This is a genomic window from Halobacterium litoreum (genome assembly GCF_021233415.1).
Lineage (GTDB): Archaea > Halobacteriota > Halobacteria > Halobacteriales > Halobacteriaceae > Halobacterium > Halobacterium litoreum.
In genome coordinates this window covers 545225-980967 of the sequence record NZ_CP089466.1, presented here as the reverse complement: position 1 = coordinate 980967, position 435743 = coordinate 545225, and the positions used below count along the sequence as shown (strand labels likewise).

The following is a 435743-nucleotide window of genomic DNA, read 5'->3' as shown; positions in this document are numbered from 1 at the left end:
GAAACCCGGACCCGGTTCGCGGCCGTCCTCGCGGAGTTCGAGGCGGGCGACCGCGACCGATGGCATGGCACCGTGACAGCGCGCCGAATCGACGGCCACACCTACCCACAGGACATCTCCGTGACGGCGCTGGACGACGGCGGCTACGTGTGGGTGTGCCGGGACGTGACCGGGCGGGCGGAACGCGACCAGCGCCTGCGCGTGCTGAACCGCGTCCTCCGGCACAACGTCCGGAACTCGCTGAACGTCGTCCTCGGGCGCGCGCGGCGCCTCACCGACCGACTCGGGGACGACGAGGACGTCGAGAGCATCGAGGAGGCCGCCGAGGAACTGCTCTCGGTCAGCGAGAAAGCCCGGCAGTTGGAGCGCTCGCTCGACAGCGAGGACGCGCCGACGGACCCGCTCGCCGACGTCGTCGCACAGGAAGCCGAGCACGCGAGCGAGCAGTACCCGGACGTGGCCTTCGACGTCACCGTAGACTGCGAGACCGCCGTCGACCGCCGCCTCAGGCTCGCGGTCCGCGAACTACTCGAGAGCACCGCCGAACACGCCGACGGCGACGCCGCGAGCGTGTCAATCGTCGCTCGCGCCGAACCGCCGACGGTCCGCGTCGCGGCCGACGGGTCGGGCATCCCGGAGCACGAGCGGCGCGCGCTCGAAGGCGTCGAAGAGACGTCACTCGAACACGGCTCTGGCGTCGGCCTGTGGCTCGTCTACTGGGTGGTGTCGCACGCGGGCGGCGACCTCGACGTGCGCGACGACGGGACGGTCGTCCTCCGCGCGGACGCGGGAAAGAACTAAACCGACCGCCGGACTTGGTGGTCGTAGAATGACACGGACGGCGACGGTTCTCGTCGTCGAGGACGAGCGCGAACTCGCCGACCTGTTCGCGGACTGGCTCGACGCGACGTACGACGTGCGGACCGCGTACAGCGCGGCCGACGCGCTGGCGGAACTCGACGACGAAGTCGACGTGGTGTTGCTCGACCGACGGCTCCCGGAGAGCTCCGGGGACGACGTGCTCGAAACCGTCCGCGAGGAGGGGTACGACTGTCAGGTGGCGATGGTGACCGCGGTCGACCCGGACTTCGACCTGCTGGAACTCGGCATCGACGCGTACGTGGTGAAACCCGTCGACAGAGCGGAACTGACGGGACTGGTGAGTCGCCTGCTCGCGCGGTCGCTGTACAGCGACGAGGTCCAGGCGTACTTCTCGCTGGCGGCGAAACGCGCGACACTCGAGACCAGCAAGACCGCCGAGGAGTTGCGCGACGACGACCGCTACCAGGAACTCTGCGAGGACATCGAGGCGCGCCGGGAGAGCCTCGACCAACTCGTCGCGGACCTCGACGAGTCCGACTTCCTCGCGGTGTTCGAAGACCTCAGCGAGGACGAACCGGCCGAAAGCCACTAAACGTTGACGCCGACAAGGACGGACAACGCCGCCATGAGCGACAGCATGGCCGTCCTCTCGGTCGCCGCGAGCGCGCGGAGTCGAGCGTCGTTCGAGCGCTCGCTCCCGCAGTTCGCGTCCGTCGACGTGCGCTCGGCGGCCGACGGCGCGGGCGCGCTCGACGCGCTGTCCGCGGCGCCCGCCGACTGCGTTCTCGCGGAACACGGCGCGGGAAGCGACGCGCTCGCCGTCCTGCGGTTGGTTCGCGACGCGAACCCGGCGGTGCCGGTCGTGGTGTTCGAGCGCGCGGGCGCCGACTCGGTGGCCGCCGACGCCATCTCGCTGGACGTGACCGAGTACGTCCGCGAGCGCGACGCCGAGGACGCGCTCGCCGCGGTGGCGCGGACGTGTCACGACGCCGCGTCGAGTTACCGCGCCGAGCGCGACGTAGCGATGCTGAACGAGCTCGCGCGGAACGTCTACGAGCGCATGACGGACGCCTTCTTCGCGCTCGACCGGGACTGGCGGTTCACGTACCTGAACGCCGCCGCCGAGGAGTTACTGGAGGTCGACAGCGACGAGGTCGTCGGCGAGAACGTCTGGGAGGCGTTCCCGGAAGCCATCGAGCGCGACTTCTACACCGAGTACCACCGCGCGATGGCGACCCAGGAGCCGGTGACCGTCCACGAGTACTATCCGCCCCTGGACAAGACGTTCGCGGTGCGCGCGTTCCCCTCGGAGGACGGCCTGTCGGTCCACTTCCGGTCGGTCGTCTCGGACACCGACGCCACCCGCGAGGACCCCGTGATGGAGTTGACGAACGTGTTGTCCTCGGACCTCGCGGACTCCATCGACGCGGTCCGCGCGGACGTCGCGGCGCTCGACGAGGCGTGTGACTGCGAGGGCGCGCCGATAGACGACGTGGCCGCGTCGCTGGACCGCATGGAGGACCTCGTGAACCACGCGGTGCGGTTGGCGAGCGAGCGGCCGATGCCCGCCGACCGCGACCGGTAACTCAGACCAGCGAAATCTCGTAGTCGGTGAGGTTCTCGTAGCCGTCCTCGGTGACGACGATTATGTCCTCGATGCGGACGCCGCCGACGTCCGGGTCGTAGAGGCCGGGTTCGATGGTGATGACGTGGCCGGCGCGGAGTTCGTCGCCGCCGTGGGAGATGGAGGGCATCTCGTGGACGTCGAGGCCGACGCCGTGGCCCGTCGAGTGGATGAACCCCGTCTCCGTCTCGGGGTCGGTGAAGATGGTGGGGAAGCCGTGGTCGTCGTAGACGTCCACGACCGCCTGATTGACTTCCTCGCCGGTGACGCCCGCCTCCACAACGTCGAGGGCGGCGTGGAGGGCTTTCTCGGTCACGTCGTACCACTCGCGTTGGGTCTCGGAGGCCTCGCCGTTGAGGAAGGTGCGGGTCATGTCGGCGTGGTACTTCGACGCCTTGTCCCGCGGAAAGATGTCGACGATGACCATCTCGTCGGCCGCGAGCGGGCCGCTCCCGCGGTCGTGGGGGTCGGCGGCCTGCGCGCCGCCCGCGACGATGGTGTCGTCGAGCGCACAGCCGTGGCGGAGCAGTTCTATCTCTATCTCCTGTTGGACGAACTCGCTGGTGAGCGGTTCGCCGTCGTGGTGGAGGACGCCGTCGACCGGTTCGGCGCCCCGAATCAGTTCCTCGGCGCGCGCCATCGCCGCCTCGTTGGCGCGCTGGGCGGTGCGCACGTGTTCGATTTCCTCGTCGGTCTTCGTCGCGCGGATGTCCATCACGACGTTGTCCGCGTCGACGGTGACGGCGACGCCCTCGTCGCGCAGGCCGTCGGCGGTGCCGACCGGGAACGACGACCCGACGGCGACGGACTCGCAGCCGAGGTCCGCGAGGAACTCGGCGCGCACCAACTGCTGGGCGGCCTCCGGGCCGTGCTCGGCGCGCTTCGCCTGGAAGTCGTAGTCCGAGAGGCGTTTCACGGCGTCAGCGCGGCTCTCGCGTTTCGCGCGCCCGTACTCCAGCGAGGACGCGAGGATGCCCGTCGCCTCGGGCGTGTAGACGGCGAAGAAGGGGTCGGGTGCGCCGAACCCGGTGGTGTAGAGGAGGTCGGAGTTCGAGTCGTCGTCGTGGAACGCGTAGCCGTCGAGGCCGCGCTCGTCGAGGAATTCGTCCAGTCGCGAGAAGTCGGGGTCCATGCCACCGAGTCGTCGGGGCGGCGCCTAAACGCTACCGCCTCCGGAATCCTGATTGTCGCCGCCGCCGTCGGTCGACGTATGCAAGCGACTGTCACGAACTCGCGGGTGAGCGGGACGGCCCGCGCCCCGCCGTCGAAGAGTTACACGCACCGCGCGCTGCTCGCGGCGGGGTACGCCGACGGCGCGCTCGTCCGCGACCCGCTCGTGAGCGCGGACACGAAGGCGACGGCGCGAGCGGTGGACGCGTTCGGCGGCGACGAAGAGCGCGAGGACGGCGACTGGGAGGTGACGGGGTTCGGCGGACGCCCGGACGTACCGGCGGACGTCATCGACTGCGCGAACTCCGGGACGACGATGCGACTCGTGACGGGCGCCGCGGCGCTCGCGGACGGCACGACCGTCCTCACGGGCGACGAGTCCCTGCGGTCGCGACCCCACGGACCACTGCTGGCGGCGGTCGGCGACCTCGGCGGGCAGGCGCGCTCGACGCGCGGGAACGGGCAGGCGCCGCTCGTCGTCGACGGCCCCATCGAGGGCGGCACCACGTCGATTCCGGGCGACGTCTCCTCGCAGTTCGTCACCTCGCTGCTGATGGCGGGCGCGGTCACCGACCGCGGCGTCGAGGTCGAACTGACGACCGAACTGAAGTCCGCGCCGTACGTCGACATCACGCTGGACGTACTGGACGCGTTCGGCGTCGACGCCGAGGAGCGCCGGGACGGCTACCGCGTCCCCGGCGACCAGTTCTACGAACCGACCGACGGCGAGTACGCGGTGCCGGGTGACTTCTCGTCGGCCTCGTACCTGCTCGCGGCGGGCGCGCTCGCGGCCGACGGCGAAGTCGTCGTGGAGGGCGCCCGCCCGAGCGCGCAGGGCGACGCCGCCATCGTCGACATTCTGGCGGACATGGGCGCGACGATAGACTGGCGCGAGAGCGAGGGCCGCATCACCGTCGAGCGCTCGGCGCTCGCGGGCGTCGAGGTGTCCGTCGCGGACACCCCCGACCTCCTCCCGACCATCGCGGTGCTGGGGGCGGCGGCCGACGGCACGACCCGAATCACGGACGCCGAGCACGTCCGGTACAAGGAGACCGACCGCGTGAGCGCGATGGCCGAGGAGTTGGCGTCGATGGGCGCGAGCGTCGAGGAACACCCCGACGAACTGGTCGTGCGCGGCGGCGAGAGCGACCTCTCGGGTGCGCACGTCGACGGCCGCGGCGACCACCGCCTCGTGATGGCGCTCGCCGTCGCCGGCCTCGTTGCGGACGGCGAGACGACCATCGACGGCGCCGAGCACGTCGACGTGTCGTTCCCCGACTTCTTCGACGCGCTGTACGGTCTCGGCGCGGCCGTAAACGTGTAACCGCGCTTCGGTGTTTTTACGTCGGTCGCCCGGTTCCGTGCGGTAGTGCCCTCCAGACGACAGTTCCTCGCCGCGGCCGGAACGACGGGCGTCGCGGCCTGCGCCGGGTGTGCGAGTACGTTCGACGAGCAACACGCGGCCTTCGTCCACGCGAAGTCCGTCCGCGTTCGCTGGCAGGCGGCCAGCGGCGAACGCGCGACGCGGGTTCTCCGCGTGAACCACGACGCGGCCAACGGGCGCGTACACGGCTACTACGACCCGGCGCTCGTCGCGGCGGCCGTGGAACCCCCGACAGGTGTGGTCGTGGACGACGCGACACACGACCGACTGACCGGGGAGTTCGACGCCGTCGAGTACGAACTCGGCGTCTGCGACGGCAGTCCCGGCGACGTCGGCGAGTGCTTCGAGGAGACCGCCGGCCGCGAGGACTTCAACAGCGCACCGCTCACCGGGCGGTGTGCGGTCGTGGAGGCCGGCGACGAACTCGACGTGGTGGGGGCCGAATCGGGCGTCTACGACGTGAAACGGGTGGAACTGGACGAACGTGCGTGGGACGCGCACCGCGACAACTGACCTCGGGGCGGTGCCAAACGCCCGCACGCCACCCCGGACGTTTTTCCCGTCGCCCGCGTCGTGTCGGATATGCTCGATTCGGCCCGCGCCGACGCCCTCCGGCGCGACGAACTCGCAGACGGCTACGTTCGCCCCGACTACGGCGGCTACTGTTTCGCCGGCGTGCCGGCGGCGGCCGCGTCGGTGGTCGGCGCGGACCTCGGCGACGGCCTGCCCGCGGACGCCTTCGACGGCGTGGACGCGAGCGCCGACCACGTCCTCGTCCTGTTCCTCGACTCGCTGGGGTTCGCGCAGTTCGAACGCGTCGCGGGCGAGACGCCGCTCCTCGACTCGTTCGTCGAATCGGGACGGGTGACGCCGCTCACGTCGACGTACCCCTCGGAGACGGCGGCGTGCGTGACGACGATGCACACCGGCCGCGAGCCGGTCGAACACGGGATGCTCGGGTGGAACGGCTACGACCCGGACGCTGACACCGTCTACGAGACGCTGCCGTACGCCGCGAAGGACGGCGGCGACCTATCGCTCGCGCCGGGTGACCTCTTCGACGGTGCGCCCGTCTACGAGCGCCTCGCCGACGCGGGCGTCGACTCCCACGTCGTCGAACCCGACTACGGACCGGGGTACGGTGACGCGTCCACCGTCGGCGCGACCACCCATCACTACGCGGGAGCGTCGGGGTTCGCGCTCGGCGTGCGGGACGCGCTGCGCGCCGCCGACGCGCCGTCGTACACGTACGCCTACTATCCCGGTATCGACACGGCGAGCCACCACCACGGCCCCGAGAGCGCCGAGTACGACGCGACCGTCCGCGAGGTGTGTGCGGCGCTGGAGACGGCGTTTGGGGCGCTCGACGACGCCACCGCGGAGAACACCGTCGTCTGTCTGGTCGCCGACCACGGGCAGGTGCCCGTCGACGGCGGCACCGAACTGGAGGCGACCGGCGTCCTCGAACACGTCCCCACCGACCGGTCGGGAACACCCCTCGTGCTCGGCGGCCCGCGGAACGTCCACCTCCGGGTGACCGACGAAGCCGCCGCCCGCGACTGTCTCGCCGACCTCGACGCGCTCGTGTTCTCCCGAGCGGAAGCGCTCGCGGAGGGACTGTGGGGCCGCGGCGAGCCGGGTGGGGCGTTCGACCGGAACTGCGGGGACCTCCTCGTCGTCCCACGCGAGGGCGCGCTCTGGACGGGCGACGAAGCCGGAGAACTGGCGCTCGCCGGCATGCACGGCGGCCTCCACCCCGACGAGATGCTCGTGCCGTTCGGGGCGGCGCGCCTGACCGCGCTTCGGTAGTTCCCAGCGGTTGGGTGAAAGGAGAATAGTTATCTCCAGTATGTACCGTACAGTCGGACAATAGAGACCGCCAGGCGATGAACGGAGACACAGAGGCGACACGGCTCGCGGCCTTCTTCAACAGTTCGCCCGACGCGATTCTCGTCGTCGGGTCGGACGGCGAGATTCGGCGCGCGAACGACCGCGCGACCGAACTGTTCGGCTACGACCGAACCGAGTTGGAGGGCGCGCCCGTCGAACGCCTCGTGCCGCTCGCCGACCGCGACGACCACCCCGAGCACCGCGACGCGTACTTCGAGAACCCGTCGTCGCGCCCGATGGGGGCCGGCCTCGACCTGCGCGGCCGCCGGAAGGACGGGTCGACGTTCCCCGTGGACATCAGCCTGAGTCCGGTGGCGACCGGCGACGAACCGGAGGTCATCGCGGCGGTTCGGGACACGGCAGAACAGGAGCGGTTGCGCCGGAAGTACCGGACGCTGCTGGAGACGGCGCCGGACGCGGCGGTCGTCGCCGACGCTGACACGGGAGAGATTCTGGAAGTGAACCGCGCCGCGACCGACCTCGTGGACGCCACCGAGGACGAACTGGTGGGCCGGCCACAGACCGCGCTCCACCCGTCCGAGGACGCGGCCCGGTATCAGTCGCTGTTCGACAGTCACCGGCGCGGGGAGCAGACGACCGCGGCGCGGTTCGGCGACGACGACCCGCTGCTCGTCGAGACGGCGACCGGGCGCCGGATACCCGTCGAGGTGAGCGCGCAGCGAACCGAACTCCAGGACCAGACGGTCGTCGTGACGATGTACCGCGACGTCTCCGAGCGCCGCCGGTACGAGCGCGACCTCTACCACCAAATCGACCGACTGGAGCGCCTCTCGGAGGTGTTGTCCCACGACCTCCGCAACCCCCTGAACGTCGCGGAGGGGAACCTCGAACTCGCCCGCGAGAGCGAGGACTGGGAGCGACTGGAGAACGTCGAGCGCGCCCACGACCGGATGCGGGACATCGTCGAGGACGCGCTGACGATGGTGCGGGGCGGCGCCGAGGTGAACGCGGTCGAACCCCTCGAGCTGGCGGCGGTCGTCGACGAGTGCTGGGAGAACGTCGCGACGGCGGACGCGACGCTGACCGTGGCGACCGACGGCGTCCTGTACGCCGACGAGAACCGCGCCACGCACCTCTTCGAGAACCTCTTCCGGAATGCGATAGAGCACGGCGGCGACAGCGTGGCGGTGACCGTCGGCGTGTCCGACGACGGCTTTTTCGTCGCCGACGACGGCCCCGGCATCCCCGCCGAGGAACGCGAGTCCGTCTTCGAGTCGGGGTGGACGACGGCCTCGGACGGCTCCGGGCTCGGCTTGAGCATCGTCGCGGACATCGCCGCCGCCCACGACTGGACCGTCGACGCGACCGAAAGCGCGGACGGCGGCGCGCGCTTCGAGTTCCGTGGCGTTCGGACGGCGCCCTACGACGACGCGTTCGCGACCGACGACTGAGGCGGCCGCGACCGGCGCCTCGTGAGCGGGGGCGGTACAGGCGGTGTCGCGTCGCGGCCGGCGTCGCTTGCGCCGACTGCAAGCACTAAACCCCTCGCGCCGTATCCTCAGACAATGAACGGCAACCGCTTCGGCCGACTGTTCCAGGTGACGACGTACGGGGAGAGCCACGGCCCCGGGATGGGCGTGGTGGTGTCGGGGTGTCCGGCGGGCCTCGAACTCGACGAGGAGACGATTCAGCGCGAACTCGACCGCCGGAAGCCCGGCCAGTCGATGATAACCACGTCCCGGGGCGAGCCCGACGAGGTGACGATAAATTCGGGGATTCAGGACGGCTACACGACGGGGACGCCCATCGGGATGACCATCCAGAACAAGGACGCCGAGTCCGGGAAGTACGAGCCGTTCGTCACGGCCCCGCGTCCCTCGCACGGCGACTTCACGTACTCCGCGAAGTTCGGCACGCGGAACTGGGGCGGCGGCGGCCGGTCGTCGGCCCGCGAGACAGTGAACTGGGTGGCGGCGGGCGCCATCGCGAAGGAGATTCTGGAGCAGGAGGGCGTCCAGGTGAAAGCCCACGTCAACCAAATCGGGGACGTGGAGGCGCCCGAGGTGTCCTTCGAGCAGATGCTCGAACACACCGAGAACAACGACGTGCGCTGCGCGCACCCGGAGACGGCCGCGGAGATGCAGGAACGCATCGAGGAGTACCAGGCCGAGGGCGACTCCATCGGCGGGTCGATTTACTTCGAAATTCAGGGCGTCCCGCGCGGACTCGGCGCGCCGCGCTTCGACAGCGTGTCGTCCCGACTCGGACAGGCGATGCTGTCGGTGCCCGCGGCCACCGCCTTCGAGTTCGGCCTCGGGACGGACGCGCGGACGTACACCGGGAAGGAGCGCAACGACGATTGGGAGTTCGGCGAAGACGGAGACCCAGTTCCGAAGGAGAACGACCACGGCGGCCTGCAGGGCGGCATCACGACGGGCGAACCCATCTACGGCGAGGTCACGCTCCACGCGCCCACGTCGATTCCGAAGGAGCAGGAGACGGTAGACTGGGAGACCGGTGAGGAGAAGACCGAACAGGTAATCGGCCGCCACGACCCGGTGTTGCCGCCCCGCGGCGTTCCGGTCGTGGAGGCGATGTTGAATCTCACGATTCTCGACTTCATGCTGCTCGGCGGCCGCATCAACCCCGACCGCCTCGACGACCGGCCCGGCGAGTACGACACCGACTACCACCCGAGCAGTCCGCGAAACGAGTGACGCGGGCCTGGCCCGGCGCGCCAGTCTCCCGAGTTTCGCCTGCGATTCGACGAGTGTGCGAGCGAAGCGGCTTTCCGGAACGCGGCCCCACACTCGGGTAGATGGACGCCGAACAGGACGCCCAGCAAAACCCCTACGGGATGGACGAGGACTGCCGGAACTGTCCCGGCCTCTGCGACGAGCGCGAGCGCGTCGTCCACGGCTACGGCGACGTGGGCGCGGACTTCGTGTTCGTCGGCGAAGCGCCGAGCGCGGGCGCCGAGCGCACGGGCGTCCCGTTCACGGGCGGCGACGCCGACGAGCGCTTCCAGCACGTCCTCGGGAGTGTCGGCCTGAACTATTCGCTCCCCGACAGCGAGGAGCCCGAACTGGAGAATGCCTTCCTGACGTACCTGACGCGGTGTCGCCACCCCGACCGGGAGCCGACCGACGACGAGGTCGTGACCTGCGAACCGTACCTGAACGCCGACGTGCGCATGATAAACCCCGAGATTCTGGTGCCCGTCGGCCAGCGCGCGCTCACCGAACTCGGGAAGGAGTACACCACGACGCCCGCCGGCGACCTCAATGTGGCCGAGCGCCACGCGACGGCGATTCGCGGGAGGGGGTTCGAACTCGTGCCGATGGTCGCGCCCGAGAATCTGACCGACGAGCGCGCCGACGAGTGGGTCGAGTTCTTCCTCGACTTGCAGGACACCGACTACCGGCAAACGAAGGGACGACGGAAGCGGTAGGAGCGACTGTTCTTTCGGTGGGCGCCGCTGCCGTTCACCATTTTCGGTGGGCGCCGCCGTCGTTCACCAGTACGGCGTGCGGCCGCGGTCGCCGGCCTGCCCCGCGCCGCCGATACCGGCGAACACGACGCCGACGACGACCAGCGCGGCGAGCGCGGCGGTGGCGACGCCGGCGGTCGTCTCGACCGCGCCGGGGAGGGCGGTGGCGGCGCCGACGAGGAATCCGAGAATCGACGCGAGCGCGAGGCCGGCGAGGAGTTTCGTCGTGTGCATAGTGGGGGTTCCGGTGGCGGTGACTTAGATTCACGGGTGAGTCCCGGCGCCACGTGCCGGAGCCGGGGTCGTCGCCGGACCACGGCGTTCAAGCACCGCGGGCACCGACAGCCGAGTATGACCGTCGTCGCTGTCACGCTGGACCCGCCGCGGGACGGACTCGTGTTGCCCGCGCTCCCCGAAACGTCGCCGCTCTCGGCGTCGGAAGCCACGGAGTTGTACGAGGCCATGGCCGCCGACGCGTTCCTCGCGGCCGCGGAGAGCGGCGGAGACCTGCTCGTGAACTACCGGTCGGACGACCAACTGCCCGACGAGCACGTCCCCGAGGGCGCGGACGCCGAGGCGGCGGTTCGCGCGCTCGTCGACGACGTGCTCGACGACGAGCAAGCCGAAGACGCGCGCGTCGAGGTGCAGGTCGGCTCCTCGAAGTCGGCGCGCGTCGGGAACACGATTACGCACTTACTGGAGTCGGAGGGCGCGAACTCCGCGGCGGTGCTCGAACCCGACGCGCCGCTGTTCCTCCGGAAGGACGTCGACAGCGCCGCGATGAAACTCCGCCGAAGTCCGGTGGTGCTCGGCCCGGCGCGGGAGGGACAACTCTACTTCGCGGGGTTCCGGGAGCCGATAGACTTCGCGGACGCGTTCGAGGCGCCGGCGCTGGAGAACGTGAACGCGCGCGCCGTCGACGCCGGACGCGACGTCGACTTCCTGGCGTCGGTCGGCCGGGTTCGCACGGGCGAGGACTTGGTCTCGCTCGTGTCGGAACTCCGGGCGCGCCGCGCGGCGGGCCGCCTCGTCCCGGCGTACACCACCGCGTTCGTCGAGGACCGCGGCCTCCGCGTCGAAGCCGAGGACGGCGACCGGTTCCTCGTCCGGGAGTGAGACGCGAACGCGAAGCCGGCGGTATTCGAGGCTAGCCGGGGGACGCCGGTTTTCGAGTGTTCTGTCAGTAACTGGCCGGGACGTGGACAGTGACACGGGCGGGCACCCCGGTTTGCAAGTGATAGTGCGAACGGGAGCGGTGGTCGGTGTGCACACTGGAAGAGACTGAGCGAGACACGGGGAGGCCCCGGTTTTCGAGTGTTCGCCTCGGGAAGCGAGCCCGCAGTGTGAGTGGGTGTGCCGACACCTACTCGCCGGCTTCGTCCGCGTCCGCGATGGCCTCGTGGACCATCTCCGCGTCGACGTCGAGTTCGTACTCGAAGAACTGGCCGCCGCCCCGGCCGTAGTTGCGGTCGTGCTGTCGGAGGAATCCCAGCATCGAGAGGTCGTTGAGGTGGTCGTGGACGCTGCGCTGGCTGAGCGGTTCGGAGGCGTACTCCGCCGCGACCTGTTCGTAGACCTCGTACAGTTCCTTCGCGCGAGCCGGCGTCTCCTCCTCGACGGCCATCTGTGTCACCGCGAGCAGGACGTACTGGCCGTGGGTCGTGAGGTCCTTGATGGAGTCCTTGATGCGGCCGCGCTCGACGCGCTCGACGGCGGCGTCCACATCGCCCTCGCTGACCGTCTCGCGCTCGTCCTCGATGGCGACGTTCACGGACTCCCGCAAGAGGTCGATGGCCTGTCGCGCGCTCCCGCGGTCGCGGGCGGCGAGCGCCGCGCACTGCGGGATGACGCCCGCGTCGAGGACGTCCCCGCGCAGGCCGCGCTCGGCGCGGTCGTCCAGAATCGTGACGAGTTCGTTTGCGTCGTACGGCGGGAACTTGATTTCACGCTCGCAGAGCGTGTCCTGCACCTTCGGCGAGAGGTCGTTGCGGAACGTGTAGTCGTTCGAGATGCCGACCACCGCGACCTGCGAGTCCGAGATGTTGCCGTTCGTCTTCGCGCGCGGCAACTGGTAGAGGAGCATGTCGTCGTCCCCGAGGTTGTCGATTTCGTCGAGGACGATGAGGACGGTTCCCTCTCGCGCCTCGATTTCGTCGAACAGCGCGTTGAGAACGTCCGAGGTCGAGAGCCCCGTCGTCAGAGGGTCGCGGTCGGTGTCGTCGCGGAGTTCGTTGACGAGCGCGATTGCCGCCTGATACGACGAGGGGTGGTGGTGGCAGTTCACTTCCACGCTCACGACGCTGTCGACGCCGTCCCGTTCGGCGGCCTCGTACTCCAGCGCGTCCATCATGTACCGCGTCACGGCTGTCTTCCCGACACCCGTCTTCCCGTAGACGAAGACGTTGTCGGGCTCCCAGCCGTCGACCACGTCCTGGAGGGCGTTGGCGTACTGGTCGATTTCCTCGTCCCGTTCGAGAATCTCGTCGGGCTCGTAGTGGTCTTTCAGGACGTCCTTGTTGGTGAACAGCTCGACGCGGTCGCGGAACGGCGTCTTCATCGCTACTGCACCAGTTCGACCACCCGACACATAATACTACTGGTTCGAGAGTTTCTTGAGTTTCCCGTGTTGCTCGTGTAACGACGGCCGTTGCCGAACGGCCTTCGACCCCCTAACCACTCCCACTTCCGGGCATCTCTCACTTCCGAGCGTCTCCCGCCTCTGGGAACCTCCCATCTCCGAGCGTCTCCCCACCTCCGAACGACCCCGCTTCCGAATCCGAAAACACTTGCAAATCGGGGTGGGAGTGTGGTCTGCTCGTCGCCCCCTGTCGTTTCGCTGCCAGTTCCACCGCCCGGTTCGTCCACGATTCTCTGCACTCCCGAACAATCACTCCTTCTCTCTCGCCGAAACACTCGAAATCCGGGGTGGGGGAGCGAACGAACCCCACCGAGTCGCTCTCCACCCGCTCGCCGACCGGGGGACAACGACAGTTTCAACCGTCCCTCCCTGCTACGTCCGACCGCGCGGTGAGGTGGCAGAGCGGCCTAATGCGCCGGTCTTGAAAACCGGTGGCGTCAGCCTCATGGGTTCGAATCCCATCCTCACCGCTTCCGTCCTCTCGATTTCGGTCGCGCAGCGCTCGCTACGCCACCAGTCGGCGCCGCTCCAACTCAGAACACTCGCAAGACGACGTGTTCCTCGCCCGCCTCGCGCTCCTCGATAGTCTCGAACGCCGAGAGGTGCCGCCGCAGGTCGAGGTCGCGGTGGTGGACGGCCCACAGTTCGCCGTCCGCCGCCAGCACGTCTCGCGCACCCGCGAACAACTCCCGCAGGACGCCGTCACCGGCGTGGGTCGGCGGATTCGAGAGAATCGTGTCGAACGTCCGCCCGCGAACACCGTTCGCGCCGTCGGCAGTCACCACGGTGCCCTCGACGCCCGTCGCGTCGAGACTGCACTCGGCGCAGGCCGTCGCGACGCGGTCGTCGTCGGTCAGCCACACTTCGCAGTCCGCGCTCGCGGCGGCGTACGCGCCGAGCGCGCCGTACCCACAGCAGAGGTCGAGCACGCGGTCGCCGTCGGCGACGGCCACCGTCTCCGCGAGCAGGCGAGTGCCGTGGTCCAGTGCCGAGGCAGCGAACAGCCCCGGAACGGACACCAGTTCGAGGTCGACGCCGTCGACGGTCGGCGCGAGCGCTCGCGCTTCGACGTACGTCGGTGCTTCGGCACTCCCGGCACCCGGCGCTTCGGAGCGCGTCGCTCGGAGGACGCGACACCTGTCGTGGGCCAGAACCTCGCTCGCGTCGCCCAGAACCTCCCCAAGGTACGATTCGTACCGCGACGCGCCCGCGTCGTCCGCGGCGGCGACGTAGACCCGTCCACCGGGAGCGAGCAGTTCCGCGGCGTTCGCGATGCGCTGAGCGGCGACGTCGAGGGGCGTGTACGGTTTCGGCGCGTACGCCACGGCGTCGAACTCGCCGCCGACGGACGCGGGGTCGGCGACGAGCGAAACGTCCACGTCGGCGTCGTTCGACGCGGCGTTTCGCTCGCAGAGATTCGCAGCGCGGGCGCTCGACTCGGTGACGGCGACGCGCCCGGCGGCGCCCGCGAGCACCGTCGGAACGACGCCGTAGTTCCCCTCCAAGACGAGCAGTCGGTCCGACGCATCCTCCCAGAGCGCGTCGGCGAGCAGGAGTTCGGCGGGCCGGAAAGCGTCCTTCGAGCAGACGCCGTCCGCGGTCCGGAAGCGGTACTCCGGCGGCGCGTCGTCGACCCGCGCCTCCAGCGCCAACTCCTCGCCCGAGCGCGTCACGGCGACCACCTCGGGCGCGTCGGGCGCCGGCGGTTCGGCGGCGGGCCGGTGAGCGTCGCAGGTCGTGTTGGCGTCCGATTCGGCGGTCGTAGCGGCGTTCGATACGGCGGTCGTGGCGGCGTTCGATACAGCAGTTCTGTCTGTGTTCGATGCGGCGGTCGTGTCGGCGTGTCGCGTGGCAATGTGCGTGGTTCGGCGGCTCGCGTCGGTGGACGAACGGGTCAGCGAGCGCTCCGGGGCGCAAAAGACGGCGACTGCTCGAGGCGAGAGACAGTCGGAACTGCGGGCCCGCAGCGCTCGTGCCGAGTACCGGACAGCGCGACGCCCAGCCACCGGACCGCTCGTCGCGGTCGGTCGTCGGGGCGCCCACAGCCGGCGAGCCGGCCGAACCGCGTCACGCGACCGCCGGCATCGTCGAGAGCCGGAAACGACGAATCACCGAGCAGTCAGCGAGTCGCGGTCGACCTGAAGGCGGTGTGCAACTACGACTGAACGTCCAACGACCAGCCACTAAACGGTTTCTCCTGGCGCGCTGATTGAGAAACCGTTTTGGGGCCAGCGCGGAACGACTGACGTATGGCAGAGATGGAAGACCCCTCGGGGCGCGACTGGATTCACGACCCGGACGGGGAGAAGGGGAGCGAGGGCGGCCGAAACTACGGGATGGCGGTCCTCTCGAAGATGGTCGACGAGGACGACGACTTCCCGCTGGCGAAAGACGAGTTCGTCGAGGAGTTCGGCGACTGGCCGGTGCGCCTGAACCACAAGAAGGTCGTCTCCGTGTCGGACATCTTCGAGCACGTCGAGGACGCCGAGTTCGAGACGAAAATCGCCTTCCACCGCGCGACCGGGAAGGCGATGCGGCGCGCGAACATGTGGGAGTACCACCCCTCCGAGTAGCGCGTTTCCGCGCCGCCGCCGGCGTTCAGGTCTCGTAGCGGTCGTCGTCGCGCGCGGCCCACGCCGCCATCTCGGAGCTCTCGGCCTGCACTTTCTCCTCTAAGAGGTTCACCGCGACGGAGTTCGCGCCCTCCGGGATGATGATGTCGGCGTCTTTCTTCGTCGGTTCGATGAACTGCTCGTGCATCGGCTTCACCGTCGAGAGGTACTGCTCCATCACGCCTTCGAGGTCGCGGCCGCGTTCGACGACGTCGCGCTCGATGCGCCGGAGAATCCTGACGTCGGCGTCGGTCTCGACGTAGATGTGGAGGTCGAGCATGTCGTTGAGGGCGTCGTCGTACAGCGCGAGAATCCCCTCCAGTACGATGACGTCCGTCGGCTCCACCGTCACGCGTTCCTCTTTGCGGAGGTGTTCTTCGAAGTCGTACTGGGGCATCTCGACGGTCTGGCCGGAGAGCAGGGCGTCGAGGTGCTCGCGCAGCAACTCCCACTCGAAGGCCGACGGGTGGTCGTAGTTGGCGTTCGCGCGCTCCTCGAAGTCCATGTGACTGAGGTCCTCGTAGTAGTTGTCGAGGGGGACGAGGGTCACGGCTTCACCGACGTTGTCGGTGATTTCGCGGGCGACCGTCGTCTTGCCGGCGCCTGTCCCACCGGCGATGCCGATGGCGAACGACGGGATGGTCATTGCTTCACGGCACGCGCGCGAGCGGTGTTGAATCCAGCGTTTCGGCGCCGGTCGCGCCCGAACTCACGCAAACGAGCCGACACGACTGCGCGCCGACCGAGCCCCAGTGAAGTACGCGAGTGCGTGGCATACGCGTTTCGGGGATACCTTTTAGCCCACTTGACTGCTAGGTGTTCACATGACTCACTTGGCCCTCAGGGACGTGATGTCACACGAGTTCGTCGGGGTCAGCGAGGCCGACGCGCTCCGCGACGCAGTCGAACTGATGCGCTCGGAACACACCACCAGCGCCGTCGTCCTCCGCGGGAACGACCCCGTGGGCGTCGTCACCGCCGGCACCGTCTTCGACTTCCTGCTGGAGGACGGCGCCGCGGACACCGTCACCGTCTCTGACGTGATGGAGTCCACGCCCGCGTCGCTCCCGCTCGGCGCCTCCATCGCTGAGGCCGCCGACGTGATGGGGCGGACCGGCGACCCGCGCGTCCTCGTCGTCGACGAGGACGACGACGTCCGCGGCATCGTCGAAGCCCGCGACGTCGCGCCCGCAATCACCGAGCGCGCCGACCGGTCGCTGGAACGCACGGCACAGGCACAGGCCGTCGGCGGCGGCGCCCAGTCGAGCGAGCCGAGCGGCGAGTTCGCCGACGCGCCCGCAGACGAGTACGCCGACTCGCCGGCCAACGACTACGCCGAACAGGGCGTCTGCGAGAGTTGTGGCAGTCTCGCCACCGAACTCGTGGACGTCAACGGCCGCCTGCTCTGTACCGAGTGCCGGTCGGTCTGACCCGACGCGAACCGCCGCCCGCGGGCCACTTCTCGCGACGCGCCGACGGACTCGACGCCGCTCGGCTCGTCGCCACACCCGAAGAATCACCGCTCGGACAGTAACGAATCACGCCCCGGACAGTAACGCCTTTACAGGCTGGCGAAGTCGAAACGTCTGCATGGCGATACGGACCCTCGACGACCTCGACGCGATGGACACCGCGGTCGGGGTACGGGTCGACATCAACAGCCCGCTGGCCGACGACGGCACGCTGGCCGACGACGCTCGCCTGCGGGCGCACGTGGACACGCTGGCCGAACTGCTCGACGGCGGCGCTCGCGTCGCGATTCTCGCCCACCAGGGACGGCCGGGCGGCGACGAGTTCGCGCGCCTCGAACCGCACGCAGACCGCCTCGGAGAACTCCTCGACCGCGAGGTCGCGTACTGCGACGCCACCTTCTCCGCGGACGCCCGCGACGCCGTCGCGGACCTCGACGCGGGCGAGGCGGTCCTCTTAGAGAACACGCGCTTCTACAGCGAGGAGTACATGGAGTTCGAGCCGTCGCGGGCCGCCGAGACGTTCCTCGTCTCTCGGCTCGCGCCCGCGCTCGACGCGTACGTGAACGACGCGTTCGCCGCCGCGCACCGCTCTCAGCCGTCGCTCGTCGGCTTCCCCGAGGTCCTGCCGTCGTACGCGGGCCGCGTGATGGAGGCCGAACTCGACGTGCTCGGGAGCATCGAGGAGACGCCGACGCCCCGCACGTACGTCGTCGGCGGCGCGAAAGTGCCGGACTCCGTCACGGTCGCCGAGCACGCGCTCGAACACGGCCTCGCGGAGACGGTGCTCGTCACGGGCGTCGTCGCGAACGTCTTCCTCGCGGCGAGCGGCGTGGACGTCGGTCGGGAGAGCACCGAGTTCATCCACGACCGGGGCTACGAGAGCGAAATCGAGCGCGCGAACGCCCTCCTCGACGAGCACGGCGACCGCATCCGCCTCCCGGTCGACGTGGCCGTCGAGCGCGACGGCGAACGCGTCGAACTCGCAGTCTCGGAGCTCCCGCCGCGGGACGACGAGGCCGTCATGGACGTGGGCAGCGACACCATCGCCGCCTACGGCGACCTGCTCGCGGAGACCGGGACGGCGGTCCTGAACGGCCCTGCGGGGGTCTTCGAGGACGACCTGTTCGCGGACGGCACCCGCGGCGTGTTCGACGCCGCGACCGGCGCCGAGTACACCATCGTCGGCGGCGGCGACACGGCGGCCGCCATCCGGCGGTTCGGGCTCTCCGGGTTCGACCACGTGAGCACGGGCGGCGGCGCGGCGCTCCGCCTGCTCACCGGCGAATCCCTCGCCGCGGTGGAGGCCCTCGACCGATGACGGTGCGGGCCGCGACGGGCGACGACGTCGCGGCCGTCACCGAACTCTGGGTGGCGCTCGCCGACGAACAGCGCGACCACGGCTCCCACCTGCTCGCCGCGGAGAACCGCGAGCAGGCCCGCGACCTCGTGCGCCAGTACGTCCACGCGGACGGCTGTCTCGTCGCCGAGGACGCCGGCGTCCCGGTCGGCTTCGTGATGTTCCACGTCGAAACCGGGCTCTACGACACGGACGCCGACCGCGGCGTCGTCGACAACGTCTACGTCGCACCCGACGCCCGCGGCGACGGCGTCGGCTCCGCGCTCCTCGACCGCGCGGAAGCCCGCCTGTGCGAGCAGGGCGCGGACGTGCTCGCCGTCGAAGCGCTCTGGGACAACGCCGCCGCGCGCCGCCTCTACGAGCGCCGGGGCTACGCCCCGCATCGGGTCACACTGGAGAAACCGCTCGAAAGCGACACGCACACAAAGGACCCCGACTAACTCCCGACTGCGCCAAGGGAGCTTGGGCGGTTCAAGCACTCGATTTGTAATCGAGAATACGTGGGTTCGAATCCCACCCTTGGCTTACCCGTATTCTATACGCGCAGTTCGAATCCATACTGCTCGTCTTCGAGAGCGGGGGCCGGCGCGAGGTGATTTCGTTCCGGCGACTCGGTTGACTGGATTGTTGCCGTTCGGTAGTGCTTTCCTGACTGTGCGCTACCGGTGACGTTCTCTCGGAAACCCCCGGACTGAACCGTTGTGGACCGTTCGAACGGCCGAAATCGTCGAAATCCGGCGCAACGGCTGACCCGCTTTATTCGCCGTCGGGCCGACGAACCGAATGCCCTCACAGGGCGTGATTGCATGAATCGACGCTACGCACTCGGCGCGCTCGCGGTCAGCCTGCTCCTCGTGGTCGCGGGCTGTGCCGGGCCGGGCGGCGGCGGAGACGCACAGAACGGCACGGACAGCGACCTCACGACGGGCGGCGAGCCGGTGACGACGAGCGACGACACGGGCGTCGGGGGCACAGACACGACGGGTGACGACACGACCGGCGACGACACAGAAACAACGGATAGCACCAACGACACGAACAGCACCGACACCACCAACGGCACGGACACCACGAACTGACGGCGGCGCCGAACCGCCGGCTCGCGGTCGGTCAGGGGACTGTCATCCACCCCGGTGACGTTTTTCTGCGGCGTTCAGAGTTGGTCGACGGCGAGCGTGGCGACGAGTACGGAGACGGTGCCCGCGGCCCAGACGGCCCAGAGCGCCGACGCCGGGACGCCGGGACGCAGCGCGGCCGCGGCGGCGACGAGCGCGCCGCCGGCGCCCGCGGCCGCGACGACGTACGCGGGCCAGAACCGGCCCGAGGACTCGTCGTCGTCGGCGGTCGGCCAGTCGTCGGCGACCGTGCGGCGGGTGTCCACGACGCCCTCTTCGGGGTCGAAGACGAGCAACTCGGCGTCGTGGAGCGCCGGCAGGTCGACCTCGTGGAGGTGTTGGTGGATGTCCTCCCAGTCGCTGTCGAGGCCGCGGTCGGCCTCCCACTCGGCGACGGCGTCCGCGAGTTCGTCGACGGTGACGGTGCGGCCGCGGTCGTGGACCATCGCGACGATGCGCTGGCGTCTGTCGCCGACGAGCGCGCCGACTTCCGCGGAGGGGTTCGTGGCGTCTGTCATCTCACTGGGACGCGTCGCGCGGGCGGCGTCGCGTCGGTGTGTACCGCGGGCGCCGCGACCATAAAGGTGGCCGCGTCACCGGCCGCCGACCGCGCTCCCGACGCCTGTGACCACGCTCGCGGCGAGGCCCGGATACTGGCGGGGGCGCGGTCGGCGGGCGCGTCGGAGGTACCGGGCACCGGTCCGGAAGCGGCCCTCGGCGAGGTAGCACTTCGCGAGGAAGTAGGCGTGCGCGCCGCGGACGTCGCGGCCGCCGGCTTCGAGGCGCTCGACGGTGTCGCTGAACGTCCGGAGGTAGTGCTCGTCGGCGTCCCGGAGTTCGTCGGCGGACGGGTTCCCGGACGCGTACCGGGAGACGAGCGGGTCGTCGACGTACGCCAGTCGCCCCTCGCGGAGCACGCGAACGAGGAACTCGGGGTCCTGGAAGCGGTCGAAGGACTCGTCGAAGCCGTCGACGCGCTCGGCGACCGGTCGTTCCACGAGTAGCGTCGACCCGGCGCTCGTGTGGAGGTCGTCGGCGAGCACGTCCGCGACGAGTTCCTCGCCGCCCTCGGCGCCCTCCGTCTCGCTGAGGCGCCCGAACTGGCGGCGGAGCCACCCGAGGACGGGGTTCTCTCCGTTCTCGCGCACCATCTCGACGCCGCAGTACGCGGCCACCCAGTCGTCGGAGCGCGATTCGAGTTCGCGCACCTGTCGTTCGAGTTTCTCCGGGTGCCACTCGTCGTCGGAGTCGAGGAACGCGACGTAGTCGCCGTCGCTCTCCCAGATGCCGGTGTTCCGGGCGGCGCTCCCGCCGCGGTTGGTGGCGTGTGCGAGGTACGTGACGCGGTCGTCGTCGTAGCGCTCGACGACGGCTCGGGTGTCGTCCGTCGAGGCGTCGTCGACGACGACGAGTTCGAGGTCGTCGTGGGTCTGCGCGAGCACGCTGTCGATGGTTCGCGGGAGCGAGTCCGCGCGGTTGTAGGTCGGAACGATGACGCTGACCGTGGGCATTTCGGGCGTCCGTAGGCACACCAGTCAGTTCACTATCTGCGGCGTAAATCTCGGGAGAGTGGCTTATACGGTTGTTAAGTCCCGCTTCAGGCGTCCGGGTAACTGTTCCCCGAGAGGTCGAGGTTCCGGACGCCGCGGTCGACGATGCCCTCGTACAGTTCGGAGTCCGTGACGGTGACGTCCGCGTAGCCGTCGTACAGTTTGAGCGCCTGGTAGCCGTCGTAGGACCGCGCGGTCACGCCGTCGAGAGCGGTGCCGTCCGCGACGTTCACGATGGGGTGATGCGTGGACCGGTAGGTGCCGCCGTCTATCGTGGTGTCGTCGCCGTGGAGTTCGAGGGCGCGCCGGTAGTGCGTGCCGGGCTGTTCGACGACCACGTCGTCGAGCAGGCAGCCCTGTCGCATGACGCGGATGGCGTTCCGGCCGTGGTCGCCGCTCGCGTCGCCGGTGACGGTGACGCGGCGGAGCGTGACGGGGGAGTCGCTGTCGTCGTTGTGGCCGTTGATTTGGACGGCGTTCCCGGCGCCGTCGAACTCGATGTCCGTGTCGAAGATGTCGACGACACCGGCGTCGGGAGACATCGTGATGGCGTGGCTCGGGCGGTCACCGACAGATATCGAGGTCTCTTGGATGCGCGCCGAGGTGGCGTCGTCCTGAACGCGGATGACGGGGCCGTTCGGGACCGGCGCGTCGATGGTGGTGTTGTACACCCAGAGGTGTTCGCCGCGGTCGAGGCGAATCCCCGTCTGGGTGTGTCCGTCGAGGAGGTCGTCGACGACGATGGTGGCGTCGAGGACGTAACTGTAGTCTCCCATCAGGCGGATGTTGGAGACGTTGGAGTTCCGGAACGTGCCGCCCTGCACGACGACGCGGCCGTTGGGGCTGGACGCGTAGAGGCCGTTGTCGGGGAACGACCCGAGTTCGCAGTCGCGGAACCAGAGTTTCCCCTCGTGGCTCGGCGGGACGAGGATGCCCGTGGGGCCGACGGAGATGTCGCCGACGGTGTCCTCGGTGAACGCGGCGCCGTCGGGGGCACGGAACCCCTCGACGGTGGCGATGCCGTCGGGGTCGGTGACCGAGAACATGGCGGGGCCGAAGGTGCCGGTGTCGTGTTCGCCGACCACGTCGATGTCGCGAACGGTCATGTCGTCGGCGACGTAGGCCTCGATGGCGCGGAGGCCGGTCGAGGCCGCCGTGAAGTCGAAGTCGAACCCCTCGACGAGGAGGTCCTCGCCGGGCGCGTAGACGACGCCGAGGCGGAAGAGGCGCGCGGCGCCGTCGAACTCGCCGGCGGTGACGACGTTGCCGTCGACGGCGTCGATGCTGCCGGGGACGATGGTCGCGCCGTCGCCGACCATCCCGAAGTTCGTGAAGCCGGTGAACCGGAACTGCTCGTCCATGCGGTACTCGCCGGCGGGGAAGACGAGGAGCGTGTCGTCGCCGGCCTCGGCTTCGAGGACGTCCGTGATGGATTCGCCGCCGGTGTCGTCGGCGCCGGCCTCGGTGACGTCCACGACCGTCTCGTAGTCGTCGGCGTAGCCGGCGTACCAGTCGTCGGCGGCGCGCGCGCGGTCGCCGAGCGCGGCGAGACCGGCGACACCGGCGGCCGCGCCGACGGCGGTGCCGAGGTAGTCGCGTCGGCTCAGTTCGCGTCCCGTCACCGAGTCAGCCGGTGACGTACCAGATTCATTGAATTTCTCGGAATTATTTTCTCGTTTCATTTATTTAATTCAGCCGGTATGTTGTGGCTTAGATACTGGATAATGGCCGTTACACCTAAATATTGTGGTCGCACGGCGGAATGTCCGCCGAACGAACCCTCGAGAAGTATCCATTTTCCTACTATCGCTCTGGCGGGCGCGAACCGCGGCTTACCAGACTCATAATGAAGGCTCCGCCGCCGTTGGATTCCCGTAGGACAGCCACGATGGACACGACACACCACCCACCGACGGCGACGCCCGACCGTCGCCGCGCCGACACCCACTGAGATGTACCACGGCAAGACCATCGGCGCCGTCGTCCCGGCGTACAACGAAGCCGACCACATCGGCGGCGTCATCGACACGCTCCCCGAGTTCGTGGACCGCGCGTACGTCGTCGACGACGGCTCCACCGACGACACGCTCCGCGTCATCCGCGACCACGCCGCCGCCGCGAACGAACACCTCACCGACGCGCCGGAGACCGCCACCGGCGTCACGCTCGACCCGCGGGTCGTCCCCGTCGCCCACGAGGAGAACCGCGGCGTCGGCGGCGCCATCAAGACCGGCTACCAGCGAGCGCTCGCCGACGGCGTCGACGTGACGCTCGTCATCGCGGGCGACGGACAGACCGAACCCGACATCGTCGAGCGCATCGTCGCACCCGTCGCCGCCGGCGACGCCGACTACGCGAAGGGCAACCGACTCGGTGACCGCGACCGGGACGCGATGCCCCGACACCGACAGTTCGGGAACTTCGTGCTCTCCTTTCTCACGAAGGTCGCCAGCGGCTACTGGGACGTGATGGACCCCCAGAACGGCTCGACGGCCATCTCGCGGGACGCCCTCAACGCCGTCGACATCGAGGAGATGTACGAGGACTACGGCTACTGCAACGACCTGCTCGTCCGCCTGAACGCCGTCGACGCCACCATCGCGGACGTGCCGCGGCGCGCCGTCTACGAGGACGAGACCAGCCACATCTCGCTCCGGTCCTACGTCCCGAAGGTGTCCTCGCTGCTCGCTCGGGACTTCGCGTGGCGACTCAAGGCCAAGTACTTCGACCACGGCTCGTACCCCGTCCCCCTGCTGTACGTCCTCGGCATCCTCGGCACCGGCGTCGGCGTCGCCGCCGCCACCGGCACGCTCCTGTTCGCCGTCCAGGGCGCGGTCGACGCGTTCGCCGTGCTCGCGGCGAGCGCGCTGTTCGTCGTGCTCGCGATGATACTCGACCGCACCGCGAACCGCGACCTCGCCGTCACCGCCGACGAGGCCCGCTGACTCAGTAGCGGCGCTCGAACTCGCAGAACTCCGCCGCGTTGTACCGCTTGTCGACGAACTGGTCGTCCATGAACTGCCGCGTGCGCCCCAGCTCTTCGTCCTCGTGGGCCGCCAGCCGCGTCTCGTAGTCGGCGTCCTCGGTCCCCCACAGCCCCGGGTGCGTGAGCACTTGTACCGTCTCCGGCACGCCGCCGGCGAGCGGGTGGTCCTCGCGCCAGCGCTGGTTCGAGTCCGCGCGGTACGCCACCGACTCGAAGAACCGCGGCTCGTACGCCGAGGTGAACGCGTCGAACTCCCTGGCCAGCACCCACTCCGGCGGCCGGTGGAACGACACCGCGGGTTCGAGGTCGGCGACCACGGTGTCGAGCGCGCGCTGCTCGTCTCGGACGCGCTCGGCGAGCACGCCCTCCGGCGGTTCGCGGTCCCAGTGCTGGTAGGTGCTGAAGTGGACGCCGACGCGGTGGCCGAGCGCCGCAATCTCCTCGACGATGCGCCGGTTCCGGCGGTGGAAGACGTTGTACAGCGGCGACGACAGCAGGAAGAAGTACGTCGCGGTGACGCCGCGGTCGGCCTCGATGCGCGCCGTCGTGAGCGCGTTCCGCGGCGACCAGTCCACGTCGTGGCGCAACACCACGTCGCCCGCTTCGAGGTCGTCGTCGTACGACCTGAACCGCCGTCCGCGCCGGCAGAGCGCGTCGAGGAAGTCGGCGTACCAGTCGAACGTGAACGCCACGTCGCCGGTCTCCCGGCGCGGGTCTTCGGTCGCGCCGCGAGTCATCGCTCGGCCCCGTCGACGCGCCGTGCCGGCGACCCGACGACGCGCGCCCCGCTCGGCACGTCGTCGAGTACGTCCGCGCCCATCCCGAGTTCGGCGTCGTCGCCGACTGTCACGTCCGTCGCCACCGCGACGTGCGGGTGGACGGTCGTGCGCGCGCCGACGGTCGAACCGCCGGCGACGCCCGCGCCGAACGCCACGGTCGCGTCAGCGCCGATGCGAGCGCCGTGGGCGACGTGGACGCGCGCGCTGAGTTTCGCGCCGCGCTCGACGACCGTCTCGCCGAACGGCGCGCGGTCGACGGTGCAGTTCGCGCCGAGTTCGGCGTCGTCGCCCACCCGCACCGTCCCGACGTGAGGCTGGCGCAGGAGTTCGTCGTCTCGCGTTCGCACGAACCCGAATCCGGGGCCGCCGAGCGCACACCCGGCGCCGACGACGACGCGGTCACCGAGGACGACGCCCGGGCCGACGTGCGCGTTCGGGCCGACCACGCAGTCGGCGCCGAGTTCGGCGTCGTCGCTGACGACCGCCGTCGGGTGGACGCCCGGCGTCGCGCCGTCGCCGACGTACTCGCGGAGGACGCGCACGAAGTCCCGTTTCGGGTCGGGAGAGCGGAGCGCGGCGCGACCCGCGGGAATCGACACGTCGGTCGGCACGACGACGACGCCCGCGCCGGAGTCCGCGATTGGCTCGGGGTCGTCGTAGGTGGAGAACGCGAGGTCGGTCGCGGTGGCTGCGTCGAGCGGTGCGACGCCGGAGACGGCGACGTTCGGGCCGACGCGGTCGGCGTCGAGGACGGCCGCGAGGTCGGCGGCCGTCGCGTCGAAGTCGGGGTCGGTCGCGTGCGCGACCACGCCGACCGGCGAGTCGATGGCGTCCGATGCTGGCATTACCGCGTTCACGACGCCCTACGCGCTTACTTATACGTCTGGTAAGCCGCGTCAGCGCCGTCGAGCGCGCCGTTCGGCGTCTCGGAGCAGCCCGGTTCCGGGCGCCCCGTCGTAGAGCCAGAGCGCGCCGACCGCCGCGAACACGGAGGCGTACGCGGCGAGCGCGGCGAGCGCAGTGGGGTCAGCGAGTTCGGTCGCGTACGCCGCGAAGTAGTGGAGCGCGCGCTCCGCGAACCCCCTCTCGGTGCCGTAGGCCGGGAGGTCGGCGACCGGCCACAGCACGCGGGAGAGCGCCGCCGGGTTGTCGTCGAGGAGCGCGCTCAGCACGTCGCCCGCGGGGTGGGAGGCGTACGCCGCGACGAACGCGAGCGCCGCGACGGAGCGCTTCCGGACGGCGTACGCGAGCACGACGAGCAGGAGGGGGCCGGCGACGAGCACCGAGTGCGCGGCGCCGTAGCCGGTCGCGTAGAGGTCCAACCCCCAGCCGAGTGGCTTGTCCACGAGGTCGGGGAGTTGGGTGGCGAGAAGCACGAGCAGGGCTTCGCGGTCGGACGGCGGCCGACCCGCGAAGACGCGCGTGAGCGCGGAGACGCAGACGTACCCGAACGCGAGGTGGCCCCACGGCCACACGCTACCGGCCTCCGTCCACCGTGATGCCGTAGTGGACGACGCGGTGCGCGGAGTCGGCCGAGGGCGTCGCGGGCGCGTCGCCCTCGTAGAGGAAGTAGACGAGTCGGAGGTCGTCGCCGGTCAGGTCGGGCGCGGGTTCGTGTTCGACGCTCGCCGTCTCGCCGGCCGCGACCGTCGCGTCGGCGCGCGCGAGTTCGCGCTGTTCGAGGACTTCGACGCCGCCGTCTCCGGTGTCGACGCGCTGGACCGTCGCGACGACGGTGTACGTCGCGTCCCCGCCGCCGTGGTTGCCGATGCGCGCGACGACCGGTTCGCCGTCGTCAGCCGGGAACTCTCGGGGGTAGTCGTCGGCCGTGAACGACCCGTCGCCGTCGGGCGTGGCGAGGTAGAACTCGGTCACGTCGTCGTCGGCGGGCGCGGCGGTCGCCGCGAACGCCGTGGTGCCGAGGAGCGCGAGCACGCCGACGGCGAGCGCGAGGTTCGCGACGCGCCCGCGCCCGCCGCTCTCCCGCCCGAGCGAGTCGCTCCGTGCGCCGAACGGGAGGCCGGCGTCGAACTCCGCGACGGTGAACCGCGCTCGCTCGTCGAGGTTCGCGCGCCGAGCGAGCGCGAGCAGCGAGAGGCCGGCGGTGGCGGCGGTGGTCGCGGAGAACACGAGCGCGGAGTCGATGCCGACGGTGTACGCGGCGACGAGCGCGAACGACGCGACGAGTACGAGACTCGCGGCGACGGCGAGCGCGACGCGGCCGGCGACGGTCGGCGGGAGCGAACGCGTCGAGGGCTTCGAGACGGCGGCCGGCGAGCCCGCGGGCTTGTCGGTCGGACCGGGCTCGCGGCGCTCCGGGTAGAGCGTCGAGACGAGCGCGTACCCCGGTCCGAGCAGGACGACGGGCGCGAGGAGGGCGGTGCGGACGAGCGGGGACTGGACGCCGAGTTCGAGGACGGCGACGTGCGCGAGTGCGGTCGCCGCGAGGACGGCGACGAGGTCGGCCGTCCACGCGGCGGCGTTGCGTACCATCACTCGCGGATGGGGCGTCGCGGGCAAAAGGCGCTGCGACCGTTGCACGCGTGAAACAGTCGTCTTCCGGACATAGCAGCCGTCTAAACGCTGCCCGGTCGCGGGCGACGGCGGGCTTACCCGGCCTATAGCAATGCCCCGGACGCGCCACGCGTCCACCAGCACACGCTCGGGCGTCCCGAGTACACACCACCATGCACGGAGTTCTCCGCACAGCGACCGACCGTCGTCCCGTCAGCCGAGTGACCGCCAGCCGCGACCCGGCACCCGACCGCGGGCCGGGGGGCGAGCGATGACCGACCCCGCTATCGCGTCCCCCGAAATCGGAGACGCCGAGCGGCGGCGCGTCCGCGAGGTGCTGGACTCCGGCCACCTCGCGGACGGCGAGGAGGTGCGCGCGTTCGAGGACGAGTTCGCGGACTTCTGTGGCGCCGAGCGCGGCGTCGCCACGTCGAACGGGACGACCGCGCTCCACGCCGCCTTCGAGGCTCTCGATATCGGCCCCGGCGACACGGTGGTGACGACGCCGTTCTCGTTCGTCGCGAGCGCGAACGCGATTCGGCACGCCGGCGCCGAACCCGTCTTCGCCGACGTCGACCCCGCGACGTACAACCTCGACCCGGCGAGCGTCGAACGCGTCCTCGACGACCGGGACGACGTGGCCGCGATTCTCGCCGTCCACCTCTACGGCCTGCCCGCGGACGTGGACGCGCTCGCGGCGCTCGCCGACGACTACGGCATCGCGCTCGTGGAGGACGCCGCGCAGGCCCACGGCGCGGAGTACCGCGGTGAGCGCGTCGGTTCCCTCGGCGACGCGGCGTGTTTCTCCTTCTACCCGACGAAGAACATGACGACTGGCGAGGGCGGGATGGTCACCACGGACCGCGCGGACGTCGAGGCGGGACTCCGGCGGTTCGTCAACCACGGCCGCGACAGCGCCGGCTACGAGCACGTCTCGGTCGGCCACAACTTCCGGATGACGAACCTGGCGGCCGCCATCGGCCGCGCGCAGTTGGAGCGTCTCCCCGGGTTCGTCGCCGCGCGCCGCGAGAACGCCGCCGCGCTCACCGAGGCGCTCGCCGACGCCCCCGTCGAGACGCCGGTCGAACCGCCGGAGCGACGCCACTCGTACCACCAGTACACGGTCGCCTGCAGGGACCGCGAGGCGGTGGTCTCGCGCCTCGAAGACGCGGGCGTCGGGTACGGCGTCTACTACCCGACGCCGATTCACGAACAGCCGGCGTACGCCGGCGTGGACGCCGACGCGCCGCGCGCGAGCGCCGCCGCCGACAGCGTGCTCTCGCTGCCCGTCCACCCCGCGCTCGACCCGGGTGACGTGGAGCGAATCGCCGACGCCGTCCGCGGGGAGGTGGTCGTCGATGCCTGAGGCGCCGCTGTCCGTGGGCGTCGTCGGCGTCGGGAGCATGGGCCAACACCACGCCCGCACCTACCGGGAGGTCGAGGACGCGGAATTGGTCGGCGTCGCGGACGCCGACGAGGCGCGGGCGACGGAGGTGGCCGCCGACCTCGGCACGGACGCGCACGCCGTCCCCGACCTGCTGGAGCAGGTAGACGCCGTCTCGGTGGCGGTTCCGACGCACGCCCACGACGCCGTGGCGTCCGCGTGCATCGACGCCGGCGTGGACGCGCTCGTGGAGAAGCCGTTCGTCGCGGACCCCGAGCGCGGCCGGGAACTCGCGGCCGCCGCGAGCGACGCCGGCGTCACGCTCCAGGTCGGGCACGTCGAGCGATTCAACCCCGTCGTCGACGCGGTGTTCGACGCGGTCGAGGGCCGCGAGTTGGTGTCCGTGCGCGCGGACCGCCTCGGGCCGCCCGCCGGCCGCGTCATCCCGGATTCGGTGGTGTTCGACCTGATGATTCACGACGTGGACGTGGTGCTGGAGTTGGCGGGCGAGCGCCCCGCGAACGTGGACGCGACGGCGACGGCGGACGGCGAGTACGCGGTCGCGACCCTGGAGTTCGACTCCGGGCTGGTCGCCACGCTGTCGGCGAGTCGCGTCAGCCACGACAGCGTCCGCGAACTCGCGGTGAACGCCGAGGGCTGTGGCGTGACCGCTGACTACGCGGCGCAGTCCGTCTCGGTCACGCGCGACGACGGCGGCGCGCCCGACGACGTGACGGAGGCCGACCCCCTGACGCGGGAACTCCGGTCGTTCGTGGACGCCGCCGCGACCGGCGCGTCGCCCGTGGTTTCGGCCGACGACGCGCTCCGCGCCATCGACGTGGTGCGCGAGATAGAGGCGGCGGCCGACCTCGCGGACGCCACACCGCCGTCAGAGGAAACGGCCGTAGACGGCGCTTAGAGACGATATAATCCGTTTCTTACCCGACCTATAGTGAACGGGTGGTGGCGTCAAGAGGTGTCCACGAGCGGGCCACCGGCCCGCGGGACACCATGAACGCACGCAAGACGCTGCTCGCACTCGTTGGCATCGCGCTGGTACTGACCGCCGTCCGGCTCGCGGGGTGGCGGTCGTGACGAGCCGCCTCGGCTCGAACACGCGGGTCGAAGCCGACGCCGTCGTCGGACGCGAACACGACCCCGACGCGCCGCCAGCGGAGGTCGGCGACGACGCCGTCGTTCGCTCCGGAACCGTCGTCTACGCCGACGTGACGGTCGGAGACGGCTTCGTCACGGGCCACAACGCGCTCGTCCGCGAGGGAACCACTGTCGGCGACGACGTGGTGGTCGGCACGAACGTCGTCGTGGACGGCCACACGACCGTCGGCGACCGCGTGAGCATGCAGACCGGCGTCTACGTCCCGACGAACACCACCATCGGAGACGACGTGTTCCTCGGCCCCAACGCGACGCTGACGAACGACCCCTACCCCCTCCGGTCGGACGCCGACCTCGAAGGCCCGACGCTCGAACGCGGCGTGTCGGTCGGCGCGAACGCGACGATTCTGCCGGGCGTGACGGTGGGCGAACGCTCGTTCGTCGCCGCCGGCGCGCTCGTCACCGAAGACGTGCCGCCGGAGACGCTGGCCGTCGGCGCGCCCGCCGCCCACGAACCGCTCCCCGACCACCTCGACGCGCCCAACACGCAATGAGCGCGACGACCGAACTCCCCGGCCTCTACGGCGCTGACGCGACGACTGCCGACCAGCGCGACGCGCTCACTGGCGGCGACGTCCCGGTCGCCGTGTACGGCCTCGGAAAGATGGGCCTCCCGCTCGCAGCGGCGTTCGCGGACGTCACCGGGAACGTCGTCGGCGCGGACGTCGACCCCGACGTGGTGGACGCGGTGAACGCCGGCGACGCGCACGTCGTCGGCGAACCCGGGCTCGACGAACTCGTGACCGAGGTCGTCGACCGGGACGCGCTCCGCGCCGTCGCGGACCCGACGGTGGCCGCCGACTGGGCGCGCGTCCACGTCGTCATCGTGCCGACGCTCGTCACCGATGAGTCCGACCCCGACCTCTCGGTCGTGCGGTCGGTCGCCCGCGACCTGGCGAGCGGCCTCGACGCCGGCGACACCGTGCTGTTCGAGTCGACGCTCCCGCCCCGCACCTGCGAGGACGACCTGCTCCCGCTGCTCGAAGCCGAGAGCGGCCTGTCTCGGACGGAGTTCGGGCTCGCGTTCTGCCCGGAGCGCACGCTCTCCGGGCGCGCGCTCGCCGACATCCGGGACGGCCACCCGAAGGTCGTCGGCGGCGTCGACGACGAGAGCACCCGGGTCGCGGAACTCGTCTACGGCGAACTCACCGACCAGCCGGTCGTCGCCGTCTCCGACGCGACCACCGCGGAGGCCGTGAAAGTGTACGAGGGCGTCTACCGCGACGTGAACATCGCGCTCGCGAACGAGCTCGCGCGCCACGCCGACGACCTCGCTATCGACGTGACGGAGGCCATCGAGGCCGCGAACACGCAGCCGTACTGCGAACTCCACGAGCCGGGCGCGGGCGTCGGCGGGCACTGCATCCCGTACTACCCGCACTTTCTCACGAACCGCGTCGAGGGCGACTCGCCGGTCGTCTCGACGGCGCGGGACGTGAACGACGCGATGCCGGCGTTCACCGCGAACCTCGCGCTCGACGGCCTCGCGTCGGTCGGCACGCGCCCCGAGGACGCCGACGTGCTCGTGCTCGGCCTGACGTACCGGCCGGGCGTCGAGGAGATTCGCGCGACGCCGGCGCTCGGCGTCGTGGAGACGCTCGCCGACGCCGGCGCGACGGTCACGGCGACCGACCCGCTCACGCCCGACGCGGCGCCGTTCGAGGACGCGGGCGCGACCGTCGAGTCCGTCGACGCGGTCGCCGACGAGTCCTTCGACGCGGTCGTCCTGGTCACACAACAGGACGACTTCGACGACCTCGACGTGGCCGCGCTCGGTCCCGACGACCGACCGGTCGTGGTCGCCGACGGACGGCAAGAACTCACGGAACTGCGCGACGACGACGCCGTCGTCTACCGGGGTGTCGGCCTCCATGAGTGACGCCGCCACCGCGGTCGCGGAGAGCGAGACCGAACGCGTCTGCGTCGTCGGCCTCGGCTACGTCGGCCTGCCGCTGGCGCTCGCGTTCGCCGAGGAGGGCGTCTCCGTCCTCGGGTTCGACGTCGACGAGTCGAAAGTCGACGCCCTGCGCGCGGGTCGCGACCCGACCGGGCACGCCAGCGACGACGAACTCGCGGGGACCGACGCCGCGTTCACCGCCGACCCCGCGGGCATCGCGACCGCCGACTACGTGGTCGTCGCGGTGCCGACGCCCGTGGACGACGGGAAGAACCCGAACCTCGACTACGTCGAGGCCGCGGGCGAGACGGTCGGCGAACACATGACACCGGGGACGACGGTCGTCCTCGAATCCACGGTCTACCCGGGCGCGACCGAGGAGGTGCTCGTGCCCGCGCTCGAAGAAGCCTCGGGGCTCTCGGTCGGCGAGGAGTTCCACGTCGGGTACGCGCCGGAGCGCGCCGCGCCGGGCGAGACCGGACGCGGCGTGCGCGACGTGACCCGGGTCGTGAGCGCTGACACCGACGCCGTTCGCGACGACCTCGCGGCGCTGTACGAGCGCGTCGTGGACGCCGGCACCTACCGCGCGCCGAACGTCAAGACCGCGGAGGCCGCGAAAGTCATCGAGAACGTCCAGCGCGACGTGAACATCGCGCTCGCGAACGAGCTCGCGGTGGTCTGTGACCACCTCGGCCTCCGCACGCAGGACGTCCTCGACGCCGCCGCGTCGAAGTGGAACTTCCACGACGAGTACCGGCCCGGCCTCGTCGGCGGGCACTGCATCCCCGTCGACCCCCTCTACCTCGTCCACCGGTCGGAACACGAGGGGTTCTCGCCGAAACTCGTCCTGCAGGCCCGCGAGGTCAACGAGTACATGCCGAAACACACCGCGGAGGTGACGCTGAAGGGCCTGAACCGCTGCGGGAAGGTGCTCCGGGAGAGCCGCGTGCTCGTGCTCGGCCTCGCGTACAAGGCGAACGTCGGGGACATCCGGACCTCGGAGGTTCACGGCGTCCTGAACGAACTCCGCGAGTACGGCGTCGACGTGGTCGGGTACGACCCGCACGTCGACCCCGACGAGGCCCGCGACGCGTTCGACGTGCCGCTCGCCGACGACCCGACGCTGGACGGCTACGACGCCGTGGTTCTCGCGACCGGACACGACGCCTTCGCGGAGTTCGAGCCGTCGGACTTCGCTCGGGAACTCGGCGAGGACGCCCTGCTCGTGGACGTGCCGGGGTTGTTCGAGCGCGGCGCGGTCGAATCGACGGGGGTGCAGTACGCCGAACTATGAGCGACGCACGCGCCCCCGCGACGCCGGACGCGCCGCGCCCCGACGACCCGCAGACGGTCGTGCTGTCCGTCCAGCACCCGGCTCACGTCCACTTCTTCAAGCACGCGTACCGCGAACTCGACGCCCGCGGCCACGACGTCCACGTGTTCGTGCGCGACAAGTCCGTGGTCTGTGACCTGCTCGACGCGGCTGACGTCCCCCACTCGGTGCTGTTGGACGCCGACGGCGGGAGCGTCTACGCGAACCAACTGCGCTACGAGTGGCGGCTGCTGCGCGCGACCCGGGGCCTCGACCCGGACGTGTTCGCGGGCGTCGGCGGCGTCTCCACCTCGCACGTCGCCAGCGTGCTTGGCGCGCGGAGCGTCGCGTTCACCGACACCGAGCACGCCACGCTCTCGAACGCGCTCGCGTTCCCGTTCGCGGACACCGTCTGCACGCCCGCGTGCTTCCGCGGCGACGCCGGCGACAGCCACCGGCGGTACGACGGCTACCACGAACTCGCGTACCTCCACCCGGACCGCTTCGACCCCGACCCCGCCGTCCTCGACGAGGTGGGCGTCGACGCCGACGAGCAGTTCGTCGTCCTGCGGTCGGTCGCGTGGTCGGCCGCCCACGACGCCGGGAACGCCGGCTTCCTCGACGTCCGGGACGCCGTCGAGCGCCTCGAAGCCACGGGCGCGACGGTGCTCGTCACCGCGGAGGCCGACCTCCCGGACGCCGTCGCGGACCGCCGCGTCAGCGTCCCGCCCGAGCGGATGCACGACCTGCTCGCGTTCGCCGACTGCTTCGTCGGCGAGGGCGCGACGATGGCCGCCGAGAGCGCGGTGCTCGGCACGCCCGCCGTCTACGTGAACACGCTGGAGACCGGCCTCACGGACGAACTCGCGGAGCGGTACGGCCTCCTGTTCCGGTGTCACGGCTCCGACCGGCAGGTCCGCGCGCTCGCCCGCGCCACCGCCGTCCTCGACGGCGCGATGGACCGCGACTGGGACGCGCGCCGCGCCGACCTGCTCGCCGAGCGCACCGACACGACCGGCGTCGTCGTCGACCAGATTCTCGGAGGCGACGGATGAAGGTCCTCCAGTTGGCCACCACGGACTCGCCGTTCTTCGCCGAACAGGTGCGCGCGCTCGAAGCCGCGGGCGTCGACTGCACCGTCGTCACCGTTCCCTCGCCCCCGGACGGCCGGACGCTCGCGTCGTTCGCGACGTTCTACCGGCGCGTCCTCCGCGAGACGCTCACCGGGGACTACGACGTCGTCCACGCGAACTACGGCCTGCTCGGGCCGCTCGCGTTCGCCCAGCCGGTTCGTCCGGTCGTGCTCACCATCTGGGGGTCGGAAGTGATGGGGTACTCGGCGCGCCTCGACGCGGTGACGCGGGCCGGCATCGCGGCCGCCGACGCCGTCGTCGCTCCCTCGCGGAGCGTCGTCGAGCGCGTCGAGAGCGACACCGACCTCGTGCCGTTCGGCGTCGACACCGAGCGCTTCCGGCCGATGGCCCGAGACGAGGCGCGCGCCGAACTCGGCTGGGACGCCGACGAGCGCGTCGTGTTGTTCCCGTACGACCCCGACCGGGCCGTCAAGGACTTCCCGCGCGCCGAGCGCGTCGTCGCCGAGACGGACGCGACGCTCCGCTGGATTTCCGGCGTCCCCCACGACCGCGTCCCGGTCTACATGAACGCGAGCGACGCCGTGCTCGTCACCTCGGAGCGCGAGAGCGGGCCGATGGTCGTCAAGGAGGCGGCCGCCTGCAACGTCCCGGTCGTCTCGACGGACGTCGGGTTCGCGGGCGACGTCCTAGACGGCGTCGCGCACTCGACGGTCGCCGCCACCGACCGCCGACTCGTCGACGGCCTCCAGCGCGCGCTCGCCGCCGGCGAACGTGCCGACGGCCGCGAGCAAATCGACGCGCTCGGCCTCGAACGGATGGCCGACGGCCTGCGCGCCGTCTACCAGCGCGAACTCGGACACCGAGGGGTCGAAGCGTGACGCGCGCCGAACGCCGCGGAGGAGACGCGTGACCGTCCGCAGTCGCGTCGCGAACGCGCGCTTCGACGTGGTCGCGGCGGCGCTCGCGTTGCTCCTCGCCGTCGCGCTCGCGCCGCTCCGCCTGCTCTCCGACCAGATATACATCGTCACGCTCCCGGTCGTGCTCGGCGTGGCGGCTGCGCTCTACCTCGCGAGCGTGCGCTGGCGGAACGACGCCGGGTCCTTCCCGCGGCTCCCGACCGCGGTGACCCGGCTCGCGCCCGGCGCGACGTTCGCCGGGCTCGCCGCGATGGTGGCGCTCGCGGTGCTCGCCGGCCACCGGACGCTGGCGTTCTACGCGCTCGGCGCCGTCGTCGGCACCGGCCTCCTCGCGCAGTCCGTGTTCGCCGCGGACCGCGACCTGAAACCCGGCCTCGTGCTCGCGCAAATCGTCGCGTACGCCGCCGTCCTCCGGTACGCCGCGCTCGTCACCGCGCCCGGCGTCATCGGCGTCGACGGCTGGTCGCACCTGCGGTACGCGCGCATGATTCACGACGCCGGGTCGCTCGCGCCCATCGCCGAGAGCAAGTACTACGCGTCGCCGCTGTTCCACCTGCTCGCGGTCACCGCCACCGACCTGTTCGGCGTGAGCGTCCGGGACGGCATCTACCTCACCGTCGGCGCCGCGATGCCGCTGTCGGTCTGTTTCCTGTACGCCACCGGCCGCCTGCTCGTGCCCGTTCGCTGGGCGCTCGCCGCCGCCGCGCTGTACGCGGTCGCCGACCACAGCATCCGCTGGGGAATCCACGTCATCCCGACGAGCCTCGGGCTGCTGTTCTTCCTCGCCATCGCGTACACGCTCACCCGCCTGCTCCACACCGACCACGGCTTCCGGGACGTGCTGTTGCTCGTCGTGTTCGTGTTCGGCGTCGTGCTCACCCACCAGATTTCGTCGTTCATCGTGCTGGTGGTGCTCGGCGTCGGCCTGCTCGCCCAACTCCTCTTGCGCTTCGACGTGTTCCGGAACGACGCCGACCGCGACCCGCTGTCGTTCGGCGGCACCGAACCCGTGAACCTCGCGGGCCTGCTCGCGTTCGACCTCGGGCTCTCCACGTTCGCGTGGTCGATGACGCCGTACAAGGGCGACACCTTCCTCGAAACCGTCCTCAACTACCTGCGGTCGACGCTCGTCGAGTCCGCGGGCTTCCTGAACCTCGCGGGGCCGTCCGGGGAGTCGGCCGCGGCGGGGGGCGGGAGCGCCGCCGCGAGCGCGGGGTCGCCACGGCTCGCGGAACTCGCACTCTACCTCGATACGGTCGGGTTCCTGTTGTTGCTGTTCGCGGCGACGCTCGGGTCGCTCGTCGCCCTCCACCGGAAGTGGGCGACCCAGACGACGTACACCTACGTCGGCGTGGTCGCGGTGATGCTCGTGTTCGTGCTCGGCCTGCCGCTGTTCGGCATCCGGAACTTCGTGCCGGGACGCTGGATAGCCTACCTGTACGCGCCGCTCGCGCTGCTCGGCGTCGTCGGCCTCGGGCACGTCGCCCGAAACGTCCGGCCTGGCGTCGCGGCCGTCGTGCTCGTGGTGTTCGCCGTCGCGACGCCCGCTGCGATGGTGGCGTCGAGCGAAGCCACGCTGGACAACCCCGTGATTTCGAGCGAGCGAGTGCGGTACGCGTACACGGACGCCGAACTCGCGGCCGTCGACACGCTCGGAGACGTGGAGCCGACGGGCACCGAGTTCCACGCCGACCACCCCTACCAGACGGTGTTCGACCGGACGGACGCCCACTCGGTGACGCCCATCACGGTGGCGAACGGCTCCGTCACCGGCTCCGGGACGTTCGTCTACCGGGAGTACGCCGCGACGGACGGCGCGTACGTCGCGTTCGAGGCGGGCGGCGCGGACGTCCGGTATCTCTCGGAGCGCGCGGTCTGTCCGCCGACGGCCGACACCGTCTACGCGAACGGCGAGGTGACGGCGTGTCGGCGGCCCGGGTAGTGGTGACTTACCACGATTGACTTAAAGCGAAACGGTCTGCAACGGTCTCCCGGCCGGTCCGCCGGGGCTTAGCGGTCGACAAATCCACTCGAAACGATATGCAACGGTTACAACGGCTCACGACGGGTTTCCGGGTTTAATACGTGTCCCTGGAAATGCCGGCTCACGATGCTCACAGACGACCAGCCACAGACCGCGCCGACGGCTCCCGTGGAGTCCGGAGAAGAGACGGACGGCGCCTTGGACGCGGACGACGTGTTCCACCTGCTCCAGAACCAACGCCGCCGGTACGCGCTCCGTTACCTCCAGTTGGCGGATTCGGACACGGTGAAGATGCGCGACCTCGCCGAACAGGTCGCCGCGTGGGAACACGACACGACGGTCGAATTGCTGTCCTCGAAGCAGCGCCAGCGCGTGTACATCCCGCTGTACCAGAACCACCTGCCGAAGCTCGCCGACGAGGGCATCATCGACTACCAGCAGAGCCGCGGCGTCGTCACGCGACTCGACGGCGCGGACCAACTCGACGACTACCTGCCGGACGCGGTGGGCGAGGAGTTCGAGGAGGCGGAGACGGCGTGGCCGCGGTACTACCTCGGGACGGCGGGCCTCGGGTCGGTGCTGCTGGCCGGCTCGCTGACGAACGCGTCGGTGTTGGCGGCCGTGCCGGGTGCGGTGGCGGGCGGCGTCGTCCTGGCAGCCGTCGCACTTGTCGCGCTCCTCCAGGCGGCCGCAGACGGCGAGAGCGACTGAGGACCAGCAGTTCGGCCGGTTCCGCGAGGCGGCGCTCTGGCAGTCGTCCGACCTGTCCGAGGCAATTCATTTCTACTCGTAATTTACTGAAGCAAAAGGCCTATAGCGATAGCATGAGAGAAAACTACGAAGCGCACAAGGATGTCCTCGTGCGCACGCACGACGCAAAATGACCGCTAGAATCGTCGCCGTACTCCTCGTGTGTTCGCTGTGCGCGCCAGCGGCGTTCGCCGCGCCGGTCGTCGCCAGTTCCGGCGCCACCGGCGCGTCGGCCGACACCACCCTCGCCGCCCAGAACGCGAGCGTGAGCAACGTCACGCTCTCCGGCGCGGGGGTCTACGAGAACCCACACGACGACGGCACGTACGTCTGGCGAGGCGAAGCGACGGACGTCACCGCGACCGTCCAGACCGAGAACACGTCGACGCAGAACTACGAGGTCTGCGTCGACCTGCCGTCGGCGGCCGAGGGCGAACGCGAACTCGTCTGCACGAACCCGCGAATCGCCGGGAACACGACGCAGGACGTCACTCTCACGGTGTCATCGTGGCCGAACACGCCGACCAACGAGTCGGCGGCCGAACAGCCACTCGTCGTCCGCTTCGCGAAGAGCTTCAACGGCGGCGACATCGGCACCGCGTCGACGACCATCCACGTCGTCACGAAGGAGGGGAACCTCGACGGGGACGACCTGTCGAACGCCCGCGAAGCCGAACTCGGCACCGACATCACCCGGAAGGACACGGACGGTGACGGGCTCTGGGACGACGAAGAGGTGCGGAGTTACGACACCGACCCGCTGTCGAAGGACAGTGACGGCGACGGCCTCCCCGACGCACAGGAGGTCACGCGGAACACCGACCCGAACGACCCGGACACCGACGGCGACGGTCTCACGGACGGCGCCGAGGTCAACGACCACGACACGAACCCCAACGCGGCCGACAGCGACGACGACGGACTGCTGGACGGCGAGGAGGTCAACGAGTACGCCACCAGCCCGACCAATCCCGACAGCGACGACGACGGCCTCTGGGACGGCGCCGAAGTCGAGACGTACGAGACCGACCCTTCGAGCCCGGACACCGACGGCGACGGCCTGAACGACGGCCGAGAGGTCGAACTCGGCACGAACCCGCTGCGCGCGAACGCCGACGCCGACGGCGACCTGCTCAGCGACGGCACGGAAGTGGCCATCGGCAGCGACCCGAACGACCCGCTGTCGCCGGCGCTCCCGGCGCTCTTCCTCGTCGTCGCGGGTGCCGCGGGCACCTGGATGTACGTCACCGGCGCGCAGGTGTCTCTGGAGACGCGCACGTACTTCGACCGCGACGTGGCCGTGCCAGCGGTCACCGTTCCCGAGGGGACCGACGGCGATGACGCGACGACGGAGCCACGGGACGCGATGGCGTCTGCCGCGCCGGCGGGCGCGTCCACCGACGGCTTCGACGCGCAGAGCCCGGAGGCGTTCCTCACCGACGAGGACCGAATCCGGCGCCTGCTCGACGACGCGGGCGGCTACCTCCGCCAGCAGGCCATCGTCAACGAGACCGGGTGGTCGAAGTCGAAGGTGAGTCGGTTGCTCTCCAAGATGGAGGGCGACGAACAGGTGACGAAGATCAACGTCGGCCGGGAGAACATCATCTCGCTGCCCGGCGAGGAGCCGCCGGGCACGAAGTCGCCCCTCGAAGACGACTGAACGCGGCGCCGGCCGACACACCCGACTGTTGCAGGCGTGAAACAGCGAGCAACGCCGGAAGCCGGCGGCTTACTCGACGTATAGCAATGGGGGAACGGCGTCATCGACTGGTATCCGCGGCACTCCGCCGCGACACAACTATGACGTGTTCCAGTCCACCAATCGCTGCACGCATCGCTCGCTCTCACCGACTCGTCGACTCGGGGGTGTGTCGCTGATGTGTGGCATCATCGGCCGCGTCGGGTACGGCGACGCCGTGGACGCGCTCGTGACGGGGTTGGAGAACCTGGAGTACCGGGGCTACGACTCCGCGGGCGTCGCCGTCCAGAACGGCACCGGCCTCGCGGTGCGCAAGCAGTCCGGCGACGTCTCCGACCTCGAAGCGACGCTCCGCCACGACCAGCCGACCGGGAACGTCGGCGTCGGCCACACGCGCTGGAGCACTCACGGCCCGCCGACGGACCAGAACGCTCACCCGCACACGAGCGAGACCGACGAGGTCGCGGTCGTCCACAACGGCGTCATCGAGAACCACGCGGAACTCCGGGACCGCCTCGAAGCGACGGGGTGTGAGTTCACGAGCGACACCGACACCGAGGTCGTCCCCCATCTCCTCGAACAGCACCTCGACGGGCGCGACGCCGACTCGGTGAGCGAGGTGGCCGACGCGTTCCGCGCGACGCTCCGCGACCTCGAAGGCAGTTTCGCGCTCGCAGTCCTCGTCGACGGCGTCGACGCCGTGTTCGCGGCCCGCGAGGGGTCGCCGCTCGTCCTCGGCGTCGGCGAGGACGCCTACTTCCTCGGGAGCGACGTGCCCGCGTTCCTCGACTGGACCGACCGCGTGATGTACCTCGAAGACGGCGACGTGGCGGTCGTCGCGCCGGACGGCCTCGAACTCACCGACCAGCGAGGCGAGCCCGTCGAGCGCGACGTGGAGCGCGTCGAGTGGTCCTCGGAGGACGCCGGGAAGGGCGGCTACGATCACTACATGCTCAAGGAGATTCACTCTCAGCCGGACGCGCTGACCGACACGCTCAGCGGTCGCGTGAACCCCGGCGACGGCGGCGTGGCCTTCGAGTCGCTCCCGGACGGCGCGTTCGCGGACGTCGAGCAGGTGCGACTCGTCGCCTGCGGGACGTCGTACCACGCCTCGCTCGCCGGCGCTCGGTTGCTCCGACAGGCCGGTATTCCCGCGCACGCCGAACTCGCGAGCGAGTTCTCGCTCCCCGAGTCGGCCGACGACACGCTCGCCGTCGCGGTGACTCAGAGCGGCGAGACCGCGGACACGCTCGGCGCCGTCCGGGCGGCCGCCGATGCCGGCGCGCAGACGCTCGCGGTGACGAACGTCGTGGGTTCGACGGCGGCCCGGGAGTGCGACGACGCCTTGTTCATCCGCGCCGGCCCCGAAATCGGCGTCGCCGCCACCAAGACGTTCACCTCGCAGGTCGCCACGCTCAGCCTGCTCTCGCGGCGCATCGCGGCCGACGTCGGCGCCGACGCGCCCGGCGACGCGGGCATTCTCGACGGCCTCGACGCGCTCCCCGGGGACGTCCGGGACGTGACGACCGGCGACGCCGCGCGCGCAATCGCGAACCGCTACCGCGGCAGCGACGCGTACTTCTTCATCGGGCGCGGCGCCGCCCACTCGGTCGCCCTGGAGGGCGCGCTGAAGTTCAAGGAGATAACGTACGAGCACGCCGAGGGGTTCGCCGCCGGCGAACTCAAACACGGCCCGCTCGCGCTCGTCACGCCCGACACGCCCGTCTTCGCCATCTTCACCGGTGACGGCGACGAGCAGACGCTCACGAACGTCGAGGAAGTCCAGTCGCGGGGCGCGCCCGTCGTCGCCGTCGCGCCCGACGGCCACCCCGCGGTGGACGTGGCCGACGACCACCTCCCGATTCCCGACACCGTCCCGACGTGCGCGAGCCTCCTCGCCGCGGTGCAACTCCAGTTGCTCTCCTACCACGCCGCGGAACTGCTCGACCGCGCCATCGACAAGCCCCGCAACCTCGCGAAGAGCGTGACCGTCCAGTAGCATGCGCAAGGAACTGTTCGGCGTGTTCGGCGACCGGGACGCCTTCGACGACCTCCGCGCGAGCGAGTTCTTCGACCGCGTGGTCGACGGGACCGGCGTCACCGCGGGCGTCCGCGACAGCGCGCTCGGTTACCACGGACGCACCAGCGTCCACGCCGACGACGGGCCCGCGTGCGTCGTCTGGGGCGAGGCGTTCGCGCCCGACGACAGCGACGCCGCCGACGCCGCCGCGTGGCTGTCCCGCGCGTTCCGCGACCGCGGCCGCGCCGCGTTCGACGGCCTCAACGGCTCGTACGTCGCCGTCGTGGACGGCGACCCGCCGGTCGTCGCCACTGACCAGGCGCGCACATGGGAGTGTTTCTACGCCGACACCCCCGCCGGTCGCGTGTTCGGCACCGACCCCGCCGCCGTCGCGCGCGCCCTCCCCGAGGACGACCGCACCGTCCTCGACGACGCGCTCACCGAGTTCGTGTTGCTCGGCGTCGTCCTCGGCGACCGAACCGTCCTCGGCGGCGTCGACCGCGTGCCTTTCGACGGCTACCTCGAACCCGGCGGCGTCGGCGCGCTCGACCGGTTCGTCTACGACCACCGCGAGTTCGACTACGCCGCGGAGCTCGCCGACCGCCTGCGCGCCGCCTTCGACCGCCGCGGGAACCTCCCCGGCGAGTCGGGCCTCCTGTTGAGCGCGGGCTACGACTCGCGGACGGCGCTCACCGGCGTCCCCGACGTCGAGACGTGTTACACCGTCGGCGAACCGGACGCCGACGAGGTCCGGGTCGCCGAACGCATCGCGAGCCAGTACGGCGCTCGCCACGAGACGCTCGTCGCCGACGAGCGCTACGTCATCACCGACCCCGAGACGACGCAGTTCGGGCTCGGCGTCAAGGAGTCCCTGCACGTCCACCACGGCGGCCACACTGACGAGATGGGCGCCGACTCCATCTACCACGGCCTCCTCTTCGACACGTTCCTAAGGGGTTATTTCCTGCCGCTGGACGCCGTCGAGTTGTTCGGTCGCCGCCTCCCGCGACAGCGCCTCGAACCCGACCCCGACGTGGCCGCGACGGTCGCCTCGAAGTTCGGCTACCACCCCGAGTTCGTCGACGCCGTCCCCGAGTGTTCTCGCGTCCCGGACGACGCGATGGCGTTCGTGCGCAACGCGGTAGACCGAGAACTCGGGAAACTCGACGACCGCTACGACTCGATTCACGACGGCGCCGCGCTGTTCGGCATCCAGAACCAGCCGACGATGCCGTTCCGCCTCCACCTCGCGGACAACTTCGTGGAGTCGTTCGTCGCCGCCGACGCCGGCCTCGTGGACTGGCATCTCAGCACGCCGCCGGAACACCGGAACGACGAGACGTACTGCGAGGCGCTCAAGCAGTTCGACGCCGACGTCCTCCGGCACAATCCCCCCGACCGCCCGCACTCGACGTACCGTCGGAACCAGATTTCGAAGTTCCTCCACGAGACCGTGCCCGGCCTCGAACCCTACCAGAGCCCGCTCCCGAACCGCGACGAACTGTACGACCGCCACGACTACGACGACGTGCTCCTCCCCGGACACGGGTCGCTACACGGCCTGCCGGCGCGCCTGAAACTCCGCTTGAACGACGCGAGAAACTGGCTCGAACTGGCGACCGAGGACCGGTCGTGGACGCCGCACTCGGTTCTCTGCCCGTAACGCTACGACGCGCGACCGAGTTCGACCCGGTCGAAGAGTCCGCCGTCGCTCGTCGTGGTGTTCTCCGTCGACTCGGTCGTCGTGGTGGTGTCCTCGGTCGTTGTCGTGTCTTCAGTCGTCGTTGTCGTGGTGTTCTCAGTCGTCGTGGTCGTCGTGGTGGTGTTCTCAGTCGTCGTCGTGGTACTCTCCGTGGTTGTCGTGGTGTTCTCGGTCGTGGTCGTCGTGGTGGTGTTCTCGGTCGTGGTCGTGGTCTGCGTAGTGGTCGGTTCCGTCGTCGTGGTCTGTGTCGTCGTCGGCTCGGTCGTCTGCGTGGTTGTCTGTGTTTGGGTCGTCGTGTCGGTCGTGGTTGCCGTGGTCGTCGGTGTGGTCGTGTTCCGGGTCGTCGTGGTCGGCGTCGAGGTTTCGGTCGTGGTCGTCGTGGTCGGTGTGGTTGGCGGCGTCTGCGTCGTCGTGGTCGGCGTCTGCGTCGTAGTCGTCGGTGTGGTCGTGTTCCGTGTCGTGGTCGTGTTCTCGGTGGTCGTCGATGGCGGGCCGCCGGTCGTCGGCGGGGGTTGGTCAGTCGTGGTCGGCGTCTGCGTGGTCGACTGGGTGGTCTCGTTCGACGGCGCCTCCGTGGTCGGGGACTGCGTGGTCGGCGGCGCGGTGGTCCCGGGCGTCGTCGCGTCCTCGGGCGGGTCGTCGAGGTCGTCGACGCCGGCGCCGGACGCGGCGATGCCGACGCCCGCGACGAACAGCACGATACCGACCGCGAGCAGGGTCTTCTGGGCGACGGCGCCGGCGGACGCGAGCGACGAGCGCCCGCCGCCCGTGGAGCCCGCGAGAATCTGCGAGAGTCCGGGCATCGAACCGGCGAGCCCGCCGACCTCGTCGGTGTCGAGGGCGCCCGAGAGGAACGCCGCGGCCGCGAACAGCGAGAATCCGGCGACCGGCACGACGGCGAGCGCGGGCCACGGGCCGGGGACGAGGCGCGCGACCCACACCGTCGCCGCGCCGCCGAGGGCGACAGCGACGGCGAGGCGGAGCGGCCGGAGGTCGGCGAGCGGGTCGAAGCCGACGCGGCGCGCGGCGAGGACGTGCAGGACGGCCATCGACCCGTAGCCGACGCTCGTGGCGACGGCGGCGCCGTGCATCCCGTACCGGGGGACGAGCACGGCGTTCAAGACGAGGTTCACGACGGCGGCGACGCCGGTCGCCGCGATGAGGGGCTTGAGGTCGCCCTTGCCCTGTCCGACTGCGAGCATCGGGCGCGCGATTGCGAACCCGACGGCGCCCGGCAGCAAGAGGAGGAGCGGCGCGACGCTGGCGGCGTACTCGTCGGGGTAGAGAATCGGGATGGTGTCGGCGGCGAGCGTGCCGATGCCGACGGCGAGGAGCGCCGTCAACAGGACAGTGTACCGGGTGATGCGGGCGGCGATGCGGCTCGCGCGCTCGCCGTCGCCCGAGGACCAGAGACTCGACGTGGAGTGCAGGAGGACAGTCTGGAGCGAGGTGGGAACGAACCAGAGGAGTTCCGCGAACACGAGCGCGACCTTGTAGTACTTCGTCTGCTCGGCGCCCGCGATGGGGCGCAACATCAGCAAATCCACCTGGTAGAGCGACGTGAGGAGGAGCGCGAGCACGACGCTCATGCCGTTGAACGCGAGGAACTCGCGGCCGGACACGCCGGTCGGGAGGCGGCGGACGGCGGCGCCGGGGCTGACGCGGCGCGCGAGCACGAGGAGGCCGACCAGCGCGGAGAGGAGGCTGGCGACGACGTGGCCCGCGAGTACGCCGACGACGCCGTAGCCGAGCCACGCGAGACCGACGCCCGCCGCGACGAACACCGTCTTGTGGAGAACTTTCAGCGACTCCGAGTACGGTTCGAGGCCGAGGCCCATGAGCGTCCGGCGGGCGTACGCGCGGAGTTGCGCGGCGACGACGAGCGCCGCGAGCACGTAACAGTACGCGGTGAACTCGGGGCCGAGGAAGCGCGCCGCGAGGCCGGTGTACGCGACGGCGGCGAGGACGGCGGCGCCGGCGAGCGCGAGCGCGAGCGCGACGCGGAAATAGAAGCCCGCGACGGCGTCCTGCCAGCCGGGTCGCGCCCGGTCTTCCGCGATGTACTTGCGGACGCCCTCGGTGATGCCGGAACTCACGAACAGCATGAACAGCGAGAACGCCGACAGCAGGAACGCGTAGTCGCCGTAGCCGTCGCCGAGCAGGCGCGTGAGCAGCGGGGACGCCGCGAGCCCGAGGACGAGCACGACGACTTTCGTGCCCGCCACCGAGAGGACGCCCGAGGTTATCGTTCGCCCCACGGAATCACCCGCGTCTGTGACGGTTACCGGTCACGGGTCACCGTCTCGCCGGGGTTCGTTCGCGCGCCCGGCGAGAGCGTCACGCCCGGCGCGAGGCTGGTGTCGATACCGGTCTTGGCGCCGTCGCCGACGACGACGCCGAACTTCCGTCGGCCGGTCGACGTGCGCTCGCCTTTCACCGTGAGTTCGACGTCGGCGTCGTCGTGCCGGAGGTTCGCGACGACGGTGCCCGCGCCGAAGTTCACGTCCGTCCCGAGCACCGAATCGCCGACGTACGAGAGGTGGCCGACCGTCGCGCCGGCGCGCAGGACGCTGTTTTTCACCTCGACGGCGTGCCCGACGTGTGCGTCCGGCCCGAGGTAGGTCGCGCCGCGGACGTACGCGTTCGGGCCGACCGTCGCGCCGGCGGCGAGGTAAGCCGGCCCCTCGATAGTGACGCCGGACTCGACGGTCGCGCCGTCCTCGACGACCACGCTCCCGTCGATTGTCGCGTCCGCGTGGACGTCGCCGTCGACGTGTCGCCCGAGCGCGCCGAGTTTCCACTCGTTGGCGGCGAGCAGTTCCCACGGCCGCCCGACGTCCAGCCACCGGTCGACGGGGACGGGGGTCACGTCGGCGCGCTCGATTGCCTCGGCGAGCACGTCCGTCAGTTCGCGCTCGCCGCGCGCGCTCTCCGGGACGTCCAGCCACTCGCGGGCCTCGGCGGGGAACACGTACGCGCCGGCGTTCGCGAGGTCCGTCGGCGGCGTCGCGGGCTTCTCGACGATGCCCGTGGCGCGCCCGCCGTCGGTGGAGACGACGCCGTAGTTCGAGGGGTCGTCGACGTTGTGGACGGCCACCGAGGGCCCGGCGTCGAACAGCGCCGCGATGCTCTCGCGGTCGTAGAGGTTGTCGCCGTTCACCACGGCGAACGCGCCGTCGAGGTGCTCGCGGGCCGCGCGGACCGCGCCCGCGGTGCCGTCCCGGTCGGTCTGCACGGCGTACTCGACGGGAGTGCCGCGGTACGTCTCGCCGAAGTGGTCTCGGACCGCGTCGGCCTCGTAGCCGACGACGAACACGAGTTCGTCGGCGCCGGCGTCCACCGCGGCGTCCGCGGCGTGCGCGGCGAGCGGTCGGCCGGCGACCGGGAGGAGCGGTTTCGGCGTCGACGCGGAGAGCGGGCGGATTCGGGTTCCCTCGCCCGCGGCCAGAATGACGACTTGCATTGCACGGCGGTAGCCGCCCGCCGGGGTTTATTATACGTCCGTTAAGCCCGCTACCTGACGTTTCGTCACTCGCCGCGCGCCGCTTCGACGAACGTGCGGGCGGTGTCTCGGAGCGCGTCCGCGGCCCGTTCGTCGCGCGCTTCGGCGGTCACGCGGACGAGCGGTTGAGTGCCGCTCGCGCGCACGAGGAACCAGCCGTCGTCGGTCTCCACGCGCACGCCGTCGCGGTCGTCCACGTCGTCGTAGCGCGCCGCGACGCGCTCGCGGACGCCCGCCATCACGCCGGCCTTGTCCTCGACGGCGACGCTCTCGCGGCGGAGCGGGTACTGCGGCACGTCGGCCGCGAGGTCGGCGAGCGGGCCGCGGTCGGCGACCAGCGCGGCGAGTTTCGCGGCGGCGAGCGGGCCGTCCGGGCAGAGCGTCTCGGCGGGCCAAATCCACGCGCCGCTCGGTTCGCCGCCGAACGCGAGGTCGTCGCTGGCGAGGCGGTCGGCGACGTGGACGTCCCCGACTCGGGTGCGAGCGACGGACGCGTCCCGGTCGGCGAGCGCGTCGTCGACCGCGAGACTCGTGTTCACGGGCGCGGCGAGCGCGCCGCCCGCGGGCACCGCGTCGCGTCCGAACAGCGCGAGCAACACGTCGCCGGGGACGAACTCGCCGTCGCCCGTGACCGCGACCATGCGGTCGGCGTCGCCGTCGTGGGCGACCCCGAAGTCGGCGTCGGAGCGCGCGAGGAACCGCCCGAGTGCGGCGCAGTGCTGGGGCGTCGGTTCGCTCGGGCGACCGGGGAAGTGGCCGTCCTCCTGTGCGTTCAGCGTCGTCACGTCGCAACCGAGGGCGTCGAGCGCGCTCGCGGTGACGCCGCCCGCGCCGTTCCCCACGTCCACGACGACGGAGGGCGCCCCGTCGAGCGAGACGGCGTCGCGGAGCGCGGCCTCGTGGCGCGCTCGCGGGTCGAAGCCGGGCGCGTGCTCGCTCCCGAACGCATCCCACGCGGCGAACGCGAAGTCGTCGTGTTCGACGCGCTCCGCGATGGTCTCGCGTTCAGTCGGCCCGAACGCCTTCCCCGAGGGGAGCCAGAGTTTGACGCCGTTGTCGGTCGGGGGGTTGTGGCTCGCGGTGACCGTCACGCCGGCGTCGGCGTCCAACCACGCGACGCTGCGCGCGACGGTCGGCGTGCTCTGGACGCCGACGCGGTAGACGTCGCCGCCGCACTCGCGGACGCCCGCGGACAGCGCGTCGGCGAACGCCGCGCCGGTCGGTCGCGGGTCGCGCCCGAGGACGACGCGTTCGTAGCCGGCGGACGCCAGCGCGCGCCCGACGTCGGCCGCGAGGTCCGTCGTCACCGCGTCGCCGACCGGCCCACGGATACCGCTCGTTCCGAACATGCCACGGCAGTCCACGCGAGCCACCCTAACTATGCGGGGGGTAAGCCGGGATTCGGGCGCTCGCGGGGCGTTTACAACTGTGTTAAGTCCCACAACGGTCTCGGCGATTCATTGGTGGGGAGTGGCTCCGGGCCGGTATGGCGATGTACGAGCGTTCCGCGCTCCAGCGAGACCTCCTGTTCGTCGTCGCGGGCGTCGGGCCGGCGAGCGGGCAGACCATCAAGTCGGAACTCAAGCAGTCACAGGACACGGACCTGCTCCCCGGCGTCCTCTACTCGAATCTCGACGAGCTCGTCGAGGCCGGGCTCGTGGCGAAGGGCGAGCGGGACGGCCGCACGAACGAGTACGCGGTCACCGAGGACGGACGGCAAGCGCTACGGGACCTGCTGTGCTGGCAGCGCGGGTACGCGGACGCGCTGGAAGCGCACTGAGACGCCGACCGGTGTCGGTCGAGGGGGCGTCGGCGACTGTTGTGTGCGGTTTCGGGCGATTCGGCCGGCTTACCCAGCGTATAGTAAACGCCCGTGCGCTCCACGGACCGAGTGCATGACAGACAGAACGACTCGTCGTCACCTGCTCGCCGCGGTCGGCGCGGGGACGGTGACGGCGCTCGCCGGCTGTTCCTCGTCCGGCGGCGACGCCGAGAGTCCGGAGAACTCGACAGCGCAGTCGACCACGCAGTCGACGACCACGGAGTCGAACGCGACGACCACCCAGCAGACCCAGTCGGCGGCCGAGGGGCCGCGCAACGGCGACGACCTGCCCGCGGACCCGAAGCCGAAGGACGGCTACCCGCCGGAGTTCGACGCGACGTTCGAAGAGCGCAGCGTCGACCCGTCGTCGTTCGAGACGACGACGCGGAACGGCATCGAGGTGTCACTGGTCCCCATCGACGTGGCGTACTACTGGTTCGTGCGCGGCGAGGCGCGCTTCGCCGACACTCGCAGCGCCACCGAGTACGAGCAGTCCCACGTGCTCGGTGCGGTGAACAGCCCGGCGGGCGACGGCGAGGAGGACCCCGACGACCCGGTGTTGGAGTGGGCGAAAGACGAGCGCATCGTCACGTACTGCGCGTGCCCGCACCACCTCTCGACACTCCGCGCGGCGTCCCTCCAGGAGAAGGGATACGAGACGGTGTACGCCATCGACGAGGGGTACACCGAGTGGCAGAAGCGGTCGTACCCGATGGCGGGCGACCAGCCCGCGGAACAGCCCGAAGTGTGGACGATTTCGGGTAAAGCGAGTCAGAGCGCCGCCGGAGAGACGGCGTGGGCGTACCACACGAACTCGAATCAGAAGGAGGCGACCACCATCAGCGAGGACGGGTCGTACGAACTCCACCTGAAGTTCGTGGACGTCACCGGAGACAGCGAGATCCGCGTCGAGACGCCGGGGTACACCGTCACCGACACGCTCGACGCGCTCACCGGAGGGAGCGTGAGCGCCGAGGGGACGGTCGTGTCGGGCAACCAGAGTAGCGCGCTCGGAGCCCTCGGCTTCTGACGCGCGTCACCCGACTGGGTAATCGATAGCGCTCGCTGCTCGCCGCCTGCGGCCGCAGACTCCTTCTCGGTCGTTCGACCGAACTCCCCGCGAGCGGACACGTTCATGACGGTCGACTGCGTATCGGCCGCGGTAGAATGGGGACGCTCGCGCTGGACATCGAGACGGCGAGCCCGTTTCGGGAGCCGGGACCGAACGGCGATGGGACGGAGTGCTTCGAGTGGCTGGCGGTCGCGGTCGGCTACCGGGAGTCGCCGGACGCGGACGTCGACTCCGACGTCCTGTTCCGCGACGGCGACTGGGCGGACGAACACACCGCGGACCTGTTCGACCGCCTCTTCGCGTGGTGCGACGGGAGAAGCGTGGACAGAGTGCTGACGTACAACGGGAGCGCGTTCGACCTCGAACACATGGGAAACTGGGCGGCGGCGCTGGTCGATGACGGCGTCCGCGAGGAGACGCACGCGCGCCTCGACGCGCTCGCCGAGACGCACGTCGACCTCGCGGAGCCGGCGCTCGCCGACTACCGGGACGAACTCCGGGACGGCCAGCCGATACTCCCGCTGTGGAAGGTCTGTGAGTTGGCCGGCGTCGAAGAGGAGAAAATCTGGTACGAGGACTACAAGTTCCCCGACGGCCACGTCACCGAGGAGTTCGAGTACGGGTTCGTCCGCGGCGCCGACGTCGGGCGGGTGCTCGGGGAGCGCTACGTCGACGGCGTCGCGGCGGGCATCGAACACACGACGACCCACCGGCGACTCCGCGACCTCCTCTACGACTACGCCGTCGGCGACGTCGACGTCCTGTTCGAGTTGTACGACGGGTTCGGCGGCGAGCGCCTCGACGCGGAGTACGGGGCGCGCCCGACGGCCACCGGGCAGTAGTCTCGCCGACCACGACGCTTTTCTCTCGCGCACGCCAGTTCAGAGGCGATGACGAGCGCCGAGGACCGCGACGAGACGGACTGCAAGGTCGGGCGCCTGCTCGTCGAGTACGGACTGGAGGACGCGGGCGACGACCTCGAACGCCGCTGGACGGCCGACGGCGAGGCGCGCGCGAGCCTCCGGGAACTCGCCGACGACTTCAACCGCCGGCTCGTCCGCGCGGCGCTCGCGGACGCGGGCCGGAACCCGGTCGACGCGGACGTGGCGGCGACCTACGAGGTGCTGGCTGGCGACGACGCGAGCGAGGGCGTTCGCACGCAGAAGCGCCTCGAACTGTCGCGGGACGGCGTGGACGTGGACGCGCTCCTCGCGGACTTCGTCTCCCACCAGGCGGTCCACACGTACCTGCGGGAGTACCGCGGCGCCGAACAGGACGGCGACGCCGACCAGATTGCGACCGACGTCGAGCGCCTGCGCCGTCTCCAGTCGCGGGTGGCGTCGGTTGCCGAGGACGCCGTAGAGCGCTCGGCGAACGCCGACAGAATCGCGGTCGGGGACGCCGACGTGCTGGTGGACGTGCGCGTGCTGTGCCGGGACTGCGGCGCGGCGTACGACGCCACCGAGTTGCTCTCTCGCGGGGGCTGTGACTGCGACGGCTCGTAGGATGAAGAACTAAACGCGACCGCCGCGTAGCGCTCTCCATGGACGAGCGGGGAGCCGACCAGCCTGCGGCTCGCGTGCGAGCGCAACACGTCGGCGGCATCGACGAGACGACGGTCGACCTCGAATCGGGCGTGAACGTGCTGGCGGGTCGGAACGCGACCAACCGGACGTCGTTCCTGCAGGCCGTGATGGCGGCGCTCGGGAGCGACCGCGCGACGCTGAAAGGCGACGCCGACGCCGGCCGCGCGGAGGTGACGCTGGCCGGCGAAACCCACGAGCGCACGCTGGACCGCGTCGGCGGCGACGTGTCGTTCGGCGGCGACCCCCTGCTGGCGGACGCGGAACTCGCGGACCTGTTCGCGTTCCTCCTGGAGGACAACGACGCGCGGCGCGCCGTCGAGCGCGGCGACGACCTGCGCGAGGTGGTGGTGCGGCCCGTGGACACCGCGGCGCTCCGCCGGGACATCGAGCGCCGGGAGGCCGAGAAGCGGGAGATAGACGACGAACTGGCGGCGTTAGACGACGTGGCGGCGCGCCTGGAGAACCGCCGGGAGCGCGTCGCCGAACTGGAAGCCGAACGCGACGAGCGCCGCGAGGAACTGGCGGACGCCCGGGACGCGCTCGCCGACGCGGACGGCGAGGACTCCGAGGCGCTCGCGGAACTGAAAGCGCGCCGGTCGGACCTCGAGGAACTGCGCTTCCAGTTGCGGACCGAGCGAGAGAGCCTCGAGTCGCTGCGCGACCAGCGCGCCGACCTGCGCGAGGAACGCGACGCGCTCCCCGACCCGGACGCCGACGTCGCGGCGCTCGACGACCGAATCGAGGAGTTGCGGGCGCGCCGCGAGGAGGTGGCGGCGTCCGTGTCGGACCTCCAGAACGTCGTGGAGTTCAACGAGCAGTTCCTCGACGACGCGGGCGACGTGACCGCGGCGCTCGCGGACGACCCGGCGCGCCGCTCCGACGGCGGCACCGTGACCGACGCGCTGGTCGGGGAAGACGACGGTGAACGCGTCTGCTGGACGTGCGGGTCGACCGTCGAACGCGAGCGCATCGAGGGGACGGTCGAGCGACTGCGGGACCTGCGGGACCGCGAGCAGTCCCGGAAGGCCGACCTCGACGCCGAACTTGACGAGGTGACCGACCGCCGGCAGGCGGTCGCGGAGACGAGAGAGCGCCGCGAGGAGGTCGCCGAGCGCCTGCGCGAGGTCGAGGCGGAAATCGAGCGCCGCGAGGAGCGCGTGGCCGACCTCGAAGCCGAACGCGAGGACGTCGCGGACGCCGTCTCGGAACTGGAGGCGGCCGTCGAGCGAGACGGCCACGACGCGGCGGTCGACCGCGCGAAGCGCGTGAACGAACTGGAGGTCGAACTCGACCGCGTCGAGTCGGACCTCGCGGACGCCCGCGAGACGGTCGAAGACCTCGAATCGCGGCTCGCGGAGCGCGACGACCTCGAAGCGCGCCGCCGCGAGGTCGTCGCGGAACTCGCGGACCTCCGTGAGCGCGTCGACCGCGTGGAAGCGGCGGCCGTCGACTCGTTCAACGAAGAGATGGCGGCCGTCCTCGAGCGCCTCGACTACGACAATCTCGAGCGCGTCTGGGTGGAACGCACCGCCACCGTCGAGCGCCGCGGCCGGGAGAACGTCGAGCGCAGCGAGTTCGACCTGCACGTCGTCCGCGAGACCGACGACGGGCGGGCGTACGAGGACACGGTCGACCACCTCTCGGAGAGCGAACGCGAGGTGACCGGCCTCGTGTTCGCGCTCGCGGGCTACCTCGCCCACGAAGTCTACGAAGACGTCCCCTTCCTCCTACTGGACTCGCTGGAGGCCATCGACGCCGAGCGCATCGCCGCGCTCGTGGACTACGTCGCGGAGTACACGGAGTTCCTCGTCGCGGCGCTCCTCGAAGAGGACGCACGAGCGGTGGACGCGGACAACCGCGTCACCGACATCTGAGCGGAGAAGCGACTGCCGGCGTTACTCCAGCATCTCGCGGGCGATGATGTTCTTCTGAATCTCCGTGGTGCCCTCGTAGATCTGGGTGATTTTGGCGTCGCGGTAGAGGCGCTCGACGTCGAAGTCGTTGACGTAGCCGGCGCCGCCGTGAATCTGGACGGCTTCGTCGGCGACCTCGACGGCGACGCGGGACGCGAACTCCTTGGCCATGGACGCGAGCGCGGTCAGCTGCTGGTCGCGGTTCTCGACGCTCCACGCGGACTTCTGGGTGATGGTGCGCGCGGCCTCGGTCTGCGTGCGCATCTCCGCGAGCTTGTGCTTGATGGCCTGGAAGTCCGAGATGGGGCGGTCGAACTGCTCGCGCTGCTGGGCGTACTCCAGGGCGCGGTCGGTCGCGCCGCGGGCGATGCCGACTCCCTGCGCGGCGACCATCGTCCGGGTCTCGTCGAAGAACTGCATCTGCTGGAGGAAGCCGCCGCCCTGCGTGCCGATTAGGTTCTCCTCGGGGACGCGCACGTCGTCGAAGATGAGTTCCGCGGTGTCGCTCGCGCGAATCCCGAGTTTGCCCGTGATTTTGTCGGCTTCGAAGCCGTCGCGGTCGGACTCCACGACGATCTGGCTGAAGCCGTTGTACCGGCCGCTGGCTTCGGGGTCGGTCTGGCAGAGGACGACGAAGAAGTCGCCGACTGAGCCGTTCGTGATCCACATCTTGTTGCCGTTGATGACCCACTCGTCGCCGTCCTTCTCGGCGGTGGTGGAGACGCTGGACACGTCGGAGCCGGTGTCGGGTTCGCTGATGGCCGACCCCATGATGGCGTCGCCGGACGTGATGGGTTCGAGGTAGCGTTCCTTCTGGTCTTCAGTGCCGAACGCCATGATGGCTTCCGCGCCGAAGCCCGCACTGGAGATACAGAGGCCGATGCCGGGGTCGGCGGCGAACAGCTCCTCGATGATGATGGCGGTCTCGACGGGCGAGTAGCCGGCGCCGCCGTACTCGAGGGGGACACTCGGGCCGAGCAGGCCGGCCTGCGCGGCGGCGTCCATGACCTCCCACGGGTACTTCTCGGCTTCGTCGTACTCGCCGGCGACCGGCTCGATTTCGTTCTCGGCGAAGCGCTGCACTTCGTCTCGAATGGCTTGCTGCTCGTCGGTCAGTCCGAAGTCCATGTCAGCCTCTATCGCACTCCGCGACTAAAGTACTCGTAAACGGCCGACAATCCCCACGCAGTTCTCGGCAGTCGGTATGCGGCCGAGCAGTTACGGTGTCACAGCCCGAACCGCCGGTGTGACCGTGGACCCGCCAGCCGCCGTCGCGTCGTTCCCGGCCGACGAGCGGGACGCGCTCGTGTCGACCGCACTCGACCTCGTGGGCTGTGACACACAGAATCCGCCCGGCGAGACGACGGCGGCCGCGGAGTACGTCGCCGAGACCGTCCGCGACTGGGGCCTCGAACCCGAACTGTTCGCCGTCGACCCGGCGAAGCCAAACGTGCTGTTCGAGGTGCCCGGCGAGCGGGACGCCACGCTCCTCTTCGAGGGGCACCTCGACACCGTGCCGTTCGACGCCGACGCGTGGACGCACGACCCGCTCGGGGAGCGCGACGGGGACCGCGTCTACGGCCGGGGCGCGACCGACATGAAGGGCGCCGTCGCGGCGATGTTGCTGGCGGCGCGCGCCCACGTCGAGACCGACACGACGCCGCCCGTCTCGCTGCAGTTCGCGTTCGTCAGCGACGAGGAGACCGCGGGCGACGCGGGGCTGTCGGCGCTCCTCGCGGACCGCGAGTTCGACGCTGACGCGTGTGTCATCGGCGAGACGACCTGCGAGCGCGGCCGGCACTCCGTCACCGTCGCCGACAAGGGGAGCATCTGGCTGACGCTGACGGCGCGCGGCGAGGCCGCCCACGGGTCGCGCCCGATGCTCGGCGCGAACGCCATCGACCGACTGTACGAAGCCGTCGAGACGCTCCGCGAGCGATTCGGCCGCCGACCCCTCGACGTGCCCGACGCCCTCGATTCCGTGGTCGCCGAATCCGTCGAGTACTACGCGCCGACGCTCGGCGAGGACGCCGCCCGCGACCTGTTCGGCTACCCGACCGTCAACCTCGGGACGCTGTCCGGCGGCGAGGCCGTGAACGCGGTGCCGGCGTCCGCGACCGCCGAACTCGACATCCGCCTCACGGCGGGCGTGGACACGAGGGCGGTCCTCGCCGACGTCCGGGAGTGCGTTCGGGGCTGTGAGGGCGTCTCGGTGGCGGACGCGTCGTGGAGCGTCGGCACGTACGAGCCGATCGACAGCCCGCTCGTCGAGGCCGTCACGGGCGTCGCGAGCGACGTGTCCGGGGAGCGCGTCTACCGGCGGAGCGCGACCGGCGGCGGGGACGCGAAGTCCCTCCGGAACGCCGGCGTGCCGACCGTCGAGTTCGGGTTCGGCACCGACACCGCCCACGCCGCCGACGAGTACACGACGGCGACGGCGCTCGCGTGGAACGCCGCGGTGTACACCCGCCTCCCGTACGCGCTCGCCCCCGACCTATAGCAATTCCAACTTTAATCGGATTCCGGAAACCCCCAAGAGGCGTCGGGTTCATGCACCAAGTGCAATGTCGGACTACGAACTGCCGCCGCTTCCCTACGACTACGACGCACTCGAACCGCACATCTCCGAACAGGTCCTCACGTGGCACCACGACACCCACCACCAGGGCTACGTCAACGGCTGGAACAGCGCCGAGGAGACCCTCGCCGACAACCGCGAGTCCGGCGACTACTCCTCGACCGCTGGCGCGCTCGGCGACGTCACGCACAACGGCTCCGGGCACATCCTGCACACGCTGTTCTGGCAGTCCATGAGCCCCGAGGGCGGCGACGAGCCCTCGGGCGCGCTCGCCGACCGCATCGAGGAGGACTTCGGCTCCTACGAGGGCTGGAAGGGCGAGTTCGAGGCTGCCGCCTCCGCCGCGGGCGGCTGGGCGCTCCTCGTCTACGACTCCCACAGCGAACAGCTCCGCAACGTCGCCGTCGACAAGCACGACCAGGGCGCGCTCTGGGGCAGCCACCCGATTCTCGCGCTCGACGTCTGGGAGCACTCCTACTACTACGACTACGGCCCCGACCGCGGCGACTTCGTCGATAACTTCTTCGAGGTCGTCGACTGGGAGGAGCCCTCGGCGCGCTTCGAGCAGGCCGTCGAGCGCTTCGAGTAAGTCCCTCCGCTCCGACCGAACCGTCGGCACCCCCCGCCCGTATCTGTCTCCGCTTTTGCCGTCCGACCGCCGGAAACGCTAACGTCCGCGAGCGACGACACTCTCCTGTGGCCGACTCACCGTTCGTCGACGCCGTCCGCCACCACCTCGTGAGCGAGGGCTGGATGACGGCGCGCACCCGCGTGAACGACGCGACGGCCGTGGTGCGCGCGCTCCGCGAGGACGGTCGCGGCCCGAGTCGCGTCCTCGTGATGGTCGTCGACGACCCGGACGCCGCCGTCGTCACCGACCACGTCGCCCGCCTCGTCGCGGGCGCCGAGCGCCGGGACGCCGCCGCGCTCCTCACGTCGCTCGCGACGGTCACCGACCGCGCGCACCGCACCGCCGACGCCCGCGGCGTGGCCGTCGTCGCCCCCGCTATTTTCCGCGATTCGAGCGTGGAGACGACGGTGCTGGAGATTCTCGAAGCCGACAGACGCGGGGACGACGGCGAGGTCGTCGAACCGGCGGACGAACCGTAGGCCGACGGCGCGCTCGCCCGAGAAAGCTTATCCCGAGTCGACACGACAGCCGTCGGTGTGCCCTCTCGACGACGCTTCCTCGCCGCGAGCGCGGCGGTCGGCGTCGCGCTGGCGAGCGGTTGTCTCTCGGACGGCGGCGTCCCCGAACCCCCCTGCGACGACCCCTCCGGTCGCCCCGGGGAAGACGCGACCGTCGACCCCCGGCGCGGCGAGGCCGACGCCGCGAGCGCGAGTACCGGGACGCCACGCCCCGGAGCGCGACGGCGACCGTGAAAATCGCGGACCGGTCGTTCACGGAGACGTTCCCGACGTTCGCCAGCGCGAGAGCCGTCAAACTGGACTGAACGGCTACTCGCCGGCGTAGGCGTCCCGGTACTCGCGCTCGCGCCGGATGAGTTCCTCGACGCCGTGTTCGAGAATCGCGTCGCCGAGCGACGTGGTGCGGTAGTACGCGAACAGGCCGTTCTCGTCGGCTGTCGTGCGCTTGCGCTTCTCCACGAGTCCCACGTCGACGAGTTTGTCGAGGTGGTAGTGAAGCGAGTTCCCCGCGACGTCCAGCAGTTCGCCGAGTTCGGTGGCGCTGTGGTCGCCGAAGTGCGAGAGCGTGTACACCACGCGGAACCGCGTCTCGTCCCCGATTGCGGCCTGCATGTCGAGGTACTCGTCGAGGGAGAGCACGCTCGTCGCGGGCAGGAGTTCGTCGGGGTTGTGGGGGGCGTCGCCCGGCCCCGGGGTGTCGTTGGTCGCCATCTCGTCTCGTACTACGGCCACGTCGGACTTAACAGTTCTCGACTCGATAACTCTCGAAACACCCCTCCTTTATATTTGGTGCGTCCGTGGGGACTGTCGTGACCACCGACGACATCACGCGGGACGCGATTCGGTCGTCGCTCGGGACGGTTCCCTACGATGATTTCCTCGTCTACCTGATGGGGCCGTACAAGTCGTTCAATCTGGAGTACGTACTCAGCGAACGGGAGCGCGCCGAAATCGACGTTGCCGACCTGCCCGGGCCGCTCCGGCGGCTGTTCAAGAACCGCGACGAGATAGACGCGGCCCAAGCGCTCCTGCGACGACTGCAGGGGCGCCTGCGGGCCGACCCGGGGCTGAACGCGTTCCTCGCCGTGGACGTGGGCGTGAGTACGGACGACGTGGACGCCGCGACCCAGAGCATCGCGTTCGCCGAAAACAGCAACGTCGTCGTGTTCGTCCTGCCGCGACTCGGCCACAACTTCGGCGTCGGCGAGGAGGTCGGGTCGGTGCTGGAGGGACTCGCGGACGCGCACGGCGACCGGATGGTGTTCGTCCACGAGGACGACGTGACCAGCGAGATGATTCGCGCCGCGAGCGCTCGCTGGGACCTGCGCGTCGAGACGTACGCGACCGAGGAAGAACTCGTGAAGCGAGTGCGCGTGTTCAGCGTGGACGTGATGAACCGCGAGCTGTACGGCGACCTCGACCGCCTCGACTAACCGAACAGTTCGACGAACGTGAACAGCACTTCCGGCACGAGCACGAGCAGGAGGCCCGCGACGATGAGGACCGCGGGCAGCCACAGCAGGCTCATTTCGGCGACCAGCCAGAGGCCGAGCCCGGCGAGCACGAGCAGGACGCCGACGATTCGGAACAGCCACGACACGGCGCCTTCGAGGCCCGCGTCGGCGGCGACTTCGGCCGCTTCGAGTGCTTCGTCCATGACAGTCGGGGCTGGCACGCGGAGCCACTTATGCGACGTGGCCGACCAGAAAACGAGAGACCGGCGAGTGGACGACAGACGCCGAGCGCGCTACTCCTCGGATTTCCCGAACGCCTTCGCGGCGAACGGCGAGAGGAGGCCCGCAATCAGCACGCCCGCGAACCCGAGGACGCCGAACTCCTCCATCGAGAGGCCGCCGGCGTCGCCGCCGCTACCACCGCCGCCGTCGCCGACGACGACGGCGCCTTTCATCCCCATCGCCTCGTGGGGCTGGCAGTAGTACTTCGAGACGCCCTCGCTGTCGAACGTCTGCGAGAACGTGTGGCCCTGCTCGCCGACCATCTCACTCTCGTAGGCGCCGTCGTTCGCGACGACGTTGTGGGTGCCGGATTTCCACTCCCAGACGACCGTCGTACCGGGGTCGACGCGGACCGCGGCGGGGCCGAACCCGTACGGGCCGCCGTTGCCCTCGGAGCCGACGGTCACAGTCACTTCGGACTTCCCGGTCTCGTCGACGACACCGTCGAAGTTCCCGACGTTGTCGAACCAGCCGCCGAAGTCGACCGACTCGGTGCTCTCGGCGTCGCCGCCGTCGCTACCGCCGCCACCGCTCCCGCCGCTGGCGCCCGTGTCTACCTCCACGTCGCCGACGACGACGGCACCTTTCATCCCCATCGCCTTGTGGGGGTTGCAGTAGTACTTCGAGACGCCCTCGCTGTCGAACGTCTGCGAGAACGTGAATCCCTGTTCGCCCTTCATCGCGCTCTCGTAGGACCCGTCGTCGGCGACGACGTTGTGGGTGCCGGACTTCCACTCCCAGACGACTTTCGTGCCGGGGTCGACTCGAATCGCGGCGGGGCCGAACCCGTACGGGCCGCCGTTCGCTTCCGAGCCGACGGTCACCGTGACCTCATCCTTGCCGGTCTCGTCGACGACGCCGTCGAAGTTCCCGACGTTGCTCAGCCACTCGCCGAGGCTGCCGTCCTGTGCGGCCGCGCCGCCGGCGAACGCGGTCGTGCCGACTGCGGCCGCCCCCGCGGCGGCCGAGGCCTTCAACACGGTGCGCCGACTCACGTGCGTGGGTTCGTCGGTGTTCATCGTCCCAGAGTCACCCCTCGTAGCCCGCGTACTCCATCAGTTTCGCGAAGATGTCGGTGTCCATCGCCTCCTTGTAGACGACGCCGGAGAGCATCCCGCCGGGGTAGTAACTCCCGTTCATCACGTGGTTGACCTTGTGGCAGTGCATCAGGTAGATGCCCGGCTCGGAGTCCGCCTCGAACTCGATGGTGTGGCGCTCGGCCGGCGCGATGTTCGTGATGTCCATGTCGTGGCGCGCGGCCTCCGGGATGGTGCCGCCGTCCTTCTCCACGCGCTGGAACCGGTGGTTGTGGAGGTGCAGCGGGTGGTTCATGTAGCCGCCGTTGACGTAGTGGATGCGCACGGTGTCGCCCTGCTCGACGATGATGGGCGAGCCGTCCTCGGGGTGAAGCGTGCGCGGCGCGGACTTTCCGTTGACCGTGAACACGTCGGGGCTCCGCGTGCGCGGACTGTAGGAGACGTCCTCGCCCGCCATCATGCGGTTGAGCCGGGAGTCCCAGTCCTTGACGGTCATGAAGTACTCCTTGTCCGCCGGCTCGTACCCCTCGGGGTCGACGCGGAAGATGCCGTACATCCCCATGTCGATGTGCCGGTGGGTCTGGTAGTGGCAGTGGTAGACGTGGGTCCCCGGCACGTTCGCAGGGATAGTGTACGTGTGTTTCTCGCCGGCGTCGACGCGAATGCCCGTGGTCGTCGGCACGCCGTCGTCCATCCACTTCTTCTGTGCGCCGTGGAAGTGCAGCGTGTGCGGGCGCTTCCCGTCCGTGTTGTCGAGCGTGACCTCGATGTCCTCGCCCTCCACCGTGCGGATGATGGGGCCGGGGACGCTCGGCTCGCCGTCATCGGCCTGGAACGCCCAGACGCGGGGCAGTTGGACGGGGCCGCCCATCGTCTCCTCGGGGTGGACGTCGTGGACGGCGGGCATGCTCTTCATCGTCACCTGGTTGCCCTGCTCGTGGGCGTTGACGATTTCGGGCGGACTCGTCTTCGGGAGGTCGCTGTCCTGATTGAGTTGGTTCTGAGACCCCTCGCTTCCCGTCCGCGTGGACTGGTTCGGGGTCGGTGCGGTACAGCCAGCGAGCGCGGCGGTGCCGATGCCGCCAGTGGCGGCGACGAACTCGCGACGCGAGATGCCGGTGCCGGGTGCGCCGATGCGGTCTCTCATGACATCTCCACCTTGGACGTACCGACTTAATGCCCGTCTCGGCGATTCCCGCGGGGCTGAAACTGTTCCCAGCGCGCGGGAATCGGTCGAACGTGTTCGCTCGTGTTCGTGGCTGGCGCCCCGGCACAGAGAGCAGTCTTGTGCGGCCGGGAGCGGCGACTGGCGTCGTCGAGGAATCGAGGCGGCGTCCATTGGCGAGCGCCGCGCTCTCGCCGCCTCGTGTCGACCGAGACGAGAGACCGGCTTACGACGTCGGGGTGGTTCCCAGACCTCGGGAACCGACAGGACGGCCTTTTGCGCGACGTGCGTAGCCGGCGGCATGGGAGACGACCGAACGCGCGTCGCCGACGAACCGCGGAGCGCGACCGGACGCGAGTGGGAGGTGTTCGTGCGGGCCGACGCGGACGGCCCGCTGAAGCACGTCGGGAGCGTCACCGCGGGGGACGCCGACGACGCCCACGAGCGCGCCGAGACGCTGTTCGGGTGGACGGCGCGGGACGTGTGGCTCTGCCCGGCCGACGAGACCGCGCGCTACACCAGCCACGAACTCGCCGGGGGTGAGTCGGCGTGATTTCCGTCAGCAAACTCCTCTGCGGGCTGGACGCCGAGAGCGACGGCCTGCGCTACGACGCCGCCGACGGCTCCAGCGAGGACCAGATTACGGAGGACAAGCAGCGCCGGCCGGTGGTCGTCTGGAACCTCACGAAGCAGTGTAACCTCTACTGCTCGCATTGCTACGCCGCCGCCGACACCGAGACCGCGCCCGGCGAACTCTCCACCGCGGAGGGGAAGGCGCTGCTCGACGACCTCGCCGGTTTTGGTATCCCCGTCGTCCTGTTCTCCGGGGGCGAACCGCTCGTGCGCGACGACCTCGAAGAACTCGTCGCCTACGCCGCCGACGCGGGCATTCGACCCGTGCTCTCGACGAACGGCACGCTGCTCACCGAGGAGCGCGCCGAGGCGCTCAAAGCGGCCGGCCTGAAGTACGCGGGCGTCTCGGTGGACGGCCTCCCGGAGCGCAACGACGCGTTCCGGGGGCAGGACGGCGCGTTCGACGCTGCGGTCCGGGGCATCGAGAACAGCCTCGACGCCGGCCTGAAGACCGGCCTCCGGTACACCATCACGCAGGCGAACGCGCCCGACCTGCCGGACGTGGTCGACCTCCTGCACGACGTGGGCGTCGACCGCTTCTGTTTCTACCACCTCGACTACGGCGGCCGCGGCGCCGACATCTCGGACATCGACCTGACGCCCGCGGACACCCGCGAGGCCGTGGAGACGGTCTGCGATTTGACCCGCGAGTACCACGCCGAGGGGGAGGAAATCGAGACGCTGCTCGTCGGGAACTACGCCGACGCCGGCTTCCTCGTGGAGTACGCCGACGAGGAACTCGGGAGCGAGCAGGCCGAGCGCGTCCGCCAGTACCTCGAAGCGAACGGCGGCGACCCGACCGGCGAGCGCATCGCCGACGTGGACTACCAGGGGAACGTCCACCTGACGCAGTTCTGGCAGGGGTACAGCCTCGGGAACGTCCGCGACCGGCCGTTCTCGGAACTGTGGACGGACGACCACAACCCCCTGCTGGGCGCGCTCCGCGAGCGCGAGAGCCGACTCGGCGAGCGCTGTCAGACCTGCCAGTACGCGTCGGTCTGCCGGGGCGGGTCGCGGTTGCGGGCGCTCGGCGCAGGCGGCCCGTTTGCGCCCGACCCGAAGTGCTACCTCACCGACGAGGAGCGCCGCCCCGACGCCGGCGCTCGCGGCGGGACGGCGGACTGACGCGCCCTCGTTTCTCCCCCGAAAGGTGACCCGACACCAACACGTCGGGAAAACGCTGAATCCGATGCGGGCGAACTGTGGCGCATGGACATCGAGAGCCGCCTCCCGTCCAGTCTGCGGACGGAGGGCACGAGTCTGCGACCGCTGTTCTACGTGTTCGCCGCGATACCGACTCTGCTGGGGGCCGCCCACCACGTCGACCACGTCGTCCGCGGGAACCACGTCGGATGGCCGCTCACCGGCGCCGTCAACCCCTTCACGTACAGCCTCGCCATCTACCCGCTGGTCGCAATCAGCCTCTACCTGACCGCGACCGACCGCGCCGGCGCGCGCTACTGGGCGTGGTTCTTCGCGTTCAGCGCGGGGATGCTCGCGTACTTCCACGTCAGCCCGTGGGCCGTCGAACCGCCACAGGACGTCATCGGCCCGTACTCGGACCCCGCGGTCGGCTACCTCGCGTTCGCCGTCCTGCTCGCGCTGATGGCGTCGGTGGTCGCCGCGTCGGCGTACGCCACGGTCCTCTGGAGCCGACACGAGTCGTGACGCGTCGGCCACCAGCGAGCGAGTCGGGCGCTACTCGGCGCGCGTGACGTAGACGCGCCACTCGTTGCCGGCGCGTTCCGTCTCGTAGTCGAACCCTCGCTCTTCGAGCACGCCGTACAGCGGCTCCGGTTCGAAGCCGTTGACGAGCAGGAGCGTCTCCTCGGGCCCGAGGTCGTCGAGGGCGTCGACGATGTCGCCGAACGGTTCGCCGTCGATTGTGCGCGCGTCGAGTCGCACGTCGGGGTCGGCTGGCATGCGCCGACGTTGGCGGCGTCTGCCCCAACCCCTTCCCCCGAACGTGTTCGTCACGCCGCGGCGCGCCGCAGGCTCTCGGCGGACTTCGCGGCGAAGAACCCGACGACAGCGGCGACCGGTACGGCGCTCGGTCCCTCGGCGACGAACGCCCCTGCTGACGCGAGTGCGACGGCGAACAGTTCGAGGCGCCGGGCCGCGAGGACGCGAGCCAGCGTCATCAGAACGGCGCACCCGCGCCGGCGCCAGCGCCGGTCGTCTCGCCGCCCGCGTCGTCCGGGTCGGGGAGTTCGCCGGTCGCCGCGAACGCCTCGCCGAGGTCGCGGAGCGCGTCGTTGATGGCGTCGCTTCGCTGGTGAGTTTCGGCGACGCGAACGCGGACGAGACGGTAGTCGTGGCGCTCGCGGAGCGCGTTCCACGCGCGGAACGACCCGACGGTCAGCGAGTGGCTCTGCGGGCAGAACGGCGTCGTCGGCGTGAACGCCGCGCGGAGCACGCCGGGGTCGTCGGCTTCCTCGGCGTACCGGTAGCCCGCGTCCGCGTGTCGCGTGTCGCGGTTCAGGTCGGCGAGGTTGTAGCCGAATGTCACGTCGTAGACACCGCGCTCCTCGAATAGCTCTCGGGTGAGGCGGTGGAACGCGACGTGGTCGTCGCCGGCGAGCACGTCGTGGTCGGCGAGACGCGGGCCGGGCGTCGGGAGCAAATCGGGGTCGAACTCGCCGGCGGGGGCGAGCGCGTCGTCGCTGGAGCCGAACATACCCGAGACGACGCGCGCGGCGCGGCTATGCGTGGCCCCGAACGTGTTCGGGGAACGACTCTCGCGCGTCGGGCGCCCAGCATTCAGTATGTCCGAGCACGCGCACGCCGCCGAGGAAGTACCCGACGAGGTTCACGAGAACTCGTGGTCCGCGAACCTCGAACACCCCGAGCACGCCGGCGACCGGGAGCGCGTCGTCGCGGACGCCCTCGACGCCGTCCGGAAGACGGCGCCCGGCTACCACGTCAACCTCGTCACGCACGGCGAGAGCGGGCACCCCGAGGACTACCTCTACGACGCGCTCGCCGACGCGTTCGGCGACGACGTGGACTGGGAGTACGTCGAGCAGTGTGGCTGTGGCGGGCACGTCACACGCGTCCACGTCAGTTAACCCGCGTTCCCCGCGCGTCTACGTCGGCTAGTCCGCGTTCTCCGCGCGTCCCGTCGCCCAGTTCGGGAGGACGCGGCCGTGCTTCCAGACCACGCCCGCGAGATTTGCGGCGAACGCGAGGAAGCCCGCGGCGAGCAGGCCGCCGCCCGCGAGCGCCGCCGATTCGGGCAGGAGGTCGGCGCGCGAGAGCGTCAGCGCGAGGCCCCCCGCGGCGAGGAGCCAGAAATCCAGCGCGGCCACGCGACCGTCGTAGAGGCCGTCTATCGAGGGGACGGGTTCGAAGCCGATGCGGTCGCTGTAGCGGTGCTCCCAGACGACGAACGGGACGACGTGGTACAGCGACCCGGCGACGACGAAGCCGACGACGCCGACGAACAGGAGGTGGGGCGCGCTCGCGGGGCCGAAGCGCGCGGCGGGCGCGAGCGGGTCGCGGAGCCACGCGACGCCGGCGAGGACGCTCCACGCGGCGAGGCCGGCGGCGACGACGGCGTACCGGGAGAGCATCGGCGTGCGCTGGACCTGCGATTCGGACAGTTTGCGCGCGAGAATCGCGGCGAACGCGAGCGCGCCGGCCGCGACGAGGAGGCCGCCGGCGAGCGCGAGGCCGCGGACGGCGAGCAGGCGACCGGCGGCGAGCGCGACGACGCCGACCGGGTAGCCGTACTCGATTCTTGCGAGGTGGCGGTCGACGCCGTGCAGGTCCGTCTGCGTGAACATCGTGCCGAGCTGGTAGAGCGCGCCGAGGACGGTGGCGAGTATCGCGCCGAAGACAGCGAGCGTGGCGTGCGCGGCGACGACCTGCGGGCGGGAGACGCCGGCGAACGGGAGCAGGGGCGTCGTGAAGTCCATCGCGAGGGCGAAGCCGAGGGGCGCGACGACGGCGAAGCAGGCGAGTGCGAACGCGAAGTGGGCTTCCGTCGCGTCGAACGGGCGGGCGGCGGCGAGCGTGCGCCCGAGGTTGTAGACGAACGCCCAGACGCCGGCGAGGAGGACGCCGCCGAAGCCGTGAATCCAGTGCGGTCTGGCGGTGTAGAACGCCCACGCGAGGCCGGCGACGCCGACGACGAACAGCGCGAGCGTGGCGTTCGCGAGTCGGCGGGAGTGCAGGGGAACGTTCGACCAGACGGGGACGAACTGCGTCATCGCGCCGGCGATGGTGAGACACACCCAGCCGACGAGCAGGAGGTGGACGTGCGCGAGGCCGGCGAGACCGGAAGGAGGAGCGACAAGCGCGCGGAGGCCGACGGCGCCGCCCGCGAGCAGGAAGCCGAGCCCGACGAGGAAGTACCGCAGCGGAATCGTCATCGGGGGCTGCTGGTCCGTCGAGAGGCCGCCGGGGACTGCGCTCATGTGGGGAGCGAGGGCGCGACTCGGGCTGTCGGTTCCGCCGAACGTGTTCGGGTCAGGCGAGGTCGGCGTCGGCGAACTCGGGGAGGTTCGTGGCAAACTGCTTGATGGCGGTCTCCTCGGCGCGGTGGAGCGTCTCGCTGAGCGTGGATTTGGCGGTGTCGACGCGGTCCGCGAGTTCGGTGAGCGTGCAGTCCCGCGGCGTGTCGTAGTAGCCGGCCTCGATGGCTTCGACGAGGAGTTCCTGCTGGCGGGGCGTGAGCAGGCGCTCGGAGTCCCCGGACTCGTAGAGGTAGCCGACGTCGAACTCCATCCCGAAGGCGTCGAGTTGGTCGCGGAGCGCGGAGAGTTTGGCGTGGGGCGCGGTGACTTCGAGGCTCGCCTTCCCGTCGGTCACTTCGACGGGCGGTTCGAGCGGGAGGCCGGCGGCCTGCATCGACGCGAGCAACAGCGGTTCGTCGGTCTCGAACTGGACGAGCACGGAGTCGTCGTTTCGTTCGAGCGGTTCGAGGTCGACGACCGACTCGGCCTCGTGCATCCCCCGCAGGGACTCCACGACGTTCGCGCCGGTGAGTTCCAGCAGCGCGACGCCGGTGTCGCCGTCGGGGAACGCCGCGAGCACGCGGAACAGCGTCTCCGGGTGGGCCGTCGAGATGCGGGAAATCCACACGTCCTCGGGGAGGTCGATGGTGAGTTGGGCGCGGGCCATGGGAATATGTTCGAGTGTAGCGGCCCCACTCGGAAGCGACTTTCCCGAACATGTTCGGTCGAACGCGTTCGGGAAAACGGTGGCGGCGGCGCGCGTCGAAGGGGTATCTATGGCCGCCAGCACCGACGTGGAGGACGCGCTCGCCGCGACCGACGCCCCGACGGACCGACCGCGAGAGCGCCTGGACGTGCGCGAACTCGGCCCGCCGGAGCCGCTCGTGGAGACGCTGGAGACGCTCTCCGAGTTGGGGGACGCGGTGCTCGTGCAGGTCAACGACCGCGCGCCACAGCACCTCTACCCGAAACTCCGTGAGCGCGGCTACGAGTTCGAGAGCGCGGACTGCGGGGACTGCGTGGTCACCGCGATTTGGCGCGACTGACTCACTTCTCCGCGAGCACGAGCAGCGCCTCGCTTTCCTCGGCGGCGCGCGGCGAGATGTCCTGCGCGCCGTCGAAGCGCGCCACCTCGCCGGTCGAGACAGTGACCGTGTCGTCCCCGAGCGTCACGTCCAGTTCGCCCTCGTAGACGTGACAGACGACCACGCGGTCGGGGTGTCGGTGGGCGGGCACCGACTCGCCCGCGTCGAGCGAGAGCCGAACCGTCTTCGGTTCCTCGCCGGGGAACGGACGCGCGTGCGGTTCGTCGGTCAGCGCGCCGAGGTCGGTGACCGTCGGCGTCATTCCTTCGGGAAGAACGCCACGAACTCGTCCGGGCCTCGCCGTTCGACCTCGTAGCCGTCGGCGTCGAAGGCGTCGCGCTCGGCCTGCATCTCGTAGAACAGCGGCTTCGGGTCGTGGTCGTTCACCAGTTCGAGGGTCTCCCCCTCGTCCATGTCCTCGAAGACGGTGTGTATCTGGGGGTGGCGGTCCGACGGCGGCACGTCGCGGACGTCGAGTGTCGGCATGCGAGTGGGTCTTCCCGCCTCACCGCTACGCCAGTTTCCCCGAACGTGTTCGGCTACTACCGGGGACTCCGGCGACCCGACCGGGACGCGGCGTCGAGTTCGTACCACTCCACGTCGAGGTTCTGCGCGCCCGTGCCGAAGACGCTCATCCCGACGGGCGTCGCTTGCTCTGCGTACACGTCGTGGGCGGCGCCGTCGTCGGGGACGCGGGCGAGTTCGCCCGAGACGACGACGCTCCGCCAGTCGTCGGGGGCGGTCCACTCGTAGGCGACGAGCGTCGCGTCGGCCTCGTCGTCGAGGAGCGCACGCTTCGCGCTGTCGGGCGCGGACACCAACTGGAGGACGCACCGACCGGTCGCGACGTCGTACCCGAACGAGACGGGAAACGAGTACGGTTCGTCCGCGTGGAGCGTGAGCACGCCGTCACCGGCGGTTTCGAGGAAGTCGTCGAGGGCGGCGGGCGACATCTCGATGCCGTCCTCGTCGTCGGGCGGCCGCTGTGAGCGCGCGTCGGACATGTTCGGTACCGTGTCCTTGACAGTGCAGGGGGAAGAGGGCGCGCAGACTTCCGAGAATCTGGGAACGAGCGCTCCGTGCTCACGGGCCGCACGGCGGCGGATTAACAAAACAGGCGCCGTGATTTATTAGAAACACGCAGCTAACACGGCCTCGATAACAGCCGAATTAATAACTGGTGGCGGGCTAGCCTCCACTAATGAGTGATTCATCGGCCGCCCGGGACGCCCGCGACGGCGAGACGGTCGTCGCGTTCGCCGTCCCCGAGATGGACTGTCCGTCCTGTGCTGGGAAAGTCGAATCCAGTCTGGACAAGGTCGAGGGCGTCCTCGATTCGGACCCCCAGCCGACGACGGGGAAACTCACGGTGACTTACGACCCCGCGCGAACCGACGTAGACGCGCTCGTGGCCGCCGTCGAGAACGCCGGCTACGAGGTGGCCGACCGCCCGGACAGCGAGGACGACCACGGTCACAGCCACGACACCGACGGCGAGTCGGTCTGGACGAGCACGCGAGCGATGAAGACGTGGGCGAGCGGCGTGTTCGTCGCGCTCGGCTTCCTCTTCGAGTTCTTCCTGCACGCGAACAACGTCGCCGTCGCCGAGGTTCTCGGCACCGAGGTGTTGGTCGCGGACGCCTTCTTCCTCGCGGGCATCGTCGTCGGCGGGCAGGCAATCGTCCGCGGCGGCTACTACTCCGCGCGGAACCTGAACCTCGACATCGACCTCCTGATGAGCGTCGCCATCATCGGCGCCGTCGCGGCGAGCGTCGCGTTCGGTGAGCGCCTCTACTTCGAGGCCGCGACGCTGGCCTTCCTCTTCAGCGTCTCCGAACTGCTCGAACGCTACTCGATGGACCGCGCACGGAACTCCCTCGAGGAACTGATGGAACTGTCGCCGGACGAGGCGACGGTCCGCAGAGACGGGGAGGAGACGACCATCCCCGTCGAGGACGTCGAAGTCGGTGACGTCGTGGTGGTGCGGCCCGGCGAGAAGATTCCGATGGACGGCGCCGTCGTCGCGGGCGAGAGCGCCGTGAATCAGGCGCCCATCACGGGCGAGAGCGTGCCCGTCGACAAGGTCGGTGGCGACGAGGTGTACGCGGGCACCATCAACGAGGAGGGCTACCTCGAAGTCGAGGTGACCGCCGAGTCGACCGAGAACACGCTCTCGCGCATCGTCGAGATGGTCGAGGACGCGCAGGCCAACCAGACCGAGCGCGAGCAGTTCGTCGAGCGCTTCGCGTCGTACTACACGCCGCTGGTCGTCACCGCGGGGATTCTCGTCGGCACCGTCCCGCCGCTCCTGCTCGGCGGCGCGTGGCCGACGTGGATTCTCCGGGGACTCACGCTGTTCGTGCTCGCGTGTCCCTGCGCGTTCGTCATCTCGACGCCCGTCTCGGTCGTCTCCGGCGTCACGAGCGCCGCGAAGAACGGCGTGCTCGTGAAGGGCGGGAACCACCTCGAAGCGATGGGCGAGGTGGACGCCGTCGCGCTCGACAAGACGGGGACGCTCACGAAGGGCGAACTCACCGTCACCGACGTGGTGCCCCTGAACGGGAACAGCGAGGACGACGTCCTGCGCTGTGCGCGCGGCCTCGAAGCGCGCAGCGAACACCCCATCGGTGACGCCATCGTCTCGGAGGCCGCCGAGCGCGACGTTCAGGCGCGCGACGTGACCGACTTCGAGAGCGTCACCGGAAAGGGCGTCACCGCCGACCTCGCGGGCGAACGGCACTACGCCGGGAAACCGGGCTACTTCGAGAATCTGGGGTTCGACCTCTCGCACGTCCACGCGACCACGGACGGCGGCGTCGTCACCCAGAAATCCCGGAACCTCTGCGAGCGCAACGACTGCCTGGACCTCCTCGAAGACGTGGTTCCCCGTCTCCAATCCGAGGGAAAAACAGTTGTGCTCGTCGGCACCGACGAGGAACTCGAGGGCGTGATTGCAGTCGCCGACGAGGTGCGCCCAGAGGCCGCCGCCGCAATCCGGCGCCTACGCGAGTTGGGCGTCGAGCGCACCGTGATGCTCACCGGCGACAACGAGCGCACCGCGCGCGCCATCGCCGAACAGGTCGGCGTCGACGACTTCCGCGCGGAACTGCTCCCCGAGCAGAAGGTCGAAGCCGTCGAGGAACTCACCGACGAGTTCGACGCCGTGGCGATGGTCGGCGACGGCGTCAACGACGCGCCCGCGCTCGCTACCGCCACCGTCGGTGTCGCGATGGGCGCGGCCGGCACTGACACCGCCCTCGAAACCGCCGACATCGCGTTGATGGGCGACGACCTCACGCGCCTGCCGTACCTCTACGACCTCTCGAACCGCGCGAACGGCGTCATCCGGCAGAACGTCTGGACGAGTCTCGGCGCGAAAGCCGTGCTCGCGGCGGGCGTCCCGCTGGGCTTCGTCCCCATCTGGGTCGCCGTGCTCGTCGGCGACGCCGGGATGACCACCGCCGTCACCGCGAACGCGATGCGGCTCTCGCGCGTGAAACCCGACCTCGGCGAGTAGCGGTCGCTGCGGTCGGGTTCGTCGACGGAACCGCAAGATGGAGTGGCGGAGAGGACCAATCGGCCACGTTACTTTTACCGCTCCACGTGATTGGTTCATCGTATGAGGCCCCCGACACGACGCGCGGCGCTCGCCGTCTGCGCCGCCCTCCTCCTCGTCACCGCCGGCTGTAGCGGCGGGGCGAATCCGACGAGTACGGCCACGACGACCGGCGACACGCCGACTGACGCCACCACGACGCCTCCGACGGAGACGTGGTCGCCGAACGCCAGCGTCGAGCAGTACCCGCCGGGCGTCGCCGACAACGGCACGCTCGTCAACGCCTCCGCGCTCGTCGACGCGCACTTCGAGGCGACGGCAAACCGAGCGTCCGCGTTCACTGTCGAGTGGGACAGCCAGAGCGAGAACGGCGTCCGCCGCTACGTGCGGAGCGCGGACGGAACGCCATACTACAGCGTCTTCAACCGCACGAGCGACGGAGTGCGAACGACCGAGCAGTTCTACGCGACGGGTTCGCACGGCTACTCCAGAGTCACCGTCGACGACGAGACGGTGTACCGAGTCTATCAGAACAACACCAGAGGCGTCAGCGCGTGGACGCAGGATAGCACGGCCGGCCCACGTGACAGCCTCAGCCGCCAACTCGCGAGCGGGAACTACAGCGTCAACGGCACCGTCGAACGCGGCGGTCAGACGTTCGTCCAACTCAGCGCCGACGAGGTCTCACAGGACAGAAGCGGCTTCTACGCGGCGTACGAGGGCACGGTCCTCGTGACGCCCGAGGGCGTCGTCCACGAGGTCGACGCGTCCCACACCACGGAGAGCGACGGTGAAACGGTGCAGACCGAGGCGTCGATAACTGTCGACACCGACGTGGAGTGGTCCGGGCCGCCGTCGTGGGTCGGCGACCTCCCCCAGCTCTCGCTGTCGATAGTCGAGGGCGGGCAGGCGGTCGAGATTCGGAACACCGGCGGGACGGCCCTTCCGGCGGACACGTCCTTCGACGTGGTCGGGAGCGAGGAGCGCACGCTGGCCGGGCGACCCAGTCGCGGTGACATCGAGGGGACGATCACGCTCGACGCGTCCCTCGAACCCGGCGACGCCGTCTACGTGACGGCGGGCGCGGACGGGAGCGCGTCGTCGTTCGCGCTCCACGACGAACCCACCCGCGGCGAGTACACCTTCGGGTCCGCGGGCCTCACTGGCGGCTCGGAGAACGTCTACTATCGGCTGGCGACGGGCATCCAGACGTTCGAGGACGAGTAAGAGAAGCCCGTACAGCGGACACCGCCCGCCGTCACGCGCTCGTCGCGGGACTACTGTTTCACGCGGTCGGCGAACTGCTCGCGCACCTTCGACACCTTCGGCGCGACGTTCACCGTGCAGTACGCCTGACTCGGGTTCTTCTCGAAGTAGTTCTGGTGTTTCTCCTCGGCGCGGTAGAACGACCGCAGCGGCTCGATTTCGGTGACGATGGGGTCGTCGTACGCGCCCGCTGACTCCAGTTCGTCGACGAACGCCTCGGTGCGCTCACGCTGGTCGTCGTCGTGATAGAGGATAATCGACCGGTACTGGGAGCCGACGTCCGGCCCCTCTCGGTCCTCTGTCGTCGGGTCGTGGACCGTGAAAAAGACCTCCAGTAAGTCCTCGAACGCGAGTTCGCCGTCGTCGTACTCGACCTGCACGACCTCCGCGTGGCCGGTCGTCCCAGAGCACACCTCGCGGTACGTCGGGTCGACGGTGTCGCCGCCAGCGTAGCCGGAGGTCACGTCGGTGACGCCCGCCAACTCCTCGAACGCCGCCTCGATACACCAGAAACAGCCGCCGCCGAACGTCGCGGTCTGTGTCGCCATACTCGCGGGTAGGCGCGCGCCCCGGTTAACGCCACCGGGCGCGACGACTCACGCCGACGCCTCGTAGCCGGCGTCCTCGACGGCCGCGACGAGCGCGGCCGCATCCGCGTCGCCCTCCACGGTCGCCGTCTCTGCGTCGCGGTCGGCGGTCGCCGACGCCACGCCGTCGACGCCCGCGAGCGCGTCCTCGACGTGTTGTTCGCAGCCGCCACAACTCATTCCTCGAACGGTAATCGTCTGCGTCACGTCCGCACGTCCGGTCAGGGGCGATAATGCAGTTTCGGCTTCGGCTCGGTGGGTGAGTTCCGCGGTTGCGTTTGGAATGTGGCGCGTCGCCGCGAAACGACTTTGCGTTCCGGGGGCGAACGCTCGGTCGTGACCGACCTCGACGAGACCGACCGCCGGATTCTGGAACTGCTCGCGGCAGACGCGCGACGGCCGTACAGCGACATCGCCGACGACGTCGGGCTCTCGGCGCCCGCGGTCTCGGACCGCGTCGCGAACCTCCGCGAGAGCGGCGTCGTGAAGCGGTTCACCGTGGACGTCGACCGGAGCCAACTGCGCGGCGGGACGCCCGTCCTCGTGGAGGTGACGCCGGAACCCGGTTCGACCGACGGCGCCCGGGACGCGCTCGCGGCCGCCGACGAAGTCGAGCACGTGTTCGTGACGGCGGACGGCGACGTGGTGGTGTCGGCGCGCGTCCCCGCCGAGGACGTCCGCGAGTGGGTCGCCGACACCGTCGACCTCGACGGCGTGCGGGCGTACGACGTGACGCTGCTGTCGGAGTCGTCGTGGCGCCCGAGCGTCGGCGCGGAGTTCGCGCTCGCCTGCGACGAGTGCGGGAACACCGTCACCAGCGAGGGCGAGACGGCGACAATCGGCGGAGAGCGCCACCACTTCTGCTGTGGGTCGTGTCTCGCGCGCTTCGAGGAGCGCTACGAACGCCTCGACGCCGACGCGTGATGGACCGGAGTCGCTTCGTCACGCTGTCGTTCGCGGCGCTCGCCGCCGTCGTGGCGAGTTTCGTCGTGTTGGGGTTCAGCCGCCTCGTGTTGCCGTACCGGACGGCGCGCCTGCTCGCGGCGCCCGTGTTCCTCCTCGCGGTCTCGCTCGCCGCCGTCGCGTTCGCGCAAGCCGTCCTCGTGGCGTCCGGGCGCCGCGAGTTCGAGTGACGGTTCGACGGCGACTGTAGTGTCCGAATCATATACGTGTCGCGCCGGCCAACACGGACGTGATGAGTGACGCCCCGTCCGACGGTCCCGACGCCCGCCGCGCCCTCCTCGCCGTCGTCGCCGTTCTCGCGCTCGTCACGTCCGCCGCGGCCGCGCCGGTGCTCGCCGGCCAGACGCCGCTCGCGGACGTGGACTCGCCGAGCGCGCCGAGCGACGTGCCGGGGTTCCTCCGGGGCTTCGAACCGCTCCGTGACCTCCTCGACCGGAACCAGCAGCCGCGAGTCGAGGGCACGAGCGGCCTCGGCGCGCTCCGCCTCGGCGACGCGACCGACGTCGGCGGCCCCGTCTCGCAGGAAGCCCAACGCGACGCGGCGACGCCGCACTTCGTCGGGCGGACCGACGGCCCGACGTACTGGCGAACGGGCGCGTACGTCGACTACACGGGCAACGGCTGGGAGCGAAGCGACGTGAACACCATCCAGCCGGGCCGCCTGTCGGGCGAGCGCGAGCGGGAGACACACGACGTCGTGTTGCGGCGCCCCGCGACGGCGCTCCCGACGCCGTGGCGACCCATCGGCGTGAACCACGACTGCCCGGACGGGGAGACGTGTGGGGTGTCGGTGTCGGCGACCGACACGACCGGCATCCGCGCGACCCCGGCGCTCGGCGCGGGCGGCGAGTACGCCCTCGAGACGCTGTCGCCGGTGTCGGACCCGAGTCTGCTCCGGGAGGTGCGCGTCCGCGGGAGCATCGCGTCGACGCAGTACACGTCCATCGACACGACCGACCGCATGGAGCAACTCGCGGCCCGCGTCGTCGGCGACGCGGACAACCGCTACGACGCCGCGAAGGCAGTCGAGGAGTACCTCGAAGCCGAGAAGACGTACTCCCTGACGGACGTCCCGAAACCCGGCGACAGCGTCGCCGACCAGTTCGTCTTCGAGCAGGAGAACGGCTACTGCGAGAACTTCGCGACAGCGATGACCGTGATGCTTCGCTCGCAGGACGTCCCGGCTCGGTACGTGGTCGGCTACACGGCCGGCGAGCGCGTCGGCGAGGACCGCTACCTCGTCCGGGGTGCGGACGCCCACGCGTGGGTCGAGGTCTACTTCGAGAACTACGGGTGGGTGCGCTTCGACCCGACGCCGACCGCGCCCCGGCAGGCCGCCGACGAACGCCTCGCCGAGGGGTCGCCGACCTACCGCATCAGCGTCAACGAGTCGCTGGTGCCCGGCGAGACGGTGACCACCGAGGTGACGACCGCGGGCACGCCGGCGTCGAACGCGGCGGTGTTCGTGAACGGCGAGCGCGTCGCGACGACGGACGAGGACGGCCTCGCGCAGTTCCGCGTGCCGTACGCCGACTCGGTGAACGTCACCGTCAGGCCCGTCGACGACGACGGCCACGAGTTGACACCGGTCGACGACAACGCGACGGCCGCACTCGGGTTCGGCGTCGCGGCCGCACAGACCGACCAGTCTACGACCAACGAAACGGGGACGACGCGGGAGTTCGACGTGGCGGCGAACGTGCGCTTCCAGTTCGACGGCGACGTCGAAGCGGGCGACGACCTGCCCGTCTCGGTGACAATCGAGGGCCGGGAGTTCGCGAACGCGAGCGTCTCCGTGGCGGGCGAACCGCAGGGCCGGACGGGGCCGAACGGGACGATTCCCGTGACGATTCCGCCGGACGCGAGCGGCGTCGTGGAACTGACCGCGAGCCGCGGGAACCTGACGCGCACGACGACGTACCCGCTCGACGACCTCTCGGTGTCGGTGTCGCCATCGCTGGTCGCGCCGTTCCCGTCCACGAAAGCCACGGCCCGGGTCACCTCGGGCGGCGAGGCCGTGACCGGCGCGCCGGTCACGCTGAACGGCGAGACCGTCGGATTCACCGACGAGAACGGGAAAATCAGATTCGACGTGCCGCTCTCGCGCACGCCGTCGGTGGCCGCGACGGCGAGCGGGAAGGAGGCGACGACGTACGTGGACGGCGTGCTCCCGTCGCTCGCGCTCGGCGTGCTCGCGGCGGTCGGCTCGCTGGCGGGCGTCGCCGCCGTCGCGCGCAGACGCGGCATCACGCTCGCGGGCGTTATCGCGGGCGTCCGGTACGCGGTCCGCGAAGTCGCCTCGGGCGTCGTGGAGGCGCTCGTCGGCGTCGCGGACGCGATGGACGACCTCGTCGCGGAGTTCCGGGCGGCCGCCGACGAGGGGTGGCGGGAGGTGCTGTCGTGGCTCGCGTCGCTCCCCGGCCGCGCCCGCCTGCCGGACGTTCGCGCGTGGCTCGCGGGCATCGCGGCTGCCGCGAGAGAGGCGTCCCGTGACGACATCGAAGACGCCGCCGAGAATGCCGACAGGGGCCGGCTCGCGTCGCTGTGGCGGCGCTTCGTCGCCGTCGTCGGCGTCCGGGACTGGCGGACGAAGACGCCGGCCGAGGTCGCCCGCGAGGCCGTCGGCCGCGGCTTCCCGGAGCGCCCGGTGTACGCGCTCACGACGGCGTTCCGTGACGCCGCGTACGGCGGCAGCGACGAGGACGCGCGCGCCGAAGAGGCCGAACGCGCGCTCGACTCGCTCCAGTCCGACGACGAGGAGGAGGGAGAGCAGTGACGCGCTTTCGCACCGCGTTCGCGGCGGTCGGCGTGGCGGCGGTCGCGGTCGCCGCCGGCGTCGGGGTCGGCGCGCTCCCGCCGTCGGTCACCGGCCCGGTGACGGGACTCGACGCGACGCTCGCGACGGGCGTGCTCGGCGCGGGACTCGTCGGATACGCGCTCCGCCAGCGCCGGAACCGGGACGGGCCAGACGAGGACCGACGCCTCTCGGAGCCTCCGGAAGCGGCAGACGCCCGCGACCCGGGTGCGGCCGTCGACGACGCCATCGAGCGCGCGACTGACGGCCGCCGCGCCGTCCGCACGCGGGACGCGAAGGCGAGCGTCCGACAGCGCGTCCGAAGAACCGCGATTCGCGCCTACGCCTGCACCCGGAACGTCGACGACGGCGAGGCCGCGGACGCCGTCGGTTCGGGAGCGTGGACGCGCGACCCGATTGCGGCGGCGTTCGTCGGCGACGAGCGCGCACCGAGACTCCCGCTCCGGGAGCGCTTGCGGGGGTGGCTCCACCCGGACCGCGCGTTCGAGCGTCGCGCGGAGCGGGCCACAAACGCCGTCCACGCGCTCGCCACGGAGGGGTCGCAGTGACCGCGTCCCGGTTCGGCGGCGCGCTGCTGGCGACGCTCGCGCTCGCCGGCGCAGGCGTCGCGAGCGGCCAGCAGTCGCTGTTCGTCGCCGCCGCGATTCCGCTCGCGTTCGTCGTCTACGGCGCGCTGTCGACGCCCGGTGACGCGGGCGACCTGCGCGTCTCGCGGACGCTCTCGAAGGAGTCGCCGCTCCCCGGCGACCGCGTCACGGTCACCGTCACGGTGGAGAACGCGAGCGAGACGGTGTTCCCGGACGTGCGAGTCGCGGACGGCGCGCCCGACGGCCTGCGCGTGGTCGACGGCGCGACGACGGGCGGGTTCGCGCTCCCTGCGGGCGAGACGGCGACGTTCTCGTACACCGTGGTCGCGGACCGCGGGCAGTTCCCGTTCGACGCGCCGACCGTCCGCGTCCGGGGCGCGGGCGCCGCCGTCGAGCGAACCGACTCAGTCGCCGCGGACGGCGCGGACGTGCTGCACTGCCGGGTCTCGGTGGCCGACATCCCGCTGCGCCGGCAGACCACCGCGCACTCTGGCCAGCTACCGACGGACACGGGCGGCCCCGGCATCGAGTTCCACTCGACGCGGGACTACCAGCACGGCGACCCCGTCGCGCGCATCAACTGGCGGCGGTACGCGAAGACCGGCGAACTCTCCACCGTGAACTACCGAGAGCGCCGGTCCGCCGCGGTCGTGCTCGTCGTCGACGCCCGCGACGCCTGTGACGTGGCCGCGCGCAGCGGCACGCCGTCGGGCGCGTCGCTGTCCGCGTACGCCGCGGCGCAGGCCGTCCGTCCGCTGGAGGGCGCCGGCCACCAGGTCGGCCTCGCGGCGTTCGGTGTCGGCGAGGGCGCCGGGAGCGACCCGGCGTGGGTGCCGCCGGGGAACGGCGACGCCCACCACGCGCGCCTCGCGACGGTACTCGACGCCGCCGTCGAGAGCGACGAGGGCGAGTCATCGGAGCCCACCGAAGACGACGCGCCCGAACCGCCAGAGCAGACGGCGCAGGCGGCCGCCGACGGCGGAAACGCGTGGCTGGACGACGCGACCGAGGACGACGCGCGCGTCCACCGCCTCGCCGACCTGCTCCCGTCGGGAACGCAGGTGGTCGTGTGTTCGCCCGCACTCGACGACTTCCCGGTCGCGGTGACCCGTCGCCTGCTCGCGGACGGCCACCGCGTCACCGCGCTCTCCCCGGACGTGACCGCGACGGACACGCCAGGCCGGACGCTCGCTGCCGCGGACCGCGCGCTCGCGCTCGGCGACCTCGACGCGACCAGCGCACAGGTCGTCGACTGGACGCCCGGCGAGTCGCTCGCGAGCGCCGTCGCTCGCACCACCACGGCCGTCGAGGAGGGGCAGCGATGAGCGCCGCGACCGTTCGCCGCCCGACGCTCGTCGCGGGCGTCGCCGTCATCGCGGTCGTCGCGTTCGCCGTCGAGGACGCCACTGGAATCTACGGCACGCTCGCGCTCCTCGCCGCGTTCGGCGGCGGCGTCCTCGCGGTTGCGACCGGTCTCGCCAGCCGAGAGGAACCGCTCGCCGTGTTCGCGGCGTCCGTCCTCGCGCCCGCCGGCGGCGCCGCGGTGTTCGCGGCCGCCGGCCTCTCGCTCGCCGACCTCCCGCTCCTCGACGGCCTGCTCGACCCGTTCGCGATGCTCGCGTTCGCCGCCGCCGGATTCGGCGCCGTCGCCGCATTCACCGGCGGCGTCGGCGGCGGCGCGGTCGGGCGCGCGTTCTCCGTCGTCGCCGCGACCACCGTCCTCCCGTTCGTCGCCGCGGTCGCCGCCGCCGTCACCAGCCTGAACGCCGAGACCGGCGCGCTCGGTGACGTGGGGGACGCGGCGGGGCTGGTCGGCCGTATCGCCGTCACGCCGACCGGCGGCCCCATCGACGTGGTGGTGTTCTTCGTGGTGCTCGCGGTGACGGCGCGCGCGCTGGCGTCCGGCGTCTCCGCCGCGCCGCTCGTCGAACTCGCACCCCGGCACCGTCGCGACGCCGTCGCGCGCGCCGAGAGTCGGGTCGTCGTCGCGTCGCTGTCCGTCTGGCGACTGTTCGCGCTGTCGTGGACGGTGGCGCTGTTCGCCCTGCTGTCCGGGTTCGCCGACCGCGTCGTCGAGCAGACGCCCGACGCAGTCGTCTCGCTCGTCGGCGCGCTCGCGTCCTCGGGCGCCGTTCGCGTCCTGATGCTCGCGACGGTCGGCGCGTCACTGGTCACGTACGCCGTGCTGCGGGTCGGACGACTCGTCACCGGCGACCGCGAGGAGAGCCTGCGACGGGTCGCGCCCACGGCTGGCGGCGGCGTGCTCGCGGCGACCGTCGGCCTCGTGTTCGCGGGCCGAATCGTCGGGCGAGCGCGCGCCGCGCTCCCCGAGCAGGGACAGGAGGTCTTCGACAACGTCGTGCGCGTGTTCGGCGAGCAGGCGCTCGCGCTCGCCGGCCTGGTCGTCCCGATTGCGGCGCTCGCGACGCTCCTGCTCGCGTTCGCCGCGCTCGGCCGGATTCGCGCGGTTCCACAGCGCGGGGCGCCGGCCGCCGTCGCCGCCGCCGGCCTCGTGCTCGCGGGCGCCGTCGCGGGCGTCCAGAACGCCAACGCCGGGTTCGTGTTCGGCCTCGTCGCCGCCGGGATGGTCGTCTGGGACGCCGGCGAGTACGGCGTCGGCCTCGCCGCCGAACTCGGGCGGGACGCCCGCACGGCCCGAGTCGAACTCGTCCACGTCGCCGCGAGCGTCGGCGTCGGTGTGCTGGCGTACTACGGCGCGAAGACGCTGTACGGCGCGACTCGCGGACTCGGCGCGCCGTCCGCGACGGCGGCGCTCGCCGCGCTGGTCGTCGCCGGCCTCGGGCTCGCGGCGCTCGTCGCCGCGCTCGCCGAGTGACGCGGGTATTTATTGGGTTTCAGTCCTTGGTCGCTCGGGATGGACGACCGAATCGAGGCGCTCGTCGACCGGCTCGAATCGCGGGCAGGAGACGGCCTCAGAGGCGTGTTCTACGGAGATTTCCGGGAGCGGGACTACACGATAGCGTACGCGAGCGAGGACGCACTCGACGGCTACGAGCCCGGCCACGTCGACGACGTGGTGGACGAAGTGGTGTTGGACGTGCTGTCGGCCGACCGGAAGGAGACGCTCCACGACCCGGTCGGGCCGCTTCGGTGTACCGTCGAAGTGTACGACGACGGCGTGAACGTCGTGGTGCTCGGCTACGAGGCGGCGCCGACCGTGTTCGTCGGCCTCGACGGCGACGTGTCGAACGTCTCGCCCGTCCTCGACGCCGTCGAGGAGACGCTCAGATGACGACCGGCGAATCGGGCGACGGGCGCGTGCTGTACGTCCAGCCGTTCTGCCCGTACTGCCGGAAAGTGAAATGCGTCCTCGGCGAACTCGGTCTCGACTACGACACCCGCCGGGTCTCCTTCTTCCAGTTCCGGCGCGACGAAGTACGAGAAATCAGCGGGCAGTCCGAGGTGCCGGTGCTCGTCGACCCGGCGCAGGGCGTCACCGGGATGCACGAGAGCAGCGACATCGTGGCGTACCTGCGGGAGACGTACGGCGAGTAACTGATTCTCGACGGGAGAGACGGGCCGGGATTACGAGACAGCGGGGACCTCGACGCGGTCGAGCACGTCCGCGACGACGTCCGCGGGGTCGGTCTGCTCGACGGTGGCCTCGCCCGTCAAGACGAGGCGGTGGACGAGCACGGGGCGCGCGACGCGTTTCACGTCCTCGGGGGCGACGTACTCGCGGCCGTGGAGGACGGCGCGAGCGCGCGCCACCTCGAAGAGGCGCTGGGTGCCGCGGGGGCTCACGCCGACGTCGACGCGGTCGTCCTCGCGGGTGGCGCGACCGACGTCGACGACGTAGTCGCGCACGCCGTCAGCGACGGAGACGGTCTCCGGGACGGTCTGGAGGTTCCGGAGCGCGTCGTCCGGGACGACCTGCGAGACTTCGGGCGTGGTGGCGGTGCGGTCGGCGCGCCGGTCGATGAGTTCGCGTTCCCCCACCCGGTTCGGGTAGCCGATGCCCGCCTTCACCGCGAACCGGTCGCGCTGGGCCTCGGGGAGGCGGAACGTCCCCTCCTGCTCGACGGGGTTCTGCGTCGCGATGACGAAGAAGGGGTCGGGGAGTTGGCGCGTCTCGCCGTCGACGCTCACCTGTCCCTCCTCCATCGCTTCGAGGAGCGCGGCCTGGGTCTTCGGCGGCGCGCGATTGATTTCGTCCGCGAGCACCACGTTCGCGAACACGGGGCCGCGGTTGAACGTGAACGATTCGGTCGCGGCGTCGTAGACGTGCGAGCCGGTGATGTCGGCGGGGAGGAGGTCGGGCGTGAACTGGATGCGGGTGAACTCCAGGCCGAGCGCGGTCGCGAGGCTGCGCGCGGTCAGCGTCTTCCCGGTTCCGGGCACGTCCTCCAGGAGGACGTGGCCCCGGGCGAGCGCGCCGGAGAGCACGGTTTCGAGGAACTCGCGGTCGGTGACGACCGCCTCGCTCACCGCGTCGACAACGTCGGTACACGTCTGGGCGGCAGTGTCGACGTCCATTCGACCGTCGAGACGCCGCGACGTTCCTTGTACCTGTCGTCTACTCGTCGGTTCGGCGCCACGAGCGCCCCCGTCCGATACGTGTCAACTCTGTTTGTGAATCTCGCTTCTGGACACAGTTAATTGGATGGCGCGCTAGCCGTCTACCGGCGTGCCCACCGGCTCAGCGCACGCCCCCTCGGTTGTCAGTATCTCGTCCCCGTTCGGTCCTCCACCCCCCCGCGAAGGCTACGGGAGACGCTTCCGCATCGCGACGTGCGGGATGCCCGCCTCCTCGAACTCCTCGCCCTCGCGCTCGTACCCTCGGTCCGCGTAGAACTCCTCGACGGGCAGTTGGGCGTGCAAGAACAGCTCGTCGTAGCGCTCGCCCGCGGCGTCCTCGACGGCGTCCATCAGCGCCCCGCCCCATCCCTCGCCGCGCCGGGACTCGCGGACGGCGACGCGCTCGACTTTCCCGACGTCCGGTTCGTACTCGCGGAGGCGCGCCGCCCCCACGGGGTCGCCGTCGTCGTACGCGACGAAGTGGACGGCTTCGTCCTCGTGGTCGTCGACCTCCAGTTCCTCGGGGACGCCCTGCTCGGCGACGAACACGTCGAATCGGACCGCGAGCGCGTCTTCGTATCGCTCGTCGGTGTCGGCGCGAACCACTCGCATACCCGAAGAAGGGAACGGACGGGGAAACCGCTTACTGGTCTTCCTGCGCGGCGACGAACTGCCCGAGCAGCGACGACAGCATCGACGCGAACGCCGTGCCGCGACTCCAGAACGCGGTCTCCGCGCCGTCGTCGCCGAGCACGCTCACGAGCACGGCGTCGTCGTCGGCCATCACCACGCGCGCCGCGCCCATCTCCGGCGTCGGCTGGTGGCAGACCGACACCGGGAGCGCGCCGAGGTCGTCCGCCACGTCGAGCACGTCGTCGTTCTCGCTGACGACGGTGACCTCGACGTCGGCGTCGGCCGCGGCTTCGAGTGCGTCCCGCACCGCGGGTTCGAGGCGCGCCGTGTCGTCGGTCCCGTAGACGACGCGCTCGTCGGCCGCCGAAACCAACTGGGCGGCCCGCGACACGACGTTCGACTCGCCGCGCACCGTCCAGATGGACTCGCTTTGCTCGTCGGCGGTGCCGTACTCCTCCCGGACCGAGTCGAGGTAGTCGAACGCCGCGTCGCTCTCGGACTCCAGTTGGCGGTAGAGCCGCTCCCGGGCCTCGTCGACGTCGACCGGCCGGTACCGCGTCGGGTTCGACTGCTCGACGTCCACGAGCCCGCGCTCTTCGAGGTCGTCGGCCGCGCCGTACACCTGCGACCGGGGCACGTCCGCGATGTCGGCGACCTCGCTCGCGGAGCCCGTACCGAGTTTCTGGAGCGCGACGAACACCCGGGCCTCGTACGTCGTGAGGCCGAGGCGCTTCAGTGCGTCCACCGCGTCGTCCTCGTTCATCGGTCCTCTCTAACCCCTCCGTCCGTGGTCTCGGGCGTCGCGGCGGTCTCACCGAAGTCCGCGCTCGCCCACTCCGGCCCGAAGTACTTCGTCCACACCGCGAGCAGCGTCGGCAACACGAGCACGCTCGCGAGGAACGCGTAGATGATGGTCAGCCCCGTGATGATGCCGAACTGCTGGAGCGGCGGCAGGATGGCGAACGCCAGCACGCCGAACCCGCCGACGGTGGTCGCCGCGCTCCCGAGGAGCGCGCCGCCCGTGCCGGTGACGGCGGTGCGCATCGCCTCCCAGACCGTGTCGTTGCGCTCTAACTCCTGCACGTAGCGCTCGCTCAGGTGAATGCTGTACGCCACGCCGAGCCCGACGGTCAGGCTCGTGATCATCCCCGTGAGGATGTTGAACGGGATGCCCACGAGGTACATCGTGCCGAGAATCCACGCCACGCTGAACACCACCGGGAGCAGCGTCACCGCCCCCAGCGTCGCGCTCCCGTCCGTCACCCGGTAGGTCACCATCAGGAACGCGAACACCGCGACGAGGGTGATGAGCAGGCTCTGGATGACCGTCTCCAGCAGTTGGTCCTGCACGATTTTGAACAGGATGCTCTGCCCGGTCGCGGTCACCTCGACGCCGTTGGCCGACGCGACGTCGGCCACGTTCCGCATCTCCGTCGTGACGGCACCGCCGGACGCGCCGCCGTCGATGGACACGACCATGCGCAGCGCCTCGACGTCGCCGGACTCGGTCCGGTGGACGTAGCGCTCGGCCTGCTGGGGCGCCGCGTCGTAGAACGCGCCGTAGACCGCCGTGACGTTCTGGTCGGGGACGCCGTCACCGTCGGTGTCCGCCGCCGAGAACGTCTGTGCGAACGTCTCGTTTTGCGCCGCGACGGACTGCATCGCCGCCAGCGGCCCCTGAATCGCGGGCTGGCCGTTCGGCAGCAGGCGCGTCACGTTCTGCTCCGCGGCCGACTGACGGGCCGCGTACACCTGCTCGAGGGCGGCGTCGCTCTCTACCGCCCCCTGTAACAGCAGTTGGGCCTGCGAGTCCTCGCGAACGAACCGCTCGTTCACGTACGCGAGGTTCTCCTTCGCGGAGTACTCACCCGGCGCGAACGGCTCCGGGAGGTCTTTCATCCAGCCCGAGGGGTCCTCCGCGAGGAAGTCCTCCTGGCTGAACGACGTGTCGACCTGCGACCCGCCGTACGCGCCCGCCGCGGTCACGACGAGCGTCAAGACGAGCACGAGGACGGGCGCCTTACGCGCTGCCGTCGACCCGACGGCGAGCACCTGCCCCAGGCGACCGCCGCCGGTGCCGAACGCGCGCTTCTTGCGGTCCCAGCCGCGGCCTTCGAGGAAGCCATCGATTTCGACTTTCAGCGCGGGAATCAGCACGCCGAACACGAGCAACGCGGCGGTGATACCCACGGAACTCACGACGCCGAACTCCTGAATCGGCGGCACCGGGCTCGTCAGATTCGAGAGGAACCCGATGACGGTGGTGGCGGTCACCCAGACGAGCGCGACGCCGACGCCCGAGAGCGCGACCCGCATCGACCCGCGAACCGAACTCGGCGTGTCGGGGTCCTGGCGCTCCTCGCGGTGCCGCATGAAGATGTGTATCGCGTAGTCGATGCTCAGCCCGATGAGCAACACTGGCACCGCGATGAACAGTTGGTTGAACGCGATGCCCGCCCAGCCCATGAAGCCGAACGTCCACGTCAGGACGGCGCCGATGCCGAACAGGCCGAGGACGATGTCGAGGACGTCCCGGTACGCGATGGCGAGCGCGAGGAACACGAACAGGATGGCCAGCGGCCCGACGATGAGCAGGCTGTCGGTCATCGAGGAGTTGATCTCGTCGGTGATGATGCCCGCGCCGAACACGAGGTACTCCTGGGAGCGGTCCTCGGCGATGTCCTGCATCGCGAGTTGGGCGTCGATGATGGCGTCGTTCGTCACCTGTCCGGTGTTAGTGGCGGACTCGGTGCGCTGCTGGACGACGAGCATCGTCGCCTCGGCCTCGGTCGAACCCGGTTCGTAGCCCGACGGCATGAACGCGAACAGCGACTGGCCGCTGCCGCCGTTGCCGCCGTTCGCGCTCAAGACCTGCCCGACCACGGCGTCGATTTCGCTCTCGTTCAGCGACTCTATCTGGGCGATTTGCTCGGCGAGCGTGGCATTCTGCGCGTTCGCGCGCAGGTTCTCGCTTGCCACCTGCAGTTCGCGGTACTCCTCGGCGAGCACGCCCCGCGTGCCGAGCCGGTAGGCCTGCTGCGCTTCCGTCTGGCTGGTGGCGTTCCGCAGTTGGTCGGTCGCGCGCTGGAAGATGGCGGCGTCGGTCCGGTTCAGTTCGACCGACGTGTTCGCGCGCACCGACTCGAAGGACGCCGAGGCGCTCGCGTTCGGGTGCTGACGGAGGTACGTCAGTTCGCCGTACAGCGCCTCCGCGGTGCGGTTGAGGGTCGCGGTGCGCGCTTGGAGTTCCCGGCCCTCCTCGGCCTGGATGGAGGCAATCGCCACGACGTTCGCGATGCCGTTGACGGCGTTGCTCTCCACGAGCGTCTCGTTGACCGTCTCGTTCTCGTAGAGGGCGCGCTCGTACTCGAGTGCGCTCACGAGCCCGGACTTCGAGAGGACGTTGTCGCCCCTGACGATGATTTGGGCGCTCGTGACGTTCTCGTTGCCGGACTGGAAGTTGTCCTCGATGTACGCGAGTTTCTCCGAGGCCTCGCTCTCGGACTGGAACTGGTCGAGCGAGGACGACTGGTCGACCATCGGTGCGCCGGCGCCGACCGCGACGGTCAACACCAGCATCACCGCGATGGCGGCCTTGCTGTGTTTCGTGACGAGCGCCGTGAAGTCCTCGATGCGACTCACGCCACCCACCCCTCGTGTATTGTTGGTAGTATCATACTGACAGGGTTGTTCTCGACTCCTACTCACAACCCACTACAGATAAGCGCACCGAAAGGAGCGGGGACTACTCGCGGTAGTCCGGAAGCGTGTCGTCCTGCATGACCGCGGAGCGACCGCCGTCCACGAGCAGCGACGCGCCGGTCACGAACGCCGCGTCGTCGCTCGCGAGGAACGCCGCTGCTCCGGCCACGTCCTCGGGGTCGCCGAGTCGTCCCACGGGGTGGATGGATTCGAGGTGCTCGCGGTACTCTCCATCCATGTCATCGGTGGTGCGCTCGACGGCGACCCACCCCGGATTCACGGTGTTCACGCGAATCGACGGCCCGAAGTCCAGCGCCATCGCCCGCGTCATCCCGTCGATGCCGGCCTTCACCGCGTTGTACGGGAAGTGCTCGGGCATCGTCAGGCGCGCGTGATTCGACGAGACGTTCACCACGGCGCCCTCGTCCATCGCCGCGACGGCGTGTTTCGTCGTCAGCCAGTACGACCGGAAGTCCGTCTCTAGCACGAAGTCCCAGTCGTCCATCGTCGCCTCGTCGGCCGCCGTCTCCGTCTGCACGCCCGCGCTGTTCACGAGCACGTCGAGGCCACCGTACTCCTCGACGGTCGCCTCCACGAGCGCCGCGATGTCGTCCGGGTCGCGCATGTCGGCGCGCACGAACTCGGCCGTTCCGGGCGTCCCCTCGGTTATCTCGGCGGCGACCGCCTCGCCGTCCTCGACGGTGCGACCGGTCACTACCACGTCCGCGCCCTCGTCGGCGAGGCGGCGCGCGGTGCCCGCACCGATGCCCCGCGTCGACCCCGTGACGAGTGCCGTCTGGCCCTCGAAGCGACGCGCGCTCACCATTCCGCCACGCTCCCGTCGCCGTGTCGCCACACGGGGTTGTGCCAGTCCGGCTCGTCGCTGTCCCGGACCGCGGCCTCGTCGACCTCGATGCCGAGACCCGGTCCTTCTGGGAGGTCCACGTAGCCGTCCTCGTACTCGAAGACGGAGGGGTCGGCGAGGTAATCCAGTACGTCGCTGCTCTCGTTGTAGTGGATGTCGAGGCTCTGCTCCTGAATCAGCGCGTTCGGCGCCGCGGCGTCCACCTGCACGCAGGACGCCAGCGCGACGGGGCCGAGCGGGCAGTGGGGCGCCAGCGCCACGTCGTAGGCTTCGGCCATCGACGCAATCTTGTTCACCTCGGTGATGCCGCCGGCGTGCGAGAGGTCCGGCTGAATCACGTCCACGCTCCCCTGCTCGAACACCTCCTTGAAGTCCCAACGGGAGAACATTCGCTCTCCGGTGGCGATGGGCGTCGTCGTCTTCGCCGCGATTTCGGGGAGCGCGTCGTTGTGCTCGGGCAGCACCGGCTCCTCCACGAAAAAGGGGTCGTACGGTTCGAGCGCCGCGACGAGGCGCTTCGCCATCGGCTTCGACACGCGCCCGTGGAAGTCCACGCCGATGTCCACGTCGTCGCCGACGGCCTCCCGCACCGCGGCGAGGCGTTCGACTGCCTCGTCGACGGCGCGCGGCGAGTCCACGCGCTCCAGTTCCGGCGTCGCGTTCATCTTCAGCGCCGTGAACCCCGCGTCGACCTTCTCGGCCGCGGCGTCGCCCACGTCGTCCGGGCGGTCGCCGCCAATCCACTGGTAGACGCGCACCCTGTCCCGGGCCGGCCCGCCGAGCAGTTCGTACACCGGCGCACCCAACTGCTTGCCCTTGATGTCCCAGAGGGCTTGGTCGACGCCCGCGATGGCGGACATCAGAATCGGGCCGCCCCGGTAGAAGCCGCCCCGGTACATCGCCTGCCAGTGGTCCTCGATGCGCGTCGGGTCCTCGCCCAGCAGGTAGTTGTCGAACAACTCCTCGACCGCGGTCTCGACCGTTCGCGCGCGCCCCTCCACGACCGGTTCGCCCCAGCCGACCGTCCCGTCGCTCGTGGTGACTTTGAGGAACAGCCACCGCGGCGGCGCGTGGAACAGTTCGTAGTCGGTGATTCGCATTCGTTCTCACGAGGGGTGGCGCTCCCGTTAGTGGTTCCGGTCGGGGTAACTCGGAACCGAGTTCACGCCGGGTCCGCGCTCTCGTCCCACGTCGGCGCGTCGAACCCGACCCGGTACTCGAAGCCCGCGAACCCGAGGAGCGGCCAGCAGAGCCACGGCGCGACCAGCATCGCGAGGCCGAACGGGACGCCCCGGTCGACGAACTGGTCGGCGACCCCGACGTTGATGCGAGCGAGCGCGAACCAGTTCAGGACGGGCACGAACGACAGCCAGAACCAGAACGTCGCGCAGTGCCCGATTCGGCACAGCACCCAGAGGTTGTAGAACGGCACGAGCGCCGCCCACCCCGGCTCCCCGGCCTTCTCGAAGGCCTTCCAGACGCCGGCTACCGTCACCGGGACGGCGACCAGCGTGAACACCACCGTACCCACCGCGAGCGCGATTCCGAGTTCGCCGAACAGCGTCGGTTCGAGTGTCACGCCCCGGGATGCTCCCGTCCTCCCGGATAAAGTTCGACCCGGCTACTCCAAGCCCTCGGCGTACTCGTAGTCCGCCGGATAGGCCGTCGTCTCCGCGTCGTCGAGGCGAATCCGCCAGCCGTCCAGCACGCTCGGGTCCGAGAGCGCGGCGCGCAACGTCGCGCGCACGTCGTCGACGTCCACGCCGTAGAAGTCGCCGGGGACGCCGTCGAGGTACTGGAGCGCCGTCTCGAAGAGGCTCCGCATCCCGTCGTCGTTCTCGAAATCGTAGTGCTTGTACGCGCCCGCCGCCACCTGCACCATCCCGTGGAGGAACGCCGACTCGGTGGTGCCGCTCCCGTAGTTGTACCACTCGTCCTCGAAGCAGTCGTGTGACTCGTGGTACGCGCCGTCGTTGTAGAGGCGGACGCCGTGTTCGGTCGCCCTGCGGAGCGTCGCGTGCTCCCACACTCGCCGGTCTGCGAGCCAGCCCGCCGGGTTTCCGAGCGGCGGCGCGACGCTCGGGTCGCGAGTGTGGTCGTCCATACGCCTCGTTCTCGTTTGTGGCACGTAACCCCGTCGGCTCATTGCGCGCGACCCGCCATCAAACACTTAGGCGCTGCGTCCCTGATTACCGGAAAACTGGGCGCGACCCAGCGTGAGGCTCACACATTGTCACCGAATGACTCCGACCGTCGACAGCGGTTGGCCGACGTCGCCGTCGACTTCCCAGTCGGTACGGCCGACGAGACGAGAGTGCTCGCGGTCGACGACGACCCGCGGCTCGTGGAGTTGACCGAGACCTATCTCGAAACCCTCGACGAGGACTTCGAGGTGGTCACCGAACAGACCGCCGCCGACGCGCTCGACCGACTCGACCGCGAGCGCGTCGACTGCGTCGTCAGCGACCACGACATGCCCGAGGGAGACGGCATCGAACTCCTCGAAGCCGTCCGGGAGCGGGACGCCGACCTCCCGTTCGTGCTGTTCACGTCCCGCGGGAGCGAGGAGGTCGCCAGCGACGCCATCAGCGCGGGCGTCACCGACTACCTCCAGAAGGGCGGCGCCGAACAGTACGAACTGCTCGCGAACCGAATCGCGAACGTCGTCCAGCAGTCCCGACGCGGCCGCGCGCTCGAAGGGCGACGCCGGCAACTCGACACGCTCGTCGACACGCTCCCAGGGATGGTGTACCGCGCCAGCCCCGAACCGCCGTGGCTGATGCCGTTCGCCGGCGGTGCGGTCGAGTCGCTCACCGGCTACGCGCCCACCGACTTCGAGCGCGGCGACGTGGCGTTCGGCGACGCGCTCATCGTCGACGCGGACGCCGAGGCGGTGACGGAGGCGGTGTTCGAGCGCGTGAGCGCGGGCGCCCCCTTCGAGGTGACGTACCGCATTCGGACCGGTGACGGGGCGCTGAAACGCGTCTGGGAGTGCGGGACGCCGCGATTCGAGGGCGGCGACGTCGTCGCCCTCGAAGGGTTCGTGATGGACCTCGCGAGCGTGCCCGACACGTCGCCCGAACCGGCGGCGATTGGGTGACGCGACCGCCGCCTGCAGGACGCTGGCGACGCGTTCCGTAACACCAACCCCTTTGAACGCGCGCCGTCTACGGACCGCCAATGCGAGTTGCACAGTTGGGCGACGGCGACCCGGAACTCGTCGTCGTGGGCGGCGTCCACGGCGACGAACCGTGCGGGGTGCGCGCCGTCGAACGCCTCCTGGACTACGACGGCGAACTGCTGCGGCCGGTGAAACTCGTGGTCGCAAACGAGCGCGCGATGGACGCCGGCGAGCGGTACGTGGACGCCGACCTGAACCGCGCGTTCACCGACGACGTGCCGGCGGACGCCCACGAGCGCGAACTGGCGCGTGACCTCGCCGACGAAGTGCGGGGGTGTACCGTGCTGTCGATTCACTCGACGCAGTCCCACGCCGACCCGTTCGCCATCGCGTCCGGGCTCGACGACCCCGTCCCGGAGGTCGTGCCGAATCTGCCGGTGACGGCGCTCGTCGACACCCAGGAGTTCGGCGACGGGCGGCTGTTCGCGGCCGACGCCGACATCCTCGAAGTCGAAGCCGGCCTGCAGGGGACGGAGACGGCGGCCGAGAACGCCTACCGGCTCGCCCGCGAGTTCCTCGTAGCGACGGACGCGATTCCCGGCGACACGGTCGAACGAGAGGTGCCGGTGTTCCAGATGGGCGCGTCGATTCGGAAGCCGCCAGCCGACGAGTACGAGGTGTTCGTGGAGAACTTCGAGCGCGTCGAGGCGGGACAGACGTTCGCGGCGGCCGACGGCGAGGAACTGGTCGCAGAGGAGTCGTTCTACCCGGTGTTGCTGTCGCCGTACGGCTACGCCGACCAGTTCGGCTACCGGGGCGACCGGACCGGGCTGTTGGTTCAGTCCTCGGACGGCGAGAACTCGACGAGCGTCAGGTCGCGGTCGAGCGCGCAGTAGTCGTGGGGCGGGTCGCCGAGAATCTCGTCTATCTGGTACTCCGCGTCGAAGTCGGCGCCCGCGGGCTCACAGAACTCGTGGCTCGGGCACTCGGTGTGCGGACACGGCCCCGCGAGTTTCCCCTTGCTACCGGCGTACGCGCCCTTCGACGCGACGTTCGCTTTCACTGACGCCGGTTCGACGTTGACGGCGACGACGCCGTCGTCGTGGACGGCACAGTCCAACACTTGCCCGCCTTCGCGTCGCTCGGTGACTTCGTAGCGCACGCCCTCCGTGAGATTGAGACACTGCTTCCGGTACGGACACCCCTCGCAATCCGAGGACTCGCCGCGGTAGACGAACTCCGTCCCCGGTTCGGCGAGGCGCGCGCCGAGGAGCGTGATTGGCATACGCGAGGGTTCGATTCGCGCGTGGTTAAGCCTCCCGCCTGCGTCACCCAGTGAGCGCCGCCTGCGTCACCCGGTCAGCGAGTCGAGTTCGTCGAGGTAGTCTTCGCGGGGAATCTGGTAGGCGCCCCGGTAGTCCACGTCGCCGGCGGCGAACCGTTCGGCGAGCGCGACGGCGCCCGCGACGGCCGCGGTCCGGGTGTCGAACCCCTCGTCGGCGTCCTTGACGCGAACCTCGGGTTCGAGCGTGAGCGAGACGTACCAGCCGTCGGGGTTCGACCGGGCGCGGCGCTTGCGCTGGCCGGGCGGGCGCTGCGTGAGGTGGAGCGTGGGGAGGCAGGGCGCGGGGTAGTTCTGGCTGTCGAAGACGTCGGGGCGGTAGACGAGAATCGCGGACCCGGAGGGGTCCTCGTTCCAGACCTCCCAGCCGTCCGGGAGGTCCTCGAACGTGGTCATACCGGACTGTTTCCGAGGCGCGGAATAATGCTTGCCGGTTCGCGACGAGTGAAAGTGAAACGCGAACACCGGATTGGAGTTGCCGCGACAGCGCCCGAGAAGAACCTCATTTCGGGCAGATATCGCGGTGACGCGCCCCGCTCCACTTTCACTCCGCAGTGGTGGTCAGGAGTCGGCGAGCGACCCGACCGCCTCGACGCCGTCCTCGTCGTCGGCGAGCCACTCGTCGGCCCAGCACTCGATGGCCTCGAAGACCGGGAACAGCGACTCGCCCTTCGCGGTCAGCGAGTAGTACGTCGCCACCGGCGACTCCTCCTCGAGCCGTCGGTGGACGAAATCCATCTCCTGGAGGTCGTCGAGCACGCGGGAGAGCGTACGCGAACTCGCGTCCGTCGAGCGCTTGAGTTCGTTGAACCGCTTCTCGCCGTCCTGCAGGTCGTGGAGGACGATGAGCCGCCACTGGGAGCCGATCTGCTCCAGCGAGTCGATGACGTGACACGCCTCCTCGCTGTACCGGTCCGCGTCGTCGCCTGTCATGTCCGCCGGTAGGCGCCCCCCACTCATAGTGGTTCCGGGACGCATCAGGTAACACGACGGAACCACAGTGACGCCGACGCCACCCGGTGACTGGTCGGTTAGCGGAGACGTATACGTCGGGAGGCCGTACGTTGCCCACGATGCAAACCGAACTCGACGCCGGACCGACGCCCCCGACGGAGGTGGCGCCGTGAGTTCACCCGACCCGCACGCCGACCAACCGGTCGAACACCGCGGCGCGGCGCTCGAAGATGCCGAGCGCGCCGTGGTGTTGCTCCACGGCCGGGGCGCTCGCGCGCTCGGAATGCTCCAGTTCGCCGACGACCTGCCGAGCGACGGCACGGCGTTCGTCGCGCCCCAGGCCGCCCGCGCGACGTGGTATCCGAACTCCTTCCTCGAACCGACCGACGAGAACGAACCGTGGTTCAGTTCCGCGCTCGGACTCGTCGGCGACGTGGTGTCGGACGTGACCGAACACGTCCCCGCGGAGCGCGTGCTCCTCCTCGGGTTCTCGCAGGGCGCGTGTCTCGGGAGCGAGTTCGTCGCGCGCAATCCCCGACGCTACGGTGGCTTCGTGGCGTTCTCGGGCGGCCTCCACGGCCCCGAGGGGACGACGTGGGAGTACGACGGCGCCCTCGACGGGACGCCGGTGTTCCTCGGCTGTAGCGACAGCGACCCCCACATCCCCGAATCCCGCGTCCACGAGACCCGCGACGTCTTCGAGTCGATGGGGGCGGACGTGACCGAGCGCATCTACGAGGGGATGGGCCACGGCGTCAACGAGGACGAACTGGAGTTCGCGGCAGAAATGGTGGCCAACTTATAGGCTTAGATGCAGTAGTGTGTAGTGCTATCATGGACGAGTCAGCGGAGGGGGACGAGAACTGGCGGGACCGGCTCACCGACGCGGAGTTCCGCGTCCTGCGGCGCGGCGAGACCGAACGCCCGTACTCGGGGGAGTACGTCGACGCGGACGACGACGGCGTCTATCGGTGTGCGGGCTGTGGCGCCGAACTGTTCGACTCCGAGACGAAGTACGACGCACACTGCGGGTGGCCCAGTTTCTGGGACGCCGTCGACGAGGACGCCGTGGAGCGCCGGCCCGACGACAGCCACGGGATGCAGCGCACGGAAGTCGTCTGCGCGTCCTGTGGCGGTCACCTCGGGCACGTCTTCGGGGACGGTCCGGAGCCGACCGGCGAGCGCTTTTGCATCAACTCGGTCGCGCTCGACTTCGACGCCGACGAGTGACTAGCGGTCGGTCTGGACGTTCGTACTCCCGCAGTCCGGGCACTGCGTCATCGACCCGAGCGACGGGTGCGTGGCTTCGCCCCAGTCGTCTCGGTCGGCGGTGCGTCCACAGCCGTGACACCGGAGTCGGGTCGCGGTAGCCATACGCGTCCGTGGGTCGGCCAGCGTCAAAATAGTTCGCGCCGCGAGCGTAACCCGTTTTCCCGAGCGCGCCCTACGGAGCGCCAGTGACCGACATCTCCCAGGAGGCGTTCCACGACGCGCTCGAAGACGTGGGGCGTCCCGTCGCGACGGCCGAACAGGTCGCCCGCGTGCTCGGCTGTACGCAGGCCGAAGCCGCGGACGCGCTCGCGGCGCTCGCCGACGACGGCGCCGTGGCGCGCGCGGACGTGGACAACGACCCGGTGGTGTGGTATCCGCGGGACTGGCTGGAGCTCACCGACCGCGAGCGCGTCGTGCCGTTCCCGGGTCGCCGCGAAGTCGTCGTCGACCAGCCCGAGCAGTTCACGCGAGCGCAACTCTCGCGGTTCGCGCACCTCGAGGACACCACGCGGACCGGGAGTTACCGGTACGTGATTCGCGAGGAGGACGTGTGGGCGGCGCCGTTCGACGCGCTGGAGGACCTGCTCGCGGCGATGCGGCGCGTACTCCCGCGGGAGTGTCCCGGCCTCGAAGACTGGGTCGAGGAGCAGTGGACGCGCGCGACCCGGTTCCGGCTGCGCACGCACGACGACGGCTACGTCGTCCTCGAAGCCAAATCGGAGAGCCTGCTCGGGAACGTCGCCGAGCAGAAACTCGCCGAGGACGTTCTCCGCGCGCCCATCTCGGACACGGAAGCGTGGGTCGCCGAGGAGAAAGTGGCGGAACTCAAGCGCACGCTGTACGAGGCGGGCTACCCGGTGCAGGACGACCGCGACCTCGACACGGGCGAACCGCTCGACGTGGACCTCGACCTCGACTTGCGCGAGTACCAGCAAGACTGGGTCGAGCGGTTCGTGGACGCGAGTTCGGGCGTGCTCGTCGGGCCGCCGGGCTCCGGAAAGACGGTGGCGGCGATGGGCGTCCTCGAAGCCGTCGGCGGCGAGACGCTGGTGTTGGTGCCCAGCAGGGAACTCGCGGCGCAGTGGCGCGACGAACTGCTCGCGCACACGTCGCTGACCCGCGAGCAAATCGGCGAGTACCACGGCGGCACGAAGGAGGTGCGTCCGGTCACCATCGCGACCTACCAGACCGCCGGGATGGACCGCCACCGGCACGTCTTCGACGACCGCAAGTGGGGGCTCATCGTCTACGACGAGGCGCATCACATCCCATCGGAGGTGTTCCGGCGCTCGGCGGACCTCCAGAGCAAACACCGCCTCGGGCTGACGGCGACGCCGGTCCGCGAGGACGACAAGGAGATGGACATCTACACGCTCGTCGGGCGGCCCATCGGGACGGACTGGGACGCGCTGTTCGACGCGGGCTACGTCGCCGAACCCGAAGTAGAGATTCGGTACGTGCCGTGGACGGACGACGACGCGCGCCACGAGTACGCCGCCGAGAGCGGGCACACGCGTCGCCGCCTCGCCGCGGAGAACCCGGCGAAGGACGCGGAGGCCGAACACCTCCTCGGCCAGTATCCGGACAAGCAGGCGCTCGTGTTCGTGGACTACCTCGAACAGGGCGAGCGCCTCGCCGAGCGCCTGGACGCGCCGTTCGTGAACGGGGAGACGCGGCACGCGCGCCGGGAGGCGCTGTTCGACCAGTTCCGGACGGGCGCGCTGGACGCGCTCGTGGTCTCCCGCATCGGCGACGAGGGCATCGACCTGCCGGACGCCGAACTCGCAGTCGTCGCGTCGGGACTCGGCGGGAGTCGGCGACAGGGCGCCCAGCGCGCCGGGCGGACGATGCGACCGGGCGGCCAGTCGCTGTTGTTCGTGCTGGCGACGCGTGGCACCGAGGAGGAAGACGACGCGCGCAGTCGGATGCGCCACCTGTCGGCGAAGGGCGTGCGCGTCACCGAGTCGGGGAGCGACCGTGTCTGATAAGCGCCTGCGGGAACTCCACGACCACCTCGCAGCGACCGGCGAACTGCCCGTCGAACGGTCGGCGAGCCACTACCTCGGGGAGGCCGAGGCCGTCGTCGCGGACGCCCTGAAACCGGGCACGAGCGACGAGGTGGTGCGACAGCGCGTCGAGCAGGCGCGCGAGTTGCTCGGGCACGTCGACGGCACCGGCGACGGGCGGGCCGATGACCACGTCGAGCGAGCGCGCGAGTGCTGTGTGGCCCTGTTGGACGAGCCGTAAGTCGACTTTCAGCCAAAGGACAGGTTCGAGAGTCGACCGGAGCGGAAGTGACTATATCGAAGCGTAACGGAATTCTGTATCGCACCTACTGACGAGATACGCAATATAAAATTTCTCGTATTTGTCTCCCACTGTCACGAATCGTGGGTGTGTGGGCCTGCGATATCAGTTCTGAAACCCGGCACCGACAATTTAAATAGGTGTTTCGTGAGGCGTTCAGTAGTTAGGGTGACCGCAGACACATGTTCGAATTCCTGACCAGCGTCGTTTCCGGCGTCACCGGGTCAGCAGACAGCGCCAGCGCCACCACCGAAGACGAGCCCTCCAACGACGAACCCCGTTCGTACGTCCGAGACGGCAACGACCCGCGCCAGTGGGAGACCGAGGACGGCCACGACCCAGTCGCGTGGCGCGACCGCGCGACGGTCGGTTCGGTCGTCGAGAGTTTCCTCGCCGGCATGGGCTACCCCGTGTTCGTCGTGGACGACGGCGGGCACTTCACCAAACTCAACGAACAAGCCCGCGAACTGTTCGACCGCGAACCCGGCCAACTGTACGGCGACTGCCTCTTCGACTACGACGAGGCCGACAACTCCGTGATGCGCCGCGTCCTCGACACCGGCGAAGGCGTCCGCAACCTCGAAGACACGGTCTCCGTGAACGGCGAGGAAGTCCCCGTCAACCGCACCGTCATGCCGTTCTTCGGCGCGGACGGCGACGTCGTCGGCGCGCTCGAAATCAACCAGGACATCAGCGAGCGCGTCGAACTCCGCGAGCGCGAGGAGCAACTCGAAGCCTACCAGAGCGAGGTCATCGAGGAACTCAAGACCAGCCTCGAAGCGCTCTCCACCGGCGACTACACCGTTCAGCCGGACGTCCGAGAGCCCGACGCGGACTTCGACGCCATCCGGAACGTCTACCGCGAGTTCGACGAGATGGCGTCGGACCTCGACTACGCGGTGCGGAACACGCGGTCGGCGCTCGCCGAGGCCCGCGACCACGCCCAGCAACTCGAAGCCATCGCCGAGACCCTCAGCGAGGCGAGCCGCGAGGCAAACGCCGCCATCGGCGAAATCGAGCACTCCAGCGAGCGCGTCTCCGAGGTCGCCGAGGAGCAGACCGAGCGCACCGAGCGCGCCGAGGCGAACGTCTCGGAACTCTCCGCGACCGTCGAGGAGATTGCGGCGACCGCCCAGCAGATAGACCGGCTCGCGGAGGACGCGAACAGCCTCGCGAGCGAGGGCGCCGAGGACGCCGAGGACGCCATCGAGCGCATGGAGCGCGCGATGGCGGCGTCCGAGCGCAACAGGGAGGTCGTCCAGTCACTCGAAGCGCGCATGGACACCATCAACGAGATGACGGAGATGATCGACGAAATCGCCGACCAGACGAGCCTCCTCGCGCTCAACGCGAACATCGAGGCGGCGCGCGCGGGCGGCGACGGCAGCGGTTTCAAGGTCGTCGCAGACGAGGTGAAGGAACTCGCCGAGGAGTCCAAGGAAGCCGTCGCGGAAATCTCGGGCATCGTCGACGACCTCAAGGACGGCATCGACACCACCGCGGACGCCATCGCTGACAGCAACGAGGAGGTCGAACAGGGCGCGGCCGCCGTCGAAGACGTCGTCGACCGCATCGAGGAAATCGAGGACGCCATCTCGGAGACGAACCACGGCCTCGGCGAGATTACGGAGGCCACCGAGGACCAGGCCCAGAGCGCCGAGACCGTCCACCAACTCGTCGAGGAGGTCGCGGACTCCAGTCGCGACGTGAGCGGACGCATGCAGCAGGTCGCCGCGGGCGTCGAGGAGCAACGCGAGTCCGTCTCGAACGTCGCGGAGCGCTCCGGGGACGTGGACGACATCGCCGACGAGATGGCCGACAGCCTCGACGACTTCCGCCTCCACGAGGACGAGGCGGCCACCCTCGACGAAGCAGAGAACTGACGAACGCGGTCACCCACTTCTCCGCAGTAACCGACTCGTCAGCCGTCGCTCCGTCGGCTCGAACACTCGAAAAACGGGGGTCGTTCGGTCGGTTACGCCCTGTGCGGCGGTCGCTTTACTCCCGTGGAACGGCGAGAGACGCGGTGCGTCCTTCGTGCTCCACGGTCGCTTTACTCCCGCGGAACGCCGGCAGACGAACACAGTTCGTCTGCCGGGCCCCCACGCTCGTGCTACTCGCGTGGGACGCCGTTCTCGCCGCGGGGCAGGTAGTCGCGGCCGCCAGCGTCGACCTGCAGTTCGTCGTCCTCCACGACGACCTCGCCGCCGACGATGGTGTGCGTCGGGAGGCCGGTGAGTTCCTGGCCGTGGAACGTCGAGTACCGGGGTTCCATCGTGTGGTAGAAGTCGTCGTCCACGACCTTGCTCTTGTCGAGGTCCACGATGACCATGTCGGCGTCCGAGCCCTCGGCGAGCGCGCCCTTCCGGGGGTAGAGCCCCCAGCGCTTGGCGTTGTTCTCCGCACAGATTTCGACGAGGCGCTCCATCGAGATGCGGTTCTTGTTCACGCCCTCGCTCATCATCACGGGCAGGAAGTACTCGATGCCGTTGTTGTCGCCGGGGATGGCGTCCCAGATGTCGCCGTGCTTCCCGGTGTCCTTCTCCTTGAACTCGATCTTGTGCGGGCAGTGGTCGGTGCCCATGTAGTCGACGGTGCCGTTGCGCAGGCCCTCCCAGAGGCGCTTCTTCGACTCCTCGCCGCGCAGCGGCGGGCTAATCTTGCCCCACGTGCCGAGTTCCTCGTCGTGTTTCGTGTGACAGAGGAACGCCGGCAGCGTCTCGGCGTGGATGTTCACGCCCTGCTCCTGGTACTTCTCGCAGATGTCGACACCCTCGCCCGTACTCATGTGGACGATGTACGACCGCGAGTCGGTGTACTCGGTCATGCGGGCAATCTGCTCGATGGGCATCGCCTCGGCGACGTTCGGGGACGCCTCGCTCCACGCGAGCAGGTCGTTGCGGCCCTCCTCCTGGAGTTCCCGCCGGCGCTCGATGGCGAGGTCCTCGTTCTCCGCGTGGAACATCACGACGCCGTCGTTGATCTCCGAGACCTTGTCCAACACCTTGTACGTGCGACCGGCGTCGGAGTGGTCGATGCCGAGTTCGGGGCTGGCGTGCTTGTACCAGTTGAAGAAAATCTTGTACGACCGGATGCCTTCCTCGGCGAGTCCCTCGATTTCCTCGACGTGGTGGTCCTGGTGGACGATGGCGTGGTACGCGAAGTCGATGAAGGAGTTCTCCTCACCGGCGCGCTTGAAGAAGTCCATATCCGGCAGGTAGGGGTCGGGCTGGAGCAGGAAGTTCACGACCGTGGTGACCCCGCCGTGGACCGCGCCCCGCGTCTCCGTCTCGAAGTCGTGTTCGAGTCCTTCGTGGTAGTCGAATTCGTACCGGCTCAGCCCCCAGTGAACGTGCGGGTCGATGAAGCCGGGGATGAGGTAGTTCCCCTCGGCGTCGATGGTTCGCTCCGCGTCCGGGAGGTTCGGTTCGGTGCCGACTTTCAGGATTTTGCCGTCGCGAGACGCCACGCCACCGTCGATGGTGCCGGACGGGGTGACGACGCGCGCATTGACGACTCTCAGGTCTGCTGGCTCGCTACCCATGTGTGAGAGAAATTCGCAACCGCACTTAACTCTGTGCATCCGCGACCCAACCTATACGTCACCCCCTCACGAACTGGAGGTGTCAGCCCCAATGCAAGCAGACGTGCGTATCGCCGGCGCCGGCATGACCCCGTTCTCGGGCGACGCCGACGCCGACGTCAGAACCCTGTTGGAGCGCGCGGCGACCCGCGCGTTGGACGACGCGGGCGTCGACGGGAGCGCCGTCGACGCCGTTCACGTCGGAAACATGGCCGCGGAAGCCTTCGAGGAGGTGTCGGGCCTCCACAACGCGCTCGCCGCCAGCGTCGGCGCGCACGGCGCGCAGGCCGACCGCGTGGAGAACACGAGCGCGAGCGGCGCGAGCGCGTTCCAGCGCGGCGTACAGGCCGTCGCATCGGGCGCCGCGGACACCGCGCTCGTCGTCGGCGGCGAGAAGATGTCGAGCGCGAGCACGGAGACCGCCACCGGCGTCATCGGCAGCATCGTTCACGCCGAGGAGTACGCGCACGGCGTCACGCTCCCGTCGTTCGGCGGGCTCGCCGCGGACGCCTACCTGCGGCGCCACGACGCGCCCCGCGAGGCGCTCGCCGAGGTCGCGGTGAAGAACCACGCGAACGGCGCGCGAAACGACTACGCGCAGTTCCAGAAGCGAATCTCGGTCGCGGACGCGCTCGACTCGCCGCTCGTCGCCGACCCGCTGCGGCTCTACGACTGCTGTCCGACGACAGACGGCGCGGCCGCGCTCGTCCTCACCAACGGCGGCGGCGCGGTGTCGGTGCGGGCGTGCGAGAGCGCCGTGGGCACGCACGCCGTCGCGGAGCGCGCCGACCCGCTGGACATCGCGAGCGTCCGCGAGGCCGGCGAGCGAGCGTTCGAGGCGGCCGAGCGCGGCCGGGACGACGTGGACGTGGCGTGCATCCACGACGCGTTCACCGTGCTGGAACTGCTCGAACTCGAAGAACTCGGCTTCTACGACGCGGGCGAGGCGTGGGAAGCGACGATGGACGGCGAGACGGCCCTCGACGGCGCGCTCCCGGTGAATCCGGGCGGCGGCCTGAAGGCCCGCGGCCACCCATTGGGTGGCACCGGCGTCTCCCAACTGGTCGAACTCGTCTGGCAGTTGCGCGGCGACGCCGACGGCCGACAGGTGGACTGCGAGACCGGTCTCGCGGTGAACGTCGCGGGCTTCGGGAACAACGCGGTCTGCTCCCTGCTGGAGGTCGCAGAATGACCGCGACTCAGTGCGGGACGTGCGGCGAGGCGTGGGCGTACGACCGCGCGCGCTGCCCGTCCTGTGGCGGAACCGACTTCGCAAGCGTCGAAGTCGGCGAGGGCGTCGTCGTCGCGACGACCGTCTCCCGAGTGACGCCGCCGGGCGTCCGCGAACCGAACCACCTCGCCATCGCGCGGTTCGGGGACGTGCAGGTGACGGCACAGGTCGCCGACGAGGAACTGACTGCGGGCGACGCGGTGGTGCTGGCGGGCGACTACGAACTGCGAGACGGCGAGCGCGGGCCGCGACTCGAAGGCGTCTGACTCACTCCAGTCCGAGGCGGTCGGCGAGCGTCTGCATGCACTCCTTGGGGTGTTCGGGGTGGACGGCAATCGGTTTCGGACGGTTCTCCACGTGGACGACGAGCGCGTAGCGCTTGCTGTACGTGCGATAGAGGCTGAACGCGCCGAGGGCAGCGAACCCGGCACCGACGAGGGGGTTCCGCGTCCACGCGACGTACGCGCCGATGCCGACCAACAGCACGCTCATCACGGCCACGTCCCAGGACAGCATCCGGATGCCGATTCGCTGGACGGCCTCGTTGTGTATCTTCACGCGTTCGTCGTCGCCTTCGTCGACGAACACGCTGTCCTCGGAGTACCCGATCCAGCCGCCGCCGCGGAGCGACATGCGCGTGATTTCGACGTGTCCGACGCTCTCGTCTCGCTCGCTCATACTCGGAGAAAACGGTGGGTGGTCTTTTACGTTGCGACGAGGAGTGCGGGGTCAGTCGTCCGCGAGGTCCTCGTTGGCGGATTCGCCGCCGGGCATGAACCGCTCGTGGTACGGTTCGAAGGCGTCCTCGTCCTCGGTGATGTCCTCCCAGGCCTGGAGGCCACGCTCCTCGTGGCTGCCGGGGATGGTGTTGTCGAGGATGAACGCGGCGATGCCGCCGACCGCGATTTCGGTGCCGCCGATGATGCCGATGGCGGTCGCGACCTCGGGGATGCCGAGGACGCTACCGAGCACGGGCACGTTCGAGAAGCCGGCTTCGAGCGCGCCGTTCGGCAGCCCGCCGAAGTACTGCGGAATCGACAGGCCGGCGAACAGGCCGAACCCGAGCACGAAGACGTTCCGGTTCTGGTTCAGGTCGACGTGTTGGAGTTGGCTGAGGCCGACGCCGACAATTTGGGCGAACATCGCGAGGAACAGGCCGCCGACGATGGCGTTCGGAATCGTCGTGACGAACGCGCCGAAGTAGCCGACGTAGCCGACGAGAATCATCACGATGGCGCCGATCTGGACGACGTATCGGGACGCGACGCCGGTGATGCCGATGGCGCCGACGTTCTCGGTGTACGACGTGGAGCCGTTACCGGTGCCCATGATGCCGGCGAACATGTTGCCGAGGCCTTCCATGCCGAGGCCGTGGTTGATGCGCTGCTTGTTCGGCGCGCCCTCGCCCGCCATTCGGGCGACGGAGTGATAGTCGCCGAAACTCTCGATGGCGGACGCGAGCATCCCGGCACCCATGCCGACTGCGAAGGAGCCCGTGAACAGCGGCGTCCCCCACTGGAACGGCGTGATGTCGCGAACCGCCGGCGCTTCGCTGACCGCGCTGAGGCTGACGATGTCGACGACGCCGGCCACGGACAGCCCGAGCGCGAGCAGGTACGCGGACCCGAGGCCGAGCAACACCGGGAACAGTTGGAAGTACCGCGAGTAGTCGTCGAGGTACTGCGAGAACAGGACGATGAGGCCGAGGGTCAGTCCCGCGAGGTACCAGTTCTGCGACGGGCTCGTGATCTGGCCGACGCCGACGAGTGCGAGGCCGATGAGCGAGATGACCACGGCGATGACGAGCGGGCCGATGTAGCGCTTGAGTCGACCGAACAGGCCGAGATACCCGATGAGTACCTCGACGGCACCGGCGACGATGATTGCGCCCTGCAGTTCTCGCATCATCACTGTGGAACTCGCGCCGCCGTCTGCGCCCCCCATCACGGTGATGATGGCGATTGCGGGGCCGAGCATCGAGAACGTCCCGCCCTGTACGATGGGGTACTTGTTCCCGATGGTGGTCTGGGCGAGCGTGGCGACGCCGGAGACGACGAAGAACGTCCCGACGAGTTGGGCGGTCTGTGCGCCGTCGAAGCCGAGGAAGCCCGCGAGCACGAGCGGGATGGCGATGGTCGACCCGACCATCGTGAGCCAGTGTTGGGTGCCGAGGAGAATGGATTCGAGGAGTGGTGGCTTGTCCTCGATGCCGTACTCCACCATGCTGGCCTCGCTGCCACCGTCTGTTACCATCTCGGGGTCACCCGAACTGTGCGCCTCGTCGTTGCCGTCGTCGTCCGCTGTCATGTGGTAATCCTCCGTCCTGGTGTGGCAGTCCGTTGCGTGTGTCTGACTGCCAAACCGGGTACGTACCTTTCTCTACAAACATCCATTATAAATCTGCCGCCACGTACGGTCCGAGAACTGTCACAAACTGGGGTGGCGGGGAAACGTATTTGCGACTGGTCTCGGTCGTGAGCGTATGGCAAGCGACAGCGACCAGCCGTACAGTGTCCACGCCGACCTGCGCGTCATGGTCCCGACGCGGGACGGAACGCGACTGGCGACGGACATCTATCGACCGGCAGACCCCGACACCAACGAACCCATCGACGAGCCGCGACCGGTCATCCTCGACCGGACGCCCTACGACCGCACCGGCGGCCGCCTCCGCCACGGCGAGTGGTACGCCTCCCGGGGCTACGTCATCGCGATTCAGGACGTCCGCGGGCGCTTCGACAGCGAGGGCGACTTCTACATCCACAAGCACGAGGCCGAGGACGGCGCCGACACCGTCGAGTGGCTCGCCGAGCGCGACTACTGCGACGGGCAGGTCGCGACCCTCGGCACGAGTTACGGCGCGTGGGTGCAGAACGCGCTCGCGACGCAGGACCCCGACGGCCTCGCGGGGATGTTCGTGAACATGGGTGCCGCAAACGGCCGGAAGAAGACGTTCCGACACAACGGCGCCTTCGAGCAGCGCTGGCTGTCGTGGGCGCTCACGCTCGGCGCCGGATTCTCCCACGAGGCGCTCCGAGACCCGGACGTCCAGCAGACGTTCGCGGACGTGGACGTGCGCGAGGTGTTCGAGGACGGCCCGATTCAGCGCGGCGAGTCGGCGCTCGCGGAACTCCCGGGCTACGAGGAGTGGGCGTTCGACATCATGACGAAGGCGTCGGCGAGCGACGACATCTGGCAGAACCCGGGCTTCAACTTCGAGCGCTACTACGACGATAGCGCGGACGTGCCGACCGTCTACTCCGGGGGCTGGTACGACTCCTATACGGGTGCGACGGCGGACAACTACGTCGGCCTGAGCGAGGCCAAAGAGAGCGACCACTACATGCTGATGGGGCCGTGGACGCACCTCGCGCGCCTCCCGGGCGGCCACGACCACAGCGAGCAACTCCTGTTCCCGCCGCTGACGTGGGAACACCCGACCGCCGGCGACCTCGCGTTCGGCGAGGACGCCACCCGGAAGTACCGGGAGACGCGCAAGCGCTTCTTCGATTACTACCTCCGCGGCGAGGAGAACGCCTGGAGCGACCAGCCGCCGGTCGAGTACTTCATGATGGGCACGGGGGACGGCCACCAGACCGAGGACGGGAATCTGTTCCACGGCGGCGAGTGGCGGACTGCCGAGGACTGGCCGCCCGAGGGCACCGAGATGACGAAGTTCTACGCGCACGGCGACGGCACGCTCTCCACCGAGAAGCCGACCGCCAGCGAGTCGTCCACCTCCTACGACTTCGACCCCGAGAACCCCGTGCCGACCATCGGCGGGAACACCTCGTCGTATCTCACCTACGAGCAACGCGAGGAGTCCGTCGAGGCGTACCCGCTCGGCGACCGGAACATCGTGGACTTCGCGGGCCGGGGCGGCTACGACCAGCGCACCGACGAGGACACCTACGGCGCGAGCGCGCCCTACGGTCCGCTCAGCCAGCGCGACGACGTGCTCGTCTACCGCACGCCGCCCCTCGAAGAGGCCGTCGAAATCGCGGGCCCCATCCGGGTTCGCGTGTTCGGCGAGACGGACGGCCCGGACACGGACTTCACCGCGAAACTGATCGACGAGTACCCCGAGAGCGAGGACTACCCGGACGGCTACGACCTGAACATCTCGGACTCCATCTGTCGCGCGCGCTTCCGCGGCTACCGCGACGAACCCGACCTCGTGGAACCCGGCGAGGTGTACGAGTTCTACATGGAGCCCTACGACACCGCGAACGTCTTCGAGGCCGGCCACCGCATCCGCCTCGACATCTCGTCGTCGAACTGGCCGCGCTTCGACGTGAACCCGAACACGGGCGGCGACCTCTACACCGACGACGAGTCCCGGGTCGCGGAGAACACCGTCCACCACTCCGAGACGCACCCGACGCACGTCGAACTCCCGATTCAGCCGCGGAACTGACCGGTCTCTTCCTTCGCTTTCTCGACTGCGACTGCGCTTCGAGTCTCGTTATCGTGAGACGGGTTAGCAAAACGCTTAATAGCGGTCTCCCGCGTACTTCATAATCGTCCGACCGGGTTACCGGATTCACGTGAGACACATGTGCAGGCACCGCTTCCCCCCAGACGGTAGACTCGCCCCCCACACCGGAGGCCACCGATGAAACCGGCGGCCTTCGAGTACCACCGACCGGATTCGGTCGCCGAAGCGACGACGCTGCTCGCGGACCTCGGCCACGACGCCGAACTGCTCGCGGGCAACCAGAGCCTCGGCATCATCATGGCGAACCGGCTCGCCACCCCCGACCACCTCGTCGACCTGAACCGCGTCGAGGAACTGTCGGGGTACGAGATTCGCGACGACGAAATCGACGTGGGCGCGATGACGACCCACCGCGACCTCGAGTTCGCCGACGACCTCCGCGACGTGATGCCGATGCTCCCCGAGGCCGCCGAGCAGATTGCGGGACCGAGCGTCCGCAACCGCGGGACGCTCGGCGGGAGCATCGCGGAAGCCGACCCCGCGGGGAACTACCCCGCCGCGCTCGTCGCGCTGGACGCCGACCTCCGCGTCGAGTCCACCGACGACGAGCGCACGGTCGCCGCGCGCGAGTTCTTCATCGCGTACATGTTCACGGACCTCGGCCCGGAGGAAATCATCACCGGCGTCACGGTGGACCGGGAGCCGTTCCCGGTCGAACGCACCGGGATGGCGTTCGAGGAACTCAAACGCGCCGCCCAGACGTTCCCCACCGTGAGCGCGGGCACCGCCGTCCGCGTGGACGACCCGGACGCCGACGAACCGGTAATCGAGGAGGCGCGAATCGCGCTCGCGAACGTCGCGGACGTCCCGCTCCACGTCCCCGACGCCGAGGACGCGGTCGAGGGGACGACCCTCGGCGAGGACGCACTCGACGAGGCGGCCGAGGCGGCCATCGAGGCCGCCGACCCGTCCCCCGAGATGCACGCCGACGAGGAGTGGAAGGTCGAACTGGCCGGCGAATACACCCGCCGTTCCCTGCGGACGGCACACACCAGAGCAATCAATGATTGAGTTTTCAGGCGACTTCGAGTCCGAGCACGCACCCGAGGAACTGTGGAAGTACTTCACCGACCCCGACATTCTGGCGCAGTGCGCGCCGGGCTGTGACCACATCGAACAGGAGTCCGAGTCCGAACTGTCCGCGACCATCGCGGTCGGCGTCGGCAGCGTGAAACCGACGTTCGACGTGGACATGACGGTCGTGGAGGCCGACGAACCGAACCACCTCGTGATGGAGGCCGGCGGCGACGCGTCCCGGAACTCCTTCGAGGCGGTGGCGGAGATGACGCTGACCGAGACCGAGGACGGCGGGACACACGCCGAGTGGGAGGCCGACGCGAACGTCTCCGGCCTCATCGCGAGTCTCGGGCAGCGCGCGCTCGGGAGCGTCGCCGACCGCCTCGTGAACAACTTCTTCGACGACCTCGAGGAACTCGCGGACGAGGGCGTTCCCGCAGAGTCCAAAATCAGTGCGAAGCCCGAGGCGACCGCGAGCCTCGAAGATTAACGCGGCCTCGTTTTCCGTTCCAGTCTGCCGGCGTCAGTCGCGACCGGCCTGAATCCCGGCGTCTACCAGTCGAACGCAGTCGGTGTTCGGGGTCCGAGGTCGGCTACTCGGCGTCCCGGATGCGGTTGCGGACGCGGTGGGGCGTCATCGGAATCTGGTCGGTCACGAAGTCGTACTCCTCTAAGGCGTCGTTGATGGACGAGGCGAGCGCGACCGGCCCGTCAATCATCCCGCCCTCGCCGGTGCCCTTCGCGCCGGTCTCCGTGAACGGCGACGGCGTCTCGGAGTGCTCCAGTTCCACGGGCGGCATGTTCTTCGTCGACGGGAGCAGGTAGTCGAACATCGTGATGGCCTGCGGTTGGCCCTCGTCGTCGTACTGGAACTCCTCCATGAGCGCCGCGCCGAGGCCCTGCGCGATGCCGCCGTGGGCCTGCCCGTCCACGATGGTCGGATTGAGCCGGGTGCCACAGTCCCGCAGCGAGTAGAATTTCAGTACGTCGACCTCGCCGGTCTTCGTGTCCACCTCGACGATGGGCGCGTTCGCCGCGAACGCGGCCGTCGGGTAGACGGGGAACTTCGACGTGAGCGCCTCGTCGAACTCCTCGATTTCGGTGGCGGGGTGCTGGTAGTCGTACGCGACCTGCGTCAGACGCTGGTTCCGGCCGGTGTCGAGTTCCGCGAGGTCAGCGAGTTCGAGGCGCTCGCCGGACTGCTGGCACTCCACGCCGCCGTCCCGGTAGACGATGTCCGCCAGCGCGGAGCCGAAGGCCTCCTCGGCGGCGAGTTGGCGGCAGTTGTTCCGGAACTCCTCGGCCGCGCCCTCGGTCGCGCCCGAGAGCATCACGGCCATCCGGGACGCCGCGGTGCCGTACTCGGTGGGCGCGGTGACGCTGTCGAGGTAGCCGACCTCGATGTCGCTCGGCAGCACTTCGAGGCCGTCAGCGAGCAGTTGCGTGACGAGTGTCTGGTGGCCCTGCCCCGAGGTGTCCGTCGCGAGGTACGCCTGCACGGTGCCGTCGCGCTCCAGGGACACGCGGAAGTGCTCGGGGAGTTCCGCCACCTCGTCGCGCTCGCGCTGTTCGAGGGCTTCGTCCTCGGTGCGCTGGCGGTCGGTCCAGTCGGACCCGGAGACGCCGGGTTCGATGTGGACGGTGCAACTCACGCCCCGGTACTTCCCCTCCTCGCGTTTCGCTTCCACGACCTCGGGGTCGAGCAGGCCGCCCTCGCAGCGCTCGCGCTCCTCGACGATTTCCTCGATGCGGTCGAGGGCCGCCGGCAGGTCGCCGGAGTCGTAGATGTTGTGCGTCGGAATCTTGTGGGGCATCTGGTCGGGCTGGACGAGATTCCGGCGGCGGAGTTCCTCGCGTTCCAGTCCGAGTTCGCCGGCGGCCTCGTCGACGGCCATCTCCAGGGCGTGGAGGTGTGCCGGCACGCCGAATCCGCGGTACGCGGTCTGGCTCGTCTTGTTCGTCATGACGAGTTCGTAGTCGTACTTCACCGCCGGGATGTCGTAGGCGTTCGTCACCACCGAGAGGGGTTTGAGCGCCTGATTCACGGGGTACCGGGGGAACGCGCCGAAGTCGTCCACGAACCACGTGTCGAGGCCACGGATGGTGCCGTCGTCGTCGTACGCGAGGCGCACGCGGTACTCGCGGTCCGAGGAGTGCATGTCGCCGCCCTGGAGGTTCTCGACGCGGTCCTCGACGAACTGCACGGGCTTCCCGTCGAGTTGCTGGGACGCCATCGACGCCACCGCGCAGTACCGGTGGATGGCGATTTTCGTGCCGAAACTCCCGCCCACGTCGGCCGGCACTTCGAGGTTCACCTTCTCCGGCGGGTAGCCCAGCGTCTCGTAGACGGTGTCGTCGACGAGCGTGTGCAGTTGGATGTTGCAGTCGATGTCGAAGGAGTCCCTGTCGGGGTCGTACTCCGCGACGACGCCCGCGGTTTCGAGGGGGACACCGGAGATGCGGCCCCACGAGTACTCGCGCTCGATGACGTTGTCGGCGTCTGCGAAGGCGCCGTCCACGTCTCCGAACTCCATCGTCTCGCCGTCCGGGACGTTCGTCCCGACGTCCTCGTGGATGACCGTCTCGTCCTCGCGGGCTTCGAGCGCGTCCACGACCGGTTCGTGCTGGTCGTAGTCGACGTCGATGCGGTCGACGATGTCCTCGGCGGCGTACCGGTCGGTGGCGACCACGGCGGCGATGGGTTCGCCGACGTACCGCGCCTTGTCGGTGGCGAGAGACCACTCCTCGAACGCGTTGAGGCCACACGGCATCGGGTAGTAGTCCTCCTGGAGGTCCTCGCCGGTGAGGACGAGCAGGCAGTCCGGGTGGTCCTCGGCCCGCGCCGTGTTCACGTTCTCGATGGTGGCGTGGGGGTGGACGCTGCGCACGAACGCGAGGTGGGCGGCGTTCTCGGGCGCGACGTCGTGGATGTACTCGGCCTCCCCGGTGAGGATGCGGCGGTCCTCGACGCGTTCGAGGCCGGACCCGACGAACGACTCGCGCTCGCTCTCGGTCTCCTCGCGGGCGCTGGGTCGCTGGTCTGCCTCGGACATCAGTCGTCACCTCCCGCGGTGCGGTCGGTCAGGTCGTCGCTCGGGACCTCGGCGAGTTCCTCGGCCGCGCGGTCGACGGCCGAGTAGATGTTCACGTAGCCGGTGCAGCGACAGATGTTGTCCGCGAGCCCCTCCTCGATTTGCTCCTGGTCGGGGTCCGGTTCGCGGTCGAGGAGTTCCTTGGTCGCCATCACGAACCCGCTCGTGCAGAAGCCACACTGGAGGGCGTGCTCCTGGTGGAACGCCTCCTGGATCGGGTGGAGGTCGCCGCCGTCCGAGAGCCCCTCGACGGTGGTCACCTCGGCGTCGTCTACCTGTACCGCGTAGGTGAGACAGCTCTTGGTCGCCTTCCCGTCGACGAGGACGGTACAGGCGCCACAGACGCCGTGCTCGCAGCCCACGCGGACGCCGCGTTGGCCACACTCCTGTCTGAGGAAGTCCGAGAGTTTCAGTCGCGGCTCGACCGTCGCGGAGACTGTCTCGCCGTTCACCGAGAGGGTGACGTCCTCGGTGGGACGGTCGAGACTCTGTGAACTGCTCTCACTGCTCATGTACGACACCAAATGTCGTGACTGTTCATTATTGTTTCGTTGAAATCGGCCGCCCGAGGCGCTGACGGCGAACGGATTGCCGGTAGTCGGACGGTAACGCCGCGTCCCGGCTACGGCGTCGGGTCGGTGCGCGGATGAATCGGCCCGGACTGGTCGCGGAGCCGCCCGCCCTCGGCGTCGTTCGCGACGGCGAGCGCCTCCGAGACGATGCTCAACGCGATGCCCGTCGGACTGCCGTCCCCGAGGTCCAACCCCACCGGCGTCGACACGCGGTCGAGTTGGTCCGGCGTCAGCGTCACGCCGTCGTCGGCGAGCGCCTCCCGCAGTTCCTCGAAGCGCTCCCGGGGACCCATCAGACCGACGTAGGGCACGTCGGTCTCGGTGAGCAGGTGTTCGAGCGCGAGCTGGTCGTCCACGAGGTTGTGGCTCATCAGGACGACGTGCGCTCGCGACGGCCGGTCGAGGGCGTCCCCGATTTCGGTGGGGTGGGTGCCGACGACGCGGTGCGCGTTCGGGAACTGGTCGGTGTCGGCGCGCGCCCCGCGGGCCGACGCCACGGTGACGCGGAAGCCGGCGTCCGCGCCGACGCGCGCGACCGGATGCACGTCGTTCTGGGAGCCGAACAACACGAGGTCGGGCGTCGGTTCGACGCCGTCCACGAACACGCGCAGGTCGCCCGCCGCGCGCTCGACGGTGACGACGCCGCTCGTCCCGGACTCGCGGGCTTCCGCGGCGGCGTCCCGGAGGTCGGCGAGCGCGCCGTCCGGGAGTCCAGAGCGGTCGTCGCCGGCGTCCTCGCCGTCAGCGGTGACGACGGTGCGCGCGCCCAGCGGGACGTCCGGGTCGTCGCTCGCAATCGCGGTGAGGACGGCGGCGGACTCGCCGTCGTCGAGCGCCGCGAGTAGTGGGTCGAAGGAGTCGTCGAGCGGTTCCACGAGCACGTCGATGACGCCGTTGCAGCCGAGGCCGAGTCCCCACTCGTCGCCGTCCATCAGGTCGAACGTCTCGACGGCGGCCGTCCCCGACTCGCGGGCGTCGGCGGCGAGACTGGCGACCGGGCCCTCCAGACAGCCGGCAGTGATGGCGCCGAGCGCGTCGTCGTCGCCCGGAGCGACCAGTTTCGCGCCGGGGCGGCGGTACGCCGAGCCTTCCACGTCGACGACGGTGGCGACGGCGGCGGTGGCGTCCGCGTCCCGGAGTGCGGCGAGGCGGTCGTGGAGGTCGCGGTCGGTCACGCTCCACGGGTCGTCGCGGTCCATGCGAGTGACTTTCTCCCGTGCGCACTTAGGCGTGTCCACGAATCCGGCGCGACGTAACCACTCGCGGTTGCGTCCGATTTATTGACGTGGCCGGATTCAATCACGCCAATGAAACGACGCGCGTTCCTCGCCGCCGCAGGCGTCGCGGTCACCGGCACCGCCGCCGCCTCGCTGGTCACCGGTGGCGGGGACGGCGACGCCACCGCGTCGGCGCTCGTCGCGGGGAGCCTCCAGTCCGTCGCGGGCGAGGTTCCCGACGGCTCCGTCGAAGCCCACGGGAGCGTGACCTGCCGGCAGTACGTCTTAGACGACCTGCGCGACCCGGACGCGCTCGCGCTCGCCGACCCCGTGCTGTTCGAGGGCATCGCCGAGCCGACGCTGTTCGCGACGAACGCGCTCGTGCTCGCCGGCCGCGAGGGCGCCCTCCCGGAGGACTGGCGGGCCGCCGTGCGCCGCGACGACGTGAAAGTCGGGCGCACCGACCCACAGCAGGACCCACTGGGCTACCGGACGGTGCTCGCGCTCCGGCTCAGCGACCTGGACGCCGACGAACACCTCCCAGATATGCCGCTGTTCCCCGAGACGTCGATGCTCCGCACGCTCGAATCCGGGGGGCTGGACGCCGCCTTCTGCTACCGGAACATGGCCGAGGACCACGACCTACCGTACCGCGACCTTCCCCCGGAAATCGACTTCTCGGACCCCGAACGCGCCGACGAGTACGCCGAGGTGTCCATCGAGGTGAACGGCGAGGCGATTCGCGGCGCGCCCATCACCTACGGCGCCGCCGCGCTCACCGACGCCGGCGAACCGTGGACGGAATCCCTCGTGACTGGCCGCGACCGCCTCGAAGCAGCGGGGTTCACCGTCCCATCGGGGTTCCCGGAGCGCCCCCGATAGCCGTCCGCCACAGCCACCAGACGCCGACGACGGTGGCGCTCATCGCCGCGAAGCCGGCGGCGTAGGTCCCAGTCGCCGCGACGAGTTCGCCGACGAGCCACGGGTACGCGAGCGCGCCGGCGTTCCCGACGGCGAGCATCACGACGAGCGTGACGCCGGCGTCGTCCGCGAGGTTCGAGAACGCGAACGCGAACAGCGGGCCGAAGGGCACGCTGAACCCGAGGCCCGTGCCGACGACGCCGGCGACGAGGACGGCAGGCACGCCGTACTGGACGCCCGCCGCCATGCCCGCCAGCGCGACGGCGAGGCCGAGCATCGACCGGGAGACGACGGCGCGCTCGCCGACGCGCGCCGCGAGCACGCCGCCGAGCGCCCGCCCGACGACGGTGGTCGCGGCGAACGCGAGCAGCGCGGGCGTCGCCGGAACCCCGGGAACGCCGCCGAGCGCGTCCACGTACCACGTCGTCGCGACGATGAGGAAGCCGAACGTCGCCATGTTCCCGAGGCCGAGCGCGAGGCCGACCCGCGAGCGCAGGGGCGCGAGGTAGTCGCGGTACGGGACGACGGCCTCAGAGCCCGCCGAGTCGAGGAGCGGGGCGGCCGCCGCGCCGACGGCGACGACGGCGGCGACCCCGGCCATCGACGCCTCGAAGCCGACCGCCGCGAACGCGGGTTCGGCGACGGCGAGCGAAACGGCGAGACCGAGCGTGAACAGCGCGCCGAGCAGTCCCTGCGCGGTGGCGACGGCGCGGTCGGGCGTGCGCTTCCCGACGTGTTTCATCGCGCCGACGAACGCCGCGCCCTGCCCGAGACCGAGCAGGGCGCGCGCGGCGAGCGTCGCCGAGAGCGTGCCGACGGCGGACAGCGCGGCGGCCGCGGCACCGGCACCGAGACCGACCGCGGCGACCCACGCCGACCGCCGCGTCCGCGTCGCGCGGTCCGCGAACGCGACGACGACCAACTGGCCGAGCAGGAACAGCGTCATCCCGAATCCGGCGACACCGGGCGCGACGCCGCGTTCGAGGAGTCGGGTGACACCGGCGCCGTAACTCCCGACCGCCAGTCCCATCCCGAGCAGGCCGACGCCGAGGACGGCGAGCGCACGCCGCGGCAGGTCCCGATTCACGCTTCCCGGTGGGTCGCGTCCGCCCAAAGTAGTTCGGACGCGGCCGCGGTTCGCGGGCGGTCGGCCAGTGCGGTCACGGTTCGAGGACCGTCATCCCGAACGTCTCGCCGTTCCGGATTCGCTCGTGGGTCTCTGGTACCTCGTCGAGTCCCACCGTGTCGGTGTAGTCGGCGGTGACCCGCCCGTCCGCGAGCAGGCGCGCCGCCCGCGACACCTCGTCTTTGGTGGCGTACCGGGAGCCGACGACGCTCGCCTCTTTGACGACGAACTCCTTCAGGAGCGGCGCGAACGAGCGCTCGTGGTGCGTGGTGAGCGTCACGAGGTCGCCGCCCATCGCGAGCGCGTCCCACGCGTCCCGGAGCGTGTCGAGGTCGCCCACGGTGTCCACGGCGACCGTCGGGCCGTCGCCGAACGGGGTGGCGTCGCGGGCGCGCTCGGCGAAGTCGTCGCCCCGCGCGTCTATCGGCGTCACCGCGTCCGGCGTCAGGTCGTCCACGTGCGCGAGTCGGGCGTCGTCGACGTCCGCGGCGAGGACGTGCGCCCCTCTGTTCGCGGCCAACTGCGAGAGGTGGACGCCGATTCGGCCCGCCGCACCGAGCACGAGCACGGTGTCGTCGTCGCTCACGCCCGTTCGCTCGCAGACGTGCAGCGGCGTCGCGAGGCCGTCGGCGGCGACGGCGCCCTCGGCGAACGTCGCGCCCTCGGGGAGCGCGAGGAGGTTCGATTCGGGGATGGTCGCGTACTCGGCGTACGCGCCGTCGCGCTGGACGCCGAACCAGCCGCCGAAGTTCACGCACTGGTTCGTGTCCCCGCGCAGACAGCGCTCGCAGGTGCCACAGGTGAGATAGAAGTACGACACCACGCGGTCGCCGGGTTCGTGGTCGGTGACGCCGTCGCCCGTCGCCTCGACGACGCCCGCGAACTCGTGACCGGGAATGCGGGGCGTGAACCCGGGGTCGTCGCTCAGGCCGCCCTGTATCGCGTTCTCGATGGTTCGGGTGACGCCGCAGGCGCGCACGTCGACCAGTACTTCGCCGGGGTCGGGTTCGGGTCGCGGTACCTCGCGGACTTCGAGGTCGCCGCCCCACTCGTCGAGGACGACCGCGTTCATGGATGGCACGCTCGCCGTGTTTGCAGTTGGGTCAGTTAGGTGTTCGCCCCGGAACCGGCAACCGCCGCCGGCTCCTGTCATAGCACATAAGATAGATTTAATCTGGGTACCACGGTGAGTCGTCTCATGCCTGACGGCAACACGCAGCAAGACGCAACGAACCGTGAGCGAACGCTCGTCAGATACGGCATCGAGGAGAGCCCCGACATGGACGAGGCGGTTCCGCTCGGCATCCAACACCTGCTCGCGATGTTCCTCTCGACGGTGGCGCTCCCGCTCGTCATCGCGAGCGCCATCGGCGTCGGCGCGGCAGACACCCAGTTCATCATCCAGATGGCGCTGCTCGTCGCCGGCGTCGCCACTATCGTCCAAGCCTACCCAATCGGCCCCATCGGCGCGCGCCTCCCAATCGTCATGGGGACGAGTGCCATCTTCGTCTCGCCGCTCATCACCGTCGGCACGGAGTTCGGCCTCGCCGCCATCTTCGGCGCCGTCATCGTCGCCTCGCCCATCGAGGTCGTCATCGGCTACCTCTACGACGACATCCGGAGTCTGTTCCCGCCGCTCGTCACCGGCATCGTCGTGATGCTCGTCGGCCTCACGCTCATCCCCATCGCCATCCAGTACTCCGCGGGCACGCCCGGAACCGAGGCGTTCGGGAGCCTGGAGAACCTCGGACTCGCGACGCTCGTGTTACTCGTCGCGCTCCTCGTGAACCAGTTCTTCGACGGCTTCCTGCGCTCCGCGAGCGTCCTCGTCGCCGTCGTCGTCGGCTACGTCGCCGCGATTCCGCTCGGCTTGCTCGACCTCTCCGGCGTGAGCGCTGCCGGGTGGTTCGCACTCCCCACGCCGCTCGCGTTCGGCGTCGAGTTCGAACCCAGCGCCATCCTCGTCGTCGCGTTCGCGTACGTCATCACGTCCATGGAGACCATCGGCGACATCTCCGGCACCACCGCCGCGGTGGACCGCGAACCCACCACCGAGGAGACCAAGGGCGGTCTCGTCGCTGACGGTGTCATGTCGGCATTCGCGGGCGTCTTCAACGCCTTCCCCAACACCTCCTTCAGCCAGAACGTCGGCCTCATCACGTTCACCGGCGTCGCCAGTCGGTTCGTCGTCGCCATCGCCGGCGTCTTCCTCGTCGTCCTCGGCTTCATCCCGAAGGTCGCCGAAGTCGTCTCCGCGATGCCAAACCCGGTCCTCGGGGGCGCCGCGGTCGTCATGTTCGGGATGATTATCTCCACGGGCATGCGCATCATCGCGAACGGCGCGGACCTCACGCAGCGCAACCTCACCATCATCGCCGTCTCCATCGTCCTCGGCGTCGGCGTCGAGTGGCGCGCCGACGCACTCGCCCAACTCCACCCGGACGTGCAGATTCTCGCCACGTCCGGCCTCATCATGGGCGGCGTCACCGCGCTCCTCCTCAACCTCATTCTCCCCGAGGACATCGCACCCGTCGGTCGAGGCCCGGTCGGTGAACCCGTCGCCGGCGAGGACGCGGAGGACGCGCTGGACGACTGAAAAATCGGAAAACCGCTGACCGCTATTCTTCGGTGAACGCCACGACGCGGGAGACGGAGGATTCGCCGCCGCGGAACCGCCACGGGAACGTCCCGATCTGAACGCGCTCGTTCAGCAGTTCCTCGGGCACCTGCGCGTTCTCCACGTGGACGATACCCTCCGGGAACAGTTCAGTGTGCATCAACTGGTAGCCCTCCGGCGGGAAGATTTCGTCGAGGTCGTCGACGCCGTGCTTCTCGCGGGCTTCCGCCGCGAGTTCCGGGCGCACGTCCCGAATCACCGTGTTCATCGGGTGGTCGGCGCTCCCGCAGTCCAGAATCAGGTACTCCAGTTCCATCTCCTTACACCAGTCCGCGAACTCCTGGTTCGGGCCGGGGTGCTTGCAGAAGAACTTGTGCGGGTCGGCGTTCTCCTTGTGCCACGCGTACTCCTGGTAGCCCGTGTGGATGAAGAGGATGTCGCCCTTCTGAACGTCACAGACGTCCTCTATCATCTCGGAGGTGTAGACGTCGTAGTCCCCGACCTTGTCGGAGATGTCGGCGACGACGGCGTCGCCCACGAGTTCCTCGAGGGGCATGCTCTCGATGTCCCGCCCGTGTGCGATGAAGTGTTTCTCGCCGTCGAGGTGGGTCCCCGTGTGGTTCATGAACTCGATCTTCTGGCCGTTCACCTTCTCCGTGTCCAGTGACTTCTCGTACCAGATTTTCGGGTTGTCGTACGTCGGCCACGCGGGCGTGTCCTGTGACCACGGCTGCGTCAGGTCGTGCATCTCGTAACCGTCGAGCATACTCCTCCCGTCGCGTGACTCCCTCATAAGAATTGGCCCTGGGGCAGTCGGCTGGGGGGTCGTCGAATCGTTACCACGACTTTGCGGGGCGAGCGCGCCCGAATCCGTCGGGTGGACGCGGCCCGCGAACCCCGCCCGTCAGTCGTCGCCGAAGACGCCCGCCTCCGCGAGCGCCTCGATTTCGGCGTCGCTGTACCCGAGTTCTTCGAACACCTCGCGGTTGTGCTCGCCGAGTTCGGGCGGCGGCGACCGGAAGCCGCTCTCGCTGTGCTCGTAGTTCAGTGGGTGTTCGACCACGGGGATTGTCTTCCCGCGGGCCTCCATCTCGCGGACGACACCCCGCGATTCGACCTGCTCGTTGTGGAGCGCCTCGTCCACCGAGTAGACGGGGCCGGCGGGGATGCCGGCGTCGTCGACGAGAATCTCCATCCACTCGTCGGTGGTGCGCTCGGCGAGTTCGGCCTCCAGTTCGGCCTCCAGTTCGTCCATGTGTTCGACGCGGTCGGCGTTCGTCTCGAAGCGCTCGTCGTCGGCGAGTTCGGGGCGGCCGAGCGCCTCGCAGAGCAGGCCCCAGAGTTTCTGATTCAGGCACGCGACGTTGATGTGGCCGTCCGCCGTCTCGAACGTCTGGTAGGGCGCGAGCACGGGGTCTTTCGTCCCCATGCGCTGGGGTTCCTCCCCGACGAACGCCTTCCCCGCCTGCTTCGTGAGCCACGGTAGCGCGGCGTCCAGCATGCCGAGTTCGACGTACTCGCCCTCTCCGGTGCGCTCGCGCCGGTAGAGCGAGTTTACGATGCCGAACGCAGCCCACATCCCGGTGATGAGGTCGGTCTGCGGGAGGCCGACCTTCACGGGGCGACCGTCGGCCTCGCCGGTGACGGACATGATGCCGCTCATCCCCTGAATCAGGAGGTCGTAGCCCGGGCGCTGGCTCCACGGCCCGGTCTGCCCGAACGCGGACATCGCGCAGTAGACGACGTCGTCGTTCACCTCGCGGATGTCGTCGTACGCGACGTTGAGTTTCTCCGCGGTGCCCGGGCGGTAGTTCTGGATGAAGACGTCTGCCTCCTCGGCGAGGTCGTAGAGCGCCGCCAGCCCCTCCTCTTTCTTCAGATTCAGTTCGATGCTGCGCTTGTCGTAGTTCACCGTCCAGAAGTACGGCGACTCGCCGTCCACGAACGGCGGCCCGGAGTGGCGGTTGTCGTCGCCGACTTCGGGCCGTTCGACCTTGATTACGTCCGCGCCCTGGTTCGCGAGCATCAGCGAGCAGAAACCGCCGGTGACGAACGTGCTCAGGTCGAGCACCGTCACGCCGTCGAGTACGTGTCCGTCGGTAGCCATCACCACATCTGAGGGGGACCCGCGGCTTAAATCATTGCCGTGGTTCCGCCCGAGACGCCGCGGCGAACAGAATGTTCACCTCTACCGAACAGCGGTTTCGGCGGACTGATTTCCCGAATCTCCATATTCGGGACGATAGCGAACGCCAACACGCATTCGAGGCAATATTTGTCGTTTGGTACGTGTTGACTTGACGTTCGGCTGTGCTGATTCGAGCGACGAGAGCGCAGTTCAGTAGGACAACTGTTTCGTTCGAGTGAACGAAAGTATTACGTAGCCGAACGACGACGTGCGAGTAGATACCAATGGGCGAGGACACGACGGTCAAATCGGTCGAGACCACCTTTCGAATCATCGAGGCGCTCCACGACCGCGGCGGCGCCGGCGTCACCGAACTCGCGTCCGCGCTCTCCGCCCCCAAGAGCACGGTCCACAACCACCTGCAGACGCTCGAAGGCAACGAGTACGTCGTCAACGACGACGGCACCTACCGCGTCGGCAGTCGCTTCCTCGAACTCGGCGCACACGCCCGCGACCGCCGCGCCATCTACGAGGTCGCGCGCCCCGAAGTCGACCGCATCGCCGAGGAGACCGGCGAACTCTCCGGCGTCGTCGTCGAGGAACACGGCCGCGGCGTCTTCCTCCACCGCGCGAAGGGCGACCGCGCCGTCCACGTCGACACGTACGCGGGCAAGCGCATCTACCTCCACGGCACCGCACTCGGAAAGGCCGTGCTCGCGAACCTCCCCGAGGAGCGCGTCGACGCGATCGCCGACCGCCACGGGCTCCCGGCGCTCACCGAGAACACCGTCACCGACCGCGGCGAACTCGCAGACGAACTCGCCGAAATCCGGGAGACCGGCATCGCGTTCGACGACGAGGAGCGCCTCGACGGACTCCGGAGCGTCGCGGGCGCCGTCACCGGCCCGGACGGCGACGTGCTCGGTGCGGTGAGCGTCGCCGGCCCCACCAGTCGCCTCCGCGACGAGCGCTTCCGCGAGGAACTTCCTGGCGTCGTGCGGAGCGCGGTCAACGTCATCGACCTCAACGTCACCTACTCGTAGCCATTACAGACGTACATTCGTAATACACCAAAACTACCAATCTACTTTCTAATCCCCTGAACCAACAGTTTTCGTATACTAATGTGCCCATCGAGAGTTTACTCGTCTAGAATCCCGTATACTGGACTTGTAAGCGCTAAATTCGCGGATAAATCGAGCCAAGCCAACGAGGATAAAAAATTTCACCTATTTCAACTATTGTGTATTTTGAATTGGATTTGAGCGCCGAGACTGTGATTTACTATACATCCGATTTCAAGCGGATTTACAACTACCAAATTAAGTTACTACTAATTATTCTGGTATACAGCCGTTCGGGTCGTTCGGTGGGGGAGCAAGACACAAGCACTCGGAAGCCGGTGTGTGTGACATGACCCACGACCACGGCGACATGCTGTCGCGAACGGCGGCGGTCGAGCGCGTGCTCGCGCACCGCGAGACGGCGCTCGGGCGCGTCGACACCGAAACCGTCGGACTGGACGCGATGTCGGGGCGGGTGCTCGCATCGTCTGTCACCGCCGACGCGGACCAGCCGCCGTACAGTTACGCGACGATGGACGGGTTCGCGTTCGACGCGAGCGCGGCCTACCCCTACGAGGTGGTGGACCGCGAACTGTTCCCGGAGGACGACCCCGGCGAACTCGACGCCGGCGAGGCGGTGCGCATCGCGACGGGCGCGCCGCTCCCCGAGGGCGCGAACGCCGTGTTGAAAGTCGAGGAGGCGACCGTCGAGGGCGGCGAACTGACTGGGACGGAACTGACGCCCGGAACCTACGTCTACGAGCGCGGGAGCAACGTCGAGGCGGGCGAAGAACTGTTCGCGGCGGGCGAACGCGTCTCGCCGAAGGACGCCATCCTCCTTCGGGACCTCGGCGTGGAGGAACCCGAAGTCTTGGCGCGATTCTCGGTGGGCGTGCTGGCGACCGGCACCGAGATTCACGAGGGGCGCATCAGCGACCTCGACTCACCGATGCTCGCCGGCCTCTTCGAGTCGTGGGGCCACGACGCGACCTACGAGGGGACGGTGCCGGACGACTACGACACCGTCGAGGGCCGCATCGCGGAGTTGGCGGACGAACACGACGTGGTGGTGACGACGGGCGGGACGAGCGTCGGGAAGAAAGACTACGTGATTCGCGCGCTCGACGAACTCGGCGAGGTGGACTTCCACCGCGCCGCCGTCCGTCCCGGAAAACCAATCGCGTTCGCTGACCTCCCCGACCACGACGCGACGGCCATCGCCGTGCCCGGAAAGCCACTCGGCGCGCACACCATCACGACGCTGGTCGCGCGCCCCTTCTTCACCGGGCGCACCGACCTCCCGACCGTGCCGGCGACGTTCACGCACGACGTGGGACTCGGCCCCGAGGGCTTCGAGTACGCGATTCCCGTCACGCTGGACGGCGACGAGGCGACGCCCCTGGGCCACGTCGACTCGCCGCTCGCTGTCTACGAGGACACCTTCGACCCGAGCGTGCTGTCCTCCAGCACGCGAGCGACGCGCGCCGACGGATTCGTGCTCACGGAGTCCGCGCTGTCCGCGGGCGAATCAGTGCGGGTCGTACGCTACGAGTCCGTGGAATGACCCTCCCCGCCGTCGACCCGCCGGGCGAGCGCACCGGTGACACTCGCGTCGCGGGCGTCCTGCTCGCCGCGGGTACGAGTTCGCGGTACGGGGACGCGAACAAACTCCTCGCGGACGTCGACGGCGCGCCGATGGTACGCCGGAGCGCCGAGACGCTGCTGGCCGCGGGACTCGCCGAAGTCGTCGTCGTCGTCGGGTACGAGGCCGACCGGGTTCGCGACGCGCTCGACGGCCTCGACGTGCGCTTCGTCGAGAACCCCGACTACGAGACGGGACAGGCGTCCTCGGTCCGTGCGGGGGTGTGCGCGCTCGCCGACGCGGACGCCGCCGTGTTCGCGCTCGGGGACATGCCGTACGTCGACTCGGAGAGCGTCCGCGCGCTCGTCGCGGCCTACGAGGACGGCGCGGGGTCGGCGCTCGCCGCCGGCTTCGCGAGCGAGCGCGGGAACCCCGTGTTGTTCGGCGCACGCCACTTCGACGCGCTCGCCGACAGCGACGGCGACACCGGCGGGAAACAGATTCTGCTCGGCGCCGAGGACGGCGCGGTCGTGGAGACCGGCGACGCGGGCGTCCGCCGGGACGTGGACCGTCCGGACGACGTGGCGTGAGGGAGTGAGCCGGCTCCGAGTCGCCGACGGCTTCGCCTGAACCGCGGGCGTTATGCGGGCGGCGAGCGACCCATCGAGGGATGACGGAGTTCTCGTACACGGAGTCGGTGGACGTGCGCTACCAGGACCACGACACGATGGGGCACGTCAACAACGCCGTCTACGTGACGTACATGGAGGAAGCCCGGTTCGCGTACCTCACCGAAGGCGTCGGCATCCCGGCGGACGAACTCGGCATGGTCGTCGCGAACCTCACCGTCGACTTCCGTCGGCCCGTCGAGTACGCGCGAGACGTCGAAGTCGGCGTGTCGGTGACGGACGTCGGCGACTCCAGTTTCACGATGGCGTACGAGGTCCGAGACGACGAGGGTGTCGCCGTAGAGGGCGAGAGCGTGCAGGTCGCACTCGACCCGGAGACGAAGGAGACACGGCCCGTGCCGGAGTCGTGGCGCACCGCGTTCGACGAGTTAGAGGGCTGACGGCGTCGTCGCCGGGTAGGCGTCGAGGCGCGCCAGAATCGTGTCCACGATGGACGCGTCGAACGTCCAGAACCCGAAGAACTCGTTTTCTCGCCGTTCTTCCGCGAGCAGCGCGCGCTTGTCCTCGTCGTCGCCGTCGAGCACGACGAACCACGACCCCGTAATCTCGTCGTCGTCGTACTCGTGGAGCGCGTGTGCGTCCGTCGGAATCTGCCAGTCGGGCGCGCCGTAGAGGTGGGTCTCCACGCCGGCGTCCGCCAGCGACCCGTAGAGGCGGTACTGGGTGCGGAAGTTCGACAACTCCTGGAAGCCCGCGTGGACCGCCCCGCCGTTCCGGTACGCGTACTCCTCTATCTCGCGGGACGCCACGGTCATGCGGCGACGTCCGTAGTTCGTGAAGAGGTTCTGCGTTATCTTCCGGAGCAAGTCGGGGTACTCGATCTCCTCGGGGTTCGACACGTCGAGGAGTTCCGAGTCCGGACGAATGACGCTGTAGAGGTGTTTCAGTCCCGCCGCGCCGAGGAACTGGTCGCCGTCGTGTAGCACCACGAAGTTCCGGGGGCGGGCGTCGTCGGTGGTCGCGCGCCGCAGCGTCACGGACTGGACGTCGAAGTACGACTGGATGTCCGCGAGGACGACGTCGTCCGTGTCCACGTTGTACAGGGTGAGCGTCGGTGACCGCGAGTCGACGCGCTCGATGATTTCCGGGAGCGCTGGCGCGTCGGTCGGTCCGTCGGAGTCCGCCATCTGTCGGCTACGTGGAACCACGCGAACAAAAATTGTACTGTCCCGGTGGCTGACGCGGCAAGCGCTAGTCTCCGCCGCGTCAGTCAGGCGCGCCGGACGGCGACGAGCGCCGCGCCGAGGACCGCCGCGAGCGCGACACCGACGCCGAAGCCGGGCGTGTCACCGCCGGACTCGTCCTCGGTGGTCGCGTTCGTCGTGTTCTCGGTCGTCGTCGTGCTCTCGGTCGTCGACTGCGTGGTCGTGGACTGCTCCACGAGCGACGCGTCGACTTCCGCGTTCACGACGGAGTTCTCGAAGTACGGGCGCTCCGGCCGGTCGACGACGTAGTTCCCGTACACTTCGACGTCGCCCGACTCGGCGAGCGTTCGGAGCGCGCCGTCCTCGAAGGTCACCGAGACGGTGCCGTCCTCGACGGACGCGCTCGTGGCGTTCACGCGCTCGTTCTCGCTGTTCAGCGCGTGGAAACTCCGGGAGTTCACGACCGTGTTGTTCGCCGCGGTCGGCTTCTCGAAGGTGACGGTGACCGACCCCTCGCCGTCGAGTTCGACGCCGCCCGCGTCGGTCTCGTAGTCGATGCGGCGGATGCGGTTGGCGTCGGTCGGCGACACGGTGCCCTGGTCGGCGACGTAGTCGTAGACGACCTCGCCGTACATCGTGTAATCGACGCCCGTGCGCGTCGCGTTCTCGAGCACGGAGCCGTCCCAGCCCGCCATGTAGGAGTTCACGGTGACGGTGTACGTCGCGTCGGGGTCGACGGGGTCGCCGTTCACGTACAGCGAGCGAATCTGGTCGCTCGCGCGCTCGTGGCCGAGCCACTCGTAGGTCACGCCGCTGACCTGCAGTTGGGCTTCCGCGCCGTACTGCTGGCCGGTCTCGCTCTCCAGCGTGACGACCTGGCTCTGGAGCAGGGCTTCGAGTTCGCTCCCCGTCAGTTCGACCGTGACGAGGTGGTTGTTGAACGGCAGGACGTTGTAGACGTCGCCCGCGGTGAGGTTGCCGGGACCGTACTGGGCGTTCGACCGGATGCCGCCCGCGTTCGTGATGGCGACGTCCGCGTCCGTCTGCCAGCGGAACGCGTCCGTGATGAGGTTGCCGAGCGCGGTCTCGTCGTGGTAGTTCGAGGAGAACCGCGCGTCGAGTTCGGTCGTCGTCTTCCCGGCGACCCGGGAGAGTTGCTCGCTGCGCGCATCGGCGATGATGTTCGAGACCTCGCTGTCCTTCGTGACGTTCTCGTCGGTCTCGACGAGCCGACCGTTCCACTTCGTCACCTCGCCGTTCTCGACGGTGAGGTTGAGTTCACTGAGGTACGCCGCGCGCCCGGCGGCCTCGCTGATGACGACGCCGTCGGTCGCCTTCGGCTCGTAGGCGATTTCGTCGTCACCGACGAGCACCACGTCGACGTTCTCGGTGCTGTTCGCGAACTCCTTCGCGACCGGCACCCCGAAGTGGCCGAGCGTCACGACCACGTCGACGTTCTTCTCCTCTTTCAGCATCGTCGCGTACTCCGAGCCGACCTCGCTGTAGTCCCGGAGTTCGTACCCCTGCTTCTGGAAGTCGACCGCGGTCTTGGACTTGATTTTCTCGTCGACGAGGCCGACGACGCCGACTTTCACGCCGCCCTTCTCGAAGACCTCGTAGGGCTCCGTGCCGGGCACCGTCTCGCCGGTCTCGCTGTCCACGACGTTCGCGAGCAGCCACGGGAACTCGGAGGCGTTCGAGTAGTTCGACACGGCGCCGAAGCCGTAGTCGAGGTCGTGGTTCCCGACGACCTCGGCGTCCGGCTGCATCTCGTTGAGCACCTTCACGGGCGTCCGCCACTGCGAGATGGGGGACATCGAGTGCGGGCTGACCTCGTCGCCAGCGCCGAACGTGAAGGTGGGGTTGTCGTGGGCGGCGCGGCGCTGTTCGAGGAGCGTCGCGAGTCGCGGGACGCTCCCGTTCTGCGCCATCGCCGTCTGTACGTCGTTGTACGAGAGAATCGTGACGGTAGTGCTCTCGGTCTGCGTGGCGTTCGCTTCGGTCGCCGCGGGGGTCGCGGTTTCCGAACCGACCGCGGCCGCCGGCACCGCTGCCGACAGCACGAGCGCACAGACCACGAGCAGTGTCGCGGTTCGCATGCGTGTCGACGCACCGAAACCACCCTCAAAAGCGTTGTTCATTCCTGCCTATTTAGACAGTAATTCCCACACCGAGAACTCGAAATAACCACGAACGTGGTCACGACGCGCGGTCGGTCGCCGTCACCGCGATGCCGAGCAGAATCACGGCGCCGCCGAGAATCGTGAACTCGCCGGGCACCTCGCCGAAGATTGCGAGCGCGAGTAGGGCGCTTCCCACGGGTTCGCCGAGCAGGGAGACGCTCACGATGCTCGACTCGACGTACTTCAGCGCCCAGTTCACGACGGTGTGCCCGAGCAATCCCGGCCCCACAGCCATCGCCACGAACAGCCCCCACTCGTGGGCCGGGTAGTTCGCGAGCGGGAGGCCGAGCGCGAGCGCCGCTGCGAACAGCGTCGCCGCGCAGACGCCGTAGACGACGAGGACGTACGGCCCGAGCGAGAGACGCTGGCGTACCGACCGTCCCGCGAGCACGTACCCCGCCGCCGACGCCGCGCCGAGCACCGCCAAGCCGTTCCCGAGTGACGGGTTCGAGCCGACGGTTGTCCCGCCGAGGAAGTCGCCCGCAGACAGCAACACGGACCCGGAGATTGCGACGAGGATGCCGCCCGCTACCCGCGAGGTGACGCGCTCGTCCAACAGCAGCCACGCGCCCACCGCGACGAACGCGGGTTGGGTCTGCACGAGCGTCGTGGACGCCGCGATGCTCGTGTACTCGATGGACGCGAACCACGCCGCGAAGTGGCCCGCGAGCAGCGCGCCCGACGCCGTCACCAGCAGCCAGTCGCTCCCCGAAATCGTCGCGAACTGGTCGCGCTCCCGCACCGCGAACGGCGCCACCAGCCCGGTCATGAACAGCACGCGATAGCACGCCTTCACCAGACTCGGCGCGTCGCTGAGGTCGACGAGAATCGCGCTCGTGGACACCGCGACGACGGCCACCGCAACGCCCGCCATCGGCGGCACCGGCAGGTCTTCGACGGCAGTCACACCGGAGAGTCGCCCGCGCTCCGGTTAGGCGTTGCGTTGCCGGTCGCCCGCACGCGAGCGATTAATGTGACTCGCGCCCGTCGATTCGACCGATGAGCGACGCTCGCGCGACGGTGGTCTGTGACTGCGGGTACGAAGAACAGTTCGACCGCCTGCGTGACGCCCGGAGCGCGGTCGCCGACCACCGCGACGACACCGGCCACGACCCGACGTGGAAGATTCACGAGGTCGCTGCGGGCGTCGAACAGGCCGGCGCGGACGCCGGCGTCTGCGGACGCCCGGAGTGTACGAACGAAGAATCGCCGCTCTACCGCGACTGACTGCTCGGTGGCCGCGGCGGACGGTGTCAGCGACCGACTACTCGGCGTCGGCGGGCACGTCGAAGTCGTGGAAGTGCTCGCCTTTCTCCTTCGAGAGGATATTCAGCGCGGCGGCCGCGCCGTCGCCCGCGGAGATGACGGCCTGCCACTCCTCGGCGCGCACCATCGCGCCGGTGGCGTAGGCGTCCGCGACGCTCGTCTCCATCGAAACACCGACGTCGACGATGTCCTCGTCCGTGAAGTCACAGCCGAGGTCCTCGGCGATGTCACGGCTCGCACCGGTCGCGAGCACGACGTAGTCGGCGTCGTACTCGCCGTCCTCGGTCGCCACGGTGAAGCCGTCCTCGGACTGTGAGACGCCCGTGACCTCCTCGCCCTGGTGGCGGTCGACGCCGAAGTCGTCGACCTGCTCGCGGGCGTCCTCCATGAACCCGGAGCCGTCCTCGGACTCGATGCCGAGGTAGTTGAAGAGGTGGGCCTTGTGCATCCACGTCTCGTCCGTGTCGAAGACGGCCGTCTCGAGGTCGTTTTTCGCGGTGAACAGTGCGGCGCTCAGACCGGCGGGACCGCCGCCGACGACGGCTACGTGTGCCATGTGTCAGTCATCGCTCGCGCCGCCGATAAACCTACGCGTCTTCGAGAATCTCGCGGGTTCGACGGTGGCGCTGTCGGAACATCGGCTCGAAGAACAGTTTCGCCGGGCCGTCCAGCGAACGGCCGAGGGGCGCGCGGTACTCCACGCGGTCACGGAGCAGCGTCTCGTCGCCGTCGCCGTAGAACAGGTGGGTGTGGCGCCACTCGGGGAACGGCCCGTCCTCCATCACGTCCACGAAGTACGCCATCCCGCCGTTCTCCACGCGCTCCTCGATTCGGGACACCCAGCGCTGGCGCGGCCCGACGCCGAACGGCTGGACCGACATGTGGATGCGCGTCCCCTCGGTGAGGACGTGGGTGTCCTCGCGCTCGTCGCCCGGGCGCTCTATCTCGTCGACGCGCAAGTGCATCCAGTCGGGCGTCAGCGCCCGCAGACCGTCGATGGTGGAGTGGAACGCCCACACGTCGGCCAGCGGCGCGCGCAAGCGGAGGTCCCGCTCGAAGGTCTCCATACGCCGCGTTGGCACCGCGGGCGCAAAACTCCGGTGGCACACCCCGGCAAGTGTTGACGTGCGAAGAACGGTTATAGCGTCGAGCGCCTTTCCACGGGACATGCCCTCGGAGCGTGCAACCGACACCACGCCGTTCGCGGCGATGGACGTGCTCGAGCGGGCGAGCGAACGCGACGGGGTCGTCCACATGGAAGTGGGCGAACCCGACTTCCGGCCGCCGGAAGCAGCGACGGAAGCGGCGGTTGCAGCGCTCCGCGCAGGCGACGACGACTACACCTCGTCGCGAGGAACGGCCTCGCTGCGGGACGCCATCAGCGAGCACTACGCCGACACCTACGGCGTCGACGTGCCCGCCGAACGAATCATCGTCACGCCGGGGTCGTCGCCGGCGCTCCTGTTGGCGATGCTGTCGTCGGTCGAACCCGGCGAGGAAGTCGTACTCACGAACCCGCATTACGCCTGCTACCCGAACTTCGTGCGCCTCGCGGACGGCCGCGTGAGCACGGTCGACCTCGACCCCGAGGACGGCTTCGAACCGAGCGTCTCGGCCTACGAGGCGGTCGTGGACGACGACACCGCCGCGATGCTGTTGAACTCCCCGGCGAACCCGACGGGCGCCGTGACGAGCGGCGACACGCTCGCCGGCCTCGTGGACCTCGCCGAGCGCACCGACACCACCGTCGTCTCCGACGAAGTGTACCACGGCCTCGCGTTCGACGCCGAGGAACACTCCGTCCTGGAGTACACGGACGACGCGTTCGTCCTCGACGGCGTCTCGAAGCGCTACGGGATGACCGGCTGGCGCCTCGGCTGGGTGGTGTGTCCGCCGAGCCACGTCGAAGCCGTCAACCGCATCGCGCAGAACGCGCTCATCTGCGCGCCGTCGTTCGTGCAGGCCGGCGCCGAAGCCGCGATTCGCGGCGGCACCGACTGGCTCGACGACGTGCGCGAGGACTACGCGGAACGCCGCGACCTGCTCCTGGAGGCCGCCGAGCGCTGGGGGTTCGACCTCGGGTACACGCCCGAGGGCGCCTACTACCTCCTCCTCGACGTCTCCGAACTGGGGGACGCCTTCGACGTCGCCGACGTGTTCCTCGAAGACGCCGGCGTCGCCATGACGCCCGGCCCCGACTTCGGCGAGGGGGCGACGGACTACCTGCGCGCGTCGTTCGCCACCAGCACCGAAGACGTACGCGAAGCTATCGAGCGCATCGACGCGCTGCTAGCCACCACGACTACTTGAGGCGTTCCTGCAGGAAAGACGGGTGGGCGGCGGTGACGCCGTCGATGCCGAGAATCTCCTCGCTGATCACTTCGCCGAGCGCGTCGCCGTCGTCCGCGCGGACTTCGGCCATCAACATGTGGTCGCCGCTGGACGTGTACAGCGCGCGAACCGCGTCGAGGTCCTTCAGCGCGCGCGTCGCGTCCACGTACTGCTCGGATGCCACGTCGACGCCGACCATCGCGATGCTCTGACTGGAGAGTTTCTTCGGGTCGACGTCCGCCGAGTACCCGACGATGACGCCCTCCTCTTCGAGTTTGTCGATGTACTTGCGGACCGTCGGCTTCGACACGTCGGCGCGCGCCGCGATGTCCGCGTACGACGCCTGCGCGTCCTCCTCGAGCGCAGCGAGGATACGGTCTTCCGTCGATTCTGAACTCACGACAGAGAGTTTGGTGCCTGTGAAAAAATATCTTCCGAACCGGAAAGTAACGGCGAGCGAACGAGAACGCCCGCCGAACGAACGCCACAGCGCCCTCGAATCGCCCGAGAGCGAGTTACTTGTGGCGGTCGATGAAGTCGGCCGAGCGCTCCCAGTCGTAGTCGTCGTCGAAGTACCGCTCCGCGAGCGGTTCGTTCGGCATGTCGCCGCGCTCCTGTTTCTCCTGCTGGTAGGAGTGGCGGTTCTCGTCCTTGTAGTAGCGACCCGTCAGGACGGTGCCGTCGTACAGGGCCTCCTCCGTCTCGGCCATCATGTCGGCGGCCTCGCGGCGGTCCTGGACGTCGAACTCGTAATCCTCGGAGTCCTGGACGTCGACGTACGGCACGTACTGCTTCGCGTCCTTGTTCCAGGTCGGACACTGCGTCAGGAAGTCCACGTGCGAGAAGCCGTCGTGCTCGATGGCCTCCACGAGAATCTCCTGGGCCTGATTCGGGTTCACGGCGGCCGTCCGCGCGATGTACGACGCGCCCGCGGACAGGCTCATCGAGAGCGGCCGAATCGGGTCCTTCGCCGAGCCGTGGGGCTGGGTCTTGGACTTGTGACCCTTCGGCGACGTCGGAGACGTCTGTCCCTTCGTCAGGCCGAAGACCTCGTTGTTGAACACGATGTACGTGATGTCGTGGTTCTCACGAGCGGTGTGCATGAAGTGGTTGCCACCGATGCCGTAGCCGTCGCCGTCGCCGCCCGCCGCCACGACCTCGAGGTCGTGGTTCGCGAGCTTCGACGCGCGAGCCACCGGCAGCGACCGCCCGTGAATCGTGTGGAAGCCGTAACTCTCGAAGTAGCTGTTGAGCTTCCCGGAACAGCCGATACCCGTACAGAGCAAGACCTCCTCGGGGTCCTTGCCGAGTTCGGCCATCGCGCCCTTCAGCGCCTTCAGGACGCCGAAGTCACCGCAGCCCGGACACCACGTCGGCTGTGGCTCCAGTCCGGGCGTGAACTCGTCTCGTTCGACCTCCCGTTCCTCACCGATTGCGCTGAACGCTTTGCTCATTGTCAGTCACCTGCCGCGGATTCGAGGGTCGTTTGCGCGGTCGGCGCCTCGCCGCCGCCGTTCAGTTCGATGTCGACAGCCTCGACGATTTCCGCCGGCTCGAAGGGGTTGCCGTTGTACTTCAGGAGACTGGAGAGGGTGTCGCCGACGCCCGTGACCTCCTTCTGAATGAGACCACGGAACTGCTTCGTCGAGGACATCTCCACGACGATGGCTTCGTCGACGCTCTCCACGAACTCGCGGACCTCCTCGGCCGGGAACGGCGAGAGGTCGCTGACGCCGAGCGCCTTCACGCTCGTGCCGTCCTCGTTCATGCGGGCGACCGCCTCCTCGACGGTGCCCTCCTGACTGCCCCACGCGATGAGGCCGATGTCGGCGTCCTCGTCGCCGTAGACGGTCTGCTGACCGCGCTCGTCGAGGTCAGCGCGGATGGACTCCAGCTTCTGGAGTCGGCGCTCGACTTGCGCCACGCGGTTGTCGGGGTCCTCGGCGATGTGGCCGGTCGGCCAGTGCTCGTTGCCGGACGCGAGGTAGCGACCGCCCTTCTGACCGGGAATCGTGCGCGGACTGACGCCGTCCTCGGTCTCCTGCTGGTAGCGGTGGAACTTCCCCGTGTCGTCGTGGGGCGCGTCCGGAATCTCGTCCTCGGACAGCGTGCTCCCGAGGTCCGGCGCGGGTTCGCGGTCGAAAAAGGACGCGTCCACGTTCCGGTACTCGCCGGAGAGCTTCTGGTCGTACACGACGACCACCGGAATCTGGTAGTCGTACGCGATTTCGAACGCCGCGCGCGTCTGCTCGTAACACTCCTTCGGGTCTTTCGGCCCGAAGGCGACGCGGTGGCTGTCGCCCTGACTCGTGTACAGGACGTGTTCGAGGTCGGCCTGCTCGGGCTTCGTCGGCATCCCCGTGGAGGGACCGGCGCGCTGTGCTTCGAGCAGGACCAGCGGCGTCTCGGTCATCTCGGCGAGACCGAGCGGTTCGGACATCAACGCGAACCCGCCGCCGGAAGACCCGGACATCGACTTCACGCCGGAGTGGCTCGCGCCGACCGCGAGCGCCGCCGCCGCGATTTCGTCCTCGACCTGCTCGGAGATGCCGCCCATGTCCGGCAGGAGCTGGGTCATGATGGTGAACGCGTCAGTCCACGGCGTCATCGGGTAGCCGGAGATGAACCGACAGCCGGCGTCGATGGCGCCGTACGCGATGCCGTGGCTCCCGGAGACGAGGACCTGCTCCTCGTCGTGGTCGCCCTCGGGCACCGTCAGGTCGTGGGAGTGGTCCATCTCGCCGACCTGCTCGTAGGCGTCGTGGAGCACTTCGAGGTTCGCCTCGAGGATGTCGCCGCTCATCGCGTCCGACATCAGGTCCTCGATGTGGTCGAGTTCGAACCCGATGAGGGCCGCTGTGGCGCCGACGCCCGCCGTGTTCCGCATAACCTCGCGACCGTGCTCTTTCGCGAGGCCGCGGAGGTCGAGGGGGTAGACGTTCCAGTCGTTCTCCTCGACGCGCTCCTCGAAGTTCGGCACGTCTTCCTCGTCGATGAGCCCCTCGTCGTAGACGATGACCCCGCCCTCGCGGAGGTCGTCGAGGTTCTCCGACAGCGGCTTGATCTCCTCGTCGCCGTACACGGCGTTCTCGCTCGGGTTCCGCGCGAACGAGTCGCCGAGCGCGAGCAGGAAGTTGTAGCCGTCGCCGCGGGACGTTACGTTACCCTCCTTCGCTCGAATCTCGACGTACGTGTGGCCGCCGCGGATTCGAGACGGGTAGTGCCGATGCGTGAAGACGTCGAGCCCCGAACGCATCAACGCCTTCGCGAAGTTCTGGCTCGTGGAGTCGATTCCGTCGCCGGAACCGCCCGCAATTCGCCAGATGAGTTCGTCATCAGTCATAATGTAACCTCTGGCCCGCGATACGGACCGTTATCGGGAGTAGGAGTGGTCCACACTAAATCGTTTGCCATCCATTAGCATTGAACGATGATTAAGGACTGCCCCACACGACCGCTGACGCACCAGCCCTCCGGCGCGAAGCAACCTATACACGGAACAGAGGCAAATTGTATCATTTAATCTCATTCTGAAATTTTATATACTGATTAGAGTATTCAACTCTGTGTAGTGTGAACGCAGACTGGCTGCTCGCGCTGCTCGTGCTCTCGGCAGCCGCGACGACACCCGGCATCGCGACGACGAACGACCCGCCGCTCGCCGACGCCGGCCTCGACCAGACCACCACGCGAGGCACGACAGTCTACCTCGACGGCGGCGGCTCCCGCGACCCCGACGGCACCGTCACCGACTACGACTGGACGGTGACCGCGCCGAACGGCACGACCACGGAACCGAACTGCGGCGACTGCCAGCGCACGCGCTTCCGCGCGACGAGCGTCGGCACCTACGAGGTCACGCTAACCGTGACAGGAGCCGACGGCGCCACAGCGACCGACACCCTCTACGTCACCGCCGAACCCGGCGCGCCACCCGACGCGGCGGTCGCCGGCCCGACGCGCCTCGAAACCGGCGCCACGGGAACGTTCACCGCGGACCTCGCCGCCGGCGCCGCGCCGCTCGACCGCGCAGTCTGGTACGTCGACGGCGAACGCCGCGCCACCACAGCGCTCGACGGTCGCGCGGCAACACCGGACCTGGACGTCCGGTTCCCGACTACAGGAACCCACGACGTCCGCGTCGTCGCCGTCGACGCCGACGACCAGCGAACGACCGCCACCAGAACCGTCACCGTCACCGACCCGAGCGACAGCACGGTCGACTCGCCGACCAGCGACCCGGCGGCCGACGACGCACACACCATCGACGGCCCCCGAGTCGTCACGGGTGACGGCGCCCTCGACGCGACCTACCGCCTCGACGACGGCACCGGCGCCGACTGGTACCTCGACGACCGACGCGTCGACACCGGCGACACCGCGACGCTCACGCTCACCCCCGGCACCCACGAACTCTACGCCGTTCCCCACGACGGCTCAGGTGCCGCCGTCTTCCCGGACGGCAGCCGAACCGTCGTCGCCGACCCCGAACCGAACGTCCACCTCGGACGCACCACCAACGAGAGCGTTGTCACCGTCGACGCGTACGCCACCGACGGCCTCGGCAACCTCCGCTCCCTCTCAGTGCTCGTCGACGGCGAACCCAAACGAACGGTCACGACGGGCGGCATCGAGCGAGCAAGCGGCGACGGCCACCAACTCACGCTCCTCGAACGGCTCGCCGGCCTCGAACCCGGACGCCACGCGCTCACCGTTCGCGCCCGCGACGCCCGCGGCCAAGTCGACGCCGAAACGCGGCGAATCCACGTCCCCGGACCGCCGGAAGTCGTCTCTGCCGGGTTTGTCGAAGACGGACCACTCGACGTCTACCACCCGCGACTGAACACCGAACGGTACACCGCGACGTACCAGATGAAAGTCGACTTGAACGGTGTCAATCCAGAGTACATTGAACCCGGCTATGCCACCCAAAGAGATGGTATCGTTGAGAACGGTGATTGGAGACGTTCTCAGTCTCAATCAGGGCATCTGACGTTTCAGCGAGATTTTATGCGGCATAACCCCGGAGAGATAGGAATCAAATCTGTCGTCGAGTGGCAGCGTGGTTCGTCTACTGCCGAAGACACTTACAACGAAGACGCGGTATTGGTGACCACTGCTAAACCGATTATCCGACTGGAACTGGTCGAGTCGGAGAACCGTAGGCAGGGATTCCGGGGTGCATGGTTCGATGCGTCCGATTCTTTCGACCCGGATGGGTCCGAGCTCAGCTATACTTGGATCCATACCGACGATGGGCGCGATGTACCCGGTCCAATCGGAAAACTCGATGTCTACGACCGTGTCAAGTTGAACGTCACTGACGAACAAGGCGAGACGACCACCACGTACAAGATTCTCCACTGGTTCGTCCCGGACCTGGCTGAACCGGTCGTCGACAAACCGGGCCCCTACTTCCCGAACGAGTCGGTCACGTACACGGTTAAGACGAACACGTACGAGCTCGCGAAACAGCGCTACCAAAACGATACGGGGGGAGATCACATCGACTTCGGCCTCAGGACGGACGTTGGCAACGTCACGGGCCACAATCGAGTCGAAAACGAGCCGGGCGGTGGCGAAGGCGACAACCCCGACGACGACAGTGCGGGGGCGTCGTACATCTACCACGAGTGGGACGTCTCGGTTCCGGCACACGAACTGCTCGACGGCCAGCCGAACGTCACAATTTACGCTACCGACAGCCCACAGGCGACGAGGACAGTCTCGCTCCCGAAGCCAGCGCTGTACGAGCCACTGAACACGTACAGCAACGTCACCGACATGGACGTCCAGTATCTCGAAGAGCGCGACGACCACACGGTGCGGAAAACGTCGAACCCCACGCGGAAAGACGCGCTCGAAGCGCAGGGATACGACGTGTACCGCACCAGTCGCTCGGGGACGGCGTACCACTTGGAGAAGCGCACGAAGACGCAGTCCGCCGCGTACGACACGCGACAGCGAGAGTTCGCGAACGAGATGGGGCGGAAGCTGTTCCTCGGTGCGAACCCGACGTGGTCGTCCGCGGGGTCAGAGATGCGCGTCCGCGAGTGGACGGAGACGGACACCGTCTGGCGGAACTCGAGAACGGGCGGCGGAGAATTCACCGGAGATACTCGGCGAACGGTGGTAGATCCGGCGGAGTACCGGACCGAGTGGCAGTTCCGGTACGAGGAGCGGGTCGCGTACGAGACGACCGAGCACTACCAGTACACCGTCGAATGGACCGAGACAGAGACGGTGACGCGAGAAAATTGCCTCCCAGGTCTCGGGTGTCGCGAATACAAGGACACGATCACGGTGACTCACTCGAAGACCTACGAGGGAGAACGGCAGGTAACGAAGTACCGCGACGAGACGAGGACGTACTGGAGCCAGCGCCCCAAGAATCCCGCCCACGACAAGACCGGCGCGCGGCGAAGCGTGAAAGTCGAGAACGCCGATTACGAGCGCCAGTACGAGTACTCTGTCACGACGCACCACGAGCGAACGGAACGGACGTACCTCGCGTCGAAGACCGTGCAGACACAGTCAGCGGAGTACGAGTGGTTGCCGTACGAAACAGTGGAAAGCGACCGAGCGAAGTTAATCTACACGTCGAACGCCGACGTGCGCGTCGGCGAGACGGAGCCGACGAAGCAGTGGATGATGCGTCTCGACGCTGGAACCTCGCTCGAGCAAGTTTCGGACCCGGCGAACCCGTCGAACGTGGTCCGAACGTCAGTAACTGCGACAGTCGAACTCCGGACCCGACTCCGCTCACCGAGCAGTGGCCAGAAGGGACAAGTACAGACACAGACGCGAGAAATCACAGTCGAAGAGAGCGCGGACGTCTTTCTTACAACCGAAGAATCTAAAAACTTCATCTCTAATCACGTGAACGAATCAGATGTTGGGTACGAGTAAGACTGCTGCTCTCGTCTTGGCAGGACTGGTCCTCTTTTCGGCAGTCGCGCCGGCTAGCGGCACGAATCTTCGGTCTGAGCAGAACTGTCAAGGAGAGGTCTGGACGGGCGTCGAAACACTCGGCGAAATAGAAGTACAATACACAATCACGTTCGACCAGTCTGAACGGTTGGTCTGCGTCTCGGCGGAGAACGTAGGTGAAAAGAAAACGAAGGCTGGATACGGGATTCAGGTCGACGACAGAACAGTTCGAAATCTGCCGAGTGAGCGAATAGCACCTGGTGAGACATTCTCTGCACAGAGCAATATCACCGGCTGGATCGACGTAACCGCCGAGAACCACACCGTGCGAGCAGGTACCTACGCCGGTACTGCAGTGTTCAATTTCACCGAACGATTCGACGAGTCCGAAGAGGGCGGGTTCCCATCGCCGTACATCACCGACGTGGAAGTACTTCGAAATCAGAGTAGTGGCGAAACGACTCTCGAAGTGACGGCGACGAATCCGGCCAACCGGTCGTATTACCCTTCATTATTAGTGAAAACGTTCGAAACGCCAACTTCACGAGACCTACCAAACCGTCCAGACAACCACACGCTCGTCTACCACGTCCCATTGGAGGAATCGCCGGGCGAGACAGTCGTCGGGGAACTCAAGTTGTACGAGCACTGGAAGCGCTCGGACGGGAAATTCGACCGGGAGGAGTTCGTCGCGAATCCGAACGGCACCGACCGCTCGTGGGAGCGCGCCTTCGAGGAGGTCCCGAACCTCTCGGACATGAACGAGGAGGTCTACTACGAGAACGAGTCAGCCAAAAAGTACCGCGACCAGGGGCCGGACGTGAAACCGATCTCCGAGCGCGCTTCGCGGATTGGCGCGGTCGCGACCGTGGTGTTGGTCGTCGGTGGGCTCGGGCTGTGGCGGCGCCGAAAGCGTCGCTGACCTAACGGTCGATTCCGCCCTGCTCCGAGATTTCGAGGATGTTCCGCATGTTGAGGTAGACGTGCTGGGCGTCGACGTCCTCGTCGTCGGCGTAGATGTCGCTGACGCGGTGGACGATGGCGGCGACGCGTTCGGCTTCTTCGGAGTCCTCGTTCCGGAGTTCGTTCGCTACCTCGCGGAGGGCGTCGCGTTTCTCGTGATCGTCGAATTCAGTCATCGGCGACGCTCCGTCGGTTGACGAGGCCGAGCATGTCGGCGGTTTCGGCGGTGAGGTCGCGGAACGCGCCGCCGGTGTCGTTGTCGTCGTCGAGGACGACCGGTTCGCCGTCGTCGCTCCCGGAGCGGACGCTCGGGTCGAGGGGGATGGAGCCGAGGAACGGGAGGTCGTTGTCGTCGGCGAACTCGCGGCCGCCGCCGCTCCCGAAGATGTCGTGTTCGTCGCCGCAGTCGGGGCAGACGAAGGTGCTCATGTTCTCGGCGATGCCGAGGACGGTGGTGTCGTGGCGGCCGAACATGCGGAGGCCTTTGCGGGCGTCGTCGACGGCGACGTCCTGCGGGGTGGTGACGACGACGGCGCCGGTGAGCGGGACGGTCTGGAGTAGCGTGAGTTGGGTGTCGCCGGTTCCCGGCGGGAGGTCGACGACGAGGTAGTCGAGGTAGCCCCACTCGACATCCTCGATGAGTTGCGTGATGACTTTGTGGATCATCGGGCCGCGCCAGATGACGGGGTCGTCTTCGCCGACCATGAACGCCATGCTCATGAGTTTCATGCCGAACTTCTCGGGCGGGACGATGGTCTCGCTCTCGGTGGCCTGCGGGTGGTCGTCGGCGTCGACCATCCGTGGGACGTTGGGCCCGTAGATGTCGGCGTCGAAGAGGCCGACGCGCGCACCGCGGTCGGCGAGGCCCGCAGCGAGGTTGACGGCGACGGTGGACTTGCCGACGCCGCCCTTGCCGGAGGCGACGGCGACGACGTTCTTGACGCCGGGGAGGACGTCGTCGCCGGTGCGGTCGGGGATGGCGGCCGTGAGGTCGGTTTCGAGGCCTTCGGCGTGGAGCACTTCGCGGACGCGGCCGGCGATATCTGTCTCGGTCGGCGAGTAGGGCGCGCCGAGTGCAAGCGAGATGGTGACGGTGTCGCCGTCGACGTCGAGGTCGTTGACGAGGCCCAGCGAGACGATGTCGTCGCCGAGCGCGGGGTCCTCGACGGCTTCGAGGAGGTCGAGGACGTCGGCTTCGTTCATGGCTCCGAGTAGGACGCGGTGCGCCGATAAGGATTGTGACGAACGATCCCGAGTAGCGGACGCGAGCGACGGCACGTAACCACGAACGGTTACGCTTCGGGCGGTTTCACCCGCGGATTTAAACGTCTGTACGTGGGATACAGTAGCATGCTCTCGGACTCGTTCGGGCGCGAGGTGTCCGGGGTCCGCGTCTCCCTCACCGACCGCTGTAACTTCGATTGCGTCTACTGTCACAACGAGGGGTTGGGAGACACGCGTGGCCCGATGGACCCCCGGGACCACGAGATGACGGCGGACGACGTGGTCCGGTTCCTGGAGGTCGCCAGCGAGTTCGGCGTGGACAGCGTGAAACTCACGGGCGGCGAACCGATGCTGCGGGACGACCTAGAAGAAATCGTGCGTCGGGCGCCCGACTCGATGGCGGTGTCGATGACGACGAACGGGACGTTCCTCTCGGGACGTGCGGAGGGACTGGTGGACGCAGGACTGGAACGGGTGAACGTCTCGCAGGACGCCCTCGACCCGGCGGACTTCAAGGCGCTGACGCAGAGTTCGACCTACGAGCGCGTACTCGAGGGCGTTCGCGCAGCGGTGGACGCGGGCCTCGACCCGGTGAAACTGAACATGGTCGTGTTCGAGAAGACGGCGGGATACGTCCCGGAGATGGTCGACCACGTCGCCGAGAACGACGGTCTACAGCTCCAACTCATCGAGTTCATGCCGGAACTCGTCGGGAAGCCGGAGTGGGCGGTGGACATCGGCGACGTCCACGACTGGCTGGCGGAGCGCGCCGAGCGCGTGGAGACCCGGGAGATGCACGACCGGAAGCGCTACTGGGTGGGCGGCGAGGACGCCGATTCGGGCGGCGGGATGGTCGAAATCGTCGACCCGGTGGGCAACGAGGAGTTCTGCGCGAACTGCCATCGCGTGCGCGTCACGCACGAAGGATACCTGAAGGGGTGTCTGAACCGGAACGACGACCTGCGGTCGATGGGCGACATGACGAGACCAGAGATTCGCGAGGCGTTCCGCGAGACCGTCGACGAGCGCGTCCCGTACTACGGCGAGTACATGGTCGAGGACGGCGACGGCGGCTGGGAGATAAACGACGAGTACGTGGACGTACTCGACGCGTAGTCGGCTACTGGCTCGGTCTGGGGAGTGCCGAGACGCCACCTTGCTTTCGTGATGTTTAAGTACGGGCCACGAGTTCTCACGAGTGCAGTCACTGTAGGGGCACGGGTCCCGAGTCCGAGAGGGCGAAGATACACCAAGAAAGCCGTGTCGTGGTAGCCTAGCCTGGTCAAGGCGCAGGGTTGCTAACTCTGTGGCGTAAGCCTCCGGGGTTCAAATCCCCGCCACGACGCCTTTCCGCAACACACCAATCATGAGTTCGGAAGAACAACAGGACGCGGACGAGGACATTCGATACTTCGTCCGCATCGGTCAGACAGACCTCGACGGGACGAAGACCGTCGAGCGCGCCCTCGCGGAACTCGACGGCGTCGGCCGTCGAGTCGCGCGGGTCATCGCCGAGGAAGCGGGCGTCGACCGCTCCGCTACCTTCGGCCGCCTCGACGAGGACGCCATCGAGAGCGTCACCGAAGCCGTCGACGGGTTCACGGAACACGCCCCGGACTGGCTGGCGAACCGCCGGAACGACTTCTACACCGGCGACACCCAGCACATCACGGGCAACGACGTGGAACTCACGCGCGACCAAGACATCAACCGCATGCGGATGATCCGCTCGTACAAGGGCATCCGCCACGAGCGCGGACAGAAGGTCCGCGGTCAGCGCACGAAGTCCACCGGTCGTACCGAGGGTACCATCGGCGTGAACGTCGAGGCTATCAAGGAAGAACAGGCAGAAGAAGAGGGAGGTGAGGAGTAATGGGTCTCCCTGGCGAGAACACCAAGTTCTACGAGACGCCGAACCACCCGTATCAGGGCGAGCGTATCGCGGAGGAGTCCGACCTCCTCTCGCGCTACGGCCTGAAGAACAAAGAAGAGCTGTGGCGAGCGCAGTCCGAACTGCGCGACTACCGCCGCGAAGCACGGAGCCTGCTCGGGCAGACGGGCGAGGTCTCCGGCGACGAGTTCGTCACGCGTCTGCAGCGCATCGGCATCCTCTCCGCTGAGGAAGGCCTCGACGACGTCCTGTCCCTCGACGTGACGGACGTCCTCGAACGACGCCTCCAGACCATCGTCTACCGCGACGGCCTCGCGAACACGGTCTCGCAGGCCCGTCAGTTCCTCAACCACGGCCACATCACGGTCGACGGTCGCCGCGTCACGGCGCCGTCCTACAAGGTCGAGGTCAGCGAGGAGGACGCCATCGCGTTCGACGAGACGAGCGAACTCACCGACGAACTGCACCCGGCTCGCGCCGGTGCACAGGAGTGACCAACAATGGCTGACGAAACCAAATGGGGCATCGCGCACATCCACGCCTCGTTCAACAACACCATCATGACCGTCACGGACGAGACGGGCGCCGAGACGCTCGCGAAGTCCAGTGGTGGCTCCGTGGTGAAGCAGAACCGTGACGAGGCGTCCCCGTACGCCGCGATGCAGATGGCCGAACAGCTCGCAGAGAACGTCCTCGAACAGGGCATCGAGAAGGTTCACGTTCGCGTCCGCGGCCCCGGTGGCAACCTGCAGCGGAGCCCCGGGCCGGGCGCGCAGGCCGCGATTCGAGCGATGGCTCGCGCCGGACTCGAAATCGGCCGCATCGAGGACGTGACCCCGATTCCCCACGACGGGACGCGACCACCGAAGAACAGCGGGTACTAAGCCATGAGCACGGACTTCGACGTCGAATTCGTCGACAAAGGCGACCGGGAAGCCCTGTTCGTCGTCCACAACATCACGCCCGCGTTCGCGAACGGCATCCGGCGAGCGATTCTCGCCGACGTGCCGACGCTCTCCATCGACGACGTGCGGTTCGTGGAGAACTCGAGCGTGATGTTCGACGAACAGCTCGCGCTTCGGCTCGGGCTGGTGCCGCTCACCACGCCCGACGACTTCGAGGTGGGCGACTCGGTGACGCTCGCGCTCGACGTCGAGGGCCCGGGTACCGCGTACTCCGGTGACCTCGTGAGTTCCGACCCGGACGTCGAACCCGCGGACAAGAACGTGCCCATCATCGAGTTGAAAGACGACCAGCGCCTCGAACTCGAAGCGGACGCCGTGCTCGCGCACGGTCGCGACCACGCCAAACACCAGGGCGGCGTCGCGGTCGGCTACCGCCACCTGCAGACGGTGAACGTGGTCGGCGACCGCGCGGAGTACGAGGACGAGGAGCCGGAGATTCTCCGCGGCGTCATCGAGGAGGACGGCGAGTACGTCCAGACCGACGAGTTCGACAACGACCTCACGAACCGGTACCCCGGCAAGGAGGTCGAGGTCGAGGACGTCTCGGGCGCGTTCGTCTTCCACGTGGAGTCCGACGGCTCGATGCCCGTCACCGAACTGGTTCTCCGAGCGGTCGACACCCTGGTCGACCGAGCGGACGAACTCGAACAGGCAGTCCAACTGTAAACTAAACACGATGCCCAATCCGACCCACACTACCGCGCCGGCGACCGCTCCTGCCCCGGGAGCCTCGGGTCCGGCAATCGAAATCGGTAAGAAGGGTCGGGGGCAACTGAGAAGTGAAGCGCCACCGCGGCCGTGCAGGGATAGCCAAGTTAGGCCAAAGGCGCAGCGTTCAGGGCGCTGTCCCGTAGGGGTTCGCAGGTTCAAATCCTGCTCCCTGCACTCCACTTCTCACAATTTCCGAGAGTTAGGAGCATGAGCAAGACAAGTCCGAGACTCAGCAGTCTCATCGCCGAACTGAAATCCGTCTCCCGAGATTCGGGTGCGGACGTCTGGCAGGACGTGGCCGGCCGGCTGGAGAAGCCCCGGAGCACGCACGCCGAGGTGAACCTGAGTCGCATCGAACGATACGCGAACGAGGACGAGACCGTCGTCGTCCCCGGCAAGGTGCTGGGGTCCGGCGCGCTTCGAAAGTCAGTCACCATCGCTGCCGTGGACTTCTCCGGCAGCGCGGAGACGAAAATCGAGCACGCCGACGGCGAGGCCGTCCATCTGGAACAGGCAGTCGAACAGAACCCCGACGGGAACGACGTGCGGGTGATTCGATGAGTCTCGCAGAGTTCGACGCCGACGTGGTCGTCGACGCTCGGGACTGCATCATGGGTCGCGTCGCGACGAACGTCGCCGAACGCGCCCTCGACGGCGAGACGGTCGCCGTCGTCAACGCCGAGCAGACCATCATCACCGGCACCAAAGACGACGTCTTCGGGACGTACAACAAGCGCGCGGAGCTCGGCTCCGACAGCGGTCCGTACTACCCGAAGCGCCCCGACGGAATCTTCAAGCGCGCGATTCGCGGGATGCTTCCGTACAAGAAGGACCGCGGTCGCGAGGCACTCGAGAACGTCCGCGTCTACGTCGGCAACCCGACTGACGAGGACGGCGAAATCCTCGAGGGAACGTCGCTGGACCGACTCTCGAACATTCGCTTCGTCACCCTCGGCGAAGTCTCCGAAGAACTGGGGGCTAACGTCACATGGTAACCAACACGTCCGGTAAGAAGAAGACGGCTGTCGCTCGCGCCACCGTGAGCGACGGGAAGGGTCGCGTGCGAATCAACTCCCAGCCCGTCGAACTCGTCGAGCCGGAGATGTCCCGCCTGAAGATGCTGGAGCCGTTCCGCATCGCCGGCGAGGACCTCCGCGACGACGTCGACGTGGACATCGACGTGTCCGGTGGCGGTTTCGCGGGGCAGGCTGACGCCGTCCGCACCGCCATCGCGCGCGGTCTGGTCGAGCACCTCGGCGACGCGGAGCTCCGCGACGCCTACCGGGAGTTCGACCGGAGTCTGCTGGTCAACGACGTCCGGCAGTCCGAGTCCAAGAAGTGGGGCGGCCCCGGTGCTCGCGCCCGCTACCAGAAGTCCTACCGCTGAGGTGACCAAGCCATGATGGTACCAGTCCGGTGTTTCACGTGCGGTAACGTCGTCGGCGAGTACTGGGAGGAGTTCAAGGCACGCGCCGAGTCGCACGACGGCGACGAGGACCCAGCGGACGTGCTGGACGACCTCGGCGTGGACCGGCACTGCTGTCGACGCATGCTGGTCTCCCACCAGGACCTCGTGGACGTGGTTTCCCCCTACCAATGACCGAGTCACAGCAATTCAGCCGGTACGAGAAGGCGCGCATCATCGGCGCGCGAGCGCTGCAGGTGTCGTACGGGGCGCCGGTGCTGGTCGACACCGACCAGACCGAGCCCATCCTCATCGCGGCCGAGGAGTACGACGCGGACGCGCTCCCGTTCACGGTCCGGAGGGAGAACTGAGATGACGCGCATCGAGGCCGTCCGGTTCCGCCCGATACTCGACTCCCGCGGCAACAAGACCGTGGAGGCCGAGGTGTCGACGGAGAGCGGTGGGTTCGGTCGTGCCGCCGCGCCGTCGGGCGCGAGCACGGGCGAGTACGAGGCCATCGAACTCCCCGTCGACGAGGCGATTGCGGCAGCCCGCGAGCGAATCGCGCCCCGATTGGAGGGACGCGAGTTCGCGGGCGACCAGCGCAGCGTCGATTCGGCGCTTCGCGCGGCCGACGGCACGGAGGACTTCTCCGAGGTCGGCGCGAACAGCGCCGTCGCCGTCAGCATGGCCGTCGCGAAGGCCGCCGCGGACGTCCTCGGTGCGCCGCTGTACCAGCACCTCGGGGGCGCGTTCCGCGGTCGGAACTTCCCCGTGCCGCTCGGGAACGTGGTCGGGGGCGGCGAGCACGCCGCCGACGCGACCGCGATTCAGGAGTTCCTCGCGGCGCCCGTCGGCGCACCGAGCGTCCGGCAGGCCGTGTTCGCGAACGCCGCCGTGCACGAGCGCGTCGGCGACCTCTTAGAGGAGCGCGGCGAGGCCGCCGCGAAAGGCGACGAGGGCGCGTGGGCGCCGTCCATCGACGACGCCACCGCGTTCGAAATCGTGGACGAGGCGACGAGCGACGTGGCCGAGGAGTTCGGCTTCGAGATTCGCATCGGCCTCGACCTCGCGGCCGCCGAGCGCTACGACGGTGACGAGTACGTGTTCGGCGACGAGCACCGCTCGACCGCCGAGCAGGTCGACTACGTCGCCGACCTCGTCGACGAGTACGACCTCGCGTACGTCGAGGACCCGCTCGACGAGGACGACTTCGAGGCGTTCGCCGAGTTGACCGAGCGCGTGGGCGACCGCACGCTCGTCTGCGGGGACGACCTGTTCGTAACGAACACGGAGCGTCTCCAGCGCGGCATCGACGAGGGCGCTGCCAACAGCATCCTCGTGAAGCCGAACCAGATCGGCACGCTCTCCGAGGCGTTCGACGCCATCGAACTCGCTTCCCGGAACGGGTACGACGCGGTCGTCTCCCACCGGAGCGGCGAGACCGAGGACGCGACCATCGCACACCTCGCCGTCGCGACCGACGCGCCGTTCATCAAGACGGGCGCGGTCGGCGGCGAGCGAACCGCCAAGCTAAACGAACTCATCCGCATCGCGGACGAAGCATGAGCGAGAACGAATCCGACACAGAGGCCGAACTCGAGGACGCGCCCGAGGACGAGCAGGACGCGCCTGCCGCCGAGGAAGCGACCGAGAGCGAGGCCCAGACAGACGAACAGACGAGCGAAGAACCCGAGCCGGAGTCGACGGCCACGGAGGACGTCATGAGCGACGAGGAGGCCGACCTCCTCATCCCCGTCGAGGACTACCTCGGCGCCGGCGTCCACATCGGCACCCAGCAGAAGACCAACGACATGGAGCGGTTCATCCACCGCGTCCGTACCGACGGTCTGTACGTGCTGGACGTGTCGAAGACGGACGACCGTATCCGCACGGCCGCGGACTTCCTCGCGAACTACGACCCCGAGCAGATTCTGGTCACGTCCAGCCGCCAGTACGGTCGCTTCCCCGCGGAGAAGTTCGCGGAAGCGGTCGGCGCGCGCGCCCGGACCGGCCGTTTCATCCCGGGGACGCTGACGAACCCGCAGTACGACGGCTACATCGAGCCGGACGTCCTCGTGGTCACCGACCCCATCGGTGACTCCCAGGCCGTCAAGGAGGCCATCACGGTCGGCATCCCCGTGATTGCGATGTGCGACTCGAACAACCAGACGAGCAACGTCGACCTCGTCGTCCCGACGAACAACAAGGGCCGACGCGCGCTGTCCGTCGTCTACTGGCTGCTCGCCAACGAGACGCTGGACCGCCGCGGCGCGGAGCCGACGTACGCCCTCGAGGACTTCGAGGACGGCCTCTAAGCCCGTATTTCGACGTTCGTACTTTTCGTTTCTCCGTCCGCGCAGCGGCGCAGCCGTTCAGTTCCGCGAGACGACGCCGAGGTGCGGAGCGAGCCCTTCGACCATTCGAACGCGCCGCTCGAACCACTCGCGTCCGCCGTCGAGCGGGTGCTGGTGGACGGCGTCGTCTACGTCTGCGGTGAGGAGCACGGTCGCGGGACACGGCCCGAATCGGTCGACGCGCTCGCGGAGTTCGCCGTCGGTCGGTTCGCAGAGCACCACGTCCTGTCCCGGGAACGACGCGAGGTCGCCGAACGCGTCGTCGTAGTCGTACTCGGGGTTCGGGAAGCGGTAGAGTCGTCGGAATCGGTCGACCGCGCTCTCTAAGTCCTCGGTCGCGAGCACGACGCAGTCGATTCCGGAGACGGGGGCGCCGTAGTTGTCGGCGTCGGGGACGCGGTACTCGCGGGGCGTGCGGTCGGTGACGACGAACGGCAGGAGGTGTTCGTCGGGCGGCCCGAGGAAGGCGTTGTCCCACTCGACGACCGTGCCGTCGGGGCGCTCGCGGCTCCCGTGGCTGGGGCCGTGGACTTCCACGTCGTGGTCGATGACGCGCTGGCACTCGGCGTGGACGCTCCCCGACTCGATACACCAGTCGCTCGGCCCGGCGACGGGGTCGCCGTATTCGAAGAAGTCGCCCCACCACGCGGGGTCGTCGCGGGTCGGTGCGACGAGTTCGAGGTAGGAGCCGTCGGGGAAGACGAGCGCAGACATCTCGGTGCCTGCGTCGGGGTGTTCGCCGCCGTAGTCGGGGGAGAACCCCGCTGTCTCGAAGCGTTCGACGAGCGCGTCGTGACTGGCGCCGGCGAACGGGACGTGGTCGATGACTGGACGCATACCCTGTCCTCGCGTCCGAGGGCAATAAGCGCGGGGCGGGCGTCGCGTTCCGGAACTTCTGTAACGGCACGGGTCACACCGGGAGGTATGACTACGACTTCGAGTGCGCCGGGGAAGGTGTACCTCTTCGGCGAGCACGCCGTCGTCTACGGGGAGCCGGCGGTGCCGTGTGCCATCGAGCGCCGGGCGCGGGTAACCGTCTCGGAGCGCGACGACGACCGCCTCCGGGTGTCGGCGGACGCGCTGTCCATCGACGGCTTCACCGTGGAGTACGGCAACGCGAGCGACGACGGGCCGGACGTGGACGTGCCGACGCCGCTCGTCGAGGCGGCGACCGGGTACGTCGACGAGGCGGTCGCGCAGGCACGGGACGCCGCCGGGCGGCCGGACGCCGGCTTCGACGTGGAGATAGAGAGCGAGATTCCCCTCGGCGCGGGGCTCGGGTCGAGCGCCGCCGTCGCGGTGGCGGGCATCGACGCGGCGACCCGCGAACTCGGCGTGAAACTCGACACCCGGGAGGTCGCCGACCGCGCGTACCGCGTGGAACACGAGGTACAGGACGGGCAGGCGTCCCGCGCAGACACGTTCTGCTCGGCGATGGGCGGCGCGGTGCGCGTCGAGGGCGACGACTGCACGACGCTGGAAGCACCGGACCTCCCGTTCGTCGTCGGCTACGACGGCACGAGCCACGACACCGGCGAACTGGTGTCCGGGGTTCGCGCGCTCCGCGACGAGTTCGAGTTCGCGGCGGACACCGTCGAGACGGTCGGCGACCTCGTCCGGGAGGGCGAGCGAGCGCTCGCCGACGGCGACGTGGAGACGCTCGGGCGCCTGATGAACTTCAACCACGGCCTGCTGTCGGCGCTCGGCGTGTCCGCGCGGACACTGGACAACATGGTGTGGGCGGCCCGCGACGGCGGCGCCGTCGGTGCGAAGCTCACGGGCGCGGGCGGCGGCGGCTCCATCGTCGCGCTGGACGACGACGGCGGGTCAGTGACGGCGCTGTCGCTGACGCCGGACTGCGAGGAGGCGTTCCGCGCCGAACTCGCGACCGAGGGGGTGCGCGTCGAGTGACCGTCGTCCTGAAACTCGGCGGGAGCGTCGTCACGGAGAAAGACGAACCTGAGACGGTGGCGACCGACCGCCTCGCCGACCTCGCCGGCGCCGTCGCCGACTCGGGCGTCTCGGACCTCGTGGTCGTCCACGGCGGCGGGAGTTTCGGCCACCCGCACGCCGCCGAGCACGGCGTGTCGAGCACGGAGGGGACGAAGGACGCCGCGGCCGTCCGCGACATCGCAGGCGCGATGGAGGACCTGAACGAGGCCGTCGTCGACGCGCTCGCAGACGCGGGCGTGCCGGCGGTTCCCGTTCACCCGTTCTCCGCGGGGTTCCGCGGCGAGGACGGGCACCTGTTCCTGCCGACCGGGCAACTGGACGCGATGCTCGAAGAGGGGTTCGTGCCGGTGCTCCACGGCGACGTGCTCGCACACGCCGGCGAGGGCGCGACCATCGTGAGCGGCGACGAACTCGTGGTCCGCCTCGCGGACCGACTCGTCGCGGACCGCGTCGGCCTCTGCTCGACGGTCCCCGGCGTCCTCGACCAGCACGGCGACGTGATTCCCGAGATTACCGCCTACGAGGACGCGGCGGCGGCGCTCGGCGAGAGCGACGCGACGGACGTGACCGGCGGGATGGCGGCGAAGGTGGAGGCGCTGCTCGGCCTCGGGTCGCCGGCGTTCGTCTTCGGCCCCGACGACCTCGACGACTTTCTCGCGGGGCGGGACGCCGGCACTCGCATCGACGGCTGAACCGGGTTTCGCGGGCTACTGTTCGGGCGGTTTCTCCTCTACCACGTCGGCGTCCGCGGCGTTGTCCTGCACGCTCCGGAGGCCCTGTTTGGCCTTCTGCTTGGAGGCGTACCCTTCGCCGGAGTCCGCGATGATGTTGCCGTTGCGGTGGACGAGTCGCCAGCGGTACTGTCCGGCCGAGTCCTCGTAGACGTGGAACGTCGCGTTCGACATGCGCTCCAGTCAACGAAGCGAACTGTGTTGTGTGTTGTGGTGGTTCACAGGCGCAGCCGGCCAATCCCCGTTGTTTTTAACACCGCGGAGCGTACGGTCGATAAGAGCAGCGTCGCGGGCGTTCACGCGACGACGGCTGACGGCTGCGAGACGCCGGAGTCGGTCGCCGCCAGCCCGCGGCTGTTTCAATACGCGCGAAAACGCGGATTTCAGTGATTCCAACTATGGAAATCGAGATTGCAACCATCGGCGGTTACGAGGAAGTCGGTCGGCAGATGACTGCCGTCCGAGCAGGCGACGACATCGTGATTTTCGACATGGGCCTCAACCTCTCGCAGGTCCTCATCCACGACAACGTCGAGACCGAGAAGATGCACAGCCTCGACCTCATCGACATGGGCGCCATCCCGGACGACCGCGTCATGTCCGACCTCGAGGGCGACGTGCAGGCCATCGTCCCGACCCACGGCCACCTCGACCACATCGGCGCGCTCTCGAAGCTCGCCCACCGGTACGACGCGCCCATCGTCGCGTCCCCGTTCACCATCGAACTGGTGAAGGGCCAAATCGAGGGCGAGCAGAAGTTCGGCGTCGACAACGAACTCGTGAAGATGAAGGCCGGCGGCACGATGCCCATCGGCGAGCGCTGCGAACTGGAGTTCGTCCACGTCACGCACTCCATCATCGACGCCATCAACCCCGTCCTCCACACGCCCGAGGGCGCCGTCGTCTACGGCCTCGACAAGCGCATGGACCACGACCCCGTCCTCGAAGACCCCATCGACATGAAGCGCTTCCGCGAAATCGGGCGTGAGGACGAGGGCGTCCTCTGTTACATCGAGGACTGTACGAACGCGGGCCGGAAGGGCCGGACGGCGTCCGAGAGCGTCGCGCGCCGCGAACTCAAGGACACGCTCCAGTCCGTCGAGGACTACGACGGCGGCATCGTCGCGACGACGTTCTCCAGTCACGTCTCCCGCGTCTCCTCGCTCGTGGAGTTCGCGAAGGACATCGGCCGCGAACCGATTCTGCTCGGGCGCTCGATGGAGCGCTACTCCGGCACCGCCGAGCGCATGGGTCGCGTGAACTTCCCCGACGACCTCGGGATGTTCGGCCACCGGAAGTCCGTCGACCGCGCGTTCAAGCGCGTCATGAACGAGGGCAAGGAGAACTTCCTCCCCATCGTCACCGGCCATCAGGGCGAACCGCGCGCGATGCTCACCCGGATGGGCCGCGGCGAGACCCCCTACGACATCGAGGACGGCGACAAGGTCATCTTCTCGGCGCGCGTCATCCCGGAGCCGACCAACGAGGGCCAGCGCTACCAGAGCGAGCGCCTGCTCCAGATGCAGGGCGCCCGCATCTACGACGACATCCACGTCTCCGGCCACCTGCGCGAGGAGGGCCACTACCAGATGCTGCAGGCGCTCCAGCCCCAGCACGTCATCCCCGCCCACCAGGACATGAAGGGCTTCGCGCCGTACGCCGACCTCTGTAAGAGCCAGGGCTACAAACTCGGCCGCGACCTGCACGTCACGGAGAACGGCAACACCATCCAACTCGTCGAGTAATGTCCCAGAACGCTCGGGAGCAGGCGGTGCTATCCGCGGTCCGGGAGCGCCGCGAACTCGTGAACGACGCCATCGACGAGGACCTCCCGCCGAAGCGACCGGAGCGCCTCTACGAGGCGTCCCGGTACCTCCTGAAGGCCGGCGGGAAGCGGCTTCGACCCGCGGTCCTGCTGTTGACGGCGGAGGCGCTCGCGGACGTGGAACTGGGGAGCACGGACTACCGGGAGTTCCCCGACCTGCACGGCGAGGTCATCGACGTGATGGCGTCTGCCGTCTCCATCGAGGTCATCCAGTCGTTCACGCTGATTCACGACGACATCATGGACGACGACGACCTCCGGCGCGGCGTGCCGGCGGTCCACCGCGAGTACGACACGGAGACCGCGATTCTCGCGGGCGACACGCTCTACTCGAAGGCGTTCGAAATCATGCTCCGCACGGAGGCGCCCGCCGAGCGCGGCCTCGAAGCGATGCGGACGCTCGCGGAGACCTGCACCCACATCTGCGAGGGGCAGGCTCTCGACGTCGACTTCGAGACCCGGAGCGACGTCCTCCCCGACGAGTACATGGAGATGGTGGAGTTGAAGACCGCCGTGCTGTTCGCGGCGGCGTCGACGCTCCCCGGCATCCTGCTCGGCGCCGACGACGACACCGTCGAGGCGCTGTACAACTACGGCCTCCGCGTCGGGCAGGCGTTCCAGATTCACGACGACGTGCTCGACCTGACGGTGCCATCCGAGAAACTCGGCAAGCAACGCGGGTCGGACCTCGTCGAGAACAAGAAGACGGTCGTCACCCTCCACGCCGCCAAACACGGCGTCGACGTCGGCGACCTCCTCGACACGAACGACCCCGAGGAAGTCACGGACGAGGAAATCGAGGCCGCCGTCGCGGAACTCCGCGACGTCGGGAGCATCGAGTACGCCCGCGACCTCGCCGACGACCTCGTCGCCGAAGGCAAAGCCCACCTCGAAGTCCTCCCCGAGAACGAAGCCCACACCCGCCTCGAACAGGTCGCCGACTACCTCGTCGAACGGGAGTACTAGACGCGTACCTTTTCCACGGACCTTTTTTCCGCTCGGGTTTCCTCGCTCGCTGTGGGAACCGTCGCGCAAAAAATCTACGCTAAAAAGGCCGAGCGCCGGAGGGCGCTCGGTGGAATCGCGCGGCTCCACCGCGCGAATGCTCGGCGGTCGCTGGGTGGTCGGCCGCCGCGAATCCCAACGGATTTGCCTGCCTCGGGCGAACGCTGACCCAATGGACGACGAGATTCGCGAGCGGGCGCGACGCGAGGCCGAGACGGCCGCGCTGTTCAACGCGCTCAAACACGACAGCGACGCGCAGGTCGGCGCCATCATGGGGCCGCTGATGGGCGAGAACCCCGAGTTCCGCGAGCACGGCGACGAGATTCCGGGCGTCATCTCCCCGGTCATCGCGGACGTGAACGGGATGAGTGTCGAGGAGAAACGCGAGCGCCTCGGCGAACTCGCGCCCGAGCGCCTCGAAGAACTGGACAGCGAGGACGAGGGCGACGACCAGCCGCTGCCCGACCTCCCGAACGCCGACGAGTACGACCAGATTCGGATGCGGTGTGCGCCGAACCCGAACGGCCCGTGGCACCTCGGGAGCGCGCGGATGCCCGCGGTCATCGGGACGTACAAGGAGATGTACGACGGCTGGATGCTCGTCCGGTTCGACGACACCGACCCCGAGACGAAGCGCCCGGACCTCGACGCCTACGACCAGATTCTCGACGACCTCGACTACCTCGGATTCGAGGCCGACGAGGTCCTGAAGGCGAGCGACCGCGTGGAGACGTACTACGAGCACGCGCGCCGGCTCATCGGGATGCACGGCGCGTACACGTGTTCGTGTCCTGGCGAGGAGTTCTCGGAACTGAAGAACAACGCGGAGGCGTGCCCGCACCGGGACAAGGACCCCGACGTGGTCGCCGAGGAGTTCGCGGACATGGTCGCCGGCGAGTACGAGTCCGGCGAGATGGTGCTGCGCGTGAAGACCGACATCGAGCACAAGAACCCCGCGCTCCGCGACTGGGTTGCGTTCCGGATGGTCGACACGCCCCACCCGCGCGAGGAGGCCAGCGAGTACCGGTGCTGGCCGATGCTGGACTTCCAGTCCGGCGTCGACGACCACCTCACGGGCGTCACCCACATCATCCGCGGCATCGACCTGCAGGACTCCGCGAAGCGCCAGCGGTTCCTCTACGACTACTTCGACTGGGAGTACCCCGAGGTGCTCCACTGGGGGCACGTCCAACTCGACGAGTACGACGTGAAGATGTCCACGTCGACCATCAAGGAACTCGTGGCGTCCGGAGACCTGGACGGCTGGGACGACCCGCGCGCGCCGACCGTCCAGAGCGTGAAGCGCCGCGGTATCCGCGGCGAGGCCGTCGTGGACGCGATGGTGGAACTCGGTACCTCGACCTCCGACGTGGACCTCGCGATGTCCGCGGTGTACGCGAACAACCGCGAACTCGTGGACGACGAGGCGCCCCGACAGTTCCTCGTGCGCGACGGATTCGAGGCGCGCTCTGAGGGCGCCGACGAGTCCTACGAGGCCGTCGAAGTGCCGATTTCGGGCGGCCCCGCCGAGGCGACGCCGCAGGTCCACCCCGAGCACGAGGAGCGCGGCGACCGCGACATCCCGGTCGGCGACAGCGTGCTCGTGGAGGCCGCTGACCTGCCCGAGGCCGGCGAGCGCGTCTGGCTGAAGGGCTACGGCCCGGTCGAGTACGACGGCGACGCCTTCGCGTACCTCGACGCGAGCATCGACATCGTGCGCGAGGAGGGCGTCGACGTGGTGCAGTGGGTGCCCGCCGACGAGAGCGTCCCCGTCACCCTGCGGACGATGACCGGCGACGTGTCCGGGTACGCCGAACCCGGCTTCGTCGACTACGACCCCGACACCGTCGTGCAGTTCGTGCGCATCGGATTCGCGCGCGTCGACCGCCACGACGAGGCGGAATCCGTGGCGTACTACGCGCACCCCTGACCGCGGTCAGCCGAACTGCACCCAGAGCATCGCTGCCAGCACCACGCCGGTCAACACCACCTGCATCGCGGCGGACGCGAGCACGCCGACGGTGGCGTAGGCGGCCTGCCGCAGACTCTCCTCGATGTCTCTGCTCGCTCTGACTTTGACCGCGAACACGGTGCCGGCGACGCCCGCGAGCAGCCCCAGCGGGCCGCCCGGAAACATCAACACGAAGCCGACGGCGCCGGCGAGAATCGCGGTGCGGTTGTCGACGCCGCCGGCCTTCGCGCCGACGACGCCCGCCAGCCAGTCCACGAGCGTCGCGGTCACGGCGAGACTGGCGAGTACGAACACCCAGAACACGCCGGGGTCGCCGGTCGCCCACCAGTACACCAGCACGCCAGCGAGCGAGAGCGCGCCGCTCGGGACGAGCGGGAGCAGGCTCCCGGCGACCCCGAGGACGAGCAACGCGAACGCGGCGACGACGAGCACGTCCATGTCTGGTGTGGCGGGCGCCGGCGGCTTGTGCGTGACGGCCTACTCGGAGAAGCGTTCGAGTTCGTCGCGCGCGGCGTCCGTGCCGTGCTCGCGGACGAGCGGCCGGAGCGCGTCGCCGAGCGCGCGCATCGCCTGCCCGTGGGAGTGGAAGTCGAGGGCGTCCACGAGGCCGTCCCACTCGCGGGCTTGCAGGAGTTTCCCGACGAGCAGGCGTTCCTCGCGGGCCGACAGCAGGTCGGGGTCGCCGGCGACGAGGTGGTAGCGCGCGAGGTGGCGGAACGGCGCGGGGTCGACGCTGTACATCCCGGGGCCGTGGGCGGCGCCCGCGACGACGCGCCAGTCGCGGGCCGAGAGGTCGAGGTCGGGGTCGGCGTCACAGGAGCGGAGCGCGGCGCGCGCCACGTCCCGGTCGAGGTCGGACAGAGCGTCCGAGAGCACGCCCGAGATTCGGTCGGCGAACCAGTCGGCGTGCCGGTCGTGGAGGCGCTCCCCGAGGTGGGAGAGCGGGTCGAGCATCACGGCGGAGTACTCGCCGCTCGTGTCGTTCCGGGTGGTGGAGACGTGGACCGTCGAGTAGCCGCTCTCGCGCCAGAAATCCAGCAGTTCCGGGGTGGCGCCGAATCCGGTGCCGACCCAGTCGGCGTCGTCGGCGAACTCCTCGCGCAGGTCGCCGAGGAGCCGGGAGCCGAGGCCGCGGGACCGGCAGGCGTGGTGGGTGGCGATGCGCATCACGCGGTACCCCACCGGGATTGCGGCGTCCTCGTCGCGGAGTTGGCTCGTGAGCACGTCGGGAATCATGTTCCCCCGCACGCGCTCGCCCTCGTACATCCCGGCTCGCAGGTCGGCGTCGAGGCCGCCCTCGCGGGCGAGCAGGGCGACCGAGACGACGTGGCCGTCCGCGAGGAGCGCGCGCACCGCGAGGTTCGGCGCGTCGAGCAGGCGCGCGAGGTCGTTCGGCTCGGTGCGGTAGTGGGCGTACACGAGCAGGCCGAACACCTCTCGGAGCAGGTGTTCGTCCGCGAGCAAGTCAGCGGAGTCGAGCGCGACGTACTCGGCGTTCTCGGGCTGTGCGTCGGCGACCAGGGGGTCTACGGCGGGCCGTGCGTCGAGGAGGAGCGCGCGGAACGCCCACGCTTCCACGGGGTCGCCCGCGGCGTATCGAATCGGGTCCGCGAGCGACAGTTCCTCGACCGCGTGGCTGCCGTCGTCGAGGCGGTCGCGAAAGCGCACGTCGAACCCGCGGCCCGCGCCCTCGTAGCCGTGGACGGTGGTGGTAAAGGCGAGGCGCTCGCAGTCGAGCAGGGATTCGAGCAGGCGCACGGGAATCGCGGCGGCCTCGTCCACGAAGACGGCGTCCGGGTCGCCGGGCAGTGCGGCGGCGTCGGGCGGTTTCGCGAACCGAATCCGACCGCCCGAGTCGGCCACGAGTTCGTCGCCCTCCGTGGCGAGCGCGTCCAGTTCGGCGAGCAGTTCGCGGGCGCGAGCGAACAGTTCGTCGGCGCTCCGGCGGCCGGGCGCGGTGACGAGCACGTCCAGTCCCTCGCGGGCGAGGCAGGCGGCGGCAAGGCCCGCGACGCTCGACTTCCCGCGGCCGCGGTCAGCGTCCGCGACGACGGCCGCCGGCGGGTCCAGCAGCGTCTCGAACGTCGCGAGCGCGCTCAGTTGGTCGCCGGTGAGACACGCCTCGTAGGCGGCACGCGGGAACGCCGCCGACTCCGGCGGGTCGGGGAGCGGGTCGCGGACGCGGGGCGCCGGGTCGGTGAGGCCATCGCGTTCGAGCGTGCCCGAATCGAGGTCGTAGAGTGCGATGCCGGGGTGGGCGCGGAGCGTGTCGGCGAGTCGCCGCCGGAAGTGCCCGGTCACGTCGCTCGCGTCGAACGGCGGGACCGCGAGCCCGTCGTCGAACGCGTCGCGGCGCTCGGGCCAGTCGTCGAGCGGCGGCGCGAGCAGAATCAGGAGGCCGCCGCCGTCCACGGCGCCGACGACGCGCCCCAGCGCGTTCGGCCGGCAGTCCGGATGCGCATCGAACACGACCGCCTGTCGCGTGGTGCCGAGCAAGCGGTCGGCGTTCCGCGGCGGGACGTGCTCGCAGGCCAACGCGTCCCGCGTTGACACGAGACTCGTCCCGGTCAGCGGAATCGAGAGGGCGTCGAGGAGTCGGTCGGCGGTTTCGAGGCCCGCATCGCGGGCGCCCGCGAGCACGAGGACGCGGCGCTCGTTCGCGCGCTCGGCCTCGGCGAGCAGTCGGCGTGCGTCCGCGGTGTCCATCACCGCGTCGTTCGCGGAGTCGCGGGAAGTGCGTTTCGTCGGCGTCCCGACTCCGGGGTGCGCCGCCGTCACAGGGCCGGCGTGCATTGAAAGCGCTTTTAACCGAGGGACTCCCAGATATTGGATACAGCCTGCGGGGGTCGATGATGCTCCTAGCCGTCAGGGATATTCAGCCGGCAGGGGAGCGCAAGCCCGCCAGCAGGAATAGGTGAACAACATATGCCAGTGTACGTAGACTACGACGTTCCAGCAGACCTCCAGGAGCGAGCCCTCGAAGCGCTCGAAGTGGCTCGTGACACGGGTAGCGTGAAGAAAGGTACCAACGAGACGACCAAAGCCGTCGAGCGCGGCAACGCCTCGCTCGTCTTCGTCGCCGAGGACGTCTCCCCCGAGGAAATCGTGATGCACCTCCCCGAACTCGCCGAGGAGAAGGGCATCGGTGTCGTGTTCGTCGAGACGCAGGACGAACTCGGCAACGCCGCTGGCCTCGAAGTCGGCAGTGCGGCCGCGGCCGTCGTCGACGCCGGCGACGCCGAGGACGACGTCGAGGACATCGCGACGAAAATCGAGGACCTTCAGTAATCAGCCATGAGCGCTGAGGAATCCGAAGAGGGCGCCACGCCCGCCGAAGTCATCGAGGTCGTCGGCAAGACCGGGATGCACGGCGAGGCGATGCAGGTGAAGTGTCGCATTCAGGAGGGTGGCAACCAGGGCCGCATCATCACGCGGAACGTCCTGGGTCCCGTCCGCGTGGGGGACGTCATCCAACTGAAGGAAACCGCCCGCGAGGCAGACTCCATCGGTGGTCAGTGATGGTTCAGAACCGAACGTGTGACTACTGTGGCGACGACATCGAGCCCGGTACGGGCACGATGTTCGTCCACAACGACGGCAGCACCGTCCACTTCTGCTCCGCGAAGTGCGAGAAGAACGCCGACCTCGGCCGCGAGCCGCGCGACGTGGAGTGGACCGAGGAGGAAGCCGAGACCGAGGAGGTCGAGGAGTAGATGAGCCACCACGACGAGCGCACCTTCGTGATGGTCAAGCCGGACGGCGTCCAGCGCGGCCTCATCGGCGACGTCGTCTCCCGCCTCGAGGACAAGGGCCTGAAGATGGTCGGCGGGAAGTTCATGCAGATCGACGAGGACCTCGCCCACGAGCACTACGCCGAACACGAGGACAAGCCGTTCTTCGACGGGCTCGTGGAGTTCATCACGAGCGGTCCGGTGTTCGCGATGGTCTGGGAGGGCGCCGACGCCACCCGCCAGGTCCGACAGATGATGGGCGCGACCGACGCGCAGGAGGCCGCTCCCGGCACCATCCGCGGTGACTACGGGAACGACCTCGGCCACAACCTCATCCACGGGAGCGACCACGAGGACGAGGGCGCAAACGAGCGCGAAATCAGCCTGTTCTTCGACGAGGACGAACTCGTCGACTGGGACCTCGGCACCTCGCAGTGGGTGTACGAGGACGCCGGCGACCACTGAGGTCGCCCGCTTCTCCGCGGTTTTCCTGTTTCCGAGCGACGCGTCTGTCCCGCCGGGGGAGACGAGACGGCGACCCGAGGGAACGACATTTACCGTGTCAGTGCGGACGGCGTTCTCATGGGAGACGATTCGAGCGACGAGACGCCGCTGTCGCCGGGTGACGCGTTCGCGGCGCTCGGCCACGAGATTCGCGTCGGGATTCTGGAGGCGCTGGCGGATGCGACGCGCGTCGAGCGTCCGCTGGCATTCTCCGAGTTGCGCGGCCGCGTCGGGACCGTGGACTCGGCGAAGTTCAACTACCACCTCGGCGAACTGGTGGGGCACTTCGTGGCGCGCACCGACGACGGCTACGACCTGCGGCCCGCGGGGGAGCGCGTCGCGGAGGCGGTGCTGTCGGGCGCCGTCACCGACGACCCCGTGATGGACCGCGTGCCAATCGACGCGACGTGTCCGTACTGCGGGGCGGGCGTGGAGATGGCGTACCGCGACGAGCGCACGGCCGCGTTCTGTCCGGAGTGTCGCGGCGCGTACGCCATGAGCGCGGGTCGCGTCGAGAAGGACGCGCCGGACGAGTACGGGTTCCTCGGCTACCTCGACCTGCCGCCGGCGGGCATCCAGAACCGAACGCCGACCGAGGTGTTCGAGACGGCGCTCCGCTGGCACCTCTCGGGGCAACTGCTGGCGTCGACGGGGACGTGTTCGCGGTGTTCCGCGCCGATGGAGGAGTGGCTGACGCTGTGTGACGACCACGAGGGCGGCGACGGCGCCTGTCCGGAGTGCGACAACCGCTACGCGGCCCAGCACTCGGCCAGGTGTACGAACTGCGTCTACTCTCGGCGCACCACGTTCGGCGTCTACCTGCTGGACAGCGTCGAGTTGCAGTCGTTCCTGACGGCCCACGGCGTCGACCTCGTGTCGCCGGACTACGACCAGTTCGCGTCGGTGGTGATGAACTACGGCGAGGAGATTCACGACGCCGACCCGTTCGAGGCGTCGTTCACGTTCACCGCCGACGGCGACGCAATCACGCTCACCGTCGACGACGACTTCGACGTGGTGGATGTCGCCGAGCAGACCGTCGACTGACGACGCCGGCGGCCACGGGTTTCATGGCAGTTCGTTTCCTCTCGCGGGTATGGACTGTGTCGTCTGCAACAAGACGGGGGCTACCTACCGGCTGGTGGACGGGCGCGCCGCGGGCGTCTGCGAGCAGTGCGTCGCGGAGTACTTGACTGGCGACATCGACAACGAGAACTGCCTGTACTGCGCCGACACCGGCGACTACGACCTCGTGGAGTACACGGGGCCGGTGACCGAAGCGGGCGACGAGTCACCCGACGAGTACGAGTCGGTGACCGACGGCGTGGTGTGCCGTCGGCACTTCGACAACCTCGTCGGCGAGGGAACTTAGTCGTCGGCGGGCGTCGGCGCCGCAACGTCGATGTCGCCGGCGTCGAGGTCGGCTTCGACGTTCCGCGCGGCCTCCACGAGGTTCGCCATCTTCTCGTAGGCGACCTCGCGGGGCAGGAGTTTCACGCCGCAGTCCGGGCTGACCGTCAACTGCTCGGGTGGGACGACCTCCAGTCCCTTCCGGATGTTCGCCTCGATTTGCTCGACCGATTCTACCTCGGCGACGTGCGCGTCGACGACACCGAGCGCGAGGTCCGCCGTGAACGCGGGGTCTTTGAACACGTCGAGTTGTTCGTAGTCGCCGTTCGCGAGTTCGAGGTCGAACTCGTCGACCGGGTACTCCAGAATCTCCGGGTAGATGCGGGAGTAGTCGCCGTAGCAGACGTGGAGACCGATGCGCACGTCGTCGGGGATGCCCGCCGCGATGCGTTCGAGGCACTCGCCGACGATGGCGTGGTCGTCGGGCGTCGTCGCGAGCGCGGGCTCGTCGATTTGGATGTAGCGCGCGCCGGCGTCCACGAGTTTCTCGATTTCCTCGTTGACGAGGTCCGCGAGGTCGTAGGCGAGTGCCTCCTCGTCGTCGTAGGCCTCGTTGAAACTCCAGTTCGCGAGCGTGTACGGCCCCGTGATGGGGACTTTGACCGGGCGGTCGGCGACGCCCGCGGTGAACTCGTACTCGTCGACGAGCCACGACTCGTCGTAGGCGACGTCGTCGACGACGCTCGGCTTGTCGAAGTAGTTGTGCCCCCACACCTTGACCGGGCCGTTGAACTCGTAGCCGTCGATGCGGTGAGCGAAGAACTCCACCATCTCGTTGCGCCGCATCTCGCCGTCCACCACGACGTCGAGGCCGGCGCGCTCGTGTTCGTTCGTGATGAGTCGGCACGCGTCGTCCTCGGCTTCCGCGAGTTCGTCGTCGCCGAAGTCCGCGTCGTCGTCCTCGTGGAGGTCGTTCGCGCGGTCGAGCCACTTCGGCTTGGGGTAGGAGCCGACCACGGTGGTCAACAGGAAGTGGTCGTTCGGGTGGTCCGCTGGCCGGAACTGGTCGCGGTGCGTCATGCTTCCACCTCCGCTTCCTCGACGGCCTCCGGGTCGGTGGCGGCGCCGAGGGCGCGCAGTTTCTCCTCGAAGCGGTTCACGGGCAGATAGAACAGGCCGGTGTTCGACGTGACGTAGGCGTCCTCGAAGTCCGTCGGCACCTGGTCGTCGAACCAGTCGACGCGCTCCCGAATCGTCTCCGGGGACTCGACGAGCGTGTTCTGGCCGTCCACGACGCCGAGCGCCACCGAGTCCTTGGTGCCGTACTCGGCGACGTTGTAGACGTTGTCGTCGTGGTTCGAGACGAGGTCGTAACCCACAGCGTCCACGTCGGCGTCGAGCAGGTGGGCGTGGACCTTCTCGTCGAGGGCGCCCCAGTACGGGTGCGCGACCACGTCGGCGTCCACGGCCGAGGCGACCGCGTCGATGGCGTCGCTCGCGCGCTCGTCCTCGCCGTCGCCCGGCGCGTTCTCGACGAGCGACGGTTCGAGGAGGAACACCGTCTCGACGGCGTCCGGGAACGCTTCGACTTCGCCCGCGAGGAAGTCGGCGACTGCGGCGAGGAAGTCGGTGTCGTCGCCGTAGTGCTCGTCGGTCGCGAGGTCCGCCAGCGAGTACGGACCTGGCACGACCGCCTGCAGGTCGTCGGTGAGACTGGCCGCGGTTTCGAGGTCGTCGGCGAGGTCGCCGGAGAAGGTGAGGTCGCCGGTGACGACGGGGTCGCGATAGAAGTTGTTGTTGTCGTAGTACCGCACGATGCCGCCGGGGTCGACGGCGTCGTGGACTGTCAGGGGGTGTGCGAGCATGTCGTCCCAGCGGGCCTGTCCCTCGACGACGCGGTCGAGGCCGGCGTCCTGCTGGATGGCGACGAGTCGCTCGCGCACGTCGTCGTACTCCGCGGCGACGGCGTCGGACTCGTCGCCGGAGACGAGGTCGTGTTTCTGGTGGCCCTTGAGGTCCGACAACGTCTCTTTGGCGTCGTCGGGGAGCGGATAGAGGCCGGGCGTGGTGGCGATGCGGTTCATCTACCACCCGCTACGGCATACCCTCGTTTAATATTTTCTGTAGCCGAATATGCTTCTTAGTTATTTCCAGAGTTTGAGCACGCTGAGCGTCTCGAACGGGAACGACTCCTCGCGCACCGCCACCGCCGAAAACCCGCGCTCGCCCGCGTACTCGATGACCTCGTCGACCCCCGTCAGCGTACTCACGAGCACCAACGCGAAACCGTCCGGCGCCAGCACGCGCCCCACGTCGTCGAGGAACGGTTCGACGACGGCGCGCCCGTCGTCACCCCCGGACAGCGCCACCTCCATCCAGTCCTCGCGGGCCGCGTCGTCGTCTCGCGGCAAGTACGGCGGATTGAACACCACGGCGTCGAACGCGCCGTCTCGGAACGCCGACACGAGGTCCGACCGAACCACGGGGACGCCGCGGTCGGCGGCCTGCCGCACGGCGTACGGGTTCAGGTCCGAACCCACCACGTCCGCTCCCGTCTCGTCGGCGACGGTCGCCGCGACGTAGCCCGAGCCAGTGCCCACGTCCAGTACGCGCGCCGGCGGCTCTATCTCCGACACCGCCGCTTCGGCGAGCAGTCGCGTGTCCTCGGCCGGCTGGTACACCTGCGTCTCCGCCCCCCGGCGGTCGGCGAGGTCAGTCATCCTCGCCCTCGACGCGCTCTACCGCCGACTCGCGGTCCGGGGCGGCGTCGTCGCCGCCCACCGCGGCGGGCGGTTCGTCCTGCACCCGGAACCCGCCGGTCTCCGCGCGCCCCGACAGTTCGCGCTGCGGGAACGGAATCTTCACGCCCGCCTCGTCGAACGACGACTTTACGGCGCGAATCACGGACGTCTGCGCGCGCCACCGCCGCCGCGCACTCGGCTTGTCTATCCAGAACCGGAGGTCCAAGACGACGGCCGACGCGCCGAACTCCTTCAGGACGACCTGCGGGCGGGGCACCGTCAACACGTCCTCCACGTCGCCCATCGCCTCCTTGGCCAACTCCATCGCGTGTTCCACGTCGGAACTGTAGTCTACCCCGACCTCCACGTGGATGCGGAGCCGCCCCTTTCGGGAGCGATTCACGACCTCCTGGGAGCCGACGTAGTCGTTGGGCAACATCACGTACTCGCCGTCGAACGTCTGCAGGCGTGTGTTCACGATGGTGATGTCGGTGACGATGCCGTCGTTGTCGCCGATTTCCACCCAGTCCCCGATTTCGAACGGCCGCGAGAACATCAACACGAGACCGGCGATGACCGCGCCGAGCGTCTGTCGCGCCGCCATCCCGAGCACGATGCCCGCGAACCCCGCGCCGATGAGCAGGCCGCCGAGTTCGATGCCCCAGAACCCGAGCACCGCCACGAGCGCGACGATGTACGTCGAAATCTGGAGAATGCGGTACGTGATTTCGGCCTGGTGGTCGCTGATGCCGTCGCGTTTCTTCAACACGCGCTCGACGCCGCGGTGGATGACGCCGGTGCCGACGTACACCGCCGCGAAGAACCCGACGGTCAACGCCGCCCGCCCGAGCAGTTTCGCCTGCACCTCCAGTTCGCGGAGTCGCGTCTGGGCCTGCGTCTCCAGGTCCCAGACCACCACCACGAACACCGCGGCGACCGCGAGCGCGCCGAGTGTCACCGCCACCACGAGGAGGTCGACGACGCGTGACTCCCGGCGCCCGATTTCGCGGCGCGCGAGCCACAACACGCCCGCTGCCGCGACGACCGCGGCCGCGGTTCCGAGCGCTCGCTCGACCAGCGAGAGGTTGTCCACCGCGACCTGCATCGCCGCGAGCCAGTTCACCCGCCGTCACCCCCCTCGACGCCGAGCGCGACGTTCGCGAGCGCCGCGAACGCCGACGGGTCGAGGTTCCCCGGGCGCTGCCGGAGCACGTCCTCGTCGACCGCCGCGACCACCGCGTCCGCGTCCGACAGCCCCGAAATGTGGGCGGTGTTCCGAATCGCGTTCCGCACCGTCTTCCGGCGCTGCGTGAACAGCGCCTTCACGAAGTCGAGGAAGAAGGCCTCGTCGCCGACTTCGTAATCCGGCTCTCGGGGCGTCACGCGCACCAGTGCGCTCTGTACGCGCGGCTGCGGGTCGAACGCCTCACGCGGCACGGTCTCCACGACTTCCACGTCCGCGTAGTGCTGGGCCGCGACCGACAGCCGCCCGTACTCGCTGGTGCCTGCCTCGGCGGCCATCCGCTCGGCGAACTCCAACTGGTACATCAACACCATCGGCTTCCCCAGCGGGAGCAGGCGGAACGTCGTCTCGCTGGACACGCCGTAGGGCAGATTCGACACGGAACACGTGAAATCCGGGAGGTCCACGTCGAGGACGTCCCCCTCGACGATTTCGAGGTCGCCGGCCGCGATTTCGTCCGCGAACTCCTCGCGCAGGAACGCCGCGTACCCCTCGTCGCGTTCGACCGCCGTCACGCGGTCGGCGGCGTCGAGCAGGCGGTCGGTGAGCGCGCCGGTCCCCGCGCCCACTTCGAGGACGTGCGAGCGGTCGAAGGACTCGGCGAACGTCGGAATCCGGTCGAGGACGCGGTCGTCCACGAGGAAGTGCTGGTCGAACGACGGGTCGGGTCGTCCCGCCCGCCGAATCAGCGCGTCCGGGTCCCGCGAATCAGTCATTGCCGTCAATAACTCCCGGGGCGTCCTAAACCCCGCGTTACGACTGCGCGAAGTTGTGGTACTTCAAGTCGTCTTCCTGCATCTCGTCGAGGATGCGCTCGACGATGATTTCGCGGGGGTTGTGGAGGCCGTCGACGCGCTCCTCGATGTCCTCGAAACTCTCGAAGGGGCCGTGGCGCTTTCGCTCTTCGAGGATGTTGTCCCGGAGTTTGTCGCCGATGCCCGGCAGGAGGTTCAACTGGTGGAGTCGCAGCGAGATGGGTTGGGCGTCGTTGTAGAAGTCGACGAACCGCTGTTCCTCCTCGTCGACCACGTCCTCAACGACGTAGTCCAACTCGGAGCGCGCGCCGTCGGAGAGGTCGTCGTAGTCCACTTCGCGGCCGCGCTCGATGCCCTCGGCGAAGTCCGGGCGAATCCGCACGCGGTCGAGAATCGAAATGTCCGCAGTCGGGTCGAGTTTCATCTCGTAGAGCGTGAAATCGTCCGTAGAGACGGCGTACGCCAGCGGGCCGTCGCCGTAGCCGCGGCCGTCCGAGCGGCCGTGTGCGAGGTAGTCGAGAACGACGGCGAACTCCTCGTCGTCCGTCGAAGGCGAATCACTCATACGAACGGGTACGCCCAGCCGACACTTAAACGGTCGGCCACTCAGGCGTACTTCGCGACGACGTCCAGCACGTCGTCGAGTTCGTCGCCGGAGAGTGCGTACCGCTCGTTCGCGAACACGGCGCGCAGTTCCGTGCGCGTCCGCGGGAGGAGGTCGGCAATCTTGTACGCGACGGACTCGTCGTCCAGCGCGTCGAGGTCGAGGAGTTCCGCGACCAGTTCGCGGGACTCCTCCGGTTCGAGCACCGCAAAGCGGTTGACGTGTTCGACGGCGCGCGCCAACTCGAAACGCATCTCGCGGTCCTCGTCGAGCGCGCGCTCGGCCTCGACGTCGGAGAGCAGTTCCTTGGCCTCCGAGACGGTCAGGAACTCCTCGTCGAGCGTCTCCTTGAAGATGGTCATGTTACTCTTCCTGCGCGCGGAGGTGGGCGGCGTTCGCGATGACGATCTTGTCCTTGCCGCCGTCGTTGACCTGCACCTTGAACGCGGCGCCCTGCTTCCCGACGACGGTGCCGGTGTGGCCGCTGAAGCGAGCGTGGAAGCGACCGTCGTTCACGCTCGGGTCGATTTTGAGGTGGACCTTCTGGCCCTCCTCGAACTCGGTGACGGCGCGCTGGGGCGGCGACGTACCGCGTTCTCGGGGCTTGTTCGAGAGTTTCTCGCGCGTGCTGTTGAGGGGTCCGTTGGAGCTCGGCATAGTCGTATGCAGTCTCGTACTTCCGTCGAGGGTAAAAAAGAATCGTTCCCACCCAAGCGTGTCTCGGCGCCCCACGAACGAACAGACCTAACTCTCGGGCCGTCGCAGTTCTCGGTATGAGCGACGACGACGAACACATCGAGACGCGCGCGATTCACGCGGGACAGGAGCCCGACGAGGAGACGGGCGCGCTGATGACGCCCATCTTCGCGAACTCCACGTACGTGCAGGACGGGCCGGGCGACCACCGCGGCTACGAGTACTCGCGCACCGGGAACCCGACGCGCACGGACCTCGAAGACAACCTCGCGAGCCTGGAGGGCGCGGAGTACGGGCGCGCGTTCTCCTCGGGGATGGGCGCCATCAACACCGTCCTGAACCTCCTCGAAGCGGGCGACCACGTCGTGGCGGGCGACGACGTGTACGGCGGCACGCACCGCATCTTCACGCAGGTGTACGAGGACTACGACGTGGACTTCGACTTCGTGGACACGACAGACCACGACGAAGTCCGGTCGGCGATGCGAGAGTCGACGGAGTTGGTGTGGGTGGAGACGCCGACGAATCCGCTGATGAACGTCAACGACATCGGCGCGCTCGCGGACATCGCCCACGAGCACGACGCGCTCTGTGCGGTGGACAACACGTTCGCGACGCCGTACCTCCAGCGCCCCATCGAGCACGGCGCGGACGTCGTCTGCCACAGCCTCACGAAGTACCTCGGCGGGCACTCGGACCTCGTCGCGGGCGCGCTGATTACGGACGACGAGGACATCGACGAGCAGCTCGGGTTCTACCAGAATTCGGTCGGCGCGACCCCGAGCCCCTTCGACTGCTTCCTCGTGCTCCGCGGGACCAAGAGCCTGAGCGTGCGGATGGACCGCCACTGCGAGAACGCGAGCGAACTCGCCCACTGGCTGGACGACCACGACAGCGTCGACACCGTCTACTACCCCGGGCTGGAGAGCCACCCGCACCACGACCTCGCGGCAGAGCAGATGGACGACTTCGGCGGGATGCTCTCCTTCGAGTTGGACGCCAGCCTCGACGAGGCCAGCGAGTTCGTGAGCGAGACCGAGGTGTTCACGCTCGCGGAGTCGCTTGGCGGCGTCGAGTCGCTCATCGAACAGCCGGCGGCGATGACCCACGCCGCCATCCCGAAAGCAGAGCGCGAGGCGGCGGGGCTCACCGACCCCCTGATTCGCGCGAGCGTCGGCATCGAGAACGTCGACGACCTGAAGGCCGACCTCCAGCAGGCGATGGACGCCGCCCTCGACTAAAACCGCTGTTTCAGCCCCGAGAAAGCGTTTATCCCGGGCGCTCGTTCTCGCAGATATGAAGCGACGTGCGTTCGTCGGCGTGCTCGCCACCACCGCGTTCGCTGGGTGTGCGGGCGTCGCCGGCAACAGCGACGACGAACCGTCTCCGAGCGACGACACAACGACCGAAGACGACGAGACGACCACGCCGACCGAGCGCGAGGGCGACGGGCCCGAGAGCGGCTACGATATTACGGACGTCGAGACGGACGACGTGTCCCTCGACGGCGTCTCCATCGAGGTGTCGGTCGCGGAGCAGGCGACGACCGACCGCCCGGCGTCCCTCCGCGTGGCGTTCACGAACGAGGGTGACGAACCTCGGGAGTTCCAGTTCGGGTCGCTCGTGCCGTGGGACGCCCTCTGGGGCGACGCCGATACCGGCGGCGAACTGTTCCTCGCGCCCGACGACGGCGTCGTCCCCGAGGAGTCCCCGGACGGGTGCTGGCAGGCGACCGACGGCGTCGCGCTCGCCAGTGTCGTGCGCTCCGCGGAACTGGACGCCGGCGAGACGGTGTCGCGGACGTTCGCGGTGCTCGCGCCCCACGAGGGCGACGCCTGCGTGGAGACCGGGACCTACCGGTTCGAGGGCGGCATCCGGGCCGCGCCGGACTGGGGGTTCGACGTGGAAGTCCGGCGCTACACCGCCGAGGAGTGACGAGAAGCGCCGCTACGGCAGCGTAGCGAACCGAGAGAAGTTCGTCCGGCTCAGATGCGGCCGACTTCTTCGACGGCGACGGACTCGACGTCGTCGACCGTGGAGAACGCCTCCTCGACGGCTTCCGTCCCGCCGGAGTCGTCGGGGACGATGACCGTCGTGAGGAGCGCGGTGAGACCGAACGCGACCTCCTCGGTCTCGGTGCCGTTGATTTTCGCGCCCTCGGGGAGCGACTCGGAGAGGCGCTCCTGAAGTTCGTCGAGGTCGACGTCCGGGCTGTTCGGCATGACCTTGAGGACGGCGGCGACCTTCCCCATGGTTACGGCCCCCGGAACCCGCAGTCGGGACACTCGTAGAGGTTACTCTGCTTCCGGCACTTGGCACACCGGTAAATCTGCTGGCCACAGTCCGGGCACTTGAACGCGGCCGCAGTCGTGCCGGAGATGTTGATGCCACAGGAGACGCACTTGCGCGCCTGCTTGGCTTCGCTCATACACGGACTATGCGCCCGGACGCGTTTTAACCATTGTCTTTCGGCAGCGTCGTCGGCGACCCGGCGACAGAACTCACGACCCGGGGAGAATGTCGCCGAGGGCGGCGCCGATGGCCATCGGCGTGAGCGCCACGGCCACCGTACAGGCTGCGAGCCACGGGTCAGTCCACGAGACGCGGCCCCACGCGGTGAGGAGGACTGCGGCCGTCGCGCCGGACGCGGCGAGCACGCCGACGAGTCGCCGCGGCAGGAACCCGAAGAACGGGTCGGCGACGCGGACGTCCTGGAACTCCGCGACGTAGAGGACGCCGTGGACGACCGCGACGGTCGCCGCGAGGCTCCCTGCGAGGAGCGCGGGGTTGCTCGCGACGAACGCGCCCGCCTCGTTGGTGCCGCCCTCGACGGCCATCGGGATGCCGAACAGGAGGGCGCCGAGCACGGCTTCCGCGGCGTCGTGACGGTCGAACCCGTAGATGACTTGTCCGAACGCGCCGCCCTCCTGGATGTCGCCGGCGAGGTGTTTGAGTTCGTCCAGTCGCCGTCGGGCGTCCGGGTCGTCGACCACGTCGTCGAGGTCCTCCAGTTCGTCGACGAGGTCCGAGACGTCGGGCGGGTCGTCGTCCGCTGGCGGCGCGCTCATGGGCGGTCGTCGCCCCGGAGCGGCTTAAACGTCCGTTCGCCGCGGTCCGAGCGCGCGAGTCCAGCGAGGTAGGTTTAAACGCGCGCGGCCGGAAGCGTCGGGCATGACTGGACACGGATGGTTCGCCGGCGTGGACGCCGCGGACCCGTCGGCGGCGGGCGACGCCGTCCGCGAGGGGAGCGCGGACGCGCCCGCCGACTGGCCGCGCGAGGCCGTCGACGCGGGCGTCGCGCCCGACGAGGCGGCGTACTACGAGTTGTTGCGCGAGGCGACGCTGGCGGGCACCCGAGCGGCGGTCCGGGAGCGCGAGCGCGCCGACGACCAGCAGTTGATTCACGCGGTGCGGGCGATGAGCGACCTCGCGGAGACCGCGAACGAACTCGCGGAGCGCGGCACCGAGTGGGCGGGGAGCGTGTTCGACGACGTGCGCGGCGGCGTGGACGGCGCGCGCGACGTGGCGACCCGCGACCCGGCGACGCCCAGCGAGGAGCGCGCCGTCTCGCTGTGTCGGCGCGCCGCGGACCTCGCCGACGAGCGCGACGACATCGCGGACTACGTGGAGCGACAGGGGCCGGCGGTCGCGCCGAACCTCTCGGCGCTCGCCGGCCCGGTGCTCGCGGCGCGCCTCATCGCGCTCGCGGGCGGCCTCGGCGCACTCGCGAAGAAGCCGAGTGGCACCCTGCAGGTGTTGGGGGCGGAGGACGCCCTGTTCGCGCACCTCCGCGGACACGCGCCGTCCCCGAAACACGGCGTCATCTACACCCACGAGTACGTCCGCGGCACCCACCCCGAACACCGCGGGTCGGCGGCACGCGCGCTGGCGGGGAAACTCACCATCGCGGCGCGCGTCGACCACTACTCGGGCGAGCGCCGCCCCGAACTGGACGAGGAACTCGACGAGCGAATCGAGCGCATCCGAGCGCGTGATACGGAATGACCCTCCCGGACGGCGTGGAGCGACGCGATTTCGGCGACGAGTCGGCGCTCGCGACGCGGGGCGAACCGGCGTACGGCGAGCCCGTGGTCGACGGCTGGCGGCGCTGGGACGCCCACCGGTCGAAACTCGGCGCGACGCTCGAACTCGGCGTCGACACGGGGCTGGCGGGCGGCGACTCGGTGCTGTACCTCGGCGCGGCGAACGGGACGACGGTGAGCCACGTCGCGGACTTCGCGGGACCGACGTACGCCGTGGAGTTCGCGCCCCGTCCCGTCCGCGACCTGCTCGACGTGGCGGAAGCGCGGACGAACCTCTTCCCGCTGTTGAAGGACGCGCGAAAGCCCGAGACGTACGCCCACGTCGTCGAGTCCGAACTCGACGCAATCGTACAGGACGTGGCGACTCGGGGACAGGCGGACGTGGCGCTCGCGAACCGCCAGTTCCTCGCCGACGACGGGCGGTTCGTGGGCGCGGTGAAGGCCAGAAGCGAGGACGTGACCCGCGACCCCGGAGACGTGTTCGAGGACGTCCTCGACCGCCTGCGCGACGGCTACGAGGTGCTGGCGACGGAGCGACTGGAGCCGTACCACGAGGACCACCTCGCCGTCGTCGCGACGCCGAAGTGAACGCGCGACCGACGGCCTCGACAACTTAGCCCGCCGCTTCCAGAACTATTTACGCGCTCGAAGGAAAAGACCCGGCGAGCATGGACGTGGGTTCGTCGGAGGAGTTCGCCGAACTGGGGACGCTCGGCGTCGAGGAAGAGTTCTTCGTCGTCGGCGAGGACGGCGTCCCCACCGCGGGGACCGACAGGCTGGTGTACGAGGCCACCCCGCCGGAGTTGCTGGAGGGACGCCTCGACCACGAACTGTTCAAGTTCGTGGTGGAGACGCAGACGCCGAAACTCGACGGCCCCGACGGCGCGCCGGACGCCATCCGGGACGTGCGCGCGGCGCTCGTCGCGCACGCCGAGGCCAACGGCTACCGCATCGCGGCGGCGGGCCTCCATCCGGGCGCGCGCTGGCGGGAACACGAGCACGCCGAGAAGGACCGCTACCGCGCGCAACTGGAGCGAATCCAGTACCCACAGCACCGGAACACGACGGCGGGTCTCCACGTCCACGTCGGCGTCGACGACGCGGACAAGGCGGTGTGGGTGGCGAACCAACTGCGCTGGCACATGCCCGTGATGCTCGCGCTCGGCGCGAACTCGCCGTTCTGGAACGGCTACGACACGGGGTTGGCGTCGGCGCGGGCGAAGATCTTCGAGGGCCTCCCGAACACGGGGATGCCGACGGCGTTCAACTCCTACGAGGAGTTCGACCGGTTCGAGCGCCTGATGGTCGAGTCCGGCGGCATCTCGGACCGCGGCGAACTCTGGTACGACGTGCGCCCGCACTCGGGCCACGGCACCGTCGAGGTGCGCGCGCCCGACGGCCAGTCCGACCCCGAGGTGGTCGAGGCGTTCGTGGAGTACACGCACGCGCTGGTGATGGACTACGCCGCGCGCTACGAGGACAGCGCCGACCCGGAACCGCCGGAAGTGTTCGGGGACGGCGACGCCGCCGGCCTGCGGCGCGAGGTGCTCGACGAGAACAAGTGGCGGGCGACGCGGTACGGCCACGACGCGTCGTTCGTGCGCCGGGACGCAGCGGGCGACGTCTCCCTCGGCGAAGTGGTCGACCGGGAGTGCGAGCGCCTGGGCGTCTCGGGCATCCGGGACGTGTTCGACGCCGAGTCCGGCACCGCGCGCCAGCGCCGCGTCCTCGCCGAGGACGGCGAGCGCGCGCTGTACGAGTCGCTGGTGTTGTAGGCGTTCGGCGAAGGGTTTTTCATCCGCTCGCCACTTTTGACCCGAACGAGACGACACATGTCTGAGGACCCAGCAGACGACACCGACGAGTCCCGACAGTCCGCGCGCGACCGACTGGACGAAGGGAAGGACCGCGCCGTCGCCGGGTTCGACCAGCGCGTCGTGGACATCCTCTCGTGGGTGCTCGACACGGAGACCCGCGCCCGCATCTTCGTCTACCTCCGCCAGCACCCGTGGAGCACCAGCGAGGAGGTGGCCGACGGCACCGGCCTCTACCCGTCGACCGTGCGCGAAGCGCTCGCCGAACTCGCGGACGACGACGTGGTCGAACGCCGCAAGCGCCAGAGCGAAGGTGCCGGCAACAACCCCTACGAGTACACCGCCATCCCGCCGAGCGACCTCGTCGGCGGCGTCGTCGGGCGCGTACAGAACGAACTGAACACCGTCTTCAACCTCGACGCTCACCTCGACCGCGAGGACGGCGACGCCGACACCGGCGACTCGCCGGTCCGCATCGAAGTCGAGGACGGCACCAGCGTCGAGGCCGAAGTCGGCGACACCGAGGCGGAAGTCGAGACGGACGTGGACGTGGAAGCCGAGGCCGGCGACGGCGAGAGCGAACTGGACGCCGACGTGGAAGCTGAGGGTCGCGTCGACGACGTGGAAGCCGACGTCGAGGCGGACGCCGAACTCTCCACCGACGACGGCGACGACACCTGAAACCCAAACTGCTAAACGCGCCCGGGACTTCCGCCGGCGTATGAACGTCGCCCTCGGTGGGACGTTCGACCCGATTCACGACGGCCACCGCAAACTCTTCGAGCGCGCGTTCGAACTCGGTGACGTCACGGTCGGGTTGACCAGCGACGAACTCGCCGGCCAGACCCGCCACGTCGACCGCTACGTCCGCCCGTTCGACCAGCGGCGCGACGACCTCGAAGCCGAACTCGGGGCGCTCGCCGACGACGCGGGCCGCGAGTTCGAGGTGCGGAAACTCCACGAACCCACCGGCATCGCGACGGAACCGCAGTTCGACGTGCTCGTCGTCTCGCCGGAGACCCAGGGCACCGCCGAACGTATCAACGACCTCCGCGAGGAGCGCGGCCACGACCCCCTCGACATCGAAGTCGTCGACCACGTGCGCGCCGAGGACGGCGACATCATCTCCTCGACGCGCATCGTGCAGGGGGAAATCGACGAACACGGCAACGTCACGCCCGACAGCGACGGGCGCTGACTACCACGTCGGCGGGTCGAACCCCGCCTCGTCGAGCACGTCCTTCCAGCGCTGTTGAATCACGAGCCGAGAGACGTCTGCGGCCTCCGCGACGGCGGTCTGCGAGCGCTGGTCGCCCGCAATGAGCGCGCCCGCGTAGACGCTCGCCGCGACCGCCGCGGGCTTCGAGCGCTCGGCGTCGGCCGTCTCGCCCGTCGACAGGAACAGGTCTTTCGCGGTGGACCGCGCTTCGGCGTCGAGGCCGAGGTCCTCGGCGACCGCTTCGAGTTCCTCCAGCCACTGGCGCTGGTCCACCTCGTCGCCCGCCCGGTACATACCCGGAGATTGCGCGTCCCCGACGTAAACCTTCGCCGGAACTCGGGACAAATCGCGTAAACTCGGCGCGAGCGAGTCGACGGTTGACGTGGCCGCGGCGCTCACTCCCGACCGCATGAACGCACCAACTCTGGACACCGCGGTCGCGTCGCTGGCGCGATTCGCCGGGACGGTACCGCCCGCACAGTCGGTGACCGCGCCGTTCGACGACTCGGTGGTCGTGTTCGCGGCGAGTCTGCTGGTCGGCGGCGTCGCCATCCACGTCGCCGCCTCCCATCTCGTGGACGCCGGCGACTACGGCGACGCCATCCTGACGGCGCTCCTCGGCGCGCTCGCGTGGGGCCTACTCGACGGCGTGCCGTTCGTCGGCGGCCTGCTCGCGCTCGTCGCGTGGGTCGGCGTCATCAAGTGGCGCTATCCGGTCGGCTGGCTCCGCGCGTCCGCCGTCGGCGTCGCCGCGTGGGCCGTCGCCACCGTCGTCCTCGCGGCGCTCGCGCTCGTCGGCATCGGCTCCTTCGAAGCGCTCGGCGTCCCCGGCGCGTAGCGCAATTCTCTTACAGTTGCCTCGGGTAGTCGTGGGTGCGCACGGGTAGCCAAGCCAGGAAACGGCGCAGCGCTTAGGACGCTGTCTCGTAGGAGTCCGCCGGTTCAAATCCGGTCCCGTGCACTGAGCGACCACAGGGAGCGAGGGAACCGGACCGGATTTGAACCCTGCAAGTCGCAGCGCCCGAGCGAAGCGAGGGCGACCGTCTTGCTCCGGTTCAAATCCGGTCCCACGCATTTTCTGTTCGAGCGGGGTGTCAGTGAGCAGCGACTGTAAGCCAGTCGTCGGACGGGCGGCCGACGGGCCACTATCCTTTTTAAGCGCGGGGACACGTTGTTAGACAAATGGCTCGGCCACCAGACCTCGTCGGGGACATACTGGAGGGTATCGACGCGCTGTTGTTGTTCTCGCCGAGCGGCGCGTACTTCGAGCGCGCCGAGGAGTTAGAGGACACGGCGATCGTGGTGGTCGCGACGGAGAACGCGGTGGGCGCCGACGCGTTCGTGGAGTTGCCGTTGACGTTCGACGACGTGCGCGAGCGCATTCGGTTCGGCGTGGAGGGCGCGCTCAGCGAGGGATTGGTCGTGGACGGCGACGAACTCGGGTGTGCGGTGCCGCTGTTCGGCGACGACATCGACACGGTGACGCGGACGAAAGCCGACGAGTCACGCCACTCGGGCGTCTACGACCTGTTCGCGAACTCGCGGGGGGAGCCGGGCGTCATCCGGGACGTCTTCGAGGTGGCCATCGAACTCGGGAAGAAGGGACAGAAGGGCAAGCCGGTCGGCGCGCTGTTCGTCGTCGGGGACGCCGGGAAGGTGATGAACAAGTCCCGGCCGCTGTCCTACAACCCCTTCGAGAAGAGCCACGTCCACGTGGGCGACCCCATCGTGAACGTGATGCTCAAGGAGTTCTCGCGGCTGGACGGCGCGTTCGTCATCTCGGATTCGGGGAAGATCGTGTCCGCGTACCGCTACCTGGAACCGTCCGCGGAGGGCACCGACATCCCGAAGGGACTGGGTGCGCGCCACATGGCGGCGGGCGCCATCACGCGGGACACGAACTCTGTCGCCATCGTGCTCTCCGAGTCCGACGGGCTCGTCCGCGCGTTCAAGGGCGGCGAGTTAGTGTTGGAGTTGGACCCAGAGGAGTACTGAGATGCAGGTGGATACGAGCACGCTACTGGACGCGGATTTCCGGTACGTACTCGCCGCGCTCGTGTTCTTCGCGGGTATCGTGCTCGGGTACTTGCTCGGGCGCCTGAACGAGCGGTTGTTGCAGGCGATGGGCGTCGACGACGCCGTCGAGGGGACGACCGTCGAGCGGATGGCGCGGGAGGTCGGGACGACGACGGTGCGGCTGATAGCGCGAGCGACGTCGTGGATCGTGTACGCGATTTCGGCGCTCATCGCGCTGGAGTTGGCGCAACTCACGGTCCAGGGCGCGGTCTGGTACCCCATCGTCGGCTTCCTGCCGTCGGTGCTGGTGGCGGTCGCCGTACTCCTGATCGGTCTGTTGGTCAGCGACAAGGCGGAGTTGGTGGTGAGCGAGCGACTGCGGAGCGTGAAGGTGCCCGAGATCTCGGTGGTGTCGCTGGCGGTGAAGTACTCGATTCTGTACGTGGCGGTGCTGTTGGCGCTCTCGCAGGTGGGCGTCGCGGTGGGCGCGCTGTTGGTGTTGTTGTTCGCGTACCTCGCGGCGCTCGTGGTGTTCACGGTGGTCGCGACCCGCCACATGTTGACGTCGGCGGCGGCGGGCGTCTACTTGCTCCTGAAACAGCCCTACGGCATCGGTGACCGGGTCGCCATCGGCGAGCACGAGGGCATCGTCCAGGAGGTGGACGTGTTCGTGACTCGCGTGGAGGACGACGGCCGGGAGTACGTCCTTCCGAACCACCTCGTGTTCCGGCGCGGCGTGGTGTTGGTGCGAGAATGAGCGGCCTGAACTGGGCGGTGACGGTCGCGGGAGTGGTGGCGTTCGCAGCGTCTTCGTACGCGGTGGTCGGCGACGCGGGGATTCGCTCGTGGGCGTCTGCGGCGGCGGGGCGGGCGTGGACTCGGTGGGTCGCCGCGGCCGGGGTGTTGGTGTCGAGTGCGGCGGCGTGGTCGTTTACCGTGTCGCCGCCGACTGGCGCGTACCTGTTCGCGGCGGGTGGCGTGTTCGGGTTCGCGGCCGCGTCGCTGGCGGCGGCGGGCGCGGCGGACGTGGCGTCGGCGGCGAGCGGCGACGGGTCGGTCGGGCGGCGCGTGCGGGCGTTCTGGTACGCCGCGGCGACCGAGTTCCGCGTGACCCGGTACGGGCTGGTGGTGTCGGTCGCGGGGTTCGCGTTGGCGTCGCTGGCGGGCGGCGTGTCGGTCGACCCGGTGTTGCGGACGGTCGGGGCGCTGTCGCTGGGCGGCGTGCTGGCGTGCGTGATGGGGTTGGCGGCGGTCGGGGTGTTCGTACCGGGGAGTCGGAACGAGAGCGCGGCGCGTGACGTGGAGCGCGCGAGTTAGTCGCGGGCCACCGGTTCGGCGGGGACGCCGGCGACCGTCGCGCCCTCGGGGACGTCCTCGGTGACGAGCGAGTTGGCGGCGACCTGGGCGTCGTCGCCGATTTCGACACCGGGGAGGACGATTGCGCCCGCGCCGATCATGGCCCGGTCGCCGAGCACGACTTCGCCGGTGCGGTATTCGTCTTGGAGGAATTCGTGACAGAGGAGGGTGGCGTCGTAGCCGACGATGGCGTCCTCGCCGACCGTGATGAGTTCCGGCCAGAAGACGTCGGGCGTGGATTCGAGGCCCCACGAGGCGCGCGCGCCGACGGTGACGCCGATGCGCCGGAGCAGCCAGTTCTTCAGGCGGAGGCTCGGGGAGACGCGCGCGAGGACGATGGCGACGTAGTTGACGACGACGCGAAGCGGGTGCTTGGCGTCCGGCCAGTGGCGCAGGGAGTTGCCGAGGCCGGGCGTCGGGTGTCGGTCGAGTCGGTCGTGGCGCGTCGGCACGACACCGGATTGGACGCCGGACGCAATCAACCCACCTGTTTCGACTTGCGTCGAACCACACATTGATAATTGTCGAAGTAGTTTCGTCGGGTGACGAATGACGACACGACAGGTGCCGACATCGGTGGAGTCGCCGCGCGGGAAACTGGTGTACCTCTCGCTGACGACCCGGGACAGCGCGACCGTCGACGAACTGCACGCCGACCTCGACGTGCCGAGAATAACGCTGTTCAGCGTCCTGCGAACCCTCCAGAACCGCGGCCTCGTCGCCCGCGACGGCGAGCGCTACCTCACTTCTCGACCGTCGTAAACGACCCCGTCACGTCCCACGCGTGTACGCAGAAGACGTCGCCCTCTTCGCCGTCTACCTTCCAGTGTCGGTCCGCCCGGTCCCACCGCTCCGACCGTCCGCAGTCCGTACACGTTCGCTCGGACGGTGCGCGAATCTGTGCCATACTGTCACGGAGACGGCGGCGGGTCTTGAGGCCTGCGGTCCAAACAGTTAGGTGACTGGCAATCTCCGCTCCCAACGTGCAATTCGGCATCATCTCGACGGCCCACATCGCCGACGCCGCCGTCGTCCCCGCCATCCGCGACTCGGACCACGAGGTCCGCGCCGTCGCGTCACGGAGCGCGGACGACGCCGCCGCGTTCGCCGACCGACACGACATCCCGGAGTCCTACGGGAGTTACGACGAACTCCTCGACGCCGACGTGGACGCGGTGTACAATCCGCTCCCGAACGCGCTCCACGCCGAGTGGACGTGTCGCGCCGCGGACGCCGGCCTCGACGTGCTCTGCGAGAAGCCACTCGCGTCCGACGCCGACGAGGCCGTCGAGGTCGTCCAGCACTGCCGGAACGCCGGCGTGACGCTGATGTCGGCGTTCATGTACCGCTACCACCCGCGAACCGAGCGCGCAATCGACGTCGCCGAAAATCACCTCGGGGACCTGCGCCACGTCCACGCGGCGTTCAACTTCCCGCTCCCGCGCGGCCGCGACGACGTGCGCCTCGACCCGAGTCTCGCCGGCGGCGCGCTGATGGACGTGGGCTGTTACGCCGTCAGCGCGGCCCGCCAGTTCCTCGGCGAACCGGTCGCCGCCGACGCGAGCGTGAACGACGCCCGGAACAGCGGCGTGGACACCGACATCGCGGGAACGCTGGAGTTCGCGGACGGCGCGACGGCTACGGTCGAAGCGAGTTTCGAGACCCGGAACCACCAGACCTACCGCGTCGAGGGGACCGACGGCTGGCTGGAGGCCGAGCGCGCGTACAACCCCGGCGACGGCGAGACGGTCCTCCGGTGGGGGACCGGCGAGAAGACCGTCGAGGAGACGTTCGACCCCACCGACGCCTACCGACTGGAGGTCGAGCACTTCGCGGACTGCGTCGCGTCCGGCGAGTCGCCGCGCACCGACGGCGAGGAAGCCGTCGCGAACATGCGCGCCATCGACGCGCTGTACGATGCCGCGCGCACCGACGGCTCAGTCCCGGTCTGACCAGAACAACTCGAGTTGGTCGCCGAGGAACTCCGGGGTCATGCGCGTGAACTCCTCGCGTTCGCCCGGGCCGAGATACTCGTGGACGGAGTGGCGCGCGCCCTCGACGTACCGCCGGCCGACGAGCGCGCGCACGCCGACCTCATCGGGGCCGCGAATCACGCGCCCGAGGGCCTGCCGCGCGCGCCGCACCGCCGGCACCGTGAGCGCGTACTCGAAGGCGTTGTCCTCGCCGAACGCGTCGGCGTACGCCCGGCGGACGGCGCGCACTCTCGGCGACCCGACGTTGACGAGCGGGACGCCGACCACCGCGCACGCCGCGAGTTTCTCCCCGTCGTAGTCCACGCCCTCGGTGAGCGTGCCCCGCGTGCTCGTCACGAGCACCTTCCCGTCGCCCCGGAAGAACTCCGCCTTCAGGTCGTCGGTCGCCTCGTTCGACGACGACTCGTCCACGAGCACGTCTTTCTCCACGACGCCGCCGAGGTAGTCGGCGGCCCACGCGGCCTCCCGGTAGTTCGGCATGCAGACGAGGACGTTCCCCGGCGAGCGCGCGATGGTGCGGAGGACGTAGCGGTACTGCTCGCGGGTGCGGTTCGCGTTCTCGCTCGTGGGCTCCCCGCGATTTCGCGCGGTGAACGGCGTCGCGTCCACGAGGAAACTCGCGCGGTTCTCCTCGGGGAACCGGAGGTCGTACCGACGCTCCACGACGGGCCGGGCCTCCGCGTCGCCCGCGCCCGCTTCGAGGCGGTCTAAGCCCGTCACCTCGCGGAACACGTCGAGCGGTTCGAGAGTCGCGCTCATCAGCACGCCGCCGCCGAGTTCCGCGAACGTCTCGCGGAGCGCGCGCGCCGGCATGCAGTTGAACGTCACGAGCGCCGGCGTGTACGCCTCCGCCCACGCCGCGCCCGCCCGCCCGGAGTCCTTGGGCGCGTGCTCCAACTCTATCTCCCGGAAGTACGTCGCGTGGTCGCGCTCCCACCACCGCTGGAGCGTGATGCCGACCGCGCCACAGACCGCCGACCGGTCGCCGTCGTCCTCCAGAATCGCCTCGACGGCGGTGCCGACGGCCGCCAGCGAGCGCCACACGTCGCCAGTGTAGCCGTTCTGTTCGGCCCACCGCGTCAGGTCGTCGGGTTCGTCCGTCTCCGGGTCCCGCAGGGGAATCTCGTGGTCGCGCTCCGGCAGGCCGCGCGCGCCGTTCGGGTCGAACCCCTCGTTCGCGAGGTACTCGGCCACCCGGTCGTCCAGCCAGTCCAGCACGTCGCCGAAGAAGTCGACGGTGGCCTCGACGGCGTCCATCGAGAGGTCGTAGCTCCGCAGGTGGTCGGCGACCTGCTGGCGGTTCGACTCGCTTTGCTTGGCCTCCGTGAGGAGCGTCCGCAGGTCGTTTCGGGCGCGGGCGAGCGTGTGCCGGCCGACGCGGTCCGAGAGCAGGTCGCGGACGCGCTCTTCGAGGCGGTGGGCCTCGTCGACCACGACGAACGTCCGGTCGTCGAGCAGGTGTTCGGTGAGGCCGCGGGTCTTCGGGTCGAAGAGGTGGTTGTAGTTCCCGATGACCACGTCCGCGTGGTCGAGCATCACCTGCTGGACGCGGTGCGGGCACGTCCCGTACTCCACGCTCGACGGCAGCACGTCCTCGCTCGTCACGACGTTGTGGCGGCCCGCGTCGAACCCGACGGGCGACCCCTTGTCGCGTCCGAACCAGTCCGCCTCGAAGGGGCAGAACAGCGACGGGTCGCCCTCCGCCATATCGTCGGGGGCCGTCGGCTGGTGGGGGACGTAGGGAGAGTCTGCACCCGCGGTCGCGAGCGGGGCCTGCGAGAGCGAGTGGTCGGCGTCAGCGCGGGCGGAGCGCGCGAGTTCGCGCCCCGTCGCGGGGTCCCACCACGGGTCGTCGAGCGCGTCCTCCGGCCGGAGTTCCACGAGTTCCCGGGCGTCCTGCCCGTCGAACTCGCCGCCGTCGCCCTCCACGAGTCCGGCGGTGGACTCGCGCAGGTCCTCGCAGCGGTCGTGGACGCTCGCGTCCGGCGGGAACGAGTCCTCGCGCTCGTACGGACAGAGGTCGCGTTTGCCGACGAGCGCGACGCCGTCCAGCGGGTCGTCCAGCCCCGCGTTCATCGTGCGCAGGTCGGCGACGAACTGCTCTAACTGCTGTTTCACCGGCGTCACGACGACGACGCGCTCGTACTGGTCGCCGTTCCGCACGAGGTGCGCGGCCGCCGTGAGCGCGGCCATCGTCTTCCCGGTGCCACACGGCCCCTCCATCGCGAGGTAGCCGCCGCGCTCCCCGGCGTCGATGGCAGACTCGATGGCGTCGCCCTGCTGGTCGTACGGCGCGTCGAACCCGAACAAGTCGCGCCACGCCGTCTCCGACTCGTCGTCGCCCATTCGGTAGTCGGTGAGGCGTCCTCGCGTAAGAAGGTGCGGAAACCGGGGAGGCGGTGGGCGGTGTCGAGCAGCCCTACAACTGCGGGAGGTCGAGGGGAACCGACCCCTTCGTGTACCCCTCGACGGAGCCGTCGGGGCGCACCCGGAACACGACCGCCGGCCGGTGGTGGACTTCGGGCTTCTCGCCGCGAATCTGGTGCCACTCGTCGTCCGGGAACGACGAGCAGTCCACGAACAGCACCGCGCCGCCGCCGTGCCGGTCGAGTTGGCCGCTGGTCTTCGTCTGTGCGGTGTCTTTGACGGCGGCGACCGGCGTGTGCGCCGCGCGGTCGTTCGTCGGCACGGGGCGCGTGACCTCGACGAGCACGCCGTGTTCGCCGTCGCGGTCCGCGCGGTAGTCCAGCGAGTGTCCGGTCGACACCTCGATTTCCGGGGTCACGTCGTAGCCCGCCTCACGGAGGAGCCACGCCGCGTTGAACTCGCCCATCGCGCCGTTCGCGCGCGCCACGTCGAGGAACTCCGAGGTGCCGAGTTTGCCGGCCATCACGTGCCGGTAGTCGTCGAAGACGCCGGTCTGCAGGAACGACTCGTAGAAGTCGAGGGCGGCCTCGCTGGACGCGTCCGGGAAGCCGCCGGCGTGTTCGGCGAAGAACTCGCGAGTCGTCTCGCGGCCGTCCTTCGAGCAGAACACCGGCAGGAAGAACCACGACAGGTATGGGTAGGGTTCGAGGAACGGCGCGTCCTCGTGGAGTTCCGCGATGAACTCGCGTTGGGCCCACGCGCTCACGTCGTAGGGCGCCTCCGCGAACGACTGCTTGTTCGTTCGCCAGAGCACTTCCGGCGTCTCGGTGTTTCCGAGCCACCAGCCGCCGTCGCCGTTCCACGCGAACAGCGCGGTGTCGCCGTTCTCAACCTCGAACCGCCGCGCCTCGTAGCCGTCCGGGGGACTGAACCACGGCGCCGTCATCGCCGCGCCGAGGTTGTCGTCCAGCGGCTTGTGGATGCGGTCGGCGACGCGGCCGCTGTTCCACGATTCCCGCGACCGCCGGAAGCGCAACGGTTTCGCCACGCAGTCACTAGGTCGGGCGACCTGATACCGCTTTCGTCCCCGCTGTCACGCCACTTCGAGTTCGTGAGCGCGGTAGGCGACGGCGTCCCTGCCGTAGTCGTCGAACCGGACGACGTACCACGTTCCGTCTTCGGTCTCCCGAATCTCGGTGACGACGCCGTCGTCGCCGAAGTGCTGGTGGTGGTCGTAGCCGTACACCGCGAGTTTCGCCTTTTCGGGGTCTTGGCGGGCCACGCGGACGTTCTCTCCGCGCCGCAGCGCCACTTCGTGTTGCATGCTAACTTGTAACGTGCGAAGGTGCTTGGCGTTTTCGGCTACCCGGACCCCGCGAGCGACGGTAGGCCGCGGACGCTGGCAGCGGTCGTGTCCGTCCGGTTCGCCGCCGTCGTGGTCGCGGCGCTGGTCGAAGTCGTAGATTCGGTGGTCGTCGTGGTCGAAGTCTCCGTCGTCGTGCGCTCGGTCGTCTCAGTGGCCGTGGTCGTTGTGGTTGTCGTAGTCGTCTGTGTGGGTGTCGTCGCAGTCGTCGTCTGCGTCGTGGTGTTTGCCGTCGTCGTCGCCGTCCGGTTCGTCGTCGTTTCGGTGGTCGTTGCTGTCGCGTTCGCCGTCGTCGTCGCGTTGGTCGTCCCGTTCCCGGTCGTCGTTCCGTTGCCAGCCGGTGCCGCGCCGCGCTCTCCGCGAATCGTGACCTGCGCTCGCGCGACGAACTGGCGGTCGTACTCCCACCAGCCCAGCACGACGAGTTCGCGCTTTCCGGTGCCGTCGGCGAGAGACGCGACGCGCTCCTCGGAGAGCGAGATTCGACACTCGTCGTCGCAGGTCACCGCGGACGCGGGAACGTCCAGCGTCGCCGACGCGCCGGCGAACGTCACCGCGAGCGACGACTCGTTCACGCGCTCGGGCGACGGCACCCGCATCGAGACGGTGACGTCCCCCGAGGCGTTCGACGCGAGCGCGCCCGGCGCCACCGTGACCGACGTCGCCTCGACCGTCAGGTCGTCCGCGCCCGCGAACGACGCGTTCGTGGACTCGGTGTCGTGCTGGAGACCGGTCGTCGACGCGAGCCCGCCGGGGCCGAGTGCCGCCCACACGAGCACCGCGAGCGACACCGAGACACAGGCCAGCCGCCACCAGTCGCTCATCTGCCGGACTCACCCGTGTGCTCCGCGCTCCCGTCGCTCTCCGACCCGCCACCGCGGGCCGCCGCGACGAGCGACCACAACTCCGAGACCACCAGCAGGACGCCCGGAACCGCCACGAACGCGAGCGTGCCGGTGTCCGTGCTGGCGAAGGAGAACGCCCAGCCGACGTACGGAATCGAGAACGCCATCCTGCCGATGAGCGCGTCCTCGGGCACGAGCCGGCGGTCGGCCTCCTCGTTCGCGTCACCCTTCGTCCGGAAGTACCGCTGGCCGTCGCGCTCTATCACCTCCACGACCCGGTGGGTCGTGCGCTTCCCGTCGCCCGCGATGCGGTCGAACGCGACGACGTCGCCGCTGTCGACGTTCGCGGGCGCCGTCGACGAGACGACCACCACGTCGCCCGCCTGAAGCGTCGGGCGCATGCTCCCGGAGACGACGACGTAACTCTCGTCGGCGCCGACGACCTGTGGCGCGGCGACGACGGCGGTGACGCCGGCGGCGGCGACCAACACGACGATACCGACCACGTGGAGGGCGCGGCGGACATCCGGCATGGCGGTCACGTCGGCGGCTCCTCGCCGGCGCCGAGTCGGTTGTTCGCGTCGTGTTGGGTGTGGACGGCGGCCGACACCCAGAAGACGCCCGCGACGGCGATGCTCCACGCTGACGCCGGAATCGAGGCGAGCGGGACGACACCGACGCCGGCGGCGACGACAGTGGCCACCGCCAGCGTCGCCAGCCCGAGGTAGTACTTGCTCCAGCGAATCTCCTCGTGTGGCACGACTTCGAGGTAGAACTCCAGTTCGCTGGCGTCCTCGGTCAGCGAGACGGTGCCGCGGTTCTCGTCGAAGTCCACGAGCCCCTCGCCGTCGAGTTTCGGGAGGTGGAGTTGCCGCAGGGACGTGTAGACGCGCATGCGTTGGTCGTAGGTCACCGTCTCGACGGGGACGTCGTTCTCCCACGCGGCCACCTGCTCGGACAGCTCGCGCAGTTCGGCGGTCGGCTCCCCGCCGAGCAGGTGGTGGAGCACGTACCGGCGTCGCTGGCAGCTCAACACGTCGAACGCGGCTTCCTGCGTGATGCCGGCGCGGTCGCCTTCGGTCGGCTGCTGGACCGGTGTGGCGGTGCTCACGCTACCACCACCTCCACCGCGGCTCGGGCGCGGCGTGAACCCGGACGCGGACGGCCCGGCCCCGTGTTCGGCTGCGAGTGCTGTCGAAATATCATGTTCTCAACCACGCGAATAGTTCCCGACTTCCCGGTTTGTTATGGGCCGATTATCGGATTTCGGCCGAGTGACCGCGCTGTAGTTACCACCTACGAACCGGTCACTAAACGCCACTATCGGCGTCGAAAACGCCGTTAGCCACCGACAACCGTTCGCGCGAACGACGGTAGCGAGCGCCTGACGCGGCTAACGACGACCGTATGGCTTCCTACGCTGACCATCGCTGCGCTCTCGCCGACCGTATCGAACCGTCAACTCGCTCATATATACTGGTGTGTCCCGGCAAGCAGAGAGCGTACTCCGGCGCGGCCGACGCCACCCGGCGGCGGCCCGCTGGAGCCCACACACGAACCATGTCAGACGACAAATTCCAACTGTCGCGACGCAGAGTACTCGCCGGGCTCGGCGGCATCGGCGCCGGTGCCGCGCTCGGCGGCACAGGCACGATGGCGTTCCTCTCCGACGAGGAGTCCTCGGAAGGGAACATGATGACCGCGGGTACGCTCGACCTGAAACTCGACTGGGAGCACTACTACCACGGCAACAAGCATGACCGCGGGTGGGACAAACAGCCGCCGACCAACGACGCCGGCCCGATGTTCGAACTCGACGACGTGAAGCCCGGCGACTGGGGCTGTGGCGTCGTCAGCGTCCACCTCAGCGGGAACCCCGCGCACGTCTGGTTCCGTACCAGCGACGTCGAGAACCACGAACACGGCCGGACGGAACCCGAGTACGAAGTCGACGACACCAAGGACAAGGGCGAACTCGCGAAGAAGACCAAGTTCGTCGCGTTCCCGCTCGGGTGTTTCAAGAAAGAGCAGAACGCGCAGGCGCTCATCGACGCCGACAGTCGGCCGTCGATGGACGAGTTCACGATGTCCGAGGACGGCGACGGCGAGTACTGCTACTACAAGGGCTCGATGAAGGACGCCCTCTACCACTTCAAGGACGGCAAGTACCTCGGCGCGAAGAAGCGAAACCGAGTCTGTTACTTCGGCTTCTGCTGGAAGGTCCCGAAGCACGTCGGGAACGTCATTCAGGGCGACTCGCTGTCCTTCGACATGGACTTCTACGCCGAGCAGAAGCGCCACAACCGGAATCCGGACAACCCGTGGAAGCAGGACGGCCTGCGTAGCTGTGACGGGAACGGCGTCGTCGACCTGCCGGTCTCGCAGGGCGACCTCAGCGTGGACGCCACGCATAACGACAGCACGACGTCGTTCATGGTGGAGGTACCTGACGGCGTCTTCCCGGACGGCAGTCCGGATACCGCGAACCACGCCGAAATCTTCCTCGGCGACTCGGCGGGCAACTGGGTCACGCAACTCCGGTACTCCTCCGCGAGCGACGGGAACGTCCCGTACGCCGACGGGAGCCGCCAGGAGAACGGCGGGTCGTGGGAGGACTTCGACGACCTCGGGTCCGGCTACTCGACCAGCGCCGGCGACGACCAGTTCACCATCACGGTGCCGTCGAGTTACCTCGCGGACAACGAAATCTGTGCGCTCGGTCTCGACGTGACGAAGGTGGACGGCGACGCGAACTCCATCAGCATCGGCTCCATCACCGGCTCCGGCGACGGCAAGCCGTGGGACGACGGCGGCAACCTCGTCGAACTGTAGTCCGGTCACCCAACCACCCGCCTCGACCCACTCGGAGCACGGCGGTTCGACTCCGCCGGTGGGTCTTCCCCACGCGGGGCGATTCCAATGACAGACGACACACCCCGACTCACGCGACGGCGACTGCTCGCCGGCCTCGGCGGCATCGGCGCCGGTGCCGCGCTCGGCGGCACGGGCACGATGGCGTTCCTCAACGATACGGAGTCCTCGGAGGGGAACGCGGTCACCGCCGGCGAACTGGACTTGAAGATAGACTGGACGGAGCACTACAACGGCGAGAAAGTGGAGCGCCAGGCGCTGACCGACGCCCCCGGACCGGTGTTCGACCTCGGGGACGTGAAGCCGGGCGACTGGGGGGAGGCGACCATCAGCCTCCACGTCTTCGAGAACCCCTCGTACGTCCACATGGCGGGCGACCTGACGGCGAACCACGACAACGGCCTCACCGAGCCGGAGGGCGAGGTCGACGACACCGGCGGGGCGAGGGAGGGCGACCTCGCCGACGAGATTCTCGTGGACGTCTGGTACGACGGCACCGACGAGGAGGAAGACGGCGGCAACAACGAACTCGAACCCGGCGAGGTCATCATCTCCAGTGGGACGCTCCAGGAGGTACTCGACAAACTGTCGACCGGTGTCCTGCTCGACAACCAAGTCGGGGACGGCGTTCCCGTCGAACCGACCGCGGGCGCGAGTCAGACCGAGAGCGTGACAGCGGAGTACGTCGGGGAGGCCACGGGCGGCCCGCAGGAAGAGCAGTGCATCGAGTTCGTGCCCTGTGACGACCCGGACGTACTGGCGACGCCGACCGGGCTCTCGGGGTTCTGCTACGAACCCGACCCGCTCCCGCCGGGTACGACGCACGTCACGCTGAAGGCCGCGAACGGCTGTTACCTCGCGGAGGTGTCGGCGTCGACCGACGAAATCTGTCTGCCCGACGAGCAACCGGAGGGCGTCCCGAACAACCAGTACGGCGATATCAGCAACGCGACGTTCTACCGATGTCCGGACGGCGACAACGGCAACGGCGGGAACGGAGACGACGGCGACGGCGAGTGCTGGCCGAACTCGACGACCCAGTACATCGGGTTCTCGTGGCGGCTCCCGGAGACGGTCGGGAACGAGGTCCAGGGCGACTCGGTGGCCTTCGACCTGGAGTTCTACGCCCAGCAGTGCCGCCACAACGACGACCCGGCGAACCCCTACGCGCCGGAGTAGTCGGCGACGCCCACTCCGGACCGCGCGAGCGGCGGCCGGGACGGCGGTTCGACACCGCCGGTGGGTCTCCCCACGAGGGGGCGATACACATGCGAGACACACCGAAACTCACGCGGCGGCGACTGCTCGCGAGCGTCGGCACCATCGGTGCGGGCCTCGGCGTCGCCGGCACCGGCACGATGGCGCTGCTCTCCGACGAGGAATCCAGCGAGGACAACTCCGTGACCGCGGGGACACTCGACCTCGAACTCGGCTGGGTGAAGTACTACCACGGGCGGGAGAGCCGAGAGAGTACGCGGCGCCCGGACAACGGCGACGGCCCCATCTTCCAGATTGGGGACCTGAAGCCGGGCGACTGCGGCGGCGGCGTGATCGGTATCCACGTCGAGGACAACCCCGCGTACGTGTGGGCGACCGTCGACGTGACGGACAACGCCGAGAACGGACTCGAAGAACCGGAAGAGGAGGCGCCCGGCGAGGACGGGAAACCAGTCGGCGAACTCGCCGACGAGATACAGACCGTCGTCAAACCCCACACCTACCTCGCCGGTAGCGCCACTCTGGAGAGCGAGTCCGAGCAGTTCGTTCGCGAGGACTGCCCGGACGAGGACGACTTCGAGCAAGACGAGTGTTACTTCATCGGGTCGTTCGCGGGGCTCGCCGACGCGGCCGAGGACGGCTACCTGCTCGACGGCGGTTACGGCGCGTTCAACAGCGAGACCCAGGACTTCACCGCGGGCAGCGTCTACCTGATAAACTTCCACTGGTGGCTCCCCGAGTCCGTCGGGAACCAGATTCAGGGCGACGAGCTGACGTTCTCGCTGTCGTTCGGCGCCGTGCAGAGCCGGCACGTCGACACGCCCGAGAACCACAACCCGTTCGCGGGCGACTGACCTACGAGACGCGCTGCTGGAAGGCGTTGGCCTGCCACCGGAACACCGCGCCGTAGGTCTCCCACTCGTCGCGCTCTTCGAGTCGGTACTTCGCGAACGCGGGGTTCCGGACGAGTTCGAGTTCCGCGACGCGGCGCTTCAGCGGTTCGAGCAGGTCACCGAACGGCGTCGAGTCGCGGCGCGTCTCGTTCGTCGACGGGTCCGGGTCGAAAGACGGTCCGGTCACGTCGTCGACGTTCACCTCGCCGAGCTGGAACCGTTCCCACGACCGGTAGTCGCCGAACGGCACGCTGTCGGTCACGGGCGGGTCGCGCACCAACTGCATCTTGAACCGGCGCGCGTTCTCGCCGCTGTCGCGCTGCCAGAGGAGGCCGCGGGCGTGGAGTTTCAGCGTGCGGTCGGCGGCGATGCCGCCGTTCACGACGAAGTTCCCGGACGGGTAGGTGACGCCCCCGATTTCGACGCCGTCGAGCGTCCGTTCGTAGGACCGGTGTTCGCGGTACTGGAACGGGAGTTCGACGCGGTGGGCGCGTTCCTCGGTCGACTCGATGGCCTCCGGCATCGACACGTCGCGGTTCCCGCCCCACGCTTCGGCCTTCGAGTCGTGGGGGTCTATCCACGAAACCATGGTCTCTCGACGGTCACCGTCGACACGTTCCCGCCGTCGCCGCATAAGCATTGCCACCCGTTCACACGGTCGGAACCACAGCGCGCTGATTCGCAACGCCTAAACCCGAAAGACGCCGAGATACTGCCGCGTGCGAGGGTAGCCAAGCTCGGCCAACGGCGACGGACTCAAGATCCGTTCTCGTAGGAGTTCGAGGGTTCGAATCCCTTCCCTCGCATCGTGCCCGTGCGACGCACGGGGTGGATGCAGGAGGGTTCGAACGCCGTCGGACCACCGACGGAAGTTCGAATCCCTTCCCTCGCATCGCCGGCGCTCGCGCGCCGCGGGATGCGGAAGTCCGCGAGGCGGACTTCCCTCGCAAAAACGCTTCTGTGGGAGAAACGACGGCTCTTTCAGCGACAGGTGCGTCCCGGGTGACATGAACGACGACTACGTCTCCGTCGCCGAGCGCGCCGCGCGCGCCGGCGGCGAAGTGGCACACGAGGCGTTCCGCACTGGCATCCCCGTCGAGACCAAGTCGGGGAAGACCGACGTGGTCACGCAGGCCGACCGGAACGCCCAGCGCCGCGTCATCGAGGTCGTCCGCGAGACCCACACCGAGGACGCCATCGTCGGCGAGGAGGAAGACGAACTCAAGTCCGTCCCCGACGCCGGCGCCGCGTGGATAATCGACCCCATCGACGGCACGAACAACTACGTCCGAGACATCCAGTACTGGGCCACCTCGGTCGCCGCCGTCGAGGACCGCGAGACGCTCGCCGCCGCGAACCACCTCCCCGCACTCGGCGACACGTACGTCGCCGGCAGCGACGGCGTCACGCTGAACGGCGAACCGGTCTCTGTCAGCGACAAGGACGACCCCGAGGCGTTCGTCGTCGCGCCCACCATCTGGTGGGATTTCGACCGGCGTGACGAGTACGCCGACGCCTGCGCCGCCATCGTCAACCGGTTCGGCGACATGCGCCGGTACGGCTGCGCGCAAGCGGCGCTCTCGATGGTCGCCGCCGGCCAACTCGAAGCCACGATTACGAACGTCCACGCGAACCCCTGGGACACCGTCGCCGGCGTCCACATGGTCCGGCAGGCCGGCGGCGTCGTCACGGACGTCCACGGCGACCGCTGGGAACCGGACTGTGAGGGGCTCGTCGCGTCCAACGGCGAAGCCCACGACGTCGTCCTCGACGTCACCCGCGAAATACGGCCCGAAGAGTAAGTTATTGGGACTGCGCAGCCACTACCTCACGGCTATGGACCTCGACGACACGGACCGCGAGATTCTGCGCGCCCTCCAGTCGAACGCGCGCAAACCCTTCAGCGAAATCGCCCGCGAGATAGACATGTCCAGTGCGACCGTCCACGACCGCGTCAACCGCATGGAGGACGCGGGCGTCATCCGCGGCTACCACGCCGACGTCGACCCGAAGGCCGCGGGCTTCGGCACCTCCGCCGTCGTCGGCCTGCGCGTCGAACAGGGCGGCGAGGAGGACGCTATCGACCAACTCAAGGCGGTCGACGGCGTCCAGGAGGTGAACCTCACGACCGGCGAGTGGGACATCATCCTGCGCGTCGTCGCCGAAGACACTGACAGCCTCCGGGAACTCATGTTCGAACGCATCGCCGATATGGACGGGTTCGCGCGCTCTCAGACGATGGTCGTGCTCGGCACCGAGTACGAGTCCAAGGAACTCCCGCTCTAGCCGAGACCGCAACCGTAAAACCCCGCCCGCCCGCGTCTCACACCATGGCCTTTCCCGAAACCGACCGCGAGCGCGCGTGGACTGCCGTGGTCCTCGCCGCCGTCGGTGCCCTCGTCGTCGGGTCCCTCGTCCTCCGGGACACCGTCTACGGCGGCTTCGTCTGGCACTACTTCTGGGGCCCCGTGTACGCCGACGCGCAGGGCGCCCACTGCGCCGTCTGGAACGGCGGTAACGTCCAACTGCTGTACGAGTCCGCGACGTGTCGCGCCGCCAGCGAACCGGTCGCGTACCCCGGTTACACGCTCGTCTCCGAGGTCGGGTACGCCGTCACGCTGCTCGTCTCGCTCGTCGGTGTGAGTTTCCTGCTCGACCACCTCGAAATCGGCGAGAGCATGCAGTTCCTCTACTCCCTGTTCCCGTTCGTCCTGCTCGGCGGCGCGCTCCGCGTCGTCGAGGACGCGAACAACGCCGCCGAGGTCGCCGCGGGCGCCGAACCCTTCATCGGCTACCCGCTGAACTCGCTTATCATCAGTCCCGTCATCTACTTCGTGATGTTCGCCATCACGCTCGCCGCGGTGGTGGTCGCCATCTACCTCGCGCGACGCACTGACGTCGTCGAGGACGGCTACCGCCTGCTCGCCGGCATCGGCACCGTCCTCCTCGCGGCCACGGTCGGCTTCCTCGGCTACCTCGCCGTCACCACCGACTACGTCGAGTTCCACCCTATCTTCACCGTGCTCACGCTCGGTCTCGCCACCGTCGTCACCGTCCTCGTCTGGCTTCCCGTCCGGCGCTACCTACCGAGTATCGCCGCCGGCACGCCGCTCGCCGGCGCGCTCGTCCTCTGGGGGCACGCCGTCGACGGCGTCGCGAACGTCGTCGGTCTCGACTGGGCGAAGGAACTCGGCCTGCGCGCCGACCTCGTCCCGAAACACCCGCTCAACGCCGCCGTCGTGGACATCACCCAGGACGTCCTCCCGGCGTCGGTCATCCAACTCACGGGCGACGCGTGGCCGTTCCTCGTCGTGAAAGTCGTCGCCGTCATCTTCGTGCTGTCGCTGTTCGACGAGGAACTCCGCGAGGAAGCGCCCCGGTACACGACGCTGATGCTGCTGGCCGTGCTCGCGGTCGGTCTCGGCCCCGGCAGCCGGGACATGCTCCGCGCGACGTTCGCCATCTGACGCGCGCCACTCGTTTTTCGCTCTCTCCGCCGTCGCTCACGCCGTGAGCGTCGTGTCCGCCACGCGCCGCCGCCGGAGTCGTCGAAACACGCGGTCGGGCACGACCGAGAACAGCCGATTCCGCAGGCCGGCGACCACGCCCGACTGCGACGTACCGACACGACCGAGGACGTGGGACTCCGCACGAACGCGATCGGCGCGCGGTTTCCGCACGCACTCGTACTCTTCGAGCGCCGCCTCGGTGTCGTAGTACGACGCGAGCGAGTCGGCTAGCACGACCGCGTCCTCGATGCTCTGTGCGGCGCCCTGCCCCGCGAACGGGAGCATCCCGTGGGCGGCGTCGCCGGCGAGCGCGACCCGTCCCCGAACCCACCGGTCGAGCGACGGCACGTCGCGGAGTCCCGACCGGAACACGTCCTCGGGGTCGAGTGCGTTCACCACCGCCGGAATCGGGTCGGGGAACGAGGCGTACCGCTCGCGCAGCCCGGGGAGCGCGTCGCCCGCCGGCTCGGTTCCCGCGGCGGCGCGTCCGGGGCGCGTCGCGAACCAGTAGAACGAGTCCTCGCCGAGTGACGCGCCGCCGGTGTACGTGCCGTCCCCCCAGACCTCGACGCCGCGAGTAGTGTGCGGGTCGGACAGCGACACGTCGGCGACGCCCCGGTACACCACGCCGTCGAGCGCTCGCGTCTCCACGTCTGGCGCGACGGCGTCCCTCACGGCCGAGTCGATGCCGTCCGCGCCGACCACCACGTCCGCGGAGACGCGCGTGCCGTCCGCGAACGCTACCGTCGGGTCGGCTGCGTCCGTCACCGAGACGCACTCCTTGTCCAACTCCACGGTGGTGTCGAGCGCGTCGAGCAGAACCCGCTGGAGGTCGGCGCGGTGGACCGCGACGAACCCGTGTCCGAACTCCGCGCGTTCGACCCTGTCGAGGTCGATGGTTCGCAGGTCGGTGCCGTCGGGCGCGCGAATCGCGCCGTCCCGCAAGCAGTTTCCGACTTCCTTCACGCGCTCGGCGACGCCGAGTTCGGCGAGCGCGAGCAGGGAGTTCGCCTGCACCAGCAGGCCCGCGCCGACGGGCCGGTACGCCGACGCGGCCTCGTAGACCCGCACGTCGACGCCTCGGCGTTCGAGTCCCAGCGCGGTCGTCAGTCCGCAGATGCCGCCGCCGACGACCGCCACGTCCGGGCTCGGCCCGCTCATCGACGCACCCCGTGGTCCGCCCCCACCCCGAACCGGGGCGGCGTCTCGCTCTCGGTCCGTCCCACCGACCGACACCTCGAATCGCGTCTCATACCCGACGTTTGGGTGTCGCCGCGCAAGCACCGACTGCCGGCCATCCACGGCCAATTAAGTGAACGCGACCGAACTAGCGCACGGATGCGGTACCTCACCGTCCTCGCGCACCCCGGCGACGGCGTCGCGTTCCACCCGCTCGCGGAACGGCTCGCCGCCGACCCGGCGCTCACCAGGGAAGCCATCCACCACGTCGAGTTGCTCCCCGACAACACCATCCTGCTGTTCGCCGAAGGGAGCGGCGACAGCGACCGCTACGAAGCCATCATGGCGGACTCCGACTACGTCGAGGACTACCTCGTCTCCGGCGACGACCGCTGGATGGCGGTCAGTCAGTCTCGCGCCACCGACACCGCTCGCCGCCTCCTCGAACGCCACCGAGAGAGCGACGCCGTCGTCGAGACGCCGATACGCATCCGCGACGACGGCGCGCTCCGCATCACGTACGTCGGGAGTGACGCCGACCTCGGCGCGCTCGCCGCCGCCGCCCGCGACGCCCCCATCTCGCTGGAAGTGCTCGAAACCGGCGACTACGACCCCGACGAGGGCTCGCTCTCCCGCCACCTCACCACCCGCCAGCAGGAGGTGCTGAACGCCGCCGTCGCGCTCGGCTACTACGGCCAACCCCGGACAGCCAGCCAAGCTGACCTCGCCGACGAACTCGGCGTCGCACCCTCCACAGTCGGCGAACACCTCCGCAAGATAGAGGCCCGAGTGTTCGGCGCGCTCGCCGACTGACCCCGAGGTTTAACTGCGAGAGCCGGCCCACCGGCGCGCGTGACCTGAACACTGCCGCGGGGCGCCCGACGGTAGCGCGGCATCGCCCCGCGAACCGCTGTGCCGCCAGTCAACCCCAAACTCGGCGCCCGCGAAACGCCATCGCGCGAACGCTCAGAGTCGCTTCGAGACGTACGGTCCGTCCTGGTGGTAGCCCAGTTTCTGCTTGTAGTACTGGCGCGCGCCGATGCCGGAGATGACCGAGAGTTTGTCGTAGCCCGCGTCGGCGGCCATCTCCTCGGCGCGTGCCATCAGGCGACGGCCGTATCCCTGGTGTTGGTGCTGGCCGTCCGCGGTCGCCTCGCCGACGCCCACTTCGCTCCCGTAGACGTGGAGTTCGCGGAGGAGCGCGGCGTTCTCCAGTTCGCGGCGCACCGGGTCGTTCGGGAAGCGCAGGCGCGCGAACCCGACCAGCAGGTCCTTCTCGAAGTCCTCGAAGGAGATGAAGTGCTCCGTGCCGCCGGAGGCGTCGTATGTCAACACGTCGAGTTCGACGTTCTCCGGGTCCTCGTCGTTCATCCCCGCCTCCCGGCACCGGATGCAGTCACACGTGTAGCCGTGCTCGTCCATGCGCTGGCGCGCGAGTTGGCGCAGATTCGACTTCCAGACGCCAGCGTCGATGTGGTCCGCGGGGATATCTCGCTGGACGCGCTGGAGGCGCGTGTACCGCGGAATCATGTCCTTGATTTCCGCGACCAGTTCGGCGGCCTCCTCGTTCTGGAGCGGCTGGAACTCCTCGTTGCGCCACATGTCGTACGTGACGGTATCGCGCACGACCAGCGTCGGGTAAATCTTGAGGTAGTCCGGCTTCCACTTCTCGTCCTCGAACAGCCGCCGGAAGTCCTCTAAGCACATCTCCTTGGTCATCCCCGGCTGACCCGGCATCATGTGGAAACCGACCTTGAACGCCGCGTCCCGCAGCCGCCGGTTCGCGTCCACGGACGCCTGCACGCCGTGCCCGCGGTGCATCTCGCGGTTGATGCGCTCGTAGGTCGTCTGCACGCCGACCTCGACTTTCGTCCCGCCGAGGTCGAGCATCCGGTCGACCTGCTCGGGGTCACACCAGTCCGGCTTCGTCTCGAACGTCGTGCCGATGTTCCGGATGTTCCCGTACTCGTTCTCCGCGATGACGTCTTCGAGGTACTCGTAGTCGTACTCCTCGTAGTCCTGCGCGAACGACTCCTCCTCGGAGGGCTGTGGCTCCTGCTCGGGGTCGAAGTCGTTCAGCGCCTCCAGCGCGCGCTTCACGAACCACTCCTGGTAGTCGTGGCTCCGGGCGGTCATCGTGCCGCCCATCAGGATGAGTTCGACCTTGTCCACCGGGTGCCCGATTTCCCGTAGTTGGTGGAGTCGGAGCGTCACCTGCCCGTAGGGGTCGTAGTCGTTTTGCACGCCGCGAGCCGCCGCCGGCTCGTGGCCCGTGTACGACTGACTCGACGAGAACTCCGAGGCCGGCCCGCCGGGACAGTAGAGACACTTGCCGTGTGGGCACATGTGCGGGCTCGTCATGATGGCCACCGGCGTCACGCCCGACGCGGTGCGCACGGGCTTGCGCTGGAGGACTTCCTCCAGTTCCTCCCGGCGGCCCTCCGGCGCGAAGTCCAGCAGGTCCGAGTGCTTCGGGACTTTCGGCGCGGAATACTCCGAACAGACGTCCAGTTTCGCGCTCTCCACGTCGTCCTCGCCGACGTCACCTTCGAGGATGCGGTCGACGAGCGCCTCGCAGGCGTCCGCGAACGCGCCGTCGGCGTCGCTGCTCATTGCTGGATACCAGCGCCCGAGCGCGAAAAAGCGTGTCGTTGCTATTCGAGGAGTTCGCGGATGCGCCGCACCTCCGCGAGCAGTTCGTCGTCAGCGGTCGTCCCCGGTTCGCGTTGGCCGGCGGGAGCGTCGGCCGCGTCGGCACCGTCGGTCGCTCGCACCTTCGCCATCAGTTGCTCCTTGAGTGCCTCGTAGTCGGGGAGCCCGGTGACGGCGAGTTCGGCGCCGGTCTGCCCCGACTGGCCCGCCGTCTGGACGCTGACGCCGCCGGCGCCCACCCACCGTTCGAGCGGGCCCTGACTGGTCGTGACGTTCGTGATGCGGCGGTAGGGAACGTCGCTCTGCTGGCGGAACCAGACGCCGCGCCGGTACTGAATCGCGTCGTCGGTGAACCGGAGCGCCGCCGTGCGTTCGAACGCGCGGTTGTACCACCAGAGCGCGCCGCCGACGGCGACCACGACGGCGGCCACGGCGACGCCGACGACGGCGCCGAAGACCGCAGAGACCACGACTGCCGGGAGTCCGAACACGGCGACGAAGATGGCCGCAACGCGGTTCCTGACGGTGGCGAGTTCCTCCGGAGTGAACCAGACGCCTTCCTCTCGCATACCCGACGGTGGGCGGGTGCGTAAAAAGTACGTACCGGAACGTCTCAGCCGGCGAGAATCAGGCGAGCTGGTCGGTGATGGCGTCGACGACGGCGTCGACGACAGCGTCCTGCTCGCCGGAGAGGAACTCGATGCGGCCGTCGCGGGCGCCACGCGGCGTCACGCCGGCGTTCGGGAGTTCGTCGGCGACGCGCTCGCCGACCGCCCGCACGTCGACCGCGTCGTCGCTGCGGACGCGGAGTTCGTCGCCGCTCACGCCGACGAGCACGTCCGCGCGGTCGTCGCGGCGGTGGAGCGCGTCGAGCAGGAGGTCGACCGGCGGGAAGTCGTACTCGTGGGTGTACTTGTCGACGTCGAGAATCTCGAACGCGACGCCGTCCATCCCGCGCACCGAGAGGTGGGGTTCGGCGGTCGCGAGTTCGGTGTCGAGGCGCTCGGAGAACTGGTCGGAGACGTGGGTGACCAGCGAGTCGTCGGCCTCGCCCCAGAGCAGGTCGCTGATGAGTTCGCGTTTGTCCTCGTAGGACTGGTAGAACGCTTCGAGCGCGATGGCGTCCCGGAGGTCACCGAGGTGACCGCGGTCGTAGTCGGTCTGGTCCGCGAGGTCGGCGTAGGCGTCCGGGAGGGCCTCCCAGTACGCGACGGCGGGAAGGTGGAAGAGGTCCTCGCGCACGTCGTCGTTGACGAGCGCGGCGAGTTGCGTGCCGAGCGCGCCCGTGTTCACGGGGTCCTCGCCGGCCGCGGTCGGGGAGACGAGCACGTCCATGCCGGCGGCGTCGTCGGCGTAGCCGCCGTCGACTGCGACGGTGTCCGCGTCGTAGATGTCGAGCAGGTCGAGGGCGTCAGTGGACTCGCTCGTGGAGCCGGCGCCGACGAGCACGAACAGCGGGTGTTTCTCGTCGTGGCGCTCGGCGGCTTCGAGCATGTTCGTCACGTCGCCCGTCGCGTCGTCGATGGTGTAGAACGCGTCGTCGAGCGGGCGGCGGTCGACGTAGTGGTACTCGGCGTCCTCGCGGGCGTGCTCGTCCCGGATGAGGGGGAGGAGCGCGCGCTCGATGGCGGTGCCGGCGACGTAGCCCTCGACGGTCGTGGTGTGGCGGACGATGACCGGGCGGGCGTCGATGACGGCGCGCCGGATGGCGGTCGCGGCGTCCACGAGGTCGTCGTGGATGGCGGCGACGGCGTCGTCGTCGGCGAGCAGGTCGGTGACCTCGGGGCTGGCGCGCTCGTCGAGCGCGTCGTCCATCCGGGCTCGGACGGCGTCGGCGTCTTCGCCGTCGAGTTCGGTGAGGTCCTCGGTCTCGACCTGGAGTTCGCCGCGGCGGCGTTCGACTTCGCCGGCGATGCGGACCACGTCGCCCGCGTCGGTCTCGGGGTAGGCGCGAACGCCGGCTTCGACGAACGCGGCGACGTCCACGACGCCGGTCTCGTCCGCGAGTTCGAACACCGTCGGGCCGCTGGTCTGGCGAGCGCTCGCGATTTCGCCCTCGATTGTGACGTCCTCGTCGACGTGTTCGCCGAGGTCCGCGACCGAGACGCGCTCGGGTGCGTCCGAATCGTCGTCGGCGTCGGTCGCTTCGGAGTCGGATTCGGAGTCCGTGTCGGGCTCGGACTCCGTCACCTCGGTCTCGGATTCGCTCTCGGAGCCCGTCTCGTCGTCGACGGCGGGCGTCGGCACGTCGTCGTCGCCGTCGCCCTCGGAGAACTCGAAGCCGGAGTCGTCGGACTCGTTCTCGTCGTCGGCCTCGGTCTCGACAGCCTCGTCGTGCGATTCGGACTCGCTCTCCGCGACCGGCGTACCGCCGTCGGCGGTCTCGGTCTCGGCGTCGGATTCGGCATCGGCCTCGGACTCGCTATCGTCGGTTTCCTCGACGAGTTCGGCGTTCGAGTCGGCGCTCGGGTCGTCGACGAGGTGGCCGCGGAAGTCCCGCTCGGTCTCCCGAATCGACCAGCCGAGGTCGACGTTGCCGTTGTCGTGGACGTCCGTCACCTGGACGTACACGTCGTCGCCGCTCTCCCAGTCGAGGGATTCGACGCGGCCCGGCACTTCGCTGCGGTGGAGGAGGCCGGTGACGGAGTCGCCGATGTCGACGAACACGCCGAACTCGGCGAAGCCGTCGACGGTGCCGCGGTAGAAGCGCCCGGCAGTGAGTTGGTTCGGAGAGTTACCTCGGAATTCGAACGCGACGTCCTCCTCGTGGGTGTCACAGATGTGACCGTCGACGGAGGAGCCACAGACAATACAGGTACCCATTTGCATCGAAAGAGCGGTCGCTGCCGTAAACGATTATCGAAAGCCGCGCGCGCGGCACTACTCGAAGACCGGGCTGTCGTCCTCCATGGCCTCCACGTCCCGCATCACGCTCCGGACGTCCTCGGGGAACAGCGCGACCTCGACCTCGTTGCCGTCGTCGTCGGCGAACGCGAGTTTCACTCGCTTGTCACCGAACTCGCGGGCTTCCGCGTCGGTCACGTCGAACAGTTTCGCCTCGGCGTGTTTGTTCGCCGGGCCGACGTTCTTTATCGAGCCGTCTTTCAGTTCGACCATGAACTCGGAGAAGTTGATGTTCAGCACGTTCGGGCGTTCGACGCCCAGTCCCTAAAGTGCGAGCCCGTACTCGGCGGCGAGGTTCTGGGCGGCGGGGTAGGCGCCGAAGCCGACGCCGAACCCGAGGACGCCGGGGACGACCGCGGCGAGGAACGCCCGCGGGAGCGAAATCTCGTGGACGACGCTCGTCCCGAGGACGAGGAGCGCGAACGCCCACGCGCCGCAGGCGAGTGTGACCGCGGGGACGCCGAGCCCCGCGAAGACGCAGGGCGCGGCGGCGTACGCGATGACTTGAACGGTCTCGCTGACGCCGGCTCGTTCGGGCGCGACGACGGCGAGCGCGAGCGTCTCCAGGGCGGACAGCGCGTGGATGGCGGCGGGCGTCGCGAGCAACGCGACGAGCGCGACCGTGAGGAGGCCAGACAGCCAATCGCTGGTCGGGAACGCGAGCGCGTCGCCCGGATTCAGCGCGAGCCGGGTGCTCACGGCGACGAGGACGACGGCCATCCCGAACACGAGACCGGGCGCCTGGTCGCCCGGCGACACCGCCTCGTCGAAGAACGTCCGGGGGTTCACGAGCACCTGCGTGAACGACTTCGCGAGCCCGACGACGCCGCGCTCGCGGCCGCCCTCGGGTTCGACCCACGTCGTCATCGGCGCACCTCGTTCGTCATCTCAGTCCCGCTTCACGACGTGGCAGTTCCGGCACCGCGCCTCGTAGGACTCCTCCGCGCCGACCATGATGGTCGGGTCGTCGTAGTGCGCGGGGTCGCCCTCGATGAGTCGCTGGTTCCGGGTCGCCGGCTCGCCGCACTGCGTGCAGATGGCCTGGAACTTCTCGACGTACTCGGAGACGGCCATCAACTGGGGCACCGGGTCGAAGGGTTCGCCGCGGTACGTCTGGTCGGTGCCGGAGACGACGACGCGCCGGCCGTCCGCCGCGAGGTTCTGACAGACCTCGACGAGTTCGTCCGGGAAGAAGTTCGCCTCGTCGACGGCGACGACCTCCTCGCCGTTGAGTTTACTCGGAATCTTCGAGACGCCTTCGGCGGTGGTGTCAACGACGTCGGCCTCCCACGAGCGACCCGCGTGCGACCCGAGCGTCGCCTCGCCGTACCGATCGTCGACCGCGGGCGTGAACGCCGCGACGTCCTGGCCCGCGATTTCCGCGCGCCGCAGTCGCCGCAGGAGTTCCTCCGTCTTCCCGGAGAACATCGACCCCGTGATGACCTCCACCCACCCGGAGTTCGTGATGGCGTGCATAGCAGAGAGGGGGCGGTGCCGCGTCCAAAACGCTTGCTCTTCGCTCCCCGCTTGGTGTCGCTGTTCGCGGCTCGCTCTGCTCGCCGTTCGCGCTCCCACGGATCTCACTCGCTCGATTCGCTCGCGCCGACCCGCGCTAGTCCCCGCCCGCGTTCTGTTCGCTCTCGAAGGAGCGCGGGTCGGGTTCGATGTTGGCGTACTGGACGACGCGCTCGCCGAGCGTGGCGACGCGGTCTTCGAGGTCACCGTCGGCGAACTCGCCGTCTTCGACGCGGGAGGAGGCGTTCGGGACGGCGGCCTGATACGGGAGCACCCACGCGTCGAGCGCTCGCATGACCGACCGGAGGTGTTCGAGCGCGGTGATGGGGAAACTGCCGCCGGAGACGGCGAGCAGGCCGACGGTCTTGTCCTCGAACTCGTCGAACCCGCAGTAGTCGATGGCGGTCTTCATCGGCGACGAGTAACTGCCGTGGTACATCGGTGACGCGAGAATCACGGCGTCGGCGCGGCGCACGCGCTCGGTGAGGTCGGCGGCGTCGCCGGGTTCGTCGGCGTCGGGGTCGTACACCGGGAGGTCCAGTTCGCGGAGGTCCACGAGGTCTGTGTCCGCGCCGCGGGACGCGGCCGCGTCGAGTGCGGTGCGGAGCGCGATTCGAGAGACGCTGGCGTCGCGGAGACTGCCGCAGACGCCGACGACGGTCGTGTCGGTCATGTGGCGAGTGTCGGGAGCCCCCGCCAAAAGCCTACCCGCATTTATGGTGGTGGCGAGTGAATCGCCGGGCGTGTACGACGACATCCTCCTACCGACGGACGGGAGCGACGCCGCGGACGCGGCGGTGGCGAACGCGGTGGACCTCGCGGACCACTACGGAGCGACGCTCCACGTCCTGTACGTCGCGGACACCACGGAGTACAGCACGGTGACCTTCGAGGACAGCGTCGTGGATCCGCTCGAAGCCGAGGGCGAGACGGTCGTCGACGCGGTCGTCGAGCGCGCGGCCGAGCGCGGCGTCGACGCGGTCGGCGTGGTGATGCAGGGCGGCGTCTACCGGACGATTCTGAACTACGTCGAGGACAACGCCATCGACGTCGTCGTGATGGGGACACACGGCCGGCGCGGACTGGACCGGGCGCTCCTCGGGAGTGTCACCGAGCGCGTGGTGCGGACCGCGGACGTGCCGGTGTTGACAGTCCGGCAGCGCGAGGACGAGGACGAGGACGAGGACGAGGAGTAGTCAGTTCGTCCGCACGCCGAGCAGCGAGTAGAGACCACACGTGCTCGTGAGGCCGGTCGCGAGGAGCGCGACGGCGGCGACGCCGAGAATCGGCGACAGAATCGGCGCGGCGTCCACGTAGTCGCCGAGGATGGCGAGCGAGACGACGCCGAGGACGGCGCCGAGCAGTACGCGCACGAGACTGTCTGTCGAGCCGACGTTCTGCTCCATACCTATAGATTTGTACACATCTCGCAAAAGCGTTCCGGCGGTCAGGACGCGAGTCGCGCGACCGTCGCGTCCGCTCGGTCCTCGACCTCGACGAGACCGTCGTCCGCGAGGTCGTCGACGAGGCCGCGGAGCCACTCCCTGCTCCCGTCGCCGTCGCCCTCGGGCGCGTAGTCGACGCGCACTCGCGGGCCGAGTTCGTCGAGTTCGAGTTCGCCGTGTTCGCGGAGCGCGCCGACGACCCGGCCGCGCTTCTGCCGGCGGCTCCCCTCGAAGGTGGACTGCTTCGGCACGTCCGGCGCGGAGAAGTCGCCGTCGGCGTACGCCGAACACCACTCGCGCCACGGACACCCGGCGTCGTCGCAGGCCGGACGCTTCCCGCAGGCGACCCCGCCGAGTTCCATGATGGCGTTGTTCCAGACGCGGGACTCGCCCTCGGGCATCAGTTCGTTGGCCGCTTCCTCGAACGCCGCGTCGTCGTCGGGCACGTCGAACGCCCGATAGAGCACGCGCTTGACGTTCGTGTCGACGACGGCGTTCCCGTTGTCGAACGCGAACGACGCCACCGCGTTCGCGGTGTACGGGCCGACGCCCATCAACTCGGAGAGTTCGGCCGGCGTCTCGGGGAACTCGCCGCCGGCTTCGACGGCTTCGCCGTCTTCGTGAGGTCGGTCCGTCGGACCGACCTCTCCCTCTTCGACCTGCTGGGCGGCCTCGTGGAGATACGTCGCGCGGTTGTTGTACCCGAGGCTGTGTCGCGACCAGAACCCCACCACGTCGCTCTGGTCGGCGGCCGCGAGGTCGGCCGTCGTCGGCCACCGGTCGAGGAAGGCGTCCCACGCCTCCTCCACGCGGGAGAGTTGGGTCTGCTGGCTCATCACCTCGGAGACGAGAATCGCGTACGGGTCGTCGGTCCGCCGCCACGGGAACTCGCGGTGGTCGGTCTCGTACCACGACACCAGCGCGTCCCGCACCGCGTCCGCGTCCCCCGGGAGCGTCCACTCCGCCGACTCACTCATTGCCCGACGGTTGGCGCGTGTCTCGCTTGGTGGTTGTGGTTCCGCACGCGCTGCGAACACCCGCGGCGGTTAAGTCGCCGACTGGAGAACAACCGAGCGCATGCAGCGACGTGCCCTCTCCGCGCTCTGTGTCGCCGCCCTCCTCGTCACCGCCGGCTGTGCCGGCCTCGGCGGGAGCGGTGACGACGGCGCGGACGGACAGAGCCGCGCCGCACAGATTGCGACCGACTCCGGCGAAGCGATGCAGGACGTCGAGACCTACCAGATGGACGTGGAAATGGAGGTGTCGGCGAACGGCCAGACGCTCACGATGACCCAGCGCGGCGTCTACAACAGGACGGCGGAGCGAGCGCGAATCGACATGACGGTTCGGGGTACCGAAGCCGTCTCGTACATGGACGGCACGACGATGTACGTGAAGACGAACGGGATGTGGCAGACCCGGGACGTCGCCGACCAGGAGCCGTGGGAGTCCGGGAGCGGTCTCGCGCGCCAACAGGAGATGCTCGGCACCGGCGAGGTGTCGGTCACCGGGAGCGCGACCGTGGACGGCGTCGCGACGACGGTGCTGACCCTCGAACCCGACCCCGAGGAACTGAAGCAGTTCCTCGCCGGGCAGGGGAGTTCGGGGAGCCTCGACGACGCGTCCATCGACGACGTGACGTACGAACTGTACGTGGCAAACGAGACGGACCGACCGCGGAAGGTCGAGATGGAAATGGAGATGACGATTCAGGGGCAGTCCGCCACCGCGGACGCCACTATCGCGTTCTCGAACTACGGCGAACCCGTGACCGTCGAGATTCCCGAGGACGCCCCGACGGCGAGCGTCTCGCCCGTTCGCCCGACGGCTGCCGCCTGACGACACGGAAAGGCGTATCCGCGTGCCCGGACTCCCTTCGGGCATGAGCCTCGACGACCTCGAAACCGACGTCGAACTGGCGTTCGACGACCTCGACTACGACTTCCTCGACCGCGAGAGCAAGCAGGAACTGGCGATGCTGTCGGCGGCGCTCGACGCCGACGAGGACGAACTCCTGCGGCGCGCGGTCCACATGTTGTTCCAGTCGACCACCGAGAGCGGCCGCCTCGATTTCCACCTGCGGTCGGCGTACGACGTGACCTACGACGAGTACCTCTCCGGGATGACGTACGGCGAGATGACTGGCGCGAACCAGTTCCCGCAGGACGACGACGACCGGCGCTACCAGTTCTGAGCCGCGGGCCCCGGTCGCTCCCGGCGGGGCGAGCGCGGAACGACCCGCTTAACTCTCGTCAGTTCGGAGTTTCGCGTATGCGTGAGCGAACGCGACGCGACGTGTTGCGCGCGACGGGACTGGGCGCCGCCGCGGCTGTCGCCGGCTGTGTCGGCGGCGGCGGGGGCGGCGAGGACGTCGAGGCGCTGGACGCGCCCGAGGGCACCGAAGTCGTCGAAGTCGGGCCGAACGGGTCGCTGTCCTACTCGCCTGCGTCGTTGACCGTCTCTCCGGGGACGCCGGTGCGGTTCGTGTGGCTGGACGGCGGCCACAACGTCGAACCCGAAGGCCAGCCCGCCGACGCCGACTGGCAGGGCCACTCCGCGCTGGAGAGTCGCGGCTTCTCCCACGAGTACACGTTCGAGGTGCCGGGCACCTACGAGTACGTCTGCACGCCCCACCGCACGCAGGGGATGCAGGGGAGCATCACCGTCGAATCCTCGGAGTGACCGCCGTTCGGCCGGTCGAACGAGTCGACGCGTAGTCGGGAATCCGTCGACGCCGCGGACGGGCGTCTGGCCTCCCGAAACCGTCGGAATTACACCCGGTCTTTTTGCGGGAGAAGCGACATTGGGTGTGCCATGGCGGCCAACGAAGTCAGGGGCGGACGCGGGGAGTCCGGCGACGGGTGGCGCCAGACACTCGGGGAGTTCGTTCGGTACACGCCGAGCGGGGACACGATTCCCGACGAGACGTGGCGGAACAGACACCGGAACATCCTGTTGTTGCTGGTGGCCCACGTCCCGTTCCTGCTGGCGATGGGGCTGTACGACGGCACGGAGTCGTTCACGGGCGCGACGATTCCCGAGACGCCGCTGTGGATGGTTGGCGCGGAACTGGGGGTCGTCCTCGGGTTCGCCGCGCTCGCGAGCGTCCCGCGGTTCCCGCGACGCGCCCGCACCGCGCTCGCCGCGACGGGGGTGTTGGCGTCGTCGGTGGTGCTCGTGCAGTTCTCGGGCGGCTACATCGAGGCGCACTTCCACTTCTTCGTCGCGATGGCGATAATCGCCGTCTACGAGGACTGGCTGCCGTTCGCGCTCGGTCTCGCGTACGTCGTGTTCACGCACGGCGTCTTCGGGATGATAAACGCCGAGCGAGTCTACAACCACGCCGCCGCCATCTCGAACCCGTGGGTGTGGGGGTTCATCCACGGCGTGTTCGTCCTGATGCTCGCCGTCGCGCTGATGACACACTGGTACTCCACGGAGAAGTCCCGCGAGCAGGCCGAACAGCGCCTTTCGGAGGCGAAATCGAACGCCGCCGAGGTCGAGGACCTCGAAGCGAAACAGGCCGAAATCGAACGCCAACGAGAGGAAGCCGAGCAACTGAAGGCCGAAGCCGAAGCCAAACAACGGGAGGTCGAGCAGTTGAACGCGGACCTCGAAGCGCGCGCCGACGCGTACAGCGCGGCGATGGCGCGGGCGGCGGACGGCGACCTCACGGTGCGACTGGACGCCGACAGCGAGAGCGACGCGATGGTTCAGATTGCGGACGCGTTCAACGAGATGATAGCGGAGACGGAGACGGCGATGCGGGAACTCCAGTCGTTTGCGGGGGACGTGGCGACGGAGAGCGAACGCGCCGACGAGAGCGCAAGCGAGGTCGGGCGCGCGAGCGAGACGGTCAGCGAGTCCGTCGAGGAGATTGCGGCGGACGCGGACCAACAGCGAGAGATGCTGGAGACCGTCGCGGGGGAGATGACCGACCTGTCGGCGGCCGTCGAGGAGGTGGCGGCGTCCGCCGGCACGGTCGCCGAGCGCTCCCACGAGACCGCGGAGATGGCGCGAGACGGCGAGGCGACCGCCGAGCAGGCCATCGAGGACTCACGGGTCGTCCAGTCGGCGGTCGAGTCGACGGTGGAGAACGTCGAGGTGCTCGACGACCAGATGGACGAAATCGGGGACATCGTCGAACTCATCGGGGACATCGCCGAGCAGACGAACATGCTCGCGTTGAACGCGAACATCGAGGCGGCGCGCGCCGACGGGGACGGCGACGGGTTCGCCGTCGTCGCCGAGGAGGTCAAGAGCCTCGCGGAGGAGACCCGGGAGTCCGCCAACGACATCGAGGCGCTCATCGCGGAGATTCAGGAGCAGACCGGGACGACCGTGACGGAAGCCCAGCGCGCCGAGCGACGGATGGAGGAGGGAATCGAGGCCGTCGAGGAGGTCGTGGCCGTGTTCGAGCGCGTGAGCGAGAACGCGGAGGCGACGGACACGGGCGTCCAGGAGATAGACGCGACGACCGACGACCAGGCCGCGAGCACCGAGGAGTCGGTATCGATGATAGAGGAGGTCGCGGACATCAGCCAGTCGACGGCATCGGAGGCCGAGAGCGCGTCCGCGGCCGCCGAACAGCAGGCGGCGTCCGCGTCCGAGGTGAGTTCGAACGTGTCGGCGCTCAGCGAGCGCGCCGAGCGCCTCCAGTCGCTACTCGCGGACTTCGAGGTCGGCGGCGGGGAGAAGAACGCGCCGGACGCGGCGCGCGGCGCGGCGCCGGTGCGTCAGGACGGCGGTCGGCCGGAGTGACCAGTTAGCCGCGTTTCAGAGGACGTCGTCGCTGTGGCCGTCGGAGGGGCCAGCGCGCTGGACTTTCGAGTCGTCGAGGGCGTCGAGGAAGACGCTCAACGCGAGGTCGATTTCTCGCTCGGTGACGTCGAGTGGCGGGAGCAGGCGCACCGTCTTGTAGCCACAGCCGAGGACGAGCAGGCCGCGCTCGAGACACGACTTCACGACCGCTTCGCGGCGGTCCTTGGTGTCGAACTCGACGCCGAGCATCAGGCCGTTCCCGCGCACGTCGGTGACGAAGCCGGGCGCGTCGTCGGCGAGAATCTCCTTGACTTGGCGGCCGCGTTCGGTGACGTTGTCGAGGACGCCGTCGCTCGTGATGGCGTCGATGGTGGCGACGCCCTGCGCGGCGGCGACGATGTCGCCGGCGCCCCACGTCGAGGAGAGGCGGCCCGTCTCGTCCGGGAAGAGGTCCTCGTTGGCGACAGTGGCGCCGACGCGCAGGCCCTTCGCGGACGTGATGACGTCGGGGTCGAGGCTGGTGTGGTCGACGCCCCAGAGTTCGCCGGTGCGGCCGAGGCCGGCCTGAATCTCGTCGGCGACGACTGGGATGTCGTAGGTCTGCTGGATGTGCGTGATGTCGTCGATGAACTCCTCGTTGGGCACGCGGTAGCCGCCCTCGCCCTGCTGGGGTTCGAGGATGACGTAGGCGACTTCGTCGGGGTCGATGACGCCGCGTTTCGGGTGGAGCTTGTCGGCGATGACGTTGCCGGCGGGGCCGTTGGTCTTCCACCCGCAGTCACAGTCGCCCTCGCAGGCGCAGTACGGCGCGGAGACGACGCCGCCGATTTCGGGGTAGCCCTTGCGGTGGACGGTCTTCGAGCGGTTCAGGGAGAGCGCGCCGAGCGTGCGCCCGTGGAACGCGCCGTCGAACGTGAACGCGCGGTGGCCGCCGTTCTGGTAACAGATCTTGATGGCGTTCTCCACCGCCTCGGCGCCGGTGTTCGAGAGGAAGACGGTGTCGAGGTCGTACTGCTCGGTGATGTCCGTCAGGCGGTGGAGGAGCTGCGTGGACGTGTCGGTCGCGGGGTCCTCGGGCGGCCAGCCGCCGGAGGCGTAGAAGTCCTGGCCCGCGATTTTGGAGGGGTCGACGAGGTCGAACTCGTCGAGGCGGTCCATGATTTTCGGGTTGTTGTAGCCGAACGGCGCGGCCGCGACGTGGCTCGTGAAGTCCATCAGGACGTTGCCGTCGACGTCGCGACAGAACGGGCCGTCGGCGTCTTCGGTGATGTCCCAGACGAACTCGTAGACGTACGTGCTGGGGGCCGCGTGTTCGTGGTGGTACTCCACCCACTGCTCGGCTTTCTCGCCGGGCAGGCTTCGGACGCTCGGCTCTGCGGTGTCCCGGTCCATGCAACTGATTGTCGTTCCGCTCGGTAAAAGCGGTTCGTTCCGGTTCCGGCGGGCGTTACGTCGCGACGAGAACCGCGCTCAGCCCGCCGGCGGCGAGCAGGACCGCGCTGTACGCGGCGACGCGCCACGCGAACTCGCGGTTCGAACTGGTCGCCGACAGCGCGACCTTCACCGCGACCGAACTCGCCGTCGCGAGCAACACCGCGATTGTCGCGGACTCCCCGGAGATGGCGCCGGTGCGGTAGACGACGACCGCCGACGTGGTGGCGCCGGCGCTGGAGACGAGGCCGGAGACGACGGCGGTGACGTAGAGGCCGGTCGACCCGAACTCGGTCTGCGCGAGGCCGCCGGCGACGACGACGACGAGGAACATCGCGCCGAACCCGAGCGCGTTCCGCATGGAAAAGGGGCTCTCTAAGTCCATCTCGACGCGCTGGCTCCAGTCCGCGGTGAACGCGGCGACGGCGACGCTGCCGACGACGATGACGAGCAGCGGTATCGTGCCTTCGAGGAGGACGCCCGCGGAGAGCGTGAACACGACGACGATGAGGAGGTTCCGGAGCGCCATCGCGGCGTTCGCGAGCAGGACGCCGGCGACGGCGTAGGAGGCGGCGTCGGCGCGCTGGCCGACGTGGTCGAGCATCGTCCCGACGACCGCCGTCGAGGACGCGAGCCCGCCGAAGAAACCGGTGACGGCGATGCCGCGTCCGCCGTAGGTCTTCACGATGACGTAGTTCAGGATGCCGATGCCGGCGACGAACACGACGACCAGCCAGACGACCCGCGGTTCGATTTCGACGACGTACCGGCCGGTGCCGACGTCGACGGACCCCGGCGGCAACACGGGGTAGATGACGAACGCGAGGATGGCGAACTCCGTGGTCGAGCGCAGTTCTTCCCGGGAGAGGTCCCACGCGAAGCCGTGGAGTTCGCGCTTGAACACGAGCAGGATGGAACTCGTGACGGCGACGACGGTGGCGGGGAGGACGGCGCCGAGCGCGACGAGCACGCCGACGCCGTACGCGACGAGCAGGCTCACGGCCGTGGTGAGGTGGAGGCTCTCGTCCTCGGAGCGCATCCCCGAGAGCATCAGGACGCCCGCGACCACGATGACGAAGAGGGCGCCGGCGCCGGAGAGGTACGGCGGGCAGGCCGCGACGCCCGCGGCGCAGCGCTCGGTGTCGACCATCGTGAAGATGGTGCCGAGGACGCTGACGAGCGCGAACGTGCGGATGCCGGCGGCCTTCTGTGACCACTCGCGTTCGAGGCCGAGGAACAGGCCGAGCGCGACGGAGAGCGCGATGCGGACGACGCGGCTGTCCACGGGCGCGGCTGCGAGCGATTCGAGCGGCGGCGACACTATTGAGAGGTACATAGGTCAATATATAAACGCTTGGGCCGGCCTCGCGCCAGCGCTCACGCTTATCCCGGAAGTTGCCGTTAGTCAACACATGCCACCCGTGAAGCGTCTGGTCCTCGACTTGCTGAAGCCCTACGACCCGGACATCGTGGAGTTCGCGAGCAAAATCGCCGAAGCGGACGGCGTGGACGGCGTGAACGCCGCCGTCGTGGAGAACGACCGCGACGTCCAGAACGTGAAACTCACCGCGGAAGGCGCGGACATCGACCCGGAGTACGTCGCGGACGCCATCGCGGACCTCGGCGGCACCGTCCACTCCGTCGACGAGGTCGTCTGCGGCGAACGGCTCGTCGAAGAGCGCCGTACCCCCCAAGAGTGATGCGCGAACGCCTCCACCGGTTGCGGCGCGTCCTCCGAGACGACGACGTGCGGTCGATTTCGCGCCGCTACTTCGTCTCGAACGGCTTCGACGGCACGCTGACGAGCATCGGCGTCGTCGTCGGGGCGTACCTCTCCGGCGTGCCGGACGGTACCACCGTGTTCAAGGTCGGCGTCGGCGCAGCGGTCGGGCTCGCCACCTCGGGCGTGTGGTCGGTCTGGGAGATAGAGCGCGCGGAGACCAAACTGGAGGTGCTCCGCCTGGAGGACGCGATGCTCGCCGACCTCGACGACACCCGCATCGAGCGCGAGAAGCGCGGCGAGCGCGTCGTCCACGCGGTGTTGAGCGGCCTCGGCCCGGTGGTCGGCGTGCTCGTTCCCCTGTCGCCGTTCCTGCTGGAGGGCGCCGTCTTCACGCTCCTCGAAGCGACGGTCGTCGGCGTCCTGCTGGGCGCGGGCCTGCTGTTCGCGTTCGGCGCGTACCTCGGGAACCTCTCGGAACAGTCGTGGCTCGTCGCCGGCGCCCGGATGGGGCTGGCGGGCCTCGTGGTCGCCGCGGTGAACGTCCTCCTCGGGTAGATGGACTGGCACGCCACCGACACCGACGACGCGCTCGACGCCGCGGACAGCGACCGCGACGGCCTCACCGACGCGGCGGCCGAACGGCGACTCGCCGAGGTCGGCCCGAACGAACTGGTGCGGGACGGCTCCCGGCATCCCGCCGCCATCTTCGCGGCGCAGTTCCGGAGCGCGCTCATCTGGGTGCTGGTCGTCGCCGCCGCGCTCGCGTTCGCCGCCGGAAAGCCCGTCGACGCGGTGCTCATCGCGGTCATCGTGTTCGCGAACGGCGTCTTCGGGTTCGCACAGGAGTACCGCGCCGAACGCAGTCTCGACGCGCTCCGGGACGCCGCGACGCCGAACGCGACCGTGCGTCGGAACGGCGAGCGCACAACCGTCCCCGCCGACGAGGTCGTGCCGGGCGACGTGGTGTTGCTCGAACAGGGCGACGTGGTGCCCGCCGACGCGCGCGTCCTCGACGCCCGACTGCTGGAAGTCGAGGAGGCCGCGCTCACGGGCGAGAGCCTGCCCGTGGAGAAGTCGCCCGAACCGGTGGGCGCCGACACGGCGCTCGCGGAGCGCACGAGCGTCGTCTACAAGGGGACGAGCGTGGTCGCGGGGCGCGGCGAAGCCGTCGTCTTCGGCACCGGGATGGACACCGAGGTCGGCGCCATCGCCACCGGCCTCGCCGAAGCCGAAGACCCGCGGACGCCCCTCCAGACGGACCTCGACCAGCTCGGCCGGCGCCTCGGCGTGGCGGTCGCCGTGCTCGCGGCGGCCGTCGTCGCGCTCCTCGTCGCGCGCGACACGCCACTCGTCCAGGCCGGCCTCGCTGCCGTCTCGCTCGCCGTCGCCGCCATCCCCGAGGGGTTGCCGGCGGTCGTGACGTTCACGCTCGCGCTCGGCGTGCGACGCCTCGCGAGAGACGACGCGCTCGTCCGCCGCCTCCCCGCGGTCGAAGCGCTCGGCTCCGTGGACGTCGTCGTCACCGACAAGACCGGCACGCTCACCGAGGGCGAGATGCGCGTGCGGAAGGCGTGGGTGTACGACGAGACACTCGACCCCGAGGCCGACGACGAGCGCCTCGACCGCCTGTTCGAAATCGGCGCCGTCTGCAACGACGCGCCGCCGGACGGCGAGACGGGGACGCCCACGGAGCGCGCGCTCGTCCGGGGCGCACTCGACCGCGGCATCGACGTGGCCGAGCGCCGAGACGCCCTCCCGAGGCGCGACGAGATACCGTTCTCCGCCGACCGCAAGCGGATGACGACGGTCCACGAGGACCGCGTCTACGTGAAGGGCGCGCCGGCCGTCGTCCTCGAACGCTCCACGCGCGTCCTCACGCCGGACGGCGAGCGGCGACTCGACGACGAGACGCGCGAACTGGTCGCCGAGCGGGTAGACGACCTCGCGGGCGACGCGCTCCGCGTGCTCGGGTTCGCGTACCGCGACCGCGGCGACCGCGACCCCGACTCCGACCTCGTGTTCGTCGGCCTGCAGGGCCTACTCGACCCGCCGCGCGACGAGGTCGCGGACGCAATCGCGGACACCAAGCACGCCGGCGTCGCGGTCAAGATGGTCACCGGCGACAACCGCCTCACCGCGGCCGCAATCGGCCGACAGGTCGGCGTCGACTCGAACGTCCTGGAGGGCAGCGAGGTGGACGCGATGAGCGACGAGGAACTCCGGAAGGCCGTCGAGGACGTGGACGTGTTCGCGCGAACTGTCCCCGCCCAGAAGGTCCGCATCCTGCGCGCGCTTCAGGCCAACGGCCACCGCGTCGCGATGACCGGGGACGGCGTCAACGACGCGCCTGCGCTCAAGAACGCCGACGTGGGCGTCGCGATGGGGGTTCGCGGCACGGAGGTCGCCCGGCAGGCCAGCGACGTCGTCCTGCTGGACGACGACTACGCCACCATCCGGTCGGCGATTCGGGGCGGCCGCGCCATCTTCGACAACGTCTGGAAGTTCGTCGCGTACCTGCTGTCAGCGAACCTCGCGGAAGTCCTGCTCGTCTTCGTCGCCTCGCTGTTCGGCTACCTCATCCTCCCCGCCGTCCAACTGCTGTGGATAAACCTCCTCACCGACGGCCTGCCGGCGCTCGCGCTCGGCACCGACCCCGACGCCGACGACGTGATGGAGCGCAAGCCACGGCGCGGCCGCGGCGTCGTCGACCGGTCGATGCTCACCCTCGTCGCGGGCGCCGGCCTCGTCACCACCGCGTTCATGCTCGCCGTGATGGTGTGGAGTCTCGACGGCGCGCCCGCGGCCACCCCCTACGCCGTGACGATGGTGTTCACTGGGTTCGTCGTCTTCGAGTTCGCGAAACTCTACGTCGTCCGGTGGACGCGACACACCCCGCCGACGGCGAACCCGTGGCTGACGCTCTCGGTCCTCGTCTCCTTCGGCTTCCAGCTCGCCGTGCTGTACACGCCGCTCGCGGACTACTTCGGTACCGTCCCGCTGAGCGGCGGGGACTGGCTCGTCCTGCTCGGCGCGGCCGCCGCCGCGCTCCCGCTGTTCGTGGGCGTCGGCGCGCTCGCGCGCCGCCGCGACCCGACCGTCCGCGAGTAATCGGTCGCTACTCTTTGGGGTGCTCCGCGTACCCCCGACCGGATGCTCGTCGAAGTCGGCCTGTTCGTCGGCGGCCTGCTCGTCCTCGTCTACGGGTCGAACCGCGCCGTCGTCGCCGCCGCCGAACTCGCCCGGTACTACGGTGTCTCCGCGTTCTTCGTCGGCGTCACCGTCGTCTCAATCGGCACCTCCGTCCCCGAGATGACCACGTCGGTGTACGCCGCCGCGTACGGCGCCGGCGACATCGTCGTCGGGAACATCGTCGGGTCGGAGGTCGCCCAAATCACGCTCGCCATCGGCGTCGTCGCGCTCGTCGCGCCAATCGCCGCCGAGCGCCGGAACGTCCTCGTCTACGGCGGCGCGATGGTGGTCGCGATGGTCGTGATGGTGCTCACGCTCGAAGACGGCGAAATCGTGCGCTCGGAGGGCGTGTTGATGATGCTCGCGTACGCGAACTTTGTCTACACGTTGTACACGAACGAGGGCGGGCGCGAGGTCACGGAGGAAGTCGTCGAGGAGGCCGAAGAGCCCTCCGACGCCCTGCCGCGCGTGCTCGTCGGCCTCGCGCTCGTCGTGCTCGGCGGCCACCTCCTCGTCACGAACGGCGTCGCGCTCGCGCGCCTGCTCGGCGTCCCCGAACTGCTCGTCGGCCTGCTCGTCGGCCTCGGCACCACCACGCCCGAAATCGCGGTGGCCGTCGCCGCCGCCCGCGGCGGCACCGAAGGCATCTCCGTCGGCGCCCTCCTCGGCAGCAACATCACCGACCCCGTGTTCTCCCTCGGCGTCGGCGCGCTCGTCGCGGACGTCGTCGTCGACGACCTCGCCGCAGTCAACGGCTCGCTGACGTACATGCTCGCGGTGTCCCTCGTCGTGCTCGCCGTGTTCTACTGGCGCGAGGGCATCGACCGCCCCGCGGCGGTGCTCTGCCTGATGCTGTACGCGCCGGCGTTCCTCCTCGCGTGACGCCACGCAGGTGGTTTTTTGGTCGCCGCCGCCGCGCTGACACGTAATGACCGCCTTCGAGAACGCCGACCGGGCGCGCGTCGCGTGGTGGGCGGTGGCGCTCGCGCTCGCCGGCGCGCTCGCGTACACCGTCTACTCGTTCGTCGGGACGTTCGTCTTCGGCGTCTTCGTCTACTACGCGACGCGGCCCGTCTACCGCCGCCTGAAGCGGTGGATTCGGCCGCCGACGCTCGCCGCGCTCGTCTCGCTTTTCACGCTCGCACTCCCGGTGCTCCTGTTGGTCGCGTACACCACCGCCGTCGGCCTCCAGGAACTGGACGCGTTCCTCGCCGCGCGCGGCGCGAACCTCGGCCAACTGGAGTCGCTGCTCGGGCCGTACATCGACGTCTCCGCGGCCGTCGAGGACCCGCAGTCGCTGCTCGGCGAGCCGTCCGTGCAGGCCGCACTCCAGACCGTCGCCGAGAACGCCGTCGGCTACGCCGGCTTCCTCACGAACTTCTTCGTCCACCTGTTCGCGATGATAACCATCGCGTTCTACCTGCTCCGGGACGACCACAAGCTCGCGTCGTGGTTCCGCCGGCAGTTCGGCGACGACGCCGGCGTCGTGGAGACGTACGGTCGGGCGGTCGACCGCGACTTCTCGCACGTCTTCTTCGGGAACATCCTGTTCGCGTTCGTCACGGGCGTCATCGCCGCCGTCTCCTACAGCGCGCTCGACTCGCTGGCGCCCGCCGGCGTCGGCATCCCGTACCCCGCACTGTTGGGGATGCTCACCGGCGTCGCGAGCCTCGTCCCCATCGTCGGCATCAAACTCGTCTACCTCCCGCTGGGCGGGTGGCTCGCGTACCTCGTCGTCCAGCAGGGCGGCGGCTACGCGTTCCTCGGGACGTTCGGCGTCGTCGCGTTCGTCGTCGTGGACGTGATTCCGGACCTCGTGTTGCGCCCGTACGTCTCTGGCCGCGACCTCCACCTCGGGCTCGTGATGCTCGCGTACATCTTCGGCCCCCTGCTCTGGGGCTGGTACGGCCTCTTCTTGGGGCCGGTCGTACTCGTGCTCGTGGTCCACTTCGTGCGCATCGTCCTGCCCGAACTCGTCGCGGGCGACCCCATCGAACCCGAGGCGCTCGGCCCCAGCCCGTTCGGCGGCGACGGGAGCGACGAGGAAGACGACGGCGCGGACGCTTAATCGCGTTCGAGTTCGGTGCCGTCCCGCGGACAGTAGTCGAAGCCGGCGTCGCGGGTGCGGAAGCCACACGCCGGGCACTCGCGGACGGACGGGCGGTCGTCGCGGCTCCGGAAGAGGAAGGGAACGAACGGGACGGCGAGGAAGAACAGCGCGACGTCGAAGACCTGCCAGAGGACGACGCTGACCGCGAGGCTGGCGAGCACGCCGACGGCCGCGGTGGCGGTGCGCGCCGAGACCATTCAGTCGAGGTCGACGTACTGGGCTTCCCACTCGCGGCGCGCGGTGATTTCGCGGTCGCCGCGGCGCGTCAGCGTGTAGTAGTTCGTGCGCTGGTCGAGTTGCCCCTTGTCGACGAGGCCCTTGTCGACGAGCGTGTCGAGGTTCGGGTAGAGGCGGCCGTGGTGAATCTCGGACTCGTAGTAGTCTTCGAGTTCCTCCTTGATGGCGAGTCCGTGCGGTTCGTCCAGCCCCGCGACCACGTAGAGCAGGTCGCGCTGAAACCCTGTCAAGTCGTGCATATGTCTCGCTCTCGGAAGGAATTTCTCGCGTGATAGCATAAGTGTGGTGGCCTAAAGAGTGCAACGAGGCGTCGTACTTCCCGGTTCTTCTCGTGACATGTCCCGGGCGACGAACGTATGCCGGTGGCTCACGTATCCGGATGCATGCCCGAAGAAGTCATCTTCGAGAGCGAGTCCACGCAGTCCCGCAGCGACGTCGCGAACTACCTCCGCACCGTCGCCGACAAACTCGACGCGGGCGGCGACCTCACGCTGTCCGCGGGCGACCAGTCGGTCACCCTCGACCCGCCGACGAACGTGGCCTTCGAGGTGAAGGCCGAACGCGAGACGGGGAGCGGCGCGGACGAACTCAGCGTCGAGTTCGAACTGGAGTGGGCGGACGGCGAAGACGCCGCGTCGGGCGACCTCGACATCGCCTGAACACTTCCTGCTGTCGGAGAAAACGTCTTTTTGTCGGATAACTAACTACCTCGTCGCGGCGAGCGAGCCGCAGAGAACTGACTGTCGAGCGTAGCGCAACGGAAAAGGATGCGAGGCCGGAAACTCCGGCCCCGCAGCCGCCCTGAATTGGTCCCCGCTGACGCTTCGGCCCTCCAAAGCGAAGCGTCACCTGAGTCAAAACGCGGGACGATAATAAAACTATCCCCGGTCGAAAGCCCTGCCGCTACATGTGTTCTTCTTCTAACACCCAGCCGAGCGCGCGCCGGTAGTACGTGAACATCTCGCGGACGCCCTCGTGGTTCATCTCCTCGGATTCGAGTTCCTCGACGAGGAACTCGTACTGGTCGCGAATCTCCTCCTCGTCTCGCATACGCCCCCCTAACGGCCCCACCGGTATCAATCACCGCACCGACGAGTAGTTTCAAGCCCCCGCCGCCGAAACCCCGAAGCGATGACAGACGACCTCCAGCGCGGCCTCGAAGGCGTCACGGTCGCCGAGACCCGACTCTCGCGAGTCGACGGCGAGAACGGCGAACTCGTCATCGGCGGCTTCCCGCTCGCGGAACTCGCGCCCAACGCCACCTACGAGGAGACGCTGTTTCTGCTGTACGAGGACCGACTCCCCACCGAGAGCGAACTCGCCGACTTCCGCGCGGACCTCGCCGGCAAGCGCGCCGTCCATCCGGACGCCATCGACACCGTGGTCGACGCCGCCCAGCGAGACCTGCCCGCGATGGACGCCGTCCGCATGGGCATCGCAGCCGCTCCCCTGACCCGCGAGGGCGACGAGGACCCCGAGACGGACGCGCGCCTCTCGGTCGCGCAACTTCCGACAGTCGCCGCCGCGTACTGGCGCGCCCGAAAGGGCGAGGAGCCGGTCGAACCCCGCGAGGACCTCCGGCACGCCGCGAACTACCTCTACATGCTCGACGGCGAGGAGCCCAGCGAGGAGCGCGTTCGCGGCCTCGAAACCTACCTCAACTCGGTCGTCGACCACGGCCTCAACGCCTCGACGTTCACCGCGCGCACCATCGTCTCCACCGAGTCTGACGTGGTGTCCGCCGTCACGGGCGCCGTCGGCGCGCTCAAGGGCCCGCTCCACGGCGGCGCGCCCGGCCCCGTCCTCACGATGCTGGAGGACGCCGCGGCGCGCGACGACCCCGCCAGCCTCGTCCACGAGATTCTCGACGCCGGCGACCGCGTGATGGGCTTCGGCCACCGCGTCTACCAGGTCCGCGACCCCCGCGCCGCCGTCCTGCAGGACGCCGCCGAGACGTTCTACGAGGGCCGCGACCAGCGCGCGTTCTTCGACGCCGCCCGCGAGTTCGAGGACACCGCCGTCGACGTGCTAGCCGAACACCGCCCCGACTTGCGCCTGGAGACGAACGTCGAGTTCTACACCGCCGTCCTCCTGAACGGCGTCGGCGTCCCGAAGGAACTGTTCACGCCGACGTTCGCCGTCGCGCGCGCCGGCGGGTGGACCGCCCACTGCCTCGAACAACTCGAAGACAACCGCCTCATCCGGCCGCGCGCCTCGTACGTCGGCGACACCGACCGCGAGTGGACGCCGGTCGACGAGCGATAAATCACTGGACACCACACCGCCGCGAACGCCGAGCGCGCCTACTTCCTGTCGAGCCGGCTTAAGCCGTGCCAGATGGCGTTGACCATGCGGTCCTCGCCCTCGCCGTCCGCGTCCGACCAGCCCCGGGCGAGCGCGTCCTCCAGCGCGTCGAGGTCGTGGTTCTCGAAGTTGTTCATCCCGCGGAACGCCTCGAGGGCCTCGCGCTCCGCCTCGCCGAACTCCTCGCTCGGCTCCGCGTCGTAGAACCCCAACTCGGCGAGCGTTTCGAGGACGGATTCTGCGGTGTCGCCGTCGAGAGACGCGAACTCCTCGGGGTCCTCGCGCTCGAGGAGCGTGATGTCGTAGATGCGGAACACGCGCTCGAGTTCCGCGATGGGTTCGTCGTGGTCGTCGACGCGCACGTCTATCCAGCGGTCGTTGTTCCCGTCGTAGCCGCCCTCGGGTTTCGCGACGTAGAGCGCCGCGGACTGCTCGCCGCGCTGGTCGCCGCCCGCCTCGTTGCCCGCGTACAGCGCCGCAATCAGGCGCTCCGGGAGACCGCCGTCGGTCTCCTCGAACGCGTCGGCCATCGCGTCCACCGTCTCGCGGTTCTCGAGGATGTTCCCCTGCACCGTGTAGTGGTCGCCCTGCCGGTCGCTCGCGTGGTCGAAACACTCCTCGCCAGTGAACGCCGCGACGGAGCCGTCCTGTCCAACTACGCCCACCTGTCGCTGGGGCGCCTCGTCGTCGGCGTCGGTGAGCGCGTCCACGACCGCCGCGGCAGACTCGCCGTCCCGGAGCAAGTCGAGGCCGTCCGGTCCGTACGCGACGTTCGCGAAACTCTGCGTGGCGACGGCGCCGGCGTCCGCGCTGACGAACGGGACGACGGCCCCGACGCCGACGAACTTCGACTGGACGGCGACTCCGACCGCGTCAGTCTCGGGGTCGCGCGCGACGATGGAGAACGTCATGCGCGAGGCGTGGCCCGCCGCCGGCAAAAGCCTACGGCTCGGCCACCCCCGTTGCCGTCTTCTCGCCCGTCAGGGGCTGTCTGCTCGCCAACTCGCAGTCGAACGCGGGGTGTTCGACGAGGTGCCACAGCACCATGTGCCGGCGGCCCGCCGTCAGCCCTGTCGCGGAGAGGTCGTCCGCTGTGAAGCGCTCTGGCAGGCGGTCGAACAGCCGCCGGAGTTCGTCGAAGGAGGCGAACACCTTGCTGTTGCCCGCGGAGTCCGCGCCCCGGCGCTCCACGACGTACGCGCCGTCTGGGCGGTGCTGGCCCGCGGTGTTCAGGAACGTCTCGCGCGCCGCGAGCGCGCCGGAAAGCGAGTCACGTAACTGTTCGGCGTCGTCGCGCGAGAGGAGCAGTTCGTCGCCGCCCACGCGGAGGGCGACCCGGTCGCCGCGGCGCTCGGCGGAGCAGTCAGGCGAGCGGTCGGATTTCTCGACCAGCCGCGTCCCCGCGGCTTACTCTATCCTCGGCGGCCGGAGTCGAGAGTCGTTGACTCGGCATCGTACCCGAGAGTCCGGCGCAATCGTACAAAAGCGTGGCGGTGGTACAGATTCCGGGTGTCGCTCATTCGGCGGCGAGACACCGGAGTTATCCCGCCGCCCCGCCAACCCGGAGGTATGGACGTTCGCGGCGAGCGCGAGTGCAAGTCGTGTGGGACGCGCTGGTCGTACTTCGAGACGGGCAGCGTGGAGTGCCCGGACTGCGGGAGTCTGCGGAGCGTCGGCGTCGGCGAGCGCGCCCAGCACACCGACGGCGCGGCCGACCTCGACCTCTCGGCGGCCCGCGAGGCGGCGGTCGACGACCTCCGGGGCGCACTCGACCCGGCGGCCGACGCGTGCCGCGACTACTGCCAGTCCCGGGGGTTCGTCTCGGGCGGTGACCTCCTCGAACTGGACGACACCTACCTCGCGGCCCAAGAACTCCGGCGGGCGGCGCTCGTCGTCGGGGACGCCCTCCGCGTCGGCGAGAACGAGGAGCGCTACGTGCTGGCGCTGCTGAACGGCGCGGAGGACGGCGACCGGCCCGCGCCCGAGGACGTGCCCGAGTCCCTGCGCGCGGTGCGCGGACTCGGGTACGCGGCGGCGGTGGACGCCTACCGCGCCGACGTGCGAGCCTTCTTCGACGACGAGCCACCGGAACCGGAACGCGGCCTGCTCGAACGCCTCCGCGAGCACGTCAAGCGCGTGAAGGCGCTGGACGGCGACGTGTCCCCCGAGGACAGCGAGCGCCTCGTGTCGGCGGCACGCCGCATCGGGGACGCGGTCCGGGGCGACGAGACGGCAGTCGAGGAGGCGCGCACACACCTCGACCGACTGGCGTGACCGCGTCGCGCGGGACGGCACCGGAGTCCGACCCGGGAAATCTATTCTAACACTCCCGACCCGGAATTATTCTTCTCCCGAGATTCGGCGTGTTAGGACGATTCCGCGAGGATTAAGGCGATTCGTTCAGACAACCGACCTGTATGGTCCCCTATCGGTCGAAGCCCCGACGCCGTAGCGAGCGGCATCACCGTCGCGACACCGCGGAGGCGAACAGATGACGTCCCTGACGGAGCGCGTGTTCGGCGTCGTCACCGAACACAACGTCGCCGTCGTCGTGGTCATGCTGCTGTTGACCGCGGGCGTCGGCGCGGGCGTCACGCAACTGAACCTCGGTAGCAACACGTACGGCGGCGACAGCATCGGCGAGGGAACGGAAGTCGTCGAGAAGCGCTCGTACATCGAGTCCGCGTACGTCAACGAGACCCAGGACGACGACGCCCCGATGGCGGCGCCGGTGTACGTGCGCGACGCCGACGGGAACGCGCTGTCGAAGTCGGCGCTCGTCCGGTCGCTGGAGTTCCAGCAGACCGCATTAGACAACGAGTCGCTCGCGGCGGCCGTCGGCGACCGGCCCGCGTTCGGGGTCGCGAACTTCGTCGGTGCGCGCGCCGCAGGTGACCCGCAGGCGTCGCTCTCGGAGCAACTCGCGGCGCTCCGAGAGGCCGACCCGAGCCGGGTCGAGACACTCGTGAGAGAGACGCTCACCGCCGACTCGCGGGCGCTCGCGTTGCTGCCGGCCGACTACGAACCGGGCACCGCGACCGCCGAGAGCCACCGCATCGTCTTCCGACTCGACGGCAGCGACAGCGAGACGTCGGCGGCCACCGCGGCGCTCTACCGAACCGCCCAGACAGTCGACTCGCCCGACGTGTTCACCGTCGGCGAGCACGCCTCCGAGAACGCGGTGAGCCCGCTCCCCGAACTCATCGAGTTCGTCGTCCCCATCTCCCTGCTGGTGATTCTCGTGGTGCTGGCGTTCGCGTACCGCGACCTCGTGGACGTCATCGTCGGGTTCACCGGGGTCGTCCTCTCGGTCGTCTGGATGTTCGGCATCCTCGGGTGGCTCCGCATCCCCGCGAGCCTCACCATCATCATCGGACCGGTTCTCATCGTCGGCCTCAGCGTCGACTACGGCCTCCACGTCTTCATGCGCTACCGCGAGGAGCGCGGCGAGCGCGAGAACATGCGCGAACCGATGGTTCGGAGCCTCTCCTCTGTCAGCGTCGCGCTCACGCTCGTCACGCTCACCGCCGCGGTCGGCTTCATGGCGAACGCGACGAGCGACCTCGGGGTCATCAAGCAACTCGGCATCGGCGTGACGCTCGGCGTCCTCTCCACGTTCGTCGTCTCGGTCACGCTCGTCCCGGCGCTGAAACTCACCATCGACCGCCTGCTCGGCCGGGTCGGGTTCGAGCGCCGGAAGCGCCCGCTCGGCGACACCCGACTGCTCCGCCCGATACTGACCAGCGGCGCGGGCCTCGCTCGCCGGGCGGCGCCGGTCGTGCTGGTGCTCGCGCTCGTCGCGGGCGCGGCGGGCGGCGCCGCGTGGGGCGACCTCCAACGCAAGTCCTTCCAGGAGTTCAACTCCGACGTCGCCGAGTGGAAGCAAGACCTCCCCGACCCAATCGGGTGGGACGTGTCCCAGTACCGGGACAACGCGCGGTACGTCGGCGAGAACTACCGGGCGGCCGCCGAGAGCGAGCGAAAGCGCTCCTCGATACTGATAGAACACCCGGACGGCGCGGCGTCTCCGGACGCGCTGGCGACCGCCGCCCGCGTGCCCGACGTGGCCGCCGACTACGACGCGGTGCTGACGCGCGGCGACACCGTTCCGGTCGCGTCGCCGGTGACGGTGATGGCGTCCGTCGCCGCCGAGGACGAGGAGTTCGCGGCTGAACTCGCGGCCGCAGACACGGACGACGACGGCGTCCCCGAGGAGGACGTCGCGAGCGTCTACGACGCGCTGTTCGCGGCGGCGCCCGACGAGGCGAGTCGCGTCATCGACCGGACGCCCGGCGGTTACGCGTCGCTGCGCGTCCTCGTGCCGATTCGGCCGGACGCCACCATCGTCGAACAGGGGCAGGCGGTACTCGACGCCTCGGACGCCCTCGAAGGCGGCGAGACGTCTGTCGTCGGCGTGGGCGTCGGGACGCTGAACGTCGTGCTCGGGGACATCATCTCCGAGAACATCCTCCAGACGCTGCTGCTCGCGCTCGCTGGCGTCGCCGTCCTCCTGACGCTCGTCTACCGACTCCTGCTCGGGAGCGCGACGCTCGGTCTCGTGACGAGCGTCCCCATCATGATGGTGACCGCGCTCGTCGTCGCCGGGATGTGGGCGCTGAACGTCCCGCTGACGGTCAACACGGCGTTGCTGTTGAGCCTCGTCATCGGCCTCGGCATCGACTACAACATCCACGTCAGCGACCGGTTCGCCGAGGAGTACGCCGACGGCAAGTCGGTCCACGGCGCGCTCGTCGAGGCGACGACCGGCACCGGCGGCGCGCTCCTCGGGAGCACGCTCACGTCGGTCGGCGCGTTCCTCGCGTTGCTGCTCACGCCCGCGCCGGTTCTCCAGGACTTCGCCATCCTCGTGTCGCTCGCGCTCACCGCGTCGTTCGTGGTGTCGGTGTTCCTGCTCCCGAGCCTGATTACGCTGTGGGCGCGCTACGCGCCCCGGTCGGTCACGCAGGGCGTCCTCGACGGCGGCGTCGCGTCGACCAGCGACGACTGACCCGCCGAGGGCGGGACTCCTCGGACCGACTCGCGGGACTGCCCGCAGTCGGCACGTCTCTCACGCTTCGAGCGTCTCGGCCCATCCGATGAGCCACTCGAAGGCCGCGAACGCGACGAGGAAGTACGCCGCGAACACGACCCAGCGAAACAGGTCGAACGCGCCGGTGAACGCGAGCACGTTGAAGATGTACGCGAGCGACGCGGCGACGAATCCGGCGACGTAGAGGTTCCGGCGTTGGCTCACGGGCGTGGCTACGACGGAGACCGCGATAGTCCTGTCGGCGAACTACGAGTTCGCGTGGAGCGCGCCTCGCAGGTCGCTCGCGAACTGGGCTAAGACCTCGCGCCCGCTCGGGGTGTCCACGGGGTCGGCAACGAAACTCATCGCGCCGTGAATCAGGTCGTCGTAGTGGCGGTGCGTGACCGGGACGCCGGCGTCATCGAGGGCGTCGACGTACGCGATTCCCTCGTCGCGGAGCGGGTCGAAGCCACAGGTGGCGACGGTCGCCGGCGGGAGGTCGGCGTGGCTGGCCGCGGCGACCGGGCTCAGATAGGGGTTGGCGCGGTGGACCCACGAGTCGACGTAGTGGCCGTCGAACCACTCCATGCCCTCCGATTCGAGGAAGTAGCCCTCGTCGTTCTCCGTCTTCGAGTCGTAGGCCACGTCGCGGTGGTCGGTGACGGGGTACGCCAGCGACTGGTGGGAGATGTAGGGGCCGTCGCGGTCGCGCGCCGCGAGCGAGACGGCCGCGGCGAGGTTGCCGCCCGCGGAGTCGCCCGCGACGGCGAGTCGGTCGGGGTCGGCGTCGAACTCGCCGGGATTCCCGGCGACGTACTCGGTGGCGGCGTACGCGTCCTCGACGGCCGCCGGGAACGGGTGTTCGGGCGCGAGTCGGTACGCGACGCTCACGACGACGGCCGCCGCGTCCGCGGCAATCGTCCGGCAGATTGGGTCCCGGGAGTCCAGCGTCCCGAGCACGAAGCCGCCGCCGTGGAAGTAGACGACGACCGGATGCGGGCCGTCGCTCGCCGGTTCGTAGACGCGCACGGGAATCTCGAAACCGGGGCCGGGCACGGTTCGGTCCGAGACGGCGCCGACCTCGGCGGTCGGGTCGTCGGCGTCGAAGAAGCCCCGGCGCAGTTCGCGGGCCTCGGGCGGCGAGAGGTCGTGGTAGTCCGGGGCATCCATCGCCTCCATCGCGGCCAGTATCTGCTGTACGTCCTCGCGGGGTGCGTCGGCCCGCAGTTCGTCTGCCATGTGGTGGCACGCGTCTCGCGGCGAGAAGAAAGCCCGGGTCGCGGCGACCCGGGAACGGCGACTCAGGGCAGGTCCACGTCGACGCCGGCCTGCTCGCCGGCGGCCTTGACGGTGTTGTAGAGGAGCATCGCGCGCGTCATCGGACCGACGCCGCCCGGGACGGGCGTGATGGCGCTGGCCTTCTCCTTTGCGCTCTCGAAGTCAACGTCGCCGGTGAGCCGGTAGCCCTTGTCGTTGTCCGCGTCGACGCGGTTGATGCCAACGTCGATTACCACGGTGTCCTCGGAGAGCATCGAGCCGTCCACGAGGTCGACGACGCCCACCGCCGAAATCACGATGTCGGCGCGCCGGGTGTGCGCGGCGAGGTCGTCGGTGCGGCTGTGACAGAGCGTGACCGTGGCGTTCCCGCCGTCGGCCTTCTGCATCAGGAGGTTCGCGAGCGGCTTCCCGACGATGTTCGACCGACCGACGACGACCACGTCTTTCCCCTCGGGGTCGACGCCCTCGTGTTCGAGGAGTTTCTGAACGCCGTGGGGCGTGCAGGGCTTGAATCGGGCGTTCCCGCCGACGAGTTTCCCGACGTTCTCGGGGTGAAAGCCGTCCACGTCCTTGGCGGGGTCGACGGCCGAGAGCACGCGTTCGTCGGAGACGTGGTCGGGCGTCGGGTCCTGCACGAGGATGCCGTGGACGTCCTCGCGGGCGTTCAGGTCGGCGACGGTGTCGAACAGTTCCTCGGCGGGCGCGTCGGGGTCGATGCGCACGTCCTCTGCGCCGATGCCGAGCTCCTCGCAGTCCCGCTGTTTCATCGAGATGTACGTCTCGCTGGCCTGCTTGTCGTTCATCAGGACGGTGGCGAGTTTCGGCGTGACGCCGGCGTCTTTCAGCGTCGCCACGGAGTCCGTGAGGTCGTCTCGAATCGACGCGGCGACCGCGTTCCCGTCGATGACGTCTGTCATTGGGCGACTGTCGGGGACACGCGCCCTTGAATATTCGGTTCCGTGCCCAATTTAGTTCCACTATCCCTGATTGTATACACGTTCTTGCTTCGCCGCGGCGGCGGCAATCGCGGCCTGCCCACGACTGTGCGCGTCGAACGCGAAAGAAAAGGCGGTGGGAACGACCCGCCCGCGGGAAACGACGACGGCGGAACGGACCGGCTACTCGTACAGCGGGTACTCGTTACAGAGGTCCTCGACGGTCGCCGCGACCTCGGCGTACACCTCCTCGTCGCCGACGTTGTCGATGACCTTCGCGATGCAGTCGCCGACCGTCTCCATCGCCTCGGCGTCGAAGCCGCGGGTCGTGAGCGCGGGCGTGCCGGCGCGGATTCCCGACGGGTCGAACGCCGACCGCGTCTCGTCGGGCACGGTGTTCGCGTTCAACACGATGCCGACCGCTTCGAGTTCCTCCTCCACGTCGCCGCCCGAGATGTCCGGGTGGGAGTCCCGGAGGTCCACGAGCACGAGGTGAGTGTCGGTGCCGCCCGAGACCAGCGAGAAGCCGTGGTCCTGTAGGGTCTCCCCGAGCACCTTCGCGTTCTCCACGACCTGCTCGGCGTACGCCTCGAACTCGGGTTCGAGCGCTTCCCCGAAGCCGACCGCCTTCCCCGCGATGTTGTGCATCAGCGGGCCACCCTGCGCACCGGGGAACACCGCCGAGTCCACGTCGCCCGCGAACTCCTCGTCGCACATGATGATGCCGCCGCGACCCGCGCGAATCGTCTTGTGGGTCGACCCCGTCACGAAGTCCGCGACGCCGACCGGCGAGGCGTGCTCGCCCGCCGCGACGAGCCCCGTGATGTGCGCGATGTCTGCGGTGTGGAGCGCGTCCACGGCGTCCGCGGCCGCCTGAATCTCTTCCCACTCGACCTCGCGGGGGTACGCCGAGTAGCCCGAGACTATCATGTCCGGGTCGAAGGACTCGGCTTTCTCGCGGAGCGAGTCGTAGTCGAGGCGCCCCGTCTCGGCGTCGACCTCGTAGTGCTCCACGTCGTACAGTTGGCCCGCGAAGTTCGCGGTGTGGCCGTGGCTCAGGTGGCCGCCGTGGGTGAGGTCCAGCGAGAGAATCTTGTCGCCGGGCTCCAGCGTCGCGAAGTAGACGGCCATGTTCGCCGACGACCCGCTGTGGGGCTGGACGTTCACGTGCTCCGCGCCGAACAGTTCCTTCGCGCGCTCGATGGCGAGTTCCTCCACGTCGTCAGCGAACTCGCAGCCTCCGTAGTAGCGCTTGCCGGGGTAGCCCTCGGCGTACTTGTTCGTGAGTTCGCTCGACTGGGCTTCCATCACGGCCTCGCTGACGTGGTTCTCGCTCGCAATCATCGCCAGCGTGCCGTTCTGTCGCTCGCGTTCGCCGACGAGCGCGTCCGCGACGGCGGGGTCTACCTCCCGCACGCGTTCGTAGTCGCTCATGTGACTAGAACCCACAGGGGCCCCAATAGGTCTACCGATGGCGACTAATTCACGCGACTCCTCGACAGAAATATATGGCCCGTCGGCAAACACCGGGGGTGCGTGACCCAGGGGGAACAGACCGACGCCCGACCGCCCGACGGTGCCGGCGTCAACGGGGAGCGAGCACGAGCGCCCAGCGCCACGGTCACCATCCCGAAGACCCTCGACGGCGTCGCGACGGCGCTCGAACACGCGGCCGCCGCCCACCGCACGACGACGCCCGACCGCGCGACGCAGTCGATGCGCGCCCACCCGCCGTCCTTCGCGTTCGGTGACGCGGTGGACGTGCCCGCGAGCGTCGCCGACGCCACCCCGGAGACGGGCATCGAGTTGGTGGTGCCGCGGTCGCTGCGCGCGCTGTTCGTGACCGCGCCGCTCGCGTACTACCTCGGCGCCGACGTGGCAGTCGAAGCCAACGTCACGCCGCGACTTCGCGCGCCAGACGTCGGCGTCTCGCTGGCGTTCGACGCGCTCACCGCGGACGTTCCGGAGACGCTCGCGCGCGTCTTCTGGCTGGACTGCGTGGCGCGCTCCGCCGGCCCGAACGGCGACCCGAGACTCGCCGAACGCGACGCGCTCGCCGACCTCGAGTTCGACCCGCGGGCCGCCTACGACGCGTCGCCCGACGAGCGCCTGCGTCGCTACCTCGACGTGCCCTTCGACCGCGTCGCCGACCGGTTCCCGGAGTGGCCGCTGGCGATGCACGCCGCGCCGAACCTCGGACACGTCCGCGTGCTGCCGTTCCTGCTCGACCGCCTCGCGTTCGTGTTCCCGCCGGAGACCGCCACACTCGAGAAACAGGAGTTGGTGTCGCGGTCCCTCGACGACTTCTACCGGGGCGCGCCCGGCCCCGTCGCGACCGTCGAAATGCTGAAACCGAAAGCCCGTCCCGGCCGCACGCAGGGCTGGCTCGCCGACGGCGCGCCCATCGACGTGTTCAAGACGCACCCCGCGGCCTACCGGAACCACCTCCGGTACCTCCGGCGGGACGACGACGAGATGTCCGTCGCGGTCGTGTTGAACGACGACAGCATGGCGGGCGAACACGACGCCGTCGCTGACATCTACGCCGCCCGCGCGCAGTCGTTCCCGATGGACGTCTCGCTCCACGAAGGGCTCACGCGGGACGAACTCGCGGGCGTCTTCGAGTCCCACCACGAGTTCGTCCACTACATCGGGCACTGCGAGGTCGACGGCCTCCGGTGTGCGGACGGCCACCTCGCGCTCGCCGACCTCGACGAGACGAACGTCGAGACGTTCTTCCTGAACGCGTGTGGCTCCTACTACGAGGGTCTCGACCTCGTGAAACGCGGGAGCGTCGCGGGCGCCGTGACCTTCCGGAAGGTGCTCGACGAGCAGGCCGCGAAGGTCGGCACCGCGTTCGCGCGCCTGCTCGTCAACGGCTTCCCCATCGAGACGGCGCTCCGACTGGCGCGCCGCCGCATCAGGATGGGGAAGGACTACGCCGTCGTCGGGGACGGCACGCAGACGCTCTCGCGGACGGACGAGGGCGACGCCCGCGTGGCGTACCTCACCAGTCAGCCCGACGGCGACTACCGGGTGTCGTGGCGCCACCTCGCGGGGAGCGGCCACGGCGACCACTACGAACTCGACGGCGGCCTCGCCGACCGACCGCGGCTCTGTGGCAACCCCGCGGAGTTCACCGCGTCCGCCGCGGACGCCGCCGCGTTCCTCGACGGCACCGACCAGCCGGCCGTCGTCGACGGGACGTTCTACTGGGCGGACGAAGCCGCCGCCACACTGCGGGAGTGAGAGGGCGACGCCGACCACCCCCTCGGTTTCCTGCGGTAGGCGGCTCCTATCGGCGTTTTACGCTCTCCGGAGCCGGTAAAATTAAATAGATAGATTCCCTATCCGCATTCATAGATGCCATCGAATCTTCTGGGTACGAGCGTCGAGGACGTCCTCGCGGCCGTCTTCGAGAGCGAGCCGAGCGAGTTGTTCGTCGTGAATCCGGCCGCCAGCACCATCGAACGACTCGTCGAAGCGGGGAACGGCTTCGACGGCGACCTCCCCGAAATCCGCCTCCTCGGCGACGAGAGCACCCTCAAGGACGTGATGGGTGACTTCATCGTCGCGAGCAACACGGCGAACCTGGTCGAAGCCGGCGACCTCGAACTCCGCGTCCTCGACGACGACGCCCGGAGTTCGATGCTCGTCACGGCGAACCGAACCGTCGCGCTCCTCGAAGCCGGCGGCCTCGTCGGCGGCCTCGCCACCGACGACGACGAGTTCGCGACGACCGCCTACGACGCCATCGGCGACGACTGGGACGCCGCCGAGGCGTACAACCTCCGCACGCCCGCCATCGACCGCGTGCGTCAGAGCCTCGACGACGAAATCAGCCCCGAGGTCGAAGACGACTTCGAGGGCGTCCTCTCCTCGCTGGAGACCGCCCGCGGCGACGGCGACGGCCTCGACGAGGTCACCATCAGCCTGCTCGTCGCGGCGAAGAACCGCGAACTCCTCTACGACATCAGCAAGTGGGGCGAGGACGTCGGCATCGCGTCGAAAGCGACGTTCTCCCGCACGAAGACGAAACTCGAGGACCTCGGTCTCATCGACACCGAGAAGGTCCCCATCGACGTGGGTCGCCCGCGCCTCCGCCTGAAACTCGCGGACGAGCGCCTCGAAGACGCCTCCGCCTCGGAACTCGCGAACACGGCACAGTCCGTCCTCGCGTAAGCCGTCCCGTTCGTCCCCGCGCGGTACGCTCTCCCGAACCCCGTACTGTTTTCCCGCCGTCCCGCCTCCGCGTAGCCATGTACTCGGAGGGTTCGCCGTGACCGTCGCCGTCGTCGGCGACGGGCCCGCGGTGGAGGCGGTTCGTGCCGCGCTCGGGGACGCCGACGCGGCCGTGGAATCGACCGACGTGGCGGGCGTCGCGGGCGCAGACCTCGCGGTGGTCGTCGGCGTCGCGGGCGCGGGCGGCTTCCGGGCCGCGAACGACCACGCGAGAGAAGGTGGCACGCCCCTCATCGCCGTCGAAGTGGGCGGCCTCGGCGGCCAACCGCTGGCGGGCGTGGACGCCGGCGTCTCCGTCCTCGCGCCGGAGGGGCCGTGTTTCGAGTGTTTGGCTCACCGCGTCGCCGCCACCGACCAGGAGCGCGCGGCGTCGCCGTCCGCCGAGCGGTCGGCGGTCCGCCTCGCCGGCGCGCACGCCGGCCGCTTCGCGACCGACGCGCTGGCCGGCGACGTCGTCCCCGGGACCGTCGTGGAACTCCCGCACGCCGAGCGCTCGCTCGCGCCGGTGCCGAACTGCGACTGCGGCGACCGCCCCGACCGCGACGTGCGCCGGGACGCCGAACCCCGGAGCCTCGACGCCGCGCTCGCAGCGGCCGAACCGCTCGTCGACGACCGAATCGGGCTGCTGACCGCGGTCGGCGAGCGCGAGTCGTTCCCCGCACCCTACTACCTCGCGATGACCAGCGACACCTCGGGGTTCAGCGACGCCGACGCCGCCGCGCAGGCCGCGGGCGTCGACGCCGACTGGAACGCCGCCTACATGAAAGCCGTCGGCGAGGGCCTCGAACGGTACAGCGCCGGCGTCTACCGCGAACGCGACTTCGAGTCGGCGTCCGCGGACGACGAGAACGCCGTCTCTCCCGAGGCGTTCGTCCGCCCCGAGGGCGCGAGCGCGTCGGACGCGCTCGAATGGGTGCGCGGCGAACACCTGCAGACCGGGGGCGACGCGCTCCTCCCCGCCGACCGCGTCGTCTTCCCGCCGCCCGAGGGGTCGACCGGCCCCGCCATCACGACCGGCCTCGGCCTCGGCAATTCGGGGACTGAAGCCCTGCTGTCGGGGCTCTACGAGACAGTCGAACGCGACGCCACGATGCTCTCGTGGTACTCGACGTTCGACCCGCTCGGCCTCGCCGTCGACGACGACGGCTTCGCCGAACTCGAGAAGCACGCCGGCGCCGAGAACCTCGACGTGACGGCCCTGCTCTGCACGCAGGACGTGGACGTGCCCGTGGTCGCCGTCGCCGTCCACCGCGACGACTGGCCGCGGTTCGCGCTCGGGTCCGCCGCCGACCTCGACGCCGACGCCGCCGCGCGCTCCGCGCTCGCGGAAGCGCTCCAGAACTGGATGGAACTCCGCGCTATCGGCCGCGACGACGCCCCAGAGGAGGACGGCGCCATCGGCAAGTACGCCGACTTCCCGCGCGAAGTCCGCGGCTTCGTCGACCCCGACACCACCATCGCCGCGAGTGACGTGGGCCCGGACGACCCACCCGAGGGCGCCGCCGAACTCGACGCCGTCCTCGACGCGCTCGCGGACGCCGGCCTCGACGCCTACGCCGCCCGCCTCACGCCCCGGGACGTAGAGCGCGCCGGCTTCGAAGCCGTCCGCGTCCTCGTGCCCGACGCCCAACCGCTGTTCGTCGACCAGCCGTTCTTCGGCGAGCGCGCCAAGGAAATTCCCCGAGAGATGGGGTTCCAGCCGCGGTTAGACAAACCGTTCCATCCCTTCCCCTGAGACGCACTTTTTGCGCTGCGTGAGGGGCGCGCAGAGCGCGCCCCTCACTCGGCAAAAACTTGCGGAAAAAGCGCGTCGTCCTCCCGGTGGTCGTCCTCGCGCCCGCGAGCCGACGGCTCGCGGTGAATCGCGGACCTTCCGGGTCCTTCGGACCGCTCGGTCCGCGAACGCTAGCCCGGCCGGCCGACCAATTAGTCGTGAAGCATCCGCGAGCGAGCGGCTTGAAAAGCCCGAGCGACGCGGTTCACAGCGCGCGAAGCGCGCTGGCGCCGAGCACCCCCGGTAGGGGGTGCGACGGGGCTTTTTCCCCAAGTTTTTGCCGAGGGGGTGGCCGCAGGCCACCCCCGCAGCGCAAAAAGTGGGTTAGAGTAGCCCGCCGACCGTCGCGCCGTCGGCGATGGCGTGGGGGACGGTGAGCGGGGAGACCGAAACCTCGTTGTCGACGCAGGCGTGGCGGTCGGTGCCGGCGGGGTCCGGAATATTTTGGTCGAGGAACTGGTCCCAGAAGCGGTCTTCGACGTCGATGCCGTCCTGTGTGAACTCGGCCTGGAGTTCGTACTCCTCGGTGGGGCGGGTGACGCGCTGGACCGGGTCGTCGGCGTACTCGGTGGCGGGAGCGTTGACCGAGAGGTAGTCGGCGGTGGGGAGCAGGTCGCCGGCGACGAACTCGGGGAGGATGTCGGCGACGGCGTCGGCGGGGAGTGTGAATTGGTCGTACGTGGGTTCCCAGTCGCCGGCGGGGTCGAACTCCCAGTCGTACATCGAGGCGGCGACGGCGGGAATGCCGAGGAACGCGGCTTCCATGGCGGCGCCGATGGTGCCCGAGCGCGCGAGGATGTGCGCGCCGAGGTTCGGGCCGTCGTTACAGCCGGAGACGACGACGTCGGGCGTCATGTCGAGGGCGGCGACGGCGACGCCGACGCAGTCCGCGGGGGTGCCGTGGACGGCGTAGCCGCGCTCGCGTTCCTCGTAGTCGAGGGTGTCGTAGGTGCGGGTCTGGCCCGAGCCGGATTGCTCGCGGGCGGGCGCGACGACGGTGACGTCGTGGGCGTCGTCGAGGCGGTCGTAGAGCGCGCGGATACCGGGCGCTTCGATGCCGTCGTCGTTGGTCAGGAGGACGGACAGCGAGTCGGTCATTGGCGTCCGTTGCGACTGGGTGCGTGTAGCCGTTTTGGAACGCGGTCGTTCGGCGGGTCGGTTCGGCGATCGACTCGGGTCGACGGGCGGATTTAATGTGGCGTCTCCCGACAAAGCAGGCGTGCTCGAATCGTGGTTCGTGGACGTCGTCGGCACCGACCCCCTGATGCAGGCGCTGGTCGGCGGCGTCGTCATCGCGGGCCTGAATCTGCTCGGCGCGCTGCTGGTGGTGGTGTGGCGCGACCCCAGCCAGCGGTCGCTGGACGGCGCGCTCGGGTTCGCGGCGGGCGTGATGCTCGCCGCGAGTTTCACGAGTCTCATCCTCCCCGGCATCGAACTCGGCGGGCACAACGGCGTGCTGGAGGTCATCGCGGGCATCGTACTCGGCGTCGCGCTGTTGGACCGCGCGGACCGCTGGGTGCCCCACGTCCACGTCCTCATCACGGGCCGGCGGCGCGCCGACCAGACGGTTTCGGAGCGCGATTTGGCGCCGCTGTTGTTGTTCATCGTCGCTATCACCATCCACAACATGCCGGAGGGGTTGGCGGTCGGCGTCGGGTTCGGGAGCGGGAACCTCGGGGACGCGCTGGCGCTGATGTTCGCCATCGGCGTCCAGAACATCCCGGAGGGGCTCGCGGTGTCTGTCGCCGCGGTGAACGCGGGGTTCGACCGCACGACGTACGCCGCGCTCACCGGGATTCGGGCGGGTATCGTGGAGATTCCGCTGTGTCTGTTCGGCGCGTGGGCGGTCACCGTTTCGGGCGCCGTGCTGCCGTACGCGATGGGCTTTGCGGCGGGCGGCATGCTGTTCGTCATCAGCGACGAAATCGTACCGGAGACGCACGCGAACGGCCACGAGCGAGTCGCGACGCTCGGGCTGATGGCGGGTGTCGTCGTGATGTTGTACCTCGACGTGACGCTGGGGTGAGCCCCGAGTCGGCGGGCGCCCCAATCGTAAGGCAAACGCCGGCCCGCCCACAAGGGGGTGTTCATGGACCAGAAGCGGGAGTTGACGAGCGTCGACCTCGTCGCCCTCACGGCGGAACTCAACGGCTTGCAGGGGGCGAAAGTCGACAAAGTCTACCTCTACGGGGACGACCTCGTCCGCCTGAAGATGCGGGACTTCGACCGGGGGCGCGTGGAACTCCTCGTCGAGGTCGGTGACACGAAGCGCGCACACGTCGCCGCCCCCGAGCACGTGCCGGACGCGCCGGGTCGACCGCCGAACTTCGCGAAGATGTTGCGGAATCGGCTGTCGGGCGCGGACTTCCACGAGGTGCGCCAGCACGGCTTCGACCGGATTCTGGAGTTCGAGTTCCGACGCGAGGACCAGGACACCACCATCGTCGCGGAACTGTTCGGGGACGGGAACGTCGCCGTCCTCGACCAGAACGGCGAGGTCGTGGACTGTCTGGACACCGTGCGCCTCCAGTCCCGGACCGTCGCGCCGGGGAGCCAGTACGGCTTCCCGAGCGCCCGCGTGAACCCCCTCGACTTGGACTACGAGGCGTTCGCGGCGAAGATGCGGGACTCCGACACGGACCTCGTGCGGACGCTCGCGACGCAACTGAACTTCGGCGGCCTGTACGCCGAGGAACTCTGCACGCGGGCGGGCGTCGAGAAGACGAAGGACATCGAGGCGGCCACGGAGGACGACTTCCGGGCGCTCTACGACGCGAGCGAGCGCCTGCTGGACGCCATCCGCGCGGGCGACCTCGACCCCCGCGTCTACTACGAACCGGGCGAGGACGGCGAGGACCGCGGCGAACGCGTGGACGTGACGCCGATGGCCCTAGAGGAGTACGCCGACCGCCCGAGCGAGGCGTTCGAGAACTTCAACGACGCGCTCGACGACTACTTCACGAACCTCGATACGACCGAGGAGGAGGAGGGCGGCGAGGCCGCCACCCGGCCCGACTTCGAGGCCGAAATCGAGAAGCAGAAACGCATCATCCAACAGCAAGAGCAGGCCATCGAGGACTTCGAGGCGCAGGCCGAGACGGAGCGCGAGAAGGCCGAAGCGCTGTACGGCCACTACGACCTCGTGGACGACCTGCTGTCGACGGTGCGGGACGCCCGCGAGGCCGGCCACGCGTGGCAGGACATCGCGGACACCCTCGACGACGCGAAGGGCGACGTGCCCGGCGCGGACGCGTTCGCGGGCGTGAACGAGGCCGAGGGAACCGTCCGCGTGCGCGTCGACGACCACACCATCGAACTCCGCCCGGAGGACGGCGTGGAGAAGAACGCCGACCGCCTCTACACGGAGGCCAAGCGCATCGAGGAGAAGAAGGAGGGCGCGCGCGCCGCCATCGAGAACACCCGCGAGGACCTCGAAGCCGCGAAGCAACGGCGCGACGAGTGGGAGGCCGAACCCGAGGAAGAACGCGACGAGGAGGAGGAAGACGAGGACGTCGACTGGCTCTCGCGCGCGTCGATTCCGATTCGCAAACAGGAGCAGTGGTACGAGCGCTTCCGGTGGTTCCGAACCTCGGAGGGGTTCCTCGTGTTGGGCGGTCGGAACGCCGACCAGAACGAGGAACTGGTGAAGAACTACATGGACCGCTACGACCGCTTCTTCCACTCGCAGGCCCACGGCGGCCCCATCACGGTGTTGAAGACGTCGGCGCCGAGCGAACCCTCGAACGACATCGAGGTGCCCGAGGCGAGCAAGCGGCAGGCCGCGCAGTTCGCGGTCTGCTGTTCGTCGGTGTGGAAGGACGGCCGCGGCGCGGGCGACGCCTACATGGTCAGCCCCGACCAGGTGTCGAAGACGCCGGAGTCCGGCGAGTACTTAGAGAAGGGCGGGTTCGCGGTCCGGGGCGACCGCACGTACTTCCGCGACCTGCCCGCGGAGTGGGCGGTCGGCATCGCCTGCGAACCGCACACGCGCGTCCTCGGCGGCCCCATCGACGCCGTCGTCGACCAAGTCGAGACGCACATCGAAATCGAGCCCGGGCGGTACGCGCAGGGCGACGCCGCCAAGCGCATCTACCGGGAGTTCCGGGAGCGCTTCGCGGACGACTCGTTCGTCCGGAAGGTCGCCAGCCCCGACGAGATTCAGAAGTACATGCCGCCGGGCGGCAGTCGCATCCGGGACTGATGCGAGACGCCCTGTGGTACCCGCTCGCGGGCGACGCCGAGACGCGCTACCTCGCCGGGTGGATTCTCCACCTCCTGCACGCGCTCGTCCTCCCGGTCGTCCCGCTCGTCTGGATGGTCGGGGTGCTCGGCGGCGTCGCGCGCTCTGCCGCACGCGGCGACGACCCGCCGGCGCTCGACGCCGAGGGCGTCTCCCGCGACGCGCTCCGCGTCTCGCTCGTGCTGGCGGCGTACGCCGTCCCGGTGGCCGGCGTGCTCGCGCTCGGCGCCCTCGTCCTCCCGTCGGGCACCGACGTGCCCGCCGCGCCCGTCGCGTTGCTCGCCGCCGGCCTGCTCGGATTGCTGTTGCCAATCGTCTACGTCGCGCCCGCGAGCGTCGTCCACGCCTCGGTCTCGGAGTCCCTGCGCGCCGGTTTCGACCGCGAGCGAATCGGACGCACGCTCGGTGATGCCCGGTACTTCACGCGCTGGGCGGCCGGCCTCGGCGGTCTCGCGGCGGCCGCAGTCGCCGCCGGCGCGCTCGGCGACTACCTCGTCGGCTACCTGCTCGCCGTCTACTGCGAGGTGTTCGCGTTCGCCTGTTTCGGGTGGGGCGCGAGTGCCACGGTCGAACGAGCGCGCTGACGGGCCAGTCACGTTAGTAGGAGGATATATCCGTGATGCGTGCCAACTCGTGTCAATATGCCTCCGACTCGCCGGCGCTACCTCGAACGACTCGGGGCTGCCGGCGGCGTCGCGGTGGCGAGCGCCCTCGCCGGCTGTGGCGAGAACCGCGCCGAACGCGAGTCGGTGACGAACGTCCGCGTCGGGTCGAAGCCCTTCGCGGAACAGCGGATTCTCGGCTATCTCGCGTACCACCGGCTCCGCGACGTCGACGGCGTGCAGGCCGTCGACGAAATCGGCTACGGGACCTCCAGTGAGAACTGGACCGCGACGGCGGCGGGCGTAAAGGACGTTTACTGGGAGTACACGGGAACCGCGTGGAGTCGCCTGCCGCCCCGGCGCGCGGAGCGAGTGACCGACCCCCGACGCCTCTACGAGCGCGTCGCGGCCGACGCCCGCGAACGCGGCCTTCGGATGGCCGAACCCGCGCCGTTCTCCAACGAGTACGTGCTGGTCGCCGACCGCGCGTGGAGCGACCGGACTGACGTGACGACGCTGAGCGAGTTCGCGACCCACGTGGCCGACGGACGCACGTCGTTCGGCGTCGCGGTGAACGAGGACTTCTACCACCGTCGGGACGCGTGGCGCGGCGTCCTCGACCACTACGGCGTCAGCGCGGGGACGCAAGCCGAACTGGAGTCCGGCGGCTTCGTCGTCACGTCCGTCGGGCTGACGTACGAACTCGTCGCGAACGGGGACGCGTCGGTCGCGAGCGGCTTCGCGACCGACCCGCAACTCGAACGCGAGTCGCTGGTGGTACTCGACGACGACCGCACGTACTTCCTGCCCTACCAGCCGTCGCCGACGGCACACGCCCAGACAGTCGCCGCGAACCCCGACGTCTTCGACGCCCTCGCGCCGGTCGCGGCGTCACTCGACGAGGCGACGATGCGACGACTGAACCGCCGCGTGCTGGTGGACGGCGAACCGCCATCGGCGGTGGCGGCGTCCCACCTGTCGGGGGTGTGACCGTGCGCGAGACGCTCCGGTCGCTGCCCGTCGTCCGGCGCGTCGTCGCCGCGGTCGCCGCGTCCTACCGCCGGAAGCTCGCGGCGGCGCTGCTCGTCGCGTTGCTCGTCGTCGCGGCGGCCACGGTCGGCCTCTACTTCCAACTCGGCGGTCTCCTCGAGGACAACGTCGAGCAATCGATGACGGCGGCCGCAAACGCCGAGGCGGACGAACTCACGGAGTGGAGCAGTCAGAACCGCCTGGTCGCGCGCGTCCTCTCCGAACACCCGGTGTACGAGACCGGCGACGCCGACGCCGTCAGGGCGTACCTCCGGACGCAGCGAGCCGACAGGCAGGAAGCCGACATCGAGAACGCGTACGTCGTCGACCGCCGGAACCTCACCGTCCAGACGAGCGCGCGCCGGTCGCTGGAGGGCACGCCGGTCGCCGACCTGCCGTGGGAAGAGGAATTCGCGTTCCGCGACTTCGACGACGTGCGCATCACCCGACCCTACGAGACGGCGACCGGCACGACGGTCGTCGGGCTCGTCACGCCGATTCGCGGAACGCCCGGCCACCTGCTGGTCGTCGCCGTCGACGCGGCGAGCGTCTTCCAGCGGTTCGAACACCCGGTCGACGGCGGGTTCACGCGCGTCGTCGACTCGAACGGCACCGTGGTGTTCGCGGACGACCGCGACGCGACGCTCCAGCAGTACCTGCCACAGACGCTGCGTGCGCCCTCGGTGAGCCGCGGACTACACGGCGAGTCCGGGTTCGTCGCGGACGCGAGATACGAGCGGTCAGCAGACGACGGAGCGTCGTACGTCGCGGCGTTCGCGCCCGTCGAGGGGACCGACTGGGTCGTCGTGGAGCACGCGCCCGAGAGCGAAGCGTACGCCATCGCTCGACGGGCGCGGACGTGGATCGGGTTGGTCGGCGTCCTCGCGTTCGCCGGCCTCCTCGGCGTCGTCGCCGTCGTCGGCGCCGACGTGCGGGGCGCGCTGGCGTCGCTGTCCTCGCGCGCCGAACGCATCGAGGACGGCGAGTACGACGTGGACTTCGACACGGACCGCCCGGACGAGTTCGGGGACTTGAACCGCACGCTCGCGAACACGCGGGACACGCTCCGGCGCCGAATCGAGGAGATACGGGAGACCCGCGACGAACTGGAAGCGTCGAACGCGGCCCTCGAAGAGCGGTCGGCGATGGTGAGCGTGCTGAACCGCGTGCTCCGGCACAACGTCAGGAACGACGTGAACGTCGTCGCGGGGCGCGTGGCGCTGGTCGCCGAACGGGTCGAGGACGACGAACTGCGGGCCGAACTCGAGGGCGTGCGCGAGACGGCACTCGAGTTGGCCGCGATATCCGACCGCACGCAGCGAATCAAGCAGTTGCTCGCCGAGGAGAACGCGAATCCGGGGCCGCTGCGGGTGGTCGACGCGCTCGACGGCGCGCTCCGCGACGTCGCCGAGTCGCGGTCTGACGCGTCGGTCGACGTGACCGGCGACGCCGACGCGGTCGCGGTGGCGGTGCCGACGCTACCGGGGGCGGTGGCCGACGTCGTCGAGCAGTTGGTCGACGCGAACGACGGCGCGGTGGCCGTCGACGTCTCGGTCCGCCGGGAGCGCTCGAACCCGGAGCGCGACGCCGAGTCGGTGGTCGTCACGATAGCCGACGACGCCGACGGCCTGCCGGACCTGGACGTGGAGGTGGTCGGCGAGGGCGAGGAGACGCCGCTGAACCACGCCGACGGGCTGGCGCTGTGGTGCCTGGAGTGGACCGTCGCGAAGTCGGGCGGCGACCTCGTCGTGGCGTGCGGGGACGACCCCATCGAGATTCGCCTCCCGGCGGTCGAGGGCGTGCGCGACGAGTGAGGCGCCGCCGCCCCGAAGGGGAGGGTCTTTTCTTCTCGGGGGCGTCCGTGGAGGTATGCAACTGAAGGAGCGCCGCGGCGTCGAGGGCGGCGGCGAGCGCATCACGCTCGTCCCGGAGAGCCTCGACGACCTCTGGCACCTCGCGTACGTCCTCGAACCCGGCGACCTCGTGGCGGGGGACACCCACCGCCGCATCCAGCGCAACGACGACCAGATGCGGGATACGGGCGGGGAGCGCGAGCACATGTTCGTCACCATCGACGTGGAGGACGTGGAGTTCCACAAGTTCTCGAATCGCCTCCGCGTCTCCGGCACCATCGCGGACTGCTCGCGGGAGGACCAACTCGGCCTCCACCACACGCTGAACGTCGAGGAGCGCGAGGAGATAGAGATAGAGAAGGTCTGGAAGCCCGACCAGATAGAGCGCCTGAACGAGGCCGTCGAGGCGACCGACCAGCCGGAGGTCGCCATCGCCACCGTCGAGGAGGGCGAGGCGTACATCCACGTCGTCGCGCAGTACGGCATCGACGAGTACGGGTCGTTCACGGGGACGACCGGGAAAGGCGAGTACTCCCGGTCCCGCGAGGAGCTGTTCGACGAACTCGGGAGCGCGCTCGGGCACCTCGACGCGGACGCAATCATCCTCGCTGGCCCCGGATTCACGAAGCAGGACGCCCTCGACTACATCGAGGAGGAGTACCCCGATTTGGTGTCGAAGATTACCGTCGTGGACACGAGCGCGGCGGGCGGCCGGGGCGTCCACGAGGTGCTCAAGCGCGGCGCCGTCGAGGACGTCCAAGAGGAGACGCGCATCGCCGAGGAGTCCGAACTCATCGACGAACTCACCGAGCAGATGGCGACCGACGGGAAGGCCGCCTACGGTATCGAGGAAGTCGAGAAGGCAGTGGAGTTCGGCGCCGTCGAGGACCTCCTGATTCTGGACGAGCGCCTGCGCGTGGAGCGCGCCGGCGAGGGCGACTGGGACGTGGACGTCAACGACCTCGTGACGAAGGTGGAACGACAGGGCGGGAGCGTGACGGTGTTCAGCCACGAGTTCGCGCCCGGCGAGCAGTTACGGAACCTCGGCGGCATCGGCGCCGTCCTGCGATACCGCCTCGACTGACTCTCAAATATTGTAATCGGGGCCAACCCATAAGTCGGGGAGCGAGAGAGCGTCCGTATGGCAGCAGACGACGCCCCGCAGGTGGACGAGGAGGTCCGCCGCGGGGTCGACGGGAACCGACTCGCAGACCGCATCGGACTGGACGCCGAGGAGATAGCGTGGCGCAAGGAGTTCACCGGCCTCGACGCCGGCGACGCGGACGCCCTCGCCGACGAATCCGCCCTCTTCGACTCGGTCGCCGACGACCTCGTGGCGGACTTCTACGACCACCTGCAGGGCCACGAGCGCACACTCGACATCTTCGGGCGGTCGACGAAGACCGTCGACCAGCTCAAGCGCACGCAGACCGAGTACCTACGGGACCTCGGGCGCGGCGAGTACGACCGCGAGTACGTCGAGCAGCGCGCCCGAATCGGGAAGATTCACGACGTGCTCGACCTCGGGCCGGAGGTCTACCTCGGGGCGTACACGAAGTACTACGAGGGGCTGCTGGACGCGGTCGCCGAGGACGTGACCGAGGACCGCGGTGCGGAGGCCGAGGCCGCCGTCTCGGAACTCGCCGAGCGGTTCCTGCCGATGTTGAAACTGCTGACGTTCGACCAGCAGGTGGCGATGGACACGTACATCGACTCGTACGCCCAGCGCCTCCAAGCGGAAGTCGACCGCCGCCAGGAGTTGGCGGGCGCGGTCGCAGAGGACGTCGAGGAACCGCTGTCGTCGCTGGTCGAGACGAGCGAGGACGTCGCCGCGCAGACCGACGAGATGCAGTCGCTGACCGACGCGCAGGTCGACCGGATGAGCGACGTGGCCCGCGAGATTTCGAGCGTGTCCGCGAGCGTCGAGGAGGTCGCGGCGACGGCCGACGACGTTCGCGAGACCAGCGAGGACGCCGAGGAGATGGCGCGACGCGGCGAGTCCGCGGCGGACGACGCGCTCGAAGTGATGGACGACATCGACGACGCGACCGACGGCGTCACCGACGACGTAGAGCGCCTCCAGGAGCGCGCGGCGGACGTGGAGGACGTGACCGGCGTCATCGACGACATCGCCGAGCAGACGAACCTGCTCGCGCTGAACGCCTCAATCGAAGCGGCGAGAGCGGGCGAGGCCGGTGACGGGTTCGCCGTCGTCGCCGAGGAGGTGAAGGCGCTCGCGGAGGAGTCCCGCGAGCAGTCCACGCGCGTCGAGGAGATGGTCGAACGCATGCAGGCCGACACCGAGGAGACCGTCGAGCAACTGGACGAGATGAACGCGCGCATCGCGGAGGGCGTCGAGCGCGTGGAGGAAGCGATGGAGACGCTGCGCGATATTACGGACGCGGTCGAGGCGGCCGCGACGGGCGTCCAGGAGGTGTCGGCGGCGACCGACGAGCAGGCGACGAGCACCGAGGAGGTCGCGGAGATGGTCGACGACGTGGACCGGCGCACGGGCGAAATCGCCGACGCGCTGGACGACGTGGCCGAAGCGACGGAGCGCCAGCGCCGGACCGTCGAGGAAGTGCGGGAGAACGTCGAGCGCTTGACTTAGACGTCGACCGAGAGGCCGTCGCGGGCGAAGTGGACGTCGCCGTCGTAGTGGGCCGCGATTGATTCCGTCATGGCGTCGTGTTCGCCGTCGGTGTGCGGGTAGAGGTGCGTCAGGTAGAGGTCGGGAATTCCGGAGCCGGACAGCGATTCGCCCAGTTGGGTGGGCGTCGGGTGGTTCGCCACGTCGACCTCGTCGGGGAACGAGCAGTCGTGGACGAGTGCCGAACAGCCCTCGGCGAATTCGGCCATCCCGTCGAAGGCCTCGGTGTCGCCGCTGAACGCGAGTTCGTCGTCGAACCGGTAGGCGTGGCCCGCCATCGAGTGCCGGGTCTCGATTGCGTCCACGTCGAACCCCGCGACGGAGAACGCGCCGGGTTCGACCTCGCGGACGGCGAGGTCGACGCGCCCCCGGAGGTAGTCGTGGACGTCCAGCAGGCCGTCCAGTAGGTCCTTCGTACCGGGCGGTCCGACGACGGTCAGGGACTCCTCGCCGGCGAGCCAGCGCGCCTTCAACAGCGGGAGGAGGTCGCTGACGTGGTCGACGTGGTGGTGCGTGAGCAACACGGTGTCGACGCCCTCGTAGCCCACGTCGGTGCGCGCGAGCGTGTGCAGGACGCCGCTCCCGCAGTCGACGAGCAGGCGGCTCCCGGGCTTCTCGACGAGCAGTCCCGTCTGCATGCGTTCGCCGGTTGGCATCGCCGAGCCGGTGCCGAGGAACGTGAGTCGCATACCCGAATCCGGGGCGGCCGCGGGGGTAAGCGTTCGGGACTCGGGACTCGAATCGTCGTCAGACACTTGCCCCGTGCGCCCCAACTCCGGGCCAGATGGGGACCGAGTCGGAGGCGCTGACCGGCCCGGCGGCGACCGACCGCGAGGTCTTAGAGAGCCTCGCGCCCGCCGTCCGCGAGTGGTGGGTCGACCAGTTCGGGCCGCCAGAGCAGAACGGCGGCTGTCTCACGCCGCCACAGCGCGAGGCGGTTCCGCTCGTCCGGGACGGCGAGAACGCGCTCGTCGCGGCGCCGACGGGGAGCGGGAAGACGCTCGCGTCGTTCACGGCGATTCTGAACGAACTGTTCGAGCGCGAGCGCGCCGACGGCCTCGACAACGCGGTCTACTGCCTCTACGTGTCGCCGCTGAAGTCCCTCGCGAACGACATCGAGCGCAACCTCGCCGAGCCGCTGTCGGGCATCGCCGAGCGCCTCGCCGACCGCGGCGTCGAGACCGACGTTCGGCAGGCGATTCGCCACGGCGACACCTCGGACTACGAGCGCCGGCAGATGCTAGAGGAGACGCCCCACATCCTCAACACGACGCCGGAGACGCTCGCGATTCTCCTCAATTCGCCGAAGTTCCGGGAGAAACTGGCGAGCGTGGAGTACGTCGTCGTCGACGAGATTCACAGCCTCGCGGACTCGAAGCGCGGCACCCACCTCTCGGTGAGTCTGGAGCGCCTCCAGCGACTCGCCGACGGGTTCACGCGCATCGGCTGTTCGGCGACGGTCGAACCGCTCTCGGACATCGCGCGGTTCCTCGTCGGGTTCGAGCGCGCGGAGCCACGCTCCGCGGAACACGCGAGCGGACAACGCCCGCGAGACGACCACGACGAACGAACGGCGCGGGACTGCGAAATCGTGGACGCGCGGTTCGCGCGGGACTACGACCTCGAACTCCACTGCCCGACGCCGGACCTGGTGAACGCCTCGCGGGGCGCGGTCAACGACGCGTTCTACGACGAACTCGGCGACCTGATAGCCGACTACGACAGCACGCTCGTGTTCACGAACACGCGGTCGGGCGCCGAGCGCGTGCTCGAAACCCTGCGGGAGCGCGGCGTCGCGAGCGAGGACGCGTCGGCCTGCCACCACGGGTCGCTCTCGAAGGACCGCAGACAGGAAGTCGAGAAGCAACTGAAGGAGGGCTCTCTCGACGTGACCACCACGTCGACGAGCCTCGAACTCGGCATCGACATGCCCCACGTCGATTTGGTGGTGCAGGTCGGGTCGCCGAAGTCCGTCGCCAGCCTGCTCCAGCGCGTCGGGCGCGCCGGCCACCGCCCCGGCCGGACGGTGACGGGGCGCGTCGTCGCGCTGGACCGCGACGAACTCGTGGAGTGCGCGGTGATGCTCCGGCAGGCCGAACGGGGGTTCGTGGACCGCGTCCACATCCCCGAGCGCGCCCAAGACGTGGCCGCCCAGCACGTCTACGGGATGGCGATTGCGGGACCCCTCAAGGAGGCCGAGGTGAAGGCGACGCTCCGGTCGGCGTACCCCTACCGGGAGTACAGTGAGACCGAGTACGAGCAACTGCTCCGGTATCTCACCGCGGACTACGACGGCCTCGAAGACCGGAACGTCTACGCGAAGGTGTGGCGCGACGAGAACGACCCGCCGGGGGGCGACGACGGCGACACGGACGACCCCACGTCGGGCACCCACCACTACCCCGACTTCGAGGTGGGCGAGACCCTAATCGGGAAGCGCGGCCGGCTCGCGCGCCCGATTCTCCTCCAGAACCTCGGCACGATTCCGGACTCCTTCTCGGTGAACGTCTACGTTCGCGGCGACGACGACTGGGTCGGCCAACTGGACGAGAGCTACCTCGACACGCTCGAAGCCGGGGACGTGTTCGTGCTCGGCGGCGACCGGTTCGCGTACCGGTACCGGCGCGGGTCGAAGGTGTACGTCGACCGGACGAGCGAGCGCGCGACGGTGCCGTCGTGGTTCTCCGAGCGCCTCCCCCTCTCCTACGACCTCGGCCGCGAAATCGCGCGCTTCCAGTCCGAACTCGTGGAGAAACACGCGCAAGGCGGGGCGGCCGCGGTGCGCCGGTGGCTGCGCGAGTTCCCCGTCGACGGGAACGCGGTCAGGGCGCTCGCCCGGATGTACGACCACCAAATCGAGTACGCAGGTACGGAGAGCGTCAGCACCGAGGACCGCATCGCAATCGAGCAGGTGAAAGACCGCGACGAGTACCGGCGGCGCTACCACGTCCGCACGCCCTACGGCCGGCGGTTCAACGACGGCCTCTCCCGTCTGCTCGCGTACCGGTGTGCGAACGAGGCGAACGCGAACGTCGCCGTCTCCGTCGCCGACAACGGCTTCACGCTCGCGATGCCCCTCAACCGGAAGGTGGACGTGCCCCGACTGCTCCGCGAGACGGACCCCGAGAGCGTGCGCGCGAACCTCCGGGACGCGCTCGACGGCACCGACCTGCTGGAGCGGTACTTCCGCATCGACGCGACGCGCTCGCTGCTCGTCCTGAAGCGCTACAAGGGCCACGAGAAGTCCGCGAGCAAGCAACAGGTCGCCAGCGAGATGCTACTCGGGTTCGCCGAGGAACTCGAGGACTTCGCCGTCATCGACGAGACCTATCGGGAGTTAATCGAGGACAAACTCGACCTCGCGGGCGTCCGCGAGGTGCTGGCGGGCGTCCGCGACGGCGACGTCGAAGTCACGGAAACGACGCTCCGGTCGCCGTCCCCCCTATCCTTCGGGCTGGCGACGCTCTCCGCGAGCGACGTGGTGCTCGCCGACGACGAGGACGCCGTGCTGCGGGAGTTCCACGAGCGCGTCCGCGAACAGGTCGAGGACTGACCTCACTCGTCACCGGCGCCGAGCGCGACGCCGAACGCCACTCCCATCGACAGGCCGACCGACATCCAGAGCGCGAGGTTGTCCAACGCGACGCCGAGCGCGGTCCCGAGCCCGACCCCGATTGCCATGCCGACGCCGACGTACGCGCCCATCTGCTCGCTCTCCTCGTCGGCTCCGGTTCTGTCTCCGTCGACCTCGGTCATGCGTCACCGATAGCGGGGGCCGACGATAACTGTACGGACTGTCGACACGGTGGGCGTTGGTGGGCGCTACTGGATGCTCGCCCAGTCGACCATCCGGTCGTAGAGGGGTTCCGACCGCAGCGCGGCCTCGTCGCCGACGAGCACGAGGCTCTTCTTCGCCCGGCTGAGCGCGACGTTCACGCGCCGGTGGTCCTCGAAGATGGGGCCGTCGAGGTCGCCCGTCGCGACGAAGGAGACGACGATGACCTCCTTCGAGGAGCCCTGGAACCGGTCGACCGTGTCGACCGCCACGCCCTCCGGGACCAGCCGGCCGACTTCCGCCACTTGCGCGCGGAACGGCGCGATGACGCCGACGTCTCCCGGAGCCAGCCCTGCGTCGACGTACGCTTCGACGATTTCAGCGACGCGCTCGCCCTCCTCGGAGTCGACGTGCGCGTCGTCGGTGCCCGGCACGTCGTGGAAGGACACCCCGTCGCGGACGAACTCGTCTCCGCCCGTCTCCACGCCCACGTCGGCGAGTCGCTGGCCCGCCACCTCGCCGGTCGCCGGGCGCAGTTGGCCGTCGTAGAACTCCCGCGAGGAGAACGCCTGGATGCGCTGGCTCATCCGGTACTGCTGGTCGAGCAGCACCGAGGCCTCCGGGTGGGTCTCGTAGAGTCGCTGGAACAGCGACTTCGAGAGGCGGCCGCCAGAGCGCACGACGGGCGGGAGTTGCTCGTGGTCGCCGACGAGCACGAACCGGTCGCCGCGGTTGACGGCGGCGAGCGTGTCCGGTTCGGTGAGTTGGCTCGCCTCGTCGACGAGCACCACGTCGAACTCCTGTTCGCGCATCACCCGCGAGCCACACGTCGCGGTGGTCGCCGCCACCACGTCGGCGGACTGGAGCGCTCGCGCGCGCTCCGCCGGGTCGCCGGATTTGTTCAGGCGCAGGTCCTGCATGTCGGGCCGAACGCCGTTCTCGGTGCCGACGCGAACGATACTATCGTACCCCTGCTCGCGGAGCGCTTCGAGGGCGTTGTCGACGGCTCGGTTCGTGAACGCGGACAGCAGGACGCGGTCGCCGCGCTCCACGAACGCCCGAATCAGCGTGGCGATGGTGTACGTCTTCCCGGTGCCCGGCGGGCCGTGAACGAGCGCGAAGTCCTCGGCGTTCAGCGCCCGGTTCACGGCCTCGTTTTGCGCGTCGTTGTTCGGAATCAGGCCGTGGTCCTCGCCCTCGAAGTCGGGGCTCGCGCGGTCGAACAGGAGGTCCTTCCGGCGCTCGTCGCCTTTGAGGAGCGCGTCGTGGAGCGCGGTCAGCATTCTGTCGACGTTCAGTTCGGACGGGTAGACGTCCAGCCGTCGGAGTTCGACCGGTTCGTCGGTCGTCACCTCGACGCGGGACTCGTCGAGGACTTCGACGCGCGCCATCTCCGCGGTGCCCTTCACGGGGTCGCCGTCGGACGCCAGTACGCGGTCGCCCTCCCGAATCTTCGAGGCGGCGCTGCTCGGGCGGTCGGCGGTGAGTCGCCACCGGCCGTCCCCGAGTTCGGTCTGGTCGTCGGGTTCGAGGCCGATGACGGCGCGGTCGTCGTCCGCGCGCTCCTCGGCGGACTGCTCCCAGAGTTTCCGGTACTCGTCGTGGACCGACGCGCGCTCCCGTTCCACCGCGTCGTACATCTCGTCGAAGTAAACGCGTTCTTCCTCGGGAATCGGCTGACCGAGTTGGCCCGCCTTCGACTCCTGGTCGAGGCGGCCGGAGACGACCATGCAGGTGTCCTGCTCGAAGCAGTACTCGCACTTCGCGTCGGCCTCGTAGCCCGTCGGCGGGCCGTCCCGGGCTTCGAGCGCGGCGAGGTGGTTGCGCTCCCGGACGACGAACTGGAGGAACCCCCGGCCGATGGAGAACTCCTTGGCGGGCGAGAGGTCGCCGGTCTCCTCGTTGCGCTCGACGGCCGCGTTCTTCGTGTAGAGGAGTGTGCCGGTGTCGGCCGGGACGCCGCGCTCGTCGAGCATCAGCGCGTAACAGGCCGCCTGCACCTTGTCGTGGAAGCGCGGGTCGCGGTTCGTGTTCTTCCCCGTCTTCAGTTCCACCGGCATCCCGCGCCGGATGGCGTCACACCGGCCCTTGATACCGAAGCGCTCCGAGACCAGCGTGTACTCCGAGCGCCAGCCGTCCTCGTCCGTCAATTTCCCTTGGTTCAGCCAGCCCTCGATGGCCGAGGCGTTCGCGCGCACGTCGGCCTCGACCTCCTCCCGCTCCCGCCCGAGCAGGCCGAGTTCGAGGCCCGCCTCGCTCACGCGCTCCTCGATGGCGTCGTCCAAATCCCGGCCCCGGAGCAGGTCCCCGAACACCTCGTGGACGATGGTCCCCTTCGTGACGGGGTATTTGAGCGGGAGTCCCTGGAGTTTGTTCAGGTAGTACATCCGCGGGCACTGCACGAACTCCCGGATGTTCGTCACGTCCACGAGGAAGTCGGGCTCCACGACGACCCACGACTCCTTGCTCGTCGAATACTGCGTCTCCCCGTTCCACTCCTTTTCCTCGGCGTCGGTCACGAGAAGGTCCATCCCGGCGTCGAGGTAGTCGGCCGTCTCGGTCCACTTCCCCCAGAGCGTGACCTGCACGGACTCGCCCTCGCTCTCGGGTCGCACTCGGACCTCCAGAATGTCCTTCTCGCCGTACTGCGTACTCACCGACCGAACCCCCTCGACGTCGGTGACCTCGCCCCGAACGTTCACGATGGGTGTGTGGCGAGGGCGGCGAATAACGGTGTCGCTCCTAGTCATAGACGGCTGATTCTTGGCACCATCTCGGGAGTGTCCCTCTTCGAAAGCCCCCGCGTTCTCGGGTCGCGCGCCTCGCTGTGCGCGTCGCTCACTCCGTTCGCTTCCGTGCTTGCGTCGGCGGGCTTCCCCGAGAACGCGGCCCCTTTCAGTCCACCCGTGCCAGTGAATCAGCCGGCAGACTCCGGCCGTCCGGTCAGCCGGTAGTCGGGTGGGAATTCGAAAGGGGCGGCGTTGTGGACGAAGCAGGACGAAGGTGAGCCGAGCGAGGCGAGGCGAACGACGGGAGAGGTCGCTCTCCCGAGACAAGCACGCGACCGTAGGGAGCGCGCGCAGCGAGGCCCGCGAGTCCACAACGCCGGGGCTTTCGGGGAGGAGTTCACGACGTCAGGAGCGCAAACCGAACACAACCGCTAGCCGACCGTTTAAGTCTCCGACCCACAAAGAAGAGCCGAGATGCGAGTACGGGACTGGGACGACATCGTCTCGGACGTGGTGGATTCCGGCGCGGACGCCGACGATTGGCGGGCCGTGGCGGGCGACCGGGCGTCGGGGGTCGGGGAGGACTTCTACCTCGGGCACCCGTCGCAGGGCGTCTACCACTTGAAGACGTACGCGAAGAACCCCTACGAGGTACACGGGGTTGGCGCGCGCGTCGCTCGGAAAGTGGACGACGGGCTCGCCGATTTCCTGCCGACCGAGGACGACGCGGGCCGGTTCGCGGTGCAGTCGCCCGTGGAGGACGAGGACGAGGCCGAGGAGAAGGCCAGCGAACTCGAACAGGTCGTGCAGGCGCACGCGGACGCGCCGACGACGCCCGACGACTTCTTCGAGGACGTGATGGAGACGCTGGACAGTCCGGCGTTCGGCCCGATGGAGTACGACCCGCACGGCCGCCCGGACCGGATGGACGACCTCGCGGACGAATTCGAGGACGCGGAGGAACTGCTGAACTCCGAACTGGACGATATCATCGACGACGACGGCGTCGGGCGCGGCTTCCAGTAGACGCGAACGCGCGTGCTTCGCTGCTGCCGCCCGAACTAAGACCGTGGCGCGCGTCTGTGCTCGCATGGCGTACGACACCGCCCAGAAGACGGACGCCGAGTCGGTCGTGCCCGAGGAGTACGGCGGCATGTGGTTCCTGAAAGACCACCTCGACACGGAGGAACTCGGGTTCACCGTGCTGGAACTCGAACCCGGCGCGAAAGGGAAAGAACACGACCACGGCGAGGACGGCCAGGAGGAGGTGTACTACGTGGTCGACGGCGTTGTCGATGTGGAAGTGGGCGACGAGACGGTGACACTCGAAGCGGAGGAGGCGATTCGGCTGGACGCCGGCGAGTCCAGACAGATTTTCAATCGCGGCGAGGAGCGCGCGAAACTCGTGCTGGCGGGCGCGCCGCTGTAAGCCGCGAGCACGACCGCGAAGCGCGCGGAAAACGAAAGGCGAGGCCGGTCGTCAGTCGTCGCCGGAGCGCGAGGGCTTCTTCTCTTTGACGTCGTCGACGACCGCGCTCACGTCGACGCGCTTCTCGCCGACGATGGCGCCGACGAGCGCGCCGACGCCCGCGCCGGTGCTGGCGGCGTTCCGGCTCGCGAGACCGCCGAGGAAGCCGCCCGCGGCGGCGCCGATTGCTGCGTACTTCGCTCGACTGAACACGCGCTTGAGTCGGGACATACCCGGAGGTACGCCGGCGACACGTATCAAGGTGCTGGCAGGCTACGCTTCGGGAACGCGCGCGAGCCAGCGCGCCGGCACCTCGAGTTCCTCTTCGGTCGGCAGGAACTCGGGGTCCTCCCAGACGCGGGACGCGCCGGCGAGACCGCGTTCGCCCGCGACGTAGGTGAAGAACTCCTTGCCGCGCTCGTACTGCTCGCGCTTGAGTTTGAAGCCGAGCGCGCGCTTCAGGAGTTTGGCGAACGGGCCGCCGCCCTTCCGGCGCCTGTCGAGTTTCCGGCGGAGGTCGGCGTACTCGCCGTCGAACGCCTCGTCCATCAGGAGTTCCGCGTACCCCTCGACGGCCGTCATCGCGACGTTCAGTTCGCGGAACGACTCGCGTTGCACGTCGCCGTCCGCGAGCGCGTCCACGCCGTCTTCGAGGCGGGATTCCAGGTAGTCCGGGAGCCACGGCGCGGCGCCGAACTCGGCGGCGTGCGTGACCTCGTGGAAGGCTATCCAGCGCCGGAACCGGGGGAAGTCGGTGTCGAGTTGCTCGGCGACTTTCACGATGTTCGGGTGGACGAAGTAGAGCGCGTGGTCGCCGCTCGCGAGGAGAAGGGGGTCGTACTGCCCGAGGACGTTCCGGGAGACGAACGCGAGCGCGCCCGCCGTCGTCGCGGTGTTGACGGTGCGCGCGACGCCGGGGAGGAGGCTGCCTCGCTCGTTCAGTGGTTCGAACGCGCGCCGGAACGTCGCGACGTTCGCGTCGATCCAGTGGTGGCGGTTCTGCAACTCGACGGTGTCGGGGACGTCGAAGTCGACGCCGGCGACCTCGCGGATGCGCTCGCGGGCGTCCCGCACGTCGGCGGCGTAGGCGTCTGCCTCGGCCTGCGAGAGGTCGAGGTCGCCGGGGTCGGTCGCGGCTTTCGCGGCGGCGGCGACCGCGTCCCAGTCGATGGCGCCGTCGCCGCTCGCGTCGGCGACGGCCCGCACACTCTCGAGGAGCGTCATACCGCTACTCGGCGACCGAGCGTAAAGTCCCTTCTGCCGTTAGGCGTCGATGTCGTCGATGTCCTCGAAGTCCTCCTCTTCGTCGTCGCTGCCGCCGCGCCGGCGCTTCATGCCGACGAGCGCCGCGACGACGACCAGCGCGACGAGCGCGACGATTGCGCCGAGACCGCCGGAGCCGCCCGACTCCTCGGTCTCGCTCTCCCAGTCGAAGGCCTCGTCGTCGGTCGATTCGTCGGCGTCCTCGATGTCGGCACCCTTCGTCATGGAGGGTGAGAAGTCGAAGTCGGGGTCGTGGAGGTGGAACTCGATGATTCCCATAGGTGTCTGTTCGCCGAACGGACGTATAGCCGTTGTGGGGGAACCGCTCACGGGGTTCCGACTCCCGTGGGTTCAAGGTCGAAGACGGGCGAGGGCGTGCATGGACGACTCTCAGCGTTCGTTCCTCGACGACCTCCTCGCGGTCCCCGGTCCCTCCGGCCACGAGGTCGAAGTGCAACGCGTCTGGACGGAGTACGTCGCCGAGTTCGCGGACGACGTGCGCACCGACGCGTACGGGAACGCGGTGGCGACCTATCGCGGGAGCGACGACCCCGACGCGACCGAACTCGCGTTCGCGGGCCACGCGGACGAAATCGGGTTCGTCGTGGCGAAAATCGAGGACGACGGCTTCCTGCGCGTCGAACCGGTCGGCGGGATGGACAACACAGTCACCGAGGGGGCGCCCGTCGACGTCCACACCGAGGACGGACCGGTGTCGGGCGTCATCGGGCAGACGGCGGTCCACCTCCGCGGGCGCGGCGGCGACGACGAGGCCGCCGACGTGACCGAACAGCGCGTCGACGTCGGCGCCGAGGACGGCGACCACGCCCGCGAGTTGGTCTCCGTCGGCGACCCCGCGACGCCCGCCGTGCCGACCCGCGAACTGGCGGGGACGCGGCTGTCGGCGCGCGCGCTGGACAACCGCGCCGGCCTCTGGGTGGCCGCCGAGGCGCTCCGCCGGGCGGCCGAGCGCGGCGTCGACTGCACAATTCACGCGGTCAGCACCGTCCAGGAGGAACTCGGGACGAAGGGCGCGGAGATGGTGGCCTTCGACCTCGACCCGGACGCCGCCGTGGTCGTGGACGTGACTCACGCCGCGGACAACCCCACATATCCGGGCGACCGCGCGAGCGAGGTTGCGCTCGGCGACGGTCCGACGGTCGCCCGCGGCGCGGCGAACCACCCGAACGTGGTGCGCGCGGTACTCGACGCGGCCGACGCCGACGGCCTCGACGTGCAGGTGGAGACCGACGGTCTCCGGACGGGGACGGACGCGGACACGCTGTACACCCAGCGCGGCGGCATCCCGACACTGATGCTCGGCGTGCCGAATCGCTACATGCACACGCCGGTCGAGGTCGTCGACACGGCGGACGTGGTCGGTGCCGCGGAACTGCTCGCGGCGTTCGCCGACCGGGAGGCCGACCGCGAGTCGTTCGCGGTCGACCTCTGACTCTGGTTCGGTAGCCTTAAGCGGGCGACACGCCGGGATGTGAGTATGAGCGGCCGACCACTCGACGTGCTCGAGGAGTCCCTCGAGGAGTCTGTGACTGTTCGCCTGAAGGACGGCGAGGAGTTCACGGGCGTTCTCACGGGCTACGACCAGCACATGAACGTCGTCATCGAATCCGAAGACACAATCATTATCCGTGGCGACAACGTCGTCTCCATCAAACCATGACTGGCGCCGGAACCCCGAGTCAGGGGAAGAAGAACATCACGACGCACACGAAGTGCCGCCGCTGCGGTGAGAAGTCCTACCACACGAAGAAGAAGGTCTGTTCGTCCTGCGGGTTCGGCAAGACGGCGAGTCGCCGAGACTACAGCTGGCAGGGCAAGAACGGCGACAACTGACTGTTCCGCTCCTCTCACTTCTGACGCGACGCTCGACTGCGTAGCCACTGCTCTGCGACGGTTCGTGTTCTCTCCGCCAGTTCCGCCGGGAGCCGTCGGCTCGCACGCCGAACCGTTGGCACCCGAGTCCGCGACCCCCTACACCACGAACGTGCATAGAAAATCACGGATTGTCGGCGAGTTCGACACGGTTGCGGAAGTTTTAGGCGGGTCGGGGGGATACTGACGTCCATGACAGGCGGGCGCGAGGACGGCCCCGAGTTCGACCACCCGACAGAGAAGTGCGGCGTCGTCGGCGTGTCGCTGTCCGACCGGGAGGCCGCCCTCCCCACGTACTACGCCCTGTACGCGCTCCAGCACCGCGGGCAGGAGTCCGCGGGCATCGTCAGCCACGACGGCTTCCAGCAACACCAGCACGTCGGCATGGGTCTCGTCGGCGACGCGTTCGACGAGGCCGACGTGGACGCCCTCCACGGGTCGGCCGCCATCGGCCACGTCCGCTATCCCACGGCGGGGAGCGTCGACAAGTCCTGCGCACAGCCCTTCTCCGTCTCGTTCAAGGGCGGCGCGCTCGGCCTCTCGCACAACGGCAACCTCGTGAACGCCGACGACGTGCGCGAGGAACTCGCGGCCAGCGGGCACGCGTTCACGAGCGACGGGGACACCGAGGTCATCGCCCACGACCTCGCGCGCAACCTCCTCGAAGCGGACCTCGTGCGCGCCGTGAAGGAGACGATGAGCCGCATCCACGGGTCGTACTCGCTGACCATCATGCACGACGACACCGTCCTCGGCGTGCGCGACCCGCTCGGGAACCGCCCGCTCGTGCTCGGCGAACTCGACGACGGCTACATCCTCGCCAGCGAGTCCGCCGCCATCGACACGGTCGGCGGCGAACTCGTGCGAGACGTAAAGCCCGGCGAACTAGTCGTCCTCCACGAGGACGGCACGGGCTACGACTCCTACCAACTCGTGGAGGAGCCGAACACCGCACACTGCTTCTTCGAGTACGTCTACTTCGCGCGCCCCGACTCCGTCATCGACGAGGAACTCGTCTACGAGGTGCGCCGCGAACTCGGCCGCCACCTCTGGCGGGAGGCCGGCGTCGAGAGCGACGTGGTGATGCCGGTGCCCGACTCCGGGCGCGCCTTCGCCTCCGGGTACGCCGAGCAGGCCCAGAGCGAGGGCGAGGGCGTCGAGTTCGCGGAGGGCCTGATGAAGAATCGGTACGTCGGCCGGACGTTCATCATGCCGACCCAGGAGGCCCGCGAGCGTGCGGTCCGCCTGAAACTCAACCCCATCAAGTCCACCGTCGAGGACCGCGCGGTCACCATCATCGACGACTCCATCGTGCGCGGGACGACCAGCGGCCAACTCGTCGACCTCGTGCGCGAGGCGGGCGCCAGCGAGGTCCACGTCCGCATCGGCGCGCCGCCCATCAACGCGCCCTGCTACATGGGCATCGACATGGCGACCCGCGACGAACTCATCGCGTCGGACAAGACCGCCGAGGAGATTGCCGAGGAAATCGGCGCGGACAGCCTCTCCTATCTCTCCTTGGACGCGGTCACGGACGCCATCGGGAAGTCCGAGGCAGACCTGTGTGCCGGCTGCGTGACCGGCGAGTACCCCTACGACGTGGCCGGCGAGGCGAGCGACCGGGACGCCGAGCGCCCCGCAATCGACGCCGCGGGCGACGACTGACCGTTCTCAGTCGTCGCGAGAGCGCGACCGCCTTTTCCCCGAGCAGTCCGTCGGTTCGAGCGTGCGAGACGCCCTGCCAGCGGTCGCCGTCGTCGCCCTCCTCGTGCTCGCGGGCTGTAGCGGTGCGAGCGCGCCGAGCGACCCGACGGCGACGGGAACGACGACAGACGCCGCTACGACCGACGAACCGACGACGAGCCCCGCCACGACCACGCAGTCCGCCGCGTCGGGCTACCCGCCGGGAGTGTCGGCGGACGGCGTGGAGAACGCGAGCGCGCTCGCCGAAGCCCACCGCGCGAGCGTCGTGGAGCGCGGCGCGGTACTGACGGCGACGACGCGGACGAACGGCACCGTGAACAATCGGACGGTGGCCGTCGACGCGAGCGAGACGGCGCGCTTGACGGCGAACGCGTCCGAACTTCGGTGGTCGGTGAGTGCGACCACGACGCGGGGCAACGCGACGACGCGCCTCGACGAGCGCTACTACGCCAACGAGTCGACGCTCGTCTCCCGGGTCGAACGCGAGGGGAACGTCACGGTGCGTTCGCGGAACCGGTCGTCGTTCTGGAACCGCGCCGTGCTCGGCGCCGCGTCGAAGGCCCGCATCGTGAACGTCACGCTGTCGAACGCGAACTACGCCGTCGCGGACGTGGCCGAGCGCGACGGTCGGACGGTGACGACGCTCGTCGCCGAGAACGGGACGTACAGCGGCCGCCAGCCGGTCGTCGAGTACAACGCGACGGTGACCGTCGCCGAGTCCGGGCGCGTGCTGTCGCTGACGCGGTCGTGGACGTCGGAGACGGACCGTTCGCGGACGCGGTACGTGAGCGAACTCGCGTGGTCGCCCGCGACGAGCGTCGAACGCCCGGGGTGGGCCGACGACGCGACGCCGGTGAACGCGAGTCAGTAGAACGCGTACAGCCGGAGTTAGTACAGCACGTACAACAGCAGGTAGACGACGATGCCGAGCGCGAAGGACACGAGCCACAGGGCGGCGGCGACGCGCCCAACTTTGGCGTGGTTCGTGTCGTAGATTTCTGCGACGGGGCGGGTGCCCGCGAGCAGGAGGACGTAGTAGACCAGCGGGATGCAGACCATCGCCAGCCCCATGTGGATTATCAGCACCGGGAGGTAGACGAACGTGTAGACGGCGCCGTCGCCGGGGAACTCGGTGGTGCCGTGGACGACGAGGCGGTAGAGGTAGAGGCCGAGGAACGCGGCGAACAGCAGCGTCGTCGAGAGCATCGCGGCGCGGTGCTTGTCCACGTCGCCGCGGCGAATCCAGCGCCACCCCGCGAGGATGGTGGCGATGGCCGTCGCGCTAATCGCGGCGTTCAGCGTCGGAATCGCGCTCACGAACCAGTCGGGGGCGTGCGGGAGCGCGCTCGCCGGGACGACGCCGCGGACGGCCGCGACGACCACCGCGATGGAGACCAGTCCGAGCACCGCCGCGAGCGACGGGACGTGCCGTCGAACGAATCCGTCTGCCATGTTCGGGGGTTTGTCGCGCCGTCCCAAATCGGTTCCGTGTCTCGAACCCACGCGGGGCGGCCAAATCGTAGGGGTTTTAATCGGGCGGCGGGAACGAAGTATTGCAGCAAAGCACGCAGCGAGCGTGGGTAGCCAAGCTAGGCCAAAGGCGCAGCGTTGAGGGCGCTGTCCTGTAGAGGTTCGCCGGTTCAAATCCGGTCCCACGCATCGCTAGGGCGGGCGAACGCCCGCCGAACACCGAGGCGGCGAAGCCGCCGAGGACACGCGATGCACGGTGATTCCCTCGCATGGGACATCACCCACGCACAATCCTACCGAAGTTACACTCGACAGCACTCGCTGTCGGTTCTTCTGCGAGAGAGAGCAGCGACCGTCTAGTAGTCCGTCTCGACGTCGGCAGTGGCGTCGCCGTCGCGCGTGCTGGACACGGTCAGTCGAGTGCGGGGAAACTCTCGGCGCCGGTGTCACAATGGGAGACGGAGAGTTCGACGCCGCCGTCGGTGGCGACCGAGAGCGTGACGTCCTCGATGGCGCAGGTGTACTCGCTGACGTGCTTACCGGAGCGCCGGATGCGGAGTTCCTCGGTGAGCAGGTCGGCGTCGGCGAGCAGGTCGATTTTGCGGTAGGCCGTCGAGGACGCGAGGTCGCACTCGTCGGCGATTTCGCCGGCGGTCATGGCGTCCTCGCGGGTGGCTTCGAGGATGCGGCGGCAGTCCGTGTCGTCGAGGGCGTCGAGGACGGACTGGATGGATTCGGTGTCGGTGACGTGCGTCGGCTCGTCGGTGCTCGTCTGCGTGCGACCGGCGACTGCAATCTGCGACTGGCTCATACTACATGGAAGGCACTCCGGGGGGAGGTATCCGGAGCCTCGCTATCGTGGGGGGTTTAAGTACTCCTGCGGATTCACGGGAGCAGACGGGTCAGTCGCCGCCTTCCAGCACGTCGTCGAGGAGTTTGGACTGCGCGGCGAGCAGGTGTTCGGTGAACGTCGACGGCGAGATGTCGAGTTCCGCGGCGATTTCGGTGGCGTTCGCGCCGCGCGGTCGCCGGAAGTACCCCATCTCGTGGGCGGTTTCGAGGACTTCGAGTTGCCGGTCGGTGAGTTTCCCGCGGTCCACGAAGACGGTGTCGCGGGCGGTCGCTTCGGTCGGCGCGCGCACGAGACGCTGGATGTCGGCGTCCGGGAAGCGCTCGCGGAGGTCGCCGACGATGGTCTGGAGTTCCGCGAACTCGCCGGCGTGGAAGACGACTTCGAGGTCGCCGTCGCGCGCGTAGTACCGGTCGACGGGCGTGTCGAACTCCCCGAGAACAGAACACGGGCAGTCGCTGTCCGGGTCGTGTTCGACCCGGTAGAGGTGGCGGTCGGCGTACGTGAACACGGGGTCGGCGTCGTAGTCGTCGGGGACGGCGTCGGCGTCGACGAGGAACTCGGAGACACAGCCGTCGTCACCGCCGACGCTCGTCGACACGTCGTTGACGACGGTGTTGGCGCGCGCGGAGAGGTCGGCGATGGGACAGACTGGCGGCGAGGGGAACTCGACGGTCACGCGAATCCCGGCGGGCATCCCCAGATGGGAGGACTGGACCGCACTTGAGTGTGGGGATTCGGGTGACGAACACGTTCGGGAGACCAGAGCGAAGCGCCGGCGGTCAGTACCCGTCGGCGTCGAGTTCGATGTGGCGGCCGCTGATGTCGTCGGCGTCGAACTCGTAGAGTTGGATGGTGAGGTCGCGTTTGGACTCTCCCCACACCTCGAACAGGGGGCGTTTCGCGTCCCCGAACTGCTCGATGTGGTCGACGGTCATCTCGTCGGTGGACACCTCTTCGAGGGTGCCCTTCGCGACGGCGCTGCGGTACGTCGGTTCGTCTTCCTCCTGGACGACGAGGCGGGCGTCGGGGGACGACGAGAGGAACTCCCGCTTCTCGCTGTCGGGCGTGGAGACGAGGCGGAGGTAGAACGTGCGGCGTTCGGCGTCGTAGCCGTAGGAAATCGGAATCGAGTACGGGGCGTCGTCGCGCGCGAGCGACAGGACGCCGGTCTCGTGGCGGCCGAGGAGAGCGTCGGTGTCCGCCGTCGACATCTCGGTCTGTTTCTCCAGGGCCATCGGTGGTACGCCGGGTGGTTGTCGGTGAATGTCTTTATAGTTGCCCATCTCACGCCGGCGGCTGCGAGGGGTCGCCCGTCTGTGTCACTCCGCGGTCGCGTCGTCCGCCTCGAACGCGTCCTCGGGGACCGGGGAGCCACAGACCACGCACCCGTTCTCGACGAGTGCGTCCCGCATGGCGGGGTTGACCTGCATGGTCTCCCCGCAGTCCGGGCACGCGAACAGGACGTCCTCGCTGGGACTCATCTCTGTCCGACTATTGGTCGCGCCGGGATAAATGAACCCTTCTGGTTCCGAGCAGTTGGGAAGAGCTCGCAGGCTGGCTAGCGTGTTCGGCCGACTACTTGATGCGGCTCGCGACCTCGGACACGCGTCGTTTCGCGGCGTCGGCTCGGTCCGCGAGCGAGCGCGCGGGCGACGGGACGCCGGCGCCGAGGTCCGGGAGGTCGCCCACTGCGTCGACGACGCGCCGCCGGAACGCGTACAGCGTCGCGGCGACGGCGAGCGCGGGGAAGACGGCGAGCGCGACGAGCGACAGCGGGCGGACGGCCGGCGACACCTGCACGCCGAGGCCGTACGCGAGGTAGACGGCGCCGACGACGACGCCGACCGCGGCGACGGCGGTGACCGCACCGAGGCGGCGCGTGAGGTGTGCGAGGTGCGCGCAGTAGGCTCGCGTGGCGTTCGCGAGGTGCGCGCTGGCGTCGCTCCCGGATTCCGTGGCGCCGGCGCGTCGCGTCGCGCCGGTCTGCTCGCGCGTGAACCGTCCGAGGCCCGGCCGCGGTTTGAGCGCGCCGTGGAGGACGACGCCGACGGCGAGCGCGCCGCCGACGCCGACGGCGACGACGCCTGCCGACACCGGCAGCGTGAGCGAGAACGGGTCGCCGTCCGCGGGCCGGTACTGCTGGACGACGGCGAGCGTCGCGGCGACGAGGAACGCCCCGAGCGCGAGCACGCGCCACGCGGTTGTGCGCACGCCGTCGAGCGCGTCGAGGTGCGCGCTCACCGCGGTCTCGGGCGTCGAGACAGCGGTGTCCCGTCCGTTCTCGGGCGGGTCGGGGCGCCGGTCGGGCGGCGTGCCGCCGGGCGGGACGTCGAACGCGAGCGGGTTCGCGACGGTCTCCTCTATCAGGCGCGCGGGCGTCGTGAAGCGACTGCGGAGGTCGCGCGCGACCGCGTCCTCGATTCGGTACAGCGACCGGTCCCGCTGAGCGTCCCCGGCGTCCAAGGACAACAGCGAGACGGTGTCGAGGGCGGGCTGGACGTTCGTGAGCGTGACGACGCCCCACTCCCCCGCGGGGTCGTCGACGGCGGTGTGGCGCGCGACCTCGTCGCTGTCGGCGGTGGTCGACCACACCTGTCCGACCGCGCGGAGTCCCCAGTCGCGGTGGAACAGCACGTAGTCGCCGCGGTCGAGGGACGCGAGCACGTCGGTGTCGCGGGTCGCCCACGCGTGCGTGTCGGCGAGCGACCGCAGGAGGCCCGAGACCGCCGGCGGCTCCGTCGCGGTCTCGTACCCGTCCCCGAACGCGGCCGCGAGGTCCTCGCTGTCGAGTGACGCGAGGTAGACGCGGTCGGCGATGTCGGCGGGCATATCGGGGCGCTCGCACTCCGGGTACTTAGTGCTACCCGGGCGACAAGCGGGGTATTGAAATGTCGGCGCTTCCATACCGCAGGGTATGCCGAAGTATTCGACCGGCGGCGCCGGCAGCGGTGGGGGCGGCCAGACCTGCGAACTGTGTGGGTCTGCCTCCGACTCGCTGCGGTCGGCGAACGTCGCCGGGGCGGAACTCACCGTCTGCCCGGACTGCGCGAGCCACGACGAGAGCCCGGACGCCGACACCGACGACGGCGACTCCGACGTCGAGCGCAAGAAGCGCGCCGCACAGAACACGGCGCGACAGTTCGACGCCGCGACGCGCGGCGACTCCACGCACTGGGAGGAAGAAGGAACGAACTACGAGGGCGACCAACTCCCGTACCTCGTCTCGGACTACGGCGAGCGCGTGGTTCGCGCGCGACAGGACGCCGGTCTCCAGCGCGAGGAACTCGCCGACGAACTCGACCTCGACGGGAAGGACTTGCTCGCCGTCGAGCAGGGGCGCGCGACGCAGGCGAACGTCGGCGGTTCCGTCATCGCCGCCCTCGAGGAGTTCCTCGACGTGGAACTGAGCGAGGAGTAACGCCGGACCGTTTTTCTACCGCGGGCGACTCCCCACGGGTATGGCAGAGTCGCTCGCGCCCGCGGCCCCGTACACCACGAGTTTCACAGCGACGGTGACGGGCGTGTCGGGCACGGACGTGACGCTCTCGGAGACGTACTTCTACCCGGCGGGCGGCGGACAGCCCGCGGACCGCGGCACCGTCGGCGGCGTGCAGGTCGAGCACGTCCACGAGGCCGACGGCGAGGTGGTCCACGTCCTCGAAGCCGAACCCGACTTCGGCGAGGGCGAGGCGGTGCAGGGCGAAGTCGACCCCGAGTTCCGGCGGTACTGTCGGCGCGCGCACACCGCGAGCCACGTCCTCTACGGCGCGGGCCGGCGCGTTCTGGAGGACCTCGGCTACGGCGGCTTCGACATCTCCGAGGAGAAGGTTCGCGTGGACTTCGAGACGAGCACGGACATCGACGACGACGTGCTCGCGGAACTGGAGCGGTTGACGAACCGCGCAGTCTGGGACTCCCACGACGTGACGTGGGAGCAGGTGCCCGCCGACGAAGCCCGAAGCCGCGATGACGTGGCGTTCAACACGAAGACCGAGGAGGGCGTGATGGCGGACGCCGACAGCGTGCGCGTCGTCACCGTCGCGGACTGGGACGTGGCGGCCTGCGGCGGCACGCACGTCGAGAACACGAGCGAAATCGGTCCCGTGTCGGTGCTCTCGCGCTCGAACCCCGGCGAGGGTCTGACGCGCGTCGAGTTCGCGGTCGGTCCGTCGGCCATCGAGCGACAGGCCGCGGTGCGGCGCGCGTCTCTCGACGCCGCCGCGACGCTCGGCGTCCCCGAGGACGAACTCGGCGACGCCGCCGCCCGACTCCAGTCCGAGAACGAGCGACTGGAGGCCGAACTCGCGGACCTCAAGAGCGAGGTGCTCGACTCCCGCGTCGCCGGCCTCGACTCGCTCTCGAGGGACGGCGAGACGTGGCTCGTCGGCACGCTCGACGGCTTCGACGCCAACGAGGTCGGCGACGCCGCGAAAGAGGCGGTCGGTGACGACGCGGACGTGGTCGCGGTCGCGGGCGGCGAGGGCAACACGTTCGTCGTGGTCGCCGCTGACGGCGCGGACGCCGACGCGGGCGACGTGGTCGGCGACGTGACCGACGCGTTCGGCGGCGGTGGCGGCGGCCGCCCGTCGTTCGCGCAGGGCGGCGGCCTCGACGCCGACGCCGACGACGTGGCCGACTACCTCCGGGAGGAGTAGGTCAGCGAGCGTCCCGAGTCGAGCCGACCGGGGCTTTCGAGGAGTAGTAGACGGCGGGGACCCTCATTAGAGCGACTCGGTCTCTCGAAGAATTATCGGGTCCTCGGTTGTGCCCAGAAAGCCAGCCGAGCAGAAACACGAAAACCAGACACCTTTTCTCGGGAGCCTCCCACAGAACGGGTATGGACCTCTCTGCGGAGCAGCGCCAGATTCGGGACGCGGTGCGGGAGTTCGCCGCCGAGGAGATTCGGCCGACGGCGGCCGAGGGCGACCGCGAGCAGTCGTTCCCCGAGGACGTGTGGGACGGCCTCGGCGAGATGGGGATGACGGCGATGACCGTGCCCGAGGAGTACGGCGGGCTGGACGTGGATTCGGTGACGTACAGCGTCGTCAACGAGGAGGTGGCGTACGGGACGCTGTCGGTGGCGACGGCGCTGTCGGTCCACTGCCTCGCGACGTCCTGCATCGCGGAGTTCGGGAGCGACGACCTCAAGGAGGAGTGGCTGCCGGAGATGGCCGACGGGCGGCCCGTGGGGGCGTTCGCGCTCTCCGAGCCCGAAGCCGGGTCGAACCCGGCGCAGATGGAGACGTCGGCCGTCAAAGACGGCGACGAGTACGTGCTGAACGGGAAAAAGCAGTGGATCACGAACGGGAAGCGCTCGGGCGTCGCCATCGTGTTCGCGAAGGTCGACGGCGACGACGACAAAATCACGCAGTTCCTCGTGCCGAAGGACACCGACGGGCTCGAAGTCGGGAAGAAGGAGGACAAACTCGGGCTGCGCGCGAGCGACACGACGGCGCTCCTGTTGGACGACTGCCGGATTCCCGAGGAATACCGGCTGACGGAGGTCGGTCGGGGGCTGTCGGCGGCGCTCCACATCCTCACCGGCGGCCGCATCGGCATCGCGTCGCAGGCCGTCGGCCTCGCGCAGGCGGGCCTCGACGCGGCCGTCGAGTACGCCCACGACCGCGAGCAGTTCGACAAGGCGCTCTCCGAGATTCAGACCATCCGCCACAAACTCGCCGACATGGAGACCCAGACGCAGGCGGCGCGCCTGCTCGCTCGGGACGCGGCGCGGAAGGCAGACCGAGGCGAGGACCACCGGACGGCGGCGGCGAAGGCGAAGTACTTCGCGAGCGAGGCGGCCGTCGACGTGACCAACGAGGCCGTCCAGATTCACGGCGGCTACGGCTACACGACGGACTTCGACGTGGAGCGGTTCTACCGCGACTCGAAGATTACGACCATCTACGAGGGCACCTCGGAGATTCAGAAGGAAGTCATCGCGCGCGGCCTGCTCGACTAAATTCCTACGCCTCGACGTCTGCGGCGTCCACTCGCTCCGCGGGGACGCCCGCGACCGTCGCGCCCGCCGGCACGTCACGCGTGACGACCGAGCCGGCGCCGACCGACGAGTTCTCGCCGATTTCGATGTCGCCCAGCAGCGTCGCGTTCGCGCCGAGCGTCGCGCCGGGACGCACGGTCGGGTGGCGTTTCACGGGTTCGGGGTTGTCGCCGCCGAGCGTGACGCCGTGGTACATGTGGACGTCGTCGCCGATTTCGGCGGTCTCGCCGACGACGACGCCGGCGCCGTGGTCGATGGTGACGCGGCGGCCGACGTCGGCGCCGGGGTGTATCTCGACGCCGGTGCCAAAGCGCGCGAACTGGGAGACGAGGCGGCCGGCCAGCGGCCACGCCGCGTACAGCGGCGCGGCGAGGAAGACGTGGAACCAGACCGCGTGCAGGCCCGGATAGCAGAGGAACACTTCGAGGTCGCCGCGCGCGGCGGGGTCGCGTCGCCGCATCGCGCGCACGTCCTCACGGATGCGCGAGAGCATCGGCCTCCGTTGGGCGTCGCGGTCGGTCGGCGGGACGAGTGAGCGTCGGCATACGTAGCAATCCACCGCGGGCGCCCAAAAGACCCCCGCCATCGGCGGACGCCGCCGTCAGACGGACACCCACTCGCGGCGGTCGTCGCTTCGCGCGACGGCGTCGAGGAGGCGCTGGGCGGCGAGACCGTCGCCGAAGCCGGGTTCGAAGGCGCCGCCGTCGGCGGCCGCCGAGAGGAACTCGTAGTTCTCGTGGACGAACGTGTGCTCCCACCCGAGCACGTGGCCGGGCGGCCACCAGTGCTCGCCGTAGGGGTCGTCGTCGTCGGTGACGAGCACCGTCTCGAAGCCCCGGGAGTCCGGCCAGTTCACGTCGAGTTCGTTCGGGCGTTCGAGGTCGAACCGGACGGCGCCGCCGGTGCCGTCGATTTCGAACGTGTTGCCGTTCTTCCGGGCGGGCGCACACCGCGTCGCCTCGAAGGTGCCCATCGCGCCACAGGCGAACTCGGCCTGCGCGGAGAACGCGTCGTCCACCGTTACGGGTCGCGGGTCGCCGCCGCCCTCTGGCGTGCGCTCCTCGACGAACGTCTCGCGATGTCCCGAAATGGCGTCGACGTCGCCGACGAGGAAGCGCGCGAGGTCGAAACTGTGCGCGCCGAGGTCGCCGAGCGCGCCCGACCCCGCGCTGTCGGCGTCCATCCGCCACGTCCACGGCGCGTCCGCGTCGGTCAGCCAGTCCTGCAGATACCGGAAGCGAGCGTGGCGCACCTCGCCGAGTTCCCCCGAATCGAGCAGGCGCTTGGCGTACCGGACCGCGGGCACGAAGCGATAGTTGAACGCCGTCCCGGCGATTGCGTCGCTGGATTCGGCGGCGTCGACCATGCGCTCGGCGTCGTCGAGCGTCGGCGCGAGCGGTTTCTCACAGAGGACGTGGACGCCCGCATCGAGCGCGGCGATAGAGGGTTCGACGTGGACGTGATTCGGGCCGAGGTTGTAGAACGCGTCCACGTCGTCGATTGCGTCCCGCCAGTCCGTCGCCACGCGGTTGAATCCGAGGCGCTCGGCGGCCTCCCGGGCGGCGTCCTCGTCCCGGCCAATCAGCACGTCCCGCGAGACCTCGGGCGCGTCGGGGAAGAACATCGGGAGGCGAGCGAGCGCGTTCGCGTGCGCCTCGCCCATGAAGCCGTACCCCAGCACGCCGACGGAGAGCGATTCGGTCATATCGAAGTGTCTCCCCGCCGGCGGATAAGCGTTCGTCACGGTCAGGGCAGCAGTTAGATTCACAGCGTCTTCGGAGACCACTTCGAAAGCCCCGACAGCCTCGACTCGGGCGCCTCGCTGCGCGCGTCGCTCACTCCGTTCGCGTCCGTGCTTGCGTCGTCGGCCTTCGCCGAGGCTGTCGCCCCTTTCAGTCCACCCGACTACCGGCTGCCGGTCGGCGCGTATCTGCCGGCTGAGTTACCGGTAGCGGGAGGGACTGAAAGCCCCTGCTCGCTCGATTCGGCCCCGACGACGCAAGCACCGAAGCGACCGAAGGGAGCGAGGAGCGCAGCGAGTCGCGGACGGTCGAGCGAGCAGGGGCTTTCGAAAAGTTCCCTGAGAGATAGCCTTCCGAGTCGAAATACCACGCTAGCCACCGAAGTCCATAACACGCCCTCCCGCGAACAGGCGGCCGTGACCGACTACGACGCCGTCGTCTACGACCTCGACGGGACGCTCGTGCGACTGGACGTGGACTGGGACGAGGTCGAACGCGACATCGAGCGCGCGCTCCGCGCGGTGGACGTGGACCCCGACGAGTACGACACGTGGGAGATGCTGGACGCCGCCGAGGGCGCGGGCATCGGTGAGGAGGTACACGAGCTCATCGCCGAGCACGAGCGCGACGGCGCGACGCGCGCGACGCGCCTGCCGACCGCCGACGAACTCGCGGACGCGGACACACCCGTCGCGGTGTGTTCGCTGAACTGCGAGGCGGCGTGTCGCATCGCGCTCGACGAGCACGGCCTCACCGACGCGTTCAGCGTCGTCGCCGGCCGGGACACCGTCCCCGCCCGGAAGCCCGACCCGCGGGCGTTGACGTGGGTGCTGGAGGAACTCGGCGTGCCGCCGGAGCGCACGCTGTTCGTCGGGGACTCCGCTTCGGACGAGGTGACCGCCGAGCGCGCCGGCACGGACTTCCGCTGGGTCTAGGCGTTCCGGCGAGCGTAGCCGTAGGTGGCGACGGCGGTGACGAACCAGACGATGGCGCCGACGCGCACCGCGAACGACGCGCGCGCCGCCCACGACGGCAGTTCGTAGAACATCGACAGCGCGGCGACGACGGGCGCGCCGACCGCGATGGTGAGAACGAACGTCGTCTGCATCACCCACCCGAAGTCCACGCCGTCCGGGTCGGTCGTCTCCTCTAACTCCGGCACGCGACGACCGAGGCGTGCCGGCGGCTTAACTTCCCCGCTGTGTGCCGCCGGTTCGGGTACGTTTAACACCGAGTCTCTCCGACCACGAGACATGCCGACCGTCAACACCGTCCGCGAACACGGCGACGAGCCAGTCACGATGCTCACCGCGTACGACGCGCCGACCGCGAAGGTCGTCGACGAGGCGGGCGTCGACCTGATTCTCGTCGGCGACAGCGTGGGGAACGCCGCCCTCGGCTACGAGGACACGCTCCCCGTCACTGTCGACGAGATAGCGTCCACCACGGGCGCCGTCGCGCGCGCCACCGAGGACGCCGTCGTCGTCGCGGACATGCCGTTCCTGAGTTTCGGCGCGGACCTCGCGGAGAGCGTCCAGAACTGCGGACGAATGTTGAAAGAGGAGGACGCCGACGCCGTGAAACTGGAGTGTGGCCCGCACACCGTCGAACTCACGGAGCGCCTGACCGACCTCGGGATTCCCGTGATGGCCCACCTCGGCCTGACCCCCCAACACGTCAACCAACTCGGCGGGATGTTCCGGCAGGGCACCGAACAGGAAGCAGCCGAGCGGATGCTCGACCTCGCCCGAGAACACGAGGCGGCGGGCGCGTTCTCGCTCGTCCTCGAACACGTCCCCGCGAACGTGGCCGGTGACATCACCGACGCCCTCGACATCCCGACCATCGGCATCGGCGCCGGCCCGGACACCGACGGCCAAGTGCTGGTCGTCTCCGACGTGCTCGGCATCTCCGAGAACAGTCCGCCGTTCTCGAAGCAGTTCGGCGACGTGCGCTCGGAGATGGAGCGCGCAATCGGCGACTACGTGAACGCGGTCGAGTCCGGCGACTTCCCGGCCGAGGAGCACAGCCACGTCGAGGAGGACGTGGACGACCTCTACTAGTCCTGTTCTTCGAGCGCCGTCGCGATGCGCTCGACGCCGCGAACGAGCCGCCAGAACAGGTAGAAGAACGCGACCGCCAGCGCCGGTCCGAGGAACAACAGCGGCTGGTGGAGGACGAGCAGCGAGTACGCGAGTGACGCGACGAGGGCCGCGGCGATGATAGCTTTCGCGATGTATTCGGAGTCCATCGGGCGTGGTTCCGCGAACGGACCCACGGGGTTTAGGTTTTTATTTCAGAGAGGAAGTCAGTGAGTTTGCCGTTGAATCGGTCCGGCGCTTCGAGCATCGAGAGGTGGGCGGCGTCGTCGACGGTCGTCCACCCACCGTCCTGCACGTGTTCTGCAACGTACTCGTGGAACGACGGGGGCGTGAGGCGGTCGTGTTCGCCGGTCAGCGCGAACACCGGGCAGCCGAGTTCGTCGAGTCGGTCGCGGACGTCGAACGTATGACAGGACACGAAGTCGCGTTCGACCGTCTCGCGCCCGCACTCGCGCATCGCGGTCTTCGAGAACGCGAGTTCGCGGTCGCTGGGGTCGTGGAAGAGCATGTTTTCGCCGTGGAGGAACTCGACCGCGCGCTCGAAGCCACCGTTCTCGCCCGCCAGCCAGTCCCGCAGGTCGTCGAACACGGAGAGTTTCGCGCCGGACCCGGCGAGCGCGACGGCGTCGAGGTCGGCGCCGTGGTCGAGGACGGCGGTGAGGACGACGGCGCCGCCGAGGCTGTTCCCGACGAGGACGCCCGCGTCCACCTCGTCCGCGACGGCGAGGACGTCTCGTGCGTACGCGTCCAGCGCGTCCGGGCCGGCGTCCGCGTCGGTGTCCTCGCTCTCGCCGTGCCCCGAGAGGTCGACGGCGGCGACGGGGCGCTCGCCGGCGAGGCGGCCGAGTTGTGACTTCCAGACCGCGTGCGTGCCACCGCTGCCGTGGACGCAGAGCATCGGTGTGCCGTCGCCGCCGCGGTCGGTGACGCGGTAGGCGGTGTCGCGACCGTCGTGGGTGACCGTCTCCATGTTCCCGGCGAGGGCGACCAGCGCCAAAACACCTACGTCGGTGTGAACCGCAATTCTACTCGTACGGTGGTAGACCGCTACCGTCCCCGAAAACTGCACGACAACTTTATAAAGTCTGGACGATTACTTCACGTTAGTTAAGATGAGCCTCAACGCATTCACCGACGAGACCGACGCGCTGGCTCGCCGCTACGACTACGACGACGGGAGCGTGCTCGTCGCGGACCTCGGCGTCGGCGACGACGACGCCTCGGTCGACGTGGTCGACGGCACGGTCATCCTCGTCCTCGAACGGGACGGAACGACCTCGCAACACGAACTCGACGCGCCCGAGGGCACCGTAGCGAAAGCCCTTATCAACAACGGCGTCGTCACCGTCGAGGTGGAACGATGAAACTCACGGTCAAGCCGCTCAAGCAGAAGGACGCCGGCCGCGGATTGGCCGCCGTGGACCGCGCGTCCATGGAAGAACTCGGCCTCGAGAACGGCGACTACGTCGTCGTCGAAGGGAAAGGCGACCAGGGACGAGCCGTCGCGCGCGTCTGGCCGGGCTACCCCGAGGACGAGGGCGAGGGCATCGTCCGCATCGACGGGCGCCTCCGGCAGGAGGCCGACGTCGGCATCGACGACAAGGTGACCGTCGAACCCGCGGACATCAAGCCCGCGACCACGGTCACCGTCGCGCTCCCGCAGAACCTCCGCGTGCGCGGCGACATCACGCCGATGGTCCGGGACCGCCTCAACGGCCGCCCCGTCACCGCCGGCCAGACCATCCCCATCTCCTTCGGCTTCGGCGGGATGAGCACGGTCTCCGGCCAGCAGATTCCCGTGAAAATCGCGGAGACGGAGCCCGAGGGCACGGTCGTCGTGAGCAACGACACCGACATCCAGGTCTCCGAGCGCCCCGCCGAGGAAATCGCGCCCGGCGCGGGCGCGGGCGGCGAGGGCGGCGACGGCACGCCGAACGTCGCCTACGAGGACATCGGCGGCCTCGACCGCGAACTCGAACAGGTCCGTGAGATGATCGAACTCCCGATGCGTCACCCCGAGTTGTTCCAGCAACTCGGCATCGAACCGCCGAAGGGCGTGCTCCTGCACGGCCCGCCCGGCACCGGGAAGACGCTCATCGCGAAGGCCGTCGCCAACGAGATCGACGCGAACTTCCAGACCATCTCGGGCCCCGAAATCATGTCCAAGTACTACGGGGAGTCCGAGGAGCAACTCCGCGAGGTCTTCGACGAGGCCGAGGAGAACGCGCCCGCCATCGTCTTCATCGACGAACTCGACTCCATCGCGCCCAAGCGCGGCGAGACCCAGGGCGACGTGGAGCGCCGCGTCGTCGCGCAACTGCTCAGCCTCATGGACGGCCTCGAAGAGCGCGGCGACGTGACGGTCATCGCCGCCACCAACCGCGTGGACGCAATCGACCCCGCGCTCCGCCGTGGCGGCCGGTTCGACCGCGAGATCGAAATCGGCGTCCCCGACCAGGACGGCCGCAAGGAGATTCTCCAAGTCCACACGCGCGGGATGCCCCTCGCCGACGAGGTGGACCTCGACTCGTTCGCGGAGAACACCCACGGCTTCGTCGGCGCCGACATCGAGAGCCTCGCGAAGGAAGCCGCGATGAACGCGCTCCGGCGCGTCCGCCCCGAAATCGACCTCGAAGCCGACGAAATCGACGCCGAACTCCTCGAATCCATCCGCGTCACGGAACGCGACTTCAAGGAGGCGCTGAAGGGCATCGAGCCGTCGGCGCTCCGCGAGGTGTTCGTGGAAGTCCCCGACACCACGTGGGACCAGGTCGGCGGCCTCGAAGACACCAAAGAGCGCCTCCGCGAGACCATCCAGTGGCCCCTCGACTACCCCGAGGTGTTCGAGTCGATGGACCTCCAGTCCGCGAAGGGCGTGCTCCTCTACGGCCCGCCGGGCACCGGGAAGACGCTGCTCGCGAAGGCCGTCGCCAACGAGGCCAACTCCAACTTCATCTCGGTGAAGGGCCCCGAACTCCTCAACAAGTACGTCGGGGAGTCCGAGAAGGGCGTCCGCGAGGTGTTCGAGAAGGCGCGCGCGAACGCCCCGACGGTGGTGTTCTTCGACGAAATCGACTCCATCGCGGGCGAACGCGGCCGCGGCATGAGCGACTCCGGCGTCGGCGAACGCGTCGTCAGCCAACTGCTCACCGAACTCGACGGCATCGAGGAACTGGAGGACGTCGTGGTCGTCGCCACCACGAACCGCCCGGACCTCATCGACAACGCGCTCCTGCGCCCGGGCCGCCTCGACCGGCACGTCCACGTCCCCGTCCCCGACGAGGCCGCGCGCCGCGCCATCCTCGACGTCCACACCCGCAGCAAACCGCTCGCCGACGACGTCGACCTCGACGACATCGCCGCGCGCACCGACGGCTTCGTCGGCGCGGACGTCGAAGCGCTCGTGCGCGAAGCCACGATGAACGCCACCCGCGAGTTCATCAACTCCGTCGACCCCGAGGAAGCCACGGAATCCGTCGGGAACGTCCGCGTCACCATGGCGCACTTCGAGGACGCCCTCGACGAAGTCACCCCGAGCGTCGACGAACAGGTCCGCGAAGAGTACGAGCAAATCGAAGAACGCTTCGAGAAAGCCGAAGCCCCCGAGGAAGAGGACCGCACCCCCGGGGCGTTCCAATAGTACCTTTTTGCTGCGCTCGCGGCCTTCGGCCGCTTGCTGGCAAAAAGCTACGCTAAAAAACCGTCCTCCTTCCCGTCGCGCGCCAGAGGCGCGCGGTGGTCAGTCGTCGGCCCGCTCACTCGCTTCGCTCGTTCGCGGTGAGTGATCTAGCCCCAACAATCTCACTCCGAAAGCTCTAGTTTGTCCTCGATTTCTTCTTTCCACTCCGTATTCCGTTCATGGTCATCGGCGTAGACCGTGTTCGATAATCCCATGAGCTTTCGCGCGGCAATGTCTATCGAATCCCGAGACGGCAAGCCCGCGACGTATCGCGCTACTCGGTATTTGGGCACTTGATTCGACGCCGCGCGTAGCTGTGCGGCGTCGGTACGAAGCGCCTCCGATGCCTCATCAAGCTTCGCTTGGCCGTGATTTTCTGGACCCGGACTCGTGATTACGCGTGCGTAGTACTGTAGGTCGGCATCGGTCTGGCTAATCACGTTCTTGACCTCGGACAGTGGCTCAAAGTAGAACCAGACGACGGTCGACGAGACGAGTCCGAGTGCGAAGCTCGCAATCGGGATCAACAGCCCGAGGGCCATTCAGTCCAGTTTCTCGGCGGCGTCCTTCTCGACGAGCGGCGCGGCGTTTTCCTCCGGGAGCGTCACGATGTCCTCGGCTTCGAGCGTGTACGGGCGCTCGTCCACGCCGAAAATCTCGCCCACGTCGTCGACCATCCGCACCGTCGTCCGTGACACGTCCTCGTCTGCGCTGGTGTCTCCCTCGGCGTCCGCCGTCCCGTCGTCGCCGTCCTCGTCCTGCACGCGAGCGAGGTCCTCCGCGATTGCGTCCGGCGGTTCCTCCGGCGGCTCGCCGGCGGGCGCGTCCGGCTCGGACGCGTCCGCCGACCCCCCGACGTCGTTCGCCGGGTCGCCGCCACCCATCGCGGCCGCGGCCGACGATTCCGAGGACTCGGATTCGGTCGACGGCGACGAGTCGAAGTCGGGCGTCGGGTCGGGCGAGCCAGTCGGTTCGAGGTTCGCGTCTTCGTCGTGGCTGGACTCGGCGTCCCCCGAGATGACATCAAGGACGTGTGCCTTGTTCGCCTCGATGCGCGCCACGAGGTCCGAATAGAGGTCGCGTTCCTCGGCAGTGAGGCCGTTCTCGTCGTCGGGCATCCCCGCCGCCGCGAGACTCGCCTGCTTGACGAGTTTGCCCATCCGGCGCTCGTAGATTGCTTCGGTGACCTGCTCGGCGGTCTCGATTTTGTCCGTGAGTTCCTGCACCTCGGGGTCGCCAAAGGGGTCGTCGGCGGCCGCGGCAGCGTCCTCGCGGCGCTCCTTGAGGTCCGCGATGTACTCCGCGACGTCCGCGTAGAAGGAGTCCCGGAGGTCCTGGAGGCCGTCGGTCGCGCGCTCGCGGGTCTGTGCCGCGCGGAGGTCTTCGAGGTTCATTCTTTGGCTTTCTCGGCGGTGCCGCGGGCCATCAGGAAGACGCCCGCGTACTCTGGAACCGACACGACGCCCGGTTCCACCGTAAGCGTTTCCCCCATGAGTTCGAGCGTTCGCTCGTCCTGTACGTCCACGGTGATGTCGTGACCGACGAACGTCTCGGGGACGGCGTCGACCAGCGGGTCGAAGTCGTCCAGTTGCTCGCGCGTGAGCCGGCGCACGCGCAGGCCGCTGCCGCCGTGGAGCGTCCCCGGCAGGCGGATGAGGCGGTTCGTGTCCGTCGTCACGGGTTCGTCGATGGGCGCGTTCTCGGCCTCGACGGTCTCAGCGACGTACTTGCGGGCGACTTTGAGGAACGCCGGATGGACGTCCACGTTCCCGGCCCTCACTGCCTCCGTGTTGTTCTGGACGACGTTGTAGATGGCGCGCGCGGACTTCTCGCCGACGCCGTCCATGTCCGCGAGTTCGGCGACGGCGTCGTCCTCGTCGCGCTCGAGCAGGTCGTCGGCGAACTCGCCGAGGCGATTCGTGACGCGCCGCCCCCAACCGCCGTCCGCGGGGAGCGTGCGCTTCTCGGTCGGGTTCTTCAGGCCGCGCCCGTCGACGACTTCCTCCCGGATGAGGGAGTCGAGGTCGAGTTCGTTCCCGCGCACGTAGTCCACGATTTCCCGTCGCTGCTCGCGCTCGAGGTCGTGGACCCCGTCGTCGCGGACGTGAACGTGGTAGCCGCGGCCGCCCGAGAACGTCACCGTCAAATCCTCGAAGCCGAAGTCCGTCTCGAGGAAGTCCAGCAGGCGGTAGAGCGCGTCCTTGCACTTCGCCAGCATTTGGGCGTAGGAGTCCTCGCCGAGCGTCACGCGCGGCAGGTGGTCGGCGTCCAGGTCGAAGACCAAATCGGAGCCGAGCCACTCCTTCTCGCCCATCGTGGACGCGCCCGGCTGCTCGTAGAACCCCGCCGAGAAGTAGACGTGGCGGGGGCGTTCGCGTTCGAGGAACGCCGCGGTGTTCCCGAGGTCGAGCGTGGACTTGTGCCGGACCATCGTCGTGTCCGGCCCGCTCGTCCACGGGATGTACCCCCACTCGCGGTCGTCCGCCCGCGGCGGGAGCGTCACGTCCGCCCGGCGATAGAAGTCGCCGAACCGACCCCGTAGGTACGCTCGCGTTCGTTCCTCCATACCGGACACGGATACGGCGACCCGTGGTAAAGGCGTGTCGTCTTTCGCGGAGCCACCCAGTCACACACCGGGCGGACTGACAGGGGCGGCCGTCTCGGCGACGGCGCGGGACGCAAGCACTGCAACGAGCGAAGCGAGTGAAGCGCTAGCCGGCGGGAAATTCGAACATTACCGACCGCGCAGCAACTCAGAGATGCGGTCGCGGATGCGGTCGTGGTCACCGAGGCGGAGGTAGTACGCGCCGGCGCCGTCCTCGTAGTAGTTCTCGATCTCGCGCTCGACGGTGAACCCGAGGTGTCGGTAGAACGCGATGGCGTTCTCGTTGGTCTCGCGGGCGTGACACGACGCCTTGCCCGCCTCGGAGGCGACGGAGGCGACGAGGCGCTCGCCGTACCCCTGCCCGCGGTACTCGGGGTCGACGGCGAGAAAGAGGATGTAGCCGTCCGAGCGCGCGGCCGCGAACCCGACGAGGTCGTCGCCGTCGACGAAGCAGTGGACCGACGCGCGTCGGTAGGCGTTCGCGAAGAACCCGCGGCGCTGCTTGAGGAGCCCCTCTCGCTCCCGGATGCGCTCTTTCAGGTCCCACGCGTCTTCGAGGTACTCCGGGTCTCCCGGAGGGACGACGCGCTCGTCCACCGTGACGCTCACTGGAGGGAGTAGCAGGCCGGTGAATATAATTCCACCGTCGCCCTCCGGGGGTCGGCGCGTCCCGGCCCTGCCGTAATACTTTCACGGGTGGTGGCCCTGTGCGGAGACGATGGTGTCAGACGAGGGGTCAGACAGCCCGTCGGGTCGAGCGCGGATGCAGCGGGCGCGCGAATCGATGTACGACCGAATCCGGGAGGCGACGCTCACCGGGGTGGCCGTGGTCGTGCCGATTCTCGTCACGCTGTACGTGCTCAGCGTCGCGGTGGGCGTCGTCACCGACCTGCTCGACCCGCTGGTGGTGCTCCTCGAGGAACTCGGCGTGGCGCCGAACGCGTCCGAACTCATCGTCGACGTGGTGGGCGTCGGCGTCATCTTCGCGGTAACCGTCGTCGTCGGGTTCGCGGCGTCCTTCCAGTCCGGCGAGCAGGTCCTGGAGTACTTCGACAAGGCGCTCGAACGAATTCCGGGCGTGGGAGCCGTCTACAAGAGTTTCCGGCAGATGAGCGACGTGATGTTGGAGAGCGACGCGGACAACTTCCAGTCCGTGAAACTCGTGGAGTTCCCCCACCAGGACGCGTACACGCTCGGGTTCTCGACGACTGAGACGCCGGACCCGATTACGACGGCGGCGGGCCACGAGGACATGCAGACGCTGTTCCTGCCGCTCGCCCCGAACCCCGTGATGGGCGGCCACCTCACGCACGTCCCGAAAGACCGCGTGATGGACGTGGACATGACCGTCGAGGAGGGGATGCGCACCGTCGTCACGATGGGCGTCGCCATCTCCGGCGGCGGCGGTGACGCCGACGGTCTCTCCCAGCAGCGCCTCGAACAGTTGAGCGGCCAGGACATGGCGGAATCCAAGACCAGAGAGGACTCGCCGTGAGTTTCGAACTGCGCGACCACACCGCCGACGTCGCCGTGGAAGCGACCGCCGACAGTCTCGGCGCCGCGTTCGCGGCGGTCGCGGACGGGATGGCGGCGGCGATGTGCGACGAGATTCCCGGCTCGGGCGAGCGCTTCGAGTTCACCGAGCGCGCCGAGAACCGCGAGGCCCTGCTGTACGATTACCTCGACCGCCTCATCTACGAGCGCGACGTGCGCGGCGTCCTCCCAGTGGCGAACGATGCGACCGTCCGCGAGGCGGACGGCGAGTGGGTAATCGAGGCGTCGGCCCGCGGCGTGCCCCTCGACGAGGTGGACGCCCGCGACCTGAAGGCGGTGACGTACTCAGAGATGGACCTCTCCGAGCGGGCGGACGGGACGTGGCACGCGTACGTCGTCTTCGACGTGTGAGCGACGCGTCGGGCGCCGGGTAGACGAAACGTATTCCCACGCGCCCCGCCGACGTTCACGCATGACCACGTTCGACGCCGACGGCCTCACGCTCCACGAGGTCGAGGCGAACGTCTGGGAGTTGGAGCGCGACGACGGGATGGACGTCCCGGCGCGCGTGTTCGCGAACGAGGACCTCCTCGAACACATCAAGGACGACCGCACGCTCTCGCAACTCCGGAACGTCGCGTGCATGCCGGGCGCCGTCGCGCCCGCGCTCTGCATGCCCGACGGCCACCAGGGGTACGGTTTCCCGGTGGGCGGCGTCGCGGCGTTCGACGCCGAGGACGGCTGTATCTCGCCGGGCGGCGTCGGCTTCGACATCAACTGCGGCGTCCGGATGGTGAAGACGAATCTGACCTACGAGGACGTGCGGGGCCGCGAGGAGGAACTCGTGGAGGCGCTGTTCGACGCCGTGCCCTGCGGTCTCGGCGGCGGCGGCGTCCACGACGGCAACCACACCGACTTGGAGAAGGCGCTGGAACGCGGCGTCGACTGGTGTCTGGAGGAGGGGTACGCGGTGCGCGAGGACCTCGAGCACTGCGAGGACGAGGGGATGCGTCCGGACGCCGACCCGGACGCCGTCTCGAAGAAGGCCAAGGACCGCGGCGCCAGCCAGATGGGGTCGCTGGGGTCGGGCAACCACTTCCTCGAAATCCAGCGCGTCACCGACGTCTACGACGACGAGACGGCCGACGCGTTCGGTCTCGCTGAGGACCAACTCGTCGTCCTGATTCACTGCGGCTCGCGGGGCCTCGGCCACCAGGTCTGCTCGGACTACCTCCGGCGCATCGAGCAGGAACACCCCGAGTTCCTCGAGGAACTCCCGGACAAGGACCTCGCCGCTGCGCCCGCCGGCTCCGAGGTCGCCGAGGACTACTACGGCGCGATGTGCGCCGCCATCAACTTCGCGTGGGTGAACCGCCAACTCATCACGCACGCGGTCCGGGAGACGTTCGCGGACGTGTTCGACGCGTCGTGGCAGGACTTGGAGATGGACCTGCTGTACGACGTGGCGCACAACATCGCGAAACGCGAGACTCACGATGTGTACGTCACTGAAGACGGCTACAGCCTCGACGGCGACGGCGGGCGAGTGGAGCGCGACCTCTACGTTCACCGCAAGGGCGCGACGCGCGCGTTCCCCGCCGGCCACCCCGAGGTCCCGAAGGCGTACCGCGACGTGGGTCAGCCGGTCATCATCCCCGGCAGCATGGGAGCCGGGAGTTACGTCTTGAAGGGCGGCGACGGCTCGCTCGACCGCTCGTTCGGTTCCACTGCGCACGGCGCGGGCCGGCTGATGAGTCGCACGCAGGCGAAAGACGAGTACTGGGGCGGCGACGTGGCCGACGACCTGCGCGAGCAGAACGAAATCTACGTCAAGGCGGCCTCAGGCTCCACCATCGCGGAGGAGGCCCCCGGCGTCTACAAGGACGTGGACGAGGTCGTCGGCGTCTCCGACGACCTCGGCATCGGCGACCTCGTGGTGCGCACGTTCCCCGTCTGCAACGTCAAGGGGTAGTCACTCGCCGCCACCGTCGCACTCGTGACTCGTCGACGCCGGCTCGATGTCGGCGTCGTCGGTGACGCGGAACGTCAACACCTTGCAGGTGTGGTCGTGGACACGGGGGTCGACCGTCGTCTGGGCGTCCCCGTCGAGTAGGCGCACGCCGACCGCCCAGATGGCCTCCTCGGCGGGGAACGCCGGCGGTTCGATGGTCGCGGCGCCGCCGTCCTCGCCGGCGGGCGCGAGGTCGTAGGAAGTCCAGTGTTCGACGGTTCCGTCGACCTCGACGTGGAGTGCGACGCGGTGGGCGGTGTCGTCGTGGTTCCGGAGGCCGACGCGCTCGACGACCGGCCGGTCGGGTGGATTCCCGTCCGACCCCGTGCAGCCTGCGAGACTGACGAGCGCGGCGGTCGTGCCGGCAGTCGCTCCGAGGAAGCGGCGGCGAGTGGAGGGCATCGGGCCGCTGTTCGTCGTGGTTCCCGAAAAGTATTGGGGGATTGTACAGTTGGGTCGGCGCTCAGTGCAGCGTGGGCGTCTCGAGGTACGGCCGCTGGATGCGGCCCTCCACGTCGGTGTTCACACCGGCCTCGCGAGCGTACGCCACGAGCGCATCGCGGAGCGGCACAGCGGTCCGCACCACGTCGTCGGGACCGACGGCGCGCACGATGTGGTCGGTCTCGACGTGGTAATCCGAGAGCGCAACTTCGTACGTATCGTCGGGGTGAATCGGGTCGCCGCCGACCGACGCCTCCACGACCGCGTGGTCGCGGTCGTCGTAGACGAGTTCGATGCCGGAGACTTGCCCGAACCACCACGCGGGCACGTCCTCGTCGGGGTGGCGCGCGGCAAAGGAGAGGTCTCGGAGCGCGTCGAGGAGCGTCGCGCCGTCCACCTCGGCGACGGCGACCTCGTCGTCGAACGGGCAGAGGCCGTGGATTTCGCCGGCGGTCACCTCGCCCTCTAGGGGGTCGTCCTCGCGGATGCCGCCGAAGACGAACGCGGCGTCGGCGGCGCCCGCCGCGCGCATCGCGTCCGTGACGAAGTTCCCGACCGGGCTCTCGCCGCCCTTCCGGTCGCGCTCGGTGCGCGTCACCGGCTCTTCGACCGTCGCCACGACCGCCGAGAGCCCGGTTCTGTCCTTGCGCTCGCGGAGCGCGTCCGCGACCGACTCGTCCACGGGGAAATCGGCGGTGTCGTGCTGTGTCGCAGTCACTTCGTCGCCGAGGCGCACCGCCAGCAGGCCGTGCCCGCAGGCGCCGGGGCGCGCGACGAGCGTGCTGTCCACGCGAGCGAGGTGTTCGTCGTGCTCGTGCCCGCCGAGAATCGCGTCCGCGTCCACCTCGGTCGCGAGTTCGTCGTCCCTATCGCCGCAGTGCGAGACGACGACCACGTGGTCCGCGCCCGCGTCCCGGAGGTCGCTCGCAGCGTCGTTGACGGCCGTCGCCGGGTCGCGCACGTCCAGCGCGTCAGCCTTCGGGTTCATCTCGGGTGTCGCCTCGTTCGCCACGCCGACGAACCCGACCGTCTCACCGCCGGCGTCGACGAGCACGCTCGGCGTGGTGTGCTCGGCGGCGAAGCGCTCGCCGTCGAGGTAGGCGTTCGCGTTCAGCCACGCGCCCGGGAATTCGCGGGCGGCGCGCCGCGCGGCGTCGAACCCGTGGTCGAAGTCGTGGTTCCCGAAGGTGTCGACGTCGGGGTCGACCGCGTCGTAGAAGTCCTGTGCCTGCGCGCCGTCACAGGCCAGCGAGAGCACGCCCGGCGCGGTGTTGTCGCCGCTCCCGGTGACGACCGTCGAGTCGTCGCGGAGTTCGCCGATGGCGCCGGCGAGTCGACCGGCGCGCTCGGGCGTGTCGTGGGCGTTCTCCACGTCCGAGTAGTGGAGGATGCGGACAGTCATAGAGCGGTGTACCGCCACCCGCCCCCTAAGCGTTCTGTGAAGGAATCTGGAGCGTCAGCCCTCGGTCGTTGTCGAGACGGCGTCGCACTCGTGGGTGGCGACGTACGTGATTTCGACGTCGTCTGCCTGCACGTTCACGCCGAGCGCGAGACACGACTCCGCCGTCGTCTCGCTCGTGAACAGCGTCGAGTACGTCTGGTCCGTCCCGCGGACACGCGCCCTGACGCGCCACTCGCCGCGCTCCCGCGGGAACGCCGGCGGTTCGAACGTCGCGCCCTGCACGCTCTGTCCCGACCCCTCGGTCTCCACGCCGTCGACGGCCACGTCCCGCCAGAACACGACTTCGCCGTCGAGTTCCAGTTGCAGGTCCAGGGACACGTCGTCGGCCCGCGAGTTGCTGACGCGGACGCGGTCGAGTCGCGGCTGGTCGCTGCCGCCACCGCCGCCGCTCGACCCCGACCCCGTCGAACAGCCGGCGAGTCCCGCGAGCGCGGCGACGCCGGCGCCGACCGCCTCGCGTCGCGTGAGTGAGTCCATGCCCGACGGCGAGGGCGGGCGGCGAGTAAAACGTGTGGGTTTCGTCGGCGGGTCGCCGCCAGTTCCGCCGGACCGAGCGCCCTCAGAGCGAGGTGTCGGCCAGCGCGAGCAGTTCCCTCGCGTCGTCCAGTCGCTTCTGTCTGAGTTCCTCCCCGATGTCGGGGTCGTTCAATCCCGCCAAGGCGTTCAGCGCGCGGTCGATGCCGTGGACGCTCGCTGCGAGTTCTTCTGCTGTCTCGCGGGAGATATCGTCGTCCCTGATTCGGCGCTTGCGCCGGAGGCGTTCGCGCCGGAGCGTCGACTGCACCGACTCGATTTCCTCGCGCCGGTCGGTCGGCACGGCGTCGAGGCGCTTGCACTCGAAGACGAACGCCTTCAGGTCGATGGTGGTGTCGCCGACCGACAGTTCGTCGGGAATCGACTCGCCGATGCTGTTCGACGGCCGCTCGACGCGGTCCAGCAGTCGCTGGCGCTCTCGTTCGTCCATACTCGTCGCGTGGCGCGGGCCGGAGTTAGCCGTTCTGAGCAACGCGTTACACTAATTGATTTGACACGGAGGTTTAGGTGGGGCGCGCCGTAGTCCCCGAGAATGGGCGACGACGCGTCGACGGACGTGTTCGAGTTGGTCTCGCACGCGACTCGCGCCGACATCCTGCGCGCGCTCGCCGACTTCCACCGGGACGCGGGCGTAGACGCGAGGCTGGCGTACAACGACCTCCGGAGGCGCGTCGGCGAGCGCGACAGCGGGAACTTCACCTACCACCTCGACCGCCTCGGCGGCCTCGTGGAGCGCGGCGACGGCGGCTACCGGCTCTCCCGCGTGGGGATGCGCGTGGTATCGACCCTCCGGTCGGGGTTCCTCGACGCCGACTGGACGTGGGGTCCGGTGGACGCGCCCGGAGACTGCTGGACCTGCGGCGACGACCTCCGCCTGCGCTACGAGGCGGGCGCGCTCCACGTGACCTGTGGCGACGACGACCACGCGCTGGCGCTGTACGTCCCGCCGAGTTTCCTCCGGTCACAGCCCCGGGACGCCGTCGCCGAGCGCGCCGCGTTCCTCGAAAACCGCTGGGGGTCGCTGACTCGGGAGGGCGTCTGCTCGGAGTGCTCGGGGCGCGTCGAGGGCGGCCTCCGACTGTGGGACGGCGACCCCGAGCATTGGGTTTACCACGGCGACTGCCACCACTGCGGGTTCCAGCACGTGCTACCCGTCGGGCTGTTCCTGCTCGGCCACCCCGACGTGCTGGCCTTCCACTTCGACCACGGCGTCGACGTGCGAACGGTGCCGTTCTGGACGCTGGACTTCTGTGAGCCCGGCACCGAGACCGTAGTGTCGACCGACCCGCTCCGAGTGCGCGTCGACGTCGAAGCCGGCGACGAGACGCTGTCGCTGACCGTCGACAGCGACGGCGACGTAATCGACGCGGAGCGCGCCTGAGGGACCGACAGCGGCGAGCCCGACGCCGCGCGAGCGCTACCGGGAGAACCCCGGTCCACTCGGCCCGCGCGGCCCGCCCGGCCCCATCCCTTCGGCGAGTCGAACGTGTTCGGACTCGGGCGACCCCGACACCTCTTCGCCGTCCTCGAAGCGCACGAAGTTCAGGAAAAACGGCTCGCCACACCCCGGCGCGTCGTCGCGTTCCGTATCGGGCGGATGCGACCACGACGCGTCGCCCTCGCCGCAGACCAACTTCACGCCGTCCCACTCGTCGGCCTCGTAGTCGTCGCTCGCGCTCGCGTACGACCACCCCTCCAGCGGGAACGGCGTCACGGACTTGTCGGCGAGACGGGCGTCGCGGTCCAGTTCGGCGACGGCGCCACACCGCGGACAGTAGTACGACACGTCGACCATACACTGAGTACGGGGCCGAGGGGTAAAGCGGGTCGGGCCGCGGCAGGCGACCCGAGCGCGCGTCGGCGCCGGGCCCACAAGACATTTCTTCAGTTGGACTGTTCCTCCGCTCGATGAAAGGGCGGCGTGCGTTCCTCCGGGCTTCGTGTGGCGCGCTGGCGGTCGCGTCCGCGGGGTGTCTGAACCGCGGTTCGTCCGGGTGCAGCGACCGTCAGTCGATTCGCCTGTCGACGCGGCCGGCAGACACAGCGCCGTCCGAGGTGTCCAACAAAGTCGTCGTCGGCGACTTGCCGGCCGCCCAGCGAGACATCGCGCTCGACGCGATACGCTCGGGGAACGTCAAGAAGTGCCCGTCTGACGGAGAACTCCCCCCAGCGGCGTACTCGCTCGCGAACCGACTCGGCGACGCCGCCCACGATATGGAAGTCTACCTCCAGCGCGACGACGACCTCTACGCTGTCGAAGTGAGCACCACGGACCAGCAGATAGCGTGGTACTGACCCACGCTGAACTGCCTACCCCTCTCGGAGTACCGGAGCTCGCCTCAGGGCGCTTCGACGGTGAACTCGACTGTCACCGTTTCCTCGAGCCCCCAGAAGGCGAACCGGTACGTGCCGGATTCGATCGATGAGCAGACGTAGTACGTGGGGTTGTGTCCGTTCTGTCGCTCCAGTCCGTTCCGGTCGAAGGTGAACTGCCACTCGTAGCCGCCGCCTGGGGGTACGAGTATAGCCAAGTCCGTCCAGAGTGACCCGGGAGTGTGATAGATGCCCGTCCACTCGTCTCCGTTCCGCCGCTGGATGCCGTACTTGTATATCTCGCCGATGCCCGTCCGCTCGTCGCCGACGTTCGTGAGCGTGAACGTACTCTCCTCGCCGACGATGACAGTGTCCTTCGACGCGGCCAGTTCGAAGCCATTCGACTGCGATGGGGTCGTTCCGTCCGGCCCGTCGACAACGGTGAGGTCGTCGCTCCCGCAGTCGACAGCCTCGTCGGGGGGTTCTCTCGGGAGCGTCTCCATCTCGGGTTCGGCAGTCGTCTGCGTCTCGGTCGTCGACTCGGTGGTTCGCTGTGTCGACGTGCTGGTAGACACGGTCGTACCTGTGGTCGTCGTCGGGTCGGAGGCGGACGACGAGAGACACCCCGACAGCGACGCAGCGCCTGCGAGACCGAGGAGGACGCGGCGACGTTTCACATCCGAGTCTGTCGTGACAGAAGTAAGTACTTTCTGCCGGACGTAGCCCCGAACCAATTTAGCACCCGACCGGCCGGAATCATTCCGTCACCACTCCACACCCGGTAGCCTGGCGGACTGTAAGGGCGACCGAGCGAGCGCCGCGAGGCGGCGCTCGCGAGGGAGGGCTTCCGAGTGGCTTACGTGGCTTACTCCGGAAAGCATATGGCTGGACCCGAGGATGCGTCTACCATGATAGACGAGACTGCCGAGGAGATTCGCGAGATGCGGACGCACTCCTCCTCGGTCGTCGCCGTGAAAGCCGCTCGCGCGCTCCGGGACCTCCTCGACAACGACTACCCGACCGTCGAGGAGTACGTGCGGGGGCTCGAACGGAACAGCAACGCGTTGCGTCGGGCGAACGCGTCGCACGCGTCGCTCGTGACGACGCAACGGGAAATCGTGGAGGCGGTGCGGGACGCGGAGCCGGCGTCGGTGGCGGAGGCCAAGGAACTCACGGCGGCGGCCATCGACAGCGTGGTGGAGACCGTCGAGAACGCGAAGCACGCGGCGGCCGAGGCGACGGCCGAGCGCATCGAGGACGGGCAGACGCTGCTCACGCACGACTACTCGTCGACCGTACTGGAGGCCTTGGAGTTGGCGGCGCGGGACGGCAAGCACCTCGACGTGTTCGTGACGGAGGCGCGACCGCGACATCTCGGTCGGAAGACGGCGCGGACGCTCGCGGAAATCGACCGCATCTCGCCGACGCTGGTGGTGGACGGCGCGTCGGGCTACTACCTCGGTGACTGCGACCGCGTCCTGCTGGGGATGGACTGCATCGTCGAGGACACGTACTACAATCGCGTGGGGACGTACCCGATTGCGGCGACCGCGGCGGACGTCGGGACGCCGGTGACGGTGGCGGGGTCGAGCGCGAAACTCGTAGCGGAGGGGTTCCGGTTCGAGAACGACTTCCGCGACCCGAGCGAGGTCATCCGCGAGCCGCCGGAGGGCTTCGAGGTGAAGAATCCGGCGTACGACGCGACGCCGACGCGGTTGCTCGACTCGGTCGTGACCGACGAGGGCGTTCGGGAGTACTAGGCCTGCGGCGGCGCGTCGCGGGCGACCGTGATTTCGTGGGCTTCGACGTCCTCGTAGGCGGCGACGCGGCCGCCGACTTCGACGGGGCCGCTGTCCGTTTCGACGACGAGCGTCGCGACCTCTTCGTTGGCCTCTAAGCGCGTCTCGGCGACGCGCCCGCGGTCGGTACGGGGTTCGCCCGTGAGCACGTCGCGACCGCGGACGGTGGCGTACACGTCGCCGTCGATGGTCGCGAGGTCTTTCACGCAGCGCCGGATGGAGGCGTACGTCCGCGGGAGGGAGACGGCGCCGTTCGGGTCGTGGAGGACGCGGTTCGCGGTCGACCAGATGACGGTGCCGAAGAAGCCGGAGACGAGGAAGCCGAGCGCGGAGCGATTGAAGATGACGCCGTACTTCTCGGGGTCGTCCCGGACCGCGCCCTGCGTGGCGTAGACGGAGTACTGGCCGTCGGCGACGGCGACGACGGGCGTGGTGATGCCGCGGCGGCCGCGCGCGGTGGTGGCGACGGCGCCGTAGTCGAAGCGCTCGGGGTCGGGAGCGTCAGCGGAGGGCGTCACCACGAGGTCGACGCTGACGCCGCGGTCTTTCGCGGCGGCGAGGTCGTCGGCGAAGCGTTCGAGGAGGCTCGGCGTGAGCGAGCACACCAACTCGAACTCGGCGTCCGCGATGACTTCGCCGAAGTACCGGACGATGGTCGACCGAGATTTCACGAGGGAGACGGCTTCCGTGTCGCGGGCTGGCGCCGTGTACTCGTCTTCGAGTGCAGCCACCATCTCCGCGAAGTCCGACTGGAGGCCCTCGAAGGCGCTCTCGGGGTCGAGCGCGACGACCTTCATCGGTCTGGATTCGCGGAGTTCCACGAGGCCGCGGTCGCCGAGGCTTCGGACCGTGTCGTACACCCGCGGCTGGGGGATGTCCGTGCGGTCGGCTATCTCGCTGGCGGTCAGTTCGCCGTGCTGGAGCACGGTGAGGTACGCCTCGATTTCGTACTCGCCGAGGTCGAACCCCGCGCCGACTCGTTCGACCGTCTCGCGGAGGTTCTCGTCGCTCATACCGCCATCCACGGCGACCCCGGTCTTTTAGCCTGCGGTCGGCGGTTCGGCTCACGACCCGGCGCCGGCGGGGGCCTCGCCGCGGTCACGCCGGGCGTTCGCTGCTGATTCGGTAGCGCTCGCCCTCGTACTCGACGAAGTAGCCCTCGTCGACGCCGAACGGCGGATGCGTGCCGTTCGGTGCTTCGAGGCGCACGGTGTCGACGCCGTCCTCGAAGAACGGAATGGTGTTCCGGTAGCCGGACTGGTCGCCGAATCCGGGGTCGGGGCGCAACAGTTGCTCGGTGATGCGCTCTCGGACCGGCGTCTCGGCCTGCGGTTCCACGCGCTCCACGACGAACGCCGACATCGGTTCGTCCTCGGTGGGTTCCTCGCCCGTGGTGACGGTGACCGTCGCGCCGTCCCGAGAGGCAGTGACGCCGTCGGTCGGCGTCAGTTCCACGGGGTCGCCGTTCAGTTCGAACTCGGCGCAGAAACCGACCGGGACGCTCTCGCCATCCTCGGGGCTGAACGAGCCGTGGGTGGTGAACGCGTACGTGCCGCCGCCGAGGCCGGCGAGCGCGATGTCGTCCATTCCCCCGGACCCGGGGTCCACCGGGTCGCCGTTGTCGACGGCGAACGACCACTCGTGGGATTCGCCCGCGGGGAGGCTGTGGAGCGGCTGGGGCCAGAACTGCGGCGCGACGCGGAACCACCGGCCGTCCACGCGCTTGGAGAGTTTCCAGCCGTAGAAGTTCGTCATGAACCGGTAGTCGGTGTCGTTGGCGAGCACGAACGTCGTCTCGTCGGCGGGCAAGTCGAGGGTGTCGTCGTCGAGCGACAGGGAGAGCGGCGAATCGGGGTGTTCGCCGTGGACGACGACCCGGCCGTCGTCGGTGTCCGCGACGGGGCAGTCCACGTCCGACGCGGGCGCCCCGAGCGTGCGGAGTTCGTCGGGGAGCGTCGCCGTGGTCGTCGCGTCTGTCGTCTGCGTCGTCCGGTCGGTGGTCTGGGTGGTCCGTTGCGTCGTCTGCGTGTCGTCGGGCGTCGACCCCGAGGAAGTACAGCCCGCGACCGCGAGCGACGCGAGCGTCCCGAGGAGGGCGCGGCGCTTCATGCGCGAACTGAGAGCGCCCCGGGTAAGTGCTTCGTGGGGAGTGAAACCGCGATTTCACATGTACATCCGGTCGTCCGCGCGGTCCTCCTCGGCGAGCGCCTCGATGCGCTCGCTGAGGTTCTCGTAGTGTTCGGCGACCTCCTCGGCGAACGCTTCGAGGGGGCCGGTGTCCACGTCGATGCCGTACACGTCGCTGACCGAGTCGACGAGCCGAATCGCGGCCTCCACGTCCGGAATCTGGGGGTGGACCGGCGTGGTGTAGACGCACGCCCGGAGGTCGGAGTCGATGCCGCGCCCGAGCAGGTCGGCGTTCACGCCGTCGAGGAAGCCGTTGCCCATCGGGGGCACGTCGCTGTCCGCGAGGCGGGCGTCCCGGTAGTCCTCAGTCGCGATGTAGAACGTGCGGTGGTCGTCGGGGCCGTGGGCGACCGGGACGCCGGAGAGGACGGCGACCTCGGCCACGCCGTTCTCGTCGAGCCACTCGGCGAGCGCGTCGGTGAACAGTTCGGCGACCGGCAGCGGGATGAACAGTTCGCCGACGAGCACGGTCACGTCGAGGTCGTCGCGGGAGAAAAAGCGGGTGTGGTGGCGCGGGATGCCGTTCTCGAAGGGCGTAATCGCGGGGAGGCTGTCGACGGCGACGTGGCCGGTCTGTTCGAGTTCGAGGTGGTCGACGAGGTAGTCGGCGGCCGTGAGGCCGGCGAGCCCGAACTGCGAGAAGCCACACAAAAGCGCCTCGCTGGGCTCCGCGTCGTGCGTGAAGTGGAAGTCGGGGTTCCGTCGCTCGGGGAAGTTGTCGGCCATAGTAACAGAGACGGCGACGACCACCGTATACGTTAGCCCCGGTCGCCGGCGCTCAGTCGTCGGCGTGGAGGCGCACGCGCCCCTCGAGTTCCGGGTCGATGCCGCGCTGGCGGGCGTACGACGCGAGCACCTCGTGTTGGACGTCCAGTCGGGCGACGCGGTGTTCCTCGTCGAGGGCGGGGAACTCGTCGTCCGAGTAGAACAGGTAGTCCGTGGTGGCGAGCGTGTACGTCGCCTCCGGGTCGACGTGTTCGCCGGCGACGCGCGCGGCCGCGAGTTCCGAGGACGCCTCGTCCCACGCCAAGTGAGCGCCGGAGACGTGGGCGTGCCACCAGTCGGGTTCGGCGAACCCGAGGGAGCCGCCGCGCGCGCCCCGGAACACGTCGAGCAGTTCCTCGCCCGTGAGTTCCGCGACGGAGACCGGTTCCTCGAAGGGGACGACGCTCACGAGGTCGGCGACGGTCACGTCGCCCGCGAGTTCGGGGCCGTCGCGGACGCCGCCGGAGTTCTGGAGGCCCACGTCCGCCTCCGCGGCCCACCGGTAGGCGTCGGCGACGAAGTTCCCGATGCGGGACTCGCCGCGGAACAGCGTCGACTCGGTGCGTTCGAGAGGGTCCTCTACGTGCCCGACCACGTCGTTCAGCCCGGTGTTGTCCATGCGCTCGCGGAGGCCGGCTTCGACGCCGCCGTGGACGGGTGCGTCGGCGACGACGCGGCGAGTCACGTCGCCGGCTTCGAGGTCCACCTCCAGCACGACTTCGCCGCCCGACCCCGGCCGGGTGAGGAGCGTGCCGTCGATTCGCTCGATTCGCTCGGAGGCGATGTGCCCGCCGAGGACGGCGTCCACGTCGGTCGCGGCCGCGAGTTCCTCGTCGCCGCGCCCGAGGTGGGAGAGCGCGACCACGTAGTCGGCGCCCGCGTCACGGAGTTCCCGCTCCGCCTCGCGGGTCGCGCTCACGGGGTCGGTGACAGTGAGGTCGCTCGCCATCGGGTTCAGCGCCGGGGTCGCGTCGTCGAGCACGCCGAGGAAACCGACGCGGACGCCGTCGCGCTCGACAATCGTCCACGGGTCGACGCCGGCGACCCGGTCGCCGTCCCGGTAGACGTTCGCGGACACCCACGTCTGCGGGGACTCCGCGACGATTTCGGCGGTGGTGTCGGCGCCGTAGTCGAAGTCGTGGTTGCCGAACGTCGCCACGTCCGGGTCGACGGCGTCGTAGAGGTCGAGGGCCTGCCGGCTCTCGGTGACCAGCGAGAGCACGCCCGGCGCGGTGTTGTCGCCGCTCCCCGCGGCGATGGCGTCCCCGCGGTCGGCGAGCAGGCCGGCGAGACGACCCGCCTGCTCGGGCGAGTCGTAGACGTTCTCCAGATCAGAGTAGTGGAGGATACGGACAGCCATACAACAGTTCGGAGGGGCGCAGCGTGGAATAGCGCTTCGGTGCCGGAGAGGAGGCGTTAAATGCGGGCGTCGGCTACTGCCCGCCATGTTCGAGGTCGTCGTTGACGGGGAGACGCTGTACGTCGCCGAGGACGAGGGCGACCGCGGGCAGGACGGCCCGTTCCTCGTGGTGTACCGGACGCCCGAGCGCGAGCGCCGGTACGGCTGGTACTGCACGAACTGCGAGTCCGTGGACAACGCGATGGACTCGATGGGCCGCATCGAGTGCAACGTCTGCGGGAACTTCCGGAAGCCCGAGGAGTGGGACTCGGCACACGAGTGACGCGGGCGTGACTTCGCCGCGTGAGTAGCCGCCTGCCGCCACCCCGAACCTTTTGCTCGGCGTGACCGATTCGCCGATATGAGTCGTTCCAGCGGCCTCGACGCCGACGCGCGCCGGGCGGTCGAGTCGTTCGTCGCGGAGTGGGTGACCGACAACGATGTGCCGAGTGCGAGCGTCGCAATCGTGGACGGCGACGAGGTGGCGTACCTCGACGCGTTCGGGGCGCGCGACCTCGAAGCGAACGCGCCCGCCACGCCCGACACGCTGTACGGCGTCGCCTCCATCACGAAGTCCGTCGCAGCCACCGGCGTCCTCCAGTTGGTCGACGGGGACCGGGTCGCGCTCGACGACCCGGTGACCGAGCACGTCGAGTTCTTCGCGGGGAGCGAGGACCCGCCGACCGTCCACGAACTGCTCTCGCACTCGTCGGGGATGCCCAGCGACGGGTCGAGCGTCGCGATGACCGCCCAGATTCTCGGCGAGGGCGCGGAGACCGCGCCGCTCGGGTCGGACGCCGACTTCCGGCGGCACGTCGAGCAGTCCCTCGGCGAGCGCGCCGACGGCGAGCGCTTCTTCTACTACAACACCGGCTACGCCGTGCTCGGGAAACTAATCGAGGCCGTGGACGGCCGGCCGTTCCCCGAGTACGTGGACGACGAAGTCCTCGCGCCCCTCGGGATGGACCGGTCGGTGGTGCGCGCCGACCCCGCGGAGTACGACGACGCGATGACGCCCTACCTCTCGCGCGAGGACGGCCCGGAGCGCGCCGACTACCCCGTGAAAGGCGTCGGCGCGGCGGGCGGCCTGCTGAGTTCGGCCCGCGACCTCGCGGCGTACCTCCGGTTCGCGATGCGCGGCGACGAGTCGGTCGTCCCCGCCAGCTTGCTGGAGCGCGCGCAGTCGGCCCACGCCACGCGCCGGGCGTTCCTCGACGGCGCCGAGGAGACGTACGGCTACGGCTGGATGCGCCGGCCGTTCCTCGGCGACGACCTCGTCGGGCACAGCGGCACGCTGTCGGTCACGTCGGCGTACCTCGGCTTTCTGGAGGGTCGCGACCTCGGCGTGGCGGTAGCGGCGAACACCGCGCCCGACGTCCACCCGATGCACGTCGGACCGGCGCTCCTCGCGCTCGTGGAAGGCGAGGACCCCGCCGAGGCGGTGCCGTTCTACGCGCTCCGCGCGAAGTGCGAGCGCGTCGCCGGCGAGTACGAGTCCTACCGGAGCGTGGCGACGGCCGAAGTGAAGCGCGAGGGAGCCGGCATCTCCGTGACCGTCGACACCGCGCTCGGCGGCGAGACGCTGACCGCGCGCCCCGCGTCGCTCGCTCGCGGCGACCTCGCGTTCGAGGCGGTGGGGGCGGCCGGCGACCGCGTCCCCGTGACCTTCGAACCGACGGACGACGGGGACCTCGACCTGTTCGTGCGACGGTGGCGACTCCACCCCGTCGAGTGAGCGCTCCCGGCAATATTCGCGAACCGTGGGAAGGTTTATCACCCCGCCCCGCGAAGCAGGAGTTGCATGGGGACTGTTACCACCCCTCCCGACGAGCAGGCCCGGTCGATTTTCGCCGACCTCGGGTACAGTCTCGCAGGTGACGGCGCGGAGTTCTCCGCGACCCGCGACTGGAAGGAGATACGCGTCTCCGCCGTCACAGAGGACGTAGATTCGCGAGACGGCGGTAGTTACCGCTGTTTCGTCACGTGGGCGGACAACGCCGACGCGCTCGAACGGCAGTTGCGTCGGCTCGACCCGCCCTACGAGTGGGCGGTGATGGGGGTAGAGGAGGACGGCGACTACGAAGTGGCGCGCGCGCCGCCCGTCGAGTAGGGCCGCTCGCGTCTTCTACCGCAGCGCTTCCCGCGTAGCCGCGAGGCCGGCTGCCGCGTCCACGTCCGCGCCGAGCGCGTCGAACGCGTCCGCGAGCGCCGCGACCACCAGCGTCACGTTCTCCGGGCGCGCGCCGTGGCCCATACAGCCGACGCGGAACACGTCCCCGGAGAGGTCGCCGAGCCCCGCCGCGATTTCGAGGTCGTACTGTTCCAGCACGTAGTCGATGACGTCGCCGTCGTCCACGCCGTCGGGCACGAGCACGGCGTTCAGGCTCGGGAGCCAGTAGTCGTCTTCGGGGTTGAGGCCGAGGCCCATCGCCTCGACGCCCGCCTTCAGGGCGGACGCCATCTCGCGGTGGCGCGCCCAGCGCTCCTCGATGCCCTCCTCGGCGACGAGTCGGAGCGCTTCCCGGAGCGCGTACACGTTCGTGATGGGCGCCGTGTGGTGGTACGCGCGCTCGTCGCCCCAGTATCCCTCCAAAAGCGAGAGGTCGAGGTACCACGACCGCGCGGGCTCCTCGCGCCCGAGGACTTTGTCCATCGCGCGGTCGTTCAGCGTGAGTGGGCTGGCCCCCGGCGGACACGACAGGCACTTCTGCGGGCCCGCGTACGCCGCGTCGATGTCCCACTCGTCGACTTTGAGTTCCACGCCGCCGATGCTCGTCACGGTGTCCGCGACGACGAGCGCGCCGTGGTCGTGGGCGGCCTCCGTGAGCGCGGGCACGTCGGGCTGTTTCACGCCCGTCGACGTCTCCGCGTGGACGAACCCGAACACGTCGGGGTGGAACTCCTCGCAGGCGTCCGCGACGTCGTCCGGGTCGAGCGGTTCGCCCCACGGCGCCCCGACGCGCACCACATCACCGCCCGCGCGCCGCGCCATCGCCGCCATCCGGTCGCCGAAGTAGCCGTTCGTCGGCGCGAGGAACGTGTCACCCGGCTCCACGAGGTTCCCGATGGCCGCCTCCATCGCCGCCGACCCCGTCCCCGAGACGGGAATCGTCCACTCGTTGTCCGTCTGGAAGACGTACCGCAGGAGCTCTTGGGTCTCGTCCATCATCTCCACGAACGACGGGTCGAGGTGGCCGACCAGCGGCGTGCTCATCGCCTTCAACACGCGCGGGTGGACCGGACTCGGCCCCGGCCCCATCAGGGTTCGCTGTGGCGGATTCAGCTCCTCGACGTCTGGCGCGTCAATCATGGCTACAACGCCGCGTGGCGGCCGCAAGAAGGTTCGGGAAGCGGGAACCCGCACGCCCAGCGCACTTATCAGCGCTCGCGGCGTACTCACGGCCATGTTCGTGGGGCACGCGACGCTCGCGTTCGGCCTCGTGGCGCTCGCCGCCCTCCGGTACGGCGCGTCCCGTGAGCGCGCGCTCGCGCTCGGCGTCGCGGCGGGGCTGTTCGCCGCGGTTCCCGACGTCGACATGGCGTACGCGCTCGTCGGCCTCGCCGGCGCCGACCCGAGCAGCCCGCTCGCCGTCGCCAACTCCTTCTGGGGCGCGTCCACTGCCGTCCACCGCGCGGTCACGCACTCGCTGGTCGTCGCCGTGCCGGCGGCCGTCGCGTTCGCGCTCGCACCCACCCGCCGCGGCGTCGCCGCCGTCGCGCTCGTCGGCCTCGTCGCCGTCGTCGGGTTCGTCTCCGGCCCGCTCGCCGCCACCATCGTGGCGCTGTTCGCCGTCTGCGGCGTCGCGGTCGCGTACGGCGCCGACCAGTTCGGGGTGCGCGGTCGCAGTCTGCTCGCCGTCGCGCTCGTCGGCCTCGGCACACACCCCTTCGGCGACCTCGTCACCGGGAAACCCCCGGAACTGCTCTACCCCCTGCGCGTCGCCGTCTTCGACGGTCGCGTGACGCTGTTCGCGGACCCGACGCTCCACTTACTCGGCGCGTTCGCGCTCGAACTCGCCGCCGTCTGGGTCGGCGTCGTCGCCGCGCTCGCGCTCGCCGACGTGCGCCTCACCGACCACGTCGACGGCCGCGCCACCGCCGGCGTCGCGTACGCGCTCGCCGCCCTCGTCGTCCCGCCGCCGACCCTCGACCTCTCGTACCCGTTCGTGTTCAGCGTGGTCGCCGTCGGCTTCGTCGGCGCCGTCCCGCACCCGCGCCGCGACCGCCTCCTCCCCTCGCCAGTCACCGCCCTCGTCACCGGCCTCACAGCCGTCACCGTCGCGGGCGCCGCGTACGCCGTCGCGTACCTCGCCGGCATCGCGTGACACCCCCGAGACGGGGGCCGGTTCGGCCGGACGTTTATTCAATCCGGGTGTGCTATCGCAGGTATGAATCGAACCGAGCGACTCGCGCCACTCATCAAAGACGAGCGCACCAACGCCGCGCTCGGCTGGCTACTCGTGGCGTTCGTCGCGCTCGTCGCGGTCGAGAGCGCGCCCGAGGACCTCGTCTGGGTGACGTTCTCCGCGGCCGTGGTCGTCGTCGTCCTCGTGCCGCCCGTGGCGTACCGGAACGCGAAAGCGATGCTCCCGTGGGAGGTCCTGTTGCTCGTCGGGCTGCCCGTGTTCGGGCGGGCGTTCACGGCGCCCGGCCTCTCCAGTGACGTGGCGACCTACCTCGCCGTCGCCGCGCTCGCGCTCGTCGTCGCCGTCGAACTCGACGTGTTCACGCCCGTCTCGATGACCAACTGGTTCGCGGTGCTGTTCGTCGTCATCACCACGATGGCGGCCGCCGGCCTCTGGGCCATCGTCCAGTACGCCTCCGACCTCTTCCTCTCGACGACGTTCATCCTCCCCACCGAACCGCCGCTCACGCAAGCACAGGAGGAAGCCGCGCTGAACGCCCTGATGTGGGACTTCGTCGCGGCGACCGTCGCCGGCATCGGCGCCGGTCTCGTGTTCGTCCTCTACTTCCGGCGGCGCGCCAGCGCCGACCTCCGCCTCCCCGAGGAGGTCGAGGAGGTGGTGAAATGAGACTCCGCGACCGGCTCGGCATCTCGAAGCGCCGCCAGCGGCAGGCGACGCGCGCGATGCAGTTGTCACTCGTCGGGTTCGTGTTCGTCGGGCTCTACGAGACGAACCCCGGCATCGTCGTGAACTCCGCGCTCGGCCTGCTCATCACGTACGTTCCGGCGCTCCTCGAACGCGACTACGACATCCCGATGGACGCCGGCCTGACCCTCTGGATCACGTCGGCGGTGTTCCTGCACGCGCTCGGCACCGTCGGTCTGCCCGGGAGCGAGACGACGTTCTACGGCCCGGGCGGCATTCCGTGGTGGGACCACCTCACGCACGCGCTGTCGTCGTCGCTGGTCGCCGCCACCGGCTACGCGACGGTGCGCGCACTCGACGAACACCACGACGACATCGTGTTGCCGCCGAAGTTCGTGTTCGTGTTCCTGCTGTCGTTCGTGATGGCGTTCGGCGTGTTCTGGGAGGTCATCGAGTTCGCCGTGATGCACCTCGACGCCGTCTTCGGCGGGAGCGTCCTCACCATCTACGGCATCGGAGACACCGTCCTCGATTTGGTGTTCAACACCATCGGCGGCGTCCTCGTCGCCATCTGGGGGACCGCCTACCTGACGGACGTGTCGGCGGCGGTCCGCGAGCGCATCGCGAACCGCGCGACCGGCAAGTAAACTTATCCCGGTCCCCGCGGTAACACGGCACATGGTATTCAAGAAGATCCGGCTCATCGGCACCAGCGAGGAGAGCTTCGACGCCGCCGCGGACGACGCCATCGACCGCGCGGAGGACACCCTGAACAACGTGAAGTGGGCGAACGTCGTCGACCAGGGCGTCGAAGTCGCGAGCGTCGAGAACCGACAGTACCAGGTGGAAGTAGAGGTCGCGTTCGAACTCGAAGACCCGCAGTAGCCGCGTTACGTGCGGAACGACTCGCCACAGCCGCACTCGCTTTCCACGTTCGGGTTCTGGACGTGGAACCCCGCGCCCTGCAGGCCGCCCTCGTAGGCCAACTGACTGCCCGACACGTAGTCGAGACTGGACTGGTCGACGAACAAGCGCAGGCCGTTGCTGACGAAGATTTCGTCCTCGTCCTCGGGTTCGTGCTCGAAGCGCATCCCGTAGGACAGCCCCGCACAGCCGCCCTGCTGGACGTACAGCCGAAGCCCCGCCTCCGATTCGTCCATCCCCTCGCCGTCCATCAACTCGCGGGCTTGCTCGGCGGCGGCCTCGGTGGCCGTCACCGACCGCACTCCGTCACCCGATTCGGCGGTGGTGCTCATTGGTAGCACGTTCGCGCGCGCCGTGGATAAGAGTGACGCCGGCCGCGAGGCCCGCCTACGCCACGTACGCTCGCGCCGCGAGGACGGCGTACGCGAACCCGCCGCCCGCCGTCCCGAAAAACCCGCCCGCCATGGGCGCACAGACGAGCGCGTCGGCGGCGACGCCCACCAGCAGCAGACCGACGACGACGCGGCCGTGTTGGTCGGCGAGGCGGCGGTTTGCGGCGTGCCACGCCGCGCGGACGCCGACGCGCTCGGCGACGAGGACGGGGCCGACGAGCAGGAGTCGCGGGAGAATCCCGAAGACGAGGACGGGGACGTACACGACGACGAGCAGGAACTCGACGCTCGCGACGGCGAACAGGGGGTGGACGAGCGCGGTCGCGAGCAGGGCGACGCCGAACAGGCGCGCGTACACCGCGGGCGTCGGGTGCGGCGCGTCGGGGAGCAACCGAGAGTACGCGAGGCCGGCGGCGACCGCGGCCGCCGCGTGCAACGCGAGATAGAGCCCGAGGACTTCGAGCAGGTACGGGAGACGGAGCCCGAGGAGGGTGCCCGGCCACAGCCCGGTCGCCTGCACGCCCGACGGGAAGCCGAGCAAGTGGACGGTCACCTGCCCGTCGTAGAACCCGGACGCGACGGACGCCGGCACCGGGTCGCGGAGCCGAATCAGGTCGAACAGCCAGCCGGCGACGCCGAGCGCGAGGAACGGGAGGAGCCCTCGCGTGCGGTCGCGGACGTTCACGCCGACCCCTCCAGCGCGTACAGCGTACCGGTCGCGGTCGCGGCGTACGCTCGCGTCCCGACGACGGCGAGACTCCGCACCTGCTTGTCGCCGTGCGTCCACAGTTCCTCGCCCGACGCGGCGTCGAGTGCGTGCAGACCGTCGTAGCGAGGTACGTAAACGGTGTCCCCAGCGACGACAGGCGGCGTCTCGTGCGTGGCCCCCGCGGCCTGCCACGCCGTCTCGCCGGTTGCGGCGTCGAACGCGACCGTCCTGCTCTCTCCCTCGGAGTCGTCGCCGACGGCGACGACGCGCCCGCCGCCCACCGCGAGCGGCGTGAGGCTGTCCTCGATGCCGCCGAAGTCCTCGGCCCGCCACAGTTCCTCACCACTCGCCGGGTCGAACGCGTACAGCGCGTCCCGGTCGTGGAAGAACACCGCGTCCTCGGTGGCGGTCGGCGGGAGGACGTTCACGCCGGTCTCCGAAGCGGTCCACAGTCGCTCGCCCGAGTCGGCGTCGAGCGCGACGAGACCTCCGCCCGCGAGGCCGCCGTAGGACGAGACGAACACGCGCCCGGCGGCGACGGCGGCGCGCTCGCGACTCGCATTCGCGACCGCTGCTGTCCACTCGGTCTCTCCGGTGGCGGCGTCGAACGCGACGGCGACGTCTCCGGTACTCGCGTACAGCGTGCCGTTCGCGACGACTGGCGGGGCCGCGCGAGTGGCGGTGAGCGAGAGTCGGCCCCCGGGGTTCTCGACGGTGGTGCGCTTCCAGCGCGTCTCGAAGTTCCGCTGGCGGCCGGGCGTGTCGAAGCCGCCGGTCGTCGAGATCGCCTCGTAGCCCGACCGCGTGGCGACGACCGGCATCACGTCGCCGTACGCGGGCGCGGCGGCGAGCGCGGGCTGGAGCCACGAGCCGTTCTCGCTGAGTTCCCAGCGCTGCTCGCCGGTGTCGGCGTCGAGCGCGTAGAACCGGTCGAAGCCGCCGTGGTAGAGCCGGTCGCCGTGGACGACGGGGTCGGGCTGATTCCCCATCCCAGAGACGTCGACTACCCACGCTTCCTCGGGGTCTGTTCGCGGGCCGGGCGCGTCGGTGCTGTTCGTGCCGCCGGGGTCGGCTCGGTGCATCGGCCACGCGTCGGCGGCGCTCGGGTCGAAATCGGGCGGAGAGCCGAGGCAGCCGGCGGCGACCGCGCTCGCGCACGCCGCGAGGAAGCCGCGGCGCTGGAGGGAGGGCATACCGTTCGGTTCGCAGACCAGTAGGAGGTTCTTGCGGTCTACTCGTCCTCGAATCGGGCGTCGACGCTGGCGCCGTGTGCCTCCAGTCCCTCGGCGTCGGCGAGCGTCGTCACCGTCTCGCGGAGGTCCGCGAGGGCATCCCGGTCGAGGCGCTGGACGGTCGTCGAGCGCAGGAAGGTGTCGACGCTCAGTCCCCCGGTCACCTTCGCGGTGCCGCTCGTCGGGAGGACGTGGTTCGTGCCCGTGGCGTAGTCGCCCGCGGCGACCGGCGAGTACGGCCCGAGGAACGCCGACCCCGCGCTGTCGATGCGGTCGAGGAGCGCCTCGTCGTCGTCGGCCTGAATCGAGAGGTGTTCGGCGGCGTACTCCTCGGCGAACGCCACGGCCTCGCTCGTGGAACGAGCCGCGAACACGCCGCTCGCGTCGTTGCCGAGAGAGTCGCGAATCGTGGCCTCTCGCTCGCGGCCGTCGATTCGCGCGTCGATTTCGGCGCAGATGCGCTCGGCGGTGTGCTCGTCGTCGGTGACCGCGACGACGCTCGCGTTCGGGTCGTGTTCGGCCTGCGCGAGCAGGTCCGCCGCGACGAACGCGGGGTCGGCGGTGTCGTCCGCCAGCACGAGGAGTTCGGAGGGGCCGGCGAGGAAGTCGATTTCCACGTCGCCCCGGACCTCGGCCTTCGCCGCCGTCACCCACTTGTTGCCCGGGCCGACGACCTTCTGCACGCGGTCGACCGTCTCCGTGCCGTACGCCATCGCGGCGACGGCCTGCGCGCCCCCGATTTGGTAGACGCGGTCCACGTCGGCGACGTGCATCGCCGCGAGCGTCACGGGGTTCATCTCCTCGGCGGGCGGCGTCGCCACCGCCACCTGCTCGACGCCCGCGACGCGCGCCGGAATCGCGCCCATCAGCACCGACGACGGGTACGCCGCGGTGCCGCCCGGCGCGTACACGCCGACGCGCTCGATGGGGCGGAATCGGCGCCCTAGTTCTCTCCCCTCCGAGAACTCCTCGCGCCAGTCCTCCGGCAGTTGGGCCTCGTGGAACTCCCGGATGTTCTCGGCCGCCGACTCGATGGCGTCGCGCACGCCGTCGTCGATTTCCTCGTACGCGCGCTCGGCCTCGTCGGTCACGTCGAGGTTCCCGACCTCCACGCCGTCGAACTCGCTCGCGAACTCGCGGAGCGCCACGTCGCCCTCCGTCTGCACGCGGTCGACGATGTCCCGAACGTCCGACCGCACCGCGTCCACGCCCGCGTCCCGGTCGAACAGCGCGCGGCGGCGGTCCGGCCCGAGGTCCGCGACGGCTTCGTAGTCCATGCCCCGGCGTAGGCGGGGGCGTCGAAAGAGCGTTTCTACACGGTCTCGGTTCCGACACCACCGGACTTATCTCCGGCCTCCGGCAAGCGAGCGCGTGCCCCGGAGCGCCGACCAGTCGCCCGACGACGAGGCCGTGGAGGCGCGCCTGGACGACGCGCTCGAACGCGTCGCGCACGGCGCCGCCGTCTCCGTCCCGAGCATCCTCGTCCAGCGCGCGCTCACGGTGGCGTTCACCGCCGTCCTCACGAACGGCACGTCCGCCGCCGCGTACGGCGTGTTCGCACTCGCTCGCCGCCTCCAGCGGCTCTTTCGGTCGCTGTCCCTGGGGTTCCGGAGCGGCGTCAGCCGGTTCGTGCCGAACGCCGACTCCGAGGCCGAACGCGACGCCATCGCGACGTTCGCCGCCGTCCTCCTGCTCGGCGTCGCGAGCGTCTTCGGCGTCGCGCTGTTCGCCGCCGCGCCCGTCGTCGCCGACTACGCCGAACTCGGCGGCCAGTTCGAGACTCTCTTGGGCGTGTTCGCGCTCGGCCTCCCCGCCACCGTCTGGCTGTTCACCACTGCGGAACTCCTGCGCGGACTGGAGGCCGTCGGCCCCCTGAACGTCGCGATGCGCGTGGCCTTCCCCGCCGCGCAGTTGGCCGTCGGCGCGGTCGGCGCGCTCGTCTTCGACGACCTCGTGGTGGTCGCCGTCGGCGTCGTCGCGTCGATGGCGCTCACCGGCACCGCCGTCGCGGTCTGGCTGGCGCGCGAACGCGGGTTCCGACCCCGGCTCCGCGGCCCCGGCGTCCGCGAGATACAGCGCCGCTACCTCCGGTTCACGCTCCCGCTGTTCGTCGGCGGCATCGCAACCACCGTCCAGCGTCTGGGCTTTTACCCGCTCATCGTCGCGTTCCTCACCGGCGTCGCTGGCGGCGTGTTCTCCGTCGGCGTGCTCGTCGGCGCGCTCGTCCGACTCCCGCTGATGGGCGTCAATCAGTTCATCCCGCCCGTCGCCGCGGCGCTCCACGACGACGGCCACCGGCGCGCACTCAGCCGGCTCTACCACGTCACCAGCCGGCTCGTGCTCGTCGGCGTCACCGCGCTCGCGGTGCCCGCAATCGTCTACCGGCGGCCCGTCATGGCGCTGTTCGGCCCGACGTTCGTCGAGTACGCGTGGCTTCTCCCCGCGTTCGTCCTCGCGCAGTACGGCGCCTGCGCCGCCGGGAGCGTCGGCATCCTGTTGACGATGACCGACAACCAGCGCGCGCTCCTCGTCGTCAACACCCTGATTACGGGAATCCTCGTCGTCACCGCCGTCCCGCTCACCGTCTTCTACGGCCTGCCGGGGCTCGTCGCGAGTTACCTCCTGATGCTCACGCTGAACAACGGTCTCGAAGTCGCCGTCCTCTACCACCTCGAAGGCCTCCAGCCGTTTACGCGACGGCACGCCTACCCCCTGTTCGCGGCGGTGCCGCTGACCGCCGTCGCGCTCGCCGCGAACGTCGTCCTCTCGAATCCGGTGGCGCCCGTCGTCGGGACGCTCGGCGGCCTCGCGGCGTACGCGCTCGCGCTCCGATGGCTGGGCTTCACGCACGCCGAGCGCCGCCTCGCCGGCACGCTCGCGGCGCGCTACCGCGGGCTGTTGCCGACGTGACTACTCGTCGACGACGACCGTGCCGGACATCTCCCCGGCGTCCGCGAACTCGTAGGTGTCGTCCTCGGAGCGCACCACGAAGTCGGCGCCGTCGCCCTGCTGGCGCACGTCGCCGTCCGCGAACGCCACCGCGGTGCCGACGCGGGCGCCCGGTCGCGTCCCGAGAATCTGGAGGTCGGCGCCCGAGAGGTCGGTGATGTCGTCCTCGTCGACGGGCGCCGCGAACAGGTACGCCGCGCCGGCGTTCGGCCCGCCGAGGTCGCTGTCCGGCACGCCGACCAGCACGTCTGTGCCCGCCGACGCGGTGACGTTGCCGGTCGCCACCACCCACCCCGGTCGGTCGCGGATGTCCACGCCTTCCGAGCGGTCGGGGAGCGGTTGGACGGGCGCGTCGAAGTCGTCGAGGCGCTCGCGAACGCGGAACAGCCCCCAGAGGCCGCCCTCAAGTCGCCGGCGCTGTTTCGTCTCCTGGTAGACGAAATCGCCCGCGGACTCGGCGAGCCCGCCGGCGCCGCCGAACGGTTCCATGCGGACCGCGCGCCCCGGCACGAACTGGTCGTCGACGCCGATTTTCTCGGACGCGAGGATGTCCCGCTTGCGGTTCCACTGGTGGCCCGAGAGGTGGAACGCGAGACCGCGTGAACTGTCGGCGGTCATGTGGACGCGGAACGCCACCGGGTCGCCCGTGAGCGCCGCCGGGAGCGTCGTCGCGGGGTCACCGTGCAGGTCCGAGTCGTAGACGCGCGACGGGTCGTCGTTCTCCTCGAAGCGCCGGACGAACGGCTCGGAGCGGTAGTTCACCGAGAAGAACCCCTGCTCCTCGGGGTCGCCGAGTTGGTTGCAGGGGTCGTCGGGGTCGGCCCCGTCGCCCGGCGGCACGACGCAGTTGTCGAAGTCGTCGTCGCCGTTGATGATGTACTGGCCGTCGGCGAACGCAAGCGCGAACTCGCGGAAGTCGTCGCCGTCGCCCGTGCCGTCTTTCAGCATCGCTGTCGGCGTCGGGTTCGGCGCGACGCCCGGCACGTCGGTGAACGGCACGAGCGGTTCGGCCGTCGCCGAGTCCAGCCACACGGACTCCGCCGGCTCCACGACGAACCGACCGAAGGCGCCGTGGTGGCGGTGACCGCGAACGTCGGCGTGGTCCCACAGCACGCACGTGTCCACGAGTTCCTCGGCGTACCAGCGGTACGTGACGGTGTCGCCCGGCGCGACCGTCTGGTCCCAGTTGAACCCCGCGGCCGTGCCGTCCGACCCGTTCACGTCGTAGGTCACGCGCTGAGGGTGCAGGGAGATGCGCGAGGAGACGTCCCACGGCTGTGAGGTCCGCATCTTCGGGTGCGGGTGGTCGTCGTCCAGTTCCTCGGGCAACTCGTTCGTGAGGTTGATTTCGACGCACTCGCCGCGGTTCGCGCGAATCGTGAGCGGTTCGGGCTGACGCGTGCCGTCTCGAATCTCCTCGACGTGCTCGTCGAGTGCGAACACGATGCCGTGGGGGTCGTGGTCGCCGTAGTCGTTGTACTCGATGTCGTGCTGGAACGCGGTCACGTCGTACGTCCGCACGTCCGCGTCGTCGGGACACGGGTCGCCCGGCGACGGCGCCTGCGCGGGCGGCGCGTCGGCGACGTCGCCGTTCTGCCTGTCGTCGCGGTCCGGCGGGAACGCGGGGTCGTCGTCGGGCCCGTACCGCAGGCGCGCTTCCTGTCCGTACTCGGCCCAGTCGAAGTCGGCGTGGGGCGCCGGGTGCCCCATCGCCTCCAGGTCGTCGTCCGCGATGGTGTCCTCGGGCGCGCCGCGGTCCGGGAGCGGTTCGAGGTGGGAAACTTCGCCGCCGAGCACGCGGAAGATGCCCCACATGCCGTCCCAGAGGTCCGTCGCGATACTCGACCCGTAGAGGTGGTCGCGAATCGGCAAGCCGGCGGTGTTGTCCAGGTGGTCGAAGCCGTCTCCGGCAATCAACGAAAACGAGAACGCCTCCGAGACGCCGATAATCTGGGAGGTGGTGTCCTCGGGCGCCAGCCCCTCGGCGTCGAGGCTGAACTCGCCGCCGTGAATCTGGAAGTTGTGGAACTCCTCGTAGGCGCCCTGCGCGAGGCGGATGCGCACCGGGTCGTCCTCGTAGGCTTCGAGCAGCGGCGTCGGCGGGTCGCCGTGTGCGGCCGACGAGTGGACGTACGCGCCGTCGAAGTCGTCGCGGTTGTAGTAGGGCGCGTTCCGGTAGTTGATGGCCATCGTACCCGCGTTCTCGTTGTGCTGGACGTCCGGGTTCACGAAGTCGCCGTTCCGCTCGCGGAGTTGCGCGAAGTCCTGGTAGTGGAGCGCGAACTCTCGGAAGTCCTCGCCGTCGGGATTCTCGACGATGGCCTGCGCGCCGCTGCGAATCTCCTCGCCCGAGAACGGGTCGCGCCACGTCGAGTTCGGCGGTTCGACGATGAGCCCGCAGAACGACCCGTTCATCACGTCGTCGATGCCCGTGATGTGGTCGTGGAAGAATATCATCCCCTCCTCGTCGGCGTACCACTGGGACTCCAGTGCCTCGCCGGGGTCGGCCTGCTGGGTGTAGTTGTAGCCGTTCGACAGCGAGTCCGACCCGAGGACGTCGTAGGAGACGAAGTGGATGTGATTGGACTTCCCGCCCGCGGTCTCGTTTTTCAGCGTCACCTTCACGAGGTCGCCGACGTTCGCGCGAACGAACAGCGGCTCGGGGTTCAGGTCGCCGTTCCGTACCTTCTCGGCGTCCTCCTCGAGGACGTAGACGATGCCCTCCGGGTCGTGGTGGCCGTCGTCGTTGTACACCACGTCGGCGTCGAGCGCGACGATGGTGTACTCCCGAATCTCGCCCTCCTCGGGGTCGAAGTCGCCGTCGTCGCCGTACTCCACGTCCGGGTCCGCGGGGTCGGTGTACGGCGCGCCGGGCGGCACGCCGTCGCGGAGCGCCTCGCGCTCGGCGTCGGTCGGCTCGCGGGTCCCGTCGTAGGGCGGCGCGGGCGGCGCTTCGCCGTCCTCGCCCGGAATGAAGTCGGGGAACCCCGGCGTGTCGGAGTCCGCCGGAATCGGCGGGTCGTTGTTCCTGAGCGTCTTCAGGTCCGGTTGCTCCTTGTCGTTCACGCGGAAGATGCCCCACATCCCCTCGCCGTAGTGCGGGAACAGGTGGCAGTGGAAGAGGTAGTCGCCCGCGCTCCCGTGGGCGCCGCCCGCGCCGACCGCGAACCCCTCCCCGAAGGCCATCTCGGGGCGCACCGTCCGGAAGTCGTCGAACCCCGCCGCGATGTCGCCGTGTGCGGTGACGAACTTGTTCTCGTAGGTCGCACCCATCCCGACGGTCTGAGAGTCGATAGTGTCGGAGTCGGTGCGCGGACTCGTCTCCTTCCAGCGGTGGCCGTGGAGGTGGTGGACGTGGTTCTCCTCGATCGACGCGCCGACGGCGACGAACTTCGTCGGGTCGCCGAGGTACGCCTCGTAGACGTTGTCGCCGCCGCCGGGGTCGCCGTGGACCCACGAACTGTAGAACTCCTCTTTCCCGCGGTTCCCGGTCGGGTCGGCGCGGTAGTTGATGGCGTGGACGGTCTGCTCGCGGTCGCTGTCGGGGAACGTGAGTTCGCCGCCGTCGGCCGTCTGGATTCCCTCGGGCGTGTGGTAGAACGTCAGGAACTCGCGGTGGTCGACGCCCTCCGGAACGTGGACGTCAGCCCGCACGCCGCTGCGCAGGTGGTCGCCCGTCTCCGGGTCGGTCCAGGTCGCGCCCCGCGGTTCGACCACGAGCGCGCCGAACAGCCCGCGGGACGCGAGGTTCGCTCGCTCGGGCGGTTCGTCCGCGCTGTCGTAGGCCTGGTTCGCGCCGTCCGCGAAGAAGTGCGTGCCCTCGTTCGTCGCGAGCCACCGGTACTTGATGGAGTCGTCGGGCGCGGCGATGGTGTCGTCGTTGTAGCCGGCGTGCATCCCGTCAGACTCCTGGACGTCGTACGGAAGCGCGGTCTGGTGGATGGACGCGGGCCGGTCGAGGTGGTTGACGAACTTGATGTCGACGACGTCGTTCACGTTCGCGCGAATCGTCAACGGCTGGATGACCGACGTGTCCACGTCGGCGTCCTCGCCGGGCGTCACCCCGGACGCCTCGCGGACGGCGTCCAGATTCTCCTCTAAGACGTACATCGCGCCGACGTCCTCGGGCTGGTGGAGGCCGTACTCGTTGTAGACGATGTCCGCGGAGACCGCGTGAATCGTGAACTCGCGGACCTTCGCATCCTGGTGGCGGCACTGCTCGGCGTAGAACCCGAGGTCGAAGGCCACCGAGTCGCCCTGCACCTCGTTGCCGACGTGCTCCGGGAGTTTCCACTCGAAGACGACGTGTTCGGTCTGAGAGTTCTCGAAGCACTGGCGGCTGACCGCGTCCCGGTCGCCGTCCAGCGGGAGTTCGTCGCCGAAGTTCCGGACGACGTCGCGGAGCGTCCCCTCGTACTCCACGTCGTCGTACTCCGCGCCCTCGTACCTGACACGCGCCCTGATGTTGTCGGCGAGTTCGCCCTCGTCGGGGGTGTCGTCGCCCGCCTCGGCTTCGGGTTCGAGAATCCCGTTCTCGGCGTCCTCGAGGAGCGCGCCGGTCATCGAGAGGAACCCGGGGTTGTCGAAGAGGTGGAGGCCAAAGCGGATGCGTCCGGAGTCGCCGGGTTTCACGTCCGAGAGGTCGACGAGCGGCGGTCGCCCGCCGTCGCCGAGGTCGGTGAACTGGTCGCGGAACGTCGACTCGACGGCCTCCCGGCGGTCGCCGCCGAGGTCCTCGAAGTCGCTGCCGTAGTTCGCTCGCGCTATCTCGTCGCGGGTGTGGACGGTGGCCTTGCGGTCGTCGCCGTCGTCGTCCGGGTAGGCGTCGACGGGCTCGCCGTTGTACCACTCCTGCCAGTTCACGGCGAGGTCGAGGTTACCGGCGACGAGTTCGTTGCCCGCGCTGCGTTCGGTGTCGTCGAGGAGCGCGAGCGTGCTCGCGCCGGTGAGCGCGCCGCCGGCGCCGATTGCGCCGAGGCCGCCGAGTAGCTGTCGTCGGGTCAGGTCGACCCACGAGTCGTCCTCCGACTGCGATTCCCCCTGCGGTTCGAAGTCGTCGTCTGGTCCGGTGTTCGTCATGGATGCGGTCGAAAACGACGCGCTCGCGAGCCGGTCACCCGTGAAACCGGGGTTCCGGCCGGTCGCGACGCGTTTCCGTCACGCGGGCAGACAGCCGAGCGGTCCTTTGTTATGAGAGCGGTCACCCCATGCTACGGCGCCCCTCGCGGTGCCATAGACGCCGCCATAGCCGGTGATACGTCGGGTATATGGCGTCGGTCCGCCCGAAATCCCCGGGGTGGCGCGTCGAAACGCCCCCGAGTAGGCGAGCCGTTCCCGCGAGTAAGCCGACGCGCGCGCTCGGCGGCCGTTCGTAAGCCGGGCTTGCGAAGTCCGTGCTAGTTAGTAACAAACTTCCGGGCGGTCGAAGTCGCCGACATGGCCCCACCACTCAGGTCGTCGCGACGGGACGTACTGACGGCGCTCGGCACCGGTGCCGCGTTCGCGGCGGTCGGCGGTACGGTCGCCGGCCGCGGCGACGACGAACAGCCCGGCGGCTACGTGCCGGACGTGGAGACGAGCACCGTCCACCGCGTGTGGACGCGCATCGCCGGCCCGCCGACGAACCCCGACCGGCCCGCGGACTTCTTCTACGAGCCCACGGGCCTCCACGTCGAACCCGGCGACGTGGTGCAGTTCGTCTTCGAGACCCCCGACCACAACGTCGTTCCCTACCACCCCGCGTTCGGGATGCGGCGGCGCATCCCGACCGGCGTGACGGCGTTCTCGTCGCCGCTGCTCGGCTGGCGGCCCGAATCCATCGGCCCCGACCAGATAGAGCCGCCGGCGGAGACGGGCGGCGAAGGCGGCGAGGCCAGCGAAGGCGACGAGGGAGGCGAAGGCGACGGGAGCGGTGACGGCGCGGCGGAGAACGCGACCGAACCGGTGCCGAGCACGTGGCTGCTCGGGTTCGCCGAACCGGGCGTCTACGACTTCCTCTGCTCGCCTCACGAGACGTTCGGGATGGCGATGCGCGTGGTCGTCGGCGCGGAGACGGAGACGCGCTTCGAGACCGAGGACGCCGACGCGCTCCCCGAACCCCGCGTCGGGCCGGTGGGGCTGGCGCGCGCGACGCTCACCGACCCCGCGCTCCAGCCGTCGAACATCGTCGCCGAGGACACCGTGTCGTGGAGCGACCTCGCCGCGAGCGGCGGAGGAGGCGGTGGCGGCGGAAGCGGTGGCAGCGGAGGCGGCGGAAACAGCGGGAGCGGTGGCGACGGAAACGCCAGTAGTGGAAACGGCGGCAGCGGAGGCGGCGGAAACAGCGGCAGCGGCGGCGCGTAGGCGTCAGTCGTCCGCGGAGCGCGCCGATTCGAGGTGTTCGGTCGCGCCCTCGCTGATGACGTCCTCCGGGCCGACGACGCAGTCGCGGCGGACGTCCGGGAACTGGCCGTCGAGGAGGGCCTCGACGGTGCCATCGAGGTCCGCGAGCGCGTCGACCGGTTCGCCCGTGAGGTGGTCGGCGAGCATGCTCGCGACCGCGGTGCTGACCGCACACGACTGGCTCTCGAAGCCGATTTCGCGGATGGTGCCGTCGGCCGCGAGGTCGACGTGGAACTCGCCCTCGTCGCCACAACTGGTCTCCGCGGAGTGCTTGCGGAACGTCGCGTCTTCGAGCCCGCCCGCGTTCGTGCGGTCGCGGTGGTGTTCGAACACGCGGTCGTGGTAGCGGTCAGAGGCGAGCAGGCCGTCGCGGCGCTCGGCCGCGTCCTCGATGCCGTCGAGCAGGGCGTCGACCTCCTCGCGAGTGGTGTAGACGTAGAACGACGCGCGCACGGAACCGGGAATATCGAGCACGTCGTGGAGCGGCTGGGTGCAGTGGTCGCCAGCGCGCACCGCGACGCCGCGGTCGTCCAGGATTTCGGAGAGGTCGTGTCCGTGGACGTCGCCGACGTTGAACGAGACCAGACCGGTTCGCTCGACGCCCGCGGGCGGGCCGTAGGCCTCCACGTCCTCGCGCTCGGCGAGTTCGTCCAGCAGGTACTGCGCGAGTTCGTCCTCGTGTCTCCGGACCGCGTCCATCCCGATGTCGTCGAGGTAGTCTGCGGCCGCGGCGAGCGCGATGCCCTCTGCAATCGGCGGCGTGCCGGCCTCGAACTTCCAGGGCAGGTCGTTCCACGTCGCCTCGTCGAACGTGACGTGGCGAATCATCTCGCCGCCGTAGAGGAACGGGTCCATCTCCTCGAGCAGGTCCCTGCGGCCGTACAGACAGCCGATACCGGTCGGCCCGGCCATCTTGTGCCCGGAGAACGCGAGGAAGTCCGCGCCGAGGTCGGTCACGTCCACTGGCCGGGTGGGGACGGACTGGGCGCCGTCCACGAGGATGACGGCGCCGTTGTCGTGTGCGAGGTCCGCGAGTTCGCGCACCGGGTTGACCGTGCCGAGGACGTTCGAGACGTGCGCGACGGAGACGATTTCCACGTCCTCGTCGATTACCTCCTTCGCGTGCTCGGCGTCCAGCGTCCCGTCGTCCTCGACTTCCACGTACCGCACCTCGGCGCCCGTGCGCTCGGCGATTTGCTGCCACGTCACGAGGCTGGCGTGGTGTTCCATCTCCGTCGTCACGACCGCCGTCCCCGGTTCGAGGTGCTGATGGCCGAGGCCGTGCGCGACCAGATTCACGGCCTCGGTGGCGTTCTTCGTGAACACCATCTCCTCGCGGCCGTCCGCGCCGACGAACTCGGCGAGTCGGTCGTGGGCGTCCTCGTAGGCCACCGACGCCTCGTGGCTCAACTGGTGGATGCCGCGGTGGACGTTCGCGTTGTACTCGTCGTAGTACTCGGTGAACGTCCGGGACACCTGCGTCGGCGTCTGCGTCGTCGCCGCGTTGTCGAGGTAGACGAGCGGTTCGCCGCCAACCTCGCGGTCGAGAATCGGGAAGTCCTCGCGTATCGACTCGACGTCCATACCAGAAAGCGGCACGACTCGCCGAAAAAGCTGTGGGTGGCGGAACGCTGGCCGCGTACAGCGACCGGCAGTTTCGGCGGAGAACGGCCACCAGCGTTCACGTCTGCGTGGACGACGGAGAACGAGAGCCACTTCCGTCACTACGTGCGCGGCGCGAACGAGACGCCGTACTACAGCGTGCACAACCGCACTATCGACGGGAGAACCACAGAACAGTTCTACGCGACGGGCTCGCGCGGCTACGTCCGGATGACGTTCGAGAACTACCCGGACAGCCCACTCGACAACGAGACTGCGTACACCGTCCTGCAGAACACCACGCACCACGGTGGCGTCTGGCAGCCAGACAGTTTGTTCGGCCCACGGTACACGCTCCGGTCCTCGCTCGCTCTCGGGAACTACAGTGTCAACGGCACCGTCGAGCGCGGCGGCCGGACGTTCGTCCAACTCAGCGCCGACGGAACCGCCGAAGACGAGGAATCGGTCACGGCGTACGAGGGAACGGTACTCGTCACGTCCGAGGGCGTCGTCCACGGCGTCGAGGAATCCTTCGAAAACATCCCCTACGACCGCGAGGGTCCGATCGAGGACGCGAACAACACGTACGTCGAGAGTTCGATAACGCTGGACACGGACGTGGAGTGGTCCGGCCCGCCGGCGTGGGTCGGCGAAGTCCCCCAGCTCTCGCTGTCGATAGTCGAGGACGGGCAGGCCGTCGAGATTCGGAACACCGGCGAGGAGGATCTGCCGGCGAACGCGACGTTCGACGTCTTCGGAGCGAACGAGACCATACAACGCGCCAGCATCAGCCGTATGCCCGACGACGTCACGGGCACCGTCACGACGGACGCGCGCCTCGAACCCGGCGAGGCCGTCTACGTGACGGCCGGCGCGGACGGGAGCGCGTCGTCGTTCGCGCTCCACGACGAACCCACCCGCGGCGAGTACACCTTCGGGTTCGCCGGCCTCACAGGTGGTCCAGAGAACGTCTACTACCGGTTGGCGACGGGCGTCGAGGCCCCGCCGTGGCAGAACGAATCCTCGTATCTCGCCGAACAGGCCGCGCAGTCGCTCGGTCCGGCGATTCTGGCGAACTCCTGAGCAGGCGACTGAAACGATGACAGCGCGGTTGACGGAAGTGTCGCCCGGGACACGTCCGGGCGAGAGTTCACAGTAGCCACAGTAGAGTACGGTGCTCAGTACAAGACCCGCTCGCCGAGTAGTTCTCTGGCAGTGTCACAGAAGAGGGTACTCGTGAGTCTCACCGGCGAGAGTGAATTTCCATGTGTTATGCGCGTACTCAACGACAAGGATTCCTTCGAACCTACCGAGATACCCAATTAGCAACAGCCGCTTTCGTCAGGCTTCCACTCACATGCATCGCCCGTCGTGAGGCTATTCTCGTCTATGTACGCCGAGAGACAGGCGTAGTTACAAAAGTAAACAGGCGACCCACAGTCCTCGTCACAGTCACGGACACAGATTGGATCGTGGTCGAAGATTCGCGACTCACAGTACGCACATGTCTCGTCCGCGTCGGGTGTTGCGACTACCGTGGAAATACCTGTACTAATGGGTAGATCGCCGAAAGCGTTTCGTAGCGATGCCGACAGATAATTCGCCTACATCGCTCACCGGATCAGCGTTAGTCCCGAGTTCGTTCCGCCGCGAACCACGAACCCCTCTTCAACCGCGACGAGACCATCGATCGTCCCCAGTCCGTACTCCTCGCGTGACCAGGTCGTTCGCTGGTCGCCCGCCCCTCGGTCGTAGAGCGTGACCCCGGTGTTCGTCCGGCCAAGCGCGACCCAATCATCACCGATGACCGGACGGCCAGTAACCATCCCGGTATCCCGCTCCCAGCGTGTCTCACCGGTCGCTGCGTCGAGGACGAAACTCGTACTGCCCATACCTGCAGGGACGACCACGTCATCGCCACGGACGGCGAGACCGGAGTGAATCTTCTCGACGCCATCGAGCGACCGCGACCAGAACGTCTCCCCGCTTCGAGCGTCAATCGCGTAAACCGTTACCCGATTGTCCGCAACCCAGACCGTCCCCTCCTGAACGGAGGCCGACCCGACGATCTTCCCGAGGGAGAGATGCCACCGCTGCTCGCCGTCTAAATCGTGGGCGTAGATGTCACCAGTCCCGTTGGCGTTTCTCGTGCTGTAGACGCCCGCATCGTCGAGCGCGAGCGTGTCACCACCATCAGCACTCCACAGGCGGTCTCCGGTCCGCATGTCGATTGCAATCAGAGACGGCCCAGCAAGGAAGATGGTTTCACCACGCGACGCGACGGACGTGGCCTCTCGACTCCCGTCATCAAGACGCCAGTACCGGTCGCCAGTCCTCTGATCTAGAGCGTCCAGACGATTCAGTCCGGGGACAAAGGCGAGCCCACAAGTAATCAGTGGCACTGCCTTAGTCTGGTCGTCGAGGTCGTACTTCCAGCGCGCCCCGTCCAGTGGGGACTGGAGGTCGACCGCGATGAGTCCACTAGTCACCGGAACGTATGCTGTCCCGTTTGCGACGGTTGGGAGTGCGGCGGCGAATTGTCGGCGTCCGTTCTCGTGGATGCCCGCGAGGATATCGACAGCGTCGGCGTCGGGAGCCGGGGGAGCGGTATCAGTTTGGCCGGTGCGACCGGAATCACCCCCAGCGGTTGGCCACGTAGCGGGTGAATCGTCACAAGGGCCCTCCACAGTGGTATCGTTCTCGAAGTAGTCACGAACACCACCCATACAGCCAGCCAAACCAGCAAAAGCGGCAGCACCGGTGGTGGTCAGGAAGCGGCGTCTAGAGGGCATTGGACGAATTTGGTATAGCCAGCCATAATACTATTTGGTTAGACTAAATCATCGCTTGAAAATTGCTGGTCGCTGGGTGCCAGGCTGCAGAATACATCTTCTGTACGTAGCGATGCGTGAGCACATTTGGCTCCGATTTCAGCAATTTCGTGACGCGCGAGAGGCCAGATAGCCGTCGATTCGGGGGAGTTTCGATGTGTACGACCGCGACACTACCGGGCGAATTTCTACTAGTAGACTCGATGAGAAGGGCGGTGTTCGTATCTGGCGTAGTATCCTGTGGACTCTACCGGCACGTCGAGTACGACAGTACATTGATTACGGAAGCACACCAAGTACAACACATGCCCGTTCGAATCGAGGCGTTCGAGGCCGACGACCTCCCGAACAACCCGAGCGTCCCGGAACAGGTACTCACGTACCTCTATTCGCACCAGGATCACGCATTCACTCGTTCGGAAATCGCTACCGGAATCGACGAAGACCCGAACACGGTTGGGACAGCACTCTCTCGCCTGAAAGAACGTGAGCTCGTCCGTCACCGCGGCGAGTACTGGGCAATAACGGATGATCTCGATCGAGTGAAGGATGCGTACCGACTCCACGACGTCACTGAACGGCTCAACGAAGACGATGACGGCATTGACCCAGACGAGTGGGACGCAGTCGCGCCGGACGAACCTCACCCCAGCGAGCGGGACGAATAGATGCAGCCGGAACGAGGCGACGTTGTCCGGAGTTCCGACCCGTTCAAGCTAGGCGAGGACAGCCAGCGACCGTGGCTGATCGTCAACAATGAGTCCCACCCGTTCAACGACGAGCAGTTCCTCGCTGTCGCAGTATCGACCAAAGAGTACCGGGATTCACTTGTAATGAGTTCAGACAACTGGGACGTTGGTGTGTTCCACAGCGTTCGTTCGTTTCTCCGTGGGCAGTCCACTCACCACGGATTGAGGACCTGATTGCCTGGCAGGGTCGAGTCACGGATGCGTTTGTCGATAGCGTCGTCGACGAGATAGAGACGTATCTACGGTGATGGAATGTGCGCCCGCGACACTACCGGGCGAGAATCTACTAGTAGGCTCGGCGGACGTGGAGTCGGATACCTGTGGCAACCTATTCGCAGGAGGACGACTATCTGGCTTCGGAGAGAACCCGTTCGTAGAGGTCGTCGGAAATCCAGAATCCCGCTTCGCGGAGGGCGTCCAGTTCGTGTTTCAAGTCGATCGACCCAGTGTTCGCTCCGCGAAGGAGAATTCCGATTACGCCCGTGACGTCCAAGTCGTGTCTGCGGGCGACGCGTCGTCCGTCTCGCTCGTCGAGCAAAACGAAGTTAGCGTCCTCCTCGACGGCATAACAGATTGCCGCCGTTTCACCGAGGTCGAGTTCGTGGAAGAGCTCCACGAACAAGTCCGAGCGTTCCACCTCGACGAGGTGTAGAAATCCGTCGTCGCGCAACGCACGGAGCGCCTCCAGTCCATCCTCCCCGTCGGTAAGCTCGTCCCAGACCTGCTGTGGAACCGTAACTTCCGAGAACTGGGCTTCGAGGAGGCCGAGTCGGTCGATGAGTGCGAGGTTCAACAACGGGGACGTGTCCGAGACGACCAGCCGGCTATTCGGCATATTCGATGTCTTCTTCGAGTTCCCGTTCGCCGTAGTGGCGGGGAATCTCACGCTCGCCGAGCAGGCGCTGGAACTCCCGCTTCGACAGCCCGGCCAGGGCGCGCGCCTTCCCGAACGAGAGAACGTCACGGGCGTACAGCGAGACCGCCAACTCTCGCTTCATCGCAGACGACCGCTCCGCTTCCGGGAGCTGTAACGCCTCGTAGACGTCGTCGTCGATTTCGATCGTCGCCATGGCGGGAGATAGGCGCAGGTGATTCTTGAGTGTTTGGCTAATCCGAAACAGAACACAGCGGGCGCTGGAAGGCCTCAGTGTGCGCCCGCGACACTAACGACCGGCCTCATCCCGTGGCGGCGTGCCGCGTCGGCCGGGAAACCCTCGTGGCGGGCGGGGGAGTCCATCAGACTCCCCAATTGACGAGCCGGCGGTAGCCGGCGAGTCGGGCGCTCGCGAAGCGAGCACCGGATGACGAGACGGCGCGAGCCGTCTCTCAGTTCGCGGTGACGACGCGACCGCGGGCGCGGGCCGGCTGAGCCGACCGGATGTCGCACGCCGGGGTTCTCCGAGCGGTCATCGCGTCCGAGTGGACAGACTCGGTCGGGGACTAACGGCGCGCAACGTGCTGTTGGGGGCCGCGGAGAAAGAGGGTTACGCCCCGTCCTCGTCGGTGAGGGCGTACACTTCCTGCTTGGTCGGGCAGAGCCCGCAGACGCAGTCCGCGAGGCCCGCGTCGTCGAGTTCTTCGAGCGCGTCGCGGGCTTGGGCTTCCGAGAGGCGTCCCTCGTCGGCCACTTCCTCGGCGGAGAGCGGGCCGCAGTTGTCCAGCACGACGCGCGCGAGTTTCGCCGCGCACGAGAGAGGCTGGGACTGACTCATCGTTCGGTCGTACACGATACGACGGAAAAACCCCTCGGAAACCGGCGAGTAGGGCGCGTTCGGAGGAGAGGGGCGCTGTCGAGGCGATATGCGCCGGGAACGCGGCCGGGTTCGCGTCGCACAACGCTTACGACCGGCGGCGTCCACGTCGCAGGCGATGACCGACATCGTGGTGTTACGGAGGGGGACACACGGCCTGTCGATGGACGAGTACGCCGCGGAACTCCGCGAGCGCCTGCCCGACCGCGAGGTGGCGCTGGCGCGCACGCCGAGCGAGGAGCGCGAACTCGTCGCCGACGCGCGCGTCGTCACCGGCTGCAGCATCGACAGCGACCTGCTCGAGGCCGCCGGTGCCCTCGACCTGTTCGCCTGTGCGTACGCCGGCTACGGCCACCTGCCGATGGACGAACTCCGCGAGCGCGGCGTCGCCGTGACGAACGCCGCGGGCATCCACGCGCCGAGCATCGCCGAACAGGTGCTCGGCTATCTCCTGACATTCGCCCGCGACCTCCACGAGGGGTGGCGCCGTCAGCGGAATCGCGAGTACCGCCACTATCAGGCCCGCGAACTCGGCGGTTCCACCGCCACCGTCGTCGGGATGGGCGCCATCGGACACGCCGTCGTGGAGCGACTGCGAGGATTCGACGTGGACACCGTCGGAATCCGGTACACGCCCGAGAAGGGCGGGCCGACCGACGAAGTCGTCGGGTTCGACGACGAGGCGGTTCACGACGCGCTCGCTCGCACCGACTACCTCGTGCTCGCGACGCCGCTCACCGATGCCACCCGCGGCCTGATTGGCGAGGCCGAGTTCGACACGCTCCCGCCGGAGAGCGTGCTCGTGAACGTCGCGCGCGGCGGCGTCGTGGATACCGACGCGCTCGTCCACGCCGTCCGCAAGCAGTCGATTCGCGGCGCCGCACTCGACGTCACCGACCCCGAGCCGCTGCCCGAGGACCACCCGCTCTGGAACTTCGAGAACGTCCTGCTCACGCCGCACAACGCCGGCCACACGCCGGAACACTGGCCGCGCCTCGCTGAAATTCTCGCGACGAACGTCCGTAATCTGGACGCCGGCGAAAAACTGGAAAATCGAGTTGACTAGCCCTCGGTGTAGCCGAGCCACGCGAACAGCAGGCCGAAGACGCCGACGAAGAGCGCGACGTAGACGCCGATGCCGGTGGCGTCGCCGTCCGCCGTCCACGCGAAGTAGCCGAACCCGGCGGCGACCGCGAACGACCCGAGCGCGAACGCGTACAGCGTCTTCGCTATCAGCGGATTCCGGTCGCTCTCCGGCGGTTCGGCGTCGCTGGAGACGAGGGCGCGCTTGACGGCGCCGGCCCGCTCGACGGGAACCGTCAGGAGTCGCGGAGCCGACGAGCCCGTGCCGTCGTGGTAGCGGACGCGGAGAACGGCGATGTGCCCGAGGTCGTATCGCCGGACCGCGTCGACCCCGGCGAGCGTTCCGTCCCTGCCGCTGCCGCCGGTTCTGTCGACGGCGACCACGCCCTCGTCGGTGTCGACGTAGCCGTCGCTTCGGAGGAACGCGACGAGCGGGAGAGCGACGAACGCGACGAGCACGAGGGCGCCGAACGCCAGTTCCGACTGCACGCCGGCGGCCACGAGTGCGACGAGCAAAACTGCCCACGAGACGCTCGCCGCGAGCAGTTCCCGGGCCGGTAGGAGGTCGGTGACGGTCGGGGTCTCGCTGCCGAAGAGCGCGGCGTGGGTCGCGAGTCGACGCGCGCCGAGCAGCCCGAACGCGAGCAGGACGCCGAGAATCGCGAACTCGCCGGCGAGGAGGAAGTCGACGACGACGAAGCCGAGGGCGACGGCGAGGAAGACGAAGAGCGAGCCAATCGCGCCCGTGCCCGCCACCGCGAGCAGACGGAGGAATCGACTGGTCTCGACCGTGTACGTCCACTCGACGCGGGTCACGGGGATGTGTTCGCGAGGGCCGGGCTAAAACGCTCGGTCCGTTCTCAGAGCCAGCCCTCGCTGGCGAGCAGTTCGCCGTTGAGGACGCTCGCGCCGGCGGCGCCGCGGATAGTGTTGTGCGCGAGGCAGTTGTACTGGAGGCCGGTGTCGGTGGTCTGGATGCCGCCCGCGGCGACCGCCATGCCGTCGCCGGCCATGCGGTCGAGGCGCGGCTGCGGGCGGTCGGGCTCCTCGAACACGCGAATCAGGGGGTCGGGCGCGCTCGGCAGGTCGAGGGTCGGCGCGTCCGCGAGCGCGTCGGCGACGTCCGCGGGCGTCGGGTCGTCGTCGGTCTCCACGAACACGTTCTCGAGGTGGCCGTCGAGGGTCGGCACGCGGTTGCACGAGGCGGAGACGACGGCGTCGTGGTACTGGACTTCGGCGCCCGTGAACTCGCCGAGGAGTTTCCGGGACTCGGTCTCCATCTTCGCCTCCTCGCCGCCGATGTGGGGGACGACGTTGTCCAGAATCTCCATCGACGAGACGCCGGAGTAGCCCGCGCCGGAGACGGCCTGCAGGGTCGAGACGTGGACGCGTTCGAGGCCGAACTCGTCGATTGCGGCGAGCGTCGGCACCATCGTAATCGTCGAGCAGTTCGGGTTCTTCACGAGCGCGCCGTCCCAGCCGCGCTCGTCGCGCTGGACATCGATGAGGTCGAGGTGGTCGGCGTTCACCTCGGGGATCACGAGCGGCACGTCCTCGTCGGTTCGCGCGTTCGAGGAGTTCGAGGAGACGACGAAGCCGGCCTCGCAGAGTTCGGGTTCGACCGCGGCGCCCACGTCGGAGGGCAGCGCCGAAAAGAGGAGGTCGGTGTCGTCGGGAATCTCTTCGGGGTCGGTCGCGCGAACGGTGGTCTCGGCCACGTCCTCGGGAATCGGCGTGTCGAGACGCCACTTCGCCGCCTCGCGGTAGGAGTCGCCCGCGCTCGCGGGGCTCGCAGTCAGCACGGATACGTCGAATTCGGGGTGGCCGTCCAGCAGTTGAACGAAGCGCTGGCCGACCGCGCCAGTCGCTCCGAGTACGCCTACGCTAGTCATACCCGTCCCTCGGGACGGTACAGTGAAACCCCTTCGGGTCGTGGAAAATTTAGTTGCGCTTGTGCGTGATGTAGCCCGCGATGCGGTTGCGCACTTCCTTGGACTCGATGTTCGTCAGCTCGGTGACGGCTTTCTTGTTGTGGTCGAAGTCCTCGCGCGAGAACGCGTCCTCGTATCGCTCCATGAGGATGTTCCCGGTCTTCTTGACGTAGTCGGGCTTGATGGCCATGTTCGCGTGTTCACTCGCCGTGCGTTAAAAGGATTCGTTTCGGGAGCCGTGCCGAACAGACCGTACGCCCTCGTACATGGTCGACACGGCCTCGAAAGCCCCGGCCGTCTCGACTCCCGCGGCTCGCCGCGCGCCTCACTCGCTTCGCTCGCTCGGTGCTCGCGTCGCCGGGGTTCGCCGAGACGGCCGCCCCTTTCAGTCCCACCGCGCCAGTCGGTCAGCCGGTACCGGGCGGGACTGAAAGGGGCGAGGCTGTGGACGAAGGCGGGCGACGCAAGCACGCGACCGACGGGAGCGCGCGCAGCGAGCGCACCGAGTCCACAGCCTCGGAGCTTTCGAGGTGTCAAACTCCGCGAATCAGGTACAGAAGCGAACGAACGCTACGATAAAGAAACGAGACTTACTCGTCTTCGAACGCGCCCGCGACCAGCAGCGGCAACACGAGCGTGGCCTCGGCCTCGATTTGGGTGTAGTTCGGTTCGGCGTCGTCGTCCTTGATTTTCCCCCACGAGACCGCTTCCTCGGGCGGTGCACCCGACAGCGAGCCGTCGCCCTCCATGCCGGTGGAGATGTAGACAGCGTAGTCGGCGCCGCCGCGGAAGAGGTTCGTCATGATGGCGTGGTGTTTCGGGACGCCCGCGCCGACGGCGATGAGGCCCGTCTCGTCGGCGAGCAGGCCTTCCTCGATGAGGCTGTCGTAGTCGTCGAGAATCTCGATGCCGACGTCGGAGTCGTACCCCTGCCGGTAGTAGTAGAGGAAGTTCCCGATTTCGGCGTCCGTGAGCGCCGGACAGAAGATGGGCACGTCGTTGTCGGCGGCGTTCTTCAGGATGGAGTCCTCGTCGTCTAGGGTCTCGCCGAGTTCGCGCGCGAACGCGGTCGGGGTGCGGACCTTCTCCTCGGCGAAGAAGTCGTCGAAGAAGTCGTAGAGGTACTCTTCGAGCCACACGTACCGGTCCGAGGGGACGAAGATGTTGCCGAGGCGGTTGATTCCCTCCTCGCGGAGCGCGGCCTCGTCGACGTCCCACTCGCCCATCTTGAACGGTTTCGCGGTCTTGATGACGTCCTCGGTGAGAGAGCCGGAGGTGGTGATGATGACGTCGACGTAGTTCTCGCGGACCATGTGCGCGACGACCTCTCGGAGGCCCGAGGAGACGATGTTCGACGTGAGCGTCAGGTAGACGGTGGCGTCGTCCTCGCGCATCTCCTTCGTGATGTCGACGGCCTCGGCGAGGTGGCTGGCCTGGAAGCCGGTCGTCGCGTACGAGTCCAGCATCTCGAAGAAGTCGAACTCCCCGCGGAAGTCGTAGCCGCGAACGTCCGGCGTGTCCAGTTCCTCGTCGGACCCCGGCAGGACGTTCTCGCGCGTGTCGTCGTCGGTCATGGACACTGTTTGTGAGCGCGCGAATTTGAACGTCCCGACATCCGTCTGCGACCGCGACGCGCCGAGGCTACGCGTTCCGGTCGAGCCACGCGCAAAAGGCGTCGAAGTCGCGCGCTCCCGCGTCGTCAGCGATTGCGCGTAGCGTTCCCGTCCGGAGTTCGTCGTGTAGCGGGACCGTCACCCGTCTCGTGTCGTCCTCGTTGGTCGGGTGTTCGTAGGACAGTTGCGCGTGGTCGCCGGTCGTTCGACGCCACTCGAAGCCGGCGCAGTTGACGAGGACGCGAACTACTTCCTCGCCGGAGAACGTTCGGCGGGCCATCCGTCAGTCGAGTACGTCCGGCGGTTCCTCGTCGCCCGTGGCGTTGTCCTCGGTGTCGATGCCGACCGCGCGGAGTTCCGCTTCGGTCGGTTCACGTCCGGCGTCGCCGCGCTCAAGCGCCACGGCGTCGTCGAGGTTCGACAGCGCGGCCTCGCGGGACTCGCCCTGCGTCGTAACGCCCGTCTCGACGTCCTCCGCGAGCCACCAGTCGTCCTCTCGCCAGAGCCGAATCTCCGCGTCCCGACTGCCGTCGTCCCCGTCGCGGGTCGAACTCGCCATCGCGTCGAGGTTCGTCGTTCAATCGGTTAAACGTTCGCCGGCACCTACTCGCTGCTCGGTTCGGCGACGAACCGCACCGCCTGCTCGCGGCGGCCACCCGTCCAGTCGAGGGTGTATCGGCCGTCCACCTCGCCGTCGCTGACCGCGTTGCTCCCCGGCGCGACGCCGTTCTCGTGGACGAACTCCCACGACACCGTCTCGCCGCCGGGAATCCGGCGCGAGAACGCCTCGATTGGCGCGTACGCGGCGTCGATGTTCTCCGCGTTGAGCGCCGCGACGAACCGTGTGTCCCGGTCGCCGTCGTTCGTCACCGCGAACGACATCGGCGTCTCGCCGGGGGTCTGTTCGGCGTCCACGTTCCAGTCCAGCGACAGCGACGGCGCGGGTGCTCCGAGGCGCTCGCGGACGGACTCGCCGACCGGCCACTCGGTGCTCCCGACCGTGAGGGCGGCGTGCCGGGCGGCCCGCGTCGCGGGCAACTCGAAGACGAGCCACCCCTCCCCGCGCTCGGCGGTGTACCGGTCGTCAGTCCGGGATTCGCGCCAGAGTTGGCCGCCGGTGTCGATTCCCGGCGAGTAGATGTCGCCGCCGTACCGGAACCCGAAGTCGAGGCGGTCGGGCGGGTCGCCATCGGTCACGTCGACGCGGTAGTAGAGGTACTGGGAGCCGTCGCCGACAGTGGAAATCGAGTCGACGCCGAGCACCACCGCGCCCGGCTGGAGGCGTTCGACGCTCGCGGACAGCGAGACGTCGGCGTCCGTCACGGGTTCGGTATCGCTGGTCGTCGGCGTTTCCGACCGGGTCGGTGACTCGGTCGCGGTGTCGTCTCCGGACTGGCCGAGACAGCCCGCGAGCCCGGAGCCGAGGAGGGCGACACCCGACGCGAGGAGCGAGCGGCGGCGCATACTCGGGGTTGGCCGCCGTCCGGTAAATGCTTTCACCAGTCGCCGTCGGCGTGCTCGCGGACGCGCTCGATTGCCTCGCGCTCGCGGTCGCCGCCGCAGTTGCGCGCCACGTCCGCGAAGTACCGCAGGCGCTCGCGGAGCGTCTCGGTGTCGTAGCCGTCCACGCCGAGACGGGACGCCGCCACCGTCGTCTCCACGACGGCGTAGAAGCCGCGATTCACCGCGAACGGCGACTCGCGCACGACGTCGCTCTCGACGGGGCGGAGCGCCCAGTGTTCGAGGCGCGTGTCGCCGTCCGCCTCGCTTCCCGTCTGCTCGGCGTCGACGCGCGCCCACGCCGTCGCGCCCTCGACGACCGATTCCTCGGACTCCGAAATCGAGAGCGCGGCGTCCGCGAACACCACGGGGTCGTCGACGAACTGGACGTAGCCGCCGCCCTCGCGGTGGAAGTTCCGGCGCGTGCGCGTGTTCCCGAACGTCGTCGCCGTCGCCGGCCCGCCGTCTGCGGGCGCGTGGACGCCGAGCGCGGCGAGGTTCCAGCGGTCGTTCGGGCCGCGCGTGGCGACCACCGTCTCGGTGACGCCGCGCAGTTCGACCGGCCAGTCAGCCCGTTTGCCATCCGGGTCAGTCACGTCGTGACACCCCAGTCAGTCGCGTCGCGACACCCCAGTCAGTCACGCACCGACACCCCGCGTTCGAGCGCGACGAACAGCGCGGCCGCGGTCAGGTCCGCCGTCGTCCCCGGATTCACGCCGCGTTCCACGAGTTCGTCGGCGAACGCGCGGACGGCGTCGCGGTCGGCGGACTGGAGTTCGAGCGCGCGCTCGCGGACCTCTCGGGCAACCGCCTCGCCGTGGTTCGTGGCGACGAGCGTGTCCGGCGCTTCCGCGAGCAAGTGCAGGAAGGCGTCCGCGGCGCGGTCGACGAGCGGGCCGTCACTCGCCTCGATTTGGGCGGCGGTGCGGAACACGCGCGGGAATCCACGCGTCCACTCGCCGGCGTTCGCGTCGCGGTCCGCGCTCAGTTCCAGCACGTCCGCGAGCGTCAGCCCGCGGTCGCGGAGCGCCGGCACCGCGTTCGCGCCGCGTCGCACGTCCAACTCCGCGGCTCCCTCAGGCGGTTCTTGGACCGCGACGTCGGCGTGGTCGAATGCGCGGTAGAAGGCAGCGGCGTCCGCGACGGTCGTCGATTCGACCACGCCAGTCGCGCGCTCTCGGGTGAGGTCGCCGGTCGCCGCGGTTCGCACGAGCGGCGCGAGCAGGAGCAGACAGCCGAACTGCGTGTTCGTGCCGGCGGCGTCGGCCATCCCCGCGACCGCCGTCTCGAAGGCGTCGCCGAGCGGTTCCTCGGGGTCGGCGGCGCGTTCGAGGCCCGCGCGAGCGCCCACGGCGCCCGCGAGGAACTGTTCGAACCGGAGGTCGGCGAGGTCGCGCTCGCGGTCGACGTTCCCCGGCTTGGGGGCGCCCGCGACCTCCAGCAGGAGCGCGAGTTCGGCGCGCTCGGCGGGCGTCACAGGAACCACTCCTTCACCGCGGCATAGACGGAGCGCACGCGCTCGGGGTCCCGACTCGGACGCCCGACGCTCACCGCGTCCGCACCGTACGCGAAGTACTCGAAGACGTCCTCGCGGGTGCGGACGCCGTTGTTCGCGACGACGAACAGGTCGGTGGCCTCGGCCACGTCCCGAATCACGCGCCGGGAGTCCATCGCGTCGACGTGGATACCGGTCGCGCCGGCGCGCTCGACGGCCTTCGCGAGCGTCGGCAGGTGCACGTCCTCGACCTCGGATCGCACTTTCACGGTCACGTCGGCGCCCTCGTCGCTCGCCGCGCGGACCTGCTCGCAGAGGCGGTCGGTGTCCCGGAGCAGCGTCTCGCCGGCGCCGGCGTCGCACATCTCGTCCTGCCGGCAGTGCGCGTTCACCTCCAGCATCGCGTCGCGGTCGGCACAGACCGCCGCGACGTCCCGGAGCGGGTCGAGGCTGGTCGTGCGGACGTTCACGCCCGCCCGGAGGAACGCGTCGTCGAGTTCGCCGAGTTGGCCGTCCACGAACGCGACGGGGTCGTCGGGCAGGAACTCCTCGCGGTCTCGGTCGACCATCGCGCGAGCCGCCTCCCGCGTCGGTTCGTCGATGGCGATTCCACCGAGGAACGCGCCGCCCGCGGGGCGCGCGCAGGCTTCCGCCCACTCGGCGTCGGACTCGCCGCTGAGGCTGGCGAGCGCGACTCTGGGCGCGAACATCAGGCCACCTCCGCCGCGCCGACGCGGCTGAGTGCCTCGCGGCACGCGCGAGCGACGCGCTCGGCGTCCGCGTCGTCGGTCATCTCGGTGTCAGTGCGGACGACCGGTCGGTCGAGGTCGGTGCCGTCGGCGTCGTCGAGGACGAACGCGTCCGCGAACGGATAGGCGTCCGCGACGCCCGCCGTGGACGCCTCGTAGCCGGTGGCTTCCATCAGTTTCGCGGCGGGGCCGGAGAACACCTCGTCCTCCACGAACGGCGAGACGGCGACCACCGTCGCGTCGGCGAGCGCGTCCCGAATCCCGTCGAGCGCGAGCATCGGCCCGATGCTCGTCACGGGGTTCGACGGCCCGACGATTACCGGGCCGTCTCGTATCGCCTCGACCGCGGCGGGGGCGGCGGTCGCGTCGTCGGCGCCCCGGAACTCCACGTCCACGACCTCCGGGTCGCCGCCCTCCGCCACCCAGAACTCCTGGAAGTGGCGTTCCCCGTCGGGCGAGTGAACGATACTCGCGACGGGGTCGTCGCTCATCGGCACGAGGTCGACGTCGAGGTCGAAGGCCTCGGCGAGCAGGCGGGTGACCTCGGTGAGCGTCTTCCCCTCGTCGAGGAGGCCGGTGCGGAGCGTGTGGACCGCGCGGTCGCGGTCGCCGAGGTACATGAACTCCGCCGCGCCCGAGAACCGCCGCCAGCGAGCGAGGCGGCGGCCCGCGGTCTGCTGTTCGTCGTCGAGATACCGGGGTTCGGGGTCGATGCCCGCGCGCTCGGCGAGGTCCCCGAGGTAGTCGTGGGTCGTGGACTCGTCGCCAGCGATACCCCACCACGTCTCCCGGTCCAAGACGTCGCCGCCCTCGAACAGCACGGTGTCGACGTCCGGACAGACGAGCAGGCCGCCGAGCTCCACGTCGTCGCCGGTGTTGCCGACGACCGTGGTGTCGGCCGGGTCGAAGACCTCGCGGCCGCCCGCGAGCAGTTTCGGGGTGCCGGTCCCCCCGGCGAGGAACGTCGTCATACGCCGTACTCGGGGGGCGGCGCGGTAAACCCTTGTGTCACCGGACGGCGCCGGGGGAAAAGGGCGAAGTCAGGAGGAACTGGACGTGTTCGCTCGCGCGTCGTCTATCCACGCCGGCGGTTCGACGGTCGTCTCGCCGAGCGCCGAGAACCGCTGTGTCACGGCGAGGCGCTGTTCGGTCCCGCGGAACGACACCGTGATGTCGTAGCCCGCGCGCGTCACGAGTCCGTCCTCGCGGACGTGCATCGTCGCGGACGCCGACCGGAAATTCGACTCGTTGAGCCCCCGGAACGCCGTCGCGGACGCGTTCACGGCGTCAGTTCCCTCGGCCTCGTAGACGTGGACCGTCTCGCCGTTTTCCGTGGTCGTGCCCGCGTACGCGAAGTCGAACAGCGTGACGTAGGACGCGACGGTACCGCGGCCGTACTGGCTCGCCGACCCCATCCGGCCGGACGCGTCCACGTACTCCGTCTCGTTCCCGGTCTGGTAGCGCTGGTAGGCGGTGCCGTTCCCGAACGCGAACCCGTCGACGGTGCGTTGGCTCGTTGCCGTACTCGTGGCCACCGCGCCCGAGGAGAGGTCACCGCGAGCCACCGAACTGGTCTCGGTCGTCGTGTTCTGTACCGTCTGCGTCCCGTTCGACGTGACCGTGTACGACCCGGCGTCTTCGAGCGCCGCGAGGTGGGCGTCGGCCACCGCGCTCGCGTTCAGCGGCGTCTCGTACAGCGGGTCGCCGCTCTCGTCGCCGGGCGCCGTCGTCGCGCCGTCGCCGCCACCGCCGGCCGCACAGCCGGCGACGAGGACGAGCGCGACCACGGCGAGTGTGGCGAACTGTCGTCGCATACGGCGGCTTGGCACAGCGCCGGGAAAACCCCTCCGGACGTCACGCAGTCGCGTTCCGCGCGGTCGGAATCCAGGCCGGCGGCGAGAGGTCGGTCTCGCCCAGATTCGAGTACGTCCGCGTCACCGACACCGAGGTCGTGCCGCCGGTATCGTCCACCGTGAACGCGTAACTCGCGCGTTTCACGACGCCGCTCTCGCCGATTTCGAGGGTCGCTCGCGCCGACTCGACGGTCACGTCGTCTCTGGACAGCCACCCGTCCGACGGGGCGAGCGACGACGGCCCCTCGGCCTCGTAGACGTGGACCGTCTCGCCGTCCGCAGTGGTCGTGCCCACGTACGCGAAGTCGAACAGGTCGAGGGGCACTCGGACGCCCTCGCCGACCCAGTTCGACGCGCCGTCGACTGCGTTCGCGGCGTCGTCGTAGAACACCTCGCCGTCGTCCACGCGCCGCTCGTAGGCCGTGCCGTTCCCGAACCGGTACATCTGGAACGGGGAGTCGCCGCTCCGCGAGGTGACGTACACCGCGCCGGTGTCGAGGTCGCCGCGGAACACCAACACCTGCGAGGGGGACTCGCCGTAGGAGTTGTTCGTCTCGAACGTGAACGTCCCGGCGTCCCGCACGGCGTCGACGTGCGCGTCCACGACCGCGTCCGTGTCCAGGGGCGTCTCGTACAGCGGGTCCGAGTTCGCGTCGGTCGCGTCGCCGCCACCGCTGCCGCCGAGGGCGGTACAGCCGGCGACGAGGAGGAGGGCTGCCACGGCGAGCGTGGCGGACTGTCGTCGCATACCGCTTCGTGGGGCGCGAGCGACGAAATAACCCCGGGACGCGTCCGCGGGTTTTTACGCGAGAACGACGAACCGCGGCCCAATGACCACCATCAAGGACAGCGTCCACGACCACATCGAGGTCGAGGGCGTCGCGGCGGACTTACTGGACACACCACCGGTCCAGCGACTCCGCCGCATCACGCAGTTGGGGACCGTGAGCCTCGTCTACCCGTCGGCCAACCACACGCGCTTCGAGCACTCCCTGGGCGTCTACCACCTCGCCGACCGCGCGCTCGACCACCTCGACATCGGCGGAAAGCGCGCCGAGCGCGTGCGCGCCGCCGCCGTCCTCCACGACGTGGGACACTCGCCGTTCAGCCACAACGTCGAGGGCGTCGTGGAGCGCCACACCGGGAAGCGACACGACGACGTGGACGGACTGCTCGCCGAGGGCCGCGTCGCTCGCGTCCTCGACGACCACGACCTCGACCCCGCGAACATCGCGTCGCTCGTCGCCGGCGACGGCGAACTCGCGCAACTGGTGGCGGGCGAACTGGACGTCGACCGGATGGACTACCTGGTGCGGGACGCCCACCACACCGGCGTTCCCTACGGCACCATCGACCACGAGCGCCTGCTTCGCGCGCTCACGTTCATCGACGGTGAACTGGTGCTCGACGAGGGGAACGTCCAGACCGCCGAGAGCCTCCTGCTGGCGCGCGCGCTGATGAACCCCACCGTCTACAGCCACCACGTCGCGCGCATCTCGAAGTCGATGCTCCGCCGGGCGACCGAACGCCTACTGGACACCACGGAGATGACCGCCGAACAACTCCGGCGGATGGACGACCACGAACTGTCTGTGGCGCTCCGGTCCCACGACGAGACGGCCGAGACGGGGACGCGACTCGCGGAACGCGACCTGTTCAAGCGCGCCGTGTGGGCCGAGATGGGCGACGTCGACGACGACGTGGTGGGCGCCGACCACGACGCGGTCCGCGAGTTCGAGCGCGACATCGCGGCAGACGCCGGCGTCGAACCCGAGCACGTCGTCCTCGACGTGCGCGGCGAGCCGTCGATGCGGGAGTCGACGACGGGCGTGCTCGTCGGCGGCGAGGTCCGGCGGCTGGACGAGCAGTCGACGCTCGTGAACGCCCTGCAGGTCGCCCAGCGCGAGCAGTGGCGCCTCGGCGTCTACGCGCCCGCCGACGGCGTCGAGAGCGTCGGGAAGGCGACCGAGCGCGTGCTCGGCCTGGAGACGGAGGGCGCGCTCGTGACGGAAGTGAACACGCCCGGCCGGTACGCCTCACTCGACGACTTCTGAGCCGGCGCGGCCGCCGACGGAGCGGTCGGGCAAGGTTCACGGTGGCCGAGTGTCTGGCCTCGGTATGGAACTCTCCGGCACCGTCCTCTGGGGCGACGAGTACGAGCCCGTACAGGGAACGCTCGTCGTCGAGGACGGCGAAATCGTGCGGTTGGACGAGGAGTACGTGGAGTCCGAGGACATCGTGTTGCCGGCGTTCGTGAACGCGCACACCCACATCGGGGACTCGATAGCGAAGGAGGCCGGGCGCGGTCTCACGCTCGAAGAACTGGTGGCGCCGCCGGATGGTCTGAAACACCGCCTGCTCCGGGAGGCCGACCGCGAGGAATTGGTCGAGGGGATGGCGCGCTCGCTGTCGTTCATGCAGTCCACGGGCACCGCGGCGACACTCGAATTCCGAGAGGGCGGCGTGGCGGGTGTCCACGCGCTCCGAGAGGCCGCCGAGGCCGCCGACGTGGACGTGTTCGCGTTCGGCCGGGACGACCCGGACGTCGTCGACGTGGCCGACGGCTTCGGCGCGAGCGGCGCGGCCGACGGCGAGTTCGGGAAGGAGCGCAACGCCGCGCGGGAGGCCGGCAAGCCCTTCGCCATCCACGCGGGCGAGGTGGACGCCTCGGACATCAACCCCGCGCTGGACCTCGACCCGGACCTGCTCGTCCACATGGTCCACGCCGAGGAACTGCACTTGGACCGCGTCGAAGACAAGGAGATTCCGGTGGCGGTGTGCCCGCGGTCGAACCTCGTGACCGACGTCGGCCTGCCGCCGGTCCGCGACCTCCTCGACCGGACGTCGGTGGCGCTCGGGACGGACAACGTGATGACGAACAGCCCGTCGATGTTCCGGGAGATGGAGTTCGTCTCGAAGTGCTGTGACGTCGAGGCGCCCGAGGTGCTGCGGATGGCGACGCGGGCGGGCGCCGAGGTGGTCGGCGCGAACTACGGCACAATCGAGGCCGGCCGGGAGGCCCGACTGCTCGTGTTGGACGGCGACTCGGACAACCTCGCGGGCGTCCGCGACCCGGTGCGGGCGGCGGTGCGGCGGGCCGGCGCGAGCGACGTGAAACGCGTCGTTTCTCCCTGAACACTTAACCCACGGCCCTGCGAACGCTAGCACGACACATGGGTCGCTACGAGCACATCCTCGTGCCGACCGACGGCTCCGACGCGACGCGGGAGGCCGTCGAGCACGCCGTCGACCTGGCAGCCGAGCACGACGCCACGATTCACGCGCTGTACGTCGTGAACTCCGCGAGCTTCGCGGGGCTCCCGATGGACTCGTCGTGGGAGAGCGTCGCGTCGATGCTCAACGAGGAGGGCGCGAGCGCGCTCGACGACGTGGAGACGCTGGCCGACGAACACGGGGTGGCCGTCGAGCGCGCGCTCGTGGACGGCAACCCGAGCCGCGAAATCGTGCGGTACGCCGAGGAGGAGGGCTGTGACCTCGTCGTGATGGGGACACACGGGCGGGGCGGCATCGACCGCCTGCTGTTGGGGAGCGTCGCGGAGAAGGTGGTGCGGTCGTCGTCGGTGCCGGTGTTGACGGTGCGCGTCGACGCCTGACCGGTCGGCGGGCGAACATTCAAGCCACGTCGCGTGACAACGCTCACCATGAGCAGACTGTCGTACGGCGACCTCGACCGGGGTCGCCACTGCAACTACTGGACGTGGGACCCGACGCTCCGCCGGCACGCGCGACGCCACCGCGACGACTGGGCGTGGGTCGACGACCGGCTGACCGAGTGGGGCGAACTCGTCGGCGAGGAAATCGCGGACAACGCCGACCTCGCGAACCGGCACGCGCCCGAACGCCACACCTACGACCGTCGGGGCGACGTGCAGAACCGCGTCGAGTACCACCCCGCCCAACGAGAGAACGACCGGCTGACCTACGAGTTCGGCGTCGTCGCCGACGCCTTCGACGCACCCGAGAACCGAGACGACGCGCCGGGACTCGCGTACTCGCTGCTCGCGCAGGCCGTGCTCGCGTACACCGACATCGGATTCGCGTGCCCCGTCTCGATGACCGCGGGCGCGGCGCTCGTGCTCGACAACTACGGCGAGGACAGCGTCCACGCCGACGTGCTCGCGGACTACTTCGACCGCCTCACGGCGCGCGAGCACGACGACCACGTCGAGGGCGCGATGTTCCTCACCGAGAAGCAGGGCGGGAGCGACGTGGGGCGAAACGAGACGACGGCGGTCGAGGCCGGAGACGGCACCTACCGGGTCTCGGGCGAGAAGTGGTTCTGCTCGAACGTCGACGCCGAGGGGACGCTCGTGCTCGCCCGGCGAGCGGGCGCGCCCGAGGGCGTGGACGGCCTCTCGCTGTTCCTCGTGCCCCACACGAAACCTGACGGGAGCCTCAACGACCAGACGTACCGCCGCCTGAAGGACAAACTCGGCACGCGCTCGGTGCCCACGGGCGAGGTCGAACTGGCGGGCGCGACCGGCTACCTCGTCGGGGAACCGGAGAACGGCTTCCGGCAGATGACCACGATGCTGAACTTCGAGCGCGTCGCGAACGCCGCGGGCGCCGTCGGCGTCACGGGGCGCGCGCTCCTCGAAGCGAAGATCCACGCCGCGAACCGCGAGGCGTTCGGGCGCGCGCTCGACGAACACCCACTGATGCGACGGGACCTCGCGGAGTGGACGGTGCGCTACGAGGGGATGGTCGCCGTCACGCTCGCCGCGGCCCACGCCCTCGACGCCGCCGAATCGGGCGACGAGGACGCCTACGCGCTGATGCGCGCGCTCGTCCCCATCGCGAAGTACCGGACCGGACGGCTCTCGGTGGACGCCACCTCCTACGCGATGGAGATTCGGGGCGGCGACGGCTACGTCGCGGACTACGTCACCCACCGGTTGCTCCGGGACGCGCAAGTCCTCCCCATCTGGGAGGGGCCGTCGAACGTGCTCGCGCTCGACCTCCTGCGGGCGCTCGACCGCGAGAACGCCGCCGAACCCCTGCTCGCGCGCATTGACGAACACCTCGACTCGGCCGACGACGACCGACTCGCGGAGACGGTCGAGACGGTTCGAGAGGAGCGCGACGGCCTCCGTGACGCGCTGTTCGCGCTCGCCGGCGCGGACCGCGAGCGCGCCCAACACGAGGCGAAGGCGCTCGCGGACTACGCCTACGACGTGTTCGCGGCGAGCAGTCTGCTCGCGCTCGCGGCCGACCGGCTCGAAGCGGGCGACGCGAGAGAAGCAGTCGTCGCCGAGGCGTTCGTCGCAGACGCGTTCGGGAGCGACCGGCCCGACCCCGAGAACGCGCTGGCACTCGAACACTTCGACGCGATATCGCGGTACGCGGCCCTCGACCCTGCGGAACTCGGCGACGCGCCGACCGCCGACTAAGTCGTTCTGAGGTGCTGGCAGTCGCCGGCGTGGACGACGCGCTCGCCGTCCTCGGTGTCGACCACGAGCGCGCCGTACTCGGTCACGTCCACGGCATCCCCCTCGATGTCGCCGTCTGTCGTCTCGACGCGCACGCGCTCTCCGAGCGTCGCCGCGCGCTCCCGCCACGCGTCGACGATGCCCGCGGGGTCGCTTCTGAGTTCGTCGAACCGTTCGAGGACGCGCTGGACGAACGCGCGCCGCGGCACGTCGCCGACCTCCGCGCGCACGCTCGTCGCGTCTCCCGCCAGTTCGTCGGGGTCGACGTCGACGTTCGCGCCGATTCCCACGACCACCCACGACACCCTGCTGGCTTCGCCCTCCATCTCCGTGAGCACACCACAGAGTTTCGCGCCGCCGCGCCCGGAGTCGTCGCCCGCGTCGGGCACGATTACGTCGTTCGGCCACTTGATGGCGGCGTCCACGCCGGCCTCGCGCGCGGCGTCGGTGACGGCGACCGCCGCGGCGAGCGTGAGAAGCGGGACGCGAGCCGGCGGCACGTCGGGGCGCAACACGAGACTCATCCAGACGCCGCCCGACGGCGACGACCACTCGCGCCCGCGGCGCCCCCTCCCGCCCGTCTGTCGGTCCGCGATGACGGCCACGTCGCTGGCGCCATCGGCGGCGAGTTCGCGGGCGCGGTCGTTCGTACTCGGGAGCGCGTCGTGGTACTCCACGTCGAAGTCGGCGTCCAACTCGAAGGCCACGGCGGCGCCGCCGTAGTCGGGGACGCCGGTGAGCGTGTAGCCGTCGTCGACGCTCTGAACGTCGAAGCCGTCGTCGCGGAGCGCTTCGACGTGCTTCCAGACGGCCGCTCGGGAGACCCCGAGGCTGTCGGCGAGGTCCGGGCCGGTGACCGGGCCGTCCGCGAGCGCGGCGAGGACGGCGCGTCGCGTCTCGTTCATCGGTCGGTCGTTCCGCGCGCACCGGCAAAAGGGTCGTCATCCCGGTCGCCCCGTTGCCTTCACCGAGATTCCGGCTCAAGTTACTAGAACCTGTTATTCAATACACAATTGTTACGGATATTTTTTATCGGTTATCTTCGAATAGATTCAATATGTATGCCGAGTTACGTGTGAGTGTCGATGTCAGATAGCAAGTTCACGCAGTTCCTGTCGGACCACCCGCGAATGATCGGCGCGCTGTTCACGATGCTCGTCTTCCTGTCGACGACGGGCGCAGCGGCCGCGAGCAACACGTCGACGATTTCCGGCCCCTAGTCGAGCAGGCCTTCCAGAAGTTCGTCACTCCAGACGAGTTCGCCGTCCATCATCACCGGCACCACGCCGCGGTTGAAGAATTCTCGCAGTTCGGTCGTCGACAGTCGGAACGTATCGGCCAGCCCGGAGTTCAGGTAGCGAACCGTGTTCTCGGCGACGTTCGGCGTCAACAGCGACCCGATGGACGACCGGGACGTCGGATAGCCGTGAATCGAGAGCTCGTACTCACCGTCGACGCGCTCCAACTCGGTCGATATCGGCGTCCCCGTCGCGTGCTGGACCAACTGGAGCGTGCCGTCGCCGATGGTGATGTACTGGTTCCCGAACAGCGTCACGTTCCGCGCCACCGACAACCCCGCCTGCAGCGTGAACCCGCTGTTCAGCAGGCGGGAGAGCGCGCGCCCGATGCGCACCGCCGGGTCGTTGCTGACGTTCGCGAGCGTCACGATGCCGCCGAGGCTCCCGCGCTCGACGAGCGCCTCGCCCTGCTCGTAGGACCGACACGCGTTCAGGAGGAACGCGTCCACGTTCACCTCGGAGAGCGTGCGCGCGTCGAACATCCCGTCCGAGCACTGGAACCCGTCGTCGTCCACGTGCCCGATGTAATGCAGGAAGTCGGTGTCCGACTGCAGCACCTCTGCGAGTTCCTCGCCGGAGAGTTCGTAGTGGACGTCGATGTCGAACTCGAAGAGGTCCCGCGTCCCGTAGAACTCCGCGACGATGTCCTCCTGGCTCATCTCGGGTTCGTTGCAGACGACGTCGATGCCGATGTGTTCGCGCTCCCGCGTCGGCCGGTCGAGTCGCCGCCGGTAGGACTCGATGTCGGTCTTGCTCGCGCCGAGCGGGAACCCCGCCCCGATCCACGCGTGCTCGATTGCCGCCGTCTCCCGTGGTTTCACGACCTCGTCGCCGACCGCGTCGGCGTCCGTCGCGCTCCGCGCGAGTGACTCCGCCGACCGGTAGAACGCCGCGAGTTCGTCGGGTTCGGCGTGGACTGTCGGCTCCTCGTCCGGGCTCGGAATCCGCACCGCGCCGAGTTCGTTCGCGACGAACGGCACCGACTCGACGTGCTCGGGTTCCGGCGCGAAGTCCGCGGTGAGTTTCCAGCGCGGCCAGTGCGGTTCCGTGACCTCGTAGGGGACGTCGAGGTACGCCCGCAACTGGTCGGCAAGCGACGCGTCGTACAGCGCCGCCGGGTCGAACGTCAAGTCGTCGGCGACGGCGTCGCGCTCCGCGAGCGTCACCGGGTAGAGACCCTCGGTGCGGGTCACGCAGTCGAGGAAGAAGACGTGTTTCAGGAGCGTGTTCACCTCCGATTCGAACCCGCGGTCGGTGTCGAGGTCGTACCGGAAGTCGCCAGCGACGAGCGTGCGACCGTCCCCCGGCACGACGTCCGCGCCGAGGTAGTACGCCAGCGAACTCACGCGATAGAGGTCGCCGTAGTCGCGTGGAATCTCGATGGTCACGTCGGTCTCGGGTTTCGTGATGCCGTCGGGGACGCGGAAGGCGTCGCCGCGTTCGACGAGCGGCGGGTGGCCGCGGAGCGTCGGGAACGACCGCTCGCAGGACGTGGTCTTGAGCGCGGACCCGGCGTAGGAGACCGCGCGCATCGCGTCCTCGATGCCGTCGCCGACGGTGATGGTGCCCGCTGGCGACTCGTGGAGCGACCGCGCCCCCAGAGACACCGCCGTCGCGGACGGGAACTCGACGTGCGTCGACGTCTCGGAGCGCCGGATGGAGACCGCGCCGTCGACGACGGCCTGGAGTTTCATCGCGCCGATGTCGATGTTCAGCGAGTACCACTTCGGCGGGTACTCGACGCGCTGTTGGTTCGTCGACTCGCCGACGAGGCTGCCGTCGTCGGTGCGGAGAATGACGTCGGCCAACTGGGGCACCTCCAGTTCCGCGACGTCGACGGTGACGGCGGCGTCGACGGGGAACACGAACTGGTCGGGGTCGGCCGGCTTCGGGTCGACGACGGCGTCCGTGTACAGTTCGAACTGCGCGTTCTCGATGGGGTCGCGGATGCGGATTCCCGGCGGGTCGGCGAGCGGCGCGAACTCGACGTTCATCGCGACACCGCCTCCCGGCGCCGGTCGGTGGGCGCTGTTCGCCCGCGGCCCACGACCGCCGGACCGGATTCCGGTCGCTGGGGCGGCGTGGCGGTGAGCGGTCGCGGGCGGCGGGTGGTGGCGTGCATGGCGAGCGGGGCGGTTCCGGTTACCGTGGCGAGGTCGCCGACGTGGTTAATCCTCTCGGTGTGCCGTCCGGCGTTCTGCCGTCGGTCCGACCGGCGCGGGCCGGCGCGTCGACACGACACCCCCGTCATCGTGTCACACACGAAACCGCGTTACAATAAAAATTCGGAGACGTCAGTCGATGACGACCAGCACGTCACCCATGTCGACGCTGTCGTCCTCGCTGACAGCCACCTGGGTCACCGTGCCGCCGCGGGACGCCACCACGTCGTTTTCCATCTTCATCGCCTCCAGCACGACGAGCACGTCGCCCGCCGCGACCTCGTCGCCCTCTTCGACCTGCACGTCGAGGATGGTGCCCTGCATCTCGGATTCGACGACCTCGCCGTCGCCCTCGACGGTCGTCTCGCTCCCGCCGTCGTCGCCGCCCGCGGGCTCGGGGCGCTGGCCGCCGCTCTCGCCGCCACTCGTCGCGAGTTGGGCGGCGCCGCGCTCTTCGAGGTTGACCTCGAAGCGCTTCCCGTTGACTTCGACCGTGAAGTCCCGTTCCACGACGTCCTCGTCGCCCCCGGAGGAATCGGACGCGGTGCCCCACTTCTCCTGGGCCTCCTCGATGCGGTCGGTGTCGAGGTGCTCGTCGAGGTACTTCGTCGTGTGCGTGCCCGCGACGAAGGCGTCGTCCTCGAGCATCAGCCGGTGGAACGGGACGATGGTCGGGATGCCCTCGATGTCGTACTCGGCGAGCGCGCGCTGGGAGCGCGCGATGCACTCCTCGCGGTCGCTCCCGTGGACGATGAGTTTCGCCACCATCGAGTCGTAGTCGGTGACGAGGTCGTCGCCCTGCCGGAGCGCGTCGTCCATCCGCACGCCGATGCCGCCCGGCGGGTCGTACGTCTCCAGTTTGCCGCCCGTGGCCGGCGCGAAGTCGTCCGCGGCGTTCTCGGCGTTGATGCGGAACTCCATCGCGTGGCCTTCGAGGTCCACGTCGTCCTGCGAGAATCCGAGTTCGTCGTCGGCCGCCACTCGGAGTTGCCACTTCACGATGTCGATGCCCGTGAGTTCCTCGGTGACGGTGTGCTCGACCTGAATCCGGGTGTTCACCTCGAGGAAGTAGAAGTTCGCCTCCGGCCCGAGGAGTTCGCCGTCCTCGCGCTCGGGGTCTTCCTCGACGAGGAACTCGAAGGTGCCGGCGTTGTAGTAGCCGGCCTCGTCGGCGCCGCGGCGCGCGGCCTCACCGATTTCCTCGCGGAGTTCGTCGGTGAGCGCCGGGCTCGGCCCCTCCTCGATGACCTTCTGGTGGCGGCGCTGGAGCGAGCAGTCGCGCTCGCCGAGGTGCCGGACGTTGCCGTGGTGGTCGGCGACAATCTGGACCTCGATGTGGCGGGGGTTCTCGAGGTAGCGCTCGAGGTAGACGTTCGCGTTGTCGAAGTACGCCTCGCCCTCGCGCTGGGCGGACTCGAGTTGCTCCTCGGCCTCCTCGGGGTCGCGGACGATTTTCATCCCGCGACCGCCGCCGCCGCCCTCGGCCTTGATGGCGATGGGGTAGCCGTGCTCTTCGCCGAACTCGTGGACCTCCTCGACGGACTCGCAGGGGTCCGTGGTGCCGGGGACGATGGGGACGTCGGCCTCCCGCATCGTCTTCCGGGCCTTCGTCTTCTCGCCGAGTTGCTCCATCGAGTCCGCCGACGGGCCGACCCACTTCACGCCCTCGGCGTCTTCGACTTTCCCCGCGAACTCCGCGTTCTCGGCGAGGAAGCCGTATCCGGGGTGGATGGCGTCCGCGTCGGCCTGCTGGGCGGCGTCGATGATGGCCTCGTGGTCGAGGTAGGAGTCGGCCGCGCGCGCCGGCCCGACGTTGTACGCTTCGTCCGCGTACCGGACGTGTCCGGAGTGTTTGTCCGCGTCACTGTAGACGGCGACGGTGTCGATGCCGAGTTCCTCGCACGCTCGCATCACGCGAACGGCGATTTCGCCGCGGTTCGCGACGAGCACCTTCTCGAACATTCTTGAGGACTCATTCTTGGGTCGCCCTACTCATACCTTCGGTTCGGAGTCGTCTACCCGGGCGGGCCGTCGACGTTGACGAACTTGCGCCACAGAAACAGTTCGCGGACGGCGAACCGCGGTCGGAGACGTCGAACCGGTCGCGTCGCCTCAGAACCGCTCGCGGCGACCCGCCGCGCTCCACGCGTCCGTCGGCGCGCCGTCCGGCACGCGCGTCGGTGCGCCGCCGAGCGCCTCGACGCGCCCCGCGAACGACCACTTCTCCCCGTCCCAGGAGTCGGTCTCCGCGTCGTCGCTGGCCTCGGCTTCGAGGCGCGCGAGGTGCGCGCTCACCGCCGCGGCGATGGCGGCCGCCTCCTCGTCGGTGGCGTCGTCCGGAATCCGGAGGTCTGGGTCGGTCACGGCCATCACAGCGGGATGTTGCCGTGTTTCTTGTCGGGCGTGTCCTCGCGCTTGCTCGCCAGCATCTCCAGGTCCTCGATGAGGCGCGGACGGGTCTCGGTCGGTTCGATGACCGCGTCGACGTAGCCGCGGTCGGCCGCCGTGTACGGGTTCGCGAACTCCTCGCGGTACTCGTCGATGAGTTCCTCGCGGAGTTCGTCGGGGTCGTCGGCGTCCTCGAGTTCGTCGCGGTAGAGGACGTTCACCGCGCCCTTCGGCCCCATCACCGCGATTTCCGCGGTCGGCCACGCGTAGTTCACGTCCGCGCCGATGTGCTTGGAGGCCATCACGTCGTACGCGCCGCCGTACGCTTTCCGCGTGATGACCGTCATCAGGGGCACGCTCGCCTCGCTGAACGCGTACAGGAGTTTCGCGCCGTGGCGGATGATGCCGTTGTGCTCCTGGTCGGTGCCCGGCAGGAACCCCGGCACGTCCACGAACGTCAGAATCGGGACGTTGAACGAGTCACAGAAGCGCACGAACCGACTCGCCTTCTCCGAGGCCTCGATGTCGAGGGTGCCCGCGTTCACGCGGGGCTGGTTCGCGACGACGCCGACGGAGCGCCCGTCGAGGCGCGCGAACCCGACGACGATGTTCTTCGCGTAGTCCGCTTGGACCTCGAAGAACGAGCCCTCGTCCGCGACGCTCCCGATGACGTCGGTCATGTCGTAGGGCTTCCGGGGCTGGTCTGGGACGATGGAGGTGAGTTCCTCGTCGCGGCGCTCCGGGTCGTCCCACGGTTCGACGCGGGGCGGGTCCTCGACGTTGTTCTGCGGGAGATAAGAGAGCAGGCGCCGGATGTTGTCGAGGGCGTCCTCCTCGCTCTCGCACGCGAAGTGCGCGACGCCCGACTCGGAGGAATGAGTGGTCGCGCCGCCGAGTTCCTCGAAGCCGACCTCCTCGCCGGTGACCGTCTTGATGACGTCCGGCCCGGTGATGAACATGTGGCTGGTGTCTTTCACCATGAACACGAAGTCCGTGATGGCGGGCGAGTACACCGCGCCGCCCGCACACGGCCCCATGATGGCCGAAATCTGGGGGACGACGCCGGACGCCTTCTCGTTTCGCGTGAAGATTTCCGCGTACCCGCCCAGCGAGTCGACGCCCTCCTGAATCCGGGCGCCCGCGGAGTCGTTCAGGCCGATGACGGGCGCGCCGACCTCCATCGCCTTGTCCATGACCTTCGTGACTTTCTCCGCGAACACCTCGCCGAGGCTCCCGCCGAAGACGGTGAAGTCGTGTGCGAACACGAACGTGGTGCGGCCGTTGACCTCGCCGTAGCCGGTGACGACGCCGTCGCCGGGGAGTTGCGTTTCCTCCATCCCGAAGTTGTGGCTCCGGTGGGTGCGGAGTTGGTCGAACTCGTTGAACGTGCCGTCGTCGAGGAAGTAGTCGATGCGCTCCCGGGCCGTCATCTTGCCCTTGTCGTGTTGGGACTCGATGCGGTCCTCGCCGCCGCCGAGGAGTGCGCGCTCGGTCTTCTCGCGCAGTTCCTCGATGCGCTCTTCCATCGTCATCTGATTGGTGCTGTCTTCCCACAGCGGCGGCAAAAGGATTCCGAGACTGCTACGCTCCGGCGTCCGCTACAGCACGGAGTCCGGACGGCGGAGACCGAGGAACGCGACGACGGCGAGAGCGACGCTGACGACGGCGAACACGCGCGTCTGGTCGAGCGTGACGCCGAGGACCGAGAGCGGTTCGACGGTGACGCCGAGCGCGGCAGCGACGCCGGAGACGAACGTGAACACGAGGAACACGGGGATGACGACGCCGACGGCGTACAGCCACGGGGTGGCGAGGCTGCGGGCGAGACCGCCCGCGCCGCGCCGGTACTCGTCGAGGGCGCCGCGGCCCATCACCCACCCGGCGAACAGCAGGAAGCCGACGAGCCCGCCGGTCAGCAGGAGGTCGACGAGCGTGCCGGCGACGAACGAGAACACGTTCGGGTAGAGCGCGCAGACGGAGCCGGTGACGGCAAACACGCCGACGAACGACGCGGTCGCAGTCGGTCGGCTGACACCGTACTCGTCGACGAGGAAGGAGACGGGAATCTCCAGCATCGAAATCGAGGAGGAGAGCGCGGCGAGCGCGACGACGCCGAAGAACGCGACGCCGACGACCTGTCCGTACGGGAGCGCGGCGAACGCGCCGGCGAGCGAGACGAACAGCGCGCCCGGACCGCCGGCCCCGGCGCCCGCGCCGAGCGCGAACAGAATCGGGAAGACGACGACGCCGGCGAGCACGCCGACGACGGTGTTGAGCGTCGCGATGGCGGTGCCGTCGGCGACGAGCGAGCGGTCCTCGCCGAGGTAGGAGGCGTACGTCACCATCGTGCCGGCGCCCAGCGAGAGCGTGAACAGGGCTTGCCCGGCGGCCGCGGGGAGGATGTCGAGGAAGTTCGCGCGCAGGTAGCCGAAGTCGGGCGTGAGGAAGAAGTCGACGCCCGCGCCCGCGCCGTCGAGACTGAGGCCCCACGCCGCGAGGCCGACGAGGAGGACGAGGATGGCGGGCATCATGAGTTTGGTCGCGGACTCGATGCCGCGTCGGACGCCCCGCAGGACGATGGCGGCGGTGGCGCCGAGGAAGGCGAGGTGGAACGCGACCGCTTCGATTCCGTAGTCGATGCCGGCGAAGTACGCGCCGGGGTCGGCGAAGTACGCGCCCGTCGCGCTGGCGGCGACGTACCGGAGAATCCACCCGCCGACGACGCTGTAGAAGGAGAGCAAGACGACCGCGGTGACGACGAAGACGTGACCGAACGCCGTCCACCCCTTGGAGTCCGAGAGGTCCGAGAGCGCGCCGACCGGGTTGCGTCGGGAGCGTCGCCCGATAACGAACTCCGCCAGCAAGCCCGGGACGCCGACGGCGAGCACGATGCCGAGATAGACGAGGAGGAAGGCGGCGCCGCCGTTTTCGCTCGTCATCCACGGGAACCGCCAGAGGTTCCCGAGTCCCACGGCGGACCCGACCGCCGCGAGGATGAAGCCGATTCTGGTCTGCCACGATTCGCGTGTCATTGCCACTGCGTAGCAAGGGCGCCCATTTGAGGGTTTCGTCCGACGAACCCTCAACTGCTACAAATGTCGCCGCTAAACGCCTGAAAGACCGTTATAGAATTTTGATTCCAGGGACGAAACCGGTTTTCGGTGACGATTCTTAGAGGACCGGAATCGGCGGCGCCTCGTAGATGCCCGTGACGCCGAGGTAGAGGGTCACGAACACGCCGACGAGGACGTAGGTGCGCATCGACCAGAGCCACGCGGTGGCGAACGTCTCGCCGCCGCCGGTGCCCTTCTTGATTTCGTCGACGGCCTCGGGGCCGTACACCCACCCGACGAAGATGACGCCGAGGAGCACCGAGAGCGGGAGGAGGACGCCGTACGCGAGCGTGTCGAACCAACCGAGCCACGCAGTGTTCCACGCGGAGAGCGTGCCGACCACGAACAGGCCGCCGGCGAACCCGAACGCGACGACGGGACGGCTGGCGCCGTAGTTGTCCACGAGGTAGGACGTGACGACTTCCAGCAGGCTAATCGCCGAGGAGAGCGCGGCGACGAGCACGACGCCGAAGAACACGAAGCCGAGTGCCTTCCCTGGGAGGCCGCCGAGTTGCGCGAAGGCGTCGGCGACGGAGACGAACAGCGCGCCGGGACCGCCGCCCGCCGCGCCGCTCGGAACTTCGCCGAACTGCGCGAACAGCAGCGGAATCACGACGAGGCCGGCGAGCAGGCCGACGAACGTGTTCAGGACGACGATGAGACTGCCGTCCGCGGGGAGGCTGTCGTCGTCCCCGAGGTAGGACGCGTACGTTATCATCGCGCCCATCCCGAGCGACAGCGAGAAGAACGCTTGGCCGACGGCGAACGGCACGATGTCAGCGAGGTTGTTCGCGATGTAGCCGAAGTCCGGCGAGAGGTAGTAGTCGTAGGCGGCGGCCGCACCGTCGAGCGTGAACGCGTAGGCGGCGAGGCCGACGAGGATGACGAGGATGGACGGCACCATCAGTTTCGTCGCCTTCTCGATGCCGTCCTCGATGCCGAACGCGACGATGCTCGCGGTGAGCGCCATGAAGCCGGCGTGGAAGGCGATCGCCTCCCACCCCATGGAGACGCGGCCGAAGTACTCGGCCGGCGTGGCGAAGTACGCGCCGGTGACGCTGCCGGCCATGTACCGGATGACCCAGCCGCCGACGACGCTGTAGTAGGAGAGAATCCACAGCCCAGTCAGCAGGCCGAGCGCGCCGACGACGGTCCACGCCGGGTGTTTCAGTTTGTCGAACGCTTCGACGGCGTTGATGTTCGCGCGCCGCCCGACGACGAACTCCCCGAGGATGGCGGGGAGGCCGATGACGAGCGCGGCGACGAGGTAGACGAACACGAACGCCGAACCGCCGGTAGTCGCGGTCTTGAACGGGAACTGCCAGATGTTCCCGAGACCGACTGCGCTGCCGACCGCCGCGAGGATGAACCCGAGACGAGTCGCCCACGTTTCACGTTCTGCCATGGTGTACCACGGCGTACCCCCGTGGTGGATAAAAACCGCACGACTGCGCAGTCGTAAGTTAACACGTGACGTGGTGTCACGCTTCGCCGTAGACCGGGATGGCGCCGCCGCTCGTCGGCACCGTCGCGTCCGAACAGAGCGCCATCGCGACGCGCGCGATATCCGCGGGGTCGACCCACGAATCGTGTTCGGCGTCCGGCAGCATCTCGCGGTTCTGGGGCGTGTCGATGACCGACGGCAGCACGGCGTTCGCGCGCACCTCGCCCTTGTTCTCCTCGGCGACAGTCTCGGTGAGCAGGCGGACGCCGGCCTTCGCGGCGCGGTACGGGCCGTCGCCCTCGCCGCCCTCCAGGCTCGCGCGCGCCGACACGGAGACGACGTTCCCGCCGGACTCCCGCAGGTGTGGGAGCGCGTGCTTGGTCGCGAGGAACATCGTCTTGAGGTTCACGTCGAACACCTGCTCGAAGGTCTCCACGTCGGTCTCCTCGATGGGTGACCCGCCCTTCCACATTCCCGCGATATTGCAGAGCGCGTCGAGGCCGCCGTGGGCGTCGACGACGCCGGAGACGACGTGTTCGGCCTGCGTCTCGTCGGTCAGGTCGCCGCGGTAGAAGGAGACCTCGCCGCGGTCGAGTTCGGTGTCTTCGCTCGGTTCCACCACGTCGGTCCCGCAGACGGTGGCGCCCGCGTCGCCGAACGCCCGGCAGACCGCGCTCCCGAGCGCGCCCGACGCACCGGTCACGAGCACCACGTCGCCGTCGAAGTCGAAGTCGGCGTGCATACCGGCACGTGGGCCGCCAGCCCCGTAAACGTATCCGGCACCCAACAGAACCGAGTCCCTGCCGGGGTTTATGTCGGGGGACGACAGAGTCTCGAACGTGAACCCGAACCGACGCCTCCTGCTGGGCGGCGGCGCGCTCGTCGCCGCCTCGGCCGCGGTGAGCGCCCTCGCGTACCCGGAGATGCCCGCGCGGATGGCGACCCACTAGAACGCCGCCGGCCAAGCGGACGGCACGATGTCCCGCGAACTCGGCCTCGCGCTGTTGCCCGCAATCGCCGCTCTCGTGCTCGGCCTCTTCGCCGTCCTGCCGCGAATCGACCCTCGTGACAACTCCGCCGACTTCCGGTTCGCGTACGACGCGCTCGCGCTCGCGACCGTCGGCTTCCTCGCGTACGTGAACGCCGTGGTCGTCGCCGTCAACGCGGGCGTCGAAATCAGCGTGCTGCAGGCGATGGCGCCCGCCATCGGCGCCATCTACGTCGTCGCCGGTGTCGTCACCGAACGCACCGACCAGAACTGGTTCGTCGGCGTGCGCACGCCGTGGACCCTCGAAGACGAGGGCGTCTGGCGAGACACCAACCGCGTCGTCGCGCGCGTCTTCGAAGTCGGCGGCGTCGTCGCGGCGGCCGGCGCGCTCGCCCCCGACTACGCGCTCGCACTCGTCCTCGCACCGGCAGTTCTCGCCGCTGTCGTCTCCGTCGGCTACTCCTACTACCGCTACCGCGCGGCGTGAGCGCGAGCGGAGAATGGTGGACTTTAAGCGGGGCGCGCACGCCCTTTCGAGTGCATGAAACTGCACGAGTATCAGGCGAAGCAGGTCTTCGCCGAGGCGGGCCTCCCGACCCCGGGGTCGGCGCTCGCCACTACCGTCGACGAGGTCGTCGAGGCCGCCGAGGACCTCGGCTACCCCGTCGCGGTGAAGGCGCAGGTACACGTCGGCGGCCGCGGGAAGGCCGGCGGCATCAAGCTCGCCGAGAACGAGTCGGAAGTCCGCGAGGCCGCCGAGTCCATCCTCGGCATGGACCTCAAGGGCTACACCGTCGAGAAGGTTCTCGTCGAGGAAGCGGTGGACTTCACGAACGAACTGTACGTCGGCGTCACGATGGACCGCGGCGAGGGCGAACCCGTCGTGATGGTGTCCGAGCAGGGCGGCGTCGACATCGAGGAGGTCGCCCACGAGAACCCGGACGCCATCGTCCGCGAGCACGTCGACCCGGCGTTCGGTCTCCACCCGTACCAGGCCCGGAAGGCCGTCTACGACGCGGGCATCGACCAGGACGTCGCCGGCGACGTCGCGAAAATCGTCCAGACGGTCTACGAACTCTGGGACGACAGCGACGCCACGGAAGTCGAAATCAACCCCGTCATGATCACGAGCGACCGCGAGGCGGTCGCCGCGGACGCCGTGATGAAGATCGACGAGGACGCGCTGTTCCGACAGCCCGACTTCGCCGACATGGAGGAGGAGGCCGCCGAGGACGAACTCGAAGCCAAGGCCAACGACTACGGCTTCGACTACGTGCGCCTCGACGGCAACGTCGGCATCATCGGGAACGGCGCCGGGCTCGTCATGACCACGCTTGACCTCGTCGACTACTACGGCGGGAAGCCCGCGAACTTCCTCGACATCGGCGGCGGCGCGAAGGCCGAGCGCGTCACGAACGCGCTGGACATGGTCTTCAGCGACGAGAACGTCGACGCCGTCGTGTTCAACATCTTCGGCGGCATCACGCGCGGGGACGAGGTCGCGAAGGGCATCAACGCCGCGCTCGAACAGTTCGACGAGATTCCGAAGCCGGTGGTCGTCCGCCTCGCCGGGACGAACGCCGCCGAGGGCCGCGAGATTCTGAACGACGACCTCGTGACCGTCGAGGAGACGCTCGAAGGCGCCGTGCAGCGCACCGTCGAGTACGCCAACGAGGAGGGTGACCAATGAGCATTCTAGTCGACGACGACACCCGCGTCGTGGTGCAGGGCATCACGGGCGGAGAGGGCAAGTTCCACGCCGAACAGATGATCGAATACGGGACGAACGTCGTCGCCGGTGCGGTCCCCGGCAAGGGCGGCCAAGAGGTCGCCGGCGTCCCGGTCTACGACACCGTCGACCAGGCCGTCGACGCCGAGGACGCGGACGCCTCCGTGGTGTTCGTACCGCCGGCGTTCGCCGGTGACGCGGTCTTCGAGGGCCTCGACACGGACCTCGACCTCGTGGTCGCCATCACCGAGGGCATCCCGACCCAGGACATGGCGAAGGTGAACAAGCGCCTCTCGGAGGTCGACACGCGCCTGCTCGGCCCGAACTGTCCGGGCATCATCACGCCGGGCGAGGCCAAACTCGGCATCCTGCCGGGCAACATCTTCGAGGCCGGGAACGTCGGCCTCGTCTCCCGGTCGGGCACCCTGACCTACCAGGTCGTGGACTCGCTGACGTCCCGCGGCATCGGGCAGACCACCGCCATCGGCATCGGCGGCGACCCCATCATCGGGACGGACTTCATCGACGCCCTCGAACTGTTCGAGGCCGACGAGGACACCGACGCGGTCGTGATGTGCGGCGAAATCGGCGGCGAGGACGAGGAGGAGGCCGCCCGATTCATCGCCGAGAACATGGACACGCCGGTCGCCGGCTTCATCGCCGGTCGCACCGCGCCGCCGGGCAAGCGCATGGGCCACGCGGGCGCCATCGTCTCCGGCAGCGGCACCGGCACCGCGGAGTCCAAAATCAACGCCCTGAACGACGCGGGCGTGCCGGTCGGCGACACCCCCGAGGAGGTCGCCGACAACATCGAGGACCTGCTGTAGGTTCTCGCCGTTCTTCGCGCCTCGACAGCGACTAGCACGCACAGCCGACGGCATCGCGATACCGCCGCCGTCATGCGGTTTAATTCGATTTAATCGGGCCGAACGCGGGGCGAGCGCCGACCCGGTTTTTCTCCCTTCCCGTGTAACGTCGAGGTACCCATGGCCACCACCACCCCTGACACAGGCCGCAGCGAGTTCTGCGAGGACTGCGACTGCGACACCCCGCACTCCGTCGCCATCGAACTGCGCGCGGAGCGAGAGGGCGACGACGAGAGCGCCGCGTTCTCTCGGGAGCCCTACCGTGTCGCGACCTGTAGCGTGTGCGACGCGACGACGGCGCTCCGCATGAACGACGCCTGACGCGCCGACCGCTCACAGCGCGCGCTTCCGGGGAGCGAAACGCGTATGTGGCCGCCCCCGGTCGCGTGACTCAATGGAGACCACCCACCGCGTACACGTCGGTGACGCGCGCTCGCTCCCGCTCGCCGACGACAGCGTGGACCTCGTGGTCACGTCCCCGCCCTATCCGATGATAGAGATGTGGGACGACGCGTTCGCCGCCCTCGACCCCGAAATCGGCGACGCGCTCGACGCGAACGACGGCGAGCGCGCCCACGACTTGATGCTGAGTGTCCTCGACGACGCGTGGCGGGAAGTCGGTCGCGTCCTCCGGCCGGGCGGCATCGCCGTCGTGAACGTCGGGGACGCCACCCGGAACCTCGACCGCTTTCGCGTCTACGACAACCACGCCCGCGTAACCGAGACGTTCGCCGAACTCGGATTCGACCCGCTGCCCGGCGTGCTGTGGCGGAAGCCGACGAACTCCGCGGCGAAGTTCATGGGCAGCGGGATGGTGCCGCCGAACGCGTACGTCACGCTCGAACACGAACACGTGCTCGTGTTCCGGAACGGGAGCAGGCGGGAGTTCGACGCGGGCGCCGACCGCCGGTACGAGGCGGCGTACTTCTGGGAGGAGCGAAACCGGTGGTTCTCGGACGTCTGGGACGGCCTCGGCGGCGAGCGACAGCATCTCGCCGACCCCGACCTGCGGGAGCGCTCGGCCGCCTTCCCCCTCGAACTCCCGTACCGCCTCGTGAACATGTACTCCGTCTACGGCGACACCGTCCTCGACCCGTTCTGGGGGACGGGCACGACGAGTCTCGCGGCCTGCGTCGCTGGCCGGAGTTCCGTCGGCGTGGAGCGCGACGACGGCTTCGCCGCGGCGTTCGCCGACCGCATCCGGGACGCTCCAGCACTCTCGCGGGACCTCGCGAGCGAGCGCCTCGCCGCACACCGCGAGTTCGTCGCGGACAGCGACGACGACTTCGACTACGACGCCGAACACTACGACACGCCGGTGCGCACGAAACAGGAGCGCCGCCTCCGGTTCTACGAGGTCGAGTCCGTGACCGAGACCGAGGAAGGGTGGAGAGCCGAACACGCGCCCTTCGAGGACTGAGTCCTACAGAGGACTGAGCGCTACACCGCGTCCGGGCCGGTTTTCCCGGTGCGGACCTGGGTCGCGCTCGACACCGGGAGGACGAATATCTTGCCGTCGCCCTTCTCGCCGGTGTGGGCGGCCTCCGCGATGGCGTCGACCACGTCCTCGGCTGGCACGTCGGCGACGACGCACTCGACTTTCACCTTCTGGTGGAGGTCGACCGTGTACTCCTCGCCGCGCCACTGCTCGGTCTTCGCGGGCTGAGACCCCCGGCCCGACACCTGCGTCACGGTCAGCGACGGTGCGCCCGTGTTCGCGAGTTTCTGTTTCACGTCCGCGAGTTTGTCCGGGCGAATCACCGCGACGACCATCTCGATGGCCGACTCAGTCATCGCCGTCACCCCCGACGCGGCCGCCGTCGGCACTCACAGTCGGCGCTTCGGGGCTCGCGTCGCCTGTGAACTCGGGGTAGACGGAGACGCCGTGTTCGCTCTCGTCGAGGCCGGCTTCCTCCTCCTCGCTGGACACCCGGAGACCGAACAGGAGGTCGGCGGCGCCGAACGTGACCGCGCTCGCGACGACGGCCCAGAGCGCGACGACGCCGACGCCGACCACCTGGACGACGAACTGCGTGGTCCCGAAGCCGCCCGTGGCGAACACCGGGATGAGCGCCGTGCCGAGCGCGCCGGCCATCCCGTGGACGGCGAACACGCCACACACGTCGTCGATGCGCAGCGAGTCGACGACGAAGCGGTAGGTCGGTAGGACGAGTGCGCCGGCGAGACCACCGAGGACGACGCCGCCGACCCACGTCACGTGCGGGACCGCCCCCGTCACGGCGACGAGACCGGCGAGCAGGCCGTTTGCGGTCCAAAGCGGGTCGGGCTTGCCCTGCCGGTAACTGGACACCGCCATCGCGGCGACGGCGCCCGCACCCATCCCCATCGTGGTGTTGAGTGCGACGCGGCCGAGCGTCGCCCCGAGCAGTTCGTTCTCCGGGCCGTAGATGGCCGAGGTCCCGACGTTGAAGCCGTACCAGCCAAAGGCGAGGATGAGCGTGCCGAGCACCGCGAGCAGCATCGAGTGACCGGGAATCGCGTGGCTGTTCCCGCGGTCGTCGAACCGGCCCTCCCGTGGCCCCACCATCTTCGCGCCGACGAGCCCCGCGATGCCGCCGAGCATGTGGACGACCGTCGCGCCCGCGAAGTCGAGGTAGCCAGCGCCGAGGGCCTCGCCCACGAACCCGTCGATGGACAGCAGCCCGCCGTCCCACGTCATCCCCGTCGTCACCGGGTAGACGACGGCGGTCATCACGACGGCGACGAACACGTACGCCGGGAAGTTCATGCGCTCCGCGACGGCGCCGGAGACGATAGTCGCGGCAGTCATCGCGAACACCGCGCCGACCAGCCACGTCACCCACCCCGTGGGGTTCGAGAAGTACGCGAACGGCGTGCCGAGCGCGGCCCCGCTCGTCAGCGACGCGACGACCGACGACAGCCCGTACCCCAACACGAAGTACGCGAGCACGCCGACCGTCCAGTCGGTCATGTTCTTCATCAGGACGTTCCCGACGTTCTTCGCGCGCACCTGCCCGCTCTCCAGTAACGCGAATCCGGGCTGCATGAAGAAGATGAGGAACGCCACGACGAGCGCCCACACCGTGTTCACGCCGTTCGCGACCTCCGGGGGCACCGCCATCACCGACTACCCCCGTTCAGATTGTTAGTTTCGTTCGTGTTTAGTGCAGATACTTCGACGTTCGTCTGCTTCATTACGCGAGTAGCAAAATACGACGCAGTATAAATCGCTTCGCCTGAAAATAATAAAGATGTGTTCTGCCGTCCAATGTGGGTGGGTGTCACCCGACACCTAGTACGAGTATAAGGGCTGTCGCTACCCGGTGGTCGACGGACCGGAGTTCGGAAGACGAACCGAGGCGGATTTGAACCTCGGTCGGGCGTGCTCGCTTCGCTGCGCGCGACCTCCCTGGTTCGAATCCGCCCCGACCGCACACACCCGCGAACGACGCGAGCGACACGGCGGTCGCTCGCGGTCGTTGCTTCGGTAGAAGTGGGTCGGGGCGGATTTGAACCGCCGACCTGCTCCGTGTGAAGGAGCCGTCATAGCCTGACTAGACCACCGACCCGCGCATCGAATAGTACCCGGAGGCCGCCATTAAGGCTTGCGTTCCGGGGCGGCTAGATGCGCTGGCGGACGCCGCGAGCCTGCTCGCGGGCGCGGTCGCGGACGCCCGTCGGTTCATCGGTGTCCTCGCGGTCGACGCGTTCGCGGACACGCTCGGTGACGGGTTCGAGTTCCTCGCGGATGCCGGTGGCGACCTCTTCGGCGGTGCGTCGGGCGTAGTACTGCGCGTCTCTGAAGTGTCGGTTCATAGGCGACAGTATTCCGCGAGCGGAGATAGCGCTTTCGGCGGCTGCGCTCCGATAGTTTTTAGTTTGTTTAGGCCAACCTAAATCACGTCGGCGGGCGCGCCGGCCGCCCGTCCACGTCTGTCCCAGCACCGTCGGCACCCCCGCGGCGACTGGCATCACCGCCGCGGACCCGCCTCTTCGTCAGCGTCAGTACGTCGGCGACTCCTCGGTGACGCCCTCGCGCTGGTTCGCCAGTCGCGCGAACACGAACAGCGCGTCCGACAGCCGATTCAGGTACGCGATAGCCGTCTCGTTCACGCCGTCCTCGCGGTCCGCGAACGCCACCGCGCGTCGCTCCGCGCGCCGACACACCGCCCGCGCCTGGTGGAGTTTCGCGCCGACGTCGCTCCCACCCGGGAGGATGAACGACTCCAGTGGCTCCAGTTCCTCGTCGCAGGCGTCTATCCACGACTCCACGGCCTCGACGTGCTCCTCGCGGACCACCGGGTCGTCGTCGTCCGGTTCGGGGTTCGCGAAGTCCGCCTGCACGACGTGCAGGTGGTTCTGGACCTCGCCGAGGTAGTCGTCCAGGTCGTCGTACCCCGTCGGGCGCACCGTCCCCACCACGGCGTTGACCTCGTCGACGGTGCCGTACGCCTCGATTCGCGGGTTCGTCTTCGACACGCGGTCCATGTTCCGGAGGTCCGTCTGCCCGGCGTCCCCGCGTCGCGTGTAAATCTTCACGACAGCGTCACCTCCACGTAGTCGAGGATGTTCTCGCTCTCCGGCATCGTCACGCCGCGCTCCTCGTCCACGAGCACCGGTACGGCGCGCTGGCCGCTCACGCGCTTGACCTCGTTTCGCTCGGAGTGGAGTGCGTCGACCCACTCCGTCTCGTAGTCGATGCCGCGTTCGTCCAGCGCGTCGGAGACCGCCTCGCAGTACGGACACCCGTCCAGAGAGTACAGCATCAGGTCCATACTCGGGGTTCGGCCGGCGCGACCAAATGTGTTGGCTCCCCAAACCTCATTCTCCCCCGTCGCCTGCGAGAGGGCATGGCAGACAGTCTCTTCGAGACGACGTTCCGCGTCGGCGAAGTGCTCGCCGCCGAACCGTTCGAGGAAGCGCGCAAACCCGAACTCGCGAAACTCGAAATCGACCTCGGCGACGACGTCGTGCAGTCCGCGGCACAGACCGGCTACAACCACGACCCCGACGACCTCGTCGGCCGCCAAGTCCTGTGCGCGACGAACCTCGGCACGGTCAACATCGCGGGCTTCGAATCGGAAGTGCTCACGGTGGGCGTGCCCGACGAAGACGGAAACCCCGTGCTTGTCACTCCCGACGAGGACGTCCCGCTCGGCGGCGAACTCTACTGAGGGTCCTCCGGCGGGCGTTCGGGCGCGCGTTCCGAACCGGCGGCTGGCGACGCGGCGGTGTACGAGAGTCGCGGCGACGCGTCCGCGGGCACCACGTCGTACTCCGCGAGCAGGGACAGAATTCCCGAACGGCCGCCGAAGTCCCCGCGGTACCAGAGGAACACGCGCGGGACGCGGACGACGCCCGCGCTCGGCAGGTGTTCGGCAGTCGCATCGAGGTACGCTCGCGCGACGGCGTCCAGTTCGCCGTCGACGTTCGCGGCGGTGTACGTGACCGACAGGCCGGGCGCGTGCCGGGCAGCGAGGACCGCGAAGTGGACGCGAGCGTCGAGGTCGCGGAGGCGGTGGCGGCGCTCGAACCGGTCGGCGAACGGATGCGGGAGGTAGCCGAAGCCGTGTTTCCACCGGCCCGCACGCAAAATTCCGTGGAACGCGGTCGCCGCGTCGACGCGGACGCCGGCGACGCGACACCACTCGCGAGCGCCCGACGACCGCGCGCGCTCGACGAGCGCCCCGTGGAGGTTCAGCCAGAACGCGGTGGCCGCGTCCGGGTCGTCCCGCAGTACGTCGAGGACGCCCTCGTCGAGGTCGGCGAGCGAGTCGAACAGTTCGCTCGAATCGTGTCGGTGGTGGACGGCGTGCCGGAGACGCCGAGACCCGGCGACCAAGTCGTGCGGAGACGTGGTGTCGGCGTTGGCCACGAGCATCACGACCACCCCCGAACGCCGGACTGTGGGGCGTGATACCACATACCAAATACTGGGGCGACCGGATACAAACCTCTAACGGCGAGTTGCCCCCGACTGGCGTTCCATATCGCGCCACGTGGTTTATATCCCAACATCACTGGTTCCGACCCCCGAAAACCAGTACGTTCAACTGCTTCGCCCGTCCAGCGTCGCACATGGCTCGCGAACTCGACCACCACTGCCCCGACTGCGGCCAAGAGCGCACGTTCTACCGCGCCGCCGCGACCGAACTCCACCTCGGCCAGAAGACCAAGTGGTACTGCCCGGAGTGTGGCTTCGGCTTCGTTCGCATCGACGGCGACATCGACTCCACGGCCTCTGCGTAACGACCGTCACCGCTTCTCCACGCTCGACGAACGCCCCTGAGCGACCGCGCCGGCAGCGCGGTCTCGGTACTTCCCCAAGGTAGCAGACTCTCGCCCCGGTGATGCCAATTCAGGCACTCGCGCGTGCGAGAGCGTGAACGGACACGCCCAATCGCGCGAGCGTGCTGAGACAGCCCCGGTAGCGCTGTCCGTACGGCGTCCGACCACAGGTGTTGCCGCCGAGTCGCAGTGCTGGACTCGTTCAGCTCGAACTGCACCGACCACGCCCCGGCGTTCGTCCCGATTCCCGTTTCTGGCCGCCGAACCCCTCGCTTCGACCGCGTATCGGCGAACTAACCACAGCAGATAAACTCCATACAACAATACAAAATTGACAGTCAGGCGTGAGCGACGGCTCAAGAGGACAGGCGGCGCTGGCGGCGGACGCAGCAGTACGCAGGAAAAGTGGGGTAGTCAGGCCGTGGAGAGCGCGTCGAAGCCGTCGACGGGGATGACGGAGTAATCCACGGTCAGCGTGTCCTTGGTGGCGCGAACGCGTCCGACGAACTCCGAAATCTCGTCGAGTTGGCCTTCGAGGATGAACAGCTCCATGCAGTAGTGGTCGCCGACGTGGTTGTGGACGTTCGACGTGACGAGGTTGTCGTGCTCGTGGCGGAGGCCCATCATGCGCTCTTCGACGGTGGAGTCCTGGTAACTGAACAGGACGGTGACGACCCCGATGAGCGGGCGGTCTTCGAGTTGCTTGTCCTCGAACTCGCCGAGGAGGTTGCGCGCTGCTTCGCGGACGACTTCGCTGCGGCCGGTGTAGCCGTGGCCGTCAGCGAACTCGTCGATGCGGTCGAGCAGTTCGTCGGGCATCGAGACGGAGACGACGGTCATGTATTAACCGAGCGCCCGTCGAGTAATAAGGATTCGCTAAATCCGGGGGCGAATCGACGGTCGAGTTAGTCGAGGTCGTGCCAGGACAGTCGGGGGTTGCGCGCGGCCGTCGTCTGGTCGATGAGACGCGCCGTCGTTCGGGTCGGCGCGTTCGCGAGCGTCTCGTCGTCCTCGCCGGCGACCGCGTTGAACGCGTCCGCGAGGTCGTCGAGGTTCGACTTCGTCTCCACCTCGGTCGGTTCGGTCATCAGCGCCTCGTCGACGAGTTCCGGCCACTTCGTCGTCGGCGGGTGGACGCCGTAATCGAGCATGCGCTTGGCGACGTCGGCGGCGTCCTGGTCGCCCGCGCTCGCGACGAACTCGTGGTGGAACGGCCCGAGTGGCACGTCGTACTCCACCTGTTCGGCGAGATAGTTGGCGTTCAGGACGGCCTTCGCGGAGGCGTCCGAGAGGCCGTCGTCGCCGAGGCGGTCGATGTACGCGAACGCCTTCACGAGCACGAGCCAGTTACCCTCGAAGCCGTGGACCTTCCCGACGGACCGTTCGGGCGTGTAGCGCTCGTACTGGCCGCTTTCCGTCTTCCGGACGTGGGGGTCGGGGAGGAACTCGGCGAGGTCCTCGGTGACGCCGACCGGGCCGGCGCCCGGACCGCCGCCGCCGTGGGGCGTCGCGAACGTCTTGTGGACGTTGAAGTGCATGATGTCGAAGCCCATGTCGCCGGGGCGAGCGCGCCCGAGCAAGGCGTTCAGGTTCGCGCCGTCGTAGTAGAGCAGGCCGCCGGCGTCGTGAACCATCTCCGAAATCTGCTCGATGTTGCGCTCGAAGAGCCCGAGCGTGTTCGGGTTCGTGAGCATCAACGCGGCGGTGTTCTCGCCGAGCGCGGCTTCGAGCGCGTCGATGTCGACGCGCCCGTCGTCGCCTGAGGGGATCTCCACGACGTCGTAGCCGCCGAGCGCGGCGGACGCGAAGTTCGTGCCGTGGGCGGCGTCCGGGACGACGACCTCGTCGCGGTGGCCTTCGCCGTTGGCCTCGTGGTAGGCTTCCGCGAGCAGGATGCCCGCGAACTCGCCCGCGGCGCCGGCTGGTGGCTGGAGCGTGACGGCGTCCATGCCGCCGATGCGTCCGAGGTAGTCCTGGAGGTCGTACTGTAGTTGGAGGGTTCCCTGCACGGAGTCCCCGGAGCGGTCGGGGTGGACGCTCGCATCGTCGACGGCGGCGACGTCCTCCGTGAACCGGGGGTTGTACTTCATCGTACAGGAGCCAAGCGGGTACGGGCCGGAGTCGACGCCGTAGTTCTGCTGGCTGAGCCGGACGTAGTGGCGCGCGAGTTCGGGTTCTTCGAGGCTCGGGAGCGTCACGTCGTCGCGCGTGAGGTCGTCGGGGAGCGGCGAGTCCACGTCGACGCTGGTCTGGTCTTTCTCCGAGAGGAGCGGTTCGTAGTTGTCGGCGTCCGCGGGCTGGTAGCGGGCTTGGTCGTAGTACTCCATCAGTTGGCCACCTCCTCGAAGGCCGCGACGAGCGCGTCGGTCGCGTGTTCGTTGGCGTCGGTCACGCAAATCTGGACGTGGTGGTCGTCGACGGCGTTCACCGCGAACCCCTCGGCTTCGAGGTCCGCGGCGATGGCGGGCGCGGGCTGGTCGGTGTGCGCGAGGAACTCCCGGAAGTGGTGTCGGTCGTTGGCGGGCGCCTGCACGCCGCGCACGTCGTCGAGCCGAGCGGCGAGGTCGCGGGGAAGTTCGACCATGCGGTTCGCGAGGTCGACGAGGCCGTCGGCACCGAGCGAGGCGGCGTGGATGGCGGCGCGGAGCGCGACCCACGCCTGATTCGTGCAGATGTTGGATGTGGCGCGCTCCTTGCGGATGTGCTGTTCGCGCGTCTGGAGGGTGAGCGTGTACGCTCGGGTGCCGTCGGCGTCCTCGCTGGCGCCGACGAGGCGGCCCGGCACCTGCCGGAGGAACTCCTCCTTGCACGCGAACACGCCGAGGCCCATGCCGTAACTCGTGGGCATCCCGAGGACACTGGCGTCGCCGACGACGACGTCCGCACCCACGTCGGCGGGGCGCTGGAGGACGGACATAGCGACGGGGTCGGAGCCGAGACAGAACAGCGCGTCGTGGTCGTCGGCGAGGTCACCGACTGCGTCGAGGCTCTCCTCGATTGTGCCGACCGTAGTGGGGTTCTCGGCGTACACCAGTACAACGTCGTCGTCCGCGACGTCGGCGAGCGCGTCGAGGTCGACGTTGCCGTCGTCGGTCGGGTAGCGCTCGACGGTCACGTCGGCGCCCGCGGTGTAGTTCTCCAGGACGCTGACGTGGCCGTCGCGGACGTAGTCGGGGACGAGCACGCGGTCGCCGGAGGTCGCTCGCACGCGCTTGGCGAGCAACGCGGCTTCGGCGAGCGCGGTCGCCTCGTCGTACATCGAGCAGTTCGCGACGCCGAGGCCCGTCAGTTCCACGAGCAGGGACTGGTACTCGAAGAGCACCTGCAGGAACCCCTGCGTGACTTCGGGCTGGTACTGCGTGTAGGAGGTGATGAACTCGGAGCGCTGGGAGAGGTGGTCGACGAGCGACGGGACGTAGTGCTCGTAGTGCCCGCGCCCGAGGAACTCCGCGAGGTCGTCGTTCTTCGCGAGTCGGCGCTCGGTCTCGGCGACGGCGGCCTGCTCGGACTTCGCGTCGATGCCGAACTCGCCGTCGAAGCGCACCGAGTCGGGGATGTCGAACAGTTCCTCGACGCTGTCGACGCCCACCGCGTCGAGCATCGCGTCGGTCTCCGCCTCGGTGTGTGGCGCGTACGGGCTCCCGCTCATGGTCGTCCCCGCGCGCATCGGGCAGTTCCGAGTGCAGTCATGCGCGAGGCTTACGGCGCGGCGATTAAGATACTCCCGGTTTCGGAACCCCGAGTGTACACGTTCGTGGTGTCGACACCCGCAGAATAGGCGAGAGTGGTCACGAACGCGGTGTTTCTCGCCGGTGTCACGTGCGGGCGTCCCACACGCCGAGTCGCCGCCCCGGCGTCAGGCGATCTGGTCGCGGTACTCCTCGGCCGTGAGGAGGTCGTCGAGGTCGGCGTCGTCGAAGTCGAGTTCGACGAGCCAGCCGTCGCCGAACGGGTCGTCGTTGACGAGTTCGGGTTCGTCTTCGAGCGTCTCGTTGACGTCAGTGACCTCCCCGGAGACCGGCGCGTAGATGTCCGAGACGGCTTTGATGGACTCCACGACGCCGAACTCGCTGTCCGCGTCGAGTTCGTCGCCGACGCCGGGCAGTTCGACGAACACCACGTCGCCGAGTTCGTCCTGTGCGAAGTCGGAGATGCCGACGCGGCCGGTGTCGGGGTCGATCCACTCGTGCGATTCGAGGTAGTACAGATTGTCGGGTACGTCGAAACTCATTGGTCGATGAACGGGGGGGTGGTGATGGTCGCTTTCTTTCCTGTGCCGCGCACGACAACGCGGACGGACTCGCCGTCCTCGGCGTGCGCTTCGTCCACGTAGCCGAGTCCGATTGGTTCGTCGAGCGTCGGACTCATCGTGCCGCTCGTGACTTCGCCGACGGTGTCGCCGTCGGGCGTGGTGATTTCGTAGCCGTGCCGGGGGACGCCGCGCTCGCGGAGCGTGACGCCGACGAACTGCTGGTCGACGCCCTGCTCGTACTGGGCTTCGAGCGCGTCGCGGCCGACGAACTCGGTGTCGAGTTTGACGGCGAACCCGATGCCCGCCTCGTAGGGCGTACGCGGGTTCTCCTCGGGGTCGAAGTCCTGCCCGGAGAGCAGGAAGCCGTACTCCATGCGGAGGGTGTCCCGCGCGCCGAGTCCGCATGGCTGGCAGTCCGACGCGAAGGCGTCCCAGACCGCGCCCGCGCCGTCCGACGGGAACACGAGTTCGAAGCCGCGCTCGCCCGTGTAGCCCGTGTTCGCGACGAGGCAGTCGACGCCCGCGACGCTCGCGTCGGTCGCCTCGAACTTCGAGAGGTCGAGGACGTCGCCGTCGGCGCGCGCCGAGACGAGGTCCGGGGCCTCGGGCCCCTGGACCGCGACCATGCCGTAGTCGGCGGTGACGTTGTCGACGGTCGCGGCGAAATCCTGTTCGTCCCGGTACGTCGTCCAGCGGTCGTAGGCCTCCTCGTCGTGGCCGGCGTTCGGCACGAACAGGAACTCCGCGTCCCGGCTCTCGGGGAGGCGGTAGACGACGGTGTCGTCGAGCATCACGCCGTCCTCGTCCGTGATGGCCGAGTACTGGGCGTCCCCCGGGTCGAGGGCGGTCACGTCGTTGGTCGTGAGTCGCTGCATCAGGCGCTCGGCGTCCGGTCCGGACACCTCTATCTCCCCCATGTGGGAGACGTCGAAGATGCCAGCGGCGTCGCGGACGGCGGCGTGCTCCGTCGAGATGGAGTCGAACTCGACGGGCATCTGCCACCCGCCGAACTCCGTGAACTTCGCGCCGCGGTCCTCGTGGCGGCCGTACAGCGGCGGCCTGCGTTGGGCCATACGCGAGGCGTCGGCGTCCGACAAGAAATGCTTTCGTATCCCGGACGCGCTTCAGGCGAGGTCGTCCGCGTGGCAGACGGCACACGCCATCGACGTCGTCCACGTCGGCGGGCGTGCGGTCCCCGCGTCGAGGACGACGCTACACTCGACGGACAACACGAACCGGTCGTCGTTACCGCAGTGCTGGCAGGCTGGCACGGTATCAGCCGGCGGAGTGCCGGTGGGCCGACGTGGCCCCGTCACCGCCCTTGAAACTTCGCCGGGTTGCGGTCACACGTCGTGTTCCGGGATGCCCGTGAGGTAGTGGGTGGTGACGCCGAGGACGAGGCCGTACACCCAGTGCCCGAGGAGCGTGGCGACGACGAAGACGGCGTTCGTGAACGCGGAGCCGCCCGGCCAGAACAACAACAGGAACGTCACCCAGAACAGCGTGCTCATCGTGACGCCGCGCAGGTACCGGGGGTTCCGGGGCGGGAGGAACGACCCGGTGACGACGAAGAACAGCGGGAGGACGAACGCGCCGCCGGCGGCGAACACGGCGGCGCCGACGAGCGGACCGCCGTCGCCGGCAATCAGCGTGCCGATGTCGGCGAGCGGGGCGAGTTGGAAGACGCCGAGCGCGACGGGGATGCCGACGACGAACGGGAGCATCGCGGCGAGGCCGAGCGTGCCGCCGGCGATTGCGGCGAGGACGACGCGGAGCGTGATGGGTTCGGTGACGTCGCCGAACCGGGCTTCCTCGGGTGACGGGAAGGCTGTCGAGCGAGCCATACCGAGTACGTGGTCGTGTCGGACGTTAACAGTTCTATCACGGTAGTGGCCAGTCCGCGACGGTCCGGCACGCTCTTGTCTCGTGGCCTCGGAGACGGCGTATGGAGCGACTCCGGGAGGTGCTCGGCGACGACGCCGACGACGCTGGCGACGTCGCGCTGTTCGTGGACGGACCGAACGTCTTACGCGAGGAGTTCGACGTGGACTTAGACGACGTGCGAGAGACGGCTTCGGATGCCGGCGCGCTGGCGGTGACGCGCCTCTACCTCGACGAACACGCCACCCCGGAACTGATTCAGGCGGCGGAGGCGCGGGGCTACGACGTGCGCGTGACGAGCGGCGACGTGGACGTGAAACTCGCGGTAGACGCCACCGAGCTAGTGCTGTCGGACGCCGTCGACGTGCTCGCGGTGGCCTCCCGGGACACCGACTTCAAGCCCGTCCTGGAGAAGGCCGAGCGCCTCGGCGTTCGCACGCTCGCCATCGCGCCCGGCGAACACGGGCGGTCGGACGCCCTCCGGAACGCGGCGACGGACGCCGTCGTGCTGGACGAATAGCGCTTTTCACGCTCGCGCACCGACCCACGCCCATGACCGAACTGGGGACGCCGGTGCTCGACGACCACATGCACCTCGACGCCGCGAACCGCGGCGTCGAGGCGGCGAAGGAGTTCGCGCGGGCGGGCGGCACGCACCTCTTGATTTGCAACAAGCCGTCGTGGCACCTCGGCGTGGAAGCCGACGACGGCGCGGACTTCGCCGAGGTGTTCGAGGAGACGATTCGGCTCGTAAACGAGGCGACCCAGGAACTGCCGGGCGCGGCGTGGCCCGTGCTCGGCGTCCACCCCGGCCTGATTTCCCGCCTCGTGGACGACCGCGGATTCTCGCCCGAGGACGCGCGAGACCTGATGTGCGCGGGCATCGACACCGCCGCCGAGTACGCGAGCGACGGGCGCGCCGTCGCGCTGAAGTCCGGGCGCCCGCACTACGAGGTGAGCGACGCCGTCTGGGAGGCGTCGAACGCGGTGCTTCGGCACGCCTGCGAGCGCGCCGCCGAGACGGGCGTGGCGCTCCAGTTGCACACCGAGGCGACGAAGGACCTGACCGACGTGGCCGCGTGGGCCGAGGACGCGGGCCTGCCGCCCGAGCGCGTCGTGAAACACTACGCGAGCGGGCGCCTCGACGGCGTGACGCCGAGCGTGATGTGCGAGAAGGACTACCTCGAGGAGGCCGTCGAGGAGGGCGCGCCGTTCCTGATGGAGACGGACTTCGTGGACGACGCCGACCGTCCGGGCGCGGTGATGGGGCCGAAGACGGTGCCGCGGCGCGTGCGCTGGCTCCAAGAGCGCGGCCACGACGACGCGATCGAACTCGCGCACGTCGAGACGCCGAACGCCGTCTACGGAATCGACACGCGCGGCACGCTCGCGGACTGACGCGGCCGACGCCGGGTGTGCGAACGGTTGTGTCGGCTGTCGGCTGAAGGAAAGGCCTTTGTCTCGGGCGGCCGGCGTTCGTGGTATGAGCGCCCCCGAGGAGGAGTTCTACTCCGAAGAACGCTGGCAGAACTGGCTCGACCGGCTCAGGGACGAGGACATCGACCCCGAGGACGAGGATTCCGCGCGACTCCTGTTGAACCTCCAGGACGACGTCGCCATCGCCGTCGCGAAGATTCTCACCGCGCACGACGACGGCGACATCGACGCCGAGGAGGCGACGGAGGAACTCGCGGACATCCGCGAGGTCGTGCTCTCGGAGCCCGAGTTCGACGACGAGGACAAACTGATGCTCGTCGACGGCGTGCAGACGAGTCTCGTCTGCGTGTTCTACAGCGCCGAGCAGTACATCGGCGACGGCGTCGCCGACGAGACGACCGTCGAGGAGTACGTCCTCGCAGCCGTCGACGCCGAATCCGAGGAGGACCTCGACCGCGCGCTCGGCCTCACGGCCTGCGCCGGCACCCGGGTCATCGACGGCGAGGAACTCGACATGAGCGTCATCGAGGACGTCGAGTACGGCCTCGTCACCGAGTGGGTGAACGGTCTGGACAGCCTCCAGAGCGCGCTTTCGGACCCGGAAGTCATCGAAGACGACGACTGACCGGATACCCGCCGCGTTTATACGGTTCGGTTCCCGATTACACCCAACCGTGCGATTCAGGGACGACACTCGGGGGGTGACGGTCCAGGTCGGCGCCGTCTTACTCTTCGCGACTATCATCATCGCCCTCGCACTCTACCAAGCGACGGTCGTCCCGACGCAGAACGCCGACGTCGAGTACAAACACAGCCAGGCCGTCGAAGGCGACCTGACCCAACTGCGGAACTCGCTGCTGTCGACGGCGGCCGCCGGGAGCACGCGCCCCACGTCGGTCCGGCTCGGCACGACGTACCCGTCTCGCGTCTTCCTCGTGAATCCGCCGCCACCCTCGGGGACGCTGAGAACCGGGTCGTACGACAACGACACCATACAGGTGTCGAACGTCGAGGCGACGAACCCGGAGACGCAGGAGTTCCTCGACGGCACGTGGTCGGCGTCCACGAAGTACGTGGAGTACGTCCCGGACTACAGCGAGTACCAGAGCGCGCCGACGCGCCGATACACCGCGAGCGTGCTGTCGAATTACTTCCCCGACCGGAACGTCTCCGTGCCGCTGACCGACCAACTGCTGGTGCGCGGGGACACCATCACGCTCGTCTCCATCAACGGCTCGCTCGCCACGTCGCGGAGCGGCCCGGTGACCGTGAGCCCGGAGGCGCTGAGCGCGCCCCACCAGCGCGTGCAGGTCGAACCACAGAACCCCGGAAGCCCGGTGACGGTGACGGTGCCGACGAGCGTCTCGGCGGCCGCGTTCCGGAATCAGACCGCGCTCGGCGACCAGCCGAACGTGAGCGTCGTCGACGCGGGCGAGAACCGCGTCGAGATTCAGTTGACGGGACGCGACACGTACACGCTCCAGACGGCGCGCGTCGGCGTCGGGAGCGACACCGCCGACCCCGGCCCGCATTACCTCACGGTCGTCGAGAACGACAGCGACAGCGTCACCGTCGAAGCGCGGGACCGCTTCAACAATCCGGTGGCTGGCGTCACCGTCTCCGTCCCAGGGGCGAGTCCGTTCCAGACGTCGAACCGAGTGACCGACGAGAACGGACAAGCGACGTTCCGCGCGAGCGACAGCGAGTCGGGGACGGCGACGCTCCAGATTCTCGGCGGCGGCCCGGACCGCACCGAAGTCGAGGCGTCGGTGGACACGACTACCGCAACCGTCGGTAACGGGAGCGGTGGCGGGTCACTCGTGTACACAGGGAATGCGACGGCGTTCGACGGCGCCGACCCCGACTCGGTGCCCGGCGGGCTGAACGTCACCGTCGAGAATCAGTACGGTTCGAACGTCACAATCACCGACGTGACGGTAATCCCGGAGAACGCGGACATCACCGGGCTGTCGGACAAGGCTACCGGGGAGGGACCGGGCCAGAGCGAACTCGCTGTCGATAGCCTCGCGGACCAACAGTCGGCCACGGCAGACGTGTTGATACTTGACGACCAGTACGTCTACGTGGGCGACCGCGGCCTGACGCTCTCGGCGGAGACGAGTCGGACGGAGCGCGTCTACGACACGAGCGCGGGCGTGTTCACGGACGTATCCACGACAGTCGGCGGGTCACCAGTAGAACTCGCGCCGGACGACAGCGCGGAAATCACGTTCAGTGAGTTCTATGCGGTGACGGGCGGCGGCGCAACAGCGGTGAACGTCTCGAACGAGGACTTCCGCGTGGTCGTGTCCTACCGCCACGACGATGGGACGGAGAGCAGCGAGTTCGTGGCGTACGCACGGCCGCCGAGTGCCGACGACGGTGGTGGCGGCGGTGGCGGTTCGACGCCGCAGGTGGCGTTCCGCCTTGACGACCTGACCCACCAAGACCAGAGCAGCGTCGAGTACGTCGGGTCGTACAGCGTCTCGAACACGAACAGTTCCTTCGAGCGCGTGGAAATCGAGTACGCGAACCAGAACGACGGGTCGGCCACTCAGACGTTACAGAACGCCGGCGTTCGGGGCGGGCTCCGGTACAGTTCGAGTTACGGCGCGGGCGCCACGTACGACGTGACCGTCCGCGTCATCTACTCGGACAGCGGCGGCGAGTACGTCGCCGCGTCCGAGACGGTCAGCGACGTGGCGGACGCCGCGAATCCGGCGGGCAACGACGACCTGTCGACGGGAACGACCGCAGTCCTATCGAGTTCGACCATCGATGACAAATCTAGCAACGGACAGGGCCCGCGATATTGGTTCGACTACACTGTCTCCAGTGGCGACTACGCGGAGACGGAACTGGTCGCCGTATCCACGGGAACCGGCGACAAGGCGAGCACGACGAGCGCGACACGGAGTACAAGCAAGGTCAAGTTGAGTCCGGGGTACGGCTACGGAGAACCGTTCAAGATAGCGATTCTCGTCTACGGACCGGACGGCGCCGTGGTGGACAGCCGAATCGTCTCGGACACCGCCGACGGCACTGACCCATAATTTCGACTTTTGTCGAACCGCCTATCGACAAAACAATAAGCCGCGTTCGTCAAAGGGCGTGTATGACCGCCGTCGGCATCGACGCCATGGAAGTGTGGACGGGGAAGCTGAAACTGGACCTCGCGGAGACGTTCGCCCCGCAGAAGGGCGACGACCCGGGGAAGTACACGAAGGGGCTGGGCCTGCACGCCTCGTCGTTCCCGGACGCGTACGAGGACATCGTGACGATGGGCGCGAACGCCGCCCACCGCCTGATGGACCGGAAGGGTCTCGAACCCGAGGACATCGGCCGCATCGACGTAGCGACCGAGTCCGCGTTCGACAACTCCAAGCCCGTCTCGACGTACATCGCGGGCTGTCTCGAACAGGTGTACGACGGTGACTTCCACCACGCGAACAAGGGCGAGCGGAAGTTCGCCTGCATCGCCGGAACGCAGAGCCTCGACGACGCGGTGAACTGGATTCTCGCGGGGCGGAACCGCGGCCGCGGCGCGCTCGTCGTGGCGACCGACACCGCGCTGTACGCGCGAGACGACGCGGGCGAGGCGACGCAGGGCGCGGGCGCCGTCGCGATGTACATCACCGAGGACCCGGACCTCGTCGAACTCTCGACCGAGCAGGGGTACGGCTCCGCCGACGAGACGGACTTCCTGAAGCCGAACCAGCAGTTCCCGAGCGTCGACGGGAAGCGCTCGATTCAGGTGTACCTCGCGCGGATGCGCGAAGCCCTCGAGGACTTCGAGAGCGTGTCGGGAAAGTCCCACCCCGACGACTACGAGTACATCCCGTTCCACACGCCCTACCCGGGGATGGTTCGGAAGGCCGCGGTGCTCGGCTACCGGCACATGATTCGGGACACCGAAATCGAGGCGGAACTCGCCGACCAAATCGGCACCCAACCGCGCCGCGAGGACTTCGACTCGGCCGAGGCCTTCGAGCAGGCAATCCGGGACTACATGGACGAACTGAAGAACACCGAGGCGTACCGCGAGTGGTACGCAGACACCATCGAGCCGACCCTCGACATCTCCAGTCACGTCGGGAACTGGTACACGGGCTCGGTCCACATCGCGCGGATGAGCGCGCTCCGGCACGCCGTCGAGAACGACGTCGACCTCGCGGGCAAGCGCATGCTCGTCGCGTCCTACGGCTCCGGTGCGCAGGCCGAGATTCACGCAGAGACCGTCCAGCCCGGCTTCGAGGAGGAGGTGCTGGCGTCGAACATCGACGAGCAGATCGACGCGCGCTACGACCTCTCGTGGAGCGAGTACGAGCAGGTCCACGACCGCCACAACCACGAGAAGTCCGTGGAACTGGAGCCGTTCACGCAGCCCGACTCGGAGTTCGTCTTCGACGGCTGGGGCCCGATGAACGAGCGCAAGTACACGTACGTCGAGTAACGCGGCGCGTCAGGAGCGCGGTTTTTCTTCGAGTCTGTATGCCGTGCCGACGGCGGCGAGCGCGCCGGCGAGGACGCCGAGTGGCACGCCGACGAAGACGGACGGCCAGAACACGTCTTCGAGCAGCGCGGTGGCGGCGACGGCGACGACGAGGAAGGTGACGGCGCCGGCGGCGAGCGACCAGAGCGCGACCGACCCGCGGGCGTCCCGGCGTAGCGTCCGCTGTGTCATGGGCGTGGGTTCGCGCCGGGGGCACGTAACGGTCACGTCGTCAGTCGCCGCCAGCGTCCCGCCTGAGGCGGTCGGTCCACGGGCTGCCCTGCTGGTAGATCTGTGCGGCGAGCGAGACGAGGAGGACGAGGAGCGCGCCGGCGGCGAACGTGACCGGCGTGAGGTAGACGAACGCGGGGACTGCGAGGAGGCTGGCGAGCGTGGCGAGCAGGCCGACGAGGACGACGCCGACGTAGTACTCGCTCCACGAGAGGTGGCCGCGTTCGACGACTTCGAGGTAGACGTCGATGTCGTCAGCGCGGTCGCCGAGCGCGACGGTCTTGGAGACGTCGTCGTACCGGACGATGTCCAGCGAGTCGAGTTTCGGCAGGTGGTTCTGGTGGAGCGTGACGTAGACGCTCTGCCGGACCTGTCTGGGCGCGGGCGACTCCCCGGCTTCGACGGCGGCGATTTGGTCGGCGAGCGTCCGGAGCGTCCGCGGACTCTCGTCCGCGAGCAGTTCGAGGACCTGCCAGCGGCGGTCGTTGCTCAGTACGTCGTGAATTTCGGCTCTCTCTAGTTGTTGGCGTTGTTCGAGCATCGGACTCCCCCTGTGCGGTCCGCGTTTCCCACACGTGGTACCGCGTTACACGTTACCAATCACGACGGTGGTGGCCGTATAGTTACCTCTCGAGAGCGTCTCACCGGCAGAAAATTCCCCACGTTTTGGGACTGTACTGACACGAAGGATTATCACAAATCACCGATATTTGATATCGATGAACGAATCGGACAGTCCGTCGACCGTGCTGTGCGCGGCGGCCGAGCGGTACGGCCTGTTCGAGGCGCTCCGAGACGGCGCGATGGCGCGGGCCGACGTGGAGCAGGCACTCGACGTCTCCCGGTCGACTGCCCACCGCGTGCTGCGCGAGTTCGAGGTGCAGGGCGTCGTCGAGCGCCGCGACGGCGCGTACCGCTTGACCGCGTTCGGCGACGTCGTCGCCGCGGAGGCGGGCCGCGCCGTCGACACCATCGGCGCCGCCCAGCGCCTGTCGCCGCTGCTGGAGGCGCTGACCCGCGCGGACGGCGCCTTCGACCTGTCGAAGTTCCGTTCGGCGTCGGTCACCACGCCGACGGCGGACGACCCGTACCGCCCGGTGCGGCAGTTCCTCGCGCCCGCGTCGGACGCCGACCGCATCCGCGAGTTCGACCCGACCGTGCCGGAGCCGGCCTACCAGCGCGCGCTCGCGGAGCGCGCCGGCAGCGACCTGACGGCCTCGATTCTCTACCCGCCGTCGGTCGTGGAGTACCTCGAGGCGGACGGCGAGACGATGCTGGAGTACGCGCGCGCCGGCGACTGTTTCGACGTGCGCGTCGCGGAGGTGCCGGCGTTCCGACTCGTCCTCGGCGACGAACGCGCCTACGTCGGCGGCTACGACGACGAGGGGACACACATGCGGTTGGTGGTCGACACGGACGACCGGGGCGCCGTCGAGTGGGCGAGTGAGTTCTTCGACGCGAAGTGGGCCGACGCGACGCCCTACGGCGAGTACCGGGACGGCTGACCGGCCGCGGGCGCGCTCGCGTCGCTGGCGCGCTCGTCGTCACTCGTGGCGCCGGTCGGGCCTCCGTCGGTGTTTCCGGTCGTCGCGTTCTCACTGTCGGTCGGGTCGCCGCCGGGCGGTTCGGCGACCGTCTCGTTCTCGGTCGAGTCGGTTCCCGTCGCGTCGGTGCTCGTCCCGCTGTCGCCGCCATCCACGGTCACGTTGCCGTCCGTGAGGCGGTCGGCGGACCCGTTCTGAATCGGCACCCCGACGGTCTCGTTGTCGCCCGTCTCGTTGTCGGTGACGGTATCGTTGCCGGCGGCGGTCTCGTTGTCGGTCGTCCCGTTGTCGGTGACGGGTGCCCCGAGAACGGTATCGTTGCCGTCCCCGCCGACAGTCTCGTTCTCGACTGCCGTCTCGTTGCCAGTCGCGGTTCCGTTCTCGGTTCCGCTTTCGAGCGTCTCGTTCGCCGCGCCGAACGCCGAGACGCGCCGGTCCTCCGGCAGGTTGTCGACGCTCACGGCGACGCCGATGCCCTCGCTGTCGGTCAGTTCGGCGGCCGTGAAGCCGGTCGCGGCGGCGGCGAGGAACACGACGGCGACGAGCGCGACGGCGGTCGCGTCACGAGCCATCGGCGTCACCTCGTTCGCTGTCGCCGCCGTCGGTGCGCGCGCTGGTCGGGCGCGAATCGGGTGCGTCGCCGAGGACGAACACGACCGCGACGAACGCGAGCGACACCGCTGTCGCGGCGACCACCGCGACGGCGACCGGAGACGGGTCGGTGTAGGCGACGTACGCGCTGTACGCGGCGAACGCGCCGAGCACGAACGAACTCAGCCGGAGGTCGGTCGTGGAGAGGGCGACGCCGCCTGCATCCGCCGAGGACTCGGGTGCGGGACCGACCGACACCGGAGTCGGGTCGCCGGCGTCCTCGTCGCCGTCGTCGGCCGTCGCGTACGCGTACAGTTCCGAGGCGCCGAACGCGAGCAGGGGGACGACGACGAACAGCACGCGACCGAGGAGCGTGTTCGCGAACAGGACGACGTGGCCGACGAGCGGCATCGCGAACCACACTTCGCCGACGAGCGCGTCGGCGGGAACGAGCGTCGGGTCGGGGTCCTCGTTGGCGTCGCCCTGCGTGCGGAACGCGAGGCCGCCGTCGCGTTCGACCACCTCGACGACGCGGTGTGTGACGGGTGTCGACTCGCCGGCGCGCTGGAACGTTATCACGTCGCCGGCGCCGACGTTCTCGGGGGCGACGTGGCGCACGACCACGGCGTCGCCGGGCGAGATTGCGGGCTCCATGCTCCCCGAGAGCACGACGTAACTCTCCTCGGCGCCGACGGCGCCGGGTGCGGCCTGCACGACGAACGCCGCGACGACGACCACGGCGAGCAGCGTGACCGCGACGCTGGCGGCGCGGCGCGCCCACGTGCGAGCGTTCACGCCGACCACCTCGTGGCGGACCGGCGGCCGCCGACCGCCCGAGCGAGTGTCAGCGCCATGGGTTCCTCGCGTCGCTGTGCCGGCACTGCCGCGCGAACAGTTCGAAGTCGAGAGTCAGCGACTCGCCCGCGACCTCGCGCGGGTTCCGGAGCGTCCAGTCGAGTTCGAGACACGCCGGCTCGCAGCCGACGCAGTCGCCGTCCGCGCAGGCGTACACGTCGAAGTGGCTGAGGCCGCTCGGCCTGCCGCCGGGGTTCGTGCCGGCGAGCAGGTCGGTGGCGCCGTCCGCGCAGTCCAAGCGGTACGTCTCGACGCCGTCCCGGCTTCCCGTCTGTTTCCCGCCGCCTTTCACGTCGACGCGACAGAGGGCGGCGTCTGGGGAGGCGAGGTCGACGCCCCGGAGTTCGCCGTCGTCCTTGAAGTGGCCCGCAGTCACCTCGATTTCGACCGGGCCGTCCGGGCCGTCGAAGGTGAGTGCGCCGGGCACGTCGTCGACGGCTAGGGAGTCGTTCGGGCCGACGAGCGCGCCGCCTTCCAGTTCGACGCGCCCGAGACGCACGCAGCCGGCGCCGAGTTGCACGCCGTCGCCGAGCGCGTCGAACAGGCCGGACAGCGACCCCTCGTAGAGGGTCGCGCCGGGGTCGCCGCAGGTCGCGGCGTGCGAGAGTTCGACGTGGAGTTCGTCGGCGAGACCGGAGGCGGAGCCGACCGGCCGGAACCACACCCGGCCCGGATTCCCGCAAACGCGGAACGCGAGCGTTGCGTGCCCGGACTCGCGGCCGCGCTCCGGGTCGACCGTGCCGAAGTCGACTGTCGCCGTCGGTTCGCTCGCGAACGACGACGGGAACGGGCCGTCCTGAGTCGGGAACTCCGTCACGTCGCCGTCGGCGACCGACCGGGTCGCGAGGTCGAGGTCGAGCGTGCCGGATTCGGCGGCGAGCGTGCCGAACGGCTCGCCGTCCCGGAGCGTCGCGTGCGTGGCGACGCCGGTGGCCGCGCCGACCGACGCCGCGCCGGCGGCACCCAGCCCGCGCAGGAGCGTTCGCCGAGACACGTCAACCACCGCCGCCCACCCCCGAGCCCGGTGCTGTCATGGCCGTCGCTACGCCGAACGACCGGATATTTATTGACCGTCTTAGGGATTCAGCGACGGGTTTAACGGACTGTTCGGTCGTCACGACGAGTCGCCTCCGCAGGCCTCGACGGCGAACGCCAGGTCGGTCTCGACGCTGTCGGTCTGGATTCGGCTGCCGACGGACGCGGGGAGCGACCACGACAGCCCGACGCAGACCTGCTGGTCGGAGCCGAGGCAGTCGCCGCCGAGGCGCACGCCGTCCGCGAGCGCCGCGTCCGCGTCCCGGAGCGTGCCGTCGACGAGTGTCGTCTCGCCGACGCCGCGCTCGCCGTCGCAGCCGCCGAGTCGGGAGACGCCGAACGCGCCGGTGTCGTACCACGCCGCGATTTCGAGGGCGTCCGCGAGTTCGCCCGTCGGCGTGTCGTCGCCGGCCTCGCGCTCGGGTTCGATGCGTCCGTTTTCCTCGTTCGCGGTGAGCGCGAGCGAGAACGCCACCCGCACCGGGTCGGTGCCGTCGCCCGCGACCCGGAACGCGAGCGCGCCGCTGTCGCCGGGCTGGGCGTTCCCGACGTCGAGGACCGGCCCGTCGCCGGCGGCGCCGTCGTCGACCACCGCGCCGTTGTACGTCTCCCGCCAGTCCACGCGGACCGCGGGGCCGTCGCCGACCGTCGCGGCGTCCGTGTACGCGACGGCGTCCTCGGAGAGCGCGCCGACGCCCGCGAACGACGCCGCGCCCGTGGCGGCGACGCTGGCGAGCAGGCGGCGGCGCGTCACGTCGATTGGTGGAGTCATGGTGTTCCCCGTGGGGAGGACTCGCCGGCGGAGTCGAACCGCCGGTGGGCCACCGGGCGCGAGTCGGAGATGGTTACGTCGGCACCGTCAGCGAGGCGTTGCGGTACAGCGTCCCCTCGTCGGGGTCGTCGACGGCGAGCAGTATCGGGCGCTCGGCCGGGTCGGCGTCGGCGTCACAGGACGTGTACGAGACGGTGTACGTGGTGGACAGCAGGCCCGCCACCTCGTCGGTGAGCAGGTCGGAGAACTCGTCGGCGTCGGACTCCGGGAGTTCGAACCACGACCCGTCGACCATGTCGGCGAGCACTTCCTTGTCGCCGTCCGCGTAGCCGGGGTCGTCGAAGAAACTGGACTCCGAGAGGTCCTCGGAGACGGCGATGTACGTGAACCCGTCGAGGAGCGTTGCGACCTCGGACATCACGTAGTCGGTGCGGGACTCGTCGTTGTCGTAGGCGTCCGGGTCGTCGACCTGCGCCGGCGCGTCGGTGATGTCGATGACGACCTTCTGGGCGCCCGGGCGGTACGCCGACAGCATCCCGCCGGAGTCCGCGGCGATGTCGCGGGTGGCGACGCCGAGCGCGTCGAAGTTGTCCTCGCGGCCGTCGCTCCCGCCGCTCGCGGAGAGGTCGTCGATGGCGGCCTCGATGGTGGCCTGGTCGTCGGTGAAGTCCTGGTCGAGTTCGACGGTGTCCTTGTAGGAGACGAGCGCGAACCGCGAGTCGATGCCGGCGTCGTTCGTGAGCGCGTCCACGAAGTTCGTGATGGCGGCCTGCGCGCCCGCGATTTCCTCGCCCATGCTCCCGGTGTCGTCGAACACGAACACCACGTCCGCGAGCGACCCGGAGGTGAACGAGACGGACTCGGACTGCGCGAGGCCGTTCTCGCAGACCTCGAAGTCGCCGGCGGTGAGGTCGCCGGCGTTCCCGGCGGGCGTGTCCACGCGGACGAACAGCGACACGTCGGGGAACGAGGCGGCGTCCACGCTGTTGACGGAGACGAGTTCTGAGTCGGCGACGTCGCCGGGGAGTTCGCAGGGGTCGCAGTCGGGGCCGGCGTCGTCCGCGCAGGGGTTCCGGGTGCCGTCGTTGTTCCGGCACTGCTCGGCGTGGAACTCCAGGTCGAAGGAAAGCGAGTCGCTTTGAATCTCGTTGCCGACGGAGACCGGGACCTCCCAGTCGATGCAGAGGCAGTAGTTGTCCGCCTCCGCGCCGCCCGCGAAACACGCCTGTTCGCCGGGCGCGAGGAAGGCGCCGTCGCCGGTGTTCGCGTCGCCGTCGAGGGGGACGCCGTTTTGAATCGCGGCGAGGAAGTCGGCGAGGGTGCCCTCCCACACGTCGGCGACTTTCGACACGTCGCCGGGGCCGAACTCGTCTTCGGGCGCGGACGCCGCGACGTCGACCGTGCAGTAGTCCACGTCGACGACGACGCTGTCGGCGAGTTCGCCCATCCCGGCGCCGGGGTCGCCGCCGGTGTCGTCGTCGGAGTGGTTCGCCTCGGGTTCGGTCTGGCCGTTCTCGTCGTTCGACGTGAGTTCGCCACAGAGCCAGAGGTACGCGGGGTTGTCAACGATGCGCGGACAGAACGCGAGCAGGCCGCTGTCTCCGGGCTTCACGTCGGTGAGCGTGCCGCTGACGGTGCCGCTCCCGTCTTTCGTCCCGGTGACCTGGCCGGAGCCGGCCCGGCCCTGGTCCCAGTAGGAGTGGTAGTCAACGAGCAGGTCGAGGGTGCCCGCGGTGAGGACGGCGTCTTCGAACGATTCGCGGTCGTTGAGGAACGCGCTCGTCCCGAGGCCGGCGCCGGCGGACGCGAGGCCGATGGCCCCGAGCCCCCCGAGCACGCGGCGTCGGGAGAGGCGGTGTAGTTGGTCGTCTTTCATGGTGAACCCCCGAGGGGGAAACCCACTGGCGGAGTCGAACCGCCGTCGAGCGCGACGCTCCCGGGGTGGGCGTGGCGGCGGTCAGGCCGCCGGACCGCTGCCGTCGTTGTTCCGGCACTGCTCGGCGTAGAACCCGAAGTCGAAGCCGACGCCGTCGCTTTGCACCTCGTTCCCGACGTCCGCGGGGAGCCACCACGCGAACCCGACGAAGTAGTTCACGCCCGCCTGGAAGCACTGGCGGGCAGGGTCGTCGGGGGCGTCCGCGAGTTCGTCGAAGGCGGTCGAGCGCCCGGCGTCCAGCGGGATGCCGTTGCCCGAGGAGAGCGCGGCGAGGTCGTCGGCGAGCGTGCCGCGGCGGAACACCTCTTCGGGGGTGGCGATGACGTCCAGAATCGCGTCGAGGACGTTCGTCACGGCCGCGGGGTCGGTGGTGCTGAAGTAGTTCGCCATCGTCCCCGCAATCTGGTCGCGGAGGTACGTCGACAGCAGGGGGACGCCCGGTTCGCCCTCGCGCCCGGTCGGTGCGCGGTTGTCGTTGATGCCGACCGCGAGAATGTGGTGGTCCTCGCGGATGTCGGCCGCGATGGCGGCCGTCTCGTCCATCTCGCTGTCGTCGATTTCGGAGTCGCCGGGGTCGCCGCCGGTGTAGTCGCCGCCGACGGTGAACCCGCCCGCGGCGTACGTCTTGTTCGCGTAGTTCGGGCCGCCGTCCGTGAGCAACACGACGAACGTCTCCGCGTCGGGGCGGGCGTTCGCGTCGAGTTCCGCCGCGGCGATTTCGAGCGCCGCCGGCATCGGCGTGTTGCCGCCCGCCGACAGACCGCTGAACGTCACGGGGCTGTCCGCGAGCGCGGTGAAGTTGCCCACGTCGTCGCCGCCGAACGTCAGGCCGCCGACGCGGGCGTCCGCGTCGGCCACGAGGTCGCTCGCGAGCGTGTTCGCGGCGTCCGCGAGTTCGCCGACCTGGTCGTCGGACAGCGACCCGGAGGTGTCGACGGCTATCATCACGTCGACTTCGCCGACCGACTCGTCGATGACGTTGTTGCCGTCGATATCGTACCACCACGCGGTCTGAATCTGCTCGGCGAGTTCGGGGGTCTCCGGCGTCTCGTCGACCTCGCTCTCGGGTTCGGTGAGGCCGTTCTCGGATTCGGTGACGTTCGCGGCCTGCAGCCACACGTAGCCGGGGTTGTCACAGAGGTGGAAACTCAGCGTGAACTCCCCGAAGTCGCCGGGTTTCACGTCCTCCAGCGAGACGAGCGGCTTCACTTCGCCGTCGGCGTAGGTGCCCGCGTTCCGGGTGCGGAGCGCGCCCTCGACGGACGGGTCGAAGTGAACGCCGGTGTCCGCGCCGTCCTCGCAGGGGACGTACTCGAAGTCCTCGGTGGACATCTCCTGTGCGCCGTCCCCGTCCGGGTCCGGGAACGACTCGATGGCGGTGGCGTCCATGTACGCCGCGAGGTCGTCCTCGCGGACCCACACCATCGGGTTCTCGGGGTCCGGGAGGCCGACGTACGCCGACGGTTCGGTCGGTTCGGTGCGCGTCACGTCGAGGCCGACGGTCGGGTCGTCGAACCCGTACAGTTGGGGGAACGAGTAGTGTTCCTCCCAGTCGACCTTGAGGTCGAGTCGCCCCGCGGTGACGGTGTTCGCGTCGAACGATTCGGTGTCGTTGAGGTAGGCCGACGTGCCGAGTCCCGCACCGGCAGAGGCCAGCCCGACGCCCCCGAGCGCGGCGAGCATCTGCCGCCGCGAGAGCGTGGTGTAGTCGTCGTTCATCGTGGTGTCACCCCGTGAGGGTGAAACCCACCGGCGGAGTCGAACCGCCGCCAGCACACCGGCGTGGGTCGAGTCGAGGGGTCACGCGCCGCCGAACGGCGCGTCGTTGTTCCGCACCTGCTCGGCGTCGAAGCGCAGCGAGAACGTCACCGAGTCGCCCTGCACGTCGTTGCCGACGCCGGGCGGCAGTTCGAACAACTGGTAGAACGTCCCGGAGTCGCCGTTGTTCCCGACGACGAGGGGCGCGCCGCCGGCGTCCCGCATCAACACGCCCGTCTGGTAGACGGCGTGGGCTTCGTCGAGTGTGGTGTAGTGCGCGCCACTCGGCGTGACGCCGTCGAGGTCCGGCGTCTCGTAGGCCGACAGCCCGGTCGAACTGACGTCGGTCGTGGGGTCGAGGTCGACGAGGTACTGGCGGACGTCGGTGCTCCCGAGCGTCTGGAAGTCCGCCCAGATCGAGGTGAGGAGCGTGCGCCCGAGGTCGCCGGGCGCCGCGGTGTCGGTCTCCGGTTCGGGGTTCGCGCCCTCCGCGTTCGCGTAGTCCTCGTCGACGGACGTGACCTGCACGTAGCCGGGGTTGCCGTACACCTCGGCGTCCCACTCCAGTAGGAACCAGTCGCCGGGTTTCAGGTCCGAGACGGTTATCGTGACGACGTTCCCGTCGGCGGTGTCGTCGGTGCCCGTCTCCGAGGCCACCTCGGGGTCGGGGAGGTCGGGGCTCTTCGCGCGCACGTCCACGCTCACGGCGAGGTTCAGCGCGCCCGCGGTGATGCTGTTGTCCGTGAACGACTCGGTGTCGTTGAGGTACGCGCTCGTGCCGAGTCCCGCGCCGGCGCTCGCGGCGCCGACGCCGGCGATGCCGGCGAGCAGTTTCCGTCGCGTGAGTTCGAGTTTCTCGGTCATGGTGGGTCCCCCGTTCGGGGAGACTCGCCGGCGGAGTCGAACCGCCGCCGCGGCGCGGGTCCCGGACGCGAGTCGACCCGTTCAGGCGCTGAACGGGTCGTCGTTGTTGCGGACCTGTTCGGCGTGGAACACGAGGTCGAAGGCCACGGAGTCGCCCTGAATCTCGTTCCCGACCTCGGCGGGAATCCAGAGCAGGAGGCAGAACGTCGCCATCGACTCGCCGGAGCCGACGACCGCCGGCTCCTCGCTGCCGCCGAGCGTGACGCCCGTGCTGTACGTCTCGTACGCCTCGGCGAGCGTCGTGCCCTCGGGGGTCGTGGCGTCCAGCCCGGAGAGGTGGCTGCGCGGCGGGTCGCTGTCCGCGCCCGCGTCGAAACCGGAGTAGACCTCCGCAATCATGGCCTCCTCCAGTTCGCCCTCGCCGTTCTCGTCGACGGGTTCGGGTTCGGTGTAGCCGTTCTCCGCGCTCGCGAGGTTCTCCGTCATCACCTGCACGTAGCCGGGGTTCTCGCCGATGTCGATGTCGAAGCAGATGATGCCCCAGTCGCCGGGCTTCACGTCGTCGACCTGGAAGGAGGTGACCGGGTCGCCGTCCGCGGTCGCGCTCAGTTCGACGGCGTCGCTCCAGTAGTCGCTGGCCGCCTCCACGGTCGCGGTGACGGACATGTCAAGCGTCCCCGCGGTGATGGTGTTCTCCTCGAAGGATTCGGTGTCGTTCAGGTACGCGGACGTGCCGAGGCCGGCGCCGACGGACGCGACGCCGATGGTGCCGATACCGCCGAGCACGCGGCGACGGGTGAGTTCGAATTCTTTGGGCATGGTTGGGTGTTGTGGCCCGACCGTCGGGGGCCGGGCGCTACCGATACCCACGGACTGCCACCCCCATATCTAATCGCTCGATTCACCCACAAACGACCGATTCGACGCTCCTAAGCCGCGTATTGAAATTTTTAACGGAGCGCTGTCGGCGCGCTAAGCGACCCGCTTCGAGCGCGCGAGAATAGTAAACGAACCGATAAATAAGCGGTCGGGCGCCCATCCCGGTTCCATGCCGGTGACTCGGAGTTCGATGTTGGCGGAGACACAGATTCACGACATCCTCCGGAACGACCGCCGGCGGCGCGTCATCGAGTACCTCCAGGAGAGCGTCGGTACCGTCACGCTCCGCGAACTCGCGGAGTCCATCGCGTGCCACGAGTGCGACGCGGACCCCGCGCCCCGGCCGCTCCGCGAGAGCGTCTACAACTCACTCCACCAGACTCACCTCCCGAAACTCGACCGGGAGGGAGTCGTCGCGTACGACGAACACCGGAAGACCGTCGCGCTCCAGCCGACCGCCCGCGAGGTCGACCGCTACATGGGCGTCGTCACGCGCTACGGCGTCACGTGGGCCGACTACTACCGGACGTTCGGCACGCTCGCGCTCACGCTCGTCGTCGCCAGCGAACTCGGCGCGCCCGTCGCGTCGGCGCTCCCCGCGCTCGCGTGGGCGAGCGTCGCGCTGTTCGTACTCGCCGCGTCGACGGCCTACCAACTGTGGGCGCGGCGCTGGGCGTACCTCCGGTCGCTCGTCGACTAAGCCTCGGGCTTGGGCGCCTCGAAGATGCGCGCGCCACACGACGTACAGGACGCCGCGACGACGGGCACCGACCGGCAGCAGGACTCCACGGTGTCCTCGCCGAGTTCGACCGAACCGTCACAGAGCGGGCACTCGTCGAGCCACAACCGGAGACCGGCGAGCAGGCGCGTGCGGTCGTCGAAGCCGCGCTCTCCCCAGTGCTTGTCGGCGTCCGCGAGCGCGCTCGCGCCGGCCGCGTCCGCGACGAACGCCGCCCGCGACGGCCACTCCGCCACGCGGGTGTCCGCGACGGTGCCGACGACCGCCTCGCCGCGCCGCGAGATTTCGGCGGGCGCGTCCACGTTCTCGGGGAGCATCGCGCGGAACGACGCATCGAGGTCGGCGGCCGCCGGGCGCATCCCCGCCCGCCACGACGCCCGGAACAGCGAGTCCAGACAGAGGTCGTCGCCGCCCGCACACGGTTCGAGAGCGCGCGCCGCGACGAGCGCGGCCTCCGGTTCCACGCCGGGGGATGCCTTGGTTCGCGGTTCGGGCGCGTGGTCGAACTGCGCGAGGACGCGCTCCGGGAGGTAGCGCTTCGTGAGCGTCGGCGTGCCGGGGACGACGTACCCGCGGAGCGCGACGAGCGCGACGCCGACGGCGGCGACGGCGGCGGCCGCGACGGGTTCGGCGAACGCGAGGCCGACGGCCGCCACCGCGACGACTGCGAGATTCACGACGGTACAGGGGAGACAGCGGTTCGCGCCGGTGTACTCCGGGCGTCGAACGGCGGCGACGGCTCGACGGACGAACATACGTCCACTCGGTCGCCAACCGAATTAGGTATCGGGTGGCTAATCGGCCTGAGAACGGCCTTAAACGCCGTTCTCAGGCGTGCTCTCGGAGCGCGGCCTGCATCTCCGCTAACTCCATCTCGGTGACGGCGAGCGAGAATCCCTCGCGTTGGGCGAGCGCGGCGGCGTGCTCCCAGAGGTCGTCCTCGGAGATGCCGTGGAGCAGGACGGCGTTCGGTGTGGGGTTGACGACGCGCAGCGCGACCAGCGGGCTCTCGCCGCGGGAGACGTTCGTGAACCCGAGCACGCGACTCGTGGACTGGCCGTAGAGCCGATAGAAGGAGTCGCCGCTGAGTTTCGTGATGACTTCGATGGAGTCGATGACGGTGTGGCCGTTGACGCGGGTGCGGTCCCCGGAGACGATTTCGGTGGCGTCGACGGCGTCGTAGAGGCGGTCGAGTTCGACCGCGGCGGGGTACTCACGCAGGTCGAGGACGGCGTCGCTGTCGAGGCCGGCCGAGAGCACGCGGGCGTACTGGCGGATGTGGTCGCCGCCGCGTCGCTCGTCGATGTCCAGCAGGGCGGTGACGAGGCGGTTGACGAGCGCGATGCCGGGGCTCTCGCGGCGCCCGCTCTCGTAGTCGGAGACGACAGACGACGAAACGTCGAGTTCGGTCGCGAGTTCGGTCTGGGAGACGTCGAAGTCGGTGCGCCACTTCCGGAGCGTGGCGCCGGGGTCGTCGCTGAGCGTGATTTCGCCGGCGATTCGCTCGGCGAGCCCGTCGCGCGGGTCGGCGTCCATGCCACCGTCTCGGAAAGCGGGCTGGAAAAACCTACCGGAGGAGTTCGTCACCTGTCGAAGGACAAAGCCCATTGGAAAGTGGTACCGAGTCGCGTGCATGCCTTCGACGGTCGTCCACGTCGCCTTCGGCGCGCTCGTCGCCGCGGCGCTCCTCCGCGAGTTCGACGCGCCCGCGCTCGCCGCGGTCTGCGGGTTCGCCGCGCTCCCCGACCTCGACACGTTCCTCGGCATCTGGGTGGCCGGCGGCCACCGCGCCATCCTCCACACCGCGCTCCTCCCGTTCCTGCTCGGCGCGGTCGTCGTCTGGGACGCCCGGCGGGCGGACTCGTGGCTCCGCGGGCGATTCGGCAACCGGGGGCCGCAGGTCGCCGGCGTCGGCGTCGTGGCGCTCGCGCTCGGCGGCATCGGCCCGGACCTGATGACCAACGGCGTGAACCTCCTCTACCCCGTCCACGACACGTTCTACGCGTTCGACGGCCAACTCAAACTCTCCTCCACGGAGGGCGTCGTGCAGACGTTCGTGGAGTTCGGCGAGGACACCGACACGGTCGTCGGGACCACCGAGACCGTCCACTACCGGACTGGCGTCGACGCCGCGAAGGGACAGGACCCCAAGAACGTCGAGCGCGTGTTCCCGGTCGTGATGTCCGGCATGCAACTGCTCGTCGTCGTTACGTCGGCGGTCGCCGTCGTCGGTCGGTTCCGGGAGGCCAACCGCTAAGCCGCCCCGCGTCCGACTCGCGGTATGGTCAGCGTCTACGACGCCGGCGACGCCGACGCCCTCTGGGAACTCAAGCGCGGGTTCGAGACGGGGCTCGGCGCGGGCACCGGCGGCGACGAGAAAGCGGCGGTCTACGAGGCGAAACTGGACGACGACTACCGCGAGGAGTGGCTGGAGTGGGTCAATAGGTGCGTCGACGAAGACGAGCGCTGCGTGCAGGTCGCGCGCCGGGACGGCGACCTCGCGGGCTACGTCTTCGTGCTCCCCGAGTCGATGGCGTTCGTCTGGGACGCCGCCGTCCTGAACGAAATCTACGTCCGGCCCGAGTACCGCGGCACCGGCGTCGCCGACGACCTGATGGACATCGCCGTCGACTTCGCGCGCGACCAGACGCTCCCGCTCGAGCGCCTCGTCTTGGACGTGGACCGCGAGAACGACCGCGCGCGAGCGTTCTACGAGCGACACGGCTTCGCGCACTGGGGCGAGATGGTCGCCCGCGACCTCTAACTGGTCGCGCCCGCGAGCGCGCCGCCCGCCGCACCGAACGCCAGCGGGTAGAGGAGCCCGGCGAGCACGACGCCGAGCACGTAATCGACGTGAATCGAGGAGCCGCCGGAGCTGTACTGGAACGCGAACAGACCGACGACCGCCAGCACGAAGTAGCCGCTCGCGAGTTGGACGCCGGCGCGAGCGCCGGTCTGTCCGTCGGGCGCGTTCGCGGCGCGAGCGAGCACGAACCCGGTCAGGACGAGCACCAGCGGCGGGAGCAAGTAGAGCAGTTGGGGCGCGTTCCCGTCCGCGATGAAGTTCCGGGCGACCCGCCCGCCCCCGAGGCCGGGGTGCGTGAACGCGACGGCGTGGGCGTTGTAGAACAGCCAGCCGACGCCCTGCCACGTCGGAATCGGGTCGCCGCCGAACAGCGACGCGACGAAGTTGTAGCCGTCCAGCGCGTTCTCGACCGACGACGACTGCCAGAGGTACGTCACGACGTACCCGAGGGCGTACGCGAGCACGCCGGCGACGGCGCCTGTACCGAGCGCGTTCCTGTCGAGCGTTCGCGTCGACATACCCCCGGATTCGCCGCGCCCACAAGAGGGTTTTTTGGCCGGTTTCCTGTCACGCGCGGTCGTTCGCGTCGCGCCACTCCGAGGCCGAAATCGTGTACCTGACCTCGTCTACCGGGCCGTCGGGGCTGTCGCCGTGGTGGCGGAGCAGGCCCTCGCGGCGGCCGCCGTTCGCCGCGACGTACTTCTCGATGGCCGCCTCGGACTTCGCGTTGTCCGCGTGGTGGGTGACCGCCACCACGCCGAAGTCGAGGCCGTCGAACGCGAGTTCGAGGAGGGCGTCCGCGCGCTCCCCGGAGTAGCCGTTCCCCCAGTACGCCTCCCGGAGCCACACGCCGAGTACCGCGCAGTCCTGTTCCCAGTGACACGTGAGCCCGCAGGTGCCCGCGAGCGCGTCCGGGTTCTCGCCGAGTCGCTCGGCCTCGTCCTCGCGCAGGCGAATCGCGTACGTCGCCACGTCGCCCTCGTCCCACTGTTCCTCGAAGTGAATCAGGGTGTCCCGCGACTCCTTCGGTGACTCGTGGGGACTCCACGTCAGGTGTTCGGTCACGTCCTCGATGTTCGGGCTGTTCCGGGAGGCGGCGCGGTAGAACTCGCGGACGGTGACGTTGTCGCGGCTGCAGCGCTCCAGTCTGAGCCGAGGCGTCGTGAGCGTCTCGGGGAACACGTCCGCAGCGTCGTCGTCGCCGAGCATAACAGTTGCCGGGGCGTGCGAACGCGAGTCAGGAACGCGACTCCTTCCGCCCGTCCACGTCGTCCGGGCGCAGACGGAAGAATCTAAAGGAGAGTTCGCGGGGTTCGCGCTCGAAGACGTCCACGAGCGGGATGTCGACGCGCTGGAGCCCCGACAGCGCCTCCGTCGAGATGCCGTTCTCGTCGGTCGGTTCGAGGCTGCCGTGTGCCACGACGCTCCGCCAGCCGTCATCGGTCTCGCGGTGCGTGACGAACGTCACCGGGCCGTCGACCGGGTCGGGCTTCTCGGAGTCCACGTCGTACGCCAGCCGGAAGTAGAAATCCCCGGACTCGCCGTCGTACCCGTACGAGACGGGGACCGAGTGTGGTGGGTCGCCGCCCGAGGTCCCGAACGAGATGACGCCGGTGCCGCCGCTCCCGAGGAACGCGTTCCGTTCCTCGTCGTCCATGTGGACCGACCGAGTGTCTTCCATGCGTGTTGGTATCACGCGAAACACGAAAACTGTGGCGGGGCGGCCACTCCCCGCCCGGTGGTGTTAGAACTCTAAGTATTCCGAGGCCGTACCGACTCTCATGGCCCGACACGCGCACGGCGACGCGAACGGAGCGTCCCGACTCGACCGGGCGCGCCTGACAGTCGACGTCTGGCGCGCGAAGTGGGCGGACGCCGACGCTATCGCCGCCCGACGGCGCCGCCGACTTCGCGACCTGCTGTCGTTCGCGCGCCGCCAGTCCCGGTTCTACCGGCGACACTACGCCGACGTACCCGAGGGAACCACCGACCTCGAACGGTTCCCGCCGGTGACGAAACCGACGCTGATGGCGAACTTCGACGACGTGGTGACGGACACCGCCGTCACCAGAGAGCGCGTCGACGCGTTCCTCGCCGACGACGCGAACGTCGGGCGCCGACTCCTCGGGCGCTACCCCGTGTGGACGACGTCCGGCACGACCGGCGAACCCGGCGTCTTCCTCCAAGACGACGCGGCGCTCCACCTCGTCCAAGTGGTGCCCGACCGCTGGATAGCCGACGCCGTCCTCGGTCTGACCCCGTTGTACCGCATCCTCGCCAACGACGCCCGCGGCGCGGAAGTCGCCGTCGCGGGCGGCCACTTCGCCGGCGCGTCCGGCGTCGCCCTGCTCGCGCGCGAATCCCGATTCCTCCGGGACCGACTCCGGCTGTTCTCCCCGACCCGACCGCTAGACGAACTCGTCGCCGCCGTCGACGAGTTCCAGCCCGCGTTCCTCGTCGGCTACGCGACGGTGCTCCTCGAACTCGCGCGCGCTCAGCGCGACGGCCGCCTCGACGTCTCGCCCGCGCTCGTCAGCCCGACGGCCGAACCCATCACCGACGCCGGCAAGCGCGAACTCGCGGCCGCCTTCGACTGCGCCGTCCGCGAGGTGTACGCGGCCACCGAGTGCGGATTCGTCGCCGTCGAGTGCGCGCGCGGGAACCGCCACGTCAACACCGACTGGGCGATTCTCGAACCCGTCGACGAGCAGTACGAGCGCGTCCCCGCGGGCGAATCCTCGCACACCGTCCTCCTCACGAACCTCGCGAACCGCATCCAGCCGATTATCCGGTACGACCTCGGGGACAGCGTCACCGTCCACCCCGACCCCTGTCCCTGCGGGAGCGCGTTCCCCGCCATCGACGTCGAGGGGCGCGCGGGCGACGTGCTCCGGTTCCAGACCGCGGACGGCGACGTGCCGGTGTTCCCGCTCGCGCTCTCCACCGTCGTCGAGGAGGTCCCGGGCGTCCGTCGCGCCCAAATCGTCCGCACCGCTGCGGACGCGCTCCGCGTCCACATCGAGACCGCTGGCGACCGAACCGGCGACGACGTCTGGACGCAGGTCGAATCCGACCTCCAGTCGTTCCTCGCGGCCCGCGGCGTCACCGACGTCCGCGTCGAACGCGCCGCCACGCCGCCACAACGCGACGAACGCAGCGGGAAGTTCCGGCACGTCCGGTCCGAAATCGACTGACTCGCGGGCGCGCTCTCGCTGGTCGCCTCGGTCGGGCACGCGGCTCGCGGGTCGTTCCTCCCCGCTCGCTGTAACGTGAACTCGCTTCGCCCGAGAACGCGGCTCGCGGGTCGTTCCTCCCCGCTCGCTGTAACGTCGTCCTCACTGCGTTCGGACGACGCTCTCCGCAACCACTAAACGCGGTTCGCGCCTACCACGCACCAATGGATTGGACGGAGAAGTACCGGCCGTCGTCGCTGTCGGAGGTCCGCGGGAACGACTCCGCGCGCGACGACTTCCGGGACTGGGCGCGGTCGTGGGGCGACCACGGGGAGGCGGTGATTCTCCACGGCAGTCCGGGCGTCGGGAAGACGTCCGCGGCGCACGCGCTCGCGAACGACGTCGGCTGGGACGTGGTGGAGTTGAACGCCTCCGACCAGCGCACCGCGGACGTGGTCGAGCGCGTCGCCGGCGAAGCCGCGAAGTCCGGCACGCTCACCGGCGGGTCGAGCGGGCGGAAACTCGTGGTGATGGACGAGGCCGACAACCTCCACGGGAACGTGGACCGCGGCGGCTCCGCGGCCATCACGCGCCTCGTGAAGGAGGCGACACAGCCCATCGTTCTCATCGCCAACGAGTTCTACGACATGAGCAACTCGCTGCGGTCGGCGTGCCGGGACATCGAGTTCCGGGACGTGTCCAAGCGCTCTATCGTACCCGTGTTGCGGGACATCTGCCGGCGGGAGGGCGTGGAGTACGACGACGCCGCGCTCGACGCCATCGCCGAGCAGAACTCCGGGGACCTGCGGTCGGCGGTCAACGACCTGCAGGCGCTCGCCGAGGAGACCGAACGCCTCACCGAGGACGACGTGGTGATGGGCGAGCGCGACCGCTCGGAGGGCGTCTTCGATTTCCTCGACGACCTCATCAAGGTCCACGACGCGCAGTCGGCGCTCGAAGCCGCCTACGACGTGGACGAGACGCCCGACGACCTCGTGAACTGGGTGGAGGACAACGTCCCGAAGGACTACTCGGGCGCGGAGTTGGCGACCGCTTACGAGTTCCTGTCGAACGCGGACGTGTGGCTCGGTCGGGTGCGCGCGACGCAGAACTACTCGTACTGGCGGTACGCGACGGACAACATCGCGGCGGGCGTGGCGGCCGCCCGCGAGCGCGACCACGGCGGGTGGACGCGCTACGGCCCGCCGTCCTACTGGCGGAAACTCGGAAGCAGTAGAGGGACTCGCGAGAAACGCGACTACGTCGCGCGCCACATCGCCGACGAGGCGGGGTGTAGCATGGCGACGGCGCGCAACGAGATTCTGCCGTTCCTCGAAGCGATGACCCACCACTGCAAGAACCGCGAACTGACGGTGGCGATGACGGCGGCCTACGACCTCAGCGAGGAACACGTCTCGTTCGTCACTGGTTCGGGGAAGACGACGAACAAGGTCGAGTCCATCGTCGAGGACGCCGCGGAACTCAAAGCGGAGGAAGCAGTCGAGCACTCGGGCGGCGCGTTCGAGGGCGCGACGCGCACCGACGACGAAACGGACGAGACGAGCGAAAGCGAGGACGACGTGCTGGTGGACGACGGCGACGAGGCGGCCGAGGACACCGCGAGCGACGACGCCGGTGACGACGACCAGCAGAAGGGGTTAGACGAGTTCTTCTGATTACTTCACGCTGGGACCGCGGCCGTCGCCGCTCCCGCCGACGCCCGGGATGGCGACCTGCTTGCGCACCCACTCCATCGTCGTGGTGGCGGAGAGCACGAGCAGGAGGTAGACGACCGCCGCCAGCAGGAACATATCGAGGAAGCGGAAGTTCTCGAAGGCGACGGCGCGCGCCGCCCGGTACAGTTCGGTGACGGTGATGAAGGACGCCAGCGACGAGTACTTCACGAGGTAGACGAGTTCGTTCGTCCAACTCGGGATGGCGTACCGGAGCGCCTGCGGCAGCACGACGAACCGGATGCCCTCGATTTTCGAGAGGCCGATGCCGCGGGCCGCCGTGAGTTGGCCGGGGTCGACGCTCTCGATGGACCCGCGGATGTACTCGGCCTGGTACGCCGCGCTGTTGACGATGAAGCCGACGACGGCGACCCAGAACGCTTGGGCCGGGACGATTCCCGACCCGACGAACGGCACCTCCGCGAACCACCGCGACAGCGGGAGCGCGTAGTACAACACGAACAACTGGGCGAGCAGCGGCGTTCCCCGAATGAGTTCGATGAACGCGAGTGAGACCCAGCGCGTGACGCGACCGTAGACGCGCGCCGCGGCGAGTGGCACCGCGAGCAGAACGCCCAGCGAGATGCCGAGCACCGTCAACACGACGGTCGCCCACGCGCCCGCAGCGAGGTCCGGGAGGTACGTCATCCCGAACGCGATGGAGTCGAGGAGATCCGCGACGAGGCCGGCCCACGCGAAAATCACACCGCCGTCTGCGACGTCTGCGAACGCGTTCGCGGCCGCCTCCACGGGCGCAGGCCGGAAGAACGGCTCGCCGCGGTCGACGACGAGGCCGCCGAGCCAGTCGTTCAGCAACCGGAGGGAGAGCCACGTCCAGAAGACGGCGAGCATCCCGTTCCGGACGGCGCGCTGCGTCAGCCGGCTCATTGGCCGCCGTGGAGTTCGGTGAGGCGACCGAGGAACGACGCCGTGCGCTCGTTCTCCGGGTCCTCGAACAGTTGTTCGGGCGGCCCGTGTTCGACGATGCGGCCGTCTTCGAGGAACATGATGTCGGTCGCGACCTGTCGCGCGAACCGCATCTCGTGGGTGACGACGAGCATCGTCATCCCCTCGTCGGCGAGTTCCCGCATCACCGCGAGCACTTCACCGATGAGTTCCGGGTCGAGCGCGGACGTGGGTTCGTCGAACAGCATCAGTTTCGGGTCCATCGCGAGCGCGCGAGCGATGCCGACGCGCTGTTTCTGCCCGCCGGAGAGTTCCGCCGGGTAGGAGTTCGCCTGCTCGCGCAGGCCGACCTGTTCGAGTTCCCACGCCGCCTTCTCGGTGGCCTTCTTGTCGCCCATATCGCGGACGCGCTTCAGGCCGAGTTTGACGTTCTCGATGGCGGTGAGGTGCGCGAAGAGGTTGCCGTCCTGGAACACCATCCCCACGTCGCGGCGCAGGTCGTTCTCGTCGATGTCGAAGATGGAGGTGCCGTCGAGCGCGATGTCGCCGTCGTCGATGTCCGTGAGGCGGTTGATGCATCGGAGCATCGTCGACTTCCCGGAGCCAGAGGGTCCGACGAGGACTTGCACGTCCTGTCGGTCCATCTCGAAGGAGATGCCGTCGAGGACGCGCTCCTCGCCGTAGCTCTTGTAGACGTCGTCGACGTCCACGAGCGGGTCGGTCACTGCGTCTCACCTCCGGGGATGGCGACGTGGCGGTGGACGGCTTCGATGCCGCGGTTCACGGTGAACGTCAACACGAAGTATATCGCAGACGCCGCGAGGAACACTTCGAGCGCGGCGGAGGTGCGAATCGAGTAGAGGTCACTGGAGCGTTTCAGTAGTTCCGCGACGCCGATGGCGTACGCGATGCTGGTGTCTTTGAGCACGATAGTGAACTCGTTCTGGAAGCCCGGGACGGACCGGCGGAGCGCCTGCGGGAGGACGACGTGGCGGATGGCTTCGAGTTTCGAGAGGCCGACCGCTCGCGCGGCCTCCATCTGTCCGCCGCTGACGCTCTCGATGGCGCCCCGGAAGATTTGGCTCTGGTAGGCGGCGCTCCGCAGGCCGAGTGCGACGGTCGCCGCGAGGAAGACGGGGGAGACGCCGACCGCGAAGTACGTGATGGCGATGATGACGAGAATCGGCGTGCCGCGGAGCGCGACGCCCACCGGGCGGACGACGCCCTTGCTGTACCGACCGCCGTACGCCTCGGCGACGCCGGCGGGCAGGCCGAGGAGGAAGCCGAGCACGATGCTGAAGAAGGTGAGTTGGACGGCTATCCACGTCCCCTCGACGAAGAACTGGCGCTGTCGCCAGACGAACGCCCAGTCGGTCTCGGCCTGCAGGGGGAGTAGCGTCGCGTCCATCCCTTACTCGCTAGCGAACCACTTGCGCGTGAGTTCCTCGTAGGTGCCGTCGTCCATCACGGCTTGCAGGCCCTCGTTGAGCGCTTGCTGGCGGTCGTCGTCGTTCGTGCGGACGCCGAAGCCGTACTGTTCGCCGGTCTCGATGGTGAACGCGGAGACCACGGGGCGGTCCGCGACGAACGTCTCCGCGACCGGGGTGTCGACGATGACGGCGTCGACGTTCCCGTTCACGAGGTCCTGCACGGCGAGCACGTAGTTCTCGTAGGCCGTCGTCTGGGACTCGGAGACGACGCCCTCTTCGACGAGCGCCTGCATCTCGCTCTCGCCGGTGGTGCCGGACTGCGCGCCGATGGGGCGGTCCGCGAGGTCGCCGGTGCCGGACGGGCGGAAGTCGCTGTTCTCCCGGACGAGGACGGCCTGGTTGGCGTCGTAGTAGGGGTCCGTGAAGTCGATGGTCTCGTCGCGGCCCTCGGTGATGGTCATCGCCGCGGCGATGGTGTCGATCTGGTCGTTCTGGAGCGCGGTGATGAGCGTGTCGAAGTTGAGGTCCGACCACTCGCCGAGTTCGTAGTCGGTCTCGTCGACGACCGCCGTCAGCAGGTCGACGTCGAAGCCGACGAGTTCGCCCTGTTCGTTGACGAACTCGAACGGCGGGAACCCGGACGCGGTGCCGGGGACGATGGTGCCGGCGCTGCCGCCGCCGAGGATGCTAGAACAGCCCGCGACCGAGAGCGCGACGCCCGTCCCGCCGACGCTCTTGAGATACGTCCGCCTGCTGATATCTGTCATGGTGTGTCGACCGTAGCACGCCCGTGGACTTAAACACACCAGACGACGCAAGCGTTCGCGCGCCGTCAGGTCGTCGCCGCGGCCGGCCCGTCGCGGGCGGCCGTGCGGACGGCGGCGACCAGCAACGCACCGACGGCGGCGGCGAGCGCGTAGTACGCCAGTTGGACCGCGGCGGAGAACTGGAACAGGCCGACGCCGAGCAGAATCTGAGCGGTGACGAGCCCCGCGGCGAGCGCGGTGGCACGCTCGGCGGTGCGGTCGCCGCGGCGGCGCGCCCACACGAACCCGGCGAGCGCGGCGGTGAACACGAGCAACTCGAAGAAGTGGTGGGCCATCTGGACGCGCGTGCCGTACACCGCGAACAGCGTGTTCCGGGAGAACGCGAGTTCGAACGGGAGGACGGCGAGGCCGGCGAGCGCGGCGGTGCGGACGCGGCCGACGCCGACGCCCGCGAGTTCGCGCATGCGGAGCGTCGTGTAGACGAGCGCGGTGAATATGGCGAGCGCGGCGAGGTGGTGAATCGCCTGCGTGAGCGGCATGTACCCCCACGGGACGAGGCCGCTGAACGTCACGGTGGTGCCGCCGAGAATCACCTGCAGGGGCAGGAGGACGACGGCGAGGACGCCGCCGAGGCGGACGTCCCGCTGGTCGTAGTTCCGCCACGCGACGGCGCCGGTGCCGAGGATGAAGAAGCCGACGATCATCGCCACGAAGCGGTGGAACCACTCGATGAAGTCGTGGAGCGGCAGGCCGAACGGGAGCAGTTGTCCGTTGCAGTACGGCCACTCCAGTCCGCACGTCGCACCCGACGCGGAGACGGCGGTGAACTCCCCGAGCAGGATGAGCACGAACGTGAGCGCGGTCGTCGCGGCCGCGAGGTAGTACGAGCGGCGAGCCATCGTTTCGACTTTCGGCGCTCGGTACGTATGCGTGTCGTCTTCCGCGCGCCCGCGAGAACCGACTTCGACGAACGACGAACCACAGATTCGACGCGTTGGGACAGGCTTTTGCCGGATGCCGCGGCAGGACTGAGTATGGGAACCGACGACGACGCGCTGGACGACGACGCGCTGGAGTACCACGCCAGCGACCCGCCCGGAAAACTCGAAATCGCGACGACGAAGCCGACGAACACGCAACGCGACCTCTCGCTCGCGTACTCGCCCGGCGTCGCCGCGCCCTGCCGGAAGATAGCCGACGACCCCGACGACGCGTTCACGTACACGACGAAGGGCAACATGGTCGGCGTCGTCTCCAACGGGTCGGCAGTTCTCGGCCTCGGCGACATCGGCGCGCAGGCCTCCAAGCCCGTGATGGAGGGGAAGGGCGTGCTGTTCAAGCGATTCGCCGACATCGACGTCTTCGACATCGAGCTCGACCAGACCGACGCCGACGACGTCGTCGAGAGCGTCGCCGCGATGGAACCGACGTTCGGCGGCATCAACCTAGAGGACATCAAGGCGCCGGAGTGCTTCGAGATAGAGACCCGCCTCCGCGAGGAGATGGACATCCCGGTGTTCCACGACGACCAACACGGCACCGCCATCATCTCGGGCGCCGCGCTCCTGAACGCCGCCGAAATCGCGGGCAAGGACCTCTCCGAACTGGAAGTCGTTTTCTCCGGCGCCGGCGCGTCCGCCATCGCCTCGGCGCGTTTCTACGTCAGCCTCGGCGTGAAACGGGAGAACGTCACGATGTGTGACTCCTCGGGCGTCATCACCGAGGACCGCGACGTCAACGAGTTCAAGGCCGAGTTCGCCCAGCCGGGAGACGGCGGCGACCTCGCGGACGCGATGGACGGCGCGGACGTGTTCGTCGGCCTCTCGGTCGGCGGCATCGTCAGCGAGGAGATGGTGCAGTCGATGGCCGACGACCCCATCGTGTTCGCGATGGCGAACCCAGACCCCGAAATCGCCTACGAGGACGCGAAGAACGCCCGCGACGACACCGTCATCATGGCGACCGGGCGCTCGGACTATCCGAACCAGGTGAACAACGTCCTCGGGTTCCCCTTCATCTTCCGGGGCGCACTCGACGTGCGCGCGACGGACATCAACGAGGACATGAAAGTCGCGTGCGCCGAGGCGCTCGCCGACCTCGCGAAACAGGACGTGCCCGACGAGGTCGTGAAGGCCTACGGCGACCAGCCCCTCCAGTTCGGCTCCGAGTACATCATCCCGAAACCGCTCGACCCGCGCGTGCTGTTCGAGGTGGCGCCCGCCGTCGCGAAAGCCGCCCAGGAGTCCGGCGTCGCCCGGACGAGCCTCGACCTCGAGGAGTACCGCGAGGAACTCGAAGCGCGCCTCGGGAAGAGCCGCGAGATGATGCGCATCGTCCTCAACAAGGCCAAGAGCGACCCCAAGCGCGTCGCGCTCGGCGAGGGCGACGACGAGAAGATGATTCGCGCGGCCTACCAGATGGCCGAGGAGGGCATCGCCCACCCCGTCCTGCTCGGTGACCGCGACACCATCCACGGCGTCGTCGACGGCCTCGGCCTCGACTTCGACCCCGAAATCGTCGACCCCGACGAGGGCGACCACGCGGCGTACGCCGACCGCCTCTACGAACTCCGCAAGCGCAAGGGCATCACCGAGAGCGAGGCCAAGAGCCTCGTGGAGCGCGACCCGAACTACCTCGGGTCGACGATGGTCGAAGCCGGCGACGCCGACGCGTTCCTCACCGGCCTCACCCACCACTACCCGAGCGCGCTCCGTCCGCCCCTGCAGGTCGTCGGCACCGCGCCCGACGCCGACTACGTCGCCGGCGTCTACATGCTGACGTTCAAGAACCGCGTCATCTTCTGCGCGGACGCCACCGTCAATCAGGACCCGGAGGCCGACGTGCTCGCTGAGGTCGCGCGTCACACCGCGGACCTCGCGCGCCGCTTCAACGTCGACCCCCGGGTCGCGATGCTGTCGTACTCGAACTTCGGGAGCGTCGACAACGAGGGCACGCGGAAACCCCGCGAGGCCGCCGCGATGCTGCGCGACGACGAGGCCATCGACTTCCCCGTCGACGGCGAGATGCAGGCCGACACCGCCGTCGTCGAGGACATCCTGCAGGGCACGTACGGCTTCTCGGACCTCGAAGAGCCCGCGAACGTCCTCATCTTCCCGAACCTCGAAGCCGGCAACATCGGCTACAAGCTCCTGCAGCGCCTCGGCGGCGCGGACGCCATCGGCCCGATGCTGGTCGGGATGGGTGAACCGGTCCACGTCCTCCAGCGCGGCGACGAAGTCAAGGACATCGTGAACCTCGCCGCCGTCGCCGTCGTCGACGCGCAGGAAGAGTAGGCCGCCGACTCGCTTTTCTCTCGGCCGTCACGCGACGCCGACTTCGGCGCTCGCGTTTACGTCTGCGCGAGTTTCGATGGTTCCGTCGGCTTCGACGTACTTGATGACGCCATCCTCAACGAGTGTCACCTGCGGGTCGGGGTTGCCGTCGTCCGTCCAGTCGAACCCGGCGACCGGCCCGGTGTCGTTGGCGCCGTCGGTCGTGAGTTGGGTCTCCACGCCCGTCGCGTCGTACAGCGAGACGTTCCCGGTGTCGTCCATGACCGGAACGCGGGACGGCGGCGCGCTGTCGAACTCGCGGGGCTGGCCGACGCCGACGCCCTCGGCCAGTCCGACGGTCGTGATTCGCGCGGCGCTGTCGCCGTCCACGAAGAACAGGTCCTGCGTGGCGTTCGCGAACACGAGGTCGGTGTCGCCGTCGCCGTTCACGTCCGCGACGCCCGCCACGGCGCCCGCCGACTGGCTACTCCCGCCCACGAGAATCTGGGTGGGCGAAGCGCCCGGCCGCACCCGGTAGAGCGTGTCGCCGTCGGACTCGTTCACGTAGTAGACGCTCGTCTCGCCGCGCCACGCCCCCACCGCGAGCAGGGTCCGGTTCGTCTCGACGCCGGACGCGACGAGCGTCGTCTCCTCGCCTGTCGCGTCGACGAGGCGGAGCGCGCCGGCGTCGGTCACGAACGGGATTTCGAGGCGCTCGTCGTCGTCGAAGTCCACCTGCTTCGGTCCAATTGCGGTTGCGTTCACGCCGTACTGGGTTATCGACCCGCCCGCGTCGATGGTGCGGAGCGCGCCCGACGACGCGTTCACGAACACCAATTCGGACCGGTCGGGCGCGAAGTCCGGCGTCGTGAACTCGAGGAGGTCTCGGGAGCCGGTCGGCGCGACGACGACGCGCGTCTCCGACTGCTCGGGGAGCGAGACGTTCGCTCGCACGCGGAGCAAGTCACCCGGCCGCCAGTCGTCGCCCGTGAGGACGGTCGTGCGCACGTCGGACTGGTAGGTGCCGTTCACCAGCACGACCACGTCCTCGGGCGCCGCGGACAACACCTCGTCGCCCGTGTTCTTCACCACCACCGTCAGCGTCTCCGTCGTCGGGTCGTAGATGGTTTCGGCGTTGCTCGGGTCGCTGACGACGCGAATCTCGGCGTCCACCTGTTCGGCCTCGACGCTGCTGTCCTCCGCAATCGCGTTCCCGAGTCTGGACGCGCTACTCGTGAACGTGCCCGCGACGGCCGCCGCCACGAGGACGGCGGCGATGAACAACACGAGGTGCGCGGAGGAGACGGACGCCACTCACGCACCACCGGCCGCGGGACTGCCGCTCATGGACTCCTCTCGGCACCGCCCCCGATTCAACCTTGTGGCTCGCGCGACACGCGAAGAGACATTTTTCGCGACACCGCCATCGGTCAGTCGCCTCCTGCGACACCGCCACCGGTCAGTCGCCTCCCGCGACACCGCCATCGGCCAGTCGCTCGCCGGAGCGAGCGACACCGCTGTCAGTCGCTGGCGTGTCGGTCGGCGCGGGATGGCGGCGGAATCTGTGGGTCCGAGTCGTCGCTGCCGGGGAGGACACAGCGCGCCGGTTCGTCGTTGACGTGCGCGTACTGGTCGGGCTGGTTCGCGAGGACGTGGGCGGGGTTGTGGCTGCTGTCGACCTGCGCCGCGCGGAGTTCGCTGAACCCGACGACGCGAGCGCGGATGCCCCGCCAGTGGTGGCGCGCGGCGTCCGGCACGGAGAACTCACCGATGGGCCGATAGTCCCGCGTCCGGGACGCGAGCGCCGCCGTGTTGACGTTCGCGGCGAGGTCGTTGTGGTCGACGAGCACGCCGACGCTCGCCGTCGGCGGCGTGCGCGCGGCGAGGATGTCGAGACCGAGGTGGAGCGCTCGGTACTCGGCGACGTTGTTGTCGGGCGCCTCGTCGGGCACCGAGAGGCGCGCCACGCGCTCGCCGTCCCGCGTCTCGATGAGCGCGCCGAGGCCGCTGCCGTCGCTGGCGTACGAGCCGTCGGTGGCGACGTAGAAGTCTCGGTGGTGGGTCTGGGGCGGGTGCGCGATGTGCGGCGTCGGAGAGTCGTCGAACAGGTCCCGAAGGTCGGACCGGCCCACGATGGCCATACCAGTGGTTCAGCGCGACACCACTTAAGCAGTACGCCGGTACGAATACCAACCCCGCCCGCGACGGTTCACGCATGCAGGCACGCGACCTGATGACCGCCGACGTGGAGACCGTCGAACAGTCCGAGGAAGTCAGCGAAGTCCTCCAGAAACTCGCGAAGCGGAAGTTCACAGGCTTCCCGGTGGTGGACGACGAGAACCGACTCGTCGGCGTCGTCACCCAGCGAGACATGGTTGAGCTGTTCCAGCCGAAGAGCCGGACGGTTTGGATTCCCATCGGCCTGCCGCCGTTCCTCGAATCCCTGGAGTACGGCTTCGAGCTGTCGTGGGACGAACTGGAGACGGAACTCGACCTCGCGCGGAACGCCGGCAAGCCCGTGAAGAAGATTATGACGACCGACGTGTTGACCGTCGCGCCGGACGCGAGTGTCGACGACATCCTCGAAATCCTCGCGAACGACGACCGCGACGTGAACCGCGTGCCGGTCGTCGAGGGCGAGGAGTTGGTGGGCATCGTCACCCGCGAGGACGTGTTGCGCGCGCTCCACGCCGAACGCTCGGGGGACGCGTAGCCGGCGGTTCAGCGGCGGTCGCGTAGCCGGCAAAATCCCGCCGGGTTCGAAACCGTAAACGTCCCCGCGAGTGGAGTAGTGACGTGACCAACTACCGGAACGCAGTTCTGTTTCTCGCGCTCGCGGCGGTCTGGGGGTCGGCGTTCGTCGCCATCAAGGCCGGCCTCCGCGCGGGCTTCGAACCGGTGCTGTTCGCGGCGGTGCGCTACGACGTCGCGGGCGTCATCATGCTCGCGTACGCGGCGCGCGTCACCGACCAGTGGCGGCCGCGCTCCCGCGCCGACTGGACCACGGTCGGCATCGCCGCCGTCCTGATTATCGCGGCGTACCACGCCTTCCTGTTCGTCGGCGAGACGAGTCCCGGCGTCTCCAGCGCCGCGGCCGCCGTCCTCGTCGGCCTCGGTCCCGTGTTCACGACGGGGTTCGCGCGCGCCTTCCTCCCCTCCGAGCGCCTGTCCGTCGTCGGCGTGGCGGGCATCCTCCTCGGCCTCGTCGGCGTCGTCGTGCTGTCGGACCCGAACTTCGCGAACCTCCTCGGGGAGAGCACCGTCGGCGAACTGCTCGTCGCGCTCGCCGCCGCGAGTTTCGCGCTCGGGAGCGTGCTCACCCAGCGCGTCGACGACGACCTCGCCATCGAGACCCTGGAGGCGTGGGCGATGCTCATCGGCGCCGTCCTGATGCACCTGCTCAGCCTCGGCATGGGCGAGACGCAGGCGATTCCCGACTCCAGCGACGCGCTCTGGGCGCTCGCGTACCTCTCGCTCGCCGCGAGCGCCGCCGGCTTCCTCGTCTACTTCGAACTCCTCGACCGCCTCGGCCCCATCGAAATCAACATGGTGAGTTACGTCGCGCCCGTGTTCGCGGCGGCCGGCGGCGTCGTTGTCACGAACGAACCCGTCACGTCGAACGTCGTCCTCGGGTTCCTCGTCATCTTCGCCGGCTTCTGCTTGCTGAAACGGCGCGCGCTCGCCGACGAAATCGAGAAAGTGCGGACGTCGTGGGCGTAGGCCCTATTTCGCGTCGGCGATGCGCTGGAACTGCTCGGTGGTGAGTTCGATGTCCGCGGCGTCGAGGTTCTCGCGGAGTTGCTCGGGCGTCCGGGCGCCCGTGATGGGCGCGACGACTTGGTCGTGGTGGGTGAGCCACGCGAGCGACACCTGCGCGGGCGTCGCGCCCACGTCCCGCGCGACCGCCTCTATCTCTTCGAGGGCGTCGAAGTTCTCCGGCGTGAGGTAGGAGTCGACGAACTGCTGGTCGGTCGCGCCACGCGTGCCCTCCGGGGGTTCCTCGCCGCGCGTGTATTTCCCGGTGAGGAAGCCGCCCGCGAGCGGCGACCACGGCACGACGCCGACGTCGTAATCCCGGCACATGTCGAGGTAGTTCCCCTCGATTTCGCGGTTCACGGCGTTGTACCGCGGCTGGGCGACGGTGAACGGCTCGTACCCCTCGCGGCGCGCGATCTCGTTGGCCTTCGCGACCTTCCACGCGTTCGGCTCGAACGTCGACGCGCCGAGGTAGTTGACCTTGCCGTCGCGCACGAACCCGTCGAGCGTGCGCATGAACTCGCGAGCGGGCGTCTCGTCGTCCCAACGGTGGACGTACAGCAGGTCGACGTAGTCCGTGCCGAGGCGCTCCAGAATCTCGTCGACGTTGTGCCGGAGGTGCTTGCGGTTCAGACCGCGGCCGTTCGGGTCGTCGCGGGTCGGCCAGTAAATCTTGGAGGCGACGACGAAGTCCTCGCGGTCGCGCTCGGCGAGCCACTCGCCGATGTAGCGCTCGGCGCGGCCCGCGCCGTACATGTCCGCGGTGTCGATGAAGCGACCGCCGGCGTCGGCGTACGCGTCGAGCAGGGCGTGCGCTCGCTCGCGGCCGACCTCCACGTCGCCCTCGTCGTTCTCGCGGCCGAACCGCCACGTGCCGAACGCGACTTCCGAGACTCGGAGGCCGGTGCGGCCGAGCGGCACGGAGTCCAAGGCCATGGAAGGAGAGAGAAGGAGGGCGGTGTTAAGCGGTCCGTCTTCGGGCGACTCGTCGGTGTGGTGTCACTCCGCGCGGTGTCGGTGGCCGAGCAGCAGGGAGAGCACGTGCGCGCCGACCAGCGCGACCAGCGCGGTCTGCTCGGCGGACGTCGCGGGGCCGGAGACCACGAGGGGCAGGTAGAGGAACGGCAGCGCGACGGCCGCCCAGAAACCCGCGACCTCGAAGGGCTTCAGGAGGGTCGCGGACGCTGGCGTCTTGACGGCGTCCGATGCGGCGTCGGCGAGCGCGGAGCGGGAGGGGGTTGACATCTTGTTCTCACCTCGTCATCCATCCGTACAACCGGGGACCCCATATAGGGGGTCGACCGTTGGCCGGTTTTCACCACGATTTAGCCGGTGATACACCGACTAAACGACTGTTCACGACGTATTTAGGGACGGTTAGAAAGTTTATCCACCTCTCTGAAAGCGTAACTCGGATTCGGAGGGTCTGACGGTCGGCAGTCGGTGGCAATCCTCTCGTCAGTCCGCGAGAACGACCCGCGTCGGAACGCGGCGTACGGCCACCCTACCGAGCGCGCCGCCAGCCGATACACCGGACAGGCGGGGCCGGAGAACGTCGCGGGAACACCGGTCGCACACACTCGGTCGAAAACCGAGTCACTAGATCGACTGAATCAGTTCCATCTGCATCTCCATCTTCCGCTCTTTGTAGTTGACGTCGACCGTGTCGACGTCGTCGACGTCTTCGGGCGTGAAGAGAAACGCAATGTCTTCGGTGTAGAGGTCGCCGATGAACGCGTCCCCCTCCTGAACGAGACGAGAGCGCTTGCTGTCGTCCGCGAAGACGCCGTAGGAGACGACCCCGATAGCGTCCTGCTGGCCGAGCAAGTAGAACTCCGCCGGGTTCGGGAGTTCGTCTTTCTCGTTTGTCCCCAGGCTGTTGTGCAACCGCGGGTTCGGGTCGCGCTCGTCCTTGCGGACGTTCGTGAACAGCATGTCCGACTCGTACTTGAACTCGACGTCACACCCGTACTTGGTGTCGACGAAGTCCCGGCCCTCGTCGTCGACCCACTCCAGACGCCCGTCGGTGTAGACCTCCAGACACCGTTCGATGATGTCAGACTTGTCGAACCGGTCCTTTCGACCGTTCAGTTGGTTCCCGACGGATTGCACGAGCGTCGCGTACCGGTCGACGTCGATCGACGCCACGAGGTCGCTAGCGTACTCCTCGTCACTAATCATACTCTGTTCAGAAGCTTCGGTGTCCGGATTTGAAGATTGCGTTCCGACACGTCTCCGCCTCCCGCGGAGCACACGGACCGCGGGAGACCGCGAGTTCGACACGGGTCGTCAGTGCTCCGAACAGTCGCCTGCGCTACTGCTCTCCCGGCGCAACAACAGATTTAAGCTCCGCTGCTGAGTAACCCAGAGCAATGGCTACCGGCGATGTCTATGGGGACCTCAACTACGAGTTACACGACATGCGTGATTGGAGCGGCGTGGATGCGGACATCGCGATTTGTGACCCGCCGTTCGGCCTGAACTTCGACGGCAAAGCCGGGAACTACAACCGCGACGAATCCCGCGTCGTCGACGGATACGTCGAGTGGGACGTCGACCAGTACGACGACAGAATCGAACAGCTGTTCGACTGCCTCGCAGCGAACACGGTCGACGACGGGCAAGCCATCGTCTTCTCCGGCATGGACAACAGCCACCGCCTCCACCAGGCCGCCCTCGACCACGACACGTGGCGACTGGAGGGGAAGCTGTACTGGACGTACAACTTCGCGCCCTACTGCAAGAAGCGTCCCGCGCACAACGTGTACGAGCTGTTCTGGCTCGTGAAAGGCGACGACTGGTACTACACGAACGAGTGCTCGTTCGACCACTGTGAAGAGGGCGAAGCGAACCTCTCGGTGCTGGACGTCAAACGCAACTACCTGAAGGAGATGCCGAAGTACCCGACCCGGCTACCGGTGAAGGTCGTCGGCATCCTCCTGGAGCACTTCACGCAACCGGGAGACACCGTGTTCGACCCGCTCGCGGGGTCCGGGAGCGTCGGCATCGCGGCCAGTTCCCTCGGAAGGGACGCGGTACTCGGTGACTTGAACGAGAACGCGAAGGACGTGTTCGAGTCGACCGTCGACTCGCTGGCCGACGCGGGAGACGTGTTCTCGGAGGAGCAAGCGGAGTCGACTTCGCTGAGCGAGTTCAGTTCGTAATTTCGAGCGTGTAGCGGAGCGTACGGCACCCCGTGGCGTGTAGCGGCTCACCCCGAATCCCCCGATTCCGGGGGGAAGCTCCGATTCGCTAGCGAACTCGGTATCCCCTCCCAGTCGTCGTCGAGAAGGCGTACCTCGAACGGCTGTGTGTCGTCGTCGATTTCGACGACGCCCTTCTCCTCCAGCTTCCGGAGTCGGTCCGAGGCGTACAGGTGCAACTTCGAGTCGGGGTACTCGTCCTCGAGATACGTCCGGAGTTCGCTAGTCGTCGTCCGCTCTCCGAGGTGCATCAGCGCCCGGTAAACCTTGTTCTGACTCATGACACCACGTACCAAGAATTGGTCAATAAAGCTTTGCCGCGGTGGCTCTGGCGACCCGTCGGGCCGCCGTCGACCGCTCCCGAAACCCACGCAGGAGGACAGCCGACGGCACACCCGGCGACTCGCACGAACCAAGAGTGAGATTGAGAGCGTAGGTTCTCCGATAGACTCCTCGCTAGCGTTCGTCGTTGCGTCGAGAGAAGTGCCCGGGGAGGGTTTTGAACCCTCGATCTCCGCATGTCCCAGGTTCGAGGCTCGGCGGGCCTCGCGGACATGCTGAGCATCCACGTGGCAGTGGGATGCCGCACCGAAGCTCGGAACCCTATGAGTGCGGCGCTATGACCAGCTAAGCCACCCGGGCTCAATTCCGGGTAGGGGGAGGCCGTTCTTTAACGTTCTCATCTGCGTCGACGCACCCGCCGGGTTTAAGCCGAGGCGGTGGCATCCAACGTGCATGAACGCACCCGCGCTCGTCCAGTCGTCACTCGAGGACGAGGACGTCGCCGCGCACGTCCCCCTGAAGGGGGAGGACGCGCTGTTCGTCACGCCGACGCGCACCGTCGTCTACAAGGCAGACGGCCTGCTGAGCGACGAGGGCGTCGACGAGTACCCCCACGACGCGGAACGCATCGAGGTCAGCGAGGGCCGCCGGAAGGCGAAGGTGACGATGGACTACGGACTGGACGGCGACGACACGTTCTCCGTCCCGTCGAAGAAACTCGACGACGTGCTCCACCCCGTGCTCGCGGGCGTGCTGAACGCGGCGGGCGTCACGGGGCCGGGCGAGACGGTCAAGCGCACGTTCCGGTTCAGCGAACTCACGCTCGTCGTGACCAGCGACCGCGTCGTGAAACACGTCGGCGCGGCGATGTGGGGGCCAGACCACGAGGAGATAGATTTCGAGACGGTGACCGGCATCGACGTCGAGGAGGGGAGCGTCGCGAGCCAACTCGTCCTCGAAACCACGGGCCGCACCGAGCGCATCAAGGCGCCCAGCGAGGAGTTCCGGGACGTCCGCGAGACCGTCGAGGAGGCGGTGTTCGCGTTCCACGACGCGGCGAACGCCGCGGAGTTCGAGCGCATGAACGTCGACGAGTCGCCCGAAGAGGAAGTCGATGAGGTGTCGTTCGGCGGCGGCGTCGACCCCATCGACACGAGCGGCGTCGGCGAGGACGACGAGGAGAGCGCGGCGGAACCCGAACCCGACCGAGCGTCGGAGCCGACGACCGGCGAGCCGGCGTCGGACGACGGTGCGAGCGACGAGTTCGCGTCCAGCGGCTTCCAGACGGCGGCGGAGAAAGTCGAGCCGCCGGTCGACCCCGATGAACTCGACGCGGAGTTAGACCAACTGGAGGCCGCTATCGCGGACCTCGCGGAGACCGTCGACAGCCAACAGGAGGTCATCGACCAACAGCAGGCCGTCATCGACGCCCAGCAGACCGTGCTCGCGGAGCAACGCGAGCGCCTCGACGCGCTCCGCGAACTCAGTCGCGACCAGTGACCTTCCGGATGCACGAGGAGCCGAAGGGCCCGAGTTCGCCCGAATCGAGTCGAACGAAGTGCCCCGTCGACAGCGACGACCCGCAGCGCCGACACGAGAAGTCGCCCTCTTTCGTGAACACGTCGGACTGGAAGGAGACGTAGCCGCCGCCCTGCGGGTAGACGCGGCCGCTGTCGCGCTCCACGACGCCGCGTGCCTCGGCCTCGTCGAGAATCCGGCGCGTGGTCCGGGGGTGAGTCGTGACCGTCTCGATGCGGTCGATGGCTTCGGCGACCGACAGCGACTCGAACTCCAGTTTCGAGAGCAGTTCCACGCCGACCTCGACGGGGTCGTCGTCTCGTTCGCGTCCCGACGCGTCGCCGTCGCCCATGTCTCGACGTGCGTGGAGCGCGCACTTGACGCTTGCGCGGATGGCAGACGTTAAACGCCTCCCCCGGATAGCGGGGCGCGATGAAGCGATACGCGGCCGGCGTCGCCGTCGCGGCGCTCGTCCTCGCCGCCGTCGTCGTCCGGCCGAGTCGCGCGCTCGGCGTCCTGCGCGCGGCGGTCGCCAGCCCGTGGTTCCCCGTCTTCCTCGTCGGCATCTACGCGGTGCGGCCGTTCCTCGGGTGGCCAATCAGCGTCGTGTCCGCGCTCGTCGGCTTCAAGTACGGCCTGCTAGTGGGCGTGCCGATAGCACTCGTCGGCGCCGTCGCGACGAGCGTCCCGCCGTTCGTCGCGGGACGGCGCGCGCCCGACGACGGACGGTTCTTCGGTCGGCTGTCGGACGGGAGTCGGCGGTTCTTCGGCGCGACCGGCGGTCTCCGCGGTGTCGTCGCGGCGCGCCTCGCGCCGACGCCGCCAGAGGCGGTCTCCGCCGCGGCTGGCTCGGGCGGCGTCTCCGGGCGGCAGTTCGCGGCGGGCACGCTCGTCGGCGAACTCCCGTGGGTGGTCGCCGCGGTCGCGCTCGGGAGCGGGCTGGAGGACTTCCGGCTGCGCGCGGCGCACGTCGACCCGGCGTTCGTCGCGGGCGGCGTGCTCGCCGCCGCGCTGTTGCTCGGGCCGGTCGCCTACCGCCGGCTGCGCGCGTAGTCAGAACGTGAACGGGTCCGAGCAGTCGACGACGACGCCGTGCGTCGGGCAGACGTACTTGCAGTGGCGCTTGAACAGCGGCTCGTCGCACATCGGGCACGACGGCGCGGTGCGGTCTGCTCCCACGCCCGGAACGACGGCTTCCGCCGACAAAACAGTTCTCACGTGCCGCGATTAACGGGATGATAAGCCCGGAGCGACCGACTGTTGGCGCGTTTATCGGTCTGGTAGTGAAAGCCGTGGACGCCCGACGAGGGGGTGTGACAGACGACACGACGCGCCGACGACTGCTCGGCCTCTCCGCCGCGCTCGCGAGTTCCCTTGCCGGCTGTAGCGGCGTTTTGGACGACCAGACAGCGGACGAGAGCGGGAACGCGACGCGAACGACGCCGGCGAACGAGTCGGTGACACCGACCACCGCGACCGATTCGACCGCGCAGTCCACGACTGACACGACGGCCCAGTCCACGACGAACGACGGGAACGCGTCGGGGGACGGCGAGGAGGAGACGGGCTACCAGATTCGCGCGGCGAGTGAGCTCGATGCGCCGCCGGCGTCGTTCGCCGACCTGCCGATTCCGAACGACCCGGAAGCGTACCAGTACGCGACGATGGGGACCGGGGAGGCGTCGGCGACGGCGACCGTCTACGGGAACTGGAAGTGCCCGTACACGCAGGCGTTCGTCCTCACCGACTTCCAGGCCGTCGTCGCGCAGTACGTCGTTCCCGGCGACCTCGACGTGGAGTTCCGGGCGGTCGCCCACCAGAACGGCGACCCGTTCCTCGGTCCGGACGCGCCGCGGGCCGCGCGCGCCGGCCTCGCGGTCTGGGAGCGCGACCCCGAATCGTACTGGGAGTACTTCGCCACCGCGTTCGAGAACCAACCCCAGGAGCGCTACGAGTGGGCGACGACGCCCCAACTCGTGGAGTTCGGGAAGGTGGCCGGCGTCGACGGCCTCGACGACGTGGCGCTCGCGGTGAGCGGCGGCGAGTACGCCGAGCGGGTGACGGCGACCGCCGAGGCGGCGGTCGACGCGGGCGTGACGACGGTTCCGCGGGTCGTCGTGGACGGCGAGGTGACGGCGCCGACCGTCGACTTCACGGCGACACTCGAGTCGCTCGACGACGCCACCGCGTAGTCACGTCGGCGGAGAGAAAACGTAGAGAGCGGAGCGCGCTACGTCAGCACTCGCTCCAGCCACAGGACTCGCAGGTCTTGCAGCCTTCGCTGAAGTACAGCGTCATCGAACCGCAGTCGGGACACTCCGGACTCTCGCCGGCCTCGATGAGCGACTGCGTGGCGTCCTTCGTCGCGTCGTCGCCGGAGCCGGACGGGCCCTGCGGGCCGCCGAGGCTCGCCGACTCGCCGGTCGAGGCGCCGCCGTCGGTCTCGTGGGCGCTCGCCTCCTCCTCGTCGCCGATTTCGGTGAGGTGTTGTTGCTGGGGGTACGCCGCGCGGTCGACGTCGCCGTCGAGGTAGCGACGGAGCGCGGTGCCGAAGGCGTCCGGGATGGAGTTCACCTGCTCGCCCTTGTCCCACGCGACCTTCGGGCTGCGGATGCCCTGGAGTTTGTCCGCGATTTCGTCCGGGTCGACGCCGGAGCGCAGCGCGACCGAGATGGTCTTCGCGAGCGCCTCGGTGAACGAACCCGTGAAGCCACCGGAGTTCCCGGTGTTCGCGAACAGCTCGAAGGGGCGCTCGCGCTCGGGGTCCTCGTTGATGGTGACGTAGAGTTTCCCGTAGCCGGTGTCGATGCGCTGAGTGACGCCGTGCAGGAGGTCGGGACGGGACTGCTTCTCCGCGAAGTCGTCCTCGTCGAAGGCGTCCTCGTCGCCGGCGAGCAGTTCGCGGAGGTCGTCGCCGAACGCGGCGCGGACCTCGTCGTTGTCGAGGAAGCCCTCGATGCCGCCGAACGTCTCCTCGATGGTGTCGACCATCGCCTCGGCGGCCTCGTCCTCGTCCATCTCAGAGAAGTCGGTGTTGTCGGCGCGCGTCGTGAGCACCTGCTTGCTGCGGGTGCCGTCGCGGTAGACGGTGACCCCTTTCCCGCCGTTCTCGTAGATGTAGCGGTACACCTCGTCCATGTCCTCGACCGAGGCGTCGTTCGGGAAGTTACACGTCTTCGAGATGGCGGAGTCGACGCCCTCCTGGCACGCGCACTGCACGGCGGCGTGTTCCTTGCCGGAGAGGTCGGCGGTCACGACGAACAGTTCGCCGATGGCGTCCGGGACCGTTTCGAGGCCTTCGACGCCGTCGAACTCGTTGTTCGACATCTGCTCCTGGGCTTCCTGCTTGACCGCGTCGACGTCGATGTCGTTGTCCTCCAGGGTGCGGAGGAAGTAGTCGTCGAACTCCACGAGCATCTCGTCGCCCTGCACGTCGTCGGAGACGTTCTTGTAGTAGGCGACGTTGTAGATGGGTTCACAGCCGCCCGTGGTGTTCCCGACCATCGACGTGGTGCCGGTCGGCGCGATGGTCGTCGTGTTGTGGTTCCGAATCGGGTAGCCGTCCGCCCAGTCGTCGGCGTCCTCGCCGGTGTGGTGCTCGAACCAGTCGGCGTAGTCGGTCGGGTTCGCGTACTTGGAGTTGTCCCACTCGTCGAAGCTCCCGCGCTCCAAGGCGAGTTCGTGGCTCGCAGCCTTCGACCCGTGGTTGATGGTGCGCATCACCTGGCGCGCGATTTCGTTCGCCACGTCGTCGCCGTACTTCACGCCGAGTTGGATGTAGAGTTGCGCGAGGCCCATGACGCCGAGGCCGATTTTCCGCATCTCGGCGACCTTCTCCTCGATCTTCTCGACCGGGAAGTCCGACATCGTGACGACGTTCTCGAGGAAGCGCGTTCCCGCCTCGATGCGGTGGTCGAACTCCTCGGTGGCGAGCGCCTCGTCGAGGAACCGACTGACGCCCTCCTCGAGCGTGTCGAACTCGTGTTCCTCGCTCCAGACGCGCCAGTCCGGCGCGTCGTCGGCGGCGAGCGTCGAGAGGTTGATGTGCCCGAGGTTGCAGGCCTCGTACTCCTCTAAGGGCTGTTCGCCACAGGGGTTCGTCGCGAGGATGCGGTGGTCCGGGTTCTCCTCGACGTCGAAGGAGTGTTGCTTGTTGACGCGTTCGAGGTAGATGACGCCGGGTTCGCCGTTCTCGTGGGCGCCCTCGACGACGCGCTCCCAGAGCGCCTCGGCGGGAATCGACAGTTCCTCGCCGGGCGTGACGTGGTGGCCGAGGCCGTACCGCGAGTACATCTCTTTCGTCTCCTCGGTGGCGATGTGCGGTTCCTCGGTGCGCGGGTTCGTGAACGTGTACTCCTCGCCCGCTTCCAGCGCCTCCATGAAGCCGTCCGTGACGCCGACCGAGATGTTGAAATTAGAGAGGTGGCCCTCGACGGCGTTCCGGAGGTGTTCGGGCACGCGACCGTCGTCGTCGATGAGGTCGCGGGCCTCCTCCAGGGCCTCGGAGAACTCGGTGTACGTGTAGTCGTCCGGGTCGTTGAGTTTGAGCGTGTGAGCGAGGCTCACGTCCTTGTTCTTCGCGTGGATGAACTCGATGACGTCCGGGTGGCTGACGCGCATCACGGCCATCTGTGCGCCGCGTCGCGCGCCGCCCTGCGCGATGGTCTCGCACATCTGGTCGTAGGTCTCCATGAACGTCACCGGGCCGGAGGCGATGCCGCCCGTGGACCCGACGGCGTCGCCGAACGGCCGGAGCTTCCAGAACGCGTACCCCATGCCGCCGCCGGACTGGAACACCTCGGCGGCCTCCTTGGCCGTCTGGTGGATGTCCGTGAGGTCGTCGCCCGGCGAGTCGACGAAACACGCCGAGAGCTGCTGGAGCTCGTCGCCCGCGTTCATCAGCGTCGGCGAGTTCGGCATGAACGACAGGCCCTCCATGAGGTCCTGGAAGTCGGCGCGCACGCCCTCGACGTGCTCGCGGACCTCGGGGTCGTCGAGTTCCGGGACGACCGTGTCGTAGGCGAACTTGTTGACGTTGTCCTCGGTGAGTTCGACCGTCTCGTCGTCGCTGTCGGGGTCGACGTCGGCACCGAACACCTCGCTCGCGAGTTCGTCGCGGCGCGGGTGGTCGGGCTTGAGTTGGCTCGGGGAAACCTCGACGGCGTCGTCGGCCTCGTAGACGACCTCGGCGAGCGCGATGTTCTTCGCGACGCGCACGAAGAGGTCCTCCTGCTGTTCGACGAGTTCGCCGTCGGCGTCCTTGCGCAGGTAGCGTGCCGGCAGGATGTTCTGGTAGGCGTTTGCGGTGAGGCGGTCTTCGAGCGTGTCGCCGTCGACGCGCTTCACCGGGAGCGTCAAGTCGTCCGCGGAGACGTCGGGGGAACTCATTGGCGATACCTCCGCGATACAGTCCGTGAGGTGGGTGGTTGCAGCATCATGGATTGGTGGAACGTCGGCACTCGATGACGACGAACGCATAGCCGGCACGGGAGGTTAGTAGTTGTGTTCTCGGTCCCCCAGTACCGGTCGCCGTCAGACGGCCGATTCTGCGTGCCTCGTAGGTAGACTCGGAACCAATATGAAGGTCTCCAAAGCGGGGTGAAAGTGATAGCCGGATAGCGGGAGAATCTAGGTACTGCGGCGGCGTGATAGTTTCACCTTCCACCCGAACGCAGGGGGTGGGGCGGCGTTCGGACCGCGGGACGTCGGCGGCCCGCGGCGACAGACTGCGGCCCCCAGACTTACCACCGTCGTCTGCGTGGCTCCGGGCATGCTCTCGCCCGCACTGCTCTCGCCCGCACTGCTCGCGCTCGGCGGCCTCACGTCGTCGCCGCTCGGGACGCTGTTGCTCGCGCTGGTCGCCATCGCCGTCGTTGTGCTCGTCGGTCGCGTCCTCCTGAGCATCGCGTGGAAACTCGTCGTCGTCGCGACAATGCTCGTCGGCGCGGCGTGGGTCGTGACGACGCTGGTCGGTTAGACGCCGGCGAGGAAGTTCTCGACCACGTCGTGTCCCGCGCCGGTGAGGACGGACTCGGGGTGGAACTGCACGCACTCGATGGGGTGTTCGCGGTGCCGGACGCCCATCGGCAGGTCGCCCTCGGTGGTCGCCGAAACCTCGAAACAGTCCGGAATCTCGGTGCAGGCCAGCGAGTGGTAGCGCGCCGCCGGGAACCCCTGTTCGAGGCCGGCGAACACGCCGCGGTCGTCGTGGCTGACGGGACTCGTCTTGCCGTGCATCGGCTCGGGCGCGCGCCCGACGGCGCCGCCGTACTCGTGGACGGCGGCCTCCATGCCGAGACAAACGCCGAGCGTCGGCACGCCGGGGCTGACTTCCCGGAGCACGTCGCTGGTCACGCCCACGTCCCGGTCGTTCTCTGGGTGGCCGGGCCCCGGCGAAATCACGACTGCGTCCGGGTCGGAAGCGCGCACGTCGGCGAGCGACGCGGTGTTCTTCACGACTTCCGTGTCGGGACGCTCGCCCCCGACTTCCTGCTCGGAGACGTACTCAACGAGGTTGTACGTGAACGAGTCGAAGTTGTCCACGAACAACACCTTCATCGCGACACCTCCACCGCGACGTCGGCTTCCTCGGTTCCCTCGGTCGGTTCCTCCCGGATGCGCTCGACGGCGGCGAGCACGCCGTCCATCTTCGCTTCGGTCTCCTCGAACTCCGCGCTCGGGTCGCTGTCCGCGACGACGCCCGCTCCGGCGCGCACGCGGAGGGTGTCCTCGTCGCCGTCCGACGTGATGGTCGCCGACCGGATGGCGATGGCGAACTCCGCGTCGCCCGTCCACGAGAAGTAGCCGACGCCGCCGCCGTAGATTCCCCGCGGACTCGATTCGAGCGCGTCGATGTGCTCCATCGCGCGGACCTTCGGCGCGCCCGAGAGTGTGCCCGCCGGGAACGACGCCCGCGTCGCGTCGAAGCAGTCGGCGTCCCCGGCGAGCGTGCCGGTCACGGTGGACTCGATGTGCTGGACGTGGCTGTACTTCAGCACGCGCATGAACTCGGGGACGGCGACGCTCCCCGGTTCGCTGACGCGGCGCACGTCGTTGCGCGCGAGGTCGACGAGCATCGTGTGCTCGGCGCGCTCCTTCTCGTCGGCGAGCATCTCGCCGGCCAGCCGGCGGTCCTCGACGGGGCTCGACCCCCGCGGACAGGTGCCCGCGATGGGGTTGTTCAACACGGTGTCGTCGTGGACCGCGACCAATGTCTCGGGGCTCGCGCCGACCACGGTGCGGTCGCCGTGCGCGAGCAGGAACATGTACGGCGAGGGGTTCACGTCCCGGAGCGCCGCGTACAGGCCGCGGGGGTCGACGTCGCCGTCGAGTTCTCGCGTGCGCGAGACGACCGCCTGGTACACTTCGCCGTCGAGAACGGCCTCCTTCGCGGTCGCGACGCTCTCCTCGTAGGACTCGCGGTCGCCGGCGCGCTCGTCGGTGACGCGGAAGCCGCCGAAGTCGGGGTCGTCGGCGTTCGCAAGCACCTCCCGGACGCGCTCGGCCTCGGCGCGCAGGTCGTCGTACACCGCGGCCGCGTCGTCCTCATCGCCGACCACGGGCGTGAACACGAGCGAGACGGAGCCGGTCGCGCGGTCGAAGACGAGCGTGCGCGTCGACAGCGCGAACTCGGCGTCGGGGAGCGGCGTCTCCGGGCGCTCCACGCCCACCTCGTCGAGCCAGAGGTCGTAGACCGCGTCGTACGCGAGGAAGCCGACGAGGCCGCCGTCGAGCAGTTGCCGGTCCTCGTCGGGGAAGCCGCGGCGGGGCAGGTCCGGGAGTGCGCCCCGGAGCCGGTCGAGCACGTCGCCGTCGCCCTCGCCGAGGAAGTCGACGGCGCGCTCGTCGCGCAGGACGTTGATGTCAGTGTTCTCGGGACTCACGGAGACGACCGCGGCGGGGTCGTAGCCGACGAACGAGTACCGGGCGTGCCGGCTCTCGGAGGCCCCGGAAGGCTGGAACGCGCCGTCAGGGTCGCTCGCGGACGTTTTCTCCGCGCTCTCCAGCAGGAAGCCGTACTGGTCGTCCCGTCCGTCGGCCGCGTCGCTCTCGTCGCCGCCGGTGAGCGCGTCGTAGGCGGTCAGCGGCGTCACGTCGGTGTCGACGGTCGCCGCGACGCGAACGACCGCGGGGCCGTCGCTCGCGAGGTCGACGAACTCGTCGCGGGTAGCGTCCATCACGACTCGACCACCGCCGGGTCGCGGCGCGCGCTCGCGACGAACTCGCGGACTGCGTCGTGGTCTTTCGTGCCGTCGTCGGCCTCGACGCCGGAGGCCACGTCGACGGCGAACGGGTCGACGGTCGCGGCGGCCTCGGCGACGTTCGCCGGAGTGAGGCCGCCAGCGAGCACGACCGGCGAGTCGACTGAGTCGGCGAACTCGCGGGTGGCGTCCCAGTCGTGAGTCTCGCCCGTGCCGCCTGCGCCCTCGGCGTCCACGGAGTCTACGAGGAGCGCGTCCACCACGTCGTCGTAGCGCGCGCCGTCCGGGTCGCCCGCGTCCACGGTCTTGAGGACGCGACAGTCGGTGTTCGACGCGACGTACGCCACGTCGCCGACGGGGAGGTCGCCGTGAATCTGGAGGACGTCGGGCGCCACGCGTTCGGCGATGCGGACGGCGCCCTCCGGCGTTTCGGGCATCGTCACGAGCACGGTGGTGACGAACGGCGGCGCGCCCGCGAGCAGTTCCTCGGCGCGTGTCGCGCTCACCTCTCGGTGCGTGTCCACGGGCACGTCCGAAATGACCCCGACCGCGTCGGCGCCCGCGTCGACAGCCGCGTCGCGGTCGCGCTCGGTCGTCAATCCACAGACTTTCGCGCGCGTCATCGCGCCGCCACGGGGGGCTCGCGGAGCGCGCGCAGCGTCTCGGCGGCCGCGCCGGAGTCGATGGCTTCGCGGGCGCGCTCGGCGCCCTCGCGCAGGGAGTCGGCCTCGCCGCCGACGTAGACGGCGGCGCCCGCGTTCGCGAGGATGATGTCTCGCTTCGCGCCGGTCACGTCGCCGGTGACGATGCCCCGGAGGTCCTGTGCGTTCTCCGCGGGCGTGCCGCCGGCGACCGCTTCGATGGGCGCCTCGTCGAGACCGAAGTCGTCGGGCGTGACGGTGTACTCCTCGACCGAGTCGCCGTCCACTTCGGCGACGACGGACTCGCCGTGGAGCGCGAACTCGTCGAGACCGTCGCCGTGGACGACCACCGCGCGGTCCACGTCCATGTGGGAGAGCGCGGACGCGAGCACGGGCACGAGGTCGGGGTCGTAGACGCCGACGACCTGCGCGTCGGCGCCGGCCGGGTTCGTGAGCGGACCGAGGACGTTGAAGATGGTGCGCACGCCGAGGTCGCGGCGCGCGCCGATGACGGCCTTCATCGCGGGGTGGAACGCGGGCGCGTGCATGTAACCGATGCCGTCGGCCTCGATGCGCTCTTCGACCGCCTCCGGGTCGGCGTCGAGGTCGACGCCCACCTCGTCGAGAACGTCGGAACTGCCCGACGACGAGGAGACGGAGTAGTTGCCGTGCTTGGCGACCGGGACGCCGGCGCCGCTGGCGACCATCGTGGACGTCGTGGAGACGTTGATGGTGTCGTAGTCGTCGCCGCCCGTGCCGCAGGTGTCGACGAGGGGCGCGCGGTCCGGGTCGATGGTGTGTGCGGCGTCCCGCATTCCCTGCGCGAACCCCGCGATTTCGGTCTCGGTCTCGCCTTTCGCGCGGAGCGCCGCGAGCAGCGCACCGATTTCGGCGTCGGTCGCGTCCTCGAGCAGTCGCGTGACGGCGTCGCGGGCCTCGTCGAGTGTGAGGTCCTCGCCCGCCGTGGCGCGTTCGATGTATTCCTGCATAGTAGACACCAATGTACTGTTTCGGGTTGTAGTGTACAACATTGTACGAAAACTTAAACCTGTCGTGCGACGCGGTGACACCCCCGACGCACTCCCCGATTCGAAACCTTCAACTATACCCCCGGACAACGATTGGATGCGTTCGAAGTCCGCGAGGGTTGGTGGTCTAGTCAGGCTATGACACCTCCTTGACATGGAGGAGGTCGGCGGTTCAAATCCGCCCCAACCCACTTCTCAACTAACTCACGCCGACCAGCGACGGTTCTGTCGCTGGTCGCGTGATACCCGCGTGAATGGTCCGCCAGATTTGAATCAGGGAGGTCGCGCACAGCGAAGCGAGCACGTCCGACCGAGGTTCGAATCCGCTCGGCCCGTGTTCTGAAACTCGAACCGACGAGCGCCGCGGCCGACTTACGAGACGACGTCGACGTCTGAGAACTCGAAGCGTGCACCGCCGGACTCGCTGTCGCGCACGTCGACTTGCCAGCCGTGGGCGTCGGCGATGCGTTCGACGATGGCGAGGCCGAAGCCGGTGCCGTCGGCGACGGACGTGTGGCCGGCGTCGAACACCTGGTTTCGCTGGTCGTCGGGGATGCCGGGGCCGTCGTCTTCGACGTAGAAGCCGGCGTCGGTGGCGCGGCCGACGCGAACGGTCGCGGTGTCGCCGGCGTGTTCGACGGCGTTCCGGAAGAGGTTCTCCAGCGCCTGGCCGAGTCGACTGGGGTCGCCGTCGACGGTGACGTCGTCGACGACGTCGACGGTCGCGGCGCGCGTGTCGACCATGCGCCAGTATCGGTGGACGAGCGACCGGAGTTCGACGGGTTCGGTGTCGGCGACGGTCCGTCCCTGGCGGGCGAGTGTGAGGGTGTCCTGCACGATGGCGTCCATGCGTTCGAGCGCGGCGAGAATCTGCTCGACGTCGCCGGCGTCGCTGTCGTCGGCGAGCAGCGCGGAGTGGCCCTGCGCGATGCTGAGGGGGTTCCGGAGGTCGTGAGAGATGACCGCCGCGAACTCGTCTAAGCGCTCGTTCCGGCGTTCGAGGGACGCTTCGCGTTCGACGCGAGTGGTCGTGTCGCGCGTGATACCGACGATTCGGGTGACGTCGCCGTCGACGACGACGGGCGCGAGTTTCGTCTGGAGGGTCATCGACCCCTCGGGGAGGGAGAACGTCTCCTCGAACGTGATCGGTTCGCGAGCGTCGACACAGCGCCGGTAGTTCTCGCGGAGTGTCGACGCGATGTCGGCGCCGAGCGCCTCGCGGAGCGTCTTCCCGCGGACGTCGTCGTTGTGCAGGCCGGTCATCGACTCGGTGGAGGGGCTCAGGCGCTCGAATCGGAAGGTCGTCTCGTCGCCCGCGGTGTCGACGTTGACGACGAAGATGCCGTCCTGGGCGTTCTCGCAGAGCGCGTCGTACTGTTCGGTGAGTTCCTCGAGGCGCTGTTCGCGGTGGTTCCGGTCGGTGATGTCGCGGCTGATGCCCATGACGCCGACGACGTTGCCGTCGTCGTCCCGGTAGGGGTACTTGTTCGTCAGGAAGACGTGGCGCTCGCCGTCGATGTAGAGGGCGGATTCGCGCGTCCGGGGTTCGCCGTGTTCGACGACCGCTTCGTCGACGGCGCGGATGCCCGCCGTCGACTCCGCGTCGAAGAGTTCTTCGTCGTGTTTCCCGAGGACCGCCTCGGAGTCGAGGCCGAAGAGGTTGGCTGCGGCCTCGTTCATCAGTCGGTAGTGGCCGTCGCGGTCCTTGACGTAGATGGCCTCGGTGGTGTTCCGAATCAGTTCCGTCAGTTGGCGGTTCGCGTCGAACTCGTACTCGAACTCCTCGCGCTCCGATATCGTCGTGAAGTAGAGCGTGACGCCGTCTTCGTCGGGGTAGACGCGCGTGTTGTACCACTGGTCGGTCTGGTCGTTGTACCGCTCGTAGGAGGTCTGTCGTCGGGTGTCGAGGGCTTCGCGAATCTTCTCTTGGGCGGTCGTGCCGGTGGCGTCCGGGAACACCTCCCAGAGGTGCGTGCCGAGCAGTTCCTCGCGGGACACGCCGAGGAAGTCCGCGGCGGTGTCGTTGACGAACGTGTACCGGAGGTCGGCGTCGAGTCCGACGACGCCGTCGGATATCCGGTCGAGGACGCGGGCCTTCAGCGGCGCGTCCCGACCCTCCCCGCAGTCGCTCATAGCCGATACCGGCGCGCCTGACACAAAAGTTCGACGGTGCCGAGAGCCATTCTACTGCCAGTTCGCGGCCTGCAAATTGGGAGCAGTCATTCGTAGGCGTGCGGACGTGTCGGATATCGACACGTCTCGGGCGCGAGCGCCGTCAGCGCTCGCAGGCGTCGCCGCCACGGCGGAGACGGAGCGCGCCGGCGACGAGCGCCAGCGTGAGCGCGGTCACGGCCACCTGCACGAGTCCGCTCGTCGCCGTGGCGACGACGCCGGTCGCCGCACCGCCGGCAGCGGCGCCCGTCGCACCGATACAACAGAGGCTCGCGGCGCCGCCGAAGCCGAGCAGCGTCCAGCGGGACCGCGTCGTTTCGTCGGTCACGCGTCGTGGTTGGTCGAGGCGACGTTTTTACTTTCGGGTCGTCGCGGCGCAGGCTCGCCTCGCAGTCACTCGTCGGGCAGCGACGTCCCGCACGCCGGACACTCGTCGTCTGCGACGGTCGCTCGCGCGTCGCACTCGGGACAGTAGGACAGCCAGCACGCGCGGTCGCCCATGTACGGGGCTATTCGGGCTACGCACTTAGTTCTCGCCGTGGAGCGTCTCGTGGAACGCGACGACGAGCGCCGGCACGACCACCATGAAGATGTGTTCCTCGATTGGGATGCCGAGGAGGTCGACGCCGGTCCGTAGTTCGATTGCGAACACGCCGATAGTGAGCGTGTACCAGTCCCAGACGTACGCGACGGGGTAGAGAACCGCGACGGTCGTCGCCGCGCGACGGAGCGCGTCGGCGCGGTAGAGCAAGGCGACGGCGAGCGAGCCGAACGCGACCTCCGTCGCGAGGTACGTGTAATCGCCGAACGCCGCGCCGACGTCTGGGAGCACGACAGCGCCTACGCACCCCACCGGTAAAACTCTACGACGGCGCTCCGAGTCCGCGAGAGCCGCAATAAAGTTCAAGACGCTGGTCCGTGTCGTTCCGGGTGTAGGACCATGGATATCTCTGACATCGCGACGAACGACTACGCCGAGGTCGAAGCCGAGGAACGGTTGGGCAAGGTCCGCTCTATCTTCGAGGAGGAGAACCCGAAGGGCATCATCGTCACTGAAGCCGGACAGTACGAGGGCGTCATCACGCAGCGACAGCTCATCCAGTCCCACATCGAGGACGACACGAAGGTCGCCGCGCTCGTCGCCGACGCGCCGAAAATCTCCCGCACCGAGGACGTGCGGGAGACCGCACGCATGCTCGTCGAGGGCGGCACGAAAATCGCGCCCGTCTTCGAGGCGGACAACCTCTGGGGCGTCGTCACCGAGGACGCCATCCTCGAAGCGGTGCTGGAGAACCTCGACGCGCTCACCGTCGGCGACATCTTCACGGAGAACGTCGTCACCGTCGCCGAGGACGACACCATGGGGAAGGTCATCAATCTCCTGCGCGAACACGGCATCTCCCGCCTTCCCGTGGTCGACGATAGCGGCTTCCTGACCGGCATCGTCACCCGACACGACATCGTCGACTTCGTCGTCCGCGACAACCAGAAGACCACCCGCGGCGACCGACGCGGCGAAATCGAGCGCCTGCTCGACCTCCCCGTCTACGACGAGATGTCCAGCCCCGTCGAGACGGTCACCGTCGAAGACAGCGTCAAGGACGCCGTCGGCGAGATGCTCGACAACGACTACTCCGGCGTCGTCGTCACGCCCGCCGACGACGACCGCGTTGTCGGCGGCATCCTCACGAAGACGGACGTGCTGCGCGCGCTCTCCTACACCGAAGAAGAGCACCTCGACGTCCAGATTACGAACATCGAACTGCTCGACGCGCTCTCCCGACAGGAAGTCCAAGAGCGCATCGAACAGGTCGCCGCGAAGTACGGCGAGATGAACGTCCACCACGCCCACGTCCGCCTCCACAAGCACAAGGAGAAGCTCCGCGGCACCCCCCTGATTCAGGCCCAGATTCGCCTCCGCACCAACAAGGGCCAGGTCGCCGGCTCCGGCGAAGGCTACGGCGCAGACAACGCGTTCCACGTCGCCCTCGACAAACTCGAACGCAACGTCCTCGAACTCAAGGGCATCGAACACGACGAAGAGTACGAAGGCCAACTGCTGCGGAAACTGAACGAACTGTAACCCACTTTTTGCGCTGCGGGGGTACGCGCAGAGCGCGCACCCCCTCGGCAAAAACTTGGGGAAAAAGCACTCCTCATTCGCTCCACTTCGTTCCGCTCAGTCGTCGGCCCGAGCGCTCGCGGTGCTCGCGCTCGGCGAACCGCTCGCTACGCTCGCGGATGCTGTTGGTCTCTATCGGTCGTCGAATTCCGTGCTCCCAGTCACGCGTTCGCGGTCGTGCCAGAACCCGAGCGCCTCGCACGTTCGGGAACCTATTTTGTGGGGCGCTCCCTACCCGGCGGTATGGAGTTCGACTTCGTTCGGTCCGTGGGCGTGCTCGTCGCCATCGTGGTCGTGGGCATCGCCGGCCTCGCCGCGATGGACGTGATGCAGACGGACACCCTGTTCATGATGGTGTTGCCGTCGATGATAGCGTTCGCCGTCGTCTCCTTCTTCCTCGGGATGAAACACGGCGAGTTCCGGGCGTCGCCGTAGTCAGTAGGCGTCGCTCTCGACGCCCTCGACGCCCGAGTCGGTAATCTCGAAGCGCGCCTGCTCGCCCTCCGGGCGGGCGCGGTGTTTCTCCAGCGTGGCGCGGCGGTTGCCGCCGCGGAACCGGTCGATGCGCACGACCGCGCCGGTCCAGTGTGAGAGCGTGTGGCCGCCGAGCGGGCGGACGCGGTCGCTGTCGCTCTCGACGTCCGTGAACACCTGGTTCGTGACGACGACGGCGAGGTCGTGTTTGCGCGCGAGCGAGAGGAGGTGCGTGACCTGGTCGGCGACTCTGCGGAGCGCGTCGCCGGCGTCCTCGTCGTCCCCCCGGCGCAGGCGGTAGAAGCCGGTCGCAGAGTCGAGGACGACGAGGTCCGCGCGGTCGGCGAAGTCCTCGGTGTCGCGGACGGCTTCGGCCTGCTCCTCGAAGTCGTGGGCCTCGGAGACGACGATGCGCGAGGCGGCGGCGTCGGGGTCGTCGGTGCGCGCGGAGAGCAGTTGGTCGAATCGCTCGACGGAGATGCCTTCGGTGTCGACGTACACCGCGGTGCCGCCGTCGGTGGCGACCTCGACGGCCGCCGAGAGCGCGACGTTCGTCTTCCCGGCGCCCGGCGGCCCGTACAGTTGCGTGACGGTGCCGCGCTCGACGCCGCCCCCCAGCAGGTCGTCGAGCGCGCCACAGCCGGTCGAGATGTGGGTGTCGTCGGTCACTACCCGGAGTTGGCGCTTCCCCCGCAAAATACTCCCGGTCGGTGCACTCCCTGCGGTCGTTTACCGACCGAAGTTCGTAGTCCTGCGGACTACTCACTCCCGGGTCGGCGCGGCGCGCGGGCAAGCGTTTTGCCGCCGCGGCGCGGACCTCCGGCAGTGATTGTCGTCGCGACGGAGGACTTCGAAGTGTACCACGAGGTGGTCGCGGAGCTGCGGGACCGCGACGTGGAGTTCACGACCGTCGAAGCCGACGAACCGGTCCCGGAGACCGCTGACGTGGTAATCACGGCGGGCGAGGGCGTGGACGCCGAGGCGCCGGTCGTCGTCGCCGAAGCGGGGGCCGCGCGGCGCGCGGTGGAGGCCGCGCTCGTGTCGATGCGGGGCGGCGACGGCCGCACCGTGGTCGGCGTGGACCCGGGGACGCGTCCCGGCATCGCCGTTCTGCGCGGCGGGATGGTCGTCGCGGCGTTTCAGGTGCCGGTCGAGGACGTGCCCGAGGTCGTCGCCGAGGAGGTCGCGGGCGAGTCCGACGCCGTGGTTCGAATCGGCGACGGCGCGCGGTTGCAGGGCGCGCGCATCGTGGACGCGCTCGACGACGTGCGCGTCGAACTCGTGGACGAAACGGGGACGACGCCGTTCCTCGGGCCGGGCGCTCGCGGGATGGGTGACGTGCTCGCCGCAGTGAACATCGCGTCGATGGCCGGCGAGGAGATAGAGGGCCGGCGCATCGACCCGACGGAGGGCGAGATTCAGGTCATCAAGAGCCGGTCTCGGGAGCGAAGCGACGAGAACCGAGCCATCACGGAGGCGCTCGCGCGGAAGGTCGCGGCGGGCGAACTCACGCTCGACGAGGCGCTCGACGAACACCGCGAGGAGGACTAGGGCGCGTCTTCGCGTGGTCGGATTCTCGGCCCCAGTCCGGCGTCGGACCGTGGGGCCGCGAGCGCGCCGAACTCTGGTGCCGGCAGAACGGGCCAGAGGCGCCACGTCTATCAGTGCGTGCGTGGTAGTATTTGGCACGCGCGGGGCCGGCGGCGGTCGGCGGAAAGTACTTCCGTGGTCACGCCGGATTCGCACACATCCCCGCAGTCTCCAATCATGAACGAAGTTCAACTTGAGGTCGCGAAAGCCTACCCGAACGACTCGGGCCGAGGCATCGCGCGCCTCGACCCCGACACCCTGTTGCACCTGAAGCTCAGTCCGGGTGACATCATCGAAATCGAGGGGGCCGAAACCACGGCGGCCAAAGTGTGGCGCGCCGACCGGCAGGACTGGAACACGGACACCATCCGCATCGACGGATTCACGCGCCAGAACGCCGACGTCGGCATCGGCGAACGCGTGAAGATTCGGAAGGCGGAGGCCGAGAAGGCCGACCGCCTCGTCCTCGCACCCCCCGAGGAGGCCAGCGTCCAGTTCGGCTCGGACGCGGCCGGCATGGTGAAACGCCAGATTCTGAAGCGCCCGGTCGTCTCGCGGGACATCGTGCCCGTCATGTCGAGCACGAACCACCCGTTCATGCGCTCGCCCGGGCAGGCCATCCCGCTCATCGCCGTCGAGACGGAGCCGGAGGGCGTCTGTCTGGTCACCGAGGACACCGAAGTCGAGTTGCGCGAGGAGCCGATTAGCGGCTTCGAGCGCACCGGCGGCGGCATCACCTACGAGGACATCGGCGGCTTAGAGAACGAGATTCAGCGCGTCCGGGAGATGGTCGAACTCCCGATGAAACACCCCCAGATCTTCCAGAAGCTCGGCATCGAGCCGCCACAGGGGGTGTTGCTCCACGGGCCGCCCGGCACCGGGAAGACGCTGCTCGCGAAAGCCGTCGCCAACGAGACCTCCGCGTCGTTCTTCTCGATTGCGGGCCCGGAAATCATCTCGAAGTACTACGGCGAGTCCGAACAGCAACTCCGCGAAATCTTCGAGGACGCGAAAGACGAGTCGCCGGCCATCATCTTCATCGACGAACTCGACTCCATCGCGCCCAAGCGCGAGGACGTCACCGGCGAGGTCGAGCGCCGCGTCGTCGCGCAACTCCTGACGATGATGGACGGCCTCGAGGGCCGCGGCCAGGTCATCGTCATCGCGGCGACGAACCGCGTGGACGCCGTCGACCCCGCGCTCCGGCGTCCGGGCCGCTTCGACCGCGAAATCGAAATCGGCGTCCCCGACGAGGTCGGCCGCGAGGAGATTCTGAAGATTCACACCCGCGGCATGCCCCTCTCGGACGACGTGAACCTCGGGTCGCTCGCCGACGACACCCACGGCTTCGTCGGCGCCGACATCGAGAGCCTGACGAAGGAGGCTGCGATGCGCGCGCTCCGGCGCTACCTCCCCGAGATAGATTTAGACGAGGAGGACATCCCGCCGAGCCTCATCGACCGCATGATCGTCAAGCGCCAGGACTTCAAGGGCGCGCTCAACGAGGTCGAACCCTCCGCGATGCGGGAGGTCCTCGTCGAACTCCCGAAGATTACGTGGGACGACGTCGGCGGCCTCACGGACGCGAAGGACAACGTCAAGGAGTCCGTCGAGTGGCCGCTGAACGAACCCGAGAAGTTCGGGCGCATGGGCATCGACCCGCCGGCCGGCGTCCTGCTGTACGGGCCGCCGGGCACCGGGAAGACGCTGATGGCGAAAGCCGTCGCCAACGAGACGAACGCGAACTTCATCTCGGTCCGCGGCCCCCAACTCCTCTCGAAGTGGGTCGGCGAGTCGGAGAAGGCCATCCGACAGACCTTCCGGAAGGCCCGGCAGGTCTCCCCGACGGTCATCTTCTTCGACGAACTCGACAGCCTCGCGCCCGGCCGCGGACAGGAAGTCGGGAACAACGTCAGCGAGCGCGTCGTCAACCAACTCCTCACCGAACTGGACGGCCTCGAGGAGATGGAGGACGTGATGGTCATCGGCGCCACCAACCGCCCGGACATCATCGACCCCGCGCTCATCCGGAGCGGGCGGTTCGACCGCCTCGTCATGGTCGGCCAGCCGGACGTCGAAGGCCGCGAGCAGATTCTGAAGATTCACTCCGGAGACATCCCCCTCGCGCCCGACGTCTCCCTCCGCGAACTCGCGGAAATCACGGACGGCTACGTGGGTAGTGACCTCGCGAACATCGCCCGCGAGGGCGCCATCGAGGCGCTCCGCGAGGACGACGACGCCGACGTCGTCGAGATGCGCCACTTCCGGAAGGCCCTGGAGAACGTCCGCCCCACCATCACGGACGACCTCATGGACTACTACGACCAAGTCGAAGAGCAGTTCAAGGGCAGCCAAGCACCCGACAGCGGCCGCCGCGGCGGCGAACACATCGGATTCCAGTAGTCCCTTCTTCCGTCGGGGTTTTCGGTCTCACAATGCTCGCGACGTAAATACCTTCAGGCGAGTCGCTGGCGCGGAAACGCGCTCGGGGTACTGAAGTCCCGAGAGACGGAAGGGGACGGTAATGGTCTCCGACCTTTCGCGACGAGAGGCATTGAGCGCGCTCGCGGCCGCCGGCGTCGCCGGCGTCGCTGGCTGCACCGGTACGTCGAACGGCGACGACGAGACGACGGCGTCGACCACCGAGCCGACGACCGAGGAACCGACGACGACCGAACAAACGACCGAGCAGACGACGCCGGACGAGCGAGCACCCGAACCGGCCGACAGTCCGACGGCGGCCGTCGAGACGTTCGCGAACGCAGCGGACGCGGCGGCGTTCCAAGGGCCGTTCCATCCCCTCCACCCGTTCAGCGTCGAGAAACTCTCCCGGGAGGACGCCGAGAACCTCTACGAGAACTCGACGTTCCCCGAGAGCGTGGCCCTCGAACAGGTCGACCGCGAGGTCACCGTCGACCTCGTGGCGTCGGCGACGTTGCCCGGTCCCGACACCGAGCAGAACGCAATCGAGGACGCGCTCGCCGGCCGGGACGCCGTGGTCGTCGAAGCCACGTTCGAGTCCGAATCCGGCACCGAGACCGCCCAGTTCGTCACCGTCGAACGGGACGGCGGGTGGCTGATTCTCGCGCAGGGGTTGGGCTCTGGGAAGTCCGCCGACGAGGCGCTGCCTGCGCGCGTCGTCTCGGGCGTGGCGTTCGAACCGGACCAGAACGCGGCGCGCGTGCAGTTCGTCTCCGACGTGGTCGCGGACAGCGTGACCGTCGAGGCGGTGCAGTCCGGCGATTCGACGTCGACGAGCACGCCGGGGAGTGTGAACTACCTCGAAGTCGGCCTCGACTCGGGCGGCGACGAGGTCGTGGTGTCGGCGACCGTCGACGGCGAGTCCCGTGTCGTCCACCGCGAGCGCTACCCCGAGAGCGACCGCCTCGTTGACAGCATCGAGTTCGTCGTCGACCCCGAGACGGACGACCGCGACGCGATTGCGCGCGTGAACTTCAACGACACCGACGAGGAGGGCCGCGTGCGCGTGGTCTCCACCGTGCAGGGCGGCGAGGGCGAAGCCGAACCGGTGGGGTCGCTGAACTACCTCAACGTCGGCGTCGACCCCGAGGGCGACGAGGTGGTCGTCAGTTACCCGGTCGGCGGCGACACCGAGGAGATTCACCGCGAGCGCTTCCACCCGTAGCGGGCGCTGGCGGTCGTCGGAGCGAGAGTCGAGAGGAGGGAACCGCTTATTCGTCGACGAGCGTCGCGTTCACCTGCCCGTTCTGGCCGGGGCGGGAGGTGACGCGGGCGGCGCCGGCGTCCGTCTCGATGACGGCGCCCTTCGTGATGATGTTACGGCGGGCGTAGTTCGGGTTCGCCTTGTTCTCGCTGACGTCCTCGATGGTGGCGCGGACGGTGCCGTCGTCGGTGGCGACGTTGGCGACGTTCGTGGAGAGCGCGCGGACCTTCTCGACGTTGCCGCGGGCGTCGACGGTGCGGAAGCGCGGTTCGCCGACCGTCGTCTCGGTGGGCGCGCGACCGAGCTCGGACTTGTCCTTCTTGGAGCGCGGTCGGAGTCGAGCGCCCGTCTTGGAGCGTTTGGAACGGCCTTGGTGTTGCATACCCGGGAAGTGGCGCAGGACGCACTTGAAAGGCTCGGTTAGGCGGGAACGCAGGCTTTAGGCGCGTGCCGGCGCTGTACTCGGGTATGAGTCTCCGGGTAGCGGTCGCCGCGCCGTTCAAGCAGAAGGGGAAACAGCGAATCGCCGAGCAGGCGTTCGTGGTGACGCTGTCGCTGGACCGCGACTGGATGAGTCCGGACCAGGCGAAACGACTGCTGGACGTGGCGACCGGCGAGGGCCTCGTCGCCCGCGAGGACGGCGAACTGGTCGCCGAGTTCGACCCGGACGGCGTGGAGACTCCCGAGGAGTTCACGCCGGACGCCTCGCTCTTTCAGGAGCGCTCGGCGTTCGAGCGCGCGCTGGACGCGCTCGTCTCGGACGGCCACGACCGACAGGAGACGGTGGCGGCGGTGAACGAACTGCAGTCCGAGTTGGGCGTGACGGCGGACGCGGCGGCGGTGGTGTACGCGCGCCGCCGCGGCGTGGACGTGGACGACGCGGCCGAGAAGGCGAGAGCCGAACTGGAGGGCTAAGATGGTCGAGAAAAGCGAAACCGACGGGAAGCGAATCGCGGAACTGCTGTCGAGCGAACTGACCGGTCACGAGAACGCGCCGTTCGACCGACTGGCGGTGGCGAACGCCGACCCGGACGTGGAGCCGACGACAGACGGCGCGCGCGCCTACGACGTGGAAGCGGACGGCGAGCGACTCGCGTCGGTGTACGTCCAGCCGGACCGCGCGCGAGTGGAACTGGTCTCGGGACTCGATGCGGCGCGGGAGGCGGCCGAATCGGGCGGGCTGCGGACGCGCCCGGTGGGGGGCGAGCCGCCGCGGCTCGTGGTGTTCGTGGAGAGCGGCGTGGACGCGAAGCGAGCGCTCGACGCGGTCGGCGCGGCGACGATGGCGTGAACTCACAGTCGGCGAGAGGTGACTGCCAGCGGGGGCCGAGAAAGCGAACCGCTTTTCTCCGGGCGCGGGGAGGCCGAGGTATGGGATTCTTCGACGACCTCGCGGCGCGAATCGACGCAGCGGACACCGTCGTGAGCGTCGGCCTCGACCCCGACACGGACCGGCTCCCGGAGGAGGTCCGGGACGCGGACCTGCCGCGGTGGGCGTTCAACCGCCGCGTCATCGACGCGACCCACGAGCACGCCGCGGTGTTCAAGCCGAACGCGGCGTTCTACGAGGACAGCGACGGCTGGCGCGCGCTCCGTGAGACGGTGGCGTACGCCCACGGGAAGGGCGTGCCCGTCCTGTTGGACGCGAAGCGCGCGGACATCGGGAACACGGCCCGCCAGTACGCCGAGATTCTGGACTACGTGGACGCCATCACCGTCAATCCGTACCTCGGCGAGGACGCGCTCCAGCCGTTCCTCTCGCGGGAGGACGCGGGCGTGTTCGTGCTGTGCCGGACGTCGAACCCGGGCGGGATGGACTTCCAGCACCTCGAACTCGCGGCGTACGACCGGCGGCTCTACGAGCACGTCGCGGAGCGCGCCTCGGGGTGGAACGACGAGTACGGGAACGTCGGTCTCGTCGTCGGCGCGACGGCGCCCGAGGAACTCGAAGCCATCCGGGAGCGCGTGCCCGAACTTCCCTTCCTCGTGCCGGGCGTCGGCGCGCAGGGCGGTGACGCCGAGGCCGCCGTCGAGTACGGCCTGAACAGCGAGGGCGTCGGCGTCGTGAACTCGACGCGGGGCATCATCTTCGCCGGCGAGGAGTCGCCGGAGTGGGCGAGCGCCGCGGGCGACGCGGCCCGGCGCCTGAAAGAGCGACTGAATCAGTTCCGCTAGCGCGGGCCGTCGGTCTCGCCGCGGCCGCGCCGGACTTCGGCGGCGCACTCGGTGCAAAAGCCGGTCGCGGCGTCGTAGTGTTCCTGGCAGACGACCGCGCCACAGCGGTCGCAGGTGAACTGTGCCTGTGCGTTCCCACAGACCGAACAGAGGCCGGAGACGCTCATGTTTCCGTGTAGGGTCTCGGGGGGCTTGAGGGTGAGGCCAACACCCTTACTCTTCGACGCCGTACGTCGAGGCGTGGAGCCGGATTCGACCATCGTCTGGGGGTTGACCGCGGTGTTCGGCGCAGTTAGCGTCGTGTTCGGCGTTCTGGGCGTGGTGTACAGTCCCGTGGCGCTGGGCATCGCGGTGCCCTTCGGTCTCGCGGCGGGCATCTTCTACTACCACGCGTCGGGCGGGGCGTTCGAGCGCGGCTACCGTCGGCGTCGCGTCTCCCGCGAGCAGTTCGAGCGCGAGCAACGCCGGCGCGCGGCGGACGGCGGCGCAGCGAGCCGCGGGCCGCGGGGCGGGCAGAGTCGCCGCGCCCGCGAGAGTCGGCGCGACGCGGGCGAGCGTCGCGGCGGTGGCCGGCGGCGAGACCGGACGCAGGCGGACGGCGCGGCGGCGGACCGGCCGCGTCGCGAGGACTACCGCGTGCTCGGCGTCGAACCGGATGCGAGCGCGGAGGAGGTGAAGGCGGCGTACCGGGAGAAGGCCCGCGACCTGCACCCGGACCGCGGCGGGGACAGCGAGCAGTTCTCTCGCGTGAACGAGGCCTACGAGCGCCTGAAACGCGAGGCGTAACGGCTACGGTCCCCTCCGCCAATTCCGGGGTGTGCGAGCCATCTACTTCGACCTCGACGGGACGCTCCTCCAGTTCGACGAGGGCGACGTCGTGGACGCGATGACGGCGGCGTTCGAGGCGGTCGCGGGAGAGGCGCGGGACGAGTGGCTGGAGGCGTACAACGCGGGCTTTCTGGAGCGCTTCGAGGCCTGCGAGCCGGCGCCGTACCGGGGCGGCGTGGAGCGCGCTCGTGCGGAGGCGGGCTTCGACGGCGGCGTCGAGGAGACGGCCGCGGCGCTGCTGGACGCGGAAATCGAACTGTTGGAGCCGTCGCCGGGCGCGGGCGAGACGCTCGCAGAACTCGGCGAGGCGTACCGCGTTGGCGTGCTGACGAACGGCGCGCCGGAGTTCCAGCGCGCGAAACTCGCGGCCCACGGCCTCCACGAGCACGTCGACTGCGTGGTCGCGAGTTACGAGGCGGGCGCACACAAGCCCGATTTGGCGCCCTTCGAGTTGGCCGAGCGCCGCCTGCCGGCGGACGCGTACGCGCTGGTCGGTGACGCCGACGCGGACGTGGACGGCGCAGCGAACGCGGGGTGGGACGCCCTGCGCTACGGAGGCGGCGAACTGGGCGACGTGCCGGGCGACCTCGGCTGGGCGTAGTTCGGGAACGGCAATCTCGGGACGGCTACGTACCGCTATCCGGGGAAGGCTTTTGTCTGGTAGTCCCTAACGCGGTCCCATGGGACGCGACCGTGCCCGACTGGTGACCGCGCTCGAACGCGGCGAACGGGAGGGCGGGAGCGTGGAGTTCAAGGAGCGATTCAGCCGCGACGTCCACCTCGCCGACGGGCGAATGGAGAGTCTCGCGGCGCAACTCCGGCACCGCGTGCTCTCCGGGGACGGGGAGGCCGAGTACGTGCTCGGCGTGACCGACGACGGCGGCGTCGCCGGCGTCTCCCCGGAGACGTTCTCGGAGACGATGGACGTGTTGAGCCTGCTCGCCGAGGAGGCGGGCGCGCACATCGAGGACGTGCAGACGTGGGGCACCGAGGACGGCGACGGCGGCATCGTGGGCGTCGCGACGATTCGGGACGGCGCGGCGCTGTCCACCGACGACGACCACATCATCGTCGGGACGGCGGGTCACGTCGACCACGGGAAGTCGACGCTCGTCGGCAGTCTCGTCACGGGCGACCCGGACGACGGCGACGGCAGTACCCGGGGCTTCCTCGACGTCCAGCCCCACGAGGTCGAGCGCGGCCTGTCGGCGGACCTCTCCTACGGCGTCTACGGCTTCGACGGCGACGGCCCGATGCGCGTGCGGAACCCCGACCGGAAGGACGAGCGCGCGGCGGTCGTGGAGAACGCAGACCGCGTCGTGAGTTTCGTCGACACCGTCGGCCACGAACCGTGGCTGTCGACCACCATCAGGGGGCTCGTCGGACAGAAACTCGACTACGGCCTGCTGACGGTGGCGGCCGACGACGGCCCGACGAAGACGACCCGCGAGCACGCGGGCGTCCTGCTGGCGACCGAACTGCCGACCATCGTCGCTATCACGAAGACCGACCTCGTGGACGAGGAGCGCGTGACCGAGGTCGAACGCGAGGTCGAGCGCCTGCTCCGGCAGACCGGGCGCACGCCGCTCCCGGTGGCGCGCCACGGCGTCGACGCGGCCGTCGAGGAGGTCGGCGAGAACGTCGTCCCCATCGTGCGAACGAGCGCGGTGACGACCGAGGGGCTGGAGGTGCTCGACGAGATGTTCGAGCGCCTCCCGAAGACGACGGCGGCCAGCGGAGCGTTCCGGATGTACGTCGACCGCACGTACAACGTCACGGGCGTCGGCGCGGTGGCCTCCGGCACCGTGAAATCCGGCACCGTCGAGGCGGGCGACGAACTCCTGCTCGGGCCGTTCCCGAGCGGGGAGTTCCGGCGCGTGGAGGTGCGCTCGATCGAGATGCACTACCACCGCGTCGACCGCGCGCAGGCCGGCCGCATCGTCGGCATCGCGCTGAAGGGCGTCCGCGAGGAGGACGTGGAGCGCGGGATGGTGTTGCTGCCGTCGGACGCCGACCCGACGCCAGTCCGGGAGTTCGAGGCCGAGGTGATGGTGTTGAACCACCCGACGCGAATCGACGCGGGCTACGAGCCGGTCGTCCACCTCGAAACCATCGGCGAGGCCGCGAAGTTCGACCCGTCGGGCGGCCAACTGCTCCCCGGGGACACCGGCGAGACGAGCGTTCGCTTCAAGTTCCGACCGTACCTCGTGGAGGAGGGCCAGCGGTTCGTGTTCCGCGAGGGGTCGAGCAAGGGCGTCGGCACGGTCACGAGCGTCTCCGACTGACAACAGTTTTCTCGCGAACCCCGCAATCCCCGGTATGGTCAGTCGCCCCACGCTGGAGTTCGTCGCCGGAATCGTCGCCGCGGGCGTGGTCGCGGGCGGCCTGTCGCTGCACGTGGCGACGCCGTACGCGCTCGCAGTCGGACTGGCGGCGGGCACGCCCGCTCTCGTCCGGACCAGCACGCGCCTCGACCGGGACGCGTACGACGCCGCGAAGTCGGAGACCGAGCAGGTCGTCGACGGCGCCGTCGCTGCCGGCGCGACGCTCGTCCTCGGCCTCGCTGCGGGATACGTTGCGGTGTCGGGTGGCTACGAGGGCGCCATCGCGGCGGCCGCCGCCGCGGCGTTCGGCGTGCTCGGCGGCCAGTTCGCGTTCTACGCGCGAAACCGAGACTACGTGGACTGAAGCCACGCGCGGACGCCGTGAAGGTCGGAGAACGCGCGGTGTGGCTCCGGGTCGGGCGTCCGGTCGGCGTCGCCGTGTATCCAGACCGAGCGGAGGCCCGCCGCGTGCGCCCCGGCCACGTCCGAGGAGACGGAGTCCCCGACGTGGACGGCGTTCTCCGGGGTCGCGTCGAGGCCGGCGAGCGCGCGGCGGAACGGCTCGGGGTCTGGCTTCGACGGGGCGTCGTAGCCGGCGAACACGACGACGTCGAAGGCGCCGGTGAGGCCCGCGCCGCGGAGTTTCTGTCGCTGCATCTCGGGCGCGCCGTTCGTGACGAGCGCGAGCGGGACATCGAGCACGTCGAGGAGGTCGCGGGCGCCCGGCAGGCACTCGACGCGGGTCTGGTCGCGCGTCTCGGCGAACGCGTCGGCGACGGCGCGGCCCGTCTCGGGGCCGTGACCGGCGTCGGCGGCGAGGTCCGCGAAGCACGCGCGCCGGAGTTCGTTCACGGTGTCGGCGTCGTCCGCGTAGTCGCCGTACGCCGCTCGGTAGTCGCTCGCCGCGAAACAGGGGTCGACGCCCGCGCGCTCGAACGCGAGCGCGAGCACCTCGCCGACCGAACGCTCGTAGGTGACGAGCGTGTCGTCGAGGTCGAGGCAGACGGCGTCGACGGTCACGCGTCGGCCCTCACGTAGCCGCCCTCGGTTTCGGCGGCGAGGCCGAACAGCACCGCCCAGTCGAGGCGGCGCTCCACGCGTTCGGTCCAGAACGCCGGCCAGTTCTCGCGCTTCGCGCGCTCCCAGCGCGGCACGCGCTCGCGGACGGCCTCGAACACGTCCTCTGAAGTTCGGGGCCCCTCGGCGTCGAGCGCGTCGAGGGTCTCGGCGACGAGGAAGACGTTCTCGCGGAACGCCGCCGCGAGCGCGTCGGTGTCGGGGTCTGACTGGGTGCGCGCGTAACTCCCGCCCTCCTCGGTGGCGAGGCCGAGCGCCGACAGGAAGACGAGATACGAGGACGCGGTGCCGCGGTCGGGGACGTCGGTGCGGTCGACGACGCGGCGACAGCAGTCGTCCTCGGGTTTCGGGACGAGCGGGACGGCGTCCCGGACCCGCCAGAGCGCGTCGAGCGACGCGGGAGCGGGGGGCACGGGCTTTCGCTGCATGCGAGACGGTCGGCGCTGCGGGGCCTTGAGTCGTTTGGAGGCGAGGCCCGTCGCGGCCACCGTGTTTTTTCTTGTCTCGCTCCGTATAGATGGTACAGCAACGCCGGGGCACCCGCGTTGGGGTCGCAGTGCCGCGAGGAAGCCGTCCATCAACAATGGTTGACAAGACACAAATTTCGACGAGTAAGACGATACAACAGCGAACGGGGAAGACGTTCCACCTCGCGACGAGACTCCTGCCGAAGCGCGTGCGCAACTCGACGTACGTGCTGTACGCGTTCTTCCGCGTCGCCGACGACGTGGTGGATACGACCGAGGACCGCGACCCGGAGCGCCAGCGCGAGGAGTTAGAACGCATCCGCGAGGTCGCGTTGGGGGAACGCGAGAGCGACGACAAGGTGTTGACCGCGTTCCGGGAACTCGCGGTGCGCTACGACATCAGCGACGAGGACGTGAACACGTTCGTCGACGCGATGCTGGCGGACCTCGAGACGACCCGGTACGACACCCACGAGGAACTGGAGACGTACATGCGGGGGTCGGCGGTCGCCGTCGGGAACATGATGATGGACGTGATGCAGGTCGAGGACCCGGAGACGGCGGCGCCCCACGCGGCGGCGCTCGCAGAGGCGTTCCAGTTGTCGAACTTCCTCCGGGACGTCGCCGAGGACATCCACGAGTACGACCGCGTCTACCTCCCGGCGGAGACCCGCGAGGAGTACGGCGTCACCGTAGAGCAGTTGCGCGACCGCGAGGTGACCGCGGGATTCCGGGAGGCGATGCGCACGGAGTTGGCGTACACGGAGACGAAGTACCGCGAGGGCGTCGCCGGCATCCAGTACCTCCCCGAGGACTGCCAGTTCGCGGTGTTGCTGTCGGCGGTGCTGTACGCCGACCACCACCGCGAGATTCGGGCGCGGGACTGCGACGTGCTCACGGAGACGCCGGGGCTGAGCACGACGCGGAAACTCTGGTTGCTCGCGAAGACGCGGGCGCTGTGGGCGCTCAACAAGGACCCGGAACACGTCTTCTACCGCGTGACGGAACTCACCCAGCAGGTCGACCACCGGCAGCGCCACGGCGACCCACACCCGACGCCCTAGAGGCGGGCGGGCGACCGGTCGAACACGCCGAAGTCGAAGCGGTCCGTGGCGAGCAGGGCGGCCCCGAGCACGCCCGCGGCGAGCGCGGGCACGAACTGGCCGAACGCGGCGTTCACGACGCCCCAGAGGATGACGAAGCTCACGAGGTCGTCGAGCAGGAACGCACACGACGCGAGTCGGTCGCGGAGCCCGGTCCGCGAGAACCCCCAGTCGAGGACGGCGACGGAGACGCTCGCCGACAGCACCCAGCCGAGGTAGTTCGACAGCGGGACGCCGTAGTAGACGCCGCCGGCGTCGTAGGTCCAGAACCCGAGCGCGACGGCGGCGGGGTCCAACACCACGTCCATCCAGAGGACGAGCGCGGCGACGGCGGGCAGGCGGACCACGGGGGAGTCGGCGCGCGGCCCGAGCAGGAGGAGCGCGAGCAGGTAACTGTTCACGACCAGCGGGAAGAAGAACACCGGCAGACCGGCCGGGACCGCCCCGAGGAGCATCGGTCCGAGTTCGACGAGGTACTCGAAGTGGCCGTACGGCCAGCCGGTAGCGACGCCGACGAGTTCGATGCCGTACGCGTACGCGGTGAGCGCGAGCAGCGCGGCCGCCGCCTTCCGGTCGACGAGCGGCGCGAGCCCCGCAATCAGCGGGAGGCGCATCACGAGCGTCCCGAACAGGATGAGGTAGGGGTTGAAGGAGAACGGCGCGGGCAGGAGGTCCCACGCGGACGCGAGCAGGAGGACGGCACCGACCGCGGGGAACACCACCGCTATCTCGAAGCGGTTGTCGGCGACGAGCGCGTCGAGGCGGCGTTCGAGGGCGGCGCGGTCACGCATTGGTGAGCCTCCAGAGGCCGCCGAGGGTGAACGCCATCCCGACGAGCGTGTTCACGTAGGGGTACCACCAGTACGCGCGGTCCACGTCGATGCTGCTCCGGACGATACCGAAGACGAGGACGGGGTACGCGAGCAGCAGCGCGCCGAGTCGCCAGTCCACGAGCGCGAACACGCCGGCGGCGGCGAGCCAGCACGCCGCACAGTACGCGTACGTCCGGCGCTCCCCGAGCGCCGTCGCAGTCGTGCGGATGCCGGCGTCGCGGTCGGGCTCGATGTCGGGAATCGCGGAGAACGTGTGCATCCCCATCGCCCACAGCCACCCGCCGGCGACCGCGAGCAGGGGCGGATGCTGGCCGGCGACGGCAGCGTACGCGGCGGCGCCCGGGAGAACGTAGAGGCCGTTCGAGAGCGAGTCGAGGAACGGCGTCGTCTTGAACCGGAACGGGGGCGCGCTGTACTCTGTCGCGAGCAGGAACCACCCGGCGAGCCACGGGTACGCGACTGCCGGAACGACGGGAGCGAGCGCGAGCAGGAGCGCGCCCGAGACGGCGACGACTGCAGTCACCGCGCGCCCACCGCGGAAGCGCGCCTCCCGGCCCTCTTTCTTCGGGTTCGCCTCGTCCACGTCCCGGTCGAACACGTCGTTGACACCGTAGAGGTAGACGTTCGCGGGGACGAGGAAGTACGCGAACAGCGCGACGGCGGGCGCGCTGAACAACTCGGGCACGTCGGCGGCGGCGTACGACACCCCGACCAGCACGGGGCCGGCGAGGTAGAGCCAGAACCGCGGGCGGGACAGCGTCACCAGATACCGGAGCATCTCAGCGCTCGTCGTCCACGACGTAGTCCGCGGTTATCTCGCCGCTGATGAGACACATCGGCACGCCGATGCCGGGCGTCGTGAACGACCCCGTGAAGTAGAGGCCGTCGAGGGCCTTCGAGCGGTGTGGCGGCCGGAACAAGGCGGTCTGTCGGAGCGTGTGCGCGAGGCCGAGTGCGGTCCCCTGGTAGGAGTTGTACCGGTCCGCGAACTCCGAGACCGAGAACGTCTCCTCCACGACGATGCGGTCCCGGAGGTCGACGCCCGTGTTCTCGGCGATGTCCTCCAAGACGAGGTCGCGGTACTCCGCGCGCACCTCGTCGGTGTCGTCGAGGCCGGCGGCGATGGGGACGAGCGCGAAGAGGTTGCTGTGTCCCTCGGGCGCCACGTCGTCGTCCGTCTTCGACGGCACACAGAGGTAGTACGCGGGGTCCTCGGGCCACTCGGGGTCGTCGAAAATCTGGTCGAAGTGGCCCTGCCAGTCGGATGGCAGAACGAGCGTGTGGTGGGCGAGCGGCTCCACGTCGCCCTCCACGCCGAGGTAGAGCAGGAACGCCGACGGCGCGTACGTCCGGGACTCCCAGTAGTCCGCGTCGTACTGGCGCTTCTCCGGCGGGAGGAGTTCCTGTTCGGTGTGCGCGTAGTCCGCGTCCGAGACGACCACGTCCGCGAGCACGTCGCCGATTGCGCCGTCCGTCTCGACCTTGAAGCCGCCCCGACGCCCCTTGATGGCGGTGACGGGGTGGTCGGTGAGAAACTCCACGCCCAACTCCTCGGCGAGGTCGGCCATCCCGAGGGCGACGGCGTTCATCCCGCCGTCCGGGTAGTAGACGCCGAGGTTGAAGTCGACGTGACTCATCAGGTTGTAGAGCGCCGGCGTCGTGTCCGGCGACCCCCCGAGGAACACGAGCGTGTACTGCATCACCTGCTGGAGTTTCGGGTGGTCGAAGTACTTCTCGACGTGGTCCTGCATCGACCCGAGGAGGGTGAGACCGCGCGCGTACTCCGCGAGACTCGGGTCCAGCCAGTCCCGGACTCGGGGCCGGTCCTCGTAGACGAAGTGCTCCATCCCCACCTCGTAGTTCTCCCTCGATTGGGCGAGGTAGTCGTCGAGCACGTCGCCCGCGCCCGGTTCGTACGCGTCGAAGACGGCCTTCACCTGCTCGCGGTCGGGCGTCACGTCGATGGTGTCGCCGTCCGCGTCCACGTCGAGGCCGGGCGGCGCGCGCCCCGGACGCCGCCCCTCGTTATCCTTGAAGAAGATGCGGTAGTGCGGGTCGAGGTGAGTGAGGCCGTAGTAGTCCGTCGGCTCCCGGTCGAACTCGGCGAAGAAGCGCTCGAAGACGTCCGGCATCAGGTACCACGACGGCCCCATGTCGAACGTGAAGCCGTCGCGCTCCAGCGAACTCGCGCGCCCGCCGACCTGCTCGTTTTTCTCCACGACGGTCACGTCCGCGCCCGCGTCCGCGAGGTGACACGCAGTGGAGAGCCCGCCGAAGCCAGACCCGACGACGGCGACCGACCGACCCGAGAGCGGTTGCATGCCCGAAACGTGGGACGGACGGTAGATAAAACGCCACCTTCCGGCGGGCTGAAACGACGACCCGCGGTCGGCGCCCGACAGCGGTTACGCCACGTCGAAGCCCTCGGCGAGCAGGTCCTCGTGGACCTCGCCGAGCGAGTACGTCGGCCCGCCGACGACGTTCACGGTGACCTGCGCCGGCCCGAACACGCCCTCGTCCACGTCGCCGACGTCCCAGTCGGCGTCCCCGAAGATTTCGGCGAACGGCGCGTCGTAGCGCTCGGCCGCCGACGACGGCACCGCCGCGAACCCGTCGAAGTCCTCCTCGACGGTGAGGTGGACGCGCCCGCCGTACGCGAGCGCGTCGTTCGTCCGCCCGATGGCCGTCTCCTCGTCGCCGGCGACGGGCGCGACCGGTGCGCTCCCGCTGGCCGTGAGGACGTTCGTCGGGTCGTAGCCGAGTTCGTACAGGCGGAACATCGCGAGTTCCGCCGCGCGAGCCGCCGCCGTGACGCTCCCCGCGACGCTCGCCGTGCGGTACGTCGGCAGGAAGACGCTCTCGGTGTTCACGTCCGAGAGGTCGGCGACCTGCCCGGCCGCGGCCTCCGTCGGGAGCGCGTCACTCTCCAGTGCGAGCACCGCGAACTCGAAGGCGTCCACGTAGTCGATGGCCTGAAACTCGCCCTCGCGAGCGACGAGCGCGCGAGCCGGCCCGCTCCCGAGCCCCTCGTAGTCGTCGACCGAGAGCTCCCAGCCGGCCTTCTGCGCGCCGAGCAGGGAGACCGCGGGGCGGTCACAGGCGAGTTCGACGTGCGGGAACGTCGCCCCGGCCACCTCGTCGACGCGCGTCTGTACGGTCGCGAGCCCCGCCGTCTGCAGTTCGGCGAGCAACAGGCCGGCCTCGAGACCGCCGCGGTGCTCCACGCCGAAGTCGATGACCGTCGCGCCGTTCTCCAACTCGAACGCGCCGACGTCCAGTTCCTCGGTGAACTCCAACGCCTCGTCGGCGAGCTCCAGCGCCATCCGGTTGAGACTGTCCATGCTCGTCGGATTCGGCGCCCCCACACAAGAGGTTTCTCAGTACCGGCGCGCGCCGGCCGTGAATCCACCGATCGTCGCGTGGACCACGCCCGCGAACCCGAGCACCGCCGTCATCGCACCCCCGAACGTCACCACGAACCACTGCCTGTCGCCCCGACAGCCCTCGTCGTACACCGTGAGCGCGTACCGGGTGCCGTTCACTCGCACGTCGCCCGGCAGGTCGCCGATGTGCGAGGGCTCCAGTGTCGCGCGCCCAGACGTCGCTGCGGCCTCGACAGTCGGACGGACGTTCGCGGAGACGTTCTCCAACGCGGTGACGGAACCGCCGGTCGAGTCGGTCGAGTCCGCGAGCAGCGAAGTCGTGTCCTGACAGGACGGCGCGCCGACGACGCCGACGGCGGCGACTGCGACGCCGATGACGACCAGCAGTCCGAACCGGTGAGCGCGTTTCACGCCACAGTATTCCTACTTCTCTGTGTGAAAAATAGTTCGGTCGACGGTCGCGTCAGTCCTCCGCGGCGCCCGATTCCGGCGCCGACTTGGTGGTCGACGAGGGCTCGTAATCGCGTTCCACGGGCGAGCGGAACGTCCACAGCAGGAACGACGCCACGAGGAAGACGGCCCCGAGGATGGCGACGGCGTCGATAGTCGAGTACGCGTCGGCGAGGACGCCACTCCCCAGACGGAACGGGATGCCGGCCACTTGCCGGAGCATCGCGACCGACGACAGCAGCGTCGCGCGCCCGACCGACTGGACGTGGTCGTTGAGGTACTGGTTCTGAATCGGGCCGAGCATCGCACCCCCGCCCTTCATCGCGAACAGCATCACGAACACCATCAGCGGCTCGAACGCGGCGACCACGTACGTGACCGCGATTATTCCGGGGACCAGCATGATGGCTTTCCGGACGCCGAGCAGGTCCCGGAGGTTGCTCGAGTAGTCGCTCGCGACCGCCGACAGCAACCGGAACGCGCCGTACAGTAGCCCGATGAAGAGTATCTCGGGGCGCTCGATGGGCAGGCGCTTCAGCGTCGGGAGGAACGTCTCCTCGATGGCGCTGCGCGCTATCGGCTGAATCCACATGTCCATCGTCCAGAGCGCGCCGCTGAACAGCGCGAGGTAGACGACGAACCACCGGAGCTGAGGGGTCTTTATCTGGTCGAAGACCACGGGAAGCGCCTCTCGCATCCCGATGCGCTCTTGCTCGTGGTCGCTGTCCTCGTCGTAGGCCTCGTTCTGCGGGAGTCGCAGGACGAACGCGAGCGACAGCACCGCCACGGCGATACCCGCGTAGAACGGGTAGAGTCGGTTGACCGTGTAGAGGACCGCGCCGAGCAGACAGCCCGCCGCGCCGACGTAGAGACCGATGGCGCGCCCGCGACCGCTCACGCGAGTGAACTCGTCCTCGATGCCGTGCTCCTGGAGCGTGTCGTAGAGCCACGCGCTGCCGCTCCCGGAGATGAACGTGCCGCCGAAGGACAGCGAGATGAACGTGAACGCGAACCCGGCGAAGTCGGTCGCGACGAGGTAACTTGCGTTCGAGATGAGCATGATGAACGCGCCGACCGCGAGGCTGTTCCGCCGCCCGATGCGGTCGCCGACGTACCCCGTGGGCACCTCGGAGGTGACGATGACGACGGACTGAATCGAGGCGATGAGGCCGATTTGGGTGTAACTCAGGCCGTTGAACAGCAGGAAGAACGTGTAGATTGGGTAGTGGAATCCGGGCCGCGCTGTCGCGCGGTAGAGGTAGTACCGCCGGATGACCGCAGACTTCGAGAGACGGCTCATGGGGACACGAGACAATTATCGGCATCCGACAAATAACCACCGAGAGAGTGCGACACAATACCACGCTGATGTCTGCAGAACCGCCCCTCTGTCCCTCTCGTGAGTGTTCTGCCACGCCATCCGACCCGGAGTTAGTGAAAATTGTTACAGTACAGAAAGTGATATGTCCGGGAAGTCGCATCGCGTGCGAGTGACTACAACACTTTACCCGCTGGTCGACGGACGTACAGCCATGCCCGGCAAATCCGGACAGCTCCCGCGCGTCGGTATCGCGTTCGCCCTCGTCGCCGTCGTCGGCTACGTCGCCCTCGGCTGGCGGTTCGGCGGCGACACCGACCCCGCCGCGGTCGCCATCGCCCTCGTCGCCGTCGCACTCGCCGTCGGCAGTACACTCCGAGACAGGCTGTAGACCGCACGCGCGAGAGCGCGAGCGGTCACTACCAGGACGAGAAGGACGCGACAGAACCGTCGCTGACCGGTGAGAGTATCGAGAGAAGTGCGTTGGCTGGGATTTGAACCCAGGTTGTGACCATGGCAAGGTCACGTGATACCACTACACTACCAACGCGTGCTTCGCATTCGATTCAACGGCACGGTTGTATATAAATCCGTTCTTTGCGACCGAGTGTGCGAACTCACCGCAGGCCGCGTCTCCGCGACGCCGTATCCCGGTTTCCACGGGCCGCGACGGTCGCAAGTAGGCGATTCGCCCACTCGCCGCGTCGGCTGACAACTAGTCGCACACGAATCGGCCGATATCCGGCGTGCGAGGGCGCCACAGGCCCGCATCCGAAACGCCACCCTTTTTACGGAGAGGTCTGTATCTACCCTACAGTCTCGTGACGAGACACGGACGCGACACGGCATGACACGGACCGTACTCGTGCCGTCGTCCCTCGTCCGGGAAGCCGAGGACAAACGCGAGGCAACTCGCAAACTCGGTTACGTCGCCCGCGCGGCGGCGGTGTTCCGGATGGACCGACTCGGCGTCTTCCCCGACGAAGACGGCGAGCGGAAGTGGGGCGGCGGGTTCGTCGAAACGGTGTTGCGGTACGCCGCAACGCCACCGTACCTCCGAAAGGAGGCCTTCGAAACCCGCGACGAACTGGAGTACGTGGGTGTCCTGCCGCCGCTCCGTCTCTCGTCATGGACCGGCTCAGACTCGAGCGGGTCTGGGTCGATACGACAGGGAATCGTGACCCAGGTCGGATCTGAAGGGCGCGTTCGGGTCAATTGCGGAATGCAACACCCGATCTCCCTCCACACGCCTCCCGGTATGGAGGTCGAGGAGGGGGAGCGCGTGACCATCAGGGTCTCTTCGCGACGACCGGTCCGCGCAAAGCTGGTCGACGAACCCCTCCCGGGGTTCTCGGTCGAACGCGTGGACCTCGGTGACGCTCTCGACCGCCCCGACGCGGGCGTTCGCATCGCCACCTCCCGCCACGGGACGCCGCTTTCCGCGGCCTCCCTCGGGGGGTACGTCGAACGCACCGCCCGGGACGGACTGACCGTCGCCTTCGGCTCGCCGGGGCGTGGGCTCCCGCCCATGCTCGGAGTGAGCGAAGACGACGTCAGGGAGAGTGCCACCACTTCATCCGACGCTCCCGCGGGATTCGACGCCTGGCTCAACACCATCCCGTCGCAAGGCAGCGAGGTCGTTCGAACGGAGGAAGCTCTGTTCGCGACGCTCGGCTGCCTAACGCTCACGGAGTGATACGATGCCACAGCCAAACCGACCACGAAAAGGCTCGATGGGGTTCAGTCCCCGCAAGCGCGCGGAGAGTGAAGTGCCGCGCTTCAACTCGTGGCCCGCCGACGACGGGCAAGTCGGTCTGCAGGGCTTCGCCGGCTACAAGGCCGGGATGTCCCACGTCGTCCTCGTCGACGACCAGGCCAACTCGCCCACGGAGGGCATGGAGACGACGGTCCCCGTGACCGTCGTCGAGACGCCGCCCATGCGGGCGGCGGCCGTCCGCCTCTACGAAGACACGCCGTACGGCAAGAAGCCGCTCACGGAAGTCTGGGCAGACGACGTCCACGAGGAACTCGACCGCACGCTCTCCGTCCCCGAAGCGGGCGGAGACACAGACGAACTGACCGAGGCGCTCGAATCCGAGGACATCGCCGACATCCGCGTCATCACGCACACGGTGCCCGGCGACGTCGCGAGCGTCCCGAAGAAGAAACCCGACGTGATGGAGACGCGCGTCGGCGGCGGTTCCCTCCGGGACCGCGCCGACTTCGCGGCCGAACTCATCGAGGACGGCGGCGTCCACGAGTTCGGCGACGTCTTCCGAGCCGGCGAGTTCACCGACGTCGCCGGCGTCACGAAGGGCAAGGGTACCCAGGGTCCCGTCAAGCGCTGGGGCGTGCAAAAGCGGAAAGGCAAGCACGCCCGCCAGGGCTGGCGGCGCCGAATCGGTAACCTCGGCCCGTGGAACCCGAGCCGTGTGCGCTCGACGGTCCCCCAGCTGGGGCAGACCGGCTACCACCAGCGCACCGAACTCAACAAGCGCCTCATCGACTTCGGTGAGGGCGACGACGTGAACGCGGACGGCGGCTTCCCGAACTACGGCGAAGTCGACGGCCCGTACACGCTCGTGAAGGGCTCGGTTCCCGGTCCGGAGCAACGACTGGTGCGGTTCCGCCCGGCCGTCCGGCCGAGCGAGTCGCCGCGCCTCGACCCCGAGGTGCGCTACGTGAGTACCGCATCTAACCAAGGATAACCATGCAGGCAACCGTACGCGACCTGAACGGCGACGAATCCGGGACGCTGGACCTGCCAGACGTGTTCTCAGAACCCGTCCGGCCGGACCTCATCAAGCGTGCCGTCCTCGCCGCTCAGGCCAATCGAACACAGGAGTACGGCTCCGACGAGTACGCGGGCCTGCGCACCTCCGCCGAATCCCAAGGCAGCGGCCGCGGTATGGCTCACGTCCCGAAGACGAACGGGCGTGGGGCTCGCGTCCCGCAGACGGTCGGCGGCCGGAAAGCGCACCCGCCGAAAGCCGAGAAAGACCACGGTCTCGACCTCAACGACAAGGAGCGGAAGGCCGCCACCCGGAGCGCCGTCGCGGCGACGACGGACGGCGACCTCGTGGCCGACCGCGGCCACCAGTTCGAGGACGACATCGAACTCCCGCTCGTCGTCGACGACGAGTTCGAGGGCCTCGTGAAGACCAAGGAGGTCGTCGCGTTCCTCGAAGCGCTCGGCGTCCACGCTGACGTCGAGCGCGCGGACGACGGCAAGACCGTCCGTGCCGGCCAAGGGAAACTCCGCGGCCGGAAGTACAAGGAACCGACCTCGATTCTGTTCGTCACCTCCAGCGAGAGCGGGCCGTCGAAGGCCGCGCGCAACCTCGCGGGCGTCGACGTGGCGACCGGGCGAGAGGTGAACACCGAAGACCTCGCACCGGGCACGGAGCCGGGCCGACTGACGGTCTGGACCGAGAGCGCAGTCGAGGAGGTGGCACAGCGATGAGCGGTATCATCGACTACCCCCTCGTGACGGAGAAGGCGATGGACGAGATGGACTTCGACAACAAGCTCCAGTTCATCGTCGACCTCGACGCCGCGAAGCCCGAGATTCGCGAGAGCATCGAGAACGAGTACGACGTGACCATCACCAACGTGAACACGCAGGTGACGCCGGGCGGCGAGAAGAAGGCGACGGTCACGCTCTCCGAGGAGGACGACGCACAGGACGTCGCCTCCCGCATCGGGGTGTTCTGACCATGGGACGCAGAATCCAAGGCCAGCGACGCGGGCGCGGGACGTCGACGTTCCGAGCGCCGTCGCACCGATACAAAGCAGAACTGTCACACCGGAAGACCGAGGACACGGACGTGCTCGCGGGCGAGGTCGTCGACATCGAACACGACCCCGCGCGCAGCGCGCCCGTCGCGAACGTCAAGTTCGAGGACGGCGACCAGCGTCTCGTCCTCGCCAGCGAGGGCACCGGCGTCGGCGACACCGTCGAAGTCGGCATCTCGGCGAGCATCGAGGAGGGCAACACCCTCCCGCTCGCGGAGATTCCCGAGGGCGTCCCGGTCTGTAACGTCGAGAGCCAGCCCGGCGACGGCGGCAAGTTCGCTCGCGCGAGCGGGGTCAACGCGGACCTCGTGACCCACGAGCGCGACGCCGCGGTCGTCCAGCTGCCGAGCGGCGAGATGAAGCGGCTCTCCCCGGATTGTCGCGCCACCATCGGCGTGGTCGCCGGCGGCGGCCGCACCGAGAAACCCCACGTCAAAGCCGGGAACAAACACCACAAGATGAAGGCGCGAGGCACGAAGTGGCCGCGCGTGCGTGGTGTCGCGATGAACGCCGTCGACCACCCCTTCGGTGGCGGTGGCCGCCAGCACCCCGGTCGCCCGAAGAGCGTGTCCAAGAACGCGCCGCCGGGCCGCAAGGTCGGTGACATCGCGTCGAAGCGAACCGGCCGCGGAGGGAACAAGTAACCATGAGTACGGAATACCGAACCGGCCGCGAAGGTGAGTTCACCTACCGCGGCTACGACCTCGACGAACTGCAGGACATGAGCCTGGAGGACGTCGCGGAACTGCTTCCCGCCCGCGCGCGGCGAACCATCACCCGTGGCCTGTCCGACGAGCACCACAAGGTGCTCGAGGAGGCCCGCGACGCGACCGCCGAAGAGACGGCCAACAACCCGATTCGGACGCACCTGCGCGACATGCCGGTGCTGCCGGAGTTCGTCGGTCTGACGTTCGCGGTCTACAGCGGACAGGAGTTCGAGCGCGTCGAGGTCCAGCCCGAGATGATCGGGCACTACCTCGGCGAGTTCCAGCTCACCCGAACGTCGGTCGAACACGGGCAGGCGGGTATCGGCGCGACCCGCTCCTCGAAGTTCGTGCCGCTCAAGTAAACCATGGGAATCAGCTACAGCGTGGACGTCGACCCGGACACCTCCGCGAAAGCGATGCTCCGGGAGCGACCCATCAGCCTGAAGCACAGCAAAGCCATCGCTCGCCAGATCAAGGGCGAGACCGTCGCCGACGCCAAGGAGTACCTCCAGGCCGTCGTCGACGAGGAGCAGTCGGTGCCGTTCAAGCAGCACAACAGCGGCGTCGGCCACCGGAACGACATCGAGGGCTGGGACGCCGGGCGCTACCCGGAGAAGGCCTCGAAGGACTTCCTGAAGCTCCTCTCGAACGTGTCGAACAACGCGAGCCAGCAGGGCTTCGACGCGGACGAGATGGTCATCGAACACGTCGCACCCCACAAGGTGGACGAGAGCCGCGGCCGCAAGCCCCGCGCGATGGGGAAGGCGGACCCGTGGAACACCACGCTCTGTGACGTGGAACTCGTCGTGACGGAGACCGAGGAGGTGAGCGCCTAATGGCCGACGAACTCGAATTCATCGAGCAGGGCCTCCAGCGCTCCCAGATCGACGAGTTCTTCGCCGAGGAACTGGCGCGAGCCGGCTACGGCGGCATGGAACTCGCTCCCACCCCGATGGGCATGCAGATCGTCCTGAAGGCCGAGAAGCCCGGGATGGTCATCGGGAAGGGCGGGAAGAACATCCGGAAGATCACGACCCAGCTCGAGGAGCGATTCGACCTCGAGGACCCGCAGATCGACGTGCAGGAGGTCGACGAACCCGACCTGAACGCACAGATCGTCGCGGACCGCCTCGCGAACGCGCTCGAGCGCGGCTGGTACTTCCGGAAGGCCGGTCACACGACCATCGACCGCATCATGGAAGCCGGCGCACTGGGCGCCGAAATCGTCCTGAGCGGGAAGGTCACCGGCAACCGCGGCCGCGTCGAGAAGTTCAACCGCGGCTACATCAAGCACAACGGCGAACCCGCAGAGGAGATCGTCGACCACGGCAAGGGCGTCGCCGTGATGAAACTCGGCACCATCGGCGTGAACGTGAAGATCATCCCGCCGAACGCCGAACTCCCCGACGACTTCGAGATTCAGGAGGAAGCCGACATCGAGGACCTCGTCGTGGACGAAGAGGAGTCCGCGGAGGAACTCGAAGAGCTCCTCGAGGGCGAGGGCGACGACGAGGAAGTCGCCGACGCCGACGAGGAGACCGAGACGTCCGAGGCGTCCGACGCGGCCGCCGAGGAACTCGTCGAGGAAGCCGTCGAGGCCGAGGAGGCCGAAGTGGCGACCGACGAGGACGTCGAGGAGGAACTCGACGAACTCGCTGCGGAAGTCGAGGACGAGGAGTTCGAGGACGTCGACTCGGAAGCCGAGGAGACCGCCGAGGAACTCCTCGAAGAGATGGAAGACGACGAATCCGAGGAGGGTGAGGAGTAATGGCGATTCTCCACACGCAAGAGATTCGCGACATGACCCCCGCCGAGCGAGAGGCGGAACTCGAGGACATCCGCACTGAGCTGCTGAACGCGAAGGCAGTGAAGGCCGCCGGTGGCGCCCCGGAGAATCCGGGCCGCATCGGCGAGCTTCGCCGCACCGTCGCGCGAATCAAGACGATTCAGCGCGAGGAAGGCGACCTCGAAGACGAGAGCTAAACAGATGACACTGACACCCGAGACGCTACCGCGACACGAACTCGTCGGCCTGCACGTGCGGGTCGTCGAGTCGACCGACCAGTCGCGGGTAGGCATCGAAGGTCGCGTCGTCGACGAGACGATGCAGACCCTGCTGGTCGAGTCACACTCGACCGACTCGGGTGTCACGCAGATACCCAAGCGAGGAGCGAGATTCGAGTTCGAACTCACAGATGAAGCTGCGGTCTTCCGTCAGACGCAGTCTGGCGGCGTGTCGGCTTCCAACCGACACCCCGCGAAGGAGACCGGGACCGCGTCCAAACCTGCAGGTGGCTCCGGCCAAACCACTGGCGAGGGCGTGGCCTACGTTACGGTGGATGGGGTCGCGTTGCTCTCACGACCCGCTCTTCGCTCCGAAACAGGAGTTGATTCGAAATGGCGCTAGGACTGAACGTAACAGAACCGGAGGGTACGTGCTCCGACGAGAACTGTCCGTTCCACGGGAGTCTTTCCGTGCGCGGCCAGGTTCTCGAGGGTGAAGTTGCCTCCACCGACATGGACAAAACCATCGTCGTCGAGCGCGAATACGACGTATTCGTGCCGAAGTACGACCGCTACATGAAACGGCGGTCCCGAGTGCCGGCCCACGCGCCGGAGTGCTTCGACATCGAAGTCGGCGACACGGTTAGTATCGCAGAGACCCGACCGCTCTCGAAGACCAAGAACCACGCCGTCGTGGAAGTCACCGACGGAGGTGACGCCTGATGGAAGCCATCAAGGCCGACGTCACGCAGGGCTTGGAGAAGGGTTCGCTCGTCACGTGTGCCGACAACACGGGCGCTCGCGAACTCAAAATCACGAGCGTTCACGGGTACCAGGGAACGAAGAACCGCCACCCGAAGGCCGGGCTGGGCGACATGGTCACCGTCTCGGTGACCAAGGGCACGCCGGAGATGCGCCGCCAGGTACTGGAGGCTGTCATCGTCCGCCAGCGTAAGTCCATCCGTCGCCCGGACGGCACGCGCGTGAAGTTCGAGGACAACGCCGCCGTCATCATCGACGACCTCGGCGAGCCTCGCGGGACCGAGATCAAGGGCCCGATTTCGCGCGAAGTGGCCGAACGGTACGGTACCATCGCGAGTACCGCGACGATGATCGTATAGACAATGACTGAGCAACCACACAAACAGCGAAATCGCACGGAGAACGCGTCGCTGCACGAGCGCCACGACCAGGTGCAAGCGCACCTCTCGGAAGACCTCCACGAGGAGTACGGCAAGCGGAGCGTCCGCGTGAACGCCGGCGACACCGTGGAAGTCATGCGCGGCGACTACGCCGGCGAGGAAGGCGAAGTCGCGGAGGTCGACCTCCGCGACGCGTCGGTGTTCGTCGAGGACGTAGTCGTCGAGAAGTCGGACGGCGAGGAAGTGCTGCGTCCGCTGGACGCGAGCAACCTCCGCGTCACCGACCTCGACCTCGAAGACGACGTGCGAGCCGAGCGATTGGAGGCTGACAACGAATGACGCGACACCAGAAGCGACTCTCGGTACCGAAGTCCTGGCCGGTCGAGCGGAAGACGGAGACGTTCACCGCGAAGGCCGGGGCCGGTCCGCACGGCGAGTCGGGCGTTCCGCTCGTCGTCGTGCTCCGGGACGTGCTGGGCTACGTCGACGACTCGAGCGAGGCGCAGTACGCCATCAACACTGACGGCGTGCTCGTCAACGGCGGCTCGGTCGGCGACGTCAACCGCCCCATCGGGATGTTCGACATCCTGGCGTTCCCGGACCGCGACGAGTACTACCGGGTCTTCCCGGACGAGGGCGGCCGCCTCGGACTCACGCAGATCGACGCGGACTCGGCGGGTAGCAAGCTGAACAAAGTCACCGACAAGACCACCGTCTCCGGTGGGCGCACGCAGCTCAACTTCCACGACGGGTCGAACCTCATCGTGGAAGACGACGAGTACGCGGGGAACGACTCCGTCGTCGTCGACAACGAGACCAACGAGGTCGTCGCTCACTTCGAGTACGGCGAGGGCGCGCTCGTCACCGCGGTCGCCGGCCAGCACGCCGGCGACATCGGCGAAATCGCGGAGATTTCCGTCCAGCCGGGCAGCGCGGACAACACCGTCCGCGTGGAGACCGAGGACGGCGAGTTCGAGACCGTCGAGGACTACGTGGTCGTCATCGACGAGAACTTCGTCGGAGGTGACGACGAATGAGTGAGGCGGACTTCCACGAGATGCGCGAACCGCGCATCGAGAAGGTCGTCGTCCACATGGGCGTCGGTCGCGGTGGGGTCGACCTCCAGAACGCCGAGGAGATTCTCGGCGAGATTACGGGTCAGGACACCGTCCGCACGCAGGCGACGCAGACCGACCCCGAGTTCGGCATCCGCGAGGGCGACCCGATCGGTGCGAAGGTCACCCTGCGGGCCGACGACGCGGAGGACTTCCTCGACCGCGCGCTCCCGCTCGCGGACCTCGCGGAGCGCCAGTTCGACAAGACCGGGAACGTGAGCTTCGGCGTCGAAGAACACACGGACTTCCCGAGTCAGGAGTACGACCCGAACGTCGGGATCTACGGGCTCGACGTGACCGTCAACCTCGTGCGCCCGGGCTACCGGGTCGCGAAGCGCGACCAGGTCACGCGACAGATTCCGTCGAACCACCGACTCAACACCGAGGACGCGGTGGCGTTCCTCGAAGCCAACTTCGACGTGGAGGTCAACGAATGAGCGAGACGGAACAGGAACACGAGACAGAGACCGGCCAGACACACGAGTGTCGGCGCTGTGGCCGCAGTCAGGGCCTCGTCGGCAAGTACGACATCTGGCTGTGTCGACAGTGCTTCCGAGAGATCGCCCGTTCGATGGGCTTCAAGAAGTACAGCTAAACATGACTGCGAACGACCCCCTGTCCGACGCACTCTCCGGCCTCGACAACGCCGAGAGCGTCGGGCATCTCACGCACACGGTATCGCCCGCCTCCAACATGGTCGGCTCCGTGCTCGAGGTCTTCTACGACCGCGGGTACATCGACGGCTTCGAGTTCGTCGACGACGGGAAAGCCGGCGAGTTCGAGGTCGAACTGAAAGGTGCCATCAACGAGTGTGGCCCCGTGAACCCACGGTACTCCGTGGGCGCCGACGACTTCGAGCAGTGGGAGAAACGCTACCTCCCGGCTCGAGACTACGGCGCGCTCGTCGTCACGACGAGTCACGGAATCATGAGCCACTACGAGGCCCGCGAAGAGGGCGTCGGTGGCCAAGTCATCGCCTACGTATACTGACCATGCAACGAATCGAAATCGAGATTCCGGACGACGTGACGGCCGAGGTCGACCACCTCGACCTCACCGTCGACGGCCCCGAGGGCTCCGTGACGCGACGCCTCTGGTTCCCCGACGTGAAAGTCACCGTCGAGGACGGCGTCGTCGCCATCGAGAGCGAAGCCGAGGACGCGAAGACGAACGCGACCGTCGGGACCTTCGAGAGCCACGTGAACAACATGCTTCACGGGGTCACCGAGGGCTGGGAGTACCGACTGCAGGTCCACTACTCTCACTTCCCGATGCAGGTCGACCTGGAGGGCGACGAAGTCGTCATCCAGAACTTCCTCGGCGAGAAGGCGCCGCGTCGCACGCCCGTTCGCGGCGACACGGACGTCAGCATCGAAGAGGAAGAGGTCGTCCTCAGCGGCCCGAGTATCGAGGACGTCGGCCAGACGGCGGCCGACATCGAACAGCTCACGCGCGTCACTGACAAGGACACTCGCGTGTTCCAGGACGGCGTGTACATCGTCGAGAAACCGACGAAGGGAGGTGCCTGATAGATGGCAGACGAAGAACCCCAGGAACTCGAGGACATCTCGGGCGTCGGCCCGTCGAAGGCGGAAGCGCTCCGCGACGCCGGCTACGAATCCGTCGAGGACGTGAAGGCAGCGAGCCAGAGCGAACTCGCGGACGTCGACGGCATCGGGAACGCGCTCGCGGCCCGCGTGAAGGCCGACGTCGGCGGTCTCGAAGTCGAAGACGAGACCGAGGCGGAGGTCGAGGAGGCCGAACCCGAGGAGACCGAGGACGAAGAAGCCGAGGAGGACGTGGAGACGGAGCTCCGTCCCCGCGGCCTCACCGAGAAGACGCCCGACCTGAGCGACGAGGAGGAGCGGCTCCTCCAGAAGCGTCGCCGCGTCGGCAAACCTCAGTTCAATCGGCAGGACTACCACAAGAAAAAGCGCACCCCGAAGTCGTGGCGACGCCCGAAGGGCACGCTGTCGAAGCAGCGCCGCGGCATCAAGGGGAAGGGCGACACGGTCGAGGCCGGCTTCCGAACGCCGAAGGCGGTTCGGGGCAAGCACCCGAGCGGCTTCGAGGAGGTCCGCGTACACAACGCGGACGACCTCGACGACATCGACCCGGACACGGAGGCGGCCCGCATCGCCTCGAAGGTTGGCGCACGCAAGCGCGAGCGAATCGAGGAGCAGGCCGAGTCCGACGGCATCCGTGTTCTGAACCCGACGTACGTCGAAGTGGAGGTCGAAGACAATGAGTGACTTGAGCGCACAGAAGCGGCTCGCGGCCGACGTCCTCGACGTCGGCGAGAACCGCGTCTGGTTCGACCCCGAGGCCCAGGGCGACATCGCGGAAGCGATTACCCGAGAGGACATCCGCGAGCTCGTCGACGAGGGCACGATTCAGGCAGAGGACGCGCGCGGTAACTCCCGCGGTCGCGCACGAGAGCGCGACCAGAAGCGGTCGTACGGCCACCAGAAGGGTGCCGGCAACCGCAAGGGGAAGGCGGGCGCCCGGCAGGACGACAAGGAGTCCTACCAGGCCCGCATCCGAGCGCAGCGACGGACGCTCCGCGAACTCCGCGACGAGGGCGAGCTCTCGCCCAGCGAGTACCGCGAGCTGTACAACATGGCCAACGGTGGCGAGTTCGACAGCGTCCGACGCCTCAAGAACTACATCGCGGAAAACTACGGTGACAGCTAATGGCGACAGGACCACGATACAAGGTTCCGATGCGGCGACGCCGCGAGGTCCGGACTGACTACCATCAGAGGTTGCGCCTCCTGAAGTCAGGGAAACCTCGGCTCGTTGCCCGGAAGAGCAACAAGCACGTCACGGCGCAGCTGGTCGCGACCGGAGCCGA

At 69.0% G+C, this 435743-nt stretch carries 475 protein-coding genes and 11 tRNA genes (2 of these 486 running past the window's edge); 250 read left to right on the top strand and 236 right to left on the bottom strand.

Annotation, left to right across the window (positions count from 1 at the left end):
* The 3 genes in view from LT972_RS05410 to LT972_RS05400 are tightly spaced (at most 33 nt apart) and all read left to right on the top strand, a layout consistent with a single transcriptional unit that may run on beyond the window.
* Nucleotides 1-801: the 3' portion of a PAS domain-containing protein gene (locus tag LT972_RS05410; protein WP_232572176.1), read on the top strand. It extends 570 nt beyond the left edge of the window; only the last 801 of its 1371 coding nucleotides appear in the window; its start codon lies beyond the left edge, outside the window; the stop codon is at nucleotides 799-801.
* A gap of 28 nt (nucleotides 802-829) precedes the next feature.
* Nucleotides 830-1414, top strand: a complete 585-nt coding sequence (locus LT972_RS05405) for a HalX domain-containing protein (protein ID WP_232572175.1) — start codon at nucleotides 830-832, stop codon at nucleotides 1412-1414.
* A 33-nt stretch (nucleotides 1415-1447) separates the two neighbouring features.
* On the top strand, nucleotides 1448-2407 hold the full coding sequence (locus LT972_RS05400; protein ID WP_232572174.1) for a PAS domain-containing protein: 960 nt from the start codon (nucleotides 1448-1450) through the stop codon (nucleotides 2405-2407).
* Nucleotide 2408: 1 nt separating this feature from the next.
* Here the strand turns inward: LT972_RS05400 and LT972_RS05395 are convergent, their stop codons facing one another.
* Nucleotides 2409-3578: a M24 family metallopeptidase gene (locus LT972_RS05395; RefSeq protein WP_232572173.1), complete on the bottom strand. Its 1170-nt coding sequence runs from the start codon at nucleotides 3576-3578 to the stop codon at nucleotides 2409-2411.
* 78 nt (nucleotides 3579-3656) lie between these two features.
* Between LT972_RS05395 and aroA the strand changes: the two genes are divergently transcribed.
* The 6 genes from aroA to LT972_RS05365 all read left to right on the top strand — a co-directional run bounded on the left by aroA (nucleotide 3657) and on the right by LT972_RS05365 (nucleotide 10302).
* Nucleotides 3657-4940 carry a 3-phosphoshikimate 1-carboxyvinyltransferase gene (gene aroA, locus LT972_RS05390; protein ID WP_232572172.1) on the top strand — a complete coding sequence of 428 codons (1284 nt, stop codon included), beginning with the start codon at nucleotides 3657-3659 and terminating at the stop codon, nucleotides 4938-4940.
* A 45-nt stretch (nucleotides 4941-4985) separates the two neighbouring features.
* Nucleotides 4986-5513 carry a hypothetical protein gene (locus tag LT972_RS05385; RefSeq protein ID WP_232572171.1) on the top strand — a complete coding sequence of 176 codons (528 nt, stop codon included), beginning with the start codon at nucleotides 4986-4988 and terminating at the stop codon, nucleotides 5511-5513.
* Nucleotides 5514-5582: 69 nt separating this feature from the next.
* Nucleotides 5583-6809, top strand: a complete 1227-nt coding sequence (locus LT972_RS05380; protein ID WP_232572170.1) for an alkaline phosphatase family protein — start codon at nucleotides 5583-5585, stop codon at nucleotides 6807-6809.
* A 77-nt stretch (nucleotides 6810-6886) separates the two neighbouring features.
* Complete coding sequence (locus LT972_RS05375) at nucleotides 6887-8302, top strand: PAS domain-containing sensor histidine kinase (RefSeq protein ID WP_232572169.1); 1416 nt, start codon at nucleotides 6887-6889, stop codon at nucleotides 8300-8302.
* A 114-nt stretch (nucleotides 8303-8416) separates the two neighbouring features.
* A complete protein-coding gene (gene aroC / locus LT972_RS05370; RefSeq protein WP_232572168.1) occupies nucleotides 8417-9568 on the top strand; it encodes a chorismate synthase in 1152 nt (383 codons plus the stop codon).
* Nucleotides 9569-9669: 101 nt separating this feature from the next.
* A complete protein-coding gene (locus tag LT972_RS05365; RefSeq protein ID WP_232572167.1) occupies nucleotides 9670-10302 on the top strand; it encodes a uracil-DNA glycosylase in 633 nt (210 codons plus the stop codon).
* A 63-nt stretch (nucleotides 10303-10365) separates the two neighbouring features.
* On the opposite strand, the gene LT972_RS05360 is transcribed toward LT972_RS05365, so the two are convergent.
* Nucleotides 10366-10575 carry a hypothetical protein gene (locus LT972_RS05360; protein ID WP_232572166.1) on the bottom strand — a complete coding sequence of 70 codons (210 nt, stop codon included), beginning with the start codon at nucleotides 10573-10575 and terminating at the stop codon, nucleotides 10366-10368.
* 117 nt (nucleotides 10576-10692) lie between these two features.
* On the opposite strand from LT972_RS05360, the gene LT972_RS05355 reads away from it, so the two are divergent.
* Nucleotides 10693-11457, top strand: a complete 765-nt coding sequence (locus LT972_RS05355) for a DUF2064 domain-containing protein (protein ID WP_232572165.1) — start codon at nucleotides 10693-10695, stop codon at nucleotides 11455-11457.
* 247 nt (nucleotides 11458-11704) lie between these two features.
* Here the strand turns inward: LT972_RS05355 and LT972_RS05350 are convergent, their stop codons facing one another.
* Nucleotides 11705-12898 carry an orc1/cdc6 family replication initiation protein gene (locus LT972_RS05350; RefSeq protein ID WP_232572164.1) on the bottom strand — a complete coding sequence of 398 codons (1194 nt, stop codon included), beginning with the start codon at nucleotides 12896-12898 and terminating at the stop codon, nucleotides 11705-11707.
* 469 nt (nucleotides 12899-13367) lie between these two features.
* Between LT972_RS05350 and LT972_RS05345 the strand changes: the two genes are divergently transcribed.
* Nucleotides 13368-13449, top strand: a tRNA-Ser gene (locus LT972_RS05345).
* Between the two features lie 63 nt (nucleotides 13450-13512).
* On the opposite strand, the gene LT972_RS05340 is transcribed toward LT972_RS05345, so the two are convergent.
* Nucleotides 13513-14652, bottom strand: a complete 1140-nt coding sequence (locus tag LT972_RS05340) for a methyltransferase (RefSeq protein ID WP_232572163.1) — start codon at nucleotides 14650-14652, stop codon at nucleotides 13513-13515.
* A 576-nt stretch (nucleotides 14653-15228) separates the two neighbouring features.
* Here LT972_RS05340 and LT972_RS05335 point away from each other — a divergent pair.
* The gene (locus LT972_RS05335; protein ID WP_232572162.1) at nucleotides 15229-15552 is read left to right on the top strand and encodes a DUF5785 family protein; all 324 of its coding nucleotides are present in this window, start codon (nucleotides 15229-15231) and stop codon (nucleotides 15550-15552) included.
* A 25-nt stretch (nucleotides 15553-15577) separates the two neighbouring features.
* On the opposite strand, the gene udk is transcribed toward LT972_RS05335, so the two are convergent.
* Nucleotides 15578-16237, bottom strand: a complete 660-nt coding sequence (udk, locus tag LT972_RS05330) for a uridine kinase (RefSeq protein WP_232572161.1) — start codon at nucleotides 16235-16237, stop codon at nucleotides 15578-15580.
* 178 nt (nucleotides 16238-16415) lie between these two features.
* Here udk and LT972_RS05325 point away from each other — a divergent pair, with 178 nt between their 5' ends.
* The 5 genes from LT972_RS05325 (at nucleotide 16416) to LT972_RS05305 (ending at nucleotide 19499) form a co-directional block, all read left to right on the top strand.
* Complete coding sequence (locus tag LT972_RS05325) at nucleotides 16416-17021, top strand: CBS domain-containing protein (RefSeq protein ID WP_232572160.1); 606 nt, start codon at nucleotides 16416-16418, stop codon at nucleotides 17019-17021.
* A gap of 160 nt (nucleotides 17022-17181) precedes the next feature.
* On the top strand, nucleotides 17182-18381 hold the full coding sequence (locus tag LT972_RS05320) for a phosphoglycerate kinase (protein ID WP_232572159.1): 1200 nt from the start codon (nucleotides 17182-17184) through the stop codon (nucleotides 18379-18381).
* Nucleotides 18378-18860 carry a GNAT family N-acetyltransferase gene (locus tag LT972_RS05315; RefSeq protein WP_232572158.1) on the top strand — a complete coding sequence of 161 codons (483 nt, stop codon included), beginning with the start codon at nucleotides 18378-18380 and terminating at the stop codon, nucleotides 18858-18860. The genes LT972_RS05320 and LT972_RS05315 overlap by 4 nt, the downstream gene beginning before the upstream one ends.
* Nucleotides 18861-18871: 11 nt before the next feature.
* Nucleotides 18872-18945: transfer RNA gene (locus tag LT972_RS05310), tRNA-Thr, on the top strand.
* A gap of 281 nt (nucleotides 18946-19226) precedes the next feature.
* On the top strand, nucleotides 19227-19499 hold the full coding sequence (locus tag LT972_RS05305; protein ID WP_232572157.1) for a hypothetical protein: 273 nt from the start codon (nucleotides 19227-19229) through the stop codon (nucleotides 19497-19499).
* Between the two features lie 74 nt (nucleotides 19500-19573).
* Here LT972_RS05305 and LT972_RS05300 read toward each other — a convergent pair whose 3' ends face one another.
* The 3 genes from LT972_RS05300 to LT972_RS05290 form a co-directional block, all read right to left on the bottom strand.
* Nucleotides 19574-20053 carry a DUF7344 domain-containing protein gene (locus tag LT972_RS05300; RefSeq protein WP_232572156.1) on the bottom strand — a complete coding sequence of 160 codons (480 nt, stop codon included), beginning with the start codon at nucleotides 20051-20053 and terminating at the stop codon, nucleotides 19574-19576.
* 75 nt (nucleotides 20054-20128) lie between these two features.
* Nucleotides 20129-21046, bottom strand: a complete 918-nt coding sequence (locus LT972_RS05295; RefSeq protein WP_232572155.1) for a glycosyltransferase family 2 protein — start codon at nucleotides 21044-21046, stop codon at nucleotides 20129-20131.
* Nucleotides 21047-21132: 86 nt separating this feature from the next.
* Entirely contained in the window at nucleotides 21133-22707 is a 1575-nt protein-coding gene (locus LT972_RS05290) for a hypothetical protein (protein WP_232572154.1), read from the bottom strand.
* Between the two features lie 330 nt (nucleotides 22708-23037).
* On the opposite strand from LT972_RS05290, the gene LT972_RS05285 reads away from it, so the two are divergent.
* Nucleotides 23038-24030, top strand: a complete 993-nt coding sequence (locus tag LT972_RS05285; RefSeq protein ID WP_232572153.1) for a glycosyltransferase family 2 protein — start codon at nucleotides 23038-23040, stop codon at nucleotides 24028-24030.
* Between the two features lies 1 nt (nucleotide 24031).
* On the opposite strand, the gene LT972_RS05280 is transcribed toward LT972_RS05285, so the two are convergent.
* From LT972_RS05280 to LT972_RS05260, 4 genes are read right to left on the bottom strand one after another with little or no spacing between them, the layout of a single operon-like run.
* Nucleotides 24032-24808: a polysaccharide deacetylase family protein gene (locus tag LT972_RS05280; protein ID WP_232572152.1), complete on the bottom strand. Its 777-nt coding sequence runs from the start codon at nucleotides 24806-24808 to the stop codon at nucleotides 24032-24034.
* Entirely contained in the window at nucleotides 24805-25695 is an 891-nt protein-coding gene (locus LT972_RS05270; protein ID WP_269780546.1) for an LpxD N-terminal domain-containing protein, read from the bottom strand. The genes LT972_RS05280 and LT972_RS05270 overlap by 4 nt, the downstream gene beginning before the upstream one ends.
* A gap of 51 nt (nucleotides 25696-25746) precedes the next feature.
* The gene (locus tag LT972_RS05265) at nucleotides 25747-26325 is read right to left on the bottom strand and encodes a metal-dependent hydrolase (protein WP_232572151.1); all 579 of its coding nucleotides are present in this window, start codon (nucleotides 26323-26325) and stop codon (nucleotides 25747-25749) included.
* 1 nt (nucleotide 26326) lies between these two features.
* Nucleotides 26327-27343 carry a DUF1616 domain-containing protein gene (locus LT972_RS05260; RefSeq protein WP_232572150.1) on the bottom strand — a complete coding sequence of 339 codons (1017 nt, stop codon included), beginning with the start codon at nucleotides 27341-27343 and terminating at the stop codon, nucleotides 26327-26329.
* Nucleotides 27344-27635: 292 nt separating this feature from the next.
* On the opposite strand from LT972_RS05260, the gene LT972_RS05255 reads away from it, so the two are divergent.
* The 12 genes from LT972_RS05255 to LT972_RS05200 all read left to right on the top strand — a co-directional run bounded on the left by LT972_RS05255 (nucleotide 27636) and on the right by LT972_RS05200 (nucleotide 43260).
* Complete coding sequence (locus tag LT972_RS05255) at nucleotides 27636-28730, top strand: DegT/DnrJ/EryC1/StrS family aminotransferase (RefSeq protein WP_232572149.1); 1095 nt, start codon at nucleotides 27636-27638, stop codon at nucleotides 28728-28730.
* Entirely contained in the window at nucleotides 28723-29667 is a 945-nt protein-coding gene (locus LT972_RS05250) for a Gfo/Idh/MocA family protein (protein ID WP_232572148.1), read from the top strand. Before LT972_RS05255 ends, LT972_RS05250 begins: the two co-directional genes overlap by 8 nt.
* Before the next feature lie 172 nt (nucleotides 29668-29839).
* Entirely contained in the window at nucleotides 29840-30418 is a 579-nt protein-coding gene (locus tag LT972_RS05245; RefSeq protein WP_390226273.1) for an N-acetyltransferase, read from the top strand.
* Complete coding sequence (locus LT972_RS05240; protein WP_232572146.1) at nucleotides 30415-31803, top strand: nucleotide sugar dehydrogenase; 1389 nt, start codon at nucleotides 30415-30417, stop codon at nucleotides 31801-31803. Before LT972_RS05245 ends, LT972_RS05240 begins: the two co-directional genes overlap by 4 nt.
* Nucleotides 31796-33115, top strand: a complete 1320-nt coding sequence (locus tag LT972_RS05235) for a nucleotide sugar dehydrogenase (RefSeq protein ID WP_232572145.1) — start codon at nucleotides 31796-31798, stop codon at nucleotides 33113-33115. Before LT972_RS05240 ends, LT972_RS05235 begins: the two co-directional genes overlap by 8 nt.
* A complete protein-coding gene (locus tag LT972_RS05230) occupies nucleotides 33112-34188 on the top strand; it encodes a DUF354 domain-containing protein (RefSeq protein ID WP_232572144.1) in 1077 nt (358 codons plus the stop codon). Before LT972_RS05235 ends, LT972_RS05230 begins: the two co-directional genes overlap by 4 nt.
* A complete protein-coding gene (locus LT972_RS05225) occupies nucleotides 34185-35105 on the top strand; it encodes a glycosyltransferase family 4 protein (protein ID WP_232572143.1) in 921 nt (306 codons plus the stop codon). Before LT972_RS05230 ends, LT972_RS05225 begins: the two co-directional genes overlap by 4 nt.
* A 28-nt stretch (nucleotides 35106-35133) precedes the next feature.
* Nucleotides 35134-37086 carry a hypothetical protein gene (locus LT972_RS05220; RefSeq protein WP_232572142.1) on the top strand — a complete coding sequence of 651 codons (1953 nt, stop codon included), beginning with the start codon at nucleotides 35134-35136 and terminating at the stop codon, nucleotides 37084-37086.
* 168 nt (nucleotides 37087-37254) lie between these two features.
* A complete protein-coding gene (locus tag LT972_RS05215) occupies nucleotides 37255-37839 on the top strand; it encodes a DUF7344 domain-containing protein (protein WP_232572141.1) in 585 nt (194 codons plus the stop codon).
* Nucleotides 37840-38008: 169 nt separating this feature from the next.
* Complete coding sequence (locus LT972_RS05210; RefSeq protein ID WP_232572140.1) at nucleotides 38009-39538, top strand: helix-turn-helix transcriptional regulator; 1530 nt, start codon at nucleotides 38009-38011, stop codon at nucleotides 39536-39538.
* Nucleotides 39539-39755: 217 nt separating this feature from the next.
* The gene (gene glmS, locus LT972_RS05205) at nucleotides 39756-41576 is read left to right on the top strand and encodes a glutamine--fructose-6-phosphate transaminase (isomerizing) (RefSeq protein ID WP_232572139.1); all 1821 of its coding nucleotides are present in this window, start codon (nucleotides 39756-39758) and stop codon (nucleotides 41574-41576) included.
* Nucleotide 41577: 1 nt separating this feature from the next.
* The gene (locus LT972_RS05200) at nucleotides 41578-43260 is read left to right on the top strand and encodes an asparagine synthetase B family protein (protein ID WP_232572138.1); all 1683 of its coding nucleotides are present in this window, start codon (nucleotides 41578-41580) and stop codon (nucleotides 43258-43260) included.
* 2 nt (nucleotides 43261-43262) lie between these two features.
* On the opposite strand, the gene LT972_RS05195 is transcribed toward LT972_RS05200, so the two are convergent.
* The 3 genes from LT972_RS05195 to glmM form a co-directional block, all read right to left on the bottom strand.
* Nucleotides 43263-45557 carry an oligosaccharide flippase family protein gene (locus LT972_RS05195; protein WP_232572137.1) on the bottom strand — a complete coding sequence of 765 codons (2295 nt, stop codon included), beginning with the start codon at nucleotides 45555-45557 and terminating at the stop codon, nucleotides 43263-43265.
* Between the two features lie 23 nt (nucleotides 45558-45580).
* The gene (gene glmU / locus LT972_RS05190) at nucleotides 45581-46762 is read right to left on the bottom strand and encodes a bifunctional sugar-1-phosphate nucleotidylyltransferase/acetyltransferase (protein WP_232572136.1); all 1182 of its coding nucleotides are present in this window, start codon (nucleotides 46760-46762) and stop codon (nucleotides 45581-45583) included.
* 65 nt (nucleotides 46763-46827) lie between these two features.
* Nucleotides 46828-48150: a phosphoglucosamine mutase gene (gene glmM / locus LT972_RS05185; protein ID WP_232572135.1), complete on the bottom strand. Its 1323-nt coding sequence runs from the start codon at nucleotides 48148-48150 to the stop codon at nucleotides 46828-46830.
* Between the two features lie 137 nt (nucleotides 48151-48287).
* On the opposite strand from glmM, the gene LT972_RS05180 reads away from it, so the two are divergent.
* The 5 genes from LT972_RS05180 to LT972_RS05160 all read left to right on the top strand — a co-directional run bounded on the left by LT972_RS05180 (nucleotide 48288) and on the right by LT972_RS05160 (nucleotide 53155).
* The gene (locus LT972_RS05180; protein WP_232572134.1) at nucleotides 48288-48581 is read left to right on the top strand and encodes a PadR family transcriptional regulator; all 294 of its coding nucleotides are present in this window, start codon (nucleotides 48288-48290) and stop codon (nucleotides 48579-48581) included.
* Nucleotides 48582-48696: 115 nt separating this feature from the next.
* On the top strand, nucleotides 48697-49653 hold the full coding sequence (locus tag LT972_RS05175) for a rhodanese-like domain-containing protein (protein WP_232572133.1): 957 nt from the start codon (nucleotides 48697-48699) through the stop codon (nucleotides 49651-49653).
* A 137-nt stretch (nucleotides 49654-49790) separates the two neighbouring features.
* Nucleotides 49791-50537: a hypothetical protein gene (locus tag LT972_RS05170; RefSeq protein ID WP_232572132.1), complete on the top strand. Its 747-nt coding sequence runs from the start codon at nucleotides 49791-49793 to the stop codon at nucleotides 50535-50537.
* Between the two features lie 48 nt (nucleotides 50538-50585).
* Entirely contained in the window at nucleotides 50586-51200 is a 615-nt protein-coding gene (gene rdfA / locus LT972_RS05165; protein ID WP_232572131.1) for a rod-determining factor RdfA, read from the top strand.
* 38 nt (nucleotides 51201-51238) lie between these two features.
* Entirely contained in the window at nucleotides 51239-53155 is a 1917-nt protein-coding gene (locus tag LT972_RS05160) for an archaea-specific SMC-related protein (protein WP_232572130.1), read from the top strand.
* A 21-nt stretch (nucleotides 53156-53176) separates the two neighbouring features.
* On the opposite strand, the gene LT972_RS05155 is transcribed toward LT972_RS05160, so the two are convergent.
* Entirely contained in the window at nucleotides 53177-54322 is a 1146-nt protein-coding gene (locus LT972_RS05155) for an acyl-CoA dehydrogenase family protein (protein WP_232572129.1), read from the bottom strand.
* 76 nt (nucleotides 54323-54398) lie between these two features.
* Here LT972_RS05155 and LT972_RS05150 point away from each other — a divergent pair, with 76 nt between their 5' ends.
* The 4 genes from LT972_RS05150 to LT972_RS05135 all read left to right on the top strand — a co-directional run bounded on the left by LT972_RS05150 (nucleotide 54399) and on the right by LT972_RS05135 (nucleotide 57155).
* Complete coding sequence (locus tag LT972_RS05150) at nucleotides 54399-55694, top strand: M20 family metallopeptidase (RefSeq protein ID WP_390226274.1); 1296 nt, start codon at nucleotides 54399-54401, stop codon at nucleotides 55692-55694.
* Between the two features lie 64 nt (nucleotides 55695-55758).
* On the top strand, nucleotides 55759-56361 hold the full coding sequence (gene sod, locus LT972_RS05145) for a superoxide dismutase (RefSeq protein ID WP_232572127.1): 603 nt from the start codon (nucleotides 55759-55761) through the stop codon (nucleotides 56359-56361).
* A 107-nt stretch (nucleotides 56362-56468) separates the two neighbouring features.
* The gene (locus tag LT972_RS05140) at nucleotides 56469-56882 is read left to right on the top strand and encodes an FAD-binding domain-containing protein (protein WP_232572126.1); all 414 of its coding nucleotides are present in this window, start codon (nucleotides 56469-56471) and stop codon (nucleotides 56880-56882) included.
* 57 nt (nucleotides 56883-56939) lie between these two features.
* Nucleotides 56940-57155: a twin-arginine translocation signal domain-containing protein gene (locus LT972_RS05135; RefSeq protein WP_232572125.1), complete on the top strand. Its 216-nt coding sequence runs from the start codon at nucleotides 56940-56942 to the stop codon at nucleotides 57153-57155.
* Between the two features lie 75 nt (nucleotides 57156-57230).
* Here LT972_RS05135 and LT972_RS05130 read toward each other — a convergent pair whose 3' ends face one another.
* Entirely contained in the window at nucleotides 57231-57632 is a 402-nt protein-coding gene (locus tag LT972_RS05130) for a winged helix-turn-helix domain-containing protein (protein ID WP_232572651.1), read from the bottom strand.
* 98 nt (nucleotides 57633-57730) lie between these two features.
* Between LT972_RS05130 and LT972_RS05125 the strand changes: the two genes are divergently transcribed.
* The gene (locus tag LT972_RS05125; protein ID WP_232572124.1) at nucleotides 57731-58354 is read left to right on the top strand and encodes a DUF7509 family protein; all 624 of its coding nucleotides are present in this window, start codon (nucleotides 57731-57733) and stop codon (nucleotides 58352-58354) included.
* On the opposite strand, the gene LT972_RS05120 is transcribed toward LT972_RS05125, so the two are convergent.
* The 3 genes from LT972_RS05120 to LT972_RS05110 form a co-directional block, all read right to left on the bottom strand.
* Entirely contained in the window at nucleotides 58351-58578 is a 228-nt protein-coding gene (locus LT972_RS05120; RefSeq protein ID WP_232572123.1) for a hypothetical protein, read from the bottom strand. The genes LT972_RS05125 and LT972_RS05120 overlap by 4 nt on opposite strands.
* 90 nt (nucleotides 58579-58668) lie before the next feature.
* Nucleotides 58669-59676, bottom strand: coding sequence for a halocyanin domain-containing protein (locus tag LT972_RS05115; protein WP_232572122.1), 1008 nt, complete (start codon nucleotides 59674-59676; stop codon nucleotides 58669-58671).
* A gap of 10 nt (nucleotides 59677-59686) precedes the next feature.
* On the bottom strand, nucleotides 59687-60841 hold the full coding sequence (locus LT972_RS05110) for a multicopper oxidase domain-containing protein (protein ID WP_232572121.1): 1155 nt from the start codon (nucleotides 60839-60841) through the stop codon (nucleotides 59687-59689).
* A 319-nt stretch (nucleotides 60842-61160) separates the two neighbouring features.
* Here LT972_RS05110 and LT972_RS05105 point away from each other — a divergent pair, with 319 nt between their 5' ends.
* The 3 genes from LT972_RS05105 to LT972_RS05095 all read left to right on the top strand — a co-directional run bounded on the left by LT972_RS05105 (nucleotide 61161) and on the right by LT972_RS05095 (nucleotide 63160).
* Nucleotides 61161-61412: an Htur_1727 family rSAM-partnered candidate RiPP gene (locus LT972_RS05105; RefSeq protein ID WP_232572120.1), complete on the top strand. Its 252-nt coding sequence runs from the start codon at nucleotides 61161-61163 to the stop codon at nucleotides 61410-61412.
* Nucleotides 61409-62617 carry a TIGR04347 family pseudo-SAM/SPASM protein gene (locus LT972_RS05100; protein WP_232572119.1) on the top strand — a complete coding sequence of 403 codons (1209 nt, stop codon included), beginning with the start codon at nucleotides 61409-61411 and terminating at the stop codon, nucleotides 62615-62617. The genes LT972_RS05105 and LT972_RS05100 overlap by 4 nt, the downstream gene beginning before the upstream one ends.
* An 84-nt stretch (nucleotides 62618-62701) precedes the next feature.
* Nucleotides 62702-63160, top strand: a complete 459-nt coding sequence (locus tag LT972_RS05095) for a hypothetical protein (RefSeq protein WP_232572118.1) — start codon at nucleotides 62702-62704, stop codon at nucleotides 63158-63160.
* Between the two features lie 30 nt (nucleotides 63161-63190).
* Here LT972_RS05095 and LT972_RS05090 read toward each other — a convergent pair whose 3' ends face one another.
* Genes LT972_RS05090 through LT972_RS05080 form a run of 3 tightly spaced genes read right to left on the bottom strand, consistent with a single transcriptional unit; the run spans nucleotide 63191 to nucleotide 64169 of the window.
* On the bottom strand, nucleotides 63191-63415 hold the full coding sequence (locus LT972_RS05090; RefSeq protein WP_232572117.1) for a DUF2249 domain-containing protein: 225 nt from the start codon (nucleotides 63413-63415) through the stop codon (nucleotides 63191-63193).
* Between the two features lie 50 nt (nucleotides 63416-63465).
* Entirely contained in the window at nucleotides 63466-63633 is a 168-nt protein-coding gene (locus LT972_RS05085; protein ID WP_232572116.1) for a hypothetical protein, read from the bottom strand.
* Nucleotides 63633-64169, bottom strand: coding sequence for a hypothetical protein (locus LT972_RS05080; RefSeq protein ID WP_232572115.1), 537 nt, complete (start codon nucleotides 64167-64169; stop codon nucleotides 63633-63635). The genes LT972_RS05085 and LT972_RS05080 overlap by 1 nt, the downstream gene beginning before the upstream one ends.
* A gap of 88 nt (nucleotides 64170-64257) precedes the next feature.
* On the opposite strand from LT972_RS05080, the gene LT972_RS05075 reads away from it, so the two are divergent.
* Nucleotides 64258-64560 carry a CGCGG family putative rSAM-modified RiPP protein gene (locus LT972_RS05075; protein WP_232572114.1) on the top strand — a complete coding sequence of 101 codons (303 nt, stop codon included), beginning with the start codon at nucleotides 64258-64260 and terminating at the stop codon, nucleotides 64558-64560.
* Between the two features lie 27 nt (nucleotides 64561-64587).
* Here the strand turns inward: LT972_RS05075 and LT972_RS05070 are convergent, their stop codons facing one another.
* Entirely contained in the window at nucleotides 64588-65910 is a 1323-nt protein-coding gene (locus tag LT972_RS05070; protein ID WP_232572113.1) for a heme-copper oxidase family protein, read from the bottom strand.
* A 52-nt stretch (nucleotides 65911-65962) separates the two neighbouring features.
* Complete coding sequence (locus LT972_RS05065; protein ID WP_232572112.1) at nucleotides 65963-66616, bottom strand: helix-turn-helix domain-containing protein; 654 nt, start codon at nucleotides 66614-66616, stop codon at nucleotides 65963-65965.
* Between the two features lie 109 nt (nucleotides 66617-66725).
* On the opposite strand from LT972_RS05065, the gene LT972_RS05060 reads away from it, so the two are divergent.
* Nucleotides 66726-66995, top strand: a complete 270-nt coding sequence (locus LT972_RS05060; RefSeq protein WP_232572111.1) for a DUF2249 domain-containing protein — start codon at nucleotides 66726-66728, stop codon at nucleotides 66993-66995.
* A 1-nt stretch (nucleotide 66996) separates the two neighbouring features.
* On the opposite strand, the gene LT972_RS05055 is transcribed toward LT972_RS05060, so the two are convergent.
* Genes LT972_RS05055 through LT972_RS05045 form a run of 3 tightly spaced genes read right to left on the bottom strand, consistent with a single transcriptional unit; the run spans nucleotide 66997 to nucleotide 68038 of the window.
* A complete protein-coding gene (locus LT972_RS05055) occupies nucleotides 66997-67296 on the bottom strand; it encodes a cupin domain-containing protein (RefSeq protein WP_232572110.1) in 300 nt (99 codons plus the stop codon).
* The gene (locus LT972_RS05050; protein ID WP_232572109.1) at nucleotides 67293-67520 is read right to left on the bottom strand and encodes a DUF2249 domain-containing protein; all 228 of its coding nucleotides are present in this window, start codon (nucleotides 67518-67520) and stop codon (nucleotides 67293-67295) included. The genes LT972_RS05055 and LT972_RS05050 overlap by 4 nt, the downstream gene beginning before the upstream one ends.
* A gap of 56 nt (nucleotides 67521-67576) precedes the next feature.
* Nucleotides 67577-68038 carry a pyridoxamine 5'-phosphate oxidase family protein gene (locus LT972_RS05045; protein ID WP_232572108.1) on the bottom strand — a complete coding sequence of 154 codons (462 nt, stop codon included), beginning with the start codon at nucleotides 68036-68038 and terminating at the stop codon, nucleotides 67577-67579.
* A 197-nt stretch (nucleotides 68039-68235) separates the two neighbouring features.
* Between LT972_RS05045 and LT972_RS05040 the strand changes: the two genes are divergently transcribed.
* Both LT972_RS05040 and LT972_RS05035 read left to right on the top strand, forming a co-directional pair.
* Nucleotides 68236-70551, top strand: a complete 2316-nt coding sequence (locus tag LT972_RS05040; RefSeq protein ID WP_232572107.1) for a heavy metal translocating P-type ATPase — start codon at nucleotides 68236-68238, stop codon at nucleotides 70549-70551.
* 102 nt (nucleotides 70552-70653) lie between these two features.
* Nucleotides 70654-71817 (top strand): hypothetical protein, encoded by a 1164-nt coding sequence (locus tag LT972_RS05035; RefSeq protein WP_232572106.1) that lies wholly within the window; start codon nucleotides 70654-70656, stop codon nucleotides 71815-71817.
* Between the two features lie 50 nt (nucleotides 71818-71867).
* On the opposite strand, the gene msrA is transcribed toward LT972_RS05035, so the two are convergent.
* Together msrA and LT972_RS05025 are read right to left on the bottom strand one after the other, a co-directional pair.
* Nucleotides 71868-72404, bottom strand: a complete 537-nt coding sequence (msrA, locus tag LT972_RS05030; RefSeq protein WP_232572105.1) for a peptide-methionine (S)-S-oxide reductase MsrA — start codon at nucleotides 72402-72404, stop codon at nucleotides 71868-71870.
* Nucleotides 72405-72452: 48 nt separating this feature from the next.
* Nucleotides 72453-72650: a heavy-metal-associated domain-containing protein gene (locus LT972_RS05025; protein ID WP_232572104.1), complete on the bottom strand. Its 198-nt coding sequence runs from the start codon at nucleotides 72648-72650 to the stop codon at nucleotides 72453-72455.
* A gap of 129 nt (nucleotides 72651-72779) precedes the next feature.
* On the opposite strand from LT972_RS05025, the gene LT972_RS05020 reads away from it, so the two are divergent.
* The 8 genes from LT972_RS05020 (at nucleotide 72780) to LT972_RS04985 (ending at nucleotide 80324) form a co-directional block, all read left to right on the top strand.
* Nucleotides 72780-73367, top strand: a complete 588-nt coding sequence (locus LT972_RS05020) for an AsnC family transcriptional regulator (RefSeq protein ID WP_232572103.1) — start codon at nucleotides 72780-72782, stop codon at nucleotides 73365-73367.
* Nucleotides 73367-73576: a hypothetical protein gene (locus LT972_RS05015; RefSeq protein ID WP_232572102.1), complete on the top strand. Its 210-nt coding sequence runs from the start codon at nucleotides 73367-73369 to the stop codon at nucleotides 73574-73576. Before LT972_RS05020 ends, LT972_RS05015 begins: the two co-directional genes overlap by 1 nt.
* A 62-nt stretch (nucleotides 73577-73638) precedes the next feature.
* The gene (locus LT972_RS05010; RefSeq protein ID WP_232572101.1) at nucleotides 73639-76182 is read left to right on the top strand and encodes a transglutaminase domain-containing protein; all 2544 of its coding nucleotides are present in this window, start codon (nucleotides 73639-73641) and stop codon (nucleotides 76180-76182) included.
* A complete protein-coding gene (locus LT972_RS05005; protein ID WP_232572100.1) occupies nucleotides 76179-76769 on the top strand; it encodes a DUF7269 family protein in 591 nt (196 codons plus the stop codon). Before LT972_RS05010 ends, LT972_RS05005 begins: the two co-directional genes overlap by 4 nt.
* On the top strand, nucleotides 76766-78133 hold the full coding sequence (locus tag LT972_RS05000) for a DUF58 domain-containing protein (protein ID WP_232572099.1): 1368 nt from the start codon (nucleotides 76766-76768) through the stop codon (nucleotides 78131-78133). The genes LT972_RS05005 and LT972_RS05000 overlap by 4 nt, the downstream gene beginning before the upstream one ends.
* Nucleotides 78130-79644 (top strand): DUF7519 family protein, encoded by a 1515-nt coding sequence (locus LT972_RS04995; RefSeq protein ID WP_232572098.1) that lies wholly within the window; start codon nucleotides 78130-78132, stop codon nucleotides 79642-79644. Before LT972_RS05000 ends, LT972_RS04995 begins: the two co-directional genes overlap by 4 nt.
* A 39-nt stretch (nucleotides 79645-79683) precedes the next feature.
* Nucleotides 79684-80061, top strand: coding sequence for a hypothetical protein (locus LT972_RS04990; protein ID WP_232572097.1), 378 nt, complete (start codon nucleotides 79684-79686; stop codon nucleotides 80059-80061).
* Nucleotides 80058-80324, top strand: coding sequence for a glutathione S-transferase N-terminal domain-containing protein (locus LT972_RS04985; protein WP_232572096.1), 267 nt, complete (start codon nucleotides 80058-80060; stop codon nucleotides 80322-80324). Before LT972_RS04990 ends, LT972_RS04985 begins: the two co-directional genes overlap by 4 nt.
* 30 nt (nucleotides 80325-80354) lie before the next feature.
* On the opposite strand, the gene LT972_RS04980 is transcribed toward LT972_RS04985, so the two are convergent.
* From LT972_RS04980 to LT972_RS04945, 8 genes are all read right to left on the bottom strand, one after another.
* Nucleotides 80355-81305, bottom strand: coding sequence for an AAA family ATPase (locus tag LT972_RS04980; RefSeq protein ID WP_232572095.1), 951 nt, complete (start codon nucleotides 81303-81305; stop codon nucleotides 80355-80357).
* Between the two features lie 228 nt (nucleotides 81306-81533).
* Nucleotides 81534-81959 carry a GNAT family N-acetyltransferase gene (locus LT972_RS04975; RefSeq protein ID WP_232572094.1) on the bottom strand — a complete coding sequence of 142 codons (426 nt, stop codon included), beginning with the start codon at nucleotides 81957-81959 and terminating at the stop codon, nucleotides 81534-81536.
* 31 nt (nucleotides 81960-81990) lie between these two features.
* Nucleotides 81991-82743: a TrmB family transcriptional regulator gene (locus LT972_RS04970; protein WP_232572093.1), complete on the bottom strand. Its 753-nt coding sequence runs from the start codon at nucleotides 82741-82743 to the stop codon at nucleotides 81991-81993.
* A complete protein-coding gene (locus LT972_RS04965; protein WP_332839500.1) occupies nucleotides 82740-85622 on the bottom strand; it encodes an efflux RND transporter permease subunit in 2883 nt (960 codons plus the stop codon). Before LT972_RS04965 ends, LT972_RS04970 begins: the two co-directional genes overlap by 4 nt.
* 103 nt (nucleotides 85623-85725) lie before the next feature.
* Nucleotides 85726-86508 (bottom strand): SDR family NAD(P)-dependent oxidoreductase, encoded by a 783-nt coding sequence (locus LT972_RS04960; protein ID WP_390226275.1) that lies wholly within the window; start codon nucleotides 86506-86508, stop codon nucleotides 85726-85728.
* Nucleotides 86502-87647 carry a galactonate dehydratase gene (dgoD, locus tag LT972_RS04955; protein WP_232572090.1) on the bottom strand — a complete coding sequence of 382 codons (1146 nt, stop codon included), beginning with the start codon at nucleotides 87645-87647 and terminating at the stop codon, nucleotides 86502-86504. The genes LT972_RS04960 and dgoD overlap by 7 nt, the downstream gene beginning before the upstream one ends.
* 62 nt (nucleotides 87648-87709) lie before the next feature.
* Nucleotides 87710-88126, bottom strand: a complete 417-nt coding sequence (locus tag LT972_RS04950) for a DUF5684 domain-containing protein (protein ID WP_232572089.1) — start codon at nucleotides 88124-88126, stop codon at nucleotides 87710-87712.
* A gap of 42 nt (nucleotides 88127-88168) precedes the next feature.
* Nucleotides 88169-88651, bottom strand: coding sequence for a DUF309 domain-containing protein (locus LT972_RS04945; protein WP_232572088.1), 483 nt, complete (start codon nucleotides 88649-88651; stop codon nucleotides 88169-88171).
* Nucleotides 88652-88810: 159 nt separating this feature from the next.
* Between LT972_RS04945 and LT972_RS04940 the strand changes: the two genes are divergently transcribed.
* Both LT972_RS04940 and LT972_RS04935 read left to right on the top strand, forming a co-directional pair.
* On the top strand, nucleotides 88811-89647 hold the full coding sequence (locus LT972_RS04940) for a response regulator (RefSeq protein ID WP_232572087.1): 837 nt from the start codon (nucleotides 88811-88813) through the stop codon (nucleotides 89645-89647).
* An 80-nt stretch (nucleotides 89648-89727) separates the two neighbouring features.
* Complete coding sequence (locus LT972_RS04935; RefSeq protein WP_232572086.1) at nucleotides 89728-90564, top strand: M14 family metallopeptidase; 837 nt, start codon at nucleotides 89728-89730, stop codon at nucleotides 90562-90564.
* Here the strand turns inward: LT972_RS04935 and LT972_RS04930 are convergent.
* The 3 genes from LT972_RS04930 to LT972_RS04920 form a co-directional block, all read right to left on the bottom strand.
* On the bottom strand, nucleotides 90507-90953 hold the full coding sequence (locus LT972_RS04930; RefSeq protein ID WP_232572085.1) for a UPF0179 family protein: 447 nt from the start codon (nucleotides 90951-90953) through the stop codon (nucleotides 90507-90509). The two genes, LT972_RS04935 and LT972_RS04930, sit on opposite strands and share 58 nt — an antisense overlap.
* 66 nt (nucleotides 90954-91019) lie before the next feature.
* The gene (locus tag LT972_RS04925) at nucleotides 91020-91406 is read right to left on the bottom strand and encodes a DUF5820 family protein (RefSeq protein WP_232572084.1); all 387 of its coding nucleotides are present in this window, start codon (nucleotides 91404-91406) and stop codon (nucleotides 91020-91022) included.
* Between the two features lie 165 nt (nucleotides 91407-91571).
* Entirely contained in the window at nucleotides 91572-91943 is a 372-nt protein-coding gene (locus LT972_RS04920) for a winged helix-turn-helix transcriptional regulator (protein ID WP_232572083.1), read from the bottom strand.
* Nucleotides 91944-92133: 190 nt separating this feature from the next.
* Between LT972_RS04920 and LT972_RS04915 the strand changes: the two genes are divergently transcribed.
* Both LT972_RS04915 and msrB read left to right on the top strand, forming a co-directional pair.
* Nucleotides 92134-92769, top strand: a complete 636-nt coding sequence (locus tag LT972_RS04915; RefSeq protein ID WP_232572082.1) for an alpha/beta hydrolase — start codon at nucleotides 92134-92136, stop codon at nucleotides 92767-92769.
* A 29-nt stretch (nucleotides 92770-92798) separates the two neighbouring features.
* A complete protein-coding gene (gene msrB / locus LT972_RS04910; protein WP_232572081.1) occupies nucleotides 92799-93194 on the top strand; it encodes a peptide-methionine (R)-S-oxide reductase MsrB in 396 nt (131 codons plus the stop codon).
* Here msrB and LT972_RS04905 read toward each other — a convergent pair whose 3' ends face one another.
* Complete coding sequence (locus tag LT972_RS04905) at nucleotides 93195-93338, bottom strand: hypothetical protein (RefSeq protein ID WP_232572080.1); 144 nt, start codon at nucleotides 93336-93338, stop codon at nucleotides 93195-93197.
* Nucleotides 93339-93421: 83 nt separating this feature from the next.
* On the opposite strand from LT972_RS04905, the gene LT972_RS04900 reads away from it, so the two are divergent.
* The 3 genes from LT972_RS04900 to LT972_RS04890 all read left to right on the top strand — a co-directional run bounded on the left by LT972_RS04900 (nucleotide 93422) and on the right by LT972_RS04890 (nucleotide 97426).
* Nucleotides 93422-95221 (top strand): DEAD/DEAH box helicase, encoded by a 1800-nt coding sequence (locus LT972_RS04900; RefSeq protein ID WP_232572079.1) that lies wholly within the window; start codon nucleotides 93422-93424, stop codon nucleotides 95219-95221.
* Entirely contained in the window at nucleotides 95214-95483 is a 270-nt protein-coding gene (locus LT972_RS04895; protein ID WP_232572078.1) for a hypothetical protein, read from the top strand. Before LT972_RS04900 ends, LT972_RS04895 begins: the two co-directional genes overlap by 8 nt.
* Nucleotides 95484-95725: 242 nt before the next feature.
* Nucleotides 95726-97426 carry a methyl-accepting chemotaxis protein gene (locus LT972_RS04890; RefSeq protein ID WP_232572077.1) on the top strand — a complete coding sequence of 567 codons (1701 nt, stop codon included), beginning with the start codon at nucleotides 95726-95728 and terminating at the stop codon, nucleotides 97424-97426.
* 230 nt (nucleotides 97427-97656) lie between these two features.
* Here the strand turns inward: LT972_RS04890 and LT972_RS04885 are convergent, their stop codons facing one another.
* Nucleotides 97657-99087, bottom strand: a complete 1431-nt coding sequence (locus tag LT972_RS04885) for a dihydroorotase (RefSeq protein WP_232572076.1) — start codon at nucleotides 99085-99087, stop codon at nucleotides 97657-97659.
* A 91-nt stretch (nucleotides 99088-99178) separates the two neighbouring features.
* Here LT972_RS04885 and LT972_RS04880 point away from each other — a divergent pair, with 91 nt between their 5' ends.
* Nucleotides 99179-100318 (top strand): thiolase family protein, encoded by a 1140-nt coding sequence (locus tag LT972_RS04880; RefSeq protein ID WP_232572075.1) that lies wholly within the window; start codon nucleotides 99179-99181, stop codon nucleotides 100316-100318.
* On the top strand, nucleotides 100315-100623 hold the full coding sequence (locus LT972_RS04875) for a PhlB family protein (protein WP_232572074.1): 309 nt from the start codon (nucleotides 100315-100317) through the stop codon (nucleotides 100621-100623). The genes LT972_RS04880 and LT972_RS04875 overlap by 4 nt, the downstream gene beginning before the upstream one ends.
* A gap of 1 nt (nucleotide 100624) precedes the next feature.
* Here the strand turns inward: LT972_RS04875 and LT972_RS04870 are convergent, their stop codons facing one another.
* A complete protein-coding gene (locus LT972_RS04870) occupies nucleotides 100625-101035 on the bottom strand; it encodes a hypothetical protein (protein ID WP_232572073.1) in 411 nt (136 codons plus the stop codon).
* Nucleotides 101036-101086: 51 nt separating this feature from the next.
* Entirely contained in the window at nucleotides 101087-102664 is a 1578-nt protein-coding gene (locus LT972_RS04865; RefSeq protein ID WP_390226276.1) for a uracil-xanthine permease family protein, read from the bottom strand.
* 175 nt (nucleotides 102665-102839) lie between these two features.
* On the opposite strand from LT972_RS04865, the gene LT972_RS04860 reads away from it, so the two are divergent.
* From LT972_RS04860 to LT972_RS04850, 3 genes are all read left to right on the top strand, one after another.
* The gene (locus tag LT972_RS04860; RefSeq protein ID WP_232572072.1) at nucleotides 102840-104774 is read left to right on the top strand and encodes a CocE/NonD family hydrolase; all 1935 of its coding nucleotides are present in this window, start codon (nucleotides 102840-102842) and stop codon (nucleotides 104772-104774) included.
* Nucleotides 104775-104972: 198 nt separating this feature from the next.
* Entirely contained in the window at nucleotides 104973-105866 is an 894-nt protein-coding gene (locus LT972_RS04855; protein ID WP_232572071.1) for an FAD binding domain-containing protein, read from the top strand.
* Nucleotides 105859-106362 carry a CoxG family protein gene (locus LT972_RS04850; RefSeq protein ID WP_232572070.1) on the top strand — a complete coding sequence of 168 codons (504 nt, stop codon included), beginning with the start codon at nucleotides 105859-105861 and terminating at the stop codon, nucleotides 106360-106362. Before LT972_RS04855 ends, LT972_RS04850 begins: the two co-directional genes overlap by 8 nt.
* A 103-nt stretch (nucleotides 106363-106465) precedes the next feature.
* On the opposite strand, the gene LT972_RS04845 is transcribed toward LT972_RS04850, so the two are convergent.
* From LT972_RS04845 to LT972_RS04835, 3 genes are all read right to left on the bottom strand, one after another.
* Complete coding sequence (locus tag LT972_RS04845) at nucleotides 106466-108925, bottom strand: xanthine dehydrogenase family protein molybdopterin-binding subunit (protein WP_232572069.1); 2460 nt, start codon at nucleotides 108923-108925, stop codon at nucleotides 106466-106468.
* Nucleotides 108925-109476 carry a (2Fe-2S)-binding protein gene (locus LT972_RS04840; RefSeq protein ID WP_232572068.1) on the bottom strand — a complete coding sequence of 184 codons (552 nt, stop codon included), beginning with the start codon at nucleotides 109474-109476 and terminating at the stop codon, nucleotides 108925-108927. Before LT972_RS04840 ends, LT972_RS04845 begins: the two co-directional genes overlap by 1 nt.
* A gap of 110 nt (nucleotides 109477-109586) precedes the next feature.
* A complete protein-coding gene (locus LT972_RS04835) occupies nucleotides 109587-110735 on the bottom strand; it encodes an XdhC family protein (protein ID WP_232572067.1) in 1149 nt (382 codons plus the stop codon).
* A gap of 108 nt (nucleotides 110736-110843) precedes the next feature.
* On the opposite strand from LT972_RS04835, the gene LT972_RS04830 reads away from it, so the two are divergent.
* Complete coding sequence (locus LT972_RS04830; RefSeq protein WP_232572066.1) at nucleotides 110844-111635, top strand: substrate-binding domain-containing protein; 792 nt, start codon at nucleotides 110844-110846, stop codon at nucleotides 111633-111635.
* Here the strand turns inward: LT972_RS04830 and LT972_RS04825 are convergent.
* Both LT972_RS04825 and LT972_RS04820 read right to left on the bottom strand, forming a co-directional pair.
* Nucleotides 111598-112761, bottom strand: coding sequence for an MFS transporter (locus tag LT972_RS04825; RefSeq protein ID WP_232572065.1), 1164 nt, complete (start codon nucleotides 112759-112761; stop codon nucleotides 111598-111600). The two genes, LT972_RS04830 and LT972_RS04825, sit on opposite strands and share 38 nt — an antisense overlap.
* A gap of 73 nt (nucleotides 112762-112834) precedes the next feature.
* A complete protein-coding gene (locus LT972_RS04820) occupies nucleotides 112835-113872 on the bottom strand; it encodes an alcohol dehydrogenase catalytic domain-containing protein (protein ID WP_232572647.1) in 1038 nt (345 codons plus the stop codon).
* A 126-nt stretch (nucleotides 113873-113998) separates the two neighbouring features.
* Here LT972_RS04820 and LT972_RS04815 point away from each other — a divergent pair, with 126 nt between their 5' ends.
* Nucleotides 113999-115396 carry a uracil-xanthine permease family protein gene (locus tag LT972_RS04815; RefSeq protein WP_232572064.1) on the top strand — a complete coding sequence of 466 codons (1398 nt, stop codon included), beginning with the start codon at nucleotides 113999-114001 and terminating at the stop codon, nucleotides 115394-115396.
* Between the two features lie 22 nt (nucleotides 115397-115418).
* Here the strand turns inward: LT972_RS04815 and LT972_RS04810 are convergent, their stop codons facing one another.
* Both LT972_RS04810 and LT972_RS04805 read right to left on the bottom strand, forming a co-directional pair.
* Nucleotides 115419-116183 (bottom strand): cyclase family protein, encoded by a 765-nt coding sequence (locus LT972_RS04810; protein WP_232572063.1) that lies wholly within the window; start codon nucleotides 116181-116183, stop codon nucleotides 115419-115421.
* Nucleotides 116184-116321: 138 nt separating this feature from the next.
* Entirely contained in the window at nucleotides 116322-117524 is a 1203-nt protein-coding gene (locus LT972_RS04805) for a CaiB/BaiF CoA transferase family protein (protein WP_232572062.1), read from the bottom strand.
* A gap of 305 nt (nucleotides 117525-117829) precedes the next feature.
* On the opposite strand from LT972_RS04805, the gene LT972_RS04800 reads away from it, so the two are divergent.
* The 4 genes from LT972_RS04800 (at nucleotide 117830) to LT972_RS04785 (ending at nucleotide 121260) form a co-directional block, all read left to right on the top strand.
* Entirely contained in the window at nucleotides 117830-118588 is a 759-nt protein-coding gene (locus LT972_RS04800) for an IclR family transcriptional regulator (protein WP_232572061.1), read from the top strand.
* A gap of 370 nt (nucleotides 118589-118958) precedes the next feature.
* Nucleotides 118959-120173 carry a molybdopterin molybdotransferase MoeA gene (locus LT972_RS04795; protein WP_232572060.1) on the top strand — a complete coding sequence of 405 codons (1215 nt, stop codon included), beginning with the start codon at nucleotides 118959-118961 and terminating at the stop codon, nucleotides 120171-120173.
* Complete coding sequence (locus LT972_RS04790) at nucleotides 120170-120781, top strand: nucleotidyltransferase family protein (protein ID WP_232572059.1); 612 nt, start codon at nucleotides 120170-120172, stop codon at nucleotides 120779-120781. Before LT972_RS04795 ends, LT972_RS04790 begins: the two co-directional genes overlap by 4 nt.
* 80 nt (nucleotides 120782-120861) lie before the next feature.
* Nucleotides 120862-121260, top strand: coding sequence for an acyl-CoA thioesterase (locus LT972_RS04785; protein WP_232572058.1), 399 nt, complete (start codon nucleotides 120862-120864; stop codon nucleotides 121258-121260).
* Here the strand turns inward: LT972_RS04785 and LT972_RS04780 are convergent.
* From LT972_RS04780 to LT972_RS04770, 3 genes are all read right to left on the bottom strand, one after another.
* Nucleotides 121249-122007 carry a DICT sensory domain-containing protein gene (locus LT972_RS04780; protein ID WP_232572057.1) on the bottom strand — a complete coding sequence of 253 codons (759 nt, stop codon included), beginning with the start codon at nucleotides 122005-122007 and terminating at the stop codon, nucleotides 121249-121251. The genes LT972_RS04785 and LT972_RS04780 overlap by 12 nt on opposite strands.
* 83 nt (nucleotides 122008-122090) lie before the next feature.
* Entirely contained in the window at nucleotides 122091-124124 is a 2034-nt protein-coding gene (locus LT972_RS04775) for a bifunctional metallophosphatase/5'-nucleotidase (protein WP_232572056.1), read from the bottom strand.
* 100 nt (nucleotides 124125-124224) lie between these two features.
* Nucleotides 124225-125082 (bottom strand): DMT family transporter, encoded by an 858-nt coding sequence (locus tag LT972_RS04770; protein WP_232572645.1) that lies wholly within the window; start codon nucleotides 125080-125082, stop codon nucleotides 124225-124227.
* Between the two features lie 125 nt (nucleotides 125083-125207).
* Here LT972_RS04770 and LT972_RS04765 point away from each other — a divergent pair, with 125 nt between their 5' ends.
* Complete coding sequence (locus tag LT972_RS04765) at nucleotides 125208-125435, top strand: DUF7542 family protein (protein ID WP_232572055.1); 228 nt, start codon at nucleotides 125208-125210, stop codon at nucleotides 125433-125435.
* A gap of 37 nt (nucleotides 125436-125472) precedes the next feature.
* Here the strand turns inward: LT972_RS04765 and LT972_RS04760 are convergent, their stop codons facing one another.
* A complete protein-coding gene (locus LT972_RS04760) occupies nucleotides 125473-126030 on the bottom strand; it encodes an NAD(P)/FAD-dependent oxidoreductase (RefSeq protein ID WP_232572054.1) in 558 nt (185 codons plus the stop codon).
* A 31-nt stretch (nucleotides 126031-126061) separates the two neighbouring features.
* Nucleotides 126062-126541 carry an SRPBCC family protein gene (locus tag LT972_RS04755; protein ID WP_232572053.1) on the bottom strand — a complete coding sequence of 160 codons (480 nt, stop codon included), beginning with the start codon at nucleotides 126539-126541 and terminating at the stop codon, nucleotides 126062-126064.
* Between the two features lie 100 nt (nucleotides 126542-126641).
* Here LT972_RS04755 and LT972_RS04750 point away from each other — a divergent pair, with 100 nt between their 5' ends.
* Nucleotides 126642-127784, top strand: coding sequence for a pyridoxal phosphate-dependent aminotransferase (locus tag LT972_RS04750; RefSeq protein WP_232572052.1), 1143 nt, complete (start codon nucleotides 126642-126644; stop codon nucleotides 127782-127784).
* Here LT972_RS04750 and lrpA1 read toward each other — a convergent pair.
* The 3 genes from lrpA1 to LT972_RS04735 all read right to left on the bottom strand — a co-directional run bounded on the left by lrpA1 (nucleotide 127777) and on the right by LT972_RS04735 (nucleotide 131148).
* Nucleotides 127777-128205 carry an HTH-type transcriptional regulator LrpA1 gene (gene lrpA1, locus LT972_RS04745; RefSeq protein WP_232572051.1) on the bottom strand — a complete coding sequence of 143 codons (429 nt, stop codon included), beginning with the start codon at nucleotides 128203-128205 and terminating at the stop codon, nucleotides 127777-127779. The two genes, LT972_RS04750 and lrpA1, sit on opposite strands and share 8 nt — an antisense overlap.
* 115 nt (nucleotides 128206-128320) lie before the next feature.
* On the bottom strand, nucleotides 128321-129259 hold the full coding sequence (locus tag LT972_RS04740) for a thiamine pyrophosphate-dependent enzyme (protein WP_232572050.1): 939 nt from the start codon (nucleotides 129257-129259) through the stop codon (nucleotides 128321-128323).
* 2 nt (nucleotides 129260-129261) lie between these two features.
* Nucleotides 129262-131148, bottom strand: coding sequence for a 2-oxoacid:acceptor oxidoreductase subunit alpha (locus LT972_RS04735; RefSeq protein WP_232572049.1), 1887 nt, complete (start codon nucleotides 131146-131148; stop codon nucleotides 129262-129264).
* 230 nt (nucleotides 131149-131378) lie between these two features.
* Here LT972_RS04735 and LT972_RS04730 point away from each other — a divergent pair, with 230 nt between their 5' ends.
* Nucleotides 131379-134714, top strand: a complete 3336-nt coding sequence (locus LT972_RS04730; protein WP_232572048.1) for a PKD domain-containing protein — start codon at nucleotides 131379-131381, stop codon at nucleotides 134712-134714.
* The gene (locus LT972_RS04725) at nucleotides 134701-135657 is read left to right on the top strand and encodes a hypothetical protein (protein ID WP_232572047.1); all 957 of its coding nucleotides are present in this window, start codon (nucleotides 134701-134703) and stop codon (nucleotides 135655-135657) included. Before LT972_RS04730 ends, LT972_RS04725 begins: the two co-directional genes overlap by 14 nt.
* 1 nt (nucleotide 135658) lies before the next feature.
* Here LT972_RS04725 and LT972_RS04720 read toward each other — a convergent pair whose 3' ends face one another.
* Nucleotides 135659-135874, bottom strand: a complete 216-nt coding sequence (locus tag LT972_RS04720) for a hypothetical protein (protein ID WP_232572046.1) — start codon at nucleotides 135872-135874, stop codon at nucleotides 135659-135661.
* Nucleotides 135867-136901 carry an Mrp/NBP35 family ATP-binding protein gene (locus tag LT972_RS04715; protein WP_232572045.1) on the bottom strand — a complete coding sequence of 345 codons (1035 nt, stop codon included), beginning with the start codon at nucleotides 136899-136901 and terminating at the stop codon, nucleotides 135867-135869. Before LT972_RS04715 ends, LT972_RS04720 begins: the two co-directional genes overlap by 8 nt.
* Nucleotides 136902-137048: 147 nt before the next feature.
* On the opposite strand from LT972_RS04715, the gene moaA reads away from it, so the two are divergent.
* The 14 genes from moaA (at nucleotide 137049) to rpsB (ending at nucleotide 144212) form a co-directional block, all read left to right on the top strand.
* Complete coding sequence (moaA, locus tag LT972_RS04710; RefSeq protein WP_232572044.1) at nucleotides 137049-138038, top strand: GTP 3',8-cyclase MoaA; 990 nt, start codon at nucleotides 137049-137051, stop codon at nucleotides 138036-138038.
* Nucleotides 138039-138184: 146 nt separating this feature from the next.
* Nucleotides 138185-138267 (top strand) — tRNA-Ser (locus tag LT972_RS04705).
* 21 nt (nucleotides 138268-138288) lie between these two features.
* Entirely contained in the window at nucleotides 138289-138795 is a 507-nt protein-coding gene (locus tag LT972_RS04700; RefSeq protein ID WP_232572043.1) for a 30S ribosomal protein S13, read from the top strand.
* Nucleotides 138795-139307 (top strand): 30S ribosomal protein S4, encoded by a 513-nt coding sequence (locus tag LT972_RS04695; RefSeq protein ID WP_232572042.1) that lies wholly within the window; start codon nucleotides 138795-138797, stop codon nucleotides 139305-139307. The genes LT972_RS04700 and LT972_RS04695 overlap by 1 nt, the downstream gene beginning before the upstream one ends.
* A gap of 6 nt (nucleotides 139308-139313) precedes the next feature.
* Nucleotides 139314-139697, top strand: coding sequence for a 30S ribosomal protein S11 (locus tag LT972_RS04690; protein WP_232572041.1), 384 nt, complete (start codon nucleotides 139314-139316; stop codon nucleotides 139695-139697).
* Nucleotides 139698-139700: 3 nt separating this feature from the next.
* Nucleotides 139701-140444: a DNA-directed RNA polymerase subunit D gene (locus LT972_RS04685; protein WP_232572040.1), complete on the top strand. Its 744-nt coding sequence runs from the start codon at nucleotides 139701-139703 to the stop codon at nucleotides 140442-140444.
* Between the two features lie 134 nt (nucleotides 140445-140578).
* Nucleotides 140579-140663, top strand: a tRNA-Leu gene (locus LT972_RS04680).
* A 33-nt stretch (nucleotides 140664-140696) separates the two neighbouring features.
* Complete coding sequence (locus tag LT972_RS04675) at nucleotides 140697-141050, top strand: 50S ribosomal protein L18e (protein WP_232572039.1); 354 nt, start codon at nucleotides 140697-140699, stop codon at nucleotides 141048-141050.
* Nucleotides 141047-141484, top strand: a complete 438-nt coding sequence (locus LT972_RS04670; RefSeq protein WP_232572038.1) for a 50S ribosomal protein L13 — start codon at nucleotides 141047-141049, stop codon at nucleotides 141482-141484. Before LT972_RS04675 ends, LT972_RS04670 begins: the two co-directional genes overlap by 4 nt.
* Nucleotides 141478-141876 (top strand): 30S ribosomal protein S9, encoded by a 399-nt coding sequence (locus LT972_RS04665; protein ID WP_232572037.1) that lies wholly within the window; start codon nucleotides 141478-141480, stop codon nucleotides 141874-141876. Before LT972_RS04670 ends, LT972_RS04665 begins: the two co-directional genes overlap by 7 nt.
* A 12-nt stretch (nucleotides 141877-141888) precedes the next feature.
* Nucleotides 141889-142089, top strand: a complete 201-nt coding sequence (locus LT972_RS04660; protein WP_232572036.1) for a DNA-directed RNA polymerase subunit N — start codon at nucleotides 141889-141891, stop codon at nucleotides 142087-142089.
* Entirely contained in the window at nucleotides 142086-142265 is a 180-nt protein-coding gene (locus LT972_RS04655; protein WP_232572035.1) for a DNA-directed RNA polymerase subunit K, read from the top strand. Before LT972_RS04660 ends, LT972_RS04655 begins: the two co-directional genes overlap by 4 nt.
* Nucleotide 142266: 1 nt before the next feature.
* Nucleotides 142267-143463, top strand: coding sequence for a phosphopyruvate hydratase (gene eno, locus LT972_RS04650; protein ID WP_232572034.1), 1197 nt, complete (start codon nucleotides 142267-142269; stop codon nucleotides 143461-143463).
* On the top strand, nucleotides 143460-144212 hold the full coding sequence (gene rpsB / locus LT972_RS04645) for a 30S ribosomal protein S2 (RefSeq protein ID WP_232572033.1): 753 nt from the start codon (nucleotides 143460-143462) through the stop codon (nucleotides 144210-144212). The genes eno and rpsB overlap by 4 nt, the downstream gene beginning before the upstream one ends.
* A 57-nt stretch (nucleotides 144213-144269) precedes the next feature.
* Here rpsB and LT972_RS04640 read toward each other — a convergent pair whose 3' ends face one another.
* The gene (locus LT972_RS04640; RefSeq protein WP_232572032.1) at nucleotides 144270-145088 is read right to left on the bottom strand and encodes a VOC family protein; all 819 of its coding nucleotides are present in this window, start codon (nucleotides 145086-145088) and stop codon (nucleotides 144270-144272) included.
* A gap of 87 nt (nucleotides 145089-145175) precedes the next feature.
* Here LT972_RS04640 and mvk point away from each other — a divergent pair, with 87 nt between their 5' ends.
* Both mvk and LT972_RS04630 read left to right on the top strand, forming a co-directional pair.
* On the top strand, nucleotides 145176-146162 hold the full coding sequence (gene mvk, locus LT972_RS04635; protein WP_232572031.1) for a mevalonate kinase: 987 nt from the start codon (nucleotides 145176-145178) through the stop codon (nucleotides 146160-146162).
* Nucleotides 146159-146896 carry an isopentenyl phosphate kinase gene (locus LT972_RS04630; protein ID WP_232572030.1) on the top strand — a complete coding sequence of 246 codons (738 nt, stop codon included), beginning with the start codon at nucleotides 146159-146161 and terminating at the stop codon, nucleotides 146894-146896. The genes mvk and LT972_RS04630 overlap by 4 nt, the downstream gene beginning before the upstream one ends.
* A 15-nt stretch (nucleotides 146897-146911) precedes the next feature.
* Here LT972_RS04630 and LT972_RS04625 read toward each other — a convergent pair whose 3' ends face one another.
* Nucleotides 146912-147109 (bottom strand): HVO_2922 family protein, encoded by a 198-nt coding sequence (locus LT972_RS04625; RefSeq protein WP_232572029.1) that lies wholly within the window; start codon nucleotides 147107-147109, stop codon nucleotides 146912-146914.
* A gap of 224 nt (nucleotides 147110-147333) precedes the next feature.
* Here LT972_RS04625 and LT972_RS04620 point away from each other — a divergent pair, with 224 nt between their 5' ends.
* The 3 genes from LT972_RS04620 (at nucleotide 147334) to LT972_RS04610 (ending at nucleotide 151695) form a co-directional block, all read left to right on the top strand.
* Nucleotides 147334-148680: a ribonuclease J gene (locus tag LT972_RS04620; protein ID WP_232572644.1), complete on the top strand. Its 1347-nt coding sequence runs from the start codon at nucleotides 147334-147336 to the stop codon at nucleotides 148678-148680.
* Entirely contained in the window at nucleotides 148680-149726 is a 1047-nt protein-coding gene (gene idsA3, locus LT972_RS04615) for a geranylfarnesyl diphosphate synthase (RefSeq protein ID WP_232572028.1), read from the top strand. The genes LT972_RS04620 and idsA3 overlap by 1 nt, the downstream gene beginning before the upstream one ends.
* A 211-nt stretch (nucleotides 149727-149937) precedes the next feature.
* On the top strand, nucleotides 149938-151695 hold the full coding sequence (locus LT972_RS04610) for a glutamate--tRNA ligase (RefSeq protein ID WP_232572027.1): 1758 nt from the start codon (nucleotides 149938-149940) through the stop codon (nucleotides 151693-151695).
* Between the two features lie 6 nt (nucleotides 151696-151701).
* On the opposite strand, the gene LT972_RS04605 is transcribed toward LT972_RS04610, so the two are convergent.
* Together LT972_RS04605 and tmcA are read right to left on the bottom strand one after the other, a co-directional pair.
* Nucleotides 151702-152175, bottom strand: coding sequence for a DUF456 domain-containing protein (locus LT972_RS04605; protein ID WP_232572026.1), 474 nt, complete (start codon nucleotides 152173-152175; stop codon nucleotides 151702-151704).
* 39 nt (nucleotides 152176-152214) lie between these two features.
* On the bottom strand, nucleotides 152215-154530 hold the full coding sequence (gene tmcA, locus LT972_RS04600; RefSeq protein WP_390226277.1) for a tRNA(Met) cytidine acetyltransferase TmcA: 2316 nt from the start codon (nucleotides 154528-154530) through the stop codon (nucleotides 152215-152217).
* Between the two features lie 132 nt (nucleotides 154531-154662).
* Between tmcA and rpl7ae the strand changes: the two genes are divergently transcribed.
* The 6 genes from rpl7ae (at nucleotide 154663) to LT972_RS04570 (ending at nucleotide 157344) form a co-directional block, all read left to right on the top strand.
* Nucleotides 154663-155025 (top strand): 50S ribosomal protein L7Ae, encoded by a 363-nt coding sequence (gene rpl7ae, locus LT972_RS04595; protein ID WP_232572024.1) that lies wholly within the window; start codon nucleotides 154663-154665, stop codon nucleotides 155023-155025.
* Nucleotides 155026-155031: 6 nt separating this feature from the next.
* Complete coding sequence (locus LT972_RS04590) at nucleotides 155032-155256, top strand: 30S ribosomal protein S28e (protein ID WP_010902833.1); 225 nt, start codon at nucleotides 155032-155034, stop codon at nucleotides 155254-155256.
* On the top strand, nucleotides 155256-155450 hold the full coding sequence (locus LT972_RS04585; protein WP_232572023.1) for a 50S ribosomal protein L24e: 195 nt from the start codon (nucleotides 155256-155258) through the stop codon (nucleotides 155448-155450). The genes LT972_RS04590 and LT972_RS04585 overlap by 1 nt, the downstream gene beginning before the upstream one ends.
* Entirely contained in the window at nucleotides 155451-155933 is a 483-nt protein-coding gene (gene ndk / locus LT972_RS04580; protein WP_232572022.1) for a nucleoside-diphosphate kinase, read from the top strand.
* Nucleotides 155934-156050: 117 nt separating this feature from the next.
* A complete protein-coding gene (locus LT972_RS04575; RefSeq protein WP_232572021.1) occupies nucleotides 156051-157019 on the top strand; it encodes a winged helix-turn-helix domain-containing protein in 969 nt (322 codons plus the stop codon).
* A gap of 49 nt (nucleotides 157020-157068) precedes the next feature.
* Nucleotides 157069-157344 (top strand): hypothetical protein, encoded by a 276-nt coding sequence (locus LT972_RS04570; RefSeq protein ID WP_232572020.1) that lies wholly within the window; start codon nucleotides 157069-157071, stop codon nucleotides 157342-157344.
* On the opposite strand, the gene LT972_RS04565 is transcribed toward LT972_RS04570, so the two are convergent.
* From LT972_RS04565 to LT972_RS04530, 8 genes are read right to left on the bottom strand one after another with little or no spacing between them, the layout of a single operon-like run.
* Complete coding sequence (locus tag LT972_RS04565) at nucleotides 157341-158402, bottom strand: methionine synthase (RefSeq protein ID WP_232572019.1); 1062 nt, start codon at nucleotides 158400-158402, stop codon at nucleotides 157341-157343. The two genes, LT972_RS04570 and LT972_RS04565, sit on opposite strands and share 4 nt — an antisense overlap.
* Entirely contained in the window at nucleotides 158399-159406 is a 1008-nt protein-coding gene (locus tag LT972_RS04560; RefSeq protein ID WP_232572018.1) for a 5-methyltetrahydropteroyltriglutamate--homocysteine methyltransferase, read from the bottom strand. Before LT972_RS04560 ends, LT972_RS04565 begins: the two co-directional genes overlap by 4 nt.
* A 60-nt stretch (nucleotides 159407-159466) precedes the next feature.
* The gene (locus LT972_RS04555) at nucleotides 159467-160042 is read right to left on the bottom strand and encodes a HemK2/MTQ2 family protein methyltransferase (protein WP_232572017.1); all 576 of its coding nucleotides are present in this window, start codon (nucleotides 160040-160042) and stop codon (nucleotides 159467-159469) included.
* Nucleotides 160035-161186, bottom strand: a complete 1152-nt coding sequence (locus LT972_RS04550) for a mechanosensitive ion channel family protein (RefSeq protein ID WP_232572016.1) — start codon at nucleotides 161184-161186, stop codon at nucleotides 160035-160037. The genes LT972_RS04555 and LT972_RS04550 overlap by 8 nt, the downstream gene beginning before the upstream one ends.
* On the bottom strand, nucleotides 161183-162022 hold the full coding sequence (locus LT972_RS04545) for a 16S ribosomal RNA methyltransferase A (protein ID WP_232572015.1): 840 nt from the start codon (nucleotides 162020-162022) through the stop codon (nucleotides 161183-161185). The genes LT972_RS04550 and LT972_RS04545 overlap by 4 nt, the downstream gene beginning before the upstream one ends.
* A gap of 37 nt (nucleotides 162023-162059) precedes the next feature.
* Entirely contained in the window at nucleotides 162060-162626 is a 567-nt protein-coding gene (locus LT972_RS04540) for a DUF655 domain-containing protein (RefSeq protein WP_232572014.1), read from the bottom strand.
* Between the two features lie 41 nt (nucleotides 162627-162667).
* Complete coding sequence (locus LT972_RS04535; protein WP_232572013.1) at nucleotides 162668-163027, bottom strand: RNA polymerase Rpb4 family protein; 360 nt, start codon at nucleotides 163025-163027, stop codon at nucleotides 162668-162670.
* Nucleotide 163028: 1 nt separating this feature from the next.
* Nucleotides 163029-163322, bottom strand: a complete 294-nt coding sequence (locus LT972_RS04530) for a 50S ribosomal protein L21e (RefSeq protein ID WP_232572012.1) — start codon at nucleotides 163320-163322, stop codon at nucleotides 163029-163031.
* A gap of 116 nt (nucleotides 163323-163438) precedes the next feature.
* On the opposite strand from LT972_RS04530, the gene LT972_RS04525 reads away from it, so the two are divergent.
* Together LT972_RS04525 and LT972_RS04520 are read left to right on the top strand one after the other, a co-directional pair.
* Nucleotides 163439-164602, top strand: coding sequence for a cystathionine gamma-synthase (locus LT972_RS04525; protein ID WP_232572011.1), 1164 nt, complete (start codon nucleotides 163439-163441; stop codon nucleotides 164600-164602).
* A gap of 55 nt (nucleotides 164603-164657) precedes the next feature.
* A complete protein-coding gene (locus LT972_RS04520; RefSeq protein ID WP_232572010.1) occupies nucleotides 164658-165296 on the top strand; it encodes a hypothetical protein in 639 nt (212 codons plus the stop codon).
* 50 nt (nucleotides 165297-165346) lie between these two features.
* On the opposite strand, the gene LT972_RS04515 is transcribed toward LT972_RS04520, so the two are convergent.
* From LT972_RS04515 to LT972_RS04505, 3 genes are all read right to left on the bottom strand, one after another.
* Entirely contained in the window at nucleotides 165347-165613 is a 267-nt protein-coding gene (locus LT972_RS04515; RefSeq protein ID WP_232572009.1) for an elongation factor 1-beta, read from the bottom strand.
* Nucleotides 165614-165615: 2 nt separating this feature from the next.
* Nucleotides 165616-165789 carry an HVO_2753 family zinc finger protein gene (locus tag LT972_RS04510; protein ID WP_232572008.1) on the bottom strand — a complete coding sequence of 58 codons (174 nt, stop codon included), beginning with the start codon at nucleotides 165787-165789 and terminating at the stop codon, nucleotides 165616-165618.
* A 73-nt stretch (nucleotides 165790-165862) separates the two neighbouring features.
* Complete coding sequence (locus LT972_RS04505) at nucleotides 165863-166429, bottom strand: DUF2391 family protein (RefSeq protein ID WP_232572007.1); 567 nt, start codon at nucleotides 166427-166429, stop codon at nucleotides 165863-165865.
* 103 nt (nucleotides 166430-166532) lie between these two features.
* Between LT972_RS04505 and LT972_RS04500 the strand changes: the two genes are divergently transcribed.
* The 5 genes from LT972_RS04500 (at nucleotide 166533) to LT972_RS04480 (ending at nucleotide 170416) form a co-directional block, all read left to right on the top strand.
* On the top strand, nucleotides 166533-167366 hold the full coding sequence (locus LT972_RS04500) for an NOP5/NOP56 family protein (protein WP_232572006.1): 834 nt from the start codon (nucleotides 166533-166535) through the stop codon (nucleotides 167364-167366).
* A complete protein-coding gene (locus tag LT972_RS04495) occupies nucleotides 167363-167992 on the top strand; it encodes a fibrillarin-like rRNA/tRNA 2'-O-methyltransferase (RefSeq protein WP_232572005.1) in 630 nt (209 codons plus the stop codon). Before LT972_RS04500 ends, LT972_RS04495 begins: the two co-directional genes overlap by 4 nt.
* Before the next feature lie 80 nt (nucleotides 167993-168072).
* A complete protein-coding gene (locus LT972_RS04490) occupies nucleotides 168073-169179 on the top strand; it encodes a glutamate--cysteine ligase (RefSeq protein ID WP_232572004.1) in 1107 nt (368 codons plus the stop codon).
* A gap of 57 nt (nucleotides 169180-169236) precedes the next feature.
* On the top strand, nucleotides 169237-169899 hold the full coding sequence (locus LT972_RS04485; protein WP_232572003.1) for a winged helix-turn-helix domain-containing protein: 663 nt from the start codon (nucleotides 169237-169239) through the stop codon (nucleotides 169897-169899).
* A gap of 40 nt (nucleotides 169900-169939) precedes the next feature.
* Complete coding sequence (locus LT972_RS04480) at nucleotides 169940-170416, top strand: phosphopantetheine adenylyltransferase (protein ID WP_232572002.1); 477 nt, start codon at nucleotides 169940-169942, stop codon at nucleotides 170414-170416.
* Here LT972_RS04480 and LT972_RS04475 read toward each other — a convergent pair whose 3' ends face one another.
* Nucleotides 170417-170731, bottom strand: coding sequence for a transcription initiation factor IIB family protein (locus LT972_RS04475; protein ID WP_232572001.1), 315 nt, complete (start codon nucleotides 170729-170731; stop codon nucleotides 170417-170419).
* 115 nt (nucleotides 170732-170846) lie between these two features.
* On the opposite strand from LT972_RS04475, the gene LT972_RS04470 reads away from it, so the two are divergent.
* From LT972_RS04470 to LT972_RS04450, 5 genes are all read left to right on the top strand, one after another.
* On the top strand, nucleotides 170847-171275 hold the full coding sequence (locus LT972_RS04470; RefSeq protein WP_232572000.1) for a hypothetical protein: 429 nt from the start codon (nucleotides 170847-170849) through the stop codon (nucleotides 171273-171275).
* Nucleotides 171276-171314: 39 nt separating this feature from the next.
* Nucleotides 171315-171398, top strand: a tRNA-Leu gene (locus LT972_RS04465).
* A 221-nt stretch (nucleotides 171399-171619) separates the two neighbouring features.
* Nucleotides 171620-172432 (top strand): diadenylate cyclase DacZ, encoded by an 813-nt coding sequence (gene dacZ / locus LT972_RS04460; protein WP_232571999.1) that lies wholly within the window; start codon nucleotides 171620-171622, stop codon nucleotides 172430-172432.
* A 1-nt stretch (nucleotide 172433) separates the two neighbouring features.
* Nucleotides 172434-173210 (top strand): mechanosensitive ion channel domain-containing protein, encoded by a 777-nt coding sequence (locus LT972_RS04455; protein ID WP_232571998.1) that lies wholly within the window; start codon nucleotides 172434-172436, stop codon nucleotides 173208-173210.
* Nucleotides 173207-173770 (top strand): hypothetical protein, encoded by a 564-nt coding sequence (locus LT972_RS04450; protein ID WP_232571997.1) that lies wholly within the window; start codon nucleotides 173207-173209, stop codon nucleotides 173768-173770. The genes LT972_RS04455 and LT972_RS04450 overlap by 4 nt, the downstream gene beginning before the upstream one ends.
* On the opposite strand, the gene LT972_RS04445 is transcribed toward LT972_RS04450, so the two are convergent.
* Nucleotides 173767-174324 carry an acyltransferase gene (locus LT972_RS04445; RefSeq protein ID WP_390226278.1) on the bottom strand — a complete coding sequence of 186 codons (558 nt, stop codon included), beginning with the start codon at nucleotides 174322-174324 and terminating at the stop codon, nucleotides 173767-173769. The two genes, LT972_RS04450 and LT972_RS04445, sit on opposite strands and share 4 nt — an antisense overlap.
* 34 nt (nucleotides 174325-174358) lie before the next feature.
* Here LT972_RS04445 and LT972_RS04440 point away from each other — a divergent pair, with 34 nt between their 5' ends.
* On the top strand, nucleotides 174359-174571 hold the full coding sequence (locus LT972_RS04440; protein WP_232571995.1) for a helix-turn-helix domain-containing protein: 213 nt from the start codon (nucleotides 174359-174361) through the stop codon (nucleotides 174569-174571).
* On the opposite strand, the gene LT972_RS04435 is transcribed toward LT972_RS04440, so the two are convergent.
* Nucleotides 174552-174716 carry an HEWD family protein gene (locus tag LT972_RS04435; protein ID WP_232571994.1) on the bottom strand — a complete coding sequence of 55 codons (165 nt, stop codon included), beginning with the start codon at nucleotides 174714-174716 and terminating at the stop codon, nucleotides 174552-174554. The genes LT972_RS04440 and LT972_RS04435 overlap by 20 nt on opposite strands.
* A gap of 76 nt (nucleotides 174717-174792) precedes the next feature.
* On the opposite strand from LT972_RS04435, the gene LT972_RS04430 reads away from it, so the two are divergent.
* Nucleotides 174793-175761: a Gfo/Idh/MocA family protein gene (locus tag LT972_RS04430; protein ID WP_232571993.1), complete on the top strand. Its 969-nt coding sequence runs from the start codon at nucleotides 174793-174795 to the stop codon at nucleotides 175759-175761.
* On the opposite strand, the gene LT972_RS04425 is transcribed toward LT972_RS04430, so the two are convergent.
* From LT972_RS04425 to LT972_RS04400, 6 genes are all read right to left on the bottom strand, one after another.
* A complete protein-coding gene (locus LT972_RS04425) occupies nucleotides 175747-178149 on the bottom strand; it encodes an ATP-dependent DNA helicase (protein WP_232571992.1) in 2403 nt (800 codons plus the stop codon). The genes LT972_RS04430 and LT972_RS04425 overlap by 15 nt on opposite strands.
* A 73-nt stretch (nucleotides 178150-178222) precedes the next feature.
* Nucleotides 178223-179218, bottom strand: coding sequence for a DUF5784 family protein (locus LT972_RS04420; protein WP_232571991.1), 996 nt, complete (start codon nucleotides 179216-179218; stop codon nucleotides 178223-178225).
* Between the two features lie 45 nt (nucleotides 179219-179263).
* Nucleotides 179264-179494, bottom strand: coding sequence for a DUF1918 domain-containing protein (locus LT972_RS04415; protein ID WP_232571990.1), 231 nt, complete (start codon nucleotides 179492-179494; stop codon nucleotides 179264-179266).
* 38 nt (nucleotides 179495-179532) lie between these two features.
* Nucleotides 179533-180357 (bottom strand): hypothetical protein, encoded by an 825-nt coding sequence (locus LT972_RS04410; RefSeq protein WP_232571989.1) that lies wholly within the window; start codon nucleotides 180355-180357, stop codon nucleotides 179533-179535.
* Nucleotides 180354-180911, bottom strand: a complete 558-nt coding sequence (locus LT972_RS04405) for a signal peptidase I (RefSeq protein ID WP_232571988.1) — start codon at nucleotides 180909-180911, stop codon at nucleotides 180354-180356. The genes LT972_RS04410 and LT972_RS04405 overlap by 4 nt, the downstream gene beginning before the upstream one ends.
* Nucleotides 180912-180916: 5 nt before the next feature.
* Nucleotides 180917-181489 (bottom strand): DUF7344 domain-containing protein, encoded by a 573-nt coding sequence (locus LT972_RS04400; RefSeq protein ID WP_232571987.1) that lies wholly within the window; start codon nucleotides 181487-181489, stop codon nucleotides 180917-180919.
* 449 nt (nucleotides 181490-181938) lie between these two features.
* Here LT972_RS04400 and LT972_RS04395 point away from each other — a divergent pair, with 449 nt between their 5' ends.
* The 3 genes from LT972_RS04395 to LT972_RS04385 all read left to right on the top strand — a co-directional run bounded on the left by LT972_RS04395 (nucleotide 181939) and on the right by LT972_RS04385 (nucleotide 185321).
* A complete protein-coding gene (locus tag LT972_RS04395) occupies nucleotides 181939-183210 on the top strand; it encodes a SipW-dependent-type signal peptide-containing protein (RefSeq protein ID WP_232571986.1) in 1272 nt (423 codons plus the stop codon).
* Nucleotides 183211-183297: 87 nt separating this feature from the next.
* Nucleotides 183298-184428: a SipW-dependent-type signal peptide-containing protein gene (locus LT972_RS04390; protein ID WP_232571985.1), complete on the top strand. Its 1131-nt coding sequence runs from the start codon at nucleotides 183298-183300 to the stop codon at nucleotides 184426-184428.
* 89 nt (nucleotides 184429-184517) lie between these two features.
* The gene (locus LT972_RS04385; RefSeq protein ID WP_232571984.1) at nucleotides 184518-185321 is read left to right on the top strand and encodes a SipW-dependent-type signal peptide-containing protein; all 804 of its coding nucleotides are present in this window, start codon (nucleotides 184518-184520) and stop codon (nucleotides 185319-185321) included.
* Nucleotide 185322: 1 nt separating this feature from the next.
* Here LT972_RS04385 and LT972_RS04380 read toward each other — a convergent pair whose 3' ends face one another.
* Nucleotides 185323-185949 carry a hypothetical protein gene (locus LT972_RS04380; RefSeq protein ID WP_232571983.1) on the bottom strand — a complete coding sequence of 209 codons (627 nt, stop codon included), beginning with the start codon at nucleotides 185947-185949 and terminating at the stop codon, nucleotides 185323-185325.
* 132 nt (nucleotides 185950-186081) lie between these two features.
* Here LT972_RS04380 and LT972_RS04375 point away from each other — a divergent pair.
* The 4 genes from LT972_RS04375 to LT972_RS04360 all read left to right on the top strand — a co-directional run bounded on the left by LT972_RS04375 (nucleotide 186082) and on the right by LT972_RS04360 (nucleotide 188827).
* Nucleotides 186082-186166 (top strand) — tRNA-Leu (locus LT972_RS04375).
* A 201-nt stretch (nucleotides 186167-186367) separates the two neighbouring features.
* Nucleotides 186368-187162, top strand: coding sequence for an inositol monophosphatase family protein (locus LT972_RS04370; RefSeq protein ID WP_232571982.1), 795 nt, complete (start codon nucleotides 186368-186370; stop codon nucleotides 187160-187162).
* 34 nt (nucleotides 187163-187196) lie between these two features.
* Nucleotides 187197-187646 (top strand): Lrp/AsnC family transcriptional regulator, encoded by a 450-nt coding sequence (locus LT972_RS04365; protein ID WP_232571981.1) that lies wholly within the window; start codon nucleotides 187197-187199, stop codon nucleotides 187644-187646.
* 44 nt (nucleotides 187647-187690) lie between these two features.
* Nucleotides 187691-188827: a DUF63 family protein gene (locus LT972_RS04360; RefSeq protein ID WP_232571980.1), complete on the top strand. Its 1137-nt coding sequence runs from the start codon at nucleotides 187691-187693 to the stop codon at nucleotides 188825-188827.
* 36 nt (nucleotides 188828-188863) lie between these two features.
* Here LT972_RS04360 and LT972_RS04355 read toward each other — a convergent pair whose 3' ends face one another.
* Nucleotides 188864-190030 (bottom strand): FAD-dependent monooxygenase, encoded by a 1167-nt coding sequence (locus LT972_RS04355; protein ID WP_232571979.1) that lies wholly within the window; start codon nucleotides 190028-190030, stop codon nucleotides 188864-188866.
* Nucleotides 190031-190207: 177 nt separating this feature from the next.
* Here LT972_RS04355 and LT972_RS04350 point away from each other — a divergent pair, with 177 nt between their 5' ends.
* The gene (locus LT972_RS04350; protein WP_232571978.1) at nucleotides 190208-190861 is read left to right on the top strand and encodes a helix-turn-helix domain-containing protein; all 654 of its coding nucleotides are present in this window, start codon (nucleotides 190208-190210) and stop codon (nucleotides 190859-190861) included.
* A gap of 153 nt (nucleotides 190862-191014) precedes the next feature.
* Here the strand turns inward: LT972_RS04350 and LT972_RS04345 are convergent, their stop codons facing one another.
* From LT972_RS04345 to LT972_RS04315, 7 genes are all read right to left on the bottom strand, one after another.
* Nucleotides 191015-192661, bottom strand: coding sequence for a tRNA uridine(34) 5-carboxymethylaminomethyl modification radical SAM/GNAT enzyme Elp3 (locus tag LT972_RS04345; RefSeq protein ID WP_232571977.1), 1647 nt, complete (start codon nucleotides 192659-192661; stop codon nucleotides 191015-191017).
* A gap of 41 nt (nucleotides 192662-192702) precedes the next feature.
* The gene (locus tag LT972_RS04340; RefSeq protein WP_232571976.1) at nucleotides 192703-193269 is read right to left on the bottom strand and encodes a PH domain-containing protein; all 567 of its coding nucleotides are present in this window, start codon (nucleotides 193267-193269) and stop codon (nucleotides 192703-192705) included.
* 58 nt (nucleotides 193270-193327) lie between these two features.
* A complete protein-coding gene (locus tag LT972_RS04335) occupies nucleotides 193328-195523 on the bottom strand; it encodes an OB-fold nucleic acid binding domain-containing protein (RefSeq protein ID WP_232571975.1) in 2196 nt (731 codons plus the stop codon).
* Between the two features lie 57 nt (nucleotides 195524-195580).
* A complete protein-coding gene (locus LT972_RS04330) occupies nucleotides 195581-195817 on the bottom strand; it encodes a ferredoxin reductase domain-containing protein (protein ID WP_390226320.1) in 237 nt (78 codons plus the stop codon).
* 51 nt (nucleotides 195818-195868) lie between these two features.
* A complete protein-coding gene (locus LT972_RS04325; protein WP_232571973.1) occupies nucleotides 195869-196471 on the bottom strand; it encodes a YIP1 family protein in 603 nt (200 codons plus the stop codon).
* A gap of 21 nt (nucleotides 196472-196492) precedes the next feature.
* A complete protein-coding gene (locus LT972_RS04320; protein ID WP_232571972.1) occupies nucleotides 196493-197080 on the bottom strand; it encodes a thymidine kinase in 588 nt (195 codons plus the stop codon).
* A 136-nt stretch (nucleotides 197081-197216) separates the two neighbouring features.
* Nucleotides 197217-197792: an NADPH-dependent FMN reductase gene (locus tag LT972_RS04315; protein ID WP_232571971.1), complete on the bottom strand. Its 576-nt coding sequence runs from the start codon at nucleotides 197790-197792 to the stop codon at nucleotides 197217-197219.
* A 70-nt stretch (nucleotides 197793-197862) separates the two neighbouring features.
* Between LT972_RS04315 and LT972_RS04310 the strand changes: the two genes are divergently transcribed.
* Entirely contained in the window at nucleotides 197863-198315 is a 453-nt protein-coding gene (locus LT972_RS04310) for a universal stress protein (RefSeq protein ID WP_232571970.1), read from the top strand.
* On the opposite strand, the gene LT972_RS04305 is transcribed toward LT972_RS04310, so the two are convergent.
* Nucleotides 198316-198525 carry a YgaP family membrane protein gene (locus LT972_RS04305; RefSeq protein WP_232571969.1) on the bottom strand — a complete coding sequence of 70 codons (210 nt, stop codon included), beginning with the start codon at nucleotides 198523-198525 and terminating at the stop codon, nucleotides 198316-198318.
* 41 nt (nucleotides 198526-198566) lie between these two features.
* The gene (locus tag LT972_RS04300; protein ID WP_232571968.1) at nucleotides 198567-199541 is read right to left on the bottom strand and encodes an HhH-GPD family protein; all 975 of its coding nucleotides are present in this window, start codon (nucleotides 199539-199541) and stop codon (nucleotides 198567-198569) included.
* 100 nt (nucleotides 199542-199641) lie between these two features.
* Between LT972_RS04300 and LT972_RS04295 the strand changes: the two genes are divergently transcribed.
* The 4 genes from LT972_RS04295 to LT972_RS04280 all read left to right on the top strand — a co-directional run bounded on the left by LT972_RS04295 (nucleotide 199642) and on the right by LT972_RS04280 (nucleotide 203325).
* Nucleotides 199642-200403, top strand: coding sequence for a DUF6612 family protein (locus tag LT972_RS04295; RefSeq protein ID WP_232571967.1), 762 nt, complete (start codon nucleotides 199642-199644; stop codon nucleotides 200401-200403).
* 43 nt (nucleotides 200404-200446) lie between these two features.
* Complete coding sequence (locus LT972_RS04290) at nucleotides 200447-200758, top strand: hypothetical protein (protein WP_232571966.1); 312 nt, start codon at nucleotides 200447-200449, stop codon at nucleotides 200756-200758.
* A 77-nt stretch (nucleotides 200759-200835) separates the two neighbouring features.
* Entirely contained in the window at nucleotides 200836-201246 is a 411-nt protein-coding gene (locus LT972_RS04285; protein ID WP_232571965.1) for a plastocyanin/azurin family copper-binding protein, read from the top strand.
* A gap of 132 nt (nucleotides 201247-201378) precedes the next feature.
* The gene (locus tag LT972_RS04280; protein ID WP_269780545.1) at nucleotides 201379-203325 is read left to right on the top strand and encodes a methyl-accepting chemotaxis protein; all 1947 of its coding nucleotides are present in this window, start codon (nucleotides 201379-201381) and stop codon (nucleotides 203323-203325) included.
* Nucleotides 203326-203340: 15 nt separating this feature from the next.
* On the opposite strand, the gene LT972_RS04275 is transcribed toward LT972_RS04280, so the two are convergent.
* Both LT972_RS04275 and LT972_RS04270 read right to left on the bottom strand, forming a co-directional pair.
* Nucleotides 203341-204717: a class-III pyridoxal-phosphate-dependent aminotransferase gene (locus tag LT972_RS04275; protein ID WP_232571964.1), complete on the bottom strand. Its 1377-nt coding sequence runs from the start codon at nucleotides 204715-204717 to the stop codon at nucleotides 203341-203343.
* A gap of 55 nt (nucleotides 204718-204772) precedes the next feature.
* Nucleotides 204773-206092: an MgtC/SapB family protein gene (locus LT972_RS04270; RefSeq protein WP_232571963.1), complete on the bottom strand. Its 1320-nt coding sequence runs from the start codon at nucleotides 206090-206092 to the stop codon at nucleotides 204773-204775.
* 76 nt (nucleotides 206093-206168) lie between these two features.
* Here LT972_RS04270 and LT972_RS04265 point away from each other — a divergent pair, with 76 nt between their 5' ends.
* Genes LT972_RS04265 through LT972_RS04245 form a run of 5 tightly spaced genes read left to right on the top strand, consistent with a single transcriptional unit; the run spans nucleotide 206169 to nucleotide 211736 of the window.
* Nucleotides 206169-206456 carry a DUF211 domain-containing protein gene (locus LT972_RS04265; RefSeq protein ID WP_232571962.1) on the top strand — a complete coding sequence of 96 codons (288 nt, stop codon included), beginning with the start codon at nucleotides 206169-206171 and terminating at the stop codon, nucleotides 206454-206456.
* The gene (locus LT972_RS04260; RefSeq protein ID WP_232571961.1) at nucleotides 206456-207034 is read left to right on the top strand and encodes a VIT1/CCC1 transporter family protein; all 579 of its coding nucleotides are present in this window, start codon (nucleotides 206456-206458) and stop codon (nucleotides 207032-207034) included. Before LT972_RS04265 ends, LT972_RS04260 begins: the two co-directional genes overlap by 1 nt.
* The gene (locus tag LT972_RS04255; RefSeq protein ID WP_232571960.1) at nucleotides 207035-209587 is read left to right on the top strand and encodes a cation-translocating P-type ATPase; all 2553 of its coding nucleotides are present in this window, start codon (nucleotides 207035-207037) and stop codon (nucleotides 209585-209587) included.
* A gap of 42 nt (nucleotides 209588-209629) precedes the next feature.
* Nucleotides 209630-210550 carry a sodium:calcium antiporter gene (locus LT972_RS04250; protein WP_232571959.1) on the top strand — a complete coding sequence of 307 codons (921 nt, stop codon included), beginning with the start codon at nucleotides 209630-209632 and terminating at the stop codon, nucleotides 210548-210550.
* A gap of 46 nt (nucleotides 210551-210596) precedes the next feature.
* Nucleotides 210597-211736: an AI-2E family transporter gene (locus tag LT972_RS04245; RefSeq protein ID WP_232571958.1), complete on the top strand. Its 1140-nt coding sequence runs from the start codon at nucleotides 210597-210599 to the stop codon at nucleotides 211734-211736.
* On the opposite strand, the gene LT972_RS04240 is transcribed toward LT972_RS04245, so the two are convergent.
* Nucleotides 211733-211975 (bottom strand): hypothetical protein, encoded by a 243-nt coding sequence (locus LT972_RS04240; RefSeq protein WP_232571957.1) that lies wholly within the window; start codon nucleotides 211973-211975, stop codon nucleotides 211733-211735. The two genes, LT972_RS04245 and LT972_RS04240, sit on opposite strands and share 4 nt — an antisense overlap.
* The gene (locus LT972_RS04235) at nucleotides 211976-212254 is read right to left on the bottom strand and encodes a PadR family transcriptional regulator (protein WP_232571956.1); all 279 of its coding nucleotides are present in this window, start codon (nucleotides 212252-212254) and stop codon (nucleotides 211976-211978) included.
* Nucleotides 212255-212398: 144 nt separating this feature from the next.
* Between LT972_RS04235 and LT972_RS04230 the strand changes: the two genes are divergently transcribed.
* Nucleotides 212399-212674: an amphi-Trp domain-containing protein gene (locus tag LT972_RS04230; protein WP_232571955.1), complete on the top strand. Its 276-nt coding sequence runs from the start codon at nucleotides 212399-212401 to the stop codon at nucleotides 212672-212674.
* 244 nt (nucleotides 212675-212918) lie between these two features.
* Here LT972_RS04230 and LT972_RS04225 read toward each other — a convergent pair whose 3' ends face one another.
* Nucleotides 212919-213065, bottom strand: coding sequence for a hypothetical protein (locus tag LT972_RS04225; RefSeq protein ID WP_232571954.1), 147 nt, complete (start codon nucleotides 213063-213065; stop codon nucleotides 212919-212921).
* 81 nt (nucleotides 213066-213146) lie between these two features.
* On the opposite strand from LT972_RS04225, the gene LT972_RS04220 reads away from it, so the two are divergent.
* A complete protein-coding gene (locus LT972_RS04220) occupies nucleotides 213147-214280 on the top strand; it encodes a citrate synthase (RefSeq protein ID WP_232571953.1) in 1134 nt (377 codons plus the stop codon).
* A gap of 38 nt (nucleotides 214281-214318) precedes the next feature.
* Here the strand turns inward: LT972_RS04220 and LT972_RS04215 are convergent, their stop codons facing one another.
* Together LT972_RS04215 and LT972_RS04210 are read right to left on the bottom strand one after the other, a co-directional pair.
* Nucleotides 214319-215230, bottom strand: a complete 912-nt coding sequence (locus LT972_RS04215) for a DUF1028 domain-containing protein (protein ID WP_232571952.1) — start codon at nucleotides 215228-215230, stop codon at nucleotides 214319-214321.
* A 31-nt stretch (nucleotides 215231-215261) separates the two neighbouring features.
* The gene (locus tag LT972_RS04210; RefSeq protein ID WP_232571951.1) at nucleotides 215262-215642 is read right to left on the bottom strand and encodes a DUF7528 family protein; all 381 of its coding nucleotides are present in this window, start codon (nucleotides 215640-215642) and stop codon (nucleotides 215262-215264) included.
* Between the two features lie 246 nt (nucleotides 215643-215888).
* Here LT972_RS04210 and LT972_RS04205 point away from each other — a divergent pair, with 246 nt between their 5' ends.
* Both LT972_RS04205 and LT972_RS04200 read left to right on the top strand, forming a co-directional pair.
* Nucleotides 215889-216593 carry a DUF7117 family protein gene (locus LT972_RS04205; protein WP_232571950.1) on the top strand — a complete coding sequence of 235 codons (705 nt, stop codon included), beginning with the start codon at nucleotides 215889-215891 and terminating at the stop codon, nucleotides 216591-216593.
* A gap of 217 nt (nucleotides 216594-216810) precedes the next feature.
* The gene (locus LT972_RS04200) at nucleotides 216811-219327 is read left to right on the top strand and encodes an efflux RND transporter permease subunit (RefSeq protein WP_232571949.1); all 2517 of its coding nucleotides are present in this window, start codon (nucleotides 216811-216813) and stop codon (nucleotides 219325-219327) included.
* A gap of 60 nt (nucleotides 219328-219387) precedes the next feature.
* Here the strand turns inward: LT972_RS04200 and LT972_RS04195 are convergent, their stop codons facing one another.
* The 4 genes from LT972_RS04195 to glyA form a co-directional block, all read right to left on the bottom strand.
* Nucleotides 219388-219573 carry a hypothetical protein gene (locus LT972_RS04195; RefSeq protein WP_232571948.1) on the bottom strand — a complete coding sequence of 62 codons (186 nt, stop codon included), beginning with the start codon at nucleotides 219571-219573 and terminating at the stop codon, nucleotides 219388-219390.
* Between the two features lie 42 nt (nucleotides 219574-219615).
* Nucleotides 219616-220587, bottom strand: coding sequence for an alpha/beta hydrolase (locus LT972_RS04190; protein ID WP_232571947.1), 972 nt, complete (start codon nucleotides 220585-220587; stop codon nucleotides 219616-219618).
* Between the two features lie 62 nt (nucleotides 220588-220649).
* The gene (locus LT972_RS04185; protein ID WP_232571946.1) at nucleotides 220650-221543 is read right to left on the bottom strand and encodes a bifunctional methylenetetrahydrofolate dehydrogenase/methenyltetrahydrofolate cyclohydrolase; all 894 of its coding nucleotides are present in this window, start codon (nucleotides 221541-221543) and stop codon (nucleotides 220650-220652) included.
* 201 nt (nucleotides 221544-221744) lie between these two features.
* Nucleotides 221745-222995: a serine hydroxymethyltransferase gene (glyA, locus tag LT972_RS04180; protein WP_232571945.1), complete on the bottom strand. Its 1251-nt coding sequence runs from the start codon at nucleotides 222993-222995 to the stop codon at nucleotides 221745-221747.
* Nucleotides 222996-223097: 102 nt separating this feature from the next.
* Between glyA and LT972_RS04175 the strand changes: the two genes are divergently transcribed.
* The 3 genes from LT972_RS04175 to LT972_RS04165 all read left to right on the top strand — a co-directional run bounded on the left by LT972_RS04175 (nucleotide 223098) and on the right by LT972_RS04165 (nucleotide 227538).
* Nucleotides 223098-224810: a hypothetical protein gene (locus LT972_RS04175; protein WP_232571944.1), complete on the top strand. Its 1713-nt coding sequence runs from the start codon at nucleotides 223098-223100 to the stop codon at nucleotides 224808-224810.
* Between the two features lie 114 nt (nucleotides 224811-224924).
* A complete protein-coding gene (tbsP, locus tag LT972_RS04170) occupies nucleotides 224925-225743 on the top strand; it encodes a transcriptional regulator TbsP (RefSeq protein ID WP_232571943.1) in 819 nt (272 codons plus the stop codon).
* Between the two features lie 97 nt (nucleotides 225744-225840).
* Nucleotides 225841-227538 (top strand): YcaO-like family protein, encoded by a 1698-nt coding sequence (locus LT972_RS04165; RefSeq protein WP_232571942.1) that lies wholly within the window; start codon nucleotides 225841-225843, stop codon nucleotides 227536-227538.
* Nucleotides 227539-227901: 363 nt separating this feature from the next.
* Here the strand turns inward: LT972_RS04165 and surE are convergent, their stop codons facing one another.
* Nucleotides 227902-228675, bottom strand: coding sequence for a 5'/3'-nucleotidase SurE (gene surE, locus LT972_RS04160; protein WP_232571941.1), 774 nt, complete (start codon nucleotides 228673-228675; stop codon nucleotides 227902-227904).
* A 166-nt stretch (nucleotides 228676-228841) separates the two neighbouring features.
* Here surE and LT972_RS04155 point away from each other — a divergent pair, with 166 nt between their 5' ends.
* The 7 genes from LT972_RS04155 (at nucleotide 228842) to LT972_RS04125 (ending at nucleotide 237912) form a co-directional block, all read left to right on the top strand.
* Nucleotides 228842-229603, top strand: coding sequence for a ZIP family metal transporter (locus LT972_RS04155; RefSeq protein WP_390226321.1), 762 nt, complete (start codon nucleotides 228842-228844; stop codon nucleotides 229601-229603).
* A 63-nt stretch (nucleotides 229604-229666) separates the two neighbouring features.
* Nucleotides 229667-231778, top strand: coding sequence for a ribosome rescue protein RqcH (rqcH, locus tag LT972_RS04150; RefSeq protein WP_232571939.1), 2112 nt, complete (start codon nucleotides 229667-229669; stop codon nucleotides 231776-231778).
* On the top strand, nucleotides 231778-232401 hold the full coding sequence (locus tag LT972_RS04145; RefSeq protein WP_232571938.1) for a DUF4013 domain-containing protein: 624 nt from the start codon (nucleotides 231778-231780) through the stop codon (nucleotides 232399-232401). The genes rqcH and LT972_RS04145 overlap by 1 nt, the downstream gene beginning before the upstream one ends.
* Before the next feature lie 57 nt (nucleotides 232402-232458).
* A complete protein-coding gene (locus tag LT972_RS04140) occupies nucleotides 232459-233409 on the top strand; it encodes an ABC transporter substrate-binding protein (RefSeq protein ID WP_232571937.1) in 951 nt (316 codons plus the stop codon).
* On the top strand, nucleotides 233406-235262 hold the full coding sequence (locus LT972_RS04135) for a HAMP domain-containing protein (RefSeq protein WP_232571936.1): 1857 nt from the start codon (nucleotides 233406-233408) through the stop codon (nucleotides 235260-235262). The genes LT972_RS04140 and LT972_RS04135 overlap by 4 nt, the downstream gene beginning before the upstream one ends.
* Nucleotides 235263-235317: 55 nt before the next feature.
* Nucleotides 235318-236385 (top strand): mRNA surveillance protein pelota, encoded by a 1068-nt coding sequence (locus tag LT972_RS04130; RefSeq protein ID WP_232571935.1) that lies wholly within the window; start codon nucleotides 235318-235320, stop codon nucleotides 236383-236385.
* A gap of 57 nt (nucleotides 236386-236442) precedes the next feature.
* The gene (locus LT972_RS04125; protein WP_232571934.1) at nucleotides 236443-237912 is read left to right on the top strand and encodes a globin-coupled sensor protein; all 1470 of its coding nucleotides are present in this window, start codon (nucleotides 236443-236445) and stop codon (nucleotides 237910-237912) included.
* Here LT972_RS04125 and LT972_RS04120 read toward each other — a convergent pair.
* On the bottom strand, nucleotides 237909-238640 hold the full coding sequence (locus LT972_RS04120) for an MBL fold metallo-hydrolase (protein ID WP_232571933.1): 732 nt from the start codon (nucleotides 238638-238640) through the stop codon (nucleotides 237909-237911). The genes LT972_RS04125 and LT972_RS04120 overlap by 4 nt on opposite strands.
* 95 nt (nucleotides 238641-238735) lie before the next feature.
* On the opposite strand from LT972_RS04120, the gene LT972_RS04115 reads away from it, so the two are divergent.
* A complete protein-coding gene (locus tag LT972_RS04115; RefSeq protein ID WP_232571932.1) occupies nucleotides 238736-241504 on the top strand; it encodes an ATP-dependent helicase in 2769 nt (922 codons plus the stop codon).
* A gap of 2 nt (nucleotides 241505-241506) precedes the next feature.
* Here LT972_RS04115 and LT972_RS04110 read toward each other — a convergent pair whose 3' ends face one another.
* Both LT972_RS04110 and LT972_RS04105 read right to left on the bottom strand, forming a co-directional pair.
* Nucleotides 241507-241707, bottom strand: coding sequence for a hypothetical protein (locus LT972_RS04110; RefSeq protein WP_232571931.1), 201 nt, complete (start codon nucleotides 241705-241707; stop codon nucleotides 241507-241509).
* 66 nt (nucleotides 241708-241773) lie between these two features.
* On the bottom strand, nucleotides 241774-244428 hold the full coding sequence (locus tag LT972_RS04105; protein WP_232571930.1) for an ATP-dependent helicase: 2655 nt from the start codon (nucleotides 244426-244428) through the stop codon (nucleotides 241774-241776).
* Nucleotides 244429-244929: 501 nt separating this feature from the next.
* Here LT972_RS04105 and LT972_RS04100 point away from each other — a divergent pair.
* Together LT972_RS04100 and LT972_RS04095 are read left to right on the top strand one after the other, a co-directional pair.
* Complete coding sequence (locus LT972_RS04100; RefSeq protein WP_232571929.1) at nucleotides 244930-245481, top strand: hypothetical protein; 552 nt, start codon at nucleotides 244930-244932, stop codon at nucleotides 245479-245481.
* A gap of 64 nt (nucleotides 245482-245545) precedes the next feature.
* Nucleotides 245546-245884 carry a cupin domain-containing protein gene (locus tag LT972_RS04095; protein WP_232571928.1) on the top strand — a complete coding sequence of 113 codons (339 nt, stop codon included), beginning with the start codon at nucleotides 245546-245548 and terminating at the stop codon, nucleotides 245882-245884.
* Between the two features lie 51 nt (nucleotides 245885-245935).
* On the opposite strand, the gene LT972_RS04090 is transcribed toward LT972_RS04095, so the two are convergent.
* From LT972_RS04090 to LT972_RS04080, 3 genes are read right to left on the bottom strand one after another with little or no spacing between them, the layout of a single operon-like run.
* Nucleotides 245936-246154, bottom strand: coding sequence for a glycine zipper 2TM domain-containing protein (locus tag LT972_RS04090; protein ID WP_232571927.1), 219 nt, complete (start codon nucleotides 246152-246154; stop codon nucleotides 245936-245938).
* A 42-nt stretch (nucleotides 246155-246196) separates the two neighbouring features.
* Nucleotides 246197-247147: a zinc-dependent metalloprotease gene (locus LT972_RS04085; RefSeq protein WP_232571926.1), complete on the bottom strand. Its 951-nt coding sequence runs from the start codon at nucleotides 247145-247147 to the stop codon at nucleotides 246197-246199.
* A gap of 39 nt (nucleotides 247148-247186) precedes the next feature.
* Nucleotides 247187-247465, bottom strand: a complete 279-nt coding sequence (locus LT972_RS04080) for a hypothetical protein (RefSeq protein WP_232571925.1) — start codon at nucleotides 247463-247465, stop codon at nucleotides 247187-247189.
* Nucleotides 247466-247565: 100 nt separating this feature from the next.
* On the opposite strand from LT972_RS04080, the gene LT972_RS04075 reads away from it, so the two are divergent.
* The 5 genes from LT972_RS04075 (at nucleotide 247566) to LT972_RS04055 (ending at nucleotide 251654) form a co-directional block, all read left to right on the top strand.
* Nucleotides 247566-248639, top strand: a complete 1074-nt coding sequence (locus LT972_RS04075; RefSeq protein WP_232571924.1) for a M20/M25/M40 family metallo-hydrolase — start codon at nucleotides 247566-247568, stop codon at nucleotides 248637-248639.
* 45 nt (nucleotides 248640-248684) lie between these two features.
* Nucleotides 248685-248867: an LSM domain-containing protein gene (locus LT972_RS04070; RefSeq protein WP_232571923.1), complete on the top strand. Its 183-nt coding sequence runs from the start codon at nucleotides 248685-248687 to the stop codon at nucleotides 248865-248867.
* On the top strand, nucleotides 248864-249040 hold the full coding sequence (locus LT972_RS04065) for a 50S ribosomal protein L37e (protein WP_232571922.1): 177 nt from the start codon (nucleotides 248864-248866) through the stop codon (nucleotides 249038-249040). Before LT972_RS04070 ends, LT972_RS04065 begins: the two co-directional genes overlap by 4 nt.
* 231 nt (nucleotides 249041-249271) lie before the next feature.
* Complete coding sequence (purF, locus tag LT972_RS04060; RefSeq protein WP_232571921.1) at nucleotides 249272-250744, top strand: amidophosphoribosyltransferase; 1473 nt, start codon at nucleotides 249272-249274, stop codon at nucleotides 250742-250744.
* A gap of 61 nt (nucleotides 250745-250805) precedes the next feature.
* On the top strand, nucleotides 250806-251654 hold the full coding sequence (locus tag LT972_RS04055; RefSeq protein ID WP_232571920.1) for a hypothetical protein: 849 nt from the start codon (nucleotides 250806-250808) through the stop codon (nucleotides 251652-251654).
* A gap of 17 nt (nucleotides 251655-251671) precedes the next feature.
* Here the strand turns inward: LT972_RS04055 and LT972_RS04050 are convergent, their stop codons facing one another.
* The gene (locus LT972_RS04050) at nucleotides 251672-252235 is read right to left on the bottom strand and encodes a DUF420 domain-containing protein (RefSeq protein WP_232571919.1); all 564 of its coding nucleotides are present in this window, start codon (nucleotides 252233-252235) and stop codon (nucleotides 251672-251674) included.
* 122 nt (nucleotides 252236-252357) lie between these two features.
* Between LT972_RS04050 and LT972_RS04045 the strand changes: the two genes are divergently transcribed.
* Nucleotides 252358-252442, top strand: a tRNA-Leu gene (locus tag LT972_RS04045).
* 223 nt (nucleotides 252443-252665) lie between these two features.
* Here the strand turns inward: LT972_RS04045 and LT972_RS04040 are convergent.
* The 5 genes from LT972_RS04040 to LT972_RS04020 form a co-directional block, all read right to left on the bottom strand.
* A complete protein-coding gene (locus LT972_RS04040) occupies nucleotides 252666-253064 on the bottom strand; it encodes a winged helix-turn-helix domain-containing protein (RefSeq protein ID WP_232571918.1) in 399 nt (132 codons plus the stop codon).
* Between the two features lie 91 nt (nucleotides 253065-253155).
* Nucleotides 253156-253800, bottom strand: coding sequence for a helix-turn-helix domain-containing protein (locus tag LT972_RS04035; protein WP_232571917.1), 645 nt, complete (start codon nucleotides 253798-253800; stop codon nucleotides 253156-253158).
* 85 nt (nucleotides 253801-253885) lie between these two features.
* Nucleotides 253886-254341 (bottom strand): pyridoxamine 5'-phosphate oxidase family protein, encoded by a 456-nt coding sequence (locus LT972_RS04030; protein ID WP_232571916.1) that lies wholly within the window; start codon nucleotides 254339-254341, stop codon nucleotides 253886-253888.
* 84 nt (nucleotides 254342-254425) lie between these two features.
* Nucleotides 254426-254587, bottom strand: coding sequence for a DUF7560 family zinc ribbon protein (locus tag LT972_RS04025; RefSeq protein WP_232571915.1), 162 nt, complete (start codon nucleotides 254585-254587; stop codon nucleotides 254426-254428).
* A gap of 94 nt (nucleotides 254588-254681) precedes the next feature.
* Nucleotides 254682-255935 carry a hypothetical protein gene (locus LT972_RS04020; protein ID WP_232571914.1) on the bottom strand — a complete coding sequence of 418 codons (1254 nt, stop codon included), beginning with the start codon at nucleotides 255933-255935 and terminating at the stop codon, nucleotides 254682-254684.
* Between the two features lie 85 nt (nucleotides 255936-256020).
* On the opposite strand from LT972_RS04020, the gene LT972_RS04015 reads away from it, so the two are divergent.
* The 3 genes from LT972_RS04015 to LT972_RS04005 all read left to right on the top strand — a co-directional run bounded on the left by LT972_RS04015 (nucleotide 256021) and on the right by LT972_RS04005 (nucleotide 259068).
* Nucleotides 256021-256524 (top strand): helix-turn-helix domain-containing protein, encoded by a 504-nt coding sequence (locus tag LT972_RS04015; RefSeq protein ID WP_232571913.1) that lies wholly within the window; start codon nucleotides 256021-256023, stop codon nucleotides 256522-256524.
* 40 nt (nucleotides 256525-256564) lie between these two features.
* On the top strand, nucleotides 256565-257761 hold the full coding sequence (locus tag LT972_RS04010) for an alanine--tRNA ligase-related protein (protein ID WP_232571912.1): 1197 nt from the start codon (nucleotides 256565-256567) through the stop codon (nucleotides 257759-257761).
* A 182-nt stretch (nucleotides 257762-257943) separates the two neighbouring features.
* The gene (locus LT972_RS04005) at nucleotides 257944-259068 is read left to right on the top strand and encodes an acyl-CoA dehydrogenase family protein (protein WP_232571911.1); all 1125 of its coding nucleotides are present in this window, start codon (nucleotides 257944-257946) and stop codon (nucleotides 259066-259068) included.
* A 4-nt stretch (nucleotides 259069-259072) separates the two neighbouring features.
* Here the strand turns inward: LT972_RS04005 and cysE are convergent, their stop codons facing one another.
* Entirely contained in the window at nucleotides 259073-259600 is a 528-nt protein-coding gene (cysE, locus tag LT972_RS04000; protein WP_232571910.1) for a serine O-acetyltransferase, read from the bottom strand.
* A 108-nt stretch (nucleotides 259601-259708) separates the two neighbouring features.
* Nucleotides 259709-260812: a Gfo/Idh/MocA family protein gene (locus LT972_RS03995; protein WP_232571909.1), complete on the bottom strand. Its 1104-nt coding sequence runs from the start codon at nucleotides 260810-260812 to the stop codon at nucleotides 259709-259711.
* Between the two features lie 453 nt (nucleotides 260813-261265).
* Between LT972_RS03995 and LT972_RS03990 the strand changes: the two genes are divergently transcribed.
* The gene (locus LT972_RS03990; protein WP_232571908.1) at nucleotides 261266-261784 is read left to right on the top strand and encodes an HAD family hydrolase; all 519 of its coding nucleotides are present in this window, start codon (nucleotides 261266-261268) and stop codon (nucleotides 261782-261784) included.
* Here LT972_RS03990 and LT972_RS03985 read toward each other — a convergent pair.
* Entirely contained in the window at nucleotides 261781-262011 is a 231-nt protein-coding gene (locus LT972_RS03985) for a DUF5822 domain-containing protein (RefSeq protein WP_232571907.1), read from the bottom strand. The genes LT972_RS03990 and LT972_RS03985 overlap by 4 nt on opposite strands.
* Before the next feature lie 91 nt (nucleotides 262012-262102).
* Here LT972_RS03985 and panB point away from each other — a divergent pair, with 91 nt between their 5' ends.
* Nucleotides 262103-262912: a 3-methyl-2-oxobutanoate hydroxymethyltransferase gene (gene panB / locus LT972_RS03980; RefSeq protein WP_232571906.1), complete on the top strand. Its 810-nt coding sequence runs from the start codon at nucleotides 262103-262105 to the stop codon at nucleotides 262910-262912.
* Here panB and LT972_RS03975 read toward each other — a convergent pair.
* Both LT972_RS03975 and LT972_RS03970 read right to left on the bottom strand, forming a co-directional pair.
* The gene (locus LT972_RS03975) at nucleotides 262909-263100 is read right to left on the bottom strand and encodes a hypothetical protein (RefSeq protein WP_232571905.1); all 192 of its coding nucleotides are present in this window, start codon (nucleotides 263098-263100) and stop codon (nucleotides 262909-262911) included. The two genes, panB and LT972_RS03975, sit on opposite strands and share 4 nt — an antisense overlap.
* A gap of 32 nt (nucleotides 263101-263132) precedes the next feature.
* Complete coding sequence (locus LT972_RS03970) at nucleotides 263133-263921, bottom strand: alpha/beta fold hydrolase (protein WP_232571904.1); 789 nt, start codon at nucleotides 263919-263921, stop codon at nucleotides 263133-263135.
* A 142-nt stretch (nucleotides 263922-264063) separates the two neighbouring features.
* Between LT972_RS03970 and LT972_RS03965 the strand changes: the two genes are divergently transcribed.
* Both LT972_RS03965 and LT972_RS03960 read left to right on the top strand, forming a co-directional pair.
* Nucleotides 264064-264315: a DUF7127 family protein gene (locus LT972_RS03965; protein WP_232571903.1), complete on the top strand. Its 252-nt coding sequence runs from the start codon at nucleotides 264064-264066 to the stop codon at nucleotides 264313-264315.
* Nucleotides 264312-266591, top strand: a complete 2280-nt coding sequence (locus LT972_RS03960; protein WP_232571902.1) for a CDC48 family AAA ATPase — start codon at nucleotides 264312-264314, stop codon at nucleotides 266589-266591. The genes LT972_RS03965 and LT972_RS03960 overlap by 4 nt, the downstream gene beginning before the upstream one ends.
* Nucleotides 266592-266752: 161 nt before the next feature.
* Here LT972_RS03960 and LT972_RS03955 read toward each other — a convergent pair whose 3' ends face one another.
* From LT972_RS03955 to LT972_RS03940, 4 genes are all read right to left on the bottom strand, one after another.
* The gene (locus LT972_RS03955) at nucleotides 266753-267172 is read right to left on the bottom strand and encodes a hypothetical protein (protein ID WP_232571901.1); all 420 of its coding nucleotides are present in this window, start codon (nucleotides 267170-267172) and stop codon (nucleotides 266753-266755) included.
* Nucleotides 267173-268024, bottom strand: coding sequence for a hypothetical protein (locus tag LT972_RS03950; protein WP_232571900.1), 852 nt, complete (start codon nucleotides 268022-268024; stop codon nucleotides 267173-267175).
* Nucleotides 268021-269196: a DNA primase small subunit PriS gene (gene priS, locus LT972_RS03945; protein ID WP_232571899.1), complete on the bottom strand. Its 1176-nt coding sequence runs from the start codon at nucleotides 269194-269196 to the stop codon at nucleotides 268021-268023. Before priS ends, LT972_RS03950 begins: the two co-directional genes overlap by 4 nt.
* Nucleotides 269197-269364: 168 nt before the next feature.
* Nucleotides 269365-269844, bottom strand: coding sequence for a GNAT family N-acetyltransferase (locus tag LT972_RS03940; RefSeq protein ID WP_232571898.1), 480 nt, complete (start codon nucleotides 269842-269844; stop codon nucleotides 269365-269367).
* A 154-nt stretch (nucleotides 269845-269998) separates the two neighbouring features.
* Between LT972_RS03940 and LT972_RS03935 the strand changes: the two genes are divergently transcribed.
* From LT972_RS03935 to LT972_RS03925, 3 genes are all read left to right on the top strand, one after another.
* Nucleotides 269999-270730, top strand: coding sequence for a DUF502 domain-containing protein (locus LT972_RS03935; RefSeq protein WP_232571897.1), 732 nt, complete (start codon nucleotides 269999-270001; stop codon nucleotides 270728-270730).
* Nucleotides 270727-271140 (top strand): archease, encoded by a 414-nt coding sequence (locus tag LT972_RS03930; protein WP_232571896.1) that lies wholly within the window; start codon nucleotides 270727-270729, stop codon nucleotides 271138-271140. Before LT972_RS03935 ends, LT972_RS03930 begins: the two co-directional genes overlap by 4 nt.
* 61 nt (nucleotides 271141-271201) lie before the next feature.
* Nucleotides 271202-272701: an RtcB family protein gene (locus LT972_RS03925; RefSeq protein ID WP_232571895.1), complete on the top strand. Its 1500-nt coding sequence runs from the start codon at nucleotides 271202-271204 to the stop codon at nucleotides 272699-272701.
* Here the strand turns inward: LT972_RS03925 and LT972_RS03920 are convergent, their stop codons facing one another.
* The 4 genes from LT972_RS03920 to LT972_RS03905 all read right to left on the bottom strand — a co-directional run bounded on the left by LT972_RS03920 (nucleotide 272702) and on the right by LT972_RS03905 (nucleotide 275607).
* Complete coding sequence (locus LT972_RS03920) at nucleotides 272702-273142, bottom strand: hypothetical protein (RefSeq protein WP_232571894.1); 441 nt, start codon at nucleotides 273140-273142, stop codon at nucleotides 272702-272704. It lies immediately after the preceding gene.
* A 61-nt stretch (nucleotides 273143-273203) separates the two neighbouring features.
* A complete protein-coding gene (locus LT972_RS03915) occupies nucleotides 273204-274583 on the bottom strand; it encodes a bifunctional metallophosphatase/5'-nucleotidase (protein ID WP_232571893.1) in 1380 nt (459 codons plus the stop codon).
* A 54-nt stretch (nucleotides 274584-274637) separates the two neighbouring features.
* The gene (locus LT972_RS03910; RefSeq protein ID WP_232571892.1) at nucleotides 274638-275120 is read right to left on the bottom strand and encodes a hypothetical protein; all 483 of its coding nucleotides are present in this window, start codon (nucleotides 275118-275120) and stop codon (nucleotides 274638-274640) included.
* Nucleotides 275121-275202: 82 nt separating this feature from the next.
* A complete protein-coding gene (locus tag LT972_RS03905) occupies nucleotides 275203-275607 on the bottom strand; it encodes a DUF5788 family protein (RefSeq protein WP_232571891.1) in 405 nt (134 codons plus the stop codon).
* 102 nt (nucleotides 275608-275709) lie between these two features.
* Between LT972_RS03905 and LT972_RS03900 the strand changes: the two genes are divergently transcribed.
* The gene (locus LT972_RS03900) at nucleotides 275710-276558 is read left to right on the top strand and encodes a winged helix-turn-helix domain-containing protein (RefSeq protein WP_232571890.1); all 849 of its coding nucleotides are present in this window, start codon (nucleotides 275710-275712) and stop codon (nucleotides 276556-276558) included.
* Nucleotides 276559-276594: 36 nt separating this feature from the next.
* Here the strand turns inward: LT972_RS03900 and LT972_RS03895 are convergent, their stop codons facing one another.
* On the bottom strand, nucleotides 276595-276972 hold the full coding sequence (locus LT972_RS03895) for a hypothetical protein (RefSeq protein WP_232571889.1): 378 nt from the start codon (nucleotides 276970-276972) through the stop codon (nucleotides 276595-276597).
* A gap of 260 nt (nucleotides 276973-277232) precedes the next feature.
* Between LT972_RS03895 and LT972_RS03890 the strand changes: the two genes are divergently transcribed.
* Nucleotides 277233-277472 carry a hypothetical protein gene (locus LT972_RS03890; RefSeq protein ID WP_232571888.1) on the top strand — a complete coding sequence of 80 codons (240 nt, stop codon included), beginning with the start codon at nucleotides 277233-277235 and terminating at the stop codon, nucleotides 277470-277472.
* A gap of 44 nt (nucleotides 277473-277516) precedes the next feature.
* Here LT972_RS03890 and LT972_RS03885 read toward each other — a convergent pair whose 3' ends face one another.
* Complete coding sequence (locus LT972_RS03885; RefSeq protein WP_232571887.1) at nucleotides 277517-277993, bottom strand: immunoglobulin-like domain-containing protein; 477 nt, start codon at nucleotides 277991-277993, stop codon at nucleotides 277517-277519.
* Nucleotides 277994-278398: 405 nt separating this feature from the next.
* On the opposite strand from LT972_RS03885, the gene LT972_RS03880 reads away from it, so the two are divergent.
* Nucleotides 278399-279250, top strand: coding sequence for a translation initiation factor eIF-2B (locus LT972_RS03880; protein WP_232571886.1), 852 nt, complete (start codon nucleotides 278399-278401; stop codon nucleotides 279248-279250).
* On the opposite strand, the gene trmB is transcribed toward LT972_RS03880, so the two are convergent.
* From trmB to LT972_RS03860, 4 genes are all read right to left on the bottom strand, one after another.
* The gene (gene trmB, locus LT972_RS03875) at nucleotides 279247-280302 is read right to left on the bottom strand and encodes an HTH-type sugar sensing transcriptional regulator TrmB (RefSeq protein WP_232571885.1); all 1056 of its coding nucleotides are present in this window, start codon (nucleotides 280300-280302) and stop codon (nucleotides 279247-279249) included. The genes LT972_RS03880 and trmB overlap by 4 nt on opposite strands.
* Before the next feature lie 85 nt (nucleotides 280303-280387).
* Nucleotides 280388-281398, bottom strand: a complete 1011-nt coding sequence (locus LT972_RS03870; RefSeq protein ID WP_232571884.1) for an immunoglobulin-like domain-containing protein — start codon at nucleotides 281396-281398, stop codon at nucleotides 280388-280390.
* Nucleotides 281399-281452: 54 nt separating this feature from the next.
* Complete coding sequence (locus LT972_RS03865) at nucleotides 281453-282202, bottom strand: proteasome assembly chaperone family protein (RefSeq protein WP_232571883.1); 750 nt, start codon at nucleotides 282200-282202, stop codon at nucleotides 281453-281455.
* Between the two features lie 52 nt (nucleotides 282203-282254).
* Nucleotides 282255-283601 (bottom strand): bifunctional metallophosphatase/5'-nucleotidase, encoded by a 1347-nt coding sequence (locus LT972_RS03860; protein ID WP_232571882.1) that lies wholly within the window; start codon nucleotides 283599-283601, stop codon nucleotides 282255-282257.
* A gap of 85 nt (nucleotides 283602-283686) precedes the next feature.
* Between LT972_RS03860 and LT972_RS03855 the strand changes: the two genes are divergently transcribed.
* The 3 genes from LT972_RS03855 to LT972_RS03845 all read left to right on the top strand — a co-directional run bounded on the left by LT972_RS03855 (nucleotide 283687) and on the right by LT972_RS03845 (nucleotide 285750).
* Nucleotides 283687-283923: a DUF5816 domain-containing protein gene (locus LT972_RS03855; RefSeq protein ID WP_232571881.1), complete on the top strand. Its 237-nt coding sequence runs from the start codon at nucleotides 283687-283689 to the stop codon at nucleotides 283921-283923.
* 78 nt (nucleotides 283924-284001) lie between these two features.
* Entirely contained in the window at nucleotides 284002-285375 is a 1374-nt protein-coding gene (locus LT972_RS03850) for a serine hydrolase (protein ID WP_232571880.1), read from the top strand.
* Between the two features lie 66 nt (nucleotides 285376-285441).
* Complete coding sequence (locus LT972_RS03845; protein WP_232571879.1) at nucleotides 285442-285750, top strand: DUF7116 family protein; 309 nt, start codon at nucleotides 285442-285444, stop codon at nucleotides 285748-285750.
* Nucleotides 285751-285765: 15 nt separating this feature from the next.
* Here the strand turns inward: LT972_RS03845 and LT972_RS03840 are convergent, their stop codons facing one another.
* Nucleotides 285766-286950 (bottom strand): pyridoxal-phosphate-dependent aminotransferase family protein, encoded by a 1185-nt coding sequence (locus LT972_RS03840; RefSeq protein WP_232571878.1) that lies wholly within the window; start codon nucleotides 286948-286950, stop codon nucleotides 285766-285768.
* A gap of 94 nt (nucleotides 286951-287044) precedes the next feature.
* Between LT972_RS03840 and LT972_RS03835 the strand changes: the two genes are divergently transcribed.
* The 4 genes from LT972_RS03835 to LT972_RS03820 all read left to right on the top strand — a co-directional run bounded on the left by LT972_RS03835 (nucleotide 287045) and on the right by LT972_RS03820 (nucleotide 289576).
* On the top strand, nucleotides 287045-287965 hold the full coding sequence (locus LT972_RS03835; RefSeq protein WP_232571877.1) for a metal-dependent hydrolase: 921 nt from the start codon (nucleotides 287045-287047) through the stop codon (nucleotides 287963-287965).
* A gap of 63 nt (nucleotides 287966-288028) precedes the next feature.
* Nucleotides 288029-288673, top strand: a complete 645-nt coding sequence (locus tag LT972_RS03830) for a hypothetical protein (RefSeq protein WP_232571876.1) — start codon at nucleotides 288029-288031, stop codon at nucleotides 288671-288673.
* On the top strand, nucleotides 288670-289338 hold the full coding sequence (locus tag LT972_RS03825) for a hypothetical protein (RefSeq protein ID WP_232571875.1): 669 nt from the start codon (nucleotides 288670-288672) through the stop codon (nucleotides 289336-289338). The genes LT972_RS03830 and LT972_RS03825 overlap by 4 nt, the downstream gene beginning before the upstream one ends.
* 31 nt (nucleotides 289339-289369) lie before the next feature.
* A complete protein-coding gene (locus LT972_RS03820) occupies nucleotides 289370-289576 on the top strand; it encodes a dodecin (RefSeq protein ID WP_232571874.1) in 207 nt (68 codons plus the stop codon).
* Nucleotides 289577-289581: 5 nt separating this feature from the next.
* Here LT972_RS03820 and LT972_RS03815 read toward each other — a convergent pair whose 3' ends face one another.
* The 4 genes from LT972_RS03815 to hisD are packed head-to-tail and all read right to left on the bottom strand — an operon-like array spanning nucleotide 289582 to nucleotide 293225.
* Nucleotides 289582-289947, bottom strand: a complete 366-nt coding sequence (locus LT972_RS03815) for a HesB/IscA family protein (protein WP_232571873.1) — start codon at nucleotides 289945-289947, stop codon at nucleotides 289582-289584.
* A 55-nt stretch (nucleotides 289948-290002) separates the two neighbouring features.
* Nucleotides 290003-290692 (bottom strand): hypothetical protein, encoded by a 690-nt coding sequence (locus LT972_RS03810; RefSeq protein ID WP_232571872.1) that lies wholly within the window; start codon nucleotides 290690-290692, stop codon nucleotides 290003-290005.
* Nucleotides 290689-291909, bottom strand: a complete 1221-nt coding sequence (locus LT972_RS03805) for an outer membrane protein assembly factor BamB family protein (protein WP_232571871.1) — start codon at nucleotides 291907-291909, stop codon at nucleotides 290689-290691. Before LT972_RS03805 ends, LT972_RS03810 begins: the two co-directional genes overlap by 4 nt.
* A gap of 38 nt (nucleotides 291910-291947) precedes the next feature.
* Nucleotides 291948-293225 (bottom strand): histidinol dehydrogenase, encoded by a 1278-nt coding sequence (gene hisD, locus LT972_RS03800; protein ID WP_232571870.1) that lies wholly within the window; start codon nucleotides 293223-293225, stop codon nucleotides 291948-291950.
* 94 nt (nucleotides 293226-293319) lie between these two features.
* Between hisD and LT972_RS03795 the strand changes: the two genes are divergently transcribed.
* Nucleotides 293320-294858: a lipopolysaccharide biosynthesis protein gene (locus tag LT972_RS03795; RefSeq protein ID WP_232571869.1), complete on the top strand. Its 1539-nt coding sequence runs from the start codon at nucleotides 293320-293322 to the stop codon at nucleotides 294856-294858.
* On the opposite strand, the gene LT972_RS03790 is transcribed toward LT972_RS03795, so the two are convergent.
* The gene (locus tag LT972_RS03790) at nucleotides 294859-299976 is read right to left on the bottom strand and encodes a multicopper oxidase domain-containing protein (RefSeq protein ID WP_232571868.1); all 5118 of its coding nucleotides are present in this window, start codon (nucleotides 299974-299976) and stop codon (nucleotides 294859-294861) included.
* A 357-nt stretch (nucleotides 299977-300333) separates the two neighbouring features.
* Between LT972_RS03790 and LT972_RS03785 the strand changes: the two genes are divergently transcribed.
* Nucleotides 300334-301239: a plastocyanin/azurin family copper-binding protein gene (locus LT972_RS03785; protein WP_232571867.1), complete on the top strand. Its 906-nt coding sequence runs from the start codon at nucleotides 300334-300336 to the stop codon at nucleotides 301237-301239.
* A gap of 3 nt (nucleotides 301240-301242) precedes the next feature.
* On the opposite strand, the gene LT972_RS03775 is transcribed toward LT972_RS03785, so the two are convergent.
* A complete protein-coding gene (locus LT972_RS03775; protein WP_390226280.1) occupies nucleotides 301243-302862 on the bottom strand; it encodes a SufS family cysteine desulfurase in 1620 nt (539 codons plus the stop codon).
* Between the two features lie 249 nt (nucleotides 302863-303111).
* Between LT972_RS03775 and LT972_RS03770 the strand changes: the two genes are divergently transcribed.
* Nucleotides 303112-303963, top strand: a complete 852-nt coding sequence (locus LT972_RS03770; RefSeq protein ID WP_232571866.1) for a hypothetical protein — start codon at nucleotides 303112-303114, stop codon at nucleotides 303961-303963.
* Nucleotides 303964-304202: 239 nt separating this feature from the next.
* Here LT972_RS03770 and LT972_RS03765 read toward each other — a convergent pair whose 3' ends face one another.
* Entirely contained in the window at nucleotides 304203-304424 is a 222-nt protein-coding gene (locus LT972_RS03765) for a hypothetical protein (RefSeq protein ID WP_232572641.1), read from the bottom strand.
* A gap of 69 nt (nucleotides 304425-304493) precedes the next feature.
* On the bottom strand, nucleotides 304494-305672 hold the full coding sequence (locus tag LT972_RS03760) for an outer membrane protein assembly factor BamB family protein (protein ID WP_232571865.1): 1179 nt from the start codon (nucleotides 305670-305672) through the stop codon (nucleotides 304494-304496).
* Nucleotides 305673-306016: 344 nt separating this feature from the next.
* On the opposite strand from LT972_RS03760, the gene LT972_RS03755 reads away from it, so the two are divergent.
* Complete coding sequence (locus LT972_RS03755; RefSeq protein ID WP_232571864.1) at nucleotides 306017-306379, top strand: helix-turn-helix domain-containing protein; 363 nt, start codon at nucleotides 306017-306019, stop codon at nucleotides 306377-306379.
* Nucleotides 306380-306634 (top strand): hypothetical protein, encoded by a 255-nt coding sequence (locus LT972_RS03750; protein ID WP_232571863.1) that lies wholly within the window; start codon nucleotides 306380-306382, stop codon nucleotides 306632-306634.
* A 172-nt stretch (nucleotides 306635-306806) separates the two neighbouring features.
* Here LT972_RS03750 and LT972_RS03745 read toward each other — a convergent pair whose 3' ends face one another.
* The 3 genes from LT972_RS03745 to LT972_RS03735 all read right to left on the bottom strand — a co-directional run bounded on the left by LT972_RS03745 (nucleotide 306807) and on the right by LT972_RS03735 (nucleotide 308172).
* Complete coding sequence (locus LT972_RS03745; protein WP_232571862.1) at nucleotides 306807-307295, bottom strand: DUF3368 domain-containing protein; 489 nt, start codon at nucleotides 307293-307295, stop codon at nucleotides 306807-306809.
* Nucleotides 307285-307530 carry a UPF0175 family protein gene (locus LT972_RS03740; protein ID WP_232571861.1) on the bottom strand — a complete coding sequence of 82 codons (246 nt, stop codon included), beginning with the start codon at nucleotides 307528-307530 and terminating at the stop codon, nucleotides 307285-307287. The genes LT972_RS03745 and LT972_RS03740 overlap by 11 nt, the downstream gene beginning before the upstream one ends.
* A 414-nt stretch (nucleotides 307531-307944) precedes the next feature.
* Nucleotides 307945-308172 carry a hypothetical protein gene (locus tag LT972_RS03735; protein ID WP_232571860.1) on the bottom strand — a complete coding sequence of 76 codons (228 nt, stop codon included), beginning with the start codon at nucleotides 308170-308172 and terminating at the stop codon, nucleotides 307945-307947.
* 157 nt (nucleotides 308173-308329) lie between these two features.
* Between LT972_RS03735 and LT972_RS03730 the strand changes: the two genes are divergently transcribed.
* Nucleotides 308330-309277, top strand: a complete 948-nt coding sequence (locus tag LT972_RS03730; protein WP_232571859.1) for a D-2-hydroxyacid dehydrogenase — start codon at nucleotides 308330-308332, stop codon at nucleotides 309275-309277.
* Here the strand turns inward: LT972_RS03730 and LT972_RS03725 are convergent.
* The 13 genes from LT972_RS03725 to LT972_RS03665 all read right to left on the bottom strand — a co-directional run bounded on the left by LT972_RS03725 (nucleotide 309274) and on the right by LT972_RS03665 (nucleotide 319183).
* Nucleotides 309274-310110: a hypothetical protein gene (locus LT972_RS03725; protein ID WP_232571858.1), complete on the bottom strand. Its 837-nt coding sequence runs from the start codon at nucleotides 310108-310110 to the stop codon at nucleotides 309274-309276. The two genes, LT972_RS03730 and LT972_RS03725, sit on opposite strands and share 4 nt — an antisense overlap.
* A gap of 44 nt (nucleotides 310111-310154) precedes the next feature.
* On the bottom strand, nucleotides 310155-311186 hold the full coding sequence (gene asd, locus LT972_RS03720) for an aspartate-semialdehyde dehydrogenase (RefSeq protein ID WP_232571857.1): 1032 nt from the start codon (nucleotides 311184-311186) through the stop codon (nucleotides 310155-310157).
* Nucleotides 311187-311235: 49 nt separating this feature from the next.
* Nucleotides 311236-311415 carry a 30S ribosomal protein S17e gene (locus LT972_RS03715; protein WP_232571856.1) on the bottom strand — a complete coding sequence of 60 codons (180 nt, stop codon included), beginning with the start codon at nucleotides 311413-311415 and terminating at the stop codon, nucleotides 311236-311238.
* Nucleotides 311416-311815: 400 nt separating this feature from the next.
* On the bottom strand, nucleotides 311816-312799 hold the full coding sequence (locus LT972_RS03710) for a deoxyhypusine synthase (protein ID WP_232571855.1): 984 nt from the start codon (nucleotides 312797-312799) through the stop codon (nucleotides 311816-311818).
* Nucleotides 312800-312866: 67 nt separating this feature from the next.
* Nucleotides 312867-313118, bottom strand: coding sequence for a type II toxin-antitoxin system HicA family toxin (locus LT972_RS03705; protein WP_232571854.1), 252 nt, complete (start codon nucleotides 313116-313118; stop codon nucleotides 312867-312869).
* 3 nt (nucleotides 313119-313121) lie between these two features.
* A complete protein-coding gene (locus tag LT972_RS03700; protein ID WP_232571853.1) occupies nucleotides 313122-313397 on the bottom strand; it encodes a type II toxin-antitoxin system HicB family antitoxin in 276 nt (91 codons plus the stop codon).
* A 44-nt stretch (nucleotides 313398-313441) separates the two neighbouring features.
* Nucleotides 313442-314302: a hypothetical protein gene (locus LT972_RS03695; protein WP_232571852.1), complete on the bottom strand. Its 861-nt coding sequence runs from the start codon at nucleotides 314300-314302 to the stop codon at nucleotides 313442-313444.
* Nucleotides 314303-314334: 32 nt separating this feature from the next.
* On the bottom strand, nucleotides 314335-314934 hold the full coding sequence (locus LT972_RS03690; protein ID WP_232571851.1) for a DUF447 domain-containing protein: 600 nt from the start codon (nucleotides 314932-314934) through the stop codon (nucleotides 314335-314337).
* A gap of 38 nt (nucleotides 314935-314972) precedes the next feature.
* Nucleotides 314973-315815, bottom strand: coding sequence for a triphosphoribosyl-dephospho-CoA synthase (locus tag LT972_RS03685; RefSeq protein ID WP_232571850.1), 843 nt, complete (start codon nucleotides 315813-315815; stop codon nucleotides 314973-314975).
* A complete protein-coding gene (locus LT972_RS03680; protein WP_232571849.1) occupies nucleotides 315812-316543 on the bottom strand; it encodes a tRNA-dihydrouridine synthase in 732 nt (243 codons plus the stop codon). Before LT972_RS03680 ends, LT972_RS03685 begins: the two co-directional genes overlap by 4 nt.
* The gene (cofD, locus tag LT972_RS03675; RefSeq protein WP_232571848.1) at nucleotides 316543-317553 is read right to left on the bottom strand and encodes a 2-phospho-L-lactate transferase; all 1011 of its coding nucleotides are present in this window, start codon (nucleotides 317551-317553) and stop codon (nucleotides 316543-316545) included. The genes LT972_RS03680 and cofD overlap by 1 nt, the downstream gene beginning before the upstream one ends.
* A gap of 69 nt (nucleotides 317554-317622) precedes the next feature.
* Nucleotides 317623-318396, bottom strand: a complete 774-nt coding sequence (locus LT972_RS03670; RefSeq protein WP_232571847.1) for a DUF7537 family lipoprotein — start codon at nucleotides 318394-318396, stop codon at nucleotides 317623-317625.
* Nucleotides 318397-318436: 40 nt separating this feature from the next.
* On the bottom strand, nucleotides 318437-319183 hold the full coding sequence (locus LT972_RS03665; RefSeq protein ID WP_232571846.1) for a DUF7537 family lipoprotein: 747 nt from the start codon (nucleotides 319181-319183) through the stop codon (nucleotides 318437-318439).
* 82 nt (nucleotides 319184-319265) lie between these two features.
* On the opposite strand from LT972_RS03665, the gene LT972_RS03660 reads away from it, so the two are divergent.
* The 4 genes from LT972_RS03660 (at nucleotide 319266) to LT972_RS03645 (ending at nucleotide 323846) form a co-directional block, all read left to right on the top strand.
* On the top strand, nucleotides 319266-320489 hold the full coding sequence (locus LT972_RS03660; protein ID WP_232571845.1) for an HD domain-containing protein: 1224 nt from the start codon (nucleotides 319266-319268) through the stop codon (nucleotides 320487-320489).
* A gap of 64 nt (nucleotides 320490-320553) precedes the next feature.
* A complete protein-coding gene (locus LT972_RS03655) occupies nucleotides 320554-321570 on the top strand; it encodes an amidohydrolase family protein (RefSeq protein ID WP_232571844.1) in 1017 nt (338 codons plus the stop codon).
* Between the two features lie 38 nt (nucleotides 321571-321608).
* Nucleotides 321609-322049 carry a universal stress protein gene (locus LT972_RS03650; protein WP_232571843.1) on the top strand — a complete coding sequence of 147 codons (441 nt, stop codon included), beginning with the start codon at nucleotides 321609-321611 and terminating at the stop codon, nucleotides 322047-322049.
* A gap of 48 nt (nucleotides 322050-322097) precedes the next feature.
* Nucleotides 322098-323846 carry an acyl-CoA dehydrogenase family protein gene (locus LT972_RS03645; RefSeq protein WP_232571842.1) on the top strand — a complete coding sequence of 583 codons (1749 nt, stop codon included), beginning with the start codon at nucleotides 322098-322100 and terminating at the stop codon, nucleotides 323844-323846.
* Here LT972_RS03645 and LT972_RS03640 read toward each other — a convergent pair.
* Nucleotides 323843-324790 carry a biotin--[acetyl-CoA-carboxylase] ligase gene (locus LT972_RS03640; protein WP_232571841.1) on the bottom strand — a complete coding sequence of 316 codons (948 nt, stop codon included), beginning with the start codon at nucleotides 324788-324790 and terminating at the stop codon, nucleotides 323843-323845. The genes LT972_RS03645 and LT972_RS03640 overlap by 4 nt on opposite strands.
* Before the next feature lie 180 nt (nucleotides 324791-324970).
* Between LT972_RS03640 and LT972_RS14855 the strand changes: the two genes are divergently transcribed.
* Nucleotides 324971-325105 (top strand): DUF7503 family protein, encoded by a 135-nt coding sequence (locus LT972_RS14855; protein WP_269780544.1) that lies wholly within the window; start codon nucleotides 324971-324973, stop codon nucleotides 325103-325105.
* On the opposite strand, the gene LT972_RS03635 is transcribed toward LT972_RS14855, so the two are convergent.
* The 7 genes from LT972_RS03635 to LT972_RS03605 form a co-directional block, all read right to left on the bottom strand.
* Entirely contained in the window at nucleotides 325102-327177 is a 2076-nt protein-coding gene (locus LT972_RS03635) for a hypothetical protein (RefSeq protein ID WP_232571840.1), read from the bottom strand. The genes LT972_RS14855 and LT972_RS03635 overlap by 4 nt on opposite strands.
* Nucleotides 327178-327477: 300 nt before the next feature.
* Complete coding sequence (locus LT972_RS03630) at nucleotides 327478-329307, bottom strand: acetyl-CoA carboxylase biotin carboxylase subunit (RefSeq protein ID WP_232571839.1); 1830 nt, start codon at nucleotides 329305-329307, stop codon at nucleotides 327478-327480.
* 150 nt (nucleotides 329308-329457) lie between these two features.
* On the bottom strand, nucleotides 329458-329715 hold the full coding sequence (locus tag LT972_RS03625) for an acc operon protein (protein WP_232571838.1): 258 nt from the start codon (nucleotides 329713-329715) through the stop codon (nucleotides 329458-329460).
* Nucleotides 329715-331259, bottom strand: a complete 1545-nt coding sequence (locus LT972_RS03620; protein WP_390226322.1) for an acyl-CoA carboxylase subunit beta — start codon at nucleotides 331257-331259, stop codon at nucleotides 329715-329717. Before LT972_RS03620 ends, LT972_RS03625 begins: the two co-directional genes overlap by 1 nt.
* 72 nt (nucleotides 331260-331331) lie before the next feature.
* A complete protein-coding gene (locus LT972_RS03615) occupies nucleotides 331332-332765 on the bottom strand; it encodes a sodium-dependent transporter (RefSeq protein ID WP_232571836.1) in 1434 nt (477 codons plus the stop codon).
* 139 nt (nucleotides 332766-332904) lie between these two features.
* On the bottom strand, nucleotides 332905-334251 hold the full coding sequence (locus LT972_RS03610) for a sodium-dependent transporter (RefSeq protein ID WP_232571835.1): 1347 nt from the start codon (nucleotides 334249-334251) through the stop codon (nucleotides 332905-332907).
* A 76-nt stretch (nucleotides 334252-334327) separates the two neighbouring features.
* Nucleotides 334328-335032, bottom strand: a complete 705-nt coding sequence (locus LT972_RS03605) for an SDR family oxidoreductase (protein ID WP_232571834.1) — start codon at nucleotides 335030-335032, stop codon at nucleotides 334328-334330.
* 235 nt (nucleotides 335033-335267) lie between these two features.
* On the opposite strand from LT972_RS03605, the gene LT972_RS03600 reads away from it, so the two are divergent.
* The 5 genes from LT972_RS03600 (at nucleotide 335268) to LT972_RS03580 (ending at nucleotide 339293) form a co-directional block, all read left to right on the top strand.
* Complete coding sequence (locus LT972_RS03600; RefSeq protein ID WP_232571833.1) at nucleotides 335268-335765, top strand: SdpI family protein; 498 nt, start codon at nucleotides 335268-335270, stop codon at nucleotides 335763-335765.
* A gap of 54 nt (nucleotides 335766-335819) precedes the next feature.
* On the top strand, nucleotides 335820-336968 hold the full coding sequence (gene sucC, locus LT972_RS03595) for an ADP-forming succinate--CoA ligase subunit beta (protein WP_232571832.1): 1149 nt from the start codon (nucleotides 335820-335822) through the stop codon (nucleotides 336966-336968).
* Entirely contained in the window at nucleotides 336965-337834 is an 870-nt protein-coding gene (gene sucD / locus LT972_RS03590) for a succinate--CoA ligase subunit alpha (protein ID WP_232571831.1), read from the top strand. Before sucC ends, sucD begins: the two co-directional genes overlap by 4 nt.
* Nucleotides 337835-337993: 159 nt before the next feature.
* Complete coding sequence (locus LT972_RS03585) at nucleotides 337994-338194, top strand: DUF7835 family putative zinc beta-ribbon protein (protein ID WP_232571830.1); 201 nt, start codon at nucleotides 337994-337996, stop codon at nucleotides 338192-338194.
* Between the two features lie 73 nt (nucleotides 338195-338267).
* Complete coding sequence (locus LT972_RS03580; protein WP_232571829.1) at nucleotides 338268-339293, top strand: DNA-methyltransferase; 1026 nt, start codon at nucleotides 338268-338270, stop codon at nucleotides 339291-339293.
* A 20-nt stretch (nucleotides 339294-339313) separates the two neighbouring features.
* Here the strand turns inward: LT972_RS03580 and LT972_RS03575 are convergent, their stop codons facing one another.
* The 6 genes from LT972_RS03575 to LT972_RS03550 form a co-directional block, all read right to left on the bottom strand.
* Nucleotides 339314-339667 (bottom strand): P-II family nitrogen regulator, encoded by a 354-nt coding sequence (locus tag LT972_RS03575; RefSeq protein WP_232571828.1) that lies wholly within the window; start codon nucleotides 339665-339667, stop codon nucleotides 339314-339316.
* The gene (locus tag LT972_RS03570) at nucleotides 339660-340976 is read right to left on the bottom strand and encodes an ammonium transporter (RefSeq protein ID WP_232571827.1); all 1317 of its coding nucleotides are present in this window, start codon (nucleotides 340974-340976) and stop codon (nucleotides 339660-339662) included. Before LT972_RS03570 ends, LT972_RS03575 begins: the two co-directional genes overlap by 8 nt.
* Nucleotides 340977-341349: 373 nt before the next feature.
* Nucleotides 341350-341424: transfer RNA gene (locus LT972_RS03565), tRNA-Val, on the bottom strand.
* A gap of 52 nt (nucleotides 341425-341476) precedes the next feature.
* Nucleotides 341477-341671, bottom strand: a complete 195-nt coding sequence (locus LT972_RS03560) for a DUF7553 family protein (RefSeq protein WP_232571826.1) — start codon at nucleotides 341669-341671, stop codon at nucleotides 341477-341479.
* 186 nt (nucleotides 341672-341857) lie between these two features.
* Nucleotides 341858-342394, bottom strand: coding sequence for a cob(I)yrinic acid a,c-diamide adenosyltransferase (locus LT972_RS03555; protein ID WP_232571825.1), 537 nt, complete (start codon nucleotides 342392-342394; stop codon nucleotides 341858-341860).
* Nucleotides 342391-342630 (bottom strand): glutaredoxin family protein, encoded by a 240-nt coding sequence (locus tag LT972_RS03550; RefSeq protein WP_232571824.1) that lies wholly within the window; start codon nucleotides 342628-342630, stop codon nucleotides 342391-342393. The genes LT972_RS03555 and LT972_RS03550 overlap by 4 nt, the downstream gene beginning before the upstream one ends.
* A 75-nt stretch (nucleotides 342631-342705) precedes the next feature.
* On the opposite strand from LT972_RS03550, the gene LT972_RS03545 reads away from it, so the two are divergent.
* Nucleotides 342706-343029 (top strand): tRNA-binding protein, encoded by a 324-nt coding sequence (locus LT972_RS03545; protein WP_232571823.1) that lies wholly within the window; start codon nucleotides 342706-342708, stop codon nucleotides 343027-343029.
* On the opposite strand, the gene LT972_RS03540 is transcribed toward LT972_RS03545, so the two are convergent.
* Entirely contained in the window at nucleotides 343023-343736 is a 714-nt protein-coding gene (locus tag LT972_RS03540; RefSeq protein WP_232571822.1) for a DUF547 domain-containing protein, read from the bottom strand. The genes LT972_RS03545 and LT972_RS03540 overlap by 7 nt on opposite strands.
* 197 nt (nucleotides 343737-343933) lie before the next feature.
* On the opposite strand from LT972_RS03540, the gene LT972_RS03535 reads away from it, so the two are divergent.
* Complete coding sequence (locus LT972_RS03535) at nucleotides 343934-344104, top strand: DUF7838 family putative zinc beta-ribbon protein (protein ID WP_232571821.1); 171 nt, start codon at nucleotides 343934-343936, stop codon at nucleotides 344102-344104.
* Nucleotides 344105-344557: 453 nt separating this feature from the next.
* On the opposite strand, the gene LT972_RS03530 is transcribed toward LT972_RS03535, so the two are convergent.
* From LT972_RS03530 to LT972_RS03500, 7 genes are all read right to left on the bottom strand, one after another.
* Nucleotides 344558-344983: a CopG family ribbon-helix-helix protein gene (locus tag LT972_RS03530; protein WP_232571820.1), complete on the bottom strand. Its 426-nt coding sequence runs from the start codon at nucleotides 344981-344983 to the stop codon at nucleotides 344558-344560.
* Nucleotides 344984-345048: 65 nt separating this feature from the next.
* A complete protein-coding gene (gcvPB, locus tag LT972_RS03525; protein ID WP_232571819.1) occupies nucleotides 345049-346470 on the bottom strand; it encodes an aminomethyl-transferring glycine dehydrogenase subunit GcvPB in 1422 nt (473 codons plus the stop codon).
* Nucleotides 346470-347792, bottom strand: coding sequence for an aminomethyl-transferring glycine dehydrogenase subunit GcvPA (gene gcvPA / locus LT972_RS03520; protein WP_232571818.1), 1323 nt, complete (start codon nucleotides 347790-347792; stop codon nucleotides 346470-346472). Before gcvPA ends, gcvPB begins: the two co-directional genes overlap by 1 nt.
* Before the next feature lie 207 nt (nucleotides 347793-347999).
* Nucleotides 348000-348374 (bottom strand): glycine cleavage system protein GcvH, encoded by a 375-nt coding sequence (gcvH, locus tag LT972_RS03515; protein WP_232571817.1) that lies wholly within the window; start codon nucleotides 348372-348374, stop codon nucleotides 348000-348002.
* The gene (gene gcvT / locus LT972_RS03510; RefSeq protein ID WP_232571816.1) at nucleotides 348371-349468 is read right to left on the bottom strand and encodes a glycine cleavage system aminomethyltransferase GcvT; all 1098 of its coding nucleotides are present in this window, start codon (nucleotides 349466-349468) and stop codon (nucleotides 348371-348373) included. Before gcvT ends, gcvH begins: the two co-directional genes overlap by 4 nt.
* A 51-nt stretch (nucleotides 349469-349519) precedes the next feature.
* On the bottom strand, nucleotides 349520-349666 hold the full coding sequence (locus LT972_RS03505; RefSeq protein WP_232571815.1) for a hypothetical protein: 147 nt from the start codon (nucleotides 349664-349666) through the stop codon (nucleotides 349520-349522).
* 72 nt (nucleotides 349667-349738) lie between these two features.
* On the bottom strand, nucleotides 349739-350239 hold the full coding sequence (locus LT972_RS03500; protein ID WP_232571814.1) for a DUF6789 family protein: 501 nt from the start codon (nucleotides 350237-350239) through the stop codon (nucleotides 349739-349741).
* Nucleotides 350240-350340: 101 nt separating this feature from the next.
* On the opposite strand from LT972_RS03500, the gene LT972_RS03495 reads away from it, so the two are divergent.
* From LT972_RS03495 to hmgB, 5 genes are all read left to right on the top strand, one after another.
* Nucleotides 350341-350796, top strand: coding sequence for an NYN domain-containing protein (locus tag LT972_RS03495; protein WP_232571813.1), 456 nt, complete (start codon nucleotides 350341-350343; stop codon nucleotides 350794-350796).
* 32 nt (nucleotides 350797-350828) lie between these two features.
* Nucleotides 350829-351674, top strand: coding sequence for a TatD family hydrolase (locus tag LT972_RS03490; RefSeq protein WP_232571812.1), 846 nt, complete (start codon nucleotides 350829-350831; stop codon nucleotides 351672-351674).
* Between the two features lie 85 nt (nucleotides 351675-351759).
* Entirely contained in the window at nucleotides 351760-352338 is a 579-nt protein-coding gene (locus LT972_RS03485) for a DUF2150 family protein (RefSeq protein WP_232571811.1), read from the top strand.
* Between the two features lie 49 nt (nucleotides 352339-352387).
* Complete coding sequence (locus LT972_RS03480) at nucleotides 352388-354766, top strand: Ig-like domain-containing protein (RefSeq protein ID WP_232571810.1); 2379 nt, start codon at nucleotides 352388-352390, stop codon at nucleotides 354764-354766.
* Between the two features lie 62 nt (nucleotides 354767-354828).
* Nucleotides 354829-356166, top strand: coding sequence for a hydroxymethylglutaryl-CoA synthase (hmgB, locus tag LT972_RS03475; protein ID WP_232571809.1), 1338 nt, complete (start codon nucleotides 354829-354831; stop codon nucleotides 356164-356166).
* Between the two features lie 9 nt (nucleotides 356167-356175).
* On the opposite strand, the gene LT972_RS03470 is transcribed toward hmgB, so the two are convergent.
* Nucleotides 356176-356397: a hypothetical protein gene (locus tag LT972_RS03470; protein ID WP_232571808.1), complete on the bottom strand. Its 222-nt coding sequence runs from the start codon at nucleotides 356395-356397 to the stop codon at nucleotides 356176-356178.
* Between the two features lie 40 nt (nucleotides 356398-356437).
* Nucleotides 356438-356977 (bottom strand): DUF7344 domain-containing protein, encoded by a 540-nt coding sequence (locus tag LT972_RS03465; RefSeq protein ID WP_232571807.1) that lies wholly within the window; start codon nucleotides 356975-356977, stop codon nucleotides 356438-356440.
* A 178-nt stretch (nucleotides 356978-357155) separates the two neighbouring features.
* On the opposite strand from LT972_RS03465, the gene LT972_RS03460 reads away from it, so the two are divergent.
* Nucleotides 357156-357941: a helix-turn-helix transcriptional regulator gene (locus tag LT972_RS03460; protein WP_232571806.1), complete on the top strand. Its 786-nt coding sequence runs from the start codon at nucleotides 357156-357158 to the stop codon at nucleotides 357939-357941.
* On the opposite strand, the gene LT972_RS03455 is transcribed toward LT972_RS03460, so the two are convergent.
* The 8 genes from LT972_RS03455 to LT972_RS03420 form a co-directional block, all read right to left on the bottom strand.
* The gene (locus LT972_RS03455) at nucleotides 357917-358552 is read right to left on the bottom strand and encodes a hypothetical protein (protein WP_232571805.1); all 636 of its coding nucleotides are present in this window, start codon (nucleotides 358550-358552) and stop codon (nucleotides 357917-357919) included. The two genes, LT972_RS03460 and LT972_RS03455, sit on opposite strands and share 25 nt — an antisense overlap.
* A complete protein-coding gene (locus LT972_RS03450; protein WP_232571804.1) occupies nucleotides 358542-359366 on the bottom strand; it encodes a signal peptidase I in 825 nt (274 codons plus the stop codon). Before LT972_RS03450 ends, LT972_RS03455 begins: the two co-directional genes overlap by 11 nt.
* A gap of 49 nt (nucleotides 359367-359415) precedes the next feature.
* The gene (locus tag LT972_RS03445; RefSeq protein WP_232571803.1) at nucleotides 359416-360420 is read right to left on the bottom strand and encodes an LbetaH domain-containing protein; all 1005 of its coding nucleotides are present in this window, start codon (nucleotides 360418-360420) and stop codon (nucleotides 359416-359418) included.
* 120 nt (nucleotides 360421-360540) lie between these two features.
* Nucleotides 360541-361233 carry a hypothetical protein gene (locus tag LT972_RS03440; RefSeq protein ID WP_232571802.1) on the bottom strand — a complete coding sequence of 231 codons (693 nt, stop codon included), beginning with the start codon at nucleotides 361231-361233 and terminating at the stop codon, nucleotides 360541-360543.
* 73 nt (nucleotides 361234-361306) lie between these two features.
* Entirely contained in the window at nucleotides 361307-363109 is a 1803-nt protein-coding gene (locus tag LT972_RS03435) for a VWA domain-containing protein (protein WP_232571801.1), read from the bottom strand.
* A gap of 81 nt (nucleotides 363110-363190) precedes the next feature.
* The gene (locus LT972_RS03430) at nucleotides 363191-364888 is read right to left on the bottom strand and encodes a vWA domain-containing protein (RefSeq protein WP_232571800.1); all 1698 of its coding nucleotides are present in this window, start codon (nucleotides 364886-364888) and stop codon (nucleotides 363191-363193) included.
* A gap of 81 nt (nucleotides 364889-364969) precedes the next feature.
* The gene (locus LT972_RS03425) at nucleotides 364970-365791 is read right to left on the bottom strand and encodes a SipW-dependent-type signal peptide-containing protein (protein ID WP_232571799.1); all 822 of its coding nucleotides are present in this window, start codon (nucleotides 365789-365791) and stop codon (nucleotides 364970-364972) included.
* An 81-nt stretch (nucleotides 365792-365872) separates the two neighbouring features.
* Nucleotides 365873-366610 (bottom strand): SipW-dependent-type signal peptide-containing protein, encoded by a 738-nt coding sequence (locus LT972_RS03420; RefSeq protein ID WP_232571798.1) that lies wholly within the window; start codon nucleotides 366608-366610, stop codon nucleotides 365873-365875.
* Nucleotides 366611-366839: 229 nt separating this feature from the next.
* On the opposite strand from LT972_RS03420, the gene LT972_RS03415 reads away from it, so the two are divergent.
* Nucleotides 366840-367370, top strand: coding sequence for a DUF7344 domain-containing protein (locus tag LT972_RS03415; RefSeq protein WP_232571797.1), 531 nt, complete (start codon nucleotides 366840-366842; stop codon nucleotides 367368-367370).
* On the opposite strand, the gene LT972_RS03410 is transcribed toward LT972_RS03415, so the two are convergent.
* On the bottom strand, nucleotides 367367-368164 hold the full coding sequence (locus tag LT972_RS03410; RefSeq protein WP_232571796.1) for a hypothetical protein: 798 nt from the start codon (nucleotides 368162-368164) through the stop codon (nucleotides 367367-367369). The genes LT972_RS03415 and LT972_RS03410 overlap by 4 nt on opposite strands.
* Before the next feature lie 73 nt (nucleotides 368165-368237).
* Entirely contained in the window at nucleotides 368238-368945 is a 708-nt protein-coding gene (locus tag LT972_RS03405; protein WP_232571795.1) for a helix-turn-helix domain-containing protein, read from the bottom strand.
* Between the two features lie 97 nt (nucleotides 368946-369042).
* On the opposite strand from LT972_RS03405, the gene LT972_RS03400 reads away from it, so the two are divergent.
* A complete protein-coding gene (locus tag LT972_RS03400) occupies nucleotides 369043-369666 on the top strand; it encodes a metal-dependent hydrolase (RefSeq protein WP_232571794.1) in 624 nt (207 codons plus the stop codon).
* A 24-nt stretch (nucleotides 369667-369690) separates the two neighbouring features.
* Nucleotides 369691-370173, top strand: coding sequence for a GNAT family N-acetyltransferase (locus tag LT972_RS03395; RefSeq protein ID WP_232571793.1), 483 nt, complete (start codon nucleotides 369691-369693; stop codon nucleotides 370171-370173).
* Here LT972_RS03395 and LT972_RS03390 read toward each other — a convergent pair.
* From LT972_RS03390 to LT972_RS03380, 3 genes are read right to left on the bottom strand one after another with little or no spacing between them, the layout of a single operon-like run.
* Nucleotides 370170-370733 (bottom strand): transporter, encoded by a 564-nt coding sequence (locus LT972_RS03390; protein WP_232571792.1) that lies wholly within the window; start codon nucleotides 370731-370733, stop codon nucleotides 370170-370172. The genes LT972_RS03395 and LT972_RS03390 overlap by 4 nt on opposite strands.
* A gap of 49 nt (nucleotides 370734-370782) precedes the next feature.
* Complete coding sequence (locus LT972_RS03385; RefSeq protein ID WP_232571791.1) at nucleotides 370783-371424, bottom strand: GNAT family N-acetyltransferase; 642 nt, start codon at nucleotides 371422-371424, stop codon at nucleotides 370783-370785.
* A 28-nt stretch (nucleotides 371425-371452) separates the two neighbouring features.
* Nucleotides 371453-371896, bottom strand: a complete 444-nt coding sequence (locus tag LT972_RS03380; protein WP_232571790.1) for a pyridoxamine 5'-phosphate oxidase family protein — start codon at nucleotides 371894-371896, stop codon at nucleotides 371453-371455.
* 100 nt (nucleotides 371897-371996) lie between these two features.
* On the opposite strand from LT972_RS03380, the gene LT972_RS03375 reads away from it, so the two are divergent.
* Together LT972_RS03375 and LT972_RS03370 are read left to right on the top strand one after the other, a co-directional pair.
* The gene (locus LT972_RS03375) at nucleotides 371997-373409 is read left to right on the top strand and encodes a phenylacetate--CoA ligase family protein (protein WP_232571789.1); all 1413 of its coding nucleotides are present in this window, start codon (nucleotides 371997-371999) and stop codon (nucleotides 373407-373409) included.
* Between the two features lie 203 nt (nucleotides 373410-373612).
* A complete protein-coding gene (locus LT972_RS03370) occupies nucleotides 373613-375064 on the top strand; it encodes a replication factor C large subunit (protein WP_232571788.1) in 1452 nt (483 codons plus the stop codon).
* Here the strand turns inward: LT972_RS03370 and LT972_RS03365 are convergent, their stop codons facing one another.
* From LT972_RS03365 to LT972_RS03345, 5 genes are all read right to left on the bottom strand, one after another.
* Nucleotides 375065-376009 (bottom strand): amino acid ABC transporter permease, encoded by a 945-nt coding sequence (locus LT972_RS03365; RefSeq protein WP_232571787.1) that lies wholly within the window; start codon nucleotides 376007-376009, stop codon nucleotides 375065-375067.
* Nucleotides 376006-376752 carry an amino acid ABC transporter ATP-binding protein gene (locus tag LT972_RS03360; protein WP_232571786.1) on the bottom strand — a complete coding sequence of 249 codons (747 nt, stop codon included), beginning with the start codon at nucleotides 376750-376752 and terminating at the stop codon, nucleotides 376006-376008. The genes LT972_RS03365 and LT972_RS03360 overlap by 4 nt, the downstream gene beginning before the upstream one ends.
* Nucleotides 376749-377435: an amino acid ABC transporter permease gene (locus LT972_RS03355; RefSeq protein ID WP_232571785.1), complete on the bottom strand. Its 687-nt coding sequence runs from the start codon at nucleotides 377433-377435 to the stop codon at nucleotides 376749-376751. The genes LT972_RS03360 and LT972_RS03355 overlap by 4 nt, the downstream gene beginning before the upstream one ends.
* A 3-nt stretch (nucleotides 377436-377438) precedes the next feature.
* Complete coding sequence (locus tag LT972_RS03350; protein WP_232571784.1) at nucleotides 377439-378224, bottom strand: basic amino acid ABC transporter substrate-binding protein; 786 nt, start codon at nucleotides 378222-378224, stop codon at nucleotides 377439-377441.
* Nucleotides 378225-378289: 65 nt separating this feature from the next.
* Nucleotides 378290-379123: a COX15/CtaA family protein gene (locus LT972_RS03345; RefSeq protein ID WP_232571783.1), complete on the bottom strand. Its 834-nt coding sequence runs from the start codon at nucleotides 379121-379123 to the stop codon at nucleotides 378290-378292.
* A 135-nt stretch (nucleotides 379124-379258) separates the two neighbouring features.
* Between LT972_RS03345 and LT972_RS03340 the strand changes: the two genes are divergently transcribed.
* Nucleotides 379259-381517 (top strand): NADP-dependent malic enzyme, encoded by a 2259-nt coding sequence (locus tag LT972_RS03340; RefSeq protein WP_232571782.1) that lies wholly within the window; start codon nucleotides 379259-379261, stop codon nucleotides 381515-381517.
* A gap of 27 nt (nucleotides 381518-381544) precedes the next feature.
* On the opposite strand, the gene LT972_RS03335 is transcribed toward LT972_RS03340, so the two are convergent.
* Both LT972_RS03335 and LT972_RS03330 read right to left on the bottom strand, forming a co-directional pair.
* Entirely contained in the window at nucleotides 381545-382810 is a 1266-nt protein-coding gene (locus tag LT972_RS03335) for a hypothetical protein (protein WP_232571781.1), read from the bottom strand.
* A gap of 206 nt (nucleotides 382811-383016) precedes the next feature.
* Nucleotides 383017-383637 carry a ribonuclease H family protein gene (locus LT972_RS03330; protein ID WP_232571780.1) on the bottom strand — a complete coding sequence of 207 codons (621 nt, stop codon included), beginning with the start codon at nucleotides 383635-383637 and terminating at the stop codon, nucleotides 383017-383019.
* Between the two features lie 74 nt (nucleotides 383638-383711).
* Between LT972_RS03330 and LT972_RS03325 the strand changes: the two genes are divergently transcribed.
* On the top strand, nucleotides 383712-384209 hold the full coding sequence (locus tag LT972_RS03325) for a CBS domain-containing protein (RefSeq protein WP_232571779.1): 498 nt from the start codon (nucleotides 383712-383714) through the stop codon (nucleotides 384207-384209).
* An 83-nt stretch (nucleotides 384210-384292) separates the two neighbouring features.
* A complete protein-coding gene (locus tag LT972_RS03320) occupies nucleotides 384293-385216 on the top strand; it encodes a DMT family transporter (protein WP_232571778.1) in 924 nt (307 codons plus the stop codon).
* A 3-nt stretch (nucleotides 385217-385219) separates the two neighbouring features.
* On the opposite strand, the gene LT972_RS03315 is transcribed toward LT972_RS03320, so the two are convergent.
* From LT972_RS03315 to LT972_RS03305, 3 genes are all read right to left on the bottom strand, one after another.
* Nucleotides 385220-386188 (bottom strand): aldo/keto reductase, encoded by a 969-nt coding sequence (locus tag LT972_RS03315; protein ID WP_232571777.1) that lies wholly within the window; start codon nucleotides 386186-386188, stop codon nucleotides 385220-385222.
* 63 nt (nucleotides 386189-386251) lie between these two features.
* Complete coding sequence (locus LT972_RS03310) at nucleotides 386252-386497, bottom strand: hypothetical protein (protein ID WP_232571776.1); 246 nt, start codon at nucleotides 386495-386497, stop codon at nucleotides 386252-386254.
* Between the two features lie 354 nt (nucleotides 386498-386851).
* Nucleotides 386852-387433 (bottom strand): hypothetical protein, encoded by a 582-nt coding sequence (locus tag LT972_RS03305; protein ID WP_232571775.1) that lies wholly within the window; start codon nucleotides 387431-387433, stop codon nucleotides 386852-386854.
* A gap of 191 nt (nucleotides 387434-387624) precedes the next feature.
* Between LT972_RS03305 and LT972_RS03300 the strand changes: the two genes are divergently transcribed.
* Entirely contained in the window at nucleotides 387625-388416 is a 792-nt protein-coding gene (locus LT972_RS03300; RefSeq protein WP_232571774.1) for a DNA-methyltransferase, read from the top strand.
* A 47-nt stretch (nucleotides 388417-388463) separates the two neighbouring features.
* On the opposite strand, the gene LT972_RS03295 is transcribed toward LT972_RS03300, so the two are convergent.
* Both LT972_RS03295 and LT972_RS03290 read right to left on the bottom strand, forming a co-directional pair.
* Complete coding sequence (locus LT972_RS03295) at nucleotides 388464-388736, bottom strand: hypothetical protein (protein ID WP_232571773.1); 273 nt, start codon at nucleotides 388734-388736, stop codon at nucleotides 388464-388466.
* A gap of 203 nt (nucleotides 388737-388939) precedes the next feature.
* Nucleotides 388940-389097, bottom strand: a tRNA-Met gene (locus LT972_RS03290).
* 93 nt (nucleotides 389098-389190) lie between these two features.
* Here LT972_RS03290 and LT972_RS03285 point away from each other — a divergent pair.
* Entirely contained in the window at nucleotides 389191-390237 is a 1047-nt protein-coding gene (locus LT972_RS03285) for a DUF7115 domain-containing protein (RefSeq protein WP_232571772.1), read from the top strand.
* Here the strand turns inward: LT972_RS03285 and LT972_RS03280 are convergent.
* Complete coding sequence (locus LT972_RS03280) at nucleotides 390221-390607, bottom strand: DUF5830 family protein (RefSeq protein ID WP_232571771.1); 387 nt, start codon at nucleotides 390605-390607, stop codon at nucleotides 390221-390223. The genes LT972_RS03285 and LT972_RS03280 overlap by 17 nt on opposite strands.
* An 80-nt stretch (nucleotides 390608-390687) precedes the next feature.
* Between LT972_RS03280 and LT972_RS03275 the strand changes: the two genes are divergently transcribed.
* The gene (locus LT972_RS03275) at nucleotides 390688-391308 is read left to right on the top strand and encodes a TVP38/TMEM64 family protein (protein ID WP_232571770.1); all 621 of its coding nucleotides are present in this window, start codon (nucleotides 390688-390690) and stop codon (nucleotides 391306-391308) included.
* Here the strand turns inward: LT972_RS03275 and LT972_RS14850 are convergent, their stop codons facing one another.
* Nucleotides 391309-391434, bottom strand: a complete 126-nt coding sequence (locus LT972_RS14850) for an HVO_2523 family zinc finger protein (protein ID WP_269780556.1) — start codon at nucleotides 391432-391434, stop codon at nucleotides 391309-391311.
* 134 nt (nucleotides 391435-391568) lie between these two features.
* Between LT972_RS14850 and LT972_RS03270 the strand changes: the two genes are divergently transcribed.
* Nucleotides 391569-392447: a DsbA family protein gene (locus LT972_RS03270; protein WP_232571769.1), complete on the top strand. Its 879-nt coding sequence runs from the start codon at nucleotides 391569-391571 to the stop codon at nucleotides 392445-392447.
* A gap of 43 nt (nucleotides 392448-392490) precedes the next feature.
* Here the strand turns inward: LT972_RS03270 and LT972_RS03265 are convergent, their stop codons facing one another.
* Nucleotides 392491-395643, bottom strand: coding sequence for an adenosylcobalamin-dependent ribonucleoside-diphosphate reductase (locus LT972_RS03265; RefSeq protein WP_232571768.1), 3153 nt, complete (start codon nucleotides 395641-395643; stop codon nucleotides 392491-392493).
* A 382-nt stretch (nucleotides 395644-396025) separates the two neighbouring features.
* Between LT972_RS03265 and LT972_RS03260 the strand changes: the two genes are divergently transcribed.
* A complete protein-coding gene (locus tag LT972_RS03260; RefSeq protein WP_232571767.1) occupies nucleotides 396026-396232 on the top strand; it encodes a hypothetical protein in 207 nt (68 codons plus the stop codon).
* On the opposite strand, the gene trpG is transcribed toward LT972_RS03260, so the two are convergent.
* From trpG to trpD, 4 genes are read right to left on the bottom strand one after another with little or no spacing between them, the layout of a single operon-like run.
* Nucleotides 396229-396813, bottom strand: coding sequence for an anthranilate synthase component II (gene trpG / locus LT972_RS03255; RefSeq protein ID WP_232571766.1), 585 nt, complete (start codon nucleotides 396811-396813; stop codon nucleotides 396229-396231). The two genes, LT972_RS03260 and trpG, sit on opposite strands and share 4 nt — an antisense overlap.
* The gene (gene trpE, locus LT972_RS03250) at nucleotides 396810-398432 is read right to left on the bottom strand and encodes an anthranilate synthase component I (protein WP_390226281.1); all 1623 of its coding nucleotides are present in this window, start codon (nucleotides 398430-398432) and stop codon (nucleotides 396810-396812) included. Before trpE ends, trpG begins: the two co-directional genes overlap by 4 nt.
* Nucleotides 398432-399079: a phosphoribosylanthranilate isomerase gene (locus LT972_RS03245; RefSeq protein WP_232571764.1), complete on the bottom strand. Its 648-nt coding sequence runs from the start codon at nucleotides 399077-399079 to the stop codon at nucleotides 398432-398434. The genes trpE and LT972_RS03245 overlap by 1 nt, the downstream gene beginning before the upstream one ends.
* On the bottom strand, nucleotides 399076-400086 hold the full coding sequence (gene trpD, locus LT972_RS03240; RefSeq protein WP_232571763.1) for an anthranilate phosphoribosyltransferase: 1011 nt from the start codon (nucleotides 400084-400086) through the stop codon (nucleotides 399076-399078). Before trpD ends, LT972_RS03245 begins: the two co-directional genes overlap by 4 nt.
* Before the next feature lie 155 nt (nucleotides 400087-400241).
* Here trpD and LT972_RS03235 point away from each other — a divergent pair.
* Nucleotides 400242-400316 (top strand) — tRNA-Val (locus LT972_RS03235).
* 181 nt (nucleotides 400317-400497) lie between these two features.
* Here LT972_RS03235 and LT972_RS03230 read toward each other — a convergent pair.
* From LT972_RS03230 to LT972_RS03220, 3 genes are all read right to left on the bottom strand, one after another.
* Nucleotides 400498-402258, bottom strand: a complete 1761-nt coding sequence (locus LT972_RS03230) for a PAS domain-containing protein (RefSeq protein WP_232571762.1) — start codon at nucleotides 402256-402258, stop codon at nucleotides 400498-400500.
* Nucleotides 402259-402400: 142 nt separating this feature from the next.
* On the bottom strand, nucleotides 402401-402625 hold the full coding sequence (locus LT972_RS03225; RefSeq protein WP_232571761.1) for a hypothetical protein: 225 nt from the start codon (nucleotides 402623-402625) through the stop codon (nucleotides 402401-402403).
* 198 nt (nucleotides 402626-402823) lie between these two features.
* Nucleotides 402824-403129, bottom strand: coding sequence for a lycopene cyclase domain-containing protein (locus LT972_RS03220; protein ID WP_232571760.1), 306 nt, complete (start codon nucleotides 403127-403129; stop codon nucleotides 402824-402826).
* Between the two features lie 108 nt (nucleotides 403130-403237).
* Here LT972_RS03220 and LT972_RS03215 point away from each other — a divergent pair, with 108 nt between their 5' ends.
* Both LT972_RS03215 and LT972_RS03210 read left to right on the top strand, forming a co-directional pair.
* Complete coding sequence (locus tag LT972_RS03215; RefSeq protein ID WP_232571759.1) at nucleotides 403238-404380, top strand: CBS domain-containing protein; 1143 nt, start codon at nucleotides 403238-403240, stop codon at nucleotides 404378-404380.
* A 282-nt stretch (nucleotides 404381-404662) separates the two neighbouring features.
* Nucleotides 404663-404854 carry a DUF7333 family protein gene (locus LT972_RS03210; RefSeq protein WP_232571758.1) on the top strand — a complete coding sequence of 64 codons (192 nt, stop codon included), beginning with the start codon at nucleotides 404663-404665 and terminating at the stop codon, nucleotides 404852-404854.
* On the opposite strand, the gene radB is transcribed toward LT972_RS03210, so the two are convergent.
* Complete coding sequence (gene radB / locus LT972_RS03205; protein ID WP_232571757.1) at nucleotides 404855-405562, bottom strand: DNA repair and recombination protein RadB; 708 nt, start codon at nucleotides 405560-405562, stop codon at nucleotides 404855-404857.
* Between the two features lie 156 nt (nucleotides 405563-405718).
* Here radB and LT972_RS03200 point away from each other — a divergent pair, with 156 nt between their 5' ends.
* From LT972_RS03200 to LT972_RS03190, 3 genes are all read left to right on the top strand, one after another.
* Nucleotides 405719-406444: a hypothetical protein gene (locus tag LT972_RS03200; RefSeq protein ID WP_232571756.1), complete on the top strand. Its 726-nt coding sequence runs from the start codon at nucleotides 405719-405721 to the stop codon at nucleotides 406442-406444.
* 216 nt (nucleotides 406445-406660) lie between these two features.
* On the top strand, nucleotides 406661-408886 hold the full coding sequence (locus LT972_RS03195; protein WP_232571755.1) for a CDC48 family AAA ATPase: 2226 nt from the start codon (nucleotides 406661-406663) through the stop codon (nucleotides 408884-408886).
* 151 nt (nucleotides 408887-409037) lie between these two features.
* Nucleotides 409038-410129: a hypothetical protein gene (locus tag LT972_RS03190; protein WP_232571754.1), complete on the top strand. Its 1092-nt coding sequence runs from the start codon at nucleotides 409038-409040 to the stop codon at nucleotides 410127-410129.
* Between the two features lie 46 nt (nucleotides 410130-410175).
* On the opposite strand, the gene LT972_RS03185 is transcribed toward LT972_RS03190, so the two are convergent.
* The gene (locus LT972_RS03185) at nucleotides 410176-410550 is read right to left on the bottom strand and encodes a 30S ribosomal protein S8e (RefSeq protein WP_232571753.1); all 375 of its coding nucleotides are present in this window, start codon (nucleotides 410548-410550) and stop codon (nucleotides 410176-410178) included.
* Between the two features lie 86 nt (nucleotides 410551-410636).
* On the opposite strand from LT972_RS03185, the gene LT972_RS03180 reads away from it, so the two are divergent.
* From LT972_RS03180 to pyrF, 3 genes are all read left to right on the top strand, one after another.
* Nucleotides 410637-411083, top strand: coding sequence for a DUF2240 family protein (locus LT972_RS03180; RefSeq protein ID WP_232571752.1), 447 nt, complete (start codon nucleotides 410637-410639; stop codon nucleotides 411081-411083).
* Nucleotide 411084: 1 nt separating this feature from the next.
* Nucleotides 411085-411459: a hypothetical protein gene (locus LT972_RS03175; protein WP_232571751.1), complete on the top strand. Its 375-nt coding sequence runs from the start codon at nucleotides 411085-411087 to the stop codon at nucleotides 411457-411459.
* An 80-nt stretch (nucleotides 411460-411539) separates the two neighbouring features.
* Nucleotides 411540-412343 carry an orotidine-5'-phosphate decarboxylase gene (gene pyrF / locus LT972_RS03170; RefSeq protein WP_232571750.1) on the top strand — a complete coding sequence of 268 codons (804 nt, stop codon included), beginning with the start codon at nucleotides 411540-411542 and terminating at the stop codon, nucleotides 412341-412343.
* Here the strand turns inward: pyrF and LT972_RS03165 are convergent.
* Nucleotides 412340-412510, bottom strand: coding sequence for a zinc finger HIT domain-containing protein (locus tag LT972_RS03165; RefSeq protein WP_232571749.1), 171 nt, complete (start codon nucleotides 412508-412510; stop codon nucleotides 412340-412342). The genes pyrF and LT972_RS03165 overlap by 4 nt on opposite strands.
* Nucleotides 412511-412583: 73 nt before the next feature.
* Between LT972_RS03165 and LT972_RS03160 the strand changes: the two genes are divergently transcribed.
* From LT972_RS03160 to LT972_RS03145, 4 genes are all read left to right on the top strand, one after another.
* Complete coding sequence (locus LT972_RS03160; protein ID WP_232571748.1) at nucleotides 412584-413129, top strand: J domain-containing protein; 546 nt, start codon at nucleotides 412584-412586, stop codon at nucleotides 413127-413129.
* Between the two features lie 31 nt (nucleotides 413130-413160).
* A complete protein-coding gene (locus tag LT972_RS03155) occupies nucleotides 413161-413772 on the top strand; it encodes an HAD family hydrolase (RefSeq protein ID WP_232571747.1) in 612 nt (203 codons plus the stop codon).
* Nucleotides 413773-413851: 79 nt separating this feature from the next.
* Nucleotides 413852-415456 carry a GTPBP1 family GTP-binding protein gene (locus LT972_RS03150; protein WP_232571746.1) on the top strand — a complete coding sequence of 535 codons (1605 nt, stop codon included), beginning with the start codon at nucleotides 413852-413854 and terminating at the stop codon, nucleotides 415454-415456.
* A gap of 34 nt (nucleotides 415457-415490) precedes the next feature.
* Nucleotides 415491-415859 carry a hypothetical protein gene (locus tag LT972_RS03145; protein WP_232571745.1) on the top strand — a complete coding sequence of 123 codons (369 nt, stop codon included), beginning with the start codon at nucleotides 415491-415493 and terminating at the stop codon, nucleotides 415857-415859.
* Here the strand turns inward: LT972_RS03145 and LT972_RS03140 are convergent.
* Nucleotides 415847-416515 (bottom strand): HAD family hydrolase, encoded by a 669-nt coding sequence (locus LT972_RS03140; protein WP_232571744.1) that lies wholly within the window; start codon nucleotides 416513-416515, stop codon nucleotides 415847-415849. The two genes, LT972_RS03145 and LT972_RS03140, sit on opposite strands and share 13 nt — an antisense overlap.
* Nucleotides 416512-417000 carry a hypothetical protein gene (locus tag LT972_RS03135; protein WP_232571743.1) on the bottom strand — a complete coding sequence of 163 codons (489 nt, stop codon included), beginning with the start codon at nucleotides 416998-417000 and terminating at the stop codon, nucleotides 416512-416514. The genes LT972_RS03140 and LT972_RS03135 overlap by 4 nt, the downstream gene beginning before the upstream one ends.
* 155 nt (nucleotides 417001-417155) lie before the next feature.
* Here LT972_RS03135 and LT972_RS03130 point away from each other — a divergent pair, with 155 nt between their 5' ends.
* Nucleotides 417156-418103, top strand: coding sequence for a phytoene/squalene synthase family protein (locus LT972_RS03130; RefSeq protein WP_232571742.1), 948 nt, complete (start codon nucleotides 417156-417158; stop codon nucleotides 418101-418103).
* On the opposite strand, the gene cruF is transcribed toward LT972_RS03130, so the two are convergent.
* The 6 genes from cruF to LT972_RS03100 all read right to left on the bottom strand — a co-directional run bounded on the left by cruF (nucleotide 418100) and on the right by LT972_RS03100 (nucleotide 424108).
* Nucleotides 418100-418933, bottom strand: a complete 834-nt coding sequence (gene cruF / locus LT972_RS03125; RefSeq protein WP_232571741.1) for a bisanhydrobacterioruberin hydratase — start codon at nucleotides 418931-418933, stop codon at nucleotides 418100-418102. The two genes, LT972_RS03130 and cruF, sit on opposite strands and share 4 nt — an antisense overlap.
* Nucleotides 418926-419753: a prenyltransferase gene (locus LT972_RS03120; protein WP_232571740.1), complete on the bottom strand. Its 828-nt coding sequence runs from the start codon at nucleotides 419751-419753 to the stop codon at nucleotides 418926-418928. Before LT972_RS03120 ends, cruF begins: the two co-directional genes overlap by 8 nt.
* A 1-nt stretch (nucleotide 419754) precedes the next feature.
* Complete coding sequence (locus LT972_RS03115; RefSeq protein ID WP_232571739.1) at nucleotides 419755-421296, bottom strand: phytoene desaturase family protein; 1542 nt, start codon at nucleotides 421294-421296, stop codon at nucleotides 419755-419757.
* Nucleotides 421297-421380: 84 nt separating this feature from the next.
* Nucleotides 421381-422316, bottom strand: a complete 936-nt coding sequence (gene mch / locus LT972_RS03110) for a methenyltetrahydromethanopterin cyclohydrolase (RefSeq protein ID WP_232571738.1) — start codon at nucleotides 422314-422316, stop codon at nucleotides 421381-421383.
* A 36-nt stretch (nucleotides 422317-422352) separates the two neighbouring features.
* Nucleotides 422353-422769, bottom strand: coding sequence for a hypothetical protein (locus LT972_RS03105; protein WP_232571737.1), 417 nt, complete (start codon nucleotides 422767-422769; stop codon nucleotides 422353-422355).
* Between the two features lie 52 nt (nucleotides 422770-422821).
* The gene (locus LT972_RS03100) at nucleotides 422822-424108 is read right to left on the bottom strand and encodes an MFS transporter (protein WP_232571736.1); all 1287 of its coding nucleotides are present in this window, start codon (nucleotides 424106-424108) and stop codon (nucleotides 422822-422824) included.
* 232 nt (nucleotides 424109-424340) lie between these two features.
* Between LT972_RS03100 and LT972_RS03095 the strand changes: the two genes are divergently transcribed.
* A complete protein-coding gene (locus LT972_RS03095) occupies nucleotides 424341-424517 on the top strand; it encodes a hypothetical protein (RefSeq protein ID WP_232571735.1) in 177 nt (58 codons plus the stop codon).
* An 88-nt stretch (nucleotides 424518-424605) separates the two neighbouring features.
* Here the strand turns inward: LT972_RS03095 and LT972_RS03090 are convergent.
* A tRNA-Gly gene (locus LT972_RS03090) sits at nucleotides 424606-424676 on the bottom strand.
* Nucleotides 424677-424973: 297 nt separating this feature from the next.
* Between LT972_RS03090 and LT972_RS03085 the strand changes: the two genes are divergently transcribed.
* The 21 genes in view from LT972_RS03085 to LT972_RS02985 are tightly spaced (at most 4 nt apart) and all read left to right on the top strand, a layout consistent with a single transcriptional unit that may run on beyond the window.
* Nucleotides 424974-425822 (top strand): putative RNA uridine N3 methyltransferase, encoded by an 849-nt coding sequence (locus LT972_RS03085; protein WP_232571734.1) that lies wholly within the window; start codon nucleotides 424974-424976, stop codon nucleotides 425820-425822.
* A 4-nt stretch (nucleotides 425823-425826) separates the two neighbouring features.
* Complete coding sequence (locus tag LT972_RS03080) at nucleotides 425827-426834, top strand: 50S ribosomal protein L3 (RefSeq protein ID WP_232571733.1); 1008 nt, start codon at nucleotides 425827-425829, stop codon at nucleotides 426832-426834.
* A 2-nt stretch (nucleotides 426835-426836) separates the two neighbouring features.
* The gene (gene rpl4p, locus LT972_RS03075; protein ID WP_232571732.1) at nucleotides 426837-427589 is read left to right on the top strand and encodes a 50S ribosomal protein L4; all 753 of its coding nucleotides are present in this window, start codon (nucleotides 426837-426839) and stop codon (nucleotides 427587-427589) included.
* A complete protein-coding gene (locus tag LT972_RS03070) occupies nucleotides 427586-427840 on the top strand; it encodes a 50S ribosomal protein L23 (protein WP_232571731.1) in 255 nt (84 codons plus the stop codon). Before rpl4p ends, LT972_RS03070 begins: the two co-directional genes overlap by 4 nt.
* Before the next feature lie 2 nt (nucleotides 427841-427842).
* On the top strand, nucleotides 427843-428565 hold the full coding sequence (locus LT972_RS03065; protein ID WP_232571730.1) for a 50S ribosomal protein L2: 723 nt from the start codon (nucleotides 427843-427845) through the stop codon (nucleotides 428563-428565).
* A gap of 2 nt (nucleotides 428566-428567) precedes the next feature.
* Nucleotides 428568-428990, top strand: coding sequence for a 30S ribosomal protein S19 (locus LT972_RS03060; protein ID WP_232571729.1), 423 nt, complete (start codon nucleotides 428568-428570; stop codon nucleotides 428988-428990).
* A 3-nt stretch (nucleotides 428991-428993) separates the two neighbouring features.
* The gene (locus LT972_RS03055) at nucleotides 428994-429464 is read left to right on the top strand and encodes a 50S ribosomal protein L22 (protein WP_232571728.1); all 471 of its coding nucleotides are present in this window, start codon (nucleotides 428994-428996) and stop codon (nucleotides 429462-429464) included.
* Nucleotides 429464-430396, top strand: coding sequence for a 30S ribosomal protein S3 (locus tag LT972_RS03050; RefSeq protein ID WP_232571727.1), 933 nt, complete (start codon nucleotides 429464-429466; stop codon nucleotides 430394-430396). The genes LT972_RS03055 and LT972_RS03050 overlap by 1 nt, the downstream gene beginning before the upstream one ends.
* Entirely contained in the window at nucleotides 430396-430611 is a 216-nt protein-coding gene (rpmC, locus tag LT972_RS03045) for a 50S ribosomal protein L29 (protein ID WP_232571726.1), read from the top strand. The genes LT972_RS03050 and rpmC overlap by 1 nt, the downstream gene beginning before the upstream one ends.
* Before the next feature lie 4 nt (nucleotides 430612-430615).
* Nucleotides 430616-431035 (top strand): ribonuclease P protein component 1, encoded by a 420-nt coding sequence (locus LT972_RS03040; protein WP_232571725.1) that lies wholly within the window; start codon nucleotides 430616-430618, stop codon nucleotides 431033-431035.
* Entirely contained in the window at nucleotides 431026-431355 is a 330-nt protein-coding gene (locus LT972_RS03035) for a 30S ribosomal protein S17 (RefSeq protein WP_232571724.1), read from the top strand. Before LT972_RS03040 ends, LT972_RS03035 begins: the two co-directional genes overlap by 10 nt.
* On the top strand, nucleotides 431355-431753 hold the full coding sequence (locus LT972_RS03030; protein ID WP_232571723.1) for a 50S ribosomal protein L14: 399 nt from the start codon (nucleotides 431355-431357) through the stop codon (nucleotides 431751-431753). Before LT972_RS03035 ends, LT972_RS03030 begins: the two co-directional genes overlap by 1 nt.
* A gap of 3 nt (nucleotides 431754-431756) precedes the next feature.
* Nucleotides 431757-432113 (top strand): 50S ribosomal protein L24, encoded by a 357-nt coding sequence (rplX, locus tag LT972_RS03025; protein ID WP_232571722.1) that lies wholly within the window; start codon nucleotides 431757-431759, stop codon nucleotides 432111-432113.
* A complete protein-coding gene (locus LT972_RS03020) occupies nucleotides 432110-432811 on the top strand; it encodes a 30S ribosomal protein S4e (protein WP_232571721.1) in 702 nt (233 codons plus the stop codon). Before rplX ends, LT972_RS03020 begins: the two co-directional genes overlap by 4 nt.
* Nucleotides 432808-433326, top strand: coding sequence for a 50S ribosomal protein L5 (locus LT972_RS03015; protein WP_232571720.1), 519 nt, complete (start codon nucleotides 432808-432810; stop codon nucleotides 433324-433326). The genes LT972_RS03020 and LT972_RS03015 overlap by 4 nt, the downstream gene beginning before the upstream one ends.
* Nucleotides 433323-433484 carry a 30S ribosomal protein S14 gene (locus LT972_RS03010; RefSeq protein ID WP_232571719.1) on the top strand — a complete coding sequence of 54 codons (162 nt, stop codon included), beginning with the start codon at nucleotides 433323-433325 and terminating at the stop codon, nucleotides 433482-433484. Before LT972_RS03015 ends, LT972_RS03010 begins: the two co-directional genes overlap by 4 nt.
* 2 nt (nucleotides 433485-433486) lie before the next feature.
* Nucleotides 433487-433879, top strand: coding sequence for a 30S ribosomal protein S8 (locus LT972_RS03005; RefSeq protein WP_232571718.1), 393 nt, complete (start codon nucleotides 433487-433489; stop codon nucleotides 433877-433879).
* Nucleotides 433880-433881: 2 nt separating this feature from the next.
* On the top strand, nucleotides 433882-434418 hold the full coding sequence (locus LT972_RS03000; protein WP_232571717.1) for a 50S ribosomal protein L6: 537 nt from the start codon (nucleotides 433882-433884) through the stop codon (nucleotides 434416-434418).
* A gap of 3 nt (nucleotides 434419-434421) precedes the next feature.
* A complete protein-coding gene (locus tag LT972_RS02995; RefSeq protein WP_232571716.1) occupies nucleotides 434422-435141 on the top strand; it encodes a 50S ribosomal protein L32e in 720 nt (239 codons plus the stop codon).
* Complete coding sequence (locus LT972_RS02990; protein ID WP_232571715.1) at nucleotides 435134-435583, top strand: 50S ribosomal protein L19e; 450 nt, start codon at nucleotides 435134-435136, stop codon at nucleotides 435581-435583. Before LT972_RS02995 ends, LT972_RS02990 begins: the two co-directional genes overlap by 8 nt.
* A protein-coding gene (locus tag LT972_RS02985; protein WP_232571714.1) for a 50S ribosomal protein L18 crosses the window boundary here: on the top strand, nucleotides 435583-435743 show its start. The gene runs 391 nt beyond the window's last position; only the first 161 of its 552 coding nucleotides appear in the window; the start codon lies at nucleotides 435583-435585; its stop codon lies beyond the right edge, outside the window. The genes LT972_RS02990 and LT972_RS02985 overlap by 1 nt, the downstream gene beginning before the upstream one ends.

Excerpts from the sequence above, each read along its gene's own strand:
- LT972_RS05405 (WP_232572175.1), top strand. The coding sequence starts at position 830 with ATGACACGGACGGCGACGGTTCTCGTCGTCGAGGACGAGCGCGAACTC.
- LT972_RS05400 (WP_232572174.1), top strand. The coding sequence starts at position 1,448 with ATGAGCGACAGCATGGCCGTCCTCTCGGTCGCCGCGAGCGCGCGGAGT.
- LT972_RS05395 (WP_232572173.1), bottom strand. The coding sequence starts at position 3,578 with ATGGACCCCGACTTCTCGCGACTGGACGAATTCCTCGACGAGCGCGGC.
- aroA (WP_232572172.1), top strand. The coding sequence starts at position 3,657 with ATGCAAGCGACTGTCACGAACTCGCGGGTGAGCGGGACGGCCCGCGCC.
- LT972_RS05380 (WP_232572170.1), top strand. The coding sequence starts at position 5,583 with ATGCTCGATTCGGCCCGCGCCGACGCCCTCCGGCGCGACGAACTCGCA.
- LT972_RS05375 (WP_232572169.1), top strand. The coding sequence starts at position 6,887 with ATGAACGGAGACACAGAGGCGACACGGCTCGCGGCCTTCTTCAACAGT.
- aroC (WP_232572168.1), top strand. The coding sequence starts at position 8,417 with ATGAACGGCAACCGCTTCGGCCGACTGTTCCAGGTGACGACGTACGGG.
- LT972_RS05365 (WP_232572167.1), top strand. The coding sequence starts at position 9,670 with ATGGACGCCGAACAGGACGCCCAGCAAAACCCCTACGGGATGGACGAG.
- LT972_RS05360 (WP_232572166.1), bottom strand. The coding sequence starts at position 10,575 with ATGCACACGACGAAACTCCTCGCCGGCCTCGCGCTCGCGTCGATTCTC.
- LT972_RS05355 (WP_232572165.1), top strand. The coding sequence starts at position 10,693 with ATGACCGTCGTCGCTGTCACGCTGGACCCGCCGCGGGACGGACTCGTG.
- LT972_RS05350 (WP_232572164.1), bottom strand. The coding sequence starts at position 12,898 with ATGAAGACGCCGTTCCGCGACCGCGTCGAGCTGTTCACCAACAAGGAC.
- LT972_RS05335 (WP_232572162.1), top strand. The coding sequence starts at position 15,229 with ATGGCAGAGATGGAAGACCCCTCGGGGCGCGACTGGATTCACGACCCG.
- udk (WP_232572161.1), bottom strand. The coding sequence starts at position 16,237 with ATGACCATCCCGTCGTTCGCCATCGGCATCGCCGGTGGGACAGGCGCC.
- LT972_RS05325 (WP_232572160.1), top strand. The coding sequence starts at position 16,416 with ATGACTCACTTGGCCCTCAGGGACGTGATGTCACACGAGTTCGTCGGG.
- LT972_RS05320 (WP_232572159.1), top strand. The coding sequence starts at position 17,182 with ATGGCGATACGGACCCTCGACGACCTCGACGCGATGGACACCGCGGTC.
- LT972_RS05315 (WP_232572158.1), top strand. The coding sequence starts at position 18,378 with ATGACGGTGCGGGCCGCGACGGGCGACGACGTCGCGGCCGTCACCGAA.
- LT972_RS05305 (WP_232572157.1), top strand. The coding sequence starts at position 19,227 with ATGAATCGACGCTACGCACTCGGCGCGCTCGCGGTCAGCCTGCTCCTC.
- LT972_RS05300 (WP_232572156.1), bottom strand. The coding sequence starts at position 20,053 with ATGACAGACGCCACGAACCCCTCCGCGGAAGTCGGCGCGCTCGTCGGC.
- LT972_RS05295 (WP_232572155.1), bottom strand. The coding sequence starts at position 21,046 with ATGCCCACGGTCAGCGTCATCGTTCCGACCTACAACCGCGCGGACTCG.
- LT972_RS05285 (WP_232572153.1), top strand. The coding sequence starts at position 23,038 with ATGTACCACGGCAAGACCATCGGCGCCGTCGTCCCGGCGTACAACGAA.
- LT972_RS05280 (WP_232572152.1), bottom strand. The coding sequence starts at position 24,808 with ATGACTCGCGGCGCGACCGAAGACCCGCGCCGGGAGACCGGCGACGTG.
- LT972_RS05270 (WP_269780546.1), bottom strand. The coding sequence starts at position 25,695 with ATGCCAGCATCGGACGCCATCGACTCGCCGGTCGGCGTGGTCGCGCAC.
- LT972_RS05260 (WP_232572150.1), bottom strand. The coding sequence starts at position 27,343 with ATGGTACGCAACGCCGCCGCGTGGACGGCCGACCTCGTCGCCGTCCTC.
- LT972_RS05255 (WP_232572149.1), top strand. The coding sequence starts at position 27,636 with ATGACCGACCCCGCTATCGCGTCCCCCGAAATCGGAGACGCCGAGCGG.
- LT972_RS05250 (WP_232572148.1), top strand. The coding sequence starts at position 28,723 with ATGCCTGAGGCGCCGCTGTCCGTGGGCGTCGTCGGCGTCGGGAGCATG.
- LT972_RS05240 (WP_232572146.1), top strand. The coding sequence starts at position 30,415 with ATGAGCGCGACGACCGAACTCCCCGGCCTCTACGGCGCTGACGCGACG.
- LT972_RS05235 (WP_232572145.1), top strand. The coding sequence starts at position 31,796 with ATGAGTGACGCCGCCACCGCGGTCGCGGAGAGCGAGACCGAACGCGTC.
- LT972_RS05230 (WP_232572144.1), top strand. The coding sequence starts at position 33,112 with ATGAGCGACGCACGCGCCCCCGCGACGCCGGACGCGCCGCGCCCCGAC.
- LT972_RS05225 (WP_232572143.1), top strand. The coding sequence starts at position 34,185 with ATGAAGGTCCTCCAGTTGGCCACCACGGACTCGCCGTTCTTCGCCGAA.
- LT972_RS05215 (WP_232572141.1), top strand. The coding sequence starts at position 37,255 with ATGCTCACAGACGACCAGCCACAGACCGCGCCGACGGCTCCCGTGGAG.
- LT972_RS05210 (WP_232572140.1), top strand. The coding sequence starts at position 38,009 with ATGACCGCTAGAATCGTCGCCGTACTCCTCGTGTGTTCGCTGTGCGCG.
- glmS (WP_232572139.1), top strand. The coding sequence starts at position 39,756 with ATGTGTGGCATCATCGGCCGCGTCGGGTACGGCGACGCCGTGGACGCG.
- LT972_RS05200 (WP_232572138.1), top strand. The coding sequence starts at position 41,578 with ATGCGCAAGGAACTGTTCGGCGTGTTCGGCGACCGGGACGCCTTCGAC.
- glmU (WP_232572136.1), bottom strand. The coding sequence starts at position 46,762 with ATGCAAGTCGTCATTCTGGCCGCGGGCGAGGGAACCCGAATCCGCCCG.
- glmM (WP_232572135.1), bottom strand. The coding sequence starts at position 48,150 with ATGTTCGGAACGAGCGGTATCCGTGGGCCGGTCGGCGACGCGGTGACG.
- LT972_RS05180 (WP_232572134.1), top strand. The coding sequence starts at position 48,288 with ATGGCGATGTACGAGCGTTCCGCGCTCCAGCGAGACCTCCTGTTCGTC.
- LT972_RS05175 (WP_232572133.1), top strand. The coding sequence starts at position 48,697 with ATGACAGACAGAACGACTCGTCGTCACCTGCTCGCCGCGGTCGGCGCG.
- LT972_RS05170 (WP_232572132.1), top strand. The coding sequence starts at position 49,791 with ATGGGGACGCTCGCGCTGGACATCGAGACGGCGAGCCCGTTTCGGGAG.
- rdfA (WP_232572131.1), top strand. The coding sequence starts at position 50,586 with ATGACGAGCGCCGAGGACCGCGACGAGACGGACTGCAAGGTCGGGCGC.
- LT972_RS05160 (WP_232572130.1), top strand. The coding sequence starts at position 51,239 with ATGGACGAGCGGGGAGCCGACCAGCCTGCGGCTCGCGTGCGAGCGCAA.
- LT972_RS05155 (WP_232572129.1), bottom strand. The coding sequence starts at position 54,322 with ATGGACTTCGGACTGACCGACGAGCAGCAAGCCATTCGAGACGAAGTG.
- LT972_RS05150 (WP_390226274.1), top strand. The coding sequence starts at position 54,399 with ATGCGGCCGAGCAGTTACGGTGTCACAGCCCGAACCGCCGGTGTGACC.
- sod (WP_232572127.1), top strand. The coding sequence starts at position 55,759 with ATGTCGGACTACGAACTGCCGCCGCTTCCCTACGACTACGACGCACTC.
- LT972_RS05130 (WP_232572651.1), bottom strand. The coding sequence starts at position 57,632 with ATGGCGACCAACGACACCCCGGGGCCGGGCGACGCCCCCCACAACCCC.
- LT972_RS05120 (WP_232572123.1), bottom strand. The coding sequence starts at position 58,578 with ATGGACGAAGCACTCGAAGCGGCCGAAGTCGCCGCCGACGCGGGCCTC.
- LT972_RS05115 (WP_232572122.1), bottom strand. The coding sequence starts at position 59,676 with ATGAACACCGACGAACCCACGCACGTGAGTCGGCGCACCGTGTTGAAG.
- LT972_RS05110 (WP_232572121.1), bottom strand. The coding sequence starts at position 60,841 with ATGAGAGACCGCATCGGCGCACCCGGCACCGGCATCTCGCGTCGCGAG.
- LT972_RS05105 (WP_232572120.1), top strand. The coding sequence starts at position 61,161 with ATGGGAGACGACCGAACGCGCGTCGCCGACGAACCGCGGAGCGCGACC.
- LT972_RS05095 (WP_232572118.1), top strand. The coding sequence starts at position 62,702 with ATGGACATCGAGAGCCGCCTCCCGTCCAGTCTGCGGACGGAGGGCACG.
- LT972_RS05090 (WP_232572117.1), bottom strand. The coding sequence starts at position 63,415 with ATGCCAGCCGACCCCGACGTGCGACTCGACGCGCGCACAATCGACGGC.
- LT972_RS05085 (WP_232572116.1), bottom strand. The coding sequence starts at position 63,633 with ATGACGCTGGCTCGCGTCCTCGCGGCCCGGCGCCTCGAACTGTTCGCC.
- LT972_RS05080 (WP_232572115.1), bottom strand. The coding sequence starts at position 64,169 with ATGTTCGGCTCCAGCGACGACGCGCTCGCCCCCGCCGGCGAGTTCGAC.
- LT972_RS05075 (WP_232572114.1), top strand. The coding sequence starts at position 64,258 with ATGTCCGAGCACGCGCACGCCGCCGAGGAAGTACCCGACGAGGTTCAC.
- LT972_RS05070 (WP_232572113.1), bottom strand. The coding sequence starts at position 65,910 with ATGAGCGCAGTCCCCGGCGGCCTCTCGACGGACCAGCAGCCCCCGATG.
- LT972_RS05065 (WP_232572112.1), bottom strand. The coding sequence starts at position 66,616 with ATGGCCCGCGCCCAACTCACCATCGACCTCCCCGAGGACGTGTGGATT.
- LT972_RS05060 (WP_232572111.1), top strand. The coding sequence starts at position 66,726 with ATGGCCGCCAGCACCGACGTGGAGGACGCGCTCGCCGCGACCGACGCC.
- LT972_RS05055 (WP_232572110.1), bottom strand. The coding sequence starts at position 67,296 with ATGACGCCGACGGTCACCGACCTCGGCGCGCTGACCGACGAACCGCAC.
- LT972_RS05050 (WP_232572109.1), bottom strand. The coding sequence starts at position 67,520 with ATGCCGACACTCGACGTCCGCGACGTGCCGCCGTCGGACCGCCACCCC.
- LT972_RS05045 (WP_232572108.1), bottom strand. The coding sequence starts at position 68,038 with ATGTCCGACGCGCGCTCACAGCGGCCGCCCGACGACGAGGACGGCATC.
- LT972_RS05040 (WP_232572107.1), top strand. The coding sequence starts at position 68,236 with ATGAGTGATTCATCGGCCGCCCGGGACGCCCGCGACGGCGAGACGGTC.
- LT972_RS05035 (WP_232572106.1), top strand. The coding sequence starts at position 70,654 with ATGAGGCCCCCGACACGACGCGCGGCGCTCGCCGTCTGCGCCGCCCTC.
- msrA (WP_232572105.1), bottom strand. The coding sequence starts at position 72,404 with ATGGCGACACAGACCGCGACGTTCGGCGGCGGCTGTTTCTGGTGTATC.
- LT972_RS05015 (WP_232572102.1), top strand. The coding sequence starts at position 73,367 with ATGGACCGGAGTCGCTTCGTCACGCTGTCGTTCGCGGCGCTCGCCGCC.
- LT972_RS05010 (WP_232572101.1), top strand. The coding sequence starts at position 73,639 with ATGAGTGACGCCCCGTCCGACGGTCCCGACGCCCGCCGCGCCCTCCTC.
- LT972_RS04995 (WP_232572098.1), top strand. The coding sequence starts at position 78,130 with ATGAGCGCCGCGACCGTTCGCCGCCCGACGCTCGTCGCGGGCGTCGCC.
- LT972_RS04990 (WP_232572097.1), top strand. The coding sequence starts at position 79,684 with ATGGACGACCGAATCGAGGCGCTCGTCGACCGGCTCGAATCGCGGGCA.
- LT972_RS04985 (WP_232572096.1), top strand. The coding sequence starts at position 80,058 with ATGACGACCGGCGAATCGGGCGACGGGCGCGTGCTGTACGTCCAGCCG.
- LT972_RS04980 (WP_232572095.1), bottom strand. The coding sequence starts at position 81,305 with ATGGACGTCGACACTGCCGCCCAGACGTGTACCGACGTTGTCGACGCG.
- LT972_RS04975 (WP_232572094.1), bottom strand. The coding sequence starts at position 81,959 with ATGCGAGTGGTTCGCGCCGACACCGACGAGCGATACGAAGACGCGCTC.
- LT972_RS04970 (WP_232572093.1), bottom strand. The coding sequence starts at position 82,743 with ATGAACGAGGACGACGCGGTGGACGCACTGAAGCGCCTCGGCCTCACG.
- LT972_RS04960 (WP_390226275.1), bottom strand. The coding sequence starts at position 86,508 with ATGGTGAGCGCGCGTCGCTTCGAGGGCCAGACGGCACTCGTCACGGGG.
- dgoD (WP_232572090.1), bottom strand. The coding sequence starts at position 87,647 with ATGCGAATCACCGACTACGAACTGTTCCACGCGCCGCCGCGGTGGCTG.
- LT972_RS04945 (WP_232572088.1), bottom strand. The coding sequence starts at position 88,651 with ATGGACGACCACACTCGCGACCCGAGCGTCGCGCCGCCGCTCGGAAAC.
- LT972_RS04935 (WP_232572086.1), top strand. The coding sequence starts at position 89,728 with ATGCGAGTTGCACAGTTGGGCGACGGCGACCCGGAACTCGTCGTCGTG.
- LT972_RS04930 (WP_232572085.1), bottom strand. The coding sequence starts at position 90,953 with ATGCCAATCACGCTCCTCGGCGCGCGCCTCGCCGAACCGGGGACGGAG.
- LT972_RS04925 (WP_232572084.1), bottom strand. The coding sequence starts at position 91,406 with ATGACCACGTTCGAGGACCTCCCGGACGGCTGGGAGGTCTGGAACGAG.
- LT972_RS04920 (WP_232572083.1), bottom strand. The coding sequence starts at position 91,943 with ATGACAGGCGACGACGCGGACCGGTACAGCGAGGAGGCGTGTCACGTC.
- msrB (WP_232572081.1), top strand. The coding sequence starts at position 92,799 with ATGGACGAGTCAGCGGAGGGGGACGAGAACTGGCGGGACCGGCTCACC.
- LT972_RS04905 (WP_232572080.1), bottom strand. The coding sequence starts at position 93,338 with ATGGCTACCGCGACCCGACTCCGGTGTCACGGCTGTGGACGCACCGCC.
- LT972_RS04890 (WP_232572077.1), top strand. The coding sequence starts at position 95,726 with ATGTTCGAATTCCTGACCAGCGTCGTTTCCGGCGTCACCGGGTCAGCA.
- LT972_RS04885 (WP_232572076.1), bottom strand. The coding sequence starts at position 99,087 with ATGGGTAGCGAGCCAGCAGACCTGAGAGTCGTCAATGCGCGCGTCGTC.
- LT972_RS04880 (WP_232572075.1), top strand. The coding sequence starts at position 99,179 with ATGCAAGCAGACGTGCGTATCGCCGGCGCCGGCATGACCCCGTTCTCG.
- LT972_RS04875 (WP_232572074.1), top strand. The coding sequence starts at position 100,315 with ATGACCGCGACTCAGTGCGGGACGTGCGGCGAGGCGTGGGCGTACGAC.
- LT972_RS04870 (WP_232572073.1), bottom strand. The coding sequence starts at position 101,035 with ATGAGCGAGCGAGACGAGAGCGTCGGACACGTCGAAATCACGCGCATG.
- LT972_RS04865 (WP_390226276.1), bottom strand. The coding sequence starts at position 102,664 with ATGACAGCGGACGACGACGGCAACGACGAGGCGCACAGTTCGGGTGAC.
- LT972_RS04860 (WP_232572072.1), top strand. The coding sequence starts at position 102,840 with ATGGCAAGCGACAGCGACCAGCCGTACAGTGTCCACGCCGACCTGCGC.
- LT972_RS04855 (WP_232572071.1), top strand. The coding sequence starts at position 104,973 with ATGAAACCGGCGGCCTTCGAGTACCACCGACCGGATTCGGTCGCCGAA.
- LT972_RS04850 (WP_232572070.1), top strand. The coding sequence starts at position 105,859 with ATGATTGAGTTTTCAGGCGACTTCGAGTCCGAGCACGCACCCGAGGAA.
- LT972_RS04845 (WP_232572069.1), bottom strand. The coding sequence starts at position 108,925 with ATGTCCGAGGCAGACCAGCGACCCAGCGCCCGCGAGGAGACCGAGAGC.
- LT972_RS04840 (WP_232572068.1), bottom strand. The coding sequence starts at position 109,476 with ATGAGCAGTGAGAGCAGTTCACAGAGTCTCGACCGTCCCACCGAGGAC.
- LT972_RS04835 (WP_232572067.1), bottom strand. The coding sequence starts at position 110,735 with ATGGACCGCGACGACCCGTGGAGCGTGACCGACCGCGACCTCCACGAC.
- LT972_RS04830 (WP_232572066.1), top strand. The coding sequence starts at position 110,844 with ATGAAACGACGCGCGTTCCTCGCCGCCGCAGGCGTCGCGGTCACCGGC.
- LT972_RS04820 (WP_232572647.1), bottom strand. The coding sequence starts at position 113,872 with ATGAACGCGGTCGTCCTCGACGAGTGGGGCGGCGACCTCGAAGTCCGC.
- LT972_RS04815 (WP_232572064.1), top strand. The coding sequence starts at position 113,999 with ATGCCTGACGGCAACACGCAGCAAGACGCAACGAACCGTGAGCGAACG.
- LT972_RS04810 (WP_232572063.1), bottom strand. The coding sequence starts at position 116,183 with ATGCTCGACGGTTACGAGATGCACGACCTGACGCAGCCGTGGTCACAG.
- LT972_RS04805 (WP_232572062.1), bottom strand. The coding sequence starts at position 117,524 with ATGGCTACCGACGGACACGTACTCGACGGCGTGACGGTGCTCGACCTG.
- LT972_RS04800 (WP_232572061.1), top strand. The coding sequence starts at position 117,830 with ATGGGCGAGGACACGACGGTCAAATCGGTCGAGACCACCTTTCGAATC.
- LT972_RS04795 (WP_232572060.1), top strand. The coding sequence starts at position 118,959 with ATGACCCACGACCACGGCGACATGCTGTCGCGAACGGCGGCGGTCGAG.
- LT972_RS04790 (WP_232572059.1), top strand. The coding sequence starts at position 120,170 with ATGACCCTCCCCGCCGTCGACCCGCCGGGCGAGCGCACCGGTGACACT.
- LT972_RS04785 (WP_232572058.1), top strand. The coding sequence starts at position 120,862 with ATGACGGAGTTCTCGTACACGGAGTCGGTGGACGTGCGCTACCAGGAC.
- LT972_RS04780 (WP_232572057.1), bottom strand. The coding sequence starts at position 122,007 with ATGGCGGACTCCGACGGACCGACCGACGCGCCAGCGCTCCCGGAAATC.
- LT972_RS04775 (WP_232572056.1), bottom strand. The coding sequence starts at position 124,124 with ATGCGAACCGCGACACTGCTCGTGGTCTGTGCGCTCGTGCTGTCGGCA.
- LT972_RS04770 (WP_232572645.1), bottom strand. The coding sequence starts at position 125,082 with ATGGCGGGCGTTGCGGTGGCCGTCGTCGCGGTGTCCACGAGCGCGATT.
- LT972_RS04765 (WP_232572055.1), top strand. The coding sequence starts at position 125,208 with ATGAGCGACGCTCGCGCGACGGTGGTCTGTGACTGCGGGTACGAAGAA.
- LT972_RS04760 (WP_232572054.1), bottom strand. The coding sequence starts at position 126,030 with ATGGCACACGTAGCCGTCGTCGGCGGCGGTCCCGCCGGTCTGAGCGCC.
- LT972_RS04755 (WP_232572053.1), bottom strand. The coding sequence starts at position 126,541 with ATGGAGACCTTCGAGCGGGACCTCCGCTTGCGCGCGCCGCTGGCCGAC.
- LT972_RS04750 (WP_232572052.1), top strand. The coding sequence starts at position 126,642 with ATGCCCTCGGAGCGTGCAACCGACACCACGCCGTTCGCGGCGATGGAC.
- LT972_RS04740 (WP_232572050.1), bottom strand. The coding sequence starts at position 129,259 with ATGAGCAAAGCGTTCAGCGCAATCGGTGAGGAACGGGAGGTCGAACGA.
- LT972_RS04735 (WP_232572049.1), bottom strand. The coding sequence starts at position 131,148 with ATGACTGATGACGAACTCATCTGGCGAATTGCGGGCGGTTCCGGCGAC.
- LT972_RS04720 (WP_232572046.1), bottom strand. The coding sequence starts at position 135,874 with ATGACTGAATTCGACGATCACGAGAAACGCGACGCCCTCCGCGAGGTA.
- LT972_RS04715 (WP_232572045.1), bottom strand. The coding sequence starts at position 136,901 with ATGAACGAAGCCGACGTCCTCGACCTCCTCGAAGCCGTCGAGGACCCC.
- moaA (WP_232572044.1), top strand. The coding sequence starts at position 137,049 with ATGCTCTCGGACTCGTTCGGGCGCGAGGTGTCCGGGGTCCGCGTCTCC.
- LT972_RS04700 (WP_232572043.1), top strand. The coding sequence starts at position 138,289 with ATGAGTTCGGAAGAACAACAGGACGCGGACGAGGACATTCGATACTTC.
- LT972_RS04695 (WP_232572042.1), top strand. The coding sequence starts at position 138,795 with ATGGGTCTCCCTGGCGAGAACACCAAGTTCTACGAGACGCCGAACCAC.
- LT972_RS04690 (WP_232572041.1), top strand. The coding sequence starts at position 139,314 with ATGGCTGACGAAACCAAATGGGGCATCGCGCACATCCACGCCTCGTTC.
- LT972_RS04685 (WP_232572040.1), top strand. The coding sequence starts at position 139,701 with ATGAGCACGGACTTCGACGTCGAATTCGTCGACAAAGGCGACCGGGAA.
- LT972_RS04675 (WP_232572039.1), top strand. The coding sequence starts at position 140,697 with ATGAGCAAGACAAGTCCGAGACTCAGCAGTCTCATCGCCGAACTGAAA.
- LT972_RS04670 (WP_232572038.1), top strand. The coding sequence starts at position 141,047 with ATGAGTCTCGCAGAGTTCGACGCCGACGTGGTCGTCGACGCTCGGGAC.
- LT972_RS04665 (WP_232572037.1), top strand. The coding sequence starts at position 141,478 with ATGGTAACCAACACGTCCGGTAAGAAGAAGACGGCTGTCGCTCGCGCC.
- LT972_RS04660 (WP_232572036.1), top strand. The coding sequence starts at position 141,889 with ATGATGGTACCAGTCCGGTGTTTCACGTGCGGTAACGTCGTCGGCGAG.
- LT972_RS04655 (WP_232572035.1), top strand. The coding sequence starts at position 142,086 with ATGACCGAGTCACAGCAATTCAGCCGGTACGAGAAGGCGCGCATCATC.
- eno (WP_232572034.1), top strand. The coding sequence starts at position 142,267 with ATGACGCGCATCGAGGCCGTCCGGTTCCGCCCGATACTCGACTCCCGC.
- rpsB (WP_232572033.1), top strand. The coding sequence starts at position 143,460 with ATGAGCGAGAACGAATCCGACACAGAGGCCGAACTCGAGGACGCGCCC.
- LT972_RS04640 (WP_232572032.1), bottom strand. The coding sequence starts at position 145,088 with ATGCGTCCAGTCATCGACCACGTCCCGTTCGCCGGCGCCAGTCACGAC.
- mvk (WP_232572031.1), top strand. The coding sequence starts at position 145,176 with ATGACTACGACTTCGAGTGCGCCGGGGAAGGTGTACCTCTTCGGCGAG.
- LT972_RS04625 (WP_232572029.1), bottom strand. The coding sequence starts at position 147,109 with ATGTCGAACGCGACGTTCCACGTCTACGAGGACTCGGCCGGACAGTAC.
- LT972_RS04620 (WP_232572644.1), top strand. The coding sequence starts at position 147,334 with ATGGAAATCGAGATTGCAACCATCGGCGGTTACGAGGAAGTCGGTCGG.
- idsA3 (WP_232572028.1), top strand. The coding sequence starts at position 148,680 with ATGTCCCAGAACGCTCGGGAGCAGGCGGTGCTATCCGCGGTCCGGGAG.
- LT972_RS04610 (WP_232572027.1), top strand. The coding sequence starts at position 149,938 with ATGGACGACGAGATTCGCGAGCGGGCGCGACGCGAGGCCGAGACGGCC.
- LT972_RS04605 (WP_232572026.1), bottom strand. The coding sequence starts at position 152,175 with ATGGACGTGCTCGTCGTCGCCGCGTTCGCGTTGCTCGTCCTCGGGGTC.
- tmcA (WP_390226277.1), bottom strand. The coding sequence starts at position 154,530 with ATGCACGCCGGCCCTGTGACGGCGGCGCACCCCGGAGTCGGGACGCCG.
- rpl7ae (WP_232572024.1), top strand. The coding sequence starts at position 154,663 with ATGCCAGTGTACGTAGACTACGACGTTCCAGCAGACCTCCAGGAGCGA.
- LT972_RS04590 (WP_010902833.1), top strand. The coding sequence starts at position 155,032 with ATGAGCGCTGAGGAATCCGAAGAGGGCGCCACGCCCGCCGAAGTCATC.
- LT972_RS04585 (WP_232572023.1), top strand. The coding sequence starts at position 155,256 with ATGGTTCAGAACCGAACGTGTGACTACTGTGGCGACGACATCGAGCCC.
- ndk (WP_232572022.1), top strand. The coding sequence starts at position 155,451 with ATGAGCCACCACGACGAGCGCACCTTCGTGATGGTCAAGCCGGACGGC.
- LT972_RS04575 (WP_232572021.1), top strand. The coding sequence starts at position 156,051 with ATGGGAGACGATTCGAGCGACGAGACGCCGCTGTCGCCGGGTGACGCG.
- LT972_RS04570 (WP_232572020.1), top strand. The coding sequence starts at position 157,069 with ATGGACTGTGTCGTCTGCAACAAGACGGGGGCTACCTACCGGCTGGTG.
- LT972_RS04565 (WP_232572019.1), bottom strand. The coding sequence starts at position 158,402 with ATGACGCACCGCGACCAGTTCCGGCCAGCGGACCACCCGAACGACCAC.
- LT972_RS04560 (WP_232572018.1), bottom strand. The coding sequence starts at position 159,406 with ATGAACCGCATCGCCACCACGCCCGGCCTCTATCCGCTCCCCGACGAC.
- LT972_RS04555 (WP_232572017.1), bottom strand. The coding sequence starts at position 160,042 with ATGACTGACCTCGCCGACCGCCGGGGGGCGGAGACGCAGGTGTACCAG.
- LT972_RS04545 (WP_232572015.1), bottom strand. The coding sequence starts at position 162,022 with ATGACTGATTCGCGGGACCCGGACGCGCTGATTCGGCGGGCGGGACGA.
- LT972_RS04540 (WP_232572014.1), bottom strand. The coding sequence starts at position 162,626 with ATGAGTGATTCGCCTTCGACGGACGACGAGGAGTTCGCCGTCGTTCTC.
- LT972_RS04535 (WP_232572013.1), bottom strand. The coding sequence starts at position 163,027 with ATGACCATCTTCAAGGAGACGCTCGACGAGGAGTTCCTGACCGTCTCG.
- LT972_RS04530 (WP_232572012.1), bottom strand. The coding sequence starts at position 163,322 with ATGCCGAGCTCCAACGGACCCCTCAACAGCACGCGCGAGAAACTCTCG.
- LT972_RS04525 (WP_232572011.1), top strand. The coding sequence starts at position 163,439 with ATGAGCGACGACGACGAACACATCGAGACGCGCGCGATTCACGCGGGA.
- LT972_RS04520 (WP_232572010.1), top strand. The coding sequence starts at position 164,658 with ATGAAGCGACGTGCGTTCGTCGGCGTGCTCGCCACCACCGCGTTCGCT.
- LT972_RS04515 (WP_232572009.1), bottom strand. The coding sequence starts at position 165,613 with ATGGGGAAGGTCGCCGCCGTCCTCAAGGTCATGCCGAACAGCCCGGAC.
- LT972_RS04510 (WP_232572008.1), bottom strand. The coding sequence starts at position 165,789 with ATGAGCGAAGCCAAGCAGGCGCGCAAGTGCGTCTCCTGTGGCATCAAC.
- LT972_RS04505 (WP_232572007.1), bottom strand. The coding sequence starts at position 166,429 with ATGAGCGCGCCGCCAGCGGACGACGACCCGCCCGACGTCTCGGACCTC.
- LT972_RS04500 (WP_232572006.1), top strand. The coding sequence starts at position 166,533 with ATGACTGGACACGGATGGTTCGCCGGCGTGGACGCCGCGGACCCGTCG.
- LT972_RS04495 (WP_232572005.1), top strand. The coding sequence starts at position 167,363 with ATGACCCTCCCGGACGGCGTGGAGCGACGCGATTTCGGCGACGAGTCG.
- LT972_RS04490 (WP_232572004.1), top strand. The coding sequence starts at position 168,073 with ATGGACGTGGGTTCGTCGGAGGAGTTCGCCGAACTGGGGACGCTCGGC.
- LT972_RS04485 (WP_232572003.1), top strand. The coding sequence starts at position 169,237 with ATGTCTGAGGACCCAGCAGACGACACCGACGAGTCCCGACAGTCCGCG.
- LT972_RS04480 (WP_232572002.1), top strand. The coding sequence starts at position 169,940 with ATGAACGTCGCCCTCGGTGGGACGTTCGACCCGATTCACGACGGCCAC.
- LT972_RS04475 (WP_232572001.1), bottom strand. The coding sequence starts at position 170,731 with ATGTACCGGGCGGGCGACGAGGTGGACCAGCGCCAGTGGCTGGAGGAA.
- LT972_RS04470 (WP_232572000.1), top strand. The coding sequence starts at position 170,847 with ATGAACGCACCAACTCTGGACACCGCGGTCGCGTCGCTGGCGCGATTC.
- dacZ (WP_232571999.1), top strand. The coding sequence starts at position 171,620 with ATGGCTCGGCCACCAGACCTCGTCGGGGACATACTGGAGGGTATCGAC.
- LT972_RS04455 (WP_232571998.1), top strand. The coding sequence starts at position 172,434 with ATGCAGGTGGATACGAGCACGCTACTGGACGCGGATTTCCGGTACGTA.
- LT972_RS04450 (WP_232571997.1), top strand. The coding sequence starts at position 173,207 with ATGAGCGGCCTGAACTGGGCGGTGACGGTCGCGGGAGTGGTGGCGTTC.
- LT972_RS04445 (WP_390226278.1), bottom strand. The coding sequence starts at position 174,324 with ATGTGTGGTTCGACGCAAGTCGAAACAGGTGGGTTGATTGCGTCCGGC.
- LT972_RS04440 (WP_232571995.1), top strand. The coding sequence starts at position 174,359 with ATGACGACACGACAGGTGCCGACATCGGTGGAGTCGCCGCGCGGGAAA.
- LT972_RS04435 (WP_232571994.1), bottom strand. The coding sequence starts at position 174,716 with ATGGCACAGATTCGCGCACCGTCCGAGCGAACGTGTACGGACTGCGGA.
- LT972_RS04425 (WP_232571992.1), bottom strand. The coding sequence starts at position 178,149 with ATGGGCGACGACGAGTCGGAGACGGCGTGGCGCGACTTGTTCGGGTTC.
- LT972_RS04415 (WP_232571990.1), bottom strand. The coding sequence starts at position 179,494 with ATGCAACACGAAGTGGCGCTGCGGCGCGGAGAGAACGTCCGCGTGGCC.
- LT972_RS04410 (WP_232571989.1), bottom strand. The coding sequence starts at position 180,357 with ATGAGCGACTGGTGGCGGCTGGCCTGTGTCTCGGTGTCGCTCGCGGTG.
- LT972_RS04405 (WP_232571988.1), bottom strand. The coding sequence starts at position 180,911 with ATGCCGGATGTCCGCCGCGCCCTCCACGTGGTCGGTATCGTCGTGTTG.
- LT972_RS04395 (WP_232571986.1), top strand. The coding sequence starts at position 181,939 with ATGTCAGACGACAAATTCCAACTGTCGCGACGCAGAGTACTCGCCGGG.
- LT972_RS04390 (WP_232571985.1), top strand. The coding sequence starts at position 183,298 with ATGACAGACGACACACCCCGACTCACGCGACGGCGACTGCTCGCCGGC.
- LT972_RS04385 (WP_232571984.1), top strand. The coding sequence starts at position 184,518 with ATGCGAGACACACCGAAACTCACGCGGCGGCGACTGCTCGCGAGCGTC.
- LT972_RS04380 (WP_232571983.1), bottom strand. The coding sequence starts at position 185,949 with ATGGTTTCGTGGATAGACCCCCACGACTCGAAGGCCGAAGCGTGGGGC.
- LT972_RS04370 (WP_232571982.1), top strand. The coding sequence starts at position 186,368 with ATGAACGACGACTACGTCTCCGTCGCCGAGCGCGCCGCGCGCGCCGGC.
- LT972_RS04365 (WP_232571981.1), top strand. The coding sequence starts at position 187,197 with ATGGACCTCGACGACACGGACCGCGAGATTCTGCGCGCCCTCCAGTCG.
- LT972_RS04360 (WP_232571980.1), top strand. The coding sequence starts at position 187,691 with ATGGCCTTTCCCGAAACCGACCGCGAGCGCGCGTGGACTGCCGTGGTC.
- LT972_RS04355 (WP_232571979.1), bottom strand. The coding sequence starts at position 190,030 with ATGAGCGGGCCGAGCCCGGACGTGGCGGTCGTCGGCGGCGGCATCTGC.
- LT972_RS04350 (WP_232571978.1), top strand. The coding sequence starts at position 190,208 with ATGCGGTACCTCACCGTCCTCGCGCACCCCGGCGACGGCGTCGCGTTC.
- LT972_RS04345 (WP_232571977.1), bottom strand. The coding sequence starts at position 192,661 with ATGAGCAGCGACGCCGACGGCGCGTTCGCGGACGCCTGCGAGGCGCTC.
- LT972_RS04340 (WP_232571976.1), bottom strand. The coding sequence starts at position 193,269 with ATGCGAGAGGAAGGCGTCTGGTTCACTCCGGAGGAACTCGCCACCGTC.
- LT972_RS04335 (WP_232571975.1), bottom strand. The coding sequence starts at position 195,523 with ATGGGTACCTGTATTGTCTGTGGCTCCTCCGTCGACGGTCACATCTGT.
- LT972_RS04330 (WP_390226320.1), bottom strand. The coding sequence starts at position 195,817 with ATGGTCGAACTGAAAGACGGCTCGATAAAGAACGTCGGCCCGGCGAAC.
- LT972_RS04325 (WP_232571973.1), bottom strand. The coding sequence starts at position 196,471 with ATGACGACGTGGGTCGAACCCGAGGGCGGCCGCGAGCGCGGCGTCGTC.
- LT972_RS04320 (WP_232571972.1), bottom strand. The coding sequence starts at position 197,080 with ATGCACGCCATCACGAACTCCGGGTGGGTGGAGGTCATCACGGGGTCG.
- LT972_RS04315 (WP_232571971.1), bottom strand. The coding sequence starts at position 197,792 with ATGACCGACACGACCGTCGTCGGCGTCTGCGGCAGTCTCCGCGACGCC.
- LT972_RS04305 (WP_232571969.1), bottom strand. The coding sequence starts at position 198,525 with ATGGAGCAGAACGTCGGCTCGACAGACAGTCTCGTGCGCGTACTGCTC.
- LT972_RS04300 (WP_232571968.1), bottom strand. The coding sequence starts at position 199,541 with ATGAGTGAGTCGGCGGAGTGGACGCTCCCGGGGGACGCGGACGCGGTG.
- LT972_RS04295 (WP_232571967.1), top strand. The coding sequence starts at position 199,642 with ATGCAGCGACGTGCCCTCTCCGCGCTCTGTGTCGCCGCCCTCCTCGTC.
- LT972_RS04290 (WP_232571966.1), top strand. The coding sequence starts at position 200,447 with ATGAGCCTCGACGACCTCGAAACCGACGTCGAACTGGCGTTCGACGAC.
- LT972_RS04285 (WP_232571965.1), top strand. The coding sequence starts at position 200,836 with ATGCGTGAGCGAACGCGACGCGACGTGTTGCGCGCGACGGGACTGGGC.
- LT972_RS04280 (WP_269780545.1), top strand. The coding sequence starts at position 201,379 with ATGGCGGCCAACGAAGTCAGGGGCGGACGCGGGGAGTCCGGCGACGGG.
- LT972_RS04275 (WP_232571964.1), bottom strand. The coding sequence starts at position 204,717 with ATGGACCGGGACACCGCAGAGCCGAGCGTCCGAAGCCTGCCCGGCGAG.
- LT972_RS04270 (WP_232571963.1), bottom strand. The coding sequence starts at position 206,092 with ATGTACCTCTCAATAGTGTCGCCGCCGCTCGAATCGCTCGCAGCCGCG.
- LT972_RS04265 (WP_232571962.1), top strand. The coding sequence starts at position 206,169 with ATGCCACCCGTGAAGCGTCTGGTCCTCGACTTGCTGAAGCCCTACGAC.
- LT972_RS04260 (WP_232571961.1), top strand. The coding sequence starts at position 206,456 with ATGCGCGAACGCCTCCACCGGTTGCGGCGCGTCCTCCGAGACGACGAC.
- LT972_RS04255 (WP_232571960.1), top strand. The coding sequence starts at position 207,035 with ATGGACTGGCACGCCACCGACACCGACGACGCGCTCGACGCCGCGGAC.
- LT972_RS04250 (WP_232571959.1), top strand. The coding sequence starts at position 209,630 with ATGCTCGTCGAAGTCGGCCTGTTCGTCGGCGGCCTGCTCGTCCTCGTC.
- LT972_RS04245 (WP_232571958.1), top strand. The coding sequence starts at position 210,597 with ATGACCGCCTTCGAGAACGCCGACCGGGCGCGCGTCGCGTGGTGGGCG.
- LT972_RS04240 (WP_232571957.1), bottom strand. The coding sequence starts at position 211,975 with ATGGTCTCGGCGCGCACCGCCACCGCGGCCGTCGGCGTGCTCGCCAGC.
- LT972_RS04235 (WP_232571956.1), bottom strand. The coding sequence starts at position 212,254 with ATGCACGACTTGACAGGGTTTCAGCGCGACCTGCTCTACGTGGTCGCG.
- LT972_RS04230 (WP_232571955.1), top strand. The coding sequence starts at position 212,399 with ATGCCCGAAGAAGTCATCTTCGAGAGCGAGTCCACGCAGTCCCGCAGC.
- LT972_RS04225 (WP_232571954.1), bottom strand. The coding sequence starts at position 213,065 with ATGCGAGACGAGGAGGAGATTCGCGACCAGTACGAGTTCCTCGTCGAG.
- LT972_RS04220 (WP_232571953.1), top strand. The coding sequence starts at position 213,147 with ATGACAGACGACCTCCAGCGCGGCCTCGAAGGCGTCACGGTCGCCGAG.
- LT972_RS04215 (WP_232571952.1), bottom strand. The coding sequence starts at position 215,230 with ATGACGTTCTCCATCGTCGCGCGCGACCCCGAGACTGACGCGGTCGGA.
- LT972_RS04205 (WP_232571950.1), top strand. The coding sequence starts at position 215,889 with ATGGACGTTCGCGGCGAGCGCGAGTGCAAGTCGTGTGGGACGCGCTGG.
- LT972_RS04200 (WP_232571949.1), top strand. The coding sequence starts at position 216,811 with ATGACGTCCCTGACGGAGCGCGTGTTCGGCGTCGTCACCGAACACAAC.
- LT972_RS04190 (WP_232571947.1), bottom strand. The coding sequence starts at position 220,587 with ATGGCAGACGAACTGCGGGCCGACGCACCCCGCGAGGACGTACAGCAG.
- LT972_RS04185 (WP_232571946.1), bottom strand. The coding sequence starts at position 221,543 with ATGACAGACGTCATCGACGGGAACGCGGTCGCCGCGTCGATTCGAGAC.
- glyA (WP_232571945.1), bottom strand. The coding sequence starts at position 222,995 with ATGAGCGACTACGAACGCGTGCGGGAGGTAGACCCCGCCGTCGCGGAC.
- tbsP (WP_232571943.1), top strand. The coding sequence starts at position 224,925 with ATGCCATCGAATCTTCTGGGTACGAGCGTCGAGGACGTCCTCGCGGCC.
- surE (WP_232571941.1), bottom strand. The coding sequence starts at position 228,675 with ATGACCGACTCGCTGTCCGTCCTCCTGACCAACGACGACGGCATCGAA.
- LT972_RS04155 (WP_390226321.1), top strand. The coding sequence starts at position 228,842 with ATGCAGGCGCTGGTCGGCGGCGTCGTCATCGCGGGCCTGAATCTGCTC.
- rqcH (WP_232571939.1), top strand. The coding sequence starts at position 229,667 with ATGGACCAGAAGCGGGAGTTGACGAGCGTCGACCTCGTCGCCCTCACG.
- LT972_RS04145 (WP_232571938.1), top strand. The coding sequence starts at position 231,778 with ATGCGAGACGCCCTGTGGTACCCGCTCGCGGGCGACGCCGAGACGCGC.
- LT972_RS04140 (WP_232571937.1), top strand. The coding sequence starts at position 232,459 with ATGCCTCCGACTCGCCGGCGCTACCTCGAACGACTCGGGGCTGCCGGC.
- LT972_RS04130 (WP_232571935.1), top strand. The coding sequence starts at position 235,318 with ATGCAACTGAAGGAGCGCCGCGGCGTCGAGGGCGGCGGCGAGCGCATC.
- LT972_RS04125 (WP_232571934.1), top strand. The coding sequence starts at position 236,443 with ATGGCAGCAGACGACGCCCCGCAGGTGGACGAGGAGGTCCGCCGCGGG.
- LT972_RS04120 (WP_232571933.1), bottom strand. The coding sequence starts at position 238,640 with ATGCGACTCACGTTCCTCGGCACCGGCTCGGCGATGCCAACCGGCGAA.
- LT972_RS04115 (WP_232571932.1), top strand. The coding sequence starts at position 238,736 with ATGGGGACCGAGTCGGAGGCGCTGACCGGCCCGGCGGCGACCGACCGC.
- LT972_RS04110 (WP_232571931.1), bottom strand. The coding sequence starts at position 241,707 with ATGACCGAGGTCGACGGAGACAGAACCGGAGCCGACGAGGAGAGCGAG.
- LT972_RS04100 (WP_232571929.1), top strand. The coding sequence starts at position 244,930 with ATGCGAGTACGGGACTGGGACGACATCGTCTCGGACGTGGTGGATTCC.
- LT972_RS04095 (WP_232571928.1), top strand. The coding sequence starts at position 245,546 with ATGGCGTACGACACCGCCCAGAAGACGGACGCCGAGTCGGTCGTGCCC.
- LT972_RS04090 (WP_232571927.1), bottom strand. The coding sequence starts at position 246,154 with ATGTCCCGACTCAAGCGCGTGTTCAGTCGAGCGAAGTACGCAGCAATC.
- LT972_RS04085 (WP_232571926.1), bottom strand. The coding sequence starts at position 247,147 with ATGACGCTCCTCGAGAGTGTGCGGGCCGTCGCCGACGCGAGCGGCGAC.
- LT972_RS04080 (WP_232571925.1), bottom strand. The coding sequence starts at position 247,465 with ATGGGAATCATCGAGTTCCACCTCCACGACCCCGACTTCGACTTCTCA.
- LT972_RS04075 (WP_232571924.1), top strand. The coding sequence starts at position 247,566 with ATGGACGACTCTCAGCGTTCGTTCCTCGACGACCTCCTCGCGGTCCCC.
- LT972_RS04070 (WP_232571923.1), top strand. The coding sequence starts at position 248,685 with ATGAGCGGCCGACCACTCGACGTGCTCGAGGAGTCCCTCGAGGAGTCT.
- LT972_RS04065 (WP_232571922.1), top strand. The coding sequence starts at position 248,864 with ATGACTGGCGCCGGAACCCCGAGTCAGGGGAAGAAGAACATCACGACG.
- purF (WP_232571921.1), top strand. The coding sequence starts at position 249,272 with ATGACAGGCGGGCGCGAGGACGGCCCCGAGTTCGACCACCCGACAGAG.
- LT972_RS04050 (WP_232571919.1), bottom strand. The coding sequence starts at position 252,235 with ATGGCAGACGGATTCGTTCGACGGCACGTCCCGTCGCTCGCGGCGGTG.
- LT972_RS04040 (WP_232571918.1), bottom strand. The coding sequence starts at position 253,064 with ATGAGCCAGTCGCAGATTGCAGTCGCCGGTCGCACGCAGACGAGCACC.
- LT972_RS04035 (WP_232571917.1), bottom strand. The coding sequence starts at position 253,800 with ATGCCCGCCGGGATTCGCGTGACCGTCGAGTTCCCCTCGCCGCCAGTC.
- LT972_RS04030 (WP_232571916.1), bottom strand. The coding sequence starts at position 254,341 with ATGGCCCTGGAGAAACAGACCGAGATGTCGACGGCGGACACCGACGCT.
- LT972_RS04025 (WP_232571915.1), bottom strand. The coding sequence starts at position 254,587 with ATGAGTCCCAGCGAGGACGTCCTGTTCGCGTGCCCGGACTGCGGGGAG.
- LT972_RS04020 (WP_232571914.1), bottom strand. The coding sequence starts at position 255,935 with ATGCCCGCCGACATCGCCGACCGCGTCTACCTCGCGTCACTCGACAGC.
- LT972_RS04015 (WP_232571913.1), top strand. The coding sequence starts at position 256,021 with ATGCCGAAGTATTCGACCGGCGGCGCCGGCAGCGGTGGGGGCGGCCAG.
- LT972_RS04010 (WP_232571912.1), top strand. The coding sequence starts at position 256,565 with ATGGCAGAGTCGCTCGCGCCCGCGGCCCCGTACACCACGAGTTTCACA.
- LT972_RS04005 (WP_232571911.1), top strand. The coding sequence starts at position 257,944 with ATGGACCTCTCTGCGGAGCAGCGCCAGATTCGGGACGCGGTGCGGGAG.
- cysE (WP_232571910.1), bottom strand. The coding sequence starts at position 259,600 with ATGCTCTCGCGCATCCGTGAGGACGTGCGCGCGATGCGGCGACGCGAC.
- LT972_RS03995 (WP_232571909.1), bottom strand. The coding sequence starts at position 260,812 with ATGACCGAATCGCTCTCCGTCGGCGTGCTGGGGTACGGCTTCATGGGC.
- panB (WP_232571906.1), top strand. The coding sequence starts at position 262,103 with ATGCCGACCGTCAACACCGTCCGCGAACACGGCGACGAGCCAGTCACG.
- LT972_RS03975 (WP_232571905.1), bottom strand. The coding sequence starts at position 263,100 with ATGGACTCCGAATACATCGCGAAAGCTATCATCGCCGCGGCCCTCGTC.
- LT972_RS03970 (WP_232571904.1), bottom strand. The coding sequence starts at position 263,921 with ATGGAGACGGTCACCCACGACGGTCGCGACACCGCCTACCGCGTCACC.
- LT972_RS03965 (WP_232571903.1), top strand. The coding sequence starts at position 264,064 with ATGAGCCTCAACGCATTCACCGACGAGACCGACGCGCTGGCTCGCCGC.
- LT972_RS03960 (WP_232571902.1), top strand. The coding sequence starts at position 264,312 with ATGAAACTCACGGTCAAGCCGCTCAAGCAGAAGGACGCCGGCCGCGGA.
- LT972_RS03955 (WP_232571901.1), bottom strand. The coding sequence starts at position 267,172 with ATGGCCCTCGGGCTGTTGATCCCGATTGCGAGCTTCGCACTCGGACTC.
- LT972_RS03950 (WP_232571900.1), bottom strand. The coding sequence starts at position 268,024 with ATGAACCTCGAAGACCTCCGCGCGGCACAGACCCGCGAGCGCGCGACC.
- priS (WP_232571899.1), bottom strand. The coding sequence starts at position 269,196 with ATGGAGGAACGAACGCGAGCGTACCTACGGGGTCGGTTCGGCGACTTC.
- LT972_RS03935 (WP_232571897.1), top strand. The coding sequence starts at position 269,999 with ATGCAGCGGGCGCGCGAATCGATGTACGACCGAATCCGGGAGGCGACG.
- LT972_RS03925 (WP_232571895.1), top strand. The coding sequence starts at position 271,202 with ATGACCACGTTCGACGCCGACGGCCTCACGCTCCACGAGGTCGAGGCG.
- LT972_RS03920 (WP_232571894.1), bottom strand. The coding sequence starts at position 273,142 with ATGCCCTCCACTCGCCGCCGCTTCCTCGGAGCGACTGCCGGCACGACC.
- LT972_RS03915 (WP_232571893.1), bottom strand. The coding sequence starts at position 274,583 with ATGACTGTCCGCATCCTCCACTACTCGGACGTGGAGAACGCCCACGAC.
- LT972_RS03910 (WP_232571892.1), bottom strand. The coding sequence starts at position 275,120 with ATGGACTCACTCACGCGACGCGAGGCGGTCGGCGCCGGCGTCGCCGCG.
- LT972_RS03905 (WP_232571891.1), bottom strand. The coding sequence starts at position 275,607 with ATGGACGAACGAGAGCGCCAGCGACTGCTGGACCGCGTCGAGCGGCCG.
- LT972_RS03900 (WP_232571890.1), top strand. The coding sequence starts at position 275,710 with ATGGGCGACGACGCGTCGACGGACGTGTTCGAGTTGGTCTCGCACGCG.
- LT972_RS03895 (WP_232571889.1), bottom strand. The coding sequence starts at position 276,972 with ATGGTCGACGTGTCGTACTACTGTCCGCGGTGTGGCGCCGTCGCCGAA.
- LT972_RS03885 (WP_232571887.1), bottom strand. The coding sequence starts at position 277,993 with ATGGAGACGCTCCCGAGAGAACCCCCCGACGAGGCTGTCGACTGCGGG.
- LT972_RS03880 (WP_232571886.1), top strand. The coding sequence starts at position 278,399 with ATGATAGACGAGACTGCCGAGGAGATTCGCGAGATGCGGACGCACTCC.
- trmB (WP_232571885.1), bottom strand. The coding sequence starts at position 280,302 with ATGAGCGACGAGAACCTCCGCGAGACGGTCGAACGAGTCGGCGCGGGG.
- LT972_RS03870 (WP_232571884.1), bottom strand. The coding sequence starts at position 281,398 with ATGAAGCGCCGCGCCCTCCTCGGGACGCTCGCGTCGCTCGCGGTCGCG.
- LT972_RS03865 (WP_232571883.1), bottom strand. The coding sequence starts at position 282,202 with ATGGCCGACAACTTCCCCGAGCGACGGAACCCCGACTTCCACTTCACG.
- LT972_RS03860 (WP_232571882.1), bottom strand. The coding sequence starts at position 283,601 with ATGGCTGTCCGTATCCTCCACTACTCTGATCTGGAGAACGTCTACGAC.
- LT972_RS03855 (WP_232571881.1), top strand. The coding sequence starts at position 283,687 with ATGTTCGAGGTCGTCGTTGACGGGGAGACGCTGTACGTCGCCGAGGAC.
- LT972_RS03850 (WP_232571880.1), top strand. The coding sequence starts at position 284,002 with ATGAGTCGTTCCAGCGGCCTCGACGCCGACGCGCGCCGGGCGGTCGAG.
- LT972_RS03845 (WP_232571879.1), top strand. The coding sequence starts at position 285,442 with ATGGGGACTGTTACCACCCCTCCCGACGAGCAGGCCCGGTCGATTTTC.
- LT972_RS03840 (WP_232571878.1), bottom strand. The coding sequence starts at position 286,950 with ATGATTGACGCGCCAGACGTCGAGGAGCTGAATCCGCCACAGCGAACC.
- LT972_RS03835 (WP_232571877.1), top strand. The coding sequence starts at position 287,045 with ATGTTCGTGGGGCACGCGACGCTCGCGTTCGGCCTCGTGGCGCTCGCC.
- LT972_RS03830 (WP_232571876.1), top strand. The coding sequence starts at position 288,029 with ATGAATCGAACCGAGCGACTCGCGCCACTCATCAAAGACGAGCGCACC.
- LT972_RS03825 (WP_232571875.1), top strand. The coding sequence starts at position 288,670 with ATGAGACTCCGCGACCGGCTCGGCATCTCGAAGCGCCGCCAGCGGCAG.
- LT972_RS03820 (WP_232571874.1), top strand. The coding sequence starts at position 289,370 with ATGGTATTCAAGAAGATCCGGCTCATCGGCACCAGCGAGGAGAGCTTC.
- LT972_RS03815 (WP_232571873.1), bottom strand. The coding sequence starts at position 289,947 with ATGAGCACCACCGCCGAATCGGGTGACGGAGTGCGGTCGGTGACGGCC.
- LT972_RS03805 (WP_232571871.1), bottom strand. The coding sequence starts at position 291,909 with ATGCCCTCCCTCCAGCGCCGCGGCTTCCTCGCGGCGTGCGCGAGCGCG.
- hisD (WP_232571870.1), bottom strand. The coding sequence starts at position 293,225 with ATGGACTACGAAGCCGTCGCGGACCTCGGGCCGGACCGCCGCCGCGCG.
- LT972_RS03790 (WP_232571868.1), bottom strand. The coding sequence starts at position 299,976 with ATGACGAACACCGGACCAGACGACGACTTCGAACCGCAGGGGGAATCG.
- LT972_RS03785 (WP_232571867.1), top strand. The coding sequence starts at position 300,334 with ATGGCCCCACCACTCAGGTCGTCGCGACGGGACGTACTGACGGCGCTC.
- LT972_RS03775 (WP_390226280.1), bottom strand. The coding sequence starts at position 302,862 with ATGGACGTCGAGTCGATACGCGAGGACTTCCCGATTCTCGACCGCGAG.
- LT972_RS03770 (WP_232571866.1), top strand. The coding sequence starts at position 303,112 with ATGACGTTCGAGAACTACCCGGACAGCCCACTCGACAACGAGACTGCG.
- LT972_RS03760 (WP_232571865.1), bottom strand. The coding sequence starts at position 305,672 with ATGCCCTCTAGACGCCGCTTCCTGACCACCACCGGTGCTGCCGCTTTT.
- LT972_RS03755 (WP_232571864.1), top strand. The coding sequence starts at position 306,017 with ATGCCCGTTCGAATCGAGGCGTTCGAGGCCGACGACCTCCCGAACAAC.
- LT972_RS03750 (WP_232571863.1), top strand. The coding sequence starts at position 306,380 with ATGCAGCCGGAACGAGGCGACGTTGTCCGGAGTTCCGACCCGTTCAAG.
- LT972_RS03745 (WP_232571862.1), bottom strand. The coding sequence starts at position 307,295 with ATGCCGAATAGCCGGCTGGTCGTCTCGGACACGTCCCCGTTGTTGAAC.
- LT972_RS03740 (WP_232571861.1), bottom strand. The coding sequence starts at position 307,530 with ATGGCGACGATCGAAATCGACGACGACGTCTACGAGGCGTTACAGCTC.
- LT972_RS03735 (WP_232571860.1), bottom strand. The coding sequence starts at position 308,172 with ATGAGTCAGTCCCAGCCTCTCTCGTGCGCGGCGAAACTCGCGCGCGTC.
- LT972_RS03730 (WP_232571859.1), top strand. The coding sequence starts at position 308,330 with ATGACCGACATCGTGGTGTTACGGAGGGGGACACACGGCCTGTCGATG.
- asd (WP_232571857.1), bottom strand. The coding sequence starts at position 311,186 with ATGACTAGCGTAGGCGTACTCGGAGCGACTGGCGCGGTCGGCCAGCGC.
- LT972_RS03715 (WP_232571856.1), bottom strand. The coding sequence starts at position 311,415 with ATGGCCATCAAGCCCGACTACGTCAAGAAGACCGGGAACATCCTCATG.
- LT972_RS03710 (WP_232571855.1), bottom strand. The coding sequence starts at position 312,799 with ATGACCGACGACGACACGCGCGAGAACGTCCTGCCGGGGTCCGACGAG.
- LT972_RS03705 (WP_232571854.1), bottom strand. The coding sequence starts at position 313,118 with ATGGCCCGCCGAACGTTCTCCGGCGAGGAAGTAGTTCGCGTCCTCGTC.
- LT972_RS03700 (WP_232571853.1), bottom strand. The coding sequence starts at position 313,397 with ATGGCGAGTTCGACCCGCGACGGGGACGACGGCAGTCGGGACGCGGAG.
- LT972_RS03695 (WP_232571852.1), bottom strand. The coding sequence starts at position 314,302 with ATGCGCCGCCGCTCGCTCCTCGCGTCGGGTGTCGCCCTCCTCGGCTCC.
- LT972_RS03680 (WP_232571849.1), bottom strand. The coding sequence starts at position 316,543 with ATGTTCGCGCCCAGAGTCGCGCTCGCCAGCCTCAGCGGCGAGTCCGAC.
- cofD (WP_232571848.1), bottom strand. The coding sequence starts at position 317,553 with ATGACGACGTTCCTCGCCGGGGGGACCGGCACCCCGAAACTGCTCGCG.
- LT972_RS03670 (WP_232571847.1), bottom strand. The coding sequence starts at position 318,396 with ATGCGACGACAGTTCGCCACACTCGCCGTGGTCGCGCTCGTCCTCGTC.
- LT972_RS03665 (WP_232571846.1), bottom strand. The coding sequence starts at position 319,183 with ATGCGACGACAGTCCGCCACGCTCGCCGTGGCAGCCCTCCTCCTCGTC.
- LT972_RS03660 (WP_232571845.1), top strand. The coding sequence starts at position 319,266 with ATGACCACCATCAAGGACAGCGTCCACGACCACATCGAGGTCGAGGGC.
- LT972_RS03655 (WP_232571844.1), top strand. The coding sequence starts at position 320,554 with ATGGAACTCTCCGGCACCGTCCTCTGGGGCGACGAGTACGAGCCCGTA.
- LT972_RS03650 (WP_232571843.1), top strand. The coding sequence starts at position 321,609 with ATGGGTCGCTACGAGCACATCCTCGTGCCGACCGACGGCTCCGACGCG.
- LT972_RS03645 (WP_232571842.1), top strand. The coding sequence starts at position 322,098 with ATGAGCAGACTGTCGTACGGCGACCTCGACCGGGGTCGCCACTGCAAC.
- LT972_RS03640 (WP_232571841.1), bottom strand. The coding sequence starts at position 324,790 with ATGAACGAGACGCGACGCGCCGTCCTCGCCGCGCTCGCGGACGGCCCG.
- LT972_RS14855 (WP_269780544.1), top strand. The coding sequence starts at position 324,971 with ATGTCAGATAGCAAGTTCACGCAGTTCCTGTCGGACCACCCGCGAATG.
- LT972_RS03635 (WP_232571840.1), bottom strand. The coding sequence starts at position 327,177 with ATGAACGTCGAGTTCGCGCCGCTCGCCGACCCGCCGGGAATCCGCATC.
- LT972_RS03630 (WP_232571839.1), bottom strand. The coding sequence starts at position 329,307 with ATGTTCGAGAAGGTGCTCGTCGCGAACCGCGGCGAAATCGCCGTTCGC.
- LT972_RS03625 (WP_232571838.1), bottom strand. The coding sequence starts at position 329,715 with ATGGCCGTGACCGACCCAGACCTCCGGATTCCGGACGACGCCACCGAC.
- LT972_RS03620 (WP_390226322.1), bottom strand. The coding sequence starts at position 331,259 with ATGGAAGAGCGCATCGAGGAACTGCGCGAGAAGACCGAGCGCGCACTC.
- LT972_RS03615 (WP_232571836.1), bottom strand. The coding sequence starts at position 332,765 with ATGACACGCGAATCGTGGCAGACCAGAATCGGCTTCATCCTCGCGGCG.
- LT972_RS03610 (WP_232571835.1), bottom strand. The coding sequence starts at position 334,251 with ATGGCAGAACGTGAAACGTGGGCGACTCGTCTCGGGTTCATCCTCGCG.
- LT972_RS03605 (WP_232571834.1), bottom strand. The coding sequence starts at position 335,032 with ATGCACGCCGACTTCGACTTCGACGGCGACGTGGTGCTCGTGACCGGT.
- LT972_RS03600 (WP_232571833.1), top strand. The coding sequence starts at position 335,268 with ATGTCCCGCGAACTCGGCCTCGCGCTGTTGCCCGCAATCGCCGCTCTC.
- sucC (WP_232571832.1), top strand. The coding sequence starts at position 335,820 with ATGAAACTGCACGAGTATCAGGCGAAGCAGGTCTTCGCCGAGGCGGGC.
- sucD (WP_232571831.1), top strand. The coding sequence starts at position 336,965 with ATGAGCATTCTAGTCGACGACGACACCCGCGTCGTGGTGCAGGGCATC.
- LT972_RS03585 (WP_232571830.1), top strand. The coding sequence starts at position 337,994 with ATGGCCACCACCACCCCTGACACAGGCCGCAGCGAGTTCTGCGAGGAC.
- LT972_RS03580 (WP_232571829.1), top strand. The coding sequence starts at position 338,268 with ATGGAGACCACCCACCGCGTACACGTCGGTGACGCGCGCTCGCTCCCG.
- LT972_RS03575 (WP_232571828.1), bottom strand. The coding sequence starts at position 339,667 with ATGACTGAGTCGGCCATCGAGATGGTCGTCGCGGTGATTCGCCCGGAC.
- LT972_RS03570 (WP_232571827.1), bottom strand. The coding sequence starts at position 340,976 with ATGGCGGTGCCCCCGGAGGTCGCGAACGGCGTGAACACGGTGTGGGCG.
- LT972_RS03560 (WP_232571826.1), bottom strand. The coding sequence starts at position 341,671 with ATGAACCGACACTTCAGAGACGCGCAGTACTACGCCCGACGCACCGCC.
- LT972_RS03550 (WP_232571824.1), bottom strand. The coding sequence starts at position 342,630 with ATGGACCTGATGCTGTACTCTCTGGACGGGTGTCCGTACTGCGAGGCG.
- LT972_RS03545 (WP_232571823.1), top strand. The coding sequence starts at position 342,706 with ATGGCAGACAGTCTCTTCGAGACGACGTTCCGCGTCGGCGAAGTGCTC.
- LT972_RS03540 (WP_232571822.1), bottom strand. The coding sequence starts at position 343,736 with ATGCTCGTGGCCAACGCCGACACCACGTCTCCGCACGACTTGGTCGCC.
- LT972_RS03535 (WP_232571821.1), top strand. The coding sequence starts at position 343,934 with ATGGCTCGCGAACTCGACCACCACTGCCCCGACTGCGGCCAAGAGCGC.
- LT972_RS03530 (WP_232571820.1), bottom strand. The coding sequence starts at position 344,983 with ATGACCGTCGTCTCCGTCTCGATGCCCGACGAACTGCTCGACCGCATC.
- gcvPB (WP_232571819.1), bottom strand. The coding sequence starts at position 346,470 with ATGGAGTACTACGACCAAGCCCGCTACCAGCCCGCGGACGCCGACAAC.
- gcvPA (WP_232571818.1), bottom strand. The coding sequence starts at position 347,792 with ATGAGCGGGAGCCCGTACGCGCCACACACCGAGGCGGAGACCGACGCG.
- gcvH (WP_232571817.1), bottom strand. The coding sequence starts at position 348,374 with ATGAGTTTCGACGTACCCGACAATCTGTACTACCTCGAATCGCACGAG.
- gcvT (WP_232571816.1), bottom strand. The coding sequence starts at position 349,468 with ATGGCCCAACGCAGGCCGCCGCTGTACGGCCGCCACGAGGACCGCGGC.
- LT972_RS03500 (WP_232571814.1), bottom strand. The coding sequence starts at position 350,239 with ATGGCTCGCTCGACAGCCTTCCCGTCACCCGAGGAAGCCCGGTTCGGC.
- LT972_RS03495 (WP_232571813.1), top strand. The coding sequence starts at position 350,341 with ATGGAGCGACTCCGGGAGGTGCTCGGCGACGACGCCGACGACGCTGGC.
- LT972_RS03490 (WP_232571812.1), top strand. The coding sequence starts at position 350,829 with ATGACCGAACTGGGGACGCCGGTGCTCGACGACCACATGCACCTCGAC.
- LT972_RS03485 (WP_232571811.1), top strand. The coding sequence starts at position 351,760 with ATGAGCGCCCCCGAGGAGGAGTTCTACTCCGAAGAACGCTGGCAGAAC.
- hmgB (WP_232571809.1), top strand. The coding sequence starts at position 354,829 with ATGACCGCCGTCGGCATCGACGCCATGGAAGTGTGGACGGGGAAGCTG.
- LT972_RS03470 (WP_232571808.1), bottom strand. The coding sequence starts at position 356,397 with ATGACACAGCGGACGCTACGCCGGGACGCCCGCGGGTCGGTCGCGCTC.
- LT972_RS03465 (WP_232571807.1), bottom strand. The coding sequence starts at position 356,977 with ATGCTCGAACAACGCCAACAACTAGAGAGAGCCGAAATTCACGACGTA.
- LT972_RS03460 (WP_232571806.1), top strand. The coding sequence starts at position 357,156 with ATGAACGAATCGGACAGTCCGTCGACCGTGCTGTGCGCGGCGGCCGAG.
- LT972_RS03455 (WP_232571805.1), bottom strand. The coding sequence starts at position 358,552 with ATGGCTCGTGACGCGACCGCCGTCGCGCTCGTCGCCGTCGTGTTCCTC.
- LT972_RS03440 (WP_232571802.1), bottom strand. The coding sequence starts at position 361,233 with ATGACTCCACCAATCGACGTGACGCGCCGCCGCCTGCTCGCCAGCGTC.
- LT972_RS03435 (WP_232571801.1), bottom strand. The coding sequence starts at position 363,109 with ATGAAAGACGACCAACTACACCGCCTCTCCCGACGCCGCGTGCTCGGG.
- LT972_RS03430 (WP_232571800.1), bottom strand. The coding sequence starts at position 364,888 with ATGAACGACGACTACACCACGCTCTCGCGGCGGCAGATGCTCGCCGCG.
- LT972_RS03425 (WP_232571799.1), bottom strand. The coding sequence starts at position 365,791 with ATGACCGAGAAACTCGAACTCACGCGACGGAAACTGCTCGCCGGCATC.
- LT972_RS03420 (WP_232571798.1), bottom strand. The coding sequence starts at position 366,610 with ATGCCCAAAGAATTCGAACTCACCCGTCGCCGCGTGCTCGGCGGTATC.
- LT972_RS03415 (WP_232571797.1), top strand. The coding sequence starts at position 366,840 with ATGCCGGTGACTCGGAGTTCGATGTTGGCGGAGACACAGATTCACGAC.
- LT972_RS03410 (WP_232571796.1), bottom strand. The coding sequence starts at position 368,164 with ATGTTCGTCCGTCGAGCCGTCGCCGCCGTTCGACGCCCGGAGTACACC.
- LT972_RS03405 (WP_232571795.1), bottom strand. The coding sequence starts at position 368,945 with ATGGACGCCGACCCGCGCGACGGGCTCGCCGAGCGAATCGCCGGCGAA.
- LT972_RS03400 (WP_232571794.1), top strand. The coding sequence starts at position 369,043 with ATGCCTTCGACGGTCGTCCACGTCGCCTTCGGCGCGCTCGTCGCCGCG.
- LT972_RS03395 (WP_232571793.1), top strand. The coding sequence starts at position 369,691 with ATGGTCAGCGTCTACGACGCCGGCGACGCCGACGCCCTCTGGGAACTC.
- LT972_RS03390 (WP_232571792.1), bottom strand. The coding sequence starts at position 370,733 with ATGTCGACGCGAACGCTCGACAGGAACGCGCTCGGTACAGGCGCCGTC.
- LT972_RS03385 (WP_232571791.1), bottom strand. The coding sequence starts at position 371,424 with ATGCTCGGCGACGACGACGCTGCGGACGTGTTCCCCGAGACGCTCACG.
- LT972_RS03380 (WP_232571790.1), bottom strand. The coding sequence starts at position 371,896 with ATGGAAGACACTCGGTCGGTCCACATGGACGACGAGGAACGGAACGCG.
- LT972_RS03375 (WP_232571789.1), top strand. The coding sequence starts at position 371,997 with ATGGCCCGACACGCGCACGGCGACGCGAACGGAGCGTCCCGACTCGAC.
- LT972_RS03370 (WP_232571788.1), top strand. The coding sequence starts at position 373,613 with ATGGATTGGACGGAGAAGTACCGGCCGTCGTCGCTGTCGGAGGTCCGC.
- LT972_RS03365 (WP_232571787.1), bottom strand. The coding sequence starts at position 376,009 with ATGAGCCGGCTGACGCAGCGCGCCGTCCGGAACGGGATGCTCGCCGTC.
- LT972_RS03355 (WP_232571785.1), bottom strand. The coding sequence starts at position 377,435 with ATGGACGCGACGCTACTCCCCCTGCAGGCCGAGACCGACTGGGCGTTC.
- LT972_RS03350 (WP_232571784.1), bottom strand. The coding sequence starts at position 378,224 with ATGACAGATATCAGCAGGCGGACGTATCTCAAGAGCGTCGGCGGGACG.
- LT972_RS03345 (WP_232571783.1), bottom strand. The coding sequence starts at position 379,123 with ATGGCTCGCCGCTCGTACTACCTCGCGGCCGCGACGACCGCGCTCACG.
- LT972_RS03340 (WP_232571782.1), top strand. The coding sequence starts at position 379,259 with ATGGGAACCGACGACGACGCGCTGGACGACGACGCGCTGGAGTACCAC.
- LT972_RS03330 (WP_232571780.1), bottom strand. The coding sequence starts at position 383,637 with ATGGCCATCGTGGGCCGGTCCGACCTTCGGGACCTGTTCGACGACTCT.
- LT972_RS03325 (WP_232571779.1), top strand. The coding sequence starts at position 383,712 with ATGCAGGCACGCGACCTGATGACCGCCGACGTGGAGACCGTCGAACAG.
- LT972_RS03315 (WP_232571777.1), bottom strand. The coding sequence starts at position 386,188 with ATGGCCTTGGACTCCGTGCCGCTCGGCCGCACCGGCCTCCGAGTCTCG.
- LT972_RS03310 (WP_232571776.1), bottom strand. The coding sequence starts at position 386,497 with ATGTCAACCCCCTCCCGCTCCGCGCTCGCCGACGCCGCATCGGACGCC.
- LT972_RS03305 (WP_232571775.1), bottom strand. The coding sequence starts at position 387,433 with ATGATTAGTGACGAGGAGTACGCTAGCGACCTCGTGGCGTCGATCGAC.
- LT972_RS03300 (WP_232571774.1), top strand. The coding sequence starts at position 387,625 with ATGGCTACCGGCGATGTCTATGGGGACCTCAACTACGAGTTACACGAC.
- LT972_RS03295 (WP_232571773.1), bottom strand. The coding sequence starts at position 388,736 with ATGAGTCAGAACAAGGTTTACCGGGCGCTGATGCACCTCGGAGAGCGG.
- LT972_RS03285 (WP_232571772.1), top strand. The coding sequence starts at position 389,191 with ATGAACGCACCCGCGCTCGTCCAGTCGTCACTCGAGGACGAGGACGTC.
- LT972_RS03280 (WP_232571771.1), bottom strand. The coding sequence starts at position 390,607 with ATGGGCGACGGCGACGCGTCGGGACGCGAACGAGACGACGACCCCGTC.
- LT972_RS03275 (WP_232571770.1), top strand. The coding sequence starts at position 390,688 with ATGAAGCGATACGCGGCCGGCGTCGCCGTCGCGGCGCTCGTCCTCGCC.
- LT972_RS03265 (WP_232571768.1), bottom strand. The coding sequence starts at position 395,643 with ATGAGTTCCCCCGACGTCTCCGCGGACGACTTGACGCTCCCGGTGAAG.
- LT972_RS03260 (WP_232571767.1), top strand. The coding sequence starts at position 396,026 with ATGCTCTCGCCCGCACTGCTCTCGCCCGCACTGCTCGCGCTCGGCGGC.
- trpG (WP_232571766.1), bottom strand. The coding sequence starts at position 396,813 with ATGAAGGTGTTGTTCGTGGACAACTTCGACTCGTTCACGTACAACCTC.
- trpE (WP_390226281.1), bottom strand. The coding sequence starts at position 398,432 with ATGGACGCTACCCGCGACGAGTTCGTCGACCTCGCGAGCGACGGCCCC.
- LT972_RS03245 (WP_232571764.1), bottom strand. The coding sequence starts at position 399,079 with ATGACGCGCGCGAAAGTCTGTGGATTGACGACCGAGCGCGACCGCGAC.
- trpD (WP_232571763.1), bottom strand. The coding sequence starts at position 400,086 with ATGCAGGAATACATCGAACGCGCCACGGCGGGCGAGGACCTCACACTC.
- LT972_RS03230 (WP_232571762.1), bottom strand. The coding sequence starts at position 402,258 with ATGAGCGACTGCGGGGAGGGTCGGGACGCGCCGCTGAAGGCCCGCGTC.
- LT972_RS03215 (WP_232571759.1), top strand. The coding sequence starts at position 403,238 with ATGGATATCTCTGACATCGCGACGAACGACTACGCCGAGGTCGAAGCC.
- LT972_RS03210 (WP_232571758.1), top strand. The coding sequence starts at position 404,663 with ATGGAGTTCGACTTCGTTCGGTCCGTGGGCGTGCTCGTCGCCATCGTG.
- LT972_RS03195 (WP_232571755.1), top strand. The coding sequence starts at position 406,661 with ATGAACGAAGTTCAACTTGAGGTCGCGAAAGCCTACCCGAACGACTCG.
- LT972_RS03185 (WP_232571753.1), bottom strand. The coding sequence starts at position 410,550 with ATGCAACACCAAGGCCGTTCCAAACGCTCCAAGACGGGCGCTCGACTC.
- LT972_RS03180 (WP_232571752.1), top strand. The coding sequence starts at position 410,637 with ATGAGTCTCCGGGTAGCGGTCGCCGCGCCGTTCAAGCAGAAGGGGAAA.
- LT972_RS03175 (WP_232571751.1), top strand. The coding sequence starts at position 411,085 with ATGGTCGAGAAAAGCGAAACCGACGGGAAGCGAATCGCGGAACTGCTG.
- pyrF (WP_232571750.1), top strand. The coding sequence starts at position 411,540 with ATGGGATTCTTCGACGACCTCGCGGCGCGAATCGACGCAGCGGACACC.
- LT972_RS03165 (WP_232571749.1), bottom strand. The coding sequence starts at position 412,510 with ATGAGCGTCTCCGGCCTCTGTTCGGTCTGTGGGAACGCACAGGCACAG.
- LT972_RS03150 (WP_232571746.1), top strand. The coding sequence starts at position 413,852 with ATGGGACGCGACCGTGCCCGACTGGTGACCGCGCTCGAACGCGGCGAA.
- LT972_RS03145 (WP_232571745.1), top strand. The coding sequence starts at position 415,491 with ATGGTCAGTCGCCCCACGCTGGAGTTCGTCGCCGGAATCGTCGCCGCG.
- LT972_RS03135 (WP_232571743.1), bottom strand. The coding sequence starts at position 417,000 with ATGCAGCGAAAGCCCGTGCCCCCCGCTCCCGCGTCGCTCGACGCGCTC.
- LT972_RS03130 (WP_232571742.1), top strand. The coding sequence starts at position 417,156 with ATGGTTGACAAGACACAAATTTCGACGAGTAAGACGATACAACAGCGA.
- cruF (WP_232571741.1), bottom strand. The coding sequence starts at position 418,933 with ATGCGTGACCGCGCCGCCCTCGAACGCCGCCTCGACGCGCTCGTCGCC.
- LT972_RS03120 (WP_232571740.1), bottom strand. The coding sequence starts at position 419,753 with ATGCTCCGGTATCTGGTGACGCTGTCCCGCCCGCGGTTCTGGCTCTAC.
- LT972_RS03115 (WP_232571739.1), bottom strand. The coding sequence starts at position 421,296 with ATGCAACCGCTCTCGGGTCGGTCGGTCGCCGTCGTCGGGTCTGGCTTC.
- mch (WP_232571738.1), bottom strand. The coding sequence starts at position 422,316 with ATGGACAGTCTCAACCGGATGGCGCTGGAGCTCGCCGACGAGGCGTTG.
- LT972_RS03100 (WP_232571736.1), bottom strand. The coding sequence starts at position 424,108 with ATGAGCCGTCTCTCGAAGTCTGCGGTCATCCGGCGGTACTACCTCTAC.
- LT972_RS03095 (WP_232571735.1), top strand. The coding sequence starts at position 424,341 with ATGCCCGGCAAATCCGGACAGCTCCCGCGCGTCGGTATCGCGTTCGCC.
- LT972_RS03085 (WP_232571734.1), top strand. The coding sequence starts at position 424,974 with ATGACACGGACCGTACTCGTGCCGTCGTCCCTCGTCCGGGAAGCCGAG.
- LT972_RS03080 (WP_232571733.1), top strand. The coding sequence starts at position 425,827 with ATGCCACAGCCAAACCGACCACGAAAAGGCTCGATGGGGTTCAGTCCC.
- rpl4p (WP_232571732.1), top strand. The coding sequence starts at position 426,837 with ATGCAGGCAACCGTACGCGACCTGAACGGCGACGAATCCGGGACGCTG.
- LT972_RS03070 (WP_232571731.1), top strand. The coding sequence starts at position 427,586 with ATGAGCGGTATCATCGACTACCCCCTCGTGACGGAGAAGGCGATGGAC.
- LT972_RS03065 (WP_232571730.1), top strand. The coding sequence starts at position 427,843 with ATGGGACGCAGAATCCAAGGCCAGCGACGCGGGCGCGGGACGTCGACG.
- LT972_RS03060 (WP_232571729.1), top strand. The coding sequence starts at position 428,568 with ATGAGTACGGAATACCGAACCGGCCGCGAAGGTGAGTTCACCTACCGC.
- LT972_RS03055 (WP_232571728.1), top strand. The coding sequence starts at position 428,994 with ATGGGAATCAGCTACAGCGTGGACGTCGACCCGGACACCTCCGCGAAA.
- LT972_RS03050 (WP_232571727.1), top strand. The coding sequence starts at position 429,464 with ATGGCCGACGAACTCGAATTCATCGAGCAGGGCCTCCAGCGCTCCCAG.
- rpmC (WP_232571726.1), top strand. The coding sequence starts at position 430,396 with ATGGCGATTCTCCACACGCAAGAGATTCGCGACATGACCCCCGCCGAG.
- LT972_RS03040 (WP_232571725.1), top strand. The coding sequence starts at position 430,616 with ATGACACTGACACCCGAGACGCTACCGCGACACGAACTCGTCGGCCTG.
- LT972_RS03035 (WP_232571724.1), top strand. The coding sequence starts at position 431,026 with ATGGCGCTAGGACTGAACGTAACAGAACCGGAGGGTACGTGCTCCGAC.
- LT972_RS03030 (WP_232571723.1), top strand. The coding sequence starts at position 431,355 with ATGGAAGCCATCAAGGCCGACGTCACGCAGGGCTTGGAGAAGGGTTCG.
- rplX (WP_232571722.1), top strand. The coding sequence starts at position 431,757 with ATGACTGAGCAACCACACAAACAGCGAAATCGCACGGAGAACGCGTCG.
- LT972_RS03020 (WP_232571721.1), top strand. The coding sequence starts at position 432,110 with ATGACGCGACACCAGAAGCGACTCTCGGTACCGAAGTCCTGGCCGGTC.
- LT972_RS03015 (WP_232571720.1), top strand. The coding sequence starts at position 432,808 with ATGAGTGAGGCGGACTTCCACGAGATGCGCGAACCGCGCATCGAGAAG.
- LT972_RS03010 (WP_232571719.1), top strand. The coding sequence starts at position 433,323 with ATGAGCGAGACGGAACAGGAACACGAGACAGAGACCGGCCAGACACAC.
- LT972_RS03005 (WP_232571718.1), top strand. The coding sequence starts at position 433,487 with ATGACTGCGAACGACCCCCTGTCCGACGCACTCTCCGGCCTCGACAAC.
- LT972_RS03000 (WP_232571717.1), top strand. The coding sequence starts at position 433,882 with ATGCAACGAATCGAAATCGAGATTCCGGACGACGTGACGGCCGAGGTC.
- LT972_RS02995 (WP_232571716.1), top strand. The coding sequence starts at position 434,422 with ATGGCAGACGAAGAACCCCAGGAACTCGAGGACATCTCGGGCGTCGGC.
- LT972_RS02990 (WP_232571715.1), top strand. The coding sequence starts at position 435,134 with ATGAGTGACTTGAGCGCACAGAAGCGGCTCGCGGCCGACGTCCTCGAC.